The sequence below is a fragment of the Bilophila sp. T19-St14 genome, assembly GCF_059728385.1.
The window spans coordinates 1,268,044-1,729,416 of the sequence record NZ_BAAGFT010000001.1 but is presented as its reverse complement, the minus strand read 5'-3'; the positions used below and the strand labels follow the sequence as shown (position 1 = coordinate 1,729,416).

371 protein-coding genes, 6 tRNA genes, 3 rRNA genes and 1 other RNA gene (1 of these 381 only partly in view) are annotated in these 461,373 nt (G+C 58.7%); 181 read left to right on the top strand and 200 right to left on the bottom strand.

The window, feature by feature from the left end:
- The 7 genes from argB to rfbB all read left to right on the top strand — a co-directional run.
- Positions 1 to 650: the 3' portion of an acetylglutamate kinase gene (gene argB / locus AC6I1V_RS07460; RefSeq protein WP_308771871.1), read on the top strand. 235 nt of this gene lie to the left of the window's left edge; only the last 650 of its 885 coding nucleotides appear in the window; its start codon lies beyond the left edge, outside the window; the stop codon is at positions 648 to 650.
- 18 nt (positions 651 to 668) lie between these two features.
- Complete coding sequence (locus tag AC6I1V_RS07455; protein WP_308771870.1) at positions 669 to 863, top strand: hypothetical protein; 195 nt, start codon at positions 669 to 671, stop codon at positions 861 to 863.
- A gap of 6 nt (positions 864 to 869) precedes the next feature.
- Positions 870 to 1,388 (top strand): DciA family protein, encoded by a 519-nt coding sequence (locus tag AC6I1V_RS07450; RefSeq protein ID WP_302552109.1) that lies wholly within the window; start codon positions 870 to 872, stop codon positions 1,386 to 1,388.
- Between the two features lie 218 nt (positions 1,389 to 1,606).
- On the top strand, positions 1,607 to 1,855 hold the full coding sequence (locus tag AC6I1V_RS07445) for a hypothetical protein (RefSeq protein WP_486854515.1): 249 nt from the start codon (positions 1,607 to 1,609) through the stop codon (positions 1,853 to 1,855).
- A 1,064-nt stretch (positions 1,856 to 2,919) separates the two neighbouring features.
- Positions 2,920 to 3,687: an aspartate/glutamate racemase family protein gene (locus AC6I1V_RS07440; protein WP_302553038.1), complete on the top strand. Its 768-nt coding sequence runs from the start codon at positions 2,920 to 2,922 to the stop codon at positions 3,685 to 3,687.
- A 53-nt stretch (positions 3,688 to 3,740) separates the two neighbouring features.
- Positions 3,741 to 5,075 carry a nucleotide sugar dehydrogenase gene (locus AC6I1V_RS07435; protein WP_486854165.1) on the top strand — a complete coding sequence of 445 codons (1,335 nt, stop codon included), beginning with the start codon at positions 3,741 to 3,743 and terminating at the stop codon, positions 5,073 to 5,075.
- 420 nt (positions 5,076 to 5,495) lie between these two features.
- Entirely contained in the window at positions 5,496 to 6,554 is a 1,059-nt protein-coding gene (gene rfbB, locus AC6I1V_RS07430) for a dTDP-glucose 4,6-dehydratase (protein WP_486854164.1), read from the top strand.
- Between the two features lie 914 nt (positions 6,555 to 7,468).
- Here the strand turns inward: rfbB and AC6I1V_RS07425 are convergent.
- The 15 genes from AC6I1V_RS07425 to AC6I1V_RS07355 all read right to left on the bottom strand — a co-directional run bounded on the left by AC6I1V_RS07425 (position 7,469) and on the right by AC6I1V_RS07355 (position 21,562).
- Positions 7,469 to 8,623, bottom strand: coding sequence for a glycosyltransferase (locus AC6I1V_RS07425; RefSeq protein ID WP_486854162.1), 1,155 nt, complete (start codon positions 8,621 to 8,623; stop codon positions 7,469 to 7,471).
- A gap of 149 nt (positions 8,624 to 8,772) precedes the next feature.
- Positions 8,773 to 9,666 carry a glucose-1-phosphate thymidylyltransferase RfbA gene (gene rfbA, locus AC6I1V_RS07420; RefSeq protein ID WP_302553042.1) on the bottom strand — a complete coding sequence of 298 codons (894 nt, stop codon included), beginning with the start codon at positions 9,664 to 9,666 and terminating at the stop codon, positions 8,773 to 8,775.
- 278 nt (positions 9,667 to 9,944) lie between these two features.
- The gene (locus AC6I1V_RS07415) at positions 9,945 to 10,478 is read right to left on the bottom strand and encodes a 4Fe-4S dicluster domain-containing protein (protein WP_337431025.1); all 534 of its coding nucleotides are present in this window, start codon (positions 10,476 to 10,478) and stop codon (positions 9,945 to 9,947) included.
- Positions 10,479 to 10,670: 192 nt separating this feature from the next.
- Complete coding sequence (locus tag AC6I1V_RS07410; RefSeq protein WP_486854161.1) at positions 10,671 to 12,740, bottom strand: molybdopterin-containing oxidoreductase family protein; 2,070 nt, start codon at positions 12,738 to 12,740, stop codon at positions 10,671 to 10,673.
- An 815-nt stretch (positions 12,741 to 13,555) separates the two neighbouring features.
- Complete coding sequence (locus AC6I1V_RS07405) at positions 13,556 to 13,978, bottom strand: hypothetical protein (RefSeq protein WP_302553045.1); 423 nt, start codon at positions 13,976 to 13,978, stop codon at positions 13,556 to 13,558.
- 55 nt (positions 13,979 to 14,033) lie between these two features.
- Positions 14,034 to 14,843: a tRNA pseudouridine(38-40) synthase TruA gene (gene truA, locus AC6I1V_RS07400; RefSeq protein ID WP_486854160.1), complete on the bottom strand. Its 810-nt coding sequence runs from the start codon at positions 14,841 to 14,843 to the stop codon at positions 14,034 to 14,036.
- Positions 14,844 to 14,966: 123 nt separating this feature from the next.
- On the bottom strand, positions 14,967 to 15,617 hold the full coding sequence (locus AC6I1V_RS07395; RefSeq protein WP_302553047.1) for a redox-sensing transcriptional repressor Rex: 651 nt from the start codon (positions 15,615 to 15,617) through the stop codon (positions 14,967 to 14,969).
- 111 nt (positions 15,618 to 15,728) lie between these two features.
- Positions 15,729 to 16,064, bottom strand: a complete 336-nt coding sequence (gene atpE / locus AC6I1V_RS07390) for an ATP synthase F0 subunit C (RefSeq protein WP_302553048.1) — start codon at positions 16,062 to 16,064, stop codon at positions 15,729 to 15,731.
- 69 nt (positions 16,065 to 16,133) lie between these two features.
- Positions 16,134 to 16,835: a F0F1 ATP synthase subunit A gene (gene atpB, locus AC6I1V_RS07385; protein WP_302553049.1), complete on the bottom strand. Its 702-nt coding sequence runs from the start codon at positions 16,833 to 16,835 to the stop codon at positions 16,134 to 16,136.
- A 168-nt stretch (positions 16,836 to 17,003) separates the two neighbouring features.
- Complete coding sequence (locus AC6I1V_RS07380; protein WP_486854159.1) at positions 17,004 to 17,456, bottom strand: ATP synthase subunit I; 453 nt, start codon at positions 17,454 to 17,456, stop codon at positions 17,004 to 17,006.
- Positions 17,431 to 17,691, bottom strand: coding sequence for an AtpZ/AtpI family protein (locus AC6I1V_RS07375; RefSeq protein ID WP_302553051.1), 261 nt, complete (start codon positions 17,689 to 17,691; stop codon positions 17,431 to 17,433). Before AC6I1V_RS07375 ends, AC6I1V_RS07380 begins: the two co-directional genes overlap by 26 nt.
- A gap of 583 nt (positions 17,692 to 18,274) precedes the next feature.
- The gene (locus tag AC6I1V_RS07370) at positions 18,275 to 18,577 is read right to left on the bottom strand and encodes a hypothetical protein (protein ID WP_486854158.1); all 303 of its coding nucleotides are present in this window, start codon (positions 18,575 to 18,577) and stop codon (positions 18,275 to 18,277) included.
- A gap of 29 nt (positions 18,578 to 18,606) precedes the next feature.
- Positions 18,607 to 19,722 carry a lipid-A-disaccharide synthase gene (gene lpxB / locus AC6I1V_RS07365; protein WP_486854157.1) on the bottom strand — a complete coding sequence of 372 codons (1,116 nt, stop codon included), beginning with the start codon at positions 19,720 to 19,722 and terminating at the stop codon, positions 18,607 to 18,609.
- Positions 19,719 to 20,687 carry a nucleoside recognition domain-containing protein gene (locus AC6I1V_RS07360; RefSeq protein WP_337431071.1) on the bottom strand — a complete coding sequence of 323 codons (969 nt, stop codon included), beginning with the start codon at positions 20,685 to 20,687 and terminating at the stop codon, positions 19,719 to 19,721. The genes lpxB and AC6I1V_RS07360 overlap by 4 nt, the downstream gene beginning before the upstream one ends.
- Positions 20,688 to 20,704: 17 nt before the next feature.
- Positions 20,705 to 21,562, bottom strand: coding sequence for an SDR family oxidoreductase (locus tag AC6I1V_RS07355; RefSeq protein WP_302553055.1), 858 nt, complete (start codon positions 21,560 to 21,562; stop codon positions 20,705 to 20,707).
- 125 nt (positions 21,563 to 21,687) lie between these two features.
- Here AC6I1V_RS07355 and AC6I1V_RS07350 point away from each other — a divergent pair, with 125 nt between their 5' ends.
- The gene (locus AC6I1V_RS07350; RefSeq protein WP_308770618.1) at positions 21,688 to 22,497 is read left to right on the top strand and encodes a sirohydrochlorin cobaltochelatase; all 810 of its coding nucleotides are present in this window, start codon (positions 21,688 to 21,690) and stop codon (positions 22,495 to 22,497) included.
- 381 nt (positions 22,498 to 22,878) lie between these two features.
- Here the strand turns inward: AC6I1V_RS07350 and AC6I1V_RS07345 are convergent, their stop codons facing one another.
- The 9 genes from AC6I1V_RS07345 to rpmH form a co-directional block, all read right to left on the bottom strand.
- Positions 22,879 to 24,003, bottom strand: coding sequence for an NAD(P)H-dependent flavin oxidoreductase (locus tag AC6I1V_RS07345; protein WP_302553057.1), 1,125 nt, complete (start codon positions 24,001 to 24,003; stop codon positions 22,879 to 22,881).
- Positions 24,004 to 24,084: 81 nt separating this feature from the next.
- Positions 24,085 to 27,342 (bottom strand): PD-(D/E)XK nuclease family protein, encoded by a 3,258-nt coding sequence (locus AC6I1V_RS07340; protein ID WP_497736954.1) that lies wholly within the window; start codon positions 27,340 to 27,342, stop codon positions 24,085 to 24,087.
- A gap of 1,434 nt (positions 27,343 to 28,776) precedes the next feature.
- Entirely contained in the window at positions 28,777 to 29,307 is a 531-nt protein-coding gene (locus AC6I1V_RS07335; protein WP_302552576.1) for a 3'-5' exonuclease, read from the bottom strand.
- A gap of 67 nt (positions 29,308 to 29,374) precedes the next feature.
- Positions 29,375 to 30,763, bottom strand: coding sequence for a tRNA uridine-5-carboxymethylaminomethyl(34) synthesis GTPase MnmE (mnmE, locus tag AC6I1V_RS07330; protein ID WP_486854815.1), 1,389 nt, complete (start codon positions 30,761 to 30,763; stop codon positions 29,375 to 29,377).
- A 641-nt stretch (positions 30,764 to 31,404) separates the two neighbouring features.
- Complete coding sequence (gene jag, locus AC6I1V_RS07325; RefSeq protein ID WP_308771570.1) at positions 31,405 to 32,598, bottom strand: RNA-binding cell elongation regulator Jag/EloR; 1,194 nt, start codon at positions 32,596 to 32,598, stop codon at positions 31,405 to 31,407.
- Between the two features lie 24 nt (positions 32,599 to 32,622).
- Entirely contained in the window at positions 32,623 to 34,221 is a 1,599-nt protein-coding gene (gene yidC, locus AC6I1V_RS07320) for a membrane protein insertase YidC (protein WP_486854814.1), read from the bottom strand.
- Positions 34,211 to 34,489 carry a membrane protein insertion efficiency factor YidD gene (gene yidD / locus AC6I1V_RS07315; protein ID WP_005025021.1) on the bottom strand — a complete coding sequence of 93 codons (279 nt, stop codon included), beginning with the start codon at positions 34,487 to 34,489 and terminating at the stop codon, positions 34,211 to 34,213. The genes yidC and yidD overlap by 11 nt, the downstream gene beginning before the upstream one ends.
- Positions 34,486 to 34,944 carry a ribonuclease P protein component gene (gene rnpA / locus AC6I1V_RS07310; protein ID WP_308771575.1) on the bottom strand — a complete coding sequence of 153 codons (459 nt, stop codon included), beginning with the start codon at positions 34,942 to 34,944 and terminating at the stop codon, positions 34,486 to 34,488. The genes yidD and rnpA overlap by 4 nt, the downstream gene beginning before the upstream one ends.
- Positions 34,932 to 35,066, bottom strand: a complete 135-nt coding sequence (gene rpmH / locus AC6I1V_RS07305; protein ID WP_294621242.1) for a 50S ribosomal protein L34 — start codon at positions 35,064 to 35,066, stop codon at positions 34,932 to 34,934. Before rpmH ends, rnpA begins: the two co-directional genes overlap by 13 nt.
- A gap of 240 nt (positions 35,067 to 35,306) precedes the next feature.
- Here rpmH and AC6I1V_RS07300 point away from each other — a divergent pair, with 240 nt between their 5' ends.
- Entirely contained in the window at positions 35,307 to 35,870 is a 564-nt protein-coding gene (locus AC6I1V_RS07300) for a DVU0298 family protein (RefSeq protein WP_308771572.1), read from the top strand.
- Positions 35,871 to 37,380: 1,510 nt separating this feature from the next.
- Here the strand turns inward: AC6I1V_RS07300 and AC6I1V_RS07295 are convergent.
- Positions 37,381 to 37,890, bottom strand: coding sequence for a Spy/CpxP family protein refolding chaperone (locus AC6I1V_RS07295; protein ID WP_302554400.1), 510 nt, complete (start codon positions 37,888 to 37,890; stop codon positions 37,381 to 37,383).
- 278 nt (positions 37,891 to 38,168) lie between these two features.
- Positions 38,169 to 38,786, bottom strand: coding sequence for a hypothetical protein (locus AC6I1V_RS07290; RefSeq protein WP_337431590.1), 618 nt, complete (start codon positions 38,784 to 38,786; stop codon positions 38,169 to 38,171).
- Between the two features lie 259 nt (positions 38,787 to 39,045).
- On the opposite strand from AC6I1V_RS07290, the gene AC6I1V_RS07285 reads away from it, so the two are divergent.
- From AC6I1V_RS07285 to AC6I1V_RS07265, 5 genes are all read left to right on the top strand, one after another.
- Positions 39,046 to 40,815: an ATP-binding protein gene (locus AC6I1V_RS07285; protein ID WP_302554398.1), complete on the top strand. Its 1,770-nt coding sequence runs from the start codon at positions 39,046 to 39,048 to the stop codon at positions 40,813 to 40,815.
- Positions 40,808 to 41,254, top strand: coding sequence for a hypothetical protein (locus AC6I1V_RS07280; RefSeq protein WP_486854430.1), 447 nt, complete (start codon positions 40,808 to 40,810; stop codon positions 41,252 to 41,254). Before AC6I1V_RS07285 ends, AC6I1V_RS07280 begins: the two co-directional genes overlap by 8 nt.
- A gap of 940 nt (positions 41,255 to 42,194) precedes the next feature.
- On the top strand, positions 42,195 to 43,574 hold the full coding sequence (locus AC6I1V_RS07275; protein ID WP_302554396.1) for a sigma-54-dependent transcriptional regulator: 1,380 nt from the start codon (positions 42,195 to 42,197) through the stop codon (positions 43,572 to 43,574).
- Between the two features lie 72 nt (positions 43,575 to 43,646).
- Entirely contained in the window at positions 43,647 to 44,027 is a 381-nt protein-coding gene (locus tag AC6I1V_RS07270; protein WP_302554395.1) for a DVU0772 family protein, read from the top strand.
- An 821-nt stretch (positions 44,028 to 44,848) separates the two neighbouring features.
- A complete protein-coding gene (locus AC6I1V_RS07265; protein WP_497736953.1) occupies positions 44,849 to 44,986 on the top strand; it encodes a hypothetical protein in 138 nt (45 codons plus the stop codon).
- 257 nt (positions 44,987 to 45,243) lie between these two features.
- On the opposite strand, the gene AC6I1V_RS07260 is transcribed toward AC6I1V_RS07265, so the two are convergent.
- On the bottom strand, positions 45,244 to 45,417 hold the full coding sequence (locus tag AC6I1V_RS07260) for a hypothetical protein (RefSeq protein WP_486854429.1): 174 nt from the start codon (positions 45,415 to 45,417) through the stop codon (positions 45,244 to 45,246).
- Between the two features lie 235 nt (positions 45,418 to 45,652).
- Here AC6I1V_RS07260 and AC6I1V_RS07255 point away from each other — a divergent pair, with 235 nt between their 5' ends.
- The 4 genes from AC6I1V_RS07255 (at position 45,653) to AC6I1V_RS07240 (ending at position 51,333) form a co-directional block, all read left to right on the top strand.
- Positions 45,653 to 48,103: a mechanosensitive ion channel family protein gene (locus AC6I1V_RS07255; RefSeq protein WP_486854428.1), complete on the top strand. Its 2,451-nt coding sequence runs from the start codon at positions 45,653 to 45,655 to the stop codon at positions 48,101 to 48,103.
- A complete protein-coding gene (pgl, locus tag AC6I1V_RS07250) occupies positions 48,081 to 48,866 on the top strand; it encodes a 6-phosphogluconolactonase (RefSeq protein WP_486854427.1) in 786 nt (261 codons plus the stop codon). The genes AC6I1V_RS07255 and pgl overlap by 23 nt, the downstream gene beginning before the upstream one ends.
- Positions 48,867 to 49,499: 633 nt before the next feature.
- On the top strand, positions 49,500 to 50,591 hold the full coding sequence (locus tag AC6I1V_RS07245; protein WP_486854426.1) for a transglycosylase SLT domain-containing protein: 1,092 nt from the start codon (positions 49,500 to 49,502) through the stop codon (positions 50,589 to 50,591).
- Positions 50,592 to 50,790: 199 nt separating this feature from the next.
- Positions 50,791 to 51,333: an OmpH/Skp family outer membrane protein gene (locus AC6I1V_RS07240; protein ID WP_302551423.1), complete on the top strand. Its 543-nt coding sequence runs from the start codon at positions 50,791 to 50,793 to the stop codon at positions 51,331 to 51,333.
- A 691-nt stretch (positions 51,334 to 52,024) separates the two neighbouring features.
- Here the strand turns inward: AC6I1V_RS07240 and AC6I1V_RS07235 are convergent.
- The 6 genes from AC6I1V_RS07235 to AC6I1V_RS07210 form a co-directional block, all read right to left on the bottom strand.
- Positions 52,025 to 53,059, bottom strand: coding sequence for a DHH family phosphoesterase (locus tag AC6I1V_RS07235; protein WP_486854425.1), 1,035 nt, complete (start codon positions 53,057 to 53,059; stop codon positions 52,025 to 52,027).
- Positions 53,049 to 53,339 (bottom strand): DUF503 domain-containing protein, encoded by a 291-nt coding sequence (locus AC6I1V_RS07230; RefSeq protein WP_005025051.1) that lies wholly within the window; start codon positions 53,337 to 53,339, stop codon positions 53,049 to 53,051. Before AC6I1V_RS07230 ends, AC6I1V_RS07235 begins: the two co-directional genes overlap by 11 nt.
- A gap of 1,612 nt (positions 53,340 to 54,951) precedes the next feature.
- Positions 54,952 to 58,044 carry a translation initiation factor IF-2 gene (gene infB / locus AC6I1V_RS07225; protein WP_486854836.1) on the bottom strand — a complete coding sequence of 1,031 codons (3,093 nt, stop codon included), beginning with the start codon at positions 58,042 to 58,044 and terminating at the stop codon, positions 54,952 to 54,954.
- A 3-nt stretch (positions 58,045 to 58,047) separates the two neighbouring features.
- A complete protein-coding gene (locus tag AC6I1V_RS07220) occupies positions 58,048 to 58,242 on the bottom strand; it encodes a YlxR family protein (protein WP_255344675.1) in 195 nt (64 codons plus the stop codon).
- Positions 58,243 to 58,270: 28 nt separating this feature from the next.
- On the bottom strand, positions 58,271 to 59,575 hold the full coding sequence (nusA, locus tag AC6I1V_RS07215; RefSeq protein ID WP_302551420.1) for a transcription termination factor NusA: 1,305 nt from the start codon (positions 59,573 to 59,575) through the stop codon (positions 58,271 to 58,273).
- Positions 59,572 to 60,192: an LSm family protein gene (locus tag AC6I1V_RS07210; protein WP_486850091.1), complete on the bottom strand. Its 621-nt coding sequence runs from the start codon at positions 60,190 to 60,192 to the stop codon at positions 59,572 to 59,574. The genes nusA and AC6I1V_RS07210 overlap by 4 nt, the downstream gene beginning before the upstream one ends.
- Positions 60,193 to 60,487: 295 nt before the next feature.
- On the opposite strand from AC6I1V_RS07210, the gene AC6I1V_RS07205 reads away from it, so the two are divergent.
- Entirely contained in the window at positions 60,488 to 61,075 is a 588-nt protein-coding gene (locus AC6I1V_RS07205; RefSeq protein ID WP_486854835.1) for a DJ-1/PfpI family protein, read from the top strand.
- Between the two features lie 347 nt (positions 61,076 to 61,422).
- On the opposite strand, the gene AC6I1V_RS07200 is transcribed toward AC6I1V_RS07205, so the two are convergent.
- On the bottom strand, positions 61,423 to 63,489 hold the full coding sequence (locus AC6I1V_RS07200) for an elongation factor G (protein WP_486853624.1): 2,067 nt from the start codon (positions 63,487 to 63,489) through the stop codon (positions 61,423 to 61,425).
- A 381-nt stretch (positions 63,490 to 63,870) separates the two neighbouring features.
- Between AC6I1V_RS07200 and rsmA the strand changes: the two genes are divergently transcribed.
- The 8 genes from rsmA (at position 63,871) to rpoD (ending at position 72,544) form a co-directional block, all read left to right on the top strand.
- Positions 63,871 to 64,665 (top strand): 16S rRNA (adenine(1518)-N(6)/adenine(1519)-N(6))-dimethyltransferase RsmA, encoded by a 795-nt coding sequence (gene rsmA, locus AC6I1V_RS07195; protein ID WP_302551416.1) that lies wholly within the window; start codon positions 63,871 to 63,873, stop codon positions 64,663 to 64,665.
- A 193-nt stretch (positions 64,666 to 64,858) separates the two neighbouring features.
- Complete coding sequence (locus tag AC6I1V_RS07190; RefSeq protein WP_302551427.1) at positions 64,859 to 65,134, top strand: HU family DNA-binding protein; 276 nt, start codon at positions 64,859 to 64,861, stop codon at positions 65,132 to 65,134.
- 11 nt (positions 65,135 to 65,145) lie between these two features.
- Positions 65,146 to 65,352 (top strand): hypothetical protein, encoded by a 207-nt coding sequence (locus AC6I1V_RS07185; RefSeq protein ID WP_302551415.1) that lies wholly within the window; start codon positions 65,146 to 65,148, stop codon positions 65,350 to 65,352.
- 107 nt (positions 65,353 to 65,459) lie between these two features.
- The gene (rpsU, locus tag AC6I1V_RS07180; RefSeq protein ID WP_005025074.1) at positions 65,460 to 65,663 is read left to right on the top strand and encodes a 30S ribosomal protein S21; all 204 of its coding nucleotides are present in this window, start codon (positions 65,460 to 65,462) and stop codon (positions 65,661 to 65,663) included.
- 255 nt (positions 65,664 to 65,918) lie between these two features.
- Positions 65,919 to 66,362 carry a GatB/YqeY domain-containing protein gene (locus AC6I1V_RS07175; RefSeq protein WP_302551414.1) on the top strand — a complete coding sequence of 148 codons (444 nt, stop codon included), beginning with the start codon at positions 65,919 to 65,921 and terminating at the stop codon, positions 66,360 to 66,362.
- 41 nt (positions 66,363 to 66,403) lie between these two features.
- Positions 66,404 to 68,752 carry an endonuclease MutS2 gene (locus AC6I1V_RS07170; RefSeq protein ID WP_486853625.1) on the top strand — a complete coding sequence of 783 codons (2,349 nt, stop codon included), beginning with the start codon at positions 66,404 to 66,406 and terminating at the stop codon, positions 68,750 to 68,752.
- Positions 68,753 to 69,045: 293 nt separating this feature from the next.
- The gene (dnaG, locus tag AC6I1V_RS07165) at positions 69,046 to 70,788 is read left to right on the top strand and encodes a DNA primase (protein ID WP_308770585.1); all 1,743 of its coding nucleotides are present in this window, start codon (positions 69,046 to 69,048) and stop codon (positions 70,786 to 70,788) included.
- Entirely contained in the window at positions 70,772 to 72,544 is a 1,773-nt protein-coding gene (gene rpoD / locus AC6I1V_RS07160; RefSeq protein ID WP_302551411.1) for an RNA polymerase sigma factor RpoD, read from the top strand. The genes dnaG and rpoD overlap by 17 nt, the downstream gene beginning before the upstream one ends.
- On the opposite strand, the gene AC6I1V_RS07155 is transcribed toward rpoD, so the two are convergent.
- The 6 genes from AC6I1V_RS07155 to AC6I1V_RS07130 form a co-directional block, all read right to left on the bottom strand.
- Entirely contained in the window at positions 72,532 to 72,981 is a 450-nt protein-coding gene (locus tag AC6I1V_RS07155) for a hypothetical protein (RefSeq protein WP_486853626.1), read from the bottom strand. The genes rpoD and AC6I1V_RS07155 overlap by 13 nt on opposite strands.
- 747 nt (positions 72,982 to 73,728) lie before the next feature.
- On the bottom strand, positions 73,729 to 75,741 hold the full coding sequence (gene fusA / locus AC6I1V_RS07150; protein ID WP_486853627.1) for an elongation factor G: 2,013 nt from the start codon (positions 75,739 to 75,741) through the stop codon (positions 73,729 to 73,731).
- Positions 75,738 to 76,250: a DUF1643 domain-containing protein gene (locus AC6I1V_RS07145; RefSeq protein WP_479859250.1), complete on the bottom strand. Its 513-nt coding sequence runs from the start codon at positions 76,248 to 76,250 to the stop codon at positions 75,738 to 75,740. Before AC6I1V_RS07145 ends, fusA begins: the two co-directional genes overlap by 4 nt.
- A 4-nt stretch (positions 76,251 to 76,254) precedes the next feature.
- Positions 76,255 to 76,992, bottom strand: a complete 738-nt coding sequence (locus tag AC6I1V_RS07140) for a hypothetical protein (protein WP_486853628.1) — start codon at positions 76,990 to 76,992, stop codon at positions 76,255 to 76,257.
- 1,832 nt (positions 76,993 to 78,824) lie between these two features.
- Positions 78,825 to 79,736, bottom strand: a complete 912-nt coding sequence (locus AC6I1V_RS07135; protein ID WP_497736951.1) for a LysO family transporter — start codon at positions 79,734 to 79,736, stop codon at positions 78,825 to 78,827.
- Positions 79,733 to 80,053 carry a LysO family transporter gene (locus AC6I1V_RS07130; protein WP_302551406.1) on the bottom strand — a complete coding sequence of 107 codons (321 nt, stop codon included), beginning with the start codon at positions 80,051 to 80,053 and terminating at the stop codon, positions 79,733 to 79,735. The genes AC6I1V_RS07135 and AC6I1V_RS07130 overlap by 4 nt, the downstream gene beginning before the upstream one ends.
- Positions 80,054 to 80,187: 134 nt before the next feature.
- Here AC6I1V_RS07130 and AC6I1V_RS07125 point away from each other — a divergent pair, with 134 nt between their 5' ends.
- The 3 genes from AC6I1V_RS07125 (at position 80,188) to folE2 (ending at position 82,625) form a co-directional block, all read left to right on the top strand.
- Complete coding sequence (locus tag AC6I1V_RS07125; RefSeq protein WP_302551405.1) at positions 80,188 to 80,919, top strand: class I SAM-dependent methyltransferase; 732 nt, start codon at positions 80,188 to 80,190, stop codon at positions 80,917 to 80,919.
- A gap of 11 nt (positions 80,920 to 80,930) precedes the next feature.
- Positions 80,931 to 81,350 (top strand): nickel-responsive transcriptional regulator NikR, encoded by a 420-nt coding sequence (gene nikR / locus AC6I1V_RS07120; RefSeq protein WP_302551404.1) that lies wholly within the window; start codon positions 80,931 to 80,933, stop codon positions 81,348 to 81,350.
- Positions 81,351 to 81,845: 495 nt separating this feature from the next.
- Entirely contained in the window at positions 81,846 to 82,625 is a 780-nt protein-coding gene (gene folE2, locus AC6I1V_RS07115) for a GTP cyclohydrolase FolE2 (RefSeq protein WP_302551403.1), read from the top strand.
- A gap of 951 nt (positions 82,626 to 83,576) precedes the next feature.
- On the opposite strand, the gene pyk is transcribed toward folE2, so the two are convergent.
- On the bottom strand, positions 83,577 to 84,995 hold the full coding sequence (gene pyk / locus AC6I1V_RS07110; RefSeq protein ID WP_308771957.1) for a pyruvate kinase: 1,419 nt from the start codon (positions 84,993 to 84,995) through the stop codon (positions 83,577 to 83,579).
- Positions 84,996 to 85,292: 297 nt separating this feature from the next.
- Here pyk and eutJ point away from each other — a divergent pair, with 297 nt between their 5' ends.
- Positions 85,293 to 86,120, top strand: coding sequence for an ethanolamine utilization protein EutJ (gene eutJ / locus AC6I1V_RS07105; RefSeq protein ID WP_486853631.1), 828 nt, complete (start codon positions 85,293 to 85,295; stop codon positions 86,118 to 86,120).
- Positions 86,121 to 88,140: 2,020 nt separating this feature from the next.
- On the opposite strand, the gene AC6I1V_RS07100 is transcribed toward eutJ, so the two are convergent.
- Together AC6I1V_RS07100 and metF are read right to left on the bottom strand one after the other, a co-directional pair.
- Positions 88,141 to 89,172 carry a glycosyltransferase family 9 protein gene (locus tag AC6I1V_RS07100; RefSeq protein WP_486853632.1) on the bottom strand — a complete coding sequence of 344 codons (1,032 nt, stop codon included), beginning with the start codon at positions 89,170 to 89,172 and terminating at the stop codon, positions 88,141 to 88,143.
- Positions 89,172 to 90,047, bottom strand: coding sequence for a methylenetetrahydrofolate reductase [NAD(P)H] (metF, locus tag AC6I1V_RS07095; protein ID WP_302551398.1), 876 nt, complete (start codon positions 90,045 to 90,047; stop codon positions 89,172 to 89,174). The genes AC6I1V_RS07100 and metF overlap by 1 nt, the downstream gene beginning before the upstream one ends.
- A 217-nt stretch (positions 90,048 to 90,264) precedes the next feature.
- Between metF and AC6I1V_RS07090 the strand changes: the two genes are divergently transcribed.
- From AC6I1V_RS07090 to AC6I1V_RS07070, 5 genes are all read left to right on the top strand, one after another.
- On the top strand, positions 90,265 to 91,329 hold the full coding sequence (locus tag AC6I1V_RS07090; RefSeq protein WP_486853633.1) for a phosphodiester glycosidase family protein: 1,065 nt from the start codon (positions 90,265 to 90,267) through the stop codon (positions 91,327 to 91,329).
- A gap of 249 nt (positions 91,330 to 91,578) precedes the next feature.
- On the top strand, positions 91,579 to 91,767 hold the full coding sequence (locus AC6I1V_RS07085) for a hypothetical protein (protein ID WP_486853634.1): 189 nt from the start codon (positions 91,579 to 91,581) through the stop codon (positions 91,765 to 91,767).
- 840 nt (positions 91,768 to 92,607) lie between these two features.
- Entirely contained in the window at positions 92,608 to 93,810 is a 1,203-nt protein-coding gene (locus AC6I1V_RS07080; protein ID WP_302551396.1) for a bifunctional nucleoside/nucleotide kinase/histidine phosphatase family protein, read from the top strand.
- A 436-nt stretch (positions 93,811 to 94,246) separates the two neighbouring features.
- An RNA gene (gene ffs, locus AC6I1V_RS07075) (signal recognition particle sRNA small type) lies at positions 94,247 to 94,337 on the top strand.
- A 233-nt stretch (positions 94,338 to 94,570) separates the two neighbouring features.
- Positions 94,571 to 95,026, top strand: a complete 456-nt coding sequence (locus tag AC6I1V_RS07070; protein WP_486853635.1) for a GNAT family N-acetyltransferase — start codon at positions 94,571 to 94,573, stop codon at positions 95,024 to 95,026.
- Between the two features lie 223 nt (positions 95,027 to 95,249).
- On the opposite strand, the gene alaS is transcribed toward AC6I1V_RS07070, so the two are convergent.
- From alaS to AC6I1V_RS07045, 5 genes are all read right to left on the bottom strand, one after another.
- On the bottom strand, positions 95,250 to 97,904 hold the full coding sequence (gene alaS / locus AC6I1V_RS07065; RefSeq protein ID WP_486853636.1) for an alanine--tRNA ligase: 2,655 nt from the start codon (positions 97,902 to 97,904) through the stop codon (positions 95,250 to 95,252).
- Between the two features lie 107 nt (positions 97,905 to 98,011).
- On the bottom strand, positions 98,012 to 99,112 hold the full coding sequence (recA, locus tag AC6I1V_RS07060) for a recombinase RecA (RefSeq protein WP_308771475.1): 1,101 nt from the start codon (positions 99,110 to 99,112) through the stop codon (positions 98,012 to 98,014).
- Between the two features lie 191 nt (positions 99,113 to 99,303).
- Positions 99,304 to 100,872, bottom strand: a complete 1,569-nt coding sequence (locus AC6I1V_RS07055; protein WP_486853637.1) for a hypothetical protein — start codon at positions 100,870 to 100,872, stop codon at positions 99,304 to 99,306.
- Between the two features lie 430 nt (positions 100,873 to 101,302).
- The gene (locus AC6I1V_RS07050) at positions 101,303 to 102,826 is read right to left on the bottom strand and encodes an aldehyde dehydrogenase family protein (RefSeq protein ID WP_486853638.1); all 1,524 of its coding nucleotides are present in this window, start codon (positions 102,824 to 102,826) and stop codon (positions 101,303 to 101,305) included.
- Between the two features lie 2,474 nt (positions 102,827 to 105,300).
- Positions 105,301 to 106,095 carry a helix-turn-helix transcriptional regulator gene (locus tag AC6I1V_RS07045; protein WP_308771313.1) on the bottom strand — a complete coding sequence of 265 codons (795 nt, stop codon included), beginning with the start codon at positions 106,093 to 106,095 and terminating at the stop codon, positions 105,301 to 105,303.
- A 178-nt stretch (positions 106,096 to 106,273) separates the two neighbouring features.
- Between AC6I1V_RS07045 and AC6I1V_RS07040 the strand changes: the two genes are divergently transcribed.
- From AC6I1V_RS07040 to aspS, 7 genes are all read left to right on the top strand, one after another.
- Complete coding sequence (locus AC6I1V_RS07040) at positions 106,274 to 107,602, top strand: Na+/H+ antiporter NhaC family protein (protein ID WP_486854743.1); 1,329 nt, start codon at positions 106,274 to 106,276, stop codon at positions 107,600 to 107,602.
- 276 nt (positions 107,603 to 107,878) lie between these two features.
- Positions 107,879 to 108,145: a GIY-YIG nuclease family protein gene (locus AC6I1V_RS07035; RefSeq protein ID WP_337430968.1), complete on the top strand. Its 267-nt coding sequence runs from the start codon at positions 107,879 to 107,881 to the stop codon at positions 108,143 to 108,145.
- 99 nt (positions 108,146 to 108,244) lie between these two features.
- Complete coding sequence (locus AC6I1V_RS07030) at positions 108,245 to 109,009, top strand: sulfite exporter TauE/SafE family protein (protein WP_302551389.1); 765 nt, start codon at positions 108,245 to 108,247, stop codon at positions 109,007 to 109,009.
- 16 nt (positions 109,010 to 109,025) lie between these two features.
- On the top strand, positions 109,026 to 109,244 hold the full coding sequence (locus tag AC6I1V_RS07025; protein WP_486854742.1) for a hypothetical protein: 219 nt from the start codon (positions 109,026 to 109,028) through the stop codon (positions 109,242 to 109,244).
- The gene (locus AC6I1V_RS07020) at positions 109,241 to 109,471 is read left to right on the top strand and encodes a hypothetical protein (RefSeq protein WP_486854741.1); all 231 of its coding nucleotides are present in this window, start codon (positions 109,241 to 109,243) and stop codon (positions 109,469 to 109,471) included. Before AC6I1V_RS07025 ends, AC6I1V_RS07020 begins: the two co-directional genes overlap by 4 nt.
- Before the next feature lie 362 nt (positions 109,472 to 109,833).
- On the top strand, positions 109,834 to 111,084 hold the full coding sequence (hisS, locus tag AC6I1V_RS07015) for a histidine--tRNA ligase (protein ID WP_302551387.1): 1,251 nt from the start codon (positions 109,834 to 109,836) through the stop codon (positions 111,082 to 111,084).
- 20 nt (positions 111,085 to 111,104) lie between these two features.
- Entirely contained in the window at positions 111,105 to 112,928 is a 1,824-nt protein-coding gene (gene aspS / locus AC6I1V_RS07010; protein WP_486854740.1) for an aspartate--tRNA ligase, read from the top strand.
- 606 nt (positions 112,929 to 113,534) lie between these two features.
- Here aspS and AC6I1V_RS07005 read toward each other — a convergent pair.
- Together AC6I1V_RS07005 and AC6I1V_RS07000 are read right to left on the bottom strand one after the other, a co-directional pair.
- Entirely contained in the window at positions 113,535 to 114,242 is a 708-nt protein-coding gene (locus tag AC6I1V_RS07005) for a hypothetical protein (RefSeq protein WP_337432346.1), read from the bottom strand.
- Positions 114,239 to 114,412 (bottom strand): hypothetical protein, encoded by a 174-nt coding sequence (locus AC6I1V_RS07000; protein WP_302552718.1) that lies wholly within the window; start codon positions 114,410 to 114,412, stop codon positions 114,239 to 114,241. Before AC6I1V_RS07000 ends, AC6I1V_RS07005 begins: the two co-directional genes overlap by 4 nt.
- A 170-nt stretch (positions 114,413 to 114,582) precedes the next feature.
- Here AC6I1V_RS07000 and AC6I1V_RS06995 point away from each other — a divergent pair, with 170 nt between their 5' ends.
- The 9 genes from AC6I1V_RS06995 to AC6I1V_RS06955 all read left to right on the top strand — a co-directional run bounded on the left by AC6I1V_RS06995 (position 114,583) and on the right by AC6I1V_RS06955 (position 126,065).
- Entirely contained in the window at positions 114,583 to 115,785 is a 1,203-nt protein-coding gene (locus AC6I1V_RS06995; RefSeq protein ID WP_482330686.1) for an efflux RND transporter periplasmic adaptor subunit, read from the top strand.
- Between the two features lie 9 nt (positions 115,786 to 115,794).
- Positions 115,795 to 118,962 carry an efflux RND transporter permease subunit gene (locus AC6I1V_RS06990; RefSeq protein ID WP_486853524.1) on the top strand — a complete coding sequence of 1,056 codons (3,168 nt, stop codon included), beginning with the start codon at positions 115,795 to 115,797 and terminating at the stop codon, positions 118,960 to 118,962.
- Between the two features lie 65 nt (positions 118,963 to 119,027).
- On the top strand, positions 119,028 to 119,156 hold the full coding sequence (locus AC6I1V_RS06985) for a hypothetical protein (RefSeq protein ID WP_497736950.1): 129 nt from the start codon (positions 119,028 to 119,030) through the stop codon (positions 119,154 to 119,156).
- An 82-nt stretch (positions 119,157 to 119,238) separates the two neighbouring features.
- The gene (locus tag AC6I1V_RS06980) at positions 119,239 to 120,615 is read left to right on the top strand and encodes an efflux transporter outer membrane subunit (RefSeq protein ID WP_486853523.1); all 1,377 of its coding nucleotides are present in this window, start codon (positions 119,239 to 119,241) and stop codon (positions 120,613 to 120,615) included.
- An 18-nt stretch (positions 120,616 to 120,633) separates the two neighbouring features.
- Positions 120,634 to 120,849, top strand: coding sequence for a hypothetical protein (locus tag AC6I1V_RS06975; protein WP_497736949.1), 216 nt, complete (start codon positions 120,634 to 120,636; stop codon positions 120,847 to 120,849).
- Positions 120,850 to 121,795: 946 nt separating this feature from the next.
- Positions 121,796 to 122,104, top strand: coding sequence for an FmdB family zinc ribbon protein (locus AC6I1V_RS06970; protein ID WP_302552723.1), 309 nt, complete (start codon positions 121,796 to 121,798; stop codon positions 122,102 to 122,104).
- A 60-nt stretch (positions 122,105 to 122,164) separates the two neighbouring features.
- Positions 122,165 to 123,475 carry an adenylosuccinate lyase gene (gene purB / locus AC6I1V_RS06965; protein ID WP_302552724.1) on the top strand — a complete coding sequence of 437 codons (1,311 nt, stop codon included), beginning with the start codon at positions 122,165 to 122,167 and terminating at the stop codon, positions 123,473 to 123,475.
- Between the two features lie 824 nt (positions 123,476 to 124,299).
- Positions 124,300 to 124,863: an orotate phosphoribosyltransferase gene (pyrE, locus tag AC6I1V_RS06960; RefSeq protein ID WP_005025172.1), complete on the top strand. Its 564-nt coding sequence runs from the start codon at positions 124,300 to 124,302 to the stop codon at positions 124,861 to 124,863.
- Positions 124,864 to 125,228: 365 nt separating this feature from the next.
- Positions 125,229 to 126,065 carry a L,D-transpeptidase family protein gene (locus AC6I1V_RS06955; RefSeq protein ID WP_486853522.1) on the top strand — a complete coding sequence of 279 codons (837 nt, stop codon included), beginning with the start codon at positions 125,229 to 125,231 and terminating at the stop codon, positions 126,063 to 126,065.
- A 304-nt stretch (positions 126,066 to 126,369) separates the two neighbouring features.
- Here AC6I1V_RS06955 and AC6I1V_RS06950 read toward each other — a convergent pair whose 3' ends face one another.
- Both AC6I1V_RS06950 and AC6I1V_RS06945 read right to left on the bottom strand, forming a co-directional pair.
- The gene (locus AC6I1V_RS06950) at positions 126,370 to 127,815 is read right to left on the bottom strand and encodes a sigma-54-dependent transcriptional regulator (protein WP_486853521.1); all 1,446 of its coding nucleotides are present in this window, start codon (positions 127,813 to 127,815) and stop codon (positions 126,370 to 126,372) included.
- Positions 127,816 to 127,817: 2 nt separating this feature from the next.
- Positions 127,818 to 130,127: an ATP-binding protein gene (locus AC6I1V_RS06945; RefSeq protein WP_486853520.1), complete on the bottom strand. Its 2,310-nt coding sequence runs from the start codon at positions 130,125 to 130,127 to the stop codon at positions 127,818 to 127,820.
- 433 nt (positions 130,128 to 130,560) lie between these two features.
- Here AC6I1V_RS06945 and AC6I1V_RS06940 point away from each other — a divergent pair, with 433 nt between their 5' ends.
- Both AC6I1V_RS06940 and AC6I1V_RS06935 read left to right on the top strand, forming a co-directional pair.
- On the top strand, positions 130,561 to 131,037 hold the full coding sequence (locus tag AC6I1V_RS06940; RefSeq protein WP_302552728.1) for a cytochrome c3 family protein: 477 nt from the start codon (positions 130,561 to 130,563) through the stop codon (positions 131,035 to 131,037).
- Positions 131,030 to 132,589 (top strand): ammonia-forming cytochrome c nitrite reductase subunit c552, encoded by a 1,560-nt coding sequence (locus AC6I1V_RS06935; RefSeq protein ID WP_479859313.1) that lies wholly within the window; start codon positions 131,030 to 131,032, stop codon positions 132,587 to 132,589. Before AC6I1V_RS06940 ends, AC6I1V_RS06935 begins: the two co-directional genes overlap by 8 nt.
- A 348-nt stretch (positions 132,590 to 132,937) precedes the next feature.
- On the opposite strand, the gene AC6I1V_RS06930 is transcribed toward AC6I1V_RS06935, so the two are convergent.
- Positions 132,938 to 133,804: a hypothetical protein gene (locus AC6I1V_RS06930; protein WP_308770420.1), complete on the bottom strand. Its 867-nt coding sequence runs from the start codon at positions 133,802 to 133,804 to the stop codon at positions 132,938 to 132,940.
- 331 nt (positions 133,805 to 134,135) lie between these two features.
- On the opposite strand from AC6I1V_RS06930, the gene AC6I1V_RS06925 reads away from it, so the two are divergent.
- The 3 genes from AC6I1V_RS06925 (at position 134,136) to AC6I1V_RS06915 (ending at position 137,315) form a co-directional block, all read left to right on the top strand.
- On the top strand, positions 134,136 to 135,308 hold the full coding sequence (locus AC6I1V_RS06925; protein ID WP_486853519.1) for a homocysteine biosynthesis protein: 1,173 nt from the start codon (positions 134,136 to 134,138) through the stop codon (positions 135,306 to 135,308).
- 46 nt (positions 135,309 to 135,354) lie between these two features.
- Positions 135,355 to 135,945: a hypothetical protein gene (locus AC6I1V_RS06920; protein ID WP_486853518.1), complete on the top strand. Its 591-nt coding sequence runs from the start codon at positions 135,355 to 135,357 to the stop codon at positions 135,943 to 135,945.
- A gap of 452 nt (positions 135,946 to 136,397) precedes the next feature.
- Positions 136,398 to 137,315, top strand: a complete 918-nt coding sequence (locus tag AC6I1V_RS06915; protein ID WP_302552732.1) for a DUF2333 family protein — start codon at positions 136,398 to 136,400, stop codon at positions 137,313 to 137,315.
- A gap of 291 nt (positions 137,316 to 137,606) precedes the next feature.
- Here AC6I1V_RS06915 and AC6I1V_RS06910 read toward each other — a convergent pair whose 3' ends face one another.
- The 10 genes from AC6I1V_RS06910 to AC6I1V_RS06865 form a co-directional block, all read right to left on the bottom strand.
- Positions 137,607 to 138,614, bottom strand: coding sequence for an NAD-dependent epimerase (locus tag AC6I1V_RS06910; protein WP_337430722.1), 1,008 nt, complete (start codon positions 138,612 to 138,614; stop codon positions 137,607 to 137,609).
- 177 nt (positions 138,615 to 138,791) lie between these two features.
- Entirely contained in the window at positions 138,792 to 139,532 is a 741-nt protein-coding gene (locus tag AC6I1V_RS06905) for a hypothetical protein (RefSeq protein WP_486853517.1), read from the bottom strand.
- Positions 139,514 to 140,734 carry a bifunctional phosphopantothenoylcysteine decarboxylase/phosphopantothenate--cysteine ligase CoaBC gene (gene coaBC, locus AC6I1V_RS06900; protein WP_486853516.1) on the bottom strand — a complete coding sequence of 407 codons (1,221 nt, stop codon included), beginning with the start codon at positions 140,732 to 140,734 and terminating at the stop codon, positions 139,514 to 139,516. The genes AC6I1V_RS06905 and coaBC overlap by 19 nt, the downstream gene beginning before the upstream one ends.
- Positions 140,734 to 141,306 (bottom strand): hypothetical protein, encoded by a 573-nt coding sequence (locus AC6I1V_RS06895; protein ID WP_302552737.1) that lies wholly within the window; start codon positions 141,304 to 141,306, stop codon positions 140,734 to 140,736. Before AC6I1V_RS06895 ends, coaBC begins: the two co-directional genes overlap by 1 nt.
- Positions 141,307 to 141,786: 480 nt before the next feature.
- Positions 141,787 to 142,113, bottom strand: coding sequence for an AzlD domain-containing protein (locus tag AC6I1V_RS06890; protein WP_302552738.1), 327 nt, complete (start codon positions 142,111 to 142,113; stop codon positions 141,787 to 141,789).
- A complete protein-coding gene (locus tag AC6I1V_RS06885; RefSeq protein WP_302552739.1) occupies positions 142,110 to 142,868 on the bottom strand; it encodes an AzlC family ABC transporter permease in 759 nt (252 codons plus the stop codon). Before AC6I1V_RS06885 ends, AC6I1V_RS06890 begins: the two co-directional genes overlap by 4 nt.
- A gap of 270 nt (positions 142,869 to 143,138) precedes the next feature.
- Positions 143,139 to 143,636, bottom strand: a complete 498-nt coding sequence (locus AC6I1V_RS06880) for a hypothetical protein (protein ID WP_486853515.1) — start codon at positions 143,634 to 143,636, stop codon at positions 143,139 to 143,141.
- 170 nt (positions 143,637 to 143,806) lie between these two features.
- Complete coding sequence (locus AC6I1V_RS06875; protein WP_486853514.1) at positions 143,807 to 144,202, bottom strand: (deoxy)nucleoside triphosphate pyrophosphohydrolase; 396 nt, start codon at positions 144,200 to 144,202, stop codon at positions 143,807 to 143,809.
- Positions 144,203 to 144,626: 424 nt separating this feature from the next.
- On the bottom strand, positions 144,627 to 145,220 hold the full coding sequence (locus tag AC6I1V_RS06870; protein WP_486853513.1) for an IMP cyclohydrolase: 594 nt from the start codon (positions 145,218 to 145,220) through the stop codon (positions 144,627 to 144,629).
- 60 nt (positions 145,221 to 145,280) lie between these two features.
- Positions 145,281 to 145,421: a hypothetical protein gene (locus tag AC6I1V_RS06865; RefSeq protein WP_005025216.1), complete on the bottom strand. Its 141-nt coding sequence runs from the start codon at positions 145,419 to 145,421 to the stop codon at positions 145,281 to 145,283.
- A gap of 124 nt (positions 145,422 to 145,545) precedes the next feature.
- Between AC6I1V_RS06865 and rlmD the strand changes: the two genes are divergently transcribed.
- A complete protein-coding gene (gene rlmD / locus AC6I1V_RS06860; RefSeq protein WP_486853512.1) occupies positions 145,546 to 146,895 on the top strand; it encodes a 23S rRNA (uracil(1939)-C(5))-methyltransferase RlmD in 1,350 nt (449 codons plus the stop codon).
- 404 nt (positions 146,896 to 147,299) lie between these two features.
- A complete protein-coding gene (locus AC6I1V_RS06855) occupies positions 147,300 to 147,920 on the top strand; it encodes a LysE/ArgO family amino acid transporter (protein WP_486853511.1) in 621 nt (206 codons plus the stop codon).
- 1,122 nt (positions 147,921 to 149,042) lie between these two features.
- Here the strand turns inward: AC6I1V_RS06855 and AC6I1V_RS06850 are convergent.
- Positions 149,043 to 150,869: a triose-phosphate isomerase gene (locus AC6I1V_RS06850; protein WP_486853510.1), complete on the bottom strand. Its 1,827-nt coding sequence runs from the start codon at positions 150,867 to 150,869 to the stop codon at positions 149,043 to 149,045.
- 309 nt (positions 150,870 to 151,178) lie between these two features.
- Between AC6I1V_RS06850 and AC6I1V_RS06845 the strand changes: the two genes are divergently transcribed.
- Positions 151,179 to 151,559, top strand: a complete 381-nt coding sequence (locus tag AC6I1V_RS06845) for a DnaJ family domain-containing protein (protein ID WP_308771488.1) — start codon at positions 151,179 to 151,181, stop codon at positions 151,557 to 151,559.
- Positions 151,560 to 151,690: 131 nt separating this feature from the next.
- Here AC6I1V_RS06845 and AC6I1V_RS06840 read toward each other — a convergent pair whose 3' ends face one another.
- A complete protein-coding gene (locus tag AC6I1V_RS06840; RefSeq protein ID WP_302553528.1) occupies positions 151,691 to 152,380 on the bottom strand; it encodes a TetR/AcrR family transcriptional regulator in 690 nt (229 codons plus the stop codon).
- Positions 152,381 to 152,548: 168 nt separating this feature from the next.
- Here AC6I1V_RS06840 and AC6I1V_RS06835 point away from each other — a divergent pair, with 168 nt between their 5' ends.
- Genes AC6I1V_RS06835 through AC6I1V_RS06825 form a run of 3 tightly spaced genes read left to right on the top strand, consistent with a single transcriptional unit; the run spans position 152,549 to position 158,345 of the window.
- Positions 152,549 to 153,745: an efflux RND transporter periplasmic adaptor subunit gene (locus AC6I1V_RS06835; RefSeq protein ID WP_302553529.1), complete on the top strand. Its 1,197-nt coding sequence runs from the start codon at positions 152,549 to 152,551 to the stop codon at positions 153,743 to 153,745.
- Positions 153,746 to 153,756: 11 nt separating this feature from the next.
- A complete protein-coding gene (locus AC6I1V_RS06830) occupies positions 153,757 to 156,930 on the top strand; it encodes an efflux RND transporter permease subunit (protein WP_302553531.1) in 3,174 nt (1,057 codons plus the stop codon).
- Positions 156,927 to 158,345 carry an efflux transporter outer membrane subunit gene (locus tag AC6I1V_RS06825; RefSeq protein WP_302553532.1) on the top strand — a complete coding sequence of 473 codons (1,419 nt, stop codon included), beginning with the start codon at positions 156,927 to 156,929 and terminating at the stop codon, positions 158,343 to 158,345. The genes AC6I1V_RS06830 and AC6I1V_RS06825 overlap by 4 nt, the downstream gene beginning before the upstream one ends.
- A gap of 1,274 nt (positions 158,346 to 159,619) precedes the next feature.
- On the opposite strand, the gene AC6I1V_RS06820 is transcribed toward AC6I1V_RS06825, so the two are convergent.
- From AC6I1V_RS06820 to ygfK, 7 genes are all read right to left on the bottom strand, one after another.
- Positions 159,620 to 160,609 (bottom strand): XdhC family protein, encoded by a 990-nt coding sequence (locus AC6I1V_RS06820; RefSeq protein WP_337430783.1) that lies wholly within the window; start codon positions 160,607 to 160,609, stop codon positions 159,620 to 159,622.
- Positions 160,610 to 161,666: 1,057 nt separating this feature from the next.
- A complete protein-coding gene (locus AC6I1V_RS06815; protein ID WP_497736948.1) occupies positions 161,667 to 162,992 on the bottom strand; it encodes an NCS2 family permease in 1,326 nt (441 codons plus the stop codon).
- A gap of 111 nt (positions 162,993 to 163,103) precedes the next feature.
- Positions 163,104 to 163,634 carry a xanthine dehydrogenase iron sulfur-binding subunit XdhC gene (xdhC, locus tag AC6I1V_RS06810; protein ID WP_302553183.1) on the bottom strand — a complete coding sequence of 177 codons (531 nt, stop codon included), beginning with the start codon at positions 163,632 to 163,634 and terminating at the stop codon, positions 163,104 to 163,106.
- On the bottom strand, positions 163,628 to 164,527 hold the full coding sequence (xdhB, locus tag AC6I1V_RS06805) for a xanthine dehydrogenase subunit XdhB (RefSeq protein ID WP_486854812.1): 900 nt from the start codon (positions 164,525 to 164,527) through the stop codon (positions 163,628 to 163,630). The genes xdhC and xdhB overlap by 7 nt, the downstream gene beginning before the upstream one ends.
- Before the next feature lie 844 nt (positions 164,528 to 165,371).
- The gene (gene xdhA, locus AC6I1V_RS06800; RefSeq protein WP_486854811.1) at positions 165,372 to 167,705 is read right to left on the bottom strand and encodes a xanthine dehydrogenase subunit XdhA; all 2,334 of its coding nucleotides are present in this window, start codon (positions 167,703 to 167,705) and stop codon (positions 165,372 to 165,374) included.
- A 50-nt stretch (positions 167,706 to 167,755) separates the two neighbouring features.
- Positions 167,756 to 168,631 (bottom strand): selenium-dependent molybdenum cofactor biosynthesis protein YqeB, encoded by an 876-nt coding sequence (yqeB, locus tag AC6I1V_RS06795; RefSeq protein WP_302553186.1) that lies wholly within the window; start codon positions 168,629 to 168,631, stop codon positions 167,756 to 167,758.
- Between the two features lie 362 nt (positions 168,632 to 168,993).
- Entirely contained in the window at positions 168,994 to 172,302 is a 3,309-nt protein-coding gene (gene ygfK, locus AC6I1V_RS06790; protein ID WP_497736947.1) for a putative selenate reductase subunit YgfK, read from the bottom strand.
- Positions 172,303 to 172,340: 38 nt separating this feature from the next.
- Here ygfK and AC6I1V_RS06785 point away from each other — a divergent pair, with 38 nt between their 5' ends.
- Positions 172,341 to 172,592, top strand: a complete 252-nt coding sequence (locus AC6I1V_RS06785) for a hypothetical protein (protein WP_486854628.1) — start codon at positions 172,341 to 172,343, stop codon at positions 172,590 to 172,592.
- 277 nt (positions 172,593 to 172,869) lie between these two features.
- On the opposite strand, the gene hydA is transcribed toward AC6I1V_RS06785, so the two are convergent.
- From hydA to rpsF, 12 genes are all read right to left on the bottom strand, one after another.
- The gene (gene hydA / locus AC6I1V_RS06780) at positions 172,870 to 174,240 is read right to left on the bottom strand and encodes a dihydropyrimidinase (protein WP_486854627.1); all 1,371 of its coding nucleotides are present in this window, start codon (positions 174,238 to 174,240) and stop codon (positions 172,870 to 172,872) included.
- Positions 174,241 to 174,266: 26 nt separating this feature from the next.
- Positions 174,267 to 175,538, bottom strand: a complete 1,272-nt coding sequence (locus tag AC6I1V_RS06775) for an amidohydrolase family protein (protein WP_486854626.1) — start codon at positions 175,536 to 175,538, stop codon at positions 174,267 to 174,269.
- Positions 175,539 to 175,610: 72 nt separating this feature from the next.
- Positions 175,611 to 178,190 (bottom strand): selenium-dependent xanthine dehydrogenase, encoded by a 2,580-nt coding sequence (xdh, locus tag AC6I1V_RS06770; RefSeq protein WP_486854625.1) that lies wholly within the window; start codon positions 178,188 to 178,190, stop codon positions 175,611 to 175,613.
- A 346-nt stretch (positions 178,191 to 178,536) separates the two neighbouring features.
- Entirely contained in the window at positions 178,537 to 179,733 is a 1,197-nt protein-coding gene (gene ygeW, locus AC6I1V_RS06765) for a knotted carbamoyltransferase YgeW (protein WP_486854624.1), read from the bottom strand.
- Positions 179,734 to 179,745: 12 nt separating this feature from the next.
- Entirely contained in the window at positions 179,746 to 180,708 is a 963-nt protein-coding gene (locus AC6I1V_RS06760) for a carbamate kinase (protein ID WP_486854623.1), read from the bottom strand.
- A gap of 160 nt (positions 180,709 to 180,868) precedes the next feature.
- On the bottom strand, positions 180,869 to 182,089 hold the full coding sequence (locus AC6I1V_RS06755; RefSeq protein WP_486854622.1) for a YgeY family selenium metabolism-linked hydrolase: 1,221 nt from the start codon (positions 182,087 to 182,089) through the stop codon (positions 180,869 to 180,871).
- A gap of 768 nt (positions 182,090 to 182,857) precedes the next feature.
- Complete coding sequence (locus tag AC6I1V_RS06750; RefSeq protein WP_009379867.1) at positions 182,858 to 182,980, bottom strand: hypothetical protein; 123 nt, start codon at positions 182,978 to 182,980, stop codon at positions 182,858 to 182,860.
- A gap of 2 nt (positions 182,981 to 182,982) precedes the next feature.
- A complete protein-coding gene (gene epsC, locus AC6I1V_RS06745; RefSeq protein WP_302553990.1) occupies positions 182,983 to 183,924 on the bottom strand; it encodes a serine O-acetyltransferase EpsC in 942 nt (313 codons plus the stop codon).
- A gap of 17 nt (positions 183,925 to 183,941) precedes the next feature.
- Entirely contained in the window at positions 183,942 to 185,339 is a 1,398-nt protein-coding gene (dnaB, locus tag AC6I1V_RS06740; protein WP_486854245.1) for a replicative DNA helicase, read from the bottom strand.
- Between the two features lie 97 nt (positions 185,340 to 185,436).
- Positions 185,437 to 185,952, bottom strand: coding sequence for a 50S ribosomal protein L9 (gene rplI / locus AC6I1V_RS06735; protein WP_302553988.1), 516 nt, complete (start codon positions 185,950 to 185,952; stop codon positions 185,437 to 185,439).
- An 11-nt stretch (positions 185,953 to 185,963) separates the two neighbouring features.
- Positions 185,964 to 186,227 (bottom strand): 30S ribosomal protein S18, encoded by a 264-nt coding sequence (rpsR, locus tag AC6I1V_RS06730; protein WP_308771536.1) that lies wholly within the window; start codon positions 186,225 to 186,227, stop codon positions 185,964 to 185,966.
- A gap of 1 nt (position 186,228) precedes the next feature.
- Positions 186,229 to 186,531 carry a 30S ribosomal protein S6 gene (gene rpsF, locus AC6I1V_RS06725; protein ID WP_302553986.1) on the bottom strand — a complete coding sequence of 101 codons (303 nt, stop codon included), beginning with the start codon at positions 186,529 to 186,531 and terminating at the stop codon, positions 186,229 to 186,231.
- 192 nt (positions 186,532 to 186,723) lie between these two features.
- Here rpsF and AC6I1V_RS06720 point away from each other — a divergent pair, with 192 nt between their 5' ends.
- A complete protein-coding gene (locus AC6I1V_RS06720) occupies positions 186,724 to 187,020 on the top strand; it encodes a hypothetical protein (protein ID WP_486854244.1) in 297 nt (98 codons plus the stop codon).
- 367 nt (positions 187,021 to 187,387) lie between these two features.
- Here the strand turns inward: AC6I1V_RS06720 and AC6I1V_RS06715 are convergent.
- The 7 genes from AC6I1V_RS06715 to AC6I1V_RS06685 all read right to left on the bottom strand — a co-directional run bounded on the left by AC6I1V_RS06715 (position 187,388) and on the right by AC6I1V_RS06685 (position 192,831).
- Positions 187,388 to 187,463, bottom strand: a tRNA-Phe gene (locus AC6I1V_RS06715).
- 114 nt (positions 187,464 to 187,577) lie between these two features.
- Positions 187,578 to 188,168, bottom strand: coding sequence for a peptidylprolyl isomerase (locus AC6I1V_RS06710; RefSeq protein WP_486853872.1), 591 nt, complete (start codon positions 188,166 to 188,168; stop codon positions 187,578 to 187,580).
- Positions 188,169 to 188,279: 111 nt separating this feature from the next.
- The gene (recJ, locus tag AC6I1V_RS06705; protein ID WP_486853871.1) at positions 188,280 to 189,995 is read right to left on the bottom strand and encodes a single-stranded-DNA-specific exonuclease RecJ; all 1,716 of its coding nucleotides are present in this window, start codon (positions 189,993 to 189,995) and stop codon (positions 188,280 to 188,282) included.
- A gap of 369 nt (positions 189,996 to 190,364) precedes the next feature.
- The gene (pyrF, locus tag AC6I1V_RS06700; RefSeq protein WP_486853870.1) at positions 190,365 to 191,063 is read right to left on the bottom strand and encodes an orotidine-5'-phosphate decarboxylase; all 699 of its coding nucleotides are present in this window, start codon (positions 191,061 to 191,063) and stop codon (positions 190,365 to 190,367) included.
- 4 nt (positions 191,064 to 191,067) lie between these two features.
- Positions 191,068 to 191,700, bottom strand: coding sequence for a guanylate kinase (gene gmk, locus AC6I1V_RS06695; protein ID WP_486853869.1), 633 nt, complete (start codon positions 191,698 to 191,700; stop codon positions 191,068 to 191,070).
- A complete protein-coding gene (locus AC6I1V_RS06690) occupies positions 191,693 to 191,950 on the bottom strand; it encodes a DUF370 domain-containing protein (protein ID WP_302553979.1) in 258 nt (85 codons plus the stop codon). The genes gmk and AC6I1V_RS06690 overlap by 8 nt, the downstream gene beginning before the upstream one ends.
- 2 nt (positions 191,951 to 191,952) lie before the next feature.
- Positions 191,953 to 192,831: a YicC/YloC family endoribonuclease gene (locus AC6I1V_RS06685; protein WP_486853868.1), complete on the bottom strand. Its 879-nt coding sequence runs from the start codon at positions 192,829 to 192,831 to the stop codon at positions 191,953 to 191,955.
- A gap of 474 nt (positions 192,832 to 193,305) precedes the next feature.
- Here AC6I1V_RS06685 and AC6I1V_RS06680 point away from each other — a divergent pair, with 474 nt between their 5' ends.
- Both AC6I1V_RS06680 and AC6I1V_RS06675 read left to right on the top strand, forming a co-directional pair.
- Positions 193,306 to 193,701: a VOC family protein gene (locus AC6I1V_RS06680; protein ID WP_302553977.1), complete on the top strand. Its 396-nt coding sequence runs from the start codon at positions 193,306 to 193,308 to the stop codon at positions 193,699 to 193,701.
- A 19-nt stretch (positions 193,702 to 193,720) separates the two neighbouring features.
- Positions 193,721 to 194,557 carry a histidine racemase CntK family protein gene (locus AC6I1V_RS06675; RefSeq protein ID WP_337432034.1) on the top strand — a complete coding sequence of 279 codons (837 nt, stop codon included), beginning with the start codon at positions 193,721 to 193,723 and terminating at the stop codon, positions 194,555 to 194,557.
- A gap of 1,975 nt (positions 194,558 to 196,532) precedes the next feature.
- Here AC6I1V_RS06675 and mnmL read toward each other — a convergent pair.
- Positions 196,533 to 197,426: a tRNA modification radical SAM protein MnmL/YtqA gene (mnmL, locus tag AC6I1V_RS06670; RefSeq protein WP_486854962.1), complete on the bottom strand. Its 894-nt coding sequence runs from the start codon at positions 197,424 to 197,426 to the stop codon at positions 196,533 to 196,535.
- A 327-nt stretch (positions 197,427 to 197,753) separates the two neighbouring features.
- Between mnmL and AC6I1V_RS06665 the strand changes: the two genes are divergently transcribed.
- The 12 genes from AC6I1V_RS06665 (at position 197,754) to AC6I1V_RS06610 (ending at position 209,716) form a co-directional block, all read left to right on the top strand.
- Positions 197,754 to 198,797, top strand: a complete 1,044-nt coding sequence (locus tag AC6I1V_RS06665) for a rod shape-determining protein (RefSeq protein ID WP_005028805.1) — start codon at positions 197,754 to 197,756, stop codon at positions 198,795 to 198,797.
- 132 nt (positions 198,798 to 198,929) lie between these two features.
- Positions 198,930 to 199,952, top strand: coding sequence for a rod shape-determining protein MreC (locus AC6I1V_RS06660; protein WP_486854963.1), 1,023 nt, complete (start codon positions 198,930 to 198,932; stop codon positions 199,950 to 199,952).
- Complete coding sequence (locus AC6I1V_RS06655) at positions 199,949 to 200,419, top strand: hypothetical protein (RefSeq protein ID WP_302553456.1); 471 nt, start codon at positions 199,949 to 199,951, stop codon at positions 200,417 to 200,419. The genes AC6I1V_RS06660 and AC6I1V_RS06655 overlap by 4 nt, the downstream gene beginning before the upstream one ends.
- A complete protein-coding gene (mrdA, locus tag AC6I1V_RS06650; RefSeq protein ID WP_302553457.1) occupies positions 200,400 to 202,232 on the top strand; it encodes a penicillin-binding protein 2 in 1,833 nt (610 codons plus the stop codon). Before AC6I1V_RS06655 ends, mrdA begins: the two co-directional genes overlap by 20 nt.
- Before the next feature lie 284 nt (positions 202,233 to 202,516).
- Positions 202,517 to 203,626, top strand: coding sequence for a rod shape-determining protein RodA (gene rodA / locus AC6I1V_RS06645; protein WP_302553458.1), 1,110 nt, complete (start codon positions 202,517 to 202,519; stop codon positions 203,624 to 203,626).
- A 261-nt stretch (positions 203,627 to 203,887) separates the two neighbouring features.
- Positions 203,888 to 204,304 carry a F0F1 ATP synthase subunit B gene (locus AC6I1V_RS06640; protein ID WP_302553459.1) on the top strand — a complete coding sequence of 139 codons (417 nt, stop codon included), beginning with the start codon at positions 203,888 to 203,890 and terminating at the stop codon, positions 204,302 to 204,304.
- A 62-nt stretch (positions 204,305 to 204,366) separates the two neighbouring features.
- Complete coding sequence (locus tag AC6I1V_RS06635; protein ID WP_302553460.1) at positions 204,367 to 204,900, top strand: F0F1 ATP synthase subunit B; 534 nt, start codon at positions 204,367 to 204,369, stop codon at positions 204,898 to 204,900.
- Positions 204,897 to 205,448 (top strand): ATP synthase F1 subunit delta, encoded by a 552-nt coding sequence (atpH, locus tag AC6I1V_RS06630; protein ID WP_337432039.1) that lies wholly within the window; start codon positions 204,897 to 204,899, stop codon positions 205,446 to 205,448. The genes AC6I1V_RS06635 and atpH overlap by 4 nt, the downstream gene beginning before the upstream one ends.
- Positions 205,449 to 205,452: 4 nt before the next feature.
- A complete protein-coding gene (atpA, locus tag AC6I1V_RS06625; protein ID WP_302553462.1) occupies positions 205,453 to 206,961 on the top strand; it encodes a F0F1 ATP synthase subunit alpha in 1,509 nt (502 codons plus the stop codon).
- A gap of 13 nt (positions 206,962 to 206,974) precedes the next feature.
- A complete protein-coding gene (locus AC6I1V_RS06620; RefSeq protein ID WP_302553463.1) occupies positions 206,975 to 207,871 on the top strand; it encodes a F0F1 ATP synthase subunit gamma in 897 nt (298 codons plus the stop codon).
- A 17-nt stretch (positions 207,872 to 207,888) separates the two neighbouring features.
- The gene (gene atpD / locus AC6I1V_RS06615) at positions 207,889 to 209,301 is read left to right on the top strand and encodes a F0F1 ATP synthase subunit beta (RefSeq protein WP_302553465.1); all 1,413 of its coding nucleotides are present in this window, start codon (positions 207,889 to 207,891) and stop codon (positions 209,299 to 209,301) included.
- Positions 209,302 to 209,311: 10 nt separating this feature from the next.
- Positions 209,312 to 209,716, top strand: coding sequence for a F0F1 ATP synthase subunit epsilon (locus AC6I1V_RS06610; RefSeq protein ID WP_302553466.1), 405 nt, complete (start codon positions 209,312 to 209,314; stop codon positions 209,714 to 209,716).
- A gap of 1,306 nt (positions 209,717 to 211,022) precedes the next feature.
- Here AC6I1V_RS06610 and AC6I1V_RS06605 read toward each other — a convergent pair.
- Positions 211,023 to 212,684 (bottom strand): L-lactate permease, encoded by a 1,662-nt coding sequence (locus AC6I1V_RS06605; RefSeq protein ID WP_337432040.1) that lies wholly within the window; start codon positions 212,682 to 212,684, stop codon positions 211,023 to 211,025.
- A gap of 1,011 nt (positions 212,685 to 213,695) precedes the next feature.
- Between AC6I1V_RS06605 and AC6I1V_RS06600 the strand changes: the two genes are divergently transcribed.
- From AC6I1V_RS06600 to AC6I1V_RS06585, 4 genes are all read left to right on the top strand, one after another.
- Positions 213,696 to 214,208, top strand: a complete 513-nt coding sequence (locus AC6I1V_RS06600; RefSeq protein WP_302553469.1) for a glycosyltransferase — start codon at positions 213,696 to 213,698, stop codon at positions 214,206 to 214,208.
- Positions 214,209 to 214,286: 78 nt separating this feature from the next.
- Positions 214,287 to 215,510, top strand: a complete 1,224-nt coding sequence (locus AC6I1V_RS06595) for an MFS transporter (protein ID WP_486853994.1) — start codon at positions 214,287 to 214,289, stop codon at positions 215,508 to 215,510.
- Positions 215,511 to 215,684: 174 nt separating this feature from the next.
- On the top strand, positions 215,685 to 216,275 hold the full coding sequence (locus AC6I1V_RS06590) for a TetR/AcrR family transcriptional regulator (protein WP_302554472.1): 591 nt from the start codon (positions 215,685 to 215,687) through the stop codon (positions 216,273 to 216,275).
- 3 nt (positions 216,276 to 216,278) lie between these two features.
- Complete coding sequence (locus AC6I1V_RS06585) at positions 216,279 to 217,100, top strand: undecaprenyl-diphosphate phosphatase (RefSeq protein ID WP_486853995.1); 822 nt, start codon at positions 216,279 to 216,281, stop codon at positions 217,098 to 217,100.
- Positions 217,101 to 218,084: 984 nt separating this feature from the next.
- On the opposite strand, the gene AC6I1V_RS06580 is transcribed toward AC6I1V_RS06585, so the two are convergent.
- Entirely contained in the window at positions 218,085 to 219,359 is a 1,275-nt protein-coding gene (locus tag AC6I1V_RS06580) for an HD domain-containing protein (protein ID WP_486853996.1), read from the bottom strand.
- Between the two features lie 295 nt (positions 219,360 to 219,654).
- Between AC6I1V_RS06580 and rplM the strand changes: the two genes are divergently transcribed.
- The 3 genes from rplM (at position 219,655) to AC6I1V_RS06565 (ending at position 222,378) form a co-directional block, all read left to right on the top strand.
- Entirely contained in the window at positions 219,655 to 220,089 is a 435-nt protein-coding gene (gene rplM, locus AC6I1V_RS06575; RefSeq protein ID WP_302554476.1) for a 50S ribosomal protein L13, read from the top strand.
- A gap of 18 nt (positions 220,090 to 220,107) precedes the next feature.
- Positions 220,108 to 220,497, top strand: coding sequence for a 30S ribosomal protein S9 (rpsI, locus tag AC6I1V_RS06570; protein ID WP_005025392.1), 390 nt, complete (start codon positions 220,108 to 220,110; stop codon positions 220,495 to 220,497).
- Positions 220,498 to 220,722: 225 nt separating this feature from the next.
- Entirely contained in the window at positions 220,723 to 222,378 is a 1,656-nt protein-coding gene (locus AC6I1V_RS06565; RefSeq protein ID WP_302554477.1) for a ribonuclease J, read from the top strand.
- Between the two features lie 1,655 nt (positions 222,379 to 224,033).
- Here AC6I1V_RS06565 and AC6I1V_RS06560 read toward each other — a convergent pair.
- Both AC6I1V_RS06560 and dksA read right to left on the bottom strand, forming a co-directional pair.
- Positions 224,034 to 225,575 (bottom strand): NFACT RNA binding domain-containing protein, encoded by a 1,542-nt coding sequence (locus tag AC6I1V_RS06560; RefSeq protein WP_308771064.1) that lies wholly within the window; start codon positions 225,573 to 225,575, stop codon positions 224,034 to 224,036.
- 84 nt (positions 225,576 to 225,659) lie between these two features.
- Complete coding sequence (dksA, locus tag AC6I1V_RS06555; RefSeq protein WP_005025400.1) at positions 225,660 to 226,022, bottom strand: RNA polymerase-binding protein DksA; 363 nt, start codon at positions 226,020 to 226,022, stop codon at positions 225,660 to 225,662.
- A 222-nt stretch (positions 226,023 to 226,244) separates the two neighbouring features.
- Here dksA and AC6I1V_RS06550 point away from each other — a divergent pair, with 222 nt between their 5' ends.
- Entirely contained in the window at positions 226,245 to 228,425 is a 2,181-nt protein-coding gene (locus tag AC6I1V_RS06550) for a glutamine synthetase III family protein (RefSeq protein ID WP_337432386.1), read from the top strand.
- A 492-nt stretch (positions 228,426 to 228,917) separates the two neighbouring features.
- Here AC6I1V_RS06550 and AC6I1V_RS06545 read toward each other — a convergent pair whose 3' ends face one another.
- The 7 genes from AC6I1V_RS06545 to AC6I1V_RS06515 form a co-directional block, all read right to left on the bottom strand.
- Complete coding sequence (locus AC6I1V_RS06545; RefSeq protein WP_483972008.1) at positions 228,918 to 231,377, bottom strand: STT3 domain-containing protein; 2,460 nt, start codon at positions 231,375 to 231,377, stop codon at positions 228,918 to 228,920.
- 84 nt (positions 231,378 to 231,461) lie between these two features.
- Positions 231,462 to 231,683, bottom strand: a complete 222-nt coding sequence (locus tag AC6I1V_RS06540) for a TraR/DksA family transcriptional regulator (RefSeq protein WP_005025407.1) — start codon at positions 231,681 to 231,683, stop codon at positions 231,462 to 231,464.
- A gap of 283 nt (positions 231,684 to 231,966) precedes the next feature.
- The gene (locus AC6I1V_RS06535) at positions 231,967 to 232,455 is read right to left on the bottom strand and encodes a NanQ anomerase/TabA/YiaL family protein (RefSeq protein ID WP_308771067.1); all 489 of its coding nucleotides are present in this window, start codon (positions 232,453 to 232,455) and stop codon (positions 231,967 to 231,969) included.
- Between the two features lie 155 nt (positions 232,456 to 232,610).
- Complete coding sequence (locus AC6I1V_RS06530) at positions 232,611 to 233,819, bottom strand: aspartate aminotransferase family protein (protein ID WP_486853997.1); 1,209 nt, start codon at positions 233,817 to 233,819, stop codon at positions 232,611 to 232,613.
- Positions 233,820 to 233,889: 70 nt separating this feature from the next.
- Positions 233,890 to 234,372: a dUTP diphosphatase gene (gene dut / locus AC6I1V_RS06525; RefSeq protein WP_486853998.1), complete on the bottom strand. Its 483-nt coding sequence runs from the start codon at positions 234,370 to 234,372 to the stop codon at positions 233,890 to 233,892.
- Between the two features lie 967 nt (positions 234,373 to 235,339).
- Positions 235,340 to 235,741 carry a GNAT family N-acetyltransferase gene (locus AC6I1V_RS06520; protein WP_486853999.1) on the bottom strand — a complete coding sequence of 134 codons (402 nt, stop codon included), beginning with the start codon at positions 235,739 to 235,741 and terminating at the stop codon, positions 235,340 to 235,342.
- A gap of 801 nt (positions 235,742 to 236,542) precedes the next feature.
- Positions 236,543 to 237,361 carry a MogA/MoaB family molybdenum cofactor biosynthesis protein gene (locus AC6I1V_RS06515; protein ID WP_308771967.1) on the bottom strand — a complete coding sequence of 273 codons (819 nt, stop codon included), beginning with the start codon at positions 237,359 to 237,361 and terminating at the stop codon, positions 236,543 to 236,545.
- Between AC6I1V_RS06515 and AC6I1V_RS06510 the strand changes: the two genes are divergently transcribed.
- The 4 genes from AC6I1V_RS06510 (at position 237,344) to tilS (ending at position 241,516) form a co-directional block, all read left to right on the top strand.
- The gene (locus AC6I1V_RS06510) at positions 237,344 to 237,520 is read left to right on the top strand and encodes a hypothetical protein (RefSeq protein WP_497736946.1); all 177 of its coding nucleotides are present in this window, start codon (positions 237,344 to 237,346) and stop codon (positions 237,518 to 237,520) included. The two genes, AC6I1V_RS06515 and AC6I1V_RS06510, sit on opposite strands and share 18 nt — an antisense overlap.
- Positions 237,521 to 238,463: 943 nt before the next feature.
- Positions 238,464 to 238,976 carry a preQ(1) synthase gene (queF, locus tag AC6I1V_RS06505; RefSeq protein ID WP_337431098.1) on the top strand — a complete coding sequence of 171 codons (513 nt, stop codon included), beginning with the start codon at positions 238,464 to 238,466 and terminating at the stop codon, positions 238,974 to 238,976.
- Between the two features lie 2 nt (positions 238,977 to 238,978).
- Positions 238,979 to 239,779: a type III pantothenate kinase gene (locus tag AC6I1V_RS06500; protein ID WP_302554680.1), complete on the top strand. Its 801-nt coding sequence runs from the start codon at positions 238,979 to 238,981 to the stop codon at positions 239,777 to 239,779.
- Between the two features lie 681 nt (positions 239,780 to 240,460).
- A complete protein-coding gene (tilS, locus tag AC6I1V_RS06495) occupies positions 240,461 to 241,516 on the top strand; it encodes a tRNA lysidine(34) synthetase TilS (RefSeq protein ID WP_486854517.1) in 1,056 nt (351 codons plus the stop codon).
- Positions 241,517 to 241,674: 158 nt separating this feature from the next.
- Here tilS and AC6I1V_RS06490 read toward each other — a convergent pair whose 3' ends face one another.
- The 7 genes from AC6I1V_RS06490 to AC6I1V_RS06460 form a co-directional block, all read right to left on the bottom strand.
- The gene (locus AC6I1V_RS06490) at positions 241,675 to 241,881 is read right to left on the bottom strand and encodes a hypothetical protein (protein WP_486854518.1); all 207 of its coding nucleotides are present in this window, start codon (positions 241,879 to 241,881) and stop codon (positions 241,675 to 241,677) included.
- A 174-nt stretch (positions 241,882 to 242,055) separates the two neighbouring features.
- Complete coding sequence (gene dxs, locus AC6I1V_RS06485; protein WP_486854519.1) at positions 242,056 to 243,984, bottom strand: 1-deoxy-D-xylulose-5-phosphate synthase; 1,929 nt, start codon at positions 243,982 to 243,984, stop codon at positions 242,056 to 242,058.
- A gap of 277 nt (positions 243,985 to 244,261) precedes the next feature.
- Complete coding sequence (locus tag AC6I1V_RS06480; protein WP_486854520.1) at positions 244,262 to 245,170, bottom strand: polyprenyl synthetase family protein; 909 nt, start codon at positions 245,168 to 245,170, stop codon at positions 244,262 to 244,264.
- A gap of 931 nt (positions 245,171 to 246,101) precedes the next feature.
- On the bottom strand, positions 246,102 to 246,341 hold the full coding sequence (locus AC6I1V_RS06475; RefSeq protein WP_302553954.1) for an exodeoxyribonuclease VII small subunit: 240 nt from the start codon (positions 246,339 to 246,341) through the stop codon (positions 246,102 to 246,104).
- Positions 246,342 to 246,350: 9 nt separating this feature from the next.
- Positions 246,351 to 247,208: a M23 family metallopeptidase gene (locus tag AC6I1V_RS06470; protein WP_308771531.1), complete on the bottom strand. Its 858-nt coding sequence runs from the start codon at positions 247,206 to 247,208 to the stop codon at positions 246,351 to 246,353.
- Positions 247,195 to 248,667: an exodeoxyribonuclease VII large subunit gene (gene xseA / locus AC6I1V_RS06465; protein WP_308771530.1), complete on the bottom strand. Its 1,473-nt coding sequence runs from the start codon at positions 248,665 to 248,667 to the stop codon at positions 247,195 to 247,197. The genes AC6I1V_RS06470 and xseA overlap by 14 nt, the downstream gene beginning before the upstream one ends.
- Positions 248,668 to 248,984: 317 nt before the next feature.
- The gene (locus AC6I1V_RS06460) at positions 248,985 to 250,709 is read right to left on the bottom strand and encodes a proline--tRNA ligase (RefSeq protein WP_486854521.1); all 1,725 of its coding nucleotides are present in this window, start codon (positions 250,707 to 250,709) and stop codon (positions 248,985 to 248,987) included.
- A 486-nt stretch (positions 250,710 to 251,195) separates the two neighbouring features.
- Here AC6I1V_RS06460 and AC6I1V_RS06455 point away from each other — a divergent pair, with 486 nt between their 5' ends.
- Positions 251,196 to 252,074 (top strand): hypothetical protein, encoded by an 879-nt coding sequence (locus tag AC6I1V_RS06455; protein WP_486854522.1) that lies wholly within the window; start codon positions 251,196 to 251,198, stop codon positions 252,072 to 252,074.
- 224 nt (positions 252,075 to 252,298) lie between these two features.
- Here AC6I1V_RS06455 and AC6I1V_RS06450 read toward each other — a convergent pair whose 3' ends face one another.
- A complete protein-coding gene (locus AC6I1V_RS06450) occupies positions 252,299 to 252,673 on the bottom strand; it encodes a hypothetical protein (RefSeq protein WP_486854523.1) in 375 nt (124 codons plus the stop codon).
- Between the two features lie 134 nt (positions 252,674 to 252,807).
- Between AC6I1V_RS06450 and AC6I1V_RS06445 the strand changes: the two genes are divergently transcribed.
- Positions 252,808 to 254,154, top strand: a complete 1,347-nt coding sequence (locus AC6I1V_RS06445; RefSeq protein WP_308771878.1) for a radical SAM family protein — start codon at positions 252,808 to 252,810, stop codon at positions 254,152 to 254,154.
- 1,410 nt (positions 254,155 to 255,564) lie between these two features.
- On the opposite strand, the gene AC6I1V_RS06440 is transcribed toward AC6I1V_RS06445, so the two are convergent.
- Positions 255,565 to 257,178, bottom strand: coding sequence for a lysylphosphatidylglycerol synthase transmembrane domain-containing protein (locus AC6I1V_RS06440; RefSeq protein WP_479859214.1), 1,614 nt, complete (start codon positions 257,176 to 257,178; stop codon positions 255,565 to 255,567).
- 285 nt (positions 257,179 to 257,463) lie between these two features.
- On the opposite strand from AC6I1V_RS06440, the gene greA reads away from it, so the two are divergent.
- From greA to AC6I1V_RS06345, 19 genes are all read left to right on the top strand, one after another.
- Positions 257,464 to 257,946, top strand: coding sequence for a transcription elongation factor GreA (gene greA, locus AC6I1V_RS06435; protein WP_302553403.1), 483 nt, complete (start codon positions 257,464 to 257,466; stop codon positions 257,944 to 257,946).
- Positions 257,947 to 258,076: 130 nt separating this feature from the next.
- Complete coding sequence (locus tag AC6I1V_RS06430) at positions 258,077 to 259,474, top strand: MiaB/RimO family radical SAM methylthiotransferase (protein WP_486854964.1); 1,398 nt, start codon at positions 258,077 to 258,079, stop codon at positions 259,472 to 259,474.
- A gap of 116 nt (positions 259,475 to 259,590) precedes the next feature.
- The gene (locus AC6I1V_RS06425; protein WP_302553401.1) at positions 259,591 to 259,743 is read left to right on the top strand and encodes a hypothetical protein; all 153 of its coding nucleotides are present in this window, start codon (positions 259,591 to 259,593) and stop codon (positions 259,741 to 259,743) included.
- A 113-nt stretch (positions 259,744 to 259,856) separates the two neighbouring features.
- Positions 259,857 to 260,123, top strand: coding sequence for an RNA-binding regulator (gene rbp, locus AC6I1V_RS06420; RefSeq protein WP_005025453.1), 267 nt, complete (start codon positions 259,857 to 259,859; stop codon positions 260,121 to 260,123).
- Between the two features lie 1,633 nt (positions 260,124 to 261,756).
- Complete coding sequence (locus AC6I1V_RS06415) at positions 261,757 to 262,938, top strand: iron-containing alcohol dehydrogenase (protein WP_302553400.1); 1,182 nt, start codon at positions 261,757 to 261,759, stop codon at positions 262,936 to 262,938.
- Between the two features lie 1,261 nt (positions 262,939 to 264,199).
- Positions 264,200 to 266,149 carry an ATP-dependent zinc metalloprotease FtsH gene (gene ftsH, locus AC6I1V_RS06410; protein WP_486854607.1) on the top strand — a complete coding sequence of 650 codons (1,950 nt, stop codon included), beginning with the start codon at positions 264,200 to 264,202 and terminating at the stop codon, positions 266,147 to 266,149.
- Between the two features lie 55 nt (positions 266,150 to 266,204).
- Positions 266,205 to 267,056, top strand: a complete 852-nt coding sequence (gene folP, locus AC6I1V_RS06405; protein ID WP_302553398.1) for a dihydropteroate synthase — start codon at positions 266,205 to 266,207, stop codon at positions 267,054 to 267,056.
- Between the two features lie 42 nt (positions 267,057 to 267,098).
- Entirely contained in the window at positions 267,099 to 267,836 is a 738-nt protein-coding gene (cdaA, locus tag AC6I1V_RS06400) for a diadenylate cyclase CdaA (protein WP_302553397.1), read from the top strand.
- Positions 267,820 to 268,761, top strand: a complete 942-nt coding sequence (locus AC6I1V_RS06395; RefSeq protein WP_302553396.1) for a CdaR family protein — start codon at positions 267,820 to 267,822, stop codon at positions 268,759 to 268,761. The genes cdaA and AC6I1V_RS06395 overlap by 17 nt, the downstream gene beginning before the upstream one ends.
- A gap of 45 nt (positions 268,762 to 268,806) precedes the next feature.
- Positions 268,807 to 270,159, top strand: a complete 1,353-nt coding sequence (glmM, locus tag AC6I1V_RS06390; RefSeq protein ID WP_486854608.1) for a phosphoglucosamine mutase — start codon at positions 268,807 to 268,809, stop codon at positions 270,157 to 270,159.
- 250 nt (positions 270,160 to 270,409) lie between these two features.
- Positions 270,410 to 271,273 carry a UTP--glucose-1-phosphate uridylyltransferase GalU gene (gene galU / locus AC6I1V_RS06385; protein ID WP_482330422.1) on the top strand — a complete coding sequence of 288 codons (864 nt, stop codon included), beginning with the start codon at positions 270,410 to 270,412 and terminating at the stop codon, positions 271,271 to 271,273.
- Between the two features lie 215 nt (positions 271,274 to 271,488).
- Positions 271,489 to 273,840 (top strand): replication restart helicase PriA, encoded by a 2,352-nt coding sequence (priA, locus tag AC6I1V_RS06380; protein ID WP_486854609.1) that lies wholly within the window; start codon positions 271,489 to 271,491, stop codon positions 273,838 to 273,840.
- 565 nt (positions 273,841 to 274,405) lie between these two features.
- Entirely contained in the window at positions 274,406 to 274,633 is a 228-nt protein-coding gene (locus AC6I1V_RS06375; RefSeq protein ID WP_486854982.1) for a hypothetical protein, read from the top strand.
- 133 nt (positions 274,634 to 274,766) lie between these two features.
- Positions 274,767 to 274,976: a dual CXXC motif small (seleno)protein gene (locus AC6I1V_RS06370; RefSeq protein WP_302554748.1), complete on the top strand. Its 210-nt coding sequence runs from the start codon at positions 274,767 to 274,769 to the stop codon at positions 274,974 to 274,976.
- Between the two features lie 90 nt (positions 274,977 to 275,066).
- Positions 275,067 to 275,681 carry an RlmE family RNA methyltransferase gene (locus AC6I1V_RS06365; RefSeq protein WP_482330417.1) on the top strand — a complete coding sequence of 205 codons (615 nt, stop codon included), beginning with the start codon at positions 275,067 to 275,069 and terminating at the stop codon, positions 275,679 to 275,681.
- Positions 275,682 to 275,806: 125 nt separating this feature from the next.
- On the top strand, positions 275,807 to 276,547 hold the full coding sequence (locus AC6I1V_RS06360; RefSeq protein ID WP_302554746.1) for a YebC/PmpR family DNA-binding transcriptional regulator: 741 nt from the start codon (positions 275,807 to 275,809) through the stop codon (positions 276,545 to 276,547).
- A 214-nt stretch (positions 276,548 to 276,761) separates the two neighbouring features.
- Positions 276,762 to 277,271, top strand: a complete 510-nt coding sequence (ruvC, locus tag AC6I1V_RS06355; RefSeq protein WP_302554745.1) for a crossover junction endodeoxyribonuclease RuvC — start codon at positions 276,762 to 276,764, stop codon at positions 277,269 to 277,271.
- A 124-nt stretch (positions 277,272 to 277,395) separates the two neighbouring features.
- Positions 277,396 to 277,761 carry a hypothetical protein gene (locus AC6I1V_RS06350; protein WP_479859698.1) on the top strand — a complete coding sequence of 122 codons (366 nt, stop codon included), beginning with the start codon at positions 277,396 to 277,398 and terminating at the stop codon, positions 277,759 to 277,761.
- Positions 277,762 to 277,815: 54 nt separating this feature from the next.
- Positions 277,816 to 278,040 carry a YMGG-like glycine zipper-containing protein gene (locus AC6I1V_RS06345; protein WP_302554743.1) on the top strand — a complete coding sequence of 75 codons (225 nt, stop codon included), beginning with the start codon at positions 277,816 to 277,818 and terminating at the stop codon, positions 278,038 to 278,040.
- Positions 278,041 to 278,722: 682 nt separating this feature from the next.
- Here AC6I1V_RS06345 and ychF read toward each other — a convergent pair.
- The 4 genes from ychF to AC6I1V_RS06325 form a co-directional block, all read right to left on the bottom strand.
- On the bottom strand, positions 278,723 to 279,823 hold the full coding sequence (ychF, locus tag AC6I1V_RS06340) for a redox-regulated ATPase YchF (RefSeq protein WP_486853848.1): 1,101 nt from the start codon (positions 279,821 to 279,823) through the stop codon (positions 278,723 to 278,725).
- Positions 279,824 to 280,014: 191 nt separating this feature from the next.
- On the bottom strand, positions 280,015 to 280,599 hold the full coding sequence (gene plsY / locus AC6I1V_RS06335; protein ID WP_479858821.1) for a glycerol-3-phosphate 1-O-acyltransferase PlsY: 585 nt from the start codon (positions 280,597 to 280,599) through the stop codon (positions 280,015 to 280,017).
- A gap of 9 nt (positions 280,600 to 280,608) precedes the next feature.
- A complete protein-coding gene (locus AC6I1V_RS06330) occupies positions 280,609 to 282,693 on the bottom strand; it encodes a ribonuclease catalytic domain-containing protein (protein WP_482333571.1) in 2,085 nt (694 codons plus the stop codon).
- Between the two features lie 378 nt (positions 282,694 to 283,071).
- Positions 283,072 to 284,346 (bottom strand): IMP cyclohydrolase, encoded by a 1,275-nt coding sequence (locus tag AC6I1V_RS06325; protein ID WP_302552744.1) that lies wholly within the window; start codon positions 284,344 to 284,346, stop codon positions 283,072 to 283,074.
- A 219-nt stretch (positions 284,347 to 284,565) separates the two neighbouring features.
- Here AC6I1V_RS06325 and AC6I1V_RS06320 point away from each other — a divergent pair, with 219 nt between their 5' ends.
- The 3 genes from AC6I1V_RS06320 (at position 284,566) to AC6I1V_RS06310 (ending at position 287,960) form a co-directional block, all read left to right on the top strand.
- Positions 284,566 to 284,937, top strand: a complete 372-nt coding sequence (locus AC6I1V_RS06320) for a hypothetical protein (RefSeq protein ID WP_308770821.1) — start codon at positions 284,566 to 284,568, stop codon at positions 284,935 to 284,937.
- 164 nt (positions 284,938 to 285,101) lie between these two features.
- Positions 285,102 to 286,382 carry an adenylosuccinate synthase gene (locus tag AC6I1V_RS06315; RefSeq protein WP_308770822.1) on the top strand — a complete coding sequence of 427 codons (1,281 nt, stop codon included), beginning with the start codon at positions 285,102 to 285,104 and terminating at the stop codon, positions 286,380 to 286,382.
- Positions 286,383 to 286,889: 507 nt separating this feature from the next.
- On the top strand, positions 286,890 to 287,960 hold the full coding sequence (locus AC6I1V_RS06310) for a tRNA-specific 2-thiouridylase (protein WP_302552747.1): 1,071 nt from the start codon (positions 286,890 to 286,892) through the stop codon (positions 287,958 to 287,960).
- Positions 287,961 to 288,458: 498 nt separating this feature from the next.
- Here the strand turns inward: AC6I1V_RS06310 and AC6I1V_RS06305 are convergent, their stop codons facing one another.
- Positions 288,459 to 288,947 carry a GNAT family N-acetyltransferase gene (locus AC6I1V_RS06305; protein WP_486853849.1) on the bottom strand — a complete coding sequence of 163 codons (489 nt, stop codon included), beginning with the start codon at positions 288,945 to 288,947 and terminating at the stop codon, positions 288,459 to 288,461.
- A 1,119-nt stretch (positions 288,948 to 290,066) separates the two neighbouring features.
- Here AC6I1V_RS06305 and ahbC point away from each other — a divergent pair.
- The 4 genes from ahbC to ahbA all read left to right on the top strand — a co-directional run bounded on the left by ahbC (position 290,067) and on the right by ahbA (position 294,036).
- Positions 290,067 to 291,254 carry a 12,18-didecarboxysiroheme deacetylase gene (ahbC, locus tag AC6I1V_RS06300; protein WP_308770824.1) on the top strand — a complete coding sequence of 396 codons (1,188 nt, stop codon included), beginning with the start codon at positions 290,067 to 290,069 and terminating at the stop codon, positions 291,252 to 291,254.
- A gap of 147 nt (positions 291,255 to 291,401) precedes the next feature.
- Positions 291,402 to 292,394, top strand: coding sequence for a porphobilinogen synthase (gene hemB, locus AC6I1V_RS06295; RefSeq protein ID WP_308770825.1), 993 nt, complete (start codon positions 291,402 to 291,404; stop codon positions 292,392 to 292,394).
- Complete coding sequence (gene ahbD / locus AC6I1V_RS06290) at positions 292,394 to 293,575, top strand: heme b synthase (protein WP_486853850.1); 1,182 nt, start codon at positions 292,394 to 292,396, stop codon at positions 293,573 to 293,575. Before hemB ends, ahbD begins: the two co-directional genes overlap by 1 nt.
- Positions 293,572 to 294,036, top strand: coding sequence for a siroheme decarboxylase subunit alpha (gene ahbA, locus AC6I1V_RS06285; RefSeq protein WP_486853851.1), 465 nt, complete (start codon positions 293,572 to 293,574; stop codon positions 294,034 to 294,036). The genes ahbD and ahbA overlap by 4 nt, the downstream gene beginning before the upstream one ends.
- 818 nt (positions 294,037 to 294,854) lie before the next feature.
- Here the strand turns inward: ahbA and tsaB are convergent.
- The 12 genes from tsaB to rpsB all read right to left on the bottom strand — a co-directional run bounded on the left by tsaB (position 294,855) and on the right by rpsB (position 306,108).
- Complete coding sequence (gene tsaB / locus AC6I1V_RS06280) at positions 294,855 to 295,652, bottom strand: tRNA (adenosine(37)-N6)-threonylcarbamoyltransferase complex dimerization subunit type 1 TsaB (RefSeq protein ID WP_486853852.1); 798 nt, start codon at positions 295,650 to 295,652, stop codon at positions 294,855 to 294,857.
- Positions 295,649 to 296,770: an RIP metalloprotease RseP gene (gene rseP, locus AC6I1V_RS06275; protein WP_486853853.1), complete on the bottom strand. Its 1,122-nt coding sequence runs from the start codon at positions 296,768 to 296,770 to the stop codon at positions 295,649 to 295,651. Before rseP ends, tsaB begins: the two co-directional genes overlap by 4 nt.
- On the bottom strand, positions 296,771 to 297,979 hold the full coding sequence (gene dxr, locus AC6I1V_RS06270; protein WP_486850753.1) for a 1-deoxy-D-xylulose-5-phosphate reductoisomerase: 1,209 nt from the start codon (positions 297,977 to 297,979) through the stop codon (positions 296,771 to 296,773).
- A 217-nt stretch (positions 297,980 to 298,196) separates the two neighbouring features.
- Positions 298,197 to 299,003, bottom strand: a complete 807-nt coding sequence (locus AC6I1V_RS06265) for a phosphatidate cytidylyltransferase (RefSeq protein WP_302552756.1) — start codon at positions 299,001 to 299,003, stop codon at positions 298,197 to 298,199.
- Positions 299,000 to 299,734 carry a polyprenyl diphosphate synthase gene (gene uppS, locus AC6I1V_RS06260; RefSeq protein ID WP_337430370.1) on the bottom strand — a complete coding sequence of 245 codons (735 nt, stop codon included), beginning with the start codon at positions 299,732 to 299,734 and terminating at the stop codon, positions 299,000 to 299,002. The genes AC6I1V_RS06265 and uppS overlap by 4 nt, the downstream gene beginning before the upstream one ends.
- A gap of 383 nt (positions 299,735 to 300,117) precedes the next feature.
- Positions 300,118 to 300,678 (bottom strand): ribosome recycling factor, encoded by a 561-nt coding sequence (gene frr / locus AC6I1V_RS06255; protein WP_302552758.1) that lies wholly within the window; start codon positions 300,676 to 300,678, stop codon positions 300,118 to 300,120.
- Between the two features lie 5 nt (positions 300,679 to 300,683).
- The gene (pyrH, locus tag AC6I1V_RS06250) at positions 300,684 to 301,400 is read right to left on the bottom strand and encodes a UMP kinase (protein WP_302552759.1); all 717 of its coding nucleotides are present in this window, start codon (positions 301,398 to 301,400) and stop codon (positions 300,684 to 300,686) included.
- Positions 301,401 to 301,414: 14 nt separating this feature from the next.
- On the bottom strand, positions 301,415 to 302,203 hold the full coding sequence (locus AC6I1V_RS06245) for a glycosyltransferase family 2 protein (RefSeq protein ID WP_486853854.1): 789 nt from the start codon (positions 302,201 to 302,203) through the stop codon (positions 301,415 to 301,417).
- A complete protein-coding gene (locus tag AC6I1V_RS06240) occupies positions 302,200 to 303,354 on the bottom strand; it encodes a DegT/DnrJ/EryC1/StrS family aminotransferase (RefSeq protein ID WP_486853855.1) in 1,155 nt (384 codons plus the stop codon). Before AC6I1V_RS06240 ends, AC6I1V_RS06245 begins: the two co-directional genes overlap by 4 nt.
- Before the next feature lie 8 nt (positions 303,355 to 303,362).
- Positions 303,363 to 304,343: an NAD-dependent epimerase/dehydratase family protein gene (locus tag AC6I1V_RS06235; RefSeq protein WP_486853856.1), complete on the bottom strand. Its 981-nt coding sequence runs from the start codon at positions 304,341 to 304,343 to the stop codon at positions 303,363 to 303,365.
- Between the two features lie 69 nt (positions 304,344 to 304,412).
- A complete protein-coding gene (gene tsf, locus AC6I1V_RS06230) occupies positions 304,413 to 305,300 on the bottom strand; it encodes a translation elongation factor Ts (protein ID WP_302552763.1) in 888 nt (295 codons plus the stop codon).
- Positions 305,301 to 305,322: 22 nt separating this feature from the next.
- Complete coding sequence (gene rpsB, locus AC6I1V_RS06225) at positions 305,323 to 306,108, bottom strand: 30S ribosomal protein S2 (RefSeq protein WP_302552764.1); 786 nt, start codon at positions 306,106 to 306,108, stop codon at positions 305,323 to 305,325.
- A 468-nt stretch (positions 306,109 to 306,576) separates the two neighbouring features.
- Between rpsB and AC6I1V_RS06220 the strand changes: the two genes are divergently transcribed.
- From AC6I1V_RS06220 to AC6I1V_RS06195, 6 genes are all read left to right on the top strand, one after another.
- Positions 306,577 to 307,527 carry a prenyltransferase gene (locus AC6I1V_RS06220; protein ID WP_486853857.1) on the top strand — a complete coding sequence of 317 codons (951 nt, stop codon included), beginning with the start codon at positions 306,577 to 306,579 and terminating at the stop codon, positions 307,525 to 307,527.
- A gap of 920 nt (positions 307,528 to 308,447) precedes the next feature.
- Complete coding sequence (locus AC6I1V_RS06215) at positions 308,448 to 308,966, top strand: DUF1269 domain-containing protein (RefSeq protein ID WP_486850770.1); 519 nt, start codon at positions 308,448 to 308,450, stop codon at positions 308,964 to 308,966.
- A 74-nt stretch (positions 308,967 to 309,040) separates the two neighbouring features.
- Positions 309,041 to 309,988, top strand: a complete 948-nt coding sequence (locus tag AC6I1V_RS06210) for a polysaccharide deacetylase family protein (RefSeq protein ID WP_486854843.1) — start codon at positions 309,041 to 309,043, stop codon at positions 309,986 to 309,988.
- A 761-nt stretch (positions 309,989 to 310,749) separates the two neighbouring features.
- Positions 310,750 to 311,145 (top strand): hypothetical protein, encoded by a 396-nt coding sequence (locus tag AC6I1V_RS06205; RefSeq protein WP_302554563.1) that lies wholly within the window; start codon positions 310,750 to 310,752, stop codon positions 311,143 to 311,145.
- Positions 311,146 to 311,423: 278 nt separating this feature from the next.
- A complete protein-coding gene (locus AC6I1V_RS06200) occupies positions 311,424 to 312,866 on the top strand; it encodes a putative sulfate exporter family transporter (RefSeq protein WP_302554565.1) in 1,443 nt (480 codons plus the stop codon).
- A gap of 31 nt (positions 312,867 to 312,897) precedes the next feature.
- Positions 312,898 to 313,071, top strand: a complete 174-nt coding sequence (locus AC6I1V_RS06195; RefSeq protein WP_302554567.1) for a bacteriocin-type signal sequence — start codon at positions 312,898 to 312,900, stop codon at positions 313,069 to 313,071.
- 1,616 nt (positions 313,072 to 314,687) lie between these two features.
- Here AC6I1V_RS06195 and gdhA read toward each other — a convergent pair.
- On the bottom strand, positions 314,688 to 316,046 hold the full coding sequence (gene gdhA / locus AC6I1V_RS06190) for an NADP-specific glutamate dehydrogenase (protein WP_302553928.1): 1,359 nt from the start codon (positions 316,044 to 316,046) through the stop codon (positions 314,688 to 314,690).
- Positions 316,047 to 316,506: 460 nt separating this feature from the next.
- On the opposite strand from gdhA, the gene upp reads away from it, so the two are divergent.
- The 3 genes from upp (at position 316,507) to AC6I1V_RS06175 (ending at position 320,306) form a co-directional block, all read left to right on the top strand.
- A complete protein-coding gene (upp, locus tag AC6I1V_RS06185) occupies positions 316,507 to 317,133 on the top strand; it encodes a uracil phosphoribosyltransferase (protein ID WP_308770902.1) in 627 nt (208 codons plus the stop codon).
- A gap of 114 nt (positions 317,134 to 317,247) precedes the next feature.
- Positions 317,248 to 318,513 (top strand): uracil-xanthine permease family protein, encoded by a 1,266-nt coding sequence (locus AC6I1V_RS06180; protein WP_486854603.1) that lies wholly within the window; start codon positions 317,248 to 317,250, stop codon positions 318,511 to 318,513.
- 503 nt (positions 318,514 to 319,016) lie between these two features.
- Positions 319,017 to 320,306, top strand: a complete 1,290-nt coding sequence (locus tag AC6I1V_RS06175) for a competence/damage-inducible protein A (RefSeq protein ID WP_486854604.1) — start codon at positions 319,017 to 319,019, stop codon at positions 320,304 to 320,306.
- Between the two features lie 1,420 nt (positions 320,307 to 321,726).
- Here AC6I1V_RS06175 and AC6I1V_RS06170 read toward each other — a convergent pair.
- Positions 321,727 to 322,149 (bottom strand): hypothetical protein, encoded by a 423-nt coding sequence (locus tag AC6I1V_RS06170; RefSeq protein ID WP_308771865.1) that lies wholly within the window; start codon positions 322,147 to 322,149, stop codon positions 321,727 to 321,729.
- Positions 322,150 to 322,317: 168 nt separating this feature from the next.
- On the bottom strand, positions 322,318 to 323,286 hold the full coding sequence (locus tag AC6I1V_RS06165) for a 4Fe-4S binding protein (RefSeq protein ID WP_486854605.1): 969 nt from the start codon (positions 323,284 to 323,286) through the stop codon (positions 322,318 to 322,320).
- 598 nt (positions 323,287 to 323,884) lie between these two features.
- On the opposite strand from AC6I1V_RS06165, the gene AC6I1V_RS06160 reads away from it, so the two are divergent.
- From AC6I1V_RS06160 to AC6I1V_RS06135, 6 genes are all read left to right on the top strand, one after another.
- Positions 323,885 to 324,892 (top strand): TRAP transporter substrate-binding protein, encoded by a 1,008-nt coding sequence (locus tag AC6I1V_RS06160; protein WP_302553934.1) that lies wholly within the window; start codon positions 323,885 to 323,887, stop codon positions 324,890 to 324,892.
- Between the two features lie 103 nt (positions 324,893 to 324,995).
- Positions 324,996 to 325,568, top strand: a complete 573-nt coding sequence (locus AC6I1V_RS06155) for a TRAP transporter small permease (RefSeq protein WP_302553935.1) — start codon at positions 324,996 to 324,998, stop codon at positions 325,566 to 325,568.
- 10 nt (positions 325,569 to 325,578) lie between these two features.
- The gene (locus AC6I1V_RS06150) at positions 325,579 to 326,868 is read left to right on the top strand and encodes a TRAP transporter large permease (protein ID WP_302553936.1); all 1,290 of its coding nucleotides are present in this window, start codon (positions 325,579 to 325,581) and stop codon (positions 326,866 to 326,868) included.
- A gap of 1,854 nt (positions 326,869 to 328,722) precedes the next feature.
- Positions 328,723 to 329,640, top strand: a complete 918-nt coding sequence (locus tag AC6I1V_RS06145) for a DUF1848 domain-containing protein (protein ID WP_486854927.1) — start codon at positions 328,723 to 328,725, stop codon at positions 329,638 to 329,640.
- A 226-nt stretch (positions 329,641 to 329,866) separates the two neighbouring features.
- Positions 329,867 to 330,334, top strand: coding sequence for a methylated-DNA--[protein]-cysteine S-methyltransferase (locus AC6I1V_RS06140; RefSeq protein ID WP_486854928.1), 468 nt, complete (start codon positions 329,867 to 329,869; stop codon positions 330,332 to 330,334).
- Complete coding sequence (locus tag AC6I1V_RS06135) at positions 330,318 to 331,529, top strand: DNA glycosylase family protein (RefSeq protein WP_486854929.1); 1,212 nt, start codon at positions 330,318 to 330,320, stop codon at positions 331,527 to 331,529. The genes AC6I1V_RS06140 and AC6I1V_RS06135 overlap by 17 nt, the downstream gene beginning before the upstream one ends.
- Before the next feature lie 671 nt (positions 331,530 to 332,200).
- On the opposite strand, the gene AC6I1V_RS06130 is transcribed toward AC6I1V_RS06135, so the two are convergent.
- Positions 332,201 to 332,986, bottom strand: a complete 786-nt coding sequence (locus AC6I1V_RS06130) for an inositol monophosphatase family protein (RefSeq protein WP_486854930.1) — start codon at positions 332,984 to 332,986, stop codon at positions 332,201 to 332,203.
- A 1,337-nt stretch (positions 332,987 to 334,323) separates the two neighbouring features.
- A complete protein-coding gene (locus tag AC6I1V_RS06125) occupies positions 334,324 to 334,608 on the bottom strand; it encodes an Ada metal-binding domain-containing protein (protein WP_302553944.1) in 285 nt (94 codons plus the stop codon).
- A 227-nt stretch (positions 334,609 to 334,835) separates the two neighbouring features.
- On the opposite strand from AC6I1V_RS06125, the gene AC6I1V_RS06120 reads away from it, so the two are divergent.
- The 4 genes from AC6I1V_RS06120 (at position 334,836) to AC6I1V_RS06105 (ending at position 340,819) form a co-directional block, all read left to right on the top strand.
- A complete protein-coding gene (locus AC6I1V_RS06120; protein ID WP_486854837.1) occupies positions 334,836 to 335,804 on the top strand; it encodes a C40 family peptidase in 969 nt (322 codons plus the stop codon).
- A gap of 265 nt (positions 335,805 to 336,069) precedes the next feature.
- Positions 336,070 to 337,182, top strand: coding sequence for an ABC transporter substrate-binding protein (locus AC6I1V_RS06115; RefSeq protein WP_486854838.1), 1,113 nt, complete (start codon positions 336,070 to 336,072; stop codon positions 337,180 to 337,182).
- Between the two features lie 685 nt (positions 337,183 to 337,867).
- Positions 337,868 to 338,878: a TRAP transporter substrate-binding protein gene (locus tag AC6I1V_RS06110; protein WP_302553949.1), complete on the top strand. Its 1,011-nt coding sequence runs from the start codon at positions 337,868 to 337,870 to the stop codon at positions 338,876 to 338,878.
- Between the two features lie 75 nt (positions 338,879 to 338,953).
- Positions 338,954 to 340,819 carry a TRAP transporter large permease gene (locus AC6I1V_RS06105; protein WP_308770919.1) on the top strand — a complete coding sequence of 622 codons (1,866 nt, stop codon included), beginning with the start codon at positions 338,954 to 338,956 and terminating at the stop codon, positions 340,817 to 340,819.
- A 2,085-nt stretch (positions 340,820 to 342,904) separates the two neighbouring features.
- Here AC6I1V_RS06105 and AC6I1V_RS06100 read toward each other — a convergent pair.
- Positions 342,905 to 343,729, bottom strand: coding sequence for an ABC transporter substrate-binding protein (locus AC6I1V_RS06100; protein ID WP_486853817.1), 825 nt, complete (start codon positions 343,727 to 343,729; stop codon positions 342,905 to 342,907).
- Between the two features lie 228 nt (positions 343,730 to 343,957).
- On the opposite strand from AC6I1V_RS06100, the gene metA reads away from it, so the two are divergent.
- From metA to secF, 7 genes are all read left to right on the top strand, one after another.
- Positions 343,958 to 344,887 carry a homoserine O-acetyltransferase MetA gene (metA, locus tag AC6I1V_RS06095; RefSeq protein ID WP_302554134.1) on the top strand — a complete coding sequence of 310 codons (930 nt, stop codon included), beginning with the start codon at positions 343,958 to 343,960 and terminating at the stop codon, positions 344,885 to 344,887.
- A gap of 357 nt (positions 344,888 to 345,244) precedes the next feature.
- Complete coding sequence (locus tag AC6I1V_RS06090; RefSeq protein WP_486853818.1) at positions 345,245 to 346,522, top strand: O-acetylhomoserine aminocarboxypropyltransferase/cysteine synthase family protein; 1,278 nt, start codon at positions 345,245 to 345,247, stop codon at positions 346,520 to 346,522.
- Positions 346,523 to 346,558: 36 nt separating this feature from the next.
- Positions 346,559 to 347,065, top strand: a complete 507-nt coding sequence (locus AC6I1V_RS06085) for an RrF2 family transcriptional regulator (protein WP_479859011.1) — start codon at positions 346,559 to 346,561, stop codon at positions 347,063 to 347,065.
- An 11-nt stretch (positions 347,066 to 347,076) separates the two neighbouring features.
- Positions 347,077 to 347,676: a hypothetical protein gene (locus tag AC6I1V_RS06080; protein WP_486853819.1), complete on the top strand. Its 600-nt coding sequence runs from the start codon at positions 347,077 to 347,079 to the stop codon at positions 347,674 to 347,676.
- 128 nt (positions 347,677 to 347,804) lie between these two features.
- Complete coding sequence (gene yajC, locus AC6I1V_RS06075; RefSeq protein WP_302554130.1) at positions 347,805 to 348,146, top strand: preprotein translocase subunit YajC; 342 nt, start codon at positions 347,805 to 347,807, stop codon at positions 348,144 to 348,146.
- Between the two features lie 196 nt (positions 348,147 to 348,342).
- Complete coding sequence (gene secD / locus AC6I1V_RS06070) at positions 348,343 to 349,929, top strand: protein translocase subunit SecD (protein ID WP_302554129.1); 1,587 nt, start codon at positions 348,343 to 348,345, stop codon at positions 349,927 to 349,929.
- 176 nt (positions 349,930 to 350,105) lie between these two features.
- Positions 350,106 to 351,212 carry a protein translocase subunit SecF gene (gene secF, locus AC6I1V_RS06065; RefSeq protein ID WP_302554128.1) on the top strand — a complete coding sequence of 369 codons (1,107 nt, stop codon included), beginning with the start codon at positions 350,106 to 350,108 and terminating at the stop codon, positions 351,210 to 351,212.
- A 344-nt stretch (positions 351,213 to 351,556) separates the two neighbouring features.
- Here secF and AC6I1V_RS06060 read toward each other — a convergent pair whose 3' ends face one another.
- The 5 genes from AC6I1V_RS06060 to AC6I1V_RS06040 all read right to left on the bottom strand — a co-directional run bounded on the left by AC6I1V_RS06060 (position 351,557) and on the right by AC6I1V_RS06040 (position 357,193).
- Complete coding sequence (locus AC6I1V_RS06060) at positions 351,557 to 353,011, bottom strand: cation diffusion facilitator family transporter (protein ID WP_302554127.1); 1,455 nt, start codon at positions 353,009 to 353,011, stop codon at positions 351,557 to 351,559.
- A 59-nt stretch (positions 353,012 to 353,070) separates the two neighbouring features.
- Positions 353,071 to 353,646, bottom strand: coding sequence for a manganese efflux pump MntP (locus AC6I1V_RS06055; RefSeq protein ID WP_308771361.1), 576 nt, complete (start codon positions 353,644 to 353,646; stop codon positions 353,071 to 353,073).
- Between the two features lie 887 nt (positions 353,647 to 354,533).
- Positions 354,534 to 355,367: an EamA family transporter gene (locus AC6I1V_RS06050; protein WP_302553538.1), complete on the bottom strand. Its 834-nt coding sequence runs from the start codon at positions 355,365 to 355,367 to the stop codon at positions 354,534 to 354,536.
- A 200-nt stretch (positions 355,368 to 355,567) separates the two neighbouring features.
- Positions 355,568 to 356,113: a DUF305 domain-containing protein gene (locus AC6I1V_RS06045; RefSeq protein WP_486853820.1), complete on the bottom strand. Its 546-nt coding sequence runs from the start codon at positions 356,111 to 356,113 to the stop codon at positions 355,568 to 355,570.
- A gap of 405 nt (positions 356,114 to 356,518) precedes the next feature.
- Positions 356,519 to 357,193 (bottom strand): carbonic anhydrase, encoded by a 675-nt coding sequence (locus AC6I1V_RS06040; protein ID WP_302553540.1) that lies wholly within the window; start codon positions 357,191 to 357,193, stop codon positions 356,519 to 356,521.
- Positions 357,194 to 357,304: 111 nt separating this feature from the next.
- On the opposite strand from AC6I1V_RS06040, the gene AC6I1V_RS06035 reads away from it, so the two are divergent.
- Complete coding sequence (locus AC6I1V_RS06035) at positions 357,305 to 357,664, top strand: hypothetical protein (protein WP_479859053.1); 360 nt, start codon at positions 357,305 to 357,307, stop codon at positions 357,662 to 357,664.
- Positions 357,665 to 357,716: 52 nt separating this feature from the next.
- On the top strand, positions 357,717 to 358,856 hold the full coding sequence (locus AC6I1V_RS06030) for a glycoside hydrolase family 3 protein (RefSeq protein ID WP_486853821.1): 1,140 nt from the start codon (positions 357,717 to 357,719) through the stop codon (positions 358,854 to 358,856).
- A gap of 170 nt (positions 358,857 to 359,026) precedes the next feature.
- Here the strand turns inward: AC6I1V_RS06030 and AC6I1V_RS06025 are convergent, their stop codons facing one another.
- From AC6I1V_RS06025 to AC6I1V_RS05995, 7 genes are all read right to left on the bottom strand, one after another.
- On the bottom strand, positions 359,027 to 359,407 hold the full coding sequence (locus tag AC6I1V_RS06025; protein ID WP_308771632.1) for a hypothetical protein: 381 nt from the start codon (positions 359,405 to 359,407) through the stop codon (positions 359,027 to 359,029).
- Positions 359,408 to 359,851: 444 nt separating this feature from the next.
- The gene (locus AC6I1V_RS06020) at positions 359,852 to 361,990 is read right to left on the bottom strand and encodes a Tex family protein (RefSeq protein ID WP_486853822.1); all 2,139 of its coding nucleotides are present in this window, start codon (positions 361,988 to 361,990) and stop codon (positions 359,852 to 359,854) included.
- Positions 361,991 to 362,146: 156 nt separating this feature from the next.
- Positions 362,147 to 363,205 carry a tyrosine-type recombinase/integrase gene (locus tag AC6I1V_RS06015; protein WP_497736945.1) on the bottom strand — a complete coding sequence of 353 codons (1,059 nt, stop codon included), beginning with the start codon at positions 363,203 to 363,205 and terminating at the stop codon, positions 362,147 to 362,149.
- A complete protein-coding gene (locus tag AC6I1V_RS06010) occupies positions 363,183 to 363,395 on the bottom strand; it encodes a hypothetical protein (RefSeq protein WP_462407344.1) in 213 nt (70 codons plus the stop codon). The genes AC6I1V_RS06015 and AC6I1V_RS06010 overlap by 23 nt, the downstream gene beginning before the upstream one ends.
- Positions 363,396 to 363,408: 13 nt before the next feature.
- Positions 363,409 to 364,188, bottom strand: a complete 780-nt coding sequence (locus tag AC6I1V_RS06005; protein WP_497736944.1) for a Rha family transcriptional regulator — start codon at positions 364,186 to 364,188, stop codon at positions 363,409 to 363,411.
- 496 nt (positions 364,189 to 364,684) lie between these two features.
- The gene (locus AC6I1V_RS06000; RefSeq protein WP_497736943.1) at positions 364,685 to 364,957 is read right to left on the bottom strand and encodes a hypothetical protein; all 273 of its coding nucleotides are present in this window, start codon (positions 364,955 to 364,957) and stop codon (positions 364,685 to 364,687) included.
- Positions 364,954 to 365,433, bottom strand: coding sequence for a hypothetical protein (locus tag AC6I1V_RS05995; protein WP_497736942.1), 480 nt, complete (start codon positions 365,431 to 365,433; stop codon positions 364,954 to 364,956). Before AC6I1V_RS05995 ends, AC6I1V_RS06000 begins: the two co-directional genes overlap by 4 nt.
- A gap of 326 nt (positions 365,434 to 365,759) precedes the next feature.
- Between AC6I1V_RS05995 and AC6I1V_RS05990 the strand changes: the two genes are divergently transcribed.
- From AC6I1V_RS05990 to AC6I1V_RS05965, 6 genes are all read left to right on the top strand, one after another.
- Entirely contained in the window at positions 365,760 to 366,668 is a 909-nt protein-coding gene (locus AC6I1V_RS05990) for a tail fiber domain-containing protein (RefSeq protein ID WP_497736941.1), read from the top strand.
- Between the two features lie 68 nt (positions 366,669 to 366,736).
- Positions 366,737 to 369,163 (top strand): phage tail protein, encoded by a 2,427-nt coding sequence (locus tag AC6I1V_RS05985; protein WP_497736940.1) that lies wholly within the window; start codon positions 366,737 to 366,739, stop codon positions 369,161 to 369,163.
- Between the two features lies 1 nt (position 369,164).
- Positions 369,165 to 369,620 (top strand): GNAT family N-acetyltransferase, encoded by a 456-nt coding sequence (locus AC6I1V_RS05980; RefSeq protein ID WP_497736939.1) that lies wholly within the window; start codon positions 369,165 to 369,167, stop codon positions 369,618 to 369,620.
- Positions 369,620 to 370,210 carry a virion core protein, T7 gp14 family gene (locus AC6I1V_RS05975; RefSeq protein ID WP_497736938.1) on the top strand — a complete coding sequence of 197 codons (591 nt, stop codon included), beginning with the start codon at positions 369,620 to 369,622 and terminating at the stop codon, positions 370,208 to 370,210. The genes AC6I1V_RS05980 and AC6I1V_RS05975 overlap by 1 nt, the downstream gene beginning before the upstream one ends.
- A 273-nt stretch (positions 370,211 to 370,483) precedes the next feature.
- A complete protein-coding gene (locus AC6I1V_RS05970; RefSeq protein WP_497736937.1) occupies positions 370,484 to 371,977 on the top strand; it encodes a hypothetical protein in 1,494 nt (497 codons plus the stop codon).
- On the top strand, positions 371,977 to 379,863 hold the full coding sequence (locus AC6I1V_RS05965) for a hypothetical protein (protein ID WP_497736936.1): 7,887 nt from the start codon (positions 371,977 to 371,979) through the stop codon (positions 379,861 to 379,863). The genes AC6I1V_RS05970 and AC6I1V_RS05965 overlap by 1 nt, the downstream gene beginning before the upstream one ends.
- 318 nt (positions 379,864 to 380,181) lie before the next feature.
- On the opposite strand, the gene AC6I1V_RS05960 is transcribed toward AC6I1V_RS05965, so the two are convergent.
- The 3 genes from AC6I1V_RS05960 to AC6I1V_RS05950 all read right to left on the bottom strand — a co-directional run bounded on the left by AC6I1V_RS05960 (position 380,182) and on the right by AC6I1V_RS05950 (position 382,154).
- Entirely contained in the window at positions 380,182 to 380,916 is a 735-nt protein-coding gene (locus AC6I1V_RS05960; RefSeq protein ID WP_497736935.1) for a Rha family transcriptional regulator, read from the bottom strand.
- A gap of 284 nt (positions 380,917 to 381,200) precedes the next feature.
- Positions 381,201 to 381,470: a DUF5334 family protein gene (locus AC6I1V_RS05955; protein WP_497736934.1), complete on the bottom strand. Its 270-nt coding sequence runs from the start codon at positions 381,468 to 381,470 to the stop codon at positions 381,201 to 381,203.
- Between the two features lie 9 nt (positions 381,471 to 381,479).
- The gene (locus tag AC6I1V_RS05950; RefSeq protein ID WP_497736933.1) at positions 381,480 to 382,154 is read right to left on the bottom strand and encodes a hypothetical protein; all 675 of its coding nucleotides are present in this window, start codon (positions 382,152 to 382,154) and stop codon (positions 381,480 to 381,482) included.
- A gap of 536 nt (positions 382,155 to 382,690) precedes the next feature.
- Here AC6I1V_RS05950 and AC6I1V_RS05945 point away from each other — a divergent pair.
- From AC6I1V_RS05945 to mnmM, 7 genes are all read left to right on the top strand, one after another.
- Positions 382,691 to 383,461: a hypothetical protein gene (locus tag AC6I1V_RS05945; RefSeq protein ID WP_497736932.1), complete on the top strand. Its 771-nt coding sequence runs from the start codon at positions 382,691 to 382,693 to the stop codon at positions 383,459 to 383,461.
- Between the two features lie 10 nt (positions 383,462 to 383,471).
- Positions 383,472 to 383,954 carry a hypothetical protein gene (locus tag AC6I1V_RS05940; protein WP_483975734.1) on the top strand — a complete coding sequence of 161 codons (483 nt, stop codon included), beginning with the start codon at positions 383,472 to 383,474 and terminating at the stop codon, positions 383,952 to 383,954.
- A 4-nt stretch (positions 383,955 to 383,958) separates the two neighbouring features.
- Positions 383,959 to 384,501 carry a hypothetical protein gene (locus AC6I1V_RS05935; RefSeq protein ID WP_497736931.1) on the top strand — a complete coding sequence of 181 codons (543 nt, stop codon included), beginning with the start codon at positions 383,959 to 383,961 and terminating at the stop codon, positions 384,499 to 384,501.
- Positions 384,498 to 384,743 carry a hypothetical protein gene (locus AC6I1V_RS05930; RefSeq protein WP_483968228.1) on the top strand — a complete coding sequence of 82 codons (246 nt, stop codon included), beginning with the start codon at positions 384,498 to 384,500 and terminating at the stop codon, positions 384,741 to 384,743. Before AC6I1V_RS05935 ends, AC6I1V_RS05930 begins: the two co-directional genes overlap by 4 nt.
- A 90-nt stretch (positions 384,744 to 384,833) precedes the next feature.
- On the top strand, positions 384,834 to 385,064 hold the full coding sequence (locus AC6I1V_RS05925; RefSeq protein WP_370791654.1) for a hypothetical protein: 231 nt from the start codon (positions 384,834 to 384,836) through the stop codon (positions 385,062 to 385,064).
- Positions 385,065 to 385,334: 270 nt separating this feature from the next.
- Complete coding sequence (locus AC6I1V_RS05920; protein WP_486853823.1) at positions 385,335 to 385,781, top strand: hypothetical protein; 447 nt, start codon at positions 385,335 to 385,337, stop codon at positions 385,779 to 385,781.
- The gene (mnmM, locus tag AC6I1V_RS05915; RefSeq protein ID WP_486853824.1) at positions 385,774 to 386,502 is read left to right on the top strand and encodes a tRNA 5-(aminomethyl)-2-thiouridylate-methyltransferase MnmM; all 729 of its coding nucleotides are present in this window, start codon (positions 385,774 to 385,776) and stop codon (positions 386,500 to 386,502) included. The genes AC6I1V_RS05920 and mnmM overlap by 8 nt, the downstream gene beginning before the upstream one ends.
- Here mnmM and AC6I1V_RS05910 read toward each other — a convergent pair.
- The 3 genes from AC6I1V_RS05910 to AC6I1V_RS05900 form a co-directional block, all read right to left on the bottom strand.
- Complete coding sequence (locus AC6I1V_RS05910; RefSeq protein WP_308772053.1) at positions 386,406 to 387,086, bottom strand: DUF3298 and DUF4163 domain-containing protein; 681 nt, start codon at positions 387,084 to 387,086, stop codon at positions 386,406 to 386,408. The two genes, mnmM and AC6I1V_RS05910, sit on opposite strands and share 97 nt — an antisense overlap.
- A gap of 71 nt (positions 387,087 to 387,157) precedes the next feature.
- Positions 387,158 to 388,318 (bottom strand): polysaccharide deacetylase family protein, encoded by a 1,161-nt coding sequence (locus tag AC6I1V_RS05905; RefSeq protein WP_486853825.1) that lies wholly within the window; start codon positions 388,316 to 388,318, stop codon positions 387,158 to 387,160.
- Between the two features lie 398 nt (positions 388,319 to 388,716).
- Entirely contained in the window at positions 388,717 to 389,514 is a 798-nt protein-coding gene (locus AC6I1V_RS05900) for a M23 family metallopeptidase (protein WP_486853826.1), read from the bottom strand.
- A gap of 1,199 nt (positions 389,515 to 390,713) precedes the next feature.
- Here AC6I1V_RS05900 and AC6I1V_RS05895 point away from each other — a divergent pair.
- From AC6I1V_RS05895 to rarD, 11 genes are all read left to right on the top strand, one after another.
- A complete protein-coding gene (locus AC6I1V_RS05895) occupies positions 390,714 to 391,436 on the top strand; it encodes a septal ring lytic transglycosylase RlpA family protein (protein WP_486853827.1) in 723 nt (240 codons plus the stop codon).
- 764 nt (positions 391,437 to 392,200) lie between these two features.
- Positions 392,201 to 393,160 carry a TerC family protein gene (locus AC6I1V_RS05890; RefSeq protein WP_302553565.1) on the top strand — a complete coding sequence of 320 codons (960 nt, stop codon included), beginning with the start codon at positions 392,201 to 392,203 and terminating at the stop codon, positions 393,158 to 393,160.
- 234 nt (positions 393,161 to 393,394) lie between these two features.
- Entirely contained in the window at positions 393,395 to 394,267 is an 873-nt protein-coding gene (locus AC6I1V_RS05885; RefSeq protein ID WP_497736930.1) for an AMIN domain-containing protein, read from the top strand.
- Positions 394,268 to 394,884: 617 nt separating this feature from the next.
- Positions 394,885 to 396,435 (top strand): 16S ribosomal RNA (locus AC6I1V_RS05880).
- A 79-nt stretch (positions 396,436 to 396,514) separates the two neighbouring features.
- Positions 396,515 to 396,591 (top strand) — tRNA-Ile (locus AC6I1V_RS05875).
- Between the two features lie 6 nt (positions 396,592 to 396,597).
- A tRNA-Ala gene (locus AC6I1V_RS05870) sits at positions 396,598 to 396,673 on the top strand.
- A 157-nt stretch (positions 396,674 to 396,830) separates the two neighbouring features.
- Positions 396,831 to 399,760: ribosomal RNA gene (locus tag AC6I1V_RS05865) — 23S ribosomal RNA — on the top strand.
- Positions 399,761 to 399,813: 53 nt separating this feature from the next.
- Positions 399,814 to 399,928, top strand: a 5S ribosomal RNA gene (rrf, locus tag AC6I1V_RS05860).
- Together the 16S, 23S and 5S rRNA genes with 2 tRNA genes alongside form the textbook arrangement of a ribosomal RNA operon.
- 942 nt (positions 399,929 to 400,870) lie before the next feature.
- Positions 400,871 to 401,332 (top strand): outer membrane lipoprotein, encoded by a 462-nt coding sequence (locus AC6I1V_RS05855; RefSeq protein WP_302553814.1) that lies wholly within the window; start codon positions 400,871 to 400,873, stop codon positions 401,330 to 401,332.
- Between the two features lie 74 nt (positions 401,333 to 401,406).
- Positions 401,407 to 401,961, top strand: a complete 555-nt coding sequence (locus tag AC6I1V_RS05850) for a hypothetical protein (RefSeq protein WP_302553813.1) — start codon at positions 401,407 to 401,409, stop codon at positions 401,959 to 401,961.
- A gap of 73 nt (positions 401,962 to 402,034) precedes the next feature.
- Positions 402,035 to 402,943 carry an EamA family transporter RarD gene (gene rarD / locus AC6I1V_RS05845; protein ID WP_337430760.1) on the top strand — a complete coding sequence of 303 codons (909 nt, stop codon included), beginning with the start codon at positions 402,035 to 402,037 and terminating at the stop codon, positions 402,941 to 402,943.
- Between the two features lie 601 nt (positions 402,944 to 403,544).
- Here rarD and AC6I1V_RS05840 read toward each other — a convergent pair.
- Positions 403,545 to 403,787, bottom strand: a complete 243-nt coding sequence (locus tag AC6I1V_RS05840; protein ID WP_302553808.1) for a phage regulatory CII family protein — start codon at positions 403,785 to 403,787, stop codon at positions 403,545 to 403,547.
- Between the two features lie 745 nt (positions 403,788 to 404,532).
- Positions 404,533 to 405,207, bottom strand: a complete 675-nt coding sequence (locus tag AC6I1V_RS05835) for a 16S rRNA (guanine(527)-N(7))-methyltransferase RsmG (protein WP_486854913.1) — start codon at positions 405,205 to 405,207, stop codon at positions 404,533 to 404,535.
- A 236-nt stretch (positions 405,208 to 405,443) separates the two neighbouring features.
- Between AC6I1V_RS05835 and AC6I1V_RS05830 the strand changes: the two genes are divergently transcribed.
- Entirely contained in the window at positions 405,444 to 405,596 is a 153-nt protein-coding gene (locus tag AC6I1V_RS05830; protein WP_486854912.1) for a hypothetical protein, read from the top strand.
- A 530-nt stretch (positions 405,597 to 406,126) separates the two neighbouring features.
- Here AC6I1V_RS05830 and AC6I1V_RS05825 read toward each other — a convergent pair.
- Positions 406,127 to 406,903 carry an RNA methyltransferase gene (locus AC6I1V_RS05825; protein WP_486854030.1) on the bottom strand — a complete coding sequence of 259 codons (777 nt, stop codon included), beginning with the start codon at positions 406,901 to 406,903 and terminating at the stop codon, positions 406,127 to 406,129.
- A gap of 2 nt (positions 406,904 to 406,905) precedes the next feature.
- Positions 406,906 to 408,774 (bottom strand): protein-disulfide reductase DsbD family protein, encoded by a 1,869-nt coding sequence (locus AC6I1V_RS05820; protein WP_497736929.1) that lies wholly within the window; start codon positions 408,772 to 408,774, stop codon positions 406,906 to 406,908.
- A gap of 101 nt (positions 408,775 to 408,875) precedes the next feature.
- Here AC6I1V_RS05820 and AC6I1V_RS05815 point away from each other — a divergent pair.
- Positions 408,876 to 408,951 (top strand) — tRNA-Lys (locus AC6I1V_RS05815).
- A gap of 189 nt (positions 408,952 to 409,140) precedes the next feature.
- On the opposite strand, the gene AC6I1V_RS05810 is transcribed toward AC6I1V_RS05815, so the two are convergent.
- Positions 409,141 to 409,725 carry a GNAT family N-acetyltransferase gene (locus AC6I1V_RS05810; protein ID WP_486854032.1) on the bottom strand — a complete coding sequence of 195 codons (585 nt, stop codon included), beginning with the start codon at positions 409,723 to 409,725 and terminating at the stop codon, positions 409,141 to 409,143.
- A 274-nt stretch (positions 409,726 to 409,999) separates the two neighbouring features.
- Positions 410,000 to 410,248, bottom strand: coding sequence for a hypothetical protein (locus tag AC6I1V_RS05805; RefSeq protein WP_486854033.1), 249 nt, complete (start codon positions 410,246 to 410,248; stop codon positions 410,000 to 410,002).
- Positions 410,249 to 410,305: 57 nt separating this feature from the next.
- Between AC6I1V_RS05805 and AC6I1V_RS05800 the strand changes: the two genes are divergently transcribed.
- Positions 410,306 to 410,381 (top strand) — tRNA-Lys (locus AC6I1V_RS05800).
- 403 nt (positions 410,382 to 410,784) lie between these two features.
- Here the strand turns inward: AC6I1V_RS05800 and AC6I1V_RS05795 are convergent.
- The 3 genes from AC6I1V_RS05795 to AC6I1V_RS05785 form a co-directional block, all read right to left on the bottom strand.
- Entirely contained in the window at positions 410,785 to 411,591 is an 807-nt protein-coding gene (locus tag AC6I1V_RS05795; protein WP_486851207.1) for a sulfite exporter TauE/SafE family protein, read from the bottom strand.
- A 646-nt stretch (positions 411,592 to 412,237) separates the two neighbouring features.
- A tRNA-Leu gene (locus AC6I1V_RS05790) sits at positions 412,238 to 412,324 on the bottom strand.
- Positions 412,325 to 412,425: 101 nt separating this feature from the next.
- Positions 412,426 to 413,109, bottom strand: coding sequence for an HAD family hydrolase (locus tag AC6I1V_RS05785; protein ID WP_486854034.1), 684 nt, complete (start codon positions 413,107 to 413,109; stop codon positions 412,426 to 412,428).
- 204 nt (positions 413,110 to 413,313) lie between these two features.
- Here AC6I1V_RS05785 and AC6I1V_RS05780 point away from each other — a divergent pair, with 204 nt between their 5' ends.
- Positions 413,314 to 414,105 carry a TlyA family RNA methyltransferase gene (locus AC6I1V_RS05780; RefSeq protein ID WP_486854035.1) on the top strand — a complete coding sequence of 264 codons (792 nt, stop codon included), beginning with the start codon at positions 413,314 to 413,316 and terminating at the stop codon, positions 414,103 to 414,105.
- Positions 414,106 to 415,317: 1,212 nt separating this feature from the next.
- On the opposite strand, the gene AC6I1V_RS05775 is transcribed toward AC6I1V_RS05780, so the two are convergent.
- Positions 415,318 to 416,388, bottom strand: coding sequence for an ABC transporter substrate-binding protein (locus AC6I1V_RS05775; protein ID WP_497736928.1), 1,071 nt, complete (start codon positions 416,386 to 416,388; stop codon positions 415,318 to 415,320).
- A 682-nt stretch (positions 416,389 to 417,070) separates the two neighbouring features.
- Between AC6I1V_RS05775 and AC6I1V_RS05770 the strand changes: the two genes are divergently transcribed.
- Positions 417,071 to 418,582, top strand: coding sequence for an APC family permease (locus tag AC6I1V_RS05770; RefSeq protein WP_337431535.1), 1,512 nt, complete (start codon positions 417,071 to 417,073; stop codon positions 418,580 to 418,582).
- Between the two features lie 288 nt (positions 418,583 to 418,870).
- Positions 418,871 to 419,074: a hypothetical protein gene (locus tag AC6I1V_RS05765; RefSeq protein WP_486854037.1), complete on the top strand. Its 204-nt coding sequence runs from the start codon at positions 418,871 to 418,873 to the stop codon at positions 419,072 to 419,074.
- Positions 419,075 to 419,161: 87 nt separating this feature from the next.
- On the opposite strand, the gene AC6I1V_RS05760 is transcribed toward AC6I1V_RS05765, so the two are convergent.
- On the bottom strand, positions 419,162 to 420,046 hold the full coding sequence (locus tag AC6I1V_RS05760; RefSeq protein WP_486849768.1) for a LysR family transcriptional regulator: 885 nt from the start codon (positions 420,044 to 420,046) through the stop codon (positions 419,162 to 419,164).
- A 117-nt stretch (positions 420,047 to 420,163) separates the two neighbouring features.
- Here AC6I1V_RS05760 and aspA point away from each other — a divergent pair, with 117 nt between their 5' ends.
- Positions 420,164 to 421,552, top strand: a complete 1,389-nt coding sequence (gene aspA, locus AC6I1V_RS05755) for an aspartate ammonia-lyase (RefSeq protein WP_308771496.1) — start codon at positions 420,164 to 420,166, stop codon at positions 421,550 to 421,552.
- Between the two features lie 510 nt (positions 421,553 to 422,062).
- Here the strand turns inward: aspA and AC6I1V_RS05750 are convergent.
- Genes AC6I1V_RS05750 through AC6I1V_RS05740 form a run of 3 tightly spaced genes read right to left on the bottom strand, consistent with a single transcriptional unit; the run spans position 422,063 to position 424,596 of the window.
- On the bottom strand, positions 422,063 to 422,929 hold the full coding sequence (locus tag AC6I1V_RS05750) for a metal ABC transporter permease (protein ID WP_486854039.1): 867 nt from the start codon (positions 422,927 to 422,929) through the stop codon (positions 422,063 to 422,065).
- Complete coding sequence (locus AC6I1V_RS05745) at positions 422,922 to 423,689, bottom strand: metal ABC transporter ATP-binding protein (RefSeq protein ID WP_302553778.1); 768 nt, start codon at positions 423,687 to 423,689, stop codon at positions 422,922 to 422,924. The genes AC6I1V_RS05750 and AC6I1V_RS05745 overlap by 8 nt, the downstream gene beginning before the upstream one ends.
- Positions 423,676 to 424,596 carry a metal ABC transporter substrate-binding protein gene (locus tag AC6I1V_RS05740; RefSeq protein ID WP_486854040.1) on the bottom strand — a complete coding sequence of 307 codons (921 nt, stop codon included), beginning with the start codon at positions 424,594 to 424,596 and terminating at the stop codon, positions 423,676 to 423,678. The genes AC6I1V_RS05745 and AC6I1V_RS05740 overlap by 14 nt, the downstream gene beginning before the upstream one ends.
- A 207-nt stretch (positions 424,597 to 424,803) precedes the next feature.
- Between AC6I1V_RS05740 and AC6I1V_RS05735 the strand changes: the two genes are divergently transcribed.
- Together AC6I1V_RS05735 and AC6I1V_RS05730 are read left to right on the top strand one after the other, a co-directional pair.
- Positions 424,804 to 425,175 (top strand): Fur family transcriptional regulator, encoded by a 372-nt coding sequence (locus AC6I1V_RS05735; protein WP_302553781.1) that lies wholly within the window; start codon positions 424,804 to 424,806, stop codon positions 425,173 to 425,175.
- Between the two features lie 298 nt (positions 425,176 to 425,473).
- Complete coding sequence (locus AC6I1V_RS05730) at positions 425,474 to 425,665, top strand: hypothetical protein (RefSeq protein WP_486854041.1); 192 nt, start codon at positions 425,474 to 425,476, stop codon at positions 425,663 to 425,665.
- Positions 425,666 to 425,674: 9 nt separating this feature from the next.
- On the opposite strand, the gene AC6I1V_RS05725 is transcribed toward AC6I1V_RS05730, so the two are convergent.
- The 12 genes from AC6I1V_RS05725 to nadC form a co-directional block, all read right to left on the bottom strand.
- On the bottom strand, positions 425,675 to 425,959 hold the full coding sequence (locus AC6I1V_RS05725) for a serine hydroxymethyltransferase (protein WP_486854042.1): 285 nt from the start codon (positions 425,957 to 425,959) through the stop codon (positions 425,675 to 425,677).
- A 20-nt stretch (positions 425,960 to 425,979) separates the two neighbouring features.
- Entirely contained in the window at positions 425,980 to 426,252 is a 273-nt protein-coding gene (locus tag AC6I1V_RS05720; RefSeq protein WP_486854043.1) for a hypothetical protein, read from the bottom strand.
- 34 nt (positions 426,253 to 426,286) lie between these two features.
- Positions 426,287 to 426,787, bottom strand: a complete 501-nt coding sequence (gene rfaE2, locus AC6I1V_RS05715; protein WP_486854044.1) for a D-glycero-beta-D-manno-heptose 1-phosphate adenylyltransferase — start codon at positions 426,785 to 426,787, stop codon at positions 426,287 to 426,289.
- Positions 426,788 to 426,969: 182 nt separating this feature from the next.
- Positions 426,970 to 427,644 (bottom strand): site-2 protease family protein, encoded by a 675-nt coding sequence (locus AC6I1V_RS05710; RefSeq protein ID WP_302553790.1) that lies wholly within the window; start codon positions 427,642 to 427,644, stop codon positions 426,970 to 426,972.
- Positions 427,645 to 427,647: 3 nt separating this feature from the next.
- Positions 427,648 to 428,844 (bottom strand): tyrosine--tRNA ligase, encoded by a 1,197-nt coding sequence (gene tyrS, locus AC6I1V_RS05705; RefSeq protein WP_302553791.1) that lies wholly within the window; start codon positions 428,842 to 428,844, stop codon positions 427,648 to 427,650.
- A gap of 119 nt (positions 428,845 to 428,963) precedes the next feature.
- A complete protein-coding gene (gene ybaK, locus AC6I1V_RS05700; RefSeq protein WP_302553792.1) occupies positions 428,964 to 429,443 on the bottom strand; it encodes a Cys-tRNA(Pro) deacylase in 480 nt (159 codons plus the stop codon).
- A 12-nt stretch (positions 429,444 to 429,455) separates the two neighbouring features.
- Entirely contained in the window at positions 429,456 to 430,067 is a 612-nt protein-coding gene (locus AC6I1V_RS05695) for an SGNH/GDSL hydrolase family protein (RefSeq protein ID WP_302553793.1), read from the bottom strand.
- Positions 430,068 to 430,716: 649 nt separating this feature from the next.
- Positions 430,717 to 432,096, bottom strand: coding sequence for a sodium-dependent transporter (locus AC6I1V_RS05690; protein WP_486853700.1), 1,380 nt, complete (start codon positions 432,094 to 432,096; stop codon positions 430,717 to 430,719).
- Between the two features lie 285 nt (positions 432,097 to 432,381).
- Complete coding sequence (locus AC6I1V_RS05685; protein WP_486853701.1) at positions 432,382 to 432,789, bottom strand: hypothetical protein; 408 nt, start codon at positions 432,787 to 432,789, stop codon at positions 432,382 to 432,384.
- Positions 432,790 to 433,100: 311 nt separating this feature from the next.
- The gene (nadB, locus tag AC6I1V_RS05680; RefSeq protein WP_486853702.1) at positions 433,101 to 434,678 is read right to left on the bottom strand and encodes an L-aspartate oxidase; all 1,578 of its coding nucleotides are present in this window, start codon (positions 434,676 to 434,678) and stop codon (positions 433,101 to 433,103) included.
- Between the two features lie 232 nt (positions 434,679 to 434,910).
- Complete coding sequence (locus AC6I1V_RS05675; protein WP_486853703.1) at positions 434,911 to 435,960, bottom strand: quinolinate synthase; 1,050 nt, start codon at positions 435,958 to 435,960, stop codon at positions 434,911 to 434,913.
- On the bottom strand, positions 435,957 to 436,856 hold the full coding sequence (gene nadC / locus AC6I1V_RS05670) for a carboxylating nicotinate-nucleotide diphosphorylase (RefSeq protein WP_302552116.1): 900 nt from the start codon (positions 436,854 to 436,856) through the stop codon (positions 435,957 to 435,959). Before nadC ends, AC6I1V_RS05675 begins: the two co-directional genes overlap by 4 nt.
- A gap of 294 nt (positions 436,857 to 437,150) precedes the next feature.
- On the opposite strand from nadC, the gene mgtE reads away from it, so the two are divergent.
- Positions 437,151 to 438,596 carry a magnesium transporter gene (gene mgtE, locus AC6I1V_RS05665; protein WP_308771469.1) on the top strand — a complete coding sequence of 482 codons (1,446 nt, stop codon included), beginning with the start codon at positions 437,151 to 437,153 and terminating at the stop codon, positions 438,594 to 438,596.
- A gap of 545 nt (positions 438,597 to 439,141) precedes the next feature.
- Here the strand turns inward: mgtE and AC6I1V_RS05660 are convergent.
- From AC6I1V_RS05660 to AC6I1V_RS05560, 21 genes are all read right to left on the bottom strand, one after another.
- Positions 439,142 to 439,336: a hypothetical protein gene (locus AC6I1V_RS05660; protein ID WP_497736927.1), complete on the bottom strand. Its 195-nt coding sequence runs from the start codon at positions 439,334 to 439,336 to the stop codon at positions 439,142 to 439,144.
- Between the two features lie 667 nt (positions 439,337 to 440,003).
- Positions 440,004 to 442,358, bottom strand: a complete 2,355-nt coding sequence (lon, locus tag AC6I1V_RS05655; protein WP_486853708.1) for an endopeptidase La — start codon at positions 442,356 to 442,358, stop codon at positions 440,004 to 440,006.
- A 152-nt stretch (positions 442,359 to 442,510) separates the two neighbouring features.
- Positions 442,511 to 443,191, bottom strand: a complete 681-nt coding sequence (locus AC6I1V_RS05650) for a JAB domain-containing protein (RefSeq protein ID WP_486853704.1) — start codon at positions 443,189 to 443,191, stop codon at positions 442,511 to 442,513.
- Positions 443,192 to 443,258: 67 nt separating this feature from the next.
- Entirely contained in the window at positions 443,259 to 444,236 is a 978-nt protein-coding gene (holA, locus tag AC6I1V_RS05645) for a DNA polymerase III subunit delta (protein ID WP_486853705.1), read from the bottom strand.
- A gap of 30 nt (positions 444,237 to 444,266) precedes the next feature.
- The gene (gene lptE / locus AC6I1V_RS05640; protein ID WP_337431336.1) at positions 444,267 to 444,824 is read right to left on the bottom strand and encodes an LPS assembly lipoprotein LptE; all 558 of its coding nucleotides are present in this window, start codon (positions 444,822 to 444,824) and stop codon (positions 444,267 to 444,269) included.
- Complete coding sequence (gene leuS, locus AC6I1V_RS05635; protein ID WP_497736926.1) at positions 444,824 to 447,334, bottom strand: leucine--tRNA ligase; 2,511 nt, start codon at positions 447,332 to 447,334, stop codon at positions 444,824 to 444,826. Before leuS ends, lptE begins: the two co-directional genes overlap by 1 nt.
- 75 nt (positions 447,335 to 447,409) lie before the next feature.
- On the bottom strand, positions 447,410 to 447,904 hold the full coding sequence (gene nusB / locus AC6I1V_RS05630) for a transcription antitermination factor NusB (RefSeq protein ID WP_302552124.1): 495 nt from the start codon (positions 447,902 to 447,904) through the stop codon (positions 447,410 to 447,412).
- Positions 447,905 to 448,384: 480 nt separating this feature from the next.
- Positions 448,385 to 448,855: a 6,7-dimethyl-8-ribityllumazine synthase gene (gene ribH / locus AC6I1V_RS05625; RefSeq protein WP_302552125.1), complete on the bottom strand. Its 471-nt coding sequence runs from the start codon at positions 448,853 to 448,855 to the stop codon at positions 448,385 to 448,387.
- A gap of 57 nt (positions 448,856 to 448,912) precedes the next feature.
- Complete coding sequence (locus AC6I1V_RS05620) at positions 448,913 to 450,139, bottom strand: bifunctional 3,4-dihydroxy-2-butanone-4-phosphate synthase/GTP cyclohydrolase II (protein WP_302552126.1); 1,227 nt, start codon at positions 450,137 to 450,139, stop codon at positions 448,913 to 448,915.
- A 28-nt stretch (positions 450,140 to 450,167) separates the two neighbouring features.
- Positions 450,168 to 450,830 (bottom strand): riboflavin synthase, encoded by a 663-nt coding sequence (locus tag AC6I1V_RS05615; RefSeq protein WP_337431333.1) that lies wholly within the window; start codon positions 450,828 to 450,830, stop codon positions 450,168 to 450,170.
- A complete protein-coding gene (ribD, locus tag AC6I1V_RS05610) occupies positions 450,815 to 451,954 on the bottom strand; it encodes a bifunctional diaminohydroxyphosphoribosylaminopyrimidine deaminase/5-amino-6-(5-phosphoribosylamino)uracil reductase RibD (protein WP_482333339.1) in 1,140 nt (379 codons plus the stop codon). Before ribD ends, AC6I1V_RS05615 begins: the two co-directional genes overlap by 16 nt.
- Positions 451,951 to 452,448: a deoxycytidylate deaminase gene (locus tag AC6I1V_RS05605; RefSeq protein WP_302552129.1), complete on the bottom strand. Its 498-nt coding sequence runs from the start codon at positions 452,446 to 452,448 to the stop codon at positions 451,951 to 451,953. The genes ribD and AC6I1V_RS05605 overlap by 4 nt, the downstream gene beginning before the upstream one ends.
- Before the next feature lie 314 nt (positions 452,449 to 452,762).
- Positions 452,763 to 454,001, bottom strand: a complete 1,239-nt coding sequence (gene glyA, locus AC6I1V_RS05600; protein WP_302552130.1) for a serine hydroxymethyltransferase — start codon at positions 453,999 to 454,001, stop codon at positions 452,763 to 452,765.
- 55 nt (positions 454,002 to 454,056) lie between these two features.
- Positions 454,057 to 455,307 carry a beta-ketoacyl-ACP synthase II gene (fabF, locus tag AC6I1V_RS05595; RefSeq protein WP_302552131.1) on the bottom strand — a complete coding sequence of 417 codons (1,251 nt, stop codon included), beginning with the start codon at positions 455,305 to 455,307 and terminating at the stop codon, positions 454,057 to 454,059.
- 153 nt (positions 455,308 to 455,460) lie between these two features.
- Positions 455,461 to 455,694 (bottom strand): acyl carrier protein, encoded by a 234-nt coding sequence (acpP, locus tag AC6I1V_RS05590; RefSeq protein WP_005025799.1) that lies wholly within the window; start codon positions 455,692 to 455,694, stop codon positions 455,461 to 455,463.
- Positions 455,695 to 455,813: 119 nt separating this feature from the next.
- Positions 455,814 to 456,557 (bottom strand): 3-oxoacyl-[acyl-carrier-protein] reductase, encoded by a 744-nt coding sequence (fabG, locus tag AC6I1V_RS05585; RefSeq protein ID WP_302552132.1) that lies wholly within the window; start codon positions 456,555 to 456,557, stop codon positions 455,814 to 455,816.
- Between the two features lie 82 nt (positions 456,558 to 456,639).
- Complete coding sequence (locus AC6I1V_RS05580; RefSeq protein ID WP_486853707.1) at positions 456,640 to 457,644, bottom strand: beta-ketoacyl-ACP synthase III; 1,005 nt, start codon at positions 457,642 to 457,644, stop codon at positions 456,640 to 456,642.
- Between the two features lie 27 nt (positions 457,645 to 457,671).
- Positions 457,672 to 458,712 (bottom strand): phosphate acyltransferase PlsX, encoded by a 1,041-nt coding sequence (plsX, locus tag AC6I1V_RS05575; protein WP_302552134.1) that lies wholly within the window; start codon positions 458,710 to 458,712, stop codon positions 457,672 to 457,674.
- Complete coding sequence (gene rpmF, locus AC6I1V_RS05570; RefSeq protein ID WP_005025810.1) at positions 458,699 to 458,890, bottom strand: 50S ribosomal protein L32; 192 nt, start codon at positions 458,888 to 458,890, stop codon at positions 458,699 to 458,701. Before rpmF ends, plsX begins: the two co-directional genes overlap by 14 nt.
- Positions 458,891 to 459,005: 115 nt before the next feature.
- The gene (locus AC6I1V_RS05565) at positions 459,006 to 459,572 is read right to left on the bottom strand and encodes a YceD family protein (protein WP_302552135.1); all 567 of its coding nucleotides are present in this window, start codon (positions 459,570 to 459,572) and stop codon (positions 459,006 to 459,008) included.
- A gap of 438 nt (positions 459,573 to 460,010) precedes the next feature.
- A complete protein-coding gene (locus tag AC6I1V_RS05560) occupies positions 460,011 to 461,192 on the bottom strand; it encodes a pyridoxal phosphate-dependent aminotransferase (protein WP_479858936.1) in 1,182 nt (393 codons plus the stop codon).
- Positions 461,193 to 461,373 lie beyond the last annotated feature (181 nt).

Genomic DNA, 461,373 nt, shown 5'->3' with positions numbered 1-461,373 from the left:
AATTCCGCGAGGGCCTCCGCGTGACGGACGACGCCACCATGAACGTTGTGGAGATGGTGCTGGTCGGCTCGGTGAACAAGGACATCGTCAACCAGATCAACCGGGCCGGGGCGCGGGCCGTGGGCTTGTCCGGCAAGGACGGCATGCTGCTGCACGCCGAGAAAAAAGCGATGGTCGTCACCCGCGAGAACCAGCCGCCGGAAATCATCGATCTCGGCAACGTGGGCCGTGTGACCCGCGTGGAGACTTCGCTGATCTTCTCGCTGATGAAGGATGGGTTCGTGCCGGTCATCGCGCCCGTGGGCGTGGATGACGAAGGGCATACGTACAACATCAACGCCGACGCCGTGGCCGGGGCCGTTGCGGGTGCGCTGCGCGCCCGTCGCCTGCTCATGTTGACGGACGTGGCCGGCGTGCTCGATCCCGAAGGCAAGCTCATCCAGTCCATCCGCGCTGAGGACGCCGCGGGCCTGTACGAGAACGGCACCGTGACCGGCGGCATGATCCCCAAGTTGAACTGCTGCATCGACGCCATCGAACAGGGCGTTGAGAAGGTCATGATCGTCGATGGGCGCGTCGAAAACTGCGTGCTCCTCGAACTCCTCACCGATCAAGGCGTAGGCACTGAAATCGTCGGTGAAGAGCGCTGAGAAAAAACGGCGGGGCGGATGGCGTCAGGCCGTTCCTTTTCCATCGGCCCGTTTTCCGGCGGTGACGGGAATACGCTTCGCAGCTCGGCCTTCCGCGTCAACCTTGTCGTGCGGCATCGGCTTGGCGGGGAAGACGTCCCGCAGTCCGGCCTTCCGCCATTGAAGTTGAAAAAAGCCGGGGGAAAGAGCTTCCCCCGGCACATTCCCGAATGAGGCCCCATGAGCTACGACTACCGCATCCCGCAGGGCCGGGACAAGGACAAACGGACGAACGGCATGTTTTCCCTTGGCGGGAGGCTGGGTACCGTGTTGTCCGCGCTCGGAAGCGGCGAGAAGCTCATGCAGGTTCGCCTGTGGCAGAACTGGGAAATGGTCATGGGGCCGGACATCGCGCCGCTGGCATGGCCTCTCGGCGCACGGAACGGCATCCTCATCGTCGGCGGCGAGGACAACCTTGCGCTTCAGGAACTGTCGTTCATGACCCCGGAAATCCTTGAGCGGGTCAATGCGTTCATGGATGCCCCGGTATTCGATAAGGTCGAACTGCGGCTCGTCATGGGCGACAGGCCGTTGGATCAGGCGCCCGACATACAGCCTTCCACTCGCGTCCGCCCAGCCCCTCCCCGCCCCAGGCACTTGGGCGCCCATCTTGAGGAGATGAACCCGGATTCCCCCGTCGCCCGGTGTTATGCGGCTTACCTGCGGATGCACGGCGTTCCTACGGAACGGAAAAGCTGAAAGGCAGGATTTGGCTCCTGCCTTTTTCGTTGGCTCTGTTATCGTATATGGCTGTTTTATCTTCACAGTACGGTGAAAAGTATAGCCTTTTTTCCCGTTTTCCCCTTGGCGGGATCCACGGCTAAGATATTTTTCCGGTATCTCTTTGGAGTTTCAAGGAAAAAAAGCATCAACCATTTTCTATGACACAGCCTTTTCGTTGGTCTCCGTCATAGCATGTGGTTCTTTATCGCCACGGTATGATGAAAAGAGAGATTTTTTCTCCATCTTCCGTCGATAGGCTCCATGCTTGGGATATTTTATTGATTATTCTTTTGGAGCTTCAAGAAGTAAAGCGCCAGTCATTTTCTATAACACAGCCTTTCGTTATCGCCCCTCAGTTTTTTCCTTGTTTTCCCTACCTGCAAGAGCGCGCTTTTGCCGCACCCTTCATCCTTTCCCCGAAAGCTGATGTAAAAGTTGATTGAGGAAGGCCCCGTCATAGTATCTGGCTATTTCATCTCCGCAGTACACTGAAAATACAGCCTTTTTATTCTGTTTCTTCATTGGCAGAATTCATAGCTGAGACATTTTGCTGTTTATTCCCTTGGAACTTCAAGGAAAAAGCATCAACCGTTTCCCATGACGCAGCCCTTTTGAATAGTTAATATAAAAATAAAGGCTCTGTTATAGTTTGTGGTTGTTTTATCTCCGCAATATGGTGAAAAATACAGCCTTTTTCTCCGGTTTTCCCCTTAGCGGGATCCACGGCTAAGGCATTTTGCCGGTTATCCCTTTGGAGCTTCAGGGAAAAAAGCATCAACCATTTTCTAGAACACAGCCAAAATAAAAGGCCTGCCATAGTATCTGCTTATTTTATATCTACAATATATTGAAAATATAGGATATTTCTCTAGATTTCCATTGATGGGCTCTATGATTGGGGGCATTTTATTGGTTATTTTTTTGGAACTTCAAGAAATAAAGCATCAAGCGCTTCCTAGATCGTGTCGTCAATTATATAATATATTGAAACTATTTAATTATTTTTAATCTGTAAAAATTATTCTAAATTATTTCAAATAGTTATATGTGAAATGACGGTGTGACCTATGCCGCAGCCAAATAAAAAGTATGGCTGTGTCATAGAAAATGGTTGATGCCTTTTTCCTTGAAGTAGCAAGGGAATAAGCAACAAAATGCCTCAACCATGAACTCCACCAAGGGGAAAGCTGGGGAAAAGGCTGTATGTTCACAGTGCTGTGGAGATGAAACAACCACATACTATGACAGAGCCAAAACTATTCAAGGATACGCTCAAGCAAAGGAGTTTTTCCTTTACTCAGGGAAAGATGGGAATAGGGATTCGATAAGGCCGAAAGTCTTTGGAGGTGGAGGGATGGGGGTGTGGGGGAAGGGAGGAGGAAGCCTTTCTCCAGAAAGGTTCCTCCTCCCTTCCCCCACATTCCCCACCCCCTAAAAAGCTTGTCCCCTCATGCAAGCTCAGCTAAACTGCCTCACAGCAAGACTGAGCTTTTGGAGGGCAAACGCAATGAAAACGGATACCGGGGCCATAGGTGTTCTGGGCGGCGTGGGGCCGTATGCCGGCCTTGACCTTATGCGCAAGATTTTTGATCAGACCGAAGCGAGCTGCGATCAGGAACACCTTTCCGTGATCCAGTATTCCCTTTCTGAACATATCATCGACAGAACGCGCTTCCTGCTTGGGGAGACGGATGAAAACCCCGGTGAAGCCATCGGCGAAATCATGGTGCGCATGGCGAAGGCCGGGGCCACCGTTATCGGCGTGCCCTGCAATACGGCGCACAGCCCTCGGATCATGGACGTAGCCGTCGCCATGCTGCATGAGGCGGCTCCGCAGGTGCGCTTTGTCCATATGATTGATGCTGTGGTTGCCTTCATCCGTGAGAGCCTGCCCCATGCCCGGACGATCGGCGTCCTGAGCACCAAGGGAACCTACGCGACCGGGCTCTATCAGGATGCCCTTTCCGCTGCGGGATTCGTCCCCTTGTTCCCGGATGAGGAAGGCCGCGAGCGTGTCCAGCAGGCCATCAGCAATACTGCATACGGCATCAAGGCCCAGTCGAATCCGGTGACGCCGGAAGCGCGCGCGGCGTTGCTTGCCGAGGCGGAAAAGCTGGTGGGGCAGGGGGCCGACGCCGTGATCCTCGGCTGTACGGAAATCCCGCTGGCGCTCACGGAACCCGACCTGCACGGCGTTCCGCTGCTGGACGCCACCAAGGTGCTTGCCAGGGCCCTCATCATCGCTTTTGCTCCTGAACGTCTGAAAAAAGCTTAAGCCTGTTTATTTTCAGAGTATTGCGCTTTCCTTTTACATAGTAGGGACTGCCTATGTCTGTTTCTTTGCCTTCCATTGCGTCTTTCCATCAGGGCGCGCACTCGGTGGCCGTCGTCGGCCTCGGGTATGTCGGCTTGCCGCTGGCCGTCGCTTTTGCCCGGCATTTCAGCGTGATCGGGTTTGATTTGAACGCCGCCCGCGTGGAAGAGCTTTCCGCGGGCATTGATCGGACAGGCGAAGTGGACTCGGCGGCGCTGCAAGCTTCCACGGCTCGTTTCACCAGCGATCCGGCGGCGCTCCGCGAGGCGAGCGTCATCATCGTGGCGGTTCCGACGCCGATCGACGAGCACCGGAACCCGGACTTGTCCCCGGTGGAAGGGGCTTCCCGGACTGTGGGGCGGCATTTGTCTCGTGACGCGGTCGTCGTGTACGAGTCCACGGTTTATCCGGGCGTGACTGAAGAGGTCTGCGTCCCGATCCTTGAGGCCGAATCCGGCCTGCGGTGTGGAGCCGACTTCACGGTGGGCTATTCTCCGGAACGGATCAACCCCGGCGACAAGGTGCATACCCTTGAAACCATCAAGAAGATTGTTTCCGGGAGCGACGCGCCGACGCTGGATCTGCTGGCGGAGCTGTACGGGACGGTCGTGCGCGCGGGCATCCACCGTGCCCCCAGCATCAAGGTTGCGGAAGCCGCCAAGGTCATTGAAAACACGCAGCGCGACCTGAACATCGCGCTGATGAATGAGCTGTCCATTATCTTTGACCGGCTCGGCATTGATACGCTGGATGTGCTGGAAGCCGCCGGGACCAAGTGGAACTTCCTGCCGTTCCGTCCGGGGCTGGTCGGCGGGCACTGCATCGGAGTGGACCCGTACTACCTGACCTTCAAGGCCGAGGAGCTCGGCTGCCATCCGCAGGTCATTCTGGCCGGGCGGCGCATCAACGACGGCATGGGCAAGCATGTGGCGGAAACGTGCGTCAAACTGCTGATCCGGCAGGGGCGGCTGGTCAACGCGGCCCGCGTGGGCATCCTCGGCTTTACGTTCAAGGAAAACGTGCCGGACTTGCGGAACACCCGTGTTATCGACGTGATCCGCGAATTGCAGGAATACGGCGTCGATGTGCTGGTGCACGATCCGCTGGCCGATGCCGGGGAAGTGCGCCATGAATATGGCCTCTCTTTTGCGGCGCTGGATGAGCTCGCCAGCTTGGACGCGCTGATTCTGGCCGTGCCGCACAAGGCGTACGCCGAAAACGGCGTTTTGGAACCGGCGGCCCTGCACGCACGGTTTGCCGTGCCCGACAAGGCCCTTCTGCTGGATGTGAAGGGCTGTCTTTCGCCCAGTGCCGTGCAAGCCGAAGGCATGGCCTACTGGAGGCTTTAGGCGGGGCTGAGGGGCGCCCCCGCCCCGCTCCTTTGCGTCGGGGCCGTACGCATATTCCCCCGATATGCCCCGTCCGCGCAGCCTTGTATCCTTTGGGGTGGAGGCGGTTCGTATTGGGGGAGTGTTCCGTATTCTGTAAGGCTGTGTCATGAAAAATGGTTGATGCCTTTTTCCTTGAAGTTTGAATGGAATAACCAATAAAAGTCTCAGCGATAAAGTCCGCCAAGGGAAAACTGGGGAAAAGTCTGTATTTTCACCGTGCTGTAGAGATGAAACAACCACGTGCTATGACAGGGCCTTCTGTAAAGAAATCAAGGGCCGGATGCGGGGCATTATCGGGGGAAAATGCCTCCGCCCCCCGGCGATGAGGCCGCTGCGGGCATTTGATGTATTTCCCAAATCTGTCTGGAAGGTATCCGAATGAAGACAGTTCTTGTAACCGGAGGCGCGGGGTTTATCGGTTCCTGCTATGTGCTGTCCCGGCGCACTGCGGGGGAGCGGGTCGTCAACCTCGACAAGCTCACCTATTCCGGCAACATCGACAACTTGGCGTCCCTTGATGGGGATGCCGAGCATATTTTCGTCCGGGGCGATATCGGGGATGCGCTGCTCGTCCGCCAGTTGCTGCATCATTACCAGCCCGATGCGGTCATCAATTTTGCCGCCGAGAGCCATGTGGATCGCTCCATCCATGACCCGGATGCCTTCGTCCGCACCAATGTCCTTGGAACCTGCACCCTCCTGCGCGGCGTATTGGAATGGTGGAAAGAGCTGTCCGAAGAAAGGCGGAACGCTTTCCGTTTCCTGCACGTTTCCACGGATGAGGTGTACGGGACGCTCCGCCCCGGCGAGCCCGCCTTCACGGAGGCCACCCCGTATGCGCCGAACAGCCCCTATTCGGCATCCAAGGCGTCCAGCGATCATTTCGTGAGGGCCTATCACGAAACCTATGGGCTGCCTACGCTCATCACGAATTGTTCCAACAATTACGGCCCGCGCCAGTTTCCTGAGAAGCTCATCCCCTTGGTCATCCTGAACGCGCTGTCTGGAAAGCCGCTGCCCATTTACGGCACCGGGGAGAATATCCGTGACTGGCTGCATGTGGAAGACCACTGCGAGGCCATCGCCGCGGTATTGGAAAAAGGGACGCCGGGAGAGTGCTATAATATCGGCGGGCGCTCCGAGCGGGCCAATATCGACGTCGTGCGGAGCATTTGCGGCATCCTTGACGAACTCCGCCCCACAGCGGCCCCCTATGAAAAGCAGATAACCTTTGTGGCGGACAGGCCGGGCCACGACTTGCGCTATGCCATTGACGCCACGAAGATCGAACGGGAGATCGGCTGGGTTCCGCGCCGCCGTTTTGAGGAAGGGCTTCGGGAAACAGTGGGCTGGTATCTTGAGAATGCCGCGTGGGTGGAGAGCATCCAGAGCGGGGAATACCGCCAATGGCTTGAAACGAATTATAGCGGGCGGTAGGCTGTACGAAGCTGCGGCGGCTCACGTCAAGCCGCGCGCTGGATCGGCGGTTTCAAAAGGCCCTGCCGGAACAAACGGTTGCTCTTGCGTTTCTTGGGATTCCAAATGAAAAATCAAGGGGATGGCTCATATATGGGGGCAATCGGCAGAAGGGAGCATAAGATTACAGCGCAGAACATTTTCTCGCCCTCGCCAAAAACGCCAAGATATCCTGAAAAACAAGGGGAAAGTTTCAAGGGCTCTGGGGCTACGGCGACCAATTGTCTCCTAGGATCAGACCTTGATGGTTATTCTGTTGCATGATTGCGCCAATCGCGAACCATGACGGGGCCTTTCCAAAAGGCTGTGTTATAAAAATGGTTGATGCTTTTTTCCTTGAAGTTCCAAAGGGATAACTGGAAAAATGCCTTAGCCGTGGATCCCGCCAAGGGGAAAACCGGATAAAAAGGCTGTATTTTCACCGCACTGTGGAGATGAAACAACCACAAACTATAACAGAGCCTTCCAAAAGCATGGGAACCGAGGGCGGGGAAATGCATCAAGGGGCGCCAGCCTCCGGGGGCATTCCCCGTTTACCTACAACGGCGGCTGAAAGCGCCGGGATAGCGAACCGCGGATGTTTCCCTGCTTTTTGGGGGAAGGCACTGCCATCGTATGCGGCTGTTTCATCTCCACAGCGCAGTGAAAATACAGCCTTTCTTTCTTTCTTTCTTCTCTCTCTCTCTCTCTCTCTCTCTCTCTCTCTCCGGTGTTCCCCTTGGCGGAATCCATAGCCAAGGCCTTTGGCTGGTTATTCCTTTGGAACTTCAAGGAAAAAAGCATCAGCCGTTTTCTATGGCACAGCCTCCGGGAAAAGGTAACACGGTCATGGGCGCTGGAAAACTACGGCGTTGCAGTCTGCGGGGCGTGGGCTGTCATACCTTGTTTTCAAGGACGTCCGCGATGAAAGCAGTCATCTTCTTCCGAAAGATCTCCTCAGAGAAGCTCTCCGCCTGCCTTTTCAGCCTGTCGCGCGCCCACGCCTGTTCCGTGGAGGCTTCATAGGCGTCGAGTGCCTTGGTCAATGCCTCAGCCGTCTGCCGCTCAAAAAAGATCCCTGTCTCTCCGTCCGTTATGCTGTCCAAGACCCCGCCCCTGCCGTATGCGATAACGGGGCGTCCGGCTGCCATAGCCTCAAGGGGCGTGATCCCGAAATCCTCTTCGCCGGGGAACAGGAAAGCCTTGCAACCCGCATAGAGGGCGGGGAGCGCCGCATTGTCCACGCGGCCCACAAAACTGACGGTCGGCCCGGCCATGCTTTCCAAACGCTTCCGTTCAGGGCCATCCCCCGCGACGACAAGACGCCGCCCGGTACGGGTACACGCCTCCACCGCCAGATCCACGCGCTTGTAGCTCACTAGCTCGCTGAGGCAGAGGTAATAGCTGCCGGGCTCCGGGCTGCCGGGGACATCCTGAAGCGCCGCCATGCGGGGGCTGGAGAAGCGTGAGATGTCGACGGGGGGATGGATGACGGCGGCTTCCTTCCCCCACCAACGCCTGACCCGGCGCGCCACGGTGTGCGAATTGGCGATAACGTGATCGACGCGCTGCGCCGAGGCGTAATCCCACAGCCGCAGGCGATGGAACAGCGGGCGCATGAGCAGGCGCGTCACCGTTCCGGCGGATTCCAGATAGTCTTGATAGAAATCCCAGAGATAGCGCATGGGGGAATGGCAATAGCAGATGTGCGGCGTGTCGGCTCGCGTGATGACCCCTTTGGCGGGCCCGGACTCGCTGGAGATGACGAGATCATAGCCGCGCAGATCCAACTGTTCCAGCGCAAGCGGCATCAGGGGGAGGTATTTCTGGTAATGCCGCACGCTTCCCGGAAGCTTTTGGATGAATGTCGTGTGGATCGGGTGGGAGGTGATGGTTGGGGAGAGCGCCTCGGGGCGGACGACATGCGTATAGATATCCGCCTGTGGAAAAATCCTGCACAAGGCTTCGACGACCTTTTCCCCGCCGCGCATGCCCGTAAGCCAGTAATGGATAATAGCTACGCGCAGATGCGGCAATGTTTTTTCATCCATGCGATATTCCTCGGCGTTTTCTCTGGAAACCTTTTGTGGGGCGGGAACGGTCGGCGGACGCGCCGAACCCATACCCGGCGGGGGCAGCCGTGTGCGTAGCTTGTGGAGGGGATACCTCCCCACCCCTCAGACCGCACCGGGCTGCGGGGTTATTTCCATGACTCGGCGACGCGTTCGGGCAGGGTCATGAGGTAGTCCCCATAGCCGGATTTTTGCAGCGGGGCCGCCAGCTTCATGAGCTGTTCCGTCGAGATGTAGCCCTTGCGCCAAGCGATTTCCTCAATGCAGGAAACTTTGAGGCCCTGCCGGGTTTCGATGGCCTGCACGAACGTGCCCGCCGCCATGAGCGAATCGTGGGTGCCGGTGTCCAGCCACGCGATGCCGCGCCCCATCAGCCCCACATGCAGTTTCCCCGCGTCGAGATAGGCCTTGTTGACGTCCGTGATTTCCAGTTCCCCCCGTGGGGAGGGCTTGATTCCGCGTGTGATGTCCACGACGTCCTGATCATAAAAATAAAGCCCGGCGACGGCGTAGCTGGATTTGGGATGCCGGGGCTTTTCCTCAAGGGAGCGGACTTTCATATCCTGATCGAACTCGACCACGCCGTAACGTTCCGGGTCGCTGACGTGATACCCGAAGACGGTCGCGCCTTCTTCCTGTTCGCGGGCGCTGATGAGGAGATCTTCAAGGCCGTTGCCGAAGAAGATGTTGTCCCCAAGGATAAGGCAGGAGTGGCTTCCCTTGATGAAGTCAGCGGCGAGAAGGAACGCTTGGGCGATGCCTTCCGGCTTCGGCTGCGTAATGTACTCAAAGGAGCACCCCCACTGGCTGCCGTCCCCAAGGAGTTTGCGGAACTGCCAGCCGTCGTCCGGCGTGGTGATGATGGCAACCTCACGGATGCCCGCCAGAAGGAGAACCGACAACGGATAATAGATCATCGGCTTATTGTAGACCGGCAGCAGCTGTTTGCTGACGCTGAGCGTGAGGGGGTGAAGCCGCGTGCCGGAACCGCCCGCCAGCAGGATGCCTTTCCGTGGTGCCATATGTAAAACCTTCCCTTCAAATTGAAGGCTGTGTTATAGAAAATGGTTGATGCTTTTTTTAAATTTCAAAGGATTAACCGATAAAATGCCTTAACCGTGGATCCCGCCAAGGGGAAAACTGGAAAAAAGCTATATTTTTCACCGCACTGTGGAGATGAAACAACCACATACTATAACAGAGCCAAATTGAAACAGGCAAATACCATTTCCAAGGAGGGCAGGGCAAGCGGCGCTTCTTTTGGGGAAAATCCGCATGATGGGCCAGCCGCCTGCAATGCCTATCGGCCCGGCTTTTCTTTCCTTACGAGCTTCAGTGCGCCTGTGGGACAGACGGTGACGCAGGCGGCGTCCAGCCCGGCATCAAGGCGGTCTTTGCACTGATCGCATTTGACGGCTTTCCTTTTGCGGGGATCAACCCAGATCAGGCGATGCGGGCAGGCCCTTTGGCATGCCCCGCAGCCGACGCACGCCTCTTCCCGTATGAAGACGATCCCGTCGCTCTCCCGGCGGATAAGCGCCCCTTTGGGGCAGGCTTCCACACAGCGCGGCTGGGGGCACTGTACGCAGGCCCGGTAGCGGGTATGAAGCACAACCCGGGGCTCCCCGCCCAGCGGTGCGGGCGTTTCCGGACGTGCATGTTTGGCGATGATCGGCGTCGCCTCTTCCGCGGCGTCCTCAAAGCGGGGGCCATCGACAAGCAGGGTTCCGAGGGAAATGCCCGGTGCGCTGTCATGGGCCGCCTTGCAGATGGCTTCACAGGCATGGCAGGCGATGCAGCGATCTTGATCAACGACAAGGCGGTATATGCTCATAGTACCTCACCCGGATGCCTTGCATCCGGCGATTGTTTGCTGATGCGGCGTCCCCGCAGGGGATACGGGGACACGCCCTTTCGGGATATTCACTGTTGCAATGAAAGACGCATTTCAACTATCTGAAGTTCAAAATGAATTTTTGGAAAACCATCGAAAAGCCGAATGTCCCGTCCTTTCCTGAGGGCCGGTTCAGTCCGTTTCCTCGGCTTTTCGGATCGTTATGAAGTGCTCCTGAAGGGCCAGCCCCCCGCCGAGCGGATCTTCATGCTCCAGCCCGCTGATCATGCAGGCTTCGTCGGCCACGCCCTTGCCGAAGGCCCGCGTTTCTTGAGGGGTTTTCCTGCCAAAGCCGTGCAGCATGAAGGCGGCTTCGGGGTGGATGCCCGTGGTCACTTTGGCACGCAAACGACCAACGGGGCCTGCGGCTGTGCGTACTTCAACCCAGTCGCCATCGGCAATGCCAAGGGCTTGGGCCCGTTCCTTGTGAATCCATAACGTATTGGTGGGCGCGAGTTCGGACAGCAAGGGGTTGTTCGTCGTGCTGGCCTGCGTATGCAACGCCGCCCGTCCGGGAATGATGCGGAACTGGTCGGGCGCGGCGGGCCGTCCCGGTGCCGTGTAGGGCGGCAGGGTGTCGTGCCCGGATTCAGCCCATAAACGGCTGCGGGCCTCTATCTTGCCGGAAGGCGTGGGCAGCGTGACTTCCGCAAGGGGTTTCCAGCGCGGAGCGGACGCGAGCGGCACAAAGCCGGTCGCGTCGAACGCCTCTATGCCGAGCCCCGTGCCTTCAAGCTGATAGTTCCATATATCTTCAATGCGTGAGAAGGCGAGCTTGTCGAGCCCAAGGCGGGAGGCGAGGCCGCACAGGATTTCCCAGTCGGCGCGCGTGTCGAAACGCGGCTGCACGGCGCGCTGGCGGCGGAAGAGCTGCGGCTTCAGCCCCAGCTTGGAGGCCAGGATGCTTTCCCTGGACAAAGCCGGGGAGAGCGGCAGCACGATGTCGGCATAGTCCGCCGTGGGCGACCATGTGGTGGTGACGGCGACGATGAGGTCGAGCTTGTCCAGCTTGCCCCGCAGCGTATCCGGGTCGGGCAGCGAAGACAGAATGTTGTGGCGCATCGAGATGTAGGCGCGGATCGGATACGGATCGCCGGTCACGGCGGCGTCGAAGGCCCGGTGGAGCAGGCCGGGCTGCTGCCAGCCGGCCTTGTCCGCCATCGGCTTGGCGACATTGGGGTAGAGTGCCGAGAGGGGCCGCAGCCGCTTTCCCACTTCCTTGGGGGAAAGGCTGATGGGCATGCCGCCGCGCGCGCCGATGGAGCCGAGCAGGGCGTTGATGAGGTAGGCGCTGCGCACGGTGACGAAGCTGTCCGCATACCGGGCCGTGAACCAGCCGGGATACCAGAGGACGCGGGGCGCGGCCTCGGCCAGTTCACGCGCCAGCCTGACGATGCGGCCGGCCTTGATCCCGGTTTCGGTTTCCGCCCACTGCGGCGTACAGGGGCGGACGCGCTCCTCCAGTTCCCCGAAGCCGTCGATATACGGCAGCATCTGGGGATCATAGAGCTTTTCCGAAATCAGCACGTGCAGCACCGCAAGGTTCATGGCGTAATCGGTGCCGGGGCGGACGAGGAAAAAGGTGTCCGCTTTGGCGGCGCTGACGGTGGTGCGGACATCCATGACCGTCACTTTGCAGCCGTTGGCCCGCGCTGCGGTGATGCCAGCGACTTCCGAGAGGTTCAGCGCCTCCAGCGCGTTGCGGCTTTGGAGCACGATGTGTTTCGACTCCCGGTAGTCAATGACGAGACGCCCGCGATCCAGCCCCAAAACGGATGTACAGGCCTGATCCACGTTGCGGGTGCAGGTGACGCCGTGGCTGTAGATGTTGGGCGTGCCGAGGCCGCGCGCGAAGGCTTTGTAGAGATCTGTAAACGGGCCGCCCCGGTGCGAGAACATGACGCTTTCGGGGCCGTATTGATCCCGTATGGCGCGGAGCTTGTCGGCTACGGCGTCGAGCGCCTCTTCCCAGCCGACGGCGCGCCACTTATGCCCTCCGCGGGCCCCCACGCGCATCAGGGGCGACTGCGGGCGCTCGGAATCCTTTTCCAGCGCGAGCGCCGCGATGCCGCGAGGACACAATGCCGAACCCGTGGCTGCGTGGGGATTGCCCTGAATCCAGACCGCTTCGCCGTTTTCGACCCCGACGGCAACCGGGCACCGTGTCCCGCACATGCCGCATACGCTATAGACTGTCTTCATGATGCGTTCCTGTCTGGAAAGAGAGGGTGAGAAAATATGTCGAACGTCCTATTGCTTCGCCCAAAATGTTGCGCGATGGAGGCTGGTTAGCGGAGGTTTCCCCGCATCCGTTCCCTCACGCCGCCCGATATGCCCTTCCAAGGCGCTTCAGTGTACCCCGTCGGGGTATCCCGATCAATGGAGCCGTGCGGGGGAGACATCCGCTTTTGCAGAAAAGCCGCATTTCAACTATCTGAAATTCAAAATGAATTTTTTAGAAAAGCTCTGTCATGGTATGTGGTTGTTTCATCTCCACAGCACGCTGAAACTACAGCTTTTTTATCCGGTTTTCCCATTGGCGGAATCCACAGCCAAAACATTTTGTTGGTTATCCCTTTGGAACTTCAAAGAAATAACCAATAAAATCCCCCAATCACGGAGCCCATCAGCGGAAATATTGGAGAAAAAGTATATATTTCAGTATATTGCTGAAACAAAACAACCATATACTCTGACAGAGCCTTAAAAAATCATCGAAAAGGCGAATGCCTCGCGTGGGGAGGCATTCACGCCTTCAATGGAAATGACGCCATAACAAGCTAAAATAACATATGAATTTTTTTGATATCAGAAAAGCGAATGCACCGCGCCGGGCGTATCCCGGCCCGGACAGGCGAACCCATAAGACTCAAAGCCGTTGGAGCGGCGGCAGGGGAGAAGCTCCCTTGAGAAAGGCTTCTTCTTCTTCTTCTTCCCTCTTCGTTACAGCAAGCGCCAATAAAAACGCCCCGGCTTTTCGTGCGGGGCGCATCCTGACGGGAAAGCGGGCATGGCGCTCAATAGGAAGCGATGTAGTCATCCATGTTCGCCGCCGAGCAGTTGCGGCTTACCCAGAAGGCCGAAGCCCAAACCATGAGGGCCGTGGCTTCGGTATCGTCCAGACGTTTCAGCTTGGCCTCAAGGCTGCTGCGGCTCGCGCCGTAACGGGAAGGCAAATCGGTTTGCTCACACAATTCGGCAACGCGCAGGAGAAGGTAGGAAAGGCGCGTATGGGCGGGGAGCAGGCGCTGATCGCGGTGGGCCGCAATGATGGTTTTAAGCTCCGGGCCGGTAAAGGTGCCTTTGATGGTCGTAATCGCACGGAAAAACGTGTCCACCGCCCACGGCAGAATGAATTCGGCCCCCGCACTCTTTGTGCGGAAGTAGTCCTTCAGCCAGCGTTCCTGCTGCTCGTTGATGCGTGCTGCGACCTGGGGCATGCGCGGCTCCTTGTGAAGAATATTGATGAGACGCTATCGCAGAATCCCTTACTGTTCAAGTGCCTCCGTGCCCGGAAGCTGTAAGCGGGAACGTATCGCCATACCATACTTTTTTCATGGTCAGGCCGCAGGCCGGGGCCGTGAGGGGGGCCATCCGGCGATCGCAGGCGTCAAGGATGCCGGGAATGTCCGCCGGTTCCAGTTTGCCCCGCCCGACGGCGACGAGCAGCCCCATGATGTTGCGGACCATCTGCTTGAGAAAGCCGTCCGCCTCGAAGCGCCATGTGAGTTCAAGGCAGCCGTCGGGGATGCGGCCCTCAGGGGTGCGGGTGATGGACAGGATGGTACGCACCGTCGTGCGGAGATCCGTCCCGGCGTTTTTCAGGCTGGCAAAGTCCCGTTTGCCAAGGAGGTACCGGCTCCCCTCGTCCATACGCCCCACATCCACAGGGCCGCAGGCCCAGACGAAAGGGAAGAGCTGCGGCGGCGTGTAACGCTTGGAAAGCCAGAGGCGGTATTCGTAGGTCTTGCGGACGGCGCTGTGCTGCGCGTGGAAGGTATCCGGCACAAGGACGGCATCCGCGATGCGTATGTCGCGCGGCAGGAGCGTATTGAGGGCCAACTGCCAGTCCATGCGGGCGCGCGATTCGGGAATGTCGAGATGGGCGACCTGCGCTTCGGCGTGAACGCCCGCGTCAGTCCGTCCGGCGCCGTGCACGTGGACACGCTCGCCGAGCACATGGGCCACGGCATCCTCAATGATGTTCTGAATGGTGGGCAGGGGGGAGGCGTTTTTGAGGGCCTGCGTCTGCCACCCGTGGTATTGGGTGCCTACGTAGGCTATCGTCAGCTTGAGGCGGGGCATGGAAGACCTTTGGGAAAGACGAAAACGACAAGAGTCCTGACCCCCGATCCGCAACAACGGCGGGGCTGACGGAACTACAGCATCAGGGCCGGTTCGGAGCGGGGCGTCTGCCCCTCTCCGGGACTACTTGGAACGGTGTTCGCTGCTGGTGATGCTGAAGGCGAGGGCATAGAGATAGTGGAAGAAATCCACGTACTCCACGACGACCTTTTCAGGTACGTGAATCCGGGCCCCCGCAAAGTTCAGGATGCCGCATACGCCGGCTTCGACCAGATGGTCGGCCGCACGCTGCGCACGTTCCGGCGGCGTGGTGATGATCCCGATTTCAATGCCCTTGGCGTCCACGGCGGACTTAAGGTCGCTCGTACACGTGACTTCCAGCCCATAGACCTGCTCACCGATCTTGAACGGATCGCAGTCGAAAGCCCCCACGATGTTGAAGCCGCGGGCCTTGAATTCGGCATGGTGCAGCAGCGCGCGGCCGAGGTTGCCCACCCCGATCAACGCGGCGCGCCATTCGCGGTCGACGCCAAGGGAAGCTTTGATGGCGGCGATGAGGCTGGCTACATTGTAGCCTACGCCACGCACGCCGAATTCGCCAAAATAGGCGAGGTCTTTGCGCACTTGGGATGCGTTCACGTCGCATGCTTCAGCAAGCGGGCCGGAGGAGATGACCTCCACGCCGTTGCGCTGCATGCTTTCAAGCACTTGAACGTACACGGCAAGGCGACGAATGGTGGCTCTGGGAATACGTTCGCTTTTCAATGAGAGCATAGTGGTATCGCATTGCTAAAGTTGGAAAAACAAGAGGAGAGAACGGCGCTGCCGGTCCCTCCCCGGAAACCCCGGCAGGCCGGGGCCCGCCGGGAATAAGCCGCTTGCTTATTAGATGAAGGGGTTGGCGAACAGGATGATCAGGTTCACCACGAGGGAGTAAATGGCCAGCGATTCCACGAAGGCGAGGCCAAGGATGAGGCTGACCTGAATCTTGCCGGCAGCGTCGGGGTTGCGGGCGATGCCTTCGCAGGCGCTCTTCAGGCCGAGGCCCTGACCGATGCCGCAACCGGCGGCGGCGACGGCCATGCCGATGGCGCAGCCGAAGACGGCGAGGCCGAGAGAGGCGGAATCCAGTTTCACGGGAGCGCCGTCGGCGGCGAAGGCGAGGCTGGCGATGCCCATCATGGCCACGGTGCTAAGCAGGGTCACAAGAATCTTGCGCATGTATATTGCTCCTTGAGCGGTTGTATTGTGTTGGTCAGAAGACCATTTCCCCCGAAAGGTACGGCCCCCTTAGTGGGCCGGTTCCATAGCGCCCTTGAGGTAGATGAGGGCCAGCATATAGAAGATGAAGGCCTGCAATACCTTGGCGAGCAGGAACAAGAAGTAGATGGGCAGCGTGCTCACGAGCGGCGCCATGAGGAAGAAGAGCAGGAGCACGATTTCCTCGCCGCGGATGTTGCCGAAAAGACGGAGCGTCAGCGACAGCGGGCGGGCGAGGTGCGAAATGAATTCAAGGATCATCATGAACGGCGCCAGCGGGAGCATGGGGCCCATGAAGTGGTGGATATAGTGGCCGCGCCAGCGCTTGATGCCCTGATAGTTGTAGTACAGGAACACGAACAGGGCCATGCCGATGTTGGTGTTGATGTTGGCGGTCGGGGCGTCGCAGGCGGGGATGAGGCCGAGTATGTTCTGTACGGCGATGAAGAGGAACAGGCCGCCGAGCACGGGGAAGACCTTGCGCCCGTCCTCGCCCATGTTGGTGACGGTAAAGTCCTCAAGCCCGCCTATGATTGACTCGAAAATGTTTTGCATCCTGCCGGGAACCAGCGAAATATTGCGGCGCACAAGCCAGCCGACGGCAAAGAGGATGAGCATGGCCATCCATGTATAGAAGACATGCCTGAATTCCACCGTCTGCCCGGCGATGGTGATATGATCCAGATGAACCAGTTCGGAGATGAGAATCGGCTCAGGAAGTCCGCCTGCCATGTGTGCGCTCCTTCAAATGTCATTTACGCGTACGATGCGTCCGAAAAGAGGCGTCCCCAAGGGTGGCGGACACGCCTTTTCATGCCGGCCGGAATCGGTTCGATAATCGGCTGTAAACACAGCCTCATGGAACTCATGATGCGGCTTGCGCGGGCCCTCTGCAACCCGTCAGATCGGCTTTTTCAAAGCCTTTTTCAGGCCTCCCGCGGTCATGCCGACGAGAAGCACGCCAAGCCCCAACAGTACCGCAGAGATAGGGCCTTTAAGCCATACCAAAACCATGTACAACAAAATTCCGGTAAATAAAAGTCTCATGTTCGTGCGGAGGAGAAGGGCCATAAGGCTGCTTTTGCTCCAACCTGCCGAGATTACTTTAGGAACAAATTTTATTAAGGCAAAAAAATTCCATGCGGAGAGCAGTGCTCCGAAGCCGAACCAGAAGATCCACGCCCCCGCCGGGTGAAACGGCCAGAGCGCTGCGCCGAAAATCAGGGACAGGGCGATGACGCCGATCTGCCAGCACAGGATTTCCCGGAGCGTGGGATCCTGCACGCCGCTCCGCCACAGCCTCTTTTCCAGCCAATGGAACGGGCCGTTATTTCTGCCGCTTTTTGCCTGCATCGTCCTGTTCCCCTTGGCGGAGCAATATGCGCGCATCCAGCCAGATGTTACGGAATCCCGCACCGACACCCACAATGAGGCCCACGCCGGCGCACCACGGATAGGTTCCGAGCCATTTGTCCAGCCAGTACCCAAGCAGGCAGCCGACGATGATGCCCGAAACGAGGTGCAGGCCCATGACGCTGGCGCGTCCCAGCGAGTCGAACAGGCCCTGCTTATTTTCTTTTGACGGCATTGGAGTTCCTTGTTGGGGAGGGGGAATATCTTTTAGAAAAAATACTCCCCTCCTCAAACCCACCCCCATCCTCTCCAAAACGTCCGTAAGGGGCAATGGCGGGCGGGGCTGCTTAAAGGGTTGCGCCTCTATCATCCGTCTCCCGAAACAACTGAGAAACGCCCGATTTTCAGGCGATTTTTCGGAAGCAATCCCATTGTTTCCGGGGCAACTGGGACATATCGGCGGTGTGCCCGCAGACGTCAGGGGTGCGCCTTTCCCCTGTGCAGGCGGAAAAAGATGAACTGTCCCGTCCCGTCCGATGCCCCGCTTTCCCCGTGTGCGGGAGGAAGAGTATCGGCGTAATAGCCGCATTGAGGCCGATAGACGGCTTTCCCCGTGGGAGGGGGGAAGAGCCTCGATGCGGACCCGTTCCTTATCCGTATGCCCAGGCTTTCCCGCGCGCGGGAGGAAGAGCCCCCGCCTCCGAAACGTAAACAACACTAGGCGGCTTTCCCCTTGTGCGGGAGGGGAAGAACGTTCCCCAAACTTTTATGGCAGGGCACCGCAATTTTTCCGTATACGGGAGGGAAAGAGCGGCCCTTCAGCACACGGAGCCGTTTTCATACGGGCTTCTTGCCGGGATCGCAATCCTTTTGCCGCGTAATGCTTTTTCTTTTGGCTCTGTTCTAGTATGTGGTTGTTTCATCTCCACAGTGCGGTGAAAAATACAGCCTTTTTCTCCGGTTTTCCCTTTGGCGGATTCCACGTTTAAGGCGTTTTTCCGGTTATTCATTTGGAATTTCAAGGAAATAACCAATAAAATCCCCCAATCACAGAGCCCACCAGCGGAAATTTTGGATAAAAAGCATATAGTTTCAGTATATTGCTGAAACAAAACAACCATGTACTATGACAAAGCCTTTCTTTTTCCGTTCAGTTTCCTCTGAGGGCCTCAAGCAGCTTTTCCGCGGCGCGGGCGGCGCTGCCGGGTTCTCCGCAGCGGCGGCGGAGTTCCACGAGATCGGCGCGGACGGCTTCGATTTGCGGGGGGATATCCAGCCACGCGGCCAACAGGGAAGCCATCATTTCGCCTGTGGCGCGCTCCTGCAGCAGTTCGGGAAACAGTTCTTTTTCCATGATCAGGTTGGTCAGGCTGACCCATTTGACCTTGATCAGCAGGCGGCCGACCAGCGCGGAAAACGGCGCGACCCGGTAGCTGACCACGGTGGGGACGCCCGCCAGCGCCGTCTCCAGCGTCGCCGTGCCTGAGGCCGCCAACATACATTCGCAGCGCCGCATGGCGGTGTAGCGATCCTCCGGCGCGTCAAAAGCCACGGGCACGTCGGACGGCCAGAGCGCCCGGAGTTTTTCCTCCGGCATATTCGGCGCGCGCAGGCAGTGGAAGGCCACGTCGCGGCCTTGCTGCAACAGGATGCGGGCGGCTTTCCCGAATTCCGGCAGGAGCGCCTCCACCTCCTTGCGGCGGCTCCCCGGCATCAGCCCGATGCGGCCTTTTATGGGCTCGATTTTTTTCAGTTCGGGCCAATTCACCATATCGACGAGCGGGTTGCCGATATAATCGACCTGTACGCCGTGCCTGGCGTAGAAAGCGGGCTCAAAGGGCAGGATGCAGAACAGCCGTTTGACGTAGCGCTGGAGGAAGCGGACGCGCCCCGTGCGCCACGCCCATATTTTCGGCGGGATGAAGTAGTAGACCGGGATTCCGAGGCCGTGCGCGATCTTCGTCACCCGGAAATTGAATTCCGGGGCGTCGACCAGCACGACGGCATCGGGCCGCAGCCGGGCCATTTCCTTTTTGATCTGCGAAAGCATGTGGAGGGCGCGGGGCAGGGCGGTCAGGACTTCCATGATCCCCATGACCGAAAGCGACTCCACGCGGAACAGGTTCTTTTGCCCGGCGCGGGCCAGGTTCGGGCCCCCCATGCCGATGGCGGCGAGTCCGGGGTCGCGTTCGCGCAGGGCCGTCAGCAGCGCGGCGGCCTGCATATCGCCGGAAAGCTCTCCGGCATTGATCCAGATTGTTTTCATGAAACCTCGTTGGGGGCGGCTTCCGGCTGCCGGGCGTCGCCTCGGAACCGGAGATAAAGGACGTTGATCACGGCGCAGGCGGCGAAGGCCAGCGCCAGGCGCAGGAAGAAAATCCCCCCGATGTGCGCGCCGATGAGCAGCATGAGGCAGGTATCCTCAATGATGGCGTGCGCAAGCCCCATCAGGGTCATGCAGGAAAACACGTCGTGCCGGGACATCTCACCGCTGCGGGCTTCCTTGAGGATGACGCCGCTGGCGTAGACGATGCCCGTGATCACGCCGACGATCATGGTCGTCGCGGCGGCGGGGCGCATGCCGAGCACCCGCAGGGCCGGGGCGAGCGCCCGTCCAGCCAGATCCGCGACCTTGAGATGGCGCAGAAGCCGCTGGAGCAGCATGACGGCGAAAATGATGCAGAAAATGCTGATGAGGTTGCGCACTTCCCCGATCGCCCACCAGAGCAGGTTGACGTCCGGCGAAGGGGTAAAGGCGATGCGGGCGGGCGTATCCAGCCAGCCGAACGCCTGGCAGGACGCATGCACGATGACCCCGCCGATGACGGCGACCACGAGACGGATAATGGCCTGGCCGATGAACGACACGCCGCACTGGGCCGCAATGCGCCCTTCGGCCGGGATGCTGTGCGCGATGAGCATCATGACCGCGAGCGTCGTGACCTGTTCCGTGGTCAGCGGCGGCAGCCCCGGCAGCAGGCCGATGAAGACGATCAGCGCTGAATAGAAATTGACCATGATGCCCGTGGCCCATGCGATGCCCAGATCGGCGGGGAGCCCGGTCAACTGCATGACGGGCTCAAGGGGCAGGGCCAGATAACGAATCCAGTCCAGCTCGGCGAGGATCTTCATGGCGATGCTGATCGGAATAAGCACCTTGAAAAAATCGCAGCTTACATGCACAGCGTCCATAAGGACTTCGCGCAGCGTCGTGAGCAGGGGGCTGGTCATGGCATATCCGCGGCGGGTTATTGGGAGGCGAGAAGGACTGAGTAGATGTACTCCCGCAGGGCCTGAGACCAGGGGCGCATGGCGCATCCGGTGAGCGCCGTATACTTTGCGGAGGAAAGCACCTCATAGTTGGCGCGGAGCGTCTTGTCCGAGCTTGCGATGGCCCGCACGGAGCAGGGCAGGCTGGCTTGGCGCACGGCTTCCGCCGCCAGTTCGCACCATGTGGCCTGGCCTGAGTTCGCCACATGGTACAGCCCGGACGCCCGGCGCTTGACAAGCTGGAGCGTGGCCTGCGCCAGATCCTTCGCATACGTCGGGGAGCCGATCTGATCGTGGATGACCTCTACGGTTCCTTCGGTCTTGGCCCGCCTCAGGAGGCGCTTCAGGAAGCTGTCTCCATCCGGGCCGAACAGCCAGCCCGTACGGATGATGCAGATGTTGTCGGCGTTGAGCTCAAGCAGGGCCTGCTCACCGGCAAGGCGGCTCTTGCCGCACAGGGAAACCGGATCGGCCTTGTCCTCTTCGGTGTAAGGGGAATCCTTGCGGCCGTTGAAAACCTGATCCGAGCTGTAGTGGACGAGGAACCTGGGCGTGCCTTTGACCAGCCCGCCGAGGAATGCCGGGAGGCCACGGTTGACAGAGAGGGCTTCTTGTGGCTGTTTTTCAGCGGGGTTTTCCGTGTTCCAGCTTACGGTATTGAAAATGACGTCAGGATTGATGAATTCGATGCGCGGCTGGAGTTCCGCGGGATTCAGCAGGTTGCAGTCCTCAAAATCCAGCGTTTGCGCCTCCCAGCCGTTTCCGGCAAGCTGCTGCGCCAGAGGCTGGCCCAGAAGACCGTGTCCGCCAAGAACAAGAGCGACAGGAGTACTCACGGGTTTTCTCCATAAATGTATGAGGCGCTCAGGGTATCAGCCGATCTGGAACGCGTCAACGCACGCGGGAACGCCGTTCGTTTTATCCACCTGCCATATAAGGTGAAAAAGGAGGGTACAACTTTTTGTACGCTATAACGAAGAAAAGAGGCATCCTTCTTGCAGCATTTGGTTCGGGCAGTTCTCAGGGGGAGTCGACGCTCCGGCGTTTCGATGCGCAAGTCCGCAAGGCTTTTCCTGATGTATCGGTGCGTTGGGCCTTTACGTCCATGCTCATGCGGGAACGGCTGGCCAGTGAGCGGAAAAAATCGGATTCCGTTCACAAGGCATTGAAGAAAATGGCTTTTGAGAAGTTTACCCATGTGGCGGTTCAGCCTGTGCATGTCATTCCCGGCTTTGAATACGGGGACATCGTCTCGGATGCGGACGAGCTGCGCGCCGACGGGACGTTTGCGTCGCTCGTGGTGGGCGCGCCTTTGCTGACGGAGTCGCAGGCATCGGTGGAGCGCGCCGCGTGCGCCCTGCTTGCCGGGCTTCCTTCCGGGCGCGCGCCCGGCGAGCCGGTGCTGTTCATGGGGCACGGGAGCCGCCATGCCGCGGAGGGCCGTTACGAGGCCCTTGCCGCGGCTGTACGGGAACGCGATCCCCTCGTGCTCATGGGCACGCTGAACGGGGCCGTCCGTCTTGAGCACATCGTGGAACGCCTGCGGGCTTGCGGGCGTCCGTTCGGCCGAGTTTGGCTGCTGCCCCTGCTTGCCGTCGTAGGGCGGCATACGCTTGAAGACATGGCCGGGGACTCTGAAGATTCGTGGCGTTCCCGGCTCGAAGCCGAGGGCATCGCCTGCGTCCCCGTCCTTCGGGGGATGATGGAGTATCAGGGGTTCAGGGACATTTGGGTCGACAATTTGGCGCAGGCCATGAAAGGGTGGGGCTGAGCGAATCGGGGGAGGGGGAGAAGGAACTTTCTCCAGAAAGTTCCTTCTCCCCCTCCCCCGAACCCCCTCCCTCTCATCTTCAAAGACTTTCGTAAGGGTCGATGAAGGGTGCGGAGGCACGGCGGTTTTCCTTGTTGGCGTCCGTCTCCTGGTGTTGCGGCAGGAAGAACGAAGAGGATAGGCAGGGAAGGGAATCTACAAAAGGATAAGAGGATAAGAAGAGGGCTTCCTATGCCGCCGGAAGTCCCGAATGCAAAGGTTCCGAACCAGCGCAAGCCGGTTCGGAACCTTTGCATTCGGGACATTTCGCCGGGGTCCGGGGGGCGGCTCGCCTCCCGGACGGGGGTCAAGGGGGCGGGAAGCCCCCTTGGCTCCGGGGCCTTACGCCTTCACGGTAGCCGCGGCGGGTTTGTTGATGATGGCATCGAACTCGCGTTGCAGCGAGGCAATCAGGTCGTGCACGGAAACGATGCTGTTGACGCGGGAGACGTTTTCGCCGCAGAAGGCAAAGCCGCGTTCAAGATTGCCCTTCATGGCGTTGATGAGGGCGGCGGCGATGCAGTAGGGGGTTTTTTCCTGTTCGCAGGTCTTCACGCAATGGAAGATGCATTTGAACGGCTTTTTGCCGCCCTCCCGCATGGAATCAATGAAACTGTTCACGAGCGCGCGGCCGGGCATGCCCACCGGGCTCTTGATGATGGTCACGTCTTCCTGTTTGGCGTTGATGTAGGCCTGCTTGAAGCGGTCATCGGCGTCGCATTCGTAGGTGGCGACGAAACGGGTGCCCATCTGGACGCCGGACGCGCCGAGATCCATGTACTTCTTGATGTCTTCGCCCGTATATACGCCGCCGGCGGCGATGACCGGGATTGCGTGCCCGACCTTGTCTTCAAGCGGCTTCACCGCTTCCACAACCTGCGGGACAAGCTGTTCGAGGGCATAATTGGGATCAACGATATGTTCGGGGCTGAAACCGAGGTGCCCGCCGGCCTTGGGGCCTTCCACGACGAAGGCGTCGGGCATGTAGCCGGTGCTGGACATCCACTTGCGGGCGATGAGGGTGGCGGCGCGTCCGGAAGAGATGATGGGGACGAGCTTGGTCTTGAACTCTTCCTTCTTGCGTTCGCAGGTCTCATTGAAAATCTTGGGCAGATCCATCGGCAGCCCGGCGCCGGAGAAGATCACGTCGGCCTTGGACTCGATGGAGGTGCGAACCATTTCGGCGAACGTGGTCAGGGCGACCATGATGTTTACGCCGATGATGCCCTGCGTGGCTTCGCGGGCCTTTTCGATTTCGCGGCGGAGGGCGCGGAGGTTGGCTTCAAGGGGGTTGCTGGCCACATCGGGCTCCTTCATCCCGATCATGGCCCCGGCGATGACGCCGATGCCGCCTTCGTTGGCCACGGCGGAAGCAAGCCTGGAAAGCGAAATACCAACGCCCATGCCGCCTTGGACGATTGGGGTTTTAGCGACGAGGTCGCCTATCTTCAGAGAGGGGAAAGACATGAAGAACCTCCTAGAGGTCTCTTATGGAGTTATGGGTATGCGGGCGGGAATGGGAATGCTTCCTGCTTCTAATACCCGGAATTATTGTTGGGAGGATATGATACACACGTTCCGCCAGGAACACCAGCGGCAATGTGCCCCTTCCCGTGGGCGGAATTCCGGGCAAAGCTCCATATGCAGGAGGATGAACCCGATGAGGCGGGGGATGAGCGACAACGCCCGCTCCCGCTCCTCAATGGTCATGGCCTTCCCGAAAAGGGGCCGTTCCCCGCCGTCTTCGCCAAGGGCGACGAACGCCGCGTCAAGCACGGGCTTGCCCGTAGCCTGCCCATACAAATAACAATAATACAGCAATTGCACTGTGGGAATACGCTGTGCGATGATTGGCAAAAAATCATGTTCGGGGTCTGGATCGGATGCGGCTTCGGCCGCCTTTTCCGGCTCCAGTGCATCCCAAAAGGCGTCGTCGGCCCAGATGTCCGGGCGCAGCGCCTTGATGCGGCCCGTCTTGTAGTCGAGGATGACCGCCCCCTCGTCGAGCGCACCTTCGGGGTCTTCCTGTTCGCGCCAGTCCACCCGGTCGAGATTGCCGGTAAGCCGCCTGACGCGGCCTCCCGCCCGTATTTCGGCATCGTATTCCTCCTCTAGGGAAAGCACCTCCGTCTGTTCCGGCTGGGCGCGCAGGAACATGCCCAGACGCTCCGGCCCGGTGACGGAAAGCATGGCCGCGCTTTCCGGCGGCAGGGAGGCCTCCAGCCCCGATGCGTCGAGCGCCGTGCGGAACAGGGCGCGCAGGGCTTGTTCGTCGAGGAACGGCAATTCAGGATCGCCCGACTGCGCGTCGCGGCGCACGGCCTTGCCCACGGCGGGGGCGTAAAAATCCCGAAGCACGTTGTGCAGAAGCACGCCCACGGCAGCCGGATCATCGTCTTCGTTCACCTCGTCGATGGGCGCGATGGCGCACAGGCGTTCATAATAATACCTCAGCGGGCAGGTCAGGTAGGCGTCCAGCCGGGTGGCTGACAGGGGATGCTTGAGCGATGCGGCGATCTGTTCCCGTATGGCGGGGGTCTTGGTGATGACCTTGCGCACCCTGACCGGCGGGCGGACATCAAGGGACGCCGTGCGGAGCGGTTCGCGCCCCGGCTTCAGGCGCTGCCCGCGGGCCTGCTCTTCCTGCCAGATGAGCTCTTCCACAAGGCGGCTGCGCTGTTTTTTCCCGTCGAACAGGCCGGAGGTTTCCACGCCTTCCTGCCAGTAGAGCCAGACCTCATCGGCCCCGGCGATGAGCCGGTGGAACGTGTAGGCCGCAAGCTGTTCGCGGTTGCGGGTGTCGGGCAGTCCGAGAAGGGCGCGCAGGCTGTCCGGCAGGAGCGGGCTGCGGATCGGCGCGCCGGGAAGCCTGTCGTCGGTGACGTCGACAAGAAACACGCGGGAGAATTTTAAGAGGCGGGTTTCCAACATGCCGAGCACTTGCAGGCCGGTCAGGGGATCGGCTTCAAAGGGGACGCGCTCGGCGCGCACGAGCTCCAGCAGCATGGCCTGCATCAGGGGCCACGGCAGCGGCGTGTCGGCCATGCCGTTGTCCTTGAGGGCCGGGATGATGCGCTGCATGAGGCGGAACAGGCATTCCGCGTCGATGGGGAAACGCGACCAGATATCGGCCTTGCCGTTGTCCGCGCCGTTTTCGCCGTTGCCGCTTCCGTAGACGAGCAGGGTGTCGCACAGGCCGGAAAGCGCGTCCGCAAGCCCGCCGAGGGTATGGGCCCTCGCCCATGTGTCCACGGTATCCCGCAGGACGCGGTTGACCAATTCCCGGATGGCGGGCATGGCTGCCGCCACGCCGGGCAGGGAGGAGGCGGCGAAGAAGTCGTCAACGGCGCCTTCGGCGACGGCGTGGGCGTCGGCGTGCCGGCTGCCGTTGCGGAGGCGGGTTTCCATGTTCTGGAAGATGTCGCGCAGGGAAATGCCGTTGGCCTCAAGCAGGCGCAGGTATGGGTGGCGGACGAGATCCGCAAGCGCCTTCCAATGGGTCGTGCCGTTGGGCTGGCGGCGGTTGCGGGCTTCGAGCACCGTTTCCAGCAGGCGGAACAGGAGCGAGCGTTCAAGCGGGTAGCCGAGTGAAATATTGCAGTCCTTGCGGGGCAGGTGGTGCAGCACGGGCAGCAGCGCCCCGCTGTGCGTGAGGGCCACCGCGGTGTCGAGCTGCGAGGTAGGGATGGGGGCGGGGGTTGGGGCACGCCCACCGGGGGAAGGGAGAGGGAACCCTTCTGAAGAAGGGCTTCCCTCTCCCTTCCCCCGGGCCCCCTTCTCTCTCCCTCCCAAGACTTTCGACGTTATCGAATCCTTGTTGTCGGCATTCCCGCTGGCCGAAGTTTCGGGAAGGGGGGAGATGGCGCTGATTTCCGGTTGGGGAAGCAGGGAAAGCTGCTGCGTCGTGCTTCTGGCCTTGAGGGCTGCGGCGAGGCGGTCTTTCCGTTCCAGCTCGATGAGATCGCCGCGCAGGGCGTCCAGTTGGGAATGCAGGTCGTAGCCCGCGAAATAGTGGATTTTCGGCTTCTTGCCGGGGGAAGGGCAGGCCAGCACGGTATCGGCCTTCCAGTCCGCGATCCAGTTCGCCTGTTCGGTACATGCCCAATGCCCCTGTCCGTTTCCTGCCAATGCGGGATCGACGTGCAGGAAGACCTGCGCGCCGTGCCGCCAGAGATAGCGGAACAGGATGTTTTCCGTGCCGGTGAGCATACCGAAGCCAGCCAGCAGGATGGCGCGTCCGGCGAGAAAGCCGGGCAGCGGCGGGAGGCCGTCCCCGTCCGGGCCCTCTTCCAGTGCACTGGCGACGACAAACGCATCGAATCCGGGCGTGGTGAGGTCGGATTCGATCAGCGCGTCGCGGTAACGGCGGAAAATCTTGCCGAGCGAGCCGAGCAGAGCCGCCCCGAAAGGAGCCACTTCGCCTTCCGTATACAGCATGTCCTCAGGCGTAAGCCCTTGCGTAAAACATTCCTCCAACAGCTCCGCGAGCCGCACCCCCCACGGGAAGAAGCCCGCGTCGTCGGTTTTGGCGAGCTGCATGCACAGTTCGGTATCGGGTTCCGCCAGTTCCCGCACGCAGCGGGAGAGCAGTGCCACCTGATCCAGTTTTCCGGCCTCCCGGCGGAGTTTCTGGTGTTGCTCCTGACGGAATGCCGCCATCAGTTCCCGTTCCGTGAACATCCGTGGGATGAGGCAGGGTTTGGGCACATCTGGCGCATAGCGGAAGCGTTCCCGCAGGTAACGGCGGGGGCGGTCGTGCATGAAGACCACCACCGCGTTGCCGGGGTGTCCACGTGTGGCTTTCATCACCCCATTTTTAAGGGCGTCCAAGAAGTCTGTGTCCCAAGGGACGATGCGGAACGGGGGGCAGGGTGTCATAGCTTCACCTGAGAGTGGGGTGGGGGGAGGGAGGTTAGGGAAGACTGGGGAAGATTGGGGAAGGGAGGGAGAAACTTTTAAAAAAGTTTCTCCCTCCCTTCCCCAAACCCCATCCCTCCCGTTTCAAAACTTTTCGACTTTATCGAATCCCTTTTGTCGGCTTTCCTAAGAAAAAGAAGGACGAAGTTTTTTTCAAGGCGTTGTCATAGTATATGGAGGGCATCTCCACAGCACGGTGAAAATGCCGCCTTTTTATTGAGATATTCATTTTTGCAGTGAAAGCCTTATTTCAACTTTCTGAAATTCAAAATGGATTTTTTAGGAAGGCTCTATCATAGTACAAAGTTGTTTTTGTCTCAGCAATATGTTGAAAATATATATTTTTTCAGTTTTTCCACTGGTGGGCTCCATGATTGGGGGATTTTATTGATTATTTCTTTGGAATTTCAAGGAATAAAGCATTAACCGTTTTCTATGACACGGTTTTAGGTTGTGTCATCAATTATATATAATATATTGAAATTATTAAATTGTTTTTCAAATTGTAAAAAAAATTGTTTCAATAATTTCAAATAGTTATATATCGAATGATGATATGAGTTAGAAAGTCATCGAAAAGGTGAATATCTCTTTTCACAGTTTTTTCCCTTGGTGGAATCCAAGGCTAAGTCATTTTGTTGGTTATTCCTTTGGAACTTCAAGAAAGCATCTACCGTTTCCTATTTTTTATCCGGTTTTCCCATTGGCAGAATCCACAGCTAAAACATTTTATTGATTATCCCTCTGGAACTTCAAAGAGAAAAGTATCAACTATTTTCTATGACACAGCCTTTCCAATTTTTCGTTGGCTGGCTCTATAACTGGGGCAGTTTATTGGTTATTTCTTTAGGTTACGTCGTCATTTTTTTTGTATATAATTAATTGAAATTATTGAAAATAATTCTTTGAGACTTGAAAAATAATTAAATGATTTCAATAGATTCTATCTGATTGACGACACGGCCTAGGACTTCAAGAAATAAAGCATGAATTGCTTCTTATGATGCAGCCATTGATTGGCTCCATATAGGATGAGGTCGTTTCATTTCCACAGCATGATAAAAATACAGCCTGTTTCTCCAGCTTTTCTTTGGCGGCTTCATAGCCGAAACAGTTTATTGCTTATCCTTCTGGAGTTTCAAGAAAGCATCAACTATTTCCTAATGGCACAACCAGCATGTTTAATTGATTTTTATCATTAAGGAAAGCTGTGGGCAGGGATTCGATAAGGCCAAAAGTCTTGGGAGGGAGAGGGGAGGGGGGGGCGGGGGAGGGGAGAGGGAAGCCCTTCTTCAGAAGGGGTCCCTCTCCCCTCCCCCGATTTCACCCCTGCTCCACCATACGCAAATAAAGTTCCCGGCCTATCCACGCGTCGGTGGCGGCATAGCGGATCTGCTGCGGCGTGAGGGTCTTCTTCGCCCAGTTGGAACACTGGGCGGCCTTGCTGATGCGGCAGCCCATGAGCTGGGCCGCCAGCGTGCGGAGGCCCTGCGCCTTGATGCCGCGCTGCTTCGCCATCTCGGCGAGATCGGCAAGCCCGGCGGGTGTGAACTCATGCAGCTTCTGGAGCGCGCGCATGTCGTCACGGATGGCGACACCCGCCTTGATGACGCCGGGATCGGCGAGCAGCCCCGCGAGCGCCTCGCAGAAGGGCGTGAGGTTCAGGCGGATCAGCACCACAAGCTCCGAACCGGCAAGCTGGATGAGCGAGGTCGGGTAACTCTTGCCTTTCTTGAAGGACGGGCGGGATTCGGTATCGAATCCGAGAAGCGTTTCCTTTTTAAGCAAATTCAGGGCACGGGCCATTTCGCCTTCGGTCTGGACAAGCATTACCTCGCCTTCGTAGGCCAACATGGGCAGGCCGTTGATTTCTTCTTTGGAAAGCGGTTCCCCGCCGGCTGCGTTTGAAGATGCGTTCATGCTATTTGCCGATACAGAAAGATGCGAAAATACGGTTAAGGACTTCTTCCGGGGTGTCCAGCCCGGTGATCTCCGCCAGCGCCGAAGCCGCGCCTTCCAGACGGACGGCGCACAAATCATAGGGAACCCCCGCGAGGATGTCCTGTTCCAGCGCCTCAAGCTCCCCGCGCACCTCCGTCAGGCTCCGGGCCTGCCGCAGGTTGGGCGCCGCTTCGCCCGGTTCCGGCTCCTGCCCCTGGCTGCGGGCCAGCGCAAGCTCCCGGACGGCTTCGGCCAGCGTTTCCAGGCCTTCCCCCCTGCGGGCCGAAATAACGGCATGGGCCGCCGGTTTCCCGGAAAGGCCCGTCTCTTCTCCATACCAGTGCGGGGGAGGGGTGGCAAGATCGCTTTTGTTCCAGACGAGGATGGTGCGTTCCGGGCCGAGCTCCGAGAGCAATGCCCATGTGTCCGGCGTCGCCCCCTCCGCGCCGTCGACCATGAGCAAGACCACATCGGCGGATTCGATCATGGAGCGGCCCAGTTGGATGCCCTGCGCCTCGGCGGGGTTGTCCGTTTCGCGCAGGCCCGCCGTATCCACAAGCCGGACGGGGAGCCCTGCAAGCCGGATCGGCTCTTCCAGAAAATCGCGTGTAGTTCCGGGGTATTCCGTCACAACGGCACGCTGGCGGCCAAGGAGGGCGTTCATGAGGCTGGACTTGCCCGCATTGACCGGGCCGGCGAGGGCTACGGTCACGCCCTCGCGCCAGCAGCGAGTCCGCTCGAACCCGGCGAGCAGGGAGGCCACAGCCGCCTTTACGTCCGCGATGGCGGCGAGGAAACCTTCCTGCGGGAGGCATTCCACTTCTTCCTCAGGGAAGTCCACGGCAAGGCAGATCTGCGCCCGCAGGTGCTCCACGCGGTCCCGCAGCCCGGCGATGCGCTGCCCAAGCACGCCGTCGAGTTTGGCGGCTGCAAGCCTTGCGCCTTCCTTGGACGGCGCGGCGATCATCTCGGCGACGGCTTCGGCCTGCGTCAGATCCATCCTGCCGTTGAGGAAGGCGCGGCGGGTGAATTCCCCCCGCTCCGCAAGGCGCGAACCAGCGCAGAGGCAGGCTTCAAGCACCGCCGCCAGCAGGACGGGGCCGCCGTGACACTGGAATTCCGCCACATCTTCCCCGGTAAAGGTCTTGGGGCCGGGCATGAACACCGCCAGCGCATCATCAAGCGTGTTGCCTTCCATGTCTTGAACACGCCCGCGCCGTAGAGTCCACGGCTTATAGCCCCCCTTCCCGGCCGGTGCGAACAGCTTTTCGAGTATGGGCAGGGCGTCCGGGCCGCTGACCCGGATGATGCCGATGCCTCCGGCACCGGGGGCCGTCGCTATGGCCGCTATCGTATCGGTGGTCATTATGGCTCCTGAAGAGAGGGCGCATCATGAGGAGGAAAACCTTTCCCGGAAGCGGGGAGCGCCCGCACGTTTTCCCCCTCCCCTTCCTTATTTCAAGGCATCTTTCATGCAGGCATTGGCCTGCCCGTTGCCAAACAGTCAGGCCGCCTGCGTTTTTCTTAGGCCCTGCCAAAGTATGTGATTGTTTCATCTCCACAGTGTGGTGAAAATACGGCCTTTTTCTCCGGCTTTCCCCTTGGCGGAATTCATGACCAAGGCATTTTTCCGTCTATTCATTTGGAACTTCAAGAAAAAAGCATCAACTGCTTTCTACGGCACAGCCTTTTCTTATTGAGGGGGGATGATATTCTGAGACCGCTTTTTTGCCAAGAGCGGCGGATCCGCACGGAGAAGGACGACAGCTTGAAATACGCGATGACACCATTCCAAGAAGGAGCGGATCCGTGCGGGGGAGGACGACAGGAACACCGCCGGGCTTTCCCCGCAGCGCATCCATATCCCCATACAAAAAAAGCGGCTTCACCGAAGCCGTTTTTTCACCCCTGCCTCCATAATGAAAGTTTTAGGAGGAAGGGGATGGGGTTCGGGGAAGGGGAAGGAAGCCCTTTTCCAAAAGGGTTCCTTCCCCTTCCCCGATATGTCTTTTAGTGCCGTTCCTGACGGCGGCGCTGAATGATCACGCGCTTGAGTGGGCCTTCGCCGGAACTGCGGGTCTGCACGTCCGGGGAGTCCTGCAACGTCATGTGCACGAGGCGACGATGGTAGGAGCTCATGGGGCGGGTGGAACAGGGGCGGCCCGTGGCGCGGACACGCTCCGCCAGCGCAAGGGCCAGCTCACGGAGCCGGTCGTCCTGACGTTCGCGGTAGTCGCCCACGTCGAACTGCACGCGGACCGGCGCTTCCATGCGGCGGCTGACGATGCGCGAGGTCAGATACTGAAGCGCCGCCAGCGTCTGCCCTTCACGGCCTATGAGCAGGCCGGAGTCATCGCCGCAGTCCACATGGATGTCCACACGGTTCTCCATGATCTTCACTTCCACAGGCGTTTCACCGAGGATGGAGCTGACGATCCTGGAGGCCACTTCTTGGGAAACGGCGGCGAGCTTTTCCTGATCCAGCTCGGAGAAAGGCTTGGAGGGCAGGCCTTCATTCAGGGCTTCGTCCTGATCGAACTCCAGAGAGCTGTCCCGCAGCACATGCTGTTCCGCCGGAATTCCCATAGGGCGGCGTTCCTGACGCGGCTCGTAGGGAGGGCGAGGCGCGCGCGGACGATCCTGGCGTTCGGGACGATCCGGGCGATCCTGATTGGCCCGGCGTTCGGGACGGGGACGGCGAGGCCGGAAAAAGTCCTCATTCCCTTCGTAGGGGATGCGGGGGCCGTCGCTGCGGCGGGGCCGGCGAGGGGCGCGGGGCTCATCAATGCGGTTGCCGATGGAATCATCGATATACGTTTCCTCATCGGGGAGGATACGGTTGCCGATGGAATCGTCCTCTTCCTCCACGGGGGGAAGGATGCGGTTGCCGATGGAGTCGTCTTCCTCAAGCGGCGGCTTCGGCTCCCGGTTGCCGCGAGGCGGGCGGGAAGCCTGCCCCTGACGGGGCTTAGGGGAGGAGGCGGGCTGCGCATCGCGTGCCAAGAGCGACCCTACGCGGGGCTTGAGCTGTGCGCGGCGGGCGCGGACGATGGCCTTACGCGCCCCGACCAGGCCGAAGATGCCGTTTTTGGCGTCCTGTACGATGTCGATTTCCAGCTTTTCCCGCTGCGCGTCGAAATACGAACAGGCGGCGCGGATCGCTTCGTCAAGGCTTTTGCCTTGGAATTCTTTGAAATCATCCATGAGAACCTCTCCTCGCACAAACCGTTATGCCTTACGCAGCATCCACCACTGCTGCCCGATGGACAGGATGTTGTTGCACAGCCAGTAGATGACCAGACCAGCGGGGAAGTTGATGAACATGACCGTAAAGATGACCGGCATGAACATCATGACCTTCTGCTGGGTGGGATCGCCGGCGGCGGGCGTGAGGCGCTGCTGGAGGAACATGGACGCGCCCATGAGCAGCGGCGTGATGTAGAACGGGTCCGCCGCGGAAAGGTCGGCCAGCCAAGTGATGTCCGTGAAGGGCAGGTATTCGATGAAGGAGGCGTGGCGCAGCTCGATGGAGTTCAGAAGGGCCTGATACAGGCCGATGAACACCGGGATCTGCACAAGGATGGGAAGACAGCCGCCAGCCGGGTTGACCTTGTAGGTCTTGTAGAGCTGCATCATTTCCTTGTTGAGGGCTTCCTTGTCGTCCTTATGCTTTTCGCGGAGCTTCTTCATCATGGGCTGGAGCTTCTTCATCTGTTCCATAGATTTGAAGCTCTTCTGGGACAGGGGCCAGAAGACGACGCGGATACAGAAGGTGAGCATCAGGATGGCGATGCCCCAGTTCCCCACAAAGGAATGGAAGAAGGCCAGAATGGTCAGCAGGGGGCGGGCGATGATCGAGAACATGCCGAAGTTCACGGCCTGCGACAGATGATCGGGAGCCGTGGCCAGCATGGTGCGATCCTTGGGGCCGAACCACCAGTTCACGGCTACGGGCACTTCGCTGCCGTTGGAAGGCGTAAGCAGGTCGGGGCGTTCAAGGGCGAGGCGCCACACGTCGCCCTGCACGCGGCCCTTGAGGGTCAGGTTGTTGGGATCGGCGGGGGCGGTGACGTTCATGAAGTAGTTGCTCATGACGCCGGCCCAGTTGAAGACGCCCTGTTCGATGATGCCCTGTTCGGCGAGGGTGCTCGCGCTCGTTTCTTCCTTAAAGCTTTCGTTGGCGTCCCACGCGAGGCGGGTGGGGTCGTACTTGCCGTTGCTGAACGGGGTAGCGGCGACCGTGAAGCCGAGGCGGACGGTGCGGGGCGTCTGGTCGGCGGAACCCACCAGGACGTTTTCGCTCAACAGGTAGTTGTCGGCGTTGAAGGTAATGACGCGGGTCACGCGGATGCCGTCGACGATGCCGGTGAAGGTCAGGCTGCCCTGTTCCCCGGCCTTGAGGTTCAGGTCGGAACCTTGGAATGACCACTGCCCGGTGCTCCACGAGGGCTGGCCGTTGACGGTCAGGCCGAGGGGGGCGGTCTTGGAAGCTTCCGGCGAAATGAGGTTCACCTTGGGGGAATCGGCATTGATGGTTTCGTCGTAATGCTTCAGCGTAAAGGAGCGGAGGATGCCGCCGCCGGAGTAGATGACGGCGGAATAAAGCGGGGTTTCCACCTTGACGTCGGCACCGGCCGAAGGCGTGAACACAGGCAGGGAAGGCGCGGGCGCGGCAACAGGCTGCGCCGCCGGAGCTGGCGCGGCTTCCTGAGTGGCTACGGGGGGCTGCTGGGGCTGGATCCAGCCCATGTGTTCGGCCAGCGGGGTCCACGCCAAAAGAACGGCGATTGCCAGGGCGATGGCCAAGAAAGTACGTTTATCGTCCATGATGATCCAGTTGCTCCTGATGGCTGAAAGAGGAAGAATGTGGGGGAGGTACGGGATCATAGCCTCCCGAAGACCAGGGGTGACAACGAAGGATGCGCCGCAGGGCGAGCCAACTGCCCTTGAAAATGCCGTGGGTCAGCACAGCCTCTATGGCATAGGCTGAACAGGTGGGATGATAACGGCAGGAAGGTGGAAGCACGGGAGACAGCGTCCACTGGTAGAGACGGATGGGCAGGACCGCCAGACGGCGCAGAGAGAGGCGTTTCACGCCTTGACTCCGGGAGCCGTTTCCGGTTCGAGCCCGCCGGGTGCGGCGATTCCGTCGCGGGAGCTGTCGGGGCAGGCGTTCTGTTCGCGGCGCAACACGACATACCCGCCGATTTCCTTGATCAAGGGAAGGAATTCGCGGGTTGCGGCAGCGAGATCGAGCTGTTCAGGTTTGAGGTGGCGCTTTGGCACGATCACAAGATCCACAGCCGGAGGCAATAGGGCCTGATGCAGCCGGAAACATTCCCGGAGCACTCGTTTGACACGATTCCGCATGACTGCTGTTCCGATTTTCTTGGTGACGGCCATACCGACGCGCCACGGATCACCGGATGCACGAAAACGAACAAACACGACGAAGTGTTTGGAATAAAAACGACGGCCCTCATCATAACAAAGTGTGAAATCGGGCCGCCGGAGCAGTCGATGCCGACGAGGCCGGGTTAAACAGCTAATTGTTTACGCCCCTTGGCGCGGCGGCGACGGATGACGGCGCGACCGCTGGCGGTGCTCATGCGTTCACGGAAACCGTGAGTCCGCGCTCTCTTGATCTTGCTGGGCTGGTAAGTTCTTTTCATGGAAACTCTCCTTGGAAACGTAGATCAGTGACGTATACCTTCTCAGCTTCGGAGAGTCAAGCTCAGACAGAACGCGACGCCGAAACCTGTGAGGATCTTGCCGAATGGCTTGAACGATTTATTCCTTCAAGAGAGGAATTGCAACAGCGATATGAAAAAACGCGGCGGGAATCCGGGACCGGCCGTGTTGCCGCTCCCGCTTTTTGGGGGCATACTCCGCAAAAACGATGAGGTGTTTTCATGCAGCCACGTTTCCGTACCTTAAAGGCGACGATCCGCACTCAACTGCAAGGGCAGGGGTGGGGCGATTTTGCCAAGGAGCTGGACGAAGTCCCCGCCCGTGAGCTGGTGGGCCCTTTGTTTTCCTGTCTGCCCCTCGGCGGCGAAGCGACAGCCCGCGCGGCCTCGGCGCTGGGGAAAGCCGTTTCCCGCATGGCCGACGAACATATTGAGGAGGCCCGCAATGTTGTCCGGCGTCTGATGTGGCACATGAACGAGGAATCCGGCAACATCGGCTGGGGCATCCCCGAAGCCTTTGCCGAGATCCTCGCCCAGCACCGCCGCCTTGGGGACGAGTTTTACCCCATCCTCAATTCCTACATCATCAACACGGGCAAGGACGACAATTTCTGTGACAACAACGTATTGCGCCGTTCCTGCTTCCGTGCCGTAGAACATTTCGCGCTGGCCCGGCCCGATCTTGCGCCCAAAGCCAGAGGGCCGCTTCAGGCCGGTTTGCGCGACGAAGATCCCGTTTGCCGTGAAATCGCCAAGGAAGCGCTGGGCAAGATCGGCATGTTTTAGGGGATGGGTAGGTGAATGGAAATTGGAGGGGGGGAGGGGAACCTTTCTGGAGAAAGGTTCCCCTCCCCCCTCCAAACCTCCCCTCTCCCTTCCAAAGACTTTCGGCTTTATCGAATCCCTCTTGTAAGGGCGTTCGGATGAAAGACGGCTTTCCTTTGTAGGGGAAGCCGTTTTTTTATGGTTCTGCCATATAAGCGATAGATATTTCCTGAAGACTGGTTAGAGTAAGCGGTTTCTATTTTAGGCCCTGTCATAGTGTGTGATTGTTTAATTGCTGCAATATAATGAAAATACAGGCTTTTTCCCCGTTTTGCTGAGAGGCTCCATGATTGGGGATATTGCGGCGGAGAAGGTTTCATTTTGGTTGTTCTTTTGGCTGTGTTATAGAAAATGGCTGATGCTTTTTTCCTTGAAGCTCCAAAGGGATAACCGACAAAATGCCTTATCCGTGGCTCCCGCCAAGGGGAAAACTGGAAAAAGGCTGTATTTTCACCGTACTGTGGAGATGAAACAACCACATACTATAACAGAACCTTGTTTAATTGCTGCAAGATAGTGAAAATACAGGCTTTTTACCCGTTTTGCTGAGAGGCTTCATGATTGGGGATATTGCGGCGGAGAAGGTTGCATTTTGGTTATTTTTTGGGGCTGTGTTATAGAAAACGGTTGATGCTTTTTTCCTTGAAGCTCCGAAGGGATAACCGACAAAATGCCTTATCCGCGGCTCCCGCCAAGGGGAAAACCGGAGAAAAAGGCTGTATTTTCATCGCACTGTGGAGATGAAACAACCATAAACTATAACAGAGCCATTCTTTTTGAATTGGCGGTGTCATAGAAAACAGTTAATGCTGTATTTCCTTGAAATTCCAAATAAATAACCAATAAAATCCCCCAATCACAGAGTCCACCAGTGGAAATTTTTGAGAAAAAGCATATATTTCAGTATATTACTGAATCAAAACAACCAAATACCATGACACAGCCTTTGAATTTCAAGAAATGAAGCATCAACCGTTTTCTATGACATAGCCTTTAAATTTCAGATAGTTGAAATGCGGTTTTCATTGCAGAAGTAAACAGCTCTTTCAAGGGAGGCCCTTTTGCCAACCGGAAAACTGGGAGGAGGGATTCGATAAGGTTGAAAGTCTTTGGGGGAGAAGGGGAGGGGTTCGGGGAGGGGAAGAGGGGGCTTTCTTCAGAAAGTCCCCTCTTCCCCTCCCCGATTTTTCCTTCCGCCGCACAAAAGAGCAGCGCCCCGGAGGAGGAGACGGGGCGCTGCGGAGGAAGGAGGAGGATACAGTTTCTGTAAGGAGGAGGATGACTTTGCCATTGAACGAACAGACTCAGCTAGGCACCTGTGAAACGGTCAGGTGGAACCGGTCGTTCAAAGTTGTAGAAGGCTCTCGTATATATAAACGGCTATGCCGATTGTTGTTTCCCCTGACTGGATGGGAGTCAGGGTTTTTCGCCGCTGGAAAGGGAGACTGACCAACGGCAGGAGGGGGGCTTGTTATTCGTTTGCCGGGGCTTCCGCTCCGGGCTGTGGGCCGTCGGGCATGACGGTCATCCCTGTTGCGGGGCATCGGCGGGGCCGTTCAACCGGGCACCCCGGCCCCTTGCCTTGAAATACATTGATGCCGACTTCCTTAGCAATCCTGTCTGCCATCATGCCGCGTTCCTTGGCAAATTCATTGCGGAGCGCCACGAGTTCTTCCGTGGCCCTGCCGATGGCCTTCGGGTCAGGAGTGGGGCTGTTGCCGAGCGTGCGCAATTCAATGTACTTGGCCGCGAGCTTGTCCCGCAGCGGCGCGGTCTTGTCGGCGAAATCCTTCATGATGGCGTCGTACTGCGCTTTCTTTTCCTGTGTGAGCGCTTGGTAAACACAGTCTTGATACGACCTCTGCTGTCTCCAGTGGCCGTGGTGCCCGTCGTGGGGCGCTGCCAGCGCCTGTCCGGCAATCCCGCCCGCCGCGAGGAAAGCGGCAAGGGCTACGGCGACAGAGGCTTTATTGAGGTTCATTGAGGTTCTCCTAAAAGGTGTTTTGTTCGTCACTCTTGCCTAAGCTATAGCAATGCTCGTGCCAAATATTTTAAGTATTCGATTTTATATGTAATCATTAATATAACGCTTCTGGTAGGCTTCCCGTTGTCCTGAAAAGCTGTATAGAATTTGGACAGGGATATTTGACAGTGTATAAGAATCACACAGGGAAAAGCCCGGATGCGCGGAGGTGGCTAAAAAAGAGACAGCCACACTCCTTTCGGGAGCATGGCTGCCACGGGAACGGCGGGATGGAATCACTCCACGCTTTGCTCGTTGAGGGGTTGTGGGTTCAGATCTTCTATTTTGGTGCCGCGCACGCGGGTGCCCCAGCCGGGATTGAACCCGGCGAGCTTTTCCATTTGTGCGGAAATGCGCTGCAATTCCCGTATGGCCTCGGTACGCAGGCGGATGAGCTTGCGCCCGATGACGGCGAGGGCGTCAGGGGGGGTGTCGGACGCGAAAGAAAGGTTATGAAGTTCCGTAAGCGTTTGACGCAGTTGGATATGAATGACCGTAAGACAGGGTTCGGCCTCGCGCATGATGGCGAGTGCGGCCTGCTGCTGTTCGGGGGTGAGGTTTTGAGGCAGCGGCATGGCGAACAGGCGGCTGTCGAACCGGCTGCCGTCATGGGCCTGCTGCGGGGCGAGGGCCGGGCATTTGGAAGGCGCATCAGGAGAGAAGCCGGGGAAAGCCTCCGGCATCCGGGAAGGGGGCAGCCCTTTCGGAGCCTGCCGCGGCTGGCCTTCGTGAACCCCGGAAGAGGCGTCCTCAGCGAACGCCTTGTCGGGACAGCTCAAAACAGAGAGCGCAACCCCCAGTACAATCAGGTAAAACAGCGGCAGACAGAATCTGTTTTCTGTATATATCTGCATGAAGCCCCTTTCGCTTTTTGGGTGGCAATGAATGACAGGTATGGGTATGGCCAGGAAGCATCCTGAGCCAGAATCTGCACAGTATGACATGTACGTGAGCTTTGAAGGGCTCGTCAATAGCCGTAAAAATTGCAAAAAGCATACCACGCGTTAGGACGGCGGATCGCCGCAGGCCCGTCCCGTGCCGGGTGGTTGGAGCGTTTTTTGCTTCGTTCCGGCAGTGTTTTTTGCGCATTGCCTTAAAGGAATATCCGTATCCATGCAGACGACAGGACTTTTCTCCTCCTCCCCGCAGCAGGCCAAAGTCGGCGGCGGAAACTCGCTGATAGGGACGCTCGGCGCCGCACTGGTGCTCGTTTTCGGCGTCGTGCTCCTTACGGGGCTTTCGCTCGACCGCACGCAGACGGCTATGGTTCGTTTCCTTGCGGAAAAGGGCGTGGCGCTGGTCACGGCGCTGGAAAGCGGCGTCCGATCCGGGACCCGTTCGCGGACGGGCATCCGGTTGCAGTACCTTGTCGAAGAATTGGCGGATCGGCCCGACGTGCGCTTTATCGCGGTGACCATGCCGGATGGGACTATCCTCGCGCACAGCAACCCGGTGCGGGTGGGGGAAGTGCTGAATACCCGCGGCGGCAGGGAACTCGGCGCGGAGACAATCGCGGCGCTGCGCCCATCGGGAAACCCTTCATGGGCGATCATAGATATGGAAGGCTCACGGGCGTTCGTGGTCTTCAAGACATTCCACCCCAAGATAAAAGGCGGGGGGAGGCGGGATGAACCGGCGGCAGGGCCGCTGCCCTACGTCTTTCTCGGCCTTGACCTTGCCCCGCTCGAAGTGGCGCAGGCTCAGAACCGGGAGCGCGCCGTCCTGCTGGGGGCGGGGGTGCTGCTGGCGGGTATGCTGGCCTTGCTTGGCCTGCACGCCGTGGAGCGGGTTCGTTCGTCCCGGCGCGGGCAGCGGGTGGCTGAAGCGTTGGCTGAAGAGCTGGCCGTAACGCTTCCGGACGGGCTGGTCGTTTTCGACGCCAAGGGACGGATCACCCGGATGAACAAGGCGGCGCTGGCCCTGCTCGGCATGGAAGCCCCGGCGGAGGGCAAGGCGTTCTTGGGCCGGAAACCGGCGGACGTGCTCCCTTCGGCGCTGGCGGAACTGGCGGCGAAACTGTTGCGGGAACCTGTGCTGCCGGATACGGAAATCGTCCTGCGGCACGGAGAGGAGCAGCAATATCTTTCGGTACGCGGCGGGCACGTCAACGAAGGCTATGAAGGCCGCCTCGGTTCGCTCATGTTCCTGCGTGACCTTACGGAAGTCCGCCGCCTTGAGGCGGAAGTCCGCCGCAGGGAAAAGCTCGCCGCCGTGGGCAACCTTGCCGCGGGCGTCGCCCACGAGCTGCGCAACCCGCTCAGCTCCATCAAGGGATACGCGACGTATTTCGGGGGGCGGTTCCCTGAAGGCAGCGCGGATCGGGAAGCTGCACAGGTTATGGTCAAAGAGGTGGAACGCCTCAACCGGGCCATCGGCGATCTGATAGGGCTTTCGCGCCCCACGGACATCCGCCCGCGCATGACCGGGATGCGGCGTCTGGTTGAAGACACGCTCCGGCTCATCGGGCAGGACGCCGCCAACCACAAGGTTGGCATACGGTTCGACGCGCCCGATGTGCTGCCGGATGTGGCCATCGATCCCGACAGGATGCGTCAGGTGATCCTGAACCTGTGCCTGAACGGGCTTGAAGCCATGCCGGACGGCGGCGAACTGTCCCTGTCGCTGCATCCCGAACCCGATGCCCTGCGCCTCGAAATCCGGGATACCGGGATGGGCATCGCGCCGGAGGCGTTGCCGCATATTTTCGATCCCTATTTCACCACGAAGGGGCAGGGGACTGGGCTCGGCCTTGCCACGGTACACAAGATCATGGAGGCCCACGGCGGGAGCATTTCCGTCACTTCCGAGCCGGGGCAGGGCGCCGTATTCCGTCTGCTCCTGCCCTTGGGCGGTGAGGCCGGGAAGGTTCACGGGCATGAATGAGCGGACGCGGAAAACGTTGGGAAGAAAGGCGGGCACCGTGAGGATTCCCGCTTGTTTCCTCGTTTCCGCGGGACATTTGAGAAAGGTTCTGTCATCGGATTTGATTGTTTTATATCCGCAACATACTCAAAATACATTTTATCCGGTTTCCCGCCGGAAAGTTTCATGGCTGGGGGATTTTGCTGGTCGTCTGTTGGGGGGCACGAAAGAACAATGGCCCTGTCATGGTATGTGGTTGCTTCATCTCCAAAGTGCGGTGAAAATACAGCCTTTTTCTCCGGTTTTCCTTTTGGAGGAATACAGGGCTAAGGCGTTTTGCCGGTTAATCCTTTGGAACTTCAAGGAAAAAGCATCAACCATTTTCATGGCACAGCCTAAAATATTCATTACTTGCTGCGGCACAATCTTGGGAAAAGGGCTGACGATTGGGGCGGCATGACTATTATTGGATTGCAGGAACGGCTTCGGCTGTGCAGGGCATGGGGTACGCGTTCCGTCCGGGGGCAATCTCCGCTTATGGCGGGAAAGGGCCTTGTCACGCCTCCCTGCGTACTCCGATAGGGCCCGCCCCGCGTATGGGGAGCTTTTCAGAAGGATAAGACGAGCCTTCCCTGTTGTTGGGGTTCGCTCCGCGTATGGGGAAGTTTTCCGATGCATGGGTTACGTCATGCCTTCGCTTCGGGCCCGCCCTGCCCGTGTGGGGAGTTTTGAAAACAGTGCGTTCAGGTTCGGGCCGTTGTCGGATTGCCCCGCTCATGTGGGGATATGTTCGGTTGCCGGAGCCTGCGCACTGTGGGCATTGGGCTCTTCTCGCCTGTGTGAGGAAGTTGGGACTGAGCCCCACGGATCTGCCGCTGCATGGGGGCTCTCCCCGTCCGTGTGGGGAAGTTTCGTACAGTGGAACATCTTCGGAGTTTTCACGAGGGAGCACCTCACTCGTATGGGAAAGTTCGGGGAAAATGTCCCCGACGCCGTCCGCATCGGGGGGGCTCCCCCCCATGTGGGGAAGTTGGGCAGGACGAAGCGAGGCCAGTTTTCGGTCCGGGATGCTCTCCGCCCATGTGGGGGAGTATGCTATATAGAGCCTAACAAATTGGTGCTCTCCGCCCATGTGGGGAGGTTTTTGAACGGGTTTCCCTCCACGCCGGATGCGTTGGCTGTTCCGTTCGTGTGGGGATGTTTTGCCGTGGGAGCGGTGGAGCCGCCGTCAAGGGGATTATCCCGCCCACGGCGGGGAAGGATGGGGGAGACGGGTATCGTATCGCCGCCGGGAGGTATCCGGCGGGTACGGCATCGGCGGTGCCGGGGAGTCCGGGAAACCCCTTTTTCGGAAGGTCAGCCTGCCGGATTTATTGCCGCCGGAGGCGAGGAGGTATGAGATGGGCACGCCACCTACCATATTGATTGTGGACGACGACAGTTCCCACCGGGCGATGCTGCGGACGGTGCTCAGGGGGTGGGGATATGCCACGGATGAGGCCGACGACGGGGATACCGCCGTGGAAAAAGTCAAGGAACGGGCTTACGACGCCGTGCTTTCGGATGTGCGCATGGCCCGCATGGACGGCATTTCTGCCATCCGGGAAATTTTGCATCATAATCCCTCGATTCCGGTTCTGGTCATGACCGCATGGCAGTCCGTGGAAACCGCTGTGGCGGCGTTGCGGCTCGGTGCGTATGACTATCTGGAAAAGCCGCTGGATTTCGATCTGCTGCACCTCACGCTGGAACGGGCGCTCGATCATACCCGGCTGGCGGCTGAGAACCGGGAACTGAGGGAATATATCCGTGAAAACCCCTCCGGCCTTCTCGGACGCAGCCCGCGTATGCGCGAACTTATTGAGATGGTGAATACGGTCGCGCCCACCGAGGCGACCGTCCTGATTACCGGGGAGTCGGGGACGGGCAAGGAACGGGTCGCCCGCGCCATTCAGGAGGCCAGTGCCCGGAAAGGCAAGGCGTTCGTCACCGTCAACTGTGCGGCCCTCAATGAATCCCTGCTGGAGTCCGAACTGTTCGGGCACGAGAAGGGCGCGTTCACAGGGGCGGACAAGCGCCGGGAAGGGCGGTTCAGCCAGGCAGACGGCGGCACGCTGTTCCTTGATGAGATCGGTGAATTGCCCCTCCTGCTTCAGGCAAAGCTTCTGCGGGCCCTCCAGCAGGGGGAAGTCCAGCGCGTGGGCAGCGATACGCCCATCATCGTGGATGTGCGGGTCATTGCCGCGACCAACCGCAACCTGCGCGAGGAAGTCAGCGAAGGGCGTTTCCGTGAAGATCTTTACTATCGGCTCAACGTGATCGGCGTGGAAGTGCCCTCCCTGCGGGAACGCCGTGAGGACATCCCTGTGCTCGCCACGGCTTTTCTGGAGCGTTTTGCGCTGGCAAACCGCAAGGAGATCAAGGGGTTCACGCCGCAGGCGATGGATGCGCTGCTCAAGTATTCCTGGCCCGGCAACGTGCGCGAACTGGAGAACGCCGTGGAGCGGGCGGCTATCCTCTGCCTTGGGGAGTATATTTCCGAACGTGAGCTGCCTATGGCGGTATCCTCCGCGCTCAAGAACGGTGACGCCCCCGCGCTTGCCGAGCTGCAGGGGACGGCAGGCGTGGAGCCTGTCAGCATGACGCTGGATGAGATGGAACGCGCGGCCATCCTGAGGACGCTTCAGGATACGGGGGACAATAAGAGCGAGGCCGCCCGCCGGCTTGGGATCACGCGGGCGACGCTGCACAATAAATTACGGAGATATGACATGGAGTAGTTGACAAGAATAGTAATGGATACTATTAATAGGTCAACGCAACTCAATGTCATCAGCAAAGGTGGATTGGATATGAATACAGCGCACCTTTCCTCTACGAAAAATACATCTCCATTGGCGGCGTTTGCCGACCAGCAGATTGATTGGAACCTGACGCCTGAAATGGCGGTGACCCTCTATCTGGAGTGGGGCAATAACGACTGGCGTTCCGAGCATCCCCCGGTTCGTTCCAAGAGCGACGTAGCCACCTATTTTGTCGTGGATGCGTGGCAGGAGCCTTTAAGGGTACGGCTTGTGCGCCGCAATTCCGAATCGGCGGACGATCTGGTGACCGTTCCCCTGCCGGAGCCGTTGGCAAAAGCGTTCCGGGACGAGTACGGTTCCCTCAAGGGCGTCTTTGAGCCCATGCCGGTCATTAAGGACTGGCTCAAAAAGGAGCTTGGTCAGGCTTAATCCAGGAGGAGCGTGGGAACAGTGACGTTCGCCTAGCAGCTTGTCCGTGGGGCACCTCCCCTGGCCCCGGCGGTTTCCCAATCCTTCCGTTTTCCTCAATCAAGAAGGTATCCCGTTTTCAAATGCAGTATGTTCCGGTGCGCGGGTGGCGCATCGGCACGCCTCCGAAGCCCCCAAAGGCAGCAGTGCCCGCGGGGGTTTTGTTTTGGGAGGTGGTGTTGGGGAGAAGTGTTGTGGAGAAAAGCATTGGGGAAGGGAGGGAGGCCCCTTCTGGAGAAGGGGCCTCCCTCCCTTCCCCAAACCCCATCCCACCCACCCCGAAGACTTTTGACTGGTGGGGAGGCCGCGCGGCAGGAGTTCCGTTGGATATGGGGCGGGGAAAATGCCTCTGCTACGGAGTCCGCGCAGCGCGAGGCGTTCGGCTGGGTGCTGGGCAGGGGAAACAAAGGATCGCATGTCGTGCTAAAAAGGGCTGTGAGGGCTGATGCCCCTAGGTTGTGTCGTTAATTATATAATATATTGAAAATGTTTAATTATTTTGAGCTGCAAAAAAGATTGTTTTCAATAATTTTAAACAATTATATGTAAAACGACGACACGATCTAGTTACCCCTTTGGAGTTTTGAGAAATAAAACGCCAATCATTTCTTATGGCATAGCCTTTCGTAATCTGGTTTTGTGGACAACCTTTATGAAAAGGCCATCCACGGAAAAGCGAAACTTTTCGGCAGGCAAGGTACAAGGCAACTCTTGTATGAAGCTGGACATGCCGCAAGATTGCGGTAGCCGTCAGCGGATTTTGTCGCTTAGGGAGAGCCGCCGTGGTTTCGTTGGCTGGCCACAGCATCATCAACGGCAGTCTTCATCCGTACGCCGCTGAAGCGGCAACGGCTGAAACAATGCTGGCCTCGCAACGCCGCAGGACGGAAAACGCGGCTTTGCAGCAGGCTGATTCATGAGGGCGGTCAGGTTCCCCGCCGGAAACACTTTGACGGAAGGGAAGCCTTTCGTTCTTCTTCTTCTTCTTCTTCTTTTCCTTTTTTGTTGGCTGTCTCATAGAAAATGGTTGATACTTTTCTCTTTGAAGTTCCAAAAGGATAACCAACAAAATGTTTTAGCTATGGATTCCGTCAATGGAAAAACAGGATAAAAAGGTTATATTTTTCAGCATGTTGTGGAGATAAAACAACCACATACTATGACAGAGCCTTTTTGTTTAGGCTGTGCCATAGAAAGTGGTTGATGTTTTTCCTTGAAGTTTCAAAGGAATAACCAGCAAAGCGCCTTGGATTCCGCCAAAGGGAAAGCTGGAGAAAAAGGCTGTATTTTCAGCGCACTGTGGAGATGAAACAACCACATTATGATAAAACCTTTGTTTATAGCCTTCCATAGCGTCCCTTTCTCAAACAAGGGGAAAAGCTGCGAAGAGGGATTCGATAAGGCCGAAAGTCTTTGGGGGATGGGGGTGGGGTTCGGGGAGGGGGAAGGGGGCTTTCTTCAGAAAGGCCCCTTCCCCCTCCCCGATTCTCTTCCCCCCTCACATTCTCAGTGGTTGCCGAGCGGAAGGATAGCAGGGTATGTTCCGGGAACGTCGAACATACTCTAGCCGAACGGAACGCCGCTGTATGAATGCTCTCCGACTTGTTTCCCTGTTTCTTTGCCTGAGCCTTTCCCTGCCTTGCATCGCTTTTGCCGATGCCGCTCCCGTATCCGGGCAGAAAACGGATGCGCCCGCGAGCGCGCCGAAACCTGCGCCCGATCCGACGCAGGATGTCTGGAATACGCTGCTCCAAAACCGGGTGGAGGAACTTGGGGCCATTGACGCGGAAACCGTGGCCTTGACCAAACGCCTGCCGGACGCTTCCCGTAACCTGAATGAGGCGCTCAACAGCATTGAGGAAGAGTACCAGCGGCTTATGACGCTTTCCCGCGTGAGCAGGGGGTTGCCGCTGGAGTTGTCCGTCGTCCAGCAGCGGCTGGCACGGCTGAACGAGAAGCTCTCGGATGTGCTGGAACCGCTGGAAGGCACGCTGAACACGCTGAAAGGCAGGCTCAGTGAAATTTCCCTTCTGGAGCAGGATTCCACCCCATCGAAGGATGAAACGGATATTTCCCCGGAGCTGCGGGCTTTTTTGAGCGATCTTGCGCAGACGCAGGGGCGGCTGAATACGGTTCAGATCCGCATCAGCCGCGTACTCGCGCCCGCCCGCAAACTTCAGGAAAACATCACATCCCTGACCGGGCGGGTTGCCAAGTCCATTCCCGGACTGTGGCAGGATTATTATCTCCAGCGTTCGGGCAAGATTTACGATGTGGATTCATGGCTTAATATCCAGAAAAGCATCAATGCGCTGCAGGAAACTTTCTCCGTCCGCATGAACGCGGAACTGCCGTGGACCCTCGCCGGGTGGCTTGGCGTCATACTGCGCGCGATCGTGTTTATCCTGCCCCTGCACGGCCTTATTTTCATATCGCGCCGCATGTCGAGGACATGGCCCGAATCCCTGCGCACGGGATGGGCCAAGATGTGCGGGCACAGCTTCATCTGGCTGTCCTTTGGCTTCACGTTCCATTTTGCGGCATGGTCTCCGAGCGGCTCGTACCATGTCCTGTCCATCATCGGCACGCTGCTCCTGAGCCTTGGGCAGATGGCGCTTGCATGGGACTTATACACATTCCAGCGGAACGATCTTCAGTTGCGCTCACCGTTGTGGCCGTTGTTCACCCCCTTGCTCGGCGGGCTTCTCCTCCTGTTTTTCAATTTACCCGGCCCGATCCTTGGCGGCATCTGGCTGCTGATGTCGCTTGCCACGCTCTGGCGCGACTACAAGCGCCCCTTGCCGGATATCCCGTTCCCGCTGGTCATCAATCTTTTGAAAGGGCAGTCCTTTATCCTCTGGATTGCCGTGCTCATGACCCTGATTGGATGGGGGAGGCTGTCGATTCTGGTATGCGTGGCGTATGCGGCTGTGGCCGTGTGCGTACAGCAGGCCGTTGGCTTTATGCGGCTCATGAACGTCATTGCCGAGCACATGCCGCAGGAAGGGGTGAAGGCTTTGTTCAGCGGGTTCCTGCTGGCTTTGGCGCTTCCCGCCATGCTCGTGCTGGCGACGGCGGCAACGGGGCTCTGGATTTTGGCCTACCCCGGCGGCGAGTTTCTGCTGACGCACCTGGCGAACATGGACGTGAGCGTGGGCAAGACTTCATTCAGCATGCTTCAGGTGCTGTTCATCGTCAGCGCGTTCTACGTGACCCGCTCTTTCATTTCGGTGGGGAGGTCGTTCATTGCGGATCTGCCCGCGCACTCCATGCGCCTTGACCGCAGCCTTGTGGGGCCGATTCAGGCCGGGTTCACGTATCTCCTGTGGGGCTTGTTCGGTTTATATACCCTGAGCGCGCTTGGGTTCAGCCTGACCAGCATCGCGGTGGTCGCCGGCGGCTTGTCCGTAGGCATCGGCTTTGGCCTCCAGAACATCATCAACAACTTCGTCAGCGGGCTTCTGGTCATCTTCGGGCAGACCCTGCGCGAAGGCGACGTCATTGACGTGGGCGGCGTCACCGGCATCGTCCGGCGCATCAATATCCGTTCCACGCAGGTGGAGACGTTCGACAATGCCGTCATCTTCGTGCCTAATGCGGAGTTCCTGTCCGGCAAGCTCACCAACTGGACGCGCAACGGGCGTATGGTTCGGCAGGAGGTCGCTGTGGGCGTGGCCTACGGGTCGGATATCCAGCTCGTCGAGGAACTGCTCAAGCAGGTGGCGAAGGAGCACCAGAAGGTTCTGGCCTATCCGGAACCGGTGGTTCTGTTTAACGATTTCGCGGCCAGTTCGCTGGATTTCCGGCTGCGCTTCTGGGTGGGGGACATTCTGCACGGCAGCGGCATAGCCTCGGACATCCGAAAAGCCATTGACGCCAAGTTCGCTGAGGCCAACATTGAAATCTCTTTCCCGCAAATGGATGTCCACCTGCGCGAGAACGAAACCGTGCCCGTGGAACTGCGCAGCCCCCGCAAGGCGAAAGAGCCGACACTACAGCAAGAGGACAAGAACGATGCTCCAGAACAAAACGGATAATCCATTGGATGGGCTTCACCTTGAAACGTATGTCCGGGCCGATGCGGACGGCGTGGCGTCATGCGCCGCCGGGTTGCTGGCCGCCCGCTGTGCGGAGGCCGTATCCCGGCGCGGCGTCTTCACGCTGGCCCTGTCGGGAGGCTCCACGCCGTTGGCGTTGTTCCGGCTGCTGCGCACGGAGGCGTGGGCGGAGCGGATCGACTGGGCGCACACCCGCGTTTTCTGGGTGGATGAACGCTGTGTTGCCCCGGAACATCCCGCAAGCAATTACGGTGCGGCCAATCAGGAATTGCTGGCGCATGTCCCGGCGGCGGCAATCTATCCGATGGACGGCGAGATCGATCCCGGTGAGTCCGCCGTGGCTTATGAGGAAATTTTGCGGCGGCACGTTCCGGCGGAAGGGGGGAGGCCCCGTCTTGATTGCGCCCTGCTCGGCATGGGGGATGACGGGCATACCGCTTCGCTGTTCCCCGGCAGCCCGCTGCTGGCGCCCGATGCGCTGCGTTCGGGCCGCCTGACCGGGGCCGCCGTAGCTGAACATCTGGCCCCCAAGCCGGAGAGCCGCCGCATCACGTTGACGCTGGAGATGATCAACGCGTCCCGTTGCTGCCTGTATTTGGTGACGGGGGCGGGGAAGCGTCCTCCGCTCGGCAAGGCGCTGGATCTGCTGGCGCCCGCCTCTTTGCCCGTGCAGCTTGTGCGGCCGAAAGGAGGCGAGCTGATCTGGGTCATGGACGAAGCCGCCTGCGGAGGACGGCAGTAGCAGGTGGGCTGCGGAGGGGGGTCGCCCGGAAAAGGTTTTCGTGGAGCGGAAGCCGTCGGGTGGGAACATTTCCGTATTGTCCCGGATTCTGCGGAAGGACACATGATAATTTATGTAAAGAAAATTATTCTTATTAACGTATAAAATATTATACCATTAGAGTGGATATTTTTGATTAAAGTACAAATAATGATACCAAAAAAGGTTTTTACCCGGTAAAAAGAGCCGTCTTCGGCTTGCCCTCCCGCATCTCGCCTTTTGGAGGCGCGCGGGGATCTGCCGTGCGCCTTGTCCTGTTTGGAAGGGCGATCCGGTTTTCGTCCGAAACTTCTTGATGGGGGGAGCCTCAAAAACGGCTTGGCGCCTCACTTCTCGCCCTATAGGGCGGAAATGGCTTTCGGCCCCTTTTCCGTGAGGAAAAGGGGCTTTTTTTGTGGGGCCCGTTCATAGGGTGCGCAGAACGCCCAAACCTTCCAGATCTTCTTTTTCTATCTAGGAAGGGTTCTGGCACGCTCTTTGCTATAACCTTATGGCGCGCCCTATGAGCTGGAAAGATGCTTTTTTTCCGGCTGGACCCAAACAGTCGAGGATAGTTTTTTTATGCGTAACCCATTGGCAGGATATGCTGTTTCTGTGACAGGCACGTTGGCCCTGCTTGCCCTTGTGACGGGTTTTGTGCCCGGAGGAGGCAATCAGAGCCTTGAGCCCGCCACCGGAGCGACCAGCCGGGCCAAAGGGGAAAACCCTCTGCCCCGCCCGCTGCTTCATATTCCTGAGCAGTTTCGGGAAGCCATGAAGCAGAATCTTCCTTCAACGTCCTCTGCCGCTTCCGAGGGCCGTTTTCCGGTTCTGGAGGTGCAGAGCGACGGTACGGTGACCATGCGCCCGCTGCACGGGAGCATCCCGGTCAAGCTGGAAACGACCAGCACGTCCCTTGCGGCGATGCTTGCTTCCGCCCCAACGGAACCCCGGCAGGCCGATTTCGTTCCCAGTGCGGAACTGTTTTCCAATATGCCCCGCGTCAATCAGGCGGAAACCGCCCATCTTGACGTGTTGGGCAAACAGATGGACTTTGATGATCTGCCCCTGCGCTGGAACGGCAGCCAGCAGGCTTTCGAGCTGGCCCCCGAAGTCCTTGAGCGTACGGAAAAATTGCTTGGCGAATTGCGGCAGCTTTCCGGGCTGACCGCCTCCATGCGCCGGCAGGCCGAGCAGTACCGCCCGGTCGTGGAGAAATATGCCGACCGTTATAATCTTTCGCCTGATTTGATATTCGCGATTATCTACACCGAAAGCGATTTCGACCCTGATCTGATCAGCAACCGTTCGGCGCATGGCCTCATGCAGGTGGTGCCGAATACGGCCGGCGGCGAAGTGCACCGCTGGCTCGGACGCACCGGCAAGCCGTCCCCTTCGCTGCTGCTGCACCCTGAGACGAACATCAAGTACGGCACGGCGTATATGTATCTTTTGCAGAACCGGCACCTGACCGCGATCGCCGATCCCAAATCCAGAGAGTACTGTGCCATCGCCGCCTATAATATCGGTACAGGCGGCATGCTGCGGACATTCGGCAAGTCGCGTGACGCCGCCTTTGAAGCCATCAATGCCATGACGCCGGAACAGGTGCGGGATACGCTCCTTGAGAAGCTTTCCTCGCGGGAAACCAAGGCGTTCCTTGCCAAGGTGCTGAAGTCGCGCGAGCGTTTTTCCATGATGGGCTGATGGCCCTTTCCCTGCGCAGGCTGTTTTTCCTCCATGCCGGAAAGCCGACGGGATCGCCCCGCGATCCCGTCTTTTGCTGTGGATTGTGGCTTGTGGGGAAAAAAGGTAAGATGATCATTTGGACGGAACCTTTCCTATGGGAAAGAACCCCAGTCGCCGGGTTGCGGCGACGTTGAACCTCTTTGCGAATGGAGTTTCCATGCGTACTATCAGCGCTATCGCTCTGTGCCTCATGCTCGTATTTGCGACGACCGGCTGCGCCGCCAGCAAAATCGCCGTGGTCGATCCGGCCCGCCTTTTTCAGGAAAGCGAACCCGGCAAGGCCGGCATTGAGCACCTGAAGCAGCTTGAAGCCGCCATGCAGGAACAGCTCAAGACGGCTCAGGGCATGATCGAAAAGGCCCCCAATGACGAAGCCCTCCGCGCCCGTTTCCAGAAGACCTTTGTCGGCTACCAGCAGATCGTCAATGCCGAACAGCAGAAGGTCGTGCAGCAGATCAACGGCTTGATGCAGAAGACCCTCGAAGACTTCCGCACCAAGAAGAACTACTCGGTCATCATGAATGCCGAAAGCCTGCTCGCGTTCGATCCCAAGTCCGATGTGACCAAAGAAGTGATCGCCGAAATGGACAAGACTAAGGTGACCTTCGCGCCCGTCAAGCTGGAGCCCATCACCGCCGCCCCGAAGGCCGACGACAAGGCCGCTCCGAAGGCTGACGCCAAGCCTGAAGCCAAGAAGTAGGCGGGGAGAGAACCGGGGGAGGAAAACCCTTCTGAAGAAGGGGTATTCCTCCCCCGGACCCCCTCCTTTCCCAAGACTTTCAACTGATGGGGAGGCTGCGCGTCGGCTTTCCCGCCGAAATGAAAAGGCCCATTCCTGCATTTGCGGGATGGGCCTTTTCTTATGGCTGCATTTGAGGAGGGATGTTTGTGGGAGAGGATGGAGCGTTTTCACGATGAAAATATTCTTCCGACTGCGTGAAGCGGGCGGCCGCTGCGAAGGCATAAGCACACTGTGTTTGCGCTGTTCAATGCCGGAGCAAACGTACCTTAAATTTTAGGCTCTGTTATAGTATGTGGTTGCTCCATCTCCACAGGGCGGTGAAAAATACAGCCTTTTTTCCGGTTTTCCCCTTGGCGGGATCCACGGCTAAGGCATTTTGCCGAGTATCCCTTTGAAGTTTCAAGGAAAAAAGCATCAGCCATTTTCTATAACACAGCCTTTAATTTCCCATTGATGGGTCTATGGTTGGGGTATTTTATCGGGTCTTCCCTTGGAGTTTTGGGAAAGAAAGCATCAACCATTTTCTATGGCGCAGCCATCTTTTTGATAGATGAGTGGCGGTACATGCCGCACTGGAAGGGCTTGCCAGAGCAAGGTTCCTCTGCTTCCTCCTCTCTCTCTCTCTCTCTCTCTTATATATAGAGCCATTCTATTTTTCGCCCGCCCCAAACGTGATGTCCTGAATGGCTTGTATCGTCTGTCTGGTCACGGCGTCCATGTCGGCATCGTCGATGGTGGCTCCTGCGGCATTGAGATGCCCGCCGCCGCCGAAGAAGGCTGCTACGGAGCGCACGTCGTCGCTGCCGGACGAGCGGAGGCTCAGCTTGCAGCGGTTACCGGGGTCCTGCCGGATGAGCGCGGCGACGCGTACGCCCTTGATGCGGCGCATCTGTTCGGCAAAGCCCTCCAGATCCTCGCGCACGGCCCCGAAGGAGCCGATTTCCTCCATCGTGACGGGACAGACGGCTACCGTGCCGTCACATTCAAGGGAGAGGGTCTGCATGAGCTTGCCCCAGAGCTTCGTTTTGGGCATGGACCATTGGTTGTCGAGCTTTTCGCGTATGGCGGCGGCGTCAAGGCCGTTGGCGACGAGGCGGGCGGCAAGCGTGAAGACCGCCGCGCTGGTGTTGCCGTGCGTAAAGGAGCCCGTGTCTGAGACGAGGGAGAGGTAGACGCACTGGGCGAGTTCCCCGGTGAGGGGCACGCCGGCGGCGTCGGCGACGGCGGCCACCATCTGGCCCGTGGCGGCCATTCCGGGGTCTACCCAGTTCCCAAGGGAGGCGAACATGGGATTGCCGAGATGGTGGTCAATATTGACGGAAGGGTACTCTGGAAAGACCGCGAGCAGTTCCTTGCCCATGCGCCAGGCATCGCCGCAGTCCAGCACGATGATCAGGCCGGGCTTGAAGGGGATGGCGGAGGGTTTGGTAACGAGCTTTCCGGGTAGGGGAACCCACTCCAGATAGTCGGGGATGCCCGTGGCATTATAGAGTACGAACCGTTTGCCGAGCGCCTTGACCAAGGAGCCCATGGCTCCGGTGGAGCCGATGGCGTCCCCGTCGGGGCTGCCGTGCGCCACGATGACGATATTGTCGAATTGCTGGATGATCGCCGCCATTTCCTCAGCGGGCTGGATGATATGGGCCGTCTGCATGTCTTGTTCGTACACGGTGTCAATCCCCATTGATGAATTCCAAGTCACTGTAAACCATCTCTTCGGAACACACGGCCTCCATCATGGCGAGGCATTTGTCCATTCGCGACTGGAGGTGCTGCTCGCTGTTGCTCAGGGAAATGACCATCAGCCGGAGGCGCGTCAGGGAATCCTCCGTGCCGTATTCGGCGATGGCGACGTTGAACGTGTTGCGCACCTTTTGTTTGAGGCTGTTGGCGACACGGCGCTTTCCCTTGAGGGAATCGTTGCCGTGCAGGTGGTACTCGACGGTGAGGACTGCGATGACCATGATTCAATCCGTTGGTAAAATCGTTCTGCGCTGTCTTTCTGAAATAATGGAACCGCGCAGAAACGCAAGCCCTTTGAGGAGGTTTCTCATGGGGAAGATGGGCGGGGGAGGGGAGGAGGGGCCTTTCTGGAGAAAGCCCCCTCCTCCCCTCCCCCGAACCCCCACCCCTCCGCCCCCAAAGACTTTTGACCTTATCGAATCCCTATTCGCAGCTTTTTCTGGCTTGAGGAACGGAGGAATATTTTTTTGTATAATAACTGTTGGTTATTGGAATGCTTGTACAGGAAAGACATGGGGTATGGAAAAAACAGCTCTGTTATAGCATATAGTTGATATGTTTATTCAATATAATGATACTGTATTTTTCCTAAATTTATTGTTAGAAAAATTTATAGTTGAGGTTTTTATTGATTAGTTAGGTCAATCATAGCATTGTATTAAACAAAGTAATAGTATACTTATTTAGTTTATATGATTTTTTAAGAGATTTATTGGCAATTTCAAATAACGAAAAACTTTTCTTTAGTATGTATGAATTACATGAAATAGAATGCCAGTCTTCTGATACGAAAGAGCTATTGTTTACGGCTGTATTATAGCAAACAATTGAGTCTTTATTTTTGAGCTGTGGCAAAGAAAAGGGTTGATGCTTTTTCCTTGAAGTTCCAATGTGTTAACCGAAAAATGTCGTAACCTTGGATTCCGCCAAGGGGAAAATTGGATAAAAAGGCTGTATTTTCACCGTGCTATAGGGATAAAACAACCATATACTGAGACAGAGCCAAAATTTTACAATGTTATTAAAGTGTAAGACACGCTTGCTCCGGCATTGGACAGCACAAATAATGTGTGCTTATGTCTTCGCAACGATTGCCTGTTTCCCACAATCGAAGAGCATTTTCAACGTGAAAACGCTCTAAAATGGCAACGGCTAAAGCAATGCTGTCTTTGCAGCGCCGCAGGACGGAAGCGCGGTTTTACAGCAGGCGGGGCAATGGGGCTGAACTTAGATCAAAAGACAGTATTTTCCTGCATTGTAAAAAAGATACAATCACATCCTGCGGCAAAAACATTGTCCTTGTCCATTGAGCTTTTCAAGCGAAATATTCACTTTTGCAAGGAAAACCGTATTTCAACTCTCTGAAATCCGAAATAAATATTTTAGAAGGCTCTGTTATGGTATATGGTTATTTTATCTCCACAGCACACTGAAAATACAGCCTTTTTCTCCGGTTTTTCCCTTGGCGGGATCCACTGCTGAGGCATTTTTCCGGTTATCCCTTTAGAGTTTCAGGGAAAAAGCATCAACCATTTTCTATAACACAGCCTTTTAGAAAATCATCAAAAAGGAAAATCCCCCTTTCAAGCAGTAAAACGCCAACCGATTGCTATAATTCATCTCAGCTCTTCACTCTGCGAAGGCATACTAGCGCTGAATTGTCCATGCAAAGGAAGGGCGCCGATCGGCCCGTTGCTGAGAACGAAGCCGGAACCGACGCCCGGATAGGAAAGTCTTTGGAGAGGGAGAGGGGAGGTTTGGAGGGGGGAGGGAGAAGCCTTTCTTCAGAAAGGTTCTCCCTCCCCCCTCCAATTCATCTATTCCACACCACCACTACAGCGTAGCGGCTTCTTCGACCATTTCAAAGGCTTCGATAACGTCGCCGACCTTGATGTCGTTGAAGTTTTCGAGGCTGATGCCGCACTCGTAGCCTTTGAGGACTTCGCGGACGTCGTCCTTGAAGCGGCGGAGCGAGGCAATCCTGCCGTTGTGTACGACCACGCCGTCGCGGAGCAGGCGGATGCTGGCGCTGCGGGTGAGCTTGCCGTCGACGACATGGCTGCCCGCGATGGAGCCGACCTTGGGCACGGAGAAGACTTCGCGCACTTCGGCCTGACCGAGATACACCTCACGGCTGACGGGAGCGAGCAGGCCGGCCATGGCGCTCTTGATCTCGTCCACGAGCTTGTAAATGATGTCGTAGAAACGGATGTCCACGCTTTCGTGTTCGGCCATTTCCTTGACCTTCGCCGTGGGACGCACGTTGAACCCGATGATGATGGCGTCGGAAGCCGAAGCCAGCAGGATGTCGGATTCCGTGATCGCGCCGGTGCCGCCGTGGATGATGTTGATGCGCACCTTTTCCGTGCTCTGCTTGTTGAGCGCATCCACGATGGCTTCGAGGGAGCCCTGCACGTCGGACTTGACGACGAGGTTGAGCACGAGCGCTTCCTGATCGTCCGCCTTGCGGGACAGGAAGGTTTCGAGGGTCACACGGGACTGCTTGGCGAGTTCGCGTTCACGCAGCTTGACGGCGCGGCTTTCCGCAATGCGGCGGGCCAGCTTTTCGTCCTCAAGGCAGATGAACTCCTCACCGGCTTCCGGCACGCCCTCAAAGCCCTGCACTTCCACAGGGATGGACGGCCCGGCCTCTTTGACCTTGCGGCCCTGGTCGTTGAACATGGCGCGCACGCGGCCGCTGAATACGCCGCACACGAAGGTGTCGCCCTGATGGAGCGTACCTTCCTGAATAAGCACGGTCGCCACGGGGCCGCGGCCCTTGTCGAGCTTGGCTTCCACGATGTGCCCGCGGGCAGGCTTGTCCGGGTTGGCCTTGAGCTCAAGGATGTCGGCTTGGAGGGCCAGCATTTCAAGCATTTCGTCGAGGCCGTCGCGGGTCTTGGCGGAAACTTTGCAGACCACGGTATCCCCGCCCCATTCTTCGGGCACGAGGCCGAGGGAGGCAAGCTCCTGAAGCACGCGGTCAGGGTTGGCCGTGGGCTTGTCCATCTTGTTGACCGCAACCATGATCGGCACGCCGGCGGCGCGGGAGTGGTTCACGGCTTCGCGGGTCTGTTCCATGACGCCGTCGTCGGCGGCGACGACCAGCACCACAAGGTCGGTCACCTGCGCGCCGCGGGCACGCATGGCGGTGAACGCTTCGTGGCCGGGCGTATCGAGGAACACGATTTCGCCGCGCTTGGTCTTTACGTGGTACGCGCCGATGTGCTGGGTGATGCCGCCCGCTTCGCCGCTGGTCACGTTGGTCTTGCGGATGGCGTCGAGCAGTGAGGTTTTGCCGTGGTCGACATGGCCCATGATGGTCACGACCGGAGGACGGCGCTTGAGCTGTTCAGGCAAGTCCTCAATGCGGTGTTCCGCCAGATACTGTTCCTCGGCGAAGCCCACCTTTTCCACTTCATAGCCGAATTCGGCGGCTACGACGGAGGCCGTGTCGATGTCCAGCGCCTTGTTGATGGTCGCCATGATGCCGAGGTTGAACAGCACCTTGATGATTTCATTGGACTTCAGGCCCATCTGGTGAGCCATGTCCGCCACACGGATGGCTTCTTCGACGCGGATCTTGCGCTTAGCGGCCTTGATGGGCTGCGTAGCCTGAGACACGGGACGGCTGGTATTCTTGGGCCGCCTGCGTCCGCCTCTGCGCGGCATATCATCCATATCCTCGTCGCGGCGGCGCCCGGCGCCCATTGAATCCTGAAAATCAATAGTACGGCGGCTCTTGTTGTTGCGCTTCTTTTTGCTCTGGCCTTCCCGATCCGGGAGCGGCCCGCCGGGCGCGGCACCGGGAGCGAAGCCTCCGGGGGCTCCCCCACCGGCAGAGCGCTGGCCCTGATAGCCGGTACGGGCCGGGCGGTTGTCGTCGCGTCCCTGTCCGGGGCGCCCATCACGCGGCTGTCCGGGACGTCCGTCCCGTGCCTGCCCATCGCGTCCGGCGCCGCGGCTGTCGCGTCCGTCGGACGAGGCGGCCTGCTGCGTGCGGGCGGCGGCTACGGCTGCGGGATCGGGGCGGGAAATGACACGAACCTGCGGCGTGGCCGGTTCCTGGGGACGGCGCGGCTTGCGGCGGTCGCGGCGCTCGTCGTCTTCGCCTTCGGAGGAAGAGGAGGCATTGGAGCGGTTGCCTTCGGAAACCGGAGGCAGCAGCGAAGGCGCAGAAGAGCCTTCTGGCCGCGCGGAGGCGGCGGGCTGCGCCTTGCGGGGCTTTTCGGCTTCTTCAGCTTTCTTGGCTGCGGCAGCGGCGGCTTCGGCGGCAGCTTTCGCGGCAGCGGCGGCTGCTTCGGCGGCGGCTTTTGCAGCGGCCTCCTCGGCGGCTTTGGCGGCGGCGATGTCCTGAGGACGGCTGATCACCTTGGCGGCCGGGGTGGCTTCACGCAGCCCGGAACGCTTTTTCTGCCGGTTGTCGCGCGGCTGGCGCGGCTTCTGCTCGTCGGCCTTGTCCGCTTCGGCAGCCGGAGCGGGCTTTTCCCCGGCGGCTTCCTTCACAGGTTCCTGCACGGAAACTTTCGGAGCGGCCGGCGCTGCGGGCTCCGCAGACGGGGCCGGCGCGGCGGCCTGTGCCTCGGATGCGCCGGGCACGCTGACGATGCGGGCCGTGGGCGTCTGGCTTTCACGCGGGGCCCTGCGTTCCGCGCGGGGCGCCTCTTCGCCTTCAGCCGCGGCGTCCTCGGCGGACTTGCTGCGGCGGCGGACAATGACGCCGGACTGCACTTCGCGGCGGCCGCCCTGTTCGGATGCGGCGGAGTCTTTCAAATGGTTCTTCACGCGCTCGATGTCCTCCGCAGCAATGCTGCTGGAAGTGCTTTTCGCCGGAATATCCAGCTCACGCAACGCCTGCAAAAGATTCTTGGTCGGTACGCCAAGCTCCGTCGCAAGGTCTTTCACCTTGGTCTTGTCTTCAGTCATGCACTAATCTCCCTTACGCTTCCGCCCGCCTGTGCGGAACCGCCGGAATTTTTCCCGGCAGGCCGTTTCCGAGCATACATACCAGCCGCGTCCGGGCTGGGTTTGGCTCTCATCGACCAGAAATTCCCCCCCCTGCGGGGACAGAACGTGGCGCACGAGCTCCTGTTTGGGCATGCGCCTTCTGCATATGGCGCACATCCGGGTGGGCACATGCCCCCGGTCCATGCTATTCGCCTTCCCCGGCCGCCGTTTCGTCGGCCTTGTCCGCATCGGCACCGGCCTTGTCGGCCGATTCGCCCACTACGGGAGAGAGGAAGTTGATAGCCGCACGCAAATCGCCGATACGGCTGTCCGAGAGGCTGAGCTTTTCGGACAGTTCTTCATCGGTCGCATCCTGGAGCTGTTCCAGCGTGGTGAATCCGGCGCTCACGAGGCTGTCCACGGAGACTTCGGCCACACTGGCGACCTGCTCAAGCCCGCGGCCGATGGCGTTGGTTTCGTTGTAGCGGGTTTCAGTGAAAATATCGATTTTCCAGCCAAGCAGCTTGGCGGCGAGCTTGACGTTCTGCCCCTTGCGGCCGATGGCGCTGGTGAGCTGATCGTCAGGCACGGTGACTTCGAGGAGGTTTTCGGCCTCATCGACCACAATGCGGGAAATCACGGCCGGAGCCAGCGCGTTGCGGGCATAGGTCGAAATTTCGGGGCTCCAGACCACGATGTCGATACGTTCGCCGTGGAGTTCCTGCACGATGTTCTGGATGCGGGAACCGCGCACGCCCACGCAGGCGCCCACGGGATCGACGTCGCGTTCACGGGAAAGCACGGCGACTTTGGCGCGGCTGCCCGGATCGCGGGCGACGCCCATGATCTGCACGGTGCCGTCGTCGACTTCCGGCACCTCGCGGCGGAAGAGGGCGGCGGTGTAGTCGCGGTGCGAACGCGAAATGACGATCTGCGGGCCGCGGCCTTCCTTCTTGACCTCGATGATCAGGGCCTGCACGCGATCGCCGCGCTTGTAATGCTCGCGGGGGATCTGCTCTTCCTTGGGAAGGATGGCTTCCGTCCGGCCGAGGTTGATGATCCAGCCGCCCTTGTCGCGGCGCTGGATGATGCCGCTGCAGATTTCGCCCACGCGATCCTTGAACTCTTCATAGATGAGTTCCTGTTCGGCGTCGCGCATACGCTGGATGATCACCTGCTTGGCGGACTGGGCCGCGATGCGTCCGAGGTCGGTCACCTTGAGGGGGAAGCCGATTTCGTCGTCGATCTGTACGGAAGGATCGAGCTCGCGGGCCTTTTCGATGTCGATTTCGGTATCGGGATCGGCCACGTCGTCAACGACGATCTTGAACTGGTGGACTTGGATTTCCCCGGTGTCGTCGTTGTAGCTGACTTCGACGTCGATGTTCTCGCCGTACTTGCGGATAACGGAAGTGCGGACGGCGTCCTCAAGCGTATCCACGAGCATATCGCGATCGAGCCCTTTGTCTTTGCTGATCTGGTCGATGGCCTTTTTCAGTTCCAAATTCATGCAGCGCCTCCGCGTGTACCCTTGGAATCTTTGGAGTCTTTCTTGCCGCCGGGCTTCTTGCCCGGTTCGGGGAAGTGGTGGACGAGGGTCGCCTTGCGCACAAAAGGCCAGGCGATGGTGACTTCTTCAGGCTCTTCGGCCTTCCGGCGGGTGTCGGGCAGGCTGAGCGTGAATTCCTCGTCGGCGACGGCAACGAGGGCTCCGAAAAATTTCTTGCGCCCCGGCCATGTGTCGAGCGGTGCCGCAAGCACGACTTCCAGCTCGCGCCCTACGTAATTTCTCAACTGGTCGATTTTGAAGAAGGGGCGCTGGAGCCCCGGAGAGGAAATTTCGAGCGTCCAGTTGGTGGCGAAAGGGTCTTCCACATCGAGGGCGAGGCCCGCGAGCCGCGACAGTTCCGCACACTGATCGATGGTGACGCCCTGTGGGAGCAGTCCCGCTTCGCCGGGGGCCCCATCGGAAGGGGCGGGTTCAGCGCCGGGAAGGACGTCGACATAGATCCGGGCGATGGGGCGGGCGGCGCCGCCCAGCTCAACGCCCCAGACAGCCAGCCCAAGGGAGGCCGCCAGAGGGGTGACCAGTTCGGTGATGAATTCGATTCTATCGGGATGACTCATGCGTCTTGATGTTCTCCGTATTGCCCCGTTCTCAGGGAGAAAAAGGGGCTCGGCATAAAAAAAAGGGGGCCGTCTCAGGCCACCCCAGTAGGGCCGCTCTGCGGCGGCCAGACAGGATGAGAAGAAAAAGTCGCCTTTTTCTTCCGCAGGAATCCAAATAGCCCCTCTTTTTTCCGCTGTCAAGCAAAATCGGTATTTATCCTTGCGCACCGGGGATTTTGGATGCTTTATCCTTGCGTGTTCGCGTATCCCCGATGTAGAATCGGTTATAAACCCGAATCAAGGAGCAAGCGATATGGCAAAAAAGAAAATATTGATGTTGGCTGGTGACTTTGTTGAGGATTACGAGATCATGGTTCCGTATCAGATGCTTTTGATGGTGGGCCACGATGTCGATGTGGTCAGCCCCGGCAAGAAGCCGGGCGACGTGATCGCCACAGCCGTGCATGATTTTGAGGGGTATCAGACCTATACGGAAAAACGTGGCCACAATTTCCAGATCAACGCCGATTTTGACGCTGTGGATTGCGCCGCCTATGACGGGCTCGTCGTGCCCGGCGGCCGTTCTCCCGAATATCTGCGCCTGAACCCGCGCGTCATCGAGATCATCCGTGAGATGGACACGGCGAAGAAGCCCATTGCGGCGATTTGCCACGGCCAGCAGATGCTGGTTTCCGCCGGTATCCTCAAGGGGCGCTCCTGCACGGCCTATCCTGCCGTGAAGCCCGACGTGGTGGACGCCGGGGGCGTCTGGTGCGAGCCCAACGCGACCGCCAGCAACGCCTTTGTTGACGGGAACCTTGTTACCGGCCCGGCGTGGCCCGCGCATCCTGAGTGGATGTCCTTGTATCTCAAGCTCCTCGGCACGAAGATCGAGGCGTAGGGGGTAGGGAAAGGTGAAAAGGTGAATTGGAGGGGGGCGGGAGAACCTTTCTGAAGAAAGGCTTCTCCCGCCCCCCTCCAAACCTCCCCCCACCCTCTCCAAAGACTTTCGCGTTTATTGAATCCCTGTCCGCAGCATTCCCTTTTATCTTAAGAAGATAACGCCGCCGTTTCACCGGTTTTCTCAAGCGGGATACGGCTGACGGCATCGGTGCCAAAGAAGGGCGGTTCCGTGTCCGGCGCAAGCCGGATGCGGAACCGCCCTTCTTTGGCCTTGAGGGGGGCTGGGGGGAATCATTCCCCCCAGCGGGGTCAAGGGGCAGAGCCCCTTGCCGCCGGAGGCATTCCCTATTCTTCGCCCTTCGTTTTCTGATACTCGGCGATGACCTTGTCGACGATGGGCTGCGGGGCTTCTTCGTAGTGGTCAAACTCCATCGTGAAAACGCCCTGACCGCCTGTGATGGAGCGAAGCTCCGGCGCGTAGCGGAGCACTTCGCTCATGGGGATGTGGGCCTTGATTTCCGTGATGCCGACCTGAGAGTCGGAACCGAGCACCTTGCCGCGGCGCGAGGAGAGGTCGCCGATGACGTCGCCCATGTACTCGTCCGGCACGGAAACGCAGAGCAGCACGATGGGTTCGAGCAGGATGGGCTTCAGGGATTCAAGGGCCTTTTTGAAGGCCAAGGAACCGGCCACCTTGAAGGCCATTTCCGAGGAGTCGACCGTGTGGTAGCTGCCGTCATAGAGGCGAACCTTGAAGTCGACGACCGGGCACCCGGCGATGAAGCCGCGGGCCGCGCTTTCCTGAATCCCCTTGTCAATGGCGGGGATGTAGTTGCGCGGGATGGCGCCGCCGACAATGGCGTCCTCGAACACGTAGCCGGAACCGCGCGGCAGCCCTTCCATTTCGATCCAGCAGTCACCGAACTGCCCGCGCCCGCCGCTCTGCTTCTTGTGGCGGCCCTGCACCTGCACCTTGCCGCGAACGGTTTCACGGTAGGGAACCTTGGGCGTCTTGAGCAGGATTTCCACTTTGTAGCGGCGCTTGGCGCGCTCAACGGCGGTTTCGATGTGGAGCTGGCCCATGCCCGAAAGCAGGATGTCGCCGGATTCTTCGTCACGGCTCAGCTTCAAGGTCACATCCTCATCCAGCAGCTTCTGGACGGCGGCGTACACCTTGTCTTCGTCGCCCTTTTCCTTCGGCGCGAGGGCGAAGGTGATGAGCTGCGGGGCGAGCTGCGGCATGGCGACCGCAAAGGGGGCCTTGTCGTCGCTGAGCGTGTCCCCTGTACGGGTATTTTTCAGCTTGCCCACCGCGATGATTGCGCCGGGGCCGAGAACGTCCTTGCAGGGCGTCTGCGCTTTGCCGTCAAGATAGAGGAGGGTGCCGAGGCGTTCGGGTTCCTCGGTACGCATGTTTTTGAGCGTGGAATCGGAGCTGATGGTGCCGGAGATCACGCGCACCATGTTGAGCTGGCCGGAGAACGGGTCGGCAATGGTCTTGAAGACGAGGCCGCAAGCCGGGCCTTCGTCGCTGGAAATGCGTTCGTTGCCCTCGGCGTCGAGGAAGGCCGGGCGTTCGAGCGGCGAGGGGAAGAGGCGGGCGATGGCGTCGAGCAGTTCGCGCCCGCCCTTGTTTTCGAGGGAGGAACCCACCACGACCGGGGTCAGGGCCGCGTTGAGCACGCCCCTGCGCAGGCCGGCGGCGAGGTCTTCCGCGGAAAGGGAGCCTTCCTCAAGGTATTTTTCCATCAGCTCTTCGTCGGATTCGGCGATGTTCTCAACGGTGGTGTCGTGCAGGAGGGCCGCTTCGTCCGCGAGGGCTTCGGGGATGAGGGCCTCGGTCACGGCGCCGTTTTCGCCGAACATGAGGGCCTTGCCGCCAAGGATGTCCACGATGCCGGTAAAGGCGTCGCCATCCACGATGGGCATGTACAGGGTGACGGGCTTCATGCCGAGCACGGCGGAAAGGCCGTTGAAGGCCATGTCGAAGTCGGCGCGGTCGCGATCCATTTTATTGATGAACACGAGGGACGGCAGTCCGGCTTCGCGCACGGCGTTCCAGATGCGGCGGGTAAGGGGGCGCACGCCGTCGACGGCATCGATGACGAGGACGGTCGCGTCGACGCCCATCAGCAGGTAGGGAAGGTCACCGGTAAAGTTGGTGTCGCCGGGGACGTCCATGAGGAAGTGGCGATCCTTGTTCCAGAGGAAAGTGGCGAATCCGGGCTGGATGGAGCCGCGGCGCTTGATTTCTTCCGGTTCGTAATCAAGAGTGGTCGTGCCTTCTTCAATGGCTCCCAGACGGTTGATGACGCCGCTCTGGAAGAGCAGCATTTCCGCCAGTGAGGTTTTTCCGCAGCCGCCTGTACCGATCAGGGCGTAGGTTCGCTGGCTATCCAAGGCTTTGGACATAGTCCTCTCCTGCTTCTATGGGTGTTACCAGTCCCTTCCGGGTCGCCCCGGAGGGAGTGCCGTTTATGTTCCCCGCGCAGCGGGGCGCGGGAAAAAGGATCTCTGTGAGGCCCCGCGCACGGCGGGCCCGCTTTCGATCTGTTCTTACCGTTTGTCATAGGGAGTAGTCTCCATAGATGTCAAGGGGGTCTTTTCCCCCGCGTGGTTGCTGCGTTTTTTCCGGGCTGCGGAACCGGGGCGCGGCGCTTGTGTCTTTTTGTGCAAAGAGAGGGAAGGATCCGCGGGGTTACCCCCGCACATCATTGACAGCCGGGGTGAAAAGGGTAGTATTTCGGCTCCAATGGGAAAACGCCTTTTTCCCTGAACCGTGTGGGGGATGTTTTGACTGCTGCACCTCGCGCCAAGAAGAGCCTTGGCCAACATTTTTTGAAAGACGCCAAAACCTCGGCCCGCATCGTGGATCTGCTGCGGATCGGGCCGGAGGATCGGGTGTTGGAGATCGGCCCCGGCCCGGGGGCCATCACCGGCATCATCCACGAACGGGGCCCCGCCGAGTTCCGCCTCATCGAAAAGGACAGCTATTGGGCGGCCCATCATGCCGGGCTGGAGCGCCCCGCCCCCGCCGTGCAGGTGCTCAACGCCGACGCGCTGGCCTTCCCCTGGGAGTCGCTGGAAGGCCCGTGGAAAATCATCAGCAACCTGCCTTATAATGTCGGTTCGCCGCTCATGTGGGATATAGTGTCCCGGACGCCGGAGCTGACGCGGGCGGTGTTCATGGTGCAGAAGGAAGTGGCCGAACGGCTGTACGCCAAGCCGGGAACCAAGGACTACGGCGCGCTTTCCGTCTGGATCCAGAGCTATGTCCGGGTCGAGTGGGGGTTTGTGGTCGGGCCCGGTGCGTTCAATCCGCCCCCGAAGGTGGATTCCGCCGTGGTCACCTTCATCCCTTTGCCGAGGGAACGGCATCCCGCGGACCCGAAGGCCCTTTCCTCCGTATTGAAGCTCTGTTTCCAACTGCGGCGCAAGCAGTTGCAGTCGATCCTCCGGCGTGCGGGCAGGGACGGCACCGCCGCCGCGCTCGAACGGCTGGGGATCGCCCCGGAAGCGCGCCCTGAGACGCTCACGCCGGAACAGTTTCAGCAGCTTGCCGGGATTTTTGGAAGTTCGGGGAGTTGACTTCCCCGAAAAAACATGATTGACCAAAAGAACGGCTGATCCAAGTTTTGCCCCAATAAATGCCCCATGATCAGAGGGCGTTGTGCCGGATAAAAGGTGCTGCTCTGTGATGGCGGGCGCGATTGCGGAGCGGGTCGTGGTGGTGTATCATGCCCCGTCGACCGCAGTCCGAAACGAGCACAAGGAGTCGATGATGACCAAGGCAGATCTCGTCGCGCAGATTGCGGCCCGGGCCAACATGACCAAAGCGGCCGCGGAACGTTCCCTCAATGCCATGCTGGAATCCGTTCAGGAAATGCTGGCGGAAGACGGCAAGCTCACCTTGACCGGCTTCGGCACGTTCGCGGCGGAAACGCGTCAGGAACGCCAGGGACGTAACCCCCGTACCGGCGAAGTCATCACCATCGCGGCCTCCAAGGTGGTGCGGTTCCGTCCCGGAAAGATGCTCAAGGATGCGCTAAACAAGTAAGGAGAAAGCAGATGTTGCACGGCGAAACGATCCACAGCCCCCTTCCTCAGGACATTCCGTGGTGGTCCCCCGATTTCGCGGTCTTCTTCGGGGTGCTCTACCTCGTGCTGTTCGTGATCGGCACCGGCGTGGGCTATGTGATCCTGCGTTCGGTCTGGGAGACCTGCCGGGGCGGCTGCGGCTGCCACGGCGAGGAGCACCCGGCGGAAAGTCATTAGGGCTTGCCTTTTTTTGAAAAGTCGTCTATCTTCCTCTTTCTGTCTTCAGGCCGGGTGTTTTTGTCGCCCTCCTTGGAGAGTATTACGCAAAGAGGGGGTGATGACCAATGCCCGGAGTCTTTCTGAACGAAGACGATTACAACTTCGATATCGCTCTGCGCCGCTTCAAGAAGCAGGTGGAAAAGGCTGGCATTTTGTCTGAAATGAAGAAGCGCCAGCACTTTGAAAAGCCGAGCGTCATGCGCAAGAAGAAAAAGGCCGCCGCCCGCAAGCGTCTGCTGAAGAAAATGCGTAAGATGAACGCCGCCTAGTCCCTTCCGTTTCTTCATCCTCCCGGATGCGGAAACGGAAAGGCAAGGGGTTTGGAACGCTCCATCGTTTTGACGGGAGTGCATCCCGTCCTTTTTGGCGGGGCTCCTCCCGTAGACGAGCGGAGCGTTTCCGTGTTTGTCCCCGTTTGCCTTTCCGGCGCCGGGACGGGCGATCTCATAGGCGATAGAGGTGGATACACGGGAAGTCCTTTCGGCTTTCCGTGTTTTTTCAATCATCATCTTCGGGGAATTGTCATGTCTCTGACAACGCGTATCGAGCAGGACTACATTGCCGCCTACAAGGCCAAGGATGGCCTGCGGTTGGGCGTGCTGCGCCTTTTGAAGACGGCGGCGAAGAACCTGCAGGTGGAACTCATGCGGCCCGTCACCGACGAAGAGCTTGCCTCCGTCGTCCAGAAGCAGGCCAAACAGCGTCAGGACTCCATCGAGCAGTTCACCGCGGCCAACCGGCCCGATCTCGCCGAGAAGGAAGCCGCCGAACTTTCCATTTTGAAGGATTACCTCCCCGAGCCGCTTTCCGAGGAAGAACTGGCCGCCGCCATTGATGCCGCCATCGCCGCGCTTGGCGTGACCAATATGTCCGGCATGGGCAAGGTCATCCAGTCCGTGATGGGCGATTATAAAGGCCGTGTGGACGGCAAGGCCGTCAGCTCCGCGGTCAAGGCGCGCCTGAGCTAGCCCCCCGCGCGGGACGCCGCGCCGGGAGGAAGTGAGTTTGCATGGATAGCCGTACGATAAAGGCTCTCGAATTCGGCAAGGTGCTGGAGCATCTTGCCGGCTTGTGCGTGTCCGAGGCAGGCCGCAGGGTCAGCCTCGGCCTTTTCCCGTTGCGCGATGTGGACGCCGTCAACGCCGCGCATACTCTGTTCGACGAAGTGCGCACATGGTCTGCGCACAGCGGGTTCCGCCTGTCCGATTTCCCGGATCTTGAGGGGCTTTTCCCCCATCTGGAAAAGGCCGCGGCGTCCCCGTCCTCCGCGCCGCTCGACGCCGACGCGCTGTGGGCGCTCCGCGAAACCCTGCTCCAGGGCCGCAAGGCCGCTCAGTCCATCAATGAAAACGGTGCCATGTGGCCTTCATTGCGGGATCTCGTGGCCTCCATGCCCTTGCCGGAGATGACCCTTTCGGCCCTGTCCCGCTGCCTTGGCGACGACGGGCTCATCAAGGATGAAAGCTCCCCCGAACTGATGTTCGTGCGCGGCGAACTGCGCCGCCTGCACCTCATGTGCCTGCGTAAGGTCAAGGATTTCGCGATCCAGTACAACATCGCCCAGTACCTTCAGGATGATTACATGACGCTGGCCTCGGATCGTTACGTCCTGCCGCTCAAGTCGAATTTCAAGGGCCGCATTCAGGGCATCATCCACGATTACTCCAATACCGGCGAAACCTGCTATTTCGAGCCGCTGTTCCTCGTGGAGCAGAACAACCGCCTGCAGGAGCTCAAGCGCGAGGAACGGGAGGAAGAGCGCAAGGTGCTGCGCTACCTTACGGACATCGTGCAGAACGAATTGCCGTTCATCCGTTCGGCGTGGGAGCTGCTGGTCCGGCTGGACGTGGAGCTTGCCAAATGCGGGCTGGCGGCCTTGTTCGACGGCGCGTGCGCCACGATCAGCCCCGACGGGGAAAACGCGCCCTTGTCCCTGCTCGGCGCGCGCCACCCGCTTCTTGCGCTCGATCCGCAGCTCCGCAGGCGGGGCGGCCCGCATCCGGTAGACCTCATTTTCCGGCCTGCGGATCGCGCGCTCGTCATCAGCGGCGGCAACGCGGGCGGCAAGACCGTATGCCTCAAGACGTTCGGCCTGCTGGCGGTCATGACGCTCGCCGGGCTGCCTGTCCCGGCGGCGAAGGGTTCCGTCATCCCGTGGTGGACGTCCATCCACGCATTCATCGGCGACGAGCAGAGCCTTGACGATCACCTTTCCACGTTTACGGCGCAGATCCGGCATCTCGGCAATGCATGGGAAGCCACGGATCACCGTACGCTCATCCTGCTCGACGAGTTCGGTGCCGGTACCGATCCCGCGCAGGGGGCGGCGCTGGCTCAGGCCGTACTCGACGGCCTCCTCGAACGCGGGGCGCATGTGGTGGCCGCAACGCATTTCCCGGCCCTGAAAACCTACGCGCTGACCCGTGAGGGCGTGCGCGCCGCTTCGGTGCTGTTCGATCCGGGCACGAAAAAGCCGCTGTTCCGGCTGGCCTACGATCAGGTCGGCGCGAGCCAGGCGCTGGACGTGGCCCGCGAGCACGGGCTTCCCGAATCGGTGTTGCGCCGTGCGGAACACTATTTGTTGCTGGACGGTCAGGATATGACGGCGGTGATGGATCGCCTGAACGCTTTGGCCGCCAAGCGCGAAGGCGAGCTTGATGCGCTCAAGGCCGAGCAGCAGCGCACCCGTGAAAAACGCAAAGCCGTACAGGAGCGTTTCGAGCGTGAGCGTGAACGCCTCATCAAAGAGGTGCGCGAGCTGTCCGCCAAGGTCATGAAGGACTGGCAGGAAGGCAAGGCCGGGCATAAGCAGGCCCTCAAGGAACTTGCCAAGGTTCGCGCCGAACTGCACGTTTCGCCGGAACAGGAAGAGGCGGCCCCGGCATTCTGCATTGCGGATCTCAAGCCGGGCCAGCATGTGACGCACCGCCCCTGGAACAAGAAGGCCGTGGTGCGCGAAGTCGATGCTCGGCAGAACCGGGTCAAGCTGGATATGAACGGCGTGACCCTGTGGGCCGATGCCGCGATGCTTGGGCCAGCCGATGAGCCGCAGCAATCGGCTAAGCCGAAGTCCGGCGTGCTGGTGCGGACGGCTGCCGGAGGCAATCCCGAAATGTCCCTGCTCCGGCTGGATCTGCGCGGCAAGCGGGCGGATCAGGCCATCAGCGAATTGTCGCAGTACCTCGACCGGGCGCTTTTATCCGGGCGCGAGGGTGTGGAGATCGTCCACGGCCGCGGTACGGGGGCGCTGCGCAAGGAAGTGCACGCGTTCTTGAAGACGTTTCCCGGCATCGCCTCGTTCGCGCTGGCCCCGGAGGATCAGGGGGGTGACGGCGTGACGGTTGTTACTTTCAAGTAATGTAAGGGGAGGCCCGCCTTCCCAAGCGCTTTTCTCTCCTGAAAACTTTATAAGGAGAGGAAAGGGTTTGACTGCGGCGGATCCTGCTTTATATGAGAAAGACCGCGGAAACGGCATGAGATTGTTGAGAGTCCCGATCAAGGCGCGTTCCAAGATGCGGGGCGCGGGGAGTCCTTCCCCGGACAAAGCCGGAGGGAGCGGCCTGCCTGACGGAAGGGCCGCGAACACCGGATAATGAGCTTTACGGGCATCGGCGCCATGTGCCCCTTGCCGCCGGAGGCGTACGGGAGCGTATGGGACGGAACGCAAGAGCCATTCAGGAAATCAAGGCGCGCCTGAATCTGGTGGACATTGCCCGACGGTACGTAGACCTGAAACGCAATGGGCCTCGCTGGGTAGCGCCTTGCCCTTTCCATCAGGAGACCAAGCCCTCGTTTTCCATCAACGAGGAAGAAGGTTTTTTTTACTGTTTCGGTTGTCAGGCTTCCGGCGATTTGTTCGATTTTTACGGGCAGATCAACGGGCTGGACTTCAAGGAAACGCTTGAGCAGCTCGCGGAAGAGGCTGGCGTCACGCTGGAGCGCGGGCCGCAAAAATACGAAGGCCAACCCGCCGGGCAGTCCATGTCCAAACGGCGGCAGTTGCTGAAAATCCATGAAATCGCGGCGGCGCATTTCATGGAGAACCTCTCAGGCCGGGACGGTGCGGAGTGCCGGGACTATATGGCCCGGAGAGGGATTTCGGAAGAGGTGGCGAAGCTCTTCGGGCTTGGCTGGAGCCGCCGGGACTGGCAGGCGCTCACGGAAGTGCTGCGGCGGGCCGGGTTCAGCGAGTCGATGGGGGTGGAGGCCGCACTGCTCGGCAAGAGCGAGCGGGGCAGGGCCTATGACCGTTTCCGCGGGCGGCTGATGTTCCCCATCCGCAGCCTTTCGGGGAACGTCATTGCGTTTGGCGGGCGCATCATTGCCGACGAGGACGAAGCCAAATACATCAACAGCAGTGATTCGCAGTTATATAAAAAAGGCGAACACTTGTACGGACTGCAGCAGGCCCGGCGCGCCATTGCGACGGGAAAGCCCGCCATGTTGACGGAAGGTTACATGGATGTGGTGACGCTGCACCAGTTCGGCTACTCCAGCGCGGTGGGCGTGCTCGGTACGGCGTTCACCCCGGAACAGGTGAAACGGATTTCAGGGTTTACGTCGCATGTGGAGCTGCTTTTCGACGGCGACGGGCCGGGCCGCAAGGCCGCGCTCCGGGCGTGCGAGATGCTGTTGACGCGGGGGCTGTCCTGTAAAGTCGTCCTTTTCCCGGAGGGCGAGGACATCGACAGCCTGTTGCGGACGCAGGGGACGGACATTTTTGAGGATTTGCGCAGGAATGCGCCGGAGGGCATGGCCTTCTGCGTGCGTTGCCTGCGCGATATGGCCCCCCGTGAGGCGGTGGACTGGGCGCGCGAGTTCCTCAGGCAGGTTGAACTGCCCGAACTCGTCAGCCGTTTCGCGTCCACGCTGAGCACCGGCTTGGGGCTGGCGGAAAGCGAGCTGCGCGAGCGGATCGTTGAGAGCCGAGGCGCGCGGGCGCTTCCGCGCAATGCGGGCGGTCAGGAAACCCAGCCGCCCGTTCGGACGAATCCCAGAGACAGGGAAATCATGACCTTCGTGGTCCGGTACCCCTCCTCTCTGCCCCGCCTCCGGGAGCTTGGGGCCCATCTGGTTCTGGGCGCCGCGTGGGCGCGGGATCTTTGGCAAAAACTTGAAGAGTACCCTGTGGATGAAGTGGTGCAGCATCTTGACCCCAGGGAAAAGCGTTTCTGGATCCGGTGCCGCACCGGGGACGTGCCCCCCCTCGACAACGAGGAGGGTGAATTCGGCGCAATCCGCACCATGCTTGATACGTTGCATTTGACCGCGCAATCGGCCTCGGTTTCGGCCGCATTGCGTCAGGGAGCCGGCGCAGGCAATTTTGAGGCCGATTTGGAATATTTGCGCGCCCTTCAGGAAACGTTGGAGAGGACTCATGGGGAACAACATTAAAGATATCCAGCAGATCAAGAGCCTCATCGCCAAAGGCAAAGAGATGGGCTTCCTCACGTTCGAGGAAGTGAACAAGGCTGTCCCGCTGGAAATGAATACGCCGGAGCAGTTCGAGGAGATCATCGGGATCTTCGATCAGCTCGAAATCGCCATTGTGGATCTGGAAAAGGACGGCAAGAAAATCCCCGTCACCTCGGCGGAGACAGACGGAGAGCAGTCCGAAGAACGCCTTGAGCTGGTGGACAGCGAAGACGCCGCCGACTTTTCCTCCCGCAGCACTGACCCAGTCCGCATGTACCTGCGCGAAATGGGGGCGGTGCCGCTGCTCGATCGTGACGGTGAAGTAACCATCGCCAAAAAGATCGAGCAGGGGGAGCAGGATGTGCTGTACGCCCTCGTGGAAGTGCCGGTCGCTGTGGAAGAGCTCATCAACGTGGGCGAAGACCTCAAGCTCAACCGCATCAAGCTGAAGGATGTGGTCAAGACCATTGAGGAAGACGATCCCACCGAAGACGAGATGAACCAGCGCACACGCGTCATCCTGCTGCTGGAGGAAATCCGCCAGACGTTCAAGAAAAAACGCAAAATCTACGCCAAGCTGGACGAATGCTGTACGCTGGAGCGCCGCGTTACCGCCATTCAGAAGGAAATCATGGCGTTCAAGGAAGAGATCGTCACGCGCCTGCGCGACATCAAGCTGGAAAAGACGCTCATCGACCGGATCATCGAGACGGTGGAAGACTACGTCCGCCAGATGCGCAACTGCCAGCGCGATCTGTCGGCCTACCTCCTGTCCACCGGCAAGAATCAGGAAGAAATCAAGGAACTGTTCCGCAAGCTCGATTCCCGCGACATCAGCCCCGTGCTCGCCGCCAAGGAATTGAACATGAGCGTGGACGAGCTGTTCTCCTACAAGGAAATGATCCTTGGGAAGATCGAAATCCTCCAGCGCCTTCAGGAAAAATGCTGCCACAATGTGGGCGATCTTGAAGAAGTGCTCTGGCGCATCAAGCGCGGCAACAACGCCGCCATGCGCGCCAAGCAGGAGCTCATCCGCTCGAACCTGCGCCTTGTGGTCAGCATCGCCAAGAAGTACACGAACCGCGGCCTGCAGTTCCTCGACCTGATTCAGGAAGGCAACATCGGCCTGATGAAGGCCGTGGACAAGTTCGAGTACCAGCGCGGCTACAAGTTCTCGACCTATGCCACGTGGTGGATCCGTCAGGCCATCACCCGCGCCATTGCGGATCAGGCCCGCACCATCCGCATCCCGGTGCATATGATCGAGACGATCAACAAGCTCATCCGCACCTCCCGCTACCTCGTTCAAGAACTCGGACGCGACCCGACTCCCGAAGAAATCGCGGATCGTATGGAATATCCTGTGGATAAGGTCAAGAAGGTGCTCAAGATCGCCAAGGAGCCCATCTCCCTCGAAACCCCCATCGGCGACGAGGAAGATTCGAGCCTTGGGGATTTCATCGAGGACAAGAAGGCCGTCGCGCCCGCCGAAGAGGTGGTCAACACCAAGCTCTCCGAGCAGATCGCGTCCGTGTTGGCGGATCTGACGCCGCGTGAGGAGCAGGTGCTCCGCAAGCGCTTCGGCATCGGGGAAAAGTCCGACCATACCCTCGAAGAAGTGGGCAAGCTGTTCAACGTAACCCGTGAGCGTATCCGCCAGATCGAAGCCAAGGCGCTCCGCAAGCTCCGCCATCCCGTGCGCAGTCAGGTTCTGCGGTCGTTCTACGACAGTTGATAAAAAACGGGGATGGGGCCCTGCAAAAAAAGGTTCCCATCCCCGGATGTTTCCTTTCCCTTCTTGAGCCTTGTCAGGGAAAGAGGAAAAGCCTCCCGGCGAATAACACCGGGAGGCTTTTTGTGTGGCGGAAGGCCACTGCGGAGCGGCACCGCCGATTTCTTCAATACGGCTTTTAGTGTGGGCATAATGCTGGGTAATTGCTGGAACTCTTGAATGACGGCGGCATACTTGTTTCGTAAGTCTCGGAGGGCTCCGGGCGCTTTCACAGTTTTTGGGGCCAATTCGGGCTCAGCTATGAAAAGCGCCAAAAACGCCTTGCCCGGTTCCATCCATTGCTGTTCGGCATCAATTTTTGGGCGTTCCTTATACCTAACCTGCCGTAGCGCATTATGCTGTGTAGCATGAGCGCCTTTTTCGCGGTTATGTTTCGGCATTATGGATGGCTCTGTCATAGCATGCGGTCGTTTCATCTCCACAGCACAGTGAAAATACAGCCTTTTCCTTCAGTTTCCCCCTTGGCGGACTTCATGGCTAAGGTATTTGGTTGGTTATTCCTTTGGAACTTCAAGAAAAAAGGCATCAACCATTTTCTAGGTTGTGCCGTCAATTATATATAATATATTGAAATTATTTAATTATTTAAAATGTTGCAAAAAAAAGATTGTTTTAAATGATTTCAATTAGTTATATGAAAAAATGACGACACGCCTAGGGCACAGCCTTATGGATAAAATGGCCTTTGCAAAGCCGTTTGGTGCTATGTTGAAAGAAAGACGTATGCTGAAAGACGCAAGGTATGTGGCCTCTCTCCCGGATGGTGCTGTTCATGAAAGTCAGGGCGTTCCCTACGGCCCAATACCTTGAGGCGGGCACAACAAGAGCCGATTTTGTCCACGTTGTACACACTCGCCCCTATGCTGGCTCTCCAGGGTATGGATTTGATTAAGTAAGGCGTTGCCGGAGGAACTGAACGATGTGCAACGCATCGGGCCAGCGATGATTCCGTGAGGTCACAAACTGTTTCTTGTCGTCAACAACGGAAGGGTATGGGCCTTTTGGGGGCCATATGGCGGAACACGGCAAACGTCCCGTGAGCGGGCATATCAAGAAGCCTGAGTTGTGGGCAGTTGCTTTTGCACAAAAAAGAGGCCCGCTGGGGGCCTCTTGGAAGCTGTTTGTCCTTAAATGACGTCGAAGCGTTCAAACCGCATCATCAGCCCGGCCCGGCCTTGCGTTGCCGAGCGGAGGTCTGTGGAGAAGCCGAAGAGCTTGCTGAGGGGGGCAAGGCCCTGCACGAGCTTGAGGCCCGCGTGGTCGAGGATGTTTTCAACTTTCCCGCCGCGCGTCCCGAACAGGCTGATGGCGGGGCCGAGGTTGGCTTCCGGCGCGGAGATTTCCACAAACATAAGCGGTTCCAGCGTCGTGACCTGCGCGGCTTCAAGGGCCGAGCGCAAGGCGATGCCTGCGGCCATATGGTAGCCCGCGGCCGTGGAGCCGTCACGCCGGGGCATGGCGGTGATTTCGACGTCCGCGTCCTGAATGGGATAGCCGGTAGCGGGATCGGACTGGAGCGCGTTTTCCACGCCCTGCCTGACCGCATCGACGAAGGCGGCGGGCAGGGTGGCCGTATCGATGGCGAACCGGATCTGGTTGCCCGAACCGCGTTCACGCGGGGCGATGGACAGGGCGACTTCGCCGATGTGCGTTTCCTTGCCGAGTTCACGGTCAAACGTGCCGGCCGCGGATGCCGTGCGCTTCGGCGTTTCGCGGCGGATGACCTGAGGCTGGCCCACGCGGGGCGCGATGCCGTATTCGCGGCGTATGCGCTCAAGGATCACGTCAAGGTGGAGCTCGCCCATGCCGGACACGATGCGGTGCCCTGAGCCTTCGTCGATGGAGACGGTCAGGGTCGGATCTTCAAGGGAGAAGCGGTCAAGGGCTTCGTCGAGGGTTTTGCCTTCGTCGGCGTTGCGGGGCTCGATGGCGAGGGAGATGACGGGCTGGTAGGCTTCGATGGACTCCAGCAGCAGTTTGGAGCCGGGAGCGCCGATGGTGTCGCCGGTACGCGCCGAGCGCAGCCCGATGGTCGCCACGATGTCCCCGGCTTTGGCGGCGTCCACCTGCTCACGGCGATCGGCATGGAGCCGGTAGAGCCGCGAGATGCGTTCGTCGGCGCGCTGGGTGACGTTGCGGCAGGGATCGCCTTCCTTCAATGTCCCGGCATACAGGCGGACAAGGGCCAGCTTGCGCCCTCCATCCATCATGACCTTGAACACCAGCCCGGTGAAGGGCAGGGCGGGATCGCAGGGGATGGCGTCGTCGGTTCCGTCTTCGGGGTTGTGGGCCGTGACGGGCGGCAGATCGGAAGGGGCGGGAAGGTAGGCGATTACGGCGTCGAGAAGCGGCTGGACGCCGGTGTTTTTGAGCGCCGAACCGCTGAGGACGGGCGTCACGCGGCGGGCCAGCGTAGCCCGGCGGATGGCGCTGTGGATGTCCGCTTCCGTGTATTCGCCGCCGAGATACTGTTCAAGGAACGCATCGTCGTTTTCGGCCAGCCGTTCCAGCATCTGTTCGCGCCACGGGGCGGCGAGTTCGGCATCCGCTTCGTTGAGGGGCGAACGGGCCCATGTCTGCCCTTGATCGGACTCGTCAAAATCAAGCCGTTCCAAAGTCACGAGATCAATGACGCCCTGAAACGTCTCCGCCGCGCCCACGGGGATGACGACGGGCAGCGGGTTCGCGCCGAGCCGGGCCTGCATGGACTTGAGCACGGCGGAAAAGTCCGCGCCGATCCGATCCATCTTGTTGACGAAGGCGAGCTTCGGCACGCCGAAGTGTTCCGACTGCCGCCAGACCGTTTCCGATTGCGGCTCAACGCCGCCCACGGCGCAGAAGACGCCGACCGCGCCGTCGAGTACGCGGAGGGAGCGTTCCACTTCGATGGTAAAGTCGACGTGGCCGGGCGTGTCGATGATGTTGACGGTGGTTCCGTTCCATTCGCAGGTCGTGCAGGCCGAGGTGATGGTGATGCCCCGCTCCTGCTCTTCGGGCAGGTAGTCCATGGTGGCCGTGCCGTCGTGAACCTCGCCCATGCGGTGGATTTTGCGGGTATAGAACAGCATCCTCTCGGAGAGGGTGGTTTTCCCCGCGTCGATATGCGCGATGACGCCGATGTTGCGCACAGCCTGTGTCATGGAAAGCTCCTCGTTGAAATAGGAATTAGGAAATGGCTGTAGGAAGCACGGGATGGGTGCCGTTCACCCTTAAAAAGGGGCTTGCTGGGAAAATTGTCAAGCATGGCCCAAATCATGTTTTTCCGCTCCATGTAGTTCTTAGAACGTCCCCATGCGAGAAGAACCATATCCGCATTGCTAATAGCCTTTTGAATAATTTGATCATTTAACGGGCCAACAGCTTTTTCTCCACCATGAAAATCATGTTTTTGAACCAAAGCATAAAGGTTGACGACCGTTATTATTCCTATTGGGCCTATTTCTGGGGGGCATTTTTCAAAAAAAAGAGTTTCGAGAAATTGGATACTCTTATCGGAAACGTGTTCATCGGCATCGCTCGGGTTTTGCATAATAACACAGAGTTTTTTTCCTGTACTGTCAGCTGTGATTTCCAGAAGATAACGAAACAAGCGATCTTCTGAAAAGCAGGCTTTACAGGAAACTCCGGGTCTATGACGAAAAACCGGCATGATTTTACTCCTGTTTTTCTAACGTACAGCTCAGTTCCAACCGCTCATTCATGAAAAAGTCCGGCGTCAAATCCGTGTGCAGCCAGCAACCCTCCAATCCCGTTCCGAGGGTCAGCGGCGTGCCTTCCCCGATGATTATCTGACCGGCATAAACGGCGTCGGCTCCGTCATCGGCGGGCAGGGCGTCCGGGTGGGCCCACAGAACCGCCGCATCAGGCAGGGCGGCGCGTTCGATGCGCGGGGCGCGGTCGTTCCAGACGGGGCAGGGGGATTCTGGGAGAGGGGCTTTGCCGAAGCGCAGGATGCGCCCCCGTCCCGGAAGTTCGCGCAGGAGCGGGGCCGGATCGCGCATGGCAAAGACCTGTTCCACGCCGGTGAGCTCCAGCGCGGCGAACAGGCCGGAGGGCGCCGTTTCCATGCCCGTCCAGGCGGCGAAAACCGGCTCCACGCCAGCCAGGCGTGCGGGCATGATCGCCGCCGCAAGGCGCACCGCCGAAGCGTAGCCTTCGCCTATGAGGAGCACGGCCCACGGCGCCGTTTCCCGTGTACGGGTGAAGCCGAACCCGGCTGCGGCGTTTTCGGATGTTATGGTCAGGCGGGAGGGCGGGGCCGGATACGTCGCCTCAGCCAACGCGAGCGTCGTCTTGATCCAGCTCCGGTGCTCAGCGGATGTTTCCTCATAGGCTTCGGCAAGCCGCTCGTCGGGTACGCGGCAGGCTTCTATCTCAGGTGAAAAAGGCATGGCTTTCTCCTTAGCGCGGATTGGCTTTGAAAGGGGCTGGAGGCGTTGGGGAGGCTTTGGGGGAGGAGGGGGCTTCAAGCCTGTCGGCGCGGCCCTGCCCGTCCCCGTTCCAAGGGCGTTCGCACTTGCCGAATCCCTGTTCCCGGCCTCTTGGTGCAGGTTGCCTTTAGGGAGGCATTTTTCACAGGTACAATGTCCCAAACCTCTCCGGCAGCATTCTTTTCTCAAAACGGACCGGGTTGTTCAAGCGTTATTCGCGGGATCTGCCGGAATAAGCGGCGGAGGCAGTTTTTGAAATCCCGGCTCAAGAACCAGTAACATGGTTCGCCCACGGAGGCCGCCAATAAATATGTATGGAACTGCAAACTGTTCGTTTTATCGTATGGTCAGCCTCTTTTGGGGCAGGGCCTGCCCGCTTCCTTACTTGCCTTGAAATCATGTTTTTTTTCAACATATTCCAAGCGGGCGGACAAAAAAAGAGGGACGTGCATGTCCCTCCATTCATACGTCGGCATTTCTTCCCTGTACCCCTGCGCCTTGGGAGGGAATGCCGACAACAGCGAAAAACGCAGCCTGTCTAGAGTGGCCCCACACCTTTGGGGAAAGGCTGTACGGGTACTGCGAAATTGGCAGGTTGAGGCTTATACCTTGGGGGAAAGGCAGTTAAGGCAGAGCCTGCGGCCTTTATAGGCTGTCCCCACGCCTTTGGGGGAAAGGGGAGGGGCGGAGAAAACCTAGGTCGTGTCGTCAACTGGATATAATATGGTTAAAGTATTAAATTATTTTCAATATATAAAAATTTTTAATAATTTAAAATAATTATATGTAAAATACCGACACGGCCTAGGGGTTCCCCGCCCGAACCGTTGTTGAATCAATTCTGTACCAGGGCGGCGGGAAGCGTTCCCAACTGCTGACGCATATACAGTTTCATGAGCTCGGCTATGGCGTCGTCGCGCTTGAGCGTGCCGGGGTATGCGCCGTTGTCGAGCACGGAACGGAAAGCCTTTTCGTCCAGCGGGTCGTCGTTCTGTTTGGCGAGATGGGCGCCAAAGCTGGAAAGCTGCGCGCGCAGTTCCGTGTCGCCCATCGCCTTGAGCCCGGCATGCTTGGCGGCGATGGCATCGGAAGAGGGCAGCCGGGGCGATTCCATCACCTGACGCAGGCAGGCTGTGAACCGTTTCAGGCCCGCCGTGATATGGGAGGTTTTCACCACGTTGGAGCCCTTCCAGCCCGCCTTTGCCCATTTGAAGATGGCGATGTCCACCTTGCCGCTGCCGGGCGCGCTTTCCATGAAGACGGATACGCTGGCGGAGCCGTAAAGGTAGGTCTCCGCCCAGCCGAGCATGGCCAGGTTGGTTCCTTTTTCCGGGGTGTATACATACGTCCAGTCCTTGTCGTTGCCGACAATGGCCCCCCGCAGGCCCACGGAAGACTGGCCGGGCATCACGGATACGGATATGAGCGCCGTGCGGCCCTTGTAATCGGCGAGCACGAACAGCCGGTTCAGCTTGTAGGAATAGTAGCAGCCGCTGGAGGTGTCGGGCGTCGTTTCCTCATATTCCACGCCTCTGGTCACGATGGGGGCGGCGGGGGGATAGGCCGCGCCGATGAGGGCGGCGCTGTCCTTCAGGATGGGGCTGCCGGGCATCCACGCGTTGCGGCGTACGACGGAGGGGTAAATGGCCTCGCCGGGGATGGAGGGATCGAGCATGTACCCGACAAGCTTGCGGAGCGGGAGGTTGAGCGTTTCCTTGAGATACGCGCCGGAACCCTGCGGGCGGGATTCCGGGCGGACCTTGTTGGGCGCCTGCGTGTTGGTGGCGACGAAATCAAGGACGGTGTTGACTGCCGCGGCGTCGGGGTTGGCTTTGCCCTGTGGGGCGTCGGCAAGCAGGGCGGACAGCGCGGTTTCGAGGGCGGGGGGAAGCGTCCCGTTTTTTTGCTTCTCGGCCTGCGCGGGCAGTGCCGTGAGGAGCGCCAAGCAGAAACAGATCAAAAGGCGTTTGAAGATGGATAGGGGCATGATGCTCTCTGGCTGTATTGAGGTTGTGAAAGGGTATGATTGGAGCCGCGTAAAGGTAAGCAAGTCTCCCTGAGGCGTCAACGGGCTGATTTCTTTTTGGGTTTGACTGTGTTACAGCCATGCGAAAATGGATGTCACGAAGATGGGGACGGCAATGGTGAGCACCATGCCTGAGAAGATCCCAAGGATGGTGTTCCGCTCGCCCGACGTGCGGATGATGGCGGGCAGGCAGGTATCGCTGGCGGCCCCGGCGGCGGAAAGCGGCCCAAGGCCGCCGAAGACGCGGGCGAGCAGGGGGGGCGAACAGCAGGGTGACGAGTTCCCTGACCATATTGGAAATAAGCGCCATCGAACCGAGGCTGACGTCGGCGAGCTGGTTGATGAGCATGCTCGACAGGCTGTAGTAGCCGAACCCGGCGGCCACGGCCATCACATCCCGGAAGCTCATGTCCAGCATGGCCCATGCCGCCACGCCGCCGAGGAACGTCCCGACGATGATCATCAGGGGCACGAGCACGACCCAGCCCTTGAGATCCCGCAGGATGCGCCATGCCCGCGAATCGAAGCCGAGGCTCATGCCCACGGCGGCGAGCATGGCGTATACGGCGAGGTTGCTGGCCTCGTGGACAAGGCCGAGCCATCCGGCGGGCAGGAGGTCGAGCCTGCCCCCAAGCACGCCGACGCTGAAAAAGAACAGGACGATGATGGATTCCTTCATTGAGCCGCCCCTTCGTCCTTTGCGGCGCGGGAAACGGCGTAGTGCCCCACATGGCGGTTCATGACCGGCTCAAGGAGGCGCGCACCGATGAGGCTCCCCGCCACGCAGCACAGGCTGATGAAGATGCCCCGCGCGCCGATGGTGTCCATCTGCGACATGAGGCTGTCGTCGGCGCCGAGGGCGAGGCCGAGCAGGAGCAGGAGGATGCGGACGGACCATGTGAGCACCTGATCGGTGATCTTGATGGCGAGCGGCTTCCTGCGGAGCAGGAAACCCACGGGGACCCCAAGGACAAGACAACCCATTTCCACGATCATGAGGCGATTTCTCCTTTATCACTATGGAAAAGCTGATTATTATACCTGACGCACCGTTGAGGGTCAATAATGCCTGCGGGGGATCGGCACCCTTTCGTTGACCCTTTCCGCCGCCGCCTGTATAGGTCATACGCATGACTTATGATGCCGTGCCGAACCTTTCGGCCCGGCAGGGACGGGAAACGGTGAACGAATCTCAGGATACGCCCCTTTCAGAGGGGGGCTGGCAGCCTTTTTTGACGGTGAACGCCTGCGGGCGGGATTGGACGCTGGAACGCGCCGCCGACATGGAAGCCCTGTGGGAGGCCATGACCGAATTTACGGAAGACGAGCGCCTTCCCTACTGGACGGAGCTGTGGCCTTCCAGCCTTGTGCTTGCCGATTGGCTGTACCAGCGGCGCGAGAGCCTGCGGGGGCAGCCCTGCCTTGATCTCGGATGCGGGATCGGCCTGACGGCATTGGTGGGGCAATGGCTCGGCGCGGACGTCATCGGCATGGACTATGAGCCGGAAGCCCTGCGTTTCGCGCGGCGCAACGCGGAGCACAACGCCGTGCCCCAGCCGCTCTGGACGGTCATGGACTGGCGCAGGCCCGCGGTGAAGCGCCGGAGCCTGCGGTTCATCTGGGGCGGGGACATCATGTATGAGCAGCGTTTTGCCGCGCCCGTGCTGGATTTTCTGGAGTATGCGCTTGCGGAGGGCGGCGCGGCGTGGGTCGCCGAGCCCAGCCGGGCCGTGTACGATACCTTCCGTTCCATGCTCGTCAACCGCCGTTGGGCGGGGCGCTGCGTCTGGGAAAAGGACATAGAGGCCCTGTATCCGCAGGAGCGGCCCGTTCCCGTGCGGATCTGGGAAATTCACCGATAGAGGGTGCGACAATGGGAGAAACGGTTCGTTTCGGCGTTTCGTTGGATAGCGATCTGCTGGAGAAATTTGATGCCCTGTGCGAACGGCAGGCTTGCCCAAGCCGTTCCGAGGCGCTGCGCGACATCATCCGGGATGCGCTGGTGCAGGATTCGCTGCATTCCGAGACTGCGGAAGCGGCGGGCGTGCTGAGCCTGATTTATGATCACCATGTCCGGGATCTGTCCCGCAAGCTGACGGAACGGCAGCACGACGCGCACAAGCTCATCGTGACGACGCTCCATGTGCATCTGGATCATCACAATTGCTTGGAAATTTTGGTGCTCAAAGGCAAGGCCGGGGAACTCCGCGAGCTTGCCGATCAGCTCCGCGCCATCCGCGGCGTCAGCCACGGGACGTTTTCGATCACCGCCATCGGTGCCGATTTGCCGTAGTATGATGTATCGGGGGAAGGGGAGGGAACCCTTCTGGAGAAGGGCTTCCCTCCCCTTCCCCCGAACCCCCATCCCCTCCCTCCGAAGACTTTCCGTTGGTGGGGAGGCTGCGCGTCGGGAGTCCCGTTGGATGTTGGGCCTTTGGGGGCGGATGTGGGGCGCGCGGGGTAGGGATGTATTTCCCTGCCGGCGGGAAGGCTTTGGCTCTTTGGTCAAGATAAAGGGAACGTGTCGGCCTTTGGATGGTTTGGGATCCATATGCCGCAACGGTAGTTTTTTGGGGGAAGGAGCATTCGGAAGCCCGTACCCCCGATAAAGGAAAGGCTCTGTTATGGTTTGTGGTTGTTTCATTGCCACAGTGCGGTGAAAATACAGCCTTTTTCTCCGGTTTTCCCCTTGGCGGGAACCACGGCCAAGGCATTTTGCATGTTATCCCTGTGGAAATTCAAGGAAAAAAGCATCAACCATTTTCTATAACACAGCCAAAGGAAAAGAATGGAAGACGTACAAAACAGTCCGGCTCCGGTGGCGTTGCCCATCGACCGGGTAGGGGTCAAGGGGTTGAAGCTGCCTTTGCTGGTGCGGGATCGCGCGCAGGGGACGCAGCATACGGTCGCCAATGTGGACGTCAGCGTGGACTTGCCCGCCGCGTTCAAGGGTACGCACATGAGCCGTTTTGTGCAGGCTTTGGCGAACTGGACAGAGGATTTGGACTACGCGGGGATGAAGCGCCTGCTTGAGGACGTGCGGGAGCGCCTGAACGCCCGCCGTGCGCATATCGTTTTCCATTTTCCGTATTTTGTGCAGAAGAGCGCCCCTGCGACGGCCTGCCCCGGCATTCTGCCTTACGAGTGCAGGCTGACCGGGGAACTGCCTGAGGACGGCAAGCCGTCGTTCCTGCTTGAAGTGACGGTTCCCGTAATGACCGTATGCCCCTGCTCGAAGGCCATCAGCCGTGAAGGGGCGCACAGCCAGCGGGCGGACGTGCGCATAGCGGTTCGGATGCGCGGGTTCTGCTGGATCGAGGATTTCATTGAGATCGCCGAGGCGTCCGGCTCGTCGCCCGTCTATTCGCTGCTCAAGCGCGAGGATGAGAAGTTTGTGACCGAAGACGCCTTTTCGAGGCCTACCTTCGTTGAGGACGTGGTGCGCAACGTAGCCAGCCGCCTTGCCGATCATCCGCATGTGAGCGGGTTCCGCGTCGAAGTCGAGAGCTACGAGTCCATCCATGCCCACAACGCCTTTGCGTGCATTGAGCACGGCGTGACGCTGTAGGCATTGAAAAAATACGTGTTTTTTTAAGGCTGTGTTATAGAAAATGGTTGATGCTTTTTTCCTTGAAGTTCCACAGGGATCACCGGCAAAATGCCTTAACCGCGGATCCCGCCAAGGGAAAAACTGGAAAAAAAGCTCTATTTTTTACCGCACTGTGGAGATGAAACAACCACATACTCTAACAGAGCCTTTTTTAATGAAATGTGTTGGGAAGGGGGCTGAAGGATTTCCCCTTCCTTTCCCGTAATGCCGCCCAGCCTGAGCCGTTGCCTAAAAGGGCGCAGAGGGCGGGGAAAGCCTTTTCAAGGCTGTGCCATAGGAAATGATTGGTGATTTTTTTCTTGAAATTCCAAGGGAATAACCAATAGGGCGTTTTCATGTTGAAAAGGCTCTTCCGGTTGCGGGAAGCAGACGGGCGCTGCGAAGGCACAAGCACAGTGTGTTTGCGCTGTTCAATGCCGGAGCGAGCGCGTCTTAAACGTTAAAATTGTAAAATGTTGGGCTGTGCCATAGAAAAAGGTTGATGCCTTTTTGTATGACGTTCCAAGGGAATAACCAACAAAATGCCTCAGCCATTGAAGTCCGCCAAGGGGAAAACTGGAGAACAGGCTGTATTTTCAACGTGCTGTAGAGATGAAACAAGCACGTACTATGACAGAGCCAAATGTTAAGTTGCTCGAAAATGTCCCAATCATGGAGTCCATCAGCGGAAAAGCCGGATAAAAAGGCTGTATTTTTCACCATGCTGTGGAAATACAGCCTTTTCTCCAGTTTTCCCATCGGCGGAATCCATAGCCAAGGCATTTTGCTGGTTATGCCTTTGGAACTTCAAGGAAAAAGCACCAATCATTTTCTATGGCACAGCCTTAAACGGCCAAAACGCCTGAACGGATTCCGTTCAGGCGTTTTGGCTGTACCCTGTGATAATTCTGGGCCGTTTCCCTCAGGGGGCTACTTCCTGTAGATTTTCACCAGATTGGTGCCGCGGGGCTGCGGGGAAGAGGAGGTCGGCTGTCCGGCGGTGATGACCACATCTTCACCGATCCCGAACAGCGAGGACGAGGCGATGAAGCGTTCGGCGCGGGCGAGATGGCCCTCGTTGTCGCTGCCGACCTGATGCGGGAGCACGCCCCACGAGAAGTTCAGGGCCTTGAGGCTGGTCACGTCGGGGGTCAGCGCATGGATGGTCTGCACGGGGCGGCGCGCGGACAGCAGGCGGGCCGAGCTGCCGGAAAGGCTGTGCGCCACGATGGACTTGGCGTTGGCTTTCTGGGCCAGCAGACAGGCGGCGTAGGCGAGGAATTCGGCGGTGCCGTCGTTTTCTGGCTCTGCGATGCGGCGGGTCTCGGCCATGAGCTCCTCGGCCTTGGAAGCGATTTCGCTCATGAACTGCACCGTTTCAACGGGATAGTTGCCCATAGCCGTTTCCTCGGAAAGCATCACGCAATCCGCGCCGTCCAGAACGGCGTTGGCGACGTCCGTGGTTTCGGCACGGGTCGGGGAGGGGCTGGACACCATCGAAAGCAGCATCTGCGTGGCGACGATGACGGGCTTGGACGCCCGGTTGCAGGCCCGGATGATGCGTTTCTGCATGGCCGGGAGCTCAGGCAACGGGCACTCGATGCCGAGGTCGCCGCGGGCCACCATGACGACGTCGACTTCCTTGAGGATGGCATCGAGCCGATCCACCGCGTTGCGGCGTTCGAGCTTGGCGATAACCGGGATGTCGCGGTCGCTGTGGCTGCGGATGATCGCCTTGGCTTCGCGGATGTCTTCGGGAGACTGCACGAAGGAGAGCGCCACGGCGTCAACGCCGAGGGCGAGCCCGTCCACGAGGTCTTTCTTGTCCTTTTCGGTAAGCGCGGGCAGAGGGATGGACTTGCCGGGCAGGGCGAGGCCCTTGCGCGAGGTGACGATGCCGTTGTTGTTGGCTTCGAGCTTGAAGAGCCCGTCTTTGCGGTGTTCGACCACTCGGAACTGGAGGGTGCCGTCAGCGAGCACAAGGCGATCGCCCTGTTCGAGTTCGGCGAAAATTTCGGGGTGATCGAAAGGGATATACGGGAGCTCGTCATTGCACATCAGCGCGGAGGGGCCGAGCAGAAGCTGATCGCCCTTGAGCACGTTCAGGGAACCTTCATTGGGGAAGGTGCCGATACGGATCTTGGGGCCGGAGAGGTCTTGGAGGATCGTGATGGGCGTCTTGTGGACGATTTCCAGTTCGCGGATCATCTTGATGAGGTCGACGAAGGAGGAGCTGTCGCCGTGGGAGAAATTAAGGCGGAAAATTCGGACGCCAGCCGCGATCAGTTTGGAAAGGACGTCACGTTTGTTGGACGCGGGGCCGATGGTTGCCAGAATTTTGGTTTTCATCAAGGAATCCTTTTGTGCCGGCCTTTCAGAGCAGAAGGGCACGGGTCGTCCGCCGTCTTCCGGCGATGATCGAAATGGGGCCGCCTTTCGGGGCACAGAGAGACGCTTAATGTGTTTTTCCTGCTGTTTTCGTCCCCTGTCAAGTCTTTTGGGCGCGCCCGCATGAGAAAGGAAGCGGGGCCATCGCCTTGACTCAGGTTCTGCCCGCGCCGTATAGCTTCGGGAGCGTCTTTCCTTTTGAAACGAAGCGCCGCCTGACCGCGCGGCGTTGTTTTCCCATTTAACGACGGCTGGAGCATGATGAAGCAGATTGCATGGGATGAAGTGATGAAGCGGCTGGAAGTGGCCTCGAAGATTTGCAACGACGCCTCTCCCGTTCAGGTGGAAGGGCCCATTCACGTCGGAGTCGACCTTGGCACCGCCGACGTGGTGGTCATGGCGGTGGACGACAACGGGGTGCCCGTGTCGGCGTTCCTTGAGTGGGCCACCGTCGTGCGTGACGGCGTGGTCGTAGACTACCACGGCGCAATCACCATCGTGAAGCGGCTCGTGGGCATGACGGAGGAGCGTCTTGGCCGGAAGATCGCCGAGGCGTCCACATCCTACCCGCCCGGAACGGATGCCCGGCTTTCGACGAACATTTTGGATGCAGCCAACCTGCGCCTTGTGAGCACGGCGGACGAGCCGAGCTGCCTCGCGCGTCTGGCCCGGCTGGATCGCGCCGCGGTCGTGGACATCGGCGGCGGCACGACCGGTACGGCGGTCATTTCCAACGGCAAGGTCATCGCCTCCGTTGACGATGCCACAGGCGGGCATCACGTGACCCTCGCCATGTCCGGCGCACTTTCGGTGCCCTACGAGGAAGCCGAGCTCAAGAAGCGCGGTGCGGACAACCGCCAGTACGCGCCCATCGTGAAGCCGGTTTTCGAGCGCATTTCCGACATCGTGAAGGCCCATATTTCCGGCCATGCCGTGGATACCGTGTATCTCACCGGCGGCACGTGCTGTTTCCCCGGCATCGCGCCCCTGTTTGAAAAAGAGCTCGGCATCAAGGTCGAGTGCCCCGATTATCCCCTTTTGCTCACCCCCCTCGCCATTGCGTGCCTGCCGCTGATGGAAGGGTAGGCAGTAGGCGGGGTGTGGAGAATATCGGGGAGGGGGAGAAGGAACCCTTCTGGAGAAGGGCTTCCTTCTCCCCCTCCCCGAACCCCACCCCCTCATCCTCCTAAGACTTTTCTTTTTATCGAATCCCTGTTCGCAGCGTTCCCGGTCAATGGCGGGGCGGCGTTGCAGGGGAAACGGGAAGGGTACGCCATAGTAATCGGTTAGCGTTTTGTTTTTGGCTGTGTCATAGAAAACGGTTGATGCTTTATTTCCTTGAAACTCCAAAGAAATAACCAATAAAATCCCCCAATCACGGAGCCCATCAGCGGAAATATTTGAGAAAAAAGCATATATTTCAGTATATTGCTGAAACAAAACAACCATGTACTATGACAGAGCCTTGTTTTTTTATTAGGCTCTGTCATGGATGTGGTTATTTCATCTCCACAGTATGGTGAAAAGAGAGGCTTTTTCTCTCATTTTTCCGTTGATGGACTCTATGGCTGGAGGGTTTTATCGGTTATTCCCTTGGAATTTCTGAGAAATAAGGCGTCAACCATTTCCTATGGCACAGTCTTTAGTCATAGCTGTGTCATAGGAAATGGTTGACGCTTTCTTGAAGCTCCAAAGGGATAGCCAAATAAAATGCCTCAGCCATGAAGCCCTTCAGCGAAAAATTGGAGAAAAAAGCTGTGTTTTCATCCTATTGTGGAGATGAAACAACTGCATCCTATGGCAGAGCCTACATTTTGAATGGACATTTGATAAGGTGCCTCCACCATAGGGGGTGGTAACGAAAATATATGAGGAAAATTCGGTAGGTTGATTATGGTGTGGAGGGAATCAGCCATATCTTAGCCAGAGACAAAGAAAAAGGCCCCCCTGTTTGTCGGCAACAGCAAACAGGGGGGGGGCCTTTGGGTTTCCATCAAGGAATTTATTCAAGGCTTTGTCTTAGGTAGTGTTGTTAATTTATATAATCTATTAAATTATTTAATTTTTTTAGACTATAAAAGATTGTTTTTGAATAATTTCAAATGATTACATGTAAAATGACGACACGACCTAGAATATGGTTGTTTCATCTCCACAGTAAGGTGAAAAGAGAGACTTTTCTCTGATTTTCCGTTGATGGGCTCCATAATTATGGCACTTTATTGGCTATTCCCTTGAAACCTCAAGAAGTAAAGCATCAACCACTTTCTATGATACAGCCTAAAATAAAGGCTCTGTTATAGTTTGTGGTTGTTTCATCTCCACAGTGCGGCGAAAATATAGCCTTTTTCTCCTGTTTTCCCCTTGGCGGGATCCACGGCTAAGGCCTTTTTCCGGTTATCCCTTTGGAACTTCAAGGAAAAAAACATCAACCATTTTCTATAACCCAGCCAAAATAAAAGGCTCTGTCATAGTACATGGTTGTTTTGTTTTAGCAATATGCTGAAAATATATGCTCTTTTTCCAAGTTTTCCGCTGGCGGGCTCTGTGATTGGGGGATTTTATTGGTTATTTCTTTGGAATTTCAAGGAAATAAAGCATCAACCGTTTCTATGACACAGCCAAATAAAAAGAAAGGCTATGTTATAGAAAACGGTTGGTGTTTTTTAACGTTCTAGGTTATGTCGTTATTTGTATATAACTATTTAAAATTATTAAAAATAATTTTTGCAACTGAAAAAATAATTCAGTAATTTCAATATGTTATATTAAATTAAGATATAACCTAACGCTTTAAAGAAACAGCCGATAAAATGCCTCAGCCATGAAGTCCGCCAACAGAAAAACTGAAGGAAAAGGCCGCATTGTTACCATACTGTGGAGATGGACAAACACATCTTATGGCAGAACCAAAGCTAACGTCACCCAACGGGCAATACTCTCAGAAAAATAAGCCTCACAGATTCCTTTCAGCCGCCTTTCGAGACAAAGGAACTCCTGCTGCGCGGCCTCCCCACCAGTCAAAGTTTTCGCGGGGAAGGGGAGGGGGTCGGGGAGGGGAAGGGGAGCCTTTTGAAAAAGGCTCCCCTTCCCCTCCCCGCTTCTCTTACTTCTTCAACATCCCCATCGCCTTGTCCGCGACAGGGCCGGGCAGCATCCCGGTGAGGCAGCGGGGATCGGGGCAGTGGTTGCGGTTGCAGTGCTGGCAGGGAAGGTTCAGGGCAATATCGGCGTGTTCGGGAGAGGGGAAAGTCCACGCCGGGGAGGTCGAACCAAGCACGGTGAGGGTCGGCGTGTCCACCGCCACGGCGATGTGCCGGGGTGCGGAACAGTTGCCGATGTGCAAATCCGCTTCCGCGATGCAGGCCGCCATTTCCCGCAGCGACAGCATCCGATCCGGCAAGAGCAGCGAACCGGCGGGGCAGAGGCGGTCCAGCTCCTGAATTTCGGCTTCCTCGCCCGGCCCCCAGAGAGGCAGGAAGCGCAGGGAGGCGTCGCGCTTCGCAAGCAGGCTGACCAGCCCAGCGTAGTGCGCCAGAGGCCAGCGGCGGGTGGGCTGGCGGTGCGTGGGATCCAGCGTGATGAGGCGCTGATCCGGCTGCAACCCCGCTTGGGCGAGCAAGGCGCGCGCGAAGGCGTGTTCCCCATCCGTGAGATAGACGCGCGGGCGCTCGCCGTTCCATTCGATGCCGAGAGGGCGCAGTACGCTGGCCTTGCTCATGGCTGAATAGCCGTCGAGCATGTCGGCGGAATGCGTGTACAGCAGGCGCGTGTACCACGGCGGCGTATAGGAGAGGCGGACTGGGGCGCCGGAAAAGGCCACCACCCAGCGGCAGCGCGGAAGCTGCTGAAAATCCACGACGAGATCGTAGCCTGTGCGGGCGACATGCCAATACCATGCGATCTCTTGGGGCAGGGAGGACAGCAGTTTTTTGTCCAGCTCCCATACCTTGCCGAGATGCGGGTTGTGCTCAAGGAGCGGGGCGCACTTTTTTTCGGTCAGCAGGTGGATCTCGGCGTCCGGGTAGCGCCGTTTGAGCAGCTCGATGGACGGCGTGGCGAGCACCACATCCCCGATCTGCCTGAGCTGGCAGACAAGGATGCGCTGAGGCGAAAAGGTGGCGAGATCGACGGCCATTACAGTGCGCCCACTTCTTCCGCAATGCGGAGGCACATGGGTGCCTTGTTCAGCGTGTACAGGTGGATGCCCGGCGCGCCGTTGTCCAGCAAGGTACGGATCTGCTGCACGGCAAACTTGAGGCCCGCTTCGCGCACGGCTTCCGCGCCGCCCTTGGCATTGGCTTCCTCAAGGGCAAGATAGAGCTTGCCGGGGATGTTCGCGCCGCACAGGGCGAGGGTGCGCCGGATGGATTCGAGGCTCTGGATGGGCAGGATGCCGGGGATGACCGGGATGGACACGCCCATGTCGCTGAGCCTGTCCACAAAATGGAGGTATTCGCGCACGTCGAAGAACAACTGCGTGATCACGAAGTCCGCGCCTTCACGGATTTTGGCGACGGTGTAGCGCCAGTCGCTGGCGAAGCTCGGCGATTCAGGGTGGGGTGCAGGATACCCGGCGACGCCGATGCCCATGTCGGGATAATGCGCCTTGGCGAAACGGACGAGATCCGCGGCATGGCGGAATTCGGCGGTTTCCCAGTCGATGTCCTGCCCTTTGGGGATGTCGCCGCGCAGGGCCAAAACATTATCCACGCCGTTGTCGCGCAGGCGTTGGAGATATTGCGTGATATGCTCCTGCGTCGCGCCGACGCAGGTCAGGTGGGCCATCGTTTCAAACTGGAATTCTTTCTTCAGGTGGGAAACGATTTCCAGCGTAGCGTCTTGGCTGGAGCCGCCCGCCCCGTACGTAACGGAGGTGAACAGCGGTTCCAGCGGAGCCAGCCGTTCGGCCATCTTGAAGAAGTCCGGCCACTGGTCAGGGTCTTTCGGAGGAAAAAATTCAAAGGAATAGAAAGGTTTGCCCCTTTCCGCAATGAGTTGGCCGATATTCATGGAAAACCTCGTTTCAAAAGTCAGTCATAATCCCAAGTTCTTTATTCTATGCCGGATTTCCGCGAAGGGCAACGCCCCGCCGCGCGTTGGGAAGGGGGCGCCTTTCGTTCTGCGGCGCTCATGCCGCCCACGGCTTTGGGAGGGCCCCCAGTGCGTTGCGCCTTTGCTGGAATTACCGTAAACTCTGGTTATTCGGGGCATTGGAGACCTGATTATCATGACGCTGCACCTTTTTTTATCCATACGCCATGCCATATGCCGCGGCGGACGCGGCCTGTTCCGGCATGAGGGAGAACGGCGGGGGCGTGATCAAGTCCACGGCGGCTACGGCTTGTGCCTCGCGCCGCTGGCGTTCGCCGTGTTCCGCCAGTTGTTCCTTTTGTGCGTGCTGGCGTTGTCCTCCGTCCCTGCCTGTGCTGAGGGCATGCCTTCCGAGGCGCAGGATGGGCTCACGGCCATCAAGAACGCGCTTGTCCCGCCACAGCCGGGTGTGGCGCAGCAGGCTCCCCCGCCTCCGCCGCGTTGGGCTTTTGAGGCGCTCCCGCCGTGGGAAAAATTGGAGGAAGGCCTCCAGCTTGGTTTGTTCTCCGCGCAGTTCGACGGGGGCGAGCCGTTTGAAGTGGTATTTTTGCGCATTGATCCCGCATATTTCGATTTTACTGTGGAAACGGCGAGTTTTGAGGGGCAGTCGCTGCCGCTTGAGGCTTGGGCCACGCGCAAGGGACTGATAGCCGCCACCAATGCCAGCATGTATCTGCCCGATGGCGTTACGAGCACAGGCTATCTTCGTACCGGCGGGACAATCAATAACGGGCGCGTGGTGTCCAAGTTCGGGGCGTTTTTCGTCGCTGGCCCGGACAGTCCGGATTTGCCCGGTGCGGATTTGCTGGATCGTTCCACGGACGACTGGGAGAACCTGCTCCCGCATTACAGTATGGTCGTGCAGAATTACCGTATGATCAGTTCGGATCGGCGTCTGCTCTGGAAGCCCGGCGGCCCGAAGCACTCCATTTCCGCTGTGGCCCGTGACGGCACGGGGGCCATCCTGTTTATCCTGTGCCGGGAACCGATAACCGGCGTGGATTTTGGGGCGCTTTTGCTGGCGTTGCCCATTGATGTCCGGGTGGTGATGTATACCGAGGGCGGAAGCTTGGCCGGCCTGTTCCTGCGCACTCCAGCCCGCAGCCGGATCTGGCTGGGGCGTTCCCTGCCGGAGTTCTGGGCTTCCGGGAGCCTTGGCGCGCCGTTGCCCAATATCATCGGCGTCCGGCGCAAACACTAGCGGCCTCCCCGCGTGTGTGGGGAAGTTCCAGCGGCCTGCATCTGGTGTGGCCCACTGAGATGGGGCTCCGTGTACGAGGTTGTACCCACCGCAGGGTGAGCCGGGAAGATGCGTAAAAAGGGGTTTCCGTGTGCAGAGGCTGTAACCCGGAGGAGCCTCGAATATATCGGATAAGGGTTTTCCTGTGTGCGGGGAGGTTGTCCACGCGCTGGAGCAACGTGCTTCGGGTTTCTGAGTAGGATGATTTTCATGGAGTTTGCTCCACGCGCTGAGGTAACACGCTTGTCGGGGGGGATTGCCTGCTCTGCGGACGGAACCTGCTCCACGCACAGGGATAATGTCTTCCGCGAGGTCGTGCAGGCTGCGGCGGACTGGTGTCTGTCCCACGCACGGGGGAACGTCTCGGATTTCTTCCGCCGTCCCTTCCGGCCTGATTAGTCTGCCCCACGCACGGGGGAACGTCTCAAAGGAGGCTGGGGGCAGGCTTTTCAATGCGCGTCTGTTCCACGCGCGTGGGGAACGTCTGCATTTGTTCGATGCCTTCCTTTGTACGTGGAGGCTGGTGAAGCAAAGCCGAGGCGCATTGCTAAGAACGATGGCCTTTCCGTGTATGGGGCGGCCTCAGAGGTGCGCTTTTCCGGTTTTGCCGGGAACTTTCCCCGTGTGAGGAGTGTTTGTCCTGCCCTAATGAAGGGGCGGTGTCCGTCATTTCCCCCTGTGCGGGGAGAGTTTTTGAAGGCTGTGTTATAGAAAATGGTTGATGCTTTTTTCCTTGAAGTTCCAAAGGGATAACCGGAAAAACGCCTTAGCCGTGGCTCCCGTCAAGGGGAAAACCGGATAAAAAGGCCGTATTTTCACAGCACTGTGAAGATAAAACAACCACAAACTATTATAACAAAGCCTTTTTGAATACGAAAAGGCGAAGGTGATCGAGGAAGAGAGTTTCCCCCTGTGGGGGGAGTTTTTCCTTGTGCATGGCTTCGGACTGCGCCTGCTGCGGTTTCCCCCCTGTGTGGGGAGAGGTTTTTGTGAAGGTAAAGGGCGTCCATCTGAAGGTGTGAGCTTCTCCCTATGTGTGGGGGAAAGGTTTTCCTGCTTCGATAGGTATTCCACTTTGTTGTTTGATGTTTTCCCCGTATGGGGAGATGCTTTCCCGACGGAAGCCCCGTCGTAGCCATTTTCTAAGGGCTTCCCCGTATGGGGAGGCGTTTTTGGGCCCTATAACGCCCACCGTGAGTGAGGCGATCCGCCGCCCGCGTGCGGCAACTGAGGAATAACATGAAACTGTATGTCGCAATGGTGGGGTTGCCCGCCAGAGGCAAGAGCACGCTGGCGAAGCGTATCCGGTCTGGGCTGGAGCAGCAGGGCATCCGCACCGCAATTTTCAACAACGGTGAGCTGCGCCGGACGCTTTTCGGCCTTGAGAGCGGTTCCGCCGAGTTTTTCAATCCCGACAACACGCGCGCCCGGCGGCTGCGCGATCAGATCACGCACCAGAATATGGAGCGCGCCCGCGCGTGGCTTGATGATGGCGGCGACGTGGCCATCATCGACGCGACCAATGGGACGGTACAGCAGCGTGTGGATCTGAGCGCGACGCTCCGGGATCGGCCCATCTTGTTCATCGAATGCGTGAATGATGACCCGTTGCTGTTGGATGCCTCCATCCGGCGTAAGACCCGCCTGCCCGAATTCGCCAACATGACGCAGGAGGAGGCTGGGGAAAGCTTCCGCAAGCGCTTGGCCTACTATGAGAGCGTATATGTGCCTGTCCGCAAGGAACGGTGCTGGATACGCGTGGACGCCGTGGACAGCTGCATTCAGGACGAAGCCCCAAGCAACGACCTCCCCTATTATGCGGCTATCCGCGACATCATTTCTTCCCGCTGGGTGCAGGATCTGTACCTCGTGCGGCATGGCGAGACGGAGTATAACCGCGAGGGCCGCCTTGGAGGGGATCCGTCTTTGACCGCCAAGGGGAGCGAACAGGCCGAAAAGCTCGCCGCGCATTTTGAAGGCGTGGATCTTCCGTACATTTTTACGTCCACGAAGCAGCGTTCCGCCGAGACGGCCTCGCCGTTGCTGCGTTCGCGCCCGAACACCATCAGCATGGCCCTGAGCGAGTTTGACGAGATCAATGCCGGGGTGTGCGAAGGGATGCGCTATTCCGACGTGCGCGACAGCATGCCTCTGGAGTATGAGGCGCGTTCTCACAATAAGTACGGCTATATCTATCCCAACGGCGAGAGTTATGCGATGCTCAAGGAGCGCGTGGCCCGCGGCTTGCGCCGGGCGTTGTTCCTGTCCGGCGAGGGGACGCTCATGATCGTCGGGCATCAGGCCATCAACCGCACGCTGCTGTCGCTGTTCCTGTTCCAGAGGCCGAGCGATGTGCCCTATACCTATATCCCGCAGAACCAGTATTACCACATCACCATCACGCAGCGCCGCAAGCTGTTTGAAATGATCCGGTATGCGTAACAAGGGGGGGCTTTTTTAGGAAGGCTCCGTCAGAGTATGTGGTTGTTTTATATTTACAGTAGGTTATGTTTTAAGAGAAGGTTTATTTTAATAGTATATTGAAATAATTTTATATTTTTGATAAAAATCTGTAATTTGGCGTTTATATTTTCCAAAAAAATCATCATTTCAAACTACTCCATAAACCCTCTTATAAAACAAAGCCTTACAGTATGGTGAAAATGCAGGCATTTTCTCCGGCCCTTCCGTCGATGGGCTCCATGCTTGGGGCTTTTTATTGGTTATTTCTTTGGAATTTCAGGAAATAAAGCATCAACCATTTCCTATGCCACCGTCTTTAGGGATGCCCGTGCCCTGAACGGATAGCCGGTTGATTCCTACGCGGGGGCGGCTTCCATTTGACAGGCGGCATTTTTTTCTCTATACAAAGGGTTCGAGAGAGTCGGGCGGCGGTGGCGCCGCCAACCCCGCCAGGTTCGAAAGAAAGCAACGGTAACGGTTGTTCGCCGGGTGTCCGACTCTCAAAAAGCGCAAGCCCTTCAGGTTTGCGCTTTTTGTTTAGGCTGTGTCCTAGAAAACGGTTGATGCTTTATTTCCTTGAAATTCCAAAGAAATAACCAATAAAATCCCCCAATCACAGAGCCCACCAGCGGAAAATTTGGAGAAAAAGCATATATTTTCAGTGTATTGCTGAAACAAAACAACCATGTACTATGACAGAGCCTTCGTTTATGCGGGTACCGCCGCAAAGGAGGGAGCCATGAATCATGACTGTGCCGTCGGGTATGCGTCGGAAGCGGACATTGACGCTTGGATGGAGCTGGCCGCGCTTGTCCGCGATGCCTTCCCCGGTCTGTCGCTCGGCGAGTACCGGGAAAATCTGCTGAAAGCCATCGCGGAGCGGCGGGCGCTGTGTGCGAAGGATGCAGGCGGGCTGCTCGGCGTGCTGATTCTTTCGGAGCAGTGTGGCGGCATCGGCTTCCTCGCCGTGCATCCTGAGGCGCGGAGGCGGGGCGTCGCTTCGGCCCTTGTCCGCATGATGCTGGGGGTACTTCCTGCCGATCAGGATGTCTTCGTAACGACGTACCGGGAAGACGATCCGCTCGGTGCGGCCCCACGGGCCCTGTACAAGCGCCTCGGCTTCAAAGAGGCCGAACTGGTCATGCGTTACGGGTATCCGTGCCAGCAGTTTGTGTTGCGGCGCGGTTCCGTGTGAAAGCCTGCGGGCAATGCTTCCCTGAACGGCAAGAAGCCGCTTCCTTCCAGAAAACGGGAAGGAAGCGGCTTTGTTACATGGAAAGTAGCAGGGATTCGATAAGGCCAAAAGTTTTTGCAGGGGGAAAGGGGCACGGGCTGTACCGGCAGTTTTGGGGAAGGGAAAGGGGGAACATGGGGGCTCCCCGTTTCTCCAGAAAGCTCCCTTTCCTCTCCCCGATATGCTACCCCCCAATCTTCGCCTTCAAGACATCCAGCGCCTCGTCAATGCCCGCAGGGTTCGTGCCGCCTGCCTGGGCCTGATCGGGGCGTCCGCCGCCGGAACCGGCGATGGGCGCGGCAACCTCCCTGATCAGCGCGGGAGCGGTAAAGCGTCCGTGCAGGTCTTTGGAAACATACAGGATCATGCTCACCTTGCCCTCGCCCACAGGGGCGGCGAGGCAGGCCACGCCGGAAGGCATCTTGGAACGGATGTCGTCCATGAGCTCGCGCATGGCCTTGATATTGCTCATCTCAAGTTTCGCGGCAAGCACCTTTACGCCGTTGATCTCCACGGCCTTGGACATGAGATCCCCGCCCTGCCCGGATGCGGCCTGCGCGGCGGCCTTTTCCAGATCCTTGCGGAGCCCGCGGTTTTCCTTCTGGAGGCCCTCCAGCTTGGCGGCGAGGCCGCCGGGCTGCGTCTTGAGCATGGCCGCAAGCTGGTGCAGCTCCTCGCTCATGGCGCGGGCGTGCCTGAGGGCGTTCCAGCCGGTGGCGGCCTCAATGCGGCGCGTGCCTGCCGCGATGCCGCTTTCGGACAGGATGACGAAACTGCCCGCCTGACCTGTGCTGTTCAGATGCGTGCCGCCGCAAAGCTCCACGGACTCGGTGTGATCCGGGGTTCCGATGGTCACCACGCGCACGGTGTCGCCGTACTTTTCACCGAAAAGCGCCATAGCGCCCATGTCGATGGCGGCCTGCTGGCCCATGAGCTTGGCGGTCAACGGGTAGTCGGCCATGATCGCGGCGTTCACGTCGCGTTCCACGGCGGCCAGTTCTTCCGGCGTCATGGGCGCGATGTGCGAGAAGTCGAAGCGCAGGCGATCCGGCGTGACAAGGGAACCCGCCTGACGCACATGGTCGCCGAGCACGCGGCGCAGGGCCGCATGGAGCAGGTGCGTGCAGGTGTGGTTGCGGGCCGCGTCGAGGCGTGTGGATTCGGTTACGGTCAGCACCACTTCCTGATCGGGAAGCAGGGTGCCGCCGTCCACTTCGATGTGGTGGACGGTGAGGTCGGCGGAGGGCTTCAGGGTGTCGAGCACCTTGGCGGATCCGGCAGGGGCGGCGAGCAGGCCCGTGTCGCCGCACTGCCCGCCGGACGCGCCGTAGAAAGGCGTCCGATCGGTAACGACATAGCCCAACGAGCCGCCGGGCAGGGCTTCGACGGACAAGCCGTCGCCGTCGAGCAGGGCCACGACGCGGCCCACCCCGGTCAGGGCGGCGTAGCCGAAAAATTCGGACTTGAGGCCGTCCTCAAGCAGGCTCTGGAAGCGGGAGGCGATGTCCTTTTCGCCGGACCCCTTCCACGCGGCGCGGGCGCGCTGCTTCTGCTGGCGCATATATTCGTTGAAACCGGCTTCGTCGGCCTTGAAGCCGCGTTTTTCGGCCACGTCGTTCACGATGTCCAGCGGGAAGCCGTAGGTGTCGTACAGCTTGAACGCGGTTTCGCCGGGGATGAGCTTCTCGCCCTTGCCGGCGAGGGCGTCCATTTCCTCTTCAAGCATGGCGAGGCCCTTGTCGAGGGTGGAGGAGAAGCGCTCCTCTTCCTCGCGGGTCACGCGGGCCATGAAGTCGGCGCGGGCGCGCAGTTCGGGGTAGTCCTCGCCCATGACCTCCACGACCTTGAGCGCGGTCTTGTACAGGAACGGCTCCTGCATCCCCATGAGGCGGCCGAAGCGGAAGGCGCGGCGGATCAGGCGGCGCAGCACGTAGCCGCGGCCTTCGTTGGAGGGCAGGATGCCGTCCGCGATCATGAAGGCGATGGCGCGGCTGTGGTCCGCGATGACGCGCAGGGCGGTGTCGTTGTCGGCATCGTCGTGGTAGCGGACGCCGGCGAGCTCGGCCATATAGTTGATGAAAATCTGGAACAGGTCGGTGTCGTAGTTGGAGCGCACGCCCTGACACACGCCCGCGATGCGCTCAAGGCCCATGCCGGTGTCGATGGACGGATGGGGCAGGGGGACGCGGGAACCGTCGGCAAGCTGCTCGAACTGCATGAACACGAGGTTCCAGATTTCAAGGAAGCGGTCGCAGTCGCACTTGCCGATGCCGCAGTCCGGGCCGCAGGCCATGTCCGCCCCCTGATCGAAGTGGATTTCCGAACAGGGCCCGCAGGGGCCGGTGTCGCCCATGCTCCAGAAGTTGTCCTTGTCGCCGAGGCGGAAGATGCGCTCAGGCGCGACGCCCGCCACCTTCTGCCAGAGCTCGAAGGCTTCGTCGTCATCCTTGTAGACGGTGACGTAGAGCCTGTCCTTGGGCAGCTTCAATTCCTCGGTGATGAACGTCCACGCAAAACGGATGGCGTCCTCCTTGAAGTAGTCCCCGAAGGAGAAGTTGCCGAGCATTTCAAAGAAGGTGTGGTGGCGTGCGGTGCGGCCCACGTTGTCGAGGTCGTTGTGCTTGCCGCCGACGCGCAGGCACTTCTGGGAGGTGGTGGCGCGCACGTAGCCGCGTTTTTCCTGCCCGCAGAAAATTTTCTTGAACTGCACCATGCCCGCGTTGGTGAACAGCAGGGACGGGTCGTCGCGGGGGATCAGGGAAGAGGAGGCGACTTCGGTGTGCCCGTGTTTTTTGAAGTATTCCAGAAAACGGTGGCGGATTTCATTGGCTGTCAGCATACAGGCTCCTGCGGGTGTGGAGGGATCGGGGGATGGGGCCATGCCCGGAGGCATCGCCTTGGGAAAGGTTGGGCGGGGAGGGGGCTCCTCCCCGCACCGGATCAGGATCAGATTTCGTCGTCCATGTCGTCGACGAGGGGGACGTTTTCAACGTCCGGGGCGGTTTCCTCGGCGGCGTGCACGACGGGCCGCGGGTTCATGCCCAGATGCTCGATAAGCTGGCTTTCGATGGCGTTGCGCAGTTCGGGGGTCTCGTCGAGCAGGGCACGGACTTTTTCCTTGCCCTGGCCGAGCTTTTCGGCCCCGAAGGCGAACCATGCGCCGCTCTTGTCCACGATGCCGGCATCGACGCCGAGGTCGATGAGCTCCCCGGAACGGGAAATGCCCGTGCCCCAGATGATGTCGAACTTGGCTTCGCGGAAGGGCGGGGCCATCTTGTTTTTGACCACCTTCACGCGGGTAAGGGAGCCGTAGGCTTCTTCCTTGTCCTTGAGGGTCTGGATCTTGCGGATGTCGAGGCGCACGGAGGAGTAGAACTTGAGCGCGTTGCCGCCGGTGGTCGTTTCCGGGCTGCCGTAGCCGGTGACGCCGATCTTCATGCGGATCTGGTTGATGAAGATGACGGCGGTGCGGGACTTGTGGATGGTGCCGGTCAGCTTGCGGAGGGCGTGGGACATCAGGCGGGCGTGCCCGCCGACCTGCGTTTCGCCCATCGCGCCTTCGAGTTCGCTCTGGGGGATGAGGGCGGCCACGGAGTCGATGACCACGAGATCCACCGCGCCGGAGCGGACGAGCATGTCCGCGATTTCAAGGGCCTGCTCGCCGTGGTCGGGCTGCGAGATGAGCAGTTCGTCGGTCTTGACGCCGAGGCGCTTGGCATAGGCCACGTCAAGCGCGTGTTCGGCGTCGATGAAGGCGGCCGTCCCGCCGAGCTTTTGGCATTCCGCAATGACGTGCAGGGTGAGGGTCGTCTTGCCCGATGATTCGGGGCCGTAGATCTCGGTGACCCGGCCCTTGGGGATGCCGCCGATGCCGAGGGCGAGGTCAACGCCGATGGAGCCGGTGGGGATCACCGGGACTTTGACATGGACGTCATCGGAAAGCTTCATCACGGCGCCTTGGCCGAATTTGCGTTCGATGGTTTCAAGGGCTGTTTTCAGCGCCTCTTGGCGCGCTTCTTCAGGGGTAAGGGTTGGCTTTTTTGCCATTGGGGGAAACTCCATAAAGGTAGACGGGGTTTGCCGGGATAGGCTTCCCGAATCCGTTTTTATACCAAAAGCGCCCGGATCGGGCAACCTGATTGCGGGCAGGCGATCCCGTATGTCAACGGATTCCGCAGGATAAAAAAAGGGGAGAGGCGTTCCGATCCTCCCCCCTTGTTTTGCCCCGGATCGGGCGGCTATTTCTTTTCCAGATCGGACATCAGCTCCAGAGCCGTCTTGGGCCCGGTGCTCACGTCCAGCTTGATGGAGGGATCCTTATAGGGCAAGGCGTCGATGGCTTCGATGGAAAGCGGCTTTTCCGTATTGAAGATGAGGCGGATGGCGCCGGGCTTGTCGATGTACTCCATGAGCTTCGCCGTGTAGTCCGTCCATTCGGCGGCGATGAGGTATTCCGTGACATACCTCTTGGCCGTATCCACGCACTGTTCGGGGGCCAGGCCCATGAACTTCTGGCCGAGGATGCCGAGGCGGGGCAGGAGACCTTCATCAGCGTATCCGAGCTCCAGATGGCTGAACTTGATATTGTTTCTAACAAAATCCTCAATGGCGGACTCGGTGGCGGGATCGTTGATATTCTTGGTTTTATTGATAATATCCAAGAACTTTTCATAGGGGAATTCGCCCTTGACGGCGAAGTCGGCCGTACCGAGCTTGGCGACGCTGAGGGAGGCGGTGCTGTTGAAACGGTTGTCCTTGTCGGGCAGGGAAACGGCATAGGATGCGCTGGCGTCTATTTCCGGCACGCCCATGACCGAGAGCAGTTGGAGTTCCGGCATGAGGGCCACGGGCATCTTGAGGTGTTCCAGAGACACTTCAAGGGTATAGGGGGAGGTCGAAGGGTTCGCGATGTTCAGCTTGTCCAGCGAAACATCGAGCAGGATGCTGTTGGTTTTGAGATCCTTCAGGGAAAGGAGGCCGACGAGCGGCTTGGGCCCGGCGAAAAAGCTCTGGAAGATCCCGATGGCTTCATCGTCGCTGGTTTCGATGGGATCCATGAGGTAGAGCTTCTTCATGACATCGCGGGGCGGCAGGTTCATGTTTTCGAGCCGGACTTCACCGATCGTCAGAACCTCCTGCCCCCTCAGGCTGAATACGAACCCGTTTGTCACGGAAGATTCTAGATGCCCTTTGGCATAGGATTTCTGGACGGCGGAATCGGTGGAGAGGGCGAAAGGCATCGCCTTGCTCGTTATCTTGACGCCGGAGGCGGCGTCTTCCTCATAGGAAAGGCCGTAGACGATCGCCAAGGCCATTTTCAGATCGTTGCCTTCGGCGGTGTCCAGCAAGGTCTTGACGGCGGCTGTTTCAATGGCGACGCCCTTGAAGGTGCGGAGCCGTACCGTAATGTTCGGTTCGGGGCCGAAGGACACGTTCTGCAGGGAGATCTCGTCGGCTACGGGAAGTTCCGTTTCCTTGATTTCGCTCTTGGGGTCGCGCAGCAGCGAAAGCAGGGTGGTTCCCGGATTTCGGACATCCAGCGTTTCGACGGCAACGGACAAGGTATCCTTCGTCTCGGTAGTGCACGTCATGCGGACGTTTTTGAGGACAAGATGGTTGCCCATCAGCGTATAGGAAACATCTCCAAGCTCCACGCGGGCATCCTGTGGAGTTTGAGCCGCCCATGTGCGGATGGCGTCAACGACGGCGTTTTCAAGATAGCGCATCCCGCCGTACCCGACGGCGATGACGGCGACAACGGCGATGCCGAGACCAATGAGGCCTTTCTGGAGTTTGGACAGAGCCATGGCTTTCCTCGAAGAAGGTTTGACGGTCGTCCATGCGTGGCATGGAAAGAGCAACAGTGTAGATACGGCCTTCCGCCCGGTCAAGGGAATCATCTGGGGAAAGGGAGAGAAATAAGGGCGGAAGATGCGAAACGGCCCCGGTGCGAGGAAAACCGGGGCCGTCTTGCGTGCGCGCCGTGTGCGGCGGAACGCATGGTTGGATGAGCGGGAAACGACAGGCGCTGTCGAAGGGCCGTTTTTATGGGGCCCTTTCAGGCCCGGCCGGAGGAGCCGCGTGCCGTCCACGGCGCGCAGCAGGATGGGGGAGCCTCTTTTCCGGCGGGGCCGTTCCGCTTTCTCCCGGCAAGAAGGCCAAGAGGATGTTTCCGTCTTGCTGAGGGAAAGCGGCGGGGCTCCGGGGCCTGCGCCCCGGAACCGGACGGGAAGCTGTTTAGGACGCCACGCAGGAGCGGACGGACTTGGGCTTCGCTGCCTCGCCGCCCTTCTTGGCGTTGGGATCGACGGTGCGGATCGTGGTGACCTTGTTCTGGGTGAAGAAGTCGATGCCGTCCTTGCCCTGCGCCTTGTTGGTTCCGAGGAGCGACCCCTTGATGCCGCCGAAGGGGATGTACGGATGCGGGGCGCAGATGCCCACGTTGACGCCGACCATGCCCACATCGGCGTCGCGGCTGAACTTTTCGGCATAGAACTGGCTCTGCGTGAAGATGCACGCGCCGTTGCCGAATTCGGACTGCCGGATGAGTTCGAGGGCGTCGTCGAGATCCGCGATTTTGATCGTGGCGACCAGCGGGCCGAACACTTCAGTCGTGAACAGCGGGTTGCAGGGGGTCACGTCCTTGATGATCGTGGGGCCGACGAAATAGCCGTTCTTGTTCTTTTCGGGCAGTTCGGGGTTGCGGCCGTCGAGGACGAGTTCGCAGCCGTGGCCGTGGTTCAGGGCGATGTCCACGTATTCCTTCACCTTGTCGGCGGCGGAACGGGAAATCAGGGGGCCCATGTAGACGTCGGGATCAAGCGCATCGCCGACTTTGACCTTCTTGGCGGCTTCGATCATGCGTTCGAGCACGGTGTCGTACAGTTCGGGCACGATGGCCACGATGGACCCGGCGAGGCAGCGCTGGCCCGCGGAGCCGTAGCAGGAGTTGATGTAGTTTTCGATGAAAACGTCGATGTCGGCGTCTTCCATGACCACGAGCATGTTTTTCGCGCCGCCGAGCAGCATGGAGCGCTTGGCGCCTCTGGCGCATCCTTCGGCCATTTTTTTGGCGGTCGGGGTAGACCCGACAAGGCATACGCCCGCGATGCGGGGATCTTCATACCACGTGCCGGGGATGTCGCGGTTGCCGTGGATGACGTTGACGACGCCGGCGGGCAGGCCGATTTCCATGAAGATCTCGCACATGAACTGCATGAAATAGGGCGACTGGGTGGAGGGCTTGAAGATGAAGGTGTTGCCCGTGCCGATGGCGAAGGGGATGAACCAGCCGAACACCAGTGCGGGGAAGTTGAAGGGGGCTACGCCGCCGAATACGCCGAGGGACTGTTTGGTGACCTTGCCGGTGATGCTCCCGGCGATCTGATCGAGGGTTTCGCCCTGAATCAGCGCGGGGATGGAGCAGGCCATTTCGACGATTTCGATGACGCGCTGGACTTCGCCGCGGGCTTCGGAAATATGTTTGGCCTGATCGAGCGCGATGCCCTGCGCGAGCTTTTCCAGATCGCGGATCATGCATTCGCGGATCTTGTGGATATAGGTCATACGCTTGGCGATGGGGACGAGGCGCCACGTTTTGTAGGCTTCGGCGGCGGTGGCGATGGCGGCTTCGCAGGTTTCCATGTTGGAAATGGGCACGGAGCCGATGGTTTCGCCGGTGGACGGGTTGTACAGGGGAACCGTTTTGCCGCCCGTTTCTTCCTGCCACTGGCCGTTGATGAAGTTGCGGATCTGGATCATGGGTTTGCCTCCAAACGTATTCTGGGTGGGTGTGGGAATAGGCCCGCTTTGGGATCTCGGCCCATGACTCCCCTATACGCGCCTTCCGGCCTTCCCGTCTTCTCGCATTCTGCCAAAGAGTATCGCGATCCTGCCAAAATGGGCGGGGATGGCGGGTAGGCGGGGCGGCGAGGGGGATATTGGGGAGGGGAAGGAGGAGCTTTCTGAAGAAAGTTCCTCCTTCCCCTCCCCAAGCCCCACCCCATCCTCCTCCAAGACTTTCGACTGGTGGGGAGGCTGCGCGGCGGGAGTCCGTTCCGGCGGAAGGCGGAAGAGGATGGAGGGTGTTGGAGTGGGAGAGAAAGGGAATTGGAAAGGCTCTGTCAGGATATGTGGCTGTTTTGTCTCCGTAACATGGTGAAAATCCCCGGCAATGAGGCCAGAAAAGTGCGAACCTGGTTTTGTCTCCGTGACATGGTGAAAATCTACAGCATCAACATGCCCGAAAACATGCCCCGTTTTTGTCTCCGCAGCATGGTGAGGATACGGCCTTTTTCTCCTGTTTTCCCCTTGGCGGAACCCGTGGCTAAGGCATTTTGTCGGTTATTCCCTTGGAACTCCAAGGAAAAAAGCGTCAGCCATTTTTTATGGCACAGCCATTGGAAAAAGGCCGATGAATGAGGCGCGGCATATCGGGAGGCGGTAAAAAAACGTATGCGGTTTTGGGCAAGGCCCCGTCATGGCATGTGGTTGTTTTACTTCTACAATATGCTGAAAATACAGGGTATTATCCAAGTTTTCGCTGAGGGACTCCATGATTGAGGCATTTTGGGGGGAGGATTCCTTTGGAGTTTCAAGAAATAAGGCATCAACCGCTTCTATGACACAGCCTTTGGCAAAGGCTCTGCCATAGCAACAGACTGATATGCTGTTGTATGCAATTCCAGATGGACGCTGGGGAAATTTTTTTGCCCTATTACGGTATGTGGTTGTTTTTTCTCTACAACCTATTGAAAATACAAATTTTTATTCTGTCCTTCGTCAGTAGGCTCATGAGTAGCTCATTTTTATTGGTTATTTTTTTGGCTCTGTTATAGTTTATGGTTGTTTCATCCCCACAGTACGATGAAAATACAGCCTTTTTTTCCGTCTTTCCCCTTGGCTGGATCCACGGCTAAGGCATTTTGCCGGTTATTCCTTTGGAACTCCAAGGAAAAAAGCGTCAGCCATTTTTTATGGCACAGCCATTGGAAAAAGGCCGATGAATGAGGCGCGGCATATCGGGAGGCGGTAAAAAAACGTATGCGGTTTTGGGCAAGGCCCCGTCATGGCATGTGGTTGTTTTACCTCTACAATATGCTGAAAATACAGGTTTTTATCCAAATTTCGCTGAGGGATTCCATGATTGAGGCATTTTTTGGGGGATTCCTTTGGAGTTTTAAGAAATAAGGCATCAACCGCTTCCTATGACACAGCCTTTGGCAAAGGCTCTGCCATAGCAACAGACTGATATGCTGTTGTATGCAATTCCAGATGGACGCTGGGGAAATTTTTTTGCCCCTATCATGGCATGTGGTTGTTTTATCTCTACAGTATGCTGAAAATACAGGTTTTTATCCAAATTTTCGCTGAGGGACTCCATGATTGAGGCATTTTTTGGGGATTCCTTTGGAGTTTCAAGAAATAAGGCATCAACCGCTTCCTATGACACAGCCTTTGGCAAAGGCTCTGCCATAGCAACAGACTGATATGCTGTTGTATGCAATTCCAGATGGACGCTGGGGAAATTTTTTTGGCCTTGTCAGGGCATGTGGTTGTTTTTTGCTACAACATATTGAAAATACAAATTTTTATTCTGTCATTCGTCAGTGGGCTCATGAGTAGCTCATTTTTATTGGTTATTTTTTGGGCTCTGTTATAGTTTATGGTTGTTTCATCTTCACAGTATGTTGAAAATACAGACTTTTTCCGGTTTTCCCCTTGGCGGGATCCACGGCTGAGGCATTTTGCCGGTTATCCCTTTGGAGCTTCAAGGAAAAAAGCATCAACCATTTTCTATAACACAGCCTATTTTTTAGGTCGTGTCGTCAATTAGATATAACCTATTGAAATTATCTTATTATTTTTTCAAGTTACGAAAAAAAGATTATTTGTAATGATTTCAAATAATTATAAATAACATGGCGATACAGCCTAAGAAACAAGGCATCAACCTTTTTTATGGCACAGCTTTTCATATTGGGCTCACCAGCAAATGCCTTGGAAGAGTTAATGGGCGTAACACGGCATCAATCAAGGGCTATGGATCCGTTGGCATCATTGGGAAGTCGGCATTGTTGGCGAGGATGCCTGCGCAGGCGCGGTGGGATGGACAGGCATAATACTTGAGCCCCACATCCGGCAGATACCGCGTGGACACGGTGGGCTGGAGGCGGCGTTGGAGTGCGGGCGTGGGGAGATGGTTGTCCCGAAGGGGCGGGAAAGCGGCGTGCGCGTCAGCGGGCGAGCTGGCCCGGCGTGCGTCCGAAGAGCTTCTTGAAGGCGGCGATGAACGCGGAAACGGAGGCGTAGCCGCAGTTGAGGGCCACGGCGGTGACGCTTTCCCCCGCTTCAAGCTGGGCGCGGGCATGGTGCAGGCGGATGCGCTGGCGCCAGCGCCCGAAGGATTCCCCGGTCTGGCGCTGGAACAGGCGGGCGAGGGTGCGTTCGGACATGCCGAGGCGCGTGCACCATTCGCGGATCGTTTCCGGGGAGTCCGGCTCGTTGAGGAGGGCGGTGCACAGGGCGACGAGGCGGCGGTCGCGGGGCATGGGGAGGGGAAAGCCCACTTCGGGGAGCAGGGGGAGCTGGTCGAGCAGGACGGAGACCATCCGGGCCACGGGGCCGGGCTCCTCATAGTCGCAGGGCTGCGGGGCGAGGGCATGGATGAGCTCGCGGACGAGGGGCGAAACCTCCATGGCGTGGTAACGCTGAAACCGGGGGCCGGGAGGCAGGACGTGGGGCATGATGTACAGGGCGTTGTCCACGGACGGTTCCGGGATGTACCATTCGTGGGTCAGGCCGGGAGGTATCCAGACGGCCCTCTGCGGCGGCGCGGCATAGTTGCCGAGTTCGGTGCAGATGACCATGTATCCTGAACGCATGAACGCCAGCTCGCCCCAGTGCTCATGCCGGTGCAGGTCGCTCCATGTGCCCGCCTCAAACGAGTCGTTGAACCAGAACACCGGGCGCGGCAGTCTGGCGAACGGGACATTGTAGCTTTTGACCTCGGTGAGCCGGCAGGATTTCATGGGCGGTTCGTCTCCATGCCGCAAGTGTAGCGTAAAGCCGTTCCCGCCGACAAGGGGGAAGGGATGGGGAGGGACGGATTGGGCATTGTTTATCTGCATACATTGATATAGGCTGAACGCCCGTCGTTTGCCCAAACCGGGCCTTTCCCAAACCGAGACCTGCCGCGGAGCGTATCCCATGTCCGAAAAAGCCAACTTCAGGGCGCTGCTGCCCATGATCGTCTTTCTTGCCCTGTTCATTGGGACGGGCATAGCCCTGACCGTAGCCGGGATGGATATGCCATTCTATCAGCTTTCCGCGACGGTGGCGATCATCCCCGCCATCGTGCTCGCCATCCTTCAGGGCAAGGACGATCTGAACAAAAAGATCGGCGTGTTCCTTTCGGGCGTGGGTGAAATCAACATCATTACCATGTGCATGATCTTCCTGCTTGCGGGCGGGTTCGCATCCGTGGCTTCGGCCATCGGCGGGGTGAAGGCCACGGTCAATTTCGGGCTCTCGCTGCTGCCTCCGTCCATGATCCTGCCGGGCCTGTTCCTCATCGGGGCGTTCATTTCCACGGCGATGGGCACCAGCATGGGAACCGTGGCCGCCATCGCGCCCATTGCGGTGGGCGTGGGCGAACAGACCGACATCCCGCTGGCCTTGCTTCTCGGCGTGGTCATGAGCGGGGCCATGTTCGGGGACAACCTGTCCATGATCTCGGATACGACCATTGCCGCCACCCGCACGCAGGGCTGCGAGATGAAGGACAAGTTCCGCATGAACCTGCTCATCGCCCTGCCCGCCGCGCTCGTCACGCTGGCCCTGCTGTGGTTCGCCGGGGCTTCGGGGCAGGTGGTCAGGCATGAGGAGTATCAATTTATCCGCGTGATCCCGTATCTCGCCATTCTGGTCATGGCGCTCGCGGGCGTGAACGTGTTCATCGTGCTGCTGGCGGGCATCGTGTTTACCGGCGCGGTGGGCATTGCCTCCGTAGACGGCTATACGCCCATCCGGTGGTGCAAGGACATTTACAGCGGTTTTGTGGGCATGAACGAGATCATGGTGCTTTCCATGCTGGTGGGCGGCCTTGGGGAGCTCATGCGTTACCACGGCGGCATCAGTTGGCTGCTGGAGCGTGTGAACGGGCTGGCCCGGAAGCTCTCCGCCGAGTCCCCGGTGAAGGCGGGCGAATGCTGCATCAGCCTGCTGGTATTGCTTGCCAATCTGTGCACGGCGAACAATACGGTGGCCATCATACTGACGGGCAAGGTGGCGCACGAAATCGCGGTCTCGAACGGAGTTGACAGGCGGCGCAGCGCAAGCTTACTTGATATTTTCTCATGCGTCGTACAGGGGCTCATCCCTTATGGGGCGCAGTTGCTGCTGGCCGGTTCCATTGCGAAGCTTTCGCCCCTGTCCATTGCCGGAAACAACTGGTACTGCATGCTGCTCGCGGTGGCCGCCGTATTCGCCATCCTGTTCGGCATTCCGAGAGTCCGCCCGGTACGCCCCATTGCCTAGGCCGTGTCGTCAACTGGATATAATCTGTTGAAGCTATTTTAATTGTTTTCAGATTGTAAAATGTTGTTTTCAATAGTTTCAAATAGTTAAATGTAAAACAAGACGCGGCCTCGTACGGAAAAAATCCGGGAAAGAAGCGTGCGCTTCCCTTTGGGGGCGGGATTGAATCCGGGATGCCCCGCGTGGAGCTTCCGGGCTGGGTTCGGAACACGTTTGAAGGGCTGTTTTTTAGCGGGAAGAGGCCGTTGCATGGGGGCCTCCGCACGAGGGGAAGCCATGTGGTATGTCTATCTGCTCCGATGCGCCGACGCCACCTTGTACTGCGGGGTGACGACGGACATGGGGCGGCGGCTGAAGGAGCACAACGCGGGAAGCCGCGGTGCGAAGTATACGCGGGCGCGCCGCCCCGTCGAGCTCGTGTGCTGCGTGGCGCAGCCGGACGCCTCTTCCGCGTGCCGTCTGGAGTGGGAGGTGAAGCAGCGCCCCCGCGCCGAGAAAGCGGCGTTCCTGCTGGCGAGGGCGGAGCGCCCTTCGGAAGCATAAGCAGGGCCTGATGCGGAAAGGATGCCGTACCGCCAAGGGGTGGTGCGGCTTTGTCATGCTGGGAGGGGAAGGCTTCCCGGTAAAGGAAGGAGCACGTCCATGTTGATGGGAATGATGATCATCGTTGGCTTCATCGTCGGGTTTCTTGTCGGGTGTACCGGCATGGGGGGGATCATCCTGATTCCGGCTCTTGTCTACCTTGCCGGGCTGGGCAGCCATGTGGCGATGGGGACTACCCTGTTTACGTTCATTTTCACGACCAGCCTGTGCAGTTGGCTGTACATCAGGCTCGGCCATGTGGACTGGAAGGCGACGATCCCCATTTGCATCGGCGGGTTCCTGTTCACATATGTGGGGGCTGACGTGAAGGCCTTCACCGCCGCGCCGTACCTGAATCTCATCCTTGCCCTGCTGATCCTGCTGGCTGGCGCGCTGGTGTTCTGTCCGGTGAAGGGGCGGCGTTTTTCCTTTATGGAAGAGGGGCGGCGGTCGCGCTTTTGGGTGCTGTTCGCCGTCGGCAGCGGCGTGGGCTTCGTCGCCGGGCTGACGGGCGCGGGCGGGCCTGTGCTCTCCGTGCCGATCATGATTGCGCTCGGCTTCCCGCCGCTCATCGCCATCGGGGCGGGGCAGGTCTATTCCGTGCCGGTCGCCCTTTCCGGCACCGTCGCCAATTTCCTGCACGGGGCCATCGACTATAAGGTCGGGGCGCTGATGATCGTCATCCAGATCCTCGGCATCCTCCTCGGCGTGTACATGGCCAACCGTATGGACACCATGAAGCTCCGCAAGATGGTCGCATGGGTCTGCATCTTCTGCGGCGGTTTTATCCTTGTGAACGCCATTCGCGGGATCCTTGCCATGTAGCGGACGGGAAACGGCGGTGGACGCTTGCCTTGGCCCGGCGGATCTGCTGCCTCCGCTTGCGGCATGTTGCCTTGTCGTATCTATGGAACGCTGGAGGATGGTTACGCTGGAGAACCTGCTTATTGCCTTCTTTTCGTGTGCGGCGGCGTTCCGGCTGGCGCTCGGCCTTGCCGGAGCCTTTGGCTTCACGGGGCCCGGAGGGGGCCGCGTGTGGAGTTCTTTGGGGGAGCGGTGAAACGCTGTTTTCCGGTTTTGGTCGGGGCGGTTTCGTGGCCCTTCGCCTGTGTCTTCAAGGCATTTTTCTCCCTGAGGAGCGGGGCGGGAGGCCGCCGGGCGCGGGAATCGCTTGTGCTGGCGGGGTTCGTTGGCTGCCTGATGGGTCCTTGCTGTTTCGCCGCCGCAGCGCTGTCCCTGCTGCTGTCGTCCGTCCTGCTCGGACTCGCAGCATGGCTGCATCCGTAACAGGAGGCCCTTTCCTCTTCAGGGGGACGCCATCCGCGTGGCTGCATCTGGAACCGGAGGGGAGCATCTCCGGCGGACGGTAGGTCTGGCTGCCTGTAATGGCTGCATGTGTAAACGGTGGGGCAAAACTCAAGGGCAGCAAGCCCGAAAGGCTGCCTGGCTGCATGGATAGCCGGAGGTTCCGGCTGGAAAGTGTAACGGAGCGGCCTCATGTCCGTTGCGTGACCGGAGGCGGCAAAAGGGAGGGGAAGATATGTGGGCTTCGGGCCGTCCTTTTTTGACAACGGCCTGCGATTGCTCTATCCTGTTTCGTTCGGACGCCCATCCGATCCCAACGTCACACCGAACCACGAGTACAGGCCATGAGCGATAATGTTACCGCGATCAAAGGCTTCGCCGATTTGTTTTCTCCGGACAGCGACGCTTTCACCCATATGGAAGCCGTAGCGCGGGAAACCTTTTCCCGTTACGGCTTTACCGAACTGCGCACCCCCATCCTTGAGCGGACGGAACTTTTCTGCCGGGGCATCGGGACGGAAACCGATGTGGTTCAGAAGGAAATGTATACCTTCCCCGACCGTAAGGGCCGTTCCCTGACCTTGCGCCCCGAAGCGACCGCCGGGGTCATGCGTGCGTATATCGAAAGCGGACGGAGCGGCGACGCCGTAACCAAGCTGTTTACCATCGGGCCCATGTTCCGCTACGAGCGCCCCCAGAAGGGCCGCATGCGGCAGTTCCACCAGATCAACTGCGAATGCCTTGGGCCTTCCGAACCCTACGCGGACGCCGAACTGGTCACGATGGCCATGCGCTTCCTCGAAGCGTTGGGCCTCAAGGGGTTGAGCCTCCAGCTCAATTCGCTGGGCTGCCCCACATGCCGCCCCGCCTACCGCGAGACGCTGCGCAAGTGGCTCTCCGAGCTGGATGAGAGCGCCCTGTGCGAAGACTGCCGCCGCCGCATGGTGACCAACCCCCTGCGCGTGCTGGACTGCAAGGTTCCCTCGTGCAAGGAGCACACCGCCGAAGCGCCCAAGATTCTGGATCACAACTGCCCCGACTGCGCCGCGCATTTCGATACGGTGCGCCGCCTGCTGGACGCCGAAAAGGTGCCCTACGTGATCAACCACCGGCTGGTGCGCGGGCTGGACTACTACACCCGCACCACCTTTGAAATCGTGTCCGACCAGATCGGCGCACAGGGCACCGTGGCCGGCGGCGGGCGTTATGACGGCCTCGTCAAACAGCTCGGCGGCCCCAACGTCTCCGGCCTTGGTTTCGCTTGCGGCATGGAACGCCTCGCGCTGCTGCTTCCCCAGCCGGAAGCGGGAGCCGCCCGCCCCGATTTCTTTACGGTCGTGCTGACCGACGCCGCCCGCGACGCCGCCTACGGGCTGACGCAGGCCCTGCGCGATGCGGGGTTCCGCGGCGAAATGGGCTTTTCTTCCCGCAGCGTCAAGAGCGCCATGCGTCAGGCCGGAAAGTCCGGCGCGCGCTTCTGCCTCCTCATTGGTGAAGACGAGCTCGCCGCCCAAACGGTCATGCTCAAGGATATGGACAGCGGCGAACAGGCTTCCGTGGCGTTTGCCGATGTTGTGGCCCGGCTTCAGAAATAGCTTGTAAAGGAATGTTTGGTATGAGCGAAGAACAGAAGGAACTGTCGGTCGCCTGCCAGCCGCTTGGCGGCTGGACGCGCACCCACACGTGCGGAGAGTTGACCGGGGCCGACAACGGGGCGGAAGTCTGCCTCATGGGTTGGGTGCAGTACCGGCGTGACCACGGCGGCCTGATTTTTGTGGACTTGCGTGACCGTTTCGGCCTGACGCAGATCGTTTTCAGCCCCGAATACGCCCCCGAAGCCCACGAAAAGGCCGGTGCGCTGCGCTCGGAATATGTGCTTGCCATGAAGGGCAAGGTGCGCCCCCGCCCGGAAGGTATGGTCAATCCCAACCTCAAGACCGGCGAAGTGGAAGTCGTGGTCAGCGAATGGAAGCTGCTGAACACGTCCAAGACCCCGCCTTTCCAGATTGAGGATCGCGTGGAGGCTGGCGAAAACCTCCGCCTCCAGTGGCGCTACCTCGACCTGCGCCGCCCGCGCATGGCCCGCAACCTCGCGCTGCGCAGCCGTACCGCTATGGCCATCCGCAATGAGCTGGCCTCGCAGGGCTTCCTTGAAGTGGAAACGCCCATCCTCACCAAGTCGACCCCCGAAGGTGCGCGCGACTATCTCGTTCCTTCGCGCCTGAACCACGGCCAGTTCTACGCCCTGCCGCAGTCGCCGCAGCAGTTCAAGCAGTTCTGCATGATCGCCGGGCTCGACCGTTATTTCCAGATCGCGCGCTGCTTCCGTGACGAAGACCTCCGTGCCGACCGCCAGCCGGAATTCACGCAGGTCGATATCGAAATGAGCTTCGCCGACGAAAAGCAGGTCATGGATATGGCCGAAGGCCTCATGATCCGCGTATTCAAGGAAGCGCTCGGTGTGGACATTCCCGCCCCGTTCCCCCGCATGACGTGGGACGAGGCCATGTCCCGCTACGGCGTGGACAAGCCCGACACCCGTTTCGGCCTTGAGCTTCAGGATGTGACCTCCATCGTCAGCAACTCCGGCTTCAAGCTGTTCGCCTCCGCCAAGCTGGTGAAGGCCATGCGCGTGCCCGGCGGCGAAAGCCTGACCCGCAAGGAGATCGACGAGCTCACCGAATTCGTGAAAATCTACGGCGCGCAGGGGCTCGCGTGGATTAAGATCCGCGAGAACGAATGGCAGTCGCCCATCGCCAAGTTCCTGTCCGATGAGGAACGCGCCGGCCTCGCCGAAGCCCTCGGCCTTTCCGTGGGCGACATCGTGTTCTTCCAGGCCGGCGAGCCCGGCATGGTGAACGCCGCGCTCGGCAACCTCCGCGTGCACCTTGGCGAAAAGCTCGGCCTGATCCCCGAAAACGCTTGGAATTTCCTGTGGGTGACGGACTTCCCGCTGTATGAGTACAGCGAGGAGGAAAAACGCTATGTGGCCTGCCACCATCCCTTCACCGCGCCCAAGGACGGCGATCTGGAGAAGATGGTGTCCGATCCCGCCTCCACCAAGGCCCGCGCCTATGACATGGTGCTGAACGGCAACGAAGTGGGCGGCGGCTCCATCCGTATCCACGAAGCGGCCGTGCAGCGCAAGATGTTTGAAGCCCTCGGCTTTTCCAAGGAATCCTACGAATCGCAGTTCGGCTATTTCATTCAGGCGCTTGAGCATGGGGCCCCGCCGCACGGCGGCATCGCCTTCGGCCTGGATCGCCTGATCATGCTGATGTCCGATTCGCCGTCCATCCGTGACGTCATCGCCTTCCCCAAGACGCAGAAGGCCACCTGCCTCATGACCAACGCGCCGGACGTGGTGTCCGCGAAGCAGCTTCGTGAGCTCGGCCTGCGCCTTCGTGAGGAAGTGAAGGACAAGAAGGAAGAGAAGTAGAATATTGGGGAGGGGAGAGGGAACCTTTCTGGAGAAAGGTTTCCCTCTCCCCTCCCCAAACCCCACCCCTCTCCCTCCCAAGACTTTCGACTGGTGGGGAGGCGGCGCGGCGGGAGTTCGTTCCGGCGTGAGCGGAAACATTGGTTTGGAAATAAAAAGCCGTCCGAATATCTTTCGGGCGGCTTTCTTTATGGGCTTCAGCCTGTTGAGGATATGAAGTGTCTGAAACAAGGAACCACACTATACGGGGGATTGGCTGGCGGCAAGGTATGCAGCCGCCATGTCCCATTCAGCTTGTTGGAAGGGAAGGGGGTGGTGCCATAGGAAACGGTAGATGCTTTATTTTTTGAAATTCTAAAGGAATAACCAATAAAATTCCCCAACATGGAGCCCGCCAGCGGAAAATGGAGAAAAAGGCTGTATTGTTGTTATCCTGTAGAGATAAGGCGAACACATCCTATCGCAGGCAACGGTTTTTGCCGACAGGGAAACATGGCGGAAGGGATTCGATAAGGTCGAAAGTCTTTGAAGGGGATGGGGGAGGCTTGGAGGGGGAAGGGGAAACTTTCTTTAGAAAGTTTCCCCTTCCCCCTCCAATTCTTCATATTACCACCAAAACGTCTCCCGCAGCACGTCCTTCCGATACCGGTCATACGTAGCCATCATGCCGCAAAAGACGGGAAAGGCCGCGGCGGGGAGGATGGAAACGGGCAGGTTCAGGGGCAGGCCAATATACCAGATGGCGAACCCGTCGATGAGGATGGCGGCAAGGCCCGGCCAGCACCGTCCGAGAAGGGAAAAAAGCCCGGCCTGAAACAGCGCCTTCCAGACAATGCCCATGTTCAGCCATGCATAGGCGGTTCCAAAAGCAGGCCCGATGTACAGGTGTTCGGTGTGGAACGAGCCGTACAAAAAGACGGCGGTAAAGGTGAGGAAAGCGAGCAGGGCCCAGAAGCCGCGCCCAAGGCAGAACAGCAGGACGAAGAGCAGGGCGAGGCCTTGAAGGGCTTGATAGTACGGCGTGTAGACCTCAATGAGGATGTCCGTGAGCGCGGAGGCGCCCGTGGGCAGGATGAGCGGAGCGTACAGAAACAGGCCCACGGCAAGGAGCACGATGCCTTTGCGCCAAAGGCCGAAGAGGAAAAAGGCGAACGGGCCGAGCAGGTAGGCCCAGACGTTGAAGAGCAGGGCGGAGCTGACGGAAGGGCGGAAAAAGGGAACGCCGAAGAAGCGCCCGATAAGGGCGCTGGAGGCGATGGCCTCAAAACGGCTGTTCCCCAATGGGGCGTTTGCCTCGCCGGATGCTTGGGTCATTGCCGATCCTTGCGCTTGCGCTGCCGGATGGCGAGGGTCAGGCCCGCAAGCGCGCCCCCGATCATGCCTACGCCGAAGGCTCTGGGAAGGCTGTCGGAAAAACCGGCAAGCGCATACAGGACGCCCATCGAACCGCCGATGAGAATGCCGCGGAGCAGAAAATGTCGCATGATATCCCTGTCTCTAACGATTTATGAGTATAGGACTCTTTTCTCCATGTACGGTACATGCTACCGTCAAGCCCAAACGAGATCTTTTGAGTAGTCGATGCGGCGGCGGCATGTCAATGCGCATCGGTTCGATGCGGCGTTAGGGAAACGGATAACGTAAGGAATAGCTGATGAAATCTCCAGTTGGTACCCCTCTGTCGTTGATGGTGTCCGTATGCACGCTGTTTGCCTTGCTGCTTGTGGGCGGGTGCAAGTCAGAGGAAAAGGGCCGGACGGCTTCGCTTCCCCCGCCGCTCGTGGGCGTCATGACCGTCGAGGAGCGCAATGTCCCGGTCAGCTTCACCTATGCGGGGCAGACGGAAGGCTCCCGCGCCGTCGAGGTGCGGGCGCAGGTTTCGGGCATCCTCATGCGCCGCGCTTATAACGAAGGGCAGTATGTCAAGCAGGGGCAGCTGCTGTTCGAGATCGAGCCGGATACCTACAGGGCGGCGCTCCGTCAGGCCAAAGGCGTCATGGAGCAGGCGCAGGCCAGGTTCACGCAGGCCCGCCAGAACCTGAACCGCGTCCTGCCGCTGTACAAGAAGAACGCCGTCAGCCAGAAGGACCGCGACGACGCCCAGGCCGCTTACGACAGCGCCAAGGCCGACCTCGATTCCGCCAAGGCCGCCGTGAGCGAAGCGGAAATCAAGCTCAGCCACGCCTATGTGACCGCCCCGGTCGCCGGGTTCGCCAGCCGCGAATACCGGACGGTCGGCAACCTCATCACCGCCGGTTCGCAGGACGGCAGCCTCCTGACCGTGGTGAACCAGAACGATCCCATCTACGCCAACTTCGCCATACCGAGCCCGCAGTTCATGCGCCTGCGCGCGCTTCAGGCACAGGGGCGGCTCAAGTCCGACGGGACTGTGGCTGAAATTACCCTCGCGGACGGGACGGTTTACCGGACGAAGGGGGCGATCACCTTCATCGACAAGCAGGTGAATACCAATACCAGCGTGGTCGCGGCCCGTGCCGAGTTCGTCAACCCGGATCTGTTCGTCCTTCCCGGCCAGTTCGTGCGCGTCACCCTTTCCGGCATGGAGCTGGTCAACGCCATCCTGATCCCGCAGCAGGCCGTCATCCAGACGCAGAAGGGCAGTATGGTCGTCGTGATAGGCGAGGGCGACAAGGCTGAGATGCGCCCGGTGGATCTCGGCGACAACTACGGCGACAGTTTCCTGCTGAACAAGGGCGTGAAGGCCGGTGAGCGCATCGTGGTGGAAGGCGGCAACAAAGCCGTTCCCGGCCAGCCCGTGCGGATTCGGCAAGCCTCCGTTCAGGATGTGGAGCTGCCGGATCAGCCCGTCGGCACAGGCCCCGGCAAGGCCGAGTAGGGGAGCGTCATGGAAAACAAACACGCCCCGTCACCGGAACAGGCTTCCGAAATCAAGGAAGGCTTTTTCCTCCGCCGTCCGATCTTTTCCACGGTCATCTCGCTCATCATCACGCTGGTGGGCGCGATCGCCATTTCCGTGCTGCCGATTGAGCAGTATCCCGACCTGACCCCGCCGCAGGTGGAAGTCAGCGCGAGCTACACCGGCGCGAGCGCCAACGTCGTCGCCGAAACCGTGGCTTCGCTGCTCGAAAGCCAGATCAACGGCGTCGACAACATGATCTACATGAGTTCGGTCAGCTCAGGGACCGGAAGCATGAGCCTGACCGTGTCTTTCAATGTGGGCACTGATCCGGATCAGGCAACTATCGACGTGAACAACCGGGTTCAGCTTGCGCTGGCGCAGCTTCCGCAGGAAGTGCAGCGCATGGGCGTCTCGGTGCTCAAAAAGTCGTCCTCCATGCTCCAGATCATTTTCCTGACCTCGCCGGATCAGCGGTACAACACCATCTATCTCAGCAACTACGCATTGCTGAACATCGTCGATGAGCTGAAACGCCTTCCCGGTGTGGGCGATGCCAAGAACTTCGCGGCGCAGGATTACTCCATGCGCGTGTGGCTCAAGCCGGACGTCATGAGCCAGCTTGGGGTCACGCCTGAGGACATCGCCACCGCCCTGCGGGATCAGAACGCCCAGTTCGCGGCGGGGCGCATGGGCGCCGAGCCCATGTCCCCCGGCGTGGGCGTGACGTGGCAGATCACCACGCAGGGCCGCCTGACCACCCCGGAACAGTTCGGCGACGTCATCCTCCGCACGCAGCCGGACGGCTCCATCCTCCGCCTCAAGGACGTGGCGACCATCGAACTCGGCGCGCAGAGCTACGATTTCGTGGGCAAGTACAACGGCCTCGAAGCGGTGCCCATCGGCATCTACCTTTCGCCGGGTGCGAACGCCCTCGCCACCGCCGAAGTGGTCAAGGCCAAGATGGAGGAACTGTCCAAGGCGTTCCCCGTGGGCGTGGCCTACAGCATCCCCTACGATACCACGACCTTCGTGAAGATTTCCATCGAGGAGGTGGTGAAGACGCTGTTCGAGGCGATGGTGCTGGTGTTCCTCGTGGTGTTCCTGTTCCTCCAGAACTGGCGCGCCACGCTGATCCCCTGCCTCGCCGTGCCCGTGTCCATCGTGGGGACGTTCGCGGGCATGTATGCCCTTGGATTCTCCATCAATACCCTGACCATGTTCGGCCTTGTGCTTGCCATCGGCATCGTGGTCGACGACGCCATCGTCGTGCTCGAAAACGTGGAGCGGCACATCAGCGACGGGCTGCCGCCGCGCAAGGCGACCGCCAAGGCCATGCAGGAAGTGACGGGCCCGGTCATCGCCATCGTGCTGGTGCTGTGCGCCGTGTTCATCCCCGTTGCCTTCACCGGCGGCATGGCGGGCCGCATGTACCAGCAGTTCGCCATCACCATCGCAGTGTCCGTGGTCATATCGGGCGCGGTGGCCCTGACCTTCACCCCCGCCCTGTGCGCCTTGCTGCTCAAGCCGGGGCATGGGGAGCCCAATGCCCTCTTCCGCAAATTCAACGGTTGGTTTGAAGGGCTCACCGGAAAATACGTCAGCATCGTCAAGATGCTGCTCCGGCGCAGCCTGCTTGCCGTGGGGCTGTTCGCGCTTGTGCTCGTGGGCATCGGCGGCGTGTTTGAGCGCGTTCCGGGCGGGCTCGTCCCCGATGAGGATCAGGGATACCTCATCGCGCTCATGACCATGCCCGACGGCGCGGCCATCAGCCGCACGTCCGCCGTGGTGGAAAAGCTCGACAAGGCCATCATGGGCGATCCGCTGGTTGCGGACGTGATGAGCTTCTCCGGCATGGACGCCGTGAGCGGTGCGGCCAAGACCAACGTGGCGACGTTCTTCTTCACCCTCAAGCCGTGGGACGAACGCAAGGCCCCCGGCGACAGTTCCTTCGATCTTGCCCGCAAGCTGTACGGCATGGGCTTCGGGCTGGAGCAGGGTTCGTTCATCGCCTTCAACCCGCCGCCGATCAGCGGCATGAGCAACACCGGCGGCTTTGAAATGTGGCTCCAGGATCGTAACGGCAAGGGAAGCGAGGCGCTTTCCGACGTTGCGCAGAAGCTCGCGGGAGCGGCGAACAAGCGGCCCGAACTGCAGGGCGTGAGCACGTCGTTTACGGTCAACGCGCCGCAGCTTTTTGTGGAGCTTGACCGCGAGAAGGCCCGCACCCTCGGCGTGAACGTGTCCGATGTCTTTCAGACGATGCAGGCGACGTTCGGCTCCTCCTACATCAACGACTTCAACCTGTACGGGCGGACGTTCCGCGTCTACACGCAGTCGGAAAAGGATTACCGCGCGCGCCCTGAAGATCTGGCTGAAGTGTACGTCCGCAACAAGCGGGACGAGATGATCCCCCTGACGGCCCTGATCAACGTGAAGCCCACGTCCGGGCCTCAGACCGTGGAGCGCTTCAACAACTTTCAGGCCGCCAAGTTCATGGGCAGCCCCGCCACGGGCTACAGCTCCGGGCAGGCTATGGCGGCGATGGAGGAAGTGGCCAAGGAAGTACTGCCGGATGGGTACACCATCGCGTGGTCGGGCTCGTCGTATCAGGAAAAGCTGGTCAGCAGCGGCGGTTCGCTCGTTTTCGTGCTCGCGCTGGTCATGGTCTTCCTGATCCTCGCCGCGCAGTATGAAAGCTGGTCGCTCCCGCTCACCGTGCTGACCGCCGTGCCGTTCGGCGTGTTCGGGGCCATCACCGCCATCTGGCTGCGCGGCATCTCCAACGACGTGTATTTTCAGGTCGCCCTCGTGACGCTGATCGGCCTGTCGGCGAAAAACGCCATCCTGATCGTGGAATTCGCCGTCGAGCAATACCGCAACGAAGGCAGGGACGCGGCGCATGCGGCTGAAGAAGCCGCCCGCCTGCGTTTCCGGCCCATCGTGATGACTTCGCTGGCCTTCATCCTCGGCTGCGTGCCCCTTGCCGTCAGTACGGGCGCGGGCGCGGCCAGCCGCCACGCCATCGGCACCAGCGTCATCGGCGGCATGCTCGTTGCGACCCTTGTCGCGCCGTTGTTCGTGCCCTTCTTCTTCCGCTGGATCATGAGGGCATCTGAAAAGCTTATGGGCGCGGGAAGCAAGGAAAAGGAATAACCGGGAGAGGGGGAAGCCCTTCTTCAAAAGACTGCCCCTTCCCGCCTCTCCGGGCCTCTTTTGTAATGGAGGCAAGGGGCATATACTGGTTCATCGTTGCATTGCACGGCATCACGCCGGAGGAAATCGAAGACATTCCTGACGCCTTCGGAGCGGCGGGGGACGCGGCGCAGCCGTGGCCCACGCCGCGCTGAGGGGTCCGGGGGGAATCATTCCCCCCGGGCAGGTCCGGGCGGCAGCCCGGCCGCCGGAGGCATTCCCCTGAGGAGGGAACACATGCGTATTGTTGTCGTAGGACTGATGGTGCTTGGCTTGGCGGGGTGCTCGTTCGCGCCGGACTACCAGCGCCCCCAAATGGAATTGCCGCAGGCGTGGAAAGATGCCGGGCAGGGGGAACAGCTTGACGAACAGTGGTGGAAGCGCTTCGACGATTCCACGCTGAACGCGCTGGTTCAGGAGGCGCTGGCCGCCAACCGCGACATCGCGGCGGCCGTGGCGCGGGTCGATTACGCGCGGGCGCAGCTTGGCGTGGCGCGTGCGGAACTGCTTCCGCTTTTGAGCGGGCAGGCGCAGGGGACGCAGACCTGGGTGGACAACACCAAGATCACGAACGGCTCGACGTCGCCGTTCTCGGCGGGGTTCGGGGCGACGTGGGAAATCGATCTCTGGGGCAAGCTCCGCAACGCCAAGGAAGCCGCCATGTATCAGGTGCTCGGAACCGAGGCGGCGCAGCGCGGCATGAGGCTCTCCATCGCGGCGCAGGCCAGCAACGCCTATTTCCTGCTGCGGAGCCTTGATCTCCAGCTCTCGACCGCCGAGCGGACGGTCAAGACGCGTACGGATGCGCTCAGGATCTATACGGCCCGCTATGAACAGGGCCTCATCAGCGAACTGGATTTGAGCCGCGCCAAGACGGAGGTGGAAACCGCCAAGACCGCCCTCTACCAGACGCGCATTTCCCGCGATGCGGCGGAAAGCGCCCTGGAAGCCCTGCTCGGACGCTCGCCCAAGGAGATCATGGAAGGCACCGTGCAGCGCGGCATGACGCTGGAATCCATCCCCACGCCTCCGGTCATCCCGGCGGGCGTGCCTTCCGATCTGCTGGAGCGCCGCCCGGACATCCAGCAGGCGGAAATGGCCGTCAAGAGCGCCAACGCCAACATCGGCGTCGCCAAGGCCGCATGGTTCCCGTCCATTTCGCTGACCGGCCTCTTCGGGGTGGTCAGCCCCGAACTGCATACACTGATGAGCAACCCGCTCCAGACGTGGAGCTACGGCGGGGCGGCTTCCGTGCCGCTGCTTGATTTCGGGCGCGTGAAGTACGGCGTCGAGGCTGCCGAGGCCAAGCAGCGCGAATCGTTGGCGACCTATGAAAAGACCGTTCAGGGCGCCTTCAAGGAAATGCGCGACGCCCTGACCCGCCAGCAGGAGATGAGCAACGTCGTCGCCTCGCTGGAACGCATGGTCAAGGAATTGCGGCTTTCCGTGGAGCTGGCGAATACGCGCTACGACAACGGCTATTCCTCATATCTGGAAGTGCTGGACGCGGAACGATCGCTGTTCGACAGCGAAATGCAGCTCGCCGCCGCGCGCAGCGAACGCCTGTCGTCCATCGTCAATGTCTGCCTCGCGCTTGGGGGCGGCTGGAAGTAGCCTGAAAAGGGCGCTGCCGTGGAAGGGCCGCTCTCCGGGGAGGCCCTTTCCGTCTCCCGGCGTGGTGCCGAAGGCGGCAGGCCGCATGCCGGTTCGCTGGCGACGCTGGTTTTTGATGCCGATATGCCGAGGGCGGCGGGCTTTCACGCCGGGCCGGGCCTTTTTCCCGGTATTTTTCTTGGCTGTGTCATGGAAAAGGTTGATGCTTTTTTCCTTGAAGTTCCACAGGGATAACCGACAAAATGCCTTAGCCGTGGAGCCCGCCAAGAGGAAAGCCGGAGAAAAAGGCCGTATTTTCACCGTACTGTGGAAATGAAACAACCACAAACTATAACAAAGCCTTTTTTAAATTCCAAAGGAATAACGAATAAAACGCCCCAATCATGGAGCCATCAGCGGAAAAATTGGAGAAAAAGGCTCTATTTTCAGCATAATGCAAAAATAAGGCTCTGTTAGAGCATGTAGTTGTTTCATCTCCACAGTGCGGTGAAAAAATAGAGCTTTTTTTCCAGTTTTCCTCTTGGCGGGCTCCACGGCCAAGGCATTTTTCCGGTTATCCCTGTGGAACTTCAAGGAAAAAAGCATCAGCCATTTTCTATAACACAGCCAAAAACAAAACAGCCACATACTCTGACAGGGCCTTTTTCTTCAGGGCGGTCTGCCGTACATGGGGGCCGGTTCTCCATGCCCCTCTGGAGGCGCCCCGTTTTCCCTTCCGTATGGAGACATTCGCCTTTTCGATGATTTTCTAAAAAATTCATTTTGAACTTCAGATGGTTGAATTGCGGCCTTCATTGCAGAAGCGAATGTCTCCCGTATGTTTGTACTGGACAAACGGGGGGATTGGCTGTACTTATCCACAGATTACGTTTTTCACTTTGAGGAGTACTATCATGGCCCATAAGAAAATCGAGCGTAAGAAGGAACTTGATCGCCGTCGCAAGCGTCGCGCCGAGCGCATCAAGGCCCGCATTCACGAAGCTCAGGCTGCTGCCAAGAACAGCAAGTAAGTCTGGCGATCTTTCTTGTGCCGGAGCCCCGGCACGAAGCAGCGGATGCGCCCCGGCGCTTCCGCTGTTTCTCCTTTTGTCCGAATTCCGGGAAATCATCAGGTTTTCCGGTTGTTTTTGTCAGTAAAGGCCGTTTGGAGCGGCCCGAATGCCTTTGGTGGAGCGAGTCGATGCCGATTTACGAATACCGTTGCCGGAAGTGCGGCAACGTGTTTGAAGAATGGGTAAAAACCTTTGATTCTCCTGAGCTTGAGCCCTGCCCCAAATGCGGCGGCGATGCCGAACGGATCATTTCCAATACGTCTTTTAAGCTTGAAGGCGGCGGCTGGTTCGCGTCCTGCTATGGCGGGAAATCCGGTTCCGCCGGCGATGCCGCCCCGGCTGGGGACAAGGCCCCGGCAAAGGCTGATGCGGCTCCCGCGAAGGCGGAGGCGGCTGCTTCCGGTTCGGGTGGAGGTTCCGAGGCGGCTACGGCCTGATTTCTTGCGGCGTGGGTGTTTGCCCGCGCCGTTTTCTTACTCTTTTTGCGAGGAGATCCCATGATTGAACGCTATACCCGCCCGGAAATGGGTAAAATCTGGACGCCCGAAAACCGCTATCAGGCTTGGCTGCGCGTTGAGCTGGCCGTGTGCGAGGCGTGGAACCGCGTCGGAGAAATCTCCGATGCCGACATGGAAACGCTCCGCAAGGAAGCCGATTTCACCGTTGATCGCGCCTTCGTCGAGCGCGCCAACGAAATCGAAGAAACCACCCGCCATGACGTCATCGCCTTCCTGACCGCCATTGAAGAGAAGGTCGGCCCCGTTTCCCGGTTCATCCATCTGGGCTGCACCTCTTCCGACATCGTGGATACCGCCGGTTCGCTGCTCATGGTGGAAGCCGGGGAATTGATCCTCAAGGCGTTTGATCGCGTCCTCGCCGTGCTCAAGAAGATGGCGCTGGAGCATCAGGGGCTGCTCTGCATGGGCCGCACCCACGGCATCCATGCCGAACCCACCAGCTTCTCGCTCAAGATGGCGGGCTTCTATGCCGAATTCAAGCGTGACCGTGCCCGTTTCGCCGCCGCCCTCGACGACATGCGCGTAGGCAAGCTCTCCGGGGCCGTGGGGACGTACACCGTGCTTTCGCCGGAAGTGGAAGCCATCGTGTGCGGCCTGCTCGGCCTCAAGGTGGATGAAGTGTCCACGCAGGTCATCCAGCGCGACCGCCACGCCGCCTATTTCACCGCGCTGGCCGTGACCGCAGGGACTATCGAGCGCCTCTGCGTCGAGCTGCGCCACCTCCAGCGTACCGAAGTCCGCGAAGTGGAAGAAGGTTTCGGCAAGGGGCAGAAAGGCTCCTCCGCCATGCCGCACAAGAAGAACCCCATTTCCGCCGAGAACATGACCGGCCTGTCCCGCCTCATCCGCACCAATGCGCTGGCCGCGTTGGAAAATCAGGCGCTTTGGCATGAACGCGACATCAGCCACTCCTCCGTGGAGCGCGTGATCATGCCCGACTCCACGATCCTTACGGATTACGTGCTGCACCGCCTTTGCCGCCTGCTCGAAGGGCTGCGCATCATGCCTGAGAACATGGCCCGCAATATGGAGTGTTCCTTTGGCCTCTACTTCTCCCAGCGAGTGCTCACCGCGCTTATCGAGACGGGCATCCCGCGTCAGGAAGCCTACGTCATGGTGCAGCGTAACGCCATGAAGAGCTGGGAAACCCGCCAGCCGTTCCCGGAACTCATCAAGGCCGATCCCGAAATCAACAGCCGCCTCAGCGAGGAGACCTTCGCCGGGCTGTTCGATCCCCAGTTCTATCTCCGCCATGAAGGGGACATCCTCAAGCGTGTGTTTGAGGAGTAGGATTGTGTGATTGGGGGAGGAGAGGAGGAACCTTTCTGGAGAAAGGCTTCCTCCTCTCCTCCCCCAAGCCCCCACCTCTCCACCTCCAAAGACTTTTGTAATGGGGGTGGGGGAGTGGCTGCGGTTTGACGGAAGGGCTTTTTTTCGTTTTTCTGGGCTTCTTCCGTGCCGCCTTCCCGCTAAGGCGTGTTCAAGCTATGTTGCATTTTCCCCATGATTGAAGAGGGTTGAAGAAAAATGCGGCATCGCTCAAAAACGGGGATAACCATTTGTAAAGGCTGTGCTATAGAAAACGGTTGATGCTTTTTTCCTTGAAGCTCCAAAGGGATAACCGGAAAAATGCCTTGGCCGTGGATCCCGCCAAGGGGAAAACTGGAAAAAAGGCTGTCTTTTTCACCGCACTGTGGAGATGAAGCAACCACATGCTCTAACAGAGCCTTTGTAAAAATATGTTTATTCTCTGCTTATGTGAACAGGCCCTAGCCGAAAGTCTTGGAAAGATGGGGGGAGGGGTATGCTCAAACGCGTTTTAAGGAATAGGATACTTGGAAGGGGAAAGTGATCTTTTCTGGAGAGGGTTTCCTTTTCCCCCAAAGCTCCCCTTTTCCCTCCAAAGACTTTTGTAATGGGGGCCGGGGAGTGTCCGCGATTTGACGGAAGGGCTTTTTTTCGTTTTTCTGGACTTCTTCCGCGCCGCCTCCCCACCAGTCGAAAGTCTTGGGAAGATGAGGGGAGGGGGTCCGGGGGAGGGGAGAAGGAAGCCTTTCTCCAGAAAGGTTCCTTCTCCCCTCCCCCGGTTTCACACTTACCATACAGGAGCCACCATGCGCGAACTCAAAAAGCGCCTCGCCAAGATTCTGATCGAACGTTCCTACCGCGAAGGGGACTTCACCCTCGCTTCGGGCCGCAAGAGCGACTACTATTTCGACTGCCGCCAGACTGCGCTGCACCCCGAAGGCTCGTGGCTTATCGGTACGCTGTTCAACGAACTGCTGGCCGATCTGGACATCAAGGGCATCGGCGGCATGACGCTCGGCGCCGACCCGCTGATTTCCGCCACAACCGTCATTTCCCACGAAAAGGGCCGTCCGCTCGCCGGGCTCATCGTGCGCAAGGAATCCAAGGGCCACGGCACCAACCAGTATGTGGAAGGCCTGTCCAACTTCAAGCCCGGCGATCCCGTGGCGATGGTCGAAGACGTGGTCACGACCGGCGGTTCCCTGCTGAAGGCGTGCGAGCGCGTAAAGGACGCGGGCCTGAACGTGGTTGCCGTATGCACCGTGCTTGACCGCGGCGAAGGCGGCCGTGAGGCCATCGAAGCTGCGGGATACCAGCTCCGCGCGCTGTTCACCCGTCCCGAACTGGTCGAGCTTGCCAAAGAAGACTAGCCGGGCGCATTGGCGCTTGTGATGAGGCCCCTCGGAGGAATCTCCGGGGGCTTTTGTTTGGCGGGCAGGGAAAAAGAAGGCTGTGTTTAAGTTTGTGGTTGATATAAGATTCCAACTGGAAAGGAAGAGTTCTTTGGAAATTATCTGGAGATCTCACAACAATTTTTCAAAACTGGATTTCATGTAATGAACAAAAAATGAGAGAGGCCCACATCACTAGACGTGGAACGGACTTTTATCTATTGATTTTCATTGAAAAAATCATCAAACGTAAAATTGAACACAGCCAAAAAGAATAAGGGGGTCGACAAAAACGTGTGAGGAATGGAAGGTAACGGCTTGGGTTCTGCAAAAAGGAGATGTCCATGCCGTTTGGGTGTGTTCCCGTGAGGGGATGGTGTTGTGCCGCGCTGTTGGCTGTCGGTTTGATGTGCGTGCCGGAGGCAAGGGCATGGGAGGCCGTAACCGGTGGGTTGCCAGATCAGGCGGTGGTTGCCGTGGACAAGTCGCGGCAGCGTTTTTTCCTCATGGAGAAGGGGAAATCCCGCAGTTATCCGTGTACGACCGGGCAGATGCAGGGCGACAAACAGGTACGCGGCGATTTGAAGACGCCGGAGGGCGTTTATTTTGTTGTGCGGAAGCGGACGGAACAGCTGGATTTTCAGGAGTACGGCGGGGAAGCCTATATCCTTGACTACCCGAATCCCGTGGATCGGCTGCGCGGCAAGACGGGATCGGGGATTTGGGTACACAGCCGAGGCAGGGCTATCACGCCGTTTGAGAGCCGTGGATGTGTCGTCCTGAACCTCAAGGACATCGCTGAAGTCGGGCCGGAACTGAAGCGGGGGACGCCCGTGCTTATCGGTGAACGGGTGGAAATTGTGCCCCGGAAGGCTACCGTGCGCGAAGTGGAGGAGCGTACCCGTGGTTGGCGTAAGGCTTGGCGCCGCGGCGAGGCCGGGGACGGGTACATTGCGCCGGAACGTGCCGCATCCATAAGAAAGATAGAGCGCCAAGAAAAGCGTGCACGGGCCACATTCGGGCCTGTCCGAGTTCTGGAAGGGCCGGGGTATGTAGTTTCGTGGTTTGCCCAGCGCACGGCTTTGCCTGGCGGGGGTACGGAGACGGGGGTACGCCGCCTTTATTGGGAGAAACGGGAGGACGGCGAATACCGTATCGTCGGAGTGGCATGGGACGGCTAGGGCCTGTCCACGCAAACAGAGAATAAATATATTTTTTACAAATAGTTGTGTTTATTTTTTTGAGCGATGCTGCATTTCCCTTCAATTCTTTTCAATCATAGAAAAAATGCGGCATAGTGTGAACACGCCCCAGGCCGTGTCGCTATTTTGTATATAACTATTTGAAAGTATTAAAAATAATCCTTTTATGGCTTGAAGGGTAATGAAATGATCTCAATAGATTATATCTACTTGACGACACGGCCCAACGTTTCCGGGCTTTGAAGCAGTGGCGTTCCAATTGAAAGGGCCTCTGATCCCGGCGTCAAACGGTTGGAAATTTCGGAATGGAAGACAACCTGTCCAACCCGTATTTTTTCAGCAGTTCATAGAAATGCCCGCGTGAAACGCCGGCAATCCCGGCGGCGCGGCGGACGTCCCCCAGACAGGCGGCGAGCAGCCCGGCGATGTAATCGCGCTCGGCTTTGGCCTTCATGTCGCGCAGGGTGGGGAAGGTTTCGGGCTTCCGGGGCTGCGTGGAGGGTTCCGGTTTCGGGAGAGGTTCGGTCGGCGCGGGCTTCTCAGGCTTGGAGAGAGGCACAAGCCGTTTGCGGGCCAGTTCGATGCGGATTTCCGTGGGCAGGTGCCGGGTAAAGAGTTGGGTGCCGTCCCCCGCTGCTGCGCAGGCCCGTTCGATGGTGTGGCGCAGTTCGCGCACGTTGCCGGGCCACGAATAGTCCGTCAGCATCGCGTAACAGTCGGGGGTCAGCTCCTTGTCCGGGAGCCCGTGGCGCTGGCAGTAGCGTGCGGTGAAGTGCTCGGCGAGCAGGGGGATGTCTTCGGCGCGGCGGCGGAGCGGCGGCACATGGATGGTCATGCCCCGCAGCCGGAAGCGGAGATCGCTCCGGTAGAGATCCATGCTCACCATGTCGTCGAGATCCCGGTTGGTTGCGGCGACGAGGCGGAAATCGCTTTCCACTTCGCGCACTTCACCGACGGGGCGGAAGCGGCGCAGCTCCAGCGCCCGCAGGAATGCGCCCTGTACGGGGAGGGGCAGCTCGCCCACCTCGTCGAGGAACAGCGTGCCGTGGTCGGCGGCGGCGAGAAGCCCTTCGCGCGCCCTGTCTGCCCCGGTGAACGCGCCCCGTGCGTGCCCGAACAGATGCGCCTCCACCAGCGTTTCGGGCAGGGTGGTGCAGTCCACGGTGACGAACGGGCCGGACGCCCGCAGGCTGTTGGCGTGCAGGGCGCTGGCGAACAGTTCCTTGCCGGTTCCGGTTTCCCCGGTGATGAGCACGTTGACGTTGCTTGCGGCGGCTTCCCGCAATGCTTCCAGCGCTTCGGCCAGCGCGGGGCTTTCCCCGATGATGTCGGGATGCCGCAGGAGGCTGCGGGGGTGGCTGTCCCGGCTGTTTCGCCATTGTACGGCCTGCATGAGCGCCTTCGAGAGGTCGCGGACGCGGAGCGGCTTGACCAGATACTCCCACGCCCCGGATCGCAGGGCCGACTCGGCGGCGTCGGCGTTGCCATGCCCCGTAATGATGATCACATCAGGACGGCCCGGAAGCTGTGAAAAGGTTTCCACATGGGCGAGCCCGTCCCCGTCCGGGAGCAGGACGTCCAGCAGTACGATGTCCACGCCGCGCTGCGCGAGGTTTTGCCCTTCTTTGATCGAGGCTGCGGTGAGCACTTCGTGCCCGAGGGACTCCCCCACATCGGCCACGAGTGCCCGGATCAGGCTTTCGTCATCGACAACAAGGATACGTGCCATATTTACGCCCCGCAGTGTTTGCGAAGAGCGGCGGAAGCCTGTTCCAGCGCTTCGATGGCGGTGCGCAGCAGGGCGGCAAAGTCCTGCCCGTCCGGGGACGCGGCGGCCTGTTCCAGATCGGAGCTGGCCTTGTGCAGGTTCCCAAGGTGCAGCATGCCCGCGCCGTTTTTGAGGCTGTGCGCCTGACGCCGCAGTTCAGGGCAGAGATCGGGAAGCGTTTCCGGTGACAGGGCGAAGCGTTGCAGGTTGGCCCGGATGTTGGGCTCCTCGCTGAGGAATATCCCCGCCAGCCGTTTGAGGAGGGCTTCACCGCCCAGAGCATCCAGCGCGGCGGCGGGATCGAAGACGGCGGCGGGCTGTTCAGGCTGTTCGGATGTGGGCATGGGCGTTTCCCCTTGTTTCTTGCGGGTGGATGGGAGCAGGCCGGCCACGGCGGAGGCCAGCTTGTCGGCCTGTACGGGCTTGAGCAGCCAGCGGTTGATCCCCATGCGGCGGAATGCCTCCTCGTCGCCGGGGTTCAGCGTGGCGGTCAGCACAAGGATCGGGGTTTCCGGCGCGACGCCGAGTTCCCCGGAACGGATTTGCCCCGCGATGTCGAGCCCGGTCATGTCCGGGAGGCGCATGTCCAGCAGTACGGCGTCGGGCTGCAGCTTGCGGATGAGGTATAAGGCGTCCTCGCCGCTGTTCGCCATGTGCGCGGCATATCCGGCCTGCGTCAGCGCTTCGCTGAGGAACAGGGCCGTAACCGCCGTATCTTCAGCGACGACCAGCCGCCCGCTCGTCCCCGTTTCCGCGGGTCGCTCAGGCTGGGCGAGGGCGGAGGGGGAAGCGGGGCAAGGTGAGGCGGGCGTTTCCGGCAGGCCGTCCGCGTCGGCCGCCAGACGGAACAGGGCCGTGAAGGTGAACACGCTGCCCATGCCGGGCGTGCTGGAGAGCGTCAGATCGCCGCCGAAGCGCCGCGCGATGCCGCGGGCGATGGCAAGCCCGAGGCCGACGCCGGTTTCGTGCGGGCCGCCCGAATCCCGGACGCCCGCACCCTGCTCAAAGCTCTCGAAGATGCGTTCCTGTTCATCCGGGGGGATGCCCCTGCCGGTGTCGATGACTTGGAAGGACAGCGCGCACCGGCCCTCGGAGGCCTGCGTTTCCGACCGGGTGACGCGCAGGGTCACGGAACCCTTTTCCGTAAATTTCACCGCGTTGCCGAGCAGGTTGCCGAGCGCCTGGCGCAGCCGGAAACCGTCGCCTATGAGCCTGTCGGGGACGGAGCCGTCCGTCACGAGCGAAAGCCGGATGTCCCGGCTGGCGCAGGCCGGGCGCAGCACGGCGATGCAGGCGTCGAGCTCGGCGCGCAGGGAGAACGGCGCGCAGCAGGTGGGCTGCCTGTCGGCCTCAAGCAGGGAATAGCGCATGATGCCGTCCACGACCGCAAGCAGGCTGCCGGTGGCCTTCCGAAGGTTGGCAAGCAGATAGCGGTGGCGCGAATCCTGCGTTTCGCGTTCCAGTAGTTCGGCCATGCCGAGGATGCCGGTCAGCGGGGTACGCATATCGTGGGTCATGTTGGCGAGGAAGGCGCTCTTGGTGCGGTTGGCGGCTTCGGCAAGCTCCTTCTTGCGGTTGATCTGGAACGTGGCCCCGCCGATCCCCACCATGCCGATGATGCCGATGATCCCGAATGCGAGCCCGGTGGTGCGCTTGCGTTCGGTCGCCGCTTCAAAAAGGGGTTCGGCGGAGATGGACACGCTGATGCCGCCGAGCACGTCGCCGACCTTCTTGTCCTGATGGCACTGGATGCAGCTTTCCTTGGCGGGCAGGGCGGCCATATAGCGGTAACGCATGCCCTCCTCGTCGGAAACGAGATCGAAAAGCTCGTGCCCGCCCTTTTCAAAAGAGAGCAGGGCCCCGGTTTCCCACTGATCGGCCCGGTTTTCCGGGCGCTTCGGGGACAGGCTGGAAATGCGGAAGCCCGCCAGCGTGGAGGTGAAGCTTTCCGCGATCTGCCGGGTCATATAGGCGGGGTTGACCTTCACGAGGGTCGTGCCGCCCTCGGCGCGGAGGGTGCGTTCCTCCTCCGGCAGCCACGGGTTGGCGGGGCAGCCGGGGTGCTCGCGGACCCAGACGCCGCCGTTGTTGGCGTTCCAATTGCGGGTATCCACGATGCTGGAGAAGAGTGTCGCCGTCTGGATGCGGGCCAGCCCCGTGGTGTACTCGTCCTCGCGCTGGGCGGTCCAGCGGAACAACGTAAACAGCAGCAGCCCCCAGAGCAGGGTGATCAGCAGGGGAAGGCGCAGCACGCGCCATGAGAACGTGGACATGGAAGGCTCCTCTCAGGAACGGAGGCAGGGGAATCCGTGATCCCGGCTGTCCGCATCCCTGAAATTATGGACGGCTTGCCCGGTGCCTGCCCCCCCGCATCGTTTTTGCTCTCTCGAACCGGCGGGGCGGCGTTTGGGCTATGATAAAAGAGGAATCATTCTTAACAGGTTGTCTGAATCGGACAAGTTGTCAGTTTTTTCTGACTAGCTGTCATAAAAACCATACTGTAGCAAGGGAAAAGGAAGGATAGAACCCCCTCTTCATTTTTGCCGCTCCGGTATCCTTTGTCATTTCAAGAGGATTGCATCTTGTACGAAAAGGCGCAATTCCGGCATGGTTTTTGATGGAAGGGCTGAGAGGATTGCCGTTCGCGGCGCGCCGGGAGACGGCCCGCCAAGGCGGTTTTGGTATCTGTTGCAAGAGGAGGCAAGAATGTCTGAGGAGTCACCCCGCAAGTGCCCGTGGTTGAAGATGCTGCTGGGCGGCGTTGCGCTGGGCGTGCTCGTGCTGGCAGGGCTGGCTTGGGGTATGCGGGTGACGGATGCGCGTCCCTTCTGTTCCAGTTGTCATATCATGGAACAGGCCGCACGGACGCACAAGCTGTCCCCCCATGCCAAGCTGGCCTGCAACGAATGTCACGCTCCGGCGGCGTTGTTGCCGAAGCTGCCCTTTAAGGCGAAGGAAGGCGCCAGGGATTTCTATATGAATACCTTTGGCGATGTGGAGCTTCCCATCGTGGCGGGCATGGCGACGAAGGACGTCGTCAACGCGAACTGCAAGGCCTGTCATTTTGCAACCAACGAGAATGTCGCCAGCATGGACGCCAAGCCCTACTGCGTCGACTGTCACCGTAGTGCGCAGCACATGCGCATGAAGCCCATCAGCACAAGGATGGTGGCCGATGAATAGCCGTGTATTCTGCACTTTGATCAGGTTGGCGGTGGTGTGCGCCGCCTTGGGGCTTGCCGCGGGCTGTGACGACGTGTCCACAGCCGAATTGAAGACCCCGGTCTACAAGACGGGCTTGAAGGACTCCGACGACAACAAGACCTCGGCGTTTCGCAAGGACTTTCCCCTTCAGGCCGCCAGCTACGACCGCAACAACGAATCCACGTTCATGAGCAAGTACAAGGGCTCCGTCAACTTCATGAAGAACGACGACGTGAACCCGCTGCCCGAAGGCTACAAGCAGGCGGCCCAGCCCTATCTCAAGAACCTGTGGCTCGGCTATCCCTTCATGTACGAATACCGTGAAGCGCGCGGCCACACGTATGCAATCCACGACATCCTCGAAATCGACCGCATCAACCGGTACGGCGAAAAGGGCGGGATGCCCGCCACCTGTTGGAACTGCAAGACCCCCAAGATGGTGCAGTGGATCAAGCAGTACGGCGACGATTTCTGGGCCAAGGACTTCAACCAGTTCCGCACGGAAGTCACGGATGACGACTCCATCGGCTGCGCGACCTGCCACAACGCCGAAAACATGCAGCTCCAGCTCTACAGCGAGCCGCTCAAGGATTATCTGAAGTCCGTGGGCAAGGATCCCGCAAAGCTCCCCCGCAGCGAGATGCGTTCGCTCGTGTGCGCCCAGTGCCATGTGGAATACTACTTCAACGATCCCGGACACGGCCCCGCGAAGCGCCCTGTTTTCCCGTGGAAGAACGGCTTCACGCCCGAAGCCATCTATAGCGTGTATGAGGACAACGGCAACGTGGACATGCCCGGCTTCAAGGGCAAGTTCGCCGACTGGGTGCACCCCGTTTCCCAGACGCCCATGCTGAAGATGCAGCATCCCGACTATGAAACGTGGATCGACGGCCCGCATGGCGCCGCCGGTGTGTCCTGCGCCGACTGCCACATGCCGTACCAGCGTGAGGAAGGCAAGAAGATGTCCAGCCACTGGTGGACTTCGCCCCTGCGTGACCCCGAACTGCGCGCCTGCCGCCAGTGCCATGCCGACAAGACCGCGGCCTACCTGCGCGGGCGCATCGAATATACGCAGGACAAGACCTATAAGCAGCTTCTCGTGGCGCAGGAATACTCCGTGCGCGCCCACGAAGCCGTGCGCCTTGCCCTTGAGTACGCCGGAGAAAAGCCCGCCGATTATGATCAGTTGATCATCCGGGCCAAGGAAGCCGTCCGCAAGGGCCAGATGTTCTGGGATTTCGTGTCCGCCGAAAACAGCGTCGGGTTCCATAACCCCGCCAAGGCCCTTGACACCCTGACCAGTTCCATCACCCTGAGCCAGGACGCCGTCAACGCGGCGCTCAAGGCCACCAACTACGGCATCGCGCCGAAGCTGGAAGGCGACATCAAGCAGGTTGTGCCGCCCATCCTTAAGATGAGCCGCAAGCTCCAGCAGGACCCCGAATACCTCAAGACCCATCCGTGGTTCGCGTACCTGAAGCCCCTGCCGAAGGCCGGACAGATGTGGGAAGGCAACAAGAAGATCCAGTAGGCGTATGATGAAGGGGGAAGCCTCACCCACAGGCGGAAGCCGGGGATTCCCCCCTTTCCTCTCAACGCTATGAACGCATCATGCGGGTGGGAGGAGACCCTTAAGGCGGGCGCTGATCGCCGTGCCCTTTTGGGTGAAAGATTCCTTCCTTTTTTCTTCGGGAGAATCCCCTCCCGTCCACCTCATCCTCACTTCATAAACGGCAAGCCCCTCCGATGTATGACCGGAAGGGCTTGCCGTTTGGTTGATGGGCTGTGCGCCGTGATGGTTTTTGGTGGGGCAGCGGGCCTGTTTTATTGAGGTAATGCCCGTTCGTGGGAAAAGTTTTCCGGGCGCGTGAGGGAAGCGCTATTTTTTCCCGCCGTCGATGTCCACGGCCGTTTGGGAGGGATCCTCCTGCGCCGCATCCCCTTCGGAGGGCGGAAGCGCGGCTGAAGCGTCCACATCCACGGCGGGGGGCAGGGCCCCGGACTGGCCGCCGGGGACGGAGGGCAGCATGCGCAGTTCCGTGGTCGGCGCGTGCTTGGTGTCGAGGATGACCATGCCGGTACGTTCCAGCACTTCGTGGCGGAATGCGTATTCCGCTTCCATCTGTTTGGTTTTGTAATGCATCCACGCCCGGACGACATAGCTGATGATCCAGGCTGCGGCGAAGCCGCCCACGACCCATATGGCGACCATATGGAAGTTTTCCCCCAGTTTCAGGAGCAGGCTCATCACCCCGTCGAGATAGTAGATCGCGGCGCACATGAGCACGAAGCCCGCGAACAGGATCACCGTGGGCGCTCCCCGGACCAGCGCGTAAAACGTCTGCATCCGCTGCGGGACGCCTTCGAGGTTCACGTCTTCGCCGCCGCGCGCCCCCCGCGAGAAGCCGAGGCTCACGAGGTTGACCAGCAGCATGGCGAGCACGGGAACCATGACCACGGCGACCAGATAGCCTATCCACGGGAATTGGAAGTGCGGCACGCCGCTGGACGAGGGCTGGGCGTTGGTGATGCTGATGATGATGGCGCCCACCGTTACCGCGAGCTCCATGAGGACGATGCCGATGACGAGGTAGAGGAATAAGGTCTTCTGCTCTTTTTCAGTGAATTGCTTGCCGAACAGCGTGTGGTGCTTCTGTTCCGCGCCGCCGTCCTGCGGGGTTTCGGGGGCATCCTTGGAGGCTTCGGCCTCCTTGCGCTCCGCATGTTCGTATTTGGAAAGGTTCATGTATGCTCCATTGCTTGGTGATGGACACCATTGGTATGGTTTCAAGCTGGGGTAGTATCATAAAGCCGTGCCGTCCGCCAAGCTATGGCCCGCCTCTCCACCGCTGGGGCGTCTTCCCTGAGCCGCGCACGGGACATCGGCACTTTCATATAGGCATGACGCCATAACGGGCCCAAAAGCGCATCCGAACCCTTTCAAAAGACATCGGAAAGGCGAATCCCCCGCCCCAGCACGGTCATGGACTGGCGGAAGGGGGTATGATAACGGTAAAGGACAAACGAACCGAACCGCGCCCGCCGAGGGAACCAACCATCTGCCGAGGAAAACTATCGTGTCTTCTCACAAGGTTATCAAGACAATTGCGGAAATCAACGAGCGCATCAAAAAAGGCAAGGCCGTAGTCCTCAACGCCGAGGAAATGGTCGAGGCCGTCCGGCGCATGGGCCCGGAAAAAGCCGCCCGTGAAGTCGACGTGGTGACCACGGGCACGTTCTCGCCCATGTGCTCGTCCGGCTTGCTGTTCAACATCGGCCAGCCCGAACCGCCGAAAATCCGCACCACCAAGGTCTGGATGAACGACGTCCCCGCCTATGCCGGGCTTGCCGCCGTGGACGCCTATCTCGGCGCTACCGAGCTGCCCGAAGACGATCCCCAGAACAAGGTCTATCCGGGCCAGTTCAAATACGGCGGCGCACACGTCATCGAAGATCTCGTAGCCGGGCGCAGCATCCATCTGCGGGCGGCTTCATACGGGACGGACTGCTACCCCCGCCGGGCCCTCGACCGCACCATCACTCTGGCGGATCTGGCTTTCGCGCAGCTTCTGAACCCGCGCAACTGCTACCAGAATTACAATGCGGCGGTGAACTGCACCAGCCGCACCATTTATACGTACATGGGGCCGCTCAAGCCGGACATGCGGAATGTGAACTTTGCCACGGCGGGCTGCCTCTCGCCGCTGTTCAATGATCCGTGGTTCCGCACCATCGGCACCGGGACGCGCATTTTCCTCGGAGGCGGGCAAGGTTACGTCATCGGTGCGGGCACGCAGCACGACCCCTCACCCCAGCGCACTGAAAAAGGGCTCCCCCTCAGCGGATCGGGCACGCTCATGGTGCGCGGCGACCTCAAGGGCATGAAGCCCCGCTACCTGCGCGGCCTGTCCCTCACCGGATACGGCGTTTCGCTGGCGGTGGGCGTGGGGATTCCGATCCCGATCCTCAATGAGGACATGGCGGCCTTCACCGGGGTTTCCAACGAGGACATCCTGATGCCCGTGAAGGATTACGGGTATGACTACCCCAATGGGCTGCCCCGGATCATCCAGCATGTGCGTTTCTCCGACCTGCTTTCCGGCGAGGTGGAAATCCAGGGCCGCAAGATCCCGACCGTGCCTCTGACCAGCCATATGATTTCCCTTGAAATAGCCGATACGCTCAAGGCGTGGATCGGGAAAGGCGAGTTCCTTCTGACAGAAGCGGTTGACCGTATCCCGGCATATTGATGGGCCGTTGGGGAAGCGGTCTTTTCCGAAGGCTGTATCATAGAAAATGGTTGATGCTTTTTCCTTGAAACTCCAAAGGGATAACCGGAAAAATGCCTTAACCGCGGATCCCGCCAAGGGGGAAACTGGAAAAAAGCTCTATTTTTCACCGCACTGCGGAGATGAAACAACTACATACTTTAACAGAGCCTTTCCGAAAGGATCCGCCATAGCGTGTTGTTTCATCCCCACAAGTTTCGGAAGGCTCCGCCAGAGATGGCATTGTACAGCTGATCCGGCGATGTCAGGAAGTGAAATGGGGGGGCTTCTCCACAACATGGTGAAGGCAGGGCTTTTCCTTTTTCTGCTGGCGAACCTCATGGCCGAGGCAACTTGTTTTGGGGGGGGCGAAAGCCTGACGAGCGGCCCGCACAGCGTGGCTGGATCGGCGAACAGGCACTTCTCACGCGGCTTGCTGACGAGGGGCACGCATAGCGTGGCTGCAGAACGGCATTGTGATTATTGTGATTTTAAGAAAAATATCAACAGATTACTATGGCGGCATCTTCTGGAAAAGGCCCTGCCCCTTCCCGGAGTGTCGGCCCGGATTGTGCGGGAGATTCGCTTCTGCAATGAAAACAACATTCCAGCTATCTGAAATTCAAAATGAATTTTTTAGAAAAGGCTGTGTCATAGAAAACGGTTAATGCTTTATTTCCTTGAAATTTCAAAGAAATAACCAATAAAATCCCCCAATCACAGAGCCCACCAGCGGAAAATTTTGAGAAAAAACATATATTTTCAGTATATTGCTAAAACAAAACAACCATGTACCATGACAGAGCCTTAGAAAATCATCAAAAAGGCGAATGTCTCGATTGAGCCTATCCCTTTATCTTTCAAGCCGTTTGCCCTATCTTGAATCCTTGCTTGCGGAAGCGGGCAATAGGGACGGCCTGCGGGCAGGGCGGGAAAGGCGGCCTCAGGAGGGGGCGGCGTGCTTGTCTTTTGCGGGAACGGCATTAACGTTATAAGGCGATTTTCTTTGGAAGCCGGGCGCTCCGGCTTTCCTCTTCTTTCCGTACAAACGTAGCGAGACGAGGTGTTTTGGTGAAACTCCCCGAATTTGGTTTTTTGGAAAAATGCAAGATTGTCGGCAAGACGCTGCTGGTGCAGGTTTGTTTGTTCATTACGTTGCTGCTGCTCGCGTGGGGCAGCCAGGCTCTGTATGCGAAGATCGATCGCACGGAATTCCCCACCCCCGTCCAGATCGCCGAAGCCGACAAGCTCGATGAGAACGCCAAAGGGAAGGCGCTGGTGGACGCCATCACGCATCAGATGCGCTATGAACTGGACTCCACGTTCGGATGGAGCATCAACGACATTTTGTTCAACCGGTTTGTGCTGGACAACCGGGCTTACCGGCAGTACGGCGTGTACCATGCCACCAAGGTGCTGATGGATCTGTATTCCATGACCATCGCCAAGCTCGGCACCAACGACCGCGAGAACGAGATGCTCTACAAGGCCCGCCTGAACAGCTTCGCCATCGATCCGCGCAGCTTCATGTTCCCGTCCGCCGAGTCGTCCTACAAGAAGGGGCTCAAGCTCATTGAGCAGTATAAGGAAAGCCTCGACAAGGGCACCGGCGTGTACAACTGCCGGACTGACGACCTGTATGCCTCCTTTGACCTTGTGATCGGCGAAAACCTGCTCGGCTACGCGCTCGGCCTGCTCGAAAACTCGCAGGAACTGCCGTTCTACACGCTGGACAACCGCATTTATGAAGTGCAGGGCATTGTGCTGGTCGTGAGGGACTTCATCAACGCGCTGTATGAACTGTACCCCGAAATCAGCAGCAAGGGGAATGCGGGCAACATGGCCGCCGCGATAGAATACATGAACCGGATCTGCACCTATGATCCGCTGTACGTCACCTCTAAGGTCAACTCCGGCGAACTCATCATTTCCTATGTGCTGTTCGCCAAGAACCGCCTTGAAGACATCCGCAACAGCATACGCATCTAAGTTTTTTATGGCTCTGTTGTAGCATGTGGTTTTTCAGCTCCACAGTGCGGTGAAAATACAGCCTTTTTCTCCGGTTTTCCCCTCGGCGGGAACCACGGCCAAGGCGTTTTGCCGGTTATCCCTCTGGAGCTTCAAGGAAAAAAGCATCAACCATTTTCTATGACACAGCCTTTTTCATCAAGCGCAAAGCAAAAGGGAGGACGGCATGCCGTCCTCCCTTTTTTCGTAGGGAATCCCCCGTCAGGCGGGAAGTTCCCAAAAGCGCATCCGCCGCCTTCCAAAAACTGGGGGCTACGCGCCGTAGTATTCCTTATACCACTTCACGAACTGCCCGACGCCGTATTCCACGGACGTCTGCGGGCGGAACCCGGTGTCCGCGATGAGGTCGGAGACGTCGGCCCATGTGGCTTCCACATCGCCGGGCTGCATGGGCATGAGGTTGCGGACGGCTTTTTTGCCGAGGGCGTCTTCAAGCGTGCTGATGAAAGTCCCCAGTTCGACCGTATTGTTGTTGCCGATATTGTAGATACGCCACGGCGCGGTGCTGGTCGAAGGGTTGGGCTTGGCGCTGTCCCACTCAGGATCGGGCTGGGGGATACGGGCCATGACGCGCATCACGCCCTCGATGATGTCGTCGATGTAGGTAAAGTCGCGGCGCATCTTGCCCTCATTGAAGACCTTGATGGGCTCCCCGGCGAGGATGGCCTTGGTGAACAGGTAGAGGGCCATATCCGGGCGGCCCCACGGCCCGTAGACGGTGAAGAAGCGCAGCCCCGTAGCCGGAAGGCGGTACAGGTGGCTGTAGGTGTGGGCCATGAGCTCGTTGGCTTTTTTGGAGGCCGCATACAGGCTGACCGGGTGATCCACGTTGTCGCGCACGGAGAAGGGCATGGACGTATTCATGCCGTACACGGAACTGGACGAGGCGAACACCAGATGCCCCACTTTCCCGTGGCGGCAGCATTCGAGCAGGTTGCCGAAGCCCACGAGGTTGGACTGGACGTAGCTTTTGGGGTTGATGAGGCTGTAGCGCACGCCCGCCTGCGCCGCGAGGTTCACGACATGCGAGAACGTGTTGCGGCCGAATACGGCTTCCAGCGCGGCATCATCGGCGAGATCCGTATGCTCGAAGGTGAATCCGGGCAGGGCCCGCAACTGCGCAAGGCGATCCTTCTTGAGCTGTACCGAATAGTAATCGTTGAGGTTGTCGATGCCGACGACCGTATGCCCCTCGGCGATTAGGCGTTTGGAAAGATGGAATCCGATGAACCCGGCTGCGCCGGTGACGAGAACGTGCATGTAGACCTCTTTGGCTGATTGATGCGTGGGAAGAGGTGCCCGGCCGCGTTTTCCGCGCAAAGGGGACGCCTCCGATAGTTTGCCCGTAAAAAGGCTGTTCCGCTGCGGATGGCACGCCGCACCCCCCAATGAAAGGGACACACCCGGAAGGGCTGCCCCGTCTTCCTTAAACCCCTTCTATCTTCCCGCAATAATGGATTTTAAGAAGGTGATAAGCTGGGCATAGCGCTGCGGCTCCCCAATGAGGCCGTCGACGTGCGGCGTGACCACATAGCGGTATCCGTGCACGATGCTCGGCAAAAGCGGGCGCAGATCGGCAAGGCCGAGAGCGGGCGGGACCTGCCCGCACATGAGGATGACGCTTTCGGGTTTGAGCGCGGCTATGCCGCTCAAAAACATCCGGGCGTCAACCGTCGCCTCCGATTCGCCGTCCCCATAGGGATAGCGGTTCAAGGGCCAGAACGCATGGCTCCCCTTGGGGAGCGCCATATCCCCAAGCAAACGGCGCAGGAAATCGCGGTGGGCGGCATCGGCGTCGCCGCCCAGGTCACGGCTGAGGGACGGATAAGACCAGACCAGCAAGGGGCGGGGCGGGGTCTTTTTGAGCAGCGCCTGCCAATAGGCGGGCCATGCGTCCGGCGGCAGGATGTCGGCGGCCCGCGCCGCTTTTTTGGGGGCGCTGGAAACAGCCTGCGGCTGCTGGGGAGGGACGTAGGGAGGCGGCTGGCGGCGTCCCTCGCGCTGCTGCGGCGCGCCGTACTGCCGGGGGGGGCGGACGGGAGGCGCGGCTTCGGACGGTTCGAGTTCCGGGCGCGCCAGCAGCCGTTCCCTGACCTCGTCGTCGAGGAGCAGATGCGTGATCCCGGCCTGGCGCCACGGACGGAAGGCCGGGGAAATGTTCAGCGGGACAGGAGCCACGAGAGCAGTCTCCACGCAACGTCTGTTTTGGAAAGGCGTACCCAGCGTTCTTCGCGCCCGGAGGCGTCGGCGACGAAAACCGTGTTGTCCGCCGTGCCGAAACCGTCCTGGAGCAGGTTGCCCACGACCATATCGGCTTTTTTGGAAACGAGCTTGCCGCGGACGGAGCCTTCAAGGTTCTGCGATTCGGCGGCAAAGCCCACGACCTTTTGATCCGGCCTGCGGCCTGCGGCGAGCGTTTTCAGGATGTCCGGGTTGGGTGCGAAATGGACGTCGAACCCGTCGGGGGCGTCGCTTTTCTTAAACTTCTTGTCGCCGCCCTGCGCCGGAGGCACAGGGGAGAAGTCGGCTACGGCGGCGGTAAACACGCCCGCGTCGCACTGCGGCCACACCGAAGCGGCGGCCTCCAGCATGTGCCGGGCCGATCCGACGTTGTGCCGGGCGATCCCGGCGGGCAGCCACGGCGTGCCCGGCCCGCAGACGGCCTCGACCCGCGCGCCGCGCAGCCATGCGGCCACGGCGACCGCCGCGCCCATCGTCCCGGTAGACGGGTTCGTCCAGAAACGCAGCCCGTCCCAGTGCTCGCGGGTGGGGCCGAGGGTGACCATGACCCGCATGCCTTCCATATCCTGCGGGGCCAGCGCGCGCAGCCCGGCGAGGTAGATTTCCCGCAGGTCGGCAAGGCGTCCCTGCCCTTCCTCGCCGCATGCCGTACGCCCGCAGCCGGGTTCGACCACGGCGCATCCCCTCCCGCGGAGGATGGCGATATTGGCCTGCGTAGCCGGATGGCTCCACATGGCGGGATTCATGGCGGGGGCGATGACGGCCTTGCCCCGGAAGGCAAGGGCTTGGCAGGCCAGCAGTTCGTCGGCCTGCCCCTGCGCCAGCCGCGCGATGGTGGCGGCGGAGGCGGGGGCGATGACGAGGGCCTGCGCCACTTGGCCCGGTTCGAGATGGGCGAAGGGCGAGGGCGCCTGCGGATCATCAAAGGCCGCCGTGTATACCGGGGCCGCGCCGAGTGCGGCAAACGTCAGCTGCGTGACGAATTTCTGGGCGGAGGGGGTCAGGGTCGCACTGACGGAAACCCCCGCATCCTGCCACTGGCGCACGAGATCAAGCGCACGGTAGGCGGCGACGGAGCCGCACACGCCAAGATGGAGGCGGGCCCCGCCGACGCCGCGGAAGGCGAGATGTGCGTCCATTACTGGCTCAGGCCCTGCTGATGCACGCCGCCGGAGCTGCCCGTGCCCGTGGACGTGTCGGGCGTCAGATAGAACGACGGGGTGGAGCTGCCGCCCGCGTCCATTCCGGCGGAGATCCCGCCGTTGCCCATAGTCGGCAGGACGCCGTCGGCGAGCCGGGTCATGGCCCAGATTTCCATAGCGGCGGTGGTGGTCTGATCATAATAGTAGATCACCACGTACCGTTCGCCTTTTTCGTACAGGTGCATGGTCTTGGAGCCGATGGCAGCGCCGCGCAGGTTCCAGCCCTGACGGTTCATGTTCAAAATCATGGCGTTGGCGAGGGAGGGCTTATCCACGCGGCCTTCGACGGTGATGAGGCCGGTCTTGGTTCCGTCCTGAGCCACGGAAATGAGGCTGCGCTTGGCGTCCACGGACATATCGCGGGGAATCGGGACATCGGGGAACTGATCAAAATAGACTTCGCTGCCGTCGGAGGATTTCGTCTCGAACGGATTGGAAATATTGAGCTCCGCGCACCCGGAAAGGGGGAGCAGGGAACAGATGAGCAGCAGGCAGTAAAGAGCACGCATGGGAAACTCCTTCGTCATGGCGGTGTCCGGGAACCCCCGGCTTTCTGTTCATAGCCAATCTTCGCATGATGCGCAAATAGAAGGCGATGGCGTTCCCGGCCCTTGCCCAAAGGAAAACCCGGAAGCCTGCCCTTGTATCCCCAAAGGGCTACCATCTGAGGCCCATATGCGCATAGGTATCGCCTGCTCCCCCCTCTACCCCAAAAGGCTGGTGCCGGAACGGGCTCTTATCAGGGAACCGTTGGATATCCTGCGGCTGCTCCCCCCGGCTCGCGCCGGGATGGACTCTTTACGAACGAAACGCAAACCGGCCGCATCCGCTCCCCCCGGCTTGCGCGGGAACGGACTCCTTCCGCGCGGCCTCCCCGCCAGTCGAAAATCTTTGAAGAGGATAGGGGAGGCTTGGAGGGGGAAGGGGAAACTTTCTCTAGAAAGTTTCCCCTTCCCCCTCCAACTATCCTAATACCTATCCCATACCCCTTACGCCATCCAGTACCGGATCAGCGCCACGGTGCCCATGCCGACGGCAAGCGCGCCGAACAAGCTGCCTTTTTTGTACCAGCAGATGAGCAGGGTGGGGAAGGTGGCGATGAGGAACAGGTTGTCCCCAGCAATATTGAGCTTGCCGTCAGCGAGGAGCAGATCGGGCGCGACCAGCGCGGCGAGCACGGAAACGGGCACAAAGGAGAGCCAGCGCGTCAGGAGCGGCGGCAGCTCGCGCCCCGCCAGCAGCGTGACCGGGAGCACGCGGGGGATGAGGGTCACGAGGGTCATGCCGAGGATGCAGAGCAGGAGATCGATGTTCATGCTTTCTTCCTGAGGGCGTCGATGTTGCGGTCGCGGTGGGTGACGAGCAGGGCCCCGATGGTGGAGGTGATGACGCTGGCGATGATGACGTTCCAGCGGCCCGTATCGCACATGGCGAGGATGACGGAAAGCAGCGCCGAGAGGATGGCCGCCAGCGTGTACAGCCGCTCCTTGCACTGGGGGACGAGCAGGGCGAGGAACATGGCGGGCAGGGCGTAATCAAGGCCGAACAGCTTGGGATCGGGCAGGAAGTCGCCGGCCACCGCGCCGATGAGCGTACCGAGCACCCAGCCGCTGTGTGAGGTGAAGTTGGCGGCGTACACCAGCGGAAGCCGCGCCTTCTCGCCTGTGGCCATAGCCATGCTGTGCATGGCGAAAACCTCGTCCGTAAGCCCCCAGCCGATGATGAACTGCTGGAAACGGGTGAACGGCGCGAACCACGGGGCTACGGCGGCGGACATGAGCACATGCCGCAGGTTGATCACGAACGTGGTGAAGACGATGGAAAAGACGGATGCGCCCATCCCCCATAGGCCGACGGCGATGAACTGCCCGGCCCCGGCGTAGACGAACAGGGAAAAGAGCACGGCATATACGGCGGGGATGTTGTTCTGGACGGCAAGCACGCCGTATGCGAAACCAAGCGGCACGTATCCCAAAAAGATGGGGAACCCGCGCTTTATGCCTGTAAGGACGGCGGAGGAGGAAGAGGCTTCCGGTTCCGTCTTGGCGGTTGATTCAATGGTGTCGGACATGATGCTGCTGCGAATGTTGATGGGGGCTGAAAGCTGACGGGATCGGCACAGGGCTCTTGCCGCAAGGACGGAAAGAGCCCTGTGGAAGGAGTCGGAAGATATACCGAAACACACAGGGCGTCTAGTTTAAAAAGGCTCCGTCATAGTACGTGGTTGTTTCATCTCCACAGTGCGGTGAAAATACAGCCTTTTTATCCGATTTTCCCCTTGGCGGGATCCACGGCCAAGGTATTTTCCGGTTATCCCTTTGGAACTTCAAGGAAAAAAGCATCAACCCTTTTCTATAACACAGCCTTTAAAAAAGCCTTTGAAAGCGGGCCGTACTTCATCGGCATAACGCCGGGATGCTTCGCCCGCCTCGCGCCGGGGAATGCGGCAAGAGACATCTTTTGTTTTTGGCTGTGCCATAAAAATGGTTGATACCTTTTTCTTTGAAGTTCCAAGGGGATAACCAATAAAATGTCTCAGCCATGAAGTCCGCCGATGAGAAAACTGGAGAAAAAGGCCGTATGTCCACCGTGCTGTGGAGATGAAACAACCACGTACTATGACGGAGCCTTGTTTTTTAGGGGATGCGTTTGTCTCAGAGCCACAATATGGTGAAGACACAGCCCCTTTTTCGTTTGGCTGTGCCATAGGAAACGGTTGATGCTTTATTTCTTGAAATTCCAAAGGAATAACTAAAACGCCCCAATCATGGAGCCCGCTAGCGGAAAGATTGGAGAAAAAGCCTCTGTTTTCAGCATCCTGCTGAAATAAAACAACCATATACTATGACAGGGCCTTTCGTTTTCCCCGTGCCGGGTTCCATGATTGAGGCGTTTTGCCGGCTAGCTGTTTGGGGCTTCAAGAAACAAAGCATCAACCATTCCCTGTGGCACGCCCTGAAAAAAGCCCCTGCCGGAACAGGGGCCTTTTCCACCGCTATGGAGAGCAAGTTACGGGCGGATCAGGTCAAACAACAGCGGCCGGTCTGCCTCAAGAAAGGGCAGCGTTTGGGCCTCTTCGGGCGTCACCCAGCGGAAGGCCTGCCCGTCGTTGGCGGCAGGCTCCCCGGAAAATTCGGTGATATGGAAGAAATGGAGCCGCACCGAACGGAAATCGTAATCGTGCTCAACCGTGCGCCAGAGCTTCGGGTTGCGGATGGACAAGGACAATTCCTCAGCGAGTTCGCGGGCAAGGGCCGCTTCCAGCGACTCGCCGGGTTCGACCTTTCCGCCGGGGAATTCCCAAAAACCGGCCTGCGGGTGACCTTCCGGGCGCTGTGCCGCGAGAAACGAGCCGCCGCGCCACAAGATGCCGCCCACCACTTCGATTCGTGCCTTCCCTTCCATCTTCCCCCCTTAAAAAACAAGGCTGTGCCATAGGAAACGGCTGATGCTTTATTTCCTGAAATTCCAAAGGAATAACCCATAAATGCCCCAATTATGGAGCCCATCAGCGGAAAATCAGAGAAAAAGTATCTTCAGTATGCTACGGAAATAAAACAACCATGTGCCATGACAGAGCCAAAACAGGCGTTTCGCCGCCTGCCGTCCTTTTTTGCCCATAGGCTTTCTGTCAAAGCTTGCCGCTGGCTGAAAACGGGCCCGCCCATCCGACGGCTTTCATCCTTTTTCCTGTACCCAATAGGGGGGCAATCCCATCGTGCGCCCTTCCGCCTGCCAAAGCCTGGGAAAAGGGCCGCTGTCCGTGCAGGCAGGTTTGGGGAAGGGAAGGGCGCTCTCCTGAAACTGCCTCCCCCTTCCCCAATCCATCTTAGTTCTTCGTGAGGTACTCGGCGATCATCGCGTCGTAGCGCGAAGTCTTGGCGAACGTACGGGCGGCCATGCGCTGGCGGAAAGGCAGGGAAACGCGCATATCGTTGGCCTTGAGTTCCGCCGTGGCTTCCGCGTAGGCATCGGGAGCGGACAGTACGAGGATGCTGTGGAAGTTCTTGGACGCCGCGCGGAGCATACAGGGGCCCCCGATGTCGATTTCCTCAATGGCTTCGCGGGGCTTCAGCCCCTTGGCCAGGGCGCTCTCGAAATCGTAAAGGTTCACGCAGATGAGATCGAACGCCTTGATCCCCTTTTCTTTCAGGACGGCGAGGTGTTCGGGGTTGTCCTTGTCGGCGAGGATGCCGCCGTGGATATGGGGATGAAGCGTCTTCACCCGGCCGCCGAGGATTTCGGGGAAGCCGGTCACGTCGCTGACGGCGGTGACGGGAAGGCCCGCGTTTTCAAGGAATTTCAGCGTGCCGCCGGTGGAGACGAGCTCCACCCCGTTGGCATGCAGAAAGGCTGCGAATTCCGCCAGTCCGTCCTTGTGGGTGACGCTGAGCAGAGCCCGCCTGATGGGAAGAAAATCCATTCGATTTGCTCCTGATCCGGGTTGGGCGAGAAAGGGGAGAGGCCGGGAAGGGGCTCCCCCTTAGTGGTGCATGTGATCGCCTTTTTTGATACGATAAAAAGCCGTCGCCACAATGACGCAGAAATACACGAAAATAAGCGATACGCCCACAAACCCCTGCGGCGTGGAGTGCATGGCGTTGCTGACCAGCTCGTTGAACATGGCGGACTCCTTGGCTCTTCCGGCCCCGAACGCCGAAGGGGTTTTCCGGCGGACGCGGTCGGGACGTTAAAGTATTACATTGCCCGGCTTGCGATAAAAGTCAAGCGGGGGCTTTGGAGGAAGCATGGCCAAACCATTTGTAAATCCTTTTGTTTCCGGCCAGTTCCTCGAACTGCGCGTGGATGCGCTGGTGTCCGACGGGCGCGGCCTCGGACGCCACGGCGGCGTGGTCGTGCTCGTCGAGGACGCCTTGCCGGGGCAGCTTGTGCGGGCGCGGGTTTCCGCCGTGCGGAAGAGCCTTGCGGAAGCGGCGCTTGTCGAAGTGCTCGAACGCTCGCCGGACGAGCAGAGGCCGCCGTGCCCCCATGCCGGGCGGTGCGGCGGATGTTCGTGGCAATCGTTGGCGTATGCCCGCCAGCTCGCGTGGAAGGAACGCATCGTGCGCGATGCGCTGGAGCGGGTGGGCAAGGTGGCGTGCCCGCCCATGCTGCCCATTCTGCCATCCCCTTCCGAGTGGGGGTACCGCAACAAGATGGAGTTCGCCTTTGGGGTGTCCGACGACGGCGGCAAGGCGCTTGGGCTGCGGGAACGCGGTTCGCGCAGCATCGTCGAAGTGACGGGGTGCCTGTTGCAGACGCCGTTGACCATGCGGGTTCTGGAAACGGCGCGGCTGTTGTCCAATGGGGCGTTTCGCGATCTGGACGGGCGGTTCCTCGTCGTCAGGGAGCCCCATGCGGGCGGCTGTTTTGTGGAGCTGATTGCAGGGGCCGGAGGGAGCCCTGAGGCGGGGGAACGGTTCGCGGCGGCGCTGCGGACGGAACTTCCCGAAGTGACGGGTTTCGCGCTGTCGGAACGCCTGGCCTCCAGCGACGTGGCCTATGGGGAGCGGACGTTGTACGCGGACGGGCGGCTTGAGGAGCGGATCGGCGATGTCCGGCTGCAAATGGGGCATAATGCCTTTTTTCAGGTGAATACGCCCGCCGCCGAACTGCTGTATGCGGAGGCTGCCCGGTTTGCCGCGCTTGAGGAACTGCCGGATCCCGTCTTGTGGGACGTGTACGGCGGCGTCGGCTCCATCGGCCTGTACATGGGGCGCAGTGCGCGGGTCGTGGGCATTGAGGAAATGCCCGGCGCGGTGCGCTGTGCCCGCAGCAACGCGAAGGCGCTGGGCAGGAAGGGATACAGGGTGGAGCAGGGTGATGCCAAGTCCGTGCTTGGGCGTTTGGTAAGGCTCGGCCCCAAGCCGGATGTGGTGGTGGTCGATCCGCCGCGTGCCGGGGTTGATGCCAAGGTCGCGCAGCAGCTTGCCGAGGCGGCCCCGCTGCGGCTTGTATATGTTTCGTGCAACCCCGCGACGCTGGCCCGCGACATAGCCCGCCTGACCCCGGCTTTCCGCCTGAAGGCCGCCCGGCCTGTGGACTTGTTCCCACAGACGCCGCATGTGGAAACGGTGGCCCTGCTGGAACGCGCGTGATTTCAGATTGAATAAAGGGCCATTGCGTTTGGTTCGGCCTCTTTTCGGCAACCGGGCGCAATCACGGCCTCACCTCCCGGTACTTTTTGTAAGGCTCTATTATATAGTATGTGATTGTTTCATCTCCACAGTGCGGTGAAAATACAGCTTTTTTCCGGTTTTCCCCTTGGCGGGATCCACGGCTAAGGCATTTTATCGGTTAATCCTTTGGAGCTTCAAGGAAAAAAGCATCAACCATTTTCTATAACACAACCTTTTGTAATCATTGCCGCTCAATGGGAATGGCGTGCGGAGATCATTCGGAAGGGGAACGGGTTGCCGCATGATGCCCGATTCCCCTAGGCCCATTCCTTTCCGCCACGGCATTGCAGCGGGCGCGGGAGCGAGAGCGAAAGAAGGGAACCATGCTTGCGTATCTTCAGGGCCTGTCGCTTGGGCTGGCGTACGTTGCGCCCATCGGCGTGCAGAATCTTTTCGTCATCAATGCCGGCCTGTCCCTGCCGCGTGCGGCGGCCTACCGGACGGCGCTCATCGTCATCTTTTTTGATGTGACCCTTGCGATTGCCGGTTTTTTCGGCATCGGCGCGCTGATCGAACATTCCGGGCTTATCCGAAAGGGCGTTTTGCTGGCGGGCAGCCTTGTGGTGATGTATATGGGGCTCCGGCTCGTGCTGTCCCGCGAAGTTGCCAGCCCGGCGGTCAACGTGGATATCCCGCTCATGAAGACCATCGGCATGGCCTGCGTGGTGACATGGTTCAATCCGCAGGCAATCATCGACGTGTCGTTGCTGCTTGGGTCTTTCCGGGCCGCCTTGCCGCCCGATGAGTCCGGCCTGTTCCTCTGGGGGGTAGTCTGTGCGTCCTGCCTCTGGTTCCTGTCCCTGACCACCGTTTCCTCGCTTTTCAAGAACCGGTTTACGCCGCGCCTGCTGCGCATCATCAACCTTGTCTGCGGCCTGATTATCTTTTTCTACGGCGTGAAGCTTGGCTGGTCGTTCGTGGAGTTATGGCAGAGTGCCTATTGACAGTACGGGAATACTTAGGTCGTGTCATTATATTGCATATAATTATTTGAAATTATTTAAATAATTTTTTGTGGTTTAAAAAGTTAATATAATTAACAAGTTCAATATATTGTATCTAATTGCCGACACAACCTAGAAAGTGGGAACCTTTTTGCCGTTGCCGTTGCCGATCCCGACGGCCTTGCAAAGACCTTTTCTGTAAGGCTGTGTCATAGAAAACGGTTGATGCTTTATTTCCTTGAAATTCCAAAGAAATAACCAAGAAAATTCCCCAATCACAGAGCCCATCAGTGGAAAATTTGGAGAAAAAGTATATATTTCAGTATATTGCTGAAACAAAACAACCATGTACTATGACAGAGCCTTCTGTAATGGCAACCACATTCCTGAACGAAACAATCCGTTATAACATATGCTTGGTATAGGCATCCAACATAGGAGGATACTCTCATTTTATACGGTTTTTCTGCTGCCGATCTGCATGGGCTTTTATTGATTCTTTAAGGCTGTGCCGTAGAAAAAGCTTACTGTTTTATTTTGAGGCTGTGCCCTAGGGTGTATCGTCGATTGTATGTAATTTATTGAAATTATATAGCTATTTAAAGTTGTAAAATATTTTTTAATAATTTCAAATATTTACATGTAAGATGATGACACGACCTAGAAAATGGTCGATGCTTTTTTCCTTGAAGTTTCAAAGGAATAATCAACAAACTGCCTTAGCCGTGAATCCCGCCAATGGGAAAGCTGGAGAAAAAGGCTGTATGTTCACCATGTTGTGGAGATAAAGCAGCCAGATACTATGACGGGCCTATTTTTTTGAAGCTCCAAAGGGATAACCAATAAAATACGCCAACCGTGGAGGCCGCCAACGAAAAATTGGAGAAAGGGGCCGTATTTTCACCTTCCTGTGGAGATGAAACAACCGCATCCTGATGACAGGCCATCCTTTATTTGGAATTTCAAGAAAGAAAACATCAATCGTTTACATGACGGAACCAATGGACAAAGCCCTTTTCCGCGGCAACGGAAAAGGGCTTTGTTTGGTGGGGACGCAGCCGTCCCCAAACGCAAAAGCCTTTGTGAGGGAGGGAACCGTTTTCCCGCCCCTCACCAATACGGCTACTCTTCCTCGCCGATATGCTCCTCGGCTTCGAGGGCTTCGGCGCGGCGGATGATTTCCTCAAGCTGGATGTCGGCGCCGAGGACGCCGATGATCTCGTCGTTGGCATCGGTGATCACCGTGGACACGGTGATGATGAGCTGCCCGGTGACCTGCGACTGGTGCACGTTCATGATGTGCAGCTTGCCGGTGCGCATGGGCTGCTGGAACCATTCGCGGTTCGAGTAGTCGAATCCAATCGGGAAGGCCTTATAGCCCTTCTGATCGCCGGGATCGCTGATGGCGATGGCTGTGGAATGCCCCTTGACGTCAGTGACATAGACATACTGGATGAACGAGTAGTCATGCACGAACTGCTGGAGCTGTGTGGTGAGCGTTTCGGTATCCGACGTCGTCTGGCAGTCGCGGGCCAGGCGCTCCACAAGGTTGGAGGCCAGTTCCCCGGCGATGCGCTTCATCTGGTCGAACTCGCTGTCGAAGAGCTCAGGCATGAAGCGGCGGACAAGGTGCTTGATTTCCTTGTTGGAGAAGGACGTGTTGCGGCCTTCCTCGTAGGCGGCCATGATCTTGGCGTGGATCTGGCCGACGGCGGGATGCTTCTTGGATACCTGCCGTTCCGGGGGCAGGTTGAACTGCTGGTTGATCCAGTAGGCTACGCCGGCGCGCCCCGCCTTGTCGTTGATGATGATCGGCACGGAGCGGTTGAGGATCTTGGTGGTGTCGAAGATATTGTAAATCTCTTCGTTCTTCGCCAGCCCGTCGACATGGATGCCCGCGCTGGTGGCGTTGAAGTCCTTGCCCGCGAAGGGGTAGTTGTCCGGGATGCGGTAGTCGAGCTCCTTCTCGAAATACTGGGCGATTTCCGTGATGACGGTGGGATCGGCGGCCTCATCGTTGCCGGTGAGGGAAATGTAGTCGATGACCAGCGCTTCAAGGGGCGCGTTGCCGGTGCGTTCTCCGAAGCCCATGAGCGTGCCGTTGACGCCGCCGCAGCCGTACAGCCATGCGGTCACGCCGTTGACGAGCACCTTATGGAAGTCGTTGTGGCCGTGCCATTCGAGCCATGCGCCGGGGACGCCCGCTTCGTCGGTGAAGGCGCGGACGATGCGCTGCACGGAGCGGGGAAGCGCCGTGCCGGGGAAGGGCACGCCGTAGCCCATCGTGTCGCAGAGGCGGATCTTGATGGGCATGGACGCTTCGCGGGAAAGCTCCATGAGCTTGCGCGCGAAGGGCAGGCAGAAGCCGTAGATGTCTGCGCGGGTCACGTCCTCGAAGTGGCAGCGGGGCACGATGCCCCATTCGAGGGCCTTGGTGACGACCTTGAGGTAGTCGTTCATGGCCTGTTCGCGGGTTTTGCCGAGCTTCAGGAAGATATGGTAGTCGGACATGCTGGTGAGCAGGCCCACTTCATCAAATTCCATATCATGGGCGATTTTGAGGTCGTCCATGTTGGCGCGGATCCAGCCGGTGACGCGGGGGAAGCGGTAGCCTCTGGAGCGGCAGACTTCGATGGCCTTGCGATCCTTGGGGGAATACATGAAAAATTCGGAGGCTTGGATGAGCCCGCTCTTGCCGCCGAGCTTGTGGAGCAGGTCGTAGATGCGGGCGATCTGCTTGACGGTGTAAGGGGGGCGGGCCTGCTGGCCGTCGCGGAAGGTGGTGTCGGTGATGAACATGGGATCAGCCGGGCGGGGGACGAGAAACGTATCATCAAATTCGATGCGGCTGACATGCGTATATGGGAAAACGTCGCGGTACAGTTCGGGTTCGACGCGGTTGTCCAGCGTCAGGGGGCGGGAAGCATGTTTTTGATACAATAAGCTCATTGTGCGGTTCCTCCTGAGGTAAGGTAATCTCCGTATGAGATACGGAAGCGCTTCAGTACGTGTGGACAACAAGGCGAAAAGGATCTCTTTGGGATCTTTTCCTCAAGTTAACGACTATAGCGCATTTTTATGTGAACCGAAAGGGAATTTTCTTGCATAAAATCGGGCCGGAATAAAGGAGAAAGAGTACAATTCCGCCCTGATGCCGGAACCGATCCGCAGAGTATCCCCTCCGGGGAAGCCAACCCCTTGCGGACGGGGCCCGCGAGGGATACGTTATCTGAAAAGACGGACTTTCAGGGGGTTACGATGGACGCCATAAGCATTATCGCGGAGCAGCGCATTCGGGAAGCCTGCGAGCGGGGGGACTTTGATTCCCTTCCCGGAGCGGGCAAGCCGCTGGAGCTGGAAGACGATTCGCATATCCCCGAAGACCTCCGCATGGCCTACAAGCTCTTGAAGAATGCGGGCTATGTCCCTGAAGAGGTTCTTGACCGGAAAGAGGCCCAGTCCATCGTCGACGCACTGGAGAAGTGCGGGGACGAACAGGAAAAGATCCGGCAGATGAAAAAGCTCGAAGTGGTCATCGCCCGCATTAAGGCCCGCCATCCCAATGCGCCCGTTCTCAGCGACGGCAGCCCGTACTATGGGCGGGTGGTCAGCCGGATTACCGTGAACAAAAAGGGCTGAGCCTTTTTCGGGCAGCGGCGCGGAACCGTTTCCAGCGACCCGTTCCGCAGCGGCGTCAAGGAAAAAGCCTCAGCCACAGCGAGGGGCGTTTCACTGCTTGAAGGTTCCCAAACAAATATGCGCCCGCTTTCCTACCGCTGCACGGGTGGACAGGCTTCCGTCCGTGCTTCCTGTTCCCCGTCCGGGTGCTCCTCGCTCACATGGAGAAGCGAGTTGGCGAGCATTTCGTACAGCCAGTTGGCGTACGTCTCGCCGTCCCACCCGCGCTCCTGCACCAGCATACGGTAGATGTCGCGGCTGGTGAGGCACCAGAAGACATCCAGCGCCATCCCCATATCAATGCCTTCCTTGAGCCGCCGCCCGCGGAGCAGGAACCGCACATGGGTTTCCTGCCTGTCCCTGTTGACGCATCGGAGATCATTCTGGACGCGGGCCAATTGCGGATCGAGCATCCCCGCGCCACGCAACAGGTCGAAGACGGGGCTTTGGGATTCGTGCACCTGCAGGACAAGCTGCGCCGTGAGCTTCAGCGCTTCGTGGATGTTCGCCGTTTCAAGTGAGCGATCGTGCAGCTCGAATACCCGCTCCGTGAAGACGGCCCGATCCAGCAATTCGGCCACGATGCCGTTTTTGGAGCGGAAGACGGCATAGACGGTCTGCTTGGCGACCCCTGCCTCTTGAGCGATGGCTTCCACCGTTGTTTTGGCGTACCCGCGTTCAAGGAAAAGGCGCTGCGTGGCGTCAAGGATGTTGAGGCGGGTCTGGTTTGCCTGACGCTCGCGGATGGGCGAGGAATACTTGCGGGCCGTGTGTTTTTCCATCTTGACAGTCATCCTTTCGGGAAGTATAGCACTTGAACGGATAGAGCTTACTCTATCCAATTCGTTTTTGTCAAACGATGCAAGCAACCTGCGAGGAAAGCAAGTGGCTTGTATTTTCTATGGGCGCGTGATGATTGAACCGCGCCGACAACCTGAGAGTGAGGTTATATGTTGGTGAAGCATGAACGGCGGCCCTTCCGATTCGGTGTGACTTTGTTGGCCGGGCTTCTCGGCTGCTTGTCCCTCATGGGCTGCAAGGACGAAAAGACGGGGGCCCAGTCCTCGGCGGCTCCCGCCGTGGAAGTGGCCGTGGAGATCGTGACCCCGCAGAAGGTGCTGTACACGACAGAACTTGCCGGCCGCACGTCGGGTTTCCAGATCGCTGAGGTGCGTCCGCAGGTGAGCGGCATCATCCAGAAGCGTTTCTTTGTGGAAGGCGCGGACGTCAAGGCCGGGGATGTCCTTTACCAGATTGATCCCGCCACCTATCAGGCCGATCTCGACAGCGCGAAGGCCAACCTCGCCCGTGCCGAGGCCAATGTGGCCCCCGCGCGCCTGAAGATGAAGCGCTTTAAGGACTTGGTGAACATCAGCGCGGTCAGCAAGCAGGAATTTGAAGACGCCGAGGCCGCCTACAAGCAGGCGCTCGCGGACGTGGGCGTCAATAAGGCCGCCGTGGAAAACGCGCGCATCCGTCTGGCCTATACCAAGGTCACCTCCCCCATTTCCGGGCGGAGCGGGCGCTCCCTGGTGACGCCGGGCGCGCTGGTGACGGAAAACCAGGCCAGCCCCCTGACCACCGTGCAGCAGCTTGATCCCGTCTATGTGGACGTGACCCAGTCCAGCACGGAAGTCCTGCGCCTCAAGCGTTCCCTTGAGGAAGGCAGGCTCCAGCGCGCCGATCAGGATCACGCGGCGGTGCGCCTGCTGCTTGAAGACGGCAGCGAGTACGGGCTTACCGGCACGCTCCAGTTTGCGGACGTGAGCGTGGACGAGAGCACCGGCATGGTGACCTTGCGGGCCATCTTCCCGAACCCCAAGCAGGAACTGCTTCCGGGCATGTACGTGCGCGCCATCCTGAACGAAGGCGTGGACGATCAGGCCATTTTGCTGCCCCAGCGCGCCCTGTTGCGCGACGCCAAGGGCAACCCCACCACGTATGTGGTCAACGCCGAAAACAAGGTAGAAATCCGTCCGCTCAAGGTGGGCCGCACGCAGGGCACCAACTGGGTCGTGCTCGACGGGCTCAAGGCCGGTGACAAGGTCATCGTCGAGGGCCTCCAGAAAATCCGTCCCGGCGCGCTCGTCCGCATTGCCGAACCCACCCCGGCCAAGCAGGACGCGCCTGCTTCCGAGAAGCGGTAGGGGGCTTTTTCATGGCACGTTTCTTTATCGATCGTCCCGTCTTCGCATGGGTGATCGCCATTATCATTATGCTGGCGGGCGGGATATCCATCCTCAACCTGCCGATTTCGCAGTACCCGTCCATTGCGCCGCCGACCGTGAGCATTGAGGCGCAGTATCCCGGCGCGTCCGCCCAGACCGTGCAGGACACCGTCACGCAGGTTATCGAGCAGAACATGAACGGCATTGACCACCTGCTGTATATGTCCTCGACAAGCGACTCTTCGGGGCAGGCGCAAATCACGCTGACCTTCAGCGCGGACGCCGACCCGGACATCGCGCAGGTGCAGGTGCAGAACAAGCTCCAGCTTGCTACCCCCCTGCTCCCGCAGGAAGTGCAGCGTCAGGGCATCTCCGTCCGCAAGCGCGCCGCGAACTTCCTCAAGGTGTACGCCTTCGTGTCCGAAGACAACAGCATGGACAACGCCGACATCGCGGACTACGTGGTGACCAACCTCAAGGATCCGATCAGCCGTCTTCCCGGCGTCGGCGAAGTGTCGGTCTTCGGCAGCCAGTACAGCATGCGCATCTGGCTCGATCCCTACAAGCTCCAGAGCTACAGCCTGATGCCGAGCGACGTGCTCAACGCGATCAGCGCCCAAAACGCGCAGATTTCCGCGGGGCAGCTCGGCGGCACGCCTTCCGTTCCGGGGCAGCAGATGAACCTCGCCATTTCGGTGCAGGAACGCCTCCAGACGCCGGAACAGTTCGGCAATATCATCCTGCGCACCAACACGGACGGTTCGCTCATCCGGGTGAAGGACGTGGCCCGTGTGGAGCTGGGCAGTGAAAGCTATTCCACGCTCAGCCGCTTCAACGGCAAGTCCTCCACCGGCATCGCGGTGAAGCTCGCCACCGGCGCCAACGCGCTGGAAACCGCGTCCAGCATCGACGAGTACCTGAAAGGGGCCGAGAGCTTCTTCCCGCAGGGGTTGAAGACCGTGTATCCGTTCGACACCACGCCCGTGGTGGAAATCTCCATCCATGAAGTGGTGAAGACCCTCGGTGAAGCCGTGCTTCTGGTGTTTCTGGTCATGTACCTGTTCCTCCAGAACTTCCGCGCCACCCTCATCCCGACCATCGCCGTGCCCGTCGTGCTCCTCGGCACGTTCGGCGTTCTGGCGGCGTTCGGCTATTCCATCAACACGCTGACCATGTTCGCGGTGGTGCTCGCCATCGGCCTCCTTGTGGACGACGCCATCGTCGTCGTCGAAAACGTGGAGCGCGTGATGAGCGAGGAGAAGCTCCCGCCCAAGGAAGCCGCCCGCAAATCCATGGATCAGATCACCGGCGCGCTGGTCGGCATCGCCATGGTGCTTTCCGCCGTGTTCGTGCCCATGGCCTTCTTCGGCGGCTCGGTGGGCGTCATCTATCGGCAGTTCTCCGTTACCATCGTTTCGGCCATGGTGCTGTCGGTGGTGGTCGCCATCGTGCTGACCCCGGCCCTCTGCGCCACGATGCTGAAGCCCATCGGCGGGGATCACGTACATTCGCAGCACGGCTTCTTCGGCTGGTTCAACCGTTGGTTCGACAGCGCGACGATGCGCTACCAGTCCGGCGTGTCCTATGTCATCCGGCGCGCGGCCCGCTTCATGATCATCTATTTGGTGCTCATCGGCGGCCTGATCTTCATGTTCAAGGCCCTGCCCACGGGCTTCCTGCCTGACGAGGATCAGGGGATGCTGTTCGCCCAGATACAGCTTCCCACCGGCTCCACGCAGGAAGAAACCACCAAGGTGCTGGAGCAGGTTGAAAAATACCTGCTTGAAAACGAAAAGGACGCCGTGGAGAGCATGATGGGCGTGCTCGGGTTCAGCTTCGCGGGCAACGGCCAGAATATGGCTATGGCCTTCGTGCGCCTCAGGGACTGGAGCGAACGCCAGGATCCGTCCCTCAAGGTGGATGCCGTCTCCAAGCGCGCCATGGCTGCGTTCTCGAAGATCCGCAATGCGCAGGTATTCGCCTTCGCGCCGCCCGCCATCATGGAACTCGGCAACGCCACCGGCTTCGACTTCCAGTTGCAGGACAAGTCGGGCCTTGGGCATGAGGCGCTCATCCAGGCCCGGAACCAGCTTCTCGGCATGGCCGCCCAAAACAAGAACCTTGTGGCCGTGCGCCCCAACGGTCAGGAAGACCAGCCGCAGCTGCGCATCGACATCGACCGCGAAAAGGCGGGCGCGCTCAGCCTGAACCTCTCCGACATCAACTCGGCGCTGTCCACCGTCTGGGGCAGCTCCTACGCGGACGACTTCCTTGACAAGGGCCGCGTCAAAAAGGTGTATGTGCAGGGCGATGCGCCGTTCCGCATGGTGCCGGAAGACATGGAAAAATGGTTCTTCCGCAACACCAAGGGCGAAATGGTTCCCTTCTCCTCGTTCGCTTCCGCGCACTGGGAGTATGCCCCCGCGCGTCTGGAACGCTACAACGGCGTGCCGTCCGTGGAAATCCTTGGGCAGCCCGCTCCGGGCGTGAGTTCCGGTACGGCCATGCTGGAAATGGAAAAGCTCGCCGGGCAGCTCCCGCAGGGCATCGGCTACGAGTGGACGGGGCTGTCCTATCAGGAACGCCTTTCCGGTTCGCAGGCCCCGGCCCTGTTCGCCCTGTCCATCCTCGTGGTGTTCCTGTGCCTCGCGGCCTTGTATGAAAGCTGGTCAGTGCCGTTCGCGGTCATCCTCGTGGTTCCCCTCGGCGTGCTCGGCGCGCTCGGCGCGGCGAACATGAGGATGCTTTCCAACGACGTGTATTTTCAGGTGGGCCTGCTCGCCACCATCGGCCTGTCGGCGAAAAACGCCATCCTGATCGTTGAATTCGCCAAGGAATTGCACGATAAGGGAGGCGATCTCATTGAGTCGACCATTGAGGCGGCGCGTATGCGCTTGCGTCCCATCCTGATGACTTCGCTGGCCTTCCTGCTCGGCATCCTGCCCCTTGCCATCAGCACGGGCGCCGGCGCGGGCGGCCAGAACGCCATCGGCACGGGCGTCATGGGCGGCACGTTCGCGGCGACGGCCCTCGGGATTTTCTACATCCCGGTGTTCTTCGTCGTGGTGACCTCCGTGTTCTCGTTCCGTTGGAAGAGGAAGAAGGCGAAGCGCCGCCGCACGGCCAACATCGTTGAAACCATACCGGGAGATTCCCACAAATGATGTCAGCAAAGTATATGGCGCTCGCGCTGGCGGTACTGTTGCCCGGCTGCACGATGGCCCCGAACTACGTCCGCCCGGAGGCTCCGGTGGCGGAGGCTTGGCCCGACGACCTCATGCCCAAGGGCACGGTTCTCGCCCAGCCTACCGATAAGCTGGCCTCGGAAATCGGGTGGAAGACGTTCTTCACCGATCAGCACTTGCAGCGGCTTATCCAGCTTGCTCTGGACAACAACCGGGATCTGCGCGTCTCCGCGCTGAACATCGAGCGTGCCCGCGGCTTGTATCAGATACAGCGTGCGGATCTGATGCCCGGCGTTTCCGCCTCCGGCGAGTCCTCCAACGCTGGCGTTTCCGCCGATTTGTCCACATCGGGCGAACAGACGGTTTCCCGCCAGCACTCGCTCAGCGTCGGCGTGACCAGTTATGAGCTTGATTTCTTCGGGCGTATCCAAAGCCTCAAGGACAACGCTCTGGAAACCTACCTCGGCACCGAGGAGGCGTACCGGAGCGCCCGCCTGAGCCTGATTTCGGAAGTGGCGCAGGCCTATCTGACCCTTGTGGCTGACCGTGAGCGTTTGAATATCGCCACGGAGACGCTCAAGAGCCAGCAGGCGTCATACGACATGATCGCGCGGCGCCACTCCGTGGGGGTTTCGTCCGAGCTGGATTTGCGCCAGGCGCAGACCAGCGTGGATACGGCGCGGGTGGACATTGCCCGCTACAGCGGGCAGGTGGCTAAGGACATCACGGCGCTCGGCCTGCTTGTGGGGACGAAAGTGACCCCGGACATGCTGCCCGCTAAGGCGCTCTCCGAGCTTCCGGTTTGGCCGGAGATCCCGGTGGGCCTTCCCTCCACGGTTCTTCTCCAGCGGCCGGATATTCTCCAAGCCGAGCATGCGCTCAAGGCCGCCAACGCGAATATCGGCGCGGCGCGGGCGAACTTCTTCCCACGCATCGCGTTGACCGCGGGCATCGGTACGGCTTCAAACGAGCTGTCCCGCCTCTTTGACAGCGGCACGGGCATCTGGACTTTCCTGCCGCAGGTCAGCCTGCCGATTTTTGAAGGCGGGCGGAACATCGCCAACCTGCGTGTTTCCGAAGCGGACAAGAAGATAGCGGTGGCGGATTACGAGAAGGCCATCCAATCCGCGTTCCGGGAAGTGTCCGACGCGCTGATCGACCGCGTTTCCCTTGCAGGGCAGCTTGATGCGCAGAAGTCGCTTGTCCATGCGACTTCCGAGACGTACCGCCTGTCCGGGGAGCGCTACAATCAGGGCATCGACAGCTATCTTGCCGTGCTTGATTCCCAGCGTGCGATGTACAGCTCGCAGCTCAACCTCATCTCTATCCGAGTTGCCCGCGAGCAGAACCTCATCATGCTCTACAAGGCCCTTGGCGGCGGGGTGAAGGAATAGGGGATGCCATTTGGAGGGGGGCGGGAGGGCCTTTCTGAAGAAAGCCCCTCCCGCCCCCCTCCAAACCTCCCCCCACCCTCCCCAAAGACTTTTGACTTTATTGAATCCCTGTTGCAGGGATGTGCATACGAAAAGAACCTCCTCCGTTTGCGGAGGAGGTTCTTTTCGTTTGGCGGTGCCATATGATGGATTGATGTTGTATTTCTTGAAATTCCAAAAGGCTCTGTCATGGCATGTAGTTGTTTCGTCGCCACAGTGCAGTGAAAATACAGCCTTTTTCTCCAGCTTTCCCATTGGCGGGATCTATGGCTAAGGCATTTGGCTGGTTATTCCTTTAAAACTTTAAGGAAAAAAAGCATCAACCATTTTCTAGGAGACAACCTCCCAACAAAGAACGATCAGTTACCTATGGTTATATCATAGGTAACGGTTGATGTTCTCTTTCTCAAAACTCCAAAGAATTAAGCAATAAAATATTTCAACCATGGAATCCATATACTATGACAGAACCTTATTTTCAGAAAAAGTTTTGCCATAGAATCTGATTATTTTATCTTTATATTGTGATGAGGATACAGCCTTTTTCTCCAGTGTTCCCTTGCTGAGCTTTATGGTTGAGGCATGTTGTTGATTATCTCTTTAAATTTTGCTCTGTTATAGCTTGTGGTTGTTTCATCTCCACAGTGCGGTGAAAATACGGCCTTTTTATCCGGTTTTCCCCTTGGCGGAATCTATGGCTAAGGCCTTTTTCCGGTTATCCCTTTGGATCTTCAAGGAAAAAAGCATCAATTATTTTCTATAACATAGCCTTAAATTTTAAAAGGTGGAACATCAATCAGTTGCCGAACGAAGCCTTGGGAGAATGGGAATGGTGGGAAGCTTGTAAGTATCTTGAAAAAAGGCTGTGTCATAGAAAATAATTGATGCTTTTTTTTGAAGTTCCAAGCAAATGACCAATAAAATGCTTTAGCTAGGTATTCCTGAATGGGAAAACTGGAGAAAAAGGCTGTATTTTCACCGTACTGTGGAGATGAAACAACCACATATGTGACAAAGCCAAAAGAAAGCACCAATCACTACTGTGACAGGGCTTCATTTCTTTCAAAAGCCACGGGAGAGGAGCAGGCGTATGGCTATTGGAAAAACTGTGAAGAGGGATTCGATAAGGGCGAAAGTCTTGGGAAGGGGTGGGGAGGGTTTGGGAGGGGCGGGGAAACCTTTCTCCAGAAAGGTTTCCCCGCCCCTCCCAATCTTCTCTTCCCTTCACCTTTTCCCTACACCAGCCCCCTGCGGGCGGCGATGAGCTCGGCTACGATGGAGACGGCGATTTCCTCAGGAGTCTCGGCACCGATTTCGAGCCCGATGGGGCTGTGGACACGTCCGAAATCGCCTTCGGAGAAGCCCTCCGAGCGCAGAAAACTGTAGATGCCGTCACGCTTGCGCTTGCTCCCGATCATGCCGACATAGTGGGCCGTCGTGTGCATGGCTTGGGAGAGGCATTCCCGGTCGTGGCTGTGCCCTCGTGTGGCGATGACGATATAGTGTTCCGGCCCGATGCCGCAGGTTTCGGCAAGCCCCCTAAATTCAGGCAGGACGTGGACGGCGCGGGCAAAGGGAAAACGCGCCGGGGAAGCATATTCCTCGCGGTCGTCAACGGCAATGACCTCAAAACCGACCTCATGGGCCAACCTGCCTGTGGCAAGGGAAACATGCCCGCCGCCGCAGAGTACGACGACGCCTTGATGGATCAGCGGCTCGACATAGACGCGCCTGCCGTCAAGATCGATGCAGGCCGCGCTGTTGCTCCTGACCTGCGCCAGAACGGGCGGGGGCAGTGTGGAGGCGTCCGTGTGGAAGCTGCGCTGAGGCGAGGCGGGGTTGGTAATGTCCACAAGCCAGACCCCGAAGGCGGCCCGGCTGCGGCACTCCGCCGCTTGGCGGAAGGCCGGAAGCTGTTCGGGCGTGAGCCGCTCCACGAGAATATCCACGATGCCGCCGCAGATCATATCGGCATCCGGCGTGAACCCGGTCATGTCGAAATGCATCAGGCGGGCGGCTCCCGTTTTACGGACAGGGAGACATGCCGCCAGCACGTCGGATTCGACCTGCCCGCCGCCGATGGTTCCAAGCACGGACAAATCCCGCGTGACCAGCATCTGCGCCCCCGCGTGGCGCGGGGCGGAACCGGAACGCTCAATGATCGTGGCGAGGGCTAGAAATTCTCCCTGTTCAAGATGCTGAGCAATGTCGTTTTCCAGCTTCATGCAAACCGCCTCACAGTGGAAATTCATTTCCGCAAGTTCCCTAGGGCGTGTCGTCAATTAGATATAATTTATTGAAGCTATTTAACTATTTTTCGAGTTGTAAAAAATATTTTTTAATAATTTCAAATGATTACATATATAAAGACAATACAGCCTAGGGAATCTTGCGGATCAATATATGTTTTACGGTGCATGATGCTACACGCTCTTGCCGGGCGGATCAAGGCGAAGCGTGATTTGGCGGAATGTACTCTGCAAGGAAGAAGCAAGCTGCCCCCTCAATGCGATTGCTTTCGGAAACAGGAGAAACGATATGCCTTGCCATACAATATGATTGATATATTGGATTGTTGATATATTGGGCTCCGTTATGGGGTGTGATTGTTTTTGTCTCGACAATGTCTCAACAACATATTGAAGACACAGCTTTTTTATCCTATTCCTTGGGCTGTCTTCATAACTGAGCAATTTTGGGGGCTGCACCATAGAAAACGGTTGATGCTTTTTTCCTTGAAATTCCAAAGAAATAACCAATAAAAAGCCCCAATCACAGAGCCCATCAGCGGAAAATTAAAAAAACATATATTTTCAGTATATTACTGAAACAAAAACAACCATATACTATGATAGAGCCTAGCGGAATCCATGCCTAAGGTATTTTGTCGGTTATTCCTTTGGAATTTTTAAGGAAAAAAGCACTAGGCCGCGTCATTATTTATATAATTATTTGAAATTATTAAATAGTTTTTATGGATTAAAATAGTTCAATAATTTTAAATAGTATAGCCAATTGTCGACACATCCTAACCGTTTTTTATGATACAGCCTAAAACATCAGCCGGTTATGATGGCAGAGCCAAACGATATGCTCCCACATGGGAAGAAAACCGTTTGGCCCGCACAGCCTGACAACAGGGATTCGATAAGCACGAAAGTCTTTGAAGGGGAAGGGGGAGAGGTTTGGAGAGGGGGAAGGGGAAACTTTCTCCAGAAAGTTTCCCCTTCCCCCTCTCCAATCCAATATCCTCTTCTCCCTTTCTCTCTAATCCTGCTTTCTCTAACTCCGCATGGCGAAGTTGATGACGAACATGGCGGTGATGATCCACATGAAAAGGCTTACTTCGCGGGCGCGCCCGGAAAGGAGCTTCACGGCGGCGTAGCTGACGAAGCCGAATCCGAACCCGCTGGCGATGCTGTAGGTCAGCGGCATCATGATGATGGTCATGAAGGCGGGGAAGCCTTCGGTAAAGTCGTTGAAGTCGATGTTCATCACTTCCATCATCATGAGGGCGCCCACGATGAGCAGGGCCGGAGCCGTGGCGAAAGCGGGCACAAGGCCGATGAGCGGGGCGAACACCAAGGAGGCGGCGAACAGAACCGCCACGGTCAGCGCGGTCAGGCCGGTGCGGCCGCCCTGCGAGACGCCCGCGGCGCTTTCCACATAGCTGGTGACGGTGGAAGTGCCGAGGAAGCTGCTGACCACCGTGCCGATGGAGTCGGTGACCAGCGCCTTGTCGAGGTTCTCGATGTGGCCCTTGTCGTCCATCAGCCGGGCCTTGCGGGAGAGGCCGATGAGCGTACCCATGTTGTCGAACAGCTCGACGATGGTAAAGGTAAAGATGATCGAAATGATGCCGTACTTGAGCGCGCCCATGATATCGAGCTGCATGAACGTGGGGGCGAGGCTTGGGAGGGAGAAGCTCATGATGCTGTCGATCCCGGAAGGGGCCGGGGACACGCCGAGCACCATGCCGAGCACGGCGGTCACGAGGATGCCGATGAGCAGGCTCCCCTGTACATTGCGGGCCATGAGCCCCGCCGTGAGGATGAGCCCGCAGCAGGCCAGCAGCGGGCCGGGCTGGGTGATATGGCCGAGGGTGACCACCGTAGCGTCGTTCTTGACCACGATGCCCGCATTCTGGAGCCCGATGAAGGCGATGAACATGCCGATGCCGACGACGATGGCGTACTTGAGGTTCATGGGCACGGCGTCAATGAGCAGTTGGCGGATATGCGTAAGCGTCAGCAGCAGGAAGACGATGCCTGAGAAGAACACCGCACCGAGGGCCACAGTCCAGTGCAGGCCGAGGACGCCGCAGACGTAGTAGGCGAAGAAGGCGTTCAACCCCATGCCGGGGGCCACCGCCACAGGGAAATTGGCCCAGAGGCCCATGATGGCGCTGCCGATGACCGCAGACCAGACTGTTGCGGCAACGGCGGCTTCTTTGGGTATGCCCGCGTCCGAAAGGATGCTTGGATTGACGAAAATGATGTAAGCCACGGCAACGAAAGTCGTCAGGCCGGCGAGGATTTCCGTTTTGACGGTCGTCCCCTTTTCGCTCAGCTTGAAAACACGTTCCAGTATGCCTTGTGTCTGGGCCATGGGCGTCCCCCGGTGGTTGGATGGTTGCGGATGATTCCCTCTGAAACAGACAACCCTGTACATGCGAATCATGGACAGGGCAAGTCTGGCGAAACACTGGGCTGATTTTGCTCAGCTTTGATGATGGGGGCATGGCCCGTCCGGTTTGCGGAGGCAGGCGCAGGCGTTTTGCGGCGGCGTGTCGTTGAGGCAGCTTTCCACGGCGGCGATGATGGCGTCGTAGCCCGTGCAGCGGCAGAGGTTCCCGGCGTGCCCGCGGCGGATCTCCTCGCGGGTAACGGGCCGGCCCTTGTGTTTTTCAATAAAGGCCGTGCTGCTCATGACGAGGCCGGGCGTACAGAAGCCGCACTGGACGGCCCCGGCGTCCACATAGGCCTGTTGGACGCGGGAAAGCCGGTTGCCCTTGGCTTCGCCCTCGGCGGTGCGGATTGTTTTGCCGTCCGCCCAGACGGCAAGGAAAATGCAGGAATCCACAGGGACATTATCGACGAGCACGGTACACGCGCCGCATTCGCCCACGCCGCAGCCCTGCTTGGAGCTGGTCAGGCCCTCGGCGCGCAGGACTTCGAGGAGCGAGGAGCGGACGTCAAAGGAAAGTTCCCGTGCCTTGCCGTTGACGGTGCAGCGTATGGTTTTCAGCATGAGGCGGCCTCCTGAAGTTCGACGGCGCGGACGACGCACCGGGCAATGACGCGCTCCGCCAGCGTACGGATGATGTGCATACGGAAATCCCGGTTGGCGCGCCACGAGGTTCTGGGCTGTACGTCCTTTTCCACGGCGGCGCTGATCGCGGCGAGGGTGGCGGGCAGATCTTCGGGCGTCACGGAGCGGCCCAAAGCGGCGGCTTCGGCGCCGGGGCAGCGCACCGGGATCGGCGCGGATACGGAATAGGCCAGCCGGATGCCCGAAATGGCCGCCCCGTCAAGCCTGACGGCCGCCGCGCAGCCGATGGTGGCGATGTCCATAGCCTCGCGCATGGCGTATTTGTGGTACGCAGCGCCCCAGCCCTGCCAGTCTTCAGGCCGGAATTCCACGGAAAGGAGCACTTCATCCTGCCTGAGGGCGACCCTGCCGGGGCCGATATGGAAGCCGAGGGCGGGGATGGTGCGTTCCCCCTGCGGGCCCCTGATATTGAGATAGCCGTTCAGGGCGAGGACGGGGGCGCAGGTGTCCGCGGAGACGGCCCCGTTGCAGAGGTTGCCGCCGATGGTGCCCATGTTGCGGATCTGCGGCCCGGCGACGCTGGCGGCGGATTCCCCAAGCATGGGGATGCAGCCGCGGATGACGGGGGATTCCTCAATATCGGTAAAGCTGGCCCCTGAACCCACGCGCACGGTGCCGTCCGCCTCGCGGACAATGGGTTTCAGCTCAGGCAGGCCATGGATGTCCACGAGGCGGGAGAAGCCTTTGAATTCCCGGAGCTTGATGAGCACGTCCGTGCCGCCCGCGATAAGGCGGGCTTCGGGATCTTCTCCGAGCAGGCGGATGGCGTCGTTTACGGATTCCGCTTTTTGGTAGGATTGTATATCGAACATGGGAGATCCTTTGGGTTGAGGATGCCCGGAGGAGGGAGGTTTTCAAAAAGCCCCCTCCCCCGAACCCGCTCCCGCAACCATTTGGGCTGGCGGGGAGAGGGCACGGAAGGCGTTCAGGCTATGCCGGAAAAAGGCGCTGTCCCCTTTTGGGGGGCCTGCTATGTCATCCGGTTGGCCTATCCACACAACATGGTGAATAATGCTGTGTTATGTATTTTTATCGGCAGGTTCCATGACTGAGGCGCTTCATTGATTGTTTATGCCCTGTGATGGGGCGTTTCATCTCCACAGTATGGTAAAATACAGCTCTTTTCAGTCTCTTCTGCGGGAAGGCCCCCATGACTGAAGCCTTTTGCTGGTTTTTCCTTTGGGCAGGCAAGAAATAAGGCATCAGCCATTTCCTACGGCACAGCCTTGTTTATTGGGCATTCCGCAAAAGAAAGCGCCGGCCGTTACGCCGACAGGCCTTTCCAACTGGCGTCTTCGCTCAAAGGCTGATCCGGGCCTGTTTCCCGGCCGGGCCGCCATTTCCTACGGCATCGTCCTGCCGTACAGGCCGTCCTGAAGCCCGCATATGAAAGCCCTTGGCGGATAAGGGGGAGTTTGGAGAGGCTTCGCCTGCCCTCTTTATGGGGATGGCCCTGTCATAGTATGGGGGTGTTCCATCTCCGCAGCACAGTGAGCATACGACCTTTTTCTCCAGTTTTCCCCTCGGCTGAATCCCCGGCTAATGCCTTTTTCCGGTTATCCCTTTGGAACTTCAAGGAAAAACATCAGCCGTTTTCTATGGCACAGACATGGGGATTTCCCGGAAGGGCGCCTTCTCCCCTCCCCGATGCTTCTTCTATCCCTTAATCAATCCGGCCTTCACGAATTCCTCAAACAGCAGCTTCGGCGTCATGGGGATGGCGTTGACGGCGACGCCGGTCGCGTCGAGGACGGCGTTGCGGAGCGCCGGGGCCGGGCTGATGAGCGGCGGCTCGCCGAGCGACTTGTTGCCGTATGCGCCGGAGGGTTCCTGCGTTTCCACAAACGCGCAGTCCAGATCGGGAATGTCGCAGGTTGTGGGCAGCTTGTAGTCCAACAGGTTGTTGTTGTACACGCGCCCGGTGGCGGGATCGATGAGCAGTTCCTCATAGAGCGCCCAGCCGATGCCCATGCCCATGCCGCCGTGTACCTGCGCCGTGGCGAGCGCGGGGTTGATGAGCACCCCGGCGTCATGCACGTTCAGGATGTGCACGATGCGGATCTTGCACAATTCGATGTCCACTTCCACTTCGGCAAAGCAGCCGCCGAAGGAGGGGGGATTCTGGCGCGTCTTGAAGGATGCCTCGGCGGAGAGCTGCCCGCCGCGATCCTTGTTGTAGAAAGAATCCATCGCCAAATCGTGCAGCGTGACCACGACGCTTTCGGGATTGCGGGCAAAGGCCACGGCATCACCCTGCGCGGTCGGCGCAACGGTCAGGGCGGCGGGCGTATGGCCGGTCATTTCGGCGGCATAGCCGAGGATCTTCCGGCGCAGCTCGTCCGCGGCGGCGTGCACGGCGGGGGCGCAGGTGTAGGTCTGGCGGGAGGCATAGGCTCCGGGATCCCACGGCGTGACGTCCGTGTCCTGCGTGGAGATGACATGGATGCTTTCATACGCGACGCCGAGCGTCTCCGAAACCATCTGGGCAAAGGCCGTATCCGCGCCTTGCCCGATTTCCGTCGCGCCGACCATGAGGTTCACCGTGCCGTCCTGATTCAGGATGAGGCGGGCGCTGCCGGGTTCCACATTGGCGGGGTACGTCCCCGAACCGTAGCTGAATGCGGACACGCCGACCCCGCGCCGCAGCGGGCTGCCCGTGCGGACGGCTTCTTCATTGAAGGCTTTGCAGGCGGCCTTGCGTTCGTCCCACCGGAACCGTTCACGGCCTTCCTCAAGGCAGTCGCTGATGCCGAGCGTGGCGATCGGCCTGCCGTTGAGCGGGGAGACGTCGCCGTTGCGTCCGGTGTTCTTCAGGCGGAAATCCAGCGGATCCATGCCGAGCGCGCGGGCCGTATCGTCCATGAGGCATTCGATGGCATAGGCGGTCTGGGGAGAGCCGTAGCCCCGGCAGGCCCCGCCCACGGGAATATTGCTGTAGAAGGTCTTGGCTGAAAAGCGGTACGTGGCGTGCGGATAGACGTAGCAGACCTTGGAGCCGCCCGCCGCCGCGATGGAGTGCCCGTGCGAGGCGTAGGCCCCGGTGTTGGAGAGCACGTCGAGGCCGTAGCCGAGGAGCTTGCCGTCCTTTGTGGCCCCGGCCCGTGCGGTCATGGCAAAGGCATGGCGCACGCGGGTGCAGAGCATGCATTCCTCGCGGGTCAGTTCCATGCTTACGGGCGCGCCGTCGAGCTTCATGGTCAGGAAGGCCACGATGGGTTCCAGCACCACATCCTGCTTATTGCCGAACCCGCCGCCGATGCAGGGCTTGATGACCCGGACGGACGACCACGGGATGCCGAGCGCCTGCCCGACCACGCGGCGGCAGATGTGCGGGATCTGCGTGGAGCTGACGATCACGATATGCCGCATGTCGTCCATGTAGGCGTAGGCCGTCTGGTTTTCCAGATGGCAGTGCTGCATGGTCGGCGTGCGGTAGGCGCCCTCAACCACCACGTCGGCGGCGGCAAGGGCTTCGTCGAGGGTGCCGTTGCATTCGAGGGTGTGCTGCTTGAGCAGGTTGCCGTCGGGATTGATGGCGGGCTGGAGTACGGGAGCGCCGGGGGCCAGCGCCGTTTCCGCCGAGGTCACGACCGGGAGGGGCTCATATTCGACTTTGACCAGATGGGCGGCCTTGCGGGCGGTGAGGCCGTCGCGGGCCACGACCACGGCAACCTCGTCGCCGTAATAGCGGACATGCTTGGTCAGCAGGAGGCGGTCGGCCACGTCCCCGCGCGCCGGATCCATAGAGTAGGGGTGCCCGGCTGTGGGGAAGAGGAATCCCGGCACGTCATCGGCGGTGAAGACGGCCTCGACGCCGGGCAGGGACAGGGCTTCCGAGGCATCAATGGAAAGAACCATGCCGTGGGCGATGGTGCTGTGCACATAGGCGGCGTGCCGCATGCCCGGCAGGCCCATATCGTCGGTGTACCGGGCCCGCCCCGTCACTTTGGCTTCGGCATCCAGCCGTTGTTTGGATTGTCCGATTGCCATGCCGCTTCTCCTGTTCTTCTGGTGTGGAATGGTTCGCTGTGTGGCGTTGTTTACGCTGTGGACACGTTCTTGTCCACAGGGCAGTGGAGGATGCCCCTGCGGATACGGCAGGGGCGGTTGAAGCGTCCGAGGATGGCTTCCAGCACGCCGCCGCCGATGGCAAAGGCTTTGTCCGATACATGGTGGCAGACCGTGTTGTCGCGCGGATCGACGTCGCCGACCTTGATGCGATCCGTAACGGGCGTTCCCGAACGTAAAAGCCCACGGATAACGCCGCTGATGACGGTACGGATCTCTTTGGATACGCCGTCGGCCTCAACGGTGGCGACGACATCGCCGGCCTTCACATGATCCCCTATGTCGTGGCGGCTGAGGAAAATACCGGCCTGCGGAGCGCGCAGCACCCGCTCGGTGGTCATGCCCGCGATGTCGCCGGGAATGCCGGTATCGGGCTCCGCGCTGCCGGAGTAGAGGACGCGCCCAAGGTTGTGCCCCCGGTTGGTTTCGACGATGCAGTGGACGGTTTCGCCCACGGTGAAGCCGGGCCCCACGCCGATGACGAGGGGCGCGTCGGTGAGGCCCACGCCGACGTTCCGTTTGGCGAGCGTGGCTTCAATGATGACTTCGGGGCGGAGGCGGGGGATGGTGACGCCCTGCGGATCGACCATGACCGGGATGCACCCGGCGTCCCAGAGCGGGGCGATTTCTTCGGGCCGGGGGGCGAGGGCCGCCGTGATGCCTTCCACCGTGCAGAGGCCCTCATAGACGGCTTCGGAAAAGGCCACCCTGCGCCTGACGGCCATCGGATGCGCCGTTTCCAGAATGATGATGTGCCGGAAGCCGGAACGGTAGAGCCTGAGCGCGATGCCCGTAGCGATGTCCCCGCCGCCGCGGAGAAGAATGGTAAACTGTTGGTATTGGTACATGCTGCAACTCCTGCTGCCCGAAGAAAGGTATTTCCCCGAACTATATACCCAGTGACAGGATGACACAACTAGACCGTGGGTTCTGGTCGGCAGCCTTTGTAGCTATTTCATATCGTGTTTGTTGCAAAAATAAGAAAAAACAATAATAACATATTGTTGAATCTATAAAATTTTCTTTGCGCCGGGCGGCTTTTCGAGCCGGTGCCGTGCCGATGCGCCGTCTGCGGGGAGCCGGGGGCCATGATGCGGAAGAGCCGCAGCATCCGGGGAAGGGGGTGGCGATGCAATCGGCGGCTTGCCATGTGTGGGAAGGGCCCGCAGCATCCGGCGGAGGAGTCCCGGATACCGCGGGCGTGGAGGGGCTACTTGCGCTTCGGCCCGGCAAAAGGCTGCTTGCGGGCCAACAGCCGGAAGAGGATGACGGCCTCCACCGCGCCGGACAGGGCGGCCTCGTTGACGTCGCCGCTCAGTATGACCTTGGTGGCGCAGAGGGTCCCGCCGTCGATATGGGCGATGATGGCATCGCTTTCAAAGACGAAGCCCCCTTCTTCCGCAGTCAGGGAAAAGGCCCTGCCGCCGCGTTTGCCTTCCAGCCGTGACGGGCTGGCGAGCCGGTAGCCGTCCGGGGCGTTGTCGAAGGATTCGCGGGACAGGTGGATACGGGGCTTGTCCCGGTACGGCGCACCCGCCGAAGGGCAGAAGGTGGCGCAGTTGCCGCATTCGTTACAGGCGTCGGCAATATTGACTATCTGGTAACTTTGTCCGAGCCGCCGGTTGGAAAGCGTTTCCACGCGCACGCCGTCGCCGTCGCGCACCGCAACCTGTACGGGGTGCGGCATGGGCAGGGAGGGCAGGGCGACGTTGGCCCGGTTGGGGCAGACCGTAGTGCAGACGTTGCAGACGAGATCGCACTGGAGGCAGCGGCGGGATTCGTCCATAGCCTCCTCTTCGGTGAGGGTACGGATGGCGGGATCGAAATCCAGCCTTCCTTCCGGGCTGCGTTCCGGCAGGGCCGGGCCCATGACGCGGGTGGCCTGCCGGATGCGCAGTCCGTCGAGATTCGGCCTCCGCTCGTCGGACGGCGTGGCTGTGGCCGCCTGTGCGGACAGGCCGAGGCGGGCAAGGATGGTTTCGGCGGCATAACGTCCGTCGGCTATGGCGTTGATCAGGGTCGATGCGCCGCGCACGGCGTCGCCGCCCGCGAACACGTTCGGCAGTGATGTCTGGCTGGTATGGGGATCGGCCTTAAGCGTTATGCCGTCAGGCAGGAAGCCGGCTTTCACCCGCTGCCCGATGGACACGATGAGCGTATCCGCGTCCAGCGTGAATGCCTCATCCGTGGGGACGGGGCGGGGACGCCCGCCGTCGGGATCGGGAACCAGCCGCATCCGGCGGCAGCGCAGGCCGGAAACGCGGCCCCCATCGGCAAGGACTTCTTCAGGGGCGCACAGTTCCACGATACGAACGCCTTCATCCAGCGCGGCTTCGATTTCTTCGACGTCGGCGGGCATTTCCTTGCGGGTGCGGCGGTAGGCGATGGTTACGGTGCCGTTTTCCCCCACGAGGCGTCTGGCGGCACGGGCGCAGTCCATTGCGGAATTGCCCGCCCCGATGACGACGGCGTGGGAACCGATGCCCGTGGGCTTACACCGGCGCACGGCGGAGAGGAACGAAAGCTGATCCAGAACCCCGGCGGCGTCTTCTCCGGGAATGCCGAGGGGCAGGCTTTCCTGCGCGCCCACCGCGATATAGACGGCGTCGTTTTCTTCTGCCAGCCTGCCGAACAGGGGGGCGTCCACGGGCGTATCCTTATGGAGCCGTACGCCCAGCTTGAGGATGGCGTCGATGTCGCGGCTCAGGCTGTCCCCGGTCAGGCGGAACGCGGGGATCGCGTCGCCCGCCATGCCGCCGGGCACGGGCTTTTCTTCGTACAGGTGCACCTCTACGCCCTGTGCGGCGAGGAAGCGGGCGCAGGACAGCCCGGCAGGGCCCGCCCCGATGACGGCGGCGCGCTTCCCGGTTTGGGCGGCGGGAACGCCGGAAGCGGCTTCGGCCATTTTTTCGGCCACGAAGCGCTTGACCTCGCGGATCATGAGCGGCTTGTCGTAATTGATGCGGGTACACCGGCTCTGGCACTGATGGTTGCAGGCCATGCCCTGAACGTTCGGGAACGGGTTGGTGGCGGTGATGACCCGCCACGCCAGCTCGAAATCGCCCCGTGCCACGGCGTCGAGATACCGGGGGATGTCCTGTTCCGCCGGACAGCCCGACATGCAGGGCGCGGCGGCGCAGTCGAAGCGCGGGAGCGGGCGCTCTGTCTTGACCGAAACGTAGGGGAAGCGTTCCTTGTGGTAGCGGCTGCGCTTGCCGAGGACAGCCGCCGCATAGCTGACGAGGTTGGCGAAACCGGGATTGCCGGCGTTCGGCGCTCGGCCCTTTTCCCATTCGGCTATGGAGCGGGCCCCGGCCCTGCGCATTTCGGCGCGCAGCGTGTCGAGGTACTGGTGCAGCCGCCCGTAGCCGCCGGGCTTGAGGATGTCGGAGGACATGGTGATCGGGCGGAGGCCGCAGGCCAGCGTGTCCGCCACGTTGAACGTATCCACCCCGGCGGAGAAGGCGATGTCCAGCTTCCCGTCGAATTCCTGCTGCAACCGTTCGGCGAGGTTGATGCTGATGGGATGCAGGGATCTGCCGCTCATGTACACCATGCCTTCGCTGCGGGGCAGGTTCTGCTTTTCGTTGGCGGTTTCGAGCGTGTTGGTCAGCTTGAGCCCGAAGGCCACGCCCGCCGTTTCGGCGGCTGCGGCGAGGTTGCGGATGATGGCTGCGCCGTCGTTGTATTTGAGGTCGTGCCCGAAGGCTTCGTCGGGAACGCATACGTCATAGCCGAGCTGCGTATTCAGGATGTCGCGCAGGCGTTCGGGGCCGAGCAGGGTGGGGTTCAGCTTTATGGCCGTGTGATACCTGCGTTCGGTGATGAAATAGCGGCCGATGCTCTCCACTTCGCCGGGCGGACAGCCGTGCATGGTGGAGACCGTCAGATTGTCGGAGAGGCGGCCCGGAATGGGCATCTTCTCGATGGCGGGGTAGAGCGGGGCCAGCTCGGCCTTGATCCGCTTCACGTCTTCTTCCGCGTTTTCCATACGGTCGAGGAAACGCTGCACGGCGGGGCTCTTGATGCCTTCAAGGTTGTAGCCCGCGCTCATGTTGAAGATGAAGCCGGGCCCTTTGCCGGGTTCCGCCTCTGCGGGCAGGTTGAGCATGTCGCGCAGCACATACAGCAGCACGAAAGCCTTGAGGTACTCCTCAAAGGACTGAGCAAGCTTCAGCTCCTGCGACCATTCGCAGTTGTAGCCCTCGTCGGCCATGTCGATGCAGGGCTTGGCGACGTTCAGCTCGTCGAGCACCTGCACGGTCTTGAGTTCGATATACCGAGCGCCGCACAGCCACGCGGACAGGATGTTCTGGGCAAGCTGCGTATGCGGGCCGGCGGCCACGCCGAGCGGGGTTTCCAGCACCTTGCCGTAGCGCTCCATGCGGAACGGATCATCCGGCTTCGGCATAAAGAAAAGCTCCCGGCCGATGCCGAACAGTTGTTTGTTCGGCAGGTCGTGCTGCATCCAGCGGAGCAGCGTTGCGGCATCCAGCGGTGTGAAGCGATCGGTATGCATGTCTGCGTCTCCTTGAAACTCCGTGGAAACTGGAGGGGATGGGCATCGGGGAAGAAAGGTTTTTCGCGCGCCGCCCTCACCTGCGTGCGGCGAGGGCATTTTATTTGGCCCTGTCAGAGTATGTGGTTGTTTCATCTCCGCAGTGCGGTGAAAATGCAGCCTTTTTCTCCAGCTTTCCCCTTGGTGGAATCCATAGCCAAGGCATTTTGTTGGTTGTTCCTTTGGGACTCCAAGGAAAAAAGCATCAACCCTTTTCTATGGTGCAGCCTTTTATTTTGAAATGGCCTTAGGTTGTGTTGTTGTGTTGCATGTAATTATTTTAAATTATTGAAATATTTTTGTAACTTAAAAATAGTTAAATAATTTTGGCTGTGTCATAGGAAACGGTTGATGTTTTCTTTCTTGAAATTCCAAAGGAATAACCAATAAAGTTCCCCCATCATGGAGTCCGTCAGCGGAAAAATTGGAGAAAAAGTCTCTCTTTTCAGCATTCTGTTGAAATAAAACAACCATATGCCATGACAGAGCCATAATTTTCAACAGATTATATCTGATTGGCGGCACGGCCTAGAGCGTCCTCGGAATGAACCTTCCCTGTCCGGCATACCCGGAGAGCTGCCTGCCGAAAATGATAGGTTCGCCGCGCAGCCAGACATGGCGGGGCCAGCCGCGCACGACCATGCCTTCATACGGGGTGCAGTCCACCTCTTGATGAAGGTTCCGGGCTTTGATCAGCCGCTCATCCGTGGGATCGATGACCACAATGTCCGCATCCGCGCCGGGTTCGAGGCGTCCCTTGGAGGCAAGCCCCATGATCCGGGCCGGAGACGTGGACACCACGTCCACGAAACGCGGCAGCGTCAGACGCCCGTGCAGCACGCCTTCGCTGAACAGCAGGGGGATGCGGGTTTCGACTCCGGGAACGCCGCCGGGACAATCCAGCACGCTTTCCTTCCCGCGTTCCCGTTTCTGGGCCAGCGGGAAGGAACAGTGATCGGTAGCGGCAACCGAGATGCTGCCGTCCGCGAGTCCCTCCCAGAGCGCGGCGCGATCCGCTTCCGTCCGCAGGGGCGGGGCCATGATGTACTTGAGGCCGTCCCGTTCGGCATAGGCGGACTCGTCGAGCAGAAGGTACTGCGGGCAGGTTTCGGCAATGACCGGCTGTCCGGCCTTCTGCGCCTCGCGGATGCAGGCCAGACCTTCCGCCGTGGAGAGATGCACGATGTACACGGGCGCTTCCGCCGTTTTCGCCAGTTTCAGAATCCGGTTGATCGCCTCGGCCTCGCACCGGGCCGGGCGGCTCCGGGGATGGCTCATAGGATCGCGCGGCGCTTCGTGGCGCAGCTTGTCCCCCAGAAAACGGGTGATGGCGTGGTTTTCGCAATGGACGGCGAGCAGGCCGCCCGCATCCCTGAGCGCGGCGAGAACCTGCAGCAGCCCTTCGTCATCCAGCCTGCCGCCGTAGGTGGTGTAGGCCTTGAGCGTTGGAAATCCCTGCGCCACGGCTTCGGGAATCCGGGCAAGGACGGCGTCGTCCACATGCTGGAATACGCCGTGCAGGGCGTAGTCCGTGTAGCAGCGGCCTTCCGCCTGCTCCAGATACGCGGTGGGCTGATGGGGCAGATCGCATCCCTGCGGGCCGAAGCCCGGATGTTCCACGATGGTCGTGGTGCCGCCCCATGCCGCCGCCAGCGTCCCGGCCCCGAAACCGTCGGAGACGTGCGCGCCGTCCACCGTCAGGTTGACGTGGGTATGGGCATCGACTCCGCCGGGCATGACCACGCAGCCGGATACGTCCACGATTTCCGTTCCTTCAGGCTGCTGGGCCTCGTGCAGCCGTTCGCCGAGTTCCAGAATCCGGCCGCCTTCAATCAGGATGTCCGTGTTGAAGATGCCGTCCGCGCGTGCGGCCAGCCCGCCGGTAATAAGCATGCGCATGGTGAGCCTGTTTCCCTGTTGAAGGTTTACAGCAAAGCCCAGAGGCGGCGGGCCTGTTCGTTGGCGTAGGCGAGGATGTCGGCCTCGTCCATGCCGGTGAGCCTGCCGTGATCCACGATGAGCCTGCCTTGGCTGATGACGGACTCCACGTTGCGGGCGTCGAAGGCATAGCAGAAGTGTCCGGGGAAGTTGTCCTGCGTCAGCGGCGTGGGGGAATCGTAGTTGAGGATGACCAGATTGTTCGCCCCGCCGCCTGGCGCATTGTGGCCTTGGATGTGCGCGTGTACGGCGCGGAGGCGCTGGCAGGCCGCCAGGGGGGACATGCCGCCTTCGGCGAGCCCGGCGATGAAATAGGAGGACTGCGCGCTGCGGATCATGTCGCTGTGCATACCGTCCGTGCCGAGCATGACGCGGGGGAAATCGTTGTAGCGCCCAAGCCCGACGTTGTTGTTGAGGTTGCTTTCGGTGTTCTGCACGACCCAGCAGGGCGAAGTGCGGATGAGGTCGCGCTCTTCCGCATCAAGATGGACGCAATGCCCAAGGATGGACAGGGGCAGATCAAGCACGCCCGCGTCCGAGAGGCGGCGCACGACGCTCTTGCCGTAGGTGTGGGCGCAGTGTTCCTGATCCTCGATGCCTTCGGCGACGTGGATGTGCACGCCCGTCTTGTGCTTGCGGGCGAGATCCACGGCGCGCCCAAGCAGGTCGTCGTCCACCGTAAAGGAGGCGTGCAGCCCGACATGGCCCTTGCGCCCGGAGGACAGGAAGGCGTCGGTTTCGGCGAGCCCCTTTTCCTTGATCTCCTCTCCATCACGGCAGGAGATTTCGTAGCAGAGCAGGTGTCCGAGGCCCACGCGATCCAGCGCCTTGGCGATGGTTTCAAGGCTGCCGTCCAGATGGAAGGGCGAGGCATGGTGATCAATGACGAAGGTTACGCCGTTCTTGGCACAGTACAGGCCGGTAACAAGGGCGCTGGCCTCGATCATGTCGTGATCGAGCTTTTTGTCCATGCGCCACCAGACGTATTCCAGCACCTCAAGGAAGTTCGCCGGGGCCTTGGGCGCGGGAGGCATGCCGCGCGCGAGGGCCGAGTAGATATGGTGATGCCCGCAGCCGAAGGAGGGCATGACGAGACGGCCCGTGCAGTCCAGTACGGCGTCTTCCGGCGGACACTCCGCAGGCGCGTGGGCGTCGAGCGCCATCCCGCCGAACGGGCCTTCTTCGACCTTGATCGTCGTGGCCCTCGCCTTGAACGTTTCCGGGTCGATCCATGTGGCGTTGCGCAGATACAGGCTCATTGTCGGCTCCTTTGGGAATAGGGAATGCGATGGATAGCCAAGGGAGGGGCGGCGTTCCTTGCCGCGAAAGCGCTACTTCTTCCTGCCCACGGGCAGTTCCCGCCTCCTCACGCCGTCCACAAGATACAGGGCGTTGACGACGGCGGGCGCGGTGGGGATGCAGGCGATTTCCCCAATGCCCTTGGCCCCGCACGGCCCTTCGGGATCGGGCACTTCCACGGCGATGACCTCTATTTCCGGCACGTCCACCGAGCGGAGCAGGCCGCAGGCGTTGAGCCTGCCGGAGGTCAGATAGCCGTCCCTGACCGGGATGCTTTCGGTCAGGGCATAGCCCATGCCCATGACCACGCCGCCCTGTACCTGCCCTTCATAGAGCGGGCGGTTGACGACGCGGCCTGAGTCGTGCGCGGCGATGATCTTTTCGATCCTGCCTTCCTCGTCCATGAATACCACATGCGTGGCAAAGCTGTAGGAGACGTGGTTGCGGATTTCACCCGGCGCGCCTTGCCCGGAAGTCTGTCCCGCCGAGTCGTAGTGCCCCTTGTAGAAACGGCCCACGAGACGGTCGAGGCGTCCGCCGTACTTGTCCAGATCGCCGCGAAGCTGTCGGGCGGCGTTGACCACGGCATGCCCAAGCTGGAAGGTGCCCCGGCTGGCGGTGGTGCTGCCCGCGAAAGCTCCGTATTCGGTGGATGCGGTCATGTCGACGGCGACATCAGGGCCGAGTTCCGCCACCTCGCACAGCATCTGCCGGGCTACCGTGTTGATGCCTTGCCCCATCTCCGTCCAGCCATGATGCAGGACGAGCCGCGCGCCCGCCGGCTGTTCCGGGGCCGGGTGCACTTCAAGGTAACAATCGCAGGGCTCGGGGATGCCGTTGCCGATGCCGGAATTCTTGATGGCGCAGGCGATGCCCGCCCGGGGGTGGCTGCGGAAGGCGTCGCGCACCGCGAGCAGGGTTTCGCGCAGGGCCGTGCCTTCGCCGAGCACCTGCCCGGTGGTGACCATGCGGCCCGGGGCCACGGCGTTGTCATAGCGAAATTGCCAGCGGTCGAAGCCGCCCTTTTCGCACAGCTCGTCGATGAGGCATTCCATAGCGAAATTCGACTGGTTGACCCCGAACCCCCGGAACGCGCCCGCCGGAAGGTTATTCGTGAATACCGCCTTCACATGCACGTCCACGGAGGGGATGTGATAGACGCTGGTGGCATGGGTGCCGGTGCGGGTGACGACCGGGCCGCCCGCCGAGGCGTACGCGCCGGTATCCGCGAGGATGCGAACCTTGGCGGCCTGCAGGATTCCCTTTTCGTCGCAGCCGATGACGTAATGGAGCTTCATGCCGTGGCGCTTGGGGTGCATACGGATGGATTCGGGCCGGGAGAGCCGGACCTTGACCGGACGCCCGAGCAGATACGCGGCGAGCGCGGCATGGGGCTGGCAGGTGAAGTCCTCCTTGCCGCCGAACGCGCCGCCGGAGTCGGCCAGCGTAACCGTGACCTTGGGCGTGGGGACATGGAGCAGGGCGGCTATGTCGGTCTTGTCGTGCCAGATACCTTGCGACTGGACATAGAGGCGCACCCCGCCCGCTTCGGGAACGGCCAGAGCCGCTTCGGGCTCGATGAAGGCGTGCTCGACGGCCTGAGTCCGGTAGGTGGCCTCGGCGGTGAAGGCGCAGCGGGCCAAGGCATCGTCCACGGGTTCGCCGCGCCTGATCGTCTTGTCGAGCAGGATATTGCCGTTTTCGTGGATATGGATGGGCGAGGTTTCCGCCTCCTCCATGTCGAGGAGCGGCGTCAGGACTTCATAATCGACCTTGACGCAGGCCGCCGCAGCACGGGCTTCGGCTTCGGTTTCCGCGACCACGCAGGCCAGCGCGTCGCCGATGTAGCGGGTCGTTTCGCCAACCCTGATATAGACGGGCCAGTCCTTGGCGTAAAGGCCGAGCACACGCTCGCCGGGGATGTCGTCGGCGGTCAGGATGCGGACGACGCCGGGCATGTCCGCCGCTTCATCCGTATGGATGGCAAGCACGCGGGCGCGGGGATGCCCGCTGAAGACAATGGCTCCGTGCGCCATGCCGGGCGCGTCGATGTCGTTGACGAAGGGGCGGGTTCCAATCGCCCGTTCGTAGCCGCCATACTTGGGCCAGCCCGATCCGAGGCGCGGGTTGTCGTCGGGTTCGGGAATGTTTCCTTCGCGTAACAACCTCGCGGCGTCGAGAATGGCGTCCACAAGCTTGACGTAGCCGGTACAGCGGCACAGATGCGGGCGGACGGCCTTGACGACCTCTTCACGGGTGGGGTTTGGATTGGTTTGCAGGAGTACCTTGGCCCGCATGAGGAAGCCGGGGGTGCAGAACCCGCACTGGACGGCCCCGCGGTTGACGAACGCCATGCCGAGCGTCCGCCTGAGCGTTTCCGGCAAGCCTTCGAGTGTGACGACGTCGCCGTCGGCTGCCTTGCTCATGGGGGTGGAGCAGGCGAGGCACGCCTTGCCGTTCAGTTCCACAAGGCAGGCTCCGCAGGCGGCCTGGCCGGAACAGCCGTCCTTGGCCGCCGTGAGGCGGCGGTCATTGCGGAGATAGGAAAGGAGCGAAGCGGCGGGATCGCCGTCATACGTCGTGGCCTGCCCGTTGAGTCTGAACGCGATCATGGCATCCCTCCTGCAAGGCGCTGGATTGTGCGGGAGGGGAGGCTTCAGCGCGCTTCCCCTGTCCCGCTCCCCTCCCCAAAGGCTTTGGGCCTGCGGTGAGGGGGCACATCGGGAGTTTTCTTTCTACGTATGGTTATACGGCTTTGCCCGCACTCCGCAAAGTAAAACTTTTCAGGGGCGGTTTATAAACGCTGTGATGCCTTGCCTTTTGTTCCGGCTTCCGGCACGGCGGAACTTCCGTTGCGCGGCCTCCCCATCATCCAAAGTCTTACGGGAGGGGAAAACGCTCCGGCAAGTCCGGGGGAGGGGCTTTTGGGACTCCCTCCCCAGCGCCTTCATTTTTCCCTTACAAGCACCGCTGGCCGCCCTTTTCGAGCAGGCCGAGGAGCAGATCCGCAGGGTTGCGCTTGCGGGCAAGGGTGATCATCGCCGCGATGATATAGGGCTTGTAGCTGGCTTCCTTGTACAGCGGCACGCGGTAACGGTCGAACACGCCTGCGGCCACTTCGCCCTCGGCGCAGGATACGCCGGAAATGTCGGCGGGCAGGCAGTGCATGTACAGCGCTTCGCCGTTGCGGGTGGAGGCCATCAGCTCCTCGGTGCATTCCCAGTCCTTATGGTCGGCGTTCTGGGCCAGCAATTCCTTTTCGAGCTTCCTGATGCCGTCCATGTCGCCCGCGCCGTAGAGATCGGTGCGCTGCTGCATGGCCGCGAAGGGGGCCCAGCTCTTGGGGTACACGATGTCCGCGCCAGCGAAGGCTTCGGCCATGTCGTTCGTCCTCGTGAACGAACCGCCGGTCGCGGCGGCGTTGCGGCGGGCCACCTCCTCGACGCCGCCCATGACTTCATAGCCTTCGGGATGCGCCAGCACGACGTCCATGCCGAAACGGGTCATCAGGCCGATGACGCCCTGCGGCACGGAGAGGGGTTTGCCGTAGGAGGGCGAATAGGCCCAGCTCATGGCGATCCTCTTGCCCTTGAGCTTTTCCACCCCTCCGAAATGGTTGATGATGTGCAGCATGTCAGCCATGCATTGGGTGGGGTGGTCGATGTCGCACTGGAGGTTGACCAGCGTGGGCCGCTGTTCCAGCACGCCGTCGCGGTAGCCTTCCTGCACGGCGTCGGAAACCGTGTGCATGTAGGCGTTGCCCTTGCCGATGTACATATCGTCGCGGATGCCGATGACGTCGGCCATGAAGGAAATCATATTCGCGGTTTCACGCACGGTTTCTCCGTGGGCGATCTGCGACTTGCCCTCATCAAGATCCTGCACTTCAAGGCCGAGCAGGTTGCAGGCGCTGGCGAAGCTGAACCGGGTGCGCGTGGAGTTGTCGCGGAACAGGGAGATGCCGAGCCCGGAATCGAACATCCGGCAGGAGATGTTGGCTTCCCGCAGGCCGCGCAGGATTTCCGCCACAAGGAAGGTCGCGGCGATTTCGTCGTCGGTCTTCTCCCATGTCAGGAAGAAGTCGTTCATATACATGCGGCGGTAATCGCGCTTGGCGAGGCTGCCGATCAGCTTGCGGATGCGGATCTTGTCCATGATGTGCTCCTGTTACTCTTTGGTAATATGTGTGCCCGCCCCCTTCGTGAGCGCGGCGTTGAGATATTCGGGGCTGGTGATGACGACTTCCGATCCGCCGCTGCGGATGAAGTCCACGGCGGCCTTGATCTTGGGGCCCATGCTCCCGGCGGGGAAGTGCCCCTCGGCAAGGTAGCGTTCCATTTCGGAGACGGTGACGCTGTGCAGCGGGCGCTGCATGGGGGTTCCGTAATTGAGCGCGACGTTTTCAACGCCTGTGGAGATGGCGAGCATGTCCGCGCCGAGCTGTGTCGCCAGCAGGGACGAGGCGAGATCCTTATCGATGACCGCGTCCACCCCAAAGATGCCTTCGGGCATACGGACCACCGGGATGCCGCCCCCACCCGCCGCGACCACGTTGAACCCGGAACCGAGCAGGCTGCGGATGGCGTCCAGTTCAATGATTTCGCAGGGCTTGGGCGAAGGGACTACACGCCGCCAGCCTCGGTTGGCGTCCGGCTTGAGTATCCAGTCGGGATGCTGTCGGCGCAGTTCCGCAAGCTGATCCTCGGCGTAAAATTCGCCTACGAACTTGTCAGGATTGTTGAAACCGGGATCGGCGATGTCCACGCGGACCTGCGTGACCAGCGAAACCGTCCGGCCCGTCTTGTCCGCAAGGCCGCGCCGCTTGAGCACGTTGTCGAGCGATTGCTGGATCTGGTAGCCGATGGCGCCTTGCGTGTCCGCGACGCAGCTTACCAGCGGGACGATGTGCATCCCCGCGACCGCGCGGGCGATTTCCGAGCGCAGCATGATGAACCCCACCTGCGGGCCGTTGCCGTGGGTGATCAGCACCTGCCAGCCCTGTTGGATGACGTCGGCGATGTGTTCCATCGTCTCGCACAGCGCGAGGTACTGGTCTTCGACGCTTTGCTTGCCGCGGTGCTTGATGAGGGAGTTGCCCCCGATGGCGATGACCGCAAGTTTCCGGCTCATGGCGTGCTCCTGAGGAGGAAGGGGAAAGCGGGGGAGGGGAGAAGGAACCCTTCTGGAGAAGGGCTTCCTTCTCCCCTCCCCCGGACCCCCTCCCCTCATCTTCCTAAGACTTTCGTTTTTATTGAATCCCTGTTGGAGGGCGGGGATTATTGCCGTGTGGTTATTTTGTGTTGGCCGCGTAGATGGCGGGGAGGGCGGCGTACAGGGCCGCGCACTCGATAAGATCCTGCTTCCACGTCTTTTCGTCGGGGGCGTGGGCTTCCTTTTCCTTGCCGGGGCCGAAGCCGACGACCGGGATTCCGTAGCGGCCCATGATGGACACGCCGTTGGTGGAAAAAGTCCACTTGTCGGTGCGGGGGGCGCGTCCGAACAGGCTGCGGTAAGCCTCTTCGGTGGATTTCGTCACCACATGGTCTTCGGGCAGGACCCACGTGGGGAAGTAGCAGTCGGTGGGGTAGACGAGGCCGGTCCACGAGGGGACTTCATAGGTGTACATGGACACCTTGGCCTTGTCTCCGGCGGCTTTGACCGAGGGGAGATTCTCAATCTGGGAAATGGCGAGATCCCTGTCTTCACCGAAGGTCAGGCGGCGATCCACGGAAATGGCGCAGCTGTCCGCCACCGCACAGCGGGAGGGCGAGGTGTAGAAAATCTGGGAAACGGTGAGGGTGCCCTTGCCGAGGAAAGGGTCGTCCGCGAGCCGGGCATTGAGCTGTTCAAGCTCTGTCATGATGTGGGCCATGCGGTAGATGGCGTTGTCGCCGCGTTCCGGGGCGGAACCGTGGCAGGATACGCCGCTCACGTCAACGCGGATTTCCATGCGCCCGCGCTGGCCGCGATAGATGCCGCCGTCGGTGGGTTCGGTGGATACCACAAATTCGGGCTTCAGGCCGTCTTCATTGATGATGTACTGCCAACACAGGCCGTCGCAGTCCTCTTCCTGCACCGTTCCGGCCATGACGATGGTGCAGTCCTTGGGGCACAGGCCAAGCTCTTTGATGATCTTCCCGGCATAAACCATGCTGGCCATGCCGCCTTCCTGATCGCTCGCGCCGCGCCCGCCGATGGTTTCGGCGTCTTCGTAGCCTTCGTAGGGATCGAATGTCCAGTTGGAGCGGTTGCCGACGCCCACGGTGTCGATGTGCGCGTCAAAGGCGATGAGGCGGGGGCCGCTTCCGATGTAGCCGAGGACGTTGCCCATCTTGTCGATTTCGACCCTGTCGAAGCCGACCTTTTCCATTTCTTCCTTGATGCGCCGGATCACGCCTTCTTCTTGGCAGCTTTCGCTCGGGATGCGGATCATATCGCGCAGAAACCGGGTCATTTCCGGTTCATACTTTTGGGCGAGTTCGTTGACACGGGAAAAATCGACGGTGCTCATGGGAAGCCTCCAGAGGAATGATGCCGGATGTCCGGCCTGCTTCCCAAGAAGCAATTGTCGGGCCAACGCTGTGAGCCGTCATGATAGCGAACAAAACAAACCGATTGAACGCGCATCCATACGCTCCGGCATTCCAAAAGGCTTCTCAGTTTGAGAAAATTCTCATTTCGGGAAAACGCAATGCCGTTGCCCGGATAAAAATGGCTGTGTCATAGAAAACGGTTGATACTTTATTTCCTTGAAATTCCAAGGCTGTGTTTAAGTTTGTGGTTGATACAAGATTCCAACTGGAAAGGAAGAGTTTTTTGGAAACTATCTGGAGGTCTCGCAACAATTCTTCAAAACTGGATTTCATGTAATGAACAAAAAATGAGAGAGGCCCACATCACCAGACGTGAAATGAACTTTTATCTATTGATTTTCATTGAAAAAATCATCAACCGTAAAATTGAACACAGCCAATTCCAAAGAAATAACCAATAAAATCCCCCAATCACAGAGCCCACCAGCGGAAAATTGGAGAAAAAGCATATATTTTCAATATATTGTTGAAACAAAACAACTGTGTACTCTGACAGAGCCATAAAAACAAGAAAGGGCCGCCTCCGCAAAGGAGCAGGCCCCTTCCATACGAACTTTCCAAGAAGAGGGATTCGATAAGGTCAAAAGTCTTGGGAGGGAGAGGGGAGGGGGTTCGGGGGAGGGGAGAGGGAAGCCCTTCTTCAGAAGGGTTCCCTCTCCCCTCCCCCGACAAACAACCCAATCAAGCTAAAACGATCCGCCCGTGGATACGCTGCCTTCCCACTGGCCTTTGGCGCGTACGGTGGCGGACTCGGAACACCCGGCGAGGAGCAGGGCGAGGAGGCAGGCGCAAAGCAGCAGCGCTCTCATGGCTATGCCTTGCCCATAAGCGATTCTTCGGTGGGCTGGGCGGAAAGCTTCTGCACGAGCTTCGTCCCGGCTGGCACGTCCTTCGTCACCCAGACGTTGCCGCCGATGATCGAGCCGCTGCCGATGGTGATGCGCCCAAGAATGGTCGCCCCGGCGTACACGGTGACGTTGTCCTCAAGGATGGGGTGGCGGGGAACGCCTTTGACCAGCACGCCGTCGCTGTCCTTGGGGAACGACAGCGCGCCGAGGGTCACGCCCTGATAGAGGCGGCACCCCTTGCCGATGACCGCGGTTTCGCCGATGACCACGCCCGTCCCGTGATCGATGAAGAACTCCTCATCAATGGTCGCGCCCGGATGGATGTCGATGCCGGTGGCGGAATGGGCCATCTCGGAAATGATGCGCGGGATGACCGGCACGCCGAGCCTGTACAGCTCGTGCGCGATGCGGTGGTGCGTCATGGTGAGCAGGGAGGGGTAACAGAAAATGGTCTCCCCGGCGCTGGTCGCGGCGGGATCGCCCTCATAGGCGGCCTTGGCGTCGGACGCCAGCAGGCGGCGGATGTGGGGGAGGCGCTGCATGAACTCCATCGCCTTGCGCATGGACACCTCTTCACAGCTCATACAGTCGGTGGCGTAGCTTGCGCAGGCGAAGCAGCCGCCGCGCCGGATCTGTTCGGCCAGCTTGCGGAAAATGGAGTCCAGATTGGCCGAGAGGTGGTAGCGCATGGATTCCACATGCACGCAGGACACACCGAAGTAGCCGGGAAAGAGCGCGGCCTTGAGGCGCGACATGATCTCGCCGAGCTCTTCGAGCGAGGGCATGGGGGAATCGTGCAGCGGATGGTGCAGAACCGCCTCAAGCGAGGAAGACGCGCACAACTGTTCCACGACGAGATCCAGATCGGGCATGGACGTTGGCGCTATGGGGGCGAGTGGTTTCATGGCGTACCTCTGGAAGGTTATTCGCCGCCCGCTTCGGAAGGCTGGGGCGACAGTCCGGGTTCAAGATCCTCAAATGCGGTATAGGAACCAAGATAGGCCAGCGTCGCCGTACCGATGGGGCCGTTGCGCTGCTTGCCGATGATGATTTCCGCCGAGCCCTTGTGCGGGTTGTCGGGCTGCTTGTGGTAGACCTCGTCGCGGTAGATGAACATGATGACGTCGGCGTCCTGCTCGATGGCGCCCGACTCGCGGAGGTCGGACAGCAGCGGACGCTTGTCCGTGCGCTCTTCCAGTTTACGGTTGAGCTGCGAAAGCGCCACGACCGGAATATCCATTTCCTTCGCCAGCCCTTTGAGGGCGCGGGAGATTTCCGAAATTTCCTGTTCGCGGGAATCCGTCCGCTTGGAGCCGCGCATGAGCTGGAGGTAGTCCACCATGACGAGGCCCACGCCGGATTCGGCCTTGAGCCGCCGGGTGCGGGCGCGCAGTTCCAACGGCGAGAGCGCGGGCGTGTCGTCGATGTAGATGGGGGCCTGCCCAAGCACGTCGGCGGCGTGGTAGAGCCTGCTCCATTCCTCGGAGTCGAGATAGCCCCGGCGCAGGTGCCCCAGATCCACCTTGCCCCATGCGCAAAGCATACGCATCATGAGCTGATCCATCGACATTTCGAGGGAATAGATGGCGACGGGCACATTGTCCTGTACGGCGGCGCGCATGGCCATGTTCAGGGCAAAGGCGGTCTTGCCCATGGAGGGGCGGGCCGCAACAATGATGAGATCCGAAGGCTGGAGCCCGGCGGTCATCTGATCAAGGCGGTTGTAGCCTGTGGTGACGCCGGTGACGGCTTCCTTCTGCTCGAAGCGTTTGGTCAGCTCCTCAAAAACGCGGTTGACCAACTCTTTGGAACTCTTGAAGACCTTGCCAGAGGTGCGTTCCGAGATGGAAAAGACGGCCTGTTCGGATTCGTCCAGCAGGGCATCCACGCTGCGCGACTGGTCAAAACAGTTGCTGATGATGTCGGAACACGCGCTGATGAGGGAGCGCTGCAGCGACTTGTCGCGGACGATGGTGGAATAATATTCGGCATTGGCCCCGCTGACGACGGTCTGCGTCAGTTCCGAAAGGTAGGCCGCTCCGCCCACCGCTTCGAGCTGTCCATGATCCTTGAGGTAGCTCGCTACCGACACGAGATCGATGGGCGCGTTTTTGCGATAGAGTTCGAGGAAGCAGGTGTACAGCGTCTGGTGCGCGGGGAGATAAAAATCGTCGGAGGAAAGCGTGTCCACGAGCGTGTGGAAGACGCTGTTACGGATAAAAATGCCCCCCAGAACGGCCTGTTCGGCCTCAACGCTGTGGGGGGGGACTCGACGAAGCAGATCGTTCGTCGCCCGATTGGGATCGGCAGGGGATGCCATGCGGAAATTCCTCTGTTGGGGACGCGTGAAAAAGAAGAGCAGAGGAGCCCACCGCCGAGCCGCCGCCCCCGGTGAAGGCCGGGGGCGGCGCAGGAAACTATTCGGCGGCTTCTTCCGTCGGGGCCTCGGCCGGGGCTTCGGCGGCTTCCTCTTCAACGAGGTGAGCCTTGTCTTCGGAGACAACCTTCACGGTGAGGGAAGCGATGACGTCGGCATGCAGACGCACGCGGACAGGGTGATCGCCGAGGGTACGGATGGGATGGTCGAGCAGGATGCGGCGACGATCCACTTCGATGCCCTGAGCGGCCAGCGCATCGCCGATGATGGCGGTGGTCACGGAACCGTAGAGCTTGTCATTGTCGCCCACGCGCATGACGATCGGAAGAACGAGGCCTTCCAGCTTGCCGGCGAGGTCGTCGGCGGCGGCGCGCAGGGCGTCCATACGGGCCTGCAGCTTCTTGCGTTCCAGTTCAAAAGCCTTGAGGTTACCGGGGGTGACCAGCATGGCCAGGCCCTGAGGCAACAGGTAGTTGCGGCCATAACCGGCCTTAACCGTCACCACATCGCCAAGGCGACCCAGGTTTTCCACATCGGCACGAAGAATGATTTTCATACCGGGTCTCCTTAGATGTTGCTCTTTTTCTTCACGTCAGAGGAATGGCCGGCGGTGTAGAACAGCAGGGCCATCTGACGGGCGCGCTTGATCTCGGTGGAGAGCAGACGCTGGTGCTTGGCGCAGGTGCCGGTGATGCGGCGGGCAATGATCTTGCCGCGTTCCGTGATGTAATCGCGCAGGATGTCGGGGCGCTTGTAATCCAGCGGCAGTTCCGCATCGGCGCAGAAACGGCAGAACTTGCGGCGAGGGGCAAATTTTTTCTTGAAGGCCATGTTACGCAACCTCCTCGGCCGCGTCGGCCAGCTTTACGGTAAGGAACTTGAACACGCCGTCGCTGATGCGGATGATGCGTTCGAGTTCAGCCACGGTGTCGCCGGGGGCGACATATTCGAGGCGCACATAGTAACCGCGCATCTGTTTGCGGACAGGGTAGGCGAGGTCGCGCATGCCCCAGTGATCCGCGGCAAACCGACCGCCGGCGCGTTCGATGACACCCGTGAAGGTGCCAAGCAACGCTTCACGCGCATCGGCAGCCAGCTCCGGGGAAAGGAGCAGCAGGGTTTCAAACTTTCTCATGCCAAGATCCTCCTTGTGGACTATGGCCTGTTCCCAGAGTCGCCCTCTCGGACGCGATGAAACAGGCAAGGCAGAACTCAACCCAATACGCGAACAGAAGCGCCCTGTCAAGCCGCCTCCCGTTTCCATGCGGCGGGTTGTGCGAAACGGGCAATCATCATAGAGATCGGCCAACGATTTGGAGGAAGGCTTATGGATATGGAAAAGAGGTTCCCGACGCGTGAGGTTGACGGTGTGGATGTCCCGCAGATGGGCATCAAAGAGCTGATCAAGCAGCTCGGAGCGGCTCTTGAGACAATGGAAGGCAATCGCAAGTCATATACCTTGCCAGAGGAAATCGAGGCGGGTACGCTTATGGTCGCGCTTTTCGGCAATTCTTTGTACTACATGCGGTTGTTTGAAGAGAGCCTGCGCACGTTCGAGGCTGCGCAGAACGCCATGCTTGAGGAGCAGTTGCAGCAGGCCGATACTGTCGGCGGGATCTGCTAGGGCAGGGAATGGGGGAAGAGCGGGGCACGGGGCTTTAAGGGGATCCGTGACGGCTGGAGCGCAGAGGGGCCTTCCCGTGCCGAGGTCCCCTTCCTCAAGCCGATAAACGGACGGCTGAGCGCGTCTATAAAAAGCATAATGCCTTGCTTTGAATAAGACGGGCAGCCACGTTTGGGGCTTTTCCGAAGGCGGCCCCTACAAAGGGGTATAGGCTCTCTCTGACAAGCGGGAGGGGAAAGGTGCGCGTGGCTTACGATATAGCCGCAAAGGAAAGGGGCCGCCATCCCTGTAGGGAAGGGGCGGCCTTTGGGGTGATGGATACGAAAAAGGGCTTGTGTTTTGTCAACACAAGCCCTGTATTTCCAAGTGGTGCCGGGGGACAGAATTGAACTGCCCACACGGGGATTTTCAGTCCCCTGCTCTACCAACTGAGCTACCCCGGCTCGACAGGGAGAGTAACTACGCAAACTCTCCCGTCTTGGCAAGCTTTTTTTCGCTTTTTTCCGAATTTTTTTTCAATATATTTCTAATATGCGGAAAACGCATGAAAAAATCATCTATTGGGCAGGCACGATGCTCTTGATGATCACGGGCGTTTTCGGGACGTCCTGATAGGGGCCGTAGCTGCCGGTGGATACGGCCTTGATGCGGTCTACAACGTCCTGCCCCTGAACGACCTTCCCGAACACGGCATAGCCGTAGCCGGACGGCGTTTCGTTTTTGTGGTTCAGGAAATCGTTGTTCGCTACGTTGATGAAGAACTGCGACGTGGCGGAGTCGGGATCGCTGGTACGGGCCATGGCGATGGTGTAGGCGTCGTTTTTGAGGCCGTTCCCGGCTTCGTTGACCACGGGCTTGCGGGTGGTGGCCTTTTCCTGCATGTCGGCGGTATGGCCGCCGCCCTGAATCATGAACCCGTTGATGACGCGGTGGAAGATCGTGTTGTTGTAGAAGCCGGATTTCACGTAATACAAGAAGTTGCTGACGGTTTTGGGCGCTTTCGCGGGGCTCAGCTCAACGACGATGTCGCCCATGTTTGTTTCGATTTTGACTTTGGGCAGGGGCGCGGCGGCATGGCCCTGAATGGGCAGGAGGCCCGCGCCGAAGCACAGGGCGAGCGTGAGAACGGCAATACGGATGCTCTGCATGATTGTCTCCATAAAAGGTGAAAGAGTCCGCCGGACACGGCGGCTCCCCTTAGTATAGGGAAGAGGGTGCCGCTTGAAAAGCGGATTGCACGCCGCCCCGGACTTTCCGGCTTACAGCACTTCCCAGTCCCTGACGCGCAGTTCGACCGAGGCGATGCCGTTGTAGGCGTTGATGCCCGGCGTGTACGCGAGCCGGATGCGCTGCCCCTGTATGTTTTCGGGGATTTGATCCGCCTGCCGCCACGCCTTGGCCTGGAGGGTGATGCCGGAGCCTTCTTCCGTCACCTCAAGCGAGATGTGCTCGCGGGAATGGCCGAACGCCTTGCGCTTTTTTACCCGCAGGGGCAGCGAGGCGAAGATGGGTTCGGGGTTGCCGATGCCGAAGGGCTGGAGCAGTTCGAGCCCCTTCAGGACGGTGAAGTCCGAGGCCTGCGAAAAGGGCATTTCCGCATCAATCTTTAAAGAGGGCGTGAGCGGTTCTTCCCCAAGCTCCTCCCGGATGACGGCATCGAAACGCTCGCGCAGTTCGTCCAGGCGGCCGGGGGCGATACGCAGCCCCGCGGCCTGCCTGTGCCCGCCAAAGCCGAGCAGGATGTCGGCGCAGCGCGTGAGGCCCGCGTGGAGGTCGAATTCCGGGACGGAGCGGCCTGATCCCTTCAAGGTTTCCCCGTCGGAACAGAGGATCAGTACCGGGCGGTAGTAGGCTTCCACGATGCGCGACGCCACGATGCCGATGACGCCTTGATGCCAGTCCTCGCCGTACAGCACGAAGCCCAGCCGTTTGGGGTTGGCCTCGGCTTGTTCGATCGCTTCCTTGTAGATGCGCTCTTCTTCGGCGCGGCGTTCGTCGTTCAGGGCGGTCAGGGTCTGGGCAAGCTTGGCGGCCTCGTCGTGCGAGGGCGTGAGCAGCATGTCATGGGCCAGCGTGGGGCTGCCCAGACGCCCGGCGGCGTTGATGCGCGGGGCGAGGTTGAAGACCACTTGGCCCGCGCCGAGGGCCGCCACGGGGGAAAAACCGCTGGCCCCCTTGAGTTCGGCGAGGCCGGGGCGTTTGGCCTCCGCAATTTTGAGCAGGCCGTTTTTGACGAGGATGCGGTTTTGCCCCGTGAGCGAAACCATGTCCGCCAGCGTGCCGAGGGCCACGAGATCCAGCACCTGCCGCATGTCCATGCGCTTGCCCGACATGGCTTCCAGCCTGCCGTTGAGGGCGGCCATAAGGAAGAAGGCCACGCCCACGCCCGCCAGATGCGGGCAGGGGTTGTCTTCGCTGAGGCGCGGGTTGGTGATCGCGTGGGCTGGCGGCAGCTCGGCTGGCGGCATGTGGTGGTCGGACACCACCACCATAAAGCCCAGCTCCCTGGCCCGTTCCACGGCCTTCACATCGCTGATGCCGCAGTCCACGGTCAGCAGGACGCCCGGCCCTTCCTCGGCGGCGAGGCGTTCGATTTCAGGGATGTTGAGGCCGTAGCCCTCCTTCCGCCTGTCAGGGAGGTGTACCGACGAGGGCACGTCATGGAAGCGGAGGGTTTGCAGGATGAGCGTAGCGCCGGTGATGCCGTCCACGTCGTAGTCGCCCCAGATGAGGACTTTGCGCCCTTCCCGGATGCCTTGTTCCAGCGCATCGGCCGCTTCCCGCATGCCGGGCCAGCAGTCCGGGGGCGAGAGGTGGCGCAGCCCCGGCGAGAGGAACGAATCCATTTGGGCGGAAGTTTCCAGCCCGCGCTGCCAGAGCAGGTCGGCTACGACCTGAGGGACGCCCAGCTTGTCCGCCCATCCGGCGGGGCAGGGGCCCTTATCGGGCTGGTTGCGGAATTTCCATATTTTCATATTGATATTGGGGTGTTGGTGGTTGAACTCGGAGGGGGAGGGGGAAACTTTCTGTAGAAAGTTTCCCCCTCCCCCTCCGAACCTCCCCCTTCCTCTTCAAAGACTTTCGACTGGTGGGGAGGCTGCGCGTCAGGAGTCCCAAAAGGCTTCAAAAAGTTCAAGGGATGTGTTCCGGTCGGCCCGTCTTCCCATATGGAGGCAGGCTCGATTTTACCTTCTCCTCCGTCACCCGCGGCAAGGCCCGCCCCCGCATGTGGAGGCAGGCTGGATGCCGCACGCGAAAGTCTTGGGAGGGGAGAGGTGGGGCATGGGGAGGGAGAAGGGCAACACGTTTTCAGGAGGGGTTCCCTTTTTCTCCCCATTTTGCGTTTACGCTTTTTCCATCTCGTCCAGAATGGCGTGGGCCGTATCGGAGGGGACGGGGGCCTTGGTGATGGGGCGGCCGACGACGAGGAAATCGCTGCCGATGCGCACGGCCTGCGCGGGCGTCATGATGCGGCGCTGGTCGTCGGAAGCGGAGCCGGATGCCGGGCGGATGCCGGGCGTCAGGCACATCAGGCCGGGGCAGCGGGATTTGATGGCTTCGACCTCATGGCCGGAGCAGACCACGCCGTCCAGCCCCCACGACTGGCCGCCCGCCGCGAGATCGGCGGCAAGGCCGGAAAGGTCTTCCCCGTAGCCGGGCAGTTCGCCGGGGGCCATGCTGGTGAGCACGGTCACCGCGAAGAGCAGGGGCTTGGGGCCGCCTGCTTCGGCGCTTTGCCTGACGGCATCGACGGCGGCACGGATCATGCGTTCCCCGCCGAGCGCGTGCAGGGTGATGAGGTCAACGCCCATGAGACAGGCCGAACGCACGCCGCCCGCGACCGTATTCGGGATGTCGAACATCTTGAGGTCGAGCATGACCTTGAAGCCCATGTCCTTGAGCTTCCTGACGACGGCGGGGCCTTCGTGGGTGAAGAGCTCAAGGCCCACCTTCATCCAGATCGGGCAGCCGCGCAGGGATTCGGCGGTGGCGAGGGCGTCTTCGGCGTTGGTATAGTCGAGGGCTACAATGAGTTGGGCCATGGGTTCATCCTTCCAGAATGGTGTTTGCCAGCCCCGGACGGTGCGCGGGGTGGAGCGTCGAAGCGAGGTAGACCGCGCGCAGCTCGTCATAGGCCTTGTCCAGATCGTCGTTGACGATCCATGCGTCGAACCAGTGGGCCTGGCGGATTTCGGAGGCGGCATTGGACAGGCGGCGGGCGATGCTCGCTTCGTCGTCCGTGCCGCGCCCGCGCAGCCGGCGTTCCAGCTCGCTCAGGGACGGCGGCAGGAGAAAGACGTATTGCCCGCGCGGGAGCGAAAGGTGCAGTTGGGCCGCGCCCTGAACGTCGATGTCGAACAGGACGTCCTGCCCGGCTTTCAGGGTTTCGAGCACGGGGGCCAGCGGCGTCCCGTAATAATTGCCGTGCACATTGGCCCATTCCGCAAAAAATCCGGCTTCCCGGCGGCGGAGGAATTCTTCGACGGAAAGGAAATGGTAGTCCTTGCCGTCCACTTCATGGCTGCGCGGGGCCCTTGTGGTGCAGGAGATGGAATAGGCGAAGTTCGGGAATTCGGCCCGCAGGCGTTGGATGAGGGTCGTCTTTCCCGTCCCCGAAGGGGCGCATACGACGAGCAGCACCCCGGAACGGGCGGTTGTGGTCAGCGGCGTATCAGGCATTGTCCTCCTCCTGCATAAATCGTTGACCCAATGTGTCCGGCAGGATGGCGGAAAGGATCACATGGTTGGAATCGGTTATAATGATGGAACGGGTTTTTCGGCCTTGGGTGGCGTCCACGAGGCGGCCTTCCGTGCGGGCATCCTCACGCAGGCGGCGCATGGGGGAAGACGCCGGGTTGATGATGCCCACGACGCGGGAAGCGACCACGAAGTTGCCGAACCCGAGGTTGATGATCCGTTCTTTCGGCATAGCTATTCCAGATTCTGAACCTGCTCGCGGCATTTTTCCAGTTCGTTCTTGAAGTCCACCACAAGGCGGGACGTCTGGGCGTCCTGAATCTTGTTGCCGCAGGTGGCGATTTCGCGGAAGCACTCCTGAAGCGTGAAGTCGAGGCGCCGTCCGGCGTCGGCCCCGATTTCAAGGAGATCGCGCAGGCGTTCCAGATGGGCATGGAGGCGGGTGAGCTCTTCGCTGACGTCGAGCTTGTCCGAGAGGACGACCATTTCCTGAAGGAAGCGGCTTTCTTCCAGTTCGCCGTTGACGGCGGCGAGGGCTTCGGAAAGGCGTTCGCGGAGCACCGCAAACCGTTCTTCCTTGATCTCAGGGGCGCGTTCGTCGATGCGCGAAACCCATTCCTCCATCTGGGCGATGCGGGAGGCCATGTCGCGGGCCAGTGCCGCGCCTTCCGTCTCGCGGGATTCGTTCCAGTCCTCAAGCGCGGCGATAAGGCCCTCTTCGAGGCGTTCTTCCATTTCGTCGTCCCCGTCCCCGCTTTCGCGCTCCCAGAGCGTGGGGATGGCGAACAGGGCGTTGTAGTCCGGCTCGAAGGCGTCCCCGTGCAGATCCGCGAGCGCGGCCACCTGATCCAGCATGGCCGAGGCCTGCGCCGCATCAAAACGGAGGTTGGCCGCCGCGCCGCGCTGCTGGAGGGTGAGGGCGATTTCCATGCGGCCCCGCGCGGCGAAGCGCCGAACCACGCGTTCCAGACGGGACTCCAGCCCCCGCGCCTGAAGGGGGAGGCGCCATTTGAGATCCAGATGGCGGTTGTTTACACTCCGTATTTCCCACGTTTGCGTCCAGTCCGCGTCTTCCATGACGCAACGGCCGAAGCCGGTCATACTCCGCAGCATAGATTCTCCTTCAGGCTGTCAGCGTTGGGGATGGCTATCCGCATTATGTTACGGCATAAAGTTTTTCGGCACAAGAGCGGAAGCGGTTTGCCCGGCACTGGCTTCCCGTTTGATTTCAGTATATCCTTGACCCGATATGGGGACATGCCGCGGAAAGGAAGCTATCCGCCGTTTTTCGGCTCTTGACGTCCTTTTCCAAATAATACAAACCAATTTGTCTTTAGAACGCTCATAAGACATGATTGTTTCATCTTCACATAGGGTAAAGATACAGCCTTTTTCTTCCGTTTTCCGTTAGCGGGCCCCGTGACAGAGACGTTTTATTGGTTATTTGAAATGTGGAAAAAGAAAACATCAATCATTTAGTGGCGCAGCCTTGTCTTTTGAAGCGGGTTCCGGCAGTTGTGCCGGATAGGGGGAAAATCCGCCCGCCGCTTTTTTACGTCCTTCATTGAGCAGCAGGATGGGATGCCTATGGCCGTTCTTTGCGTGGAAGACCTTGATCATCTGGGGCTTACAGTCAGCGATATCAAGGCCACGTGCCGTTTTTACCAGCAGGTTCTCGGCATGACGCCGTTCACGTTCGGCAGCGGACGTACCGCCCTTTCGTTCGGCAGCCGTACGATCAACCTTCATGAAGCGGGCAAGGGGGATTTCCCTCAGGCCCATAACCCTCTTCCGGGCACGGCGGATCTGTGCTTCCTTTCCCGGACGCCGGTCGTTGAAATGCTGGATCATCTCAAAGCCAATGATGTCCCTGTGGAGGAGGGCCCGGTGCGGCGTGAAGGCGCCCTTGGGCCCATCACCTCCGTGTATTTCCGTGACCCAGACGGAAACTTGATCGAAGTGGCGAATTATACGGAAGCCTGAGCCTTCCGCGAGGTCTGTCATGCGCGTTTTGCCTTTCACGAAGTATTCACCCTGCGGAAATACGACCATCCTTGTCCGGGAGGCTTCGCTGTCCCCGGCGGACAGGGCCCGTGCCGCCGCCGAAATCATTGCTCCGGGGCATCTGGAAGCGGAGCAGGCCGGGTATGTGGACACCGCCGCTCCCGTCCCGCGGCTGGACATGATGGGCGGGGAGTTCTGCGTGAACGCGACCCGCGCCTTTGCCGCGCTGCTTGCCGAAGAGGGGAGGCTCAGCCCGGAAAGCGGCGGGCTTGGCGGGATCGTGAGCGTATCCGGGATGCCGGAGCGCCTGCGCGTCCGCGTCCGGCGTCTGGCCGCCCACCGTTTCGAGTCCGCCGTTCTCTTGGATCTGCCGCAAGAGCCTCCGTTGGAGAACGTGGCTCCGGGCATACATCTTGTCCGGGTGCCGGGCATTGCGCATCTGGTGCTGGATGCCGCCGCGCATCCGCTCCCCGCCGACAAGGATCGGGACACCGCCGCGCTGTTTGCCCGTTTCGGGCTGTTGGGCGAGGATGCCGCCGGGTGCATCTGGCTTCATCGTGAGCCGTCCGGCCTACGGATCACGCCTTTCGTATGGGTGCGCGGAACCGGGACGACCTACGCCGAGACTGCCTGCGGTTCCGGGGCATTGGCTGCGTCCATCGTCTGCCGTGGCGTTTACGGCGATGCGGGGGAACTGTCGCTGATGCAGCCGGGCGGTGAGCCGCTGCGTGTCGTGCCGGAGGGTTCCGCCCATCCCGGAGGCTGGGCCGCATGGATCGGCGGGGCTGTCAGGTGCATAGCCCGCGGGGATGTTTTTGTGGAATGTCTGGATTGAGAGGGAAGAACCGGGGGAAGGGAGGGGAAACCCTTCTGAAGAAGCGTTTCCCCTCCCTTCCCCCGGCCCCCATCCCTCCCCTTCCCAAGACTTTCGACTGGTGGGGAGGCCGCGCGGCGGGAGTTCCGCCGGATGAGGGAGACGTTCGCGTTTTGATGGAAACTGTATTGCAACTCTATGAAATTCAAAATGGATCCTTCAAAAATGATTGGAAAGGCGAGTGCCTCCGATGAGGCGGCGGCTTGACGGGGAGGCCGAATTTCGTCATTTTTTCAAAGCAGGCCTCAAGCCGGGACAACATGAAAGGCGGGACACGTTTCAAGAGCGTCCCGCCTTTCTTTATATCTATATTGATGGCAGTTGGTGAGGCATGAATCTATATTGATGGCAGTTGGTGAGGCATGAAGCGGTTCTCTTCTGAGAGGACGTTGATGTCATCATACTATTTCGTTAGGTTGTGTCATTGTTTAATATATAACTATTTGAAAATGTTGAAATAACTTTTGTATCTTAAAAAATAAATAATTTCAATATATTATATATTAACGACACAGCCTAGAAACTATCCGTACTTTCTTAAGATGGAAGAAAAAGGCGTTATCCCCTAGTAGCTGATTGATATTTTTGGCTCTGCCATAGTATGTGCTGTTTATCTCCACAGCGCGGTGAACATACAGCCTTTTTTCCAGTTTTCCCCTTGGCGGGCTCCACGGCTAAGGCATTTTGCTGGTTATTCCTTTGGAACTTCAAGGAAAAGGGCATCAACTCTTTTCTATGATACAGCCATATTTTTTTCTTGAAACTCCAAATAGCCTGTTATAGTAGAAGGTTGATATTCTATTCCATATATTCAAGATAAATGCTGAGGAAAATTCTTTTTGTCGTTGGGTCGATAGAAAGTATCTTTAAAAAAGGCTGTGCCATAGGAAACGGTTGGTGATTTATTTCTTGAAAACCCAAAGGAATAATCAATGAATGCCCCAATTATGGAGCCAATCAGTAAAAAACTGGAGAAATAGCCTGTATTTTCAGCATATTTTAGACATAAAACAACCGTATGTTATGACAGAGCCTAAAGAAATAGGCTGTGTTATAGAAAATGGTAGATGCTTTTTTCCTTGGAGCTCCAAAGGGATAACCGGAAAAATGCCTTAGCCGTGGCTCCCGCCAAGGGGGAAAACCGGAGAAAACGGCTGTGTTTTCATCGTACTGTGGAGATGAAACAACCACATACTATGACAAAGCCTAAAAAAATAAAATTGATTGTTATAAAATGATAACAATTAAATGTGATGATAAAACCGCACAATAAATAATCAAAACGCCTCTATAATGAAGTTTTCCAGAAAGCTCTGAGGATGTGTTTCCTCCATCTCTACAATATGATAAAAATACGGCCTTTTCCTCAGCTTTCCATTGTGGAACCCATAGTGGAGGCATTTTATTGATTATCTTTTGGGAACTTCAAGAAACACCAACCATTTTCTATGAGGCTGTGTTTAAGTTTGTGGTTGATACAAGATTCCAACTGGAAAGGAAGAGTTCTTTGGAAATTATCTGGAGGTCTCGCAACAATTCTTCAAAACTGGATTTTATGTGATAAACAAAAAATGAGAGCTGCCCACATCACCAGACGTGGAACGAGCTTTTATCTATTGATTTTCATTGAAAAAAATCATCAACCGTAAAATTGAACGCAGCCTTCTATGATACGGCCTCCAATAAAAAGTACCTGAAAATTGTACATCCATTACCTTGAATGAAAACATCAACCTCTTCTTATAACGGAACCAATAAAGATATTGAAAGGCCAACACCCCTTATTCTGAAACGGAGATACGCATTCAGGGAATGCTGGGAATAGGGATTCGATAAGCGTGAAAGTCTTTGAAGAGGAAGGGGTGGGGTCTGGGGAGGGGGAGGGGAAACTTTCTCCAGAAAGTTTCCCCTCCCCCTCCCCAGTTCTCCAGTTCCCCTACGCCCCTTCCTCACGCCTCTTGTGATAAGCGTGCTGGATAAAACGTACGAGGTCGCCCTTGCGGGCGGCCCAGTCGGGGGCGACGAGCTCGCCGGGGGCCGGATCGGCGACGACGCGGTGGATGATGATGTCGGGGCGGAGTTCCGTAAGGGCATCCACGGCAAGCTCGATGTAGGCGCCCTCCGTCAGCGGGACGTAGCCGCCGGAACGGTAGGCCTGCTCAAGCGCCGTGTTCCGGCAAACATAGACGTTGTGCAGCTTGACCCCGTGGACGGGCAGGGCGTTGAGGCGGCGGACGGTGGCGTGTACGTCGTCCGGCGTTTCTCCGGGAAGGCCGAGCATGAGGTGCGCGCAGACCTGCACGTCGGTTTTTTCCGCCAGTTCGATGGCCCGCGCCGAGGCCGCCGCGTCGTGCCCCCGGTTGATGCGCCGCAAGGTGGCGTCGTTCAGGGTCTGAACCCCAAGCTCAAGCCATTTTTCTTTCCACGGCGCGGCTCCGAGGAGAGCCATTTTTTCGGCGTCGAGGCAGTCGGGCCGGGTTCCCACGGAAATCCCGGCGAGATCGGGCAGGGTGCGGAAAATCTCCAGCATCGCCGCAAGCCGCGAGGCGGGGCCGTAGGTATTGGAAAAAGATTGCAGGTACGCGAGGAACAGCGAGGCCCGGTTGGACTTGCGGAAGTGTTCGCGCCAGTATTCCCATTGGGCGGGGAGGTTCATCCCGGCAAGGCCGAGCCCGGAACCGGAACCTATGGCGTTGCAGAAGGTGCAGCCCGCGCGGGAGAGCGTCCCGTCACGGTTGGGGCAGCTTGCCCCGGCGTCGAGGGGGATCTTCTGGACCCGCTGGCCGAAGCGTTGGCGGAGATGGACGGTGAACGTGTTCCATGTATGCATCAAAACGGGCCTTTCGGTCGGACAGCCGCCAACGCGGTGGCGGTACATTTATTTTGACCTTGATTGTTATACATTGAAAATATTTACTATATGTTGTAGTTTGCCAAAACCGGCGGGAGCTTGCTCTTGACAGCGGGGCGTTTTTGGCCCAACACTTCGCGACTGAACTAAGCTACCTGCAAAATGGAAAGCTGAAAAGAGCGTGCGGTTTCCGCAAACGAACCGGCGCGCCAGTTCCCTCCGGCTCTCCTAATTTCCACTTCCGGTACTGATTGAAGATCGACAGATCTTGTTTGGCCCATAGAGAAGACAAGTGAGCAATCCTGTATGCCAAAACTCGTGAATTTCATTCTCGGCGCGTTTTCCAATGATCTCGCCATCGACTTGGGAACCGCCAATACCTGCGTGTACGTGAAGGGGCAGGGCATCGTCCTGCGCGAACCCTCCGTCGTCGCCGTCAAGAAGGACTCTCGCGGCAACAGCGTGGTGTTGGCCGTCGGTCAGGACGCCAAGCGCATGCTTGGGCGTACCCCGGGCAATATTCAGGCTATCCGCCCCATGAAGGACGGGGTCATCGCCGATTTTGAAGTGACCGAAGCCATGCTTCGCCATTTTATCTCTAAGGTGCACAATTCCCGCCGCCACCTTGTCCGTCCCCGGATCATGGTGTGCGTGCCTACCGGCATCACGCAGGTGGAAAAGCGCGCGGTGAAGGAATCCGCCCAGAGCGCGGGCGCCCGCGAAGTCTATCTTATTGAAGAGCCCATGGCCGCCGCCATCGGCGCCAACCTCCCGATTCAGGAGCCCACCTCCAACATGGTGGTGGACATCGGGGGCGGCACCACGGAAGTCGCGGTCATCTCCCTGTCGGGCATCGTGTATTCCCGCTCGGTGCGCGTCGGCGGCGACAAGATGGACGAATCCATCATGACGCACGTAAAACGCAAATACAACATGCTGATCGGCGAGTCCTCCGCGGAAGAGATCAAGATCAAGATCGCCTCAGCCTATCCTATGGACCCCGAACAGCAGATCGAAGTCAAGGGCCGCGATCTCGTGACCGGCATCCCGCAGAACATCATCATCACCTCGGAGGAAGTCCGCAAGGCCATTTCCGAACAGGTGGACAGCATTGTCCAGGCCGTGCGCATCGCCCTTGAACAGACCCCCCCGGAACTCGCCGCCGACATCGTGGATCGCGGCATCGTCCTTACCGGCGGCGGCGCGCTGCTCAAGGGGTTGGATCAGCTCCTGCGCGAAGAAACCTCCCTGCCCATCACCGTGGTGGAAGATCCGCTGTCCACGGTCGTCATGGGCACCGGCCGCGCGCTCGACAACCTCAATGAACTCGGCGACGTCTGTATTGACTGATAGCGCGCCTGCCGGGGGATGCCCCCGCAGGCTTTCCGGCCCGCAGCCCGTTTCCCTGCCGGCTCTGCGGGCCGGTTCATCTCCGCCTTCCGCTGGATTCCGCCCATCGGCGGGCCTTTCTCCGGACAAAGCATGTCTCCCAAGCACATCCTGCTGATTCCCGCCCTTGCCCTGTTGATGTACCTCGGTATGTACAGTTGGAACCAGCGCACCCATATCCTCGACAACTTCGCGGCCAACACAGGGCTCGAAGCCTCGGGCGTCGTCCTCAAGTCGGTGCGCATGGTGCAGGACACGGTCATGGGGGCGTGGAACCGCTATCTTGATCTTGTGGACGTGCGTGAGGAGAATGACGAGCTCAAGAAGCAGGTCGAACAGCTCCGCCATAAGCTGCTGATGGCCTCTGAGGAGCGTGCCGAGCTCATCCGCCTGCGCCGCCTGCTGACGCTTACGCCGCCGGAAGGCTGGCAGACGCTTGGGGCCCGTGTGCTCGCCGGGCGCATGGGGGCGAATTCCGCGCTGGCGTCCGTGCTCATCGGGCGCGGGTACATGACGGGGGCCATTCCGGGAACGCCGGTCATGACCCCGCAGGGCGTCGCGGGCCGGGTGCTGCGGGCCGGGCCGAGTTCGGCCACGGTGCTCCTGCTCGTCGATCCGGGGAGCCGTATCGCGGTGATCAGCCAAGAGAGCCGCATTCAGGGCATACTCGTGGGCGGCGGCCCGGACAAGCCGCTGGAGATGCGTTTCGTGTCGCACAACGATGTGATCCGCGCCGGTGAAATTCTGGTCACATCCGGCCTCGACGATGCGTTCCCCAAAGGGATCCCCGTGGCGCGGGTATTGTCGGCAACGCCTTCGGATCTTTCATCGTTTCAGACCATTCAGGCCGCTCCGCTGGCGACGTTGTCCGAGCTTGAAGAAGTGCTGCTCATTTCCCGTGTGGAAGGTTCCGGCGTTTCCGGCTCGCTGTCCGGCGTGCTGGGGGCGCCGCGCCAGTCCTCGGCCGATCCGGCGGGCGGCCCCGCCGTGCAGCGCGCACAGCCCCAGCCCGGCCAGCAGGGATCGACGATCCCCGGCCCGCCCCGTCCCGACGCGCCGTTTTTCCTGAGCGGCCCGACGCCCCCGCCCGGGCTGCCGCTGCGGGGCCGTCCATGACGCTCAACATCCTGTGGTGGGCGGCCTTTTTCGTGCTCGGCCTTGCCCTCCAGCAGGCGCTGCCCGGCACGGACGTCCTGGTCGCCGGTTTGTTTCTGGCTTTGCAGGAGCGCCGCCCTTTCCAGCTCGCCGTGGTGCTGTTCGCGCTCATCCTCGTTCAAGAGGGCGTGGGCACGTTGGATTTCGGCACGTCCGTTCTTTGGTACCTTTTGGTCATTACGCTCTTTTTCGCCGGGCGCTGGATGTTTGAAACGGAAAACTGGCTGTTCGTGCTGCTCCTCAGCGGCTGTATCGGCTTGGCGCATTACGGCGTCATCTGGCTCATGACGCGGCTTCAGTTTATTCCTCTCGATATGACGCGGCTGCTTGACGAAAGCATCCTTCAGGCGCTGCTGACGCCGTTTGTCTGGCAATGCAGCATGATGGCGCGCCGGTGGGTGGTTCCCAATGAAAACAATACAGCTTGAAACCGAAGGCTACCAGCCGCCCAAGAGCGGGCTTATCCTGTTGCAGTGCCTTGTCGGTTTGCTGTTCTTCACGTTCGTCATCCGGTTTTGGTACCTCCAGATCCACCGTGGGGCCGATTTTGCGCAGCAGGCGCAGGCCAACCATCTGCGGCAGGAGTCGGTATATGCCTCGCGGGGCCTTATCCGTGACGTGAAGGGCACGCTGCTTGCCGAAAACCGCCCCGCCTTCGGGCTGGCCCTGATCCGGGAAGACTGCAAGGACATTTCCTCCACCTTGGCGCAGGTCAGCGAATGGGCGGGCATCCCGCTGGAGCAGCTTGCCAACCGTTTTCAGCAGGACAGGCGCAAGGTGAAGCCTTTCGAGCCGATCCTTTTGCTCAACGACATGCCTTTCGATCAGGTCGCGCGCATTGAGGCGCAGCTCATGCACTGGCCGGGGCTGGAAATCGTCACCCGTTCCAAGCGCTATTATCCCGAAGGCAAGGAGTTCGCGCATATCCTCGGCTATGTGGCGGAAGCCAACGAGCGGGAGCTTGCCGCCGATCCGTACCTTGCCCTCGGCGACACGGTGGGCAAGCAAGGGCTTGAGTATGTGTTCGAGCAGCGTCTGCGCGGGCACAAGGGGCTTTACAACGTCGAAGTCGACGTCCTTGGGCGTTCCCTCGGCAAGACGCTGGTTGAAGAGCCGCAGAACGGGGAAAACCTTCAGCTTTCCCTCGACACCAAGCTGCAAAAGCAGCTCGCGGCGCTGCTCGGCGGCCAGACGGGCAGCATTGTGGTCATGGAGCCGCAGACGGGCCGGCTTTTGGCGCTGGTGACGAACCCTTCCTACGACAACAACGTGTTTGTCGGCGGCCTGTCCCAGAAGGACTGGGTGGCGCTGCGCGACGATCCCTTCCATCCGCTCCAGAACCGGGCCATCCAGAGCGTATACCCGCCCGGCTCGGTCTGGAAACTCATGATGGTCGGGATGTTTCTCAAGGAGGGCATCTCCCCCTCGTTCCGGGTCGTGTGTACCGGCTCCGTGAAGCTCGGCAACCGGGAATTCCGGTGCTGGAGGAGGGGGGGGCATGGCTCCGTGGACATGATCCAGTCGCTTCTGCATTCGTGCGACGTGTATTATTATGTGCTCGGCGAAAAACTCGGCATCAACCGCATCGAGCAATTTGCCAAGGCGTGCGGGTTCGGCGCGCCTACGGGCATCGATCTGCCGCATGAGAAATCCGGCCTTGTGCCGTCGAGGGCATGGAAGAAGCGCCGTTCGGGTGAGCCGTGGTATCGGGGGGAAACGCTTAATGTTTCCATCGGGCAGGGGTACACGCTGGTGACGCCGCTCCAGATGGCGAATTTCGTGAGCGCGCTGCTCAACGGCGGCAAGCTGATGAAGCCTCAGCTTCTGGCCGATGCCAAGCCGGAAGTCCGGGGGGAGATCCCTTTCAGCGAAGAGGCCCGCAAGCTGGTATTGGAAGGCATGCGCGTTACGGCGGATGTCGGCACTGCCAAGGTTCTGCGCCGCACGGACGCCGTTATCGGCGGCAAGACGGGGACTGCGCAGGTCGTCAAGATCCGCATGGTCGGCGAGCGCAGGCAGCGTACGGCGGAAATGGCGTATCTGGAGCGCGACCACGCATGGATTGCCTCATACGGCCGCAAGGACGGAAAGGATGTGGTCGTTGTCGTCATGCTGGAGCACGGGGGCGGCGGCAGTTCGGCGGCCGGCCCGGTAGCCCGTGACGTATATAACATTCTTTACGGGACTCCGCTTGGGCCGCAGCCGCAGAGGGCGGCAGCCCGCACGGTGCGCGAGGATTGATTGCGGAATGAGGCGGGGGAGGGGCTTTCCGTACCCCCCCCTCGGCCTCTATTCGCAGAACATCGACGCTATCGGATTCCCGTTCTGCGGGCGGGCATGCCGGAAGCTTCGTTTTCTGATAAAGTATCGTCCTGTTAATTATCCTAATCAGGATAATTAACAATAAAAGAAACATATTCGGGCGGTTCCGTTTGTGCCGGGGTCCGGGGGGCGGCTCGCCTCCCGGCGGGTGCAGGGCGGCGCCCTGCCGGGGTACGGGGCGGAGCCCCGTCAGGAGTTGCTGCATGGCGATGGATCGGAGACTGCTGACGTATATCAACTGGGGGCTTGTGGCCGCCACGCTCCTGCTGTTCTGGGTGGGGATCGGCAACCTGTATTCCGCCAGCGGCGTCAGGGTGGAGGACGGCATCAGCCTTGCCCCGTACTATGAACGCCAGATGATCTGGGGGGCGTTCGGCCTGATCGCCATGATCGCCTGCATGAGCTTCGACTACCGCCATTTGCAGGCTATGGCCCTGCCTTTTTTCCTGATTGTGCTCTTTTCCCTCTGCCTGATCCCTATCTTTGGGAAAGTCATCTACGGCGCGCGCCGCTGGATCGATTTGGGGTTCTTCCACTTCCAGCCCAGTGAAATGGCCAAGATTGCCGTGCTGATCATGGGGGCGCAGGTGCTCTCGCTGGACGGCGAGCCGCTGTCGTGGAAGAAGCTTTTTCAGGTCTCGTGCGTGGGCGGCATCCCCGCGGCTTTCATCGTATGCCAGCCTGACCTTGGGACGGCATTGACCGTATTGGCCATCCTTGGCGGCATGATCCTGTACCACGGCCTCAAGAAGCGGGTTCTGCTCGTCTGCCTCATCAGCATTCCATTGCTGCTTCCCGTGGCGTGGTTCGCGCTGCACGACTACCAGAAGCAGCGCATCATGACATTCCTTGATCCGTCCAGTGATCCGCGGGGGGCGGGATACCATATTATCCAGTCAAAAATCGCCATAGGCTCCGGCCAGATATGGGGGAAGGGCTTCCTTGAGGGTACGCAGAGCAAGCTGAGCTTCCTTCCTGAAAAGCATACCGACTTTGCCATCGCCGTGTTCGGCGAGGAATGGGGTTTTGTCGGCTGCGTCGCGCTCATGGCGCTGTTCAGCCTCTTTTTATTGAGTATTTTCGAGACGGTGCGGGGGGCCAAAGATCGTTTTGGGAGCAACCTCGCGGCGGGGATTTTCATCTATTTCTTTTGGCAAATCTTTATCAACGCCGGCATGGTAGTGGGGATCATGCCGGTGGTCGGCATCCCCCTCCCTTTCATCAGCTATGGCGGCAGCGCCACGGTGGTCAACTTTTCCCTGATCGGGCTGGTCTTGAATATTTCCATGCGCCGCTTCCTGTTCAAAACGTAACGGATGCCGCGGCGTCCGGCTGAATAATATTTTTTTCACAAAGCTGGAAGAAGGGGCCGTTCCGGGGGAAGCGGGCGGCACGCGGCGGCTAGGCGCTTGAAATGGTGAATGTTCGCTGCCGCGTGCGGCAAACCGTCCGTTTCCCATAAAAGCGGATTGTGATCTTTTGCTTTTGAGAAGAACCTTTGACACATTTTGCTGGTTCGTATATAATGTCCGCATTCTATACGTTTAGCCGTTTTGTATGAAGGGAGTTTCCGCGTGGTAGATCTTAATATTACGTTATGGATCCAGTTGGCGAACTTTCTTGTCACTCTGGTTGTGCTCAACTATCTTTTGATCTCGCCAATCCGGAAGATCATCCGTAAGCGCAAGGACAACGTGGAAGGGCTGCTCGGCGAAATCGAAGCGTTTGTTGCGGAAAGGCAGCAGCTTCTGGACGAGTACGAGTCGGAACTCCGTAAAGCGCGCGAAGCCGCCGCCATCTACCGCAAGGACGGCAAGGTCATGGGCGAACTGGAAAGGGCGCGCATTTTTGATGCCGCCAGCAAGGACGCCCAGTCCGAAGTGCGGACGACGCAGGCCGCCGTGCGTGCCGACGCCGGCGTGACCCGCCGCGCGCTTCAGGCGAAAATGCACGAATTCACCGAAGCCGCCATGGCGAAGCTTCTGGCATAACTCAGAGTTCGGGGGATACCTTGAAAGCGCTAGCTTCTTTTTTCCTGTCCAGAGACGGTATCGTGGCTGTGGCCACCCTGATTCTGCTGGGTGTCGTTTCCCATTTCAGCGATCCGTACAACCCGTGGATCAACTTGCTGGCCCGCGTCGGCAACGTATGCGTCTTCTTGTACATCCTGTGGCGTGCCGCCGGGAAGGCGATTGTTGACGGCCTGAGCAGCAGGCGCGCCGCCATCGTCGACGAGCTCGACAGCCTCGCCGCCCGCAAGGCCGCCGCGGAAGAGCAGCTCGCCGCCATGATCGAGAAGATCGACGGCCTTGATGCCGAGTGCGAGACCATCCTCAAAGACAGCCGGGCCCGCGGCGAGGCCATCCGTGAAGCCATTGTCGCCGACGCCCTCGAAGAGGCTGAAAAGATTCGCAACGCCGCGCACCGCGCCGCCGACAGCGAAACGAAGAAGGCCATTGAGGAATTGCGGAGCCAGATGGCCGACGAAATCGTGCAGGCCGTGGAAGCTACCCTGAAGGAGAAGCTTGATATGAAGAAGCATGTCAAGCTCATCGACAACGCGCTGAAAAAGGTGGTGCTCAATTGAACGGCGACATCGTGGCACAGCGGTACGCCAAGGCGCTTTTCGCCTTGGGGCAGCAGGAAGGCATGGCCAAGCTGGAGCAGTACGGGGAAAATCTGTCCGCTCTTGAAGGCGTCCTTGAAGAGTCTCCCGAACTGGTGCGGCTCTTCCATATTCCCGTCATCAGCGTCGCCGAAAAGCAGAAGGTTCTGTCGCAGGTTCTCGACAAGCTCGGCGTTGACCCCATGATAAAAAATTTCTGCTCATTGCTGGCAGAAAAGGAACGTCTCCCTCTTTTTGAAGAGATTGCCGAAGCGTTCGGCAAGCTCCTTGACGAGGCTTGGGGCGTTGTTCGCGGCAAGCTCCTGACTGCCGTAAGCCTCAGCAAAGAGCAGCAGGCTGGCATCCTTGCCAGACTCGAAAAGCAAACCAGCAGACAGATCGCGCTGAAGTTCGAAGTGGATCCCTCCATCCTCGGCGGGGTCGTCCTTCAGGTGGGGGACAACGTGCTGGATGCGAGCCTTCGAGCTCAATTGGCTATCCTCAGAGACATCATCAAGAGGGGTGAATAGGATCATGCATATCAATGCAGGCGAGATCAGCAAGATCATCAAAGAGCAGATCCAGAACTACGAGCAGCGTGTCGATGCCACCGAAACCGGCACAGTGCTTTCCGTAGGGGACGGGATCGCCCGTGTGTATGGCGTCCAGAACGCCATGTCCATGGAGCTTCTCGAATTCCCCGGCGGGCTGTTGGGCATGGTGCTCAACCTGGAAGAAGACAACGTGGGTGTAGCCCTGCTTGGTGAAGATACCGGCATTAAGGAAGGCGATCCAGTCAAGCGTACCGGGCGCATCTTCTCCGTGCCGATCGGCGATGCCGTCATGGGGCGTGTTCTGAACCCCCTCGGTATGCCCGTCGACGGTCTCGGGCCGGTTGAAGCCACCGAATTCGGCGCCGTGGAAGTGAAGGCTCCCGGCATCATCGCCCGCAAGAGCGTGCACGAACCCATGGTCACCGGGATCAAGGCCATCGACGCCATGACCCCCATCGGCCGCGGGCAGCGCGAACTGGTCATCGGCGACCGTCAGACCGGCAAGACCGCCATCTGCATCGACGCCATCCTTGCCCAGAAGAATTCCGACGTGCACTGCTTCTATGTGGCTATCGGGCAGAAACGCTCCACTGTCGCGCTCGTGGCCGACACCCTGCGCAAGCACGGTGCCATGGAATACACCACCATCATTTCGGCTACCGCTTCCGAACCGGCCCCGCTGCAGTACATCGCGGCCTACTCCGGTTGCACCATGGCCGAATACTACCGCAACAACGGCAAGCACGCCCTCATCGTGTACGACGACTTGTCCAAGCAGGCCGTGGCCTACCGCCAGATGTCCCTGCTGCTCCGTCGTCCTCCGGGACGTGAAGCCTACCCCGGCGACGTCTTCTACCTCCATTCGCGCCTCCTCGAACGCGCGGCGAAGGTGAACGACAGCCTGGGGGCCGGTTCCCTGACCGCTCTGCCCATCATCGAAACGCAGGCCGGCGACGTGTCCGCGTACATCCCCACCAACGTGATCTCCATCACCGACGGGCAGGTGTACCTGGAACCCAACCTCTTCAACGCCGGTATCCGTCCGGCCATCAACGTGGGCCTTTCGGTATCCCGTGTGGGCGGCTCCGCCCAGATCAAGGCCATGAAGCAGGTTGCCGGCACGATGCGTCTGGATCTCGCCCAGTATCGCGAACTGGCCGCTTTCGCCCAGTTCGGTTCCGATCTGGACAAGTCCACGAAGCAGAAGCTGGAACGCGGCGCGCGCCTGGTGGAACTGCTGAAGCAGCCCCAGTACCAGCCCATGCCCACTCAGGAACAGGTCGTGTCCATGTATGCCGCCACCCGCGGCTTCATGGATGATGTGCCGGTTGCCTCCGTGCAGGCTTTTGAACGTGACTTCCTTGACTTCATCCGCAGCGCCAAGTCGGACATCCTGGACGACATCGTTGCCCGCAAGGTCTTGGACGCCGATCTCGAAGCCCGTCTGAAGGACGCCATCCTTGAGTTCAAAAAAGGCTATAACGCCTAGGGGACGGTAGCGCATGCCTTCGTTGAAAGACGTCAAAATGAAGATCGTCGGGGTTCGCAAGACCAAGCAGATCACCAAGGCCATGAACATGGTGGCCTCGGCGAAGCTGCGCGGCGCCCAGTCCCGCATTGAGCGTTTCCGCCCCTACGCGGAAAAGTTTCAGGCTGTGCTCGGCGATCTTGCGGCCAAGTCCGACGGCTCGGCTCATGCGCTTCTTGAGCGCCGTGCCGAGTGCCATGTCTCGGTGATCATTCTGGCTACTTCGGATCGCGGCTTGTGCGGCGGCTTCAACGCCATGCTCATCGCCAAGGCTCTGGACGCCGCCCGGACGAAGACGGCCGAAGGGAAAACCGTCAAGTTCATCTGCGTGGGCAAAAAAGGGCGCGACGCTATCCGCAAGACCGATTATGAAATCCTGTCGGCGCATGCGGATGTCATGGGCAGCTTCGACTTCTCCCTTGCTTCCGCTATCGGTAAGGATGTGGTGAGCGGCTACACGCACAAGGCGATGGACGAGGTGACCCTCATCTATGGCAAGTTCGTGTCCGTGGCGAGACAGGTTCCTCTTGTTCAGACCCTGCTGCCGGTGGAGGCTGCTGCGCCCGCAGCGGCCGGTTCCGCCGCAGACGGCGCTTCCGCTCAGGGAGTGTCCGAAGAATACACTTACGAACCCGAAGTGACGAAGCTCCTTGCCGAAATCCTTCCCCGGTTCGTCAATGTGCAGATATACCGTGGCCTGCTGGACACTTCCGCGAGCGAAAACGCTGCCCGGATGTCCGCTATGGACAACGCCACGCGCAATTGCGACGAAATGGTGGGTGCCCTGACGCTGCTCTTCAACAAGACGCGCCAGACATCCATCACCAACGAGCTTATTGACATCGTTGGCGGCGCGGAAGCTCTGAAATAAGGGAGCGAGCAATCGTTATGAGTGAAAACATCGGCAAAATCGTTCAGGTCATCGGCGCAGTCGTTGACGTGGCGTTTCCCGACGGTCATTTGCCCAATATCCTGACCGCTCTGGAAATCAAAAACCCCAACAACAGCGATGCGCCTGATCTGATCTGCGAAGTGGCCCAGCACCTGGGCGACGACGTTGTACGCACCATCGCCATGGACGCGACCGAAGGCCTCGTCCGCGGCATGGACGTCGTGGACACCGGCAAGCCGATCATGGCCCCGGTGGGCTCGGCGTCCCTTGGGCGCATCATGAACGTGGTGGGCCGTCCCGTTGACGAAATGGGCCCCATCAAGGCTGAAAAATACCTGCCCATCCACCGCGAGGCTCCGAGCTTCGTGGAGCAGAACACCTCGGTGGAACTGCTTGAAACCGGCATCAAGGTCGTTGACCTGCTTGTCCCCTTCCCAAAGGGCGGCAAGATGGGGCTGTTCGGCGGCGCCGGCGTGGGCAAGACCGTTATCCTCATGGAAATGATCAACAACATCGCGAAGCAGCACGGCGGTATCTCCGTGTTCGCCGGTGTTGGCGAACGTACCCGTGAGGGGAACGACTTGTATCATGAAATGAAGGACGCGGGCGTTCTTGAGAAGGCCGCCCTCGTGTACGGCCAGATGAACGAACCTCCGGGAGCCCGTGCCCGCGTGGCCCTGACCGCCCTCACCTGTGCGGAATACTTCCGCGACGAGGAAAATCAGGACGTGCTGCTGTTCATCGACAACATCTTCCGCTTCACGCAGGCTGGTTCGGAAGTGTCGGCCCTGCTCGGCCGTATGCCCTCCGCGGTGGGTTATCAGCCCACCCTCGGTACCGACCTCGGTTCGCTGCAGGAACGTATTACCTCCACCAACAAGGGGTCTATCACCTCGGTGCAGGCCGTATACGTCCCCGCCGACGACTTGACCGACCCGGCTCCGGCGACGACCTTCTCGCACCTTGACGGTACGCTCGTGCTTTCCCGTCAGATTGCGGAACTGGGCATTTACCCCGCTGTGGACCCGCTTGACTCCACTTCCCGTATTCTTGACCCGAACGTCGTGGGTGAAGAGCACTACAGCGTGGCTCGCGGTGTGCAGCAGGTGTTGCAGAAGTACAAAGAGCTTCAGGACATCATCGCCATCCTCGGTATGGACGAGCTGTCCGACGAAGACAAGCTTGTCGTGGCCCGTGCCCGTCGTATCCAGCGTTTCCTGTCGCAGCCTTTCCATGTGGCCGAAACCTTTACCGGCACTCCCGGCGTCTATGTGAAGCTGGAAGCCACGGTCAAGGCTTTCAAGGGCATTCTGAACGGCGACTATGACCACCTTGCGGAAGACGACTTCTACATGGTGGGCGATATTGATATGGCTCTGGCCAAGTACCAGAAGCGTCAGGAAAACTAGGAGCCTGATTATGGAATCCACGCTTCAGCTCGAAATCGTCACACCTGACAAAGTTGTGGTCAGCCAGACCGTGGATTACGTCGGTGTTCCGGGTATCGAAGGTGAATTCGGCGTCCTGCCGCATCACGTTGCGCTTCTGTCCGCTTTGGCCATCGGTGACCTCTATTTCCGCGTCGACGGGAAGACGGAACATGTGTTCGTCTCCGGCGGGTTTGCTGAGGTTTCCGACAACAAGTTGAGCATTCTGGCTGAATCGGCCGAACGTGGCGAGGACATTGACATCGCCCGCGCCAACGCAGCCCGGGAACGTGCGGAAGCACGTTTGGCCGCCAAAACCGCTGAAACGGATATGTTCCGGGCGCATCTCGCTCTCCAGCGTGCTGTGGAGCGGCTGCACGTCGCCTCATTGGTTTAATTGGTTTTGTCTTACGCTTGAAGGGCGCGGGGCTTCGGCTCCGCGCTTTTTGTTTTTGGCTCTGTCATAGCATGTGGTTGCTTCATCTCAATAGTGCGGTGAAAATACAGCCTTTTCTCTTCGGTTTTTCTCTTGGCGGAATACAGGGCTAAGGCATTTTGTCGGTTATCCCTTTGGAACTTCAGGGAAAAAAGCATCAACCACTTTCTATGACACAGCCTTTATTTTTGGTTCTGTCATAGTAGTGGTTGTTTCCTTTTTGCAGTGCGGTGAAAATACGGCCTTTTTCTTCAGCTTTCCCCTTGGCGGAATCCAAGGCTAAGGTTTTTGCTGGGTATTCCTTGGAGCTTCAAGGGAAAAACATGGCTCTGTCATAGTACATGGTTGTTTTGTTTTATCAATATACTGAAAATACATGCTTTTTCTCAAGTTTTCCCGCTGGTGGGCTCTGTGGTTGGGGGATTTTATTGGTTATTTCTTTGGAATATTGAGGAAATAAAGCATCAACCGTTTTCTATGACACAGCCTTGTTTTTTAGCCTGTTGGGGCGCGGAACGGTTGAAATAATAAGCTGCCCGCTATGCGGCTGGAGGGAGAGGCAAAGGCCACGCCACCCCTTTCCTCAATTGCGGCCTAGGGGCTGTTCACATAAGCTGAGAGTAAATATAATTTTTACAATGGTTATCGCTTATTTTGAACGATGCCGCATTTTTCTTCAATCCCCTTCAATCATGGGAAAAATTCAGCATGGTGCGAACACGTCCCAGCGTAAATTGCTAAGGGATTGTGAGTGGAGCGGTCAGGCTCATCTCAAGGCCGAAAAGCATATAGCCAAGAGCCTTCAGCCCTTTCAGAAAGGCTGTGTTATAAGAATGGTTGATGCTTTTTTCCTTGAAGCTCCAAAGGAATAACCGACAAAATGCCTTAGCTGTGGTTCCTGCCAAGGGGAAAACTGGAAAAAGGCCGTATTTTCACCGCACTGTGGATATAAAACAACCACACACTATAAACAGAGCCTTCAGAAAAGGCCGTCCGAAATGTTTCGGACGGCCTTTTCATGCGGAGGATGCTGTCATTCGGGTTCGATAAACGCGAAGGCCTTTGGTAAAGGAGGGGTGGGCTCCGCGCCGTAGTTTTGGGGAAGGGAGGGAAAGTTTCCGGGGAAGTTCCCTCCCTTGATGGGCTGTGCCAGCCTAGGCTGTGTCGTTATTTTTGTATATAATTATTTGAAATTATTGAAAACAATCTTTTGTATCTTAAGAGTAATTTGATAATTTCAATAAATTATATCAATTGACGCCACGACCTAGAAAACAAGCCCGCAGGCGATGATGCCGACAATGATGCCGTAGAGCAGGAAGGGCCAGAAGGTCTTCTTGATGATCATGCCTTCGCTGCCGGAGAGCCCCACGACGGCGCAGACGGCTACGACGTTGTGGATGCAGATCATGTTGCCCATGCCGCCGCCGACGGCTTGGGCGGCAACGATGACTTCCTTGGAGAAGTTCAACTGTGCGGCCATATCCCACTGGAACTGCGAGAAGAGCAGGTCGGACACGGTGTTGGAGCCGGTGATGAAGGCGCCGAGGCCGCCGACGTAGGAAGCGAGGGCGGGCCATGCCTCGCCGGTGAGGACGGCGAGGGTCTTGGCGAGGGCGAGAGGCATGGAATCCATGCCTGCATCGTTCACGCCGGAACCGCGGAAGATGGACACCAGCGCCACGGCTGCGAACAGCGCGATGGTCGGGGCCTTCATCTTCGCAAAGGTGGTGCCCCATGCTTCTTTTACGTCATTGGCCTTCATGCCGTGGAGGCCGATGGTCAGGATCGCGACCAGCGTGAAGGGGATCGTTCCGGGCAGGAACAGGTAGTCGATGGAGGCGTTCACGTCCTGATAGCCGAGGATGTCGACGAAATCGAGCTTAAAGGAAGAGAGCCAAGCCTTGAGGCCGAGTTCCGGGATACGGGTCAGTACGAGGATGAGGCCGATGATGGCGTAGGGCAGCCATGCGCGGAACTGGGTCATGTGGGGATGGAATTCGGTCTTGCCGCTTGCGGCGATGCTGCCGGTCCAAGAGGCGTCCCATTTTTCATGCGGGCCGAAGTCCCATGTCTTTTCGGGGACGCAGAAGCCCCGCTTGGTGCCGTAAATAAGGGTGCCGAGGCCGATAAGCCCACCGATGAGGGAAGGCAGTTCAGGCCCAAGGGTCCATGCGATGATGAGGTAAGGGACGGAGAAGCAGACCCCGGCGAAGATGCAGTATTTCCATGCGGCGAAGCCTTCGGACCACGTACGGTTGGGGCCGTAGAAGCGGGTCATGAACCCAAGCATGAAAATGGGCAGGATGAAGGCCATGGGGATGTGCATCATCGTGCAGTATTCACCCACGATTTTGCAGAATGTCGCATAGGTCATGCCGCCGTCGGCGGCGCCCGCGTCAAGGATGGGTTTGAGCGGGGAGAGGCCCATGACGACGGGGGTGCCCACCGCTCCAAAGCTTACGGGGAAGCTGTTGAACACAAGGCAGATGATGGCTGCGGCCGTGGCGGGAAAACCGAGGGCGAGCAGGAGTGGGGCGGCGAGTGCCGCGGGAGTGCCGAAACCGGCCGCGCCTTCGATGAAGGCGGCGAACATGTACCCGATGATGATCGCCTGAACGCGCTTGTCACGGCTGATGTTCTGCATCCCATACTGGATGGTTTCCATGCCTCCGCTTTTTTCCAGCGTGAAGAGGATCAGGATGGCGCCGAAGACGATGATGAGAACGCCGATGGCCGTGATGACGCCCTGCAACGTCAGAGCGGCGACGTATCCGGGGCTCAAGCCCCAGACAAGGATGCCGCTGACGGCGCAGACAAGCCACGCGAGCGGCATGGCTCTTGTTGCGGGCCATCTCATGCCGACCATGAGGATGAGCGCCACAAGAATGGGCAGAACCGCTACCATAGCAAGCAGTTCAACGGACATAATGACTCCTTTACCTTGGACAGAATTGTGAAAAAAGAAAACCTTCCCCAAAAATTAGCGTATAGTATGTGGTGTTTTTTTCGTTAGTGCAAGCATTGTCGACTGTTTGATCGAAGAGTCACAAATTGTGTGCACTATCAAGAAAAGAATTGCACAAGTTATTATGGACGATTATGTAGGAAAAACATCTGCCGGACGCCGTCACGGAGCGGCGGTTTTGTTTCGGCAGATTGCCGTTTGAGCGAGCAAGGATATAAAGGCATATGTTACGCCCAGTTCCCGTATAATAAAAAATGCCTGTGCCATAGAAAACGGTTGATGCTTTATTTCCTTGAAATTCCAAAGGAATAACCAATAAAATCCCCCAATCACAGAGCCCACCAGCGGAAAGTTTGGAGAAAAAGCATATATTTTCAGTATATTGATGAAACAAAACAACCATGTACTATGACAGAGCCTAAAAAATATGTTTCTGCATCTCAAAGAACCGCTGTGAATGTCACGCGGTGGAGTGAATCGCCTATGTCGTTTCGTGATTGCCCACGAGAGAAAATATACTTTGTCGTCAATGAGAAGCATCTTTTCAAGAAGTGGCCTGAGCTTGTTTCCGATCCTCATCCCTTTGCCCCGGACGAGTGCCCGGAACGGATCATTTCTGGAAGGGATTGCTGGATAATACTGACATGGGCGCGGCTATGCGCTGTGGATTGCCCCTTTGAACCCGTATTAAGCTGTAGAGCAGTCGACAATGCCGTGTGCGTTTTCCATTGGGATGACGCAACCCCCGCACAGGGAGTTCACCGGTGTTTTGCCGTTGTCGTACAAGCGGATCGGCCCCACCCAGCGTTATCCGATCTGACCGTCATGCAGAATGGACTAGTTGAGGAACAAGATCTCTGCCGAAAAATACCGCTTTGGCCCCAGCCGGGTTTGATCCCACGAAACCCAGCGCGGAGGACTCGGCTTGAAGTTATTTCTTATTTTGGCAGTGACCAGTATGAGCCTCACTTCGTGAAGACAGATGCTTTTCAGGAGGCCCTGAGACAGAGAGGTGTTCGTTTCGCCAACCGTTTTCAGGGGACATGGCATGATTATGAAAATGTAGACGCAGTATTGGCAATCCGTGATTGTCCCCCTGTTGTGATGGCAACCAAACCGGCTTCCAAATTGATCAACGCATGGAAAGCGCGGGTGCCGGCTATGCTCGGCCCAGAACCCGCGTACAGGGAATTGAGGCGTTCTCCATTAGACTTTTTAGAAACGGACTCTGCCGAAGCTGTGCTGGATGCCATCGATCGGCTACAGGGAAGTCCAGAACTGTATCAGGCCATGGTTGAAAATGGTATGAAGCGCGCCGAAGCGTTTGATGATAATCTCTTGGCGGCACGGTGGATTGAGTTACTTGAGGAAGCGCGCGAGCGGAACCGGCGAGAAACGCGGGCGCCTTTGCTGCGCTATGCCCGTTACCTCTGGAACCGCCAGAAGATCAGTCTTGTAAAACGGTTGTCGGGCTGGCGAGATTGAAGCGCATCGCACCCTGTCGGCACTCCAAATCCGTAGCGGCGGATTCGGAGGATCCATCCGTAACGATGAGGAGGACATGTGGCGAAGGACGGCCTGTCCGGTGAGGTATCCCAAGAGGGGCAATCACGCCCCGCCAGCCTTGCGGGGCTGGTTCTTATCCTGTGCATGGCCCTCATGGGGGTCATGGGCGTCTCGATCACGCTGCCCATCCTGCCCAAGTTGGGGGCCGTTTTTCATCAGGATGCCGCGGGGGTGGCGCTTTTGATCTCCTGCTTCACGCTGCCGAGCGCGTTTATGACGCCGGTGGCGGGCGTGCTTGCCGACCGTTTCGGGCGCAAGGCCGTGTTGCTGCCGGGGCTGCTGCTGTTTGCCTGCGGGGGGATGGGGTGCGCTTTTTCCGATTCGTTCGAGAACCTGCTGGCATGGCGGGCCATACAAGGGCTGGGGGCCGCGCCCTTGGGGATCTTGTACGGGACGTTGGTAGGGGATTTCTATAAGGAGGCGGATCGCCCCAAAATCATGGGCATGGTCGGCGCCACGATCAGCGTCGGCACCGCGCTGTATCCGGCCATCGGCGGCTTCCTCGGTGAGATGGACTGGAGGTGGCCGTTTTGGGTTTCCTTGGCAGCCCTGCCGGTGGGGATGCTTGCCATGTGCGTCCCGCTGGAGCGCCCGCACACCGGCATGGACTGGAAGCAGTACGCGCGGGACAGCCGTTCCATCATTTTCCATCCCGCCGCAATCGGGCTTTTCGGGCTGACCTTTCTCTGCTTCTGCATCCTATACGGGCCCATCATCACCTATTTTCCATTGCTCGCCGACCTATTATACAAGGCGCCCCCTTCCCATATCGGAGCCGTCTTTGCCGTGGCTTCGCTGGGTACGGCGGCCATTGCCATGAATCTGGCGTGGCTCGGGCGGAAATACTCGCACCGCCGTTTGATGTTGAGCGCCGCGTGCTGCTACGTCGCATCCCAAGCGCTCATGCTGGTTCTTCCCGATGCCGTTTCCCCGCTTTGGTGGCTGGCCTTGCCCATTTTCATCGGCGGGGCGGCGCAGGGGCTGACGTTCCCTTTGCTGAACTCCCGCATGACCGCGCTCGCACCGACGCGCAACAGGGCCATCGTCATGGCGATGAACGGTACGGTGCTGCGGCTTAGCCAGAGCCTCTCGCCGCTGTTTTTCGGGATTGGCTGGTCATGTATGGGATGGCGCGGGCCGTATGCGATGGGGATCGGCGTGGCGCTGGTCATCGGCACGCTCGTATGGCACGTTTATCCGGCTTCTTCAGGGAAGGAGTGAGTGCAGCATCCTTTTTTCCCGTATGAAAAAAAGATGCGATTCTTGCTTGAGGGGCATAAAAACGCCGCCCACACGGGGCATACTTTTCCGTTGACGAGCGGAATCCTGTAGCATAGTCTGTTGGTTGCGCAACTAAACAGCGTTGCTTCTTGATCATGTTTTTTGGGGGGATCTATGACCATGACGAAGAAAGAGGCCTTGCTGAAGGCCGCAAAGGAACTTTTTGGCGAATGCGGTTATACCGAAACCACATTCAAGAAAATTTCGGAACGTGCGGGGGTGGCCCTCGGCTTGTTGACCCATCATTATGGAAACAAGGAAAAGCTGTTCCTTGCCGCGGGGATGGACGTCCTCGAACGCTTTCATGATGTTTTGCAGCGGGCGTGCGACGAAGGTAAGAACGGCCGCGAGAGCGTGTTGAATTTCTGTAAGGCATATCTCGATTTTTCGATCGATCCCGACTCCAACTGGCTTGTCCTCGTGCGCTGTTCCCCTTACAGCGACATGAAGACGAGCGACGACCGCGAGTTGATGTTTGAAAAGTTCAACGAGATCCACAAGCTGTTGGAACAGCAGTTGTGGCGGGGCATTGAAGACGGTTCCATCCGCGAGCTGCTCGTGAAGGAAACGGCGCAGATCCTCATGTCGCTGGTGGTCGGCGCCAACCGTACCCGTGTCCTCACGCCGTACGCGCCGCCCCATCTGTACCGTGAGGCCATCGCCTTCGCCGCCAGAGCCATAACCCCGTGCAACGCCTGCGAGTAATACATGGATTGGTTTTCTACCGGCCTCATTATGGGAGCCGTGCAGGGATTGACCGAATTCCTGCCGGTTTCTTCTTCGGGGCATTTGGTCATTGCCGGAGACCTGATTGGGTTCACGGGCCCGAAGGCCAGCACATTTGAGGTCGCCATCCAGCTTGGTTCCATCTTCGCCGTCCTGATGGTGTATTGGGATCGTTTCATGGGGCTGCTGCTGCCCGGCCGGGTGCAGACGTCGGCTCCGAAGCCTTTTGCCGGGCTGAGGGGGATTTGGCTCCTTTTCCTGACGACGCTGCCTCCGTCGGTGCTGGGGCTGCTCCTCCATTCGTACATCAAGCAGCTTTTCACCCCTTTCAGCGTGTCGCTTTCGCTTGCCGTCGGCGGCTTGCTGATGTTTTTTGTGGAAAGCTACTGTGCGAAGCGCCCGCCCAAGTATTCCAGCATTGATGAAGTGACGCCCAAACTGGCGCTCGGCATCGGCCTTTGCCAGTGCATGGCTCTGTGGCCGGGCTTTTCCCGCTCAGGCTCTACGATCATGGGCGGGATGCTGCTTGGTGAAAAGCGCGCCCTTGCCGCGGAGTATTCGTTTGTGGCGGCGGTGCCGATCATGTTTGCGGCCACCGGTTATGATCTCCTGAAGACGTGGCCTCTCTTCACGGCGGATGATATCCCGCTGTTCGCCGCCGGGCTGTTTTTCGCCTTCATTTTCGGCTGGCTCGCCATCAAGACGTTCATCGCCCTTGTGGGGCGCATCACCCTGCGGCCTTTTGCCGTATATAGGCTGCTTCTTGCGCCGATAGTGTACTTTTTTATGGTGAATATGGGATAGCGTAAGAGGTAAAAGGTGAGAGGGGGAGTCTTCTTGAGAGGGGCCTTCTGGATGTGGGGGAATCCATCCGGTGCCCGCTTCTCCAGCTCCCTTTCCTCCCAAGGCATCCGATGGGGGCGGGAGTTTTCCCGGCGTGGATGCCTGTTTTGCCGGGATAATCCCTTTTTGATAAGACCGCCAAAAAATGGAAAACGGGCACTGCATTGCGGTGCTCGTTTTTTTGTGGGTGCAGGGAACTCATTTGGAAATATGGAATCCCAATTGTTCCGCTCAGATGGCCCTTTTTGCAGGAACCCATTCCCGCATTATCCGGTGATGCCTGACGCTTGGGAGGGCCTGCCCGGAGCCACCGGGGACGGACGGCGAACGGGATACCCGATAAGCTGCCCGTCCCATTATTGATGGCGTCATGCGGCTGATCTGCCCGGCGTCGGCCCGGTAAGCTGTCCGTCCGATCATTGATTCCCATGAAAGCCTTTGGAGAGGGGAGGCGGTTTCTCCCTTTCGTGGGGATTTATTAGAATGTCACCATATTACATATAATTGTTTTAAATTATTTAAATATTTTTCTTTTTCAAAAATAGTTAATAGATTTAATATATTATGTATAATTGATGACACAACCTGGAACATCCCCTCTCCCAGTTTTTTCTCAGGGCTGTGTTACAGGAATCGGTTGATGCCTGTTTCTTGAAGTTCCAAAGGAATAAACGGTAAAAGGCTCCAGCCATAGGGCCCGTCAACGAAAATCTGAAAAAACTGTATTTTCACTATGATGTGGAGATAAAACAACTCCGTTTCATAACGGAGCCTTTCTTAATCAAAGGCTGTGTTATAGAAAATGGTTGATGTTTTTTTCCTTGAAGTTCCAAAGGGATAACCGGCTAAAATGCCCTAGCCGTGGATTCCGCCAAGGGGAAAACTGGAAAAAGGTTTATTTTTCACCGCACTGTGAAGATGAGATAACCACATACTTAACGGAGCCTAATCAAAATCCGCAATGATCGTTCCGAGCGACAACGGGCCGAGGGAACGGTGGCGGAAATCCCCCCTGATCCGGGCAATGGCCTCATGCAGGTTGGGGGAAGATATCCCGGTGCGGACGGAGGTGTGCGCCTCGATGAACGCGGCAAGGTTGTCGCAAACCTTGAGCAGTGCCCCGTCCTTGGGATCGAGCCCGTCTTCGTTGCCGTCGGCGTGGAGGGCATCGAACGATCCGAGGCGGCGTACTTGCCCCGAACTGTCCCGGATGGTCTCGTCGAACTCCGACGTTACCCCCTCACCGACGAGGCCGAGATAGTAGCGGAGGCGTTCCGCCAGCGGGTCGTGCCCTCCGGCGGAGAGGGGGCCGAAGACGCGGCGCTCCAGCTCCTGCAGCTCATAGGCGCGCAGAAGGCTTGGGAGCTGGTTTACGGAGCGTTTGACCGGGGTGATGATGTCCCGTGTGAGCAGTTCGGGCAGATCGTGGAAGAGCCCGGCGAAGAAGTTGTTGATCCGGCGTGCGGGGCAGGCTCCGAGGGAAAGGCTGAAGAAATACGCGTAACCCGCAACGAGGAACATGTGCCCAAGCACGGAGGTTTCCGGTACGCGGGGCGTGTCGGCCCAGCGGATCTGAAAGCGGAGCTGGCCGCACAGTTTGGCGAAACGCCCCAAGGCTGTGGGCGAATCGCTGAAAAAGGCGTGCCCCTGTATGAGCTCGTCCACGCCGCACAGATCGGTCAGGGCGTTGAGCCGCTCGGTGAAGGATTCGGCAATGGACTGGTTTTCTTCGTCAAACGTATTGAATGGCTTGATGATGTTGTATTCCCACCCCGAAGCGTAAAGGTGGGCCGCCGTGAGGATGCGATCCGGGAGGCTCGTCCGATCCCGGTTCCTGTGGTAGGCGGAAAGGCGCTCCCAGAAACCTTCATCCGGCGCGCCGAGCACGGGGCGGAGCTCTTTGAGTACCCATTCCGTCAGTTCTTTGTAATCTTTCTCGTTTTCACAGATGCGGTAAAATACTGGGGGCTTGATGTCCGTTGTGACCAGACGGTACAGATAATCGAAAAGCCCCCTTTCTATAACTTCCTGTTGCAATTTACGTTGATCTGGGGCAGAATAACCCCCGCTGTTCAGGAGCGTGAGCATCCAGGCGACAATCATTTTATGCGCCTGCTTGTCTATTTCGTAGAGTTCCACGGGACGCAGTTTGTCGTTCCAGCGGCGCATGTACGAACCGGAAAACATAAGCTGTAAAAGGCTTTTTCGGATTGCGGACATCGGCTTCTCCCTTGTGATCCGTTACTCGCATGGTTGTGGCTGCCCCGCGTTGTGTTTTGCTCCGAACACTGCCCGGATTTCCTTTCTCCCCCTTTCCTCACAAAAGGCGGCGGGGCAGACGCCGGGCGAAGGCGTTTTATCAAAAGCGCCGTGTCATGAGAATCGATGCTGGGGCTTCCCGGCAGCGGTTCTATTCTGCCGGGCGCAGAAGGAAAACGGTTTTGTCGCTTGACAAGCCTGCTCTGGCATTTTATACACTTCGTTCTACAAGTTTTAGCAGAGGAGACGCTTCAGCATGAAGACGTTTAGCCCCACTCCGGAGCATATCGACCACCAGTGGTTTGTAGTGGATGCGGACAATCAGGTTCTCGGCCGTCTGGCCGCCCAAATTGCCCACCGCCTCCGCGGCAAGCACAAGCCCGAATTTGCTCCGCACATGGACAATGGCGACGTTATCGTCGTTGTCAACTGCGAAAAGATCAAGGTTACCGGCGCCAAGCTGGAAAAGAAAAAGTATTACCATCATTCCGGCTATGTGGGCGGTCTGCGTGAAACTACGCTCGACAAGCTCCTTGCTGAGAAGCCTGCCGACGTGCTGATGCACGCCGTCCGTGGTATGCTTCCCAAGAATCGTCTGGGTCGTGCCATGCTGAAGAAGCTCAAGGTGTATGCTGGCCCCACGCATCCGCATACTGCCCAGGGCCCGAAGCCTCTGTCCTTCCCGTACTAACGAGGCCAGGAGTCAATCATGTCTGAGTTTGATTACGGCACGGGCCGTCGCAAGAACGCCACTGCTCGTACCCGTCTCTATGCCGGCAACGGCGCTATTGAAGTCAACGGTCGTAAAGTGGAAGACTACTTCCCCCGCAAGACCCTTCAGATGATCATCCGCCAGCCTCTGGTTCTCACCAAGCTCGTGGACAAGTTCGACGTGAAGGTCAACGTCTGCGGCGGCGGCGTGACCGGTCAGGCCGAAGCCGTTCGCCACGGGATTTCCCGTGCCCTGCTGAGCGCCGACCCGTCCCTGCGCGGCGTTCTGAAGCGCGCCGGGTTCCTGACCCGCGACGCCCGTAAGAAGGAACGTAAAAAGTACGGTCAGCGCGCCGCTCGTGCCCGCTACCAGTACTCGAAGCGTTAAGCCGCAAGGCCCGTTTCAGATTTGTTCAGGCCGGGGGAAACCCCGGCCTTTTGGCGTTTCTATCCGCTTGCGTCCGCAGGCTGCTGTGGGAAGGGCTTTCTCTTTTTATTCATCGAACTTACTTTATTTTTTATCTTTTCCCGTGCCCGTCCTTTCCGATAACGTCTTGTGGAAACACCGGGCTTCGGGTAAACTTCCGACAATAACCTACGAACAGAGAGCATAATGACGGATACTTTTTTGACTATTACCCCCCTAGGGGGATTTGGTGAAATAGGCATGAACTGCCAGATGTGGAACACGCCCGAAGGGTGCGTTCTCATCGACTGCGGGATCATGTTTCCTGATGACCAGCAGCTTGGTGTGGATGTGGTCATTCCGCCGCTGGAGCCCATTTTGGCCCAGCGCGGGCGGCTGCTCGGCGTGGTGCTTACGCACGGGCACGAAGACCATATCGGAGCGGTTCCGTGGCTGGTTTCTTTTATCAAGGGCCTGAAAGTCTACGGTTCCCCCATGACGCTGGCGCTCGTGGAGCACAAGCTCCGGGAACGCGGCCTTCTCGACCGTGCCGAACTCATCACCGTGACCCCCGAACACGATCTGGCGCTCGGCAGCTTGCGTTTCCATTTCATTCCGGTGAGCCATTCCATCCCGCAGGGATACGCCCTCGCGGTGGATACGCCCGTGGGGAAAGTCGTGCATACGGGCGACTTCAAGATCGATGAGTTCCCTTCCGACGGCGTCGGCACGGATTTGCCCGCCCTGCGGCGTTTCGCGGGCGCTGAGGGCGTCCGGCTGCTGCTTTCCGATTCTACCAATGCCGAGAGCGAAGGGCACACGCAGTCTGAAAAAGTGGTGCGCGAGACGTTCCACGAGATTTTTTCGGAAGCGAAAGGCCGCATAGTCATCACGCTTTTTTCCAGCCATATCGAACGGATCCAGATGGTGTTCGACATGGCCCGCGAATTTGACCGCGCCGTCGTGGTCAGCGGCCGCAGCCTCGTGAACAATATTGAGCGCGGGCGGGATCTTGGCTTCATGCGTATGCCGCCCGAACTGTTCACGGATCAGACCATCCCTGAGGTTTCCCCCGAACGCATGGTGGTCATCGCCACAGGTTCCCAGGGGGAGCCCCTGTCCGCGCTTTCCCGTATTGCGTCCGGCGAGCACCGTCAGCTTTCCATCATGGAAGGTGATACGGTGATCATGTCTTCCCGCGTCATTCCGGGCAATGCGCGCGCCGTCAACCGGCTGATCAACCAGATGTACCGCATGGGGGCCAATGTCTGCCATGACGGGACGCGCCCCGTGCACGTTTCCGGCCACGGTCGGCGCGACGAGCTCCGTACCATGCTCGACGCGGTGCGCCCCAAATTTTTCGTGCCGATCCACGGCGAGTACCGCCATTTGATCCAGCATCGCGATTTGGCCCGCGACTGGGGCATTGCGCCAGAGCGTACGTTCATCCTCGACGACGGCGAGCCGTTGACCTTGCTGCCCGATGCCATCCGGCTTGAGGAGAAGATCCCCGCCGATTCCATTCTTGTGGACGGCAAGGGCGTGGGCGACGTGGGCAACCTCGTTTTGCGTGAGCGCCAGCTTCTCGGAGGCGACGGCGTTGTCGTCGTCGTTTTGGTGCTTGACGAGGAGACAGGCGAGGTCATCCACGGCCCGGACATGATTTCCAAGGGGTTTGTGTTTGAGCAGCAGTTCAGCCACTTGCTTGAGGATGCCAAGTGCCTTGTCCTCGACCATCTTGAAACGTCCCCACGGCTCAGTATTCCCCGCCTTGGCGATCGCATTCGTTCTTCCATGCGGAGCTTCTTCCGCAAGGTCGTAGGCCGCGATCCGGTTGTGGTTCCGGTTATTACGGAAGTTTAGGGGAAAAGATTGGGGAAGGGGAGGAGAATCTTTTCTGAAGAAAAGTTTCTCCTCCCCTTCCCCAAACCCCATCCCCTCCTCTTCCAAAGACTTTCGGCCTTATCGAATCCCTGTTCCCGGTTGTGCCGATGAAGGAAGGCCCGTCTTCGTGTGAGGACGGGCTTTTCTGTCGATGTCGCGGCGGGCCGTTTCAATGGAAAAAGGCTCCGATATAGCAACAAGTTGTTGTTTCATTGGGCTCTGCCATAGGAAAAGGTTGATGCTTTCTTGAAGATTCGAGGGAGTAACCGATAGGGGCCTGGGGCGTTTTCATGCTGAAAAGGCTCTTCAGGCTGCGGGAAGCAGGCTGTCGCTGCGAAGCGGATACGCACAATTCATTTGCACTGTCCAATGCCGGATCGAGCGTGCCTTGCAACTTTACATTATGGCTGTGTCCTAGAAAACGGTTGATGCTTTATTTCCTTGAAATTCCAAGGAAATAACCAATACCCCCCCAATCACAGAACCCGCCAGCGGAAAATTTGGAGAAAAAGCATATATTTTCAGTGTATTGCTGAAACAAAACAACCATGTACTCTGACAGAGCCTTTCCAATAGGCATCATCACGATGTAAAAACAATATGAAAAGGCCCTGTCAGAGTATGTGGCTGTTTCACCTCCACAGTACGGTGAAACGGTGAAGATGAAACAACCGCATATTATGACAGAGCCTACATTATTATACCATGGTAAAATCGATTGGCTCTGTTCTAGTATGTGGTTGTTTCATCTCCACAGTGCTGTGAAAATACAGCCTTTTTCTCCAGTGTTCCCCTTGGCGGGCTCCACGGCTAAGGCATTTTATCGTTTGGCTCTGTTCAAGTTTACGGTTGATAAAGAGAAGTACGCTCCTTTAACCGCCGGAGGCGCGAGCGTCAGCGAGCTTTGAAGACGTCCCCCGCCGTATGGCAATGCGGCATGAAGGGGGTGAGGAGCGGCGAAATGTCTCGCGAAGCGCGGTCGAGGGCGGCGAAGCCGCGCGAGACAAAGCGCCGTCAGCCGTTGCCGGAGGGAGCCTTTCACCGCGCTGGAAGTGCGGCCGTCTCCACGGCAGAGAATGTTCCGCTGAAAAACAGGGGCAGATGAACGACCTCTGATTGCCGTATCAGCCGGAAACTTTAACACAGCCTATCGTTTAATTCTTTGGAACTTCAAGGAAAAAAGCATCAACCGTTTTCTATAGGCTGTGTTTAAGTTTGTGGTTGATACAAGATTCCAACTGGAAAGGAAGAGTTCTTTGGAAATTATCTGGAGTTCTCGCAACAATTTTTCAAAACTGGATTTCATGTAATGAACAAAAGATGAGAGAGGCCCACGTCACCAGACGTGGAACGGACTTTTATCTATTGATTTTCATTGAAAAAATCATCAGCCGTAAAATTGGACACAGCCTTTCTATAACAAAGTCAATCGATTTGCTCTAAAGCTGCACCAATCAAATGCGGCGACAGGGCCTGAGAAAAAGGGTTCGGAGCCGTATCGCCCATGAGCCGCAAGAGCCGGGATAAGGGATTCGATAAGGGTGAAAATCTTTGAAGAGGGAGGGAAGGGGGTACGGGGGAAGGGAGGGAGGAACTTTCTTAGAAAGTTCCTCCCTCCCTTCCCCCGGTTCTCCCTACAGCGCCAACTTTTCTTCGAGCGAAGGATCCGGCGTGACGATGATGGCGGGCTCCATGCGGTCGATGCGGACGGTTCCGGGCTTCGCGCCGCGTATGGGATGGACGAACTTGGCGAGCGCGGCGATGACGTCAACCTGCACCTCGTCCTTGCGCCAGCTCTTCAGTACGGAAAGGATGGCGGCTTCGGAAACAGTCCGGGAGGGGATCTCCTGCGCGGCGTGATCCCGGCGGATCAGGATGTGCGCTCCCGGCCCGCCGCCGGTGTGCATCCAGAGATCGTGCGGCGCGGCGAGCTTGAGAAGCTGGGCGTTGCCCTTGGCGTCGCGGCCCCGAAGGAGCAGGAAGCCGTCGCTGCTGCGGAACGGCTGTACGTTCTTGGGCAGCTCCGGGGCGCGGAACTGCGGCGCGGCGGGAGAGGGCGCGTTGGCGGGCGTGGGCGCGGACGTTGCGGCCTGCGCCATGAGCCCGGCCTGCTCCGCACGGGCCAGATCGCCCTGTACGGCGGCAAAGCGGCCTTCAAGCATGGAAAGGCCGCGCTTGCCGCGGCTGGCCTTGTGGAACAGCGAGGCCATGTTTTCACGGACGGTAAGGCGGGGATCGAGGGCAAGCTCTACAGGCCCGCCGGGCCCGTCCAGCGTAACGGAGGCGTGCTTTTCCTCCGCCGAAAAACGGTAAAGCTGCGATTGGAGCAGGCGGGCCGCGTCCTGTGCCGCAACCATGCCGCTGAGCCGTTCCTTTTCGTTCTCCAGCTTGTTCAGCAGCTTGCGCAGGCGGTTGGCTTCGGCCTGATGCGGCTTGGCGGCTTCAGCGCGCGAGAGGGCTGCGATGCCGCGCAGGACTTGCGCTTCCCCGGCTGCCGCGCACGCACGGATGGCATCCTCGACCACCAGTTCCTCGCGGGGCGTGCCGTCGGCGTCGCGGCGGCGTTCGGGCGGCAGGGGCCATGCGGAAAGCTCGCGCTCCCCATCGGCATTCTCATAAAGGAAAAGATCCCCGCCTCCGGCCTCCAGATCGAGGAGCAGGGCGGCTTGTTCGTCAGGGGGGAGCAGGGGGAGGGTGCGGCGCAAGGGCGGCGTGATGACCGGCCAGTTCCGCCAGCCCTCGCCCTCACAGGCTTCGGCCCAGCGCGCGGGATCGGGCCATGCCGGAGTTTCAGGCTCAGGCGGCGCGTCGAAACGCAGCGAGGGCCCTTCCCGCAGATCTAGCGTGAGCCAGCATTCGGCATCGGCGTTGACGCGCAGGAAAAGGCGGCGCCCCACCCAGTCGGGCAGCACGTCGATGATCCGGCGATCCGCAAGGTATTTGCGCAGCCGCATGATGTCGGCCGGCGGCGCGCTGCCGACGGGGATTTTATGCGTCGAAAGGAAAAGGAAGGGGGCCTTGCGGCCGGCGCGGATAAACAGGAAGCGTTTGCCGCCTGTGCCGTAGAGCGTGAACAGGGTCACATCCTTGGCCGGGCGGTGGATTTTTTCGATCCGGCAGCCCATGAGCGCAGGCGCAAGCTCGTCGCACAGGCGGCGGAACACATGGCAGTCCATGCAAAGCCTCGTGGGGTTGGGAGACGGGCTGTCCCGCCGAGGAGAAAGAGCCCGCCAAAGTGTGGGCTTTGGCGGGCTGTGGGATTACTCGCCCCGAATATTTTCCCCTTCCTCCTGACGGGCTTTGCAGTTGATGCAAAGCTTGGTCACGGGGCGGGCCTTGAGACGGGGGATGCTGATATCTTCGCCGCAGTCTTCGCAGATGCCGTAAGTCCCTTCGTCCAGCCGCTGGATGGCGGCTTGGATTTTGCGGATCAGGCGGCGTTCACGGTCACGGATGCGCAGTGTGAAAGCACGATCCGATTCGGCGGATGCCCGGTCGGCAGGGTCAGCGAAGAGCTCGTTGCTGTCGGTGAGGTCCTCCAGCGTGGAATCTCCCTTGTGCTGCGCCTCTTCAAGCATATTGTTGAGGAGCGTACGAAAATATTCGATGTCCTTCTGTTCCAAGAAACTACCTCCGGCAGTCTTCACGATGCGGGCTGAACCGCATCAAGCTTGTGTGAGTTCCTTCATATACCTGAGAACACTAGGTTCGTAAAGAGGCGTAGAATCCTTTTCAGAAACAATAACGCGAGGAAAAGGGCTCTTTCGCCTCTTCCGTTCACAGGCCAGTTGGAGTATAAACACCCATCCCGTCGAAACAGCAATCCCCCCAAGGAGTACAGACGCATGAGCGGAAGCAACGCCCGCAGCAATGCCATCAGAGCCATTACCAGCTACAAACCGGATCTCGCCCCCCTGAACTATGCCGACACCAAGCCGACTGAAATCTACGGAAGCAACGTTTTCAGCGACAAGGTGATGAAGGAACGCTTGCCCCGGATCGTCTACAAGTCCCTGCGCAAGACCATCGAGCAGGGGGTCCAACTCGATCCTTCGCTGGCGGACATCGTGGCTTCCACCATGAAGGATTGGGCCATCGAGAAGGGCGCTACCCACTTCACGCACGTCTTTTATCCCCTGACGGGCCATTCCGCCGAAAAGCACGACGGTTTCCTCTCCCCCGACGGCAACGGCGGCGTGATTACGGAATTCAGCGGCAAAATGTTGAGCCAGGGCGAAGCCGACGGCTCCAGCTTCCCTTCCGGCGGCCTGCGCAGCACGTTCGAGGCGCGCGGCTATACCGCGTGGGACGTGACCAGCCCGGCCTACCTTATGGAAAACAGCAGCGGCATCGTGCTGTGCATCCCCACGGCCTTCCTGTCGTGGACGGGCGTGGCGCTTGACCGCAAGACCCCGCTCCTGCGCTCCAATCAGGCCCTCAACAAGCAGGCCAGCCGCATCCTCAAGCTGTTCGGCAAGAAGACCTCCCTGCCCATCATTTCGTACTCCGGGCTGGAACAGGAATTTTTCCTCATCGACCGGAATTTCGTATTCGGCCGCCCCGACCTGCTCACCGCCGGGCGCACGCTGTTTGGCGCGAAACCGGCCAAAGGGCAGGAGTTTGAAGACCAGTATTACGGCGTCATGCCCCGCCGCGTCATGAGCTGCATCACGGAAACCGAGCGCGAACTCTACAAGCTCGGCGTCCCCGTCCGCACGCACCACAACGAAGTGGCCCCAAGCCAGTACGAAATCGCCCCGGTGTTTGAGACGGCCAACCTCGCCATCGACCACAACCAGCTCATGATGACCGTGCTGAAGAAGGTTGCCAAAAAGCACGGCCTCCATTGCCTCCTGCACGAAAAGCCGTTCAGCGGCATCAACGGTTCGGGCAAGCACCTCAACTACTCCATCGGCAACGCCGAAGTCGGCACCCTCTTCGAGCCCGGCGAGACGCCGCATGAGAACGCGATGTTCCTCGTCTTCCTCGTCGCCGCGATCCGTGGCCTGCACAAGTACGGGGGGCTGCTCCGCGCCACCGTCGCCGCCGCTTCCAACGACCACCGCCTCGGCGCCAACGAAGCGCCGCCGGCCATCATGTCCATGTTCCTCGGCGATCAGCTCACCGATATTCTGGAGCAGTTCCGCGCCGGCAAGGTTCGCGGCTCCAAGGGCAAGCGCCTGATGAACGTGGGCGTGGATACGCTGCCGCCCCTGCCCGCCGATCCCGGCGACCGCAACCGCACGAGCCCCTTCGCGTTTACCGGCAACCGCTTCGAGTTCCGCGCGCTCGGCTCCAGTATGCCCGCCTCGGCTTCCCAGACGGCTCTGAACACCATCATGGCCGACTCGCTGGATTACGCCGCCACACGCCTTGAAAAGCTCTCCGGCGGCGATCCGGAAAAGCTCCACGCCGCCGTGGGCAAGCTCATTCAGGAAATTGTGGAGGAACACAGCGCGGTCATCTTCAATGGGGACGGCTATTCCGAAATCTGGCATCAGGAAGCGGAGCGCCGCGGCCTGCCCAACTACCGGACGACGCCCGAAGCCCTGATGGTGTACACCAGCCCCGATGTGGTGGATCTCTATGGCCGCTACAACGTGCTGTCGCGTCAGGAGCTCAAGGCGCGTCAGGAAATCTACATCGAGCAGTACTGCAAGACGATCCGCGCCGAAGCGAACCTCGTCATCCGCATGGGCCGGACTATCATCTACCCCGCCGGGCTGCGCTTCCAGCAGGAACTGCTCCGCGCCTGCCTCGACATGCGTGCGTTGAACCGCGAGCCCGACACCGTGCTGCTCGACGACATTGACGACACCCTGCGCAAGCTCCGCGAGGGGCTTGAGCACCTCGAAGCCAATGTGGATATGAAGATTGAGGATCCCGTGCAGGAAGCGCATCACAAGTGCACCGTGGTCATCCCGGCCATGAATGCCATCCGCGCCCTTGCCGATCATCTCGAAACGATCGTCCCCGAAGATCTCTGGCCTCTCCCAAGCTATCAGGAGATGCTGTTTGTGAAGTAGGGAAAGGGGGACGCCATCTGAAGAAAGGGGCGCGCCGTCCCCTTCCTCAGCCCATCCCTCATCTTCAAAAGATGTTGTCCGTACCGAACCCTATTGGTTGATGAAAGGAAAGCCTTCCCCGTTCAAGGGAAGGCTTTTCTTTTGGGGAAGGCTCTGCCATAGTGTATGGTTGTTTATTTTTGCAGTATGGTGAAAATAGAGACTTTCTCTCTCTCTCTCTCTCTCTCTCTCTCTCTCTCTCTCTCTCTCCGACTTTCCCTCTGCTGGGCCCGTGGCTGGGCAATTTTTCCGTTATTCCGTTGGAATTTCAAGGAATAAACCATCAACCGTTTCCCATGGCACAGCCTTGGGGAATCCGCGGATGGGAACTCCAAAACGCGGAGGCTGCGGGCGGGAGGAGGCAAAGGGCCGCCGCAGCCGACGGGCGAACCTTTGCGGCCCGCGGGCGTCGAAGCGGCCCGGAGCCTTTAGAGGTTCCTTTCCTGTCTGCCCCTACAATACCTCGTAAATTCTACAGAAGACGTTGTCGAAGATGAGCCGGAAGTAGGGGGCGAAACGCGGATCGCCGGGATCGCAGATAAGGAGCTGCACCATCATGGTGTTGTACATGCGGTCGTCGATGACGAGCTTTTCCCCGGTCACGCGGTTGAACATGAAATGCACGTTGCGGCGGCGCTCCATGTCTTCCTTCCATGCCTTGATGGCGGCGTTGTCGGGCAGGTATTCGGGCGGCGTCACGTAGTCGCGGTGGTCAAGCTGGCCGTCGGAAAAGACGTCGATGCTGGCGGCGGGGACGTTGACGTTGCTCCCCTTCATCACCACTTCGCCCTTGTCAAGGCGGTAGGAAAGCGCCTGCGGGACAATGCTGATGGCGTAGCCGCGCCCTTCCTTGGACAGGAAGTTCCAGCTTCCGAAGGTGGAAATCCAGAAGCCGAGATCCAGCATGTCGAAGCTGAGCACAAGATATTGCTTGCCGTCCGCCTGAATGAGCGGGTTGTCGGGGTTGTTCAGCCATGTGATCATGTCCGCGGCCTGAGACGCGGTCAGCCCTTTGAACACGTTGCCGGGGACATTCCCCTTCGCGGCGGTATATTTGATGATCTGGCGGGCGAAACGCGGATCGTCCGTCGCATAGACGGCTGCGGGCAGGTAGAGCGAAGGGCTGCCGTGTTCCGCTCCGTCGGCGATGGTATCGCGCCGCGCGAAGTGCTGCGTCGCGTACCCCCAGTCCCACCAGTGCCAGACCTTGGCGTCTTCGGGGGTGGCCGTGCGGATTTCACGCAGCCCGGCGGCATGGCGGCGGTTGAGGATCGGGCCGTGGGTCATGGCGGGCACGAGATCGGCAAGCGGCGGGACCACAATGACGAGCATAAGGATGACCGCAGCCGAACGGTAGAACAGGTGAGGCCCGATGGCGTCGAGCACGCGGGTCAGGCGCCAACCGCGCTGGCGCCCCAACCCGATGACGAACATGGCGAGGAGGCATCCAAGGATGACGAAATGGAGCCGTCCGAGGGAATCCCAAAGGTCGAGCACCGTTTCCCGGCAATCCGGCACAAGGAGGATGAGCCCGGCCAATATGAGGCAGGCTAGGAAGAACACCTTGCGGGTCTTTTTCGCGCGGACGTCGCCGAGGGCACAGGCCAGCCAGTCCACGGGGAGCGTCAGGCCGATGGCGACGATGGGGGCCCCAAACATGACCATCCGTCCGCCCATCTTGGTGCTGAGCAGGGCCAGCAGGGCCAGCGGCACGAGGAAGAGGGCCCCGGATCGGGCGCAGAGCACAAACACGAACCCAAGCAGTCCGAGGATGGCGACGGGCTGCCACGGGTGGAAATAGACCATGATTTCGGACAGCGTCAGATCCTGGATCTCGATGATGGACTGGGCCACGGACGGGAAGACCAGCGGATCGGTCGTGCCCGTCGCCACGGCGTCCCCCGCGCGTTTGAGATAGCCCTGTACGTGGTGGAGCATCGTGTTCAGCACGCTCAGGTCGACGAGCAGGGCTACGGCCAACAGCCAGAACGCCGCCAGCACGGCGGGGCGGTGGAGCTGCGCCACGAATTGGCGTTCACGCCCCACGATGGCGATGAACAGGGTCAGGGGGAGGATGGCCCCGGTGGGGCCCCCAAGCGCGGGCAAGGCATAGGCCAGCCCCGCGAGCAGGGCCGTACGGCGTTCGCCCGGACGGGGCAGCAGGAGCGCCATGCCGCCGAGTAAGGCCACATCGTAGCGCACGATGTACGGGAACATGGAGTGCCACTCCTGCGACCACCAGGCCAGCAGCCCGCTTGCACTCAGGGCGAGGATCCAGCCTGCCGAGATCAGCTCGCAGGGCTGATGGCTCGGAGCGTCCAGCGCGATGGGGATGGGGCGCTTTGTCCATCGTTGAAACCACCGGAAGGGCAGGGCCAGGGGATGGCGCAGGAAATACATGACCCATGCCGCCGGGGCCAGCCCGATGAGCAGGGACAGGAAGAGGGTGATCAGGTCGGTGTCGGCGTAGCCGAGCAGTGTACGGGCGAGGAAGCCCGGAGAGAGCGAGGCGAGGATGCCGGCGCAAAAGCCGGCCTCCATGCTGCCCATGCACCATGCCCACAGGAAGACAAGCAGGGCCATGAGGCTGGCCATGACCGGAGGCAGCCAGAAGGCGACCTGTGCGGGCTCCGTGCCTGTGATCAGGGCGAGGATGCGGAGCAGCTCGGACATGGGGTGTCCTGCGCCGAACCCGAAGCCCTCGGCTCCGGCGACCCAGTGATAGGCGTCATGCGTGGCAAGGAGCATTTCATTGCCGAGGCGATATTCCACATCCTGCCACGACGGCCACTCCTGAAAGCGCAGCAGGAAGGCCACGGCATAGGTCGCCATGCCGAGCAGAAGGCCGAGGAGCCAGCGCGGTACGGGGCCGAGGGGGATGTTCCTTGATGGGGGGGGCGGGGGTATTGTCACGGCGTATCCCGGAAAAACCGGCGTTCGCGGACGCGGGAAAGGGTAAGGGGGAGGTGAGGGCCTCCCCCGGATGTTGCGCGGGAATCAGAAGCCTTCACGTTCCCGTTCTTCTTGGCAGGCGCGGCACAGGCCGACGCCGGGCAGGGCTTCCAGACGTTTCTGGGGAATGGGCTCGCCGCATTCACGGCAGCAGGCCTGGCCGTCGATCCACTCCGGCCCTTCCCAGTACTGTGAAGAACGGGCGCGCTGGAGGGCGGTTTCGCGTGCGAGCCGTTCCAGTTCCTGCGCCTGATCGAAAATGTCCATTCGTGTCCTCTTTCTTTAACGTGAAGCAGGGGGAGTCCCTCAAGACGGGCCAGACCTTCCCCCGGGAAGGCCGCAGGTTTGCCCGAAAACCGTTCGCGTTGCAAGTAGTTTTATGAAGGCCGTGCCACGGCAAAACCCTTGGCGCTCTATTTCTTGGCATTCCAAAGGGATAACCGATCAAGCGCTTCGGTCAAGGCCCCTTCCGGCGGAAAATCGGGATGGAAAGCCAATATCTTCACCCTCTTGTGGGGATAAGGCAGCCGTCATTCCATGACGGAACCCCTTAGGAAAGGCGCAGCGCCTCAAGGGGGATTTTGCCCACGCACTTGCGCAATGGGGCGGGTACCCCGTCCACCGCGATGGCCGGAAGGTGCGCGTCCCACGGAAAGAGGAGGGCAAAAGTGCCGGGCGCAAGCGTGACCCGGCTGACTTCCGCCGGGGCGGGCTGGAAAAAGCCTATATCCCGCTGGTCATCGAATGCGCCGTTGAGGGTGAGGCCCGTTGTGGCGGCGTTGAACAGCCATTCCTGCCCTTCCACCACCATCTGCACGTCGCAGAAACGCTTGTGGCATTCGTAGAGGCTGCCGGAAAGCGGGCGCGAGGTCAGCGTGGCGACATTGACGAAACCGTCGGCCAGCGGATGCGTGCCGTCCTTGAGTCCGGCAAGGGAGCCGGAACCGCCGGGCGCATAGTTTTCGAGCCAGCACATCATTTGTTCCCATGCCGGGCCGAAGCCGTAACGCCGCCAGTTGCTGATATGATCGACGATCATCCTGAAATCCTTATAATAAAGAAAAGGGTTGCGGGGAAGGGGCCTCCTGGAAAGGCCCCTCCCGGCCTCCCCTTCCAATGTGGTGGACAGATTGCCTGAATAGGCGAGAGGCTGGGCAAAGGCGCACCGTGCCTCTTATCGCAGAAAACGGCCCGCTACTTTTTGATGTTGGCGAGGATGTCTTCCAGCGTATCCGCGAAGGCGCGCAGGTCTTCTTCCGGGATGTTGAGGGCCGGGAGGAGGCGCAGGACGACTTCGTGGGACAGGTTGCAGATAAAGCCGCGGCGGATGAGCTCCTCCCAGACGGCTTTAGCGGGGAAGGCCAGCTCAATGCCGATCATGAGGCCGAGGCCGCGCACTTCCTTGATCGTTCCGGGGTGGCTTTCGCTGATGCGGCGGATGGACTCCATGAACTCGCCCCCAAGCTTGGCCGCGCGCTCGTCGAGATGGTCACGCTTCATGATCTGCACGACTTTGGCGGCCACGGCGGACGTCAGGGCGCCGCCGCCGAACGTGGTGGCATGGCTGCCGGCGACGAAGCCCTTGGAGACTTCATCGGTGGTCATCATCGCGCCCATCGGCAGGCCGTTGGCAAGGGCCTTGGCGCAGGAGATGGCGTCGGGTTTGAGATCGAAATGCTGGAACGCCCACGGCTTGCCGGTGCGGAACAGGCCGCCCTGCACCTCGTCCACGAGGAAGAGGATGCCCTTTTTGCGGCAGAGCGCCTCAATGCCCTTGGCGTATTCGGCGTACATGGGGCGGATGCCGCCCTCGCCCTGTACGATTTCAACGAGCACGGCGGCGGTTTTGGGCGTAATCGCGGCCTCAAGCGCGTTCAGGTCGCCCCACGGCACGGTCTTGAAGCCGTCCGGGATGGGCGCGAACCCGTCCTGAAAGCGTTCCTGCCCCGTGGCGGCCATCGTCGCATACGTACGCCCGTGGAATGCCTTTTCCAGCGTAATGATTTCGTAGGCGTCGACGTTCTTCACCCGCTGCATGTAGCGGCGGGCCAGCTTGATTTGCGCTTCGTTGGCCTCCGCGCCGGAGTTGCAGAAGAACGCCTTTCCAAAGTGGCTCAGGGACAGCAGTTCCTCAGCCAGTTCAAGCTGTTCTTCCTGATAAAAAAGGTTGCTCACATGGATGAGCTTGCGGGCCTGCTTCTCGATGACCTGGGCGATTTCCTCGTTGCAGTGGCCGAGGCTGGTTACCGCGATCCCGGCCAGCAGGTCGACGTATTCCTTGCCGTCGAGGTCGGTGACTCTGGAGCCTTTGCCGCTGGCGATGCTGACAGGGTAACGACCGTACGTCCGGCAGAGAAGGGATTCTTCGCGGGCCTTGATCGTATCGAGAGAGGAAGTGGTCATGATGGTATCTCCTGTCCGGCGGCCGCCGGAATGCTCATATAAGTACGACGGCGTGCCCTGTGAAGGCCGCCTAGTGTTTTCCCGTATGTCCGAAGCCCCCGGAGCCGCGTCCGGTGGCGCCCAGCGTCTCGCATTCCTCAAGCTCCACCTGAAGGGCGAGCTGGAAAACGAGCTGCGCGATGCGGTCCCCTCGTCGGAGCCGCCGTTCTTCGCCGGACGTATTGAGGAGGACGACGGTGATTTCGCCGCGGTAGTCGGGATCAATGACGCCGACGCCCTGCGCCACGGTCAGGCCCTGCATGGCTCCGAGCCCGCTGCGCGAATAGACGAAACCGGCGATGCCCGGCGTAAGCGGTTCGACGGCGATGCCGGAAGGGATGGCCAGACGCCCGCCCGCAGGGATGGAGGCTTCGTCTTCTTCAAGGTAGGCCCTCAGATCGAGGCCCACGGAACCTGAAGTGGCGTACCGCAGGCCTCCGGCCCCGTTCGCCGTATAGACGGCCTGCGAGTCCCGCAGATACTGGATGCGCACCTTGGGGTGTGCTGTAGTCATGGTATGCTCCTTGCTCAAACCGCATCTCTACCGCAACCCGTCCCGCCCCACAAGGGAAAAGAGGCGGAGGGAAGGCGGAAAAGGCCCTCCGAAAGGCTGGAACTCCCACAGGCATCCGTGTCCCCAACGGCAGGCCCGCGCGGGAGAAGGCCCGGTCATGGCGGGGAAGTTGTGCAAATAGGCGGCGGGGGCAGTCCCGCACAGGAGAGGGCCCGGCTGCCGCCGAAAGGCGGCCCGCGTAGGGAAAAGCATCCTTACAGCGAGGGACGACCTGCGGGCGGCAGCCGAGACGGGAAACAGCGGGGCATATGCTCGCGCTGGTCAGCGGATGGGGCGGCAAGGGGGCCCTCATCTGGAATGGAAGGCCGTGTCCTGTGTCGTGTTGTTATTATATGTAACTATGTTAAATTATTGAAATAATTTTTTGTGATTTGAAAAAATAATTCAATAATTTCAATATATTATATGTAATTGGCTATACGGCTTGGAAAATGGCTGATGTTCTTGGCTGTGCCGCAGAAAATGGTTGATGCTTTTTCCTTGAAACTCCAAAGAGATAACCGGAAAAATGCCTTAGCTAGTGATTCCGCTAAGGGGAAAACTGGAGAAAAGGCTGTATGCTCACCGCACTGTGGAGATGAAACAACCACATACTATAACAGAGCCAATGAAATACTTGCCTAACTCCTTTTCAAAAGGCAGTGCCACAGCAAACGGCTGATGTTTTTTTCTTGAAACTCCAAAGAAAGAATTGATGAAATGCCGCAGTCATGGAGCCCACCAAAGAAAAAACGGGGAAAAAGGCCGTATTGTCACCACGCTGTGAAGAGGAAACAGGCACGCCCTATGACAGGGCCTTTTCAAAAAAGAGGTGCCCGGTATGGGAGATCACCCCTCCGACCTTCATCGTACCCGTTTCAGCCAGTTGAAAGCCCAGCTTTTTGTAGAGCGAAGCGGCGGGAATGTTTTACGCTCCCGTATCAAGCCTTACCGCTTCGCAGGAATGTTGCCGTGCCTTTTCCAGGGCATACTTGACGAGGGAGGAACCGATGCCTTTCCCGGCGGCTTCAGGGCATACCATGACCAGATGGATGACCATCACTTTCTCGGCAGGGGCATGGCTTGGCCAGTCTATTGTTTCGTATTCATCCGGCTGGTTCCTGTCGGCAATGATGCTCCCCAATATTTTTCCATTCTCATCATAGACATACAATGCCCCTCTTGCCAGGGCTTTTGCCGCGTCCGCTCTTGTCGGATACACGCCCTCTCGAAAAACGGTGAAGGCTTCATGTTCCTTTTCATGCAGAAAGTGTTTCTGATACCCTTCTTCAACTTGGTTCAAATCCGCATCTGTTGCCTGCCTCAACATATCGTTTTCTCCTCTGTCTGATTGTCTGGGAAGACCGGCATGGAGTGCCGAAACCAAAGGCTGTGCCATAGTGAACGGCTGATATTTATTGCTTGAAATTCCAAACAGCTAATGAATGAACTGCCTCAGTCATGGATTGTTTTATGGGGCTCTGCCATAGGATGTGGCTGCTCCATCTCCCAGATTGGTGGACATACGGCCTTTTTCAGTTTTTCCATTGGCGGGTTTCATGGCTGAGGCATTGTATTGGTTGTCCCTGTGGAACTTCAAAAAAGAAGGCTGTATTATAGAAAATGGCTGATGCTTTTTTCCTTGAAGCTCCAAAGGGATAACCGGCAAAATGCCTTAGCCGTGGATCCCGCCAAGAGGAAAACCGGAGAAAAAAGCTGTATTTTTCACCGCACTGTGAAGATGAATCAACCACATACTATAACAGAGCCAAAAAGAAAGCATCAATCATTTCTTATGACACGACCTTTAATGAAGGCGCTGTCAGCGTATATGGTCGTTTTATTTTTACAATATGATAAAAATATAGACTTTTTTCCGGTTTCTCGCTGATGGGCTCCATGATTGGGGCATTTTATCCGTTATTCCTTTTGAGTTTCAAGAAAGAAGGCATCAACCGTTTCCCATGACACGGCCTTTAATGAAAAGTGGTCTGTAAAACACTGTATATTCAATATATTGTAAATGTATCAACAATATCCTGTGACAAGGCCAAGCGGAAAAGAGGCTGGTATGGCTGTCGGCATGTCGTTTTGCCTGTGGGGGATGATTCCATTTTTCCGGGGCGTCTGTTTATTTTCCACAGTCGGAGGGATCGCCGTGCAGTTTTTCGAGGGCATGGCCGAGGGCTGGGAGGATGGCGGCGAGGTTTTCGGAGACGGCTTTGCGGCTGCCGGGGAGGGTAATGACGATGGTGCGCCCAAGCGTCCCGGCAACGGCGCGGGAAACGGCGGCGGTGGGCGTCTTGGCGAGGCTGGCCTGCATCATGGCCTGTTCAAACCCCGGCAGGCGGCGTTCAAAGAGTGGAAGCAGGGCCTCAGGGGTGGTGTCGCGGGGGGCGAGCCCTGTGCCGCCGCTGGTAAGGATGAGATCGTATCCCTGGCCGAGCGCCAATTCCATGACAAGGGCACGCAGCGCCTGCGGATCGTCTGGAATCATGAAACCCTGCTCGTGGCAGAGCGGCAGCTTGGCGCGGGTGTCGGAGGCCATGAGCGGCCCGCTTTCGTCCGTACGCAGCCCGGCGGCTCCCTTGTCGGAAAGGGTAATCCATGCCAAAGCCCAATGTTCGCGGCGTGCGGCCAGCGTCCGCGTCCCGGCTTCGATGGGCGTGAGCGCTTCGAGCAGCGGGCATATCTGGGTATGCGGGGCATCCAAGGCAAGGACGGAGGGGGGCAGGAACATCCGGCCCGCGACCTTGAGCCGGGCGATGCCCGAAGCGTCGTAAAGGCAGGTTCCCACGCGCCAGTCCCTGTTGCCGTCGGGAAGGGGGCGGGCCGCCATGCCGTGGGCCGGGAGCGGCGTGGGTGCGGCGGTGGCGGGCAGGAAGGCAAGGGGCAGGATATCGCCTTCGGCGCAGGCGTGCAGGCTGAGGGTGTGGAACGTTTCGGTCACGGGAACCTCCTGTATGGTGCCGATGGGCATTGGGTGAAGGTGGCTGAGGAAAAGGAGCTGTACATTCGCAGCGGCGTGCCGTCCATCGCGGCATATGCTCCATGGACGGAGGCGAGCATGGCAGCCGAAGGTTTCCGGCATCAGGCGGGCCCTCCATGAACACGGAGGCGAACCCTACCGTATTCAGCGTGTTTCTTTCACAGGCCGGTCTTTTTGTGAACGTAGGGGGAACCTACACGGGAATCTGTCCGAGAACCGTATATTGGGGCTTCCCTGTGAACGTAAGGGGAGAACCTGGTTGAGAAAAACGATCAACCGAAAACTGAAAGGCTTCCCTGTAAACGTAAGGGAGAACCCTTGCCGTCCGCAACAGCGGGACACAGTGAGAGGGGCTCTCTGTGAAGGTAGGGCGGTTCGATCCGTCGCAGTCACCCCCTTTCTTCTCTTGAAACATTCACGTTTTCAATGAAACTTATATTCAACCATTTTTTTTCCAGTTTTCCCCTTGGCGGGATCCACGGCTAAGGCATTTTGTCGGTTATCCCTTTGGAGCTTCAAGGAAAAAAGTATCAGCCGTTTTCTATGGCACAGCTTTTTTTAAAAATCATTGAAAAGGCGAATGGTTCCCCCTCGTCAGTTCGCTCCATGAACGCATGAGCGAAATCTTGTATTAGATCTGGCCTAGGCTACGGTTAGGGGCTCCCTGTGAACGTAAGGGCGAATCCCTTTCCGCGCCGAGGTGGAGGAGCTGGGTGCTCTTCTCGGACACGGGGCGGGTACACGCTCAGGGGGCGGAATCCGATGGGCCGCGTATGCACAGGTCTGCCGCTCTCCATTTCCACAATGAAGCCAAGCCATGCCGCGTATGGCGGGGGCCGGAGACATTCGCTGTTCTGCTCTCTTTTGCAATAGCTCATCTGGTATGTTGACCTGTTACGGCGTCATTTTTCATTGAAGGCGTGAATGTTTCGGAGGCCGCCGTCACTTGTGCGGCGGTTCAGCCTGTTGTATCCTCCCTCACTTTCACAGACAAGCGCGGAATGCTTGAGAGAGCGTTTTCCGTAGCCTTTGCCGGTTCAGGCCGGCCCCAAGGAGTTTTTGCATGACCATGACCAACGGCGGCGACCAGACCGCTCAGCTTACAGTCCTCGGCACCGGTCGCCTTCCGCAGCCCGAAGGCGGCCCGCGGGCCGGCCTTTTGGAAGTGTTCCCCAACCGGTTCCCGCATCGCCCGTATGTCGTCAGCATGGCGTTTCCCGAATACACGTCCCTGTGCCCCGTGACCGGACAGCCCGATTTCGGCACGATTGTGGTGGAGTTCATCCCCGACCAGAAGTGCGTGGAATCCAAGAGCTTCAAGCTGTATATGTTCGCCTACCGCAACCACCAGTCCTTTATGGAAAGCATCACCAACACCATCCTTGAGGATTTCGTGGAGGCGCTTGATCCGATGTGGTGCCGGGTGAAGGGGCTTTTCTCGCCGCGCGGCGCGACGTACCTGCATGTCTTCGCCGAGCATTACAAGAAGCTTGACGACCCGGCCAAGGCTGAGGAAATCCGGCAGGCCGTCGCCGACTGGAAGCGCGAAGCTGCCCCCCATACGTGGGACAAGTAGCCATGCACGCGCTGCTCATCGACATCGGCAACACGTCCCTGAAAATTGGCGTGGCGGGGATAGAGGGGCTTTTGGCCTCCTATACGCTGCCTACGGATACCCGGCAGAGCGGCGACGGGCTTGGGCTCCAGCTTGCCTATCTGCTCGGCCACGCCGGATTCGGCACGCCCGCGACCGGGCCGGGCAATGTGGCGCTCGACGGGTGCGTGATCAGTTCGGTCGTCCCCGGCATGAACCCGCTGGTGGCCCATGCCTGCGAACGCTTCCTTGAGTTGACGCCCCGGTTCGCGCACCGTGATTTGCCCATTCCGCTGGAAAACCGCTATGAGCGGCCCAATGAAGTGGGGGCCGACCGTCTTGTCGGGGCTTTTGGGGCACGTCGCCTGTTGCCGGATGTCCGTTCCGTGGTGTCCGTGGACTACGGCACGGCGACGAACTTCGACTGTGTTACCGGAAACGCCTACCTCGGCGGCCTGATTTGCCCCGGCGTCATGTCTTCGCTTGGGGCGCTGGCGACGCGCACGGCGCAGCTTCCGCGTATCGCGTTGACGGCGCATGCGGACGTGCCCATTGTGGGGCGGAGCACGGTCACGAGCCTGAATCACGGTTTCCTGTTCGGCTTTGCGTCCATGACCGAAGGGCTGTATGCGCGCCTGACCAAGACGCTCGAAGGGCCGGTCGCGTTCGTCGCCACCGGCGGTTTCGCCCCGGATGTCGCCCGCGTTGTGGACTGCTTCGATCTCGTCCGCCCGGATCTCGTCCTCGAAGGGCTGCGCCTGTTGTGGCTTGAGTCGAGGGATTGATTGAAGATGTGGGGGAAGGGGAGGGGGCTTTCTGAAGAAAGCCCCCTCCCCTTCCCCCACGCCCCCATCCCCTCCCGCAAAGACTTTTGGGCTTATTGAATCCCTGTTCGGAAGTACGGGAAAGCTGGAGGGCTGGTTGCTTGAAAAGGGGTGAGCAACGGCGGGAGTGGGGGCTGTTTGCGTGGTGGCGTCTCAGGAGGGAGCAGGCGGGGAAAGCCCTGTAAAAAGTAGAGGCTGTGCCATAGAAAATGGTTGAGGTTTTTTCCTCGAAGTTCCAAAGGAATAACCGGCAAAATGCCTCAGCTATAGATTTCGATAGGCTGTGTCATAGAAAACGGTTGATGCTTTATTTCCTTGAAATTCCAAAGAAATAACCAATAAAATCCCCCAATCGCAGAGCCCACCAGCAGAAAATTTGTAGAAAAAGCATATATTTTCAGTATATTGCTGAAACAAAAACAACCATGTACTATGACAGAGCCTTTCGATAAAGGAAAAGCCGGATAAAAAGTCTGTATTTTCACCGTGCTGTGGAGATGAAACAACTACATACTATGCAGAGCCAAAGTATAATATAAGTGCTCCTTGTGTTAAGTGGGTTGGTTTCGGGGCAAAACGGAAGTCTGTAAAGCCGTAAGTAGCCCTGTATGGAATGGCTTTGAGTTGTTGGCGGGGCGTCACATGGCAAATAAAACGACGATGGCAGAAAAGAAAGATGCTCTCCCGCGCAGGATGCAGGACTTGCCGCCTGCCGGGGCTCGGTTGTGCATGGCTGTCGGGCGTTTTCTGAAAGAGCGGTGCGGTGCATCTCCGCGCCATGTCATCGTGGCTTTTTCGGGGGGGGCGGATTCTACGGCGCTGGCTGTAATCCTGCGCTGCCTCGGCGTATCCCTCGTGTTGGCACATCTCGATCACCAGCTTCGCCCGGAAAGCGGGGAAGAGGCGGAATCCGCGCGGCGTTTCGCGGAACGGCTCGGCGTGCCCTGTATGGTGCGGCGCGTGGATGTGGAGGCGCTGGCGCGTTCGGAAGGGATCGGCCTTGAAGACGCGGGGCGGCGTGCCCGGTACGCGTTTTTTGATTCGGTGCTCCGATCCGAACGCGCTGAGTGGGTTGTTACCGGTCATCATCTTGATGATTTGAGTGAGGATGTGCTGATGCGGCTTGTGCGCGGTTCCGGCTGGCCCGGTCTCGGCGGCATGAAGGCCGTAGATCCGGCCCGGCGTCTTCTGCGCCCTTTGCTTGGGACGCCACGGGCGGAGCTGGAGGCTTTCCTCCAATCTCTCGGTGTGGATTGGATCGAAGACGCCTCGAACAGGAGTGACGCATTCCGGCGCAACCGTATGCGCAACCATGTCATTCCGCTGTTGAAGGCGGAAAACCCTTCTTTTTCCCGTTCCGTGCGTACGCTTTGGGAGCTTGCCCGTGAGGACGGGCAGTATTGGGACGAGACGCTTGCCCCGGTGTTCGCGCAGCTCAGGGAGGAAAACGGCAGCCTCCTGTTGCCGCGTGCGGCCTTTGTCTCATTGCCGCGTGCGGCGCGCCTGCGCGTATATGCAGGATTGTTCCACCGTTTTGGACGCGGACAGGCGCAGTCCGAAACGCTGTTCCGTCTGGATGAAGCCGCCGTCTCCTCACGCAGCCGGAAGGTTTTTCAGTTCCCCGGCGGCGTATGCATAACGACGGATGGTGACGGGGTGTTGATGAAGGCCGGGAGAGGGGAGAAAAAACTTTTTTGAAGAAAGGGATTCCTTTCTTTCTTTCTTTCTTTCTTTCTTTCTCTCTCTCTCTCTCTCTCTCTCTCTCTCTCTCTCTCTCTCTCTCTCTCTTCATTCTCGGTTTTTCCTGTCCTCTCATCTTTCTAAAATGTTTGGCCCTGTCACGGCATGTGGTTGTTTCATCTCTGCCGTGCGGTGAAAATACAGACTTTTTCTCCAGCTTTTCCATCGGCGGAATCCATAGCCAAGGCATTTTGCTGGTTATCCATTTGGAACTTATGGAATTTTAAGGAAAAAGCATCAGCCATTTCGCACAGCCAACCTTTTGTTGTTATTACCCCTCGCATTGGCCTTCCCAACCAACGAATAAAGCCGCCTGAACGCATTCCGTTCAGGCGGCTCCGTTGCTTCTTTGTCAGAAAAGTTTTTTCCCTTTTGGCAGGAGTGGCCCTCGCTGCGCACCTTTCCACCAGCCGAACGCCTTGGGAAAGGAGGGGAAGGAGTGGGGATACAGAGAGGGCCTCACCCTCAAAGCGTCCTCTTTCTTTGTCTCAACAAGCTCATTGCTCTTCCAGCAACGCCTTTAATGTCAAATAGATCCCCTCGTCATCAAGGCCAAGGCGGTGGCGGAGTTGGGCTTGCGTGCCGTGCTCCACAAACGCGTCGGGCAGGCCGATGCGCTTGATGCGCTGCCCGTGCAGGGCCCCGTTGTCGACGAGGAGTTCCAGCACGGCGGAAGAGAAGCCTCCGGCAAGGGCGTTTTCCTCGGCGAACAGGATGCGGTCAAAGCGGCTTGCCATATCGAGAAGCTGCTTTTCAGGAAGGGGCTTGATCCAGCGGGCGTCGAACACGGCTACGCTGCGGCCCGTCTCGGCGAAAAGCCTTTCGGCGGCGTTCTGTGCCGCGACCACCATGCTCCCTACCGCAACAACCACGGCATCCGTGCCTTCGCGGAGCAGTTCGCCCTCGCCGAGGGGGAGGGGCGGCAGGGAAATCAGCGGTTCGGCGTTGGGCAGGGGATGGCCGGGAGCGGAGCCGCGGGGATAACGGATGGCCAGCGGCTGGCCGAGGCTCAGGGACGTGATCAGCGCGGCCTGCAATTCGGGCTCGTCGCGGGGGGCGAGTATCTTGATGTTCGGGATGTGGCGGAGGAACGAAAGATCGAACGCCCCGTGATGCGTGGGGCCGTCTTCGCCCACCAGCCCCGCCCGGTCAAGGCAAAGCGTCACGGGCAGCTTCTGAATGCACACGTCATGGATGATCTGATCATAGGCGCGCTGGGTGAAGGTGGAATAGATTGCCACAAAGGGACGGTAGCCTTGCGAGGCGAGGCCCGCCGCGAAGGTGACGGCGTGCTGTTCGCAGATGCCCACATCCGTGAAGCGGGCGGGAAAACGGGATTTGAAATGCCCCGTTCCCGTGCCGCTGGACATGGCGGCGGTCACGGCCACGATGCGGTCGTCCTCTTTGGCGAGCCGGCAGAGGGTTTCCCCAAAAACGTCGGTATAGGTCGGGGGCGCTCCGGCTGGTTTGGGCTGCGTCTGGCCTGTGGCGACGTCGAACTTGCCGAGCCCGTGGAACTTGGAAGGCTGGGCCTCGGCGGGCGGGTATCCTTTCCCCTTGCGGGTGAGCACGTGCAGCAGAACCGGCTGATCGTCGATGGAAGCCGCCATTTTCAGATGGCGTTCCAATTCTTCGATATTATGCCCGTTCACCGGGCCGATGTAGTTGAAGCGCAGGGCCTCGAAAAGCATGCCCGGCGTGAAGACGGTCTTGAGGCTGCGGTGCGTGCGGTGGGCGTATTCCGCCATTTCGTCACCGATGCCGGGGATGGACTTGAGCCAGTCCTTGACTTCCCGGCGGACCCTGCGCGCCCAGCCTCGCTCCATGTTGCGGCTGAGGAAGAGGGACAACGCCCCGACATTGTGGGAGATCGACATCTCATTGTCGTTCAGGACAACAATAAGGCGCCGCCCCATGTCGCCCGCTTGGTTCAGGCCTTCAAAGGCCAGCCCCCCGGTGAGGGAGCCGTCTCCGATGACCGCGAGCACATGGTTTTTCTTTCCCGCCAGATCCCGCGCCATCGCCATGCCGAGGGCCGCGGAAACGGATGTCGAGGAGTGCCCGACGCCGAAATGATCGAACGGGCTTTCCTCGATTTTCGGAAAACCGCTGATGCCTCCAAGCTGGCGCAATGTATGGAAGTTTTCCGATCTTCCGGTCAGCAGCTTCCACGCGTAGCTCTGGTGCCCCACATCCCAGACGAGCTTGTCTTCCTCAGGGTTGAATACGGAAAGGAGCGCGAGCGTCAGTTCGACGACGCCGAGCGAGGGAGCCAGATGCCCCCCGTTGGCGGCAACCGTGCGGATAATGGTCTGGCGCAGTTCCGTCGCCAAGATTTGCTTTTCGGCGAGGGACAGATCCGCCACCATGGAAGGGTGCGTGATGCGGGCGAGAAGGGGAGGAAGGGGGCTATCCGTTTCGTTCATGAAGAGTGCGTTCCTGTGGTCTGGGCAGGTTGCCGGGGCTTGGGCGGGGTTGCCTGCTTTGTGGTGTGCGGAACTCCCTGTATAGCTCTGCCTCATTGAATTGGCAAACGGGCCTTAGAGGGGAAACTTTCGCACTTTTAATGAACCATGTATTCAACTATATGAAACTTAAAGTGAATTTTTGAGAAAACCATTGAAAAGGCGAATGCCCCTTATAGGGGGGCGGCGTCCCCGCTGCGGGACGGGGACGTTTTGATCCGCCGTTTTTTCAGGGCCGTTATTTCTTGCGCGTCACCAGCATCAGCGCGAGCCCCTTGAGGAATGCGGCATCCTGCCCGGAGAAGGGGCTCAGGCTCTCAACGGCTTTTTCGGCGAATTCCTGCGCCAATTCACGGCTGCGGTCGAGCCCCATGAGCGAAGGGTATGTCGTCTTGCCCATTTCGGCGTCGCTTCCGGCCGGTTTTCCGAGCGTGGCGGTATCGGAGGTTTCGTCAAGGATGTCGTCGACAATTTGGAAGGTGACGCCGAGCGCCTCGCCGTAGGCGCGCAGGCCGGCAATATCGGATTCCGAGGCCCCGGCGAGGAGGCCGCCGCTGACGCAGGCCACGCGGAACATGGCCCCGGTCTTGAGGGCATGGAGCGTTTGCAGGGTTTCCAGCGGCACGTCCGTTTTCCCGGTGCAGTCCATATCGAGGATCTGCCCGCCGACCATGCCCGCGGAACCGGCGGCGGAGGAGACGGACGCCAACGCCTCAAGCACCCGCCCGGCGGGAATATCCTTCACGGTAGAGGCCATAAACCCAAAAGCGTCGGTCAGCAGGGCGTCGCCCGCAAGGATGGCGGTGGCTTCATCAAATGCCTTGTGGCAGGAGGGGCGGCCCCGGCGCAGATCGTCGTCGTCCATTGCGGGCAGATCGTCATGGATGAGGGAATACGTGTGGATCATTTCCAGCGAGGCGGCGAAGGGCATCACCGCTTCGGCGCTCAGGCCGAACAGGGCGGCGGTGGACAGGCACAGCACCGGGCGGAGGCGTTTGCCGCCCGCGAGGAGGCTGTAATACATGGCTTCCTTGAGTCGTCCCTGCATGGGAATGGCGTCGAGGCAATGCTGAAGGTACGCCTCCACCTGCGCGCCGCGTTCGGTGAGGATCGTCTTGACCTGCTGGGAATCGTAAGGGGTGCTCATGAATGGATCCTTTATGTGGTTTTCTCGGACGGGAAATCATCCTGACGGCACACGTGAGGCCGCATCGTTTCCAGTACCTTCCGTTCTCCGGTTCCAAGGCATGTGTGACAGCGGGGCGGGCACGCGGACGAGGGCAAAGAAGAACACAGGAAAGGCCTTTTGTCAGCACCTTCCGGTTTGTCACCGCCTATCTTTGTCCCCGTTCATCGGAGCGCCGTACCTTTTTCGCCAACCCTCCGGCTGCCCGGCTTCCGCCCGGCGGCATTTCCGCAGCTCCCCTGCCGCTGGAGTTCCACGGGAGGGGCTTTTTTACAAGGCTCTGCCATAGCATTTGGCTGCCGCCATGTTGCACGAGTCTGTTTTGTGGCTCCGCTATGGAGGATAGCTGTTTTAGGCCGTGTCGTCATTTTGTATGTAATTATTTGAAACCATTGAAAATAATCTTTTTGTGCCTTAAAAATAGTTAAATGCTTTCAATAGATTATATCTGGATGACACGGCCTAGGCTGTACCCTGGGAAATGGTTGATGCTTTTTCCTTGAAGTTCTAAAGGAATAAACGGCAAAATGCCTCAGCTATGGATTTCGCCAAGGGGAAATTGGGAGAAAAAGGCCGTATTCTCACCGTGCTGCGGAGATGAAACAACCACATGCCATGACAGAGCCTTGTTTCATCCCTACAATATACTGAAAACATAGACTTTTTTCAGTTTTTTCCGCTGCGGGCTTCATGGCTGGGGCCTTTATCGGCTATCCCTCTGGAACTGGGAAAGCATCAGCCGTTTCCTATGATCCGGCCTGTTTTACCGATCTTTCCGAAGACATCTGCTGACGGGGCCAACGCAAAAGGTTTTCCCAGCATCTGCCTCGCACGGCACAAAAGGGAAGATCGATCTTGGGGTTCCCGCTGCAAAGGGCTTCTTCTCCGGCTCCTATTCCCCTTCCTCATCGAGCTTCTTTTCGTCAAAAGGCTCCAGGCCTTCCCCGGTGAGAAGGCGGACTTCATTGCGGGCTTTTTCCAACTGCTCGCGGCAGGAACGGGAGAGCGTCAGTCCTTCCTTGTACAGGCGGACGCTGTCCTCAAGCGGGAGCTCGCCGTTTTCCAGCGCGGCAACGACTTCTTGAAGGCGGCGCAGCCGATCCTCGAAGGACGGGGTTTTCTTGGCGGCCATGCGGGGCTCCTACTGTTTGGGGACAAGGGAAAGGGGATCGACGGCGACGCCGAGGATATTGACCCCAAGGTGCAGGTGAGGGCCGGTCACGCGCCCGGTCGCACCTACGAGGCCGATCTGCTGCCCGGCCTTGACCATCTCACCCGGCTTCACATCAAGGCGGGACATATGCGCATAGGAACTGATGACGCCCTGCCCGTGATCGAGGTAAACGGTGTTCCCCGCAAAATACATATTCTGGGCGATGACCACCTTGCCGTCGGCCATAGCCTTGATCGGCGTGCCTTCCGCGCCGCGCAGATCGACGCCGCGATGGTAGGAGCGGAGCTCACCGTTGAACATCCGCCTGCCGCCGAAGGCGCTGGTCACCACGCCGGGAACGGGGCGCTGGAATTCGCCGCGCCAGTAGCGCTCCGGCGTCACGCGGTTGAGGGCCTCGCCGGACTTCTTGCGTTCGGCGTTGATGCGCTTCATGGATTCCTTGGGCGGGTTCACGAAGGCTTTCTTGACCGAAATCTTCTGTTCGGGCCATTTGACTTTGAGGACTTTCACGGTGGCCTTTCCTGTCAACGTCCCGGCGGTGGCCTGTACGATCAGATCTTTGTCAGTGTTGACGGGCACGGGAAGCAGGGCTTCGGCGATGCGGTGCCCGCCGTCCGCCACCGTGGGCGCGGCAATGTGTTTGCCCAGCCATGTGAAGGTGAGCTGGGGAAGCTGCTCGTCGATGACGACGCGGACTTTGACGGCGGAACCCTGTTTGGCTTCCTCCGGGGCGTGGATGGTCAGCGATGCGGCCAGCGCGCCGCCGCACAGAAGCAGCGTCAGGCACGCGGACAGCAAAGCGATACGGCAGTTACGGGATATCATGGGATTCTCCAGTTGCGCGGACGGCGGTCACGCGGGTATCCACTTCGCCGCCGCGGATTTTGACGGTCAGGGATGCGCCCGGCTGCACATCCCGAATGCTGCGGACGAAATGGCCGTCCGCCGTAAAGGCATAGGCATAGCCCCGTTCCAGCGGCCCTTCGGGGTCAAGCCCGCGAAGCCGCAGCTCGTGGCGTTCCAGTTGGCGCTCCAGCCCTTCCAACTGCCGGGCAAAGCGCTCTTCCAGACGGGAAGAGGCCGTGTCCAGCCGCCCCCCGATCTGCCCAAGCCGCAGCGCTTGCGCCTGCCGCAGGCGGCGGGCCAAGGCCGCCGTTTGCTCCAGCCGGGCATCCAGCACACGGGATTCCGCATAGCGGGAGATTCCGGCTTCCAGAAAACGCAGCCGCGCATCAGCCCGCTCCAGCTTCTGTTCCAGCGCAAAATCCAACCGGCGGGCAAGGGCGCCGAACCGCTCTTCAAGCCGGGCAAGGCCGCGTTCCGGCGAAAGCCACGCCAGAGCCCTGCCCAGCGTATCCAGCCGCTGATCGGCCTGGGAAAGCCTCCGTCCGGCGGCTTCCAGCAGGCCCGCCTCCAGATCGTCCACAAGCTGCGCATACCACTGGCGTTCAGGCCAGAGAAGCTGAGCGGCGTGGCTCGGCGTCGCGGCGCGCAAGTCCGCGACCATATCGGCGATGGAGGTATCGATTTCGTGCCCGATGCCCGCCACGACCGGGATGCGGGAGCGGTATACGGCATCGGCTACGCGTTCGTCGTTGAAGGCCCACAGGTCTTGGAGCGAGCCCCCGCCCCTGATGAGCACGAGCACGTCGGCCCAGCCGCGCCGGTTTTCGTCGTCCAGCGCCTCCGCTATGCGGGGCGGGGCGTCGTCGCCCTGCACGGGGACGGGATGGATGCGGATTTCGCAGCCGGTGCCGCGTTCCCCGGACAGCCGCAGGAAATCCCGGATGGCGGCGCCGGAAGGGGCCGTGATCACGGCGACGCGGTGCGGGTGTTCGGGGATGGGGCGTTTGCGTTCGAGGCTGAAATAGCCTTTCTCCGCCAGCTTGCGCTTGAGGGCTTCCAGCGCCAGATGAAGCTGGCCTTCGCCGCTGTCCTGCGCGAGCTCGACCACAAGCTGATAGCCGCCGCGCGGCGCGTACACGGTAAGGCGTCCCGCGCAGATGACCTGCTGGCCGTTCCTCAGCGTCCCGGCGAGGCTCAGCCGCGGGCCGTCCTCGAACACTTCCCCGGTCAGGGGGTCGAACGTCTCGCGTTCTTTCTGGCTGCCTTTGAACCAGACGGCCTGAAGCAGGGCGTTTTCGTCCTTCAGGGAAAAATAGATGTGCCCGGACGAGGGCCGGGACACGTTCGTGACCTCGCCGCGCACCCAGACGTAGGGGAAGCCGTTTTCCACGGCATCCTTGATTTGTGCGGTCAGTTGGCGGACGGTGAGGATGGACATGAGAGGATGATGCCTCCGGCGGACAGGGCTCCGCCCTGTACCCGCAAGGGGCGAGCCGCCCCTTGACCCGGCACGTTGTGGGCCGGGGCGGGATGGTGGTTGTTTCGTTCGCCCGGTATCGGGCTTTATGCGGCATGGCGATGAAACGGCAAGGCCGATTCATCGCCATGTGGAAAAAATTCCTTGCCCCATCCTTGGTGTTTTCTTTGCCTCAAAAGCTGAAAGTCTTAGGAGGATGAGGGGATGGGGTTTGGGGAAGGGGAGAAGGAAGCCCTTCTTCAGAAGGGTTCCTTCTCCCCTTCCCCAAGGGTACTCAGTTACATGCCCCAGCAGGCGAGGACGCCCTTGCGCCACGCGGCGAAGGCTTCCGCGAAGCTCTCCACGGGCAGCTCGCCCTTTTCGCCGGTCTTGCGGTTCTTCACTTCGACGATGCCGCGGGCGAGGCCCTTGCCTCCGACGACCACCTGCATGGGCAGCCCGATGAGGTCGGCATCCTTGAACTTCACGCCGGGGCGCTCCTCGCGGTCGTCAAGCAGCACGTCAAGGCCCATGCCGGTCAGCAGATCATACAGTTCGTCGGCTTTGGCGGCGGTGTCGGCGCTCTTGGGATCGAGGTTGAGGAGCTCAAGGTCGAACGGGGCGAGCGGCGGGGGGAAGGCGATGCCGTCGCCGTCGTTGTTCTGCTCGATGCAGGCCGCAACCACGCGGGAAACGCCGATGCCGTAGCAGCCCATGATGATGGTCTGCTCCTTGCCGTTCTCGTCGAGGTAGATGGCGTTGAGGGCGTTGGAATACTTGGTGCCGAGCTTGAAGACGTGGCCCACTTCGATGCCCTTGGCGAAGGCCACCGGCTTGCCGCAGCGGGGGCAGACGTCGCCTTCCGCGATGGAGCGCAGATCCGCATAGGCGAATGCCGGAACGTCGCGCTTGAGATCCACGTGCAGGATGTGGGTGTCGGCCTTGTTCGCGCCCGCGATCCAGTCCGTGCCGGCCATAAGCTCATGGTCGGCGACGATGGGGCCGGCGGTGAAGCCCACGGGCCCGGCGAAGCCTACCGGGGCGTTCGTCCACTGGGTCACCTGTTCGGGCGAGGCGAGAACCACTTCATCGGCCTTGAAGTAGTTCTTCAGCTTGATTTCGTTCAGCTCGCGGTCGCCGCGCACGAGGGCCGCGACGGGCTTGCCGTCCACCACATAGAGCAGCGTCTTGATGAGCTTCTGCGCGGGAACCTTGAGGAAGCCGCAGACTTCCTCGATGGTATGCTGATCCGGGGTGGTCACTTCCTCAATGGCGGCACAGGTTTCCTCACAGGCCTTGGCGGGCGCGAGGACGGCGGCGCGCTCAATGTTGGCGGACCAGTCGCACCCGGTGCAGTAGGCGATGGTATCTTCGCCGGTTTCCGCCAGCACCATGAACTCATGCGAGAAGTTGCCGCCGATGGAGCCGGAATCGGCCTCCACGGGGCGGAACTGCAACGCCATGCGGCTGAAAATCTTTTTGTACGCCTCGAACATCTTCTTGTAGCTGATGTCCGCGCCCGCGTCGTCCTTGTCGAAGGAATAGGCGTCCTTCATCAGGAATTCGCGCCCGCGCATCAGGCCGAAGCGGGGGCGGATCTCGTCGCGGAACTTGGTCTGGATCTGATACAGGTTCATGGGAAGCTGGCGATAGGAGCGCACTTCGCCGCGGATGAGGTCGGTGATGACTTCCTCGTGCGTGGGGCCGAGGCAGTAGTCGCGTTCGTGGCGATCCTTGAAGCGCAGGAGTTCCTTGCCGTAGTGTTCCCAACGCCCGGATTCGCGCCACAGGTCGGCAGGCTGCACGGTCGGCATGAGGACTTCCTGGGCGCCTGCCCGGTTCATTTCCTCGCGCACGATGTTCGCGGCCTTGTTCAGGGTCCGCAACCCCAGAGGCAGCCACGTATAGATGCCGGAAGTGAGCTTGCGAATCATGCCCGCGCGGATCAACAGTTTGTGGCTGATGACTTCAGCGTCGCCGGGGGCTTCTTTCAGAGTGGGGATGTACCATTGACTCCAGCGCATAAATGTACCTCAAAATGAAATAGGGAGCCCTTCGGGATGCGTTCGGGCTCTAAAGTGGGCAGGAGTGTAACCCCGAAGCGGCAAAAAGGCAAAAGATACCTGCCCATCCAACCCGGCGGTTTGGCTTTGAGGTGCGCCGCACCGGGCTGCGGCGCAAACGGGGCGGCAGATGAACAGTGGGAACGTGAATGGATGCCGCCATTCCGGGCATGGAGGGGTGTACTTCGACATCCTCGCCGCCGAAGCCGGACAGATACCGCCATCACGGAGTGTGGAGGATCGTGGCATCCCGTTCTCTCTTTTTTCCGCCTACCGCTGGCTATCCCGGAGCGGGAGGGCCGGGTCATCCGCGTATGCGCCACCCTAGCCAGTAAAGTGGCTATCCCGGAGCATGGAGGGGCGGGGGTGTACAACACGATACTTTCCGGTGTATTGGATTTGTTCGTTCCGCCCGGAAGGGCAGTAAAACGCTTTTGGGAGAAAACAATGATTGCAAGACAGTTCAGGGGATTCACCGCTGCCGCATATCTTATGCTTCTGGCGGCGCTTGGCATGCCGGTCGCTTCATGGGCATGGGAATCGGACGGGCCGCGCTTCAACATATACACGCAGGGCTATGAAAAGGCCGATGTGGACGAGGGCGGTTCGTATTCCAAGACGGAAACCGGCGTATCCGCGGGATACAAATGGTTCACGCTGTCCTACAAGCGTTCCGACTTCAGTTGGAGCGATTCCGATTCGGTGAATTTCAGCAAAAAGGACTCGCCGTGGGATCAGTTGAACAAGCTGACGCTGGATGCTTCGTTTAATGGCGTATTGAATGAGTCGGTGAGCTGGTTCGCGGGCGGCTCCATCATTTCCGGCTTTGAAGATCAGATTTGGGAGTCGTTTACGTTTGCGCCTCGCGGCGGCCTGACCTTTACGCCCACCTATGACCTGAAATTCCATGTCGGTGCGGCGGGCCTGATTTCTCCGGTGCGCCCGCTTGTCCTGCCTCTGGTCGGGGCTGAATGGCGCAGCGAGCACGATTATGGGCTGTCCGGCATCATAGGCTTCCCCGGCACGCGGGTGCAGTACCGTTTCAACGATCTGCTTGCGGCACGCATGGCGGCGAAGTGGGAGCGCGACATCTACCGCCTGTCCAACGACAGCAGCGTCGCCAAGAAGGGGTATGTGGAAGAGTCCGGCTATACGGGCGGCGCGTATCTCGACATCACGCCCCTTGCCGGCCTGAAGCTGACGGTTGGTGCCGAACTGTTGTTTGATCGCCAGCTCCGCCTGTATGACAAGGGCGGCGACGAGTTTTCCAAGACGGACGTGGATCGCTCCCTTGGCGCGGTCTTGCGGGCCAGCTACAGCTTCTAGGCAGTGTCGTCAATTGGATATAATCTATTGAAATTATTTATCTATTGTAAAGTCACAAAAAGATTGATTTCAATAGTTTAAACTAGTTGCATGTAACACGACGATACGGCCTAGGGCCTAGCCGATACAAAAAAAAAGAGCCGTTCCGGGGCATTCGCTCCGGGCGGCTCTTTACGTTTTCAACAACCTTTTTAAGGAATCCTCTTTCCAACTCCCCATCGCTTCTAGAGCTTCAATTCGGGCAAGCCCCCTTTAGGGGGATTGTCGTCGGAATAACCGAGGGAGGAGGGCGGGTCCATGCTCAAACCGTCGAGGGGGGAGGACGCTTTTTCGGCGGGTTCGGAAGCGCGATCCCATGCTTGGGAGGGGGCCTGTTTCTCTTCCGGGGGGTACGGCGGCTGAACGGTCAAGGGATTGACGGCGATGCTGGCTTCAAGCTGCTGGAGCGTAGCGATGCGCTTCTCCAGTTTGGCCAGCGTGGAAAGAATAGCGCCGTGCTCTTCGCGCATGGCCTTCAACATGCTGTCCTGATTGCGCAGAATACAGAAAAACATGAAGGCCAAACCTCCGAACAACACAACCTCGAAAGCCAGCAGCATAACCGTATCCTTTTTTCATGCGTGAAATGCGCGCCCCGGCCTTGCCCCTTGCGGAGTCGTGTCACTTCCAGTACCTGTAGGCGCATTGGCTTATCTCATAATACCCATTGACCGCAACCGCAAGGATCTTACATATGGCATCTCCCTCCATCCGCCCCCGTATGCTTGTCGCTGACGAGCAGGGGAATATTTATGATCATCCCGATTTTTTGCTCCTGTGCCGCCGGGGAGAGGAATGGAGCCTGCCCCGCCCCGATGAACTGATGCCTCTGCCTGATGAGAGCGAGCTGTTCCTGCTGCCCGGACGCCGGGCCGTGGGCTTGAACCCGGAAACCGGCGAAACCGAAGTCATGGAAGACTGGGCCGTTGCCGCCTTCGCCGCGCCCGCGCATACGCTGACGGCCCACCCGGTATATGTGACCGATGAAGGCGCGCCCATGCTGCCCCTGTTCGCGTATGGGGCGGTCGGATTCGCCAACGGGCGCTTCTATGTCTGCGCCAAGAAGGTGGATGAGGACGTGCGGCAGGTCTTCAAAGGGATTTCACGCGGCAAAATCGACCGTTCCGCCCGGAAGATCATGGAAGATTTCCCGAACAACAGGCTTATGCAGCACATTATGCAGAACTGTACGTTGCGTTACGGCTGTCCGGCGGCAAAGAACTTGAGCCTAGGCCGCTACGAAGCGCCGTTGCCCACGTCCCGCACCTGCAACGCCCGCTGCATCGGATGTATTTCACAGCAGGAGGAGGGCTCCAAGATTTGTACTACCCCCCAGTGCCGGCTGACCTTCACGCCCACGCCTGAGGAAGTGGTGGAGATCATGCGGTTCCACGCGAGCCGCGAGACGGAAAGGCCGGTCTTTTCCTTCGGGCAGGGCTGCGAAGGGGAGCCCTTGACCGAAGCGCCGCTGCTCATCGAGTCGGTGCGGCGGTACCGCGAGGCCGGAGGGCACGGCACAATCAACCTGAACTCCAATTCTTCCCGGCCGCAGGCCATTGCCGAGCTTGCGGAAGCGGGCTTGACTTCGCTGCGCGTGAGCCTCAACAGCGCCCGTCCCGAAGTGTACGAGCGGTACTACCGCCCGCGTGGTTATACGTTCGGTGATGTGCGGCAGTCGATCATAGAGGCCCGTTCGCGCGGTGTGCATGTCGCCGTGAACCTGCTGTATTTCCCCGGCATCACGGACACGGAAGAAGAAATTGAAGCCCTCATCGAGCTGTTCCAGTCCACCGGGATCAGCCTTGTGCAGCTTCGGAACCTGAACATCGATCCCGAATTTTACCCCTCGCTGCTTGAAGGGATTTCGTTCGGCCCGTCCGTAGGGTTGAACAACTTCCGCAAGCGCATCAGGCGGGCCTGTCCGTGGATTGCCTACGGCTATTTCAATCCTTATCTCGGCGACAAGGCCGACCTTGGGGATACGCCCATGCCCGGCGAGTGGAAGCCCGCCCAGCTTGAGGTTTCGGAAGCTGGAGAATAGGGCGGTAGGGGGATGAAGCATTGGGGAGGGGGAGGAGAAACTTTCTGGAGAAAGTTTCTCCTCCCCCTCCCCAAACCCCTCCCTCTCCTCTTCAAAGACTTTCGTGTTTATTGAATCCCCGTTCCCAGCGTTCCCTGAGTAATTTGGGGGGACGGCGTGCACGTCTGGGAGGGGAGGAAAGGAGAGAGGAAAGGGGTTTTAGTAAATGGGAGGTCGGGCAAGCGTATTGCCCGGCTTTTTTGTATGGCTCTGTCATAGTATGTGGTTGTTTTATCTCCACCGTACGGTGAAAATATGGCTTTTTTATCTGGTTTTTCCGTTGGCGGAGTCTATGGCTAAGGCATTTTGTTGGCTATTCCTTTGGAACTTTAAGGAAAAAGCATCAACCATTTTCTATGACACAGCCTTTTGTATTTGTAACGGAACTATCCTATAGTATTTTTTCTTTTCTTAGCGTTATTGAAATATCCTCCTTTTTAAAGTCTTCCGTGTTTATTGAATCCCTGTTCCCAGCGTTCCCTGAGTAGTTGTTTTGGGGCGGTGTACACATCTAGGAGGAAGGCGGAAGGAGGAAGGGGGTTTTTAGTAAATGGGAGGCTGGGCAAGGGCATTGCCCGTTTTTTTGTATTTATAACGGAACTATCCTATCCAACAGTATTTTTTCTTTTCTTAGCGTTATTGAAATATCCTCCTCTTCAAAGTCTTCCGTGTTTATTGAATCCCTGTTCCCAGCGTTCCCTGAGTAGTTGTTTTGGGGAGGTGTACACATCTGGAAGAAGGGCGGAAGAAGGAAGGGGTTTTTAGTAAATGGGAGGTCGGGCAAGAGTATTGCCCGGCTTCCTTTGCATTTGTAACAGGAGCCTCCTGCACTTCCTATTTTTATAGCTTTATTGAAATAGCTTAAAAGGCTTTATTAGAGCAATTGATTGATGTTTTATTTGGTGTTGTGCCATAGGAAACGGTTGATGCTTTATTTCTTGAAACTCTCAAGAAATAACCGATAAAATGCCCAATCATGGAGTCTACTAGCGGAAAAATTGGAAAAAATAATATTTTCCCCGTTTGTGGGTATGGAACGACTGCACTTTATGACAGGCTTTATTGAAAATTCAATAAAGATCAATAGAATGCTTCATGTATGGAGTTGGGCAACGGAAAAACTACGGAGTACGGAATACTTACTATACCCTATGAATGGGGCGAGCATATTCTATGGCAAAATCAAGAAGAATGAATATAGCGGAAAAGTTGAAGAAATACTGAAAAGGGGACGGTACTCCTGAAAACGGGAAAGCCGCCATGAGGGATTCGATAAGGTCGAAAGTCTTGGGAAGGAGAGGGGAGGGGCCGGGGAGGGGAGAGGGAACCTTTCTCCAGAAAGGTTCCCTCTCCCCTCCCCGATTGAATCCCCTATTGCTTGTTCCTTCTCCCAAAACGGCGGACGGCGTTCCAGCGCTTGCGGATCGGCGCCGTGCGCATGTATCCGGCGGCGATACAGATCAAAAGGAGCGCTTCGGCGGCGAACGTGCGGAACAGGCGTGCGGCGTCGGCGGCGTAGTCGGAAGACGTCCAGAGCACGGGATCGGAAGGGTCCATGTGGTAAATCAACAGGCCGAGCCCGGCGGAGCAGACCAGAACGCTGACGATGGCGAACAGCCAGCTGGGGGTGAGGTGCAGCTTCCACAAGGAAGACGGGCGACAGCACTTCCTCCGTATGGCGAGGACGGACATCAGGACGATGAGCGACATCAGGGCCACGAACCAGCTCAGGGAATGCAGCAGGGGGCCGATGATCCCGATGCACAGCATGGCGATGGTCAGCCGGAAGGCGGCGCGCTGCCGGTGCTGTATGCCGCGTGTGAGGAACAGCAGCATGACCCCGGCGACGCCTGTCGCCATGCTGGCGGACTCGACGATGCCGAGCGGGATCCACTCCCTGATCTGCGAGAGCCGTTCGGGGCTGACGGGCAGGACGACGTAGAAGCACAGGATGGCTCCGATGCCGAACACCGCGCTCGCCATGATCGTGGGCGCGAAGGCCCGCATCCAGCGCCCGGCATCGTGCAGCACGCCGGATTCCTGCATGGCCTGCTGGCGGACTTCGTAGACGGCGAAGATGACCGCAGCCAGCAGCAGCGGCAGCAGGTAGTAAATGACGCGGAAGCAGAGGAGGGCCGCGAAAACGGCCTGCGGCGAGGCCGTGGTCAGGTGCAGGATGACGACTTCCAGCACGCCCGCGCCGCCGGGGACGTGGGTCAGCACCACGGCCACCATCGCCATCAAATAGGTGGGCAAAAACTGGAGGAAGGAAACGTGTGCATCCGGGGGAAGCAGGGTGTACAGGCAGGCCCCCGCCGCGACGAGGTCGGCCCCGGCCACCACAGCCTGGGCGACGGCGATTTTGAAGGGCGGGAACGAGAATTCCTTGCCGAAGATGTGGATGGGCTTATGGATGAATTTGCAGACGACCAGATAGCTGACGGCAATAAGGAACAGGATGGCTCCGAGGGGGCGGATGTCCAGCGGCATATGCATGCCCAGTTCCGGCGGGATCTCCGGCGGCGCGATCATGAAAATCGCCCCGACGAGCCCAAGCGCCCCGACCCAGAAGGTGATGGCGAGCATCAGCACCAGCCTGACGATGTCCATTGGGGAAAAGCCCCAGCTTGAATAGAAACGGAAGCGCACCGTACTGCCGCCGAGCAGCGCGCCGAAATTGTAGCTTACGGCCTGCCCGACGAAGGAAACAAGCGACACGCGGGAAACGGGGAGGGTCTTGTGGATGCCTTTGAGCGCCAGCCAGTCATAGCCGATCAGGATGATATAGTTGATGATGGCGAGCAGGACGGACAGGATGATGCTTCCCGTGGAAATCTGGGCGAGGCTCATGCGGATATCCGCGAGGCTGTATTTGCTGATTTCCCTATAGAGAAGATAGACCGCACCCAAGAAGATGCAGCCGACGAGGACGGGGCCCAAGGCGCGCAGCAGCCGTTTCAGAGCGAGTAGAAGTTGTTTCAGCATCATGTCTCCGACATAGACGGTTTGCGGAACGGGGACGGGATCTCCGGAACGGAAGAATGGATTCCGCTCTTTCTTGATACCTGCTCATCCCTCTTGGCGCAAGGTGGCTGTCCGAAAAGAGCGTTGATTTCCCGCCGCGGTTTTCCCGGTGGCTTGACCTATCCTCCGGGATGGACTACTTTGGCACCGTGGCAATCGCACTGAAGCTCCACCCATCGCGCAGCGACGGGGGGTGTTTTTTTTTGTATCGGGCGATTTCCGCAAGAATATTCAGGAGATTTCAACATGAGCAGTATCCCCATTTCCAAAGAAGGTTTCCAAGCCCTTGAACAGGAGCTGGACCGTCTGAAGAAAGAGCGTCCTCACGTTATCCAGGCCATTAAGGAAGCCCGCGAAGAAGGCGATTTGAAAGAAAACGCCGGCTATGACGCAGCCCGCGAACGCCAGGGGATGCTTGAAGCCCGCATCAAGTACATCGAATCGCGCATGGCGCTGTTCAATGTGATAGATCTTTCGACCCTTTCCAGCGAAAAGGCCATCTTCGGCGCGACCGTGACCGTGGAGGATGCGGATACCGGCGAAGAACGCGAGTTCACGCTGCTCGGCCCGGACGAGGCCGACTATGCCAAGGGGACCATTTCCATCCAGTCCCCCGTCGGCATGGCCCTGCTCGGCAAGGAAGTCGGCGACGAAATCACGGTCAACGCCCCGCGTGGCCGGATCAACTACGAGATCATCGACATCCAGTTCAAGAAAAAGACCGCCTGATTCCCATCCCTGCCAGGGGACTGGTGTTTCCCCCGTGCGAGTTGCCGCCCCGGCCGAAACGGCCTGGGCTGTTCCCCGATTCGTACACGCGAACCGGAAACCGGCAGGCGCTGCGGGGGAGACCCATCATATGCACTATGCCCCTTGGACTTTCTGCATCCTGACCTTCGGCTGTAAGGTCAACCAGTACGAATCCCAATCCGTGCGTGAGGCATGGCAGCGCATGGACGGCGCGGAGACGGACGTGCCCGCCGAGGCGGACGTGATCCTCCTCAATACGTGCGCCGTCACCGCCAATGCCGTGACCGACGCACGGCAGGCCGTACGCCGCCTCCAGCGCGAAGCGCCCGGCGTGCCCGTCGTCATCGCCGGGTGCGCCGCCGAGGTGGCCCGCAGGCAGCTTGCAGCCCTGCCCGGCGTGCTCCGCGTTGTGGAGCAGGATCATAAATCCCGGCTGCTCGACGCGCCGCCGCTCGTCCTTTTCGCTGGTGAGGAAGAGGGAGGCGCAGCGCCGTTCCCTTCAACCCCCGCCGAGGCCGCAGCCCGTGCCGCCACGCGTGACCGCACGTTCCCGCCTTTCCATATCGACGGGTTCCGCCGGGCCCGTCCCGTGCTGAAGGTGCAGGACGGCTGTTCGCACGGGTGCGCCTATTGCATCGTCCCCCTGACGCGCGGCCCGGCCCGGAGCCGCCCCCCGAAGGAGTGCCTTGCCGAAATGCGCCGCCTGCTTGAGGCGGGCTATCGCGAGATCATGATTTCCGGCATCAACCTGCGCCAGTATGCCATGCGCAATGAGGGGTGCCGGGACTTTTGGGACTTGCTGTCGTATCTGGATCGTGAACTGGCCCCGGAGTGGGGGAGCGGCGCCCGGCCCGATCCGGCGCGTTTCCGTATCAGTTCCGTGGAGCCCGCACAGCTTACGGAACGGGGCATCGCCACGCTTGCCGAAACCCGCATGGTCTGCCCGCACCTGCACTTGTCGCTCCAGAGCGGGAGCGCGGACGTGCTGAAGGCCATGCGCCGGGGGCATTATACGCCGGAGGCGCTGCTTTCGGCGGTGGAGGGCGTAGCTAAGCTGTGGCCCCGTTTCGGGCTTGGGGCGGACATCCTGATGGGGTTCCCCGGAGAAACGGAATCGCACGTGTTGGAGACACTGGAAGTGGTGCGGAGCCTGCCGCTGACCTATGCGCACGTATTCCCCTATTCCGCGCGTCCGGGAACCGTGGCGGCGGAACTGCCGGATCAGGTTGGGAAGGCCGTCCGGCAGGAGCGTGCCGCCCGCGTACGCGCAGTGGTGGAGGCCAAGCGCGAAGCCTTTTGGACGGATACCCTTACGTGTGGGAGGCTGCTCGTGGCGCTGGACTGCAACGAGGATGCCGGAACCTCCTCAGGCCAGCACGGCGTGGACGAATGTTATGTGCCCTGCCGCCTGCGGACGCCGCTGCAGGGGGAAGGGCACACGCTGATCCCCGTGCGTCCGGTTTCCGCGGACAGGAAGGGGGTGCTCGTGGAACCCATCCTTCCGTGAGGGCCCCATTAAGATTGGTTGAATGGTCAATCTAAGAATTGTGCATTTTTGCAATCTTTTTTTAGAGGCGATGAAGGATAAGAAAGAACTTCGGGAAAGATTCCTGAAAAACTTTTATGCAAAAGATAGGCCTAAAATGTTCCTTTTTTGTAAAAAGAGGAGGAACACTCCCTGATAAAGTGCTTCCCGTTTTTTTCCATAAAGAAAAAGACTGGGAAGAAGATCAGAAAATTGATGAGAAGAAGGATAAAAATTCGGGAGGGCATTGACTTCCATTGTCGTGTCGGGCATGCTTCAGCCATGAGGAACCGCGTCGTTTCCAAGGTGTTTTGGAGATGGCCAAGCGCGGGAATACGGTGTCTTTTTTGATGAGGTTTATTTCATGGCTAAGTCTATCTATGTCGGCAACCTTCCTTGGTCCGCTACCGAAGAACAGGTTCAGAGCCTTTTTGCCGATTACGGCCCGGTCGTTTCTGTGAAACTCGTGAGCGATCGCGAAACCGGCCGTGCTCGTGGCTTCGGTTTTGTGGAAATGGAAGAACCCGGTGCTTCTGCTGCTATTGAAGCTTTGGACAACGCTAATTTCGGTGGCCGCACCCTGCGCGTCAACGAAGCCAAGCCCCGTGCCCCGCGTCCTCCGCGCTACTAGTTTGGCTTGATCCATCAGCGCCCCGATGTCCGCATCGGGGCGCTTTTTTTATGTCCGATCCACCCTCGGAGCGGCGGGCCGCGGCATGGGGTCGCCGCGGAAACGCACGTTTTGCGGAAGGCCGGAACATCTTCCCCCACCTTGAAAAGAGATGCGCGCGTCAGGTTGCCTTTGGGAGGGGCGGCGTGGGGGCCCTGCTGGTGGGGAAAAGGCTTTCAATGAATTGTTTCCGGCTGCTGGCAAAGGCTGTGCCGTAGGAAATGATGAAAGCCTTACTTTTGAAGCTCCAAAGGGGTGACCAATGGCTGTGTCATAGGAAATGGCTGGTGCTTTATTTTCTTTGAAATTCCAAAGGAAGAACAATACGAGACCCCAAATATGGAGCCCATCAATGGAAAAGGCTGGGGAAAATGTCCGTATTTTCACCATGCTGCGAATATAAAACAATCACATATCATGACAGGGCCTAACCAATAAAATGCCTCAACTATGGCGCCGGCCAACAAAAAAGCTGGAAAAAGGCCGCATTTCCATCATTACTGGGGGGATGGAGGGGCCACATCCTATGGCCGAGCCTTGGCAAAAAGGGGGCTCTGCCTGAGGGATAACGGGCTGGGAGATAGCTGTTTGTTGAGGGGCTGCCGGGTGTGGAAATGAAGCCCTGAATGCAGTCGCGTGGGGAAGGAAGATGCGGGCCTGAAAGCTGCACAGCGCCCCAGTGCGGCTTGTTATGAATTTTTTAGGCCCTGTCATAGCATGTGATGGTTTCATATTCACAGCACGGTGAACATACAGCCTTTTTCTCCAGTTTTCCCCTTGGCGGAATCCATAGCTGAGGCATTTTGCCGGTTATTCCTTTAGAACTTCAAGGGAAAAAGCATCAACCATTTTCTATGGCACAGCCGTTTTTCTAGATTGTGTTGTTGCTTTTGTATGTAATTATTTTAAATTATTAAAAATATTTTGTGATTTTGAAAATGGTTAAATAATTTTAATAGATTATATCTGATTGACGGCACGACCTAGCCCATGCCGTGAAAAATCATGTCTTCCGCGCCTGTCCGGGCTTATCCCGGAAGGGGCCGCTGCGTGGAACCCCATCCCCGTATGGATGGCCTTTCCATGTGTGCCCGGTCGCCTCCGTGCCCGTCCATTTGGGGTGCAGGGAATAAAACGGGTGGGGTGAGTCTTGCCGGACGTGCCGTTGTCCGTTATGAAGCATCAATCGGCGTGCTCCCACAGCGTTGGGATTGCCGCTCGGTGGAGCAGCCGTTACATTTGGATGTTGCCGGTGTTTGGGAAGATGGCATAAAACGGACAGGCCATAGTTTGCTGTTGGCGCACCGTTTGGGGAAAGACGCGTTCCCATGCGGCTGCGTGCCTCCCGGAACGGCGGTTCCGCTGCTTTTTCTCACGCTATTCCGATTTGTTGGATGATTCTAGTTTTCGTGAAAAAATGTGCATTTTCGGGGTAGCCAACCGGGGACATTTGGGTTAGTGAGAGTCGTGTTTGGTTAATCACTCAAAACTCCTTGATGACGCCGTACCGCGGCGGTGGCTATGGTGCCGCCCATGAAAGCGCATCCGGTCGAGGCTTCTTTTTCACCTCTCTTTTTGACGGTAAGGATTGAACATGTCTGTTCCTGGCAAAATGCACAGTTTTTTTGTTCCGGGCATTTCCCTGATCGGCGTGGGCGCGTGCCACGGTATCCCTCATTATGTCCGCACCTATCATATCACCAAGCCGCTGATCGTCACCGATAAGGGCATCGTGAACACAGGGATCCTCAAGATCATTACGGACATTCTGGACGGTGACAACATCCCGTACAGCATCTATGACAAGACCGTGCCGAATCCCACCGATGAAAACGTGACCGAAGGCGTCGCCCAGTATAAGGCCGACGGCTGCGACGGCCTGATTTCCATCGGCGGCGGCTCTTCGCACGACTGCTGCAAGGGCATAGGCATCCTGCTTTCCAACGGCGGCGCGATCTACCAGTACGAAGGCGTGGATAAGGTCAAGCACATGCTGCCGCACTACATCGCCATCAACACCACGGCGGGCACCGCTTCGGAGCTGACGCGCTTCTGCGTGATCACCGACAAGGAACGCCATGTGAAGATGTCCATTGTGGACTGGTTCCTGACCCCCAACGTCGCGGTCAACGACCCCGTCCTTATGGTCGGCATGCCTCCGGCCCTGACCGCCGCCACGGGGATGGACGCCCTGACGCACGCCATCGAAGCGTATGTGTCCACCAACACCACGCCGATGACGGACGCTTGCGCAGCGCAGGCCATCCGGCTGGTTTCCAAGTATCTGCGCAAGGCCGTGGCCAACGGCAAGGACATGGAAGCCCGCGAAGGCATGGCGTATGCCCAGTATCTCGCCGGGATGGCCTTCAACAACGCCGGATTGGGCTACGTGCACGCAATGGCGCATCAGCTTGGTGGCTTCTACAGCCTGCCCCACGGCGAGTGCAACGCCATCCTCCTGCCCCATGTGGAATCCTTCAACCTGATTTCCCGCCTTGACCGTTTTGTGCGCATCGCGCAGATGATGGGCGAGTGCACTGACGGCCTGTCCGAACGCGCCGCCGCTGAATTGGCGATTTCCGCCATTAAGACGCTGTCGAAGGACGTGGGCATCCCCACGACGATCACCGAGCTCGCCGCCCGGTATGTGAAGGCCATCGATCCCCGCGACATCCCCGCAATGGTCGGGCATGCCCAGAAGGACACCTGCGCCGCCACAAACCCGCGCACAATGAGCTTGGAGACCATCAGCCAGCTATACAAAGACGTTTTTTAGGAACCGGCAAGGCGCCCGTTTGTGAAGCGGGCGCCTTTGTTTTCTGGTTCCGCCCGCCTTCCCCGTTTCCCGAATGCAGCCGACAGGGGACGGGGTGCCTCTCATGCAAAAGTTTTTTTCCCGGTTTCTCAGGTGAGGGCCGGGATTTGTTTGGAATTGATGGGGAACGTATTTTTTGAAGGCCCTGTCAGGGGATGCGGCCGGTTTGTTTTTACAGCAGGGTGAATATACAGGATTTTTATACGCGGCCCTGTCATAGGATATGGTTGTTTTATCTCCACGGCATAGTGAAAATACGCTTTTTTTCAGCTTTTCCGTCGGCGGGCACTATGCCTGAGGCCTTTTATCCGGTATCTTTTGGGGGCTTCAAGGAATAAAGCTGCAATCGCTTCCTGCGGCGCGGCCTCAGGCGCCTTTTCGCGTATTCCCTTTTTCAGCGTGTCACGGAAACAGTGATGCAGCCTTATGCGCCTTTTCCTTGGCGGCTCCGCCATTGAGGTTTGCCGTTGATTGTTCATCGGGAAGTTCAAGAGGCTGTGCCGTGGGAAATGGCTGGTGCCTTATTTTTCAAAGATTCCAAGGGAATAACAAATAAAATGCCCCAGCCGCAGAGCCGTCAATGGAAAAATGAAAGAAAAGGCTGTGTCATAGAAAAAGGTTGATGCTTTTTTCCTTGAAGCTCCAAAGGGATAACCGGAAAAATACCTTGGCCGTGGATCCCGCCAAGGGGAAAAACGGAGAAAAGGCTGTATTTTCACCGCACTGTGGAGATGAAACAACCATCTACTATAACAGGGCCAAAGAAAAAGCCTCTATTTTCATCATACCGTGGAGATGAAACAGCCATATCCTCTGGCGGAGCCTTTCAAGAAAGGAAACGGGAATGGTTTGCCGTGGCAGGGTGTTGGGGAAAGGGCGGCTGGGCGCCGTAACGGGTTTTGGGGGAGGCGGATAGGGGCGTTGGATGAGAAAAGGCGCCGCTTCGCTTTTTTTCATGGCCTCTGTGCCTCCCGTTTGGGCATCCTGCATACGCAACCCTTTTGAAATGCAGATTTTTTAAAAGTATGCGCATACAGTTGAGCCGATATAATTTCTTGATGCCCCATAGTGTTTTCTGATACGGAATTGTTGACGCCGGAGACCCCCATAAGGAAAGCTTTTCCTGACAACCCGTCTGCCGTTGTCAAACGCTCAAAGAGAACTTACACTGTGCCCGAGGCTTGGCGGGGTTTGGCGCCGCCGGGCCATACGGAGGTAACTTTTGAATCAGTTTACGCGGAATCTTATGCTTTGGGGGGTCATCTCCCTGGCTATGGTCATTGTGTTCAACCTGTTTAGCCAGCCTCAGCACTCGTCCCAGCCGAGCGTGACGTATAGTGAATTCCTGCGTCAGGCCGCCAAGGGCGAAGTGTCCGAGGTGGTCATTCAGGGGAATACCCTTACCGGGAAGACGACCGACGGCAAATCGTTCCAGATTTACGTCCCTGACGATCCCGGCTTGGTGGACAAACTCATTGCCGAGAAGGTCGAAGTCCGGGCCGAGCCTGTCGAGGACTCCCCGTGGTATATGACCTTGCTGGTGTCGTGGTTCCCCATGCTGCTGCTTATCGGCGTGTGGATTTTCTTCATGCGCCAGATGCAGGGCGGGGCGGGCCGGGCCATGTCCTTTGGCCGTTCCCGGGCCCGCATGCTCAATCAGGAGCAGGGCAAGGTCACGTTCGATGACGTGGCCGGTGTGGACGAAGCCAAGGAAGAGCTTTCCGAAGTCGTTGACTTCCTTTCCAATCCGCGCAAGTTTACCCGCCTTGGCGGGCGCATCCCCAAGGGCGTCCTGCTCGTCGGCCCTCCCGGTACGGGCAAGACGCTGTTGGCCCGCGCCGTGGCTGGCGAGGCGGGCGTGCCGTTCTTCTCCATTTCCGGTTCCGACTTTGTGGAAATGTTCGTAGGCGTGGGCGCTTCGCGTGTCCGTGACCTGTTTGTGCAGGGCAAGAAAAACGCCCCTTGCCTCATCTTTATTGACGAAATCGACGCCGTGGGCCGTCAGCGCGGCGCTGGCCTCGGCGGCGGCCATGACGAGCGCGAGCAGACCCTGAACCAGCTCCTTGTGGAAATGGACGGCTTTGAGTCCAACGAAGGCGTCATCCTCATCGCGGCGACCAACCGCCCCGACGTGCTTGACCCCGCGTTGCTCCGTCCCGGCCGTTTCGACCGTCAGGTTGTGGTTCCCACGCCCGACGTGAAGGGCCGCCTGAAGATTCTTGAAGTGCATACCCGCCGTACGCCGCTGGATAAGCGCGTCAATCTGGAAGTCATCGCCCGCGGTACGCCGGGCTTCTCCGGCGCGGCGCTGGAGAACCTGGTCAACGAAGCGGCTCTTCAGGCCGCCCGCCTTGGTCAGGACACCGTGTTCATGCGTGATTTTGAATATGCGAAGGATAAGGTGCTGATGGGCAAGGAACGCCGCAGCCTTATCCTTTCCGACGAGGAAAAGCGGATCACCGCGTACCACGAAGGCGGCCACGCTTTGGTTGCCAAGCTGCTGCCCGGAACCGACCCCGTGCACAAGGTGACGATCATCCCCCGCGGGCGTGCGCTCGGTGTGACCATGCAGTTGCCGGAAGGCGATCGTCATGGCTATTCCAAGGCGTATCTCCAGAACAACCTGATGGTGCTGCTGGCCGGGCGCGTGGCTGAAGAAATCATTTTCGACACCATTACCACCGGTGCAGGCAACGACATCGAGCGCGCCACGGGTATGGCCCGCAAGATGGTTTGCGAGTGGGGCATGAGCGACGTCGTCGGCCCCATGACCATCGGCGAGCAGGGCGAAGAAGTCTTTATTGGCCGCGATTGGGGCCATGCGCGCAACTACAGCGAAGACACCGCCCGCATCGTGGATGCCGAAATCAAGAAGCTGGTGGAAACCGCGCGCGAGAACTGCCACAACCTGTTGCAGGAAAACATCAATCTCCTGCACGCGCTTGCCAAGGCCCTGCTCGATCGTGAGACCATCACCGGCGACGATATTGATTTGCTCGTCAAGGGCGAACCGCTGCCGCCTTTCGACGCGGACGAAGCCGCGAAGCGGGAACCGGCGGCCCCTACCCCTGCTTCCGCTGACGCGGAGGGGGAAACCTTCAAGCTGGAAGCGGAACCGTCCCATGATGAAGGGACGGGCGGGAAAACGCAGGACGAAACCAAACTGCAGTAAACGGTTTGCCCCGGCATCCTGCGGATGTCGGGGCATTCGGTTTTATGAGGACAACGTGAACAGCGAACGCAAATGGATTCTTCGAGGGGGGAGGGTGTTGAACCCTGCCCCCTTTTGTCTGATAGGCATTGTGAACGTAACGCCGGACTCCTTTTCCGACGGGGGGAAGTATATCGATCCGCGGAACGCCGTGGCTCATGGCCTCCGCCTGTTGGACGAAGGGGCCGGGATGCTCGATCTGGGGGCGGAATCCACCCGTCCTTTTGCCGAACCCGTGCCCGAAGGCGAGGAGATCGCCCGGCTCATGCCGGTCGTGGCGGGCCTTCGCGGGCAGCGGCCTGAGGCGATCCTTTCCGTGGATACGCTGAAGGCCGGGACGGCGCGGGCGGCTCTGGAAGGCGGCGCGGACATCATCAACGACGTGTCGGCTTGCGCGGCCGATCCAATGCTGCTCGACGTGCTTGCCGAATACAAGCCGGGATATGTGCTTATGCACAGTCAGGGTAGCCCGCGCGAGATGCAGGTGAACCCCCATTACGGGAACGTGGTGGAGGAGATCCTTGCCTTTTTTGAAAGAAATCTGGCGCGGCTGGTCAAGGCCGGCTTGCCGGAGGATCGGATAGTGCTTGATCCCGGCATCGGCTTCGGTAAGAATAAGGAGCACACCGTAGCTATCCTGAAAGGGCTGGAGCGGTTTGCTTCGCTGGGGCGTCCCTTGTATGTGGGGCTTTCCCGGAAATCCATGTTCCGGGAAATCCTTGGCCTTGAGCTGGAGCAGCGGGCCGAAGCCACGCGCATGGCTGTCGCGCTGCTGGCTGCGCGGGGAATCCCTTACCACCGCGTTCACGATATTGCCGGTTGCGCGCAGGCGCTGCGGCTTGTCGAAGCTATGACCCCTCTCGCCTGATCCTTCCGGCGCACCCTATAAAGCTCATTTTGGAGCCGGATCATGGATTTCCTGTCTTTTTATTGGCGTGACGTGCTGGATATCGCCCTCGTAACGCTGCTTTTATACCGCATCCTGCTTCTTATCCGGGGAACGCGCGCGTTTTCGGCGCTCATCGGTTTGGTCGTTCTGGTGGCGGTGTACGCCCTCTCGCACTTCGTCGGCCTCTATTCCCTGTCATGGCTGCTTGAGAATCTGTTCGGTTCGCTGTTCCTCGTCATCGTGATCCTGTTCCATGATGACATCAGGCAGGCTCTTGCCGCGATGGGGACGCAGTACCTTTCGTGGAAGAAGCGTCCCGCGCCTTCAAACATGGTCGGCGATCTCGTCTGGGTATGCCAGTACTTCGCCAAGCGGCGCATCGGGGCGCTCATCGTTTTGGAAGGCAAGGTGCAGCTCGGTGATATGATGAAGGGCGGGGTCGTGCTGGACGCCCGGATTTCCCGGGAACTGCTGCTGACCATTTTCTTTCCCAACACCGCGCTGCATGATGGGGCGGTGATCATCCGCAAAGGGCGCATCGCCGCGGCGGGGTGCATCCTGCCGCTGGCGCAGATGGATCGCCAGAATTTCGGCACGCGGCACCGTGCCGCGCTCGGCGCCACGGAAGTCAGCGATGCGACGGTCATCGTCGTTTCGGAAGAGCGCGGCGAAGTGAGCGTGGCCTCCAAGGGCCACTTGGCGGTTATGCCGGATGCCGAACAACTGAAAGAGACGCTGAACAATGTTATCGAACACTGAAGAACCCCAGAAGGGCAACTGGCGCTACCTCTTGGTGGCCTTCCTCCTTGCCCTCGGGTTGTGGTATACGCTCAATGCGCGTGAGCAAATCGAGCGCGTGGTCGAGGTGCGCCTTGATTACAAGGGGCTGCCGCCCGGCTTGATCGTGACGGGGGGCCAGCTCAACAGGATCAGCGTGCGCCTTCGCGGGCCGCAGGAATTGCTGCGCTCCATGACCAACCGGGAAATCTCATATACGATGGATCTGTCCGGCGTGACGCCGGGCAAGAACGTCATCCCGCTGACGACGGGGGAAAGCAAGCCGCCGGAACTGCGGGCCTATGAAGTGCTTGAGGTCACGCCGTCCCGGATGATCCTTGAAGTGGACAAGATCATGGAGGCGAACCTGCCCGTCAAGGTGGCGCTGAGGGCCTCGCCCGCGGCCTCGTCGGTGCGGCTGAAGGATTTGGTGGTCGAGCCGCCGCAGGTGACCGTACGCGGCCCGGCAAGCGTCATTTCGTCCATGAAGGAGATTCAGGCGGAGATCCCGGTGGATCTTGCGGCGGAAGGAAAGGCCGTCTCGGAAGATGTCCCGCTGCTTGCGCCGCCCGCTGTGGAGCTCAATCCGCAGGTCGTTAAGGTGACGTGGAAAATCGATGTGAAGAGGCGTACCCTGAGTTTGCAGCGTGACATTATCTTTGAGGGTGAGAACCCCAATGTAAACGCCCAGCCTTCACGGGCGAACCTCATGGTTTCCGTCCCTCAGGGGATGGTCAGAGATGCCGGGTACCTTGCGCAATTTCAGGTTTCCGTCCCCGCCGACACGGCGATGCCTGCGGAGGACGGGGCTGTGAGCGCGCCTCTTCAGGTGGCCGTGCCCCCAGGCGGGCGCGTCCTGAAAATCAGCCCGGAAACCGTGTCGGTTTCCCGGCATCCGAGCGAATAAGCGGTCTGTTCCGTTGTTTTATAACAAAAGATTTTGGAGTAGTTGATGAGCGTTCGTCTTTTTGGGACTGACGGGATGAGGGGCCGGGTCAACAAGTACCCCATGACGCCGGAAGTGGCCTTGCGTCTGGGGCTTGCCGCGGGCACGTTTTATCGGGATAAAAACCGCCGCAGCCGCGTGGTCATCGGTAAGGATACCCGCCTTTCGGGATACGTGTTTGAGAACGCGCTGGCGGCGGGCCTGCTGGCTGCGGGGATGGACGTCTTTCTCGTCGGCCCGCTGCCCACTCCTGCGATCTCCTTCCTCACGACCAACATGCGGGCGGATGTCGGCGTGGTCATCTCCGCGTCGCATAACCCATTCAGCGACAACGGGATCAAGTTTTTCGACGCCGAAGGGTTCAAGATCCCGGATGCCGATGAAGATCGCATGACGGAAATGGTGCTGGATCCGAATTTCGACTGGAATTATCCCGATCCCGCGAACACCGGCCGCGCCTATAAGATCAAGGACGCTCCGGGCCGTTACATCGTGTACCTCAAAAACAGTTTCCCCGCGCACCTGTCCCTTGAAGGGCTGCGTGTGGTTCTTGACTGCGCTAATGGGGCCAATTATAGGGTCGCGCCGCTGGCCCTTGAGGAGCTGGGCGCCGAAGTCGTCAAAATCGGCACGGAACCCAACGGGCTGAACATCAACTACCGCTGCGGTTCCCTGTATCCTGAGGCGGTGGCCGCAAAGGTTCGTGAGACGCGGGCCGATATCGGCCTTGCTCTGGACGGCGACGCCGATCGCCTCATCGTGGTGGACGAGAAGGGCACCGTTCTGGACGGCGACCAGATCATGGCCCTGTGCGCGCAGGATCTCATGCAGCAGGGCAAGCTTCCGGGCAACATCCTTGTGGCTACGGTCATGAGCAATATGGCGCTTGAAGTGTTCATGAAGGAGCGGGGCGGCACGCTTATCCGCACCAACGTGGGCGACCGCCATGTCGTGGCGGCCATGCGCCAGCAAGGGGCCCTTCTTGGCGGGGAACAGTCCGGCCATCTTATTTTCCGTGAATACAGCACGACCGGAGACGGCCTCCTCGCCGCCCTCCAGATCCTGCGGATCATGCGCCAGCAGGGGCGTCCCCTGTCCGAACTTGCCGGGCTGCTCATTCCCTACCCGCAGGAGCTTCGGAATGTGCATGTCGAACACAAGGTTCCCTTTGAGGAAAATTCGGAAATCGCTGACGCCATCGCCCGTATTGAGGAAGGGCTTGAAGGCCGTGGGCGCGTGCTGCTGCGCTATTCGGGCACGGAGCCGTTGTGCCGGGTCATGGTTGAAGGGCAGGATGCGGACAAGGTGCGCGTGTATGCCAACGAGCTTGCCGGGATCGTGGAAAAAGCGCTCGGATAGGGGAAATTGGGGGCTTCGTGTGCCTTGCGGCGTGTTCCAATAGAAATGTGGAGGGCAGATTCCCGTTGTCCTTTGGAAGAGAATAGCCCTCAATGGAACGGTGTTGCCGGAAACAAGCCGTGTGCTTGCCCGATACATGCAGGGCCGGTATTTTGTTGCCATGAGGCATTCCTTCCGAATGGGGGGAATGAGCGGTAAGGATGGGGCGCGGGGAAACGCCCAAAAGATTCCTGAGAGGGAAAGGGGCCGCATGAATATTCGTAAGGTCGTCATTCCGGTTGCCGGTTGGGGGACGCGTTCTTTGCCCGCCAGCAAGAATATTCCCAAGGAAATGCTGCCGGTCTACAACAAGCCCGTTGTGCAGTACGTTGTGGAAGAGGCTATCCGTGCCGGTGTGGAAGACGTCATTTTTGTGACCAACCGCGACAAGAGCGTCATTGAAGACCACTTCGACTATAACCTTCAGCTTGAGGGCGTTCTGGAACGCGCCGGAAAGCTGCAAATGCTCAAGGAAGTCCGTGATGTGGCCGAGATGGTCAACATCATGTCCGTCCGCCAGAAGAAACAGCTTGGCCTTGGCCATGCTGTGCTGTGCGCCAAGGAGATGGTACGTGACGAACCCTTTGCGGTCATGGTCGGCGACGACTTCATGATCGGTGATGACGCGGGGCTGGCGCAGCTTGTCCAAGTGGCGTCCGAACACGGCATGCCGGTTATCGGGGTCATGGAAGTGCCCGCGGACAAGGTGAACCGTTACGGCATCGTCATGGGTGAGGAAATCACCCCCGGCGTCTACAACATCACGGATATGGTGGAGAAACCAGCCATAGGCACGGTGGATTCCCGCCTCGCCATCGTGGGGCGCTATGTGCTGACCCCGGATATCTTTGAGCATCTTGCACGGGTAAAGCCCGGACACGGCGGCGAGATCCAGCTTACCGACGCGCTGGCCTCCCTAACCCGGGAACGGGGCATGCTGGCTGTGAAGATGGGAGGCATCCGTTTCGACGCCGGGGATTGGGTGGATTATTTGACGGCCAACGTCTACTTCGGGCTGCGCGATGAAAAACTGCGCGACGGCCTGAAGGCCCGGCTGCGCGAACTGCTCGGCTAGGCATTGCAGGCAACGTTTGATAAACAGGGGAAACCGTCTTTCCGGCAGGGCCTCCAACGGGAGGTGCAGCCGGATGGGGTGGCTTTCCCTTGTTTTTTGCTGCACTGCGGTGGAACCCTTTCCGTTCTTATCCCCTCTTTCCGTATCGGACCACGCAGGGGACAACGCCGCGTTTCCGAATGGCTGTTGACCCCCTAACCCTTCAGGATATTCCCTTGCTCCGAACCGTTGCCTTGCTGACGCCCCCGTTTGCTTCCTTGACCTATGCCGTCCCCGATTGGCTTGCCGGGTTTGCATGGTGCCCCGGCTTGAGGGTTGCCGTGCCGCTGGGGAGGGGGATGCTGCGCATTGGGGTCGTCCTCGGCGACGGCTCCCCCTTGCCGGAGGGGGTAACGGCGCGGCCCATGCTTTGGCCTCTGGAAAAGGAACCTTTGCTGCCGCCCGGACATATGGAAATGGTGCGCCAGCTCGCTTTGCGCCAAGCCGTGACGCCGGGACAGATCCTCGCGATGGTGCTCCCTGCCGGGCTTCGGGTGACGCAGATGCGCCTCCGCACGATGGAAGGGCAAGGCAAGGCGCAGATACGGCTGCTGAAGGATTTGCCCAAGCTGCCCGTGGAGGTTCTGTCGGCGCTTGGTGAGGCGTGGATGCGGGGCGGGGCGGAGCTGCTCGGGCCACGGGAAGACGCTGCCGCCAGCGAGCTGTGCGTGCTGCGCTGCGATCCGCCGTGGGCGGTGAGGCCGACCGCGACGCGGCAGATCGAGCTGCTGGAGTTTTTGCTGGAGCATGGCGCCGTTTCCCGGAGGGAAGTATTGCGGCAAATGGGGCAGGGGGTCGCCCCGGCGCTTGAATCCTTGCTCAAGAACGGATTGATTGGCCTGCAATGCCTTGAGGCCGGCTGTGCGGAAGAGGAAACCGGCTGTAATCTGCTGCCCCCCGCATCGGAAGCCCCTTTCACGCTTTCCGAAGCGCAGGAGGCGGCGCTGGCTTCGTTCCGTGCGGATCTCGATGCCGGGAATCCCGCGTCGCACCTGCTGTTCGGCGTGACCGGGAGCGGCAAGACGGCCGTATATATGGAATTGGCCAAGGAATGCCTGCGCCGTGGCCGTTCCATGCTGCTGCTGGCCCCGGAAGTGGCGCTCGCTTTGAAGCTGCGCCGGGATGCCTCGCTCGCGCTGCCGGATGTGCCGCTCTATTTTTTTCATGGCTACCAGTCGGCCGCCCTGCGCGAAAAGACGTTCCGCGAGCTGGCGAAACGCCGCGAACCGTGCCTTGTCGTCGGGACGCGTTCCGCCCTGTTTCTGCCGTTGCCGTCCCTTGGGGCCGTAGTGCTGGACGAGGAGCATGACTCTTCCTTCAAGCAGGATGAAGGGCTTACCTATCAGGCCAAAGAAGTGGCGTGGTTCCGCATCGCACAGGCTAAAGGGCTGTTGGTGCTCGGATCCGCGACCCCGGATCTCAAGACGTTTTACGCGGTACGCGAGGCGAAAATCCCGATGTCCATGCTTCCGGCACGGGTGGGCGGCGGCACGCTGCCTGCGATCAGGCTGGTGGACATCCGATCCGTGGACTGCGCCGACTCCATTCTGGCCCCGGAGACGCTCTCCGCGCTCAAGAAGACGGTGGAGCAGGGGGATCAGGCGGTGATCCTTCTGAACCGGCGCGGTTATGCCCCGTTGATGTACTGCATCGACTGCGGGAAGGTGGCCCGGTGCCCGCATTGTGATATTGGCCTGACTTACCACAAGGGGCGCGAACGGCTGGTTTGCCACTACTGCGGGTATTCGGTTCCGTTCCCGTCGCCCTGCCCAAGCTGCAAGGGGCTGCATTTCCACCCTATGGGGCAGGGAACCGAGCGGGTCGAAGAGTATATCGGGACGCTCCTGCCTCCGGGAGGCCGGGTTCTGCGCCTGGATCGGGACAGCACCCGCCGTCCGGGGCGCATGGAGGAGATCCTTGAGTCTTTCGCCCGGCAGGAGGCGCAGGTTCTTGTCGGCACCCAGATGCTTTCAAAGGGGCACCATTTTCCGCATGTGACGCTGGCTGTGGTGGCTGACGGGGATATCGGCCTCAATTTGCCTGACTACCGGGCGGCGGAACGGACGTTTCAATTGCTGGTGCAGTCATCGGGCCGGGCCGGGCGCGGCGGGAAGCCGGGGCAGGTCATTATCCAGACCCGTGACGTGAACCACTACTGCTGGCAGTACGTGAAGAACGGGGATTACGAAGGGTTTTACGAACACGAGATCGCCCTGCGCAGGCGGCGGCGCTATCCCCCCTTCATCAATTTGGCCCTGCTGCGGATTTCCTACCCTATGGACTGGGCGGACGGGCCGACGCAGCTCGCTCGGATTACGGCCCTGTTGCGTTCGGAGAGCAAGGGCGTGACCGTCCTTGGCCCCGCGCCCGCGCCTCTGCCGCTCCTGCGGGGCCGCAGGCGGTTTCAATGCCTCCTCAAGGCCGGCGACTGGCAATCGATCCGGGCCCTCTATGGCGTGCTTCTGCCCCTTGCCTCGCCCCCGAACTTACGCATTTCGCTGGATATCGATCCGGTGAATATGCTGTAGTGTGAATCGGGGGAAGGGAGAAGGGGACTTTCTGGAGAAAGCCCCCTTCTCCCTTCCCCCGTGCCCCCATCCCTCATCCCCAAAGACTTTCGGCTGGTGGGGAGGCGGCACGGCGGCTTTCCTGTTTGGAGGCGGGCGGAACAGCTTATGGGAAATTTTTTGGCTGTGTTATAGAAAATGGTTGATGCTTTTTTCCTTGAAGTTCCAAAGGGATAACCGGAAAAAGGCCTTAGCCGTGGATCCCGCCAAGGGGAAAACGGATAAAAAGGCTGTATTTTCACCGCACTGTGGAGATGAAACAACCACAAACTTATAACAGAGCCAATTTATTAGGGGGGGGACTGTCATGGAATCGGTTCATTCCGTTTGATAATGGAGTGAAAATACAATGTATTTATGGATTTTGGCAATCTTCATAGCCGGAACATCCCATCGGTTCCTTATGTGGAGTTTCAAAAGGCCCTGTCAGGGTATATGGTTGCTTCATCTCACAATATATTGAAAATGCGTCCTTTTTCTCCAGTTTTCCCCTTTTCTCTAGTTTTCCCCTTGGCGGAAAAGGCATTTGGTTGTTCCTTTGGAGCTTCAAGAAAAAACATCGGCCGTTTTCTCTAGCACAGCCTTTCAAAAAGGCTCTGTCATGGCATTGGAATTCCAAGTCGAGAATAGTTTGATTTATGGTATTTTTTTGAAGGCATTTTCCGGCGGGCCTGCGACGGAAAGCGCTTTCCCCTGCATCTGGCTTGAATGGCATGAAATGAAATATCAACCTGTTGCTGTGGCAGGCCCCTGAGAAAGAAACCGCCGATCGTTTTCCGCGGCAGGGCCGTTTGCTTCTTTTGCCCGACTGCGCTTTTTCCAACACGCCTCTTCGCTTGACGAAATTCTTTGCGTCGTATAGGGCAAAGCGATTTTGGAGGTACGCTATGTGGGGTTCGTTTTCCCGTGCCCGGAAGGTTCAGACGACGGTGCGCTGCAAACATTGCGGGACGCCGCTGTTCATCGAACGGTCTTGCCATGAGGTGCATATGTTTTGTCCCAAATGCGGAAAGGCTTTTCCGCTTTCCGAGTATATCGCCCTTGCCGACGAGGCGATGGAGGAATTCCTCAATTCCGTCTATTGCGACAGGATGTAACCGCCTCGGCGCAGGGCCGAAAAAACATGGTTCCCTCCGCTCCATACCTCTGGTGATTTGGAGGTTTTTGGGTTACAAGGTGGAGATACTATGAAAGAATATCGTGATCATTACTTCCTCAAGGCCAAACGGGAAAACTATCCTGCCCGCTCCGTCTATAAGCTCAAGGAAATAGACGGGCGCTTCAAGATTTTCAAAAAGGGCATGAAAGTGCTGGATCTGGGGGCGGCTCCCGGTTCGTGGTCGCTCGGCGCGGCGGAGCGCGTGGGCGCTCAGGGCAAGGTGCTGGCCTGCGATATCCAGAGCACGGCCACCGTTTTCCCTCCCAATGTGGAATTTCATCAGGAAGACGTGTTTCAGCGTTCCGAGGCTTTTGAGCGGCAGCTCGCTGAAACGGGGCCTTTCCATGTCGTCATGAGCGATATGGCCCCGCAGACGACCGGAACGAAATTTACCGATCAGGCCCGCTCCCTTGAGCTTTGTCTGGAAGCGCTTGCCGTCGCCGAAACGTATTTGGTGAAGGGCGGCAGTTTTGTGGTCAAGATTTTCATGGGGCCGGACGTCGGGGAACTGCTCAAGGGAATGCGTCCCCGTTTTGCCCGTGTGACCTCATTCAAGCCTCAAAGTTCCCGCATGGAAAGCAAAGAGACGTTTTTCGTCGGGCTGGGCTTCAAGGGGCGCGAGGCGGAAAGCGTCCGGGATTGACTGTTTGCGCGGCCCCGGCTATGACCCTTTTCCTTGTTTGAAGGTATGAGGGAGGCCGGCCCCCGCAGAGGCTTCAGCCGGGGAACGTTGCTCCGGCCTTGTTTTGAAACATTCAGGAGGATTCAATGTCTGGACACAGCAAATGGGCCAACATCCAGCACCGTAAAGGTCGCCAGGATGCCAAACGAGGTAAGGAATTTACCAAGGCAGCCAAGGAAATCATCATCGCAGCCAAGAACGGCGGCGATCCTGCCGGTAATTCCCGCCTGCGTGCGGCCATTGCCGCTGCCAAGGCGATCAACCTCCCCAAGGATAAAATCGAAGCCGCCATCCGCAAGGGTACTGGTCAGGATGCCGGCGGCGATCTCACGGAAATCAACTACGAAGGTTACGGTCCGGGCGGCGTCGCCGTCATCGTGGAAACCGCGACCGACAACCGCAACCGTACCGTGGCCGAAATCCGCCATCTGATGAGCAAGGGCGGCGGGTCTATGGGCGAAAACGGCTGTGTGAGCTGGAAGTTTGAACGTAAGGGCGTCATCCAGTTCTCCAAGGAAAAATATACCGAAGACCAGTTGATGGAAGCCGCGCTCGAAGCGGGTGCCGATGATCTGCGTGATGAAGGCGACGTGTGGGAAATCCAGACCGCTATGGCCGATTTCAATGCCGTCCGCGAAGCCTTTGAAGGTGCCGGGCTGGAAATGATTTCCGCCGAGCTCAATCAGGTTCCCCAGAGCACGATGGAAGTCGATCTCGAAACCGCCCGCAAGCTCCTGCGCTTCATCGAACTGCTTGAAGACAACGACGATGTCCAGAACGTCTATTCCGATGCGGACATCTCCGACGAAATCATGGCCCAGTTGTAAGGCTGTTTAGGCCGTGCTGTTTTGAAAGTAGAGGGGAGGGAAAGCGTTTTCCTTTGGAAATGTTTTCCCTCCCTTTCCAAAATCTGTCATTGTGGCAAAACAGCGCCCTGTTGCTCCTTTCAAGATGGAAGCGCCCCGGCGTTTTCCGGTGGGGGCGCCCCGCTTCCTGCCGTGTCTCCATTCGGGGCGCGGAAATCTCTTCCCTCTTTTTTTCATGTCGCAATCCATCACCATCATCGGCATCGACCCCGGCTCCCGGAATACGGGGTGGGGAGTGGTGCGCGAAGTGTCCGGCGTGCTCCAGCTTGTGGATTGCGGGGTTATCCGCCCTCCGCTCAACGGCGAGTTCGCTTCCCGGCTTGGGGTCATCTTCAAGGAAATGCATCGGGTGCTCGGCCGCCTGAAGCCGGATGAGGCGTCTGTGGAACAGGTTTTTACCGCCAAGAATGCGGCGACCGCGCTCAAGCTCGGCCAAGCCCGCGGCGCGGCCATTGCGGCCTGTGCGGCCTACGATTTGCCTGTGCGGGACTACGAACCCACGGTGATCAAGAAATCGCTGGTGGGCGTCGGCAGGGCCGACAAGGAGCAGGTCAGCTTTATGGTCGGGCGCGTACTCGGCGTGAAGCCCGATTGGGCCGTGGACACGGGCGACGCGCTGGCCGCCGCGATTTGCCATTTGACCCACCGCCGTTTCGAGCGGCTTGCCCGCCTTTCCGCCCGCTGATGCCTCTTGCCTTTCATGGCCTGCCAACGGTATTAGAAGACTGTAGTTCTACTTGAAACCGTCCCGCAAATATGTTCCCTTTGAGGAATCACGCGGCAGCTATGCGGCGAAAAGGAGGTTTCTTATGATAGCTCGATTCACCAAGGTTGTCTTTGCGGCGGCGCTCGTTTGCGCATTGTGCCTGCCTGCGGCTGCGGCGCAGTCTACCGCGGATTTGACCGGCAAGCACTGGCTGCAGTCTTCCCAAAACGAAAAGCTGGCCTTTTTGTATGGTGCATCCAACATCATCGCCATCGAACAGTTGATCGCCCAGAAACAGGGGACGAAGGCCTCTCCGTTCGTTACGGCATGGATAACAGCTTTCGGCGACACCAACTGGACGGATATCCAGAAAAAGGTGGACGCGTGGTATGCCGCGCATCCGGATCAGGCGAACCGCGAAGTCTTTGACGTGCTTTGGTACGAATTCATGGTTCCCGCCGGCAAGTAGCCCGGCGGCATATCTTGATAATCCCACCCCGGAAGGGGTGACAGGAGAAGTGCAATGAAACGTCTTTCCGCCATACTTTTGGTTGGCACTTTGGTTTTTGGGGCCGTTGGCTGCACGAACATGAACAAGACCCAGCAGGGCCTCTTGAGCGGCGCTGCCGGGGGTGCGATCCTCGGTGCGGGCCTTGGCGCCCTCACCGGCGGAAGCGGGACGACCGGCGCCCTCATCGGCGGCGGCCTCGGCGCCCTTGCCGGCGGCATTTACGGGCACAGCAAATAGGTAGGGGAGAATGCGGGGGGAAGGGAAACTTTCTGGAGAAAGTTTCCCTTCCCCCCGCGCCCCCCATCCCTTCAAAGACTTTCGACTGGTGGGGAGGCGGCGCGACGGCTTTCCCGTGTGGGCATAAGGGAAATTGATGCTGTCGCCAAGCACAGCACTTGCCGATGGGCTTTCCCGTGTGGGAATAGGGGAAATCAAGAGCGCCTATGGTGCCTCGTATGGCTTGGGTTTTCCTGTGCGGGAACGGGAGACGTGCCTTCGGTATCGGTCTATTTTATTATAAAAAAAACAATGAGCTGGAATGGAGAACCATTTCAGCTCATTGTTTTCTAAAAGGCTCTGTCATAGTACATGGTTGTTTTATTTCAGCAATATACTGAAAATATATGCTTTTTCTCCAATTTTTCCGCTGGTGGGCTCTGTGATTGGGGGATTTTATTGGTTATTTCTTTGAAATTTCAAGGAAATAAAGCATCAACTGTTTTCTATGACACCGCCTTCTAAAAACTCGTTTTATTAAAGGTCAAGAATATAGGGAGGGTCTCAATGCGGCCCGTCCCGTCACCCAACGCACATCTGAAGCCCGCTTGTAAAAGTCTTGGGAGGTGGAGGGAAGGGGGTTCGGGGGAAGGGAGGAGGAAGCCTTTCTCCAGAAAGGTTCCTCCTCCCTTCCCCCGATTTTTCACACATTAAACAGGAAGTGCATCACGTCGCCGTCTTTGACGACGTATTCCTTGCCTTCGGTGCGGAGGACTCCGGCGGTGCGGCAGGCGGCTTCCGTCTTGTACTTGACGTAATCGTCGAAGCTGATGACCTCGGCACGGATGAAGCCGCGCTCAAAGTCCGTATGGATGACGCCCGCGGCCTGCGGAGCCTTCCAGCCGTCGTGAATGGTCCACGCGCGCACTTCCTTTTCCCCGGCGGTGAAGTAGCTGGCAAGGCCGAGCGCCTTGTACCCGGAGTGGATGACGCGCAGAAGGCCGCTTTCCTCAATGCCGTACGCACCGAGCATTTCACGCTGCTCTTCGTCGGAAAGCCCCTGCAATTCTTCTTCGATGCGGGCGCAGATCTTGACGACTTCGATGTTGCGCGTGGCGGCGAATTCGCGGAGGCGCGTCACATGGGCGTTGTCCTCGGCAAGGCTGTCCTCATCCACGTTGGCGCAGTAGATGATCTTTTTGGCGGTCAAAAGGCCGAGTTCATGCCACGCGGCGGCAAAGGCGGGGCAGTCCTTGGCCTCAAACGTGGAGGCGGGGCTGCCGTTGTTGAGGTGCTCCAGAAGGCGGCCCATTTCGTCGGCGGCTACGCGGGCATCCTTGTCGCCCTTGGACATCTTGACCATGCGTTCGTGGCGCTTGGACGCGCTTTGGATGTCGGCGAGCAGGAGTTCCGTTTCGATGGTTTCGATGTCGCGCAGCGGATCGACCGAACCGTCCACATGGGTAATGTCGTCATCCTCAAAACAGCGCACAACTTCAAGGATGGCGGCGCATTCGCGGATGTTGCCGAGGAACTGGTTGCCGAGCCCCTCGCCTTTGCTGGCCCCGCGCACGAGCCCGGCGATGTCGATGAAGTCCACGGTGGCGTTAATCGTTTTTTGCGGGTGCACCAAATCGACGAGCGCGTCGATGCGGCGGTCGGGGACGGGAACCGTGGCCTTGTTGGGCTCGATGGTGCAGAAGGGATAGTTTGCGGCCTGTGCGTTCTGTGCCTTGGTCAGCGCGTTGAAAAGGGTGGACTTGCCCACGTTGGGAAGGCCGACGATGCCGATGCTCAATGCCATGAGTAGCGTCTCCGGGCGGTTGTTTTTTGTTGCTCAGGATTCCCGGCCTGTTGCCGGAACGGGCTCCCTCCGCGCCGCCTCCCCATCAGCCGAAAGTCTTGGGAGGTGGAGGGAAGGGGGGGGCGGGGGAAGGGAGGAGGAAGCCTTTCTCCAGAAAGGTTCCTCCTCCCTTCCCCCGATTCCATAATCACTTACTTCTTAATCCACGTCTTTTCCTCGCCCTTGGCGAGACGGCGGATGTTTTCTCGGTGGCTCCAGAAGACCAGCGCGAGGATGATCAGCGAGAGCGGCAGGAGGCTGAATTTGCCGGAAAGGGCCAGCAGGATGGGCATGGCCGTTACGAGGGCCAGCGAGCCGAGCGAAACGAAGCCGGAACGCCAGATCAGGAACAGGCAAATGCAGACGGCGATGAGGAGCTGCCAGAACGCCAGCGGGATAAGCACGCCGATGGAGGTCGCCACCGCCTTGCCGCCCTTGAAGCCGAGGAAGCAGGAGTAGAGATGCCCAAGGATCGCCGCCAGCGCCGTGAGCGTCCAGACGAGCTCCGACGTCGAATACTGCATGGCGACGAAGACCGGGATGGCGCCTTTCAGGAGGTCACAGGCAAGCGTGGCCGCCCCCCATGCCTTTCCGCAGAGGCGCGCTACGTTGGTCGCCCCCACGTTGCCGCTCCCGGCCGTGCGGGGGTCGATGCGGCAGAAGGTTTTGGCGAAGACCAGGCCGAACGGGACGGAACCGATGCAGTAGGTAAGGCATATCCACAGGATGTCGAACATGGCGTTTCCTTAGATTTCTCTGGTTTCCAGAAGCTGGAAGTCGTTTTGCAGAGGATGCACCTTGCCGAGGCGGATTTCAAGCTCCTGCCCCGGATGCGCGCGCTCGCCGAAGAACTGGCGGCGTGCCCGGACGATCATCTGTTCCTTGGGCATGTTGACGGTGACGAAGGCGTCGTTTTCATCAGTGATGACGGCGGGCCACCAGCGGTCGCCCTGCTGCTTGAAATAGAGCAGCTTCCAGTAGCGGGGCCGGAAACGCTGCACCTGCCCGGCGGCGTCGAGATGCGCATTGAGCAGGGGAAGCAGGGCATCGAGCTCTTCCTTGCTCCAGCGCGGCTTGCCGTCCCGGAGCTGGGAAATGATCTGCGTTTCGTTGATCATGTCAGGATAGCGGCGCAGCGGGGACGTGGACGGCGCATACATCGCTTCCCCAAGCCCTGCATGGGGGCGTGGATTGGTTTCCAGCACGGCGGGCGCCAGCGCCTTGACCACACGGGCGATTTCAAGGGGCGTCTGCCAGATGCCTGAAAATTCCTTGGGGATGGCGACGTCCTGCGTCCGGTGGAGCAGGGCGACGCCGTGTTCCTTGGCCCATGCCGCCAGCGCCGCGTTGGCCAGAACCATCAGTTCGGAAACGAGCAGGTGGGCTTTGGGCGCGGGCGGATCTTCATCCAGCGAAACGGTGACGTTTTCGCCGTCCCCTTCAAGGCTGATCACGATGTCCGGGCGCTCGATGATGACGGCGCCCTTTTCGATGCGGCGTTCCTGATGGGCCCGCGCAAGTTCGAGGGCCTGCCGGAGCTGCCCCAGATAGGGGGACGCCGGGGACTCCCCGCCGTCCAGCGCGGTTTCGCAATCCTCATAGCATAGGTTCGCCGCAAGCCGGGCATAGCCGACGCGCGGCTCGCACGCGGTCACGAGCCCGTCGGCCCCCACGGTGCATTCGATGAGCAGGGAAGGCCGCGTCTTTTGGGCGAGCAGGCTGTAGGCCCCGGTGCCGAGGGCTTCCGGCAGCATGTGGTGGGTGGCTTCCGGCAGATAGATGCTGGTGGCGCGGCTGAAGACGGCCTTGTCCAGCTTCCCCCCGAAGGGCCAGCGGAAGGCGGGGCAGGCCAGCGCCAACGTCAGGTTCCAGCCGCCGCCGGGACGGGCTTCGATGAAGAAGGCGTCGTCCACGTCGCGGGTGGTCGGGGCGTCGATGCTGATGATGGGACTGTCCGGGAAGGTCGGCTCTTGCCGTTCGTCCTCCTCCGCTTTCGCAAGCAGCGCATCCAGCTCGTCCCGGTGCCCTTCGCTCCAGCCGTTGCCGGGGGCGTATCCGGCCCTGTCCAGCCAATAGTTGTGGTGCGGTTCCACGAGCCCCCATGCCTGCGCGAGGTGGAGCGGCATGAAGGGATCGTCGGGCAGCCCCTTGACCATGAGCCTCCAGAGCCCGTCATCCTCCGAGGTATCGGGATCGGCGATGCGGTTCATGATGGTGCGGCGCAGCCGTTCGCGGACATCGGGCTCCAGCGATTCGGCGGCCCGTTCTGGGGACTGCGTGCTTTTTTTCTGGTGGATTTCCCACAGCAGGCGGATGAAGGCGCTGCCCTTGTTGACGAGCTCTTCACGCTTGCGGGCGGCTTCCTGTTCGGCCATGCGGACGGCGACGACGCTTTCGGGGTAAACTTCAAAATTCGGCGGGTTGAACTTGAAATGGCTCTTGGCCTGCATGAGCGCGTGCCCGCAGGCCGCCACAGCGTCCATGTCCGGATCGCTCATGGCGAGTTCCGCGAACCATTGGGCCGGAGCCTGTTCCACTTCGCCCTGCGCCAGTTCCCAGAGTTCCAGCGGATCGACGTTGGCGACCTCCCGGCGGCTCTTGTGGCGTTCGAGGATTTCCAGCGCCGCGTCGCGGGAGCAGTTCTTTTCGTAGGCCGGGCCGGGCCACGGCAGGATGCGCGCGGCTTGCAGGGCCGTTTCCCGGCGGTTCGGAAGCAGTAGGCGGAGCCTGCCGTTCTGTTCCTCCAGCACCCATGCGATCTGGGGCGCGTTGCCCTGCATGAATTCAACCACACACCCCGCGCCGGGGTAACGAACCAAGCCTTGAACCATCTTGAATCCTTCTGTTGCCGGGGGAGGGAGGAACCTTTTCGGGGAAAGGCTCCCTCCCCCGAAAACCTTCCTGTCTCCCTCCCAAAAATTGTTTTGGTGCAGGGGAAAGGCGGCCTTTTTATCCTATGAGAAGATTCCGCACACGCAAGGGCCCCGGCCTGTACGGGCAGGCGGCGATGGCGGCGTCACGGGATATTCCGCACACGCAAGAACCCCGGCGTCATACATCCTCATTACCGAATGTCCCGCGGGATATTCCGCCACACGCAAGGGCCCCGGAAAGGCCGTAGCCTGAACATCCGCGCCCTCTTTGCCTTTATGGAATCCCTGAGAGGGGAAGGGGGCTCCTTCATTTTGAAAGGGCCCCTTCCCATCTTCTTAGTGCTTGAACGAACGTTGCCCGGTGAAGACCATCGCCACCTGAGGGGAGGCTTCGTTGACGGCCCCGATGACCTCGTAGTCGCGGAGGGAGCCGCCGGGCTGCGCGATGGCGGTCACGCCCTGCGCGATGCACACGTCCACGCCGTCGCGGAAGGGGAAGAAGCCGTCGGAGACGAGCACCGTACCGGCGAGGCCGCCCTTGGCCTTTTGGGTGTCCGCTTCGATGGCGGCGAGCTGCCCGGCGGCTTCGGCGTCTTCCTTCGCCTTGAGCTTGAGCTCATAGAGCGTCATGCCGTGGCGGGTAAAGGCCAGCGTGTCCGCGTACTTGGTGTACGCCTTGAAGATGGCCAGCTCCACGCAGCCCACGCGATCCTGCTCGCCGGTGCCGATGGCGACCGTGGCGCCGTTGCGGGCGAAGATGACCGAGTTGGAGGTCACGCCCGCTTCCACGGCCCACGCGAAGACGAGGTCGTCGGCTTCCTGCGGGGTGGGCTTGCGGGCGGAGACGGTCAGGCCGTCCTTGGTGGTGGCGACCGCCGGGATGAAGTCCTCGGCGGAACGGATGCGGTTCACGAAGGACTGCTGGAGGATGATGCCGCCGTCGGCCATGCTTTTGACGTCAAGGAAAGGGACGCCCGCGAGTTCGCCGAGGCGGGCGAGGGCAGGCAGCTTGAAAATACGGAGGTTTTTGCGGGAGGCGAGCTTTTCGAGAACGCCTTCCTCAAAGTCGGGGGCGGCGACCACTTCAAAATAATTGGCGGCGATGAGGTCGGCGGCCTGCATGTCCAGCGGGCGGTTGACGACCACGGCCCCGCCGAAGGCGGCGATGCGGTCGCACCAGAAGGCCTTGGTCAGGGCGTCGCCCACGCTTTCCTTCGACCACGCCGCGCCGCAGGGGTTGTTGTGCTTGAGGATGACGGCGGCGGGGCGTTCCGCGAGGTACTGGAGGATGTTGCAGCCGTTGTCCACGTCGGTGAGGTTGGTCTTGCCGGGGTGCTTCCCGGCCTGCAGCATCTGCGCTTCGGTGAGGGCGGACATGATGCCCTGCGGCCCGCGCCATTCGACGCCGTCGATGGCGAGTTTGCCGGATTCCATTTCATACAGGGCGGCGGGCTGATCGGGGTTTTCGCCGTAACGCAGCCCCTTGGTTTCGCCGTCGATGTGCCATGTGCGTTTCTTGTAGGTGAGCACGGCGTCGCCGAGCGTGATGGTCATGGTGTCCGGGAAGGTGTCCTTCAATACGGTCCGATACATATCTTTGAGGCTGGACATGGCGTCTCCTGAGGTTGGTCGGGTAAAAGCGGATCGGTATCCCCTATCATAACCCGCGCTGGCGGGCAAATTCCATTTGAACCCCTCGGCGGATTGGCGTAGCATGTCGCGGGTGTGCGGCAAGGGAAGAGGCGCGGGGATGTTCCGCCGCCCTGCCCGGAAGGCCGCCGAGGCGCTCATGCCGCCCCCTGCATCCCGTTCGAGGAGGAAGCCCCCCTTATGGAACAGCTTTTGATCAAAATGGCCCGCCAGCTCGATGCGCTGGACGAGGCTTCCCTTTTGGCGCTCTGGGACAAGTACGCCGCCGCCGTTTCCCACTTCGAGCCTACGAAGCGCTGGGAAGAAGCGGCGTTGGTTCTTTCGTTCATTCAGGCCAAGAGGTGGAAAAACCAGCTTTTCAATTACAGTTGGTCGGCGCAGGTGCATCCCGGCGCGGCCTCGCAGCCCGTGGCGGATCCGGGCTTTTTCCCTGCCCCCCCGAAGGAAGCCCCCGTTCCCGCAAAGCCCAGGCGCAAGGCCACGGTCATCCCGTTCCGCCCGCACCGCAGCCCGGAGCCGGATGCCTCCAAAGAGCCCGGCGGAAAAGGCTGAGGACGCAGGAAAACCGTTTTTTCGGCCCGATTCACGTTGACGATCCCGCTGAACCTTTGTAGACTCCAAGCTGGATCTTCATGGACTGTTGCGGGTTTCCCCCCAGCGATCCTGACGGATCGGAAACGCGAAGCATAGTGAATACAGGTATCAAGGAGTAACCCATGTCCAATGTGGTGATCGTCGGCGTCCAGTGGGGCGACGAGGGAAAGGGCAAGTTCGTCGATCTTCTGGCTCAGGAAATCGACTACGTGGTCCGCTTTCAAGGCGGAAACAACGCGGGGCATACCGTCATTGTGGACGGCAAGAAAGCCGCGCTCCATCTTGTTCCCTCGGGCATTCTGCACGAAGGCAAGATCTGCCTGATCGGAAACGGCGTCGTCCTTGATCCCGTCGTGTTCGTGGAAGAACTCGATACCCTCATCGGGCAGGGCGTGGACGTTTCCCCGAAACGCCTCAAGATCAGTTCAAAGACCCACCTCATCATGCCGTACCACAAGCTGCTGGACAAGGCCCGCGAGAACAAGCTCGAAAAGGGCCAGAAGATCGGGACTACCGGCCGCGGCATCGGCCCCTGCTATGAGGACAAGGTGGCCCGCGTGGGGGTGCGCGCCTCGGATCTGGCCGATCCCGGCCTGCTCAAAGCGAAGATCGCCGCCGCCCTCAAGGAAAAGAACGTCCTGTTCACGGCGCTGTACGGCGTTGAAGCCTTGTCTGTTGACGCCGTGTTCGATGAAGTGATGGCCGTCGCGCCGCGCATCATCCCGCATCTGACGGACGTGTCCTCCGAGCTTGAACAGGCATGGGGCGAAGGCAAGAGCGTGCTCTTCGAGGGCGCGCAGGGCATCCATCTGGACATCGATCACGGGACGTATCCCTTCGTCACCTCGTCCAATACCGTATCCGGCAACGCCGCCGCCGGTTCCGGCGTGGGCCCGGACAAGCTCGACCGCATCATCGGCATTCTCAAAGCCTACACCACTCGCGTGGGCGAGGGGCCGTTCCCGACGGAACTCCATGATGCCACCGGCGAGCTGCTCCGCACCAACGGGGGCGAATTCGGCGTGACCACCGGCCGCCCGCGCCGCTGCGGTTGGCAGGACATTCCGGTGCTGCGCGAGAGCGCCCGTCTGAACGGCCTCACCGACATCGCACTGACCAAGCTGGACGTGCTGTCCGGGTTCGATACAATCCAGATCTGCGTGGCCTATGACTACAAGGGCAAGCGCATGGACTATCCTCCGCAGGAGCAGGGCGCGCTTGATCTCGTGACCCCGGTTTACGAATCCATGCCCGGCTGGAAGGAAGACATCACCGCGTGCAAGACGTGGGACGAGCTCCCCGAAGCCGCCCGCGCCTATGTGCAGCGCCTTGAGCAGCTTTCCGGCGTGCCGGTCAGCATGGTATCCGTCGGCCCCGACCGCAATCAGACTATTTTCAGATAGAAGGGAAAAAGCACGGGGGAGGAGCCTTTCTGAAGAAAGGTTTCTTCCCCGGCCCCCTCTTCCAAAGGCTTTCGACCAGTGGGGAGGGAGCCTTTTTCTGATGCTTTTTGAAAGCGTTCAGTTGTTGTTTTGATGTGTCATGGCGCCATTTCCATTGAAAATGCGGATGGCTCCAGCGGGGAGGTTGCTCGACGGCAACCTCCTTTTTCTTTATAGAAAACGTACCTCATGTATTTGACTCTTCCGTGAAAGTCTTGGGAGATGGGGAGGGGAAAACGGTTCCCGCTTTTTTGGGGGGGGACGTTTCCTTGCGCTCATTTTTCAAAGGCTGTGCCATAGAAAATGGTTGATGCTTTATTTCTCAAAATTCCAAGGGAATAACCGATAAACTGCTCCAACCGTAGAGCCCGTCAACGGAAAAATGAGAGAAAAGCTCCTCTTTTCACCATATTGTGGAGATGAAACAACCACATTCCATGACAGAGCTTTTTCAAAAAGGATTTCTTTATGACGATAGCCGTAGCCGTAAGCGGCGGGGCGGACAGCCTGTATGCGATGGCGTCCCTGCAGCGCGAATATCCGGGACAGGTGATTGCCTTCCATGCCCTCCAGAAAGACACCCCGCCGGAGGATGATCCCGTTCCGGGGCTTGAGGCTTCGTGCCGAGCCTTGGGTGTGCCTTTGCATATCCTTGATTTGCAGGAGGCGTTTTTCCGGCAGATCGTCCGGCCTTTCGCGGAGGGGTACGCCCACGGGGAAACGCCCAACCCGTGCGTCCGGTGCAACGCGCTGGTGAAGTTCGGGTTGTGGATGGATGAAGCCCGCAAGCTCGGCGCGGACAGGTTGGCGACCGGGCACTATGTTTCCCTTGCCGAGCATCCCCGTTATGGCATGGCGCTGCGTCAGGGGGCGGACGAGGCCAAGGATCAAAGCTATTTTCTTGCCCTGACGCCCATGAGCCGCCTGAAAAAGGCGGTGTTTCCCCTTGCCCGCATCCGTAAGAGCGAGGTTCGTGCCGCGCTTGCGGAATGGGGGCTTTCGGTTCCGCTTCCCCGCGAGAGCCAGGAAATCTGTTTCGTGCCCGGCGACGATTACCGCGCCTTTCTCAAGGGGATCGGCGTGCGCCTTCCCGCCGGGGGGCCGATGGTTCTGCTCGACGGGCACGTCGTGGGCAGGCACGGCGGCCTCTGGCAGTATACCGAGGGGCAGCGCCGCGGGCTTGGCGTATCGTGGACGGAACCGCTGTACGTCATCGGCAAGGATCGTTCCCGCAACGCGCTGCTGCTTGGGACGGCCGGCGAGCTTCCCGTCAACGCGTGCGCGGCCGGCGAATTGAATTTCCTTGTCCCCCCGGAGCTCTGGCCTCACGAACTGCGGGTACGCACCCGGTACCGCCAAAAGGCGGTTCCGGCGGACGTCCGGCTTGTTGGCGGCGGCGAGAGCGGCATGGACGCCACGGCCCGGATGCTTATCCGGTTCCATCAGCCGCAGCTCCCCTCCGCCCCCGGTCAGCTTGCCGCCGTTTTCGACGAACACGGGCATGTGCTCGCCGGGGGGATCATCTGCAAGGAACGGTAGGGCTGTTGAAGAAGGCCCTGTCACGGGATGGATGTGGCTGTTTCCTCTCTACGGAGTAGAGTAACATACAGCTTTTTCTCCTGTGTTCCGTTGGCGGGTTCCATAGCTGAAGCGTATTTTGGGCATCTCTTGAGGCTTTTTTGGGGGTAACCTCAAGAAATAGGCTCTGTCATAGTACATGGTTGTTTTTTTGTTTCAGCAATATACTGAAAATATATGCTTTTTTCTTGGATTTCCGCTGGTGGGCTTTGCGGTTGGGGGATTTTCTTGTTTATTTCTTTGGAATTTCAAGGAAATAAAGCATCAACCGTTTTCTATGACACAGCCAAGAAATAAAGTGTCGGCCTTTTCCTTTGGCCCGGCCTTGAAGGAATCAAGGATGGGGAAGGGGAGGAAGCCCTGGGGGGCTTTTCCCTCCCATGCCCCTTTTCCGCCTTCCAATGTTTTCGGTCGGCGCGGGGTGAAGCGGCAGCCGCGCTGTAAGCCCGTTGCCGCAGTTCAGCCCTTATCGGCTTCAAGCGGGGGAGCTTCGCTTGTTGCGGCATACAGGCGCATGGGAACCCGGTCATCGCCGATGGCCATTGTCAGAAATTCCCACCCGCATTTTTCATAAAACGCCGTGTGCTCCGTCACCAGATACAGCTTGAAAATCCCTCTTTTTTTGAGATCGCTGCGGACAAAGCCCAGAATGGCTTTCGCGATGCCCCTGCCGCGATAGGCTTCTTCGACAAAAAGGGCGCACAGGTTTGGCGTCAAGTCTTTCCGGTCATGGAAGTCGTTCTCTATGACGCCCGCCCCGGCGATGATGTCCCCTTCTTCATTCAGGATGATATACCATTGCGGTATTTCCGTTTTGCGGCTGATGCAGCCTGACATGCTCTCATGATAGGCTGGGGTGGGGATTCCCCATTTGTCGCTGAACCAGCAGGCGGCTTTCTCCAAAAGGGAAGGCTGCTCCCTCAGGCAAACGACTTGTCCGTATTCCATAGCGGTATTCTCCGTCATATGCGTCAATCTTTCAGGAAACTTTCCCCTATCCTGTGCAGGGTTGTCCAGCGTAGAGCCCCGGTACAGGATCAGATGGCTCTTTTTCCATGAGCAATAGCCGGTTGTGCTTGGTAGAGCCCGGTGCGGAGTGAGGGGCAAAGAGATGCCCTGCGGACATCAGCGCCGTCGGGAGGGCCCCGGCGCGGAGTCAGAAGGTTCCTTTTTCATAGGCTTATAGTATCTGGTTGTTTCATCTCCACAGCGCGGTGGAAAATACAGGCCTTTTTCCGGTTTTCCCCTTGGCGGGATCTGCGGCCAAGGCGTTTTTTCCGGTTATCCCTTTGGAACTTCAAGGAAAAAAGCGTCAACCATTTTCTATAACACGGCCTTTCCATGAGCAAGAACTGTTCGCGCTTGGTGGAACCCCAGCGCACAGTGAAGGGCAGTCCCCCCATGCGTTTATGTGCGGGGGCGGTGCATCCCGCCTTTCGCTGACCGGACGGGTATTGCCTCCATGTGTTTGTACGCGGGTTGGGCAGGGCCCCGGTGCAGGGTAAGGGATGGACAGGGAGGCGATAAGGCCAAAAGTCTTTAAAAGGAAGCGGAGGGGGAACATGGGGGCCTTTTCCATAAGGCTGTGTCATAGTATTTGGTTGTTTTGTTTTAGCAATATACTGAAAATATGTGCTTTTTCTCCAAATTTTCCGCTGGTGGGCTCTGTGGTTGGGGGATTTTCTTGGTTATTTCTTTGGAATTTCAAGGAAATAAAGCATTAACCGTTTTCTATGACACAGCCTTCCATAAAGGTTTCCCCTCCCGGTCTTCAGTTTATCCCTTTTCCAGTGCGCGCCTTTTCCTGACAAGGCCCTTGGAGATATTCGCTCATCTGATGTTTTTTGAAATATTTCATCTGTTGTTTAAAGTTGTTATGGCGTCATTTCCTTTGAGGGCATGAAGCTCTCGGCCCTTGACCCATATGGCGAGCAATAGTATTTCTTTGCATTACCGCGTACTGTGGCGTGTGGATCACGCATGGCGCGATACGAAAGGCTGACAGACACCCCCCGCGGGGGGCGTTTCTTTCTAGACGATTTTTGCGAACTATCTCAAGGAGTCCTCATGATCGGCATTTCCAAATTGTACTGCGGGCAGGTGGAGCCTTCCGACGCTCTGCGTTACGGTCGGCATTCCAGCCAGCTCCCTTCCCACCTGCTTCAGTTCTCCGAAGACAAGAAGCCGGTGGTGGTCTGGAACATGACCCGCCGCTGCAACCTCAAGTGCGTGCACTGTTACGCTCAGGCCGTCGATCCTGACGGCAAGGATGAAATCTCCACGGAACAGGGCAAGGCCATCATCTCCGATCTCGCCGCATACGGCGCCCCGGTCATGCTGTTCTCCGGCGGCGAGCCGCTGGTGCGTCAGGATCTGCCGGAACTCGCCAGCTACGCTACCGAAAAGGGGATGCGTGCGGTCATTTCGACCAACGGCACCCTGATCACCAAGGAAAAGGCCCGCGAACTCAAGGCGATCAACCTGTCCTATGTGGGCATCTCGCTGGACGGCGCCGAAGAAATCCACGACAAGTTCCGCGGCGTGCCGAACTCCTTCAAAAAGGCGATTGAAGGCCTTGAAAACTGTAAGGCCGAGGGCCTCAAGGTCGGCCTGCGCTTCACCATCAACAAGCGCAATGTGGTTGAAATCCCGAAGGTCTTCAAGCTGCTGCGCGAGCTTGAAGTGCCGCGCATCTGCTTCTACCACCTCGTCTACTCCGGTCGCGGTTCCGAAATGATCAAGGAAGACCTCAACCACGCGGAAACCCGTTCCGTGGTCGATCTGATCATGGACGAAACCCGCGCCCTGTTCGATGCCGGGATGCCGAAGGAAGTCCTCACCGTGGACAATCACGCCGACGGCCCCTATGTCTGGATGCGTATGCTGAAGGAAGATCCCAAGCGCGCCGAGGAAGTGTTCCAGCTTCTCCAGTACAACGAGGGCAACAGCTCCGGGCGCGGCATCGGCTGTATCTCGTGGGACGGCAAAGTCCATGCCGACCAGTTCTGGCGCAACCATACCTTCGGCAATGTGCTTGAACGCCCGTTCTCCGAAATCTGGGACGATCCGAAGATCGAACTGCTCCACAAGATGAAGAACAAGAAGGCCCATGTGAAGGGGCGCTGTGCCTCCTGCCGCTTCCTGAACATCTGCGGCGGCAACTTCCGCGCCCGCGCCGAAGCCTATTACGGCGACGAATGGGCGCAGGATCCCGCCTGTTACCTGACCGACGACGAAATCCGCCGCCCTGAATAAGGGATGGGCGCGGGGAGAGGTTGGCTTTCCCCGCGCTTTTGCGGAATGTTTGGAGGGCGGGGTGGGCCGCAAGGATGGGAAGCGGTGGCTCTCTGGAGGCGGGAACAGCGGTGTTCTTGCCTGTTATCATAAAAAGGACAATGTGTTATGAACGAATTTTATCGTGGGCGCCGTCTGCGCCGCAATCCCGTGATCCGTGAAATGGTGCGTGAGACGCAACTGTCCGCCGCTGACCTTATGATGCTGTATTTTGTGGTGGATACTACGGATGAGGATTTCAAGAAGGAAATCCCGTCCATGCCGGGCCAGTACCAGCTTTCCCTTAAACAGCTTGAAAAGGCCGTGGGCGAAGCCGTGGACGCGGGGCTGCGTTCGCTCATGCTGTTCGGCATCCCCAAGCACAAGGACGCCATCGCCAGCGAAGCCTATGCCTCGAACGGCATCGTGCAGCGCGCCATCCGCATGCTCAAGGCGAAGTGGCCCTCCCTACAGGTCGTGACCGACGTGTGCCTGTGCGAATACACCTCGCACGGGCATTGCGGCATCCTGAAGGAAGGCGACACCTGCGGCGAAGTGGTGAACGATCCCACGCTGGAACTGCTTGCCAAGACCGCCCTCAGCCATGTCGAGGCCGGTGCGGACATGGTGGCGCCTTCCGACATGATGGACGGGCGCATCCTGGCTATCCGCGAAACGCTGGACAAGGCCGGGTATGTGAATACGCCGATCATGTCCTATGCTGTGAAATATGCCTCCGCGTTCTACGGCCCGTTCCGTGACGCGGCGGAATCCGCCCCGCATCACGGCGACCGCAAGACCTATCAGATGGACCCCGCCAACGCGATGGAAGGCTTGCGCGAAGCCGCCGCCGACATCGACGAGGGCGCGGACATCGTCATGGTAAAGCCCGCAGGCCCCTATCTGGACGTCATCCGCATGGTGCGCGACAACTTTGACGTGCCGGTCGCCGCCTATCAGGTGAGCGGCGAATACGCCATGATCAAGGCCGCCGCCATCAACGGCTGGATCGATGAAGAGAAGGTTGTTCTGGAAGCGCTGCTCGGCATCCGCCGTGCCGGGGCCAAGCTCATCCTGACCTACTATGCGGAAGAGGCCCTCAAGAAAGGATGGGTGCGCTGATGAATTGCCATGAGCCGCCATGCGGCATGGGGCGGGAAGAGTCCCAGCCCGGCATCGGGCATCCCGGCGGCCGCACCGGGCATCCGGGCGGTATGCCCGCCGGCCCGCGCACGCTTGAGGACGGTTCCCCGTTGTGCCGCCTTATCGCGTGGGAAGTGACCCGCTCCTGCAACCTTGCCTGTAAACACTGCCGGGCCGAGGCGCACCCGGAACCCTATCCGGGCGAGCTGTCCACGGAAGAAGCCAAGGCGCTGATCGATACCTTCCCGAACGTGGGCAACCCGATCATCATCTTTACCGGCGGCGATCCCATGATCCGCCCCGATGTCTACGAGCTGATCGCCTATGCCGGTTCCAAGGGCCTGCGCTGCGTGATGTCCCCCAACGGGACGCTCATCACGCCGGAAGCCGCCCGCAAGATCAAGGAAGCGGGCGTGCAGCGCTGTTCGATCTCCATCGACGGCTACAACGCCGAGAAACACGATGCGTTCCGTTGTGTGCCCGGCGCGTTCGACGCCACCATGCGCGGCATTGAGCATCTCAAGGCCGCGGGCGTGGAGTTTCAGATCAATACCACGGTCACTCGTGATAACCTGCATGATTTCAAGAAGATATTTGAACTCTGCGAGCGCATCGGCGCGGCGGCGTGGCATATCTTCCTGCTGGTGCCGATGGGCCGGGCCGCCGAGCTTGCGGATCAGGTGATCACGGCGCAGGAATACGAGGACGTGCTGCACTGGTTCTATGACTTCCGCAAGACGACCTCCATGCACCTCAAGGCCACCTGCGCACCGCACTACTACCGCATCATGCGCCAGCGCGCCCGTGAGGAGGGCGTCTCCGTAACGCCCGCCACGTTCGGCATGGACGCCATGACGCGCGGCTGTCTCGGCGGCACGGGGTTCTGTTTCATCAGCCATGTGGGGCAGGTTCAGCCGTGCGGGTATCTGACGCTCGACTGCGGCAACGTCCGCACGACGCCGTTCCCGGAAATCTGGCGCAAGTCCAAGCCGTTCCTCCAGTTCCGCGATCAGTCCGAGTACAAGGGCAAGTGCGGGATCTGCGAGTTCCATAAGGTGTGCGGCGGCTGCCGCGCCCGCGCGTGGAGCATGGACGGCGACTACATGGGCGAGGAGCCCTTGTGCACGTACCAGCCCCGCAAAGCGAAGGAGGCGGAATGACGGAAGTGACTCTCGACACGATGGACAAGCGTATCCTGGACATCATCCAGACGGATTTCCCGCTGGAGCCACGGCCTTACGCCATCATTGCGGAGCGCCTCGGCATCACGGAGCAGGAAGCGCTTGATCGCGTGAACACCCTGCGCAAGTCCCGGATCATCCGGCGTCTGGGGGCCAATTTCCAGTCAGCCAAGCTCGGCTTCCGCTCCACGCTGTGCGCGGCCAAGGTTCCGGCGGACAAGATGGACGCCTTTATCGCCGAAGTGAACCGGCATGTGGGCGTGACGCACAACTATCTGCGCCGCCATGCCTATAACGTCTGGTTTTCCGCAATCGGCCCCTCGTGGGAGGCCGTGTGCGCCATGCTTGACGACATTACCGCCAAGACGGGCATTCCGATCCTGAACCTGCCCGCCACGAAGCTGTACAAGATCCGCGTTGATTTTCAGATGGAGGGCTAAGACGAATCGGGGGAAGGGAGGGGGAAACTTTCTGGAGAAAGTTTCCCCCTCCCTTCCCCCGTACCCCCTTCCCTCCCTCTTCAAAGACTTTTGACCTTATCGAATCCTTCATCACGGTTTTACGGAATACAAAAACGGCTTGCTGATTTTCTCCGGCAAGCCGTTCCTTTGTCTTGGCTGTGTTATAGAAAAGGCTCTGTCATAGAAAATGGTTAATGCTTTTTTCCTTGAAATTCCAAAGGAATAACCAACAAAATGTCTCAGCCATAGATTCCGCCAAGGGAAAAACCGGAAAAAGCTGTATTTTCACTGTGCTGTGTAGACGAAACAACCAGGCACTATGACAGAGCCATAGAAAACGGTTGATGCTTTTTTCCTTGGCTCTGTCATAGTAGCTGGTTGTTTCATCTCAGCAATATTCTGAAAAATACATACTTTTTTCCAATTTTTTCGCTGGCGGACTTTATGATTTTAGGGATGTTACTGATTGCTTCTTTGGAGTTTCAAGAAATAAAGCATCAACCGTTTTCTATGACACAGCCTTTTCCTTAAAGCTCCAAAGGGATAACCGGCAAAATGCCTTATCCGTGGCTCCCGCCAAGGGGAAAACCGGAGAAAAAGGCTGTATTTTCACCTCACTGTGGAGATGAAACAACCACATACTATAACAGAGCTTTTTTTATCCCACCCCATTGCCCGATAGGAACTTCCGCCGCGCAGCCTCCCCACCAGTTGAAAGTCTTGGGAAGGGGTGGGGAGGGTTTGGGAGGGGCGGGGAGAACCCTTCTCCAGAAGGGGTTCCCCGCCCCTCCCAATCGTCATCTGCTTCCCCGCACGACTTCCTCGGCGGAGGGGCTCAGAAGCCTGTCGAGCTGGGCATAGGCTTCTTCAGGGGCCTGCCCGCGCTTGGCGGCGATGGAGGCGAGGTTGTCTACGGCGTCGCAGGGGCGGAGATAAAGCGGATCAAGATCCTTGTGCCCCCATGCTTCGTCGGGTAGGGCGAGAGCCAGATCGAGCAGGGCCTGCGCCGTGGGATGGACGAGGGCGGGCAGAAGGAGCGGCGCGGGATCGCCGAAGAGTTCTTGAAGCTGAGGCAGGTTGCGGGCTACGCCGCTGCCGAGCATGAAGTCGGGGCGCTCCCCGCCGCAGGCCGCCGGGATTTCCCACATGGCGGGTTCGCCCACGGGGGAGGGCAGGGTGGAACCGGGGGAGCACAGAAAATCCTGCCCGTGCACGAGGCCGCGCCGGGCGTGGGTGATCACGCGGATGCGCGTTTCGCGGACGGGAAAGAGAAGGCCGAAAGGCACGGAGGCGGCGAGGGCTTGGAGCGCATTGAGCGGCGCAACGGCGGCCCCGGTAGCCCGGCGGAAGGCGGCGGCTGTCGTCAGTGCAAGCCGGAGGCCGGTAAAGCTCCCCGGCCCGGCTACGCAGGCGATGCGGGAGATGTCCGACGGCATGATGCCGAGGCGCTGGAAGGCGTCCGCCAGTGCGGGCGTCAGCAGTTCGGTTCCCTTGGAGGGGGCGCTCCATTCCTGCGCGCACACGAGGGAGGCTTCCTGCTCCAGCACAAACTGGATGCGGCCCTCGGAGGCGTTCATGATCAGCGTGGTATTCATGAGAACAGCCTTGTCAAATCATTCCATGTGGCGAGGATCATCAGCCCAAGCAGCAGCGCCATGCCCACCTTCGCGGACCATTCGCGCGCCGTGGCGCTGACGGGCCGCCCCATGATCATCTCAAGCGTAAAGAAGACGATGTGCCCGCCGTCGAGGATCGGGATGGGCAGCAGGTTGAGGATGCCGAGGTTGACGCTGATGAGCGCCGCGAGCAGCAGTACGGCGGAAAGGCCCTGTTCGGCCTGCTGGCCGACCATCTGGGCGATGAGGATGGGGCCGCCCACGTTGTCCAGCGGAACCACGCGCTGCGCGAGTTTGACGAAGCTCTCGCAGGTGAAGGCGATCATGTCCCACGTCTGCCTGAATCCGGCTCCGATGGCTTCGACGGGGCCGAGGGGCAGGTGGCCTGTCGCGGTGGATGCCTGAATGCCGATGAGCCACGCGGGTTTCTCTTCGCCGAAGATATTGGCGCGGGTTTTGGCTTCGGGGGTGAGGGTCAACGTGATTTCCGAACCGCTGCGGGACAATACGATGGTTACCGGGCTGCCGTTCCCGGCCCCAATGCCTTCCGCAACGGCGTTCCAGTTTTCGATGGGCTTGCCGTCGATGGACAGCACACGGTCACCGGGCTGGATGCCGGCTGCTGCGGCGGGAGTCCCCGGCGAGACGGCCCCGACTTCGGGAAGCAGGTAGGTCTGGCCCTGCGCCCATGCGATGCCGCAGTAGATGATCAGCGCCAGCACGAAGTTGGCGACCGGGCCGGCCAGAACGACCAGAAGGCGGTGCCACGCGGGGCGGCCGGAGTACAATTCTTCGGGGGCGAACAATACGCCGTCGATTTCTTTGCCTTTGGGATCGGGCTGTTCGGCCTCATCCTCTTCCCCGGCAAGGGCCACATAGCCGCCGAGGGGGATCAGGGAGAGGCAATAATCGGTTTTGCCGCGCCGGATCTTCAGGAGCTTGGGCCCGAACCCCAGCGAGAAGGTGCGCACGCCGATACGGAACAGGCGGGCGACGGCGAAGTGTCCGAGTTCATGGAAAAAGATAAGGCCGCCAAGGACAAGCAGCACGGCGAGGGCGCTTTCCCAGTGCGAGAGTACGTTGAGCAGAAAGTCCATTTATACCTTCTCTATCCACAGGCCGGCGCGGAGCCGGGTTTCGTGGTCAAGGGTTTCGATGGCTTCGAGCGAAGCCGGATCGGGGGCCGAGCACTCGTCCAGAGCCCGGCCGATGATGTCGGGGATGTCCATGAAGCCGATGCGCCCGGACAAAAAAGCCTCGACCGCAACTTCGTTGGCCGCGTTGAGCACGACGGGCAGGGCGGAACCTTTGCCGATGGTCCGGCAGGCGAGTTCAAGGCACGGAAAGGAATGTAAGTCCGGCTCCTCGAAGGTCAAGGCGCCTGAACGGGCAAGATCCAGAGGCGGAACGCCCGCATCAAGACAGAGCGGCCATGCGAGGCAGTAGGCGATGGGCATGCGCATGTCCGGGGTTCCCGCCTGCGCCATGAGGGAGCCGTCTTCAAATTCCACCAGCGAATGTACCAGCGACTGCGGGTGTACCAGTACGCCGATGCGTTCCAGCGGCAGGCCGTAGAGGTGATGGGCCTCGATGATCTCCAGCCCTTTGTTCATCATTGAAGCCGAGTCGATGGTGATTTTCGCGCCCATGCTCCAGTTGGGGTGCCTGAGCGCCTGCGCGGGCGTCACCGTGGCGAGGAAGTCCCGTTTTTTGCCGCGGAAAGGGCCTCCTGACGCCGTGAGGATGATCCGCCTGACCGTTTCGGGGTTGCGCCCCCGCAGGCCCTGAAACACGGCGTTGTGCTCGGAGTCCACGGGGAGGATGACCGCCCCCGTGCGCGCGCAGGTTTCCCGGAGCATCCCCCCGGCGAGCACGAGGGATTCCTTGTTGGCGAGGCAGATGACCTTGCCCGCTTCGGCGGCGGCCATCGTAGCCCGCAGCCCGGCTGCGCCCATCTGCGCGGAAAGAACCGTGGAGGCTTCGGGCAGGGAGGCCAGTTCCGCGTACCCTTGCGGGCCCACGAGGATTTCCGGTTCATAGCCGGATGGAAGCGCGGCAAGCAGGGCTTTGCGCCCCTCTTCGGTCTGGATCCCCAGATACGGGGGACGCCAGCGGAGGGCCTGCCCGATCAGGCGTTCGACGTTGCGGCCTCCAGCCAATGCGACGACATTGAACAGATCCGGGTGTTTTTCGATGACGCGCAGCGTGTTGACGCCGATGGAGCCCGTGCTGCCCAAGAGGGCGACGGGGCGGGGAAAGGCGTTTTCCCACTCGGACGAAGGAAGTTCTGTTATATAGCGGAGCATGCGTTTCCCAGTGCGAAAAAGGGAAGTCCTGAAACTTCCCCGGTATTGGCGTTTCGGCGGCGGTGCGTGCCGAGACGTCTGGTATTTCCCTGCCCCTGCGGACAGGGCCGCAAAAGCCTTTTGCAGGGGCTGGGCTCCGTGCCGTCAGGCTTGAGGAAGGGAGCGGAAATAGCTTTTCCTCCCTTCCTCAAGCTTCCGGCACTGCAGAAGCCGCCGATCAGAAAAATGTCACAAGGGCCTTGGCGCACTCGTAGGTCGGGATCACGAACAGCAGGCTGTCCACACGGTCGAGGACGCCGCCGTGTCCGGGCAGGACGCTGCCCGAATCCTTGACCGAGCGGGAACGCTTGAGCGCCGATTCAAAGAAGTCCCCAAGCTGGGCCATGACGCCGAGCACAAGGCCGAGCAGGGCGTAGTCGCCGACGCCGGCCGTGGGCACGCCGAATGCGAGGCCAAAGCATACCGCCACGGCCACGCTGGCGGCAAGCCCGGCGGCGCTGCCTTCAACGCTCTTCTTGGGGCTGACCTTGGGCCAGATTTTGTGCTTGCCGAAGCGCATGCCGAAGAAATAGGCCACCGTGTCCGAGCCCGCCGCCGTGCAGATGAGCAGCAGTTGCTCGTGGATGGAGAAATTCAGGGCGGGCATGATCAGCATGGGGACGTACAGCAGCCCCCCGGCGAGCACCGCCACCCGCGTGAAGCGGTATTTCTCGTCATGCGCCCAGCAGAACAGGAACATGCAGGCGAGGATGAGCGTGGACAAGGCGAGGGCCATGACGACCATTTCGGGGCGCATCCATGCGGCGGTGATGAGCAGGCCGCCGAGCGCAAGGCCGAGGATGCGCCCGCCGATGTTGGCCTTGAGCGGCCAGAACATGGTGTAGAATTCCCACAGGCCGACCAGCGTGAACAGGAGCAACAGGCCGAAAAGGTACGGCCCGGAAAGGTAGAGGGCGGTTCCAAGGACGCCCACAAGCACCGCGCCGGTGGCGATCCTCGGAAAATGTTTTGAGGCGATGATCATTGAATCTGCTCCTGCGTCAGCCCAAAACGGCGATTGCGGCCCGCATATTCGACGAGAGCCTTGCGCAGGGCTTCGGGCGTGAAGTCGGGCCAATAGGTGGATGTGAAATAGAGTTCGCTGTAGGCGCTCTGAAAGGTCAGGTAATTGCTGATGCGCTGCTCCCCGCTGGTGCGGATGATGAGATCGGGATCCGGCTGCCCGGCGGAATACAGGCACGAACGGAATGCGTCCTCGGTCACCGCTTCCGGCTTGAAGCCCTGCCGCATGAGCAGGCGCGCGGCCCGAAGGATTTCCTCCCGCCCCGAATAGTTGAGGGCGAGGTTGACGATCATGTCGGAACACTTCGCCGTGCGGCTCATGGCATGGCGCAGGGCTGTGCGGGCGGGAAGCGGCAGGCCGTCGAGATCCCCGAACACGCGCAGGCTGATGCCGTTGCGCTCCATGGAGGGAAGCTCTTCGCCAAGGAAGTTGACCAGCAGCTGGAAGAGCAGGCTGACCTCATCCTTGGGGCGGCCCCAGTTTTCCTGAGAGAAGGTGTAGAGCGTCAAGTGGCGGATGCCGAGCGTGCGGCACTCGGTCACAATGGCTTTGGCGGCGCGGACGCCGGCCTTATGGCCTTCGCTGCGGGACAGGCCGCGCGCCTGCGCCCAGCGGCCGTTGCCGTCCATGATGATGGCAATATGGGCCGGGAGCGAGGCGGCGGGAATCGGAAGCGGGGAAGGTTCGGACATGGACGTCAGGCAACCTCAGCGTAACAACGTAAAAAGGCCGGAGGGAGGGGCTTCCTCCACTCATTCAGCGGGCATGTGGAGGCCCCTTTGCACTGGCAGCGCGGCACCCCGGCATGGCGCGGCGGGGATTCCGCCGGAAACGGCGCACCCAGGCGAGATAACCCCGGCGGAATACCCCCGGAGAATGTCACCCGGAGAATGCCCGTTTCAAGAGCCGCCCGCTCAAGGGGCCATCCGCCTCAGGCGGGGCGTTCCCTGTCTTTGGGGAGAAGCAATATGCCGCCCCCATCAGCCGAAAGTTTCAAAAGGACGGGAGGCGAGGGCCGGGAAGGGAAGAGGGCAGGTTGTTGGCGCGGCCTCTCCCCCCTTCCCGGTTCCGCCTCTTACAGATCCATGATTTCCTTTTCCTTGGCGGCGCACTTTTCATCGACTTTGGCGACGTACTTGTCCGTCAGCTTCTGGACGTCATCGGTGGCCTTCTTGAGTTCGTCCTCGGAGATGGCCTTGTCCTTTTCCAGCTTCTTGAGCTGATCGTTGGCGTCGCGGCGGACGTTGCGGACGGCGACCTTGGCTTCCTCGCCGGACTTGCGGGCGAGCTTGCCGAGTTCCTTGCGGCGTTCCTCGGTCAACGGCGGGATGGAGATGCGGATGATCTTGCCGTCGTTCACGGGGGTCAGGCCAAGGTCGGACTTGAGGATGGCCTTTTCCACGCCGGCGAACGCGCCGCGATCCCACGGCTGGATGGTGATGGTGCGGCTATCCGGGATGGCGACGGACGCGAGCTGGCTGATGGGCGTGGGCGTGCCGTAGTAATCCACCTTGATGTTGTCCACAAGGCCGGTGGAGGCACGGCCGGTGCGGAGGCGGCTGAATTCGCGATCCAGCGCGCCGAGGGCCTTGTCCATGCGATCTTCGGAATCCAGCAAGACGCTTTCTTTATCCATAACGCTTAATCTCCTTCGACGGTGGTGCCGGGGTTTTCGCCCATGACCACCTTTTTGATGCTGCCGTTGAACATGTTGCACACGATGATCGGGACCTGGTTTTCCTGGGCCAGCGTGATGGCCGTGGAATCCATGACCTTGAGGTGCCGCCGCAGGGTTTCCTCATAGCTGAGGTGCTTGAACATCACGGCGTCGTCGTGCTTCATGGGGTCCTTGTCATAAACGCCGTCGACCTTGGTGGCCTTGATGATGGCGTCGCACTTGAGTTCCATGCCGCGCAGGGCCGCCGCGGTATCCGTGGTGAAGTACGGGTTGCCCGTCCCGGCGGCGCAGATGATCACACGGCCCTTTTCCAGATGCCGCATGGCGCGGCGGCGGACATAGGGCTCACAAACTTCCTGCATGGCGATGGCCGAAAGCACGCGGGTGGGATGGCCGGCCTTTTCCAGCGCGTCCTGCACGGCAAGCGCGTTCAGCACGGTGGCGAGCATCCCCATGTAGTCCGCGGAGGAACGCTCCATGCCCTCGGCGGACGCGGACAGCCCGCGGAAAATGTTGCCGCCGCCGATGACCAGCGCGACCTCAAGCCCCATATCCACCACATCGGCTATTTCTGCACATATCTTTGAAACCGTATGGGGGTCAATACCTATCTGTTTTTCCCCGGCGAGCGCCTCGCCGCTGAGCTTGAGCAGTACGCGCTTGTATTTGAGTTCGGCCATGTCCTCTCCCTTTTTTAACGGTGGTTGTAGGGAAAACCCCAGTTGCCTTCATCGACCCTGACGTACTTGAGGAAGGCGTAAAACGCCCCGTGGACCGCGTTGATGAACCCGGCCTTGCCGTCAAGGAAGCCTTTTTTGAGCAGATAGATGCGGAGGAAGCGCCCGATGCCGTGCAGCACGCCGAGGGCGAGGCCGCCCTTTTTGCCTCGCGCCGCGAGATCGTCGGCCCCCTGCTGGGCGTAGGAATTGATCTTGTCCAAATGTTCCCGGAAATCTTTGTAGGGATAGTGCAGGATGTCGCCGTCGAGTTCCTGTGTGCGCCCGTTGGGGTCGATGTGCTCGTGCGCGCCGCTCTGGGTGAAGTGGACACCGCTGCGGCGGAAAACGCGCAGGAGGCGATCGGGATACCAGCCGCTGTGCTTGAGGAAGCGGTCGTAATACCACGAGCGCCGCGCCGGAGTGAAGCCGCAGAGATCGGCGGGCGCGTTGGGCAGGGCGGCGAGGATGGCGTCACGGAGCGGTTCCGAACAGATTTCGTCCTGATCAAGGGAAAACACCCAATCGGTTTCGACGAGGCCGAGGGCGTATTCAAACTGGGGGAGGGCGCCGTTCCAGGGATGCTGCACGAACGTCGCGCCGTGCTTCCGGGCGATGGACTCCGTGGCGTCGGAACTGAACGAGTCCACGACGATGACGGCGTCACAGAACGCGAGCGACTCAAGGCATTTCCCGAGCAGGCGTTCGCCGTTGTAGGTGAGGACCAGCCCCGTAATGGTGGGTTTTCCGGGCGTATCGGAACTCATGCGCGCTCCTTGGTCAGAGAGGAAACGACATCACGGACGGCTCCGGCAACGGCAGCGGCGTCGGCTTCGGAGAGTTCGGGATACATGGGCAGGCTGAGGATGCGCGGCATGACGGCCTCGGTAACGGGCAGGCCGTCCGGCGCGAGCGCCACGCTGCCCCGGTAGGCATCCTGAAGGTGCACAGGGAAGGGGTAGTGGACGGCAGTGCCCACGCCCCTGTCGCGGAGCCGCCTTTGCACCTCGCCGCGATCCGGGCATTGGACGACATACAGATGGTAAACCGGTTCCACGAAATCTGGAATCGTCGGCAGGACGAGGCCGGGGACGCCGGACAGCCCGCGGCGGTAGATCTCCGCCAGCGCGCGGCGTTTGGCGTTCTTGGCGGACAGTTCGGGCAGGAGGACGTTGAGGAAGGCGGCCTGCAATTCGTCGAGCCGGGTATTGATGCCGGGTTCGCTGCTCAGGTAATGCGTCCGCCAGCCGTATTCGCGCACGCTGCGGATACGTTCGGCAAGGGCGTCGTCGGAGGTGACGACACAGCCGCCGTCGCCCACCGCGCCGAGGTTCTTGGTCGGATAAAAGCTGAACGTCCCGGCGATGCCGACGGATCCGGCGGGACGGCCCTTATAGGCCGCGCCGTGGGCCTGTGCGCAGTCTTCGATGAGGGGCAGATCCCCGGCGACGGCGCGGATGGCGTCCAGATCGGCGCAGCATCCGTAGAGGTGGACCGGCAGCACGGCGGCGGGCCTGCCCGGATAACGGCCCGCACGGGCGGCCTCAAGCGCTTTGGCGAGGCTTTCCGGCGACATGGTATAGGTCACCGGATCGATGTCCACGAGCACGGGCGTCGCCCCGGCGCATTCGATGGCGGCGACGGTCGCGACGGCGGTATGGGACACCGTGAACACGAGGCCGCCCTTGCCGATGCCGAGGGCGCGCAGGGCCACCTCTATGGCATCAGTCCCGTTGCCCACGCCGACGGCATGTTTCACGGAACAGAACGCGGCAAACGACTCTTCAAACTGCCGGACCTGTTTGCCGTTGATGTACCAGCCGCCGTCCAGCACGTCGGCGGCGGCCTTGAGCAGGGCGTCGCGCCGGCTGCGGAACGCCGCGCCGGGGTTGGCTTGTGGGATGAGGGGTGCGTTCATGGCAATCCTTATAAATAATCCTGAAGCCGGGGACGGTAATAGCCGACGATGTGCCGGAGGCCGTCCCTGAGTTCCGTCCGGGGCTCCCAGCCGAGGAGCGAGCGCAGGCGGCTGTCGTCGGCGTAGTAGTCGCCGATGTCGATCTTTTTGCGGTCGGCGGGATATTCCCGGACTTCATAAGCCCCTTCGCCCGCCGTGTCCACGAGGAGATCGGCGAGATCGCGCAGGGAAATGCGCTTGCCGCCGCCGATGTTGAAAATCCGGCCGAAGGCTTCCTCATGCAGCGCGGCGCGCATCATGGCGTCCACGCAGTCATCGACATAGGTGAAGTCGCGGAGCTGTTCGCCCCCCCACACTTCAAACGGCCTGCCGGTGAGCACCTGCCTGACCCACACGCCGAGGAACGTCTGGCGGGCGTCCTTGATGCGCATGCGCGGCCCGATGGTGTTGGTGAGGCGCAGCGAGCAGGCGCGGATGCCGTACACGTTGTTGTAGAGGATATGATACCATTCGCCGGCCATCTTGTTGATGCCGTTGACGTCGACGGGGCGGACGGGGTGGCTTTCGTCCACGGGCAGATAGTCGGGCTTGCCGTAGATCTGCCGCGTTCCGGCGAATACGATGCGGATGCCCGGATTGGCGCTCCGGCAGGCTTCGAGGATGGAAAGCTGCGCCTTGCAGTTGATGTCCAGATCCGTATACGGATCGGCCATGGAATCCATATGGCTGGTCTGCCCGGCGAGGTTGAACAGAAAATCCTGCCCCTTCACCAGCGTTTTCATGCTGTGGGGATCGCGGACGTCGGAAATATTGACCTTGAAGCGGGATTCGTAACCGCGGATGTTTGCCGGGTTCCCCCCGTATTCGGGGATAAGGCTGTCGACGAGCGTGACGGAAGCGCCTTCTTCAAGAAGGCGGATGCCAAGGTTGGAGCCGATGAACCCCAACCCTCCCGTGATGAGCACATGCGCGCCGGAATAGAGACTCATTATCGGATCCTGCGGTTGCGATTACAAAAAAGGGGGGCATGGCCCCCCTCTTACAGTCAGTGGCGTAAACTATTCGGCGCCGAGCTGAATCCGCACGAAGCGGACAACGGTGATCGGCTCGCCGATGGCCTTGGAAGCGCCCTTGATGAGATCGCTGATCGTCATCTTGTCGTCGCGGATGTAGAGCTGGTCGAGCAGGCACACGTCCTTGCAGAACTTCTTGACCGCGCCTTCGGCGATCTTTTCGATGATCTGTTCGGGCTTGCCTTCTTCACGGGCCTTCTGGCGATAGACTTCGCGTTCGTGTTCGACCACTTCGGGGTTCAGGCCCTCGGCGGACACGGCGAGCGGGGAAGCGGCGGCGATCTGCATGGCCACGTTCTTCGCCAGTTCGTGGAAGGCTTCGGAAGCCGCGGCGGCGTCGCTGCCGGTCTGCATTTCCACGAGTACGGCGAGCTTGCCGTTGGAGTGCAGGTAGCCGCCGATCAGGCCGGACTTGCCGGCGGCGAGTTCCATCTTGGCGAACTTGCCGAGGCCCATGTTTTCGCCGGTGGTGGCGATAACGCCATCAAGAGCTTCCTTCACGGTGACGGAGGCGTCGGCCACGAAAGGAGCGGCGAGCAGCGCTTCGGAGTCGGCGTATTCGCCCTTGGCGACCTGAGCCACCATGTCTTTCACGAAGCCCTGGAACTTGTCGCCGCGGGCCACGAAGTCGGTTTCGCACTTGACTTCGACAGCCGCGCCGGACTTGCCGTCGGCGGCCAGCTCAAAGCCCACGAGACCTTCGGAGGTGGCGCGGCCGGCCTTCTTGGCGGCCTTGGAAAGACCCTTCTGGCGGAGCCAGTCGACGGCCTTTTCCATGTCGCCGTCGCATTCCGTAAGGGCTTTCTTGCAGTCCATCATGCCCGCGGCGGTCTTTTCGCGCAGGTCTTTAACCATAGCAGCAGTGATGCTCATGAGAATCTCCGAAATACGTTGGTTATTCGGCGGCGGCTTCGGCGGCGGGGGCTTCTTCAGCCTTGGCTTCGGCGGCGGCAGCCTTCTTCAGTTCTTCCTCGGCGTCCTTGTTCTTGGAGTCCTTGCGCATGGCTTCGCCTTCGAGGCAGGCTTCGGCCATGGCGGTGACGAAAAGCTTAATGGCGCGGATGGCGTCGTCGTTGCCGGGGATGATGTAGTCGATGACGTCGGGATCGCAGTTGGTGTCGGTGACGGCCACGATCGGGATGCCGAGCTTGCGGCATTCCTTGACGGCGATTTCTTCACGGTTGGGGTCGATGATGAAGGCGAGCTGCGGGAGGCGATCCATGTCCTTGATGCCGCCGAGGGTCAGCTCAAGCTTGGCCATTTCGCGCTGCAGGGTCAGGATTTCCTTCTTCTGGTAGCGGTTCACGGAACCATCGGCGAACATGGCTTCGAGCTTCTTGAGGCGCTCGATGCTCTTCTGAATGGTGGCGAAGTTGGTGAGGGTGCCGCCCATCCAGCGGTTGGTCACATGGAACTGACCGGCGCGGCCGGCTTCGGCGGCGACGGCTTCCTGAGCCTGACGCTTGGTGCCGATGAACAGCACGCGGCCGCCGTTGGCGACGGTTTCCACGATCTTGTCGTGGGCGGTGCGGTACAGCTTCACGGTCTGCTGGAGGTCGATGATATGGATGCCGTTGCGGGCGCCGAAAATGAACGGGCGCATCTTGGGGTTCCAACGGCGGGTCTGGTGGCCGAAATGGACGCCGGTTTCCAGCATCTGCTTCATGCTAACGTATGCCATGATATGTCTCCTTCGACATGGGGGTTTGCTTCCACCCCGGCCCTGACCCTTCTACCCGTCCGCGTTCCGCGGGCCCATGCCGCGGGGCGAAACGAGCACCCCAGGCCGCTGCCAGAGTGTGCTTGATAAAAAGCTGTTTATCTTTACGGCAGCAAGGGGTTCCTGTCAAGTGGACATGGAATTTTCCTTGTTTCGCGGCCCGGTTCCGTCCGTGGCGCGGACATCCTCCCCCGGCGCAAAGGAAGGCTTGCGAACTGAACGGACGCCCGCACCCGAACATGATTCTTCCCCCGGCGCAAAGGGAGGCTATTTTCTTATATGAGTTGTCCGTGGGGCGGGCGTCCTCCTTTCCGCTTGGCGGGCCGCTGCGCTCCAGGATTGAACCTCCGGCGTTCCCGGTGTACAACCCGCCGGTGCGATGCAACAATTCGACGCGGGCGCGGTGCGTCCGGTTTTTATGGAGGGTTCATGGAAAGCAAGCTGAGCCGTGCGCTGGCCCCGAAACGTCCCGATGCGCCCACGCTGACCTCCCGTCAGCTCGCCAGGGCGTGGTGGCAGGCGCTGCGCCCGCCGTTCTTCATTGTGGATCTCATCCCCGTGGGGCTTGGGGGGGCGCTTGCGGCCCGCGATCTTGGGTATTGGCCCTGGGGGATTTTCGCGGTTGTGATGGTGGGGTGTTTCTGCCTGCATACGGTCGCCAACATTGCCAATGATCTTTTCGATTATCTGGAAGGCGTGGATACCGACGAGACAATCGGGGGCACGAAGGTCATCCAGAACGGCTGGATCAGCCCGCGCCAGATCAGCTTGACCATTGTGGGCCTGTTGCTGGCTACGGTGCTGATCGGCTGGTGGCTCATCTGGCACAGCGGGCAGGGATGGCTGTGGGGGCCTGTGGCCTTTGCCGTGTTTTCCGCCGTTTTTTACGTCGCGCCGCCCATACGCTACGGCTGCCGGGGGTACGGCGAGCTGTTCGTATGCCTGAATATGGGGTTCATTATGGTCATGGGTTCCTATGCGGTGATGGCGGGCGGCTTTTCCGTGCAGAGCCTTGCGCTGGCGCTCCCCGTGGGGCTCATGGTGGCGGGGATTCTCTACTATCAAAGCCTGCCTGAGATCGAGACGGATCTCGCGGCGGGGAAGCGGACGCTGGCGAACATCCTCGGCAAGGCCAAGGCCGAGCTGGTTTTCAAGCTGTGGTGGCCCGCCGTATGGGTTCTCATGGCGAACCTCTGGGCCTGTGGGCTCGTCGGGTGGCCGGTGTTTATCGGGCTGTTGACGTTCCCCCTGTACTGGCGGGCCTGCCGCCTTATCCACGAGGCCGTGGAGTGGCTTGATCTCGACCGGCACGGGCATCTTGTGCGCAAGCTGTATCTTATCAACGGCGCGCTGCTGATTGCCGGGGTTGTGTGGAAGTAAAGATGAGATTGGGGAGGGGAGGAGGGCGCTTTCTGGAGAAAGCCCCCTCCTCCCCTCCCCAAACCCCACCCCTCCACCCGCAAAGACTTTTGACCTTATCGAATCCCTCTTGTTGGGTTTGCCGATGTTGTGAAGCCGTTCCTGTGAACGGTGTTTTTGTTTGGAAAGAGGGGGAGAGGCCGTTTTTAGAGCAACTTAACTTTAAAACTGTACAATGTTAAAGTGTAGGGCAGGCTTGTTCCGGCATTGGACAGCGCAGCTAAATGGTTCTTATGCCTTCGCAGCGGCCGTCTGCTTCCCTTATTCGGAAGAGCCTTTCAACGTGAAAAGGCTCTATATCGCGTTATACAACGGTACTTCCATTGCGCAGCCTCCCCACCAGTCGAAGTTTTGCGGGAAGGGGGCCGGGGGAGGGCGTTTTTTTCAAAAAGCCCCTCCTCCCCTTCCCAAACCCCACCCCTCTACCCGCAAAGACTTTTGACCTTATCGAATCCCTCTTGTTGGGGTTGCCGATGTTGTGAAGCCGTTCCTGTGAACGGTGTTTTTGTTTGGAAAGAGGGGGGAGGCCGTTTTTAGAGCAATTTAACTTTAAAATTGTACAATATTAAAGTGTAAGACACGCTCGTTCCGGCATTGGACAGCGCAGCTAAATGGCTCTTATGCCTTTGCAGCGGACGCCTGCTTTCCTCATTCGGAAGAGCCGTTTCAACGTGAAAAGCCCTATATCGCGTTATACAACGGTACTTCCGTTGCGCAGCCTCCCCACCAGTCGAAGTTTTTGCGGGAGGGGGTCCGGGGGAGGGCGCTTTTTTCAAAAAGCGTCCTCCCCCGGCGCTTCACCCGGCCCCCGATGATAATCACGGCACTCTCAGGCGAAGCCGGATAGCTTGTCCATAATCAATAAAGTAAGGAGAGTCGCCATGCAGAGCCTCATTGCTGTAATTTTCAGGGAAGACATGGATCGGGCGGAAGCCTACCGGGTGGAGCTGAGGGGCCGGGAAGAGCTCGCCGGGCTGGTGGATTGTTCCAAAATGGTAGCCGCGGTCTGCGATAAGGAGGGAAAGGTACACCTCCAATATTCGCACGCCCTCGCCAAGGACGGCGCACTGATCGGCGGCGTGTGGGGCGCACTGATCGGGTTTCTGTTCCTTAACCCGCTGCTCGGCATCGTCGCAGGGGCCGGGCTCGGTGCGGCGACCGGCGAGGTGGGCGATTTCGGCATCAGCCGCCGCTTTATGAACGAACTGGCGACGCATCTGAAACCCGGCAGCTCGGCGCTGTTCATCCCTTTGAAGCAGGAAGCCGTCGACGAAACTTTGCGCGCGCTCGGCAATTCGGACGGCGTAGTCCTGAGTACCGACCTCAAGCTGGAGGACGAGTACCAGATGGAAAAGCTCTTTCAGGAAATGACCGTGGAACGTGCCAAGAAAACGTCCTGAACCCCTCCTATCTTTTGAAACCTGATGTTGTTACTGTGGGAGCCCTTCCAACAGTCAACACATCAGGTTTTTTCATGTTGTACAGGATCATTGCCTGCTGTCTGGTTGCGGCTGCGCTGGCTTTTCCGGCGAGGGCGTCGTTGTGGCACCCCGAACCCGGTTTTTGGCCTGAGGATGCCCGGCACGCCGTCCCGAATAATCCCGCCCCGCCGGAACGCACGGTTCCCAAACAGACCCTTCCGCCTCTTCCGGCACAGGATGAAGGCACCATACGCCGCGTGGCTACCAAGGAAAAAGTGGCGGCCTTGACGTTTGACCTGTGCGAATTGTCTACCATGACCACCGGGTACGATGCTGAAATCATCGATTTCCTGCGCGTGAAGCGGATCCCGGCTACCTTGTTTCTGGGCGGCAAGTGGATGCGATCCCACAGCAGGCGGGCCATGCAGCTTATGGCCGATCCTCTTTTTGAGATCGGCAATCACGGGTGGTCACACGGCAATTTCGGCATCATGGGCGAAAAGGCCATGTTGGAGCAGATCCGTTGGACGCAGGCGGAATATGAGTTGCTGCGCGAGGAGATCCTGAAAAGGGCTCAGGCGGAAGGGCGCAGCGTCGAACTGCCGGAAGCCGTAACGCTGTTCCGTTTGCCTTACGGGAGGTGTTCGGACAAGGCGCTTGCCTTGCTTGCACGGGAAGGCCTTCAGGTAATCCAGTGGAGCGTGGTTGCGGAAACGCCGCAGGACAATGCTGTTCACGGCATGGGCGCGCGGGTGGCCGGGCAGGTGCGGCCCGGCGCGATTATCTTGTTCCACGCCAACCGGGTGCCCAAGGGGTCGGCGTTCATGCTCAGGGAAACCGTCGAAGAGCTTCAAAGGAAGGGGTATCGTTTCGTGACCGTCGGGGAACTGCTCAAGCTCGGTGAGCCGCAGCGCACACGGGACGGCTACTTCAATAAGCCCGGCGACAACCTGAATCTGGACAAGCTCTTTGGCATCGACGGTACGGGGCGCAGGAAATAGTTTTTTCCTTTGGCTCTATCATATCTGTGGCTGTTTCATCTCTATAGTATGGCGAAACTACAGACGTTTTCTCCAGTTTTTCCCTTGGCGGAATCCATAGCCAAGGCATTGTGCTGGTTATTCCTTTGGAATTTCAGATAAAGCACCAACCATTTTCTATGATCTTGCGGCTCCCGCCGGAAGGCGCCGTTTTCTGGCGCGCCAATGCGCTGCGTCCTTGAGGGCTCCCTATTGTGCGAAAATATGGCGGATAACGGAAAACTCAAGGGGATTGGGGAAGGAAGCGCAGCCGAAGGCAAAGGTGTTTTCCCCTTGGGAGAAAAAGCTCATTATTCAGCGCCAATTCAAGCCCTATCCTCGATCTGGAAAGCCCACTGAAAGGTATTTTTATCCCGCAGGGGAGGCCGGTTAGGGGGATGCCATGCTTCGTGTCGGCATGCGGCGTTATGAAAAGAACCGTTCTGCTTTTTAGTAACGGGTTATTTTTTCAGGATAAAGGTTTTTTGTAAGGGGGTTTGTCGGGGATTTACGCTCCGCCATGCCCAAAAATGTAATACAATCATTTAAATTTATTTATTATTGTAAAGAAAGGCAAAATAAAGGGGGGGCGCTTGTCATGAAAAGGCCTCCGTGCTATTATTCTCACAATCACGGGTATCCGGGGCGGTACTATCCCTCCCAAAGCGGAGCGGAATACAGCGCGTGGGCGCTGCGCCGTCATGGAGCCCCGCCACAATGAAGCTTTTCGTATCGGAAGACGTATGACTCTCTTGGAAAGACAGCGCCGTGAATCCTTCATGAAGGGAATGTTCATTCCTTTCATGTTGCTGTCGTTTGTCTGTTCCTTGTTTGGCGATACGAATATCCTTCACGCGGACGTGCAGAAGGTTGTTGTATACAATTCGGGCATTGCCTTTACCGACATGCAGAAGCAGTCTCCGGTCATCGTAGAATCCTTTGAGGAGTCTACGGAGACAATCGCTTCAAAGGCCCCTCTGAAGTATCTCGTCCCGTTGATGGCCATCTTCATGCTCCAGCTTGGGCTCGCCGTCTCTTCCGTAGTGCGGCTGTTCGTGCGGCATTATGTGCCCACACTCCGAAAGTCCGACTCTTGGGGCCTGCTTCCCTTCTCCCTCGCTCCTCCCCGCTTCGCGTAGCCGTCAGCGGATCGCCTGATCCGTCGTGACGTGCGTCCTTTAAGGCTTCCTTTCTTTGGGAAGCCGCGTTTGTTCGTGCCCGTTCCGTATGGGCAGATCCTTCTTGATCGATTCTTTGTAAAAGCTGTTCCCTCTCCGGAGGGGATGGCCTCCCGCAATGGTTTCCTGTCAGGCTGCGGTTCGGCTAGGGATCGCGTCGCCTGTTTGGATACAGATGGACGCTTTCGCCACGGTGGCGGAGTCAGCCGTCCGGTACAGTTTTACAAGAGGATATGGCTATGGCAAAGACCAATCTGAACGAAGATAAGATAGCCCTGTTGACGGGTTGCTTCATCTTCCTTTTGGCCGCGTTGAACCTGGCGCATCTTGACGTGTTGGGTTGGGTCGTCAGCACCAATATGTGGACCAGTATGGACAAGGCCTTCTCTGCCACCACCGGCGCATACAAGGAAACGATCTCCGGCGTTGTTTCCCTGCTGTGCACGTATGTGGCCCTGACGGCGCTTCTCTCGCTCGGCATCAAGTTGCTCGGCGGCAATGTCGCCCGGTTCGTCAAGTCGTTTACGGTCGTCTTTTTCATCAGTGAAATCTGCTACATGCTCGGCGCGAACGCCCATATTGCGGCTACGCCCGACGCGCAGGCCAAGTTCGGCATCGATTGGTCGATCGGCCTGACTACGGAAGCGGGTTTCATTGTGGCGCTTGTCGCCGGTATTTTCATCAGCAACGCGTTCCCGCGCATTGCCGAAAGTTTGCATGACGCCTGCCGTCCCGAATTGTTCGTCAAGATCGCCATCGTCGTCCTCGGCGCCGAACTCGGCGTGAAGGCCGCCGCAGCTTCCGGTATGGCTGGGACGATTATCTTCCGGGGCCTTTGCGCCATTGTGGAAGCCTATCTCCTGTACTGGGCTTTCGTGTATTACGTAGCCCGCAAGTACTTCAAGTTCAGCCGTGAATGGGCTGTTCCGCTGGCTTCCGGCATTTCCATCTGCGGCGTGTCCGCCGCCATCGCCACGGGTAGTTCCATCCGCGCCCGGCCTGTGGTGCCCATCATGGTGTCCTCGCTGATCGTGGTGTTCACCTGCATCGAAATGCTGATCCTGCCCTTCATCGCTTCCCACTTCCTGTACAGCGAGCCCATGGTGGCCGGCGGCTGGATGGGCCTTGCGGTGAAGTCCGACGGCGGCGCCATCGCTTCCGGTGCCATTGCCGACTCCCTGATCCGCGCCCGCGCGCTCGAAGTCCTCGGCGTCCATTGGGAAGCCGGTTGGATCACCATGGTCACCACGACCGTGAAGATCTTCATCGACGTGTTCATCGGCGTGTGGTCTTTGGTCCTCGCTTGGGTGTGGACCGCGAAGTTCGATAAGACCAACAGCGGCCGTACCATGAACTTTAGCGACGTGCTCGCCCGTTTCCCCCGCTTTGTGCTCGGGTATCTGATGACCTTTGTGATCATGCTGGTCATCTGCGTGAATGTGGAATGGCAGCCCCTCGGCAAGAGCGTGATCAGCACCCTCGGCCCCCTGCGCACCATTTTCTTCACGCTGACCTTCTTCACCATCGGTATGGTGTCCAACTTCCATAAGCTCATGGAAGAAGGCATCGGCAGGCTCGCCATTGTGTACGTCGTATGTCTCTTCGGCTTCATCATTTGGCTCGGCCTGTTCATCTCGTGGCTGTTCTTCCACGGCATGACGCCTCCGGTTATCGCCGGCTAATCTTTTCCATTTTCATGCAAAGGAGACTGACATGGCAGAAGATACTAAGAACGTGAAGTTTCACGAAGAAGTGCAGAAGATGGAGTATGAGCCGCTGGACGCTACCGAACTGAAGCTCATCCATTGGAGTTGGGCCCTCGGCGTATTCCTGCTTATGGCTCTCTATTTCCTCAGCGACTTCATTGCTCCCGGCGCCCACGGCTAAGCCGTCGGCGCAGGGAAGGGCGGACGGAACTTTTTACGGGGGTTCCGAAGGGTTCACGGGGACGCATACGCCTTTGCGCCCCGCCGTCGCCGCCCATGCAAGAGTATGCCGCTCGGAACGCCTTCCCGGAGACTCCTCCTCCGGGAAGGCCAGAGAACCCGGCCCCCTTCGGGTTCTCTTTCTTTTGTCTTGCGGGATGAAGGGAACATGTCATGAGCCGCTATCGAGTCCGCTCCATTGAGGGTTCCAACGGGAATCCAGGAGCCGCAGAGAGCAGATCGTCGAAACCCCTTCGTTTCAGGACGCGTTGGAACGGTTCACATATTGGCCTACACAGCCGAGCCCTGCGAACGGAGCCCGGCTTGTGCCCAACCTAGGTGTGTCGTTTTTTTTACATATAATTATTTAGGCTGTGTCATAGAAAACGGTTGATGCTTTATTTCCTTGAAGTTCCAAAGAAATAACTAATAAAATCCCCCAATCACAGAGCCTACCAGCGGAAAGATTGGAGAAGAGCGTATATTTTCAGTATATTGATGAAACAAAACAACCATGTACTATGACAGAGTCATTATTTAAAATTATTGAAAAAATATAAATAACATAGTTAAATAATTTTAATATATTATATCTGATTAACGACACGACCTAGCACAGCCCATTGTCATATGGGGGCGTGGGAAATATTTCCCGTTGGGGAGAACTGATTTTGGGGAATGTAGCTATTCCAAGAGACATTCGCGCTTTTAATGAAATTTGTATTTAACTCTGTGAAACTTAAAATAAATTCTTAGATTGTGTCGTTGTTTAACTTATAATTATATGAAATTATTAAATAATGTTTTATGACTTAAAATAATTTAATAGTTTAAATATATTATATTTAATTGAAGACACTACCTAGAAAGTCATCGGAAAAGGTGCATGCCTCATTCCGCTGTTTGCGGCATCTTTTTTTCAAGGCTCTGTCATCGTATATGGTTGTTTCATCGCCACACATGGTGGAAAATACAGCCTTTTCTCCAGTTTTCCCCTTGGCGGAGTCCATAGTTAAGGCATTTTTGGGGTTAACCCTTTGGGACTTCAAGGGAAAAAGTACCAATCTTTTTCTGGGGCGTGTCGTCAATTTGTATAATATATTGAAATTATTTAACTATTTTTTCAGGTCACAAAAAAGATTGTTTTTGATAATTTCAAATAATTATATGTAAAAAAATGACGACGCGACCTAGGACACGGCCTTTTCCAACTATCCCGCATCTCCTGAAGCCAGCACTGTGCCTCCGTTGCTTTTTCCTTACCAAATGGGAATAGCGGGAGCGATGCCGCATAATAGAGATGGGGGAAATGAGGATTGTGGAAAAAACGGAAAGAGCCCTGATGCGTTGCACATCAGGGCTCTTTTTATGGGCGTCAGCCTATTAAGACGGGTGACAGTTGCCCGCCATGCTCGGTGGAGAGTGGAGCGGTTTTGGGGAATGACGATAGCGTTTCGGAACTGCCGCCGCGCTGCCTCCCCACCAGTCAAAAGTCTTTGGGGAGGGGGTCCGGGGGAGAGACCTTTCTTCAGAAAGGTCCTCCCCCGGTCTCTCTCTCTCTCTCTCTCTCTCTCTCTCTTAATACAGGCCCTGCTCAATCATGGAGTCGGCCACCTTACGGAAGCCGGCGATGTTGCCGCCGAGGACATAGTTGCCGGGCACGCCGAATTCCTCGGCGGTGTCATGGGCGGCCTTGAAGATGTTGGCCATGATGTTCTTGAGCTTGGCGTCGACTTCTTCAAAAGTCCAAGACTGCATGCTGGCGTTTTGGGCCATTTCGAGCTGGCTGGTGGACACGCCGCCCGCGTTGGCGCACTTGCCGGGGCCGAAGGCGAGCCCGGCCTGAAGGAAGGCTTCCACGGCTTCGGGGGTGGAGGGCATGTTGGCGCCTTCGCATACGAGGACACAGCCGTTCTTGATGAGGTTGGCCGCGTCGGTGCCGCTGAGCTCGTTCTGCGTGGCGCTGGGGAAGGCGAGCTTGCAGGGCACGTTCCACACGGGATGCTGATCTTTGGGGTATTCCTTCGCGGGGATGTATTTGGCGTCCTTGCAGAGCTCGGCGTAGCGCGTGAGGGACGCGCGCTCGACTTCCTTTACCTGCTTGAGGACGTCGAGGTTGATGCCGGCGGGGTGGTAGATGCAGCCGCGCGAGTCGCTGGCGGTCACGGGCTTGGCGCCAAGCTGGTACAGCTTTTCGATGGTGTAGATAGCCACGTTGCCGGAGCCGGACACGGCGCAGACGGCGCCTTCCAGATCCATATTGCGGGCCTTGAGCATGTTGGAGGCGAAGTAGACGCTTCCGTACCCGGTGGCTTCCTTGCGGGCCAGCGAGCCGCCCCATTTGAGGCCCTTGCCGGTGAGCACGCCTTCAAAGCTGGAGGTCAGGCGCTTGTACTGGCCGAACATATAGCCGATTTCGCGGGCCCCCACGCCGATGTCCCCGGCGGGCACGTCGATGGTGCTGCCGATGTAACGGGAGGCTTCCGTCATGAAGGCCTGGCAGAAACGCATGACTTCGGCGTCGGACTTGCCCTTGGGATCAAAGTCGCTGCCGCCCTTGGCGCCGCCGATGGAAAGGCCGCTCAGGCTGTTCTTGAAAATCTGCTCAAAGCCGAGGAATTTCAGGATGCTCAGGTTGACGCTGGGGTGGAAGCGGAAGCCGCCCTTGTAGGGGCCGAGGGCGGAGTTGAACTGGACGCGGTAGCCGCGGTTCACCTGCACGCGGCCCTTGTCGTCCGTCCATGCCACGCGGAACATGATCTGGCGTTCGGGTTCGACGATGCGTTCGAGGATGCCGTTCTGCTGATACTTGGGATCCCTCAGGAAAAGCGGTTCCAGCGAGTGGAGGACTTCTTCCAGTGCCTGAATGAACTCCGGCTGATGGGGGTTGCTCTTCTTCACACTGCGGATAACTTTCTGCACGTAGCTCGAAGCCATGACGTAAGCTCCTTGGCGGGGGCCCCTCCCTTTCTCAGGGGGAGAGGGCCCCTGTTTTGACAATTTGAGAAACACACAATCCCGTGGTACGCCCTGAAACGGGATTTGAAGGAAAATGTGTGCCGTTTTTATGCCTTTTCAGTTCTTTTGGCAAGGCATTTTTGCCGTTTTTCGCATAACTGCGCCTATCTCAAGGGGAATATTGTTATTTACAAAAATGTAAAATACAATTTTGCAAAGACTCCCCCACCATCGGCTGAGGCTCTTGCCCAAGCCTGCGGAGGCCGTTCTTGGGGCGTGCCGAGGGCGCCCGCCTTGGGCGTGATTTTGACAAACCCTCGGCCTCGGCATAAGGTCTTTCAATTTATTTGGCCTGTTGGATAGGGCTGGCTTCCCGCTTCGGGGGCCCCATACGCTTTGGAAGCGTTTCGGGAATCCTTTTATTCTGAGGAGAATGGGTATGGCGGTTCATGTAGTTGATCATCCTCTCGTGCGGCACAAACTGGGCATCCTTAGGAAAGAATCCACCTCCACCAGCGAGTTCCGCATGTTGGCGAAGGAAATTTCCCGGCTGCTCACATATGAAGCCACCAAGCATTTCAAGACCGAAAAGCGGGTCATCAAGGGCTGGGCCGGGCCTGTGGAAGTGGAATCCATTTCCGGGAAGATGGTGACCATCGTCCCCATCCTTCGGGCCGGGCTCGGCCTTATGGACGGCGTGCTGGACATGATCCCCGGCGCGAAAATCAGCGTCGTCGGCCTGTACCGGAATGAAGAGACGCTGGAGCCCGTGGAATACTACGTGAAGCTCGCCAAGGAGATCGACCAGCGCATCGCCATCATCCTTGACCCCATGCTGGCGACCGGCGGATCGCTCATCGCCACGATTGACCTCCTCAAAAAGCGCGGCTGCAAGCGCATCCTCAGCCTCAACCTCGTATGCGCCCCCGAAGGCATCAAGCGCGTTGAAGAAGCGCACCCGGACGTGGACATCTATACGGCCGCCGTCGATTCCCATCTCGACGAGCACGGCTATATCATCCCCGGCCTCGGTGACGCCGGTGACCGCATTTTCGGCACGCGGTAGCGGCAGGCGGCGGGGCGCTGCCCCCGTTCCGGCTGAAAAGGGCGGTTCCCCAACAGCCCGGCATATGGGAACCGCCGGTGGACAGGGAACATACATTTTTTCTGAGGAGTGGAGATGGAGTCGGATACGACGTATTCCTTTCGGCTGAAAGATTCCCTGCTCGGTGCGCAGATGCTTTTCGTGGCGTTCGGCGTGCTGGTGCTGGTGCCGATCCTGACGGGCATGAGCACCAACGTGGCCCTGTTTACGGCCGGCGTGGGCACGTTGGTCTTTCAGGTTTGCACACGCGGCAAGGTGCCCATTTTCCTTGCGTCGTCCTTTGCGTTCATTGCGCCGATCATCTATGGGGTGCAGACATGGGGGCTTCCCGCGACGCTCGGCGGCATGGTCATGGCCGGTGCCGTCTATGTGGTGCTGAGTTTCATCATCCGTTGGCGCGGCACGGAGATCATCATGCGCCTGCTGCCGCCCATCGTGACCGGGCCGGTGATCATCGTCATCGGCCTTGTGCTGGCCCCGACCGGGGTGAACATGGCCCTCGGCAAGGCCGGGGACGGCAGCGCGGTGCTCGTCCCAGAGGAGACGGCGCTGATCGTCTCGATGGCGGCGCTGGTGACGACGGTGCTCGTTTCCCTGCTTGGGCGCGGCATGATGCGCCTTGTCCCCATCATGTCGGGCATCGCCGTAGGCTACCTGTGTTCCATTGCGCTCGGCATCCATGATTTCAGCAAGGTGATCGCCGCGCCGTGGTTCGGCGTCCCGGATTTCGTATTCCCGGAATTCCGCTGGGAAGCCATCCTGTTCATCATCCCCATTACCCTCGCCCCCGCCATTGAGCATTTCGGGGACATCATCGCCATCAGTTCGGTGGCGGGGAAGGATTTCCTCAAAGATCCCGGCATCAAGAGCACCATGCTCGGCGACGGCATCGCCACGATGCTGGCGAGCTTCCTCGGCGGGCCGCCGAATACGACCTATTCGGAAGTGACCGGGGCGGTGGCCCTGACACGCGCATTCAACCCCGGCGTCATGACGTGGGCCGCCATTTGGGCCATCGTGCTCTCATGCGTCAACAAACTCGGCGCGTTCTTGAGTTCCATCCCCGTCCCGGTCATGGGCGGGATCATGATCCTGCTGTTCGGGGCCATCATGGTGGTGGGCCTGAACACGCTGGTTCGCGCCGGTGAAGACTTGATGGAACCCCGCAACCTCGCCGTCGTCGCGCTGATCATCATCTTCGGCGTGGGCGGCATGACCTTTAATATCGGCTCGTTCCGTCTTGGCGGCATCGGGCTTGCCGCCGTCACCGGGGTGCTGTTGAACCTCGTCCTTCCCAGAGCGGTTCATGCCCACAAGAAAGTGAAGGCGAAGCCCGAATAGTAAGGGTGAAAGATGGGGAGGGATGTCCAACAACATCCTTCCCCGTTTTTTCATAGGCTGTGTTTAAGTTTGTGGCTGATACAAGATTCCAACTGGAAAGGAAGAGTTCTTTGGAAATTATTTGGAGGTCTCGCAACAATTCTTCAAAACTGGATTTCATGTAATGAAGAAAAAATGAGAGAGGCCCACATCACCAGACGTGGAACGAGCTTTTATCTACTGATTTTTCATTGAAAAAATCATCAACCGTAATTGAACGCAGCCTTTTCATAACCCTTCCAAATGGTGGGGACGTCCGGCGCCTTCCCGCCCGAAGCCTTTTCGGGCGGCGGGGATGCCCGGCGTCTTGCTTTCGGATGCCCCGCGGGGGCTTTTGTTGTAACCATGAAGGAAAAGTTTTAGGGGGATGGGGTGCGCGGGCCGCACCGGCAGGGGTTGGGCTTTTTCCCAAAGGGGGCTTTCCTCAGAGAGCCGTTTTCCACATTTCCGCAACCGGGTTTGCCATGAACGCTGAAATCATTTCGGTAGGAACCGAGCTTTTGCTCGGACATACGATCAATACGGACGCGGCGTTTGTCGCGCGTGAGCTTTCCGCCATCGGGGTCAACCTGCTTTTCGCCTGCACGGTGGGCGACAATCCGGGGAGGCTGCGCGGCGCATTGGAAGAGGCGCTGGGCCGCAGCGATGTGGTCATCACGACGGGCGGCTTGGGCCCCACGGACGACGATCTGACCAAGGAAACCATCGCCAGCGTGGCGGGCGTCCCGCTGAAGCTCCACGATGACAGCCTGCGCCGTCTGGAAAGCTATTTCAAGGGCCGCCCGGCGATGGGCGAGAACCAGCGCAAGCAGGCCATGCTGCCGGAGGGCGCGACCGTCTTCCCCAACGACATCGGGACAGCGCCGGGCTGCGGCGTGCGGACGGCATCCGGCAAGCTGATCGTCATGCTGCCGGGGCCGCCTTCCGAACTGGTCCCCATGTTGCAGCATTATGCCGTCCCGTTCCTGAAAGAAGGGAGCCATGCCGTCATCCGCTCGTGCATGATCCGCACGTTCGGGCTCGGCGAGGGGGCGGGCGCGCTGAAAATCGCCGATCTGACCGGTGCGGCGAACCCCACGGCGGCGACGTATGCGAAGGAAAACGAGATGTTCGTGCGGGTGACGGCACGGGCCGAGAGCGAAGAGTCCGCCGAGGCGCTGTGCCGCCCGGTGGTCGAAGAGATCTGCCGCCGGTACGGGGATGTGGTCTACGGCGTGGATGTGGACAATCTGGAAAGCGTGGTCGTCCGGCTGCTTCGCGAAAAGGGGCTGCATCTGGCCACCGCCGAATCCTGCACGGGCGGCTTGGTGGCGAAGCTCATCACGGACGTTTCCGGCGCGTCGGAAGTCTTCGGCATGGGCCTCGTAACCTATGCCAACGAAGCCAAGATGAAGCTGCTCGGCGTGCCCGCCGCCATGCTTGAGGAGCACGGGGCCGTAAGCGAGCCTGTGGCCCGGTCTATGGCCGAAGGCGTGCGCGAAGTGTCGGGCAGCGAACTCGGCATCGGCATCACCGGGGTTGCCGGGCCGACCGGAGGGACGCCGGAAAAGCCTGTGGGACTCATCTATATTGCGCTCAGTGACGGCACGCAGACGTGGGTTCGCAGGATGACGCCTCCCGGACGGGTTCATGGACGCGGTTGGCTTCGGGAGCGCGCCGCGGGCACTGCGCTCGATATGGTGCGGCGGTATTTGTCCGGCCTGCCGCTGGAACCGGCCCAGAGTGCAGGGGCTGCGGCAAAGCCGCGGCTGTAGGGACGGCGCGGGATTGCCGAAGGGCACTGTCGAAGTACAAAGAAAGATGCCGGGTACAGGGCCAGCTTGGGCGCTGGCGCACGTTTGCCTCAAAGATATGAGGAGGACGGCGTTTTCCCAGCCCGGCACAGTACCCCGGCAGGGGATGGCTTCCCGGTTTGAGGGAGATTGCGACGCGGGACATCGGCGCTACCCCGCAAAGGATGCTTTCCCCGCGGGAGGGGGACAATTTTTATGGCTCTGTTCAAGTTTACGGTTGATAAAGAGAAAGGCTCCGTTATCGTTTATGGTTGTTTTATCTCCACAGTGCGGTGAAAACACAGCCTTTTTCTCCAATTTTCCCCTTGGCTGGATTCACTGATAAGGCATTTTGCCGGTTATCCCTTTGGAACTTCAAGGAAAAAGCATCAACCATTTTCTATAACACAGCCATTTTTATTCCTCTCTTCTTTATTGAGAAGGTACGCCTTCCCTGCGGAAGGGGGACAATCCGAAAGGCTGTGTCATAGAAAACGGTTGATGCTTTATTTTCTTGAAATTCCGAAGAAATAACCAATAAAATCCCCCAAGTACAGAGCCCACCAGCGGAAAGATTGGATAAAAAGCATATATTTTCAATGTATTGCTGAAACAAAACAACCATGTACTATGACAGAGCCATCCGAAAGTGGCCCAAATGTATTTTTTCAGCCCCGATGCCTTCCCTGCGGAAGGTAGGCAAGCAATCGCCTTTGCTTCCTCTGCCGCTGCGATTGATGTTTTCCCCGCAGAAGGGGGCAATCCTGATCGAAGCCGGGTTTTCCCTGACCAAAAGGATGGCTTCTCCGCGGAAGGGAACAATCTCGGCCGGAGGGCAGGATGAGAAAGGGCGATGGATTCCCTGCGGCAAGGGGAAAGCGCGCTGATCGAAATCGGGGATGTCGATAAACGGATGGCTTCCCTAGGGCAGGAAGAAAACTGAAAAGATCGTTGTGTTCGACCTCGGCGGCAATGGTTTCCCTGCGACAGGGAGGAAACCATCAATGGGCTTTCAATGCCCTCAACGGGTTAATGGTTTCCCTGCAACAGGGAGAAAACTGTAGGATAGGCTTGTCGCCGGGGGCAGACGAATGGCTTCCTTGTGAAAGGGAGAAGCCCTTGCCGTCCTTCTCCGTACAATTCGTACACGAGGGGCCCCCTGCGGCAGAAGGGACAGCCCTATTCACGGCCGATCCCACGCCGGGCCACATGGGTTTCCCTATGGCAGAGGGGACAGCCTCCACCTCCATTACAGTTCAAAACCACCCGGTACGACTTCCGAACAGGGATTCGATAAGCGCAAAAGTCTTGGGAAAGAGAGGGGAGGGGGCCGGGGGAGGGGAGAGAAAAGCCCTTCTTCAGAAGGGTTTTCTCTCCCCTCCCCCGGTATCCTTCCTAGGCGTTATTTCGCGGCGGACGCGGCAGCCTCGCCAAGGCGGGCGAGGATATAGTCGCGCATGGCGGGGTCGTCTTCCTCAAGGTTGAGGCAGCAGGCATCCTTTCCCATGAGCCCGGACGGGACGAAATCGCCCAGTTCATCGGGATCGTTGACCATATCCGCATAGAAGCAGACGGAAAGCCAGCGGGCTTCGGGTTCGTCGTCCACCACATCCACGAGCACGAACAGCGGGCGCTCGTCGTTCTTGGCATTGGCGGCGCGCAGGGAATAGCTCACGCCGGGGCGGGCCTTGAAATCAAAGCGCACGTCCGGGGTGGTGAGCAGGAAGTCCTTGAAGCGGATGAAGGCGTCTTTCGCGTTGTTGGGGTCGGTCGTCCAACCTTCGAGGAAGGCTGCCAATTCGTTGGGGAGCTGTGCTTGCGACATTGAAAACATCCTTGTTGTGATCTGCATAAAGGGCCGTTTTGTGCGCTAGTGTCGCACAATCCGCCGATAGAATCCAGCGGGGCGGCGTTTCCGGTTTGGGGTTGCGGAAGGGGAGGCCGGGGAGCGCCGGATGAAGGCGCTTGCGCTTCCTTATAGTGCCGGCATCGGTCAGTTGAGGAACATGCGGAGCATCTGCGGGGGCAAGGCCGTTTCCCAGTGGCCGGTGAAAACGGCGGCGGCATAGCCGATCAGGAGGATGAGCAGCGTCCCGGCGGCGATGCCCCATGCCGGAAGGCGGAAGGAGCCGGTTCCGTAGCCGAACCGTACGCCGAGGCAGCGTGAGGGGCAGGCGCTTATGCACTCCGTGCAGCCCACACATTCGGGGCCGGAGAGACGTTTGCGCCGGTCGACGGGAATCCGCGACGGGCAGGCCGCGGCGCAACGCCCGCAGCCGGAGCAGGAGGCGGGGTCGCGGCTGACCGCCATCGGCGAGAGCAGCGACAGGAGGCCGAGCAGGGCTCCGTAGGGGCAGAAGCCGCGGCACCAAAAGCCCGGCAGGAAGATCGAGCCCAGAACCATGACGGCGATCACTCCGAGGGTCAGCATGCTGGGGGCAAGGAAATACTGGAGCATCTTGATGTCGGCGATGAGGTTGTAGGGCGACTTGAGGAACCATTCGATGCTGGGGAGATCCATGCGGATCACGAAGCTGTACAGGATGGAGGCAAGGAGCACGTATTTGGGCGTGGAAAGGAGCCATTCGATCCGCCTTCCGGGGCGGCAGCTCACGCCAAGCCGCATCCCCAGACGGGCGAGGAGGCCGGAGAGCCATCCGATGGGGCAAAGATAGCCGCAGAACCCCCGGCGGCTCAGGAGAGCCGTGCATAAGGCTACGAGCAGGATGGTCAGCCCTGCGGGATGGATGGGATCGTATTGCCCGGTGAGCAGGAAACGCTTGAGGCCGAGCAGGGCGCTGAGGGGGAGGACGGCTTCCGCGGCGGCGGGGCGGGGGACGAAGGGGCCGTTTCCGTATGCCCATTGCGCATACTCAAAGAGCCGCCACGCGACCCAAGAGAGGAAGAGGACGAAACCGAGCTGGATAAGGCGGTGCAGGCGCGCCGAAGAGAAAGGATGCATGAAAACACTCCAAAAAAGGGAACGGGCCGAAAGGATACGGGAATTCCTGTCGATCTTGCGGGCCGCTTTGTCAACAGCCGGTGCGCCCGGCTGGCGCTCCGGACGCCGAGGGTCCGCGGGGCAACATCCCCAAAGATTTTTTCTTTTTTATTATCCGCTGAATTATTAAGAAAAACTTTGGAAAGGGCCCGAATGTTACAAAAGAATGACAAAGAAGAGGCCCGTTCCTCTATTCCCAACAAAAAGATTTCAGATTAGTATCATTCTCGCTATCAAACGGGGCTTGCCTTTCGCTTCCTGATAGTTTTGCCCTCTTTCGGCTGAGGGGTGACGCAAAAGGGACATGGGGGTGTCCGTCAATTCCGGCCGAACTCCGCTTATGCCGCTGCGCCGTTTCCGTAGAGGTGAAACGGGATGAAAATGAACCGGTTCCCGGCCTTGCCGTTTGTTTCCGGTTCCCAGAGTGAAGCTGCGGAGGAGGGGATGCAGGCGTGAAAGGCAGGGGATCTCCCCATGCGGCGCGTCAGGAATGTTTTTCCTCACGAAAACGCAGCCGGGGAGAAATGTTCACATTCGAACCGTAACAAGGTGGAGAAACATGAAACGTGCATTGGCTTTGCTCATCGCTTGCGGCCTGTTGCTCGGCGTTGCCGCGACTTCCAGCTTCGCGGCCGACAAAAAAGTCGTCATCAAAATGGCCGGCATGAAGCCCGACGGGGAGCCTGAAACCCTCGGCATGCGTAAATTCGGTGAAATCCTGAAGGAACTGTCCGGCGGCAAATACGAAGTGCAGGTGTTCCCGAACAGCCAGCTCGGCAAGGAAGACGCCTACATCGCCAGCACCCGCAAGGGCATCATCCAGATGTGCGCCACCGGAACCCAGACGTCCGCCATTCAGCCCTCCATGGCCATGCTCGAAACGCCCATGCTGTTCGACGACTACGCCCATGCGCGCCGCGCCATGAACGGCGGCAAGACGTTCGAGCTGATCACCGACGGCTTTACCGAAAAATCCGGCATGCGCGTCCTGAACGCCTTCCCCTTGGGCTTCCGCCATTTCTACACCAAGAAGCCGGTGGCGACCATCGACGACATGAAGCACCTGCGCATGCGCGTGCCGAACATCCCCCTGTACATCAACTTTGCCAAGGAATGCGGCATCAGCGGCCAGCCCATGCCTTTCGCCGAAGTGACCGGCGCGCTTGATCAGGGCGTCATCGACGGCGGCGACAGCCCCCTGTCCGATATCGTGAGCATCAAGATGTACGAGACCACGCCTGAGATCACCCTCACCGGCCACCTGCTCGTCATCCATTCCCTGTACATCAACGAAAAGTTCTATCAGTCCCTGCCCGAACAGGACAGGAAGTGGATCGACGAAGCCGCCAAGCGTTCCGCCGACTACGTGTGGGATCTCGTGGAAAAGGTCGATACGGACGCCGTGAAGACCATCACCGAAGCCGGCGGCCATGTCAGCGAACCTTCCCCCGAACTGCGCAAGTTCATGCAGGATGCCGGCAAGCGCAGCTGGAAGCTTTTCTATGACACCGTCCCGAACGCCAAGGAAATCCTTGACAGCGCGGACACGTATCGTCAGGCGAAGTAACATCTGCGTTCTCAGCGGGGCTTCCGGCGCAGGCCGGAGGCCCTTTTTTTCCTCAAGCCCATGCGTTTCGCGTGGGCCCGACCATCACGCCCAGGGGTACATCATGAGCAGTGAAAACAAACCGGTCATGCCGCCGGAACGTATAGAGGAGATCGAAACCGAGGAGGAGATCCGCGAGGAGGAAGTCGTGAAAGGCAAAGGCGAACGGGCCTTTGAAGTCTTTTGCGCCGCCATTTTCTTGGGGATGATCGGCCTCGTGTTTTTCAATGCCTTCCTGCGGTACGTGTTCCGCTCGAGCTTCGCGCCGAGTGAGGAATGGGCCCGGTTCCTTTTCATCTACATCACATTTATCGGCGGCATTGAGGCTTTTTACCGGCACAAGCACATCGCGGTGGACATGTTCGTCAACATGGTTCATGGGGCGTCGCGCAAGGCCGTGGACATCGTCGCCTCGCTGTTCATGCTTGCGGCTCTGGTGCTGCTGCTTTTCGGCGGCATTTCCGTGGTGCTTCAGACGCTGGACACCTATTCCGTCGCTACCAACGTGAACATGGCCTTCATCAACGGGACGCTTCCCGTCATGGCCCTTGCCGCGATCATCATCCACCTGCGGGACATCGTGCAGTTGATCCGCACTCCCGCCAGCGAGTTCAACACCGCGCCCAAAACGGAATAGGGGAGAGAGCATGGAACTTGTCGTTTTTCTGGTCAGCCTGTTCGGCTTCCTTGCGTTGGGTATTCCGATCGCCATCGTGCTTGTCCTGTGCTCTATGGTTTTGATGTATTACGGCGGCATGTGGGACAGCATGTTCGTCATGATCATCCCTCAGTCCATGTTGGACGGCGCGAACAACTACCCGCTGATGGCCATTCCCTTCTTCGTATTCGCCGGTGAAATCATGACCGAAGGGGGGCTGTCGAAACGGGTGGTCAAGCTGGCGCAGCTCATCATCGGTCGCGTCCGCGGCGGCCTCGGCTACGCCGCCATCGTGTCCAGCGTGATCTTTGCGGGCTTGATGGGCAGCTCCGTGGGCGAAGCCGCGGCCCTCGGCAGCCTGCTCCTGCCCATGATGGCGCAGGCCGGCTATAAGCCCGGACGCGCGGGCGGCGTCATCGCCTCCGGCGCTATCCTTGGGCCCATCATTCCCCCAAGCACGAACTTCATTCTGCTTGGCGCGACCGTGGGCCTGTCCATCACCAAGCTGTTTATGATCGGTCTGGTTCCCGGCCTGCTCATCGGCCTCTGCCTGATGGTCACATGGTTCTTCATTGTCCGCATCGACGGATATAAGGAAAAGATCGAATTCAAGAAGGGCGAAGCCTCAAAGATCGTCCGGGACGCCATGCCCGCCTTCATGATGCCCGTGCTGCTGCTCGGCGGCATCCGGTTCGGCGTCTTCACCCCCACGGAAGGCGGCGCGTTTGCCTGTGTGTATGCCATCGCCGTGTGTACCCTGTATTACCGTGAGCTGACCTTTAAGGGCCTGCTTGCCGTGAGCGCCCGCGCAGCGCGCACCACGTCCGTCGTCATGCTGATCGTGGCCACGGCCACGGCGGTGGGCTGGTTCATCACTTCGGCGCAAATCCCCATGCAGGTGGCGGAACTCTTCCAGCCGCTGGTGGATTCCCCGATCCTCCTGCTGCTCGCGATCAACGTCTTCCTGTTCCTTGCGGGCATGGTGATGGACTTGACGCCGAACGTGCTGATCTTCGCGCCGGTGTTCTATCCCCTGATCCAGCAGGCGGGCATCGATCCGTACTTCTTCGGGCTGCTGTTCATCCTGAACCTCGGCATCGGCGTCATCACGCCGCCCGTGGGTACGGTGCTCTATGTGGTCTGCGGCATCGGGAACATCAAGATCGGCAATCTGGTGCGGAACATGGCCCCCTTCCTCATCGTGGAAGTGCTGGTGTTGTTCCTGCTCCTGTTCTTCCCCTCGCTGTCTCTGGAACCCATGAAGTTCCTCATGAAGTAGCACGGGGAAACTGTGCCGTTGAAAGGGCGGGCTTGCGGGCCTGCCCTTTTTTGCGTGCGGGGGAGGAAGAGCGGGGGAGGGAAGAGGGAAACTTTCTGAGGAAAGTTTCCCTCTTCCCTCCCCCGTACCCCCTCCCATCTCCTTTCAAAGACTTTTGACTGGTGGGGAGGCTGCGCGGCGGGAGTTCCTATCGGATGGGGAGGCAGGGGATGGTAAGGATAGAGGGTGGGGAATTGGAGGGCTTTCACGTTGAAGATGCTCTTCCGGCTGCGGGAGGCAGGCGGTCGCTGAAGGCATAAGCACAATGTATTTGTGCTGTTCAATGCCGGAGTGAGCGTGCCTTAATCTTTAACATTATAAAATGGTAAAGTTCATTTGCCCTAAAGGAAGAGCAGGTGGGGAAGGTGGAATTTTCCCTCAAGGGCAGTTGATGTGCGGCACAATGGCCTCACAGCCGGAGGCGTGAGAGAGCTTCAAAAAAGACGGGTTACGGATTTTACAAGATTACGGAAGGGCTGCTGTGTTATCTCGACACGAATGCCCAGTTACCGCCTGCTTCATCAGACGGTTTCTTTTGGAGCCACTATAAGGATATGCTTGTGTATTTTTACAACATTTTGAAGGTAGAGAATTTTTATTTTGGCTGTGTTCAATTTTACGGTTGATGATTTTTTCAATGAAAATCAATAGATAAAAGTCCGTTCTACGTCTGGTGATGTGGGCCTCTCTCATTTTTTGTTCATTACATGAAATCCAGTTTTGAAGAATTGTTGCGAGACCTCCAAATAATTTCCAAAGAACTCTTCCTTTCCAGTTGGAATCTTGTATCAACCACAAACTTAAACACAGCCTTTATTTTTGGCTGTGCCATGGGAAATGGCTGATGTTTTTTCCTTGAAGTTCCAAAGGAATAACCCAAAAAATGTCTTGGCTATGGATTCCGCCAAGGGGAAAACCGGAGAAAAAGGCTGTATTCTCAATGCACTGTGAAGATGAAACAACCATATACTATGACAGGGTCTTATTTTTCCGTTGGCGGACGCCATAACTGAGGTATTTTGCGGGTTGATTATTTGAAATTTTAAGGCTGCGTTATAGAAAATGGTTGATGCTTTTTTCCTTGAAGATCCAAAGGGATAACCGGAAAAATGCCTTATCCGTAGATCTCGCCAAGGGGAAAACTGGAGAAAAAGGCTGTATTTTCACCGTGCGTTGGAGATGAAACGACCACAAACTATACAGAACCAATTTTAATAAAAATATCAAATTATTACTGTGGAGCAGCCTTTTGCGCCCCTGCCAGAGTGTGTGGTTGTTTTATCTCCACAGTATGATGAAACCACAGACGTTTTCTCCAGTTTTTTCGTCGATGGACTCTGCGTTTGGCTTTTTACTGGTTATTTATTTGGAATTTCAAGGAAAAAAGCATCAACCACTTCCTATGGCATACCCTTTTCGTTAGGCTTTACCAGAGTATATGGCTGTTTCATCCTCACAGTACGGTGAAAATACAGCCCTTTTCTCCGGTTTCCCCTTGGAGGAATCCAAGGTTAAGGCATGTTGTCGGTTACTCCTTTGGATCTTCAAGGAAAAAAGCATCAGCCATTTTCTGTGATGCAGCCTTTTCTTTGATGCACCTAGGTCGTATCGTTGTTTTACATATAACCATTTGAAATTTTTTGAAAACAATCTTTTTGTGGTTTAAGAATAGTTAAATGATTTTAATGGATTAGATCTAGTTGACGACGCGGCCTAGGGTATTTCAGGAACCACTATTTCTGTTTGGACAATGCCGCCGGTGTAGGGGAAGGAAGCCCGTTGCGGAGAACCGGGAAATGCGGCAAGGAAAAAGATATGATTTTCAGCGCGAGCCGTCGTACGGATATTCCCACCTATTACTCTGAGTGGCTTTGCAGTCGGCTGGAGGCGGGCAGCGTATGCGTGCGCCATGATGCGCGCCGTGTCACCCGGTATGTGTTCTCCCGCGAAGCCGTGGACTGCCTTGTTTTGTGGACGAAGAATCCCTTGCCTGTGCTGGGGCGGTTGGCGTCGCTGCGTGGCTGGCCCTGTGTATTCCAATATACGTTGACGGGGTATGGGCGGGATGTGGAACCGGGGCTTCCTGACAAGCTGGAATTGGTCGAAGCTATGAAGCGGCTGTCGGAAGCCTTTGGGAGCGAACGGGTGATCTGGCGGTATGATCCCGTCTTTTTCAGCGAGGCGTATCCTTTTTCGTGGCATATGCGTTGCTTTGAAGCACTGACGAAGCGGCTTGAAGGGGTTACGCGCATGTGTGTCGTCAGTTTTCTGGACATATACCCGAAGATCCGTCGCCGGTTATCGGCCCTTGGGCTTTGCGGGGACAGCGGGCAGGCTCGGAAGGCACTGCTTGCCGCGTTTGTTGCGATGGCGGAGCGCAGGGGGATACGGCTTTCCCTGTGCGCGGAGGATGTGGACGCCCCCGGTGTCGTCCATGCGGGCTGCGTCAGCCGTGAGCTTGTCGAGCGGGTAGCAGGATGCCGCCTTGATGTCCGTCCTTCGCAGCAGCGGGAAGGGTGCAGGTGCGTAGCCAGTGTGGATGTCGGCGCATACGGCACCTGCGGGAACGGATGCCTTTATTGCTACGCCAATCAGGATGGCGTCCCCGTGGGGCGGGGCTCGGCGCTGCATGATCCCGCTTCGCCGCTGCTTGTGGGGAGGCTTTCCCCTGACGATGAGGTGACGGATCAGCGTTGCGCCAGCCTGAAGAGCCGCCAGTTCTCCCTGTTGTGAGGGAAAGGAAGGCAACGGGAGGGGGCGTTTTTGTTTGTGTTGAGCCAATCCGCTTGCACTGCGGGCGGGGCCATGAGTTTTTGTCGGATACCGAAGGATTGTGGAATGGCTGGGGATAAGCGCACCATCGGTTAAGGCAGGATGAAGGCGTCCTCTGGGGGAAGGGGTTCAAAAAGGGAAGTAGGCCAAAGCGAACCATGCTATGCGGAAGCCATAAGGAGTTCATATGCTGTGTTTTCGGGAAACCGCCTTTGGACGGGTGGGCATAGAAGACAAAGAGGGGTTCATCACGCGCCTTTACCTGCCGGGGCGGAGTGATGCCGTTTCGGAAGGCCCTGAAACGCCGCTGCTGGGTGAGGCGTTTGCGCAGTTGGAGGCGTATTTTTCCGGTCGGCGCAAAGCGTTTGACCTGCCGCTGCGGTTTGAGGGGACGCCTTTTATGAAACGGGTTTGGCAGGCCCTGTGTACGGTTCCCTATGCCCATACGGCAAGCTATAAGGATATTGCCGAAGCCATCGGCAACCCGAAGGCTTGCCGTGCCGTGGGCATGGCGAACAACCGCAATCCCATTGCGATCATCGTCCCTTGCCACCGGATCATCGGCAGCACAGGCGCGCTTGTCGGCTACGGCGGCGGGCTGGGCATGAAGGAGCGTTTGCTTGCGCTGGAACACAGGTATGGCCCCGCTGACTGATCCGGCGTTCGCCCGGTTGCGTTCCGTGGATCCGGTGCTGGCCGAAGCCGTTGGTGATGCCGTTTTCGAGTTGGAAACGGATCTGTTTACGGCGCTGGCAAAGGGGATTGTGGAAAAGGGGGCATCCGACGCGTTCCCGTTCGCATGGGCATCGTTGGCCGCACGGCTTGGGGAGGTCAGCCCTGAACGCGTGCTTGAGGCGGGCCCGGCGTTGGAGGCCTTCGGGAAGAAGACGGCGAAGGCGTTGCTCGGTGCGGCGAAGGCGGTTCTCTCAGGAAAGATCGGCATGGAGCGCCTTGCCGCCCTACCCGACGACGAGGCGGTAGGCGTTTTGTGTTCGCTTCGGTGCGTGGATGTACGCCTTGCCGTGCGTATATTGATCGGAGTGCTGCGGCGTCCCGATGTCCTGCGGTTCGACGATGAGGCCGTACGGAGTGGCCTGATGCGGGTGCATGGGCCGCGAAGCTGCACGCGGGAAGGTTTTGAGGCGTTTCGGGCCCGCCACGCGCCGTTCGGCTCGGCGGCGACGCTGTGCCTTTGGGAATGTGGGGAGCGGCTGCGTCCCGTATTCCCATGCGGTGGGGAGGCGCTCGATGCGCTGAAACGCCGGGACAAACGGCTTGGGCGGGTGATCGGACGGCTTGGGGCAATACGGCGCGGGGTGGAGCCGGATTTGTTTACGGCTCTTGTCGACAGCGTGATTGCACAGCAGATTTCGGGAAGGGCCGCGCAGACGATTTCCGATCGGCTGCACGGCTTGGTGGGGAACTTTACGCCGCAATCCCTTACTGAGGCTGATCCCTCACAGATCCAGCAGTGTGGCCTCAGCCAGCGTAAGGTGGGGTATATTCAGGGTATCGCCCGCGAGGCCGCTTCCGGTGCTTTGGATCTGGAGGCCCTGCGCCATGCCCCCGATGAGGAATTGATCAGGAAGCTTTCGGCCCTCAACGGCATTGGCGTATGGACGGCGGAAATGCTTATGATTTTTTCGCTGTGCCGCCCGGACGTGCTCAGTTGGGGCGATCTGGGCATCCGGCGGGGCATGGCGTTGCTCTATGGGGATCGGGAGTTGACGCGGGAGCGGTTTGAACGCCGCCGAAAGCGCTATTCCCCGTATGGGTCGGTCGCTTCGCTGTATCTTTGGTCGCTTGCGGGCATGGAGGAGGCTTTGGCGGTAAGGCTCCCCAGAGCCTGATGCGCTCCGTTTTACGGAAAACGGGCACGGGATTGGCACGGGGAACGTATCTGGAGTTGATCCGCTTTTTCTTTGGCTGTGCCATAGAAATGGTCGGTGCTTTTTTCCTTGGAGTTTCAAAGGATTAACCAGAAAAATGCCTTGGGGCGTGTTCACGCTATGCCGAGTTTTGTCAATGGCTGAAGCGGGTTGGAAGGAACATTCAGCATCGCTCGAAAGCTGATATAACTATTTGTAAAAATATGTTTATTCTTTGTTTGTGTGAACAGGCCCTAGGCTGTGTCGTTGCGTTTTATATAACTATTTAAAATTATTTAAGATAATCTTTTTGTAACTTAAAAAAGTAGCTAAATAATTTCAATAGATCATATTAATTGGCGATACGGCCTGGTCGTGGATTCCGCCAAGGGGAAACCCGGATAAAAAAGCCGTATCTTCACCGCGCTGTGGAGATGAAACAACTATTATGCAGGGCCTTTTCTTTTCGAGCCCTTTGGGGTGAACGCGAGGCCCCGCTATGCCGTATGAGTTTGCCCGCGGTGCGGGGGGATTGGCGATAATACGCCCAAACCTGCATCAGGGATTCGGTTTTGTCCGCGGTGCGGGGTGATTGGGGGCAGGTATGGGAGGGGAGGGGCCAAGCATCTGTCTTGGGCGCCTCCCCTTGTCACTTATTGGGATGAGCGGATCATGTTTCCGATGAGTTCATGCATGGCCTTGTTTCCGGCGAGGATTGACCAGCGCAGATCAAAGGGCGAGCCGTCCAGATTGGAAACAGTGCCCCCTGCCTCGGTGATGAGCAGCGCGCCTGCGGCCATGTCCCACGGTTTGAGTTCGTCTTCATAAAAAGCGTCGAACCGCCCGCAGGCCGTCCATGCGAGATCCAACGCCGCGGCCCCGCAGCGCCGCACACCTTGGCAAGAAGACAGCACGGGGCGTATCCGCTTCAGGATTTCATCCACGCGGCGGGCTATTTCATAAGGAAAGCCAGTAGCTACAAGGGCATTTTCACAGGCCGCCACGGATGAGACGCTGATGCGCTCCCCGTTGCGCCATGCCCCTTTCCCTTTTTCCGCAATATAGCATTCACGGAGCAGCGGCGCGTTGATGATGCCGAGCACGGTTTCCCCGTTCAGGCGGTAGGCCACGGAGGTGACGGTCAGGGGCAGGCCGTGGGCAAAGTTGGTTGTGCCGTCCACGGGATCGATGATCCAGCAGGTATCCGGCAGCCTCAGATCTTCCGCGCTTTCTTCAGCGAGGAACCCGGCGCCGGGCGTCAGGGCCGCAAGGCGTTCTTTCAGGAATGCCTCCACAGCAATGTCGGTTTCGGTTACGAGATCGATGCGCCCCTTATGGCGGATAGTGTGGGGATGGGCATGGTTGGCGCTGATGATGGCGCCGCTTTCCTCGACGATGGCAAGGGCTTGTAAGGCCAATGATGAAAGCTGTTCTGTCATGGTGGTGAACGATCCGAAAAAAGTTGAAGGGACAGGGGAAAGGTACGCTGGAACCGGCCCGAACGGAAGGGCTGGAGAGGGCCGGAGGCTCTCAGGCGGTTTTCCTCAAAACAGGCGGTAGGGGAGGGAGGCTGCGCCGAAGGTGGAAGTTTTTTCACCTTAACCGGGCTATTAATCCAAAGCGCTCAGGAAACATGCACCTTTTCGATGAGTTCTAAAAATTCATTTTGAATTTCATCTAGTTGAAATTACGTCTTTCATTGCAAAAGTGAATGCCGTCCGCTTAGGGGACGGGGCTTTACCCTAAGGCATGTTCATACCATGCTTAATTTTCCCCATGATTAAAGCGTGTTAAAAACGGCATCGCTCAAAAATGAGGACAACTGTTTGTAAAAATATGTTTAGTCTCTGTCTGTGTGAACGGCCCCTAGGCTAGGCCATTATTTTAAAGGCTCTGTTATAGTTTGTGGTTGTTTCATCTCCACAGTACCTTGAAAATACAGCCTTTTTCTCCTGTTTTCCCCTTGGCGGGATCCACGGCTAAGGCATTTTTCCGTTTATCCATTTGGAATTTCAAGAAAAAAACATCAACCATTTTCTATAACACAGCCATTTTAAAGCTGTATCATAGAGACCGGTTGATGCCTTATTTCTTGAAATTCCAAAGAAATAACCAATAAAATCCCTAATCATGGAACCCATCCCATACTGTCGGGTGGTGCTGTCCGCCTAGATAAAATCCCCAGTCATGGAGCCCATCAGCGGAAAAATTTGAGAAAAAATATATTTTCAGTATGTTGATGGGACAAAACAACCATACGCTATGACAGAACCTGTTTAAATATAATTATTTGAAATTACTGAAAATAATTTTTGTAGCTTGAAAAAATAATCAAATAATTTCAAGATATTATATCTTGTTGATGGCACGGCCTAGTCGGAAGGATGCGGCTAGGGGCGTTTTTGTTTTGAAATATCGCAGAGTCACGTGATGCGCCTCTCCCGAAAACAGAATTTTCCACGCAGCCCTTGAAATATCGCAAAACATACGATGCGCGACACGGCAGCTAGCCTTGCACCCACGCCTAGGCTGTTGTCCGATGCGCAGCGCGGCAAACCCACATCAGCGGCGTAATGGCTCCAAGGAAAAACGGGGCCGGGGCTTGCAGGAAAACGGCAGGGGAACGAATCCATTCCACTCATCCCGTTGTTGCTCCTGCACGCTTCGCCGCGAACAGGGTGGTGAAATATCTGGAAGAGAGGCCGCTTGCCCTGTTTGGGGAGGGCTCGTTCCCTTTGGCTGGAGGCCCCTCCCCGGAACTACGGCCTTTCAAAGCTCATTTGCCCCCGCTGGGCAGGCAGCGCTTGCAGGGGGTGTATCCGCTGCTGCGGGCCTCTTCAATGGATTTGAAACGTACCGTGCAGGCCTTGCAGTTGAAGTAACGGCAGCCGGATGCGTGGAATATCCGGGTCTTGGCGTTGCCGCTGTAGGCGGATGCGGCGGTTTGGGCGGGGGCAGGCGCTTCCTTGGCGGGGGATTGGGCCGGAGCGGCAAAGGCCGGAACGGTGAGCAGGAGCGCGGCGGCCAGGGATGGAATGATGGCGGATAAGCAGGATCGCATAAGGGCCTCCCGATGTTTGACGATGGCGTGTGCCTTCTTTTGTCAGAAAAATAAGAGACAGGGAAGAAGGTTTGTGCTTAGTTTTTCCGGGGAATGGCGCGCGGCTGCAAAAGCGGTGGAAACTTGCCGGAAAACGGGGGGCAAAAAACATGCTATTCCACGGATATTGTTATGAAAAAACGTATGTTGACAAGTATGGAAAATTTTTCTAGCCTCGCCTGATGAACATGCCTAGTATCAAAATACGCGCTGGCCTGTGGCTTTTGTTGTTGACGGGCCTTATTCTCGTAGGGTGTGCTCCCAAACAGCGGGCGGTTGACGGTTCGTTTGCCTTTGGGGACGGCTACGGGGATCTGATTGGGCCCGCTCGTTCGGCTATGACCCCGGAAGAGCGGTTTGCCTACGATTACCGTTCTGCGGCGGTGGCGCGTATGCAGGATGAGGGGGTTCCCTTCTCGAACGTGCACCTTGTCGAGCGCGCCAAGACGGCTATTGGTACGCCGTATGTTCGCGGCGGAACCAGCATGTCGGGGTTCGACTGTTCAGGTTTCGTGCAATGGGCCTATAAAAACGTCGGGGTTTCGCTCCCGCGTACCGCGCGGGAACAGTCCGTGCTGGGTACGCCTATTGATTCCGATGAAATGGAAGCCGGAGATATTGTGGCTTTCAGGCATCCCCGGCGTGGGTATCATACGGGGATATACATCGGGGACGGCAAATTCATCCACAGCCCCCGGCGCGGCAAGAGCGTGGAAATCACCTCGCTCAGCAATCCTTATTTCAGTTCGACGTTTCTCGGCGCCCGCCGCGTGAGCCTTTCGGAATCCGATGCCGAAGCCGCGCGGAAACTGATGGCGCTGTATGAATCCCGCTCTTCCCGGCTCCACCGGACGGCTTCCGACGCGGCACTTTCACAGAATAAGTCCAAGCAGGCTGTCTTCAAATCCCAGAAAAAAAGCAAGCAGACGCTTTCGTCCAGCCGGGCCAGCTCGAAGCACAAGGCTGTTTCCAGCAAAAAGCGGACGACGGTGGCCTCAAAGAAAGCGGCGGCTAAGACGTCTGTGGCAAGCAGCAAGAAATACTCCGCGAAAAAGCAGGTTGCTCAGAAGCGTTCTTCGCAGAAAAAGAAAGCTTCCGTAGCGCAGAAGAAATCCACAGCGCAGAAGAAGTCTGCTTCCAAGGCAAAGGCAAAATAGCGTTTTGCCGCTGCGGAAGCGATATGTTGGAAAAGCCCCGATTCGTTCGGGGCTTTTTTATTGTGGGCATGAGGGGCTTCCGTTGCGGGAACCTGTTGAAGAACGGGAAAAAACACGATAGAGCAAAATAAAACAGAGATGCGTTGGAGGCTGGAGCGGTTCCCGTAAGGAGCCTGAAGGCCCTGCGTGTTGGCGATGCGGAAAGGGTACTGGGGCCGCGCCGAAGCGCGTTGCCGGCATGGTATTCATTTTGAGGAGGGCATATATGAAACGCTTTTTGAAAATGCTGGGGGCATTCGTCCTTTGTACGGGGCTGTTGGCCAGCCCTGCGCAGGCTGAAAAATTTGTGGTGGGATTTCAACCGTATGATACGATTTCCTATCAGGCCATCATCAATGCCGAACTGGGGCTTTGGAAGAAATATACGCCGGAAGGGACGGAAATCGAGTTCCACCCCGCCGTGCAGGGGACGGTCGTCGCCAACAATATGCTGGCTGACAGGGCGCAGATCGGCTACATGAGCATTATGCCCGCCGCCGTGCTGTGCGTGCGCGCCAAAGGCAAGGTCAAGATGGTGTCCACGACGGATATGTCCGAGGGTACCCGCTGCTCGCTTATCTTAGTGCGCAAGGATGCACCGGACTTTAAGGACAATGAGGCGCTGGCCCGCTGGCTTGACGGGAAGGTCATCGCCGCCCCCAAGGGAAGTGCCTCTGATCAGTATATGCGCCGTTTTTTTGAGAAGTATAACGTGAAGCCCGCCGAATACCTGAACCAGACCATTGAAGTCATTTCCACGAATTTCCGTGCGGGAAAGCTTGATGCGGCGTCGCTTTGGGAGCCTACGCTCTCCGGGCTGGCTTCCGAGGTGGGCGAAGGCGCAGGGAAGATTGTCGCCGATGGCTCAGCCTGCGACAACGAGGATCTCGGCATCGTGGTCATGCGTTCTGATTTTATGGAGAAACACCCCAAGGTTGCCGAGGGTTATCTTCGTTCGGATCTGGAAGCCCAGTTGTTCATGCTGAACCCCGACAACTGGGAGAAGGTCACCAACATGGTTTCCCAGTACGCTATGGGCGTTCCCAAGCGGGTGCTGTGGTATTCCGTGTTCGGCAAGGTTCCGGCCAATTCTTCCAATCCTGTCCGCGCGTGGATGAACTTCTACTTCGGGGAGCGTGAGAAGGCGAACATTGATGAAGTGGTGGCGTTCCTTCATCAGGAAGGGATCATCAACGTCGATAAGCTCCCCGAAGGGAGTGTGGACGACAGCCTGACCCGAAAAGTCTTCAAGGCCTCAGGCCATAAGCCCGCCGCTCCGGGCGCGGCCCTTGGCGTCATTGAGGGGAAGAGCGCGGCGGATTGCCCTTTCAAGGATTAGCTGCCTGCTAAGCCCCAAAGCAATGAAGGCCCATCGGCATTTTTCTGTGCCGATGGGCCTTTTTCTGTCTTTATAGGTTGTTATGGGGCGGTAATGCTTTTATGGCGCTCCGCTTGTTCCTTTTGTTTCAATAAAGGGGGAATTTTTCCCCTTAAAAATGGGGAAAATCGTGGGGCGCAAAGCCCATTCCGGCCCTGGCGGATGTCATGTTGTCCATATTTTCTTGAAATAAAAATGAAAATGCTTTGAGAGGGCGGTGGGGCGGAAAGGGGGAGGGCTGGAAGGTGGTGAAAGGGAGCCGTTTCAAGGCGGTTATGGCGGGGGAAAAAGCATAATTTCACAACTTTTTTAAAATATTTTTTTGATCTGATAATATATTGATATTATAATTTATTTTTGCTTATATACTACCAAGTGGTATGAAATCAATGTGTGTTTTGGGGAGTACGTATAGGAAGTATTTTAATGTTTTCAATGGGTTCTGGATCGTTCATGCAATATGCCAAAATCACTTGTAAACTGTGGAATGTAGACATTTGGGGTATGCCCAAAAAGTTGATTGCGTACTCAATTTTGGTACATTTTTTGATGAACGAGGGGGGGCTTCCCTTTTTTTCGCGGGTTGGTGTATACCGAACTCATACCCGTTGGTGGGAATACTTTTTTTCACGTAAGGAGACGTGTGATGAAAAAAGTACTGTACACTGTAGCTGCCCTCTTGGCTTCCTCGTGCATGGTTCTCGGCATGACCAATAATGCGCGAGCTGAAAAACCGCTTACCTTGCGCCTTGGCCACCCCATGGCTCCGGGCAACAACGTGACCGTCGGTTATGAGAAGTTTAAGGAGCTCGTCGAAAAGAAGAGCAACCGGAAAATCCGCATTCAGCTCTTCCCCAACTGCCAGCTCGGCAGCGACCGTGTGACCACGGAAGCGGCACAGGCCGGGACGCTGGATCTGTCCTCCAGCTCCACGCCGAACCTTGCGAGCTTCTCGAAAGCCTACATGGCTATCGACCTTCCCTATGTGACCTCCCCCGCCAATCAGGAAAAGCTTTATAAGGCCCTCGATGAGGGTGAACTCGGCAAGGCCCTTGATAAGGTTGCCGAGAGCATCGGCCTGAAGACCATCATGTTCAGCGAATTCGGCTACCGCAACTTCACGTCTTCCAAGAAGCCCCTCAAGGAAGTCAAGGATCTCATGAACCTGAAGGTGCGTACGACCGACTCCCCCGTTGAAGTGGCCGTCGCCACCGAACTGGGCATGAACCCCGCTCCCGTGGCGTGGGGTGAAACCTACACCGCCATCCAGCAGGGCACCGTTGACGCCGAAGGCAACACCTTCTCGCTGCTGAATGACGCCAAGCACACCGAAGTGCTCAAGTACGCCATGAACTCCGAGCACAACTACTCCATGCACATCCTGCTGATGAACAAGAAGAAGTGGGACAGCCTGACCCCCGAACAGAAGCAGATCATCACTGAAGCGGCGAAGGAAGCCACCGCGTGGCAGCGCGTCGAATCCGTGAAGCTCGAACAGAAGGCTTGGGATGCGTTTAAGGCCAAGGGCATCGAAATCACGATGCTGACGCCCGAACAGCGCAAGGAACTGTATGACAAGACCGCTCCCGTGCGTGAACAGTTCGCCAAGGAAATCCCGGCCGAGCTGCTCCAGCTGATCGCCGATACCCAGAAGTAAGTCCTTTGATGCTCGGCCTGCGGCATGTTTTTGCCGCAGGCCGGCTCTTTTCCTCTTACACCACAGGAATCTCGCATGGAAAAGACCAACGCTTCCAAGCAGGGCGTACTGCACTGGCTCGATGAAAACTTTGAAAAGATGTTCCTCGTCACCGGCCTGCTGTCCATTACCCTGTTCATCACATGGCAGGTTATCTACCGCTACATCATCACGCAGTTCATCGAGCGCGCCGGTGCCGCCGTATGGACTGAAGAAATTTCCCGTTACATCTTTATTTGGATTTCCTATCTCGCCCTGAGCATTGCCATTAAAAAGCGTTCGTCCATCAGGGTGGACATGCTCTACGATCATCTGCCTCCGCGTTTGCAGCAGATCAGTTGGGTCGTGGTCGAGGTGCTGTTCCTCATCCTGACGGCCACCATCGCCTACTACGGCTGGGGCCAGATCGAACGCCTTCAGGAATATCCCCAGCATACCACGGCCCTGCGCATCCCCTTCCTGATTCCTTATCTGATTCTGCCTTTCGGCTTCGGCCTCATGTGCTTCCGCCTGCTCCAGTCCCTCTATAAGCAGGCCAAGGTTTGCGGGCTGGTGGATACGCTGATCGGCCTCGTAGCGGTTTTCGTCATCGCCTCGCCGGTCATTTTCTGTGAGTACATCGAACCGCTGCCCGCGCTGTTCGGTTATTTCATCGTGATGTGCGCCATCGGCGTGCCCGTGGCCATCAGCCTCGGCCTGTCCACGCTGGCGACCATCATCTGCGCGGATACCCTTCCTATCGAATACATGGCTCAGGTGGCCTTTACGTCCATCGACAGCTTCCCCATTATGGCCATCCCGTTCTTCATCGCGGCTGGCGTGTTCATGGGTGCGGGCGGGCTTTCCCACCGCCTCTTGTCCCTTGCTGACGAAATCGTCGGCGGCACTTACGGCGGCATCGGCCTGACCGCCATTGTGACGTGTATGTTCTTCGGCGCGATCTCCGGTTCCGGCCCCGCTACCGTGGCGGCCATCGGCGCGCTCACCATCCCCGCGATGGTGGAACGTGGTTATGACAAGTATTTCTCCGCCGCACTCGTTGCGGCCGCCGGCTGCGTGGGCGTCATGATCCCTCCGAGCAACCCCTTTGTGGTGTACGGCATCTCCGCGCAGGTCTCCATCGGCGACCTGTTCATGAGCGGCATCGTGCCGGGCGTCTTGGTGGGTGCCGTGCTGATGGGCTACTGCTATTGGTATTCCCGCAAGCAGGGCTGGAAGGGGCAGGAGAAAGTCCGCAACTCCCAGACGCTCATGCGCGCGGCATGGGAAGCCAAGTGGGCGCTCATGGTTCCGGTCATCGTGCTCGGCGGCATCTACGGCGGCATCATGACCCCGACCGAGGCTGCGGCCATCGCCGCTTTCTACGGCCTGATTGTTGGCCTGTTCCTGTATAAGGAAATGGATTTCAAGTGCCTTATCGACTCCTGCATTGAGTCTTGCGAGACGTCCGCCGTCATCATCGTGCTGATGGCTATGGCGACCTTGTTCGGGAATATCATGACCATTGAGGACGTGCCCGGAACCGTGGCCCGCGCCATCCTGAGCTTCTCCGAGAACAAGTTCGTCATCCTGATGCTCATCAACATACTCCTGCTCATCGTCGGCACGTTCATGGAGGCGCTGGCGGCCATCGTCATCCTTGTGCCTATCCTCCTGCCCATCGTGACGGGCGTGGGCGTGTCGCCGCTGCATTTCGGCGTCATCATCGTGGTCAACCTTGCCATCGGCTTCATCACGCCGCCCGTGGGCGTGAACCTCTTCGTGGCCAGCGGTGTTGCCAAGGCGAAGCTCGAAAACATTGCGGCTCAGGCTCTGCCCATGATCGCCCTGATGATTCTCGTCCTGCTTGTTTGTACCTATATCCCTGAAGTTCCGCTGATTCTGGTGGGCGGCTCCCACTAGGCGTTTCTTTGGCGGTTTGACCTGTGGAAAAAGGGAGTCCCTTGGGGCTCCCTTTTTTTGCGTGTGGCGGGAAGAGGGGAAGGGCGGGGGAGGGAAGAGGGAAACTTTCTGAGGAAAGTTTCCCTCTTCCCTCCCCCGAACCCCCTCCCATCTCCTTTCAAAGACTTTTGACTGGTGGGGAGGCAGCGCGGCGGGAGTTCGGTTCAGCGGAAGGGGAAAAGTGGGGGGCGCCCGGAAGGGAAGGCGGGACGGTTCAGCTTTGGGAGGTTCCGCCGCCAGCGGTGCCGTTTGGGGTGGAATATTCCTTTTGTAGGAAACGTTCCCTGCCCGCGTGGGGTTATTCCGGAAAGCTGCGCAAACAGGGCGAGGATGTCAGAATTTTCCCTGCCCGTGTGGGATTATTTAGGCTGTGCTATAGAAACTGGTTGATGCTTTTTTCCTTGAAGTTCCAAAGGGATAACCGGAAAAATGCCCTAGCCGTAGCTCCCGCCAACGAAAAATTGGATAAAAAGACTGTACTTTCACCATACTCTGGAGATGAAACAGCCACATATAACAGAGCCATTATTTATCACCAACTGGCATCTTGTTTTTTCCGCCGGAATTTTCCCCGTTCGTGTGGGGGGATTCACGACGTTCCGTAAGTTCGGCAGTTCGCGGAGAACTTTCCCTGCCTGCGTGCGTTCATTCAGCCGCGACTACGTTGATGTGTAGGTCGAGCTGAAATTTTCCTGTCCACATGGGATTATTTATCGCGTACCACATTGTCGTGACGCTTCCCAAGAATTTTTCCTGCCCGTGTGGGCTTTATTGCCGAGCGTGCGGAGCTCAACCAGACCGTATGGCTTTCCCTGCGCGTGTGGGCTTTGTTCATGAGTGCTTCACCAAGATTTAGGTCGTGTCGTTATTTTTGTATGTAACTAATTGAAATTTTTTTGAAAAAGTCTTTTTATGGCTTGAAAATAGTTAAATAATTTCAAAATATTATATTTAATTGAAGACACGACCTAGCAGATTGAAATTTTTGGCTCTGTCATAGTACATGGTTGTTTTGTTTCAGCAATATATTGAAAATATATGCTTTTCCTTCAATCTTTCTGCTGGTGGGCTCTGTGATTGGGGGATTTTATTGGTTATTTCTTTGGAATTTCAAGAAAATAAAGCATCAACCGTTTTCTATGACACAGCCAAATTTTTTGTCAGCGTGGGCGTTGTCTTCCTCCGTTTCCGAGCGTCCCGCTCGATGAGAACCTTACTCGCCCGCGTGGGTTTTGTTTTGTATCCACTCAAAAGATGGGATTGCTCGAAAGAATGTTCCTCGCCTGTGTGGGCATTGTCGTGTCCCGCTAGGGAATGTTCCTTTTGCAGGGAGCTTTCTTAAAAGGCTCTGTCATAGCGTGTGCTTGTTTCATCTCCACAGCACGGTGAAAAGACAGCCTTTTTCTCCAGTTTTCCCCTTGGCTGAATCCATAGCTGAGGCGTTTTTCTGGTTATCCCTTTGGAACTTCAAAGAAAAAAGCATCAGCCATTTGCTATGACATAGCCTCTTAAAAAAGGCTGTATTATAGGAAACGGCTGATGCTTCTTTGAAGTTTTAGAAGAGTAACCAAGAGAATGCCTCAGCCATAGAGCCCGCCAACGAAAAACTGGAGAAAGAGACTGTACTTTTGCCATACTCTGGAGATGAAACAGCCATATGTTGTAACAGGGCCTTTCAAGAAAGAAGGTATCAGCCGTTTCTATGATACAGCCTAAATTTTTTGTTGTGGGGTACACCGGAGGAAAGGCTGGAGGAAAGGACTGTGCCGTATCTTCACGAAGACTGTGAAGATGAAGCAATCGCATTCTGCGGCAGGGTCAGCACGTTGGGGAAAGGTGGGGATTGTACTGGCGGGGGGGAAAGGGAGGGAAAGCGTGGGAACTTTCTTTAATTGGGAAGGTTTTCCTCCCTTCCCCATATTCCCGCTCAGGTGGAATCAATCGAGGCTATTTTCCGGGGCATTCACCGTTGTAATAAAAAGCCGCAGTTCAATTGTTTGAAATTCAAAATGAATTTTTTGAAAATCGTCGAAAAGGTGAAGGTCTTTAGTTTCCGGCCTTGGCGTTGGGGAAGAAGAGCTGTTTGCCTTCAAGCTGGAAATTGGCGATGGCCTTCTGGGTTTTGGGGCTGATCCACCAGTTGATGAACTTCTTGGCGGCCTTCTGCTTGACCTTGGGGCACTTGGCGGGGTTGACCATCATGACGCTGTACTGGTTCAGGAGGGCCTTGTCGCCTTCGACGAGGATTTTCAGGGGGGCATTTCCCTGAGCGGCGGCATTGTACTTGATGTAGGTGCCGCGGTCGGTCACGGTGTAGCCGTCTTTTTCGGCGGCGATGCGGATGGTGGCCATCATGCCTTGGCCTGCGTCAATATACCATGTGGCGTCCTTGCCGGGCACTTCCATGCCGGCGACTTTCCAGAGCTGCTTTTCGGTGTTGTGCGTGCCGGAGTTGTCGCCGCGGCTCACAAAGGGGATCTTTTTTTCGGCGAAGGTCTTCAGGGCGGCGGGGATGTCCTTGCCCTTGACGCCTGCCGGGTCGGCGGCGGGCCCGATCAGCACGAAATCGTTGTACATCACCTGATGGCGGTCTACGCCGAAGCCGTCGGCCACGAATTTTTCTTCAAGGGCGGGGGCGTGCACAAGCAGCACGTCGACGTCGCAGTCCTTGCCGTGGGCGAGGGCTTTGCCCGTGCCTACGGAAATCCATTTCAGGTCGATGCCCGTGTCCTTTTTGAAGATGGGCTGGAGGTATTCCAGAAGGCCGGTATCCTGCGTGCTGGTGGTGGTCGCCATCATCAAGGTTTCGGCGTTGGCCATCTGGGGCAGCAGCAGAAGGGAAAGGACGAGGAAGGCTCTGAGCAGACGCATTGAAAAACGCTCCTTGCAAAAGGTTGTGCCGTACGGCAGTCACGAATTTGAACGTAATCGTTTCGAGTATGCTCCGCCTTGCCCCTAAAATCAAGGCGGGTGTGCAATGGGACTGCCAAGTCCGGGAAAAAGGATGGAAGTCGGCAACCGGTTGTCCGGCTTGACAGAATCCATATCAATTGAGTAGGAAAGTCGCCATACCTTTATCGCTGCGAAGGAGTGTTTTCCGTGCCTATCAAGATTCCTGAAGATTTGCCTGCCCGCCCGATACTGGAAGGCGAAAATATTTTTGTCATGACGGAAGGCCGCGCCAACCGTCAGGATATCCGGCCTCTGGAGATCGCCATCGTCAACCTGATGCCGACCAAGATCGCCACGGAAACGCAGTTGCTGCGCCTGCTCGGCAATACGCCCCTGCAGGTGAACGTGACGCTTCTGCGGGCTGAGGGGCACGAATCCAAAAATACCGCACCGCAGCATCTTGAGCGTTTTTATAAGACGTTTTCGCAGGTGCGCGACAGTTCATTCGACGGCATGATCATCACCGGTGCGCCGGTGGAACAGCTCGCCTTTGAGGAAGTGGACTACTGGGACGAGCTCGTCGGCATCATGGACTATGCGAAAAAGCATGTGCACGCTACATTATATATATGCTGGGGCGCGCAGGCGGGGCTGTACCATCATTACGGCATCCCGAAGTATGGGCTTCCGCGCAAGCTTTCCGGCATTTTCAGCCATACCATCAATGATCCTACGAATCAGTTGTTCCGGGGGTTCGACGATGTGTTCCATGCGCCGCACTCCCGGCATACCGAAGTCCGAAGTGAGGACATCGCCAAGATCCCCTCGCTGGAGATTTTGGCCGAGTCGGATGAGGCCGGGGTGCTTGTGGCCGGTACGCTCGACGGGCGGAGCATGTTCATCACCGGGCATCTTGAATACGACCGGGATACGCTGGATGCCGAGTATCGGCGGGATGTGGCCAAGGGCTTGGAAATCGCGCCTCCGGCACATTATTACCCCGAAGACGATGCGACGCGCCCCCCGCTGGTCAGTTGGCGGGCCCATGCCCATTTGTTCTATTCCAACTGGCTGAACTACTGCGTGTATCAGGCGACGCCATACCGCCTTGACGATATTCCCGCAGACAGGGTTTAAGTGCCGCCGGAAAAACGGGGATGGTCAGGCTGCGCTGCGCGGATAGGCTTGGCGCGTCGGCGTATCCCGTGTGCCGGGTCGGTAGGAAGCGCCGCACGGAGGGTTGCCGGGCCTGGGCGGTTCGGGATGGGGAAACGGCTTTCAGCCGGGACGCATCCGGGGCGTTTGGAACGGCTGCAGAGAGCTTTTTTAAGGGGGATGCCGCCCGGTATGTGCGGGGGAAGCCTCCATAAGAGAGTATGGGGAGTACCATTGCCGGATGCCGTCCGGCATGTGCGGGGAAGCCCGCGGCGGGACGCCTCAGGGGATTTTCCCGAAACGACGGTTCCGGCTTGATGCCGGGTATGGAGGACGATAATGCCTGTCCGTTTTGAAACGCTCGCCGTCCACGGCGGGCAGTATCCCGATCCCACGACGCTGTCGAGGGGAGTCCCGGTCTACCGGACCAGCAGCTACCTCTTCAAGAATGCGGAGCACGCCGCCAGGCTCTTTGGCCTTGCCGAACAGGGCAATGTTTACGGGCGGCTTGGCAACCCCACGCAGGCCGTGCTGGAAGAACGCATGAGCCTGTTGGAGGGTGGCGCCGGGGCGTTGGCTTCGGCGTCGGGCACGTCCGCCATTTTTTCGGCGATCGTCAATCTGGCGAAGCAGGGGGACGAAATCGTCTCGGCAAACAACCTGTACGGCGGGACGTTCACCCTGTTCAACGACATCCTGCCCCAGTTCGGGATCACCGCTCGGTTTGTGAAGCCGCAGGATTTTGACAAGATGGAAGCCGCCGTCAACGGGCGGACGCGCGCTTTATACGTGGAGGCCATCGGCAACCCCGCGCTGGACGTCGTGGATCTGGATGCGGTGTCCGCCATCGCCAAACGGCATGGGCTGCCCTTGATTGTAGACGCGACCTTCGCCACGCCGTACCTGTTTCGCCCCCTTGAGCATGGCGCCGATATTGTAGTGCATTCATTGACGAAATGGCTTGGTGGGCACGGTACGGCTCTCGGCGGCATCGTCGTGGACGGCGGCACCTTCAACTGGAGGGACAGCCGTTTCTCTCTGTACGCCGAGCCGGATGCCAGCTACCATTGCCTGCGATGGGGGTATGATCTGCCGGAGGGGTATCCGCCGTTCATCACGCGGATGCGGCTGGTTCCCCTGCGGAACCTCGGTGCCTGCATTTCGCCTGACAATGCGTGGATGATCTTGCAGGGGCTGGAGACCCTGCCGCTGCGCATGGAGCGGCACTGCGCCAATGCGCTTGAGGTCGCCTGCCATCTCAAGCGGCACCCGAAAGTGGCGTGGGTTCGCTATCCGGGGCTGCCCGACGATCCCGCCCATGCGGTGGCTTGCCGTATGCTGCGCAATGGGTTCGGGGGCATGGTCGTTTTCGGGATCCGGGGCGGGCAGGCTGCTGGCCAGCGGTTCATCGAAAAACTCGGCCTTTTTTCGCATCTTGCCAACGTGGGCGATGCCAAGAGCCTTGCGCTCCATCCCGCAAGCACAAGCCACGCGCAGCTCAGCGAGGAACAGCAGCGTGACGCGGGGCTGCCGCCGGAACTGATCAGGTTGTCCATCGGTATCGAACACATCGACGACATTCTTGAGGATCTCGATCAGGCTCTCAGGGAGATCTGAGCCGGGCCGGAGGGTGTGGTCTTTGAGGGGGAAAGCATGCGTTATTCGACTCGCACCCGATACGGGCTCCGCTTTTTGATCAATTTGGCGGCACGGCCTGCGGGTTCCTGTGTGCAGTTGGCGGAAATCGCCCGCGAGGAAGGCGTTTCCGTCAAGTATCTCGAACAGATCGTCCGCGTCTTGCGGCCTGCGGGCATTTTGCGTTCCGCCCGCGGGGCCAAGGGAGGCTATGCGCTTGCGAAATCCCCGGACGCCATTTGTATGGACGAAGTGTTTGAGCATCTGGAAGGGCACATCTCCCCGGTGGAGTGCCTGCACGGGGCAAAAAGCTGTGAACGGGAAGGCGCCTGCCCCACGCGGTGGTTTTGGAGGGATCTGGATGAGCACATGCGGGTATTCCTCAAGGGCATGACGCTTGCCCGTTTTGTCGAGCGGGAACGGGTCATGAAAGCGGGAAAAGGCGTTTTTCCTGTGGACATGGATGGCCCGGCGTGCTTTCATGCGCGGCATCGGACGCTGCCGGAGGGCGGCGGGAAGGCATGACGGAGCGGAAAATGAAAGACGGATTCTGGATGCTGCTGTGCTCGGCCTGTCTCTTGTTGTCGGCGCAGTCGGTGCAGGCGAGGGGGCTGACGGCGCTGGATATTTTTGCCCAGTTGCCGATCACCCTGTTTGAAAACACGCCGGAGGGCCTTTCCGAAGAGGAAAAGCTCCGGCTGATCGAACAGGGGGAGAGCGAATTTTGGGAGGTGGAGCGGTTCGACGCCGATCGCCTCGTGCTGGTATCGCGGCCTTTTGGCGAAACGCGGGTGGGGCTGCGTGTCTTCCGGGGAGGGGATAGGCTGCTTGCTGCATTGGGGACGGACGGGGGCGCCATGTGTGCCCTTGAGCTCTGGCAGGAAGACGCCACCGGTGGGTTCGTGCCGGCCAACCCTCCGGACGATCCGCAGCTTTCCGATTTTTTGGATCCGGGGCAGCGGCTCGCGGCGGATGTGTCTCCGGCGTTCATGTTCTGCCTTGAAGATGACGGGCTGGACGCGCGCCCGCTCTTCTGGGGGCCTGCGGGCCTCGTCGATGTGCCTGTGGGCAAGTCCGTGCGTTATGTCTGGAAGTCGGGGGCGTTTGAAAAAACGGTGTCCGACAGGCCCGAATAGCTTGCGCTGTGCGGATTTCCGTACTTGCCAAGCTTGAATAGACGCTATAGTATATGGATTTCGTGGCCCTAGCCGTAATTATGGGCCTTTTCGCTTGTCTTTAACCCCTTTTTGCCTCAGGAGGCCTCATGTTTGCTTCTGTTGCTCATGCGATGGGTACGGCCGGTGCCGGTCAGGCTGGCGGCGCTGACGCCCTCATGCAGTTTGTTCCTCTTATCGCCATGCTCGCCATCTTCTATTTCCTGCTCATCCGTCCCCAGCAGAAACGCGCCAAGCAGCATAAAGCCATGCTGGAAGCCCTGAAGAAGGGTGATCAGGTTCTGACCACCGGCGGCCTCGTGGGCCGTATCGTGGACATCGACGGCGACATCCTTTCCCTTGATCTCGGCAGCACCACGGTCAGCGTCGGCCGCGCCTATGTCGTGAGCGTGATGGATCTCCGTTCCAAGGCCGTGAAGGAAGAGAAATAGGTTCTTTTGCTTTGCCGGCAGGCATGCGCTCCGTCGATCCCGGCGGGCGTATGTCTGCCTTTCTTCATTTTATGCGCGGAGCGTTCCGCGCCGTATGGCCCCATCGGGGAAAACAGGGGCCGTACGCATAACGACAGTGCAGATCCGGCCGGGGGGCGGGCGGATGGGCCGAATCTGATGCTCTCAGGGGAACACCATGAAATCGTTGAGTTGGCGGATAGTCGTCTCGTTGCTGGTTCTGTTGGCCAGCATCGCCTATGTGTTGCCGAGCCTGCCGGGTGTCGGCGGATCGTCTTTGGGCAATCTGCTGCCGGACGCGCGGATAAGCCTCGGGCTTGACTTGAAGGGCGGGATGCACCTGACCCTTGGCGTGGAAGTGGACAAGGCCGTAAGCAATTCCCTTTCGCTGACCGGGCAGGAGCTGCGCGCTCAGGCTTCCGAAAAGGGGATTACCGTCCTGCGCTCGCGTCTGACCCCGGACGGCCGTCTTGAATTTTTGCTGCCCAGGGCCGAGCAGCGGAACGAGCTTGAAGAGCTGCTCTCCAAGGATTTTTCGCAGCTTGCCGTTGATTCGCCCACGCAGGTGGAAGGTGGGGGGCTGCGTTTTACGGCGGCCTTTACGCCTGCCGCCAAAGCGAAGATCGAGGAAATGGCCCTTGATCAGGCTGTCCGCACCATCCGCAACCGTATCGACCAGTTCGGCGTCGCCGAGCCGGATATCCGCAAGCAGGCCGATTTCCGCATCCAGATCCAGTTGCCCGGCCTGACCGATTCCAAGCGCGCCATCCAGCTTGTGGGCCAAACCGCCCAATTGACGTTCCACCTTGTGCGCGACGACGTGAACCCGCAGGGGATCCTGCCTCCCGGTGTGGCCCTGTTCCCCATGGTGACCGTCCGTCCTGACGGCTCCACTTCCGAAAGCATGATCGCGCTGGACAAGGAACCCCTCATGACCGGCGAGGACGTGGCTGATGCCCGTCCCACCTTCGACAACCGCGACAACAAGCCGAGCGTCGGCCTTTCCTTCAACTCGCGCGGCGCGGCCATGTTTGAGCGCATTACCGGGGAGCACATCCATAAGCGTATGGCCATCGTGCTCGACGGCAAGGTGCACAGCGCCCCCACCATCCAGAGCCGCATCGGCGGCGGCAAGGCGAGCATCACCGGCAGCTTCACGCCCAACGAGGCGCAGGATCTCGCCATCGTGCTGCGCGCGGGCTCGCTTCCCGCGCCCGTGACCGTGCTTGAAGAGCGTACGGTTGGCCCCTCCCTTGGGAAGGAATCCATCGAGAGCGGCATTTTGGCCGCTGTGGTGGGCGGCATCGCCGTCATGGTTGTGATGCCGTTGTACTACGGGATGGCCGGGTTGCTGGCCGACGTCATGCTGGTCTTTACCATCACCATGCTCATGGCTGGGCTGGCCGCGTTCGGCGCGACCCTGACCCTGCCGGGCATTGCGGGCATCGTGCTGACCATCGGCATGGCCGTGGACGCCAACGTGCTCATTTTTGAACGTATCCGCGAAGAGATACGGCAAGGCCTGAAACCGCTTGAGGCCGTGGCCGTAGGTTTTGATCGCGCCACCGTTTCCATTGTGGACTCTAACCTGACTACCATCATTGCCGCCGCTTTTCTCTATCAGTTCGGCACCGGCCCCGTGCGGGGGTTCGCCGTAACCCTGAGCCTCGGTATCGTGGCTTCGATGTTTACGGCTATTTTTGTTTCGCGCACGGCGTTCGGGCTGTGGCTTGGTGGAAACGACGGGAAGAAGCTCAGCATCTAGGGCGGATTTTTTGAAAAGTTCCATTTTTCAAAGGGGCATGCTGCCGGAGGGCGTCGTTTTCGGCAGAAGCCGCGCCGCGTTGCGGCGGGTGGCCCCGTTTACCCGCCGCCTCGCCTCCGGCGGGGGCGCTTCCCTCGGATGTATCCACAGTTTTTAAGAGATACAGGAGTTCTGGTATGAGTTTGCAGATATTCAGTGAGCAGACGAAAATAGATTTTATAGGTCTGCGGTATTACGCCTACGCCCTGTCCGCGGTGCTCCTTATCGCGGGGCTGGTGGCGTTCTTTATGCATGGCGGCCTGCGGTACGGCGTGGACTTTGCCGGCGGCGCCGCCGTCCAGCTCCAGTTTGAGAAGCCGATAGCTGATGAAACCATTAAGAAATCGTTGGTCGGCCTGAACCTGCCCGGCCTCTCCATTCAGCAGTACGGCGAGGATGGGCGCGACTATCTGATCCGTTTCTCGACTCCGAACCTGACGGGGGAGGAGATACGCAAAAACATCCTTTCCGCGCTTGACGAGACTTCCGGGGGCAATCCCGTAAGCATTCAGCGTCTGGAGATGGTCGGCCCCAAAGTCGGCGCGGATCTGCGGAACGCGGCCCTTGAAGCCATGTATTTTGCGCTTCTGCTGATTACCGTGTATATTTCCGGGCGGTTTGAACAGCGCTGGACGATCGCGGTGATTATGGCCGCGGCCCTCGGAACGGCCATGTACATCATGGGCCTGCTCGGCATGAACATGGTCTACCGGGTTATTGGGGCTCTGGCGCTGACGCTGATCATTTCTTGGAAACTCAAGTTGAATTATGCCGTTGGCGCCATCATCGCCCTGCTGTACGACGTTTTCGTCACGCTGGGGCTGCTGGCCGTCCTTGGCAAGGAAATCGACTTGAACATCATCGCGGCGCTCCTGACTTTGGTAGGCTATTCGCTCAACGATAAAATCATCGTGTATGACCGTATCCGCGAAAACCTCCAGAAGCAGCCGGAAGACAACCCCGCCCCGTTGGCCGATATCATCAACCTGAGCGTGAACCAGACCCTTGGCCGCACGATTATGACCTCGGCGACGACCTTGATCGCCGCCCTGAGCCTGACGATCCTCGGCGGGGGGGCTATCCACGACTTCGCGCTGACCATGAGCCTCGGCGTGTTCATCGGCACCTTCTCTTCCGTGTTCGTTTCCAACCCGATCCTGCTCATGCTCGGCGATACCCGCCAGTATATGGTGGCCCGCAAAAAGGTGGAATACGAGCGCCCCGGCGAACACGGGGTCGTGTGAGTTTTGGGAGGAACGGAGGGGGAAGTGCTTCCTTTTCCGGGTTCTGGCCAACAATGCTTTGGCTTTACTGAAAATCCTGTTTCCTGCTTTCCCGGATGAAAAAAGAGAGGGCGCTTCTGCGTCCTCTCTTTTTTTTGCCGCAGTTCCCCTTTCCGCAGAGGGAATCTGTGTTTTTAGGGAAGTCGGCGGGGAGACAATAGGCTCGAAAGTTTTTGGAAAGGATGGGCTCCGTTTGAGCAGGTTCGGGGAGGGAAAGTGTGGGGCATTTTCCCTTTCCCCCAAAATGCTTTCCCTCCCCAATGGTTCTATGCGTTTGCTTCTATACGTTTTAAAGGCACATGCCGTTAGTTGCCTTCAGGCATGACGATAAGGGCGGACGGGTCGGTGTGGATAAGGATGCGGTCGAGCTTGGGGGCGCAGGTGCGGAGGCGGCGCTCCATATCCGTGGCAATCTCGTGGGCGGCGGCAAGGGACAATTCGCCGTCGATGATGCAGTGGAAGCTGACCAGCGGCGTCCCGCCCATGTGCGTCAGGCGCAGGTCATGCACATTGGACACCATGGGAAATTCCGGGAGGATGCTGTCCACGGCGGCGCGCACATAATGGAGATCCGCGTCGAAGGGCAGGGTTTTTTCTTGGGCGCAGAGGCGATCCTCCGGCTCGATGTGCGTCTCGATGCGGGTTGTGTTGAGGCGCTTGCCGAGGGCTTTCTCAAACATCACGACGTATTCGTGGGCTTCGCGCAGCGTCATATCCGGCGACGCCTCCACGTGCAGAAAGACGAGGAGCCCTCCGCTCTGTTCGGAAAGGATCAGGTTGTGGACGGAAAGCTTATACGCGGCGGCAACCGTGCGGACGAGCTGAAATACGCTTTCCGTTTCTTCCTGCGCGGGTTCGACGTGTACGGTAATATCGGCGGAAGGCACGATCTCGTGCGCGATGTCCTCAATCACGCAGGATACGTCATGCGCGGCGTCGAGGCGCAGGGTGGCGGGGGCCTCGACCGTGATGTCCATAAACACGTCGGCGCCGCTTTCGCGCACGCGCAGGCGGCGTACCCGGCAGAGCGGGAGCTGCTTGGCGAGGGCCTGCTCCAATGCCTCGGAATGTTCCTTGCCTCCTCCGTCGAGCAGCATGGTCACGGCCCGTCGGGAGAGCCGGAAGCCCACAACGACGACGATGCCCGAAACGAACAAGGCGGCGATGGCGTCCGCCATATGCAAAATGCCCCGGAAGGGGCTGTCCGCCGGAAGGTATTCGCTGGCTTGGACGCAAAGCAGCCCGATGAGCACGACGCCGGATGACCAGATGTCCGTGGTGAAATGCAGCGCGTCGGCTTCTAGGGCTTGGCTCTTGTGCTTTTGGGCGACGCGGCGGAGCATGGCTGCCCGGTTGACGTCCACGAGCAGGGAAACGAGGATGATGCCCACGCCCCACCATGACGGGGTGATTTCGGGGGCGTCGAAGAAGAGCCGGTTGACGGCCTCGTGTACGATCCAGCCGCAGGTGACGAGCAGCAGGACCGTTTCCGCCAGCGCGGAAAGGTTTTCGATTTTGCCGTAGCCGTAGGGATGGGTTTCGTCCGCGGGGCGGGCCGCGACGCGGACGGCGAAGAAGGTGATGCCCGCGGCTACAAGGTCGAGGCTGCTGTGCAGGGCCTCGGAAAGGATGCCGAGGCTGTTGGTGGCAAGCCCGGCTCCGAGCTTGATGAGCGTCAGGAACAGTGCCCAAAACAGGGATGAGAGGGCCGCGTGTTGTTTTTCGGAATGCGCTTCGTGGTGCGCGGTTGCGGTAGTCATGAAAACACTCCGGGGAAATGGCCGCTCTTGCGGCCGTTCGCGGAAAGGGCGTTGGGGCGTCAGCTCAGTACGCCGTGCTCATAAAGGATTTTCAGGCCGATGCCGATAAGGACGCAGCCGCCCACAAGTTCGGCGCGTCGGCCAAAAATGTCCGCATGGGCGAGCCCTTTTCCCGCCAGCAGGCCAAGGGCCGTGATGACGGCGCAGACCACGCCGATCAGGATGGACGGCCCCCATACGCTTATGTTGAGGAGTGAGAAGGAAAGCCCCACGGCCAGGGCGTCGATGCTGGTCGCCACCGCGAGGATGAACAGCCTGCGTCCCTTGGTGGGATCAGCCGAGCAGCTTTCCCCTTCTTCGGAATCGTCGCCTCCGCCCCGGATCATGTTGCCGCCGATCCATGCCAGCAGCGCGAAGGCGATCCAGTGATCCCATGATTCGATGAAGCCGCGCACGGTCAGGCCAAGGGTCCAGCCGATTACGGGCATCAGGAACTGGAAAAAGCCGAACGTCAGCGAAAGGCGCAAAAAATGTATGGCCGTCACCCGTTTGAGGGCGCAGCCCGTGCAGATTGACACGGCGAAAGCATCCATGGCCAGTGCAACGGCAATGGCAAACAGTTCTGGGAAACTCATAGGGTGTTGTGGGGGGTTAAGGTTATGGGCGTCAAAACCGATCCGGTTGTTGTGAGGCCTTCGGCTCTTGCTGTCAACCTTTTGTGGGGTGGTGGGAAGTGGCGTCGGGGGAGGGAAGGGGGAAACTTTCTGAAGAAAGTTTCCCCCTTCCCTCCCCCGAACCCCCTCCTTTCCCCTTTCAAAGACTTTCGGCTGGTGGGGAGGCCGTGCGGCAGGAGTCCCGTTGTGTGGAATTTTTTTTGGGGGGCGTCACAGGGGAGGCGGCGTTGTCGTTAGGGTATGTCTTGTTTAAATATAACTATTTGAAATTATTTAAATAATTTTTGGTGATTTGAAAAATGGTTACATAATTTCAATAGATTATATCTGATTGGCGACACGGCCTAGGGTATGGGAGGGGCGTCCATCGCCAAGTTCCGGGCGTCGCAGGTTTCATGCCTAGGCATGGTGGGGAGGCTTTTTCCTTAATTTTTCTGTCAGCGGGCGCCATGATTGGGGCATCTTATTGGATGGCTGTTTGAAAATGTAAGGAAGGGGGTTGAGCCTTTTTGTGGCAAAGCCTTCGATACGCTGGTTGGGGTTCCTTTATGGGGGGGGAATACGTTTGGAGCTGTCATAGCATGTGTTTTTCATCTCCACGGTATGGTGAAAATACAGCCTTTTTATTCGGTTTTCCCCTTGGCGGAATTCATAGTTAAGGCATTTCGCTGGTTATTCCGTTGGAACTTCAAGGAAAAAAGCATCAACCGCTTTCTAGGTCGTGTCGTCAATTAGATATAATCTATTGAAACTATGTAACTGTTTTTTTAAGTTGTAGAAAGATTGTTTTAAATAATTTCAAATAGTTATATTCAAATGACGACACGGCCTAGGACACAGCCATCGTTTTAATGCATGAAGAAGATGCCGACAGCAACGAGGATGACGGCAAGGAGCTTGACGGTGGAGAATTTTTCGCCAAGGAAAAATACGGCGAGGAGCATGCCGAAAATGACGGATGTTTCACGCAGGGCCGCGACCATCGCTATGGGGGCCTTGGTCATGGCCCAAAGGGCCACGCCGTAGGAACCGAGGCTGCACAGGCCGCCGAAAAGCCCGTGTTTCCAGCGTTTGCAGAAATAGGGGATGTAGGTTTTGCGCTGTTTCAGCAGCAGGATGATATTGATGGGGAAGGTGTTGATGACGTAGAGCCAGCACACGTAACTGATGGGGTTCCCGCTGGCCCGGGCGCCGTAGCCGTCGAAAAGGGTGTAGCCCATGATCACGATGGCGGTTCCTACGGCGGCCAGAGCGCCGCTGATGTTGAACTTGCCGTTTTTGATGTTGTCGCGGGTCAGGGTAAGGACGCCGGCGCACAGGCACAGGATGCCGAGCCACCCGGCAAGCGGCATTTCATGGCCGGAAAGGAGCATGAAAACGGATGTCAGGAGCGGGGCCGTGCCGCGCATGATGGTATAGGCGAACGACATGTCCACATTGCGGTAGGCTGCGGCGATACAAAGGTAGTAAGCGATATGGACGGTACAGGAGCCTGCCAGGAATGTGAGGCTTTCCAGTGCGGGAAAGGGGAGGAAGGGGACGATGAACAAGACCCCGACGCCGCCGCCGAAACAGTTGAGCCCCGTTTCATAGAGTTTGTTGGAGCCGCCCTTGATGACGGCATTCCATGAGGCATGGAGCAAAGCGGCAAGCAGTATGAGAAGAATGATTCCGAAAGACATGAAGCCCCTCCCGTTTTTTTTCGCGGGAAGCTAGCGCGAAAAAAGACGCTTGTACACCGGCCTTTTTCTTTTGCTGGCAGGTATGCAAGCGTCTTTATGCTGTGGTTTTAGCCGGTTGCCGTGTGACGTTTCCGTGCCGATTTTTTTGTTTGGGGGAAACGGGGAAGATTCGTTTTTGAAATAAATCTTCGTATGTGAAATTATTTCTTGTGATGTTCGGCTATCCACGCCTTGAACTGGCGCATTTCCTTGGCTTGGCTGATAATGATGCCCTCAGCGAGGTTGAGGATCTGCGGGTTGTTGGAGCCGAGGAGGGCGGGGACGGACATTTCCAGCGCCATCGCATGGTGCGGCAGCATGAGCTCCACAAAACGCATGTTCGCGCCGAGATCCTTGCCCTCTTCGAGCATGTGCTGCATGGCCTTCTTCATGGGCGTATAGGCGGACTCTTCGATGCCGCCGAGAGGCTTCAGAAGTTCCTTCATTTCGGCGATTTCTTTTTCCTGCACCTTGATCACATCGTCAGCCCATGCCGTAACTTGGGGGTTCTGATCTTTTTTGGGGGTTGCAAGGAAGACTTTGGCCATATCCACCGCTCCCTCATGGTGCGCGATCATGCCGGAAAGGAAGGCGCGATCCGAATAGTGGACGGCGTCGGAGCCGTGATCCATTGCGGCCCGAACGGGCAGGGCGGAAAATACAAACGCCGCAATAAGCGCAAGGACGGTCAACGAGGCGATACGCATAGTTTTTTCTCCAGATAGGATGTGGGCCGCGGAGCGCCGCGGCGGGCCCCACAATGGGTACCCCTCTGGAGCATACCGGCAACCCGGTATGGGATGTAACTATTTTTTGTGGGCCCGTCCGTATGCGTCTCGACGCCTGACCGGGGGGGGGCCCAAGATTGCGGCGGCGGATTCCGGCCTTCCTTGGAACTGGAGGGCCGATAGGGGCAAGAGCTTGGGGGAGGGGAGATATTCACTTTTGCAATAAAGGCATTATTTCAATTGGCTGAAATTCAAACTAGATTTTTTAGAGAGTCATCGAAAAGGCGAATGTATCGGGGAGGGGGCGTGCAAGGCAGGGCTGGGAAAGGGAGAAGGGCTTTTTATTCGGGAGACCCACACCTCCCTTCCCCAGTGCTCAATTTTTTATTTTCTCTTTATGGATGAGGTACCGGAGGCACAGGCAGTGACCATCGGCACATAGGTTTCGCTTTCCGCGTCGAAGTAGAGCAGTTCGCCGGTGCTCATATCGAAGTACAGGCCGTGCAGGAGGAGTTCGCCTTTATCGACGGCGCGTTTGATCCACGGATACCCCAGAAGGTTTTCCAGCGAGAAACGTACGCCCCACATTTCGCAGGCCCGCTGGCGTTCGTCGGGATCGGCGTCAGGCAGGGTGCGATCGACCTCGGCCTTGGCGCGGCAGGCGAGGCTCATCCAAATATTGAGGAATTCGTCGTCGCTGTGCGAGACTTCGAGCAGGCTGGTAAAGCCGCCGCATTTCGCGTGCCCCATGACCATGATATGCCCGATGCGCAGGTGGCGGACAGCGTATTCCAATGCGGCGCTGACGCCGTGGTGGTGGGAGTCGGGCTCGTAGGGGGGGACGAGGTTGGCGACGTTTCGGATGACGAACAGGTCGCCGGGCGTTGCGTCAAGGAGCAGGACAGGGTCGACCCTAGAGTCGCTGCAGGCGATGACGAGGGCGTAGGGGTTTTGTCCGGCCCGGAGTTCTTCATAAATATTGTTTTCAGGGCAATACCATGTCTTTTGGAAGCGCTGGAATCCGGCGGAAAAGCGTTTGAGCAGATCGTGCGATACCATTTGAGGCTCCTTTGCGGCAAGGAGGATCGGAAGGCGGACTTGTCATTTCATGGTGGAGGCTTTATCTCCCTAAAACAGAGGAGTCAACGCAACCGATTGGAGTATTCTCCCATGCCTGATTTTTTGAGATGGATTATCGTCGGCGTTACGTCCGTGGTGGGGGCGGGGCTCGTTGTCCTGCTCACCACCGTGGGGATCGTCGTCGCCTTTTTTGTGTTTTTGGTGCTGTTCGTCGTGTTTGGGCTGGCCATGCGCCGGGCCCGCAAGAACGTGCGGTACGGTGAGGACGGCAGCCGATTCATCATCTATACCAACATCCCCGGAGCCGGGGCGGGGGATGCCGGCCGTGTGCGCCGGGACGAGCCCGACACGTATGAGCTGTCCCCCGACGAATATACCGTGGAAGCGGCATCTTCGGAGAAGCCCGGCGACACCGGCCCCAAGGCCATTGGAGGCCGCGGGAAATCGTGACGGCGTGCCGGGCGGCAGGACTTTTTTGACGTAAACTCACTTGGATAGCAATATGTTTCTGCATGTGTGCCTTGGAGCTGTCCGGCTCTGGCGGATGGCGTGCCTTGCCCTGTGCGGCTTTTCCCTGTGCCTTTGGGGAGGTGCCGCCGCGTTTGCCGCCCCTTCCGTCGAAGAAATGGCCGGGCAGATGCTGCTTGTCGGTTTCAAAGGGCAGGAGCCTGAGGAATGCGGGGCTATCCTTAAAGATATTCAGGCCCGGCATTTGGGCGGGGTGATCCTGTTCAAACGGGATGCGCGCAACGCCGGACTTCCTCGTAATATCCGTGATGCGGAGCAAGTGAAACGCCTGACCGCCGCGCTGCGGGGGGCCTCCGCGGGGCATCCGCTTTTTGTCGCCGTGGATCAGGAAGGCGGCAAGGTGGCACGCTTCCAGCCGGGCGACGGGTTCCCGGCGTTCCCTTCAGCCGAGGAGCTGGGCCGGGGCACGCCCGATGCTACGCGCCGCACGGCCTTTGGCATGGGCCGCATGCTGCGGGAGCTTGGGGTCAACCTCAATTTTGCGCCCGTACTGGATGTGAATGTGTACCCCGCTTCCCCGGCTATTGGGCGTATCGGGCGCAGCTTTTCGGCTGACCCGCAGGCCGTCGCCGCGCACGGGGCGGCTTTCGCGGACGGCCTGAACGACGCGGGCATCATAGCGGTCTTCAAGCATTTTCCGGGGCACGGCAGTGCGCGTGCGGATTCGCATAAAGGGGTCACGGACATCAGCGCGACATGGGGCGGGCGCGAACTGTCGCCGTACCGATCCGCGCTTGGGCGTCCGGGGCGGCGTATGGTGATGACGGGGCACCTTTTCCACGCCGGGCTCGATCCTTCCTTTCCAGCCACGCTGTCGCCTTCCGTCATCAGCGGGCTGCTGCGCGGGCGTCTGGGATATGACGGTGTGGTGGTGACGGACGACCTGCAAATGGATGCCGTTGCCGCCGAATACACGCTGGAGGAGGTTGTGATCCGGGCTATCGGGGCCGGGGCGGATATCCTGCTGTTCGGCAACAATCTGGAGTATGATCCCGCCATCGTCGCCAAGGTTCAGGCCATCATCGTCCGGGCGGTCGAAAACGGAACCATTTCCCGTGCCCGGCTTGAGGCGTCGTGGAGGCGGATTATGAAGCTCAAGCGGCAGATGCCCTGAACCTTCGCCAGAAAGCCGCCTGCGGGAGATGTTTTTGGGTGCTCTGTCTCGGAGCTGAACATATTGGGGGGTTGCCGTCCCGAAGGCGGCCCCCATGAAAGCGGAACCCATCGGCGAGCCGGTGGGTTCCGCTTTTCCATGTAAGGAAGGGGGAGGCCCCTTCCGCTGTCTTACTCGTCGTCTTCGTCCATAAGGGAGTCGTGCAGGGCATCGGTAAAGATGTCGAAGGCGACCTGTTCAATGGGCGTACGGGGCTTATAGGTGAGGGCTTCTTCGGGGACTTCGCCGTTTTCCTTGCACAATTCGTCGAAACGATCCGAATAGGCTGCGATCAGGCGTTCCACTTCCAGCACGATGGGATCATCGGAGGGGATAACGTCGTCATCGCCGTCTCCACAGCACCCTCCGTTGCCGCATCCGCAGCCACACCCTTCCTCGCCGTCTTTGCTGGCGTAATATTCATCAACCTGCGCTTCATAAGCATCGATGGCTTCGATGACCTGCTCCTCGGTCAGTCCGGCAAATTCCGGTTTGGCTACAACAGTCTTCATACCGCTCTCCTTGGATGGCGTCGTTGCCGTCTGTTTTGGTTTTGGCTGTGTCCTGGAAAAGGGTTGGTGCTTTTTTCCTCGAAGTTTCAAAGGAATAACCAGCAACATGCCTTAGCCGCGGATCCCGCCGATGGGAAAAGTGGAGAAAAAGGCCGTATTTTTCACCGTGCTGTGGAGATGAAACAACCACATATTAGACGGAGCCTTTGTCTTCATGCCCGTCCGGGCATTTCCCGAAGGACGTTTTGGGGAATGCCTGCCTCTTTGCCGCCGGGTTCCGCCCTCATGGGGCCGATGGAGCCGCCCCGCAGGTGGACGGCATCCCGCTGCGTTCCAGCGTTCCGGGATTCGGCACGCCGGGGCGGGGAACTCCACAGGGGCGGCTGGGGAGGCTTGAGGCATCGGCAGCCGTATCCGTTTCAGGCGGCCCTCCCTGCTTTTTTCCTATTCTCCGCGCATCGTCAAGGAAATGCGCTTGCGGGGGATGTCCACGTCGAGCACGGTGACGAGCACTTCCTGATGCACTTTGACGACTTCATTGGGATCGCGCACGAAGCGGTTCGCGAGCTGGCTGATGTGGACGAGGCCGTCCTGATGCACGCCGATGTCCACAAACGCGCCGAATGCCGTGATGTTGGTGACGATGCCCGGCAGCTTCATGCCCTGTTTGAGATCCTGCATCGTGCTCACGCCTTCGGCGAAGGAAAAGGGCTTGAAGGGGCCTCGCGGGTCGCGTCCGGGCTTTTCCAGTTCCTTCATGATGTCCGTAAGCGTGGGCAGGCCGAGCTTGTCCGTAACATAGTCGGAAAGGCGGATGGCCCTGCGGCGTTCGGGGCTTTGCATGAGCTCGCGGACGGTCGCCCCGGCATCCTTGGCCATGCGCTCGACCACGGCGTAGGCTTCCGGGTGTACCGCGCTGGCGTCGAGGGGCTGCTTGCCGTCCCGGATGCGCAGGAACCCGGAGCATTGTTCAAAGGCTTTGGGGCCGAGGCGGGGAACCTTGAGGAGATCCCGGCGGGTCTGGAAGGGGCCGTTTTCGTGGCGGTGGGCCACGATATTGCGGGCGAGCGTGGGGCCGAGGCCGGAAACGTAGGTAAGGAGCTGCTCGCTGGCCGTGTTCAGATCCACGCCCACGGCATTGACGCAGCTGACGACCACGTCGTCAAGGCAGCGCTTGAGTTCGGACTGGTTGACGTCGTGCTGGTACTGCCCCACGCCGATGGATTTGGGATCGATCTTGACGAGTTCCGCCAGCGGGTCGGCGAGGCGGCGGCCGATGGATACCGCGCCCCGGTAGGTGAGGTCGAGATCCGGGAATTCGGCGCGGGCCGCTTCCGAGGCGGAATAGACCGAAGCCCCGCTTTCGCTGACCATGACCACGGGGATGCCCCAGCCGGGGAGCGCCCGGATGAAGGCTTCGGTTTCGCGCCCGGCGGTGCCGTTGCCCACGGCGGCGACTTCCGAGCCGTGCTTCTTGGCGAGGCGGAGGAGCGTTTCCCCGGCTTCGGCGCGGGCCTTGTCCGATCCGGCGTGCGGGTTGATGGTGGCGTATTCGAGCAGTTTCCCTTCCCGGTTGAGGCAGACGATTTTGCAGCCGGTGCGGAAGCCGGGGTCTACGGCAAGGATGTTCCGGGCGCCGAGGGGCGGGGCCAGCAGGAGCTGGCGCAGGTTTTCGGCGAACACGCGGATGGATTCGGCATCGGCGCGCTGTTTGAGCTGGCTGCGGAGTTCGGTTTCCAGCGCGGGCGCGAGAAGCCGCCCGTAGCCGTCCAGTGCGGCGGCGCGCACTTCGCGCCCGCAGGGGCCGTCGTTGCGGACGAAGAGGCGGGCCAGCAGATCCTGCGCCTGCTCTTCATTGCGGGGGCGCAGGGAGAGGCGCAGGAAGCCCTCCTCTTCACCCCGGAACATGGCGAGGATGCGGTGGGAAGGGGCTTGCGCGGCGGGCTCGTCCCACGCGAAATAGTCGCGGTACTTGGCGGCGTCGGGATCATCCTCCTTGCCGGAAACGGCCTTGCTCCGCATGAGCCCTTCGCGCCCGAAAAGTTTGCGCAGGCGTTCGCGGGCGGGCTGATCCTCGGCGAAACGCTCCGCAAGGATGTCGCGCGCCCCGGCAAGCGCCGCTTCCGCATCCGGCACGCCCTTTTCGGCGTCAACAAAGGCGGCGGCCATCGCTTCGGGGAGGGTGCGATCCTGACGGGCGAGCTGATCGGCCAGCGGTTCGAGCCCGCGCTCCTTCGCCATCAAAGCGCGTGTACGCCGCTTGGGGCGGTAGGGGAGGTAAATGTCTTCAAGGACGGTCAGCGTGTCGGCGGCTTCGATCTTGGCGCGCAGTTCGGGCGCGAGGAGGCCGCGTTCCTCCAGCGACGAGAGGATGGCTTCACGCCGTTTGTCCAGTTCCTTCAGGGCGGCGAGGCGATCGCGGATGGCGGTCACCGCCACTTCGTCGAGGCTTCCCGTGGCTTCCTTGCGGTAGCGGGCAATAAAGGGAACCGTGGCGTCCCCGTCGAGCAGGCGGATGACGGCTTCGGTTTGCTGGGGGCGGATATTCAGTTCCTGGGCTATGATGGATGCGTAGTTCTGCACGCGTTTTCCTTGTCGGTTTGGCGGATTGCGGGAACGATGCGGGCGCTGCGGCCGCCCGGCGGCATGCCGGGAGGAAAAGGGGCATGCCGCCGAGCGACGGTATGCTTTTTCGCGGAAAAAGCAAAGTTTTTACATAACTTATTGATAATGTTTGTTTTAGATGCTATTCCCCGCACCAATCTGCACCAAATTGGTGCAAGAAGAGAGTGCGGCCGCAGCTCGACGTTGGGAAGAGGCAAGAGCGTGTGTGTAGAAAATTCCTGTGGTGGTAATATCTTTGTGCCCAAGCTGCGCAGCTATTGCGGCGATGTCCACGCCTCTTGAAAGCATCTCGGACGCGGCGATATGTCGCAGGGCATACATAGGCATAGACACTTCGGCCTTTCGGCAAGCCCGCCTCCATGCAATCTCATAAAGCCCTTTATTCACACGTCCTCCCTTTCTATTTCTACAAACCAAACTTTGACCGTTTATCGCATCATCTTGGTAGCGTACCCATGCCTCCTGAAGATATTCCTCTGGTGGAAATACCATTTTGGTGCTATCTACTTTGGGCATGTAAACGCTCACGGTTCTAGCCTTCCAGTCGAATGCCGACCATTCCAATCGGAAAAGTTCGGACACGCCGGGACGTAAGCATAGGGCAATGGCTGTTTTTGCTGCCCATTGAAGCCACGGCGGGAGCACAGGAAAGAGTTTGTGGAAGTCTTCCAATGTTCCTGTCCGTGGCTTGTTTCTTACGCCGGGGAGTTGTCGATATTTTCCCCAAGGGTTTTCATGGAGTAAGTCTTGTTCAACGCACCAACTGAGTGCAGCCTTGATCTTTCCGACATAGATATTGATACTCGCTGTTGAGAGGCCGTCATTCCTGCACCGTTCACGTACATTTTCGAGGTCACGACGAGTCAATGTATCCACGAATCTGTTTGCAAGGAACTCCGCTGGACCCTCTCTGTGTTCCCCATTCTTTCGATCATGCCCGCACACAATGAACTCATAAATTCCTACGGTGTTCTCGGCGTGTTCGGTATTTTTTAAGTACACCAGCACCGCCTCCAACAGCGTCAGGCGCGTGTTTTCCACCGCATCATACTGGCAGTCCGCATCGAACTGCCGGGCCTCTTCCTCAGTACGGAAAGAGCGCTGTCTCCAGCGCCCCTCCTCATCCTTGAACTTGACGGTCCATCTGCCGTCACCGCGCTTTGCTACGCTCATGGGATTTCCTTTTCACGTCAGCAAAAAACGCCTTCCCTGCTTTGGGGGATAGCGTATCGCGAGATGATTTTCTAGCCCCTTGGTTGAGTTCGAGCAGTTCGAGAAACCGTTGGTTGAGGCGTTGGTCTTCAATCTCCAACTCCCGACGCCGCTGTACGATTGAGCGGATTTCCGAGATTGTCGTTTCCATATTTCTTATCCTCCTACGCGGCCCGCCTTTTTCTGTATCTGTCGAGCATACCGGGGTTCTGAGCGAGCTCGCACCGGAATGCGGAAATCACGTCCACATGGTAGGCGTTGATGCCTTCCGGGTATTCTGGGGTGGCAATTTTCTCTATGGAGTAACCAAGATCGGTAGACATGCGCTTGAGGGCTTTCCCGACGACTGAATACATCCCCTTGCTTTCAACGAATTCCGTCAGCAACCACGGAATGGCCTTTACGGACTTGTAGCGCTTTCCGCGTCCGAGTTCGTCTTCGAGAGCGTTGACCTTGCGGACGGCTACGGAAGCGGTTGCCATTGCGGTCGCCGTCTTTTTGTCGCTGATCCATGCTTTGGTGCGGACGGCCTCATCACGTTGGCGCCGGATAAGCTCGTTTTCTTCAAGTATGTTGGCATATGCGCGCAACGCCTCCGGGAGGGAAGTAGGGGCGTTTGCTTGGAGGGCTTTTTCCATCTCGTTGAACCGGGCGATGTAGGATTTCTTCATCCGCATGGCTTCGGCCCCAGTGTAGCCCATGACGAGGAGGACAAAGCCGTCCTTGCTCATAACGTACATGGGCATTTCTCTATTATTTTCATTAGTATATGAGCACTCCTGAAAATTAAGGAGTGCAAAACCATCATCGTCGGCTTCAATAATTTTGCGAATATCTGCAAGTACGTTGTCGTGACGCTTCCCAAACGCCTCAGCCACCTGCAAGGATGTGACTGCCGGAATTTCCTTACCGTTGATAATCTTCAATGCGATTTCGATATTCATAGATTCTCCTTTTGTTGCAATTTCTACGCGGCCCGCTCTGTTTTGTCCCGTGTGTCAAAGTAGCGTTTCTGTGCCGCCCGCATGTCACGGACGAGGATAGCGAAACGGGAAATCTTCTTAGGCATGGAGTCCTCTATTAAAAGAAAAGCCCCTGTTCGGGGCTACTTCGGTTCGCGGGGTTCGGGGATGGGACCCGCCCATTGGCCGCCGAGATCTTGATACGGTACGCGGGCCATTAGCATAGTGATGGCAACGGTTCCATCTTGGTAGACGTAGCGAGGGATGCAGCCATATTCATCCCGCCACCAATTCCATGCTCCCAATTGTGGATCGCGCGTCCACGTCAACGCGCGGGGCAGGGCATTCCATGCGGCACGCGCCTCCTCAATAGTATCTTTTCTGGGCCCAAGTATATCACAGCGCGGGCAATATATGCGAATCGTGGTGGGCTCATAATGCGCCCATGCTCTTCCGCCACACGCCGGGCACGGTAACGTCAGTTCTTCGGGCATGATTCCTCTCCTTCCCCCACGGCCTCGCGTGCCGCTTCTACAAGACCATATAGGTCTCCATAATCACTAGCTGTTCCGTCAAATGCTACAACAGCTATCCAAAGATTTGACTGTTCCAGCAAGTACGCCTTTCGCTCCGCTTCCTCCAGCGCATTAAGTAGCCGAATGGTGAAAGTCGCGTGTTCTGCATCGAAACAAGTGAAGGGTGAGAACAATCTTTCGCGCCATTGGTCACGTTCTTCTTTCGTTGGGATCATTTTTCTTCCACAGCCTCGCGTGCGGCTTCCCGTACATCTTCAGGCAACGGCGGATTCATCGCGCCAGAGTCGATATTAGGTAATAAGTCAATGTCGATATAGGCGTTTGCAAGCCAGATGCTGAGGACATCCGCCTCCCGATCCAGACGTTCAAGTTGAGCCTTAACCTGTTTGTTTGCTTCATCGCAGTCGTCGACGTGCCCAGAGCCGCCACACCAAGGGCAGTTATAGCTTTCGGAAAATTCCTCTTCGGTCATGTGAGTGTGACCGGGAAGGGGAGAGGGGATTTCCCCGCCCCATGCGGCGGCTGCCACTTCTGACATGGTGACGGCGTGTTTCCGTGCTAGCTCCATTTCCCGGCACAACCTGAAAATAGTAGCCGCAGGCCCTATTTCATCGAGCGCCTTGGAGTCTCCGAGCATATCGCCAACGGCGGCGGTTCGGATGCGGGCGAGTTCTTCGGGGGTAATGCTCATTCTGTCGGCTCCGTGAGTTCGTACAAGCGTTGTACTTTGCAGTGTGCGCATGATACCGTGTTATCCTCATCATACGGGCATTTTTCATCTTCATACGGACACTCAAGCAGACAAGCCTCAAGTTTCAGCATCTTGATCAGCCTCGGCACGGCATTGCACGCGGCGACGATGTAGGCGGCGTTATCCAAGTTTATCGTTTGCGCAATTTTTCTAGCTTCGATTCTTTTGCTGTAAATAGAAGTCGAATTCGTGATTTAGCTCACTATATTGTTGGACCGATCTCATCTAGGAAAGATATTGTATTTGCTACTGGTGGGGTTGGGAATATGAATTTTGCTACCGCAAAATTATCGACTGATGGAACTTTCCGCCTTATTCCTGCTGATGATATAGCTAGTGGAAAATCTTATAACATATTACGTCTTACGTGTGGTGAAGATATACGATTCGGAACTGACTCATCCATTGGTTCCGGTGCATCTTGTATTACTTTTACTATAGATTCTGATGGTAAAAAAACGCATTTATTGTACATTAATGGTCAGCGTGTAATGCTGTATAAAAATAGCAATGTAGATATATACGCTGAACAGTTCATACCGAGAAATAATAATGCTGTAAAACTTGGTAATGGTGATCATTTTTGGTCATATATTTATAGCTATGTCTATCGTGTATATGAAGGAATACTTCCATATGTTGATGAGACTGTATATCTTGGCAGTGCATCACGCCGTTTTTCACAGTTGTTCGCTACCACATCTGAGATAGATACCTCAGATATTCGTGAAAAGCAGAAAATTGAACCACATTCTGATAAAGTTCTTGATGCGTGGGGTGAAGTAGAGCTTAGGCAATTCCTATTTAACAGCGCAGTAGAAGAAAAAGGGGATGCTGCTCGTATTCATTCTGGTGTCATCGCGCAGCAAGTCATTGAAGCATTTTCCAAACATGGATTGGACGCTGATAGGTATGCTTTGCTCTGCTATGACAAATGGGATGATCAGTATGAAGATGCAGAAGTCGTTGATTCTGAAGCGGAGTTCGATTCAGAAGGGAACGAGATAAAGTCAGCTGTAACGCACACGGAAAAGAAGCTGGTGACTGCCGCAGGCGACCGTTATGGCATACGGTACAGCGAGGCCCTCTGTATGGAAGCCGCCTACCAGCGTCGTCGTGCAGATCGTATTGAGGCCCGACTTGCAGCCCTAGAAAAAAAGTTGGGTAGCGTATGATCCAGAACCGTACAACGATCATTTTTAGAAAAAGCGGACTGTAACCCAGAAAGATAAGAAGCTATTCTATGCGTATAGCCTACAAAAATTTCACAGGTGGAGAATTTTCACAGACGCTTTCCGCTCGCTATGATCTTTCGCGTTTTGGAACGAGCGTTCTTCGGATGGAGAATTTTATCCCCGGTCTGCATGGTGACGTACAAAGGCGCCCCGGTACGCGGTTTGTGGCAGATTTGGGGCGGTTTTCCGTACTTATCCCGTTCAGTTTCAATGTTGAAGCCGAGCAAAACTTTGCTCTGATTTTATCTGACAAGCTTTTACAGGTTTCCGATGGGCAAAAGCTTCTCGATATGAGCGTGGTGACACCCTATGTCGAAGCTGATTTACTAGGCATTTCTTATGCTCAAGTGGGGGATGTCGTTTATCTTGCTCATGAAAATTATTCATTACACAAAGTCATGCGAACGGGAAGCCCCGGATCATATCAATGGAGTATCCAGCAAGTTGTTTTGAATACCAGCTTGCCCGCTCCGGGGGAACCTACTGTTTCATTCGAGCGCCACAATGAAAAAGATGACGCTGATCTATCCTATACCCTGCGTTATAAAATTGTCGCAGTCGATGAAAATGGGCTGGAATCCCTTGCTTCTCCTGCTGGCGAGGGAGCAGGAAAGCATCCATCTGATTGGGTGACGGGGAACCAAGTACGCATTTCATGGCCTACCGTTTCTGGAGCCAAGGAATATAATGTCTATCGTGAAGAAGCAGGATATTATGGTTTTATCGGGGTTGCCGATTCGTCTCAGGTACAGCCTGAAAGCACTACAAATACTGTTTATGCAGTGAGTGTTGGAGGGCTTATCTTTTCCAAGACGGACATGGGATTAAAAGGATTAGTGCATAGCGATACAGGAGGATATTCATCTATAAGTATTACAGAATCAGAAGGTTCAAACGCATTTTACCATGCTGGTTCTAGTCAGCTTTTAGTACAGGTTAAAAGTATATCTGGATACTGGTATATAGTTGATAATGTTCCTAGTTCTTTTATCGGTGATTATAGTTCATATAAAGCATATCAAGGATTTGGAACATCTGCTGATTACCCCGAAGGTGTAAGCGGGGAATTGGCTGCTGTCCCTCAATTCCATACGGCACATACGTATGCTCACTATTTTATTGATTCAAACTATGAAGCTGATACATCGGATACGCCAAAAGAGGATTGGAATCCCTTCGCAGATGGCAACAATCCGACTATCGTGGCCTTCCATCAGCAGCGTATGGTTTTGGGGGGCACCAAGTCCTCGCCGCAGTCTTTCTATGCAAGCCGTACAGGTGACTTTGAGAATTTCCGTAAATCCCGCCCGCTGCAAGACGACGATCCGATAGAGTACGTGCTTGCTTCTGGAAGCATTGACGCGATCCAATGGATTCAGTCTTTCGGTGATTTGCTCATAGGCACCAGCGGGGCGGAGTATAAGGTTACAGGCGATAACGGCGTTATTACCCCGAAAAATGTGAGCATTGTATCCCAAAGCTATTGGGGGTCTTCCGGTGGCCTCACGCCGCTGATTATCGGCAACTCGATCATGCACGTGCAGCGGCACGGCTCCCGTGTACGGGATCTGTTCTATTCCTTGGAAAAAGATGGGTACGCGGGCAATGATCTTTCGATCATGTCACCTCACCTTTTCGATGGTCACACCATTTTGCAATGGGCCTATCAGCAGACTCCGGGATCCAATATCTGGTGTGTGCGTGATGATGGTGTACTGCTGTGCCTTACCTACATGAAAGAACATGAAATTTTTGGTTGGTCACGGCACATTACAGATGGAAAGTTTGTTTCCGTGATGAGTATGTCAGGCGATGAGAGCGACGTAATCATGTGCGTGGTAAAGCGCAGTATCGGCGGCAAGGATCATTGGTTCCTTGAACGGATGGCGGAATCCTTTATGCCCATGACGGCGATAGAGGACGCTTTTTTTGTCGACTGCGGCATTACCCGCTCCAATGAAGAACCTGCTGAATCCGTCACTGGGCTTGATCATTTGGAAGGCATGGAAGTTTCCGTTCTTGCCGATGGTTCCCCGGTTGAAGGGCTGACGGTCAAGAACGGTTCTGTGTCGCTTCCCTATGCTGCCAAGAAGGTACAGGTTGGGTTGGGCTTCTCGTCTGTCCTTGCGCTGCTTCCCGTTGAAACGGACACGCAGACAGGAAGCACACTAGGAAAGATGCGGGCCTATGGTAAGTGCCAAGCCCGTCTTTTCCGCAGTGTAGGCGGTAAATATGGCTCACGTGAGATGGAGCTTTATGATCTGCCCTTTCTCCCTCCCTACTACGGGGAGCCCTGCGAACCCTTTTCAGGCGACATCGAGTTTAATCCTAACAGCGGGCAGGAAGCGGATACGACTGTGTGGCTGGTGCAGGACAGGCCCATGCCGTTCCATGTCGTTTCGGTCATGTGCAGCGTAGATTTTGGAGAGGTGTGAGATGCCCATTACTTTCCAGACAGAGCCTCTTTTCCCTAATCTGTTTTTTGAGATGCGCCCCTTGCTTGAGCGGCATTGGGATGAGATTGCCTTGAAAGACGCCTTCGGTTCAGTGGACATTGACGAGGACGCTTATCGGGCACTGTACGAGCGCGGGATGCTGCACGTAACCACGGCACGGGATGGTGGGCGTCTTGTCGGGTATGCCGTCTATTTCCTCATGCATAATTTCCACTACAAGACCCGGCGTGTTGCCGAGGCTGATGTGTTCTTTCTGCTCCCTGAGTACCGGAAAGGTCTGTGCGGATTCCGGCTGCTCCGTGAGGCAGACAAGGCGCTTTCCGGCATTGTTGATATTATCGTCAACAAAGTGAAGGCCGCGCATGATTGCGGGAGTCTGTTCGAGCGCATGGGCTACCATCTTGCGGAGAAAAGCTACATGAAGGTGGTGGGGTAATGGCGTTTACATCTTCAATCGTCGCGCTTGTCGGTACGGGGCTGAGTACGGTCGGCGCCTACCAGCAGGCAAAGGCTCAGAAATCTCAAGCTGAGTACAACGCGGCAATCGCTACGAAAAATCAGGAGCTAGCGGAAGAACAAGCGGCGGCACAGCGGCGGGAAGGCTATGAAAACATGGTCAAGAAGCGCCAAGAAGTGGCCGGAGTTATCGCAAGTCAGCGGGCGGCTATGGGCGCATCCGGGGCTCAGGTTGACAGAGGATCTTTCCTCGATCTGGAACTCGATACGGCGGAAAAGGGAGAGATTGACGCCTTGGCGCTGTATCAGCGCGGCTTGGATGCCGCATACAATACGGAAGTGCAGGGTTGGAATTACGGGCAGCAGGCGAAAGCGTATGAGTCTCAGGCCGACAATATCAATCCCGGATGGGCGGCGGCAGGTACGGCAATCGGCGGCCTAGCGGCAATCGGGAGTAATTACGGTGAAAGGCTTTGGGGTGGGGGAAGCCCTCTTTGGAGCGGAACTGATGAAAGTGCAAAGAATGCCGTAAGTTTCAATACTTGGAACAAGAATAAGGGGTGGAAGTAACATATGGCTGGTCTTAGGGTTCCTGAAAAGCGGTCCGGCGGTATGCCGCAGTATCGGCAGCAGCCCGCATATAATACCACGCCCGGAGCCAATCTCGGCGCGCGACTTTCCGACAGTGCTGGCGGCATTGCGGCACAGGGGGCACAGGCTGGTTGGCAGGCCGTCATAAATACCGGGAAGGCCGTACAGGGCGCCGCAAAGGTTGGTTTCGACCTCTATACCGAATACAGCCGTACCAAGGCTCAGGAAGCCTACAACAAATTTCAGGAGTCCATGCAGGCCGATTTGTACGGAGAAAACGGCATTTTCAACAGGAAGGGGGAAAATGCGCTTAGTTCCGTTGCCGACGCTGAAAAGCTCATGAGGGAACGGGCCGGGGAATTTGAAAAGAACCTTGGCGACATGGGCAAGAAATTTTTCCAAAAGCAGATCGGAACATACGGGCGCCAGCTTTTGCCGCAGGTGCAGCGCCATGCCACCAGTGAGTTCAATACGTGGCAGATCAATACGCAGAAGACACGGGCGGAACTGGCAAAAAACGCCGCCCTTGAGAACTATAACGATCCTGAAGTGTTTGCCCAAAAACTACAGGAAAGCGGGCTGGCGATCATGGAGATTGCCCGTATCAGCGGGTGGTCTCGTGAGCAGATGGAGCTTGCCACGCGGGAGAACGCCAGCGGCATTTATCTTGAGGTAGGGAATGCGGCTCTGTCTCGGGACAATGTGAAGCAAGCGCAATCCGTGTTGGCGTCGGGGATGCTGACGGGAGAAGACAAGATCAGGCTTGAAGCAGCCATCCGGAACAAGCAGGAACAGCTTGAAGCCAAGGCCCGGGCAGAGGAGGAGCGGGCGCGTGCGGCGCAGGAGAGGGCACAGAATCAGGCGGCGGAACAGCTTGGAATAAGCCTGTTCCAACAATACGGGAACAACGCGGAAAGCGTGCAGGAACAGATCGGAAAGATAAAGGATCCTGTGATGCAGGGGAAAGCGATTCAGTCCTACCTCACGCAACAGGGATTGCATGAACGGTTGCAGCAACAGGCAGAAGTCCAGCAAAAGGCGGCTGCCTACAATGATGGCGTATCCCAAACAGAGGCGGTGCTGAAAGATACCAACCTCACCAATGATGAGAAGAATACAAGGCTTGCGGAGATTCAGGCGGGTATTTCCGACCCTAAGACGCGCAAATCCGTAGCCGATTATCAGGATTTTCTGATCAACGGGGTTGAGGCTCCCGTCGATGACCGTATTCTTGCTGACGCTCAATCATACGCTGCACAGCCGGGTGTGACCGCCGATATGGTAACTGCTCGTTTTTCCGGTTTCCTTCCCCCCTCCGCACTTCAAAAGGTAAGAAAAAGTGCTGAGGATCAGCAATGGAAGCAGGAAGAACAGCTTTTGAAGGATGAGCTTATCAGCACGTTGAAGAATAGATTTAACTATAGAGATGCTGACGCGCAATCTGTTTATCGTTTGATTTTGAGTCAACTCAACGGAACAGTCGGCTATGAGGCCAGACGCAAGAAAGCACAATCCCTTGCTGTGGAAATTACTGTTGATAAAGGAAGATGGTCTTGGGGTAAGGACATTCCTGCCGCATCATTAGCGCGTTACCAAGAGCAGGGATACCGGTTCTCCAAAGTGGTGGAAATTCCTGAAACCGTAAAGCCGATGATTGATGAGGCTCTTTCCGTTCAGGGAAAAGAATTGACGGATGAGAACCGTAAGGCGCTTTATCAGAAATACCTCAAGCAACAGGGGAAATAATGTCTCAGAATCCGTTCATGAGTGTTGAAAAAAAGGGGGTTCTTTCTCCCTCTACCAATCCCTTCATGGGGATTACACTTGAATATTCCGACTTTGAGCAGTCGCAAGAGGTTTCCCCAGACTATGACCAGATCGAGGCCGTGGCCTCTGGCGATCTTTCCGCTACCGGGTACGAGCCCGATCCGCAGGTAATTGCCGAGTTTCAGCGCGTTCCGCAAATCAACATTCCGGAAGAGGCTTTTGCCGGGTATGTTCCTGATACCAGCGCGCCTGATTTTTCTGGTCTTCGTGCTCCTGATACGGCCTTTGAAGGCTACGCTCCGGAAAGGATGGGTCAGCCTTCGGATGAAGCGCAAGCTCTTGTATCCTCTCTTGCGGAGAATTTTAACCGGAACGCGGAAATGGTCTTTTCGGATGCGGAGTATGCCGCGCAGAGTGAAAGCCAGCAACGGAGAAGACAGGTGGAAGCGGATCTTGCGCAAGATCTGGATCTTCGCGCCCGCACGGTAGCCGAAACCTTTCCTAATCCGCTTCCTGCCGTGGAACTTTCAAACAAAACAGGCATCCCTGTAGGTACGGTTTTGGAGAACCACAGGGAGATCGCCCGGGTCTATGATGCCGCACAGAATGGACCGACGCGCCGGTCAGCGCTGGAAAAGCTGATTCGTGATGAGCCGATTACCGGGCGCTGGCTTGTGCAGCAAGGCGCGGCCATGATTGCCGGACTTGGTGATCAGCTTCCTGAGATTGGAGCATTTGAAAGACTTTCGCAAGAAATGCAGGAGGCAAACAGAGTTGGTCGACTCCAAATTGAGCAGACTGATCTTTTGAATAAAGTTTTCTGGCAAGACAATCCCGACCCTGCCGACCTCCAGCGCATCGATCAAATCAATTGGGAACTTTCCATCAACCAAGCCTATCGCCAAGATGAAAGCTTTTTGATGGGGGCATACCGTAGCTCCTTTTCCACGTTCGTTCCTCAAGTTGCTGAGGGTGCCTATCGTTCCATACTCGGCGGGGCACAGGCCGGAGCCGCTGCGGGCATTGCTACTTCTGCCTTTGGTCCCATATCCGGTGTCTCTGCTGGCTCCGCTTTTGCTGCAGGTGCCGGGGCCGCTGGCATCCGCTATGCTTTTGAAATGTCCCTCGGGGAAATATACGGTTCGCTCTCACAGTTGAAAGACGAGAACGGGCAACCTCTCCCGCGTGATGAAGTACGCCTTCTCTCCTTCCTTGGTGCCCTGCCTTCCGGAGCATTGGAGGTTGTGGGCGTACATAAGGCTCTTTCTCTTATTCCCGGCGCTGACAAGCTCCTGAATAGAGCTACAGTGGCCTCCGCACAACAGCTTTTGAGCAAGAATCCCTCTTTGCTCAAGGCCGTAGAAAAAGGGGCCGGGGAAGCCCTCGGCGCACTGGCTACCGAAGTCGGCGTTGAGACGACGCAGGAAGGGATCAGCATCATCACAGAAGACGCTGCAAAACAAATCAGTGGGCAACCGTTCCGACTGACGACAGGAGAAGAAGCCGTTGATCGCCTGTCTGAGGCTGCGTATGAAGCTCTCAAGGCCTTTGTTCTGCCTATCGGGGTAGGTGGCGGAGCTATCAGAACCCGTGCGGCGTTCAGAGAATCCAGACAAGCGCGCAATGAGTCCAATGCGTTGCAGACGCTTGCGGATCATGCCAGCAACAACAAGTTGATTACGGAAAGCCCCACTGCTGCGGAACAGCTTGTCTCCCAACTGAAAGAAGAAGGAAAGATAGGCGATCTGTACGTCAATCCTGAAGCCATGCAGCGCGTCCTTTTTCAGTCGGATGAAGGATTGCAGATTGCGCAGCGTATCGGGTTGTCTGCTGAGGATGTTGCGGACGCTCTGGCCTTGGGAACCCGTGTTGCCGTGCCGATGGAAAAGGCCGTGCCCTACCTGCTGAATACGGCGCAGGGGAAGGAACTGTTGCAGGACTCCACGCTTGATCCTTCGGTCATGACTCCCGGAGAACTGCAGGAAGCTACAGCGGGCATGACCCAAGAGCAGATTGCACAGGTTGATGCTCTGAACAGCTTTTTCGATTTCGTGGATTCATCCATTGAGCAAGCTCAGAACAGCCGGGAAAGTTTTGATACGATAGCCGCGCCCTATGTCCAGCAAATGCGCGACGCGGGGTACTCTGAGTCTCAGGCGCGGCATTATGGTGATCTTCTTGCCGCCAATGCGGAGCGGATGGCTCCGATGTATGGCATGGAGCCTGCCGCGTGGCTTGAATCCCGGCTACAGGGCATCCAGCTTATAGATCCCAATGCTCCGGCGCAGGATGTCCTTGACGCTCGTGCGCAACGCGCCTTTGCCCGCCAGCCGTTGACAGAAAAAGATCCACTTTTGGCTCTGGTGTGGGGCCGCCTTGACGGAAAAACCCTTTCTTCCTCCTACAATGCCGATACACTCAAGGAAATTACGCGGTCGAAAGGGCGGGGCCTGTTCAAGTCGAAAGAGAAGGGCGGCATTTCCATTGACGAGCTTGCGGACGAGGCCGTTCGCCGTGGTCTGCTCCCGGAAGGAAGCGGGGCGGATGAGCTTGTTGAGCGATTGAAGCAGGACAACGCCTATCATCAATTCATCGATCCTGCTCGCGTTCAGGCCAATCCCAATGCCCGGGACGTTGTGCCCGTGCTCCGGCGCGTCTTCCACATGAACACGATGGAGCTTGACGACAGCAAGGCCACCGTAACAGTCCCGAGGGAAGAGGGCATGAGCGGCCCCTTGACGGACATTTACCAGCACGATGCGCTGTATGAACTCTATCCCGAACTGCTGGACGCGCAATATGAGGTCGTGCCGGAAGAGCGGTTGCCGGGGAAGCTTGCCGGGTATTCCCCGAAGTATGGGACGATCTATATTACGACAGATCCCGATGTGACTCCTTCGGTTATCGCGCATGAAGTGCAACACGCGATCCAAGACGTTGACGAGCGGTTCGATTTCGGCCTGTCTGAGGAAGCGTCCCAAGAGGTTTATTCGCAGGTTGAACAGGAGTTGAAGGGCAAGCTCCCGCTTGAGCGTGCCCGTGCTCTTGCTGCGCGTATCCAGTACCTTTCGCAGGCCCATGAGATTCAGGCGTTCGATACGCAAAATCGTTTTGAGCTGACGGCTGATGAGCGTGCCAAATACGAGCCGAACAACCCAAGCACGTATTATCAAACCGCTTATCACGGTACACCACACCGTTTTGATGCGTTCAGCCTTGATGCCATAGGTACCGGGGAGGGGAATCAGGCACATGGTTGGGGGTTGTATTTTGCAAAAGAGCGAGGGACAAGCGAAAGGTACAAAACCGGCCTTGGGGTTAATATCATTCTTGATGGCAAGCCGTTCTATGATGGCGTGAGAGGCAGACTGGAATCCAGCACTGGAAACAGGATTGCTGATGATACACTGCTTGCGTTCAACGGGAATATCGACGAGGCCATAGCTGAGTTGCAAGATGATGTTGATTATGGCGTACCGGAAGCTAAAGAAGCTCTTGATGTCTTGCAGGGAATCAAGGCTGACAACAGGCTTCAGGTTGAAGAACGGGGCCAGCTTTTTGAGGTTGATATTCCGGAAAACGATGTCCTGCTGGATGAGGGGAAAAGTTACTTCAAGCAGAGCGACAAAGTACGGGATGCTTTGGCAAAGGCCGGGCTGGGGAGTCTTTACAACGAGACATATAAATATTTCAAAGAGACTTTTGGCGATGCGGCGGCAAAAGAATTGGATGAAGTTTTTGAGCCGATTAGCAGAGGTGTCATCATTGGTACTGTTGGACCCGACACGCTGAGAAAAAAATATGGAGAAGATGCGTTAGACGATGAAATAACAGCGGCGATCAAATCAGAGCTAAATATACTGATAGATGACTTGTGGGATCCTAATGGAAAAAACAACGCCTTTCATAACGGAAGGAATATCTACAAATACTTTTCCAGCCGTGACAAAACAGATCGTGCGGCTTCGGAATCGCTCAACGCCGCTGGCATTAAAGGCATTACCTACGAAGGTGGGCAAGATGGTCGGGCTTTCGTCGTGTTCGACGATGAAGCGATCAATATACTGAATACCTACTATCAGCGAAAAAATGAAAACAATATCCGGGGGAAAATAGAACCTACTGCCAACGGAAAATGGCTGATCAGCGTTTTCAAGGGCAAAAAGAACCTTTCCACGATTATCCATGAGACGGGCCATTTCTTCCTCGAAAACCTCCGGGATGCCGCTGCACTTGAGACGGCCCCGGAATGGGTCAAGAGCGATTGGGACGCCATTAAGAAAGAACTTGGGATCAAAAGTGATGGCGTTATCAAGAGGGAAGCGCACGAGAAGTTTGCCCGCCAGTTTGAAGCCTACGCGCGGGAAGGCAAGGCCCCACGGCAAGAACTGCAATCGGCGTTCAGGCAGTTCCGGGCGTGGCTTACTGCAATTTATCGTTCCGTCCGGCGTTTGCTTGGTGATGCGGAACTTTCCGCCGATGTGCGCGCCGTATTCGACAGACTTCTTGCCAGCGAAGAGGATATTGCTGTTGCCCGTGAAAACGGTTCCCCGGCTCCAGTTATTGAGCGTGCCTCGGAAGTTTTGGGTATCCCTGCGGAACGTCTTGACGCCTACAGACAGGCCGTTTCCAGAGGGATGCAGAAAGGGGAAAAAGAAATTGCACTGCGCCGGATGCGCGAACAAAAGCAGGTCGAGAACGAGGCACGCACAGAGGCGCAGGATTTCGTGCGTGATGCTCCTTTCTATCGTGGGATCCGTGAACTTTCCGCAGTCGGCGGCATCAATTGGGATTCTCTTATAGACATGGCTACTGAGGATCTGGCGTGGCTGCTGCGCGAAAAATGGAATGCGGGCCGGGAGCGAGATGTCATTAAAGGACGGGGTGGGGTATCTATCGACGATGCCGCAGCTTATCTTGGCGTGCGGGACGGGACGGAAGTTCTCGCAGCGCTCATGAATGAGCCGACAGCGGCTGAATACACTGAAACCCATATCCGTTCAAAAGTCGCTGAATGGGAAAAGACTTACGTACCCGATGCAGAATTCATGAATGATGCGATGGATGAAGCCTTGCGTATTGAAATTGAATCTCTCGGCGGGAATGCGGGCCCCACAACCAAACAGTTGCGCGATGTTGTTGATAGGCGTGTGGGCGTCAAAAAGGCTTCTGCTGTTGATGCCGAGTATAAAGCACTGACGGCTGCAATTCGCAAGCAGAGGGTTCTTATTGAGGAGGCCGTGAGGGAAGTCCGGCGGGAAGAACAGACAAAACAGCGTGGGAGCGACGCCGCAAAGAATGCGCGTATAGACGAACTGCGTTCCCGTCTGGCACAGCTCAAGGAAGAGGAAAGGTTGAAGCGGGCGGCACTTGGAGCGGCTTACCGTGCGCGGATTGAGCGGAATCAAAAGATACGCCAGATCCGGCGTATTGCACGGTCAAAGGATATTCCCGACAACTTCAAACAGCAGATCCTTTCTCTCGTCGCACACTTCCCCGGCCTTGGCGCCAAACGCATGGCCCCCCGTCCTGATGAGAACAGGCCGACGCTGTTGCAGTTCCAAGAAGCCCTTGGCGTGGAATACAGCCTCGACCCCACAGGAACGGTTTCGCCTATTGCAGGGTGGATATTTGAGGAATCGCAGCGCACAGGGTTGCGCCGGGCAAGTGAGCTTTCCCTGTCCGAATTGCGCGATGTATACGATGCGATCAAGATTCTGGCGCATCAAGGGAAGGCACAGGATGCGCTGATCGGTATGCTGCATAAGCAGGAGCTTGATCAAGCCGTGGCTGAAACCGTGGCGCCGATGGCTTCCTTGAGCGAGACAAAACATATTACGGCTGATGAACGCAACCGTTTGCCCGGCGCGTTGCGCGCGTGGTTCCGTGATTCCCTCGCCAATATGAAGGTGATGCGCTACCTGTTCGACGCTGCGGACGGCTACAGGGCGGATCACGACGGGCCGAACAGCCGCCTTATCGTGCAACCTCTCCAGCGCGCTGCGTCGCAAGAGCAAGCGTTGTTCCGTGAATACGGCAATGCGCTGCGCGGGCTTCTTGATCCCATTATGGGAAGGAACATGCACAAAACATTCACGATTGAGGGCGTCCGTATGCTGCCGGATGTTGAACGGGAGTTTGGCGGACAGTGGACAAAAGAGCGTGTTCTTTCCGTTGCCCTGAATATGGGGAATGACGGCAACCTCTCGGCGCTCCAGCGCGGCTATAACTGGAATATGCAGGACTTGGAGGCAATCACCCGCAGGATGACAAGCGCTGAATGGCGGTTTGTACAATCCGTATGGGATCTGATTGATAAGCTGTATCCGGTGATCAACGCCACATATGAGAAGATGTACGGCATCCCGTTGAAGCGGGTAGAAGCTAAACCGTTTACAGTGGTTTCCGCTGACGGTGAAACCATCACTATGCGGGGCGGTTATTATCCTCTCATGTTCGACAAGCGATTCAGCGAGGCGGCACAGCGAAATTCTGATTTTGATGCCCTGAACTCACAGGAGGCTATTCTACGGACGCCGAACCCGAAAAGCGGCATGACGCAGGAGCGTAAAGGCGCGGGGCTGCCTCCGCTGTTGTCCCTGTCAGTGCTGACTTCCCATGTTGCGGACGCCATTCATTACGGCACCCATACGCTGCCGCTTTTGGATGCCTACCGCATTGTGAAACAGCCTGTGTACCGCAGGGCCATGCAACGGGCTTTTGGAGATGAAGCCTATGCGCAGGTTGTGCCGTGGCTCCGTTCCATTGCCCGCCCTGATCGCACCAAGATCGACGGTATCAACAAGATGTTTGAGTTTTTGGCGCGCCGTGGTTCGTTGGCGGCGATGGGGTTCAGCTTCCGTACCGCGCTGCTCCAGACTACGAGTATCCCGCAGTCGATGGCCGAAGTGGGCACGGGGGCTTTTCTGCGCGGGGCGTATCACATGCTTGTTCATCCTTTGGAAAGTTGGGGGACCATCCGGGAGTTGTCCCCGTATATGGTCAGCCGCTCGCGGAACATGGAGCGCGATGTGGCGGACAGGCTCAAGCCATTCAGGGAAGGCACAAAGATTTTCGGCTCGAAATGGGAGGAAGCTGCCTTTGCGATGATTCAGGCTATGGATGCCATTGTCGCCTATCCAACATGGATGGCGAAGTACAATGACGCGATAGGGAAGGGCATTGATCAGGCAAAAGCCATTACGCTGGCAGACGATGCCGTGATCCGGGCGCAGGGTTCCGGCTTGACGATGGATACCACTGCGCTGATGCGTAAACCGGGGGCTGCCCGTCTGTTTACCATGTTCATGAGCTTTGCCATGAACTGGCAGAATCGGCAAAGGTACTATCTTGCGGGGTTCCGTGAATCTCTACGGACGGGACAGTCTGAAATCGGAACGGCACGGTTCTTCTCCCATTTCGCACTCGAATGGCTGGCACCTCCAATGCTGACGCTGCTTTTAATTGGTTGGGGCCGCGATGGGGAGCTTCCTGAACCTGAAGATGTGGGCTCTGAACTGCTCGGTTACTGGTTGATGGGGATCCCGATTGTCCGGGAAATCCCAGCCTTGTTCGAGTACAACAAGAAGTTTGGGGATAGTGCGGCATTCAAGGGACTGAATGCCGCGGTGACGGCAACGCGCGGCGGAATGAAGATTGCGGCGGGGGAAACGTCTGATGAGCAGTTCTACAAGACGATGAAGAACACGCTTGACGCCGTTGGTTTTGTTGCGGGGGTTCCCACGGCTCCGATCTGGCGCACGGTTGAGGGAACAGAAGCGTTCCTTGAGGGCAATGCCGGGCCCCTCGCTCCTATCCTCGGCGCTCCGTCCAAAGACAAGCAAAAACGTACATCGGCATTCTGATAACCGCTCTTTGACAAGGGAATAGGGAAAGGATAGAAAACCGCCGTGGGCCAGTCTCCGAAAGGAGGTTGTGCCTATGGAGCAGTTCCTGCTGAACGTCCTCGCCAATGTGTTGGCGGGCGTTATCGTGGTTCTCGTTGCACCGTACTTGAAAGTAGGCTGAAAACGAGTTGCCCCGGTAGGGACTGACCTCCCTGCCGGGGCTAAAAACTGGATGAGATAGAATCAAATCCGGGGACTGGCCCCAAAGGGCGGTGGGTGTTGACGCACTCGCCGCCCTTCCTTTTTCAATAGCCATTCATGGGGCCGGGGTCAAGCCTAGTTTGCGTTGAACTGCCGGAGAACCCCAAGCAGGTAAAGTCCGGGGTTCCGGTAGTCTGGAAGGGTATCGGAAGGGTAGGTCAAGGCTTCATCAAGCCCATACGTCATGTGATCGAGAAGAAACTTCTCAAGCGTGAACTTGCCGGAACGCTTGCTGACGGGCACCTTTGTTCTGGCTTCAATGTCGTGGCATAGGGTCAATGCCAACCTGTACGCCTTGGACAGGAGCCGCTCTTGAATCTCCTGCACCTGCGTGTGTGCCTGCTGGACTTCTTCTACGAAGTCGAGGAAAGGCCGTTCGTCGAGGCTCTGTCTGGGAATAGAGCCGGGGATGGTCGGCAGGGATTCCCGGCGTGTGCTGCGGCTCTTTGGCAGGGCAGGGCGGTTCTTCCAGGCAAGCTCCTCTTCCATTGCGTTGAACGCTTCGATGTACGCCAGCTTGATGGCGAGGGCCTTCTTGCCCGTATAGCCCATGACCAGCAACATGAATCCGTCGCGGTAAATGATGTACATGGGGAGGGAACGCCCGGTTTCATCCAGATAGTTACTGAGCGCAAAATTGCGCGCAGTGAACTTTTCAGGGCAGTTATCAGAAATATTGCGAATGTCCCGTAGCACATCGTTGTGTCGTTTACCGAAAAACGCAGCTACCTCAAGAGAGGTTGTGGCGGGGCGTCCATCGTGGATAGATACTGTGGGGACGGGATCAGAGATAAGAAGGGCCTGTGACATTATGTCAACTCCTACTGTAACAGGATTGACATTGTCTAGAGATGACAATGCCGGGTGTCTCTAACCGCCAGTAGGAGCGGCTGCCCGCCTTTAGGCCGAAGCCTTGGACATATCGGGCACACCCGGCATCGAGAAGATGCAAGTATAGCAGGAAACCGCAGTCAAAAAGAGTCTTGACTTTGGCAAAAGGGCACAAAAAGAGCCATACTGTCGGGTGGCGTTGTCCGCCTACTGTTGGTGTTAGAGGCACCGTGGGAAGACAACGCCATAAAATTGGGAAAATGTCAATAGCTATCCATTTCGAGGAATTGCGTTTCTCCAGTCGAATAGTTAAATGTCTCAACGGTTGTTGAAGTTCCAGAGTCATAAACATCAATTATGTCGACAGATTGATATTCACCATCACTATTATTGTAAATATCTATAGTTTCTCCGGGGCGCACTAAAGTATTTTCTTCAATTGTTACACTATCACCATTCATTGAGTCATATCCATCCCAAGCATATGCTGGAAATGGGAATATAAGAAATACAAATATAATAATTTTTTTCATAGTATTTGTTTAGTTAAATATGTCAAATTCTTTTATTATTTTACATGTTAAAGAGTGTTCATCGTATTTTAATATTTCAATTTGTGATCCATTGTAAGAAAAAATATGGCTATTGCTCATGTTATGTGTAATACGCTGTGTATTAGAACCTTCTCTGTATTCAAAACTTAAAAGGTTGTTGTGGCTTCCTGCGTATGCCAAACTGCGCATTTTATAGTCGTTATCATTTTTTTTCAGTCGTTGATTTCTTTCAACTTTAAATCCTTCCTTAGTAGACCAAATTAATACTTCTCCAGCAATATCGAGAGATAGATTTTTACTTTTATTGTTATAAGCGAGGCTTAACACTTTAAATCTACCTGCCGAAGCTTCCCCACCTTTAATAGAGATAGGATCGAAGTATTCAGTATTCCCTTTTGAACCATTTTTTATATAAGTTCCTTTTGGTATAAAAACTGGAGTGATTAATCCACCTGTAATGTTTTTCTCTATTTCTATAACATCAGAAACAGTTTCAACCTGATAATGAATAATACTGTCTCCTAATAAAACAGTTTTTACCTCTCCAATTTTGCCATACGTAATTATTTTTTCGTCTGGATGATAATTGTATGGACTTTGGGCGCCACATCCTAGTAGCAAAAAACAAGCTAATGAAGAAAACAGAAATAAGAGTTTTTTCATAGAAATATCCTCCTTTTATTTTTCTTCACCACTATCAGAAAACGAATAGAAAGGGAACCGAACCGGAATAACACGCAAAAAAAAGGGGAGTGCGGACACACTCCCCAGGGCGACACGGCAACCGTTGAAAGCCTCTCCGTGTCTGACGTGATCACTATCATGAAAGACAACGGGAGAAATGATTATCATGTGTTATGACCGCATGACTCCGAAAGAGGCCGCAGCCTACCTTGGTTTTTCAACGTCAACGCTCGAAAAATGGCGCAGGGGCAAGAAAGTTTGGGACGAATCGAACCGTGGCCCGCGCTATACTTCTTTGAACGGGCGGATCTGGTATCGCCGAGACTGGCTTGACGACTGGCAAGATTCGGTTTGGGCTCTTCCCGCAAGAAACCGCACTGTGCCGCAATGAAACCCGCGCCTCCCCATTGTCCCGTATTTTTCCTCTTAACCTATCAGCTTTTCAGAACTTCCATAGGAAACTGACCTCCAAGGAACCCGCATATCGCGGGCCAAAAACTTTGGAGGTCTTTTTTATGGATCTGACTCCTACCATCCCCCTCGGCGGGGACAACAACGGCGGATGGGGTGATGCTGTCGGCGCGTTTGCTGGTGCGCTGTTCGGCTCTTGGTTCGGCAACGGCTGGGGCGGTGGCGCTTACGGCGGCGGTCGGGGCGGCAACGGCGGCGGGTGCTGCGGTGGCGGTGCCCCCTCCGTGGTCATTGCCGGGAACCCCGGCGGCGGCTCCACTGCGGAACTGGACGCCCTGAGCGGCATTTCCTCGGCTGTGGGCACGCTTGGCCTCCAGTCCCTGCAGGGCCAGAACACCACCAACATGGCCATGTGTCAGGGTTTTAGCGGCGTCGTCGCGGCTGACAATGCCAACACCGCCAGCCTGATGAACGCCACCACACAGGGCTTCGCTGGCCTGAACACTTCGATCATGACTGGCGATATGGGGATTCAGCAATCCTTGTGTCAGGGCTTCAACGGCCTGAACACCGCCGTTCTGGTCGGCTCCAAGGATGCCGCGCTCCAGTCCTGCCAGTCCACCAACGCGATCACCAGCGCGATTGACAACTGCTGCTGCAATACCCGCGCTACGATCATGGCGGAAGGCTCGGCCACACGCCAGCTTATCGACCACTACGCCTACGAGAACCTCCAGACGAAGGTCTGCGATCTCAAGGCCGAAAACGCCGCTCTGAAGTCCACGGCTGCAACCAGCGCCATGCTTCAGGGGGCGGTTGCACAGCTTTCCGCTCGTATCGAGTCCCTCCGCCCCACCACCACGGCAACCGCCTAGGAGGTGAGCTATGAGGATGCTCATGCAGTACGGCGGGCGTGATGGCGACAGAAGCGGACGAACCGACAGGGGCGGACGTGATGACGGCCTGCGCAACCGCGACGATTACATGGAGCCGGAAATGCGGCGTGGCGGTCGCCGTCGCCGCCGCTCTGACGGCACGTTCATGATGCTCGGCGGCGGGCGTCATGAAAAGATGGAGCATGGTTTGTTCTCTTCCTCTTCCGGAGGAGACGACTTTGATCCCCAACTCGTCCATGAGACGTGTGAAAAGATCAAGGAAAAGCTCCAGAACCCCCCGCAGACGTGGTATCGCTATCTTGAAGATGATCGGATTATCCCTATCATCAAGATGGAGTACGACGAACTCAAGCGGGCAATCCATGAAGTGAAGGAAGGACATCGCAGCCCCCGCGCCATCGACAAGGAACTGATTCACCTTGCGGCGGCTCTGGTCTGCGCCCATGTGGAACTCATGGAAGAAGAGGAATAAAACCATGTCAAAGCTTCCGCTCCCTGTTTCGTTCTCCGAGGGTATGTTCAAGTACGATCTGATCTACATCCCTGCGCTGCCCGCAGACGCCGATCCCCGGTATGCGATGGAGCCGAACACGGCAACCATGCGCGCCGTTTCCGCCAACAGCCGGGAAGTCACTGTCCCTAACGTTGGCAAACAGATGCTCACATGGGTTTTAATGGAACAGCCCGCCCGGCCCGGGTCGGCTGTTCCCGCCCGGCTCTATCGGTTCTTCCGGCTGTCAAAGAACAGGATCCCGATTGAACTTTTACGCCCCGGTGATTGCATTTGCTACGCCCTGACTCCGCTGCACATGCAAAACGATCCCGAGCAAGCGTTCGTCAATTGCCTGTTTGGGTACAACGCGGAACCAAAGGTTGAACGCGAAAATTGGGTTTCGTCGATCTTCGCGGCCCCCGGCCCGCAGGAAGAAGAACAGAAGCAGGAAGCGGGAGTTCCCGGCCCTCCATCCCCTCAGCCCCGGACACAGTCTCAACGGCAAGAGGGAGGTGACGAACTATGAGTGCGAGGGAAACAGTCATTGAGCGTGTGACGCGCATTGCTGACGATACCTCAGAGCGCGAAGAGTACGCCGCCGACCTTATGCAAAAGATCATCGGGGAAGGATCGGGATACTTCATGCAGTACAAGCTGAAAAGACGTATGCCCCCTCCCGAGTTCTTCGAAAAAATGGCTGGCCAGCTTATAGCTATAGCCTACGCCTATGAGGAACAGCGGGAGCGTAAAGTGGGATACATCAAATGAATACAGGCCGGGGATTTCGATTCCCGGCCTTTTTTGTTGCCATGTTTTTGGGGCACGGATAGACTCCACTGCGAAAAAAGGAGGAAGGCCATGCCACTACCCATGCCCGAAGAAGAGGAAAACTTGCGTTGCCCACACGGTGAGCGCGTCCAAGCCCTGATGCTATGTTCTCTGGACTGTGCCGTGTCGGGGGCTCATCCCGACAGGAAAGCGAAAGCAGATGGACGGTTCATCATCACGCCGTGGTGGTGCCTGCACAAATGCAGGTGGTTGCCAGAGCACCGGGATGAGATCCGATTCGTGGCGAAAAAGTCGGATTGAAGACACAAAAAAATCCCCCTCCCGGCGCGAACCGAGAGGGGGTTTTTCGCATTCACACAGCATACCGATGCTCGCTTTTTTGAGGCGTTGGGAAGACGCTTTTTGCCGTCTGCACCAAGCTGTTTGGTGCAGGATGTTCGTTACTTATTGGAATAAATTATGTATGTGCTTTTTCGCGGAAAAAGAAAACGCCCGCCGGATTCCGGCGGGGCCTTGACCTTGGGGCCTTGGGTGACCATAGTAAAGGATATTTCCCTCTAAGGAGTTTTCATGAATACGCCATCTTCAGCCCTTTCCGATGAAATGAAAGGGGCGATGTCCACTCTGCTCAACGCCGTTATTTTTGAACAATGGCTTCGTTTTTCTTGGATTGAGGAAGACGAGGAAGGGGATTTCTGCATCCAGATCCCTGAGGAAACGGTCAGCGAACTGGTGGAGGATTATCCTGAATACAAGGGGTTGATCGCCCAGCTCAACGGGACCATCGTTGATGCGGACATGGCCTGTTCCGCCGTCCTCGGCTATGCGCGATCCTCGCTTGGGGAACAGGGCCTCGCCGTGTTGGAGCACAATGAATTTCAGAATATGGTGGGGCGCTTCCACCAGTGGCTCAACGACAATGTGGAAACGCTGGATCAGGAGCCGAAGAATTTCGATCAGTGGTGTGCATTGTTCCATGCCGAATTGCAGCAAGCCCCCAGGGGCGGCGATGCGTAAGCCGCCTTTGAGCGTCCCGTCGCTGACGGATTTCGCACATCAGGCCATCGGGCGGGCGGTTTGCGCCGCCCATGAGAAAGGCGGGGGCGGTGTCCCCGTCTTTCCGCTTTTGGTGGACGCCACGGCGGGGAACGGCTACGACACCGCTTTTCTGGCGCGTCTGGCGGGAGAGGGCGGGCGCGTCGTGGCTTTCGACGTCCAGCGGGCCGCGCTGGACGCCGTCCGCACCCGTCTGGAAGGGGAGGGGCTGCTGTCCCGTGCGGATCTTGTGCTTGGCGGACATGAACATATGGAAGAGGCCCTGCGGGGGCTGTTCCCCGGTGCCGTGCTGACGGAAGGCGTTTCCGCCGTGTCGTTCAATCTGGGGTTTTTGCCGGGGAGCGACAAACGGATCGTCACCCAGGCGGAAACGACGCTGGAGGCGCTTGATGCGGCGGCGCGGCTGTTGTCTCCGGGCGGGCTTTTGTCCGTGCATGTGTACACGGGGCATGCCGGAGGCATGGAAGAAGGCAGGGTCGTCCTTGCGTGGAGCGAAGCCCTGCCTTGGGAAAAGTGGCGGGTTACGGCCCTGTCGCAGCACAACAAGGCGCGGAACAGGGAATGGCTGGTTCTGGCGGAGCGGCTTTATTTGCCCCAGAGCGAAAGGTGCGGCCCGGCGTCGGCGAGTGCGTCGAGGGGGATGTCCACGACCTGCGGCCCTGCGGCCCACGGAGCCACCTGATAGGGCTGGAAGAAGATGCGTATGCCTTCCGGCGTGAGCGCAAAGCTGGAGAAGTTTTCGGCTTCGGGGGCGGTGCCGCTGCTGAGCATGTCGTCGTTGTACATGTCGCCGAGGGATTTGGTCAGGGCCTTGGTGCAGTAGCCGCTCATGACGTCGAGCGCCGTATCCAGATTTTCAAAGACGTCATACAAATCAATGAGCGTGCCGCTCTTCATATCATAGGTCGTCGTGGTGATTTCAAGATTGCCGTGCGCGCCGCCGGTATAGCTGGCGGTCTTCCAGATGATCGAAAGGACGGACGGCGTGGGGCGGGTCGTGCCGTAGGTCGTTTCGAGCTCATAGGGCACGCCCAGATCCGGTTCTTCGCCATAGGTATTCTGGAACGTGTCCACCGCTTGCTGTGCCCAGTCGGCCACATCGGCATCCACGCGGGCATTGCCGGTTATCGGGTAATGTACCCGAATCTGAATCTTGCCGGTCTGCCGGGAAACCACGGCGTCGCGCTCATTCAGGGCGCTGGCAGACGTGGGGATCGCCAGCGCGACAGCACAGCACAGCAGAAGGAAACGGACGAAGTATGACATGGGAGATCCTGCTCCGAGTGATTTTGCGGCAGACATGACATCCGGAAGCCGTTTTGTCCAGAGGTTAGAGGTCAGATCCGGCACGCCGCGTACAGCCGGGCCAGCCACGGCCTCGAATAGATTTCCAGCCTGAGCCTGAGCCAGCTCCACCCCGCGTCGCGCACCTTGAAGCGATGCACGGCTTTGGGCGCGGCGGGCGGGTTGGCTCCCATGCGTGTGGTGAAGAAGACGGAAAACCCGGCTTCCCGCCCCTCTTCCAGCGCCACCTCGGAACCGCTTCCCCACGGCCAGCACAGCGAGCGCACAGGATGCCCCAGCTCCCGGCGGAGCGTTTCCGCGCAGGTGCCCAGCTCTTCGCGTATGCGGCTGCGGCGGGCCGCTTCGCTTTCCAGCGAACCCAGCCGATCCGGGGAAAATCCCGCCACAAGCGTTTCCAGTGCGGCTACGTTTTCCGCCGATTGGAAGAACGCACGGGCCGTTGCCGGTTCCTGCGGCACGAGGCGCCGCACGGCGGCGACCAGATCGGGGGAAGGGATAAAAGCCCGGCTGTACAGGAAGGGGCGTTCCTTGAAGCGGGGCAGGCCCCAGACTTCAGGGAAATCGACCGCGTTGAACGTGTTCGTCCGCGTTCCGGGGACGTGGAAGCGCTGTCCGGCGGCTTCCAGTGAGGAGGCGGGCTTCCGGTGCCTGTCGTGGCGGTTCACCGGGCCCCATTCCGGGCCGGCGAAGACGGCGAGGTGGCGGGCGGAATGTGCGGCTACGGCCATGACGCCGCTGGACTCCATGTGCCGGGCCTCTTCCCAAGAAAAGAACAAGTCGCGGCGTACCTGATAGCCGAAAGGGGTGTCGAGCATGGGCGCATCCACAGGGGGGAGGCTGGACGGGGGCAAACCGTCCCAGACGTCGGCAAGGGTCGGACAGCGTTTTTTTTTAGCCTCCATCCGGTCGGTGACGGCAAAGACGACGCCTTTGTGCCCGTATTTCCGCAGGATGGGCCATGCGTAGACGTAGTTGTCCAGATACCCGTCGTCAAAGGTGATCAGCAGGGAGCGCGGCGGCAGGGGCGCGCCTTCCAGCAGAAAGGCCTCCGCCTCATCAAGGCCGATCCCGCGCCAGCCGTGTTCGGCCATGCCCCGGCACTGGTCTTCAAAATGTTCCGGGCTGACGGCGATGGCCCCCGGAAAACGGCTGACGTAATGGTACATGAGTACAGGAAGGCTGTATGCGCTCATGGGGCATCCTTGAATGTTTGGAGGAAACTTGAAGAACCGTTTCCGCTTGCAGGGGAAGGGGCCGCCCCGCGCTTCCCCTTTCTGGGGGGGATGATGCGGAAAGCGTATGCCGGGAGGTGCCTTCAATACCCGTGCGTACCGCTTTTTTATGATGAAGCGCGCAAGGTTTCAACCATGCCCTGATACGGAAAGGCTCTGGTATGGCATGTGGGGGGCATCTCCACGGTGCGGTGAAAAGGCAGCCTTTTTCTCCAGCTTTCCCATCGGCGGAATCCATAGTTGATGCATTGTATTGGTTATTCCTTTGGAATTTCAAGGAAAAAGCGCCAGCCATTTTTATGGCACAGCTATGGAAAAGGGGCGGCCCCTTTCCCGGAACCGCCCCTGAAAGGCGAAAGCTAGAGGCTGCCGCTGGTTTTGCGCTGTTTGGTTCCCGTATTGGACGCCCATTGGTGTTCGGGGGAGAGGAACTGCATCGGGTTGATCGGCTTGTCGTGGAGCCGCACTTCAAAGTGCAGGTGTGGGGCCGTAACCCTCCCAGTCCTGCCGAGGTTGCCGATGTATTGGCCTTGTTTGACTTTTTGCCCTTCCCGGACGCCGAGCTTGTCCAAGTGCGCATAGCGCAGGATAACGCCTTTCCCGGCGTCGATGTCGATGGTCAGGCCATAGGAGCCCTTGCGCCCGCTGTACACGATGGTGCCGGGCGCGGAAGCGACGACTTTTTCCCCGCGTTTTCCGGCGATGTCCACGCCCGCATGCATGAGGCGCCTGCGTTTGATGGGATGTTTGCGGGGGCCGAAGGACGAGGTGACCCGGATGGTTTCCTTGACGGGCCGGATGAGCGAAAGGGCCGGGTAGAGCGAGGGTTCCTTGAGCATTTCCGGCGTGGCTTCGATGTCGCCGTCGTCGAATTCCTCATCAGGGATGGGAGTGAAGCGGGCGTTGGAACCGTTTGGGCTGACGCTGGTGGTCTGGAATTCACGGCGGGCCGTGTAGGAAAGCGTTTCACGCGCCGGGGGGCGGTATTCATGCAGATTGGTCAGTGAGTCATGGTAGCGGACGATGGAATACTGGTGGTGCCGCAAGCCGGACTGCTGTGGGGCGCAGGCTGTGAGGAGAAGGAGGCAAAGGGCGGAGGAGAAAAGAATAAGCCTTTTTGCCGCGCCGGAAGGCAAAGATGAAGGTTTGAGCGTCATGAAAGGTTCCTTAATTTACGAGGCCGCATCCATAGGGAAGTGGGGGAAACTCGCCCCGGCCGTGATGTCATTGCGGAAAGAAGGAGGGACAGTAGCATCCCGGACAAAAGCTGTCGAGCCGATGGATTTTTTTGCGGGCAGCTCGGCCAATCGGCCATAAAAAGAAGCTGTTACGCCATGATAGCGCCTAAGCGAGCCCTTTTTTGTCTATCCGGTTTAAAAAACTGTACATATTTATCGTCGTATGATTTTTCAATGATCATGGAGGATAAGAACGGCCTGTCGGAAGCCGTGCGCTGAAAAAATTTTTTTTGGGAAAAACTTGTTATCGTCAATAGGAACTTTTCCAGCAGGAGTGGGGCGTTTTATGGAATCCTCTATCGTGGCAAAAGATTGGTGCCCGTTTGATGCAATTCAATGTAGCTATTGAGGGAAATTTTTGGCTGTGTTTAAGTTTGTGGTTGATACAAGATTCCAACTGGAAAGGAAGAGTTCTTTGGAAATGATTTGGAGGTCTCGCAACAATTCTCCAAAACTGGATTTCATGTAATGAACAAAAAATGAGAGAGGCCCACATCACCAGACGTGGAACGAGCTTTTATCTATTGATTTTCATTGAAAAATCATCAACCGTAAAATTGAACACAGCCAAAAAATTGAACACAGTCAAATTTTTCCGTTGTTGGGAGCGCCAACAGCTTCCCTTCGGAAAAAGCCAATAGGCCAATTGGTGGGAACGTATCTCAATCAGGTATGGCAGGCCAAGAGGAAAGGCTCAGAGTACATGGCTGTTTTCTTTCAGCAATATATTGAAAATATATATTTTCTCTGCTTTTTCCTCTGGTGGGCTCCGCGGTTGGGGGATTTTATTGGTTATTTCTTTGGAGTTTCAAGGAATAAAGCATCAACCGTTTTCTATGACGCAGCCATAGGAAAACGTCCGCATCCCCCGTGCCTGCCAAGGGGGACGGCGTTTTCCCAACAGACACGGTGAAGGATGCAGGAAAGCACGCCCCCATGCGGTGGGGCTGGTTTTCCCGGTATGCGTAATGAAGCTGGTTCTGCCGATGGTGCCGAAGCGCAGGGGTTCCGGTATGCGCGGCGAAGGATCAAAAGAGGAGAGGGGTTAGGCCGGAACTTGGCGAAAGGGCGGAACTATGGCAGAGTAGGGGGAAGAAACCCAAGAACCAAGAGGTGCTATGCGTACAATATCCTTCACTTTCGCCTCTTTTTGCCGTATCGCCGCCCTTGCCGTTTTGTCTTTTTCCCTAGCGGGCTGCGGGCTGATGGATTACGGCGGAGGGGGGGCCGGCACGCGGGGGACAAAGACGTACACGGTGCGGGGAAAAACCTACAGGCCCTACCTGTCGGCGGACGGGTATAGGGAAGATGGCATCGCTTCATGGTACGGCAGGGATTTCCACGGAAAAACCACGGCCAACGGCGAACGCTACAATATGTATGCGATGACCGCCGCGCACAAGCTGTTGCCGCTCGGTACCAAAGTGCGGGTTACGCATCTGAAGAACGGCAAATCCATCGTGGTGCGCGTCAACGACCGGGGGCCTTTCGTCGGGGATCGGATCATCGATCTTTCGTATGCGGGCGCCAAGGCATTGGGCATGATCGGCACGGGTACGGCGCGCGTCCGCGTGGAGGCGGTCGAAGCCTTCGGGGGGGCGTCCCCCGGCGATATGAACGGGAATTTCTACATCCAGATCGCCGCGTTGAGCAATCATGCCTCGGCTCAAAATCTTGTGCGGAACCTGCAAAACCGGAACCTCGGCGGGCGGACGTTCTACGCGCCTTCCCTGGGGCTCTGGCGTGTGCAGGCCGGGCCGTTCAGCTCGCTGAACCGCGCCGAGGATCTTTCGGATGAACTGGACAGGCAGTACCCCGGCAACTTTGTGGTTGCGGATTAAAAACGGAAAGGAAGGGGGGCGGAACGGTTCCCCCTTTCGCCGCGTTTTTCCGAGCGTTCCCTTCCGGCCTAGGCTGTGTCGTTAATTGGATATAATCTGTTGAAATTATTTAGCTGTTTTTAAGTTATAAAAATAATAATTTCAAATAATTATATGTAACATGACGACACGGCCTAGGGGATGCCCCCAGCTTGGCCCATCCGAGGAAACACTTACGGCGCATCCCTCAGTGCTCAGGGGATGCGGGTGGTGATGGTCGAATGCGCAGCCGCGGTCATGGCATCCCTTTCGGGCTTAGGATATGCGGGGCTCACGCCGCCCTATAAAAGGCTCGGCTGGGCCAGCCGGTTTTGGCGCGCAAGCCCTATGCCCTGAATGTTCCTCATGGCGGAAGGGGGCGGGGCGGAAACATTCGCCTTTTTGATGGCTTTCTAAAAAAACATTTTAAGTTCATATGGTTGAATGCAAATTCCTTTGAAAGCGTGAATGCCTCGCGGGGCGGAAGCCGTTGACAACGGCGTTTGTCTGCTGTATGCTTTTTTCCACGTAAAGGGGAGTAGCTGGGTTCTTGAGACCCGGGTAACGTCAACAGCATGGCTTTCAGCCTGGCGTTACCATCAAGCTTCGACTTGATGAGTGAGACCTTCACGGCAAATGTTGCCGGAGGGTCTTTTTGTTTTCTCCGGCGACCAAACGCAACAAGGAGTAAAACATGATGTCCGCTCTTCTTCCCGTCCTGAGGGCGCGCGCCTGCGGAGGTTCCGATGGTCGTTGAACATTCCGTGACGGAAGTCGTCCTTTTCTGTGTCCTCATCATCGTCTGCCTGTGGTGCGACCTGCACGCGCATCAGGCGGACAAGCCCGTTTCCGCGCGTAACGCCGCCATCTGGAGCTGTATCTGGGTGGGCCTCGCGCTCGTCTTCGCGGGGTACATCGGCTACAGCTTCGGTTCCGAACAGGTGCAGCTCTTCCTGACCGGGTATCTGCTGGAAAAGTCGCTTTCAGTGGACAACCTGTTCGTCATCATGGCTATTTTCAGTTCGTTCGCGGTGAAGGACGCATTCCAGCACCGGGTTCTGTACTACGGCGTCCTCGGTGCGCTGGTTCTGCGCCTAATCTTCGTGGCGGCGGGCAGTTCCTTGGTGGCGATGTTCGGCCCCTACGCGCTGGCGAGCTTCGGCATCTTCGTGCTCTGGACGGCTTGGAAGATGTGGCAGTCCATGCACAGCGGCGAGAAGGAAGAAATCGTCGACTACTCCGAGCACTGGGCCGTCCGGTACACCAAGCGCTTCATCCCGGTGCACAACCAGCTCAGCGGCCACGATTTCTTCGTGAAGGCCCCCGATGCTTCCGGCAAGCTGATCTGGAAGGCCACGCCGCTGTTCCTGTGCCTGTTTGTGGTGGAAGTGTCCGACGTGATGTTCGCGTTCGACTCGGTTCCGGCCATCATCGCCGTCACGCACGATCCTTTCCTTGTCTATACCAGCAACGTGTTCGCCATCCTCGGCCTGCGCTCCATGTATTTCCTGCTTGCCGCCGGAAAGCGTTACCTGCGCCATCTGGAAAAGTCCGTGGTGATCATCCTTGCTTACATCGGCGTGAAGATGCTCTTGGACGTGGTGGGCATCGTGCATATTTCCCCGCTGATCAGCCTCGGCGTGGTCATCGGGCTGCTGACTATAGGCATCCTTGCCTCGCTGCTGCCGGAAAAGCCCGCCAAGTAATTTCTCATGGATGGGTAGCGGCCGGCCGGGGTATGCTCCTTTACGTGGGCATACTCCGGTCCCCTTTGGGGACATTGCATTTTGTGTGGAAAAGCGTATCCCTGTTTCCATTCCATAGTGCCGGAGGCACAGCCTTTCGGTGATTTTTCCAAGGTTGACGCGGGGAAGGACGATACGCTCGGAGCCGTTTCCCGGAGGTGGGAGCCTTGGTTTTCAATAAGGAGCGTTGGACGCATGAATCGTACAAGAACCCTGCTTATCATTGGGGTTTTTATGCTTTCTCTCGCCGTGCTCGCGGCGTTGGAATTCCGTGTTCAGGATGAACCCCCGAGCGAAGGCCAGATGGTGACGGGCTCCCTTTCCAAGGATATGCCCTCGCTTCCCAAACTGCCTTCTTTGGGCGGTTCGGAAAACAGGGGCGGAATTCTGGTTCCCCTCGACAACGGGACGCTGCGCGGCAGTACGGCCCCGCTTGATATGTCCGCGATCCCGCCCGATGAGGAAACGCCTCCGGCCGGCAAGGATACGCCTGAAACGGCGGCTCCCGCAGCCGATCCCGCTCCCGCGGCGGAAACGCCCGCACCCGTTCCGATGGGTGAAATTGCGCCTGCGGATACGTTTATGGAAAAGCCGGAACAGCCCGCAACCGAGGAAAAGGCTCCCCAACAGGAGAAGAAGGCTGAGAAGGCCGTGGCGGAAGCGCCCGCCGGGAAGCCGCAGCCGAAGGCTTCCGAACCGAAACGGGAAAAAGGGCAGCCGGGCGTGGTGGTGCTGACCACCAAGGCCCCCGCGAAGCTGGCGGCGGGGCAGACCGCGATCACAGCGACCCGGCTTGAACTGGGCAAGAGTGTGGTTTTCCGCATGAGCGGCGCGGCCCCGATCAAGACCAAGACGCTCCTCCTCAAGGAGCCCAACCGCTATGTCGTGGATCTTCAGGGCAACTGGGGCATCGAGCTCCCGCGTGTGCCCAAGGATCTCTGGATTTCGGGCATCCGCATGGGGCACCATGAAGAGAGCACCCGCCTTGTATTTGAGTTGACCCGCGCCCCGGTGTCGGCCAAGGTCGTCAAAATCAACAACACGACCGTGGAAGTCCGCATTCAGTAACTTGCCGGATTCCAGAATACGTGGAAAGCCCTCCGCCGGACTTGCGGGGGGCTTTTTCGTTGCCCACATACCGTCGATAACGCGGCCTGTGGAAGATAAGGCCGAATGTTCTGGAAGGAGGGCCTCACTCAGCAACAAATTTTTGTGCCCTAACCAGCGTGAAAACACAGGAGAAACGGGTGCCTCCCGTCAAAAAAATCAGGAAAAAAATAAAAAGTCGTTGACAGGAGTCGCGTAGAGGTGCATAACCCGTTCTCGCCGCTGCGGGACAAAGCGTCCCGTTGAGCCGGGCAGGGCCGGGAGGCCGGGCACGGCGGGGCAAAAAGTTTTTTGAAAAAACGGAAAAAAGTTGTTGACAGCGAGAAGGGGTCGGGATAAGTTCCTGCTTCTGCGCCGGGGAGAAATCCTCAGGGCGCGCCTCGAAAAAAACTTCGGGGTTTGAAAAAAAAAGTTGTTGACAAGCTGGACCGGGCGGGGTAAGTTCCCGTTTCGCCGCTGACGGAAACTGACGCGGCTGAGGCAACGGCCTCCGGTTCTTTGACAAGTGAAGAGCGAGTTGGGAAAAGATACTTTGAGTTTTAGCTCATAGAGATATGAGCAAGCTAGTTGTTTTCAATCAACTGGAGAGTTTGATTCTGGCTCAGATTGAACGCTGGCGGCGTGCTTAACACATGCAAGTCGAACGTGAAAGTCCTTCGGGATGAGTAAAGTGGCGCACGGGTGAGTAACGCGTGGATAATCTACCCTTAAGATGGGGATAACGGCTGGAAACGGTCGCTAATACCGAATACGCTCCCGATTTTATCGTTGGGGGGAAAGATGGCCTCTGCTTGCAAGCTATCGCTTAAGGATGAGTCCGCGTCCCATTAGCTAGTTGGCGGGGTAACGGCCCACCAAGGCGACGATGGGTAGCCGGTCTGAGAGGATGACCGGCCACACTGGAACTGGAACACGGTCCAGACTCCTACGGGAGGCAGCAGTGGGGAATATTGCGCAATGGGCGAAAGCCTGACGCAGCGACGCCGCGTGAGGGATGAAGGTTCTCGGATCGTAAACCTCTGTCAGGGGGGAAGAAACCCCCTCGTGTGAATAATGCGAGGGCTTGACGGTACCCCCAAAGGAAGCACCGGCTAACTCCGTGCCAGCAGCCGCGGTAATACGGAGGGTGCAAGCGTTAATCGGAATCACTGGGCGTAAAGCGCACGTAGGCGGCCCGGTAAGTCAGGGGTGAAATCCCACAGCCCAACTGTGGAACTGCCCTTGATACTGTCGGGCTTGAGTACCGGAGAGGGTGGCGGAATTCCAGGTGTAGGAGTGAAATCCGTAGATATCTGGAGGAACACCGGTGGCGAAGGCGGCCACCTGGACGGTAACTGACGCTGAGGTGCGAAAGCGTGGGTAGCAAACAGGATTAGATACCCTGGTAGTCCACGCCGTAAACGATGGGTGCTGGGTGCTGGGATGTATGTCTCGGTGCCGTAGCCAACGCGATAAGCACCCCGCCTGGGGAGTACGGTCGCAAGGCTGAAACTCAAAGAAATTGACGGGGGCCCGCACAAGCGGTGGAGTATGTGGTTTAATTCGATGCAACGCGAAGAACCTTACCCAGGCTTGACATCTAGGGAACCCTTCGGAAATGAAGGGGTGCCCTTCGGGGAGCCCTAAGACAGGTGCTGCATGGCTGTCGTCAGCTCGTGCCGTGAGGTGTTGGGTTAAGTCCCGCAACGAGCGCAACCCCTATCTTCAGTTGCCATCAGGTAAAGCTGGGCACTCTGGAGAGACCGCCCCGGTCAACGGGGAGGAAGGTGGGGACGACGTCAAGTCATCATGGCCCTTACGCCTGGGGCTACACACGTACTACAATGGCGCGCACAAAGGGCAGCGAGACCGTGAGGTGGAGCCAATCCCAAAAAACGCGTCCCAGTCCGGATTGGAGTCTGCAACTCGACTCCATGAAGTCGGAATCGCTAGTAATTCGAGATCAGCATGCTCGGGTGAATGCGTTCCCGGGCCTTGTACACACCGCCCGTCACACCACGAAAGTCGGTTTTACCCGAAGCCGGTGGGCCAACTCGCAAGAGGAGCAGCCGTCTACGGTAGGGCCGATGATTGGGGTGAAGTCGTAACAAGGTAGCCGTAGGGGAACCTGCGGCTGGATCACCTCCTTTATAGGAAAAATTCCCAACTCGCTCTTCACTTGCAAGGAACAAGGGCTTGATGCCATGCTCTTTGAGAAGTTAACGTCAGGGGCCTGTAGCTCAGGTGGCTAGAGCGCACGCCTGATAAGCGTGAGGTCGAAAGTTCAAGTCTTTCCAGGCCCACCACTTATCGGGGGTATAGCTCAGCTGGGAGAGCATCTGCTTTGCACGCAGAGGGTCGACGGTTCGATTCCGCCTACCTCCACCACAAGCTTGCTGACGTACAGTCCATGATTGGTCATTGGCGCGAAGGGTTCGCGGCAGTCATCCAGGCATGGCCTGGCCGCACCGGCCGGAAACACCGGCGGTTGCTGCTCATTTACAATTGAATAGGGGAATGGGAAGGGAATAGTAAAGTTCTTGAGAAATAAGATATCAAGGGCAACAGGTGAATGCCTTGGCGCTGAGAGGCGATGAAAGACGCGGTAAGCTGCGATAAGCATCGGGGAGGAGCTAAACATCCTATGATCCGGTGATTTCTGAATGGGGAAACCCGATGGGAGTCATGTCCCATCATCCTGGACTGAATACATAGGTTCAGAGAAGCCAACCCGGGGAAGTGAAACATCTCAGTACCCGGAGGAAGAGAAATCAAACGAGACTCCCAAAGTAGCGGCGAGCGAAATGGGAAGAGCCCAAACCGGATGGTTTCGACCATTCGGGGTTGTAGGGCCGGCATACGTGATTCCGGAGTAGGCAGGGGAAGCGAGCTGGAAAGCTCCGCCATAGCGGGTGACAGCCCCGTACACGAAACCGAAAAGGACGCAGCCGGTACCTGAGTACTGCGAGGCACGTGGAACCTCGTGGGAATCTAGGGGGACCATCCTCTAAGGCTAAGTACTCCTCAGCGACCGATAGTGAACTAGTACCGTGAGGGAAAGGTGAAAAGAACCCCTGTTAGGGGAGTGAAATAGAATCTGAAACCTGTTGCCTACAAGCTGCGAGAGCTGCTTTTTGCAGTGATCGCGTGCCTTTTGTATAATGAGTCAGCGAGTTACTCTACCGTGCGAGGTTAAGCGAAAGCGTAGCCGCAGTGAAAGCGAGGCTTAATAGGCCGATGAGTACGTTGGAGTAGACCCGAAACCGGGTGATCTATCCATGAGCAGGTTGAAGCAAGGGTAAAGCCTTGTGGAGGACCGAACCGTCAACGGCTGAAAACGTTCCGGATGACTTGTGGATAGGGGTGAAAGGTCAATCAAACCCGGTGATAGCTGGTTCTCCCCGAAATATATTGAGGTATAGCCTCGGGAATTGATTAGCGGAGGTAAAGCACTGACAGAGCTAGGGGTCCTACCAGATTACCAAACTCTATCAAACTCAGAATGCCGCTTAATTGTATCCCGGGAGTCAGACGGCGGGTGCGAAGGTTCGTCGTCAAAAGGGAAACAGCCCAGACCAACAGCTAAGGTCTCCAAATCCATGCTCAGTGGTGAAGGTAGTGGAACCGTTCAGACAGCCAGGACGTTGGCTTAGAAGCAGCCATCGTTTAAAGAAAGCGTAATAGCTCACTGGTCTAATGGCTCTGCGCCGAAAATGTAACGGGGCTAAGCATGGTACCGAAGCTTTGGCAATCTCCTTTGGAGGTTGGGTAGGGGAGCGTTCGCTACGGGCTGAAGGTGTGCCGGAAGGCATGCTGGACTGTAGTGAAGTGATTATGCTGACATGAGTAACGATAAAATATGTGAAAAACATATTCGCCGAAAACCCGAGGTTTCCTGGGTAAAGGTAATCTTCCCAGGGTTAGTCGGATCCTAAGGTGAGGGTGAAAGCCGTAACTGATGGAAAACAGGTTAATATTCCTGTACTTGTTGCGTAGCGCGATGGAGGGACGCAGGAAGATAGGCGGGCCGGGTGTTGGATATCCCGGTGCAAGCGTGTAGGAATATCCGGTAGGCAAATCCGCCGGACGAATCTGAGACGCGAGTCCGTGGGCGCAAGCCCTGAAGCCGTTGAGTCTATGCTGCCTAGAAAAGCTCCTAAGTATATCCGCAGCAATCCGTACCGCAAACCAACTCAGGTGGGTGGGATGAACAATCCAAGGCGCTCGAGAGAACTCTGGCCAAGGAACTCGGCAAAATAACCCCGTAACTTCGGAAGAAGGGGTGCTCTCTAGGGTGACATGTTTAACATATGAAGCCCCGGAGAGCCGCAGTGAATTGGTGGTGGCGACTGTTTACTAAAAACATAGGTCTGTGCGAAGTCCTAAAGACGACGTATACGGACTGACGCCTGCCCGGTGCTGGAAGGTTAAAAGGAGGAGTCAGCGCAAGCAAAGCTCCGAATTGAAGCCCCAGTAAACGGCGGCCGTAACTATAACGGTCCTAAGGTAGCGAAATTCCTTGTCGGGTAAGTTCCGACCTGCACGAATGGCGTAACGATCTCCACACTGTCTCGGCCAGAGACTCGGTGAAATTGCAGTCGCGGTGAAAATTCCGTGTACCCGCAGAAAGACGGAAAGACCCTGTGCACCTTTACTATAGCTTGACATTGGATTTTGGGCCTGCATGTGTAGGATAGGTGGGAGGCTGTGAACCCTGTACGCCAGTATGGGGGGAGCCATCGTTGAAATACCACCCTTGCATGTTTAAGATCCTAACTTCTTCCGGTCATCCCGGAGAAAGACAGTGTCTGGCGGGTAGTTTGACTGGGGCGGTCGCCTCCTAAAGTGTAACGGAGGCATGCAAAGGTTCCCTCAGCCTGATCGGAAACCAGGCGCTGAGTGCAAACGCATAAGGGAGCTTGACTGTAAGAGAGACATCTCGAACAGGAACGAAAGTTGGCGTTAGTGATCCGGTGGTCCCGAATGGAAGGGCCATCGCTCATTGGATAAAAGGTACGCCGGGGATAACAGGCTGATCGCATCCAAGAGTTCACATCGACGATGCGGTTTGGCACCTCGATGTCGGCTCATCACATCCTGGGGCTGAAGCAGGTCCCAAGGGTACGGCTGTTCGCCGTTTAAAGTGGTACGCGAGCTGGGTTTAAAACGTCGTGAGACAGTTTGGTCCCTATCTTCTGTGGGCGAAGGAGAATTGAGAGGGCCTGTCCCTAGTACGAGAGGACCGGGATGGACGCACCCCTGGTGATCCTGTTGTCGCGCCAGCGGCACAGCAGGGTAGCTATGTGCGGAAGGGATAACCGCTGAAAGCATCTAAGCGGGAAGCCTGCCTCAAGATAAGTTCTCCCCTCGAAAGAGCTGAAGGGCCCGGGTAGACTACCCGGTCGATAGGCTGGAGGTGTAAGCGCGGCGACGCGCTCAGCTGACCAGTACTAATAGCCCGAGCGGCTTATTTATCAAAAACTTTCCCCTTCCCAACCCCTATCAATTCATATTACATAGAGATTTGTCTTGGTGTTCATGGAGGAGAGGGTACACCCGATCCCATTCCGAACTCGGCAGTTAAGCTCTCCATCGTCGATGATACTGCGCATTCTTACGTGGGAAAGTAGAACAACGCCAAGACTTTATTTCCAACGGGCCGTCTTACGAAGATGGCCCGTTGTTTTTTTGTCTTACAGGCACTCCCGCATCCCCTCCGCAATCCCTAATCAGGCAAGCCGCCCCTTTCCCCCGTTTTTCTCCTCAGCCTTGCCCTCCCTCCTCCCCGGCTTCCCTCCCGCTTTTTTCCAGCTCCCACCCGGAGTTCTTCCCTCCCCGGCTTCAGGGCCTTCTCTCTCCTTCTAACGGCCCCAGCCTCCTTCCCGTAACCTCCCCTCTCTCCCCCTCCGTGCTCCCCCGGTTCCAATGCCTTTAAGAAACCCCTGCCGTGGGCGTGGTATCCTTCCTTAACGCATGACAGGCATACCGTTTTTTCTCTGCTTTCCCGCTTGGCAGACCCTACGATCGCAGGTTTTTACTGGCCATCACCTGAAACTTCAACATAAAGCCGTGCCATGGGAAACGGTTGATGCTTTCTTTCTTGAAATCCCAATAGAATAACCCAAAATCCCCCAACCATGGAGTCCTTCGGCAGAAAGCTGGATAAAAAGTCTATACTTGTAGTGTATTGTGGTAGTGTATTACGGAGATAAAACAACCTGATATTCTTACAGGGCCAAAAAGCTCTATCGTTTGCTGCTGCACAGCCTTTAGGAAGCGCTGCGAAAGCAAAGATGCGCTCCTCAGAGGCGTTTTTTAACCATGTGTACAAAGGTAAATGATTGGAGGGCATAATGGGATGCAAAAGGGGATGGAAGCTATTCAAGAAGGGAGCCTTCCATCCCCTATATTCTCACTCCATCTCATGGGGGGGGCCATACATCAGGGAGTTGTCCGTGGAGCTGGAAAGTTGCCGGTGCCGATGGCGGGGAAACCTCATATCAGGGAATTGCCCCTGCGCCCTCATTATGCTAGGAGTTTGAAAAGTGCAGGGTTCTCATCCTGACTTTCGATTGGAGGTTTCTTATGCTGAAAATCAAACATGCAGCCGTATGCATGCTCGCGCTCGCCATGCTTTCGGCGGGCTGCACCAACTACAGCGGCAATACCTATTCCGGCAGTCAGGTGCGCAGCGCTCAAACGGTACAGTACGGCACGGTGGTTTCCGTGCAGCCTGTTACGCTTGAGGAAGATCGGCCCGCCGTCCTTGGGACAGTGGGCGGAGGCGTCGTCGGCGGCGTGCTCGGCAATATGGTTGGTGGTGGACGCGGGAAGACGCTGGCGACTATCGCTGGCGCAGCCCTCGGCGCGGCTGGCGGCTATGCCGGCGAGAAGGCGCTGACCAAGCAGAATGGCCTTGAAATTACGGTTGAACTGGAAAACGGGCAGCAACTGTCCATTGTTCAGGCCGCCGATCAGCAGTTTTCTCCGGGGGAACGCGTCCGTGTGCTGCGCGGCAGTGACGGCTCGGCGCGTGTGACCCGTTAGCTTTTCAGGAACGCCGTATTGCGGCATCGTATAATCCGTCGTGCGTCGGCATGACGAACAACCAAGGAGCATCCATGCTGGATCCGAAACAGTGTGTTCTTTTCAGCGGCGGGGCCGCCGGAACCGAGCAGTTTTTCGGCGCGCAGGCCGAGGCTTGGGGCATTGAAGAAGTGAATTACAGCTTTGATGGGCATCAGATCGAACGGAAGCGCGGCGTACGCGTCCTCACTTCCGAAGAATTGGCCCTGAAAGATGTGAGCTTGACGTATGTTTCCCGCCTCATGGGGCGGGAATTTACGAAGGCCCCCCTGTTCCGCAAGGTTCTTCAGTCCATTTGCTGGCAGGTCAGCAGCGGTCAGGAAGTCGTGGTCGTGGGCAATATTCAGCCTGACCAGACCGTCAAGGGCGGTACGGGCTGGGGTGCCGAATTCGCCAAGATCTGCAACAAGCCCCTCCTTGTGTTCGATCAGGATCAAGACGGCTGGTATCGCTGGCTGAACGACGCTTGGGTCAAGGTGGAAGAGCCCGTCATTGAACATACGCATTTCACCGCCACGGGGACCCGGTTTATGGAAGCCAACGGACGCAAAGCCATTTCGGATCTGTTCGCCCGTTCGTTCAATCGCTAGGCTCGGACGTTTTGCCGTATTGTGGACAGCCATCCTGTTTTGCGCAGGATGGCTGTCTTTGTGAAGGTGGAGTATGCCGTTGTTTGCCGTTCCGTCCGTAAAGAGCGATTCGCTCGGTCTGTTGGCGGGTTTTTGCGCCTTTCTCATTTGGGGCTTTCTGGTCGTTTTCTGGCATATGCTGGATGCCGTGGCTCCGTTTGAAATCCTGTGTTACCGCATCGTTTTTTCGTTTGTGAGCTTGCTTCCCGTCGTTTTGCTGGCAGGGCGCTGGGCGGAGGTCGTCAGTGCTTTCCGCAACCGCCGCGTGGCCCTGACCATGTTCGCCAGTTCCTGCGTGGTGGGTTTGAACTGGTTCCTGTACATATGGGCCATCAGTACCGGGCAGATCCTTGAAACGAGCCTCGGATATTACACCAATCCCCTTATGAACGTGCTGTTCGGCTTCCTTTTTTTGCGTGAACGACCGTCGCGGCTTCAGGGGATAGCCATTTTGTTGGCCTGTACCGGCGTCCTGCTGAGTTTTTTGGGCCATAATCAGTTTCCGTGGCTGGCCCTGTCGCTGGCTTTCACTTTTGCACTGTATGGCTTTATCCGAAAAACGGTTTCCGTTGAGGCGCTTCCCGGTTTGTTCATTGAGACAATCGTGTTGATGCCCTTTTCGCTCGGCTGGATTCTGTATCTCTACTGGAATGGGGAGGGGTTTCTTTGCAGCCCGACGGTTCGGGAGAGCTTTTTGTTGTTTCTTGCCGGGCCGGTCACATCCTTGCCGTTGGTCATGTTCGCCTATGCCGCCCGGCATATGCGCTTGATGACGCTTGGCCTGCTGCAATACATTTCCCCAACCTGCACGTTCTTCCTCGGCATATTTCTGTTTAAGGAAGCCTTGAATCCGACCACGTTGGTGACGTTCGTCTTCATCTGGTTGGCCTTGTTGTTGTATACGGTTGAAAGCTGGCGGCAGACGCGGCACTTGCCGCATTGAGGGGACGGAAAAGGCGAGGCGCCGTGCTTCGTCTTTTTTAGGCTCTGCCATAGAGTGTGGTTGTTTTATCTTCGCAGTATGTTGAAAATACAGATTTTTCAATTTTTTTATTGGCGGATTCTGCTGAGGCATTCTCTTGGTTATTCCTTTGAAATTTCAAGAGGCTGTGTCCTAGAAAATGGTTGATGCTTTTTTCCTTGAAGTTCCGAAGGAGTAACCGGCAAAATGCCTTGGCTATGGATTCCGCTAAAGGGAAAATCTTGATAAAAAGTTTGTATTTTTACCGTGTTATGGAGATGAAGCAACCATATACTATGACAGAGCCTTTCAAGAAAGCATCAACTATTTCCTGTGACACAGCCTTTTTCTACTGCTGGATGTATGGGCGCATGGGCGAAAGGGGGCGGTTCCGTTAGGTGCCATATGGGAAAACTGTATGGGCGTTCCATCCTTGCGTGTATCAATAAAAAAATCCTCGTGTTGCCGAGGATTTTTTTATTGGAAGGGGAGGATATGAAAAAGCCCCGACAGGCGGGGCAATAGGGTGGTGTGTTTCATGACGGTTCTTTGGGCTTGAGGAGGCATTGTATAGGGAGGTGGGTTAGTGGGTCCGCTTGAGCTCATAGCCGAACTGTTCGGCTATATGCTCAAGCGGTTGGATATTGCCAGTGACCCGCATGATGTCGACGAGGGTTTCCGCGCCGAGTTTCGCGCCGTCGTCGAAGGGGTTCACTTCACGCAGCAGGGTGGAATACGGTTTGCCCACGGCGGCGGCAATGTTTTTGGCACCAAGGCCGCTTTCCAAAACGATATCATGGACGGCAGAAATAAGATTGGTGGACATAAGGGTTCTCCTTTGGTTGCGTGTTCAAACAACACCACCTGTTCTTAGCTATACCTGATTCTCATTGGAAGACAAGGCCATTAGATTTTTTTTGGGGGGGCCTTTTGTGCCCCTTTTTCTTCAATAAAAAGGGAGTAAGCATAGCCAAGTTGGTTATCCAGCTAAAATCACTGCTTAAATAAAAAGGCTGTGCCATGGAAAAAGGCTGTGCCATGGAAAGCGGTTGATGCTTTATTTTTTGCAATTCCAAAGGAATAACGAATAAAATGCCTCAATTATGGAGTCCATCAGCGAGAAAACTTGGAAAAAGTTTATATTTTAAATATATTACAAAAATAAGCTAACTCTATGCTATGTGACAGAGCCAAATAAACAGGCTGTGTTTTAGGTTATGTTGTTATTTTGTATATAATTATTTGAAATTATTAAAAAATAAGCTTTTTGTGGCTTGAAAGATAGTTAAATAACTTCAATAGATTATATCTAATTGGCGACACGTCCTAGAAAATGGATGATGCTTTTTTCCTTGAAGTTGCAAAGGAATAACCGGCAACATGCCTTAGCCGTGGATTCCGCCAAAGGGAAAACTGAAAAAAGGCTGTATTCTCACTGTCCTACGGAGATGAAATAAACGTATCTTTATAGGACAGAGCCAATAAAAAAAGCCCATTAAAAGGGCTTTTGGGCGATTGCCAAAAAAATCAATGGGCTGATAAGGCCTTTTCAGGCGGTCTTGTTTTGTGAACTATAGCGCGCCGTGAGCGGTCAGGGCATACAGATACCGCTGCGTGCGGGACGCTGTGTACGCATACTGCCCGGCAATACGCCACTTTTTTGCGGCCTGTTCCCAGTCTGGAGATTCTTGGAGGCGGTCACGCAAAAGCAGCACGGCCACGCCGTTGGGGTTCAGGCTGCCTTTGACGAGTTCCAGAACACCGGGCCACGGCATAAACGCCCGGCTGACGACAAGATCCGCTGTCCGTGCTGGAGGCCCTGCCATAAACGCTTCGGCCCGGCCCCGGAAGACATGGGTTCCGGGCAGGGGGTATTGGGCAAGGACTGTGGACAGGAACAAGGCGCGTTTTTCACGGGCTTCGACCATCCAGTAATCGCCTTCCTGCCAGATCATGCGCAGGGGGATTCCGGGGAGCCCGGCTCCCGATCCCAGATCCCAGCAGCACGGTGCGGCGCTGCATTTCACATCTTCGCGCAGAAAACGCCCAAGGTGCAGGCTGTCGACAACCAGCGTGAAAAAGGTGTCCTCAGCCGTCCGGGTGCCGACGAGGTTCATGACCTTGTTCCACTGCATGAGCAGGCCAAGATATCCGGCGAGCGGGTGCAACGTCTCTTCGGCAAGCTCGAAACCGGCGCGTTTGGCCCAGTCCTGAAGATCATACGGGGATACGGATGATGGACGCATGGCGACTCCTTGATGCTGTAGAGGGATGAGAGGCGGTTATACCCGTAAGGCGCGCATTCGTACAGCGTGGGAGTTTGCCGCGCCTGACTGCCCCGACCGACGCAGGGAGCGCTATTCGGAAAGGGTGAGCAGAACGTCAGGGACGGACTGTCCCGGCGGGCGTGGGGAATGCTTTTCGTGCGTTCTTCGCCTTGGCTTGCTTGAGGTTGCCCCTTGCAGGTATGGGAAGTACCAACATGGAATTTTGGGATGAGGCCGTAAGGAGGATCGCCCCCTGCGGGTACGGGAAGTACCCGTATGTGACCGTGGAGCCGGGCGCGGAACTGCGGTTACCCTGGTGGGTACAGGGAATACTCTTTCAGTGCCGCCATGCCCTGAAGTGCACCTGACTCCCCTTTGCTGGTGCGGGGAATACTGCTGTGTACGCATACTGCCCGGCAATACGCCAAGACTCACCCTGCGGGTACGAGGAATACCCCCCGGTGCTTGAGCACGCGGACGTGGTGGTAAGACTCCCCCTGTGGGTACGGGGAATACCTACAACAAGTTCACTGAACTGGCCCAGCAGTAAGATTCCTCCTACGGGTACGGGGAATACTCCGGCGAGCCTGTCGGGCAGTCGCCGGAGATTGCTCCCGGTGGACACGGAGAATGCCAACGGGCAATCCACGCTCCGGGTGTGGGAGTTGGCCACTCCCGGTATAAAGAATACCGCTGTGCTCCGGCTTTATCCCAGCCTCTGGGGGACTGCCCTCGGAGGACACGGGGAATACCCGCCGTGCACGGCGGCGAGGGCATTCCGGAAAGACACTGCCCCCGAAGGACGCGGGGAATACTCTGAACGCCGCCGACGCCATGCTTAAAATCGGGACTGCTTCCGGCGGGAGGGGGAGCACCCTGCCGCCGGAGGCGTTGCCGTTCATCCTTTCCCGCTTGTCTTCCGCAGATTGTCCACCTGGCGGCAGATGCCCATGAGCATATCCATTTCGTGCCGCCTCAGGCCGGACTTGCCGAGGAAGCGGCGCAGGGGCATCAGGAAGTAGTCGGGGTTGTCGCTTTTGAGATAATCTATGGCGAGGAGCGTTTCCTTGAGCCGGGCGTAGAGCAGGGCCTGTTCCTCGTGCGTGATGCGGCGCGACTGCTGGCCGGGATCGTTTCCAAGCGGCGGCTGCGGGTCTACGCGGCTGACGGCCTTCATGCATTCGTAGGTAAGGATGAGGATGGCCTGCGCCAGATTGAGCGAAGAAGCCTCTCCAGCGGTGGGGATGGTCACGAGGCGCTGGCACTGTTCGATGTCGGCATTGCTCAGGCCGCGATCCTCACAGCCGAACACGATGGCGACCCGGTTGCCTTCGTGGAGCAGGGGCGCGATTTCCCCGGCGGCCTGTTCCGGCGTCAGCAGGCCGCGCCGCCATCCGCCCGTGCGGGCCGTGGTGCCGAAGGTCAGGACGTTGGGGGCGAGCGCCTCGCCGAGCGCCGGTTTGACCTCAATGGCGTCGAGCAGGGGCTCGCCCTTGGCTGTGGCCAGAGGCCGGGCTTTTTCCTTATCCCACCATACGGGGCTGACGAGCGTCAGGTGCCCGCAGCCCGTGTTGGCGCAGGCGCGGGCCGCCATGCCGATGTTTTCCGGGAACTTGGTTCCCACCATAATGATTTCCAGATGCCGCAGGGCATCCTGTGAAGCTTGCACGAGCATATTCACTTCCGGGGAGACAGGGTGGAAAGGGCGTCCTCAAGCTTGCCCGCCGTGTACAGATCCCTGAGCACGATGGGGCTGTTTGAGAGGAGGCCCTTGGGGAAAATGGCCGTGACCGGGATGCTGACGCTGCCGATGGCGCGGAGCAGCGCCTGCGCTTCCGGGTCGGGGCGGGTCAAATCCACCTTGATGAGGCGCAGCCCGTAGCGTTCCGTGATGGCGTGCAGGCGTTTGGGCGTCAGCACGGTCTGCTCAAGGAATTTGCAGGAGGGGCACCAATCCGCCGTGAATTCGACCAGCAGCGGTTCTTTTTTCAGCAGCGAGCGGAACGTGTCCGCTTGGAACGCTTCCCACGGCGCGGGTTCGGGCGCGGGCCGCACGCTCCACCAGATGGAGCCGCCTACCATAAGGAGCGCGAGCGCGCCCGTAAAGAGCTTTTGCGGCCCAGAGGCCCGCAATCCGCCCCAGTGCCCCCAGATCCATGCCGCCAGCGCGCAGACGAGCAGGGTGACGAGCGCGGGGAGCCGTTGCGATTCGGGGAGAATGGACAGCAGATAGATGGCCGTGCCCATGAGGAAGAAACCGACCAGCCGTTCCATGATTCCCGTCCATGCGCCGGGTTTGGGGAGGATGCGGGCCGCGCCGGGCCAAGCCGCGAGGATGAGGTACGGCAGGGCCATGCCGATCCCGGTTGCGGTGAATACGGCGGCGATTACGGGCAGGGGCTGGAGCGCCGCCCAGCCGAGCACGCCGCCGAGCAGGGGGCCGCTGCATGGGGTGGCCAGCAGGGTGGCGACGAGGCCGGTGAGGTAGGCTTGCATTTTGGGGCTGCGTGACGCGCCGACCTTGAAATCGAGCACGGGCAGCGTGAACACGTCGAACAGGGAGAGGGACAGCAAAAAGACGAGGATCAGCAGCCCATACACGAGGTGGGTGTTCTGGAACAGGCCGCCCCACGCCAATCCGAGCGCGCCGACGCAAAAGGCCAGCACGAGGAACCACGTCAGGATCCCGGCGGCGAAGAGTACGTTGTGCCTGCGGAAATGGGCGAGGCGTCGGCTTTCTGTTTCATGGCCCGATGCGCTCAGCAGGGCGGAAACCTTCATGGTCAGCACGGGCAGCACGCAGGGCATGACATTGAGGATAAGGCCCGCCAGCAATCCGAGGAGCAGGGCCGTGCCGAGGGCTGTGGGCTCCAGGGATTCCTGCGAGAAGCGCGGCATAAACCGCCATTCTTCAGGCTCAGCGGGGCTTCCGGGGGCAAGCCGGGCGGACGGCCCGGAAAGCGGCGTCAGCGGGGTGACGGATTGCTGTGGGTGGGCCTGCGGAGGCACGGGCTCGGAAAGGGTGGGGAAAACGGTTTTGCCGAGCTGCCCATACGCCTCCAGAGCGGCGGGGCTCGGCGGAGGCAGCGTTTGGGGGAACGTGAGGGAAACCGTTTGCTGCACGGGGACGCAGTTTTTGTCCGAGCAGAGGAGCATGGAAAGCCCGGCGGAGAGGGGGCCGGGTACGGGGGCATCGAAACGGATGAAGATCGGGAACCGGGAGGTATAAGCGAGGATCTGCTTTGTAGGTTCGAAGGTGTCGGGCGTAAGTCGGCCCTGCGGGTAGAGGACTGCGGCTGCGGCGGGCTGTCCCTGCGCGTCGCGGACGTTCAAGCTGGTGGGAATGGGTGCGTCCGCGTAGTGGGAGTAGGTGTGGTAGCCTTTTTGCGGCGTCACCCAGAGCACGGCCGCCGGATGCCCGTCCAGCTCGGCATATTCCGTATCCAATGAAAAAGGAAGTGATTCCGCCTTGGTAAGAGCCGCAGCATACAGCAGGAAACCTGCGGCAAGGCAGAGTATAAGCCATATATGGAGTGTGTTTTTCATTTTCATGGGGTGGACGGTAGCGTTTTTTCTTCCCTTTTGCAAAAAGGGTATTGACACTTGCCCCTTATTTGGACTAAACCTCTTTTCACGCCGCGAGGCACGGGTCATTAGCTCAATTGGTAGAGCAGCTGACTCTTAATCAGTTGGTTCGGTGTTCAAGTCACCGATGGCCCACCAGCAAAACAAATCAAGGACTTTCGAGGAATCGAAAGTCCTTTTTTTATGTCGTTAGCCTGTTGAGGGCGTGCAGGGGCTAAAACAATAAGCCACCCGTAAAGGGTGGTTGTCATTTCGTGGGTTCCTGTTGGGAAAGGGCCTACCCCATCCCACTGGTAAGGGGCATCTCAGGAGGGCAGGGGGCAGGTTTTAGCCGGATTGATTGAGTGATTGCTCCAAATAACCTTTATATACCCGCTCGTTTTGCCCATCAAGGTTCATCTGGTACATACGGAACGTGGTCAGTATGTCTTTAGGCTGCCATTGTTCCTTATACGAATATTGATAGAGCATCCCCAGGCGTTTCATAACATTTCCGCTGCGGGGATTCTTGATGTCATGTGTGGCAGTAATGTAAGGAATGCCATCTTTCTTGGCTTGATGGATGACGGCATTGGCCGCTTCAGTAACAATGCCGTTGCGCCAAAAGGCTTTGAGCAGACCATAGCCAAGGTCATGGGGTTCATTGGCGTCTATATTGACATAGCCAATTGGAAGGTTGTCGCTTTTTAAACAAATCGCATACCTGTAACCGTAAGGTTGGCTGTAGGTGTCCAAGTACCTTTCTTTAAGGAAAAGGCTTGCTTCCTCTATGGATTGTAATGGAAACCAAGGCAAATACGTGTTTACTTCTTTATCGCTGTGTATTGTAAACAAGGCATATAAATCATTTTCAGTGAATCTCCGTAAGAGAAGCCTCTCCGTTTCCAATGTCGGCGTATTTGTAAAATCCATATATATTCCTTTTCAATCATATATCAAATGACACATCATTTTTTGAATAGAAAAATAACCTGATGCTTATTTTCATTTTAGGATTCCGGTGCCTTTTTGTCAAAGGCTGTGCCATAGAAAACGGTTGATGCTTTATTTCCTTAAAATTCCAAAGAAATAACCAATAAAATCCCCCAATCACAGATCCCATCAACGGAAAGATTGGATAAAAAGTATGTATTTCAATATATTACTAAAACAAAGCAATCATGTACTATGATAGAGCCTTGTCAAATTAAGGCATATTGTTTTGCATATTCAACAGCAAGCCGGATGATGCTGGTAAAATGTATGGCGTTTTTGATGCGGAAAACCTGTAGGAGCCCCATTGTGTGATGCCGCGTTCTCCTGCGTCGGCTGATGGGGAGTATGGGAAGCGGCGGGAAGCAGAGAGGAAAGATGTTGTCTCCTTACTAGTTGAAAAAACAGGTTCTTTCTTTTTATTGAGGAAAAAATCCAAAAAGTGCGGAGAATGTGTTGACATGGCCCTCCGTTTTCGATACATCCGTTTTCGCGCGATGAGCGCGGACAAAATACCCTTGGGTCATTAGCTCAATTGGTAGAGCAGCTGACTCTTAATCAGTTGGTTCGGTGTTCAAGTCACCGATGGCCCACCAGCAAAAAAGAATATCCCGACAGGTTTTCCTGCCGGGATTTTTTGCGTTCTTTTGCCAGGAGGCAGCGAGGGGAGCGCGGTCGGGATGCGCCCGCGCTGTGTTCCTTTTAGGTTATGTTGTTTTTTTATGTAACTGTTTTAAATTATTAAAAGGCTGTGTTATAGAAAATGGTTGATGCTTTTCTCCTTGAAGTTCCACAGGGATAACCGACAAAATGCCTTAGCCCTGTATTCCGCCAAAAGGAAAACCGGAGAAAAGGGCTGTATTTTCACAGCACTGTAGAGATGAAACAACCACAAACTATAACAGAGCCTATTAAAAACAGTATTTTGTAATTTGAAAATGATTAAATAATTTCAGTAGATTATATCTGATTAAAAACACGGCCTAGGGTATGCCGGGATTATCTGAAGAGGATGGAGCGGAATATCGAAAGGCCGAGGAGGATAGTGCCGAATGCGAAACAACGGCGCAAGGCCTGCATCGGCAATCGTGGCGAGTGGGCCAGCCGTGCGCCCACGACGGCCATGAGCATGCTGGAAACCAGCAGGCAGAACATGCCGGGAAGGTACACGAAACCTACGGAGTAGGGAGGGAGATCCGGGACACTCCACCCTGAGATGGCATATCCGAGGGTTCCGGTTAGGGTGATGGGCAAGCTCAGGGCGGCGGACGTGCCTACGGCGTCGGCCCAATCGATCGCGGCCCAGGCAAGGAAGATCACGCAGAGCATGGTTCCGGCGATGCCCGCAAGGCTTGAAATCAGGCCAATGAGTATGCTGACCGGAAGCATGGCCCGTTCAAGCCGCCCCGTCTTTGGCTGGGGGGTGGAATTGATGAGCAGATGGACGCCGACCAGTATGATGAAGAAGGCGAAAAAGCCGCGCAGGAATAACCCCGGAAGGTGTGGGGCGAGGAGTGCGCCGCCGAGCGTGCCCGCAATGATGCCGGGGGCCATTTTTTTCCAAATGTCGGCGCGCACGGAACCATAGCGCCTGTGCGCCAGCACGCTGGAAAGGGATGTGAATAGGATGGTGGCGAGGGACGTGCCGAGCGATAGGTGCTGCGTCATGTCCACGGAAAAACCGAGGCGGTCGAAAAACACGTTGAGCAGGGGCATGATGATTACCGCCCCGCCGACGCCGAGAAGCCCGGAAAGGAGCCCCACAAAGGCCCCGCCAAGCACAAGAAAGCCGAACATGGAAAGCATAATGCCCCTCCTTTTTAAAAAGACAGAAAACAATTTCGATGGCCCTATCATATCGGGAGGTTTCCCCCAGAATCCAGTGATAGCAGATCAGCCGTCAGAGATCGATAGGCTTCCGGGGTTCTTCCAGATGTACGGCGAGTCCTTCCTGCGGGGAGTAAGCCTTTCGGCCCACAGCGTACGGAGAAATATTCCGTCAATATACTGTGTTGTGCCGGAAGAGCTGTAGGGGGATGGAGGCAGAGGGAAGGAGGGAGAGAACAAGAAGCCCCTCCGTGCATTCGCAATTGCAGCTACGAACATGAAGGGGCTTCTTTTGAAGGGAAAACGGGGCGTATCCATGTCGTCCCTGTTTGTTTTTTATGGTGCCAGAGCTTTCCGCCTGCTGGCGAAAGGAAGAGGTTCAGGCCGCCCTCGTCATGGTGTTTCGCCTTGTCCCCCTTTTTGAGCTTTCGTAGGTAGCCATCTGAAAACGGCACGATATTTCCGCCCCCACGGTATTATGCCGCCACCTGATGCCGTAAAAAATGCCGTCTGAATTACGGTATGTCTATAGGTCAAATAAGACTGCCTGAGAGTGCATTTAATTGCATAACCTAAAGTCCCGTAAGGCTTTTTAGGCTTTACGGGACTTTGTGAGATTCTAGCTTGGTGCCCAGAGCGGGGATTGAACCCGCACAACCTTGCGGTTCAGGGATTTTAAGTCCCTTGCGTCTGCCAGTTCCGCCATCCGGGCGTGGGGCATTGAGAATACGTGCATCATGGGGAGGAGTCAACAGGCGGGCCCGTTTTCCCTCCGGCTTCCGGTCTGCGCAATGTGCGCATACGCTGATAGGCTTAGGATGCGTACCCTTCAAAAAGAGGAAGAAGTTCCAGCGGATCATAGAGGATTGTATCCGCGCCGCTTTCTTTCAGCTCCTGAGCACCTCGAAATCCCCAGTCGACGCCGACAGCAGTCATTCCGGCATTGCGGGCCGTCAGCATGTCCACATTGCTGTCCCCGACAAAGGCCGCTTCGTGTGGGGCAACGCCAAGATGCCGGGCCGCATTGAGGGCCCCGGCGGGATCGGGCTTATGGGGCAGGTTCGGCATAGCCCCCTGAATGAACAGGAAAGGCTCGTCGGGAAAGTAGTGCTTGAGCATATGGAGCGTCCACTCGTGCGGCTTGTTCGTCACGACGGCCAAGGGGATGCCGCGCCGTTGGAGTTCCTGCAAGAGTTCGGGGATATGCGGGTAGGGGCGCGTTGCTGCGGCCCAGTTTTGGGCATAGTTGTCGCCCGTGCGCCCCACCAGTGTTTCAAACCCCGCAGGCCCAAGCCGATCCGCTTCCCCTTCGGGCAGTGCGCGGCGGACGAGCATACACAGGCCGTTGCCGACGAACTGGCGATACGCGGCAACGGGATGTTGCGGGTAACCGGCTGAATGCAGCGCGGCATTGGCGGCATTGGCAAGATCGTCGAGCGTGTTCAGTAATGTCCCGTCGAGATCAAAGATGGCGGCGCGATAGTTTGGCTTGTCCATAGCTGTTCCTTTGAAATCCGTTGCATCCGCCGTGCCGTGCACGGGGAAAGGGAACGGGTGCGACGGCAGCATGACAAAGGACGCCGCGTCTTTCAAGGGGGGATCCCGTGCGGATCGAATGCGGTGGGTTGCATCGCGGCTGGATTTTGCTAACTCTAGCGCGGTGCCGCGGCATTGCGGCGATTTTTTGGAAGCGGGGGCAGTATGGCGCAGGGTAAGGAACGTGCGGATGAGTTGGTTTTTGCGCAAGGTTTGGCGGAAAGCCGCGAAATGGCGAAACGCCTGATCATGGCGGGCAAGGTGGCGCTGGAGGATGTTTCCGGCGTACGGCAAAAAGTGGATAAGCCCGGCCACAAATATCCGCCGGATACGGCCTTCGTGTTGGTCGGCATTGAGAAGTACGTCAGCCGTGGCGCGTATAAGCTGCTGACCGCCATAGAGCACTTCAAGCTGGATGTGACCGGGTTCGTCTGTCTGGACGCCGGGGCTTCCACGGGCGGGTTTACGGACTGCCTGCTGCAGCACGGTGCGGCGAAGGTGTACGCTGTGGACGTGGGCAAGGAGCAGCTCCATGAGCGTATGCGCCGCGATCCGCGGGTCATCAGCATGGAAGGGACGAATTTGCGCACGGCTCCCGAATCATTGATTCCTGAACCGGTGGACATCATCGTTGCTGATGTCTCTTTCATTTCCCTGACGCTGATCCTGCCTCCCTGCGTGCGTTGGCTCAAAGAGGGCGGCTTGGTGGCGGCGCTGGTCAAGCCGCAGTTTGAGCTGGGGCCGCATCAGACGGACAAGGGCGTGGTGCGTGATCCCGCCTTGCGGCAGCAGGCGGTGGACAAGGTGTTGTTGTTTTGTCAGGAGCGTCTCGGCCTTGAGTGCCTCGGCGTCGTGCCCGCCGCCGTCAAGGGGCCCAAGGGGAATCAGGAGTATATCGTTTGCCTGCGCCGCGTAGGGTCTGGGCGGGTGGCCTGCGGAAGTGCGGTGGAGGAATAGGCTAAGGATAGGGTGGGGATAGGCGGGGGAGGAAAACCCTTCTGGAGAAGGGTTATTCCTCCCCCGCACCCCCTCCTTTCCCAAGACTTTCGACTGGTGGGGAGGCTGCACGGCAGGAGTCCCTTCGTTTGTTGGGCCTGCCGGGGTATTGAGGGGAAAAGATGTGGAGGGGACTGGATGGCGTTTGTCCGTCCGTTGCCATGTATGGGAAAGAAGAAAACGGCCTGATTCAATGGAAATGGATCGGGCTGTTTTTTTATGGTGGCGATGGGGTGGAGGGTGCGGGCCGTTCGCCCTTCGGGGGAAAGGGGGACAGTTGTATGGGGATGGTTTCCCGAAACCGGAGGCATAAATGGGAAGCGGCACTGATGCGCGGCTTTTCCACGGTGTATTGTCCCGGATTGGGGCTGAAAGGGAATGGAGCTTGTGAGGCGTTCCCTTTTTTGATGTTTTTTGAAAGGCTGTGTCCTAGGTTGTGTTGTTGTTTGAGATATAATTATTTGAAATTATTAAAATAATTTTTTATGACTTGAAGATGATTTAATAATTTGGCTGTGTCATAGAAAACGGTTGATGCTTTATTTCCTTGAAATTCCAAAGAAATAACCAATAAAATCCCCAATCACAGAGCCCACCAGCAGAAAGATTGAAGGAAAAGCATATATTTTCAATATATTGCTGAAACAAAACAACCATGTACTATGACAGGGCCAATAATTCCAATAGATTATATCTAATTGATGACACGACTTAGAAAATGGCAGATGCTTTTTTCCTTGAGGTTCCAAAGGAATAACCGGCAAAATGCCTTAATCGTGGATTCCGCCAAGGGGAAAATTGAAGAAAAAGGCCGTATTTTCACCGTACTGAGGATATGAAACAACCACATGCCATGACAGAGCCTTTTGAAGAAATTCAGTTGGCATTTTAATTGGTTAGGCTGTGTCATAGAAAATGGTTGATACTTTTTTTCTTGAATTTCCAAAGGAATAAGTAACAAAATACTTTAACCACGAATTCCGCAAAGAAAAAACTAACGAAAGAGGCTGTATTTTCACCATACTGTGGAGATAAAACAACCATATGCTATGACAGAGCCATTTGTTATGGCGTCATGGGCATTGAAGGTGTGAATTTCTTTCTTTCTTTCTTTCTTTCTTTCTTTCTCTCTCTCTCTCTCTCTCTCTCTCTCTCTCTCTCGTTTGGGGCGTGTTATCGGTATTCAGGGATAGGGCGTTTCACCTGTTCAAGAAAGGTTCCTGTGACGAGGCCGAGCAGTTCTTCCGTTTTGTTTTGCGAATAGGCGTCCCCCGCGTGGAAGCGGATGATGGGGGCGAGCCAATCCTGCATGTCGCTGCGGGGATGCCCGGCGCTGAACATCCGAAGCTGATCCTCAAGCAGGAACACCTGATGGATGGTGATGTCCTTGATGACTTCGGCATCGGACATCTCTTTGCCAGCCCATTCTTTGAAGAAGGCTTTGTAGTCTTCGGCAAGGGCCGCCACGGATTCCTCGCGCATCATACGGGCGGCCCGGAGGTAGACCCGCAGGAAGGAGGCCACTTGGCTTGGGTGGGCATCGGCAAAATCCTTATCCGCCATGAGCAGTACGGACTGCGGGGCATTGGCGGATCGCGACGTGGCCGCGACCTTAAGCCCATGCTCGTCTCCGGTGTAGCTGTAGGGGGCCCACAGCACGATGGCGTCGCCTTCCCCTCTAAGGAAAGCCTGGAGGCCCGGTGCGGCATCCGTATTGTTGATCCGCACGTCCCCAGCCGTCAGGCCGTAGGCGGCAAGCCATTTGGCAAGGAGGTATTGGGCCGATGACGAGGCGGGGCAAATGATGGTTTTCCCCCTGATGTCGTCGGCCTTGCCGTAGAGGTTCGGATACCCCTTGTTGGCGCCTTTGGTGTTGAGGATTGGGCTGTCGGGCCGGACCATGACCACATTGGCCAGGGATTCGTCATTGCCGACGCCGATGATGGTGAACCGTTCGGGGTGGGGGCTGGTCAGGATGGGGAACGCGCCGCAGGCTCCTATGGCCCACTTGTCCGCGTTGCCGATCAGATCTTTGCCCGAATCGAACCTGTTGAGGACGATGTCGAGCCCTTCCTGTTTGTCCCAGCCCTTTTGTTTGGCGTACCAGATGAGGAACGTTTCATGTTCGGGGAGCCAGCCCGTTTCGAGTTTGAACGCAGGTTCCTGCTGGGCGGCCGAGTGCGCCGCCAGGCTGAGGAGAAGTGCAACAATGCCGAATAGTCCGAACAGCGTACTGCGCCGCATGGCTCTGTCCTTTATAAGATGGCCTTAAGAAAAAGTGGGGAGTGGGTGGAATGGAAACGATCAGGTTTGACAGAAAAATCACTTCTTATGGATTCTGCTTGGATTCATACCGGGTTTGTGCCCGATTGCCAAGAAGTTGTGTTTTTCACGTATGTTTTGCCTCATTCCGTTCCGTTTGGGGACGAGTGGAAGGCGGCTTTTTCCCCTTGCGTCCTCAACATATTGAGGCTGTTTGACGAATCAACCTATACGAATAAGGCGTACTCCAAAAGATGAGGCTATTGATGGGACAAAAATGTCCCGTGGGACAAAAATGCCCCATGAGGGTAGTTTGGTTTAACTCGTTAGAAATACATAAAATACAGGATAACGGATTCTTTACGGGACATTTGTGTCTCATTGTGAGGAAAAGAACGTTTTGGTGGATTATTTGAAAAATGGAAAAATATTATTTTTTTATTTCAAGAGATTAGTATGGATAAAAGCCTCGTTGCTGTGCTTGTCCGGCTATTTTGGCCCGGCACTTGCTAAAGGGTTAGTGCCTTCGGGAACAATCCCGACGTTCCAATAGAGTTTTTGGATGATGCGTCCTTTTTCGTTCAAAGCCGGTGTACGGCGGTGAACAAAAGAGAGCGCGAAGAAACCGCTCTTGAAACGCGAAGACAAAGAGGGACTTTTGGTCATGAGCAACGAACATGTTGAAAGCGGACGTGAAGAACTGAAGAAAACGATGAGCCCGGCTGAAGTTTGGGCTCTTGCCGTAGGCGCCATCATCGGCTGGGGCTGCTTTATCCTCCCCGGCACGCGCTTCCTCCCCGAAGCTGGGCCTGTCGGCAGCATATTGGCCTTCATTGTCGGCGGCGGCCTCCTGTGCTTCGTCGCCCTCGCGTACAGCATCCTCGTCAAGGCCTATCCCGTGGCCGGCGGTGCGTTCACCTACGCCTATGTCGGTTTCGGCAAGGCTTGGGCGTTTGTTTGCGGATGGGCGCTCATCCTTGGCTACCTCTGCGTCATCGCCGCCAACGGCACCGCGCTGGCCCTCCTCAGCCGCGCCTTGCTGCCGGGTGTGTTCGACGTGGGGTATCTGTACAGCGTAGCCGGCTGGGACGTGTATGCCGGTGAGTTGGCCATGATGACCTGCGTTTTCCTCTTCTTCGGCTACATGAACTATCGCGGCATGGACTTCGCCAGCAGCATCCAGCTCATCCTCGCTTTTGCGCTGGTGGCCGGCGTGCTCATCCTGACCGTGGGCTCTTTCTCCACCTCCACCGCGTCGCTTGACAACCTTTCGCCCATATTCGCCGAAGGCCGTTCTCCTTGGGCCTGCATCATCTCCATCGTGGCGATTACGCCTTGGCTGTTCGTCGGCTTCGACACCATTCCCCAGACCGCTGAAGAATTCGACTTCCCGCCTGAAAGATCCCGTCGCCTGATGCTGTACTCCATCGCGTGCGGTGCGGCGTTGTATGCCCTTGTCCTGATTTCCGTGGCCGTCATCATTCCTTATACCGACCTTCTTGGGCAGAACCACACATGGGCTACCGGCGCTGTGGCTGACATGGCCTTCGGACGCTTCGGCGGCCTGATCCTCGCCGTCCCCGTCCTCGCGGGCATCCTGACCGGCATGAACGGCTTCTTCATGGCCACCACGCGCCTGCTGTTCAGCATGGGCCGCGGCAAGTTCCTGCATCCTTGGTTCCTTAAGGTGCATCCCAAGTATGGCACCCCGACCAATGCCGTGCTGTTCACCCTCGTCCTGACCCTTATCGCGCCTTTCTTCGGCCGTTCCGCCCTCAACTGGATCGTCGATATGTCCGCTATGGGCACCGCGCTCGCCTACTTCTCCACGTGCCTTGTCGCCTACAAGTACGCCGCCCGCTTTGCGGAAAAGGCCCCGTGGTGGAGCAAGTCCGTGGCCGTGGTCGGCGCCCTGACCTCCATCGCCTGCTTCCTTATGCTGGCTGTGCCCGGCTCCCCGGCCGCCATCGGGTTTGAATCGTGGATCATGCTGTTCGCATGGGTAGCCATCGGCGCTTGCTTCTACTTTAGCCGTGTTTCCATCCTGCGTACCATCCCTGAAAAGAACATGCAGTATATGCTCCTCGGAACCGTTGACCGTCCCTTGCTCTTCACCCCGAAGAACGTAGAGGAATTTGAAGAGGGCGACGCCAAGTCCGCTGCTGAACTGGGTTAGGCGCTCCCTCCCCTAACCTGATGGGAAAAGCCGGGGCCTGTTATGACGGCCCCGGCTTTTTTGCGGCCTTGTCCCGTGCGCCTGCACTGGCGGGCTGCTGCGCTTTTACGGATGGGCTTATCGCGGGCGGGCGTACTCATTTTGAACGCATGTCCCTGCAAAGGCCCTTTGGGGAGTGCGCGGCGGCTGCCCGGATGGATAAGCGGCTTGGAAAGGGGGAGGGGCAGCGCAGATAGGCGCTGGGAGAGGGGGAGCTTTCTCCTGAGGCTGTGTCTTGGAAAGTGGCTGATGCTTTTTTCTTTGAAGTTCCAAAGGGCTAACCAGAAAAATGCCTTAACCGTGGATTCCGCCAAGGGGAAAACTGGAGAAAAAGGCTGTATTCTTTACCGCGTTGTGGCGATGAAACAACCGCATGCTATGGCGGAACCTCTCCGGAAAAGCTCTCTTCCCCGGCGCATCTCTTTCCTTTTACAAGGAATGTATGAGGATTAGGTTATGTCGTCGTTTGATATGCAACCATTTGAACTTGTTAAAATAGTTTAATAATTTCAATGTGTCGCATATAATTGGCGACACGGCCTAGGAGAGGATGGCTTTCCAGAAGGTTTCGATGGCGGCCCGGTGGACGGTTTTGTTGCGGTAGAGCTTGATGTCCACCTCCACGCTGAGATCCGGGCGATCTTCCCATATGCGGCGGATGGTGCCCCGCTTCAATTGTTCGCTCACCAGCGTTTCCGGGACCCATGCCATGCCGATGCCTTTTTCCAGCATTTTGACGATGCCCTCGCTCAGGCTGCTTTCATAGACGGACTGGAGTTCGCAGGGCGTCTTTTCGCAGAGCGGAAGGATGATCCGGTTGGCGAAGGAAAAATTGCTGTAGGAAAGGTAGGGCAGGGGGGATGTGCTCGGAAGGCGTTCCGCAAGGGCGCTCCCCACGACGGGGAGGAAGCGTTCCCGGCCGACGGCGGCGGATTCGATGTGCGAAAGGAATTCGCTGTCCGACTCGTATTCGTCCAGCCTGTAGGTGAGGAGCATGTCCACCTGATGTTCCATCAGGGCGCAGAAATGCTCTTCCACGCTTTGCGGGAACGGGTTGACCACAAAACGGAGCTGATCGCACGTCTGCCGCACCCGGAAAAGGAGATCCGGGAGCACGTTGATGGAGAGGGTCGGCAGGCTGATGAGGCGGACGATGCCGTCGGAACGGTTCCCGGCCGCGAATTCCCTCCGGGCTTCGGCCATGCGGTCTACGATGTCGCGGGCCACGGGCAGGAACTGTTCGCCCTGCGCCGTGAGGCGGATGGGGAGGGCCGTCCGGTCGAACAGGATCACGCCGAGCCATTCCTCCAGCGCCCGGATGCGGCGGCTGAAGGCGGGCTGGGTGACGTTGCGCTCCTGCGCCGCATGGGAAAAGCTTCTGTGGCGGCACAGGCTGAGGAAGTCTTCAAGGAGTTTCTGATCCACGCGGGGCTCCATGCTTTTTGATCATGACGCGATACGAAATCGGCAATTGCCAGTTCCGCTGGGTGTTTCTTATAGTCAAGGCACGTTCAGTATTCGCACCAAACAGGAGAAACGTCCATGCCTCGCCTCGAACATGATTTTTTGGGTGAAATGCGCATCCCTGCCGATACATATTATGGAATCCAGACGTACCGGGCGGTTGAGAACTTCCCGATTTCCGGCGTGAGCATCTCCAGCTTCCCGGAGCTTATCAGGGCGCTCGGCCTGGTCAAGAAGGCCGCCGCCATTGCGAACATGCGGTGCGGCGTGCTGCCCCGCGAAATCGGGGATGCCATCTGTGCGGCCTGCGACGAGATCATTGAGGGCAAGCTGCACGATCAGTTCCCCGTGGACTGCATTCAGGGCGGCGCGGGGACTTCGACCAACATGAACGCCAACGAGGTCATCGCCAACCGCGCCCTTGAGCTGTTGGGCCACAAGAAGGGCGAATATGAATACTGCCACCCCAACAACCATGTGAACTGCTCGCAGTCCACCAACGACATCTACCCCACGGCCCTGCGCATCGCCCTGTACAGCATGTTGGGCCAACTGACCGGCGATATGGCCTATCTCCAGCGTGGGTTCGGGGCCAAGTCCGAAGAATTTTCTGACGTCATCAAGATGGGCCGCACGCAGTTGCAGGATGCCGTGCCCATGACGCTTGGCCAGGAGTTCGGCGCGTACGCGACGACCATCGGCGAGGACATCCTCCGCGTCGAGGAATCCCGCAAGCTCCTGCTTGAAATCAACCTCGGCGCGACCGCCATCGGGACAAGCATCAACGCGCCCAAGGGCTATGCCGAAGCCGCTTCAAAGGCCCTCGCCGACGTCAGCGGGATTCCGGTGGTGCTGTCCACCAACCTCATCGAGGCGACGTGGGACACCGGGGCCTATGTGCAGACCTCCGGCGTGCTCAAGCGCATCGCGGTCAAGCTCTCCAAGATCTGCAATGACCTGCGCCTGCTGTCCTCCGGCCCGCGCACGGGCATCAATGAGATCAACCTGCCCCGGCTGCAGCCCGGCTCCTCGATCATGCCGGGCAAGGTCAACCCGGTCATCCCCGAAGTGGTTTCGCAGGTGGCGTTCGACATCATCGGCAAGGACGTGACCATCACGATGGCGGCGGAAGCCGGGCAGCTTGAGCTGAACGTCATGGAGCCGATCATCGCCTTCTCGTTGGCGAACGGCATCCACCGCCTGCGTCAGGCCATGCGGACGTTGCAGGATCGCTGCGTGAGCGGCATTACGGCGAACAAGGAACGCTGCCGCAGCATGGTCGAGAACAGCATCGGCATCATCACGGCCCTGAATCCCTATCTCGGCTATGAAACTTCCGCGTCCATCGCCAAGGAAGCCCTCGAAACCGGCGGCTCGGTGCTCGACATCGTGCTAGCCCGAAACCTCCTCAGCCGCGAGAAGCTCGACGACATCCTCGCCCCTGAGCACATGATCAACAGAAAGTAATGTTGAGGCATCTCCCTTTTCAGGGAGGCGCCCTCAGCATTTCCCAAGGCTTTGTTAGAGTATGTGGTTGTTTCATCTCCACAGTGCGGTGAAAATACGGCCTTTTTCTCCGGTTTTCCCTTTGGCGGGAGCCACGGCTCAGGCATTTTGCCGGTTGTCCCTTTGGAGCTGGAAAAAAGCATCAACCATTTTCTATGACACAGCCTTTCCCAAAGACGCCCGGCTGGATGGGGTATGCGGAAGGCGTTTCCATACGATTGAGAAACAGGGGTACGGCACCCCGGACTTTCCCGGTCAGCTTGGCGGCCGCCGGTGAAAGGCGCATCCCTGTCCGGCGCGTCAAAAAGCGCCCTGTTCCGTGGTTCGGAAGAGGGCGCTTTTCTATTGGAGACAAGCTGTTGCCGGAGGAGGCACAAGGTTCCCGGCGTACCGCACGCGCATCCACGAATTGACGCACGGGCCGATCCCGAAGCGGCTGCGGCAGACGTGCCGCACGCGTTTCACGAATGCTTACTGCCGCCGTCCCTCCCCCCGTATGGCGGCGAGGACGGCGCTCAGCAGGAACCAGCCGCAGGAGACGAGGACAACGGTCGCTCCGGTGGCTGTCCCGGCCCATTCCTGTGCGGAAAGCACCAGCCCGGCTACGGCGGAAGTGACGCTGACGAGGATTGACCACCAGAACATGCCCCCGGCTGTGCGGGCGAGGTTGCGGGCCGTGGCTGCGGGCACGATGAGCAGCGCCGTCACCAGCAGGACGCCCACGGCCCAGACGGAGAACATCACGACGAGCGCGAGCAGCCCGGCGAAAAGGTATTGCCAGAAAAACACCTTGATGCGGTGGGCCTTGGCGACCACGGGGTTGAGGCCGATGTACAGCAGGCGGTTGTAGCCCCATATCTGAAAGGCCGCCAGCGCGAAGAACAGGCCGATGAGCCAGCGGATGTCGTTTTCCGTGATGGTCAGGATGTCGCCGTAGAGGAATTGCTGCAGATCACGGGCCACGGCGTTGTCCCGGCTGACCACGGCGAGGCCGAAGGCCATGACCGCCGAGAAGAATACGCCGATGATCGTATCCGAGGAAAGGGCGCTGTTCCGCTGTACCGCCATGATGCCGAGCCCGACGAGGATGCCGAAAACCGGCATGGCGACATGCGGGTTGATGGAAAAGATCAGGCCGAGCGCCACGCCCGCGAAGGCGGAATGGCTGATCGCATCGGAAAAGAAGGCCATGCGGAAGCTGACGACCTGCACGCCCATGGTCGCCGCCATCGGCGCGAGCAGGATCAGGGCGGTGAGGGCCTGCTGCATGAACCCGGCCTGTAGGCACTCAAAGGGGAGCAGGGAGACGAGGCGGTAGAGCGGCTCGATATCAAACATGGCTGTCCTTTGGCTTGGCCTCGGCGGGGGCATGGGGGTTGATGAGGCCCATGTGCATGCCGAACAGGGCCATAAGGTTTTCTTGCGTCAGCACCTCGTCGGGCGTGCCTTCCGCGAAGACATGCCGTTTGAGGCAGATGACGTGCGTGGCGTGGTGGAAGACCATGCCGAGATCGTGGCTGACCATAAGCTGCGTGAACCCTTTGGCGGCGCGCAGTTCGTCCAGCAGCTCGCAGAACAGGTGCTCTCCCTGAAAATCCACCCCGGCCGAGGGCTCGTCGAGCACGAGCAGTTCCGGTTCCTGCTGTAAGGCAAGGGCCAGCAGGACGCGCTGCATCTCGCCGCCGGACAGATCGCCAAGCCGCCGGGAGGCGAGGTGCTCCGCCTTGACCATTGCGAGGAGCCCCAGCGAATGTTCCTTCAGCGAGGGCCGGATGCCGAGCCAGAGCGGGCGCTTCTGGATGCCCATGACGAGGAATTCCATGACCGTGAGCGGCATGCCCCGGTCGATGCTGATGCGCTGCGGCACATAGCCGAGCCGCAGGGATTTTCCATTCCGCCCCGGCATGATGTCGATAGCCCCGCCGTGGCGCATTTCGCCGATGAGGGCGAGGATGAGCGTGGTCTTGCCCGCACCGTTGGGGCCCACGATGACGGTGCAGCTCCCCTGCGGGACTGTGGCGTTGACGTGCTCAAGGATGGCGAGCCCGCTCCGGCGCACGGATACGTCACGGAAGGCGACGGCGTTAGTTGGTTCCAAGGGTGCTCTCCAGCGTGTGCAGGTTGGCGCGCATGGTGTTTTCGTAATAGTCCAGCGGCGCGGAGGCCGGGCCCGTGGCGGCGGGATCGAGCTTTGCCGTAGCGACCCCGGTTTCGCGGGACAGGGTGGCGGCGACCTTGTCCGGGTACTGCGGTTCCGTAAAGATGGCCCCAACCTGCTGGTCGCGGATCGCCTTGATCAGTTTCATCATATCGGAAGCGGACGGCGCCTGTGTGTCGTCGGCCTGAATGACCGCGGCCACATCAAGCCCCATGTCGCGCGCCAGATAATCGAACACCCCGTGCTGGGTGATGATGCGGTTGTTTTTCAGCCTGCCGCCGAGCGCGGCGAATTCGTCGGCCAGCGCGTCGAGCTTCCGGGCGTAGTTTTCGGCGTTGGCCCAGTAGGACGCGGCGTTGGCGGGATCGAGATCGGCAAGCTGCCCCGCGATGGAACGGGCCATCTGCGCAGCCATGCGCGGGCTGGCGAACAGGTGGGGGTTCATCCCCCCATGACGGTGCCCCTCATGCTCCCCGTGCGCCGCTTCCCTATCCGTATAGGGGAGCAGCCCGGAGATGCCCTTGGAACTGTCGATGGTATGGATTTCCTTTTTGGCGCGTGCCGAAGGGGAACCGAGGAAGGCTTCAAGGCCAAGCCCATTGAGGACAAGGATGTCGGCCTGTGCGAGCTTGGCCATGTCCTGCGGCGTGAGGGCGTAATCATGGGGGCATCCGGCCTGCGCGGGGAGCATGAGCCGGACTTCCGCATCCGGCACGTTTTGCGTGATGTTGCGGACAATCTGGTACACGGGGAAGGTGGTGGCGAGTATCCGGGGCTGGGCGAGGGCGGCGCCGCACAGCAACATAAGGACTATGAGGCATACGGTTCCGGCGGTGGTTTTACGCATGGGGGCTCCTTGCGGGAAAAGCGCGGACGGCTTATTGCTATTGCGAAGGCATTTGCAATTAATGCTTGCCGGATGAGGTGTCAAGAGGTTGTGCGGACTGCGGGAATGTGTGCATTACAGCGGCTGATACGCGCATGGGTTGCAGGAATACCGGAACCTTCCGCGAGGATGCACGCACCGGCGGCCCAGTCGTATGAGGTGTAGGGAATGAAACGGAAGACATCACAGCGGGCGGCGATTGAGCAGGTTTTTTGCCAGTTGGATCGGCCCCTCGGCATTGAGGAAATATTGGAGGCCGGACGGATGGCGGTGGAATCGCTCAATCAGGCCACCGTGTACCGCAACGTGAAGCTGTTGTTGGAAAACGGCTGGCTCAAACAGGTATGCCATCCGTCCCTCGGCACGCTCTACGAACGCACGGGAAAGGGGCATCACCATCATTTCCACTGCCGGGTCTGCAACCGGGTGTACGATCTGCCCGGCTGCGCCCTGAACGAGCGGGAGGCCGCGCCCTCAGGGTTTCTTGTGGAAGATCACGAGTGCTTTCTGTTCGGGGTTTGCCCGGACTGCCACCCCTGAAGGGAAGCACGCCCGTTCCCCCGCAATAAGGGGGCAGAGGCCCGCCCCGGCCCAAAGGCTCGACGGGCAAGAACCCGTTCCCCGTGATGAGGGCGGGCAGCGGGTCGCCGTGCCTGAAAGGAGCCGCGGCACAACACGATCGCCCCTCCGCAGCTTTTCGCTTCTCCGGCCGCTTTTTTCAACGATTTTTTGACGGCTGGGCCGGGCTCAATCCGCTAGGCAGGCATCACCGGCTGAGCGGGGCCGGGTACGGCAAGCCGGAACCGTTGCGGGCCTATCGCTTCTTCAGGATCGGCGTATGCCGAAGGCCGTACTCGAAAAGGCTGTGAACGGGGGAGGCAGGCAACCCCCCTTGGGAAGGGATGGGCTGTATGCAGGCGGGCTTGGGCATATCGACGGCATGTGTGAGGCGTTCCGTGAGGGATGGCTGCACGCGGGCAGGCTTGGGGAAGGGGAGCTTTCCGGCATCCCCTTCACTCTCACCCCGTAAGGCTGCGGCCTAAAGGCCGAGCTGAAAACGAAGATAGAGCAGGATGATGATCGCGTTGATGCCGATGGTCGGGAGCCATTCCTTATAATGGAGGCGCGAGATAAGCAGGCTGACGATCACCACGCCGAGTGTCCACAGGGCGATGGCGAACAGTTCGGCAAGCCCGGCGGCCATGGCGCGGCCCGCCGCGTCGCCGCCCGCGGCAACGTAGCCGTGCTTCATATACAGGGGAACCACAACATAAAGGCCGAAGGGATAGGCCGCCGCCGTCAGAAAATAGAAAAGAGGTTTCATTGCTGTGCCTTTAAGGGGGCTTAGATAAATAATAAACAGAACAGTGCGGTGAGCATGATGGCGAAGACGTTGACCACGAACGGGACAAGGCATTCCCCGTACCGGATGCGCGAGGCCGCCAGGCTGGCGATGAGGACGCATAACGTCCAGAACCCCATGAAGAAAAGGGCCGCGAAACCTTGCGCGATGCCTCTGCCCAGTGCATCGGCTCCCTTGCCCACGTCCCGTATGATCAAGGGGAGCAGGACACACGCGCCGAACGGGTACGCGGCCGCCGTCAGGGTGTAGAACAAGCCTTTCCTCATATCCCGCTGAGTCCCTTAAAAGTCAGATGCGCCGGGCGGCGCTGCGGATTTTTTCGATGAGCGCCGTGGTCGAATAGCCTTGCAGCAGGGGGAGGCTTACGACTTCGCCGCCGCGCCGCTGCACCGTTTCCCGGCCTGCGATGCGATCCACGGGCCAGTCCCCGCCCTTGGCCAGTACGTCGGGCCGTACGGCTTCGATGAGCTTGGCGGGCGTGTCCTCGTCGAACCGCACCACGAAATCCACGCTTTCCAGATGCGCGAGCACGAAGGCCCGCACCGGATACGGGTTGATGGGCCGGTCGTCGCCCTTGCCCAGCCGTTTGACCGATTCGTCGCTGTTCAGCCCAAGCACCAGCACATCACCCTGCGCCTTGCAGCGTTTCAGCAGATCCACATGCCCCGGATGCAGAATGTCATAGCATCCGTTGGTGAAGACGATCCTTTTGCCTTCCCCGCGCAGGGCATCCAGTTTTTCCAGCAGTTCGGGCAGTTCGACCATGCCGGGATGTTTCAGCATATCCATTGTCCGTCCTTTGTCCGTCCTTGTATCGGCAGGGAGGGTGGTTTCCGGGAGCGGCGGCTTTCCGGCCCCACGGGATGGCCTCCCCCTTTTCCGCAGCCGTGCCGCCTGTTCCGGGCAAACCCTTCTTGCCCGCCAAAAGCAGAAAGGAGCCCCCTTTCAAAGGCTCCTCTCTGGCCGTTCCGTCAACTCAGTACAACCAGCGAGAAGACCGTGTTCACAGAGAACTGTATCAGCGGGTAGAGGATATAGCCGAGCGCCCCGGTCATGAGCAGCAGGATGAGCACCAGAAAACCGTAACGCTCAAGCTGCATGTACTGGAACCCCAGCTTCGGCGGCAGGACGCCCCAGAGGATCTTGCTGCCGTCGAGGGGCGGGATGGGCATCAGGTTCAGCCAGCCGAGGCCGATATTCACGACCACGCCGGTCTGGAACATGAGGAAGAAGAAGTCCCACACGGTGTTGCCCTGCCACTCGCCGAACGGGAAGAACTCGATGAGCAGGCGCAGGAGCACGGCGAACCCGATTGACAGCAGGAAGTTGGCGGCGGGCCCCGCAAAGGATACCAGCATGGTATCTTTTACGATGTTTCGGAAGTTCCTGGGATTGATGGGCACCGGCTTGGCCCAGCCGAAGACGAAGGGGCCGGTCAGGCTGGTCAGCACGAAGACGAACAAGCCCACCGGGTCGATGTGGGGCACCGGGTTGATCGTCAGCCGTCCGAGCATGGCGGCTGTGGGGTCACCCCGCTTGAGGGCCGCCCAGCCGTGGGCGACCTCATGCAGGATGATCCCAAGCATCAGCGGCACGAAGGCCACCGATAAGCGTTTTATGGAGACCGCAAGGTCAATGTCGAGCATGTATTACCGTACCGTCAGGCGCAGGAAGCGCTTTTTGCCGAGCTTCACCACGTAGGAACCCGGTTCCAGCGGGGTTTCGGCGTCATCACAGCGTTTGCCGTCAAGCGAGAGCGAGCCCTGCTTGATGAGGCGCTTGGCTTCGCCGCGCGAGGCGGCAAGGCCGGAGTCGGTCAGGAAGACCGGGGGCTTGCTTGCTTCGCCGTGCTCACAGGCGAACTCCGGCGCATCGTCCGGTATGCCGCCGTCCGCAAAGACCGAGTTGAAGCCCTGCAAGGCTTCCTGTGCCTGTGCCTCGCCGTGGTAGCGGGCCACGATTTCGTATGCCAGCATCTCCTTGGCTTTCTTGGGATGCAGGCGGCCCTCTTCGACATCCTTTTTGAGCGTGGCGATCTCGTCCAGCGACCTGCTGGAGATGAGTTCGTAATAACGCCACATGAGATCGTCGGAAACGGACATGGCCTTGCCGAACTGGTCGGCGGCGGGCTCGTTGATGCCGATGTAGTTGCCGTAGGATTTGGACATCTTGCGCACGCCGTCCAAGCCTTCCAGCAGCGGCACGGTCAGGATGCACTGCGGTTCGAGGTCGTACTGGCCCATGAGGGTGCGGCCGACCAGCAGGTTGAAGGTCTGGTCGGTGCCGCCCATTTCGACGTCGGCCTTGAGCGCCACGGAATCATACCCCTGCATGAGGGGATAGAGGAGCTCATGCAGGGCGATGGGCGTGTTTTCGCGGTAACGCTTGGCGAAGTCGTCGCGCTCCATCATGCGGGCCAGCGTGTAGCGGGAGCCCAGGCGGATGAAGTCCGCGGCGGTGAATTCGTTGAGCCAGCGGGAGTTGAATTCCACGACCGTCTTTTCGGGATCGAGGATCTTGAAGACCTGTTCCTTATAGGTTTCGGCGTTGGCGATGACCTGTTCGGTGGTCAGGGGCGGACGGGTGGCGGAACGGCCGGAGGGGTCGCCGATGCGTCCGGTGAAGTCGCCGATGAGGAAGACGACCCTGTGGCCCAGTTCCTGAAAATGGCGGAGCTTGTGGATGAGGACGGTGTGGCCCAGATGAAGATCCGGCGCGGTGGGGTCGAAACCGGCCTTGACGGTAAGGGGCTTGCCCCGTTCCAGCTTTTTGCGCAGTTCGCCTTCGTCAATCAGGTTGGTGATGCCGCGTTTGATCAATTGCATCTGTTTATCGACAGGAATCATCAAAATCTCCTCTCCCTCCCCGTCCGGGGAGGATTCGCCGGCGGGCGGCGGGAATGCGTGATCGGTTGGGGGCGCGTCCGGACGCGCCTCGTTTCCTGTTGCAGACAAACCGGGGACTGTCAATAGCGGGCGATGGCGGCGTAGGTTCCCTCAGCCGCACGAAGAAGGTCGTCGGGGGCGAGGCGGAGCTGTACCCCACGGTGCCCGGCGCTGACATAGATGCGCTCATAAAGGATGGCGCTTTCGTCCACAAAGACGGGATAATGCTTTTTCCCGGCCAGCGGGGAGCAGCCGCCCCGGATATAGCCGGTGAGGGGCTGGACTTCCTTGAGCGGAACCATTTCCACATGCTTGTTGCCGGACACGGCGGCGAGTTCCTTGAGGTTCAGCTCGGCGGCGCCGGGAATGCAGGCTTCGAGGACTCCGGTCTTGTCGCCCCGGACGACCAGCGTTTTGAAGACCTCCTCCACGGGCACGCCGAGCGAGCGGGCCATTGCCGTGGCGGAGAGGTCGGCCTCGTCGTAGGGGGCCTCATGCAGTTCGTAATCAATGCCCAGCTCGTCGAGGAGGCGGGCTGCGTTGGTTTTCTTGGGAGGCATACGGTCAACCTGTTATCCGGCGAGGCTGCGGGCGATGCGCCTGCCGATGGCCATGAAATAAAAGTCGTTTCCGATCCGGTTCAGATGGACGCCGTCCGGTGCGAGGATTGTATCCGTGTCCGGGAATTGGTCAAGGATAAGCCGTTCCATGTCGATGAGCACGATGCCCTTCATCCCTGAAAAGGTGGCCCGCAGCCCTTCGTTGTATTCCCGGACGGTGCGGCGGTAAAGCTGGGCTCCCGGAATGCCCGGCGCTTCCGCAGGCCTGTGGTTGGTGGCCAGAAAGACGGTATGCGCCCCGCTGCGGAACGAGCGCTGGATGATTTCGCCCATGTTGGCGAGGTAGGTTCTGAAGCCGACCAGAGGCCGGCCCACGGACGAATGCCAGAAGCTGGCGTCGTTGAGGCCGAACTGGACGAAGACGGCGTTGGGGTGGTGGCGTTCCACGTCCCACTGCATACGGCGCAGGCCGTCTGAGGTGGTGTCGCCGCTGACCCCGGCGTTGGTCACCGCAACCGGTTCGCGCAGGGTTGCCAGCATGCGCGTCATCTGCGCGACCCAGCCCTCGCCGGGGCGCGCTCCGTAGCCGTAACAGATCGAGTCTCCAAAGCAGACGAGATGCATTGTTTCCTCGTGTGGTTAGAGTGGGTTGTGAGGTCGTGCGGACTGGGGGAGGGAAGAGGGAAACTTTCTGAGGAAAGTTTCCCTCTTCCCTCCCCCAGACCCCCTCCCATCTCCCTTCAAAGACTTTTGACTGGTGGGGAGGCGGCGCAAAAGGAGTTCCGTTGGGTATTTGTTTGGCTCTGCCAGAGTATGTGGTTTATGTGGTTGCCTCATCTCCACAGTGCAGTGAAAATACAGCCTTTTTCTCCGGTTTTCCCCTTGGCGGGATTTACGGTTAAGGTATTTTATCGGTTAATCCTTTGGAACTTCAAGGAAAAAAGCATCAACCATTTTTTATGACACGGCCTTTTTATTTACACAATACGTTGAAAATATACTCTTTTTTCTCATTTTGCCCTTTGGCGGAATCCATAGCCAAGACATTTTTGTGGGTTATTCCTTTGGAATTTCAAGGAAAAAAGTATCAGCCACGTTCTATGTGACACAGCCTTAGATAACAAGCACAAAGGCGGAACCCATTCATACCTGAAAGCCCTTCATGAGGGATTCGATAAGGCCGAAAGTCTTGGGAAGGGATGGGGAGGGTTTGGGAGGGGAAGGGGAACCTTTCTCCAGAAAGGTTCCCCTTCCCCTCCCAATCTTTCCCCCATTACTTCATAAACTTATCCACATACCCCTGAATGAAAAGAAAGACCAGCACGCAGGGCAGGATGTACTGGAGATACGGCTTGAGCCAGTGGGGGAAGCGGGCTCCCTGCCCCTGATCGGTTTCGGCGATGAAGCTGTTCCAGCCCCAACCCCACCTGTGGCAGCAGAAGAAGAGGAAGAGCAGGGCGCCGAAGGGCAGCAGGTTGTTGCTGAGGAGGAAGTCTTCCAGATCCAGCACGGAGGAACCTTCGCCGAAGGGCTGGAAGCCGGACAGGAGGCTGAAGCCGAGCGTGCAGGGCAGGGAGAGGAGGAACATCGTAACGCAGTTGACCGTGGAGGCTTTTTTGCGTGTCCAGCCCCAGACGTCCATGCAGTAGGAGACGATGTTCTCAAAGACGGCGATGACCGTGGACAAGGCCGCAAAGGACATGAACACGAAGAACAGGGAGCCCCAGAAGCGTCCGAAAGGCATACTGTTGAAGATGTTCGGCAGGGTGACGAATACGAGGCCGGGGCCGGAGCCGGGGTTGACCCCGAAGGCGAAGCAGGCCGGGAAAATGATGAGGCCCGCCATGAGCGCGACGATGGTGTCCAGCAGGACGATGTAGAGGGCTTCTCCGGTCAGGGAGCGGGATTTGTCGATATAGCTGCCGAAAATGGTCATGGAGCCGACGCCGAGCCCAAGGGTGAAGAAGGCCTGCCCCATGGCGGCGGTGACGGCGGCCCAGAGCCCTCCGGTCAGTTTTTCGGGATCGGGCATGAGGTAGAAGCTGATGCCCGCCTCGCCTCCCGGCAGGGTGACGGCACGGACGACAAGCGCGATCATGAGGGCGAACAGGCCGACCATCATGAATTTGACCACTCGCTCGACGCCCCGGCGCAGGCCCATGCCGCATACGCTGAAACAGAAGATCACCGCCGCGCCCATCCAGAGGCAGGAAGCCGTAGGATCGCTGATCAGGCCGCCGAAAAAGCCGCCCACCTGATCGGGGGTCAGGCCGGAAAGATCGCCCTTGCTCATGGCCCAACAGTAGGCCAGCATCCAGCCCGCCACCGTGGTGTAAAACATCATGAGCAGGTAACTTCCGATAAGGCTGAGGGGGCCGAACATATGCCAGCGCGTGCCCTTGGGCTCCAGCTTGTGCAGGGCCGCGCCCAGATTGCGCTGCGCCGCGCGGCCAACGGAGAACTCCATGACCAGGATGGGGACGCCGACCGCCAGCAGGAAGCCGATATAGATGAACACGAACAGCGCGCCGCCGTAGGCGCCTGCGATATAGGGGAAACGCCAGACGTTCCCAAGTCCGATGGCGCAGCCCGCCGCGAGAAGAAGAAAACCGATGCGGCTGCCGAGCTGTTCTCTCTGCTGGTTCTGACTCATGCTTTTCTGAATCCTCTGTGTCCTGCGGGCACGTCCGTTTTCACGTGTCCCTTGGTATACGGAAATCTCCCGCACCTCGCCGCGGGCACCACGGAAGGAGGCGGGAGAAACGCTCCGGTGGGGCGAAACAGTGTCGCACCGCCTTTGTTACAAAAAATGGAGGAAGCAAGGAAGGGGCAAGCTGTGCGGGACATTCGTTTTTCTGATGTTTCCTGAAGGCTGTGTTATAGAAAATGATTGATGCTTTTTTTCTTGAAATTCCAAAGTGATAAACAGAAAAATGCCTTAGCCGTGGATCCCGCCAAAGGGGAAAATAGGAGAAAAAGGCTGTATTTTCAAGGCACTGTGGAGATGAAACAACCACAAACTATAACAGAGCCTTCCTGAAAGGGACCAGTTGGTATTTTTGCTTGTTATGGCGTTATGTTCATTGAAAATATGAATGCCCCACAGCACGGGCAGGCCTTTTTTCGGAACGGCGTTCCTTCGCTGCTTCTTCAGGTTCTTTTGGGCTGTGCCGCACAGCAAGCGACTGATGTTTTTTAAGGCTGTGTTATAGAAAATGGCTGATGTTTTTTTCCTTGAAGTTCCAAAGGGATAACCGGAAAAATGCCTTGGCCGTGGATTCCGCCAAGGAAAAAACCGGAAAAAGCCTGTATTTTTCACCGTACTGTGGAGATAAAACAACCCCATGCTACGACAGGGCCTTCTTAAAGTTTCAAGGAGATAACCGGCAAAACGCCCCAGCCGTGGAGACCGCCAAGGGAAAGGCTGGAGAAAAAGGCCGTATCTTTCACCATCTTATGGGGATGAAATAAGTATATTCCATGACGGGGCCTTCCTTTTGTGTCCGCCGTATTCCGATGGCAGCCCGCGGAGAAGGGGCGCGGGGCTTCGGCAAACGCGGCCGCCTTTGGAAAAGGGATGCGCGGCCCTTACAGGCAGGCTTGGGGAAGGGGAACTTTCCCGAAGAAAAGGTTCCCCTTCCCGCGATAGGCTCCGCCCTAGTTGATCCTGTGGTGGCACCCAAGGCTGCGGGGGTTGCGCAGGGCGCTCTGGGTAATGCTGTAGGCCGCTTGGCAGCCGTGGAAAAGATCCACAATGGGCTTGGAGATGGCCGTATTTTTGTAGAAGTCGTGGAGGTGGCGGGAAAGGGCGCGCAGGTCGTCAAAAGCGCGGTGCAGGCGGCTGGCCGTGCGGCTGATGCCCACATAGTTCCACATGGTGTTGCGGATGGTCGCCCAGTCCTGCGCGATGAGCGCCGGGTCGTCGTTGCGCTCGTCGCCGGTGCTTTCCCAGTCGGGGATGGCGTCGGCAAGGCGCTTGCTGATGTAGCCGCGCTTGGTGATGCGCTGCGCGATGTCCTGGCCGGCGCTGTAGCCCCAGAGCAGGGCTTCGAGGAGCGATGTGCTGGCGAGGCGGTTGGCCCCGTGCAGGCCGGTGCAGCTGCACTCGCCCACGCTGTAGAGGCGGGTCAGCGTCGTGCGGGCGGAAGCGTCGACGAGGATGCCGCCGCAGAAGAAATGCGCCACGGGAACCACCGGGATGGGCTTCTTGCTGATGTCGATGCCCAGTTCCATGCAGTGCCGGTAGATGGTGGGGAACCGTGTGGGGATGTCGTGCTTCACGCCGGAAACGTCCAGATACATGCAGGGCTCGCCGCTGTGGAGCATTTCGTCCATGATCGCCCTGGCCACGATGTCGCGGGGGGCGAGGTCGGCGCGCTCGTCATAGCGCTTCATGAAGAATTCGCCTTTGGCGTTCATGAGGCGGGCCCCTTCGCCGCGCATGGCCTCCGTGATCAGGAAGCTGTGCGACTGGCGGGTATACAGCGCGGTCGGGTGGAACTGGACGTATTCCAGATTGTCGAGGCGCACGCCCGCGCGCTGGGCCATGGCGATGCCGGAACCGGTGCAGGCGGCGGTGTTGGTCGTGTGCAGATAGATCTGCCCGACGCCGCCGGTGGCAAGCACGGTGAAGTCGGCGAGCAGGGTTTCCACTTCCTTGGTGTCTTCGTTGTAGACGTAGGCCCCAAGGCACTGGTTGTCGAGCTGGTAGCGGTATTCCTTATACCGCGCATGGTGATCCGTGGTGATCAGGTCCACGGCGGTGCGGCCGGTCAGGATGCGGATGTTCGGGGACATGCGCACAGCCTGCAATAGGCCCTCCATGATGGTCTTCCCGGTGTGGTCGGCGCAATGCACGATGCGGTGCTTGCCGTGCCCGCCCTCGCGGGTGAAGTCGAGCTTGCCGTCCAGCCTGTCGAAGGGGATGGGCGCGCGCTCCATGAGGATGCGCTCCACGGCTTCGGGGCCGTGCTGGCAGAGGTGGCGGACAGCCTTGACGTAGTTGTGGTGGTGTCCGGCAACCAGAATGTCCTTTTCCAGATCTTTGGCGTCGTCAGGATCGGGACGATAGACGATCCCGCCCTGAGCCAGCGCGGAATTGCCGCCGTCCATCTCTTTTCCGGGGACAATGAGGGTTACCTCATACCCGGCGTCCGCCAGAGTAAGGGCGGACGTGCTGCCGCTGATCCCGGCGCCGATGACGAGAACCTGTGTTTTCAAGCGCTGCTGTGTCATACTGCCTTCTTTTGAGAAAAGACCTTGTTTTGTGCATAGAGGAAAGGGGGCGGCAAGGCCCCCTGAAACCTGTTCGGGATAGGGCATTCAATAGGCTGAAGCATGTCCGGCGGAACCCCCGCCGCGTGGTTTCCCCGCCACGGGAAACTGGGGGAAAGGCCCCGCTTCGATGGAGCTGGGGAAGGAAAGCCCTCATCCGGGAGGGCTCCCCTTCTCCAACAAGCATCAAAAATTACGCGCAGGCTTCGAGCATGCGTTCGAGGGACGCCTTGGCCGGAGCGGAATCCTCGCTGGGGACGGTGATGGGTTCCGTGTTCCCGGCAACGATGCCTTCCAGCGTGGTGCGGAGCTTTCCGGGCGTGATTTTCGCCATGTTGGAACAGGCGCTGGAACGCAGGGGTTCCACACGGATGCGTCCTTCCTGCTCGCGGGCGAGGCGTTCCACCAGATTGATTTCCGTTCCGACATAAATATGTGCCCCATCCGGCGCATTCCTGACATACTCGATGATGTAGGTAGTGGAGCCCGCCCCATCGGCGGCGCGCACCACTTCGGGGGAACATTCGGGATGTACGATGACTTTGCAGGACGGGTCGGCCTTGCGCACGGCCTCAATCTGTCCGGGGTGGAAGCGGGCATGGATGGCGCACAGGCCGGGCCAGAGCACGAGGGCGGCCTTGTCCGCCGCTTCGAGATCCACGGCTTCCCCGGTTCTGCGTACATCGAGGATATGCGTGTCGCGTCCGGTGATGCCGAGCTTGCGGGCGGTATTGCGGGCCAGGTTCTTGTCCGGCAGGAACAGCACGCCGTCGCCTTGGCGGAAGGCCCAGTCCATCATTTTTTCCGCGTTGGCCGACGTGCATACCGCGCCGCCGTAGCGCCCCACCACGGCCTTGACCGCCAGCGAAGTGTTGACGTAGGCGAGCGGCACCAGCTTGCGGCCCGATGCGGTGAGGCGGCCGAGCACGCGGTCGAGCAGCCGGGCGGGGGTCATCTGGGCCATCACGCAGTCGGCGGAATGGTCGGGCAGGAGCACCTGCTGGCCTTCGCGGGCGAGCAGGGCGGCGGATTCCGCCATGAAGTAGACGCCGCAGAAGACGATGTAGTCCGAGGCGATGCCGGGGACGCGCCGGGCCAGTTCGAGGGAGTCGCCGCGGAAGTCGCAGTGCCGAATGGTGTCTTCCTGCTCGTAGTGGTGGCCGACGATGGTCAGCCTGCCGCCGAGTTTGGAGCGGAGTTCCTCAATGGCGCGGGCGTCGTTGGAGGGATGTGCTGTCGTCATAGGGATTCCTTCGCAATGCGCATGCTGAGGTCGGCGGTCACGGCGGAATGCGTGATGCGTCCGACGGAAATGAAGTCGGGCTTGCGGACGGTGCTCACGGTGGCATACGCCCGGATGGTGTCGAGGGAAACGCCCCCGCTGATCTCCGTTTCGATGGAGGAGGGGATCATTTCCAGCGCTTCGGGGAGCATATCGGGCGTCATATTGTCGAGCATGATGCGGTCGACCTTGCAGGCGACGGCCTCGCTGATTTCGTCGTGGTTGCGGCATTCCACTTCAATGGGCGGGCAAGGGTTGTAGCGCCTGCGCAGCAGTTCGACGGCCTTCGTCATTGAGCCGGCCGCGTCGATGTGGTTGTCCTTGAGCATGAGCATTTCGGCGAGGTTGCGCCTGTGGTTGTGCCCGCCGCCGCACAGTACGGCATATTTGTCGGGATAGCGCAGGCCCGGCATGGTCTTGCGCGTATCAAGCAGGCGCACGCCCGTGCCTTCGAGCTTCTCGGCGTAGCGGCGCGTCAGGTTGGCGATGCCGCAGAGGTGGCTCACGAAGTTGAGGATCACGCGTTCGGCGCGGAGGACTTGCCGGGCGGGGCCGGAAATGCGGGCCACGATGGAACCCTTGGCGACCTCTTGCCCTTCCTTGGCAAGGCTCTGCCACGTATAGGAAAGCTCCTCCGGGTGCGTTGCGCACAGGTCCATGACCAGCGGGATGACGGGCAGCCCGGCGATGATCGTCTGTTCTTTGGCTACGATAATTGCCTGAAGCCGGTCACCGGGGCTGAAGACGCCCTCGGTGGTGAGATCCGGCCCGTCCTCGGCGAGGGAGAGTTCCAAGATTGATAAAAGGTGCGTCCGCGCCTCGCCCTGAAAATATTCTGAGAATTCTGGAAGGATCATATCTTGTCCCGCATCCTTGGCAGTGCTACACGGGGTTGAGTACAACGCCGGATGCGCGGGACGCGCGCATCCGGCAACGAGTCAGCAGCGTAAAGCCTTTTCGTTTACTAGGTGGCTCATCCGTTTTCGTCAAGATGCTCTTTTTTTCCCAACCGTTCGAGGAGGCGTCGGATACGGGCCGGGATAAAAGGCAATGCGGGAGGAAACGCCGGTTTTGGAGGCGTGTTCCGTTTTTTATCGTAACCTTTGGCATCCTTGAGGCGTTATGCGGTTCAGGTGGAGGAGGATAGGTCCATGTCGGATGCGGCCCCCGAAGAGAAAAAGGCAGCCCCGGACGGCATAGCGCGGAGCCCTGAGGAGAAAGGGCGGAAAAAAAACGGGGAAACGCCGGGGAGGAAAGGCGACGGGCCTGCCGACAATGCCCGCCAGCGTACCCTCTCCCAGTGCATTGAGTATTTGGAAGACGGCGAATCCGAGTATTCCCACCCGGCTGACATGGCCGAGCATCTGGAAAACCTGAGCCTCAAGGAGCAGGTTTGCCTGTTCCGCCATTTGCCTGCCGACGAAGCGGCCGAGGCCCTCGCCGAGCTTGATGAGGAAGTCGCCGTCGACGTTCTGGAAAACCTCGATCCCGACGAGGCCGCCCAGATCATCGCCGAGATGTCGCCCGACGATGCCGCCGACGTTCTGGACGAGCTGGAAGAAGGGCACCGCGACGTCCTCCTGAGCAACCTTGACCGCGACGACGCCGAAGAGCTCCGCAACCTGCTGGCGTTCGATCCCGATACGGCGGGCGGCATCATGAACACCGAGATCATCCTGCTTGAGCAGGACATCACGGTGGACGAAGCCATTTCGCTGATCCGGCGGGGCATGGAAGAGGATATGGAAATCCCCTATTATGCCTACGTGGTGGACGAGGACGACAAGCTGGTCGGGGTATTTTCCCTCCGTGACCTCATGCTGTCGAAACCGGGGACGATCCTGCGGGATTCCCTGCATGATCAGGACGTGATCGCCGTGCGTTACGACACGCCGAGCGAGGAAGTGGCCCGCCGCATGAGCCACTACAATTTCATGGCCATGCCTGTGGTGGACTACGAAGGGCGCCTTCTCGGTGTGGCGACCTACGACGACATTCTGGACATCATGCAGGATGAGGCCAGCGCCGACCTGCTCGGCATGGTGGGCGCCGGTCAGGATGAGACTGTGGATACGCCGTGGCTGGAATCGGTACAGATACGTCTGCCGTGGCTCATCGTGAATATGCTGACCTCCATGATGTCGGCCTTTGTGGTTTATATGTTTGAGGGTTCCATTGCTGGCATGGCGCTGCTGGCGGTGCTCATGCCGATGGTGGCGAATCAGGCCGGGAACACCGGGCAGCAGGCCCTTGCCGTGATGATCCGCCAGCTTGCCACGGAAAAATTTGACCGCAGGCGCGCATGGATTGCCGTGCTGCGCGAAGGCAAGATCGGCATTACTTCCGGGGCGATCATGGCGATGCTGGCCTGCGTGGGGGTCTGGTTCACCTCCTCATCCCCCGAACTCGGCATGGTCATGGGCGCGGCGCTCATGGGCGACATGCTGCTCGGCGCGCTGGCGGGCGGCAGCATTCCCTTGATCTTCCGTGCCGTAGGCCGCGACCCCGCGCAGGCTTCCAGCATCTTCCTCACCGCCATTACGGACAGCGCTGGTTTCTTTATTTTTTTGGGGTTGGCTACCGCTTTTTTGTTGTAGGAAGTGCGGAATGTGGGGGAAGGGAGGAGGCCCTTTCTGAAGAAAGGCCCTCCTCCCTTCCCCCACACCCCCATCCCTCCACCCCAAAGACTTTTATCCTTATCGAATCCTTGATTACGGTTTACCCTGATTATGGAGAAACGCCGTTGGATGGCGGGCCTGAAAAGGCAAGGCCCTGTCATGGCATATGGTTGTTTTTGTATCAGCGATATGCTGAAATATATCTATTTTTCTCCAATTTTTCCGCTGATGGGCTCCATGATTGGGGGATTTTATTGTTGGCTCTGTTCAAGTTTACGGTTGATAAAGAGAAAGGCTCTGTTATCGTTTATGGTTGTTTTGTTTCCACAGTGCGGTGAAAATACAGCCTTTTTCTTCGATTTTCCCCTTGGCTGGATTCACTGATAAGGCATTTTGCCGGTTATCCCTTTGGAACTTCAATGAAAAAGCATCAACCATTTTCTATGGCTCTGTCATGGCGTGTGGTTGTTTCATCTCCACAGCACGGTGAAAAGACAGCCTTTTCTATAACACAGTCTCATTGTTTATTCCTTTGGCTGTGTTAAAGTTTCCGGCTGATACGCAATCAGAGGGCGCTCATCTGCCCCCTGTTTCAGCGGAACATTCGCTGCCGTGAAGGCGGACGCACTTCCAGCGCGGTGAAAGGCATCCTCCGGCAACGGCTGGCGGCGCTTCGTCTCGCGCGGTTTCGCCGCTCTCGATTGCGCTTCGCGGGACATTTGGCCGCTCCTCGCCCCTCCATGCCGCATTGCCGTGCGGCGGGGGACGCCCTCAAAGCTCGCTGGCGCTCGCGCCTCCGGCGGTTAAAGGAGCGTACTTCTCTTTATCAACCGTAAACTTGAACAGAACCATTCCTTTAGGTTGTGTCGTTGATTATATAATCTATTGAAATTACTAAATTATTTTTTAAATTATAAAAATTATTTTAATAATTTCAAATAATTATATGTAAAACAATGATGCAGCCTAAAATTTCAAGAAATAAAACATTACCCGTTTTCTATGGCACAGCCAAAGGCCGTATCATAGAAAACGGTAGATGCCTTTTTCCTTGAAGTTCCAAGGGAATGAACAACAAAATGCCTCAGCCATCAACTCCGCCAAAGGGAAAGCTGGAGAAAAGGGCTGTATGTTTACAGTACTGTGAAGATGAAACAACCACATACCATGAAGAGCCAAGGCAAAAAGGATCGGCTGTCATGCAGCCGATCCTTTTTCGTGTAAGACGTAACCGTTGTATAAAGGCCCTGTTTCCCGTTCCAGCCAGGAAAGCCGGCGCGCCGCCTCCCCACCATATGAAAGTCTTGGGAGGGAGAGGAGAGGGGTTTGGGGAGGGGAGAGGGAACCTTTCTCCAGAAAGGTTCCCTCTCCCCTCCCCAATCTTTTCTATTTCTTTTCAAACACGAGCGGGAGGACGTCGTCGATGCTGTCCACTGTGTGGACGACGATCTTGCGGCGGAGCTCCTGCGGGATGTCTTCCAAGTCCTTCTGGTTCTTGGCGGGCAGGATGACGTGGCCGATGCCGCGCGCAACCCCGGCGAGCACCTTTTCCTTGATGCCGCCCACGGGCAGGACGCGCCCGCGCAGGGTGATTTCACCCGTCATGCAGATGTCGCCGCGCACGGCCTTGCCGGTCAGCGCGGAGATGAGCGCCGTCACCAGCGTGACGCCGGCTGAGGGGCCATCCTTGGGGGTGGCTCCGGCAGGCACATGGATGTGGATGTCCGTGTGCTCGGCGAAATCCGGCGCAATGCCGAGCTCGTCGGCCTTGGCGCGGGCATAGGTCAGGGCGGCTTGCGCGCTTTCCTTCATTACGTCCCCAAGCTGGCCCGTCAGCGTGAGCCCGCCCTTGCCCTTGATGGCGGAAACCTCAATGTAGAGGATTTCGCCGCCGGCGGGCGTCCACGCGAGGCCAAGGGCCACGCCGGGGATGAGCTTGCGTTCGGCTTCGTCGTCGATGAAGATCGGCGCGCCGAGGAGCCGGGGGAGCCCCGCCGCCGTCACACGGAAAGGAGGCTTGCCTCCTTCCGCTTTCCGCCGTGCGATCTTGCGGCAGACGGTTCCGATTTCGCGTTCAAGGTTGCGCAGGCCCGCCTCACGGGTATATTCGCGGATGATGCGGTTCATCGCCGCATCGGGCAAGGTCAGTTCGCGATCCTTCAGCCCGTTTTCGTGCATTTCCTTGGGCAGGATGTACTTGCGGGCAATGGCCAGCTTTTCCTGCTGCGTATAGCCGGGCAGGGAAATGATTTCCAGGCGGTCACGGAGCGGGCCGGGGATATTCTCCAGATGGTTTGCCGTACAGATGAACAGCACCTTGGAGAGATCGAACGGCACGTTCAGGTAGTGATCGCTGAAGTTGAAGTTCTGTTCCGGATCCAGTGCCTCAAGAAGGGCCGAAGACGGATCGCCCCGGAAGTCGTTGCCGAGCTTGTCGATTTCATCAAGGACGATGACGGGGTTGCGGGTTCCCGCCTGCTTCATCGCCTGAATGATACGGCCCGGCATGGCCCCGATGTATGTGCGGCGGTGTCCGCGGATTTCAGCCTCGTCGCGCATCCCGCCGAGGGAGATGCGCTGGAACTTGCGCCCCAATGCCCTTGCGATGGAGCGGCCGAGCGAGGTCTTGCCCACGCCGGGAGGGCCGGCAAAGCAGAGGATGGGCCCCTTGGAGTCGGGGTTGAGCTTGCGGACGCTGAGGTACTCAAGGATGCGGTCCTTGATCTTGGCCAGCCCGTAGTGATCTTCGTCCAGCACGTCTTTGGCCTTGACGATATCAAGCTGATCCTTGGACATCTTTTTCCACGGCAATTCCGCCAACCAGTCGAGATAGGTGCGTACGACGCTGGCTTCCGCCGAGTCGCCGTGCATCGTGGCGAGCCGCTTGAGCTGCTTGTCGGCTTCTTTGCGCACGTCGGCGGGAAGCCCGGCCTTTTCGATGGCCTTGGTGATGTCTTCCAGTTCCTCGTCGGCGTCGGGGCCGTCGCCCAACTCCTTGCGGATGGCCTTGAGCTGTTCGCGCAGGTAATATTCCTTCTGTGCCTTGTCCATGCCTTCGCGGGCGGAGGTCTGGATCTTGATCTGCATGGTCGCCACTTCGGACTCATGCACCAGATGCGTGATGATGAGGCGCAGGCGATCCATCGGATCGACGCACTGGAGGATTTCCTGCGCTTCCTCCATCTTGAGCCGCAGGTTGGCGGCGATGAGATCGGAAAGGCGTCCGGGTTCGTTCACATTGCTGAGAACGCCCATGATGTCCCCGGTGGGGATGCCGCGCAGGGACAGGATACGCTCGCACTGTTCGCGCGCGAAGCGGATAAGCGCTTCCTGTTCCGATTCGGGAGCGACGGCTTCCGGTTCGGGCATCAGCTCAACATTGGCGGACAGGTAGGGGCCGCTCTCGTTCAGGTCGACGAGGCGGGCGCGCGATACCCCCTGCACCAGCGCCTTGATGCGCCCGTCGGGCATCTTGAGCAGACGCAGGATGAGCGCCACGGAGCCGACCGGGTAGAGATCGTCCGCTTTGGGGTTGTCCACCTGCCCGTCTTTTTGGGCGCAGAGGAAAATATGGCGTCCGTGCGTCGCGGCGGCTTCCACGGCCTGCACGGACTGTTCGCGCCCCACGAACAAGGGCACGATCATATAGTTGAAGACCACCACGTCCCGGAGTGGAAGCAAGGGCATAGTGGATGGAATTTCCTGCAATTCCGGCGTAATTTCTTCAGATGAGGCATCCATCTGCTCGTCTTGTATTTGAGCGGGGACACGGCGCCGGGCCGGCCTCCGCCGACGGCGGGCGGGAGTTTCCTCTTTTTTTTCGTCGTTGTCGTTATCAGAATCAAACGTCATGGCTGTATCCTCAAAAGGTAGTACGGTGGAGAACCCGTGGTTCAGAGCAGTCCGTCCTCTCGTATGCTGTAACAGGCGCCGTCGCCTACGATGAGGTGATCGAGCAGGCGCAGCCCCATGCTGGTGGCGATGCGCTGGATGTTCCTCGTCATCTCAATGTCCTCGGGCGAAGCCTTCGGCGTCCCTCCGGGATGGTTGTGCACCAGAAAGAAGCCGCTTGCCTTGCGCTGGAGCACCCGCTCCAAAATGTCCCTCGGATAACACGGAACCATGCCTACCGTCCCCCGCGCCAGCCGCTCCCAGGTGAGCAGACGGTTTTGGGCATCGACGGTAGCCGTCCAGAGCTCCTCGTGGGGAGAACCGGACAACCGGGGGATCACCATTTGCGCCACGTCGCGGGGCGTACACAAAACTTTCCGTTCCCGCATCGGCGCTTCGGCGTAGCGCGCCATCATTTCCCGAAGCAGGAGCCGAAGAGCCGAGACACCTTCCCCCACGCCGTCCACTTGCTGTATCTCGGCGGGCAATGCGTCCAACACGCCGCGGATACTCCCGAACCGGGAGAGCAATTCTTTGGCGAGCGGTTTGGTATCCCGCCGCAAAAGCGCATAGCCCAGCAAGAGTTCCAATATTTCATAATCGGCAAGCGCGGTGCTGTCTTTGAGAAGACGCTCGCGCAGCCGGGCACGATGTCCGGCGTAGTGGGGTGTATCAGTTGACATAATAAGCAGTCCTGCGGGGTAAGCAAGGGGAAAAGCCCGGATGAGCCATGAGAAATGAAAAAGAACGTCAGCGGGGGGAACGGCGTTGCGCGGGCGTGAAAAGCAGCGTCAGATCGCCCATGAGGGCATCCAGCGCCTGGCTTGGGGAGCGCCTTCCCGATTTGACGGAAAGTTCGGCTGTGTGCATGGCGTCCCAGAGCTTGGCAAGCCCGGCGGCGCCGAGGCGGGAGGCCGTCTGCTGTTTGGCCTGCTGATCGGACGGGCCCATGCGGACCTGTTCCCCGGCAAGGATTTGCCAGAGCTGGCGTGCCTCGCGCTGGAGCATGGCGAGTAGATAGAAAAGCGGTTCCTCGCCCTTGGATTCTTCCTCAAGGATGCTTTTCCAGACGGAAGCCGCCTGCCCCGCCTGAAGCTGGCGCAGGAACGCGAAGACGTTGAATTCGGTCGTCGGGCTGACGCTGCGGGCCTGCCCCTGCGTCAACGGTTTTCCGTCCGCCAGCAGTTGGAGCTTGCTCAATTCCGCGTCCACGGCGGCGGCATCAGGAAGAAGCGTCTCGGCGAGAATGTCCACGCAGCCCGGCTCCAGATCCAGCCCCAGCGCCTTGGAGCGCATCTGGATGTGGCGGCGGAGCGAGCGCGGCTCCAGTCCGGGGGAGCGCCAGATCCAGCCCTTGGCGTCGGCAAAGGTAAAGCACGGCAGTTTGGTTATATGCGCGGGGATCTTGGGCTGGCCCTTTTCCCACGCGGCCTCAAGGCAAAACAGAGGCCAAGTCTGGGGATTGGGGCGGGAGAGCGCGGAGGAAAGGCGTTTCCATACATCGGCGGTCAGGGCGTGGGCGTTGCGCATCACCAAAACCCGCGATGTGGAAAAAAGCCCTTGGAGCGTGAGGAGTTCCCAGAATTTGGGCGGCAGTTCGTCGTCGCCCCAGAAAACATGCCGTTCCCGCCCCGCGTCGGGATGGGCACCAAGAAGCTCCTCCACCTGCTGGCGGAGGAGCTTCCCGTCTGGGCATATGCAGAAGCTGAAACCCGGTCGTGTCGTCATAGGCGAAAGCGACGGCCTTGTCCCGTCAGGTCAGAATCGTTGCTGCAAGGCGTCCATGCAACGGCGCACGGCCATTTCGAGGATGGACTTGATGGCCGATTCCTCGTTGGCGTTTTCATAGTTTTCACTGTAGTAGATGTTTCCCGAACGCCAGACTTCCGTATTGGTCTTTCCATCGTAGACGATGAATTCTATAGCGATGGTAGCCGTATACAGTTGTGAGGCGCTTCTGTACTCGCCGTAGCTGCGAACCTTGAAGCTGGGGATGCGCACGGTCAGGGTATAGTCGGCCTGTCCGCTGTCCACCCATTTCGCCAGGTTCCGGGCGTTGATGTCGTCCCGTACCAGCGAGCGGACCTGATAGGTCAGCCAAGGATAGAGCGAGGTCTGTTCCACGCTTTTGATCCTGAGCGTCTTGGAACCGTTGCCGAGCACGCTGTTTTCGGACAGGGAGCCTTCCTGACCGCGCCAGACATAGCCGCACCCGGTCAGCATCAGGCAGGCGAGCAGCCCGCTCAGCAGTCCCGCCGCAAGCCTGTACAGGCGTCCATGCCCTGCATGCGCCGAATCCGGGTGCGGTCTGTTCATCAGTTGGCCACCACGTTGACGAGTTTGCCGGGAATGACCACAACCTTGCGGACGGTGAGCCCTTCAAGGTGGCGGACGATGTTCTGTTCCGTAAGGGCGAGCCGTTCTATTTCTTCCTTGGAAGCGGAGGCGGGGACTTCGATCTTGCCGCGCAGCTTGCCGTTGATCTGGATGACCACGGTGAGCACGTCGCGCTGCAAGGCGTCCTCCTTCCATACCGGCCAGGGCTCCTGATCGATGCTCCGGGCATGGCCGAGGCCTTCCCACAATTCCTCGCACAGGTGCGGGGTGATGGGGGACAGAAGCGTCAGCACGGTCGCCATGGCGGAGGACAGGATCTTACGGCCTTCTTCCGTCGCTGCGAGCTCGTCCTTGGCGAGGTACAGCGCATTGACCAGTTCCATAATAGCAGCGATGGCGGTGTTGAACTGGTAGCGGTTGCCGATGTCTTCGCCGGCTTTCTTGACGGTGAGGTGTTCCTTGAGGCGGACTTCCTTGGCTGCCGGGGTCGTCGCGTCGGCGGCGGAGGAGGAGCAGGCCCCCACGGGCGACAGGAACTCGCTGCTGTCGGCATACAGGCGCCAGACACGGTTGAGGAAGCGGGAAGCCCCTTCAATGCCGGTATCGCTCCAGTCAAAGTCGCGTTCCGGCGGCGCGGCGAACAGGCAGAACAGGCGGACGGTATCCGCGCCGTACTTGGCGATCATCTCCGTGGGATCGACGGTGTTGCCCTTGGACTTGGACATCTTGCTGCCGTCCTTCAGAACCATGCCCTGCGTGAGCAGGTTGGCGAAGGGCTCGTCGATTTCCTTGGGGAAATAGCCGAGATCGCGCAGGACTTTGGTGAAGAAGCGGGCATAGAGCAGATGCAGGATGGCGTGCTCCACGCCGCCGATGTACTGGTCTACGGACAGCCAGTAGCGCAGGGCTTCCATGTCGAAGGGGGCCTTGTCGTTACGGGCGTCGGTATAACGGGCGAAGTACCACGAGGATTCCACAAAGGTATCCATCGTGTCGGTTTCGCGCTTGGCCGCGCCGCCGCACTTCGGGCAGGTGCAGTTGTAGAATTCGGGCGTATGGGGCAGGGGGGACTTGCCGTCCGGGTGCGTCTGCACGTCCAGCGGCAGGCGGACGGGAAGCTGGTCTTCGGGCACGGGAACCATGCCGCACTTGTCGCAATAGATTACCGGGATGGGCGCGCCCCAATAACGCTGGCGGGAAATATTCCAGTCGCGGAGGCGCCAGTTGGTGGTGCGCTTGCCCTTGCCGGACGCTTCCAGCGCGTCGGCGATGGCCTTTTTGGCTTCTTCGTTGTGCAAGCCGTTGAATTCGCCGGAGTTCACGAGCACGCCGGGAGCGGTATAGGCTTCGGTCAGGCTCTCGGGAGTGAGCGGCGCTTCGCCTTCGGGCTGGATGACCACGATGCGCTCCATGCCGTACTTCTTGGAGAAGTCGAAATCGCGCTGGTCGTGGGCGGGCACGGCCATGACCGCGCCGGTGCCGTATTCGGCAAGGACGAAGTTGCCGAGCCAGATCGGGACTTGGCGGCCCGTGAAGGGGTTGAGGCAGTAGGCGCCGGTGAAGACGCCTTCTTTTTCGAGGCTGTCGGACTGGCGGTCGATGCGATCCATGTTGTGGATCCGCTCGATGAAGGCGCGGGCTTCGGCCTCGTTGGGCTTGCCGCTGATGAGCGAATCGACGAGCGGGTGCTCAGGGGCCAGCGTCATGAACGTCACGCCGAATACCGTGTCGGGGCGGGTGGTGAACACCTTGATGTCGCCTTCGCCGGATTCCAGCGGGAACGTGATTTCCGCGCCCACGGACTTGCCGATCCAGTTGCGCTGCATGCTGAGCACGCGGTCGGGCCAGCCGCCCTCAAGCTTGGAGAGGTCGGCGAGCAGTTCGTCGGCGTAATCCGTGATCTTGAGGAACCACTGGGTGAGTTCCTTCTGGACGACGGGCGTATCGCAGCGCCAGCACAGGCCGTCGACGACCTGTTCGTTGGCGAGCACGGTGTTGCAGTGCGGGCACCAGTTCTGGGAGGCTTTCTTGCGGTAGACAAGGCCCTTTTCCAGCCAGCGCAGGAAGAAAAGCTGTTCCCAACGGTAATAGGGCTCATCGCAGGTGGCGACTTCGCGATCCCAGTCATAGGAGTAGCCAAGGCGCTTCAACTGGGCGCGCATGTTGTCGATATTGGCATGCGTCCAGACGCTCGGATGGATGTTGTGCTTGATGGCGGCGTTTTCGGCGGGCAGGCCGAAGGCGTCCCACCCCATGGGGTGCATGACGTTGAACCCCTGCATGCGCTTGAAGCGCGCCACCACGTCGCCGATGGAGTAGTTGCGCACATGGCCCATGTGCAGGTTCCCTGAAGGATAGGGAAACATTTCCAGCACATAGTATTTTTTCTTGTCCTTGTCGACATGACAGGCGTAGGTCTTTTCGTTTTCCCAGCGGGACTGCCATTTGGTTTCAATGGCCGCCGGGTCATAGCGCTTAGGCTTGCTCATGACTGATCCTTATTGCTGTATAGTCGGGGGCCGGATCGCCTCCGGCCCGCGTTGGCGTCAAACCCCGCCAATCTATCAGGCGTCGGCCTTGCCCGCAACTGTGAGCGTACCGGCTTCCTGAGCCTTGATCGCCGCGTCGAGGATGCCGTTGATGAAGCTCTTGGCCTTGGCGTCGCCGAAGCGGGTGGACAGTTCAAGCGCCTCGTTGATGGCGACCTTGGGCGGGACGTCAGCCCGGTACAGCATTTCAAAGACGGCGAGGCGGAGCAGGGTCAGCTCGATCTTGCCGAGCCGATCCACGCGCCAGTTCTGCGAGAAGCGTTCGATGACGCTGTCGAGGGTTTTGACGTTGGCCCAGACGCCCTCCACCAGCTCCCACGCGAAGCCGTACAGCTTTTCCTCGCGGGTTTCGGCGTTTTCGTCCATATCCGCATCAGTGGGATCGGGCATTTCGAGGAATGCGGTACGGACATCCCCGAGGGTGGTCGAAGGAGAGAACTGTAGGCTGTACAGCACCTGAAACGCGCGTGAACGTGCGGCGCGGCGGGCATGGGGTCTGTTTTTGGACATGAAGTGGCCTCGTGCAAAAGTGATGGAATGCCGGAAAAACGAACTTCCGGGAGCTTCCCGGAAGACAACGCGGCAGCGGAGAAAAACGCCGCCGGCAAGACATTGGGGAACCGGGCCCTTTCCGTATGCGGCAGGGGGCCTCCGCACCCGCCGGGCATTTCGCCGGGGCTTCCGTCCTGTTGGCTTGGCAGAAGCCGCCCCGCGCCCGCCGGGTCTGGATGAGGCGGGGAACTCTTCTTCGGGAAGAGCCGCCCTGTACCCGTTCGGGCCTTTCCCCGGATCGCGGGGAACCGTTCCGGCTGTGGATGGCTCCCACAGCCTTCCGGAGCTTGCCGTTTTGTTATGGCCCGGCAACGCCCGCGTTTTTTCGGAAGAGAGCCTTATACAGCAAAGTTCCCGCCGCACAACCTCCCTGTCGATAAAAAGGCCCGCGGAGGAAAGGGAGGCGCTTTGATGGACGCCTCCCACAGCTTTTTCCCCTTAAATCTGCTGCAACACGCGGACGGTCTCAAGGACGGCGGCGGCGGCTTCAACGCCCTTGTTGCCGGCCTTGGTGCCCGCGCGTTCGATGGCCTGCTCGATGTTGTCCGTAGTCAGCAGGCCGAAGCCCACCGGCACGCCGCTTTCGAGGGACACATGGGCAAGGCCCTTGGTGGCTTCGGTCGCCACGAAATCAAAATGAGGCGTCCCGCCCCGGATGACGGCGCCGACGGCGACGATGCCGTCGTATTTGCCGGAAGCCGCCAGCTTCTTGCAGGCGAGGGGCATTTCAAACGCGCCGGGAACGCGGACGATGGTGAGGTTTTCTTCCGATCCGCCATGACGGATCAGATAGTCCACCGCGCCGCTGATGAGGCGATCCACGATGAAATCATTGAATCGTGTTGCAAGGATGGCGAATTTGAGGTCCGCCGCGTTGAGATGCCCGTCGATGGTCTTGATTTGGTTCATGGGAGCCTCGTCTGTATGGGGTAAGGCGCCGCATTTCGGGATGCGGCGCGCCGTTCGTTACTTACGGTTGCCGGAAACGTGGAGCATGTGCCCCATCTTTTCCTGCTTGGTACGCATATAATCCTCATTAGTGGCGCAGCAGCCCACCTCAATGGGCTCGCGACCGACGATTTCGAGCCCGTAGCCTTCCAGGCCGACGATCTTGCGGGGGTTGTTGGTCATGATGCGGAGTTTGCGGATGCCCAGATCCAGCAGGATCTGCGCGCCGACGCCGTAATCGCGGAGATCCGCCTTGAAGCCGAGCTTTTCGTTGGCTTCAACGGTGTCGTAGCCCTGATCCTGAAGGGCGTAGGCCTTCAGCTTGTTGGCGAGGCCAATGCCCCGCCCTTCCTGACGCATATAGATGACCGCACCCCGCCCTTCCTTTTCAATGCGGGTCAGCGCGGCGGCAAGCTGGTTGCCGCAGTCGCAGCGCAGGGAGCCGAACGCGTCGCCGGTCAGGCATTCGCTGTGCACGCGCACGAGCACGGGATCGGAGCCGCCCTTTTCGGACACGTCGCCCTTGACGATGGCGACATGGGTGTCGGCGCTGATATCGTTTTCATAGGCGATCATCGTGAAGTTGCCGTAGCGGGAGGGGAGCTTGGTTTCGGCCACGCGGCGCACGCCGAGCTGGCCGTGCCGCAGATGGTAGCGGATAAGGTCGCGCACAGCGGCGATTTTGAGGTTGTGCTCCTCGGCGAATTTCTCCAGATCGGGCATACGGGCCATCGTCCCGTCGTCTTTCATGATCTCGCAAATGACGGCGGCGGGCTTCAACCCGGCGAGCACGGCGAGATCCACGCTGCCCTCCGTCTGTCCGGCGCGGGTGAGCACGCCGCCGGGCTGGGCGCGGAGCGGGAACACATGGCCGGGCGTCACCAGATCTTCGGGGCGGACGCCATCGGCGACGGCGGTGAGGATGGTATGGGCGCGGTCGGCCGCGGAAATGCCCGTGGTCACGCCGTTGCGGGCTTCGATGGACACCGTAAAGTTGGTGCCGAACTTGGAGCCGTTGCGCTGCGTCATGAGCGGGAGTTCCAGCTTGTCCACGAGGCTGGGGCCGAGCGGAAGGCAGATCAGGCCGCGGGCGTATTTCGCCATGAAATTGATGGCCTCTGGCGTCACATGCTCGGCGGCGATGGTGATGTCACCCTCGTTTTCCCGATCTTCGTCGTCGACAAGAATGATCATCCGGCCCTGCCGGATATCCTCCACCGCTTCTTCAACACTGCAAATAGCCATAATAGAAAGTCCTCAGCTTCGTTGATCCTCAGAAAAAGCCGTTTTCGCGCAGGAATTCAACCGACAGTTTCCCCGTTTTCGCCTCCTCGGAGGCGAGGCCGAGGTGGGGGGCCATCATGTGGCGGACATATTTGCCGATGACGTCGGTTTCCATATTGATGCGCGTGCCCGGAACCCATTCGGCCGCCGTCGTTGCCCGCCATGTTTCGGGGATGACGTTGACCTCCAAAAAGTCCGGCCCGCAATCATTCACTGTCAGGCTGACGCCGTCAAGTGCCACTGAGCCCTTCCTGATGACTTCCGCTCCAAAAGAAGCGGGAAAACCGATGCGGATGCGCCGTGACTCGCCTTCCCGCCGCACGGACAGGATTTCAGCCACACAGTCCACATGCCCGCTGACGATATGCCCGCCGAGGCGATCGCCCACGGCAAGCGCCCGCTCAAGGTTGACCTTGGCGCCGGGTTTCAGCAGGCCGAGAGCCGTGCGCCGCATGGTTTCAGCGGACGCATAGGCGGAAAAAAGGCTTGGGCCAGACGTTTCTACTGTAAGACACGTTCCGTTGACGGCAATGGATTCGCCCAAAATAATGTCCGTGAGCGCATAAAGCGCCTGAATCCGAAACCGGGTTTCGTGCCCGTGGGACTCCACCGCCAGCAGCTTCCCCTGACCGTTGATTATGCCTGTGAACATGCGCGCACCGGCCTGAATATAAGGTGTCCGTCTTCCCCACAGGGCTCCATGCTGACCAACCGCAGCGAGAGCGCCTCATCCAGTTCGAGGGGCGTGCGCCCGTCGAAGAGCGGTCGCGCGTCGTTGTCCCCAAGCACTTTCGGCGCGATGTGGAGATGGAATTCATCGACGAGCCCGGCTTCCAGCAGGGAGAGGCCAAGGCGCCCCCCGCCTTCGCACAGCACGTAGGGGCAGCCCGCTTCCTGACGCAGGTATTCAAGGATCTGCACAAGATCCTCGCCGCTTTTCCAGCGGTCAAGGCCCAAGATGCGGACGCCGCGCTCGCGGAGCTGCGCCGCGCGCGGTGTGGCGGCCCCGGACGCCGTGGTGAAGAAAATCGTTTCCGTGGGGCGTTCCTTGAACAGCAGCAGCGAGTCGGGCGCGGGCACGCGCGATGAAATGGATACCGCCAGCGGCTGGCGTTCGACCGGCCCGTCAAGCCTTGCGGTCAGCAAAGGGTTGTCGGTATGGAGCGTATTGCCGCCGACGAGGACGGCGCCCCCGGCCCGCCCCACATTGGCGCGGAGTTCATGCACCTGACGGCGGGCCGTTTCTCCGGTAATCCAGCGGGAATGCCCGGTGCGGGTGGCGATGCGCCCGTCCAGCGTCATGGCGAGCTTCAATATGACATAGGGGCGTTTCGTGGTCTGCCAGATCAGGAAATCGGCGGCCAGATCCCGGCACAGCTCTTCGCACACGCCCGCCTCCACCTTCACGCCCGCTTCGGCGAGGCGTTCCATGCCGCCCGCCGCCTTGGGGTTGGGATCGCGCAGGCCGATGACCACATGGCGGATGCCCGCCGCTATCACCGCTTCCGTGCAGGGCGGGGTTTTTCCTTGGTGGTTGCAGGGCTCAAGCGTGACGACCAGCGTGCAGGCCGAAGGATCGACGCCTTTGGCCTCGGCGTCCCTGAGGCACTCCACTTCCGCATGGCTCTTGCCGTAAGCGGTATGCCAGCCTCTGGCGACGACAATGCCGTCACGGACAAGCACGGCCCCCACCGTGGGATTGGGTGCGGCGGCCCAGCGGCCGCGTTCCGCGAGCCCGGCGGCTTCCCGCATGAACGATTCGTACGGGTGGCTCATGCGCTTTCTCCTGAGGTGCCCGTATGCCCGCAGCCATCCGGCGTAGGACGCAGGGGAAGGAGTTCGAGCGTGATGCCCGCTTCGTTCAGCATCTGCATGGCGAGCTCGTCAGGGTAGCCCGATGCGTACCAGATTTTGGTGATGCCGCAGTTGATGAGCATTTTCGAGCAGATGAGGCAAGGCTGATGCGTACAGTAGACTTCAGCCCCGGCAAGGGAAATGCCATGCACCGCAGCCTGAATGATGACGTTCTGTTCCGCGTGGAGGCCCCGGCAGATTTCATGCCGCTGGCCGGAAGGCACGCCGAGCTGTTCGCGCAGACAGCCGATATCGAGGCAATGCGCCACCTTGGACGGTGCGCCGTTATAGCCGGTGGCGAGGATGCGTTTGTCCTTGACGGCTACGGCCCCGACCCTGCGGCGCAGGCAGGTCGAGCGCTCCGCCACGAGGTGGGCGATGTTCATGAAGTAGTCGGGCCAAGCGACGCGGGACATAAAGGTATCCTTCTGTAAAATGAAAGAGCGGGGGACGGGGAGGGCCTCCGGCGGCAAGGGGCCGCGGCCCCTTGACCCCGCCCGGGGTGCGAGCCGCACCCCGGACCCCGGCAAAAACGGAGACGCCACGGGAGGGGGCGCCTATCAGCTCTTCAAACGGCAACGCCGTTTGAAGAGCTTTTAAGAAGCAAGCAATAGCTTGTATTACCTTCGGAAACGGCGCGTACCCGTCACCGAGGGGGTCCGGGGGGAATGATTCCCCCCGGGCGGGTTCGGGCGGCAGCCCGGCGGGTGCAGGGCAGGGCCCTGCAAAACTACCAGGCGAACAGCGGGAACTGCCGTGCAAAAGCGGCGACTTCCTTGCTGATTTCGGCAAGGCGGGTTTCGTTGCCGGCGTTGGCGATGGCGGCGTCGATCCAGCCCGCCACCTTGACCATGTCCTGTTCGCGGAACCCGCGGGTCGTGAGCGCGGGCGTTCCGATACGGATGCCGGAGGTCACGAACGGGGAGCGGGTCTCAAAGGGCACGGTGTTCTTGTTGACGGTGATGCCGGCGGCGTCGAGGGCGTGTTCGGCGTCCTTGCCGGTGATGTCCTTGTTGGTCAGGTCGACGAGCAGCAGATGGTTGTCCGTGCCGCCGGAAACGAGGTCGAACTTGGCGTTTTTGAGCTCTTCACCCAGCGTCGCGGTGTTCTTGAGCACCTGCGCCTGATAATCCTTGAAGCGGGGGCGCAGGGCTTCGCCGAAGGCCACGGCCTTGGCAGCGACGATGTGCATGAGCGGGCCACCCTGAATGCCGGGGAAAATCTGGCTGTTGAGCGTCTTGCCGAAGGATTCGTCGGACAGGATCATGCCGCCGCGGGGGCCGCGCAGGGTCTTGTGGGTCGTGGTCGTGGTGACGTGGGCGTGCCCGATGGGGGAGGGATGGAGCCCGGCGGCCACAAGGCCGGCGATGTGGGCCATGTCCACAAGCAGCTTGGCGTCCACTTCATCGGCGATGGCGCGGAACTTGGCGAAGTCGATGGTGCGGGGGTAGGCGCTGGCGCCCGCCACGATGACCGCGGGGCGGTGCTCGTGGGCGAGGCGGCGTACCTCTTCATAGTCGATGAGGCAAGTGTCCTTGTCCACGCCGTAGGAAACCACGTTGAACAGGCGGCCGGAGAAGTTCACGGGGCTGCCGTGCGTCAGGTGGCCGCCGTGGGACAGGTTCATGCCCAGGATGGTATCGCCGGGCTTGGCCAGCGCGAAGTAGGAGGCCATGTTCGCCTGGCTGCCGGAGTGGGGCTGCACGTTGACGTAGCCGCAGCCGAACAGCTGCTTGGCGCGTTCGATGGCAAGGTTTTCGGCGATGTCGACGAATTCGCAGCCGCCGTAGTACCGCTTGCCCGGATAGCCTTCGGCGTACTTATGCGTGAAGACGCTCCCCTGCGCTTCCCGAACGGCGGAAGAGACGAAGTTTTCGGAGGCGATAAGCTCCAGCTTGCTCATCTGCCGATCGCTTTCCAGCAGGAAAGCGCGTGCCAGTTCGGGATCTTCAAGAAGAATATGGTCCATTGGACGCTCCGATGAAAGTTTAGAGATGCAACCGCGTAACTTGCTTGGAAAGGGCTTACGCCGTGAACTTCTTGAACAGGATGCTGCCGTTCGTACCGCCGAAACCGAAAGAGTTCGAGAGCGCGTACTGCGGGTCAAGCTTCTTGGCGCCGTCGGTCATGCAGTTGAGATCGCATTCCGGATCGGGCGTCTCATAGTTAATCGTGCCGGGGACATAGCCGGTATGCAGGGCAAGCACGGAGAACACGGCCTCAACGCCGCCGGCGGCCCCAAGCAGATGGCCGGTCTGGGACTTGGTCGCGGAGATGGCAATCTGATAGGCGCGTTCGCCGAACACCTGCTTGATGGCGCCGGTTTCGCAGATGTCGCCGAGGTGGGTGGAGGTGGCGTGCGCGTTGATGTGGTCAACCACGTCGGGGCTGACGCCCGCGTCGGCGATGGCGCGCTGCATGGCGGCGACCATGCCTTCGCCGTCGTCGCGGGGGGCGGTCATGTGGAAGGCGTCGTCGGACGAGCCCGTGCCGATGATTTCGGCGTAGATGGTCGCGCCGCGCGCCTGAGCGTGCTCAAGGCTTTCCAGCATGAGCAGGCCCGCGCCTTCGCCCATGACGAAGCCGTCGCGATCCTTGTCAAAGGGGCGGGAAGCCTTTTCGGGATCGTCGTTGTGCGCGGTGGAGAGCGCCTTCAGCGCGGTAAAGCCGGAAATGCCCATAGGCGTGACGGTCGCTTCCACGCCGCCGGAGATGCAGACGTCGCAGCGGCCCATGACGATCTCGGTATAGGCCGCGCCGATGGCGTGGGTGCCTGAAGCGCAGGCGCTGGTGAGCACCATGTTCGCACCCTTGGCGCCTATGGCGATGGCAAGCTGGCCCGGAGCCATGTTGGAGATCAGCATGGGGATCATGAAGGGGGAAACCTTGCCCGGCCCGGCCTCGACGAGGCGGGAGTGGAACACTTCGATGGTGTGCAGGCCGCCGAGCCCCACGCCGAGGATGACGCTGACCCGGCCGGCGTTGTCGTCATTGATGACGAGGCCGGAATGTTCCATCAGCATGTTGCCCGCGGCGACGGCGAACTGGACGAAACGATCCATCCGGCGGGCCTGCTTGGCGGGGACGCCGTAGGCTTCGGGGTTGAATCCTTTGACTTCGCCGGCAATGCGGGAATCAAAGCCGGAGGCGTCAAAGAGGGTGATGGGCCCGATGCCCGATTTCCCCGCAAGAAGGTTATCCCAGCTTTCGGTGACGTTGCCGCCGAGCGGCGTCAGCGCAGAGAGACCGGTTACAACAACGCGTTTACGGCTCATAATTCCCTCATGAAGCAAAAAGTGGTCGAGCGCCTTATGATCTGATCACAAGACGCCCGGTAGAATACTCTGGCGCAGCAGGAACGGAAGGAACAACGCCCGCGCGGGCCGCCGTCTCCGCTCTCGTTTCCCGTGCTTCGAACAAAACGAGGCTTAGTTCGTGTGGTTCTGCACGTAGGAGATGGCGTCCTTGACCTTCAGGATCTTCTGGGCGTCGTCGTCGGCGATTTCCACGTCAAAGGCTTCTTCCATGGCCATGATGAGTTCGGTGAGGTCGAGGGAGTCGGCGCCGAGGTCTTCAACGAAAGAGGCTTCGGGCTTCACTTCTTCGGCGGTCACGCCAAGCTGTTCCATGATGATCTTTTTGACCTGTTCTTCAACGGACATGGGGGAATCCTCCCGGTTTTGTTCTTTTGTGTTGCAGTGGGGCTTGGCGCCCCGTTCCTTGTGTCGACGCTTCCGCAAAACGGAATCCGCCGGTTCGCGCCGCAAAAACGGCGCGGCGATTAACAGTACATTCCGCCGTTGACGGCGATAACCTGTCCTGTAATGTATCCGGCTCCCGGCGAAGCCAGAAAAGCTACGGCATCAGCGATGTCCTGAGGCGTTCCCAGACGTTTCAAGGGGATGGCATCAATATAGGCGGCGCGGACGTCATCGGGCAGGCCGGCGGTCATGTCGGTTTCCACAAAACCGGGGGCGACAGCGTTGACGGTGACGTTACGGCCGGCCAGCTCCTTGGCTGCGGACTTGGTCAGACCGATGAGGCCCGCCTTGGCGGAAGCATAATTGATCTGCCCGGCATTGCCCATCTGCCCGACTACGGAGCTGATGTTGATGATCCGCCCGTGACGCTGGCGGGTCATAATCTTGGCGGCCTCGCGGACGCAGACGAAGGCGCCGCGCAGGTTGGTCTGGATGACGCGGTCAAAATCTTCGTCCTTCATGCGCAGCATCAGGCCGTCCTTGGTGATGCCAGCATTGTTGACCAGCACGCCCAGCTCGACCTGATCCTTGATATGCTCTTTGAAGAAGGCCGCGACCGCTTCGGCGTCGGCAACGTCAAGGCGAAAGGCACTGGCCTTCCCGCCCGCCGCAGTAATATTCTTGGCCACGGCTTCGGCTTCATCAGCCTTGCTGACATAGGTGAGATACACCTGATATCCGGCCTTCGCCAGCGTCTCCGCAATGGCCTTGCCGATGCCTCTGGAGCCGCCGGTTACGAGTGCGGTGGAAAGTTGTTCGCTCATTTCTCTCACCTTGATGCTGTATTCAGTTGTTTGTAGCTCAAAAGAAATCAGAATTCAACACGGATGCCAGCCGGAAAAGCGGCTAGAATTCCAGCAATGCGGCTCCCCACGTGAAGCCCCCGCCGAAGGCGCTCAGCAAGACACGGGAGCCCGGACGGATACGGCCCTGCGCACAGGCGTCGCCGATACCCAACGGGATGGATGCCGCCGACGTATTGCCGTATTCATCAAGGTTGACGAATATTTTTTCGCTGCCGAGCTTGAGGCGGTCTCCCACGGCTTCGATAATGCGGAGGTTTGCCTGATGCGGGATGAACAGGTCGATGTCTTCGAGCGTCAGGCCATTGCCTTCCAGCAGTTCGGAGCAGACGGTGGAAAGGCTGCGCACAGCCTGCTTGAAGACTTCCCGCCCCTGCATCTGGAGATAGAAATCATTTTGGATGGGATCGCCGGGCTTGTAGTTGCGGCTTGTCCCGCCGCCGACGGTAAGCAGGGGGTACTGCCGCCCGTCCGCGCCGCACCGGACATCCCGGAGGTGGGGCGCCGAGGGCAGGCATCGTTTGGGCGCCCCGGCTTCCCCATTCGTCAGCACGGCGGCCGCGGCACCGTCGCCGAACAGGATGCAGGTCGTGCGGTCTTCCCAGTTCAGGCGGCGCGTAAAGGCTTCCGAGCCCACAAGCAGGACTTTGGCTCCGGGCTTTGCGGCGAGGATGCCGTACGCCATGTCCAGACCGTAGACGAAGCCGGTGCAGGCCGCATTGAGGTCGAACGCCATCGCCCCGTGCGAGCCGATGTTGCCGCTGATGATGCAGGCCGTGCTCGGGCACAGGTAATCGGGCGTACACGTCGCCGTCAGGACATGCGTGATGTCTTCAGCCTCGATGCCAGCATCCTCAAGAGCCCTAAGCGCCGCTTCCGTGCCCGCGTCGGAGCCGTTTTCGTCGTCCGCCAGCATGTGCCGGGCCTTGATCCCGGTTCTGCTGACGATCCATTCATCGCTGGTATCCACCAGAGACATCAAGTCGACGTTCGTGATCCGCTTGCTCGGAACATACGTCCCTAAGCCTTGAATATGGATTTCTGTCATGCGGTGTCCGTGCGTTTGTGAGGAGGGCTAACAGGAGCGGCCGAAACGGGTCAGTTCCTCATTGGCGCAGATGGTTTCCATCAGGCGCTTGTTGGTCTCTTTCTCGACGAACAGGGTCGCCATGCGGGTCGCGTTGCAAATGGCCTTGGCGTTGGAGCGGCCGTGGCAGACGATGGAAATGTTCTGGAGGCCGAGCAGCGGGGCACCGCCGTATTCGGCGTAGTCCACCACCTTGGCGAAACGCCTGAACGCGGACTTGGCCAACAGGCTGCCCAGCTTGGGCAGAAAGCCGGAACTGAGCAGTTCGCGCTTGAGCACGCGGCTGAGGGACAGGCCCAGCCCTTCGCTGAGCTTCAGGGCCACGTTGCCGACGAAACCGTCGCAGACGGCCACGTCCACATCCCCGGTGAAAAGATCGCGCCCTTCGATGTTGCCGCTGAAGTTGAGGTTCTGAGCCATTTTGAACAGCTCGTACGCCTCTTTCACCTGGCTGTTGCCCTTGCCTTCCTCTTCGCCGATGCTGAGGAGGCCTACGCGGGGGGCTTCCTTATTGAGGATGTCCCTGGCGAAGGCGTCGCCCATCAGGCCGAACTGGAATATGTTGTAGGGTTTGCAGTCGACGGTGGCCCCCACGTCCAGCAGGACGACGGGTTCCTTCTCCGTGGGGAGGAGCGACGCGAGGGCGGGGCGTTCCACGCCGGGAATGCGGCCCATGATGAACATGCCGCACGCGACGGAAGCCCCTGAATGGCCCGCGCTGACGACGCCTTGGGCCGCGCCGTCGCGCACAAGGCGGCAGGCGACCTGTATGGAGGCGTTTTTCTTCCGGCGCAGGATGTCCGAAGGCTTTTCGTCCATGCCCGCGACTTCGGGGGCATGGACGATTTCCAGATCCACCCCGGAAGGGGAGAGTCTGTTCAGTTCGCCGTCAAGTGTAGCCTCATTCCCGACAAGGAGAATTTTGGCTCCGGTCTGGCGGGCGGCCTCAATCGCTCCGGGGACGACCACGGAGGGACCGAGATCGCCTCCCATGGCGTCGACGGCGATAACGGTCTTATTGCTGCTCATCGGCGGTCTTCTGTTCAACGACCTGACGACCGCGGTAGGTGCCGCAGCTGGGGCAGGCAGCGTGGGGAACCGTGGGGGCTCCGCAGGTGCAATACACAACGGTGGGGGTGGCCACGCGATCGTGAGACCGGCGCATACCCTTCTTGGAATGGGACTTCTTATTTTGCTGTACGGCCATGACGGCACTCCTTAGGATTCGGCATGGTGCCGAGGGTTTGGCTCTGTCGCCTGTTGATGCGGCTCCGGATGGCATAGCCCAATACGCCCGGAGACACAAGGTTCGGCGGCAAAATCTAGTTTTTTTTCACTTTCAGACCCCGGAGGGCCGCAAGACGGGGATCGCCTTCGTCCCGCACGCAGGAACAGGAGCCTTCATTGAGGTTTTTCCCGCAGTCGGGGCACAACCCCTTGCAATCAGGCTTGCACAGAGGACGTACCGGAAGGGCGAGCACAAACTCTTCCCAGAGCAGGCCGGCCAGATTGATCTCCGGCGCGCCGTCCACCAGTTTGACGATGAGCTCATCGGCCTCGCTGTCGAACGGCTTTTCCTTGCCGCCGCGCGATCCCGCCTCGTCGTCCGCTTCCGGGAACGGCTCGAAGCTGTCGAAACTGCTGTCGATGATCAGATGGGCGTCTTCGGCGCAACGGTTACAGGGAACGACGACCTCCCCCTTCAGGTTGCCGCGCACAAGGCAGCCGTCTTCCTGAGGAAGAAGCGTAACCGTACCCACAAGAGGCTGGACGACGCGGCAATCCATGCCGCATTCCTTCATGGGAACCGACCAGATGGCCGGTTCGTCCAGAACGAACGTCCTTCCTTCAGGGGCGATGTTGTTCAGTGCAATCCGTAATTCAGCCATGATAACCTCGTGAACGGGACTCCTTACACGGTTGATCGGCTTATGTCAAGACTGTAGGGGCGTTCATGATGGAAAGCGGGGAAGGCGCCCACGGAAAAACCTTCCCGTAGAGGCTTTGGCGTGGCTTCCAATCCCTTGAAGCGGCCTTCGCGGTGCAGGGGGGCCCTTCCGCAGGGCGCTCAGCATCTTCCAATCAGGGAAACGGCCCTCGCGGGGCTGGAGGCGCGTGCTTTTGGGGGAACGTGATGGAAAACAGCGGAAGGCGCGAGCCGGTTGGCGCTTGAAGGGATGGAACTGAAAGTACGCCGCTTGCCAAGCCGGGGAAATGATTCCTTCGGCAGGAATCCGTCCGCCGGGGCCCGCAAAGGGGCCGTGCCGATGGACGGATTCCGGGCCTGCGGAAAACGGGCGGCTGCCTTGCCGCCCGAAACGGCTTCCTTACCCGCGGGCCCGCTTGAACCCTTCGGCGGAACGGGCGATGACTTCATCCTCGACGCAGAACGCCAGGCGGAAATGGCCGGGGCCGCCGAAACCGGAACCGGGCACGGCAAGGATGCGTTCATCAAGGAGCTTCTTGACGAAGGCCACGTCGTCGCCGCCGGGAGCCTTCGGGAAGAAATAAAACGCGCCCTTGGGCATTTGGAATTCATAGCCCGCGTCGGAGAGGACGTTGCCCATCATTTCGCGGCGGCGGGCATAAATGTTTACGTCCACCTGCGATCCGAGCGCCCCCGCCATGATATGCTGGCCCACGACGGGCGGGTTCACGAAGCCGAGGATGCGGTTGGCGAGCGTCAGCCCGCCCATGAGTTCGGCGCGCTCGGCGAAGAGCGGGGACAAGGCGATGAAGCCGACGCGTTCCCCGGCGAGGCACAGGTTCTTGGAGAAAGAGCTCGCCAGGACTGCGTAGGGGTACATGGGCAGCAGGCTCGGCACTTCCACGCCGTCGAAAGCCAGGAAGCGGTACGGTTCGTCGACCACGAGGTAGAGCGGGCGGCCGTTGCGTTCGGAGGCTGCGGCGAGGATGGCGGTCAGGCCTTCGAGCTCTTCGCGGGAGTAGACCGTGCCGGTGGGGTTGTGGGGCGAATTGATGATCATGGCGCGGGTCTTGGGCGTGATGGCCGCCTCGATGGCGGGCAGGTCAAGCCCGAAGGTGCCCGGCAGGGTAGGAACCTTCTTGAGCGTGCCGCCGTGGTTGCCCACGTAGGAGCCGTATTCCACGAAATAGGGGGTCACGGTGAGCACTTCGTCGCCGGGCTCCAGGACGGTTCTGAAAATCACGTTGAGCGCGCCCGCGGCCCCGCAGGTCAGGATGACGTCGTTGGCCGTGAGCCCGACGCCCTGTTCCTTGGAAAGATGGGCGGCGAGCTTTTCACGGGCCCAGCCGAACCCGTTGTTCGGCATGTAGCCGAGGCTGAACGGCTCGTCCACGTGTTTGACGAATTCGGCCAGCGCCTTGCCCACGGCGGGCGGGGGGGCGAGATCCGGGTTTCCGAGGCTGAAATCACATACGGCGTCGTCGCCGTACTTCTGCTTGAGCTGGATGCCGGCTTCAAACATGCGACGGATCCAGGAGCCGTTTTGGATGGAGGAACTCATCTGGGTGCTGATGATGCTCATGGCTGCTCCGTGTCTCATGACCTGAGAGAAAGTGTTGCGGAGTGTGCAGCGGTCGGGCTGCGTTGCGCGGCGTGGGCCTGACGGATGCGAACAATGCCGCGAATTTTTTTATATACCCCATCAAAGGCCGCTATGCCAAGGGGCATAAGGGGCGGGGATATGCGCGCTTTTAATGGAATTT

Coding starts and splice junctions, on each gene's coding strand:
- ahbD (WP_486853850.1), top strand. CDS start 292,394: ATGAATTGCCATGAGCCGCCATGCGGCATGGGGCGGGAAGAGTCCCAG.
- AC6I1V_RS06890 (WP_302552738.1), bottom strand. CDS start 142,113: ATGAACATCGATCTCCTGCTCTGCATCCTCGGCATGACCCTCGTGACC.
- AC6I1V_RS07415 (WP_337431025.1), bottom strand. CDS start 10,478: ATGAGCATATACCGCCTTGTCGTTGATCAAGATCGCTGCATCGCCTGC.
- mnmL (WP_486854962.1), bottom strand. CDS start 197,426: ATGCATACATGGAACACGTTCACCGTCCATCTCCGCCAACGCTTCGGC.
- nusB (WP_302552124.1), bottom strand. CDS start 447,904: ATGTCCAAAAACAGACCCCATGCCCGCCGCGCCGCACGTTCACGCGCG.
- AC6I1V_RS05830 (WP_486854912.1), top strand. CDS start 405,444: ATGGAATTTTGGGATGAGGCCGTAAGGAGGATCGCCCCCTGCGGGTAC.
- AC6I1V_RS06040 (WP_302553540.1), bottom strand. CDS start 357,193: ATGGTATCGCACGATCTGCTCAAACGCTTTTCCGCCGGATTCCAGCGC.
- hemB (WP_308770825.1), top strand. CDS start 291,402: ATGAACGAATTTTATCGTGGGCGCCGTCTGCGCCGCAATCCCGTGATC.
- nusA (WP_302551420.1), bottom strand. CDS start 59,575: ATGAATTTGGAACTGAAAAAGGCCATCGACCAGATCAGCAAAGACAAA.
- AC6I1V_RS06605 (WP_337432040.1), bottom strand. CDS start 212,684: ATGTCCGTTGAACTGCTTGCTATGGTAGCGGTTCTGCCCATTCTTGTG.
- mnmM (WP_486853824.1), top strand. CDS start 385,774: ATGCGTAAGCCGCCTTTGAGCGTCCCGTCGCTGACGGATTTCGCACAT.
- plsY (WP_479858821.1), bottom strand. CDS start 280,599: ATGTTCGACATCCTGTGGATATGCCTTACCTACTGCATCGGTTCCGTC.
- rplM (WP_302554476.1), top strand. CDS start 219,655: ATGAAGACGTTTAGCCCCACTCCGGAGCATATCGACCACCAGTGGTTT.
- AC6I1V_RS06815 (WP_497736948.1), bottom strand. CDS start 162,992: ATGGCCCAGACACAAGGCATACTGGAACGTGTTTTCAAGCTGAGCGAA.
- AC6I1V_RS06145 (WP_486854927.1), top strand. CDS start 328,723: ATGATTTTCAGCGCGAGCCGTCGTACGGATATTCCCACCTATTACTCT.
- AC6I1V_RS06325 (WP_302552744.1), bottom strand. CDS start 284,346: ATGTCCAGCCTCAAAGATATGTATCGGACCGTATTGAAGGACACCTTC.
- AC6I1V_RS06330 (WP_482333571.1), bottom strand. CDS start 282,693: ATGGTTCAAGGCTTGGTTCGTTACCCCGGCGCGGGGTGTGTGGTTGAA.
- AC6I1V_RS05765 (WP_486854037.1), top strand. CDS start 418,871: ATGCTTTTTTCTTTGAAGTTCCAAAGGGCTAACCAGAAAAATGCCTTA.
- AC6I1V_RS06565 (WP_302554477.1), top strand. CDS start 220,723: ATGACGGATACTTTTTTGACTATTACCCCCCTAGGGGGATTTGGTGAA.
- uppS (WP_337430370.1), bottom strand. CDS start 299,734: ATGTCCGAACCTTCCCCGCTTCCGATTCCCGCCGCCTCGCTCCCGGCC.
- AC6I1V_RS06430 (WP_486854964.1), top strand. CDS start 258,077: ATGCACTATGCCCCTTGGACTTTCTGCATCCTGACCTTCGGCTGTAAG.
- AC6I1V_RS07375 (WP_302553051.1), bottom strand. CDS start 17,691: ATGCCGTCAAAAGAAAATAAGCAGGGCCTGTTCGACTCGCTGGGACGC.
- AC6I1V_RS06685 (WP_486853868.1), bottom strand. CDS start 192,831: ATGCTGCGGAGTATGACCGGCTTCGGCCGTTGCGTCATGGAAGACGCG.
- tsf (WP_302552763.1), bottom strand. CDS start 305,300: ATGAGCATCACTGCTGCTATGGTTAAAGACCTGCGCGAAAAGACCGCC.
- AC6I1V_RS06450 (WP_486854523.1), bottom strand. CDS start 252,673: ATGCTGCTGGCTTTCGAGGTTGTGTTGTTCGGAGGTTTGGCCTTCATG.
- yajC (WP_302554130.1), top strand. CDS start 347,805: ATGTTTGCTTCTGTTGCTCATGCGATGGGTACGGCCGGTGCCGGTCAG.
- AC6I1V_RS05775 (WP_497736928.1), bottom strand. CDS start 416,388: ATGCGGCGCAGTACGCTGTTCGGACTATTCGGCATTGTTGCACTTCTC.
- AC6I1V_RS06140 (WP_486854928.1), top strand. CDS start 329,867: ATGCTGTGTTTTCGGGAAACCGCCTTTGGACGGGTGGGCATAGAAGAC.
- glmM (WP_486854608.1), top strand. CDS start 268,807: ATGAGCGTTCGTCTTTTTGGGACTGACGGGATGAGGGGCCGGGTCAAC.
- AC6I1V_RS05820 (WP_497736929.1), bottom strand. CDS start 408,774: ATGAAAAACACACTCCATATATGGCTTATACTCTGCCTTGCCGCAGGT.
- purB (WP_302552724.1), top strand. CDS start 122,165: ATGATTGAACGCTATACCCGCCCGGAAATGGGTAAAATCTGGACGCCC.
- AC6I1V_RS05970 (WP_497736937.1), top strand. CDS start 370,484: ATGCAGGCCGATTTGTACGGAGAAAACGGCATTTTCAACAGGAAGGGG.
- AC6I1V_RS06500 (WP_302554680.1), top strand. CDS start 238,979: ATGCACGCGCTGCTCATCGACATCGGCAACACGTCCCTGAAAATTGGC.
- lptE (WP_337431336.1), bottom strand. CDS start 444,824: ATGAACAGACCGCACCCGGATTCGGCGCATGCAGGGCATGGACGCCTG.
- ybaK (WP_302553792.1), bottom strand. CDS start 429,443: ATGCCTCCCAAGAAAACCAACGCAGCCCGCCTCCTCGACGAGCTGGGC.
- AC6I1V_RS07440 (WP_302553038.1), top strand. CDS start 2,920: ATGAAAACGGATACCGGGGCCATAGGTGTTCTGGGCGGCGTGGGGCCG.
- AC6I1V_RS06490 (WP_486854518.1), bottom strand. CDS start 241,881: ATGCGTTCAGGCGGCTTTATTCGTTGGTTGGGAAGGCCAATGCGAGGG.
- fabG (WP_302552132.1), bottom strand. CDS start 456,557: ATGAGCGAACAACTTTCCACCGCACTCGTAACCGGCGGCTCCAGAGGC.
- AC6I1V_RS06585 (WP_486853995.1), top strand. CDS start 216,279: ATGGATTGGTTTTCTACCGGCCTCATTATGGGAGCCGTGCAGGGATTG.
- tilS (WP_486854517.1), top strand. CDS start 240,461: ATGGCAAATAAAACGACGATGGCAGAAAAGAAAGATGCTCTCCCGCGC.
- AC6I1V_RS05935 (WP_497736931.1), top strand. CDS start 383,959: ATGTCAAAGCTTCCGCTCCCTGTTTCGTTCTCCGAGGGTATGTTCAAG.
- rpsF (WP_302553986.1), bottom strand. CDS start 186,531: ATGAGAAAGTTTGAAACCCTGCTGCTCCTTTCCCCGGAGCTGGCTGCC.
- gdhA (WP_302553928.1), bottom strand. CDS start 316,046: ATGGCTTCGAGCTACGTGCAGAAAGTTATCCGCAGTGTGAAGAAGAGC.
- lpxB (WP_486854157.1), bottom strand. CDS start 19,722: ATGAAAACAATCTGGATCAATGCCGGAGAGCTTTCCGGCGATATGCAG.
- AC6I1V_RS06825 (WP_302553532.1), top strand. CDS start 156,927: ATGATGTCAGCAAAGTATATGGCGCTCGCGCTGGCGGTACTGTTGCCC.
- atpD (WP_302553465.1), top strand. CDS start 207,889: ATGAGTGAAAACATCGGCAAAATCGTTCAGGTCATCGGCGCAGTCGTT.
- rodA (WP_302553458.1), top strand. CDS start 202,517: ATGGCGATGGATCGGAGACTGCTGACGTATATCAACTGGGGGCTTGTG.
- AC6I1V_RS06985 (WP_497736950.1), top strand. CDS start 119,028: ATGGAGGCAAGGGGCATATACTGGTTCATCGTTGCATTGCACGGCATC.
- truA (WP_486854160.1), bottom strand. CDS start 14,843: ATGCCCCGCCTCAAGCTGACGATAGCCTACGTAGGCACCCAATACCAC.
- ribH (WP_302552125.1), bottom strand. CDS start 448,855: ATGAACCAAATCAAGACCATCGACGGGCATCTCAACGCGGCGGACCTC.
- queF (WP_337431098.1), top strand. CDS start 238,464: ATGACCATGACCAACGGCGGCGACCAGACCGCTCAGCTTACAGTCCTC.
- atpA (WP_302553462.1), top strand. CDS start 205,453: ATGCATATCAATGCAGGCGAGATCAGCAAGATCATCAAAGAGCAGATC.
- recA (WP_308771475.1), bottom strand. CDS start 99,112: ATGGCAAAAAAGCCAACCCTTACCCCTGAAGAAGCGCGCCAAGAGGCG.
- AC6I1V_RS07040 (WP_486854743.1), top strand. CDS start 106,274: ATGTCCGAAAAAGCCAACTTCAGGGCGCTGCTGCCCATGATCGTCTTT.
- AC6I1V_RS07260 (WP_486854429.1), bottom strand. CDS start 45,417: ATGGAAGGCTATAAACAAAGGTTTTATCATAATGTGGTTGTTTCATCT.
- AC6I1V_RS06445 (WP_308771878.1), top strand. CDS start 252,808: ATGGCATCTCCCTCCATCCGCCCCCGTATGCTTGTCGCTGACGAGCAG.
- AC6I1V_RS06220 (WP_486853857.1), top strand. CDS start 306,577: ATGGAAAGCAAGCTGAGCCGTGCGCTGGCCCCGAAACGTCCCGATGCG.
- AC6I1V_RS06090 (WP_486853818.1), top strand. CDS start 345,245: ATGCCTGTCCGTTTTGAAACGCTCGCCGTCCACGGCGGGCAGTATCCC.
- AC6I1V_RS07135 (WP_497736951.1), bottom strand. CDS start 79,736: ATGAAGGAATCCATCATCGTCCTGTTCTTTTTCAGCGTCGGCGTGCTT.
- AC6I1V_RS06880 (WP_486853515.1), bottom strand. CDS start 143,636: ATGGTTGTTTTATTTCAGCAGGATGCTGAAAACAGAGGCTTTTTCTCC.
- atpE (WP_302553048.1), bottom strand. CDS start 16,064: ATGCGCAAGATTCTTGTGACCCTGCTTAGCACCGTGGCCATGATGGGC.
- upp (WP_308770902.1), top strand. CDS start 316,507: ATGGCGGTTCATGTAGTTGATCATCCTCTCGTGCGGCACAAACTGGGC.
- ribD (WP_482333339.1), bottom strand. CDS start 451,954: ATGAGCCACCCGTACGAATCGTTCATGCGGGAAGCCGCCGGGCTCGCG.
- AC6I1V_RS07205 (WP_486854835.1), top strand. CDS start 60,488: ATGGCAAAAAAGAAAATATTGATGTTGGCTGGTGACTTTGTTGAGGAT.
- AC6I1V_RS06050 (WP_302553538.1), bottom strand. CDS start 355,367: ATGTCTTTCGGAATCATTCTTCTCATACTGCTTGCCGCTTTGCTCCAT.
- AC6I1V_RS07370 (WP_486854158.1), bottom strand. CDS start 18,577: ATGGTTGTTTTGTTTCAGCAATATACTGAAACTATATGCTTTTTATCC.
- AC6I1V_RS06305 (WP_486853849.1), bottom strand. CDS start 288,947: ATGGAATACGGACAAGTCGTTTGCCTGAGGGAGCAGCCTTCCCTTTTG.
- AC6I1V_RS07005 (WP_337432346.1), bottom strand. CDS start 114,242: ATGACCCAAGCATCCGGCGAGGCAAACGCCCCATTGGGGAACAGCCGT.
- pyk (WP_308771957.1), bottom strand. CDS start 84,995: ATGAAAACCAAAATTCTGGCAACCATCGGCCCCGCGTCCAACAAACGT.
- AC6I1V_RS05920 (WP_486853823.1), top strand. CDS start 385,335: ATGAATACGCCATCTTCAGCCCTTTCCGATGAAATGAAAGGGGCGATG.
- AC6I1V_RS06840 (WP_302553528.1), bottom strand. CDS start 152,380: ATGGAAAAACACACGGCCCGCAAGTATTCCTCGCCCATCCGCGAGCGT.
- plsX (WP_302552134.1), bottom strand. CDS start 458,712: ATGAGCAGCAATAAGACCGTTATCGCCGTCGACGCCATGGGAGGCGAT.
- AC6I1V_RS06200 (WP_302554565.1), top strand. CDS start 311,424: ATGGCAAAGACCAATCTGAACGAAGATAAGATAGCCCTGTTGACGGGT.
- AC6I1V_RS06035 (WP_479859053.1), top strand. CDS start 357,305: ATGCCTGATTTTTTGAGATGGATTATCGTCGGCGTTACGTCCGTGGTG.
- AC6I1V_RS05685 (WP_486853701.1), bottom strand. CDS start 432,789: ATGGGGTTGTTTTATCTCCACAGTACGGTGAAAAATACAGGCTTTTTC.
- AC6I1V_RS06000 (WP_497736943.1), bottom strand. CDS start 364,957: ATGATCCCAACGAAAGAAGAACGTGACCAATGGCGCGAAAGATTGTTC.
- folE2 (WP_302551403.1), top strand. CDS start 81,846: ATGGAAGACGTACAAAACAGTCCGGCTCCGGTGGCGTTGCCCATCGAC.
- AC6I1V_RS05955 (WP_497736934.1), bottom strand. CDS start 381,470: ATGAAAAAAATTATTATATTTGTATTTCTTATATTCCCATTTCCAGCA.
- xdh (WP_486854625.1), bottom strand. CDS start 178,190: ATGATCGCGTTCAGACTCAACGGGCAGGCCACGACGTATGACGGCGAT.
- rpmF (WP_005025810.1), bottom strand. CDS start 458,890: ATGGCCGTACAGCAAAATAAGAAGTCCCATTCCAAGAAGGGTATGCGC.
- dxs (WP_486854519.1), bottom strand. CDS start 243,984: ATGAACGAAACGGATAGCCCCCTTCCTCCCCTTCTCGCCCGCATCACG.
- rbp (WP_005025453.1), top strand. CDS start 259,857: ATGGCTAAGTCTATCTATGTCGGCAACCTTCCTTGGTCCGCTACCGAA.
- fabF (WP_302552131.1), bottom strand. CDS start 455,307: ATGAGCCGTAAACGCGTTGTTGTAACCGGTCTCTCTGCGCTGACGCCG.
- AC6I1V_RS05780 (WP_486854035.1), top strand. CDS start 413,314: ATGGCGCAGGGTAAGGAACGTGCGGATGAGTTGGTTTTTGCGCAAGGT.
- AC6I1V_RS07395 (WP_302553047.1), bottom strand. CDS start 15,617: ATGCTCTCATTGAAAAGCGAACGTATTCCCAGAGCCACCATTCGTCGC.
- AC6I1V_RS06910 (WP_337430722.1), bottom strand. CDS start 138,614: ATGCACGTTCTCGTCACCGGCGCAGCCGGGTTCATCGGATTCCATCTT.
- AC6I1V_RS05835 (WP_486854913.1), bottom strand. CDS start 405,207: ATGCGTCCATCATCCGTATCCCCGTATGATCTTCAGGACTGGGCCAAA.
- greA (WP_302553403.1), top strand. CDS start 257,464: ATGAGCAGTATCCCCATTTCCAAAGAAGGTTTCCAAGCCCTTGAACAG.
- AC6I1V_RS05565 (WP_302552135.1), bottom strand. CDS start 459,572: ATGGCTGAATTACGGATTGCACTGAACAACATCGCCCCTGAAGGAAGG.
- AC6I1V_RS06775 (WP_486854626.1), bottom strand. CDS start 175,538: ATGAGCCTGTATCTGCGCAACGCCACATGGATCGACCCGGAAACGTTC.
- acpP (WP_005025799.1), bottom strand. CDS start 455,694: ATGTCCGTTGAAGAACAGGTCAAAAAGATCATCATGGAACAGCTTGGC.
- AC6I1V_RS07340 (WP_497736954.1), bottom strand. CDS start 27,342: ATGAAAGCCACACGTGGACACCCCGGCAACGCGGTGGTGGTCTTCATG.
- AC6I1V_RS06580 (WP_486853996.1), bottom strand. CDS start 219,359: ATGTCCGCAATCCGAAAAAGCCTTTTACAGCTTATGTTTTCCGGTTCG.
- AC6I1V_RS07435 (WP_486854165.1), top strand. CDS start 3,741: ATGTCTGTTTCTTTGCCTTCCATTGCGTCTTTCCATCAGGGCGCGCAC.
- AC6I1V_RS07450 (WP_302552109.1), top strand. CDS start 870: ATGAGCTACGACTACCGCATCCCGCAGGGCCGGGACAAGGACAAACGG.
- AC6I1V_RS05905 (WP_486853825.1), bottom strand. CDS start 388,318: ATGAGCGCATACAGCCTTCCTGTACTCATGTACCATTACGTCAGCCGT.
- nikR (WP_302551404.1), top strand. CDS start 80,931: ATGGGAGAAACGGTTCGTTTCGGCGTTTCGTTGGATAGCGATCTGCTG.
- AC6I1V_RS06130 (WP_486854930.1), bottom strand. CDS start 332,986: ATGACAGAACAGCTTTCATCATTGGCCTTACAAGCCCTTGCCATCGTC.
- AC6I1V_RS06875 (WP_486853514.1), bottom strand. CDS start 144,202: ATGGAAGGGAAGGCACGAATCGAAGTGGTGGGCGGCATCTTGTGGCGC.
- AC6I1V_RS05855 (WP_302553814.1), top strand. CDS start 400,871: ATGCTGAAAATCAAACATGCAGCCGTATGCATGCTCGCGCTCGCCATG.
- AC6I1V_RS05925 (WP_370791654.1), top strand. CDS start 384,834: ATGCCACTACCCATGCCCGAAGAAGAGGAAAACTTGCGTTGCCCACAC.
- AC6I1V_RS06320 (WP_308770821.1), top strand. CDS start 284,566: ATGGAACAGCTTTTGATCAAAATGGCCCGCCAGCTCGATGCGCTGGAC.
- AC6I1V_RS07275 (WP_302554396.1), top strand. CDS start 42,195: ATGGGCACGCCACCTACCATATTGATTGTGGACGACGACAGTTCCCAC.
- mgtE (WP_308771469.1), top strand. CDS start 437,151: ATGTCGGATGCGGCCCCCGAAGAGAAAAAGGCAGCCCCGGACGGCATA.
- AC6I1V_RS06940 (WP_302552728.1), top strand. CDS start 130,561: ATGTCTGAGGAGTCACCCCGCAAGTGCCCGTGGTTGAAGATGCTGCTG.
- AC6I1V_RS06105 (WP_308770919.1), top strand. CDS start 338,954: ATGGAAAAGACCAACGCTTCCAAGCAGGGCGTACTGCACTGGCTCGAT.
- AC6I1V_RS06345 (WP_302554743.1), top strand. CDS start 277,816: ATGAAACGTCTTTCCGCCATACTTTTGGTTGGCACTTTGGTTTTTGGG.
- AC6I1V_RS06950 (WP_486853521.1), bottom strand. CDS start 127,815: ATGGCACGTATCCTTGTTGTCGATGACGAAAGCCTGATCCGGGCACTC.
- AC6I1V_RS06060 (WP_302554127.1), bottom strand. CDS start 353,011: ATGACTACCGCAACCGCGCACCACGAAGCGCATTCCGAAAAACAACAC.
- rpsU (WP_005025074.1), top strand. CDS start 65,460: ATGCCCGGAGTCTTTCTGAACGAAGACGATTACAACTTCGATATCGCT.
- AC6I1V_RS07070 (WP_486853635.1), top strand. CDS start 94,571: ATGAATCATGACTGTGCCGTCGGGTATGCGTCGGAAGCGGACATTGAC.
- AC6I1V_RS07030 (WP_302551389.1), top strand. CDS start 108,245: ATGTTGATGGGAATGATGATCATCGTTGGCTTCATCGTCGGGTTTCTT.
- AC6I1V_RS06870 (WP_486853513.1), bottom strand. CDS start 145,220: ATGGATTTTCTTCCCATCAGGCGGGCTCTGCTCAGCGTCACCCACAAG.
- AC6I1V_RS05975 (WP_497736938.1), top strand. CDS start 369,620: ATGGCGTTTACATCTTCAATCGTCGCGCTTGTCGGTACGGGGCTGAGT.
- ruvC (WP_302554745.1), top strand. CDS start 276,762: ATGTCGCAATCCATCACCATCATCGGCATCGACCCCGGCTCCCGGAAT.
- AC6I1V_RS07255 (WP_486854428.1), top strand. CDS start 45,653: ATGAATGCTCTCCGACTTGTTTCCCTGTTTCTTTGCCTGAGCCTTTCC.
- rfaE2 (WP_486854044.1), bottom strand. CDS start 426,787: ATGGATATGCTGAAACATCCCGGCATGGTCGAACTGCCCGAACTGCTG.
- AC6I1V_RS05825 (WP_486854030.1), bottom strand. CDS start 406,903: ATGCTCGTGCAAGCTTCACAGGATGCCCTGCGGCATCTGGAAATCATT.
- AC6I1V_RS05690 (WP_486853700.1), bottom strand. CDS start 432,096: ATGAGTCAGAACCAGCAGAGAGAACAGCTCGGCAGCCGCATCGGTTTT.
- AC6I1V_RS06655 (WP_302553456.1), top strand. CDS start 199,949: ATGACGCTCAACATCCTGTGGTGGGCGGCCTTTTTCGTGCTCGGCCTT.
- hisS (WP_302551387.1), top strand. CDS start 109,834: ATGAGCGATAATGTTACCGCGATCAAAGGCTTCGCCGATTTGTTTTCT.
- AC6I1V_RS07085 (WP_486853634.1), top strand. CDS start 91,579: ATGGAGTTTGCTCCACGCGCTGAGGTAACACGCTTGTCGGGGGGGATT.
- dnaG (WP_308770585.1), top strand. CDS start 69,046: ATGGGACGGAACGCAAGAGCCATTCAGGAAATCAAGGCGCGCCTGAAT.
- AC6I1V_RS05580 (WP_486853707.1), bottom strand. CDS start 457,644: ATGACAGAAATCCATATTCAAGGCTTAGGGACGTATGTTCCGAGCAAG.
- AC6I1V_RS06720 (WP_486854244.1), top strand. CDS start 186,724: ATGGATATGGAAAAGAGGTTCCCGACGCGTGAGGTTGACGGTGTGGAT.
- AC6I1V_RS07220 (WP_255344675.1), bottom strand. CDS start 58,242: ATGTGCGCCATATGCAGAAGGCGCATGCCCAAACAGGAGCTCGTGCGC.
- AC6I1V_RS06045 (WP_486853820.1), bottom strand. CDS start 356,113: ATGCGTATCGCCTCGTTGACCGTCCTTGCGCTTATTGCGGCGTTTGTA.
- AC6I1V_RS06660 (WP_486854963.1), top strand. CDS start 198,930: ATGTCTCCCAAGCACATCCTGCTGATTCCCGCCCTTGCCCTGTTGATG.
- AC6I1V_RS06415 (WP_302553400.1), top strand. CDS start 261,757: ATGTCTGTTCCTGGCAAAATGCACAGTTTTTTTGTTCCGGGCATTTCC.
- AC6I1V_RS06030 (WP_486853821.1), top strand. CDS start 357,717: ATGTTTCTGCATGTGTGCCTTGGAGCTGTCCGGCTCTGGCGGATGGCG.
- AC6I1V_RS06360 (WP_302554746.1), top strand. CDS start 275,807: ATGTCTGGACACAGCAAATGGGCCAACATCCAGCACCGTAAAGGTCGC.
- AC6I1V_RS06980 (WP_486853523.1), top strand. CDS start 119,239: ATGCGTATTGTTGTCGTAGGACTGATGGTGCTTGGCTTGGCGGGGTGC.
- AC6I1V_RS07280 (WP_486854430.1), top strand. CDS start 40,808: ATGAATGAGCGGACGCGGAAAACGTTGGGAAGAAAGGCGGGCACCGTG.
- rplI (WP_302553988.1), bottom strand. CDS start 185,952: ATGAAAATCATTCTTCGTGCCGATGTGGAAAACCTGGGTCGCCTTGGC.
- tsaB (WP_486853852.1), bottom strand. CDS start 295,652: ATGAATACCACGCTGATCATGAACGCCTCCGAGGGCCGCATCCAGTTT.
- AC6I1V_RS07230 (WP_005025051.1), bottom strand. CDS start 53,339: ATGGTCATCGCAGTCCTCACCGTCGAGTACCACCTGCACGGCAACGAT.
- AC6I1V_RS06935 (WP_479859313.1), top strand. CDS start 131,030: ATGAATAGCCGTGTATTCTGCACTTTGATCAGGTTGGCGGTGGTGTGC.
- aspS (WP_486854740.1), top strand. CDS start 111,105: ATGAGCGAAGAACAGAAGGAACTGTCGGTCGCCTGCCAGCCGCTTGGC.
- AC6I1V_RS06395 (WP_302553396.1), top strand. CDS start 267,820: ATGTTATCGAACACTGAAGAACCCCAGAAGGGCAACTGGCGCTACCTC.
- AC6I1V_RS06025 (WP_308771632.1), bottom strand. CDS start 359,407: ATGAAGACTGTTGTAGCCAAACCGGAATTTGCCGGACTGACCGAGGAG.
- AC6I1V_RS05810 (WP_486854032.1), bottom strand. CDS start 409,725: ATGGATTTTACAAATACGCCGACATTGGAAACGGAGAGGCTTCTCTTA.
- AC6I1V_RS05785 (WP_486854034.1), bottom strand. CDS start 413,109: ATGGACAAGCCAAACTATCGCGCCGCCATCTTTGATCTCGACGGGACA.
- AC6I1V_RS05770 (WP_337431535.1), top strand. CDS start 417,071: ATGAGCAACGAACATGTTGAAAGCGGACGTGAAGAACTGAAGAAAACG.
- AC6I1V_RS05985 (WP_497736940.1), top strand. CDS start 366,737: ATGCGTATAGCCTACAAAAATTTCACAGGTGGAGAATTTTCACAGACG.
- AC6I1V_RS06895 (WP_302552737.1), bottom strand. CDS start 141,306: ATGCGTGCTCTTTACTGCCTGCTGCTCATCTGTTCCCTGCTCCCCCTT.
- xseA (WP_308771530.1), bottom strand. CDS start 248,667: ATGTCCATCCTCACCGTCCGCCAACTGACCGCACAAATCAAGGATGCC.
- rpmH (WP_294621242.1), bottom strand. CDS start 35,066: ATGAAAAGAACTTACCAGCCCAGCAAGATCAAGAGAGCGCGGACTCAC.
- recJ (WP_486853871.1), bottom strand. CDS start 189,995: ATGAAAATATGGAAATTCCGCAACCAGCCCGATAAGGGCCCCTGCCCC.
- AC6I1V_RS05725 (WP_486854042.1), bottom strand. CDS start 425,959: ATGAAACCTCTTTTCTATTTTCTGACGGCGGCGGCCTATCCCTTCGGC.
- AC6I1V_RS06955 (WP_486853522.1), top strand. CDS start 125,229: ATGCCGTTTGGGTGTGTTCCCGTGAGGGGATGGTGTTGTGCCGCGCTG.
- AC6I1V_RS06205 (WP_302554563.1), top strand. CDS start 310,750: ATGACTCTCTTGGAAAGACAGCGCCGTGAATCCTTCATGAAGGGAATG.
- jag (WP_308771570.1), bottom strand. CDS start 32,598: ATGGATGATTTCAAAGAATTCCAAGGCAAAAGCCTTGACGAAGCGATC.
- AC6I1V_RS06135 (WP_486854929.1), top strand. CDS start 330,318: ATGGCCCCGCTGACTGATCCGGCGTTCGCCCGGTTGCGTTCCGTGGAT.
- secF (WP_302554128.1), top strand. CDS start 350,106: ATGAGTTTGCAGATATTCAGTGAGCAGACGAAAATAGATTTTATAGGT.
- rpsB (WP_302552764.1), bottom strand. CDS start 306,108: ATGGCATACGTTAGCATGAAGCAGATGCTGGAAACCGGCGTCCATTTC.
- hydA (WP_486854627.1), bottom strand. CDS start 174,240: ATGCGCATGCTTATTACCGGCGGGCTGGCCGCACGCGCGGACGGCATC.
- AC6I1V_RS06085 (WP_479859011.1), top strand. CDS start 346,559: ATGCGTTATTCGACTCGCACCCGATACGGGCTCCGCTTTTTGATCAAT.
- AC6I1V_RS06930 (WP_308770420.1), bottom strand. CDS start 133,804: ATGAACCTTTCCAAATACGAACATGCGGAGCGCAAGGAGGCCGAAGCC.
- AC6I1V_RS07190 (WP_302551427.1), top strand. CDS start 64,859: ATGACCAAGGCAGATCTCGTCGCGCAGATTGCGGCCCGGGCCAACATG.
- AC6I1V_RS05560 (WP_479858936.1), bottom strand. CDS start 461,192: ATGAGCATCATCAGCACCCAGATGAGTTCCTCCATCCAAAACGGCTCC.
- nadC (WP_302552116.1), bottom strand. CDS start 436,856: ATGATCCTTCCAGAATTCTCAGAATATTTTCAGGGCGAGGCGCGGACG.
- AC6I1V_RS06535 (WP_308771067.1), bottom strand. CDS start 232,455: ATGATCGTCGATCATATCAGCAACTGGCGGCGTTACGGCTTCGGCCCG.
- AC6I1V_RS06195 (WP_302554567.1), top strand. CDS start 312,898: ATGGCAGAAGATACTAAGAACGTGAAGTTTCACGAAGAAGTGCAGAAG.
- AC6I1V_RS06690 (WP_302553979.1), bottom strand. CDS start 191,950: ATGCCGAAAGAACGGATCATCAACCTCGGGTTCGGCAACTTCGTGGTC.
- AC6I1V_RS07045 (WP_308771313.1), bottom strand. CDS start 106,095: ATGAAATCCTGCCGGCTCACCGAGGTCAAAAGCTACAATGTCCCGTTC.
- AC6I1V_RS07235 (WP_486854425.1), bottom strand. CDS start 53,059: ATGGGGATTGACACCGTGTACGAACAAGACATGCAGACGGCCCATATC.
- AC6I1V_RS06110 (WP_302553949.1), top strand. CDS start 337,868: ATGAAAAAAGTACTGTACACTGTAGCTGCCCTCTTGGCTTCCTCGTGC.
- AC6I1V_RS06175 (WP_486854604.1), top strand. CDS start 319,017: ATGAACGCTGAAATCATTTCGGTAGGAACCGAGCTTTTGCTCGGACAT.
- AC6I1V_RS06945 (WP_486853520.1), bottom strand. CDS start 130,127: ATGTCCACGTTCTCATGGCGCGTGCTGCGCCTTCCCCTGCTGATCACC.
- pyrE (WP_005025172.1), top strand. CDS start 124,300: ATGCGCGAACTCAAAAAGCGCCTCGCCAAGATTCTGATCGAACGTTCC.
- AC6I1V_RS07170 (WP_486853625.1), top strand. CDS start 66,404: ATGGATAGCCGTACGATAAAGGCTCTCGAATTCGGCAAGGTGCTGGAG.
- AC6I1V_RS05840 (WP_302553808.1), bottom strand. CDS start 403,787: ATGTCCACCAATCTTATTTCTGCCGTCCATGATATCGTTTTGGAAAGC.
- frr (WP_302552758.1), bottom strand. CDS start 300,678: ATGGATAAAGAAAGCGTCTTGCTGGATTCCGAAGATCGCATGGACAAG.
- AC6I1V_RS06970 (WP_302552723.1), top strand. CDS start 121,796: ATGCCGATTTACGAATACCGTTGCCGGAAGTGCGGCAACGTGTTTGAA.
- AC6I1V_RS07145 (WP_479859250.1), bottom strand. CDS start 76,250: ATGCCGGTTTTTCGTCATAGACCCGGAGTTTCCTGTAAAGCCTGCTTT.
- AC6I1V_RS06885 (WP_302552739.1), bottom strand. CDS start 142,868: ATGTCCGACACCATTGAATCAACCGCCAAGACGGAACCGGAAGCCTCT.
- AC6I1V_RS05950 (WP_497736933.1), bottom strand. CDS start 382,154: ATGAAAAAACTCTTATTTCTGTTTTCTTCATTAGCTTGTTTTTTGCTA.
- AC6I1V_RS06785 (WP_486854628.1), top strand. CDS start 172,341: ATGGGCATCGGGGAAGAAAGGTTTTTCGCGCGCCGCCCTCACCTGCGT.
- AC6I1V_RS06120 (WP_486854837.1), top strand. CDS start 334,836: ATGCCTAGTATCAAAATACGCGCTGGCCTGTGGCTTTTGTTGTTGACG.
- yidC (WP_486854814.1), bottom strand. CDS start 34,221: ATGGACGATAAACGTACTTTCTTGGCCATCGCCCTGGCAATCGCCGTT.
- AC6I1V_RS06210 (WP_486854843.1), top strand. CDS start 309,041: ATGTTGTACAGGATCATTGCCTGCTGTCTGGTTGCGGCTGCGCTGGCT.
- AC6I1V_RS05990 (WP_497736941.1), top strand. CDS start 365,760: ATGAATTTTGCTACCGCAAAATTATCGACTGATGGAACTTTCCGCCTT.
- AC6I1V_RS07155 (WP_486853626.1), bottom strand. CDS start 72,981: ATGCCGAAACATAACCGCGAAAAAGGCGCTCATGCTACACAGCATAAT.
- epsC (WP_302553990.1), bottom strand. CDS start 183,924: ATGAAACCACTCGCCCCCATAGCGCCAACGTCCATGCCCGATCTGGAT.
- AC6I1V_RS06265 (WP_302552756.1), bottom strand. CDS start 299,003: ATGATCATCGCCTCAAAACATTTTCCGAGGATCGCCACCGGCGCGGTG.
- rpsR (WP_308771536.1), bottom strand. CDS start 186,227: ATGGCCTTCAAGAAAAAATTTGCCCCTCGCCGCAAGTTCTGCCGTTTC.
- AC6I1V_RS06245 (WP_486853854.1), bottom strand. CDS start 302,203: ATGAGTTCCGATACGCCCGGAAAACCCACCATTACGGGGCTGGTCCTC.
- AC6I1V_RS06560 (WP_308771064.1), bottom strand. CDS start 225,575: ATGGACTGCCATGTGTTCCGCCGCCTGTGCGACGAGCTTGCGCCTGCG.
- AC6I1V_RS05850 (WP_302553813.1), top strand. CDS start 401,407: ATGCTGGATCCGAAACAGTGTGTTCTTTTCAGCGGCGGGGCCGCCGGA.
- AC6I1V_RS05960 (WP_497736935.1), bottom strand. CDS start 380,916: ATGTCACAGGCCCTTCTTATCTCTGATCCCGTCCCCACAGTATCTATC.
- AC6I1V_RS06100 (WP_486853817.1), bottom strand. CDS start 343,729: ATGCGTCTGCTCAGAGCCTTCCTCGTCCTTTCCCTTCTGCTGCTGCCC.
- AC6I1V_RS05730 (WP_486854041.1), top strand. CDS start 425,474: ATGCCGAAGGCCGTACTCGAAAAGGCTGTGAACGGGGGAGGCAGGCAA.
- AC6I1V_RS06365 (WP_482330417.1), top strand. CDS start 275,067: ATGAAAGAATATCGTGATCATTACTTCCTCAAGGCCAAACGGGAAAAC.
- infB (WP_486854836.1), bottom strand. CDS start 58,044: ATGACTGAAGACAAGACCAAGGTGAAAGACCTTGCGACGGAGCTTGGC.
- rfbB (WP_486854164.1), top strand. CDS start 5,496: ATGAAGACAGTTCTTGTAACCGGAGGCGCGGGGTTTATCGGTTCCTGC.
- AC6I1V_RS06750 (WP_009379867.1), bottom strand. CDS start 182,980: ATGAGAGCGCTGCTGCTTTGCGCCTGCCTCCTCGCCCTGCTCCTCGCC.
- AC6I1V_RS06425 (WP_302553401.1), top strand. CDS start 259,591: ATGCAAAAGATAGGCCTAAAATGTTCCTTTTTTGTAAAAAGAGGAGGA.
- AC6I1V_RS05710 (WP_302553790.1), bottom strand. CDS start 427,644: ATGCTCGACATTGACCTTGCGGTCTCCATAAAACGCTTATCGGTGGCC.
- rlmD (WP_486853512.1), top strand. CDS start 145,546: ATGGCCAAACCATTTGTAAATCCTTTTGTTTCCGGCCAGTTCCTCGAA.
- AC6I1V_RS06990 (WP_486853524.1), top strand. CDS start 115,795: ATGGAAAACAAACACGCCCCGTCACCGGAACAGGCTTCCGAAATCAAG.
- AC6I1V_RS07090 (WP_486853633.1), top strand. CDS start 90,265: ATGACGCTGCACCTTTTTTTATCCATACGCCATGCCATATGCCGCGGC.
- cdaA (WP_302553397.1), top strand. CDS start 267,099: ATGGATTTCCTGTCTTTTTATTGGCGTGACGTGCTGGATATCGCCCTC.
- AC6I1V_RS07285 (WP_302554398.1), top strand. CDS start 39,046: ATGCAGACGACAGGACTTTTCTCCTCCTCCCCGCAGCAGGCCAAAGTC.
- AC6I1V_RS07050 (WP_486853638.1), bottom strand. CDS start 102,826: ATGATCCAGATCCGCAACTTCATCAACGGCCAGTGGCAGGAAGAAACG.
- AC6I1V_RS06665 (WP_005028805.1), top strand. CDS start 197,754: ATGCCAAAACTCGTGAATTTCATTCTCGGCGCGTTTTCCAATGATCTC.
- AC6I1V_RS07240 (WP_302551423.1), top strand. CDS start 50,791: ATGCGTACTATCAGCGCTATCGCTCTGTGCCTCATGCTCGTATTTGCG.
- AC6I1V_RS06055 (WP_308771361.1), bottom strand. CDS start 353,646: ATGAGTTTCCCAGAACTGTTTGCCATTGCCGTTGCACTGGCCATGGAT.
- ygfK (WP_497736947.1), bottom strand. CDS start 172,302: ATGCATACCGATCGCTTCACACCGCTGGATGCCGCAACGCTGCTCCGC.
- AC6I1V_RS05890 (WP_302553565.1), top strand. CDS start 392,201: ATGGTCGTTGAACATTCCGTGACGGAAGTCGTCCTTTTCTGTGTCCTC.
- AC6I1V_RS05995 (WP_497736942.1), bottom strand. CDS start 365,433: ATGAGCATTACCCCCGAAGAACTCGCCCGCATCCGAACCGCCGCCGTT.
- pyrF (WP_486853870.1), bottom strand. CDS start 191,063: ATGGCCCAACTCATTGTAGCCCTCGACTATACCAACGCCGAAGACGCC.
- AC6I1V_RS07035 (WP_337430968.1), top strand. CDS start 107,879: ATGTGGTATGTCTATCTGCTCCGATGCGCCGACGCCACCTTGTACTGC.
- AC6I1V_RS06240 (WP_486853855.1), bottom strand. CDS start 303,354: ATGAACGCACCCCTCATCCCACAAGCCAACCCCGGCGCGGCGTTCCGC.
- AC6I1V_RS07125 (WP_302551405.1), top strand. CDS start 80,188: ATGACTTATGATGCCGTGCCGAACCTTTCGGCCCGGCAGGGACGGGAA.
- AC6I1V_RS06370 (WP_302554748.1), top strand. CDS start 274,767: ATGTGGGGTTCGTTTTCCCGTGCCCGGAAGGTTCAGACGACGGTGCGC.
- dxr (WP_486850753.1), bottom strand. CDS start 297,979: ATGCTCCGCTATATAACAGAACTTCCTTCGTCCGAGTGGGAAAACGCC.
- AC6I1V_RS06530 (WP_486853997.1), bottom strand. CDS start 233,819: ATGACCACTTCCTCTCTCGATACGATCAAGGCCCGCGAAGAATCCCTT.
- AC6I1V_RS07270 (WP_302554395.1), top strand. CDS start 43,647: ATGAATACAGCGCACCTTTCCTCTACGAAAAATACATCTCCATTGGCG.
- ygeW (WP_486854624.1), bottom strand. CDS start 179,733: ATGGACAAGATCCGCATCCGCAAGCTGATCGGCAGCCTCGCCAAGCGC.
- fusA (WP_486853627.1), bottom strand. CDS start 75,741: ATGACACAGGCTGTGCGCAACATCGGCGTCATCGCGCATATCGACGCG.
- ychF (WP_486853848.1), bottom strand. CDS start 279,823: ATGGCATTGAGCATCGGCATCGTCGGCCTTCCCAACGTGGGCAAGTCC.
- rpsI (WP_005025392.1), top strand. CDS start 220,108: ATGTCTGAGTTTGATTACGGCACGGGCCGTCGCAAGAACGCCACTGCT.
- AC6I1V_RS06620 (WP_302553463.1), top strand. CDS start 206,975: ATGCCTTCGTTGAAAGACGTCAAAATGAAGATCGTCGGGGTTCGCAAG.
- pyrH (WP_302552759.1), bottom strand. CDS start 301,400: ATGGCCGAACTCAAATACAAGCGCGTACTGCTCAAGCTCAGCGGCGAG.
- AC6I1V_RS06835 (WP_302553529.1), top strand. CDS start 152,549: ATGTTGGTGAAGCATGAACGGCGGCCCTTCCGATTCGGTGTGACTTTG.
- AC6I1V_RS07000 (WP_302552718.1), bottom strand. CDS start 114,412: ATGCGACATTTTCTGCTCCGCGGCATTCTCATCGGCGGTTCGATGGGC.
- AC6I1V_RS05620 (WP_302552126.1), bottom strand. CDS start 450,139: ATGGCTATTTGCAGTGTTGAAGAAGCGGTGGAGGATATCCGGCAGGGC.
- AC6I1V_RS05805 (WP_486854033.1), bottom strand. CDS start 410,248: ATGTCAACACATTCTCCGCACTTTTTGGATTTTTTCCTCAATAAAAAG.
- holA (WP_486853705.1), bottom strand. CDS start 444,236: ATGACGACACGACCGGGTTTCAGCTTCTGCATATGCCCAGACGGGAAG.
- rfbA (WP_302553042.1), bottom strand. CDS start 9,666: ATGGCACCACGGAAAGGCATCCTGCTGGCGGGCGGTTCCGGCACGCGG.
- tyrS (WP_302553791.1), bottom strand. CDS start 428,844: ATGATTCCTGTCGATAAACAGATGCAATTGATCAAACGCGGCATCACC.
- AC6I1V_RS06760 (WP_486854623.1), bottom strand. CDS start 180,708: ATGAGCCGGAAACTTGCGGTCATCGCCATCGGGGGCAACTCCCTCATC.
- AC6I1V_RS07290 (WP_337431590.1), bottom strand. CDS start 38,786: ATGCAGATATATACAGAAAACAGATTCTGTCTGCCGCTGTTTTACCTG.
- glyA (WP_302552130.1), bottom strand. CDS start 454,001: ATGGACCATATTCTTCTTGAAGATCCCGAACTGGCACGCGCTTTCCTG.
- ahbC (WP_308770824.1), top strand. CDS start 290,067: ATGATCGGCATTTCCAAATTGTACTGCGGGCAGGTGGAGCCTTCCGAC.
- AC6I1V_RS06920 (WP_486853518.1), top strand. CDS start 135,355: ATGGTTGATGCTTTTTCCTTGAAACTCCAAAGGGATAACCGGAAAAAT.
- AC6I1V_RS06455 (WP_486854522.1), top strand. CDS start 251,196: ATGATTGCAAGACAGTTCAGGGGATTCACCGCTGCCGCATATCTTATG.
- AC6I1V_RS07100 (WP_486853632.1), bottom strand. CDS start 89,172: ATGGCCGTCGATCTCGCCACCTTTTCGCCTCAGCGCATCCTTGTCTGC.
- AC6I1V_RS05895 (WP_486853827.1), top strand. CDS start 390,714: ATGCGTACAATATCCTTCACTTTCGCCTCTTTTTGCCGTATCGCCGCC.
- AC6I1V_RS07405 (WP_302553045.1), bottom strand. CDS start 13,978: ATGCCCCAGGTCGCAGCACGCATCAACGAGCAGCAGGAACGCTGGCTG.
- AC6I1V_RS06115 (WP_486854838.1), top strand. CDS start 336,070: ATGAAACGCTTTTTGAAAATGCTGGGGGCATTCGTCCTTTGTACGGGG.
- AC6I1V_RS05750 (WP_486854039.1), bottom strand. CDS start 422,929: ATGTTTGATATCGAGCCGCTCTACCGCCTCGTCTCCCTGCTCCCCTTT.
- AC6I1V_RS06475 (WP_302553954.1), bottom strand. CDS start 246,341: ATGGCCGCCAAGAAAACCCCGTCCTTCGAGGATCGGCTGCGCCGCCTT.
- AC6I1V_RS05735 (WP_302553781.1), top strand. CDS start 424,804: ATGAAACGGAAGACATCACAGCGGGCGGCGATTGAGCAGGTTTTTTGC.
- atpB (WP_302553049.1), bottom strand. CDS start 16,835: ATGGCAGGCGGACTTCCTGAGCCGATTCTCATCTCCGAACTGGTTCAT.
- AC6I1V_RS06010 (WP_462407344.1), bottom strand. CDS start 363,395: ATGGAAACGACAATCTCGGAAATCCGCTCAATCGTACAGCGGCGTCGG.
- lon (WP_486853708.1), bottom strand. CDS start 442,358: ATGGATGCCTCATCTGAAGAAATTACGCCGGAATTGCAGGAAATTCCA.
- AC6I1V_RS06845 (WP_308771488.1), top strand. CDS start 151,179: ATGGACGCCATAAGCATTATCGCGGAGCAGCGCATTCGGGAAGCCTGC.
- AC6I1V_RS06235 (WP_486853856.1), bottom strand. CDS start 304,343: ATGAGTCTCTATTCCGGCGCGCATGTGCTCATCACGGGAGGGTTGGGG.
- AC6I1V_RS05945 (WP_497736932.1), top strand. CDS start 382,691: ATGGATCTGACTCCTACCATCCCCCTCGGCGGGGACAACAACGGCGGA.
- AC6I1V_RS05615 (WP_337431333.1), bottom strand. CDS start 450,830: ATGTTCACAGGCATAATCAACGGTCAGGGGAAGCTGCTGGCGGTGGAG.
- AC6I1V_RS05910 (WP_308772053.1), bottom strand. CDS start 387,086: ATGTCATACTTCGTCCGTTTCCTTCTGCTGTGCTGTGCTGTCGCGCTG.
- AC6I1V_RS07425 (WP_486854162.1), bottom strand. CDS start 8,623: ATGGATGAAAAAACATTGCCGCATCTGCGCGTAGCTATTATCCATTAC.
- AC6I1V_RS06710 (WP_486853872.1), bottom strand. CDS start 188,168: ATGCAGAGCATCCGTATTGCCGTTCTCACGCTCGCCCTGTGCTTCGGC.
- pgl (WP_486854427.1), top strand. CDS start 48,081: ATGCTCCAGAACAAAACGGATAATCCATTGGATGGGCTTCACCTTGAA.
- metF (WP_302551398.1), bottom strand. CDS start 90,047: ATGAATATCGGCCAACTCATTGCGGAAAGGGGCAAACCTTTCTATTCC.
- AC6I1V_RS06015 (WP_497736945.1), bottom strand. CDS start 363,205: ATGAGCGTAGCAAAGCGCGGTGACGGCAGATGGACCGTCAAGTTCAAG.
- AC6I1V_RS05795 (WP_486851207.1), bottom strand. CDS start 411,591: ATGCTTTCCATGTTCGGCTTTCTTGTGCTTGGCGGGGCCTTTGTGGGG.
- AC6I1V_RS07410 (WP_486854161.1), bottom strand. CDS start 12,740: ATGAAGACAGTCTATAGCGTATGCGGCATGTGCGGGACACGGTGCCCG.
- galU (WP_482330422.1), top strand. CDS start 270,410: ATGAATATTCGTAAGGTCGTCATTCCGGTTGCCGGTTGGGGGACGCGT.
- rseP (WP_486853853.1), bottom strand. CDS start 296,770: ATGGACTTTCTGCTCAACGTACTCTCGCACTGGGAAAGCGCCCTCGCC.
- AC6I1V_RS06440 (WP_479859214.1), bottom strand. CDS start 257,178: ATGCTGAAACAACTTCTACTCGCTCTGAAACGGCTGCTGCGCGCCTTG.
- AC6I1V_RS06125 (WP_302553944.1), bottom strand. CDS start 334,608: ATGCGATCCTGCTTATCCGCCATCATTCCATCCCTGGCCGCCGCGCTC.
- AC6I1V_RS07295 (WP_302554400.1), bottom strand. CDS start 37,890: ATGAACCTCAATAAAGCCTCTGTCGCCGTAGCCCTTGCCGCTTTCCTC.
- AC6I1V_RS07300 (WP_308771572.1), top strand. CDS start 35,307: ATGCAGCCACGTTTCCGTACCTTAAAGGCGACGATCCGCACTCAACTG.
- AC6I1V_RS06460 (WP_486854521.1), bottom strand. CDS start 250,709: ATGCGCTGGAGTCAATGGTACATCCCCACTCTGAAAGAAGCCCCCGGC.
- eutJ (WP_486853631.1), top strand. CDS start 85,293: ATGATGAAGCAGATTGCATGGGATGAAGTGATGAAGCGGCTGGAAGTG.
- AC6I1V_RS05740 (WP_486854040.1), bottom strand. CDS start 424,596: ATGCGTAAAACCACCGCCGGAACCGTATGCCTCATAGTCCTTATGTTG.
- rpoD (WP_302551411.1), top strand. CDS start 70,772: ATGGGGAACAACATTAAAGATATCCAGCAGATCAAGAGCCTCATCGCC.
- AC6I1V_RS05605 (WP_302552129.1), bottom strand. CDS start 452,448: ATGTCCCGCGTCGCTTGGCCCGACTACTTCATGAACATCGCCCACCTC.
- AC6I1V_RS06610 (WP_302553466.1), top strand. CDS start 209,312: ATGGAATCCACGCTTCAGCTCGAAATCGTCACACCTGACAAAGTTGTG.
- AC6I1V_RS05675 (WP_486853703.1), bottom strand. CDS start 435,960: ATGACGACAGCACATCCCTCCAACGACGCCCGCGCCATTGAGGAACTC.
- AC6I1V_RS06005 (WP_497736944.1), bottom strand. CDS start 364,188: ATGAATATCGAAATCGCATTGAAGATTATCAACGGTAAGGAAATTCCG.
- ahbA (WP_486853851.1), top strand. CDS start 293,572: ATGACGGAAGTGACTCTCGACACGATGGACAAGCGTATCCTGGACATC.
- AC6I1V_RS06315 (WP_308770822.1), top strand. CDS start 285,102: ATGTCCAATGTGGTGATCGTCGGCGTCCAGTGGGGCGACGAGGGAAAG.
- AC6I1V_RS07130 (WP_302551406.1), bottom strand. CDS start 80,053: ATGATCGTGGAAATGGGTTGTCTTGTCCTTGGGGTCCCCGTGGGTTTC.
- AC6I1V_RS06160 (WP_302553934.1), top strand. CDS start 323,885: ATGAAACGTGCATTGGCTTTGCTCATCGCTTGCGGCCTGTTGCTCGGC.
- AC6I1V_RS06680 (WP_302553977.1), top strand. CDS start 193,306: ATGGCCGTTCTTTGCGTGGAAGACCTTGATCATCTGGGGCTTACAGTC.
- AC6I1V_RS06080 (WP_486853819.1), top strand. CDS start 347,077: ATGAAAGACGGATTCTGGATGCTGCTGTGCTCGGCCTGTCTCTTGTTG.
- secD (WP_302554129.1), top strand. CDS start 348,343: ATGAAATCGTTGAGTTGGCGGATAGTCGTCTCGTTGCTGGTTCTGTTG.
- AC6I1V_RS06215 (WP_486850770.1), top strand. CDS start 308,448: ATGCAGAGCCTCATTGCTGTAATTTTCAGGGAAGACATGGATCGGGCG.
- AC6I1V_RS07380 (WP_486854159.1), bottom strand. CDS start 17,456: ATGCAGGCAAAAAGCGGCAGAAATAACGGCCCGTTCCATTGGCTGGAA.
- AC6I1V_RS06675 (WP_337432034.1), top strand. CDS start 193,721: ATGCGCGTTTTGCCTTTCACGAAGTATTCACCCTGCGGAAATACGACC.
- AC6I1V_RS06180 (WP_486854603.1), top strand. CDS start 317,248: ATGGAGTCGGATACGACGTATTCCTTTCGGCTGAAAGATTCCCTGCTC.
- dut (WP_486853998.1), bottom strand. CDS start 234,372: ATGACTACAGCACACCCCAAGGTGCGCATCCAGTATCTGCGGGACTCG.
- AC6I1V_RS06830 (WP_302553531.1), top strand. CDS start 153,757: ATGGCACGTTTCTTTATCGATCGTCCCGTCTTCGCATGGGTGATCGCC.
- AC6I1V_RS06540 (WP_005025407.1), bottom strand. CDS start 231,683: ATGGACATTTTCGATCAGGCGCAGGAACTGGAACGGCTCGCACGCGAA.
- rarD (WP_337430760.1), top strand. CDS start 402,035: ATGCCGTTGTTTGCCGTTCCGTCCGTAAAGAGCGATTCGCTCGGTCTG.
- AC6I1V_RS06155 (WP_302553935.1), top strand. CDS start 324,996: ATGAGCAGTGAAAACAAACCGGTCATGCCGCCGGAACGTATAGAGGAG.
- AC6I1V_RS07080 (WP_302551396.1), top strand. CDS start 92,608: ATGAAACTGTATGTCGCAATGGTGGGGTTGCCCGCCAGAGGCAAGAGC.
- AC6I1V_RS05940 (WP_483975734.1), top strand. CDS start 383,472: ATGAGGATGCTCATGCAGTACGGCGGGCGTGATGGCGACAGAAGCGGA.
- AC6I1V_RS06470 (WP_308771531.1), bottom strand. CDS start 247,208: ATGATATCCCGTAACTGCCGTATCGCTTTGCTGTCCGCGTGCCTGACG.
- AC6I1V_RS07360 (WP_337431071.1), bottom strand. CDS start 20,687: ATGACCAGCCCCCTGCTCACGACGCTGCGCGAAGTCCTTATGGACGCT.
- xdhB (WP_486854812.1), bottom strand. CDS start 164,527: ATGTTCGATATACAATCCTACCAAAAAGCGGAATCCGTAAACGACGCC.
- leuS (WP_497736926.1), bottom strand. CDS start 447,334: ATGAGCAAGCCTAAGCGCTATGACCCGGCGGCCATTGAAACCAAATGG.
- AC6I1V_RS06165 (WP_486854605.1), bottom strand. CDS start 323,286: ATGCATCCTTTCTCTTCGGCGCGCCTGCACCGCCTTATCCAGCTCGGT.
- AC6I1V_RS06170 (WP_308771865.1), bottom strand. CDS start 322,149: ATGTCGCAAGCACAGCTCCCCAACGAATTGGCAGCCTTCCTCGAAGGT.
- AC6I1V_RS06150 (WP_302553936.1), top strand. CDS start 325,579: ATGGAACTTGTCGTTTTTCTGGTCAGCCTGTTCGGCTTCCTTGCGTTG.
- AC6I1V_RS07335 (WP_302552576.1), bottom strand. CDS start 29,307: ATGTTGGCCTACGAAGGCGAGGTAATGCTTGTCCAGACCGAAGGCGAA.
- AC6I1V_RS06590 (WP_302554472.1), top strand. CDS start 215,685: ATGACCATGACGAAGAAAGAGGCCTTGCTGAAGGCCGCAAAGGAACTT.
- gmk (WP_486853869.1), bottom strand. CDS start 191,700: ATGCCTGATACGCCGCTGACCACAACCGCCCGTTCCGGGGTGCTGCTC.
- AC6I1V_RS06350 (WP_479859698.1), top strand. CDS start 277,396: ATGATAGCTCGATTCACCAAGGTTGTCTTTGCGGCGGCGCTCGTTTGC.
- AC6I1V_RS06820 (WP_337430783.1), bottom strand. CDS start 160,609: ATGAAGCTGGAAAACGACATTGCTCAGCATCTTGAACAGGGAGAATTT.
- AC6I1V_RS06855 (WP_486853511.1), top strand. CDS start 147,300: ATGCTTGCGTATCTTCAGGGCCTGTCGCTTGGGCTGGCGTACGTTGCG.
- AC6I1V_RS06550 (WP_337432386.1), top strand. CDS start 226,245: ATGAGCGGAAGCAACGCCCGCAGCAATGCCATCAGAGCCATTACCAGC.
- AC6I1V_RS06520 (WP_486853999.1), bottom strand. CDS start 235,741: ATGTTGAGGCAGGCAACAGATGCGGATTTGAACCAAGTTGAAGAAGGG.
- AC6I1V_RS05980 (WP_497736939.1), top strand. CDS start 369,165: ATGCCCATTACTTTCCAGACAGAGCCTCTTTTCCCTAATCTGTTTTTT.
- AC6I1V_RS07140 (WP_486853628.1), bottom strand. CDS start 76,992: ATGCCTTTTTCACCTGAGATAGAAGCCTGCCGCGTACCCGACGAGCGG.
- AC6I1V_RS06310 (WP_302552747.1), top strand. CDS start 286,890: ATGACGATAGCCGTAGCCGTAAGCGGCGGGGCGGACAGCCTGTATGCG.
- AC6I1V_RS05650 (WP_486853704.1), bottom strand. CDS start 443,191: ATGTCAACTGATACACCCCACTACGCCGGACATCGTGCCCGGCTGCGC.
- AC6I1V_RS05930 (WP_483968228.1), top strand. CDS start 384,498: ATGAGTGCGAGGGAAACAGTCATTGAGCGTGTGACGCGCATTGCTGAC.
- aspA (WP_308771496.1), top strand. CDS start 420,164: ATGCCTCGCCTCGAACATGATTTTTTGGGTGAAATGCGCATCCCTGCC.
- yqeB (WP_302553186.1), bottom strand. CDS start 168,631: ATGTACCAATACCAACAGTTTACCATTCTTCTCCGCGGCGGCGGGGAC.
- AC6I1V_RS07455 (WP_308771870.1), top strand. CDS start 669: ATGGCGTCAGGCCGTTCCTTTTCCATCGGCCCGTTTTCCGGCGGTGAC.
- nadB (WP_486853702.1), bottom strand. CDS start 434,678: ATGACACAGCAGCGCTTGAAAACACAGGTTCTCGTCATCGGCGCCGGG.
- AC6I1V_RS06995 (WP_482330686.1), top strand. CDS start 114,583: ATGAAATCTCCAGTTGGTACCCCTCTGTCGTTGATGGTGTCCGTATGC.
- AC6I1V_RS05965 (WP_497736936.1), top strand. CDS start 371,977: ATGTCTCAGAATCCGTTCATGAGTGTTGAAAAAAAGGGGGTTCTTTCT.
- xdhC (WP_302553183.1), bottom strand. CDS start 163,634: ATGCTGAAAACCATACGCTGCACCGTCAACGGCAAGGCACGGGAACTT.
- alaS (WP_486853636.1), bottom strand. CDS start 97,904: ATGCTGACAGCCAATGAAATCCGCCACCGTTTTCTGGAATACTTCAAA.
- AC6I1V_RS06755 (WP_486854622.1), bottom strand. CDS start 182,089: ATGAGCACCGTCGATTTTTCCCGTGTCAACGAACTCGCCCAAAAGTAT.
- AC6I1V_RS07175 (WP_302551414.1), top strand. CDS start 65,919: ATGTCTCTGACAACGCGTATCGAGCAGGACTACATTGCCGCCTACAAG.
- AC6I1V_RS07210 (WP_486850091.1), bottom strand. CDS start 60,192: ATGAGTCATCCCGATAGAATCGAATTCATCACCGAACTGGTCACCCCT.
- xdhA (WP_486854811.1), bottom strand. CDS start 167,705: ATGGCAATCGGACAATCCAAACAACGGCTGGATGCCGAAGCCAAAGTG.
- AC6I1V_RS07200 (WP_486853624.1), bottom strand. CDS start 63,489: ATGTCCAAAGCCTTGGATAGCCAGCGAACCTACGCCCTGATCGGTACA.
- coaBC (WP_486853516.1), bottom strand. CDS start 140,734: ATGGACGCACATCTCGCCTTCCGCGGCGTCGGCGGGGCCCGCCTCCAT.
- AC6I1V_RS06850 (WP_486853510.1), bottom strand. CDS start 150,869: ATGAGCTTATTGTATCAAAAACATGCTTCCCGCCCCCTGACGCTGGAC.
- AC6I1V_RS07345 (WP_302553057.1), bottom strand. CDS start 24,003: ATGTCTTTCCCCTCTCTGAAGATAGGCGACCTCGTCGCTAAAACCCCA.
- AC6I1V_RS05660 (WP_497736927.1), bottom strand. CDS start 439,336: ATGTCCCGCGAAGCGCAATCGAGAGCGGCGAAACCGCGCGAGACGAAG.
- dnaB (WP_486854245.1), bottom strand. CDS start 185,339: ATGGCATCCCCTGCCGATCCCAATCGGGCGACGAACGATCTGCTTCGT.
- mrdA (WP_302553457.1), top strand. CDS start 200,400: ATGAAAACAATACAGCTTGAAACCGAAGGCTACCAGCCGCCCAAGAGC.
- AC6I1V_RS06865 (WP_005025216.1), bottom strand. CDS start 145,421: ATGTTCAACGAGCTGGTCAGCAACGCCATGCACTCCACGCCGCAGGGG.
- AC6I1V_RS05885 (WP_497736930.1), top strand. CDS start 393,395: ATGAATCGTACAAGAACCCTGCTTATCATTGGGGTTTTTATGCTTTCT.
- AC6I1V_RS07055 (WP_486853637.1), bottom strand. CDS start 100,872: ATGGCTCTGTCCAAACTCCAGAAAGGCCTCATTGGTCTCGGCATCGCC.
- AC6I1V_RS07185 (WP_302551415.1), top strand. CDS start 65,146: ATGTTGCACGGCGAAACGATCCACAGCCCCCTTCCTCAGGACATTCCG.
- AC6I1V_RS05695 (WP_302553793.1), bottom strand. CDS start 430,067: ATGCATCTCGTCTGCTTTGGAGACTCGATCTGTTACGGCTACGGAGCG.
- AC6I1V_RS06480 (WP_486854520.1), bottom strand. CDS start 245,170: ATGAGCACCCCTTACGATTCCCAGCAGGTCAAGACGATCCTCACCGAA.
- AC6I1V_RS05900 (WP_486853826.1), bottom strand. CDS start 389,514: ATGACGCTCAAACCTTCATCTTTGCCTTCCGGCGCGGCAAAAAGGCTT.